This window comes from Mesorhizobium sp. NZP2077 (assembly GCF_013170805.1).
Lineage (GTDB): Bacteria > Pseudomonadota > Alphaproteobacteria > Rhizobiales > Rhizobiaceae > Mesorhizobium.
The window spans coordinates 4,996,289-5,444,250 of record NZ_CP051293.1 but is presented as its reverse complement, the minus strand read 5'-3'; the positions used below and the strand labels follow the sequence as shown (position 1 = coordinate 5,444,250).

Genomic DNA, 447,962 nt, shown 5'->3' with positions numbered 1-447,962 from the left:
GGATGTTCCGCCCTCAATCAAGGTTCGGTCATTCCAATGGCGCACCTTGGACGCGACGGAAGCCTTACGCGCTATGCGCTATGCAGGGCATTCTGAATGGAAACCCAAGTTCAACAATTATCTCGTTATTGAAGATGGTATCAAGCAATTTTGCGACTGCGACCTGTGGGTCGTCATCTCTGATCGGCTTGTCTCTCCGTTACTCCCTCTGCGGCCCAGTGTGGTGATGGTGTTCGACTATTTGCAGCGCCACTACGACGTCACCACAATCGGAGAAATGACACTGCTTGCCAACAGAAACGCCGAGCATGTGCTGGTAACGACCGAATTTAGCCGTCAGGACGCATTGCAATATGCCGGAATACGGGCCGACAAAGTCACGAAGGTTCCGATGCTCGCGCCGGAGAAAGGAGATGCGGAGCGCCGGCCGCCAGGTGCCGAAAGTCATTACTTCTTGTGGACGACGAATTTGGGACCACACAAGAACCAACGCCGCGCGCTAGCAGCCCTGCAACTTTACTACGAAGTGTACAATGGTCGGCTTGACTGCCATGTCACGGGTGTAGGCAGTGACAATTTGACCAAGAGCGAACTGCCCAACCTGAGAGGTTTAGACCAAATAGTTGGCAGGAGCCCGATGCTCAGACGGAAAGTCAAATTTCTCGGCGAACTTTCGGAAGCTCTATATCGAAGGCAACTCTCAGCGGCAGCCTTCCTGTGGCATCCTGCCGAACTCGATAATGGCACTTTCAGCGTCATCGAGGCCGCGCATTTCGGAGTTCCGTCCCTGTCTAGCGACTATCCTGCGATGCGCGAGATTGACCACCAGTTCCAGTTGGGCCTGAGTTTCATGGATCAGGAAGATCCCGAAGATATGGCCAGGCGAATACATGAGATGGAGGTCTGCTTGGTTGAGCGGGAGCGTGCCGTGGCAAACGCCGAACAACTTAGTAGCCAGAGCGTCTCGCACTTGGCCCCCGCATACTGGAACGTGGTTCGCGAACTGCTATGAAAAAGTACGGAATTTTCATCGCCTATTCGCCAAACACCAGCCTTCTAAATGAAGGCCTTGGCCGCTATCTCACTGCGTTCCTCAAAGCTGCGACTGCAAGAGGCGATACCCATTTCTCCGTCTTGTGTCCGAGTTGGTCGCGGGACAGTCTCGCTCGGCTTTGCGCGGAGGGCGGCATTTCGCCCCAGTCTTTTACTTTATTAAGTCCCCATCGCCCGCCGCTACTGTACAGGCTTTATCAGTTTATGGAGCGATCAAAGCGCCCCAGGCAAGCGCGGCAACCGTTTCAGAAGTTGCACAATCGTGTCCGCCGTATAGCAGCCGATCATGCCAACTGGCTGAAAGATCATATTGCAAGCGCCCGAAGCGTGACCGGGTTGATTGCGCTGCTGGCATATGGATTTTTTCTAACCATCCCAATTGCAGTGGCAGTTCTTATATTCCGTTTTGTGCGGCTCTCCCGCAATGCAGCCTATCGTCAAGCCAGGTTGGCGCGGAGACGGTTAGCGCAGCTGGTGCGGCTCCCGGCTGCCATTTCCAGGTCAAGCATTGTCGCCCAACTGCATCAGAGCATGTTGGATAGAGAGGCAGCCGCGATGATCAAAATTGGAAACGCCGACAACAGTGTCGGCGCGTGGTACACACCCGCTGCGTTTTGGTCGATTGTAAACGAACTGGACGCCCCAGCTCTCGTATGTGTGCCTGATGTTGTTCTTACCGAATTCCCGATAGGATTTGCCTTGGTTGGGGGAGCGCCCGCGTTGCGCACTTATGAGTCGGTGGAGAAGACGATTTATTCGAGCAGGAATTTCGTGACTTACAGCGAGCATGTCAAACGTCAGACTCTGGTTCATAGGTTCGGTATCGATCCCAGCATAATCCATACGATCCGCCATGCGCCAAACGATCTCAGTAGCCGGATGACGGTGACCGGATTCCCGGACAACGACGCCACCAGTCGTGCCTATGCGGAAGGAGTCTTTCTAGGGGCAGTTCGAAAGTCTAATTACGGCAGTTATGCCGGCGCCTTCAATAACTCAAAAGTGAAATTTCTAGTGTATCCAAGCCAATTTCGGCCTTCCAAGAACTTAATGACTTTCTTGCGTGCTTATGAATGGCTTCTGCGGAAACGGCACATTGGCCACAAGCTGATCCTCACCGGCGAAGCTGAATACCCGGATGTCAAAGTTTTTCTCGAAGAGCGAAATATGCGCGAAGACGTTTTGTGCCTTCACGGTCTCAGTGAAACCGAACTTGCTGCCTGCTACAAACTCGCCGACCTCGCTGTAAACCCAAGCCTTTTCGAGGGCGGAATGCCATTCACGTTCACTGAGGCACTATCCGTAGGGACGCCGGTAGTGATGGGCGATATCGATGTGACGCGCGAGATCATTACCGATCCCGCGCTGCGTGCGGCGTCGCTGTTCGACCCTTATGACTGGCGTGCCATGGCCGCCAAGATTGAGTGGGCACTCGACAATCGAGAGGGCCTTTACGCTCAGCAGCGAAAATTCTATGACGATGTGCTGGCCAAACGGACATGGGACGATGTCGTCGCCGAACACGTCGCTATCCTCGATGAGATATCGGCGCAGCCAAGCCGACCGGCAGCGGTATGATTTCGATGGCCTATAGCGGCCTTTACGTGCTGGGGTTTGGCGGGCATGCGCGAAGCGTTGCCGACGTGGCGCTGGCCGCGGGGGTCAAGTGTCTTCTGTTTGTGGACGCCAATGCCATGCCGGATGAGGAGTTTGCAGGATTTAGTGTGGTCAGCTCGATGCCGCACCCTGCAAGTGCCGGCTGGGCGGTGTTTCCCGCCCTGGGCGACAATCTGCGTCGTAGGCAGGCATTGGAGAGCGCCGTCCTGCACTCTGTGGTTCTTGTGTCTCCGACTTCAACAATCGGTAGGCTGGCTGAGATAGGCGAGGGGACTTTTGTTGGGCACCACGCTCATGTAGGGCCGTCAGCGCGTGTAGGGCGCGGTGTTATAATCAATACCGGGGCGATCGTTGAACACGAATGTGAAGTGGGGGCTTTCTCTCACATCTCGGTGAACGCCATAGTCGCTGGGCGCAGCCGGATCGGTTCGAACGTGTTGGTTGGCGCAGGCGCGACCGTGATCGATGGAATACGGGTCTGTAATGACGTGGTAATTGGCGCAGGCGCAACCGTGGTCGACCATATAGTGGCAACTGGCACATATATAGGCACGCCTGCTCGCTTGATGCGATCGTGAGTCCTGCGGTTACGCAAATCGGTAAGTGAGCTCACCTGTGACGGGCCCTGAAAAGATTGTCGTGGTTCATGATTATTTTGGCATCAGGGGGGGTGGCGAACGTGTCGCGCTAAGTCTCGCGCACAATTTCGGGGCCACGCTGATGTTTGGCTACAGAACCAGCGAGACCTTCGAGGACGATATGTTTTCGGCGGACATTCGCGATCTCGGGCTGCCATCGATCTTCCAGAAACCCGGTCTTCGTGCAGCCGCCCTGGCCTTGCGGTTCCAGGCAAGCCGGCACACGGTGCAAAAATACCGCACCCGTATCTTCAGCGGCGTCTCGGCTCCCTTTGCGGCGCCTGAACCCGGCAGTGGGCGAAACATCTACTATTGTCATACGCCGCCGCGCTTTCTCTACGATCAGAAGGACCATTTCGCCAGACATGTTCGCGGCAGCCCGATGAGAACACGCGCGCTGGAATGGTTCCGCACGGCCTATGAGGCGGCATTCGGCCGTATGGACGTGGTTGTAGCCAATTCGCAAACCGTGCGCGAGCGGATCCGGACTTTTCTCGGCCGCGACGCTGCCGTGGTTTACCCGCCATGCGATATCGATGCCTATAAATGGATAGGCCAGGATCCGTTCTATCTGTCGACCGCGCGCCTTTCGCCATTGAAGCGTGTTGATCGCATCGTCGATGCCTTCATCAGGATGCCGGACAAACGCCTCGTGGTCGCGTCGCAGGGCGATGATTTCGAAATGTTGAAGCGCCGCGCCGCCGATTCGCCGAACATCACTTTTCTAGGCTGGGTCGGGGAGGAAAGGCTGCGAACGCTTATGGGGCAGGCAATCGCGACTCTTTATGTGCCAATTGACGAGGATTTCGGAATTTCACCGGTCGAATCCATGGCTGCCGGCAAGCCGGTAATCGGAGTTGCCGAAGGTGGCCTGCGCGAGACCATTCTTCCTGGCGAGACGGGATTGCTCCTTGATCCTGCCTTCGGTGTGGATCAGCTGGTGGAAGCCGTCCAGGCGATGACCCCCGGGCGGGCGCTCGCCATGCGATCAGCTTGTGAGGTGCGGTCGGTCTTGTTTTCGGAAGCTCGATTTATTGCTGGGATGCATGCAGTTGTTGGTAAGTGACAATGCGGATTTTTGAACAGGTCATCGATCAAAGACGGAAAAGCAACGCTTGAAAGTCCTGCACTTCTTCAAGACCTATTGGCCCGATACCTTTGGCGGGGTGGAACGGACGATCCATGCCATCGCCCAAAGCACGGCTGCTTACGGCGTGGAAACCGAGGTGCTGTCGCTGAGCCGTACTCCGAATGAAAACACAAGGCGCTTGGACGGCCACATGGCCCGCAAAGCCAGGCTGGATTTCGAGCTGGCGTCGACGGGATTCTCGCTCCAGGTTTTTCGGAAGTTCGGCGAGCTCGCAGGGAAAGCCGACCTGATACACTACCATTTTCCATGGCCGTTCATGGATTTGGTGCATTTTCAGTCTCGCCACGGCAAACCGAGTATCGTCACCTATCATTCCGACATCGTCAAACAGAGACTGATACTGCCGTTTTATCAGCCGTTGATGCAGCATTTCCTGAAGGACGTGGATGCAATCGTTGCGACATCGCCGAACTATCTGAAATCAAGTCCTGTTCTCAAAGCTTTCGAGGCGAAATCGACCGTCATTCCGATTGGCATCGACGAGAATGCCTACCCGGCACCAACCGAAGCTGACAATGACTGGTGCCGATCGGCGGTGACGGGACCCTTCGTGCTGTTTGTTGGCGTCTTGCGCTACTACAAGGGGCTGGACGTGCTGATCCAGGCAGCCAATCAGCTGCGGTGCAAGATCGTCATTGCCGGCTCCGGCCCCATCGAGCAGCAACTCAAGCTTCAGGTCGCAAAATTACGTCTCGACAACGTAATCTTCCTTGGGGAGATCACGGAACAGAGGAAGATGGCGCTGCTTTATGCCTGCCGAGGATTTGTCTTCCCGTCCAACCAGAGGTCGGAAGCCTATGGGCTGTCGCTGGTAGAGGCTGCGATGTGCGGCAGAGCGATGATTTCGTGCGAAATCGGCACGGGAACGACGTATGTCAACGAGGCAGGGCTAACCGGGCTGGTGGTTCCGCCATCGGATCCGGCGCGTCTGGCTGAAGCCATCAACCGCTTGGTCGATTCGTCCGAAGAAGCAGAGAGATGGGGCCGGGCGGCACGGGATCGGTATGCCAGTCTTTTTACCGCTGACAGGATGGGGAAGGCTTACGCTGCCCTCTATTCCAGGTTGGTGACGGCCGCGCAGGCGGAGTAGGCCCGCTGGAACCGGCAACTAGCCGCAAAAAAACTCTGGCGATGATCTCAAGTCCACGATATGCGATACAAGCGGCGGGGGCCGAGGATTGGCGCAAAGAACATGTGGCCGGTGACGAATGGTATTCGATCTGGCGCTACTTTAGTGTCAAAATCTTGGTGCCTGGAGTTCAGTACTGGCCAATGACTTCCTTTGTAAAAGCCGTATCCGGAAGTCGGCCGAAGATGCGGCGCGTCATCATCATGGTCCAGGATATGGCCATGGTCCTGATCGCGGTGGCGCTTAGTCTCGTCCTCTCCAGGTCAGACCTTTCGTTCGATGCATTCTCCGACGAAGGCTTTGCCACATGGGCCGGGGTCGTTCTCATCAGCCACCTGCTGTTCAGATATTGTGGCCTCTACACCACGATCTGGCGCTTTGCCTCGACCCCGGACTTTTTCAACATCCTGAAGAGCTGCGCGATTCTGACGGTCGTGCTTTACACCGTTTCGCTGATGTCTCGTTTCGTTCGGCCCGTGGCTGGCCTCAACGAGCGCCAATTCATCGTCTTCTTCCTCGTTTCCTTCACCATCATATCGGCGCCTCGGCTGTTCTATCGATTCCTCCGCGACGGCGCGAGCTGGGGCATCCTCACAGACAAGACCAACAAGGCGCAGGCCAAGCGGGCGCTGTTCGTCGGTCGGCTTGGCGAGGCCGATCTGATCATTCGCTTCACACGCACGGCAGAGCCGGCCGACTATTCCATCGCCGGCATCATGGCGACCGAGCGCGGTGCACCGTTGGGTACACGGATTCAAGGTGTTCCCGTGGTGGCGTCCCGGCCGCGGCTGATCGATGTCCTGGAGGATTACGCCGCCGGCACCAAGAGCATCGACCTGCTTATTTTCGGCAGCGGCGTCGAGCATGAGATCGAGGAGTATTCCGAGCTTGTGCGTGTCGCCCGCCATGGCGGCATAACCGTCGTCCAGTTCTCGCGGCTCTCGCAACTGGGGCAGGAGGGAAAGATCGTTCTCGACGAAGTCGAGATGGAAACGATCCTGCGCCGCCCGACGGTGCCGTCCGATATCGAACGCATTGGTGCCTTTGTCGGCGGCAGGCGCGTCCTGGTGACGGGAGGCGCCGGGTCCATCGGCCGCACGCTGGTCAAGCGGTCGCTGGAGCTCGGGGCAGGGGCGGTGCTGGTCGCCGACAATTCCGAGTTTGGCATCTTCCAGTTGAGCCAGTATGTCGACGAGAAGGACCACGATCGCCTCAAGGTCCGCATTGTCGATGTCGCGGACCGGCGTCAGATGACGCGTGCCGTCACGGAATTCAAACCGGATATCATCTTTCATGCCGCGGCGCTCAAGCACGTTCCGCTGCTCGAGGAGAACTGGGAATCGGCCATTCAGACCAATGTTTTCGGCACGCTTGTCTGCGCTGAGGTTGCCGCCAAATGTGGCGTTCCGCAGTTCCTGCTCATCTCGAGCGACAAGGCCGTGGATCCGACGTCGGTGCTTGGCATCACAAAGCGAGCGGCCGAGCAACTCGTCAGTTCCCTGCACGAAAGCCACGCAATCGCGCCGGATGGGCGCCGTTCCGGCACCAAGTTCATAGCCGTGCGGTTCGGCAACGTTTTTGGCTCAAACGGGTCGGTGGCGACCATCTTCCAGGCTCAGATCGAAGCCGGCGGCCCGGTCACGATCACCGATCGGCGCATGACCCGGTATTTCATGACGGTGGCGGAAGCTGTCGACCTGGTCATCATGGCCGCCGCCGACGCGCAGTCGCGTGACGGCAAGGACGACTATGCCACCTACATGCTGGACATGGGCAAACCCGTGCCGATTCTCGAAGTCGCGGAAACCATGATCCGCATGGCCGGCAAGACGCCCTATGCGGATATTCCGATCCGCTTCACCGGCATCAGGCCCGGTGAGAAGCTGCATGAGACGCTCCAGGGCGCCAACGAAGAGATCGTTACGCTCGACATCGCCAAGATCTTCGGCCTCAGGACCGATGTCGTGGCGTGGCCGACGGTTCAGGCCGCGCTGGCCGCGCTGCAGGCGGCAATGAAGAACCAGGACAAGGCTTCCGCCCTTGCGGTGCTGGCGGAACTCCATCGGCCGGAGACGCCAGCGCCCGACACGCGGCAGGAAACGGGCTCGAGAACAGTCGGGCAGGCAGGTTAGATACGTTGCAGCTGACGGTTGAATGACGAGACCTTGCCTGGATATCGGTCCTGCGGCGTTGTTGTCAGAGCAATTCCCAAGGCAAAGCGCTGCGCGCTTTTCTAGGGAAAACCGTTTCACACTTTTCCTGGAATTGCTCTCGTGATCGGGGGATGGCCGTGAAAGGATTGAAGCGAGCCTTTGATCTCGTCGCGACAGCCCTGCTGTTGCTGGTGACGTCGCCTGTTCTATTGCTCTGCGCGCTTGCGGTGCGGGCATCGTCGCCCGGTCCGGTGATTTTTTCGCAAACGCGGGTCGGTCGCGATGGTGTGTTGTTTCGCTGCCACAAGTTGCGGACGATGGTCCAGGGAACGCCGTCCTTGCCCTCGCACGAGGCGCCAGCGAATGCCGTGACCGCGGTCGGAAGGATCTTGCGGAAGTTCAAGCTCGATGAGCTGCCACAATTCTGGAACGTGCTGCGGGGCGAGATGAGCCTGGTCGGGCCGCGCCCTTGCCTGCCGACACAGACGGAACTGATCGAGCGTCGCAGGCGGCTGGGCGTCCTGGCGGCACTTCCCGGCATTACCGGCATGGCCCAGATCAGGGGCATCGACATGTCGAACCCGCAGCTTCTGGCCGAAACGGATGCCGCCTATCTCAGGACCGCGTCATTCTGGCTCGACCTTCGCATCCTGTTTGCAACGCTCTATCGCAAAGCAGGCGATTGAGCGTTTCCGAGCCGCGCTATCTCGGCCAGCCACTCCAGCGTGGCGGTTTCCGGCTGCCAGCCTTCGGATACGAGCAGGGAAGGGTCGCATATCTGTGTTGCCGTCATGCTGTCCCAGGACGTCCGCTTGCCCAGCAGGACCGATGCTGTCCGCAACAGCCCGGCCGGCACGGCCATCAGGCGCTTCGGCCGTGCAAAACCGTTGCGAAAGGCGCCGACGATGGCCGCGACCGAAACCGGCGGCACATCGCTGGCAACATAGATCGGGCGCAGTGGCCCCGAACGGTTCAGTAGATGCCACACCGCGCCGGCCGCCGATCGCGATGACAGCACCGAGCGGGTTCCTGTTAACGGACCTGCCGGCAGCGGCAGGCCCGTATCGGCCAGGCGCATCAACGTCGCCAGGTTTCCCTTCATGCCGGTTCCGTAGACCGGGGGTAGCCGCAATACGGTGGCATGGAAACGGTCATGCGACGCATAGGCGTCCAGCACCCTGATCTCCGCTTCGCGCTTCGAGCGCCCATAGGCGCATTGCGGATCGGCTATCGTGTCCGCGTCGATCGTTGCACTGACGCGCGCACCGATCACGGCCCGAATCGAGGAGAGATGGATGAAGCGTCCGCTTGCCTGTTCGGCGGCTGCTTGCGCCAGCCGTGCACTCAATTCCGTATTGACCGCCCGAAAATCGGCTTCGATGGCATTGCCTGCGTCATTGTTCAGGCCCGCACAATGCACGACATCCGTAACATCCCTGGTAAGCGCCAGGAAGGCAGCCGCCGGCGCGTCGAAACCGGGCATCCGCATGGCATCATGTCCCGGACCAATCCTCTCAGGATAGCGGGACGCGAGACGAAGCTCCGCTCCCGCCTGACGAAGCTGATGCACCACCTGACGGCCGATGAAGCCTGTCGCGCCTGTAACCAGGACTTTCATGGCCTTTGCCCTGAACGGCTATTGGGTGGATGGATGCGCCAGGTCTTTCATTGCTGGCGGAAGCGCCTGGTCGTCCGCCCCAAGCGGAAGTGTCTGGTCTTGCGGCAACGGAGCCTGACGTCCGCAGGCGAGATAGGTTCCCGAGACCAGGAAGACCATCAGCACCGAATCCAGAATGTCGTGACCAACCAGGATGCCTGTCATCCCTGACGTGAGATAGGTGATCACCACGATGACAATCATCGTGGCGCCAAAACGCTCGATCGGATCGGTGCTGTTTCGCAGGACCAGGGCGGCATTCGTGGCGGCAACGACAAAGATCGCCGCCAGCGTTACCGCGCCCAGGAGCCCTGCCTGCACCAGGGCTGTCAGGAAGCCGTTGTGAAAGTGATTGAAGCCGGCATCCATCTCGAACTGATCGCGGAAGCCTTGTCTGATCAAGAACTGGGTGGCGCCCACGCCATGTCCGAACAATGGGGCCTCACGGAACGCCTTGAGGCCTATCTCCCAAAGGGCAACACGGAATCCCAACGAGGTGTCGTAGTGGCCCTGTGCCCTAAGCGCATTCCAGTCGGCGCGCAGAAAGTCGATGCGCCCGGATATCGTCTGGAAGCCGACAGCAGCGACCACGACTCCGACCGCGACCAGCAGCAAGAGCAGCCGAACGGCATTCCTGCCTCTCAGCATGCGCTGGTTGATCAACAGAACGGCGATGCCGGCAATCGGCAGGGCTAGCCAGACGATGCGCGTCTCGGAGTAGATGATGGCGATCGTTCCGCCAAGCGCTGCGCAAAGGAGGGCAATCCTGTGTCTCTCGATGCCCGACAAGGCGCCGGCCACGCAGACCATCACGGCAAGGCACAGGACCTCCGCGAAAACGATCGCATTGCCCGCCCCGCCCTTGGCCCTCATCCCGACCCAATATTGCTGGGCAACGGCCAGCAGCAGTGCGACGAAACAGGCGGCCAAGCTGCTGAGCACGATGATGCGAACGAGCGTGGTCTTCTGCGAGATGCTCCAGGTCGAATAGGAGACGGGAAAAAACAGGAAGGTTACGAGCGGAATAAGGCGTGGCGCATCCTGGACGAGCGTGTTGTTGACAATGGATGCCACTAGATTGGCCGCGCAGTAGGCATAGATCGCGATCGTCAGCGCCATCATCGCCCGGTCGATGTTGAAGCGCCTCTTCTTGAAGGCGATCAGCAGGACGGACCACAGACCGCCGCCATTGAACACGAAGCTGACCACCGATCCCAGAACCGGTGGAAAAAAGAAGCAAAGCGTGGAGAAGTAGATATTGATCCGCGAAGGCGTGAGTTGCGGTCTTGCAGACGAAAGCCGGTTCAAGTTTCGGGCTCGCTATTCTCGAGTGGCTTTGTGCGGCACATCCTGTTCAGCCGAACCGAATGTGCTCGCCTCGAAATTGCCCATGCCTGGTAACGCATCTTGCCCGCTTCCGGGGCTTGTATAGCGGCTGGGCTGCCTTTTCGATAGTGCGTCGGGGCTTGTTGTCACCGAAAATCGGCGACCGACGCCCGTCGATTGGGAAAGGGCTCCAGAAGCATTTGCCGCCATGGTCTTCCGAGCAATATTTTTCCTGCCTTTTCCCGGTTGGAGCTCCTGCGAACAGAAATTTCCGGGATCTGGCGAAAGCATGGAAAATTCATTCCCGAACTGACCGCTACCGCGCTCGTCTTGCATTGTTCTGCCGTGCGCCGATCTGCTAGAACGCCCGCACGAAACACTTTGTCCAGAAGCGAAGCTTGAACCGGGCGCAAAAAGCGCGATGATTTGACGCAAGGTCTTCTGGCGCAAGGCACGAGAGAACGCTCACAGTCTATGACCATAGCGCTTACGCATCTGCAGCGGCTTGAAGCCGAATCCATCCACATATTCCGCGAGGTTGCGGCCGCCTTCTCCAAGCCGGTGATGCTCTATTCGGTCGGCAAGGATTCATCCGTGCTGATGCATCTGGCAATGAAGGCGTTCTACCCCGCCAAGCCGCCATTCCCGTTCCTTCACGTCGACACCACTTGGAAATTCCGCGAAATGATCGCTTTTCGCGATCAGATGGCGCAAAAGCTTGGGTTCGACCTTCTGGTTCATGTCAACGAAGACGGCGTGCGCGACAACATCAATCCGTTCGACCATGGCTCGAACACCCACACCCATGTGATGAAGACCGTGGCGCTGCGTCAGGCGCTCGACAAATACGGTTTCGATGCCGCCTTTGGCGGCGCCCGTCGCGACGAGGAGAAGTCGCGCGCCAAGGAGCGCATATTCTCGTTCCGCAACGCTCAGCATGTCTGGGATCCGAAGAACCAGCGGCCCGAAATGTGGAAGATATTCAACACGCGCATCGCAGCGGGTGAATCGATCCGCGTCTTCCCGCTGTCGAACTGGACCGAGCTCGATATCTGGCAGTACATCCTGCAGGAGAACATCCCGATAGTGCCGCTCTATTTCGCCAAGGAGCGGCCGGTGGTGGAACGTGACGGGATGCTGATCCTCAAGGACGACGATCGCATGAAACTGCGCCCGGGCGAGACAGTCGAGAACCGGCTGGTCCGGTTCCGCACTTTGGGCTGTTATCCGCTCACCGGCGCCATTGAATCCGATGCCGACACGCTCGAAGCCATCGTTGGCGAGATGCTAACGGCGCGCACGTCCGAGCGGCAGGGTCGCTTGATCGACCGTGATGAAGCAGGCTCCATGGAAAAGAAGAAGCGCGAGGGGTATTTCTGACCGTGCGTCACATCATGGCAAAAAGCCTCGCCCCCACTGACAGCGTCCGCGACTATCTGGCCGCGCAGGAGAAGAAGTCGCTGCTGCGCTTCCTGACCTGCGGTTCCGTCGATGACGGCAAGTCGACGCTGATCGGGCGCCTTTTGTCCGACACCAAACAGATCTTCGAGGATCAGCTTGCCGCGCTCGAACGCGATTCGCGCAAGCACGGCACCACCGGCGACGACATCGATTTCGCGCTGCTGGTCGACGGTCTTGAGGCCGAGCGCGAGCAGGGCATCACCATCGACGTCGCCTATCGTTTCTTCGCCACGCCGAAGCGGAAGTTCATCGTCGCCGACACGCCCGGCCACGAGCAGTACACGCGCAACATGGCAACCGGCGCCTCGACCGCCGACCTGGCGATCGTGCTGATCGATGCAAGGCAAGGGGTGCTGCGCCAGACTAGGCGCCATTCGATCATCGCCTCGTTGCTCGGCATCCGCCACATCGTGCTGGCCGTCAACAAGATCGATCTCGTCGATTTCGATCAGGCGGTTTTCGATCGGATCGTCGAAGACTACCGGCAATTCTCGAGCGATCTCGGCTTCCAGAGCATCGTGCCGATCCCGATGTCGGCTCGCTACGGTGACAATGTCAGCAGCCGCTCCGACAAGATGCAATGGTATTCCGGCCCGACGCTGATCGAGCACCTCGAGACCGTTTCGGTCGAAGAGGCCGCCGTCGAGCAGCCGTTCCGTTTTCCGGTGCAATACGTCAACCGTCCCAATCTCGATTTCCGCGGTTTTGCCGGCACGATCGCGTCCGGCGCCATCGCGCAAGGCGACGAAGTCGTCGTCGCCAAATCCGGCAAGTCCTCCCATGTCAAACGCATTGTCGCTTATGGCGGCGATCTCAAACAGGCGGTGGCCGGCCAGGCCATTACGCTCGTTCTCGACGACGAGGTCGAGGTTTCCAGAGGCAATATGCTGGTTTCACCGGCTGCCAGGCCACAGGTCGCCGACCAGTTCGCCGCTAACATCGTCTGGTTCGACGAGCATGCGCTGCTGCCGGGCCGTTCCTACATCCTGCGCACCGAAACCGACCAGACGAGCGCCACCGTCACCGACCTGAAATACCGCATCAACGTCAACGACTTTGCCCATGAGGCGGCCAAGTCGCTTGAAATGAACGAGGTTGGCATCTGCAACATCTCGACGCGGGCGCCGATCGCCTTCGATCCCTTCGCCGAAAACCGCACGACAGGCGCCTTCATCCTGATCGATCGCATCAGCAACGCCACCGTCGGCGCAGGGATGATCGTGCACTCGCTGCGTCGTGCCGAAAACATCCACTGGCAATCGCTCGATGTCGGCAAGCGCGTACGCGCCGACATGAAGAACCAGCGGCCCGCCGTGTTCTGGTTCACCGGGCTTTCGGGCTCCGGCAAGTCGACCATCGCCAACTTGTTCGAGAAGAAGCTGTACGCCACCGGCCGGCACACCTACATCCTGGACGGCGACAATGTCCGTCACGGTCTCAACCGCGATCTCGGCTTCACCGATGCCGACCGCGTCGAGAACATCCGCCGGGTGGCCGAAGTGGCCAAGCTGATGGCCGATGCCGGTTTGATCGTCATTGTCTCCTTCATTTCGCCGTTCAGCGCCGAACGGCGCATGGCGCGCGAGTTGATGGCCGATGGTGAGTTCGTCGAGGTATTTGTCGACACGCCTTTCGAGGAGTGCGCCAGGCGGGATCCAAAAGGCCTCTATGCCCGCGCGCTGAATGGCGAGATCAAGAACTTCACCGGTGTCGATTCCCCTTACGAAGCGCCGGAAAAACCGGAAATCCATCTGAAGACGCTCGGCAAATCGGCGGAAGAGATGGTAGATGCCCTGGAACACTGGCTGAACGAGCGTGACATTGCCGAAGACCAATACGACAATGGCGGCGGCATCTGACGACAGGACGATGCTCGACGTCTTCGAGCGTCTCGCTCTGGCGGCTGGACGCGAGGTTATGCGCGTGTTCCACGCCGGCTGCGCGGTCGACCACAAATCGGACTCCTCGCCGGTGACCGAAGCGGACCGCGAAAGCGAGAAGATCATCCTTGCCGGGCTGCGCGCCGCATTTCCCGACATTCCCTGCGTGGCCGAAGAGGAAGCCTCGGCCGGCATCGTGCCACCTGACCTGGACGGGGCGTTTTTCCTTATCGATCCGCTCGACGGCACCAAGGAATTCGTCAACCGCCGCACCGACTTCACCGTCAACATCGCGCTTGTCCGCCATGGCGTGCCGGAAGTCGGTGTCGTTTTCGCACCTTGCACCGGCCGCTTCTTTTCCGGCCTGCCGGGCAGGGCGGAGAGCCTCGAAATCGATGGTGACTACCAGATCGTCGCGCGCCGGCCGATTTCAGTGAGAACGGCAGCAGTGCCGCTGGCCGTCGTCGCCAGCCGCTCCCACAACACGCCGGAAACCGAAGCCTATATTCGTGACCTCGGCGCCGCCGAGATCGTCTCGGTCGGATCGTCGTTGAAATTCTGTCTTCTTGCCAGCGCCGAGGCGGATGTCTATCCGCGCTTCGGCCGCACCATGGAATGGGACACGGCAGCGGGCGACGCGGTGCTGCGCGCGGCGGGCGGCACGACACGCACGCTGGACGGCAAGCCCTTGGCCTACGGCAAACGCGACCAGGCCGATGACGAGGATTTCGCCAATCCGCATTTCATCGCCAGCGGCAGGGCAGGGGGCAGCCCCGCCTGAGACCGGCTACCGATTATTACTCGGCCGCGGCCTGCGCTGAGTTCGAGCCGATATAGTTGCGGATCGTCTCGATGATCCGGTCCTGGTCGGCTTCGCTGAGATAGGGGTGCATCGGCAGGCACAGGATGCGCTTAGGCAGCTCCTCCGAGACGGCAAGACCGGTCGGCGTGCGCGGGTAGTCGCGATAGGCGACTTGGGCATGCAGCGGCCTGACGTAATAGATGACGGACGGAATGCCCTTTTCGCCCAGATGCGCCTTCAGGCCGTCGCGCTTGGGCGTCTCGATGGCGTACTGCGCCCAGGCCGAACGGCTGCCGTCGAGGTTGCGGGCCGCCGTGACGATATCGCCAAGCCCCTCCGCATAGCGGTTTGCCACCACCTGGCGTGCAACCATCTCGTCTTCGAGAATGGCGAGCTTTTCGATCAGGATCGCCGCCTGGATCGTGTCGAGCCGTGAATTGATGCCGACGCGGACATTGTCATATTGCGTCTCGCCCTTGCCGTGGAAGGCGAAGGAACGCAGCTTGTCGGCCAGCGCGTCATCATTGGTGAACATCGCGCCACCATCGCCGTAGCAGCCGAGCGGCTTGGCCGGATAGAAGCTGGTCGAGCCGACATGGCCGAAGGCACCGCACATCTTGCCGTCAAGCGACCCGCCCATCGACTGGGCGGCGTCCTCGATCACCAGCAGCCCTTCGCGATTGGCGATCGCCATGATGGCATCATAGTCGGCGGCAAGGCCGAACAGGTCGACCGGGATGATCGCCTTCGGCTTCAGCCGGCCTTCCTTCTTGATCATGGCGATGGCCGCTTCGAGGCTGGCGATGTCAATGTTGTAGGTCTCCGGATCGACATCGACGAAGACAGGTTCCGCCTTGGCCAGCGCCACCACTTCGGCGGTGGCGGCGAAAGTGAAGCTGGGCACGAACACCGCGTCGCCCTGGCCGATGCCGGCGGCAAACAGCGGCAGCAGCAGCGCATCGGTGCCGTTGGCGCAGGCCACGACATGCTTGGTGCCGATATAGGTGGCGAGCTTGTTCTCGAATTCGGTGACCTGCGGGCCGAGGATATAACGCCCTTCTTCGACGACACGGTCGATCGCGGCCTTCAGCCGGTCGCGGATGCGTTCGCGCTGCGCGCCAAGATCAATGAACTGCATGTCGGCCTCAAAACGGTTCTAACCAGGCGGTTTAGCCAAATAACGGCCCGCTGGTATCAGAGTTGCGCCTGCCGAGAAAGCCGGGCAGCCAGAGCCGCCAATTGCCGAGATATCGCAGTCTGTTACCTCTGATTTCCGGCGTATCTTCGCAAGATGCCGGAAATCCGGGATTCGTCGGGCTCAATCGCGCCTATATAACGCCTGGGATCAGCCCTGCGAAACATAAAGTGATCGGCTGGGTCAACGTAAGTTGAGAGCTATTCAGGCGATTTCATGCCGCCACGGCGGATTGGCGCCCGCGCGTGACACGGTCACCGCCGCCGCCTTTGCACCGAGCGCCAGCGCCTTGTGGATGGCCTCTTTCGATAGGCCGGCGATTGCCGCCTTGGTCAGCAGGCCCTGTTCATGCAGGGAGGCAAGGATGCCGGCATTGAAGGTGTCGCCGGCGCCGACCGTGTCGACCACCTCGACTTTTTCCGGCATCACGGTGACGGCATGGTCTTTGGTGTAACCGACAGCGCCTTCGCTGCCATGGGTCACGACGATCAGCTTGGGGCCACGGTCGAGCCAGTTGCGGATGACATCTTCATGCGAGCCGGCTTCGCCGAACCAATGGAGGTCTTCGTCCGAGAGCTTCACGATGTCGGCCATCGCCATCATCTCGCGGATGCGTCTGAGGTGCTTTGCCTTGTCGGGGATGAAGTTCGGCCGGATATTGGGATCGAGCATCATGACGCGGCTTGCGTGCTCGCGCCGCATGAACTCTTCATAAGCACTGCCGGCAGGGTCCGAGATCAGGCTGATGGCGCCGAACAGCATGGCCTCGATCTCGTTACCCAGCGCCGGCAGGTCATCGATGGCCAGCAGGCGTCCGGCGGTATTCTCGTCGTAGAATGTGTAGGTCGCCTGGCCGTTGGTCAGCTTCACAAAGGCCAGTGTCGTAGGTCGCGAGGAAGTGTGGGCGTAGGTGGAACTCACCTTGCTCGCGCCCAGCGCATCCCTGAACTGGCCGCCGAAAAGATCCGACGACAGGCCGGAAAAGAAACCAGCCGGCGCGCCCAGCCGGCCAAGCGCGATGGCCGTGTTGAATACCGCGCCGCCCACATAGGGGGCAAAGGCCGGCTCACCCAGCGTCGTGGTGCGCGGCAGCATGTCGATCAGGGCTTCGCCGCAGCAAAGGATCATGGCTTCCTGGCCTCCGGCGGATAGATCACGCCCTTGCGGATGATGATGTTGGCGTAAAGCCGCGGCTCGCTTGTCGCGACGATGGCATGCGCCGATTTGACCCGTGCATAGAAGTCGGCGCCGGCCAGTGCAACCACCTTGCGGCCCGGCGCGCGTTTGGCGCAGATCGCCTCGATCTCATGGTGGACTGGATCGGCGAGCGACGGATCGCCTTTCACCGATGCGCGAAACAGCGCTTCCGGCACCGCGTCGTCGACCGGCAGGATGCTCAGGATCGCGTCGAGCACCGGAATGAGCGGATGACCGTCGGCGCGGATCAGGCGCCTTGCCTGCTCCTCGGCCGGGTAGTTTCCGTCGACAAGGGCGATCTCGTCGCCATGGCCCATGGCGCGCAGCGTTGCCAGAAGCTCCGGCCCGAGCAAAGCGGGGATTCCGATCAGCATTCAGGCGCTCCTGGAAATCGTCGTCGAACCAATGAGGAAGCGTTCGGAAAGCGGCAGGCTGGCGCCCCCGAGCGCCCGGGCATGGATGCCGACAGTTCCCTCGCGAACGGCGGGAAGTTTCAGGCCTTCGCCGTCGATTGTCGCGATGGCGGCGATAATGGCATCGACCAGCCGGCGGCGCACCGCCTTCGGCATCCAGCCGTCGATCACCGCCGCCTCGAAATCGATGACCGCGGACGCCGCGACGATGGCATAGGCAAGCGCCCGCGAGGCGCTGGCGATCCAGTCGTCGAGTTCGGAACCGATCTCGCCCCAGTCCTCGGGCGAGGTCCACAGATGCGAGGCCTCGACGCCGCGGGCATTGAGCGCCTTTTCCAGCATGGCGATCGATGCCACGTCGATCAACTGGGTTGGCTTGCCATCCGGTCCGGGCACTGGCATCGAGCCGAGCGCGCCGGCATTGCCGGTTGGGCCGCCGAACAGCCGGCCGTTGAGCACGATGCCGCCGCCGGCGAAGGCGCCGATATAGAAATAGACGAAGTCGCGCGCGCCGCCGGCCTGGCCGAAGACGAGTTCGGCGCCGCAGGCCGAGGTGGCGTCATTTTGCAGATAGACCGGAAACTCACATTGCGCCTGGATATCGGCCCTGATGTCACGGTGGCGCCATTCGTCCATGACGTCGCGCGGCGCGCCGGCGGTGTCGGCCCAGTTCCACAGTTCGAACGGCATGGCGATGCCGAGCCCGGCAATGCGCTTGTCCTGCGCCGGTGTCAGTTCGCCGCGCATCTTCTTCATGCCTGATGTGACGAATTCCACCGTCTCGCGCGGCGCCGGATAGCGATAGGAGTGCTGCAGCATCGCGCGCACATGCCCAAGAAAATCGATCAACACCAGTTCGGCGCTGCGGCGGCCGATCTTGAGGCCGATGAAGAAGGCGCCCTCGGGGTTGAGCGCCATCGGGATGGAGGGCTGGCCGATCTTGCCGCGCAGCGGCGCCTGGCGCACGAGCAGCGCTTCTTCCTCCAGTTCGCGCATGATGACCGAAACCGTCTGCGCCGAAAGTCCGGTCATGCGGGCGATATCGGATTTCGCCAGGCTGCCATGCTGGCGCACCAGCGAGAGCACCAACCGCTCGTTGTGGTCGCGCATGCCGCTCTGGTTGGTGCCGCGGTGAATCAGGCTGTCATTCGCTTCGGGCGAACCGTGCCTCGCAATGGCGGTCTCCACCCTGTTCCTCCCGTCGTTCTTCTCGATGCTTTTGGGCCAGAATGAGTGAACGAAGCAAGGCTGCCAATAATAAATAAGAGTGATTTAATTATTGACAGAGGCCTCGGTCTGGTGTCTGTTGGAGCCGCGTCCACGCTGGGAGAAATTCGTTGGATGCGCTGTGGATGTCGGTTGGCCGGCATCCGGAATTGGTTCCACTGGGAGGAAAAATCGTGACCAATACAAAACTGTTGAAGTCCACCGTGTTTGCGGCGGCGGCCCTGGGCCTGATGGCGTTTGCGTCGTCCGCATCCGCGGCTGGTGTCGGCGCTTGCCTGATCACCAAGACCGACACCAACCCCTTCTTCGTCAAGATGAAGGAAGGCGCGACCGCAAAGGCCAAGGAACTCGGCGTCGACCTCAAGACCTACGCCGGCAAAATCGACGGCGACAGCGAGAGCCAGGTCGCGGCGATCGAAAGCTGCATTGCCGACGGCGCCAAGGGCATCCTGATCACCGCATCCGACACCAAGGGCATCGTGCCGACCGTGAAGAAGGCGCGTGACGCCGGCCTGCTGGTGATCGCGCTCGACACGCCGCTCGACCCGATCGACGCGGCCGATGCGACCTTCGCTACCGACAATCTCGAGGCCGGCAAGCTGATCGGCGCCTGGGCCGCGGCGACGCTCGGCGACAAGGCCAAGGACGCCAAGATCGGCTTCCTCGACCTGACGCCTTCGCAGCCGACCGTGGACGTGCTGCGCGACCAGGGCTTCATGATGGGCTACGGCATCGACGTGAAGGACCCCAACAAGATCGGCGACGAAACCGATCCGCGCATCGTCGGCCACGACGTCACCAACGGCAATGAGGAAGGCGGCCGCAAGGCGATGGAGAACCTGCTTCAGAAAGACTCCGGCATCACCGTCATCCACACCATCAACGAGCCGGCCGCTGTCGGTGCTTACCAGGCGCTCAAGGCCGTCGGCCTTGAAAAGCAGGTGCTGATCGTCTCGGTCGACGGTGGCTGCCCCGGCGTGAAGTCGGTTACAGAAGGCGTCATCGGCGCGACATCGCAGCAGTATCCGCTGCAGATGGCTGCGCTCGGCATCGAGGCGATCGCCGCCTTCGCCAAGGACGGAACCAAGCCGAAGCCGACCGAAGGCAAGAACTTCTTCGACACCGGCGTCAACCTGGTGACGGACAAGCCGGCCACTGGCGTGAAGTCCATCGACACCAAGGAAGGCCTCGCCAAGTGCTGGGGCTGATGCCGGTCTGACTGGCAACAAAACAACCGAAGCGGCCGGGGGGACTTGATCCCCGGCCGCTTCGGGTGGACGATGGATCGCGTGACCGCGAACAATCCCGGCGATAGACCGGAAAAGCGTGGACGGGCGTCAGCGTTTGGCTGACCCCTCACGGGGAGGAAACATGGCTCAAGCTCAGGAATTCGAGAAGGTTCTCTCGGGCAGCGACACCAGCGTCGCCGCCTTTGACGAGCACAAATCGGCCGTCAAGCGCATCCAGCATTTCCTGCATTCGACACCGGCCGCTGTGCCGCTGATCGTGTTGGTCCTGTCGATCATCATCTTCGGTATCGCCATCGGCGGACGTTTCTTTTCGTCCTATACGCTGACGCTGATCCTGCAGCAGATCGCCATCGTCGGCATTCTGGGTGCCGCGCAGACGCTGGTCATCCTGACCGCCGGTATCGACCTGTCGATTGGCGTCATCATGGTGATTTCCGCCGTGATCATGGGCAATTGCGCGGTCAGCTACGGCATGCCGGCCATTCTCGCCGTGACGATCGGGCTCGCCGCCGGCGCGGCCTGCGGGCTGCTCAACGGGCTGCTAGTCGCCTACATGAAGCTGCCGCCCTTCATCGTGACGCTTGGCACCTGGAACATCGTCATGGCCACGAATTTCATCTATTCGGCCAATGAGACGATCCGCGACACCGATGTCGACAATCAGGCGCCGCTGCTGCATCTGTTTGCGCTGAGCTTCAAGCTGGGTACGGCGGTGCTGACGCTCGGCGTCATTGCCACGGTCGTGCTCGTGATGATCCTCTGGTACGTGCTCAATCACACAGCATGGGGCCGCCATGTCTACGCTGTTGGCGATGATCAGGAAGCGGCGAAGCTGTCGGGCATCCAGACCAAGAAGGTGCTGATGACGGTCTACACTCTTGCCGGGTTGATCGCCGCTTTCGCTGCCTGGGTCTCTATCGGCCGCAACGGCTCGATCTCGCCTTCGGCCGCCGTCACGGACTACAATCTGCAGGCCATCACCGCGACGGTGATCGGTGGTATATCCCTCTTCGGCGGGCGCGGCTCGATCCTGGGCACGCTGTTTGGCGCGATGATCGTCGGCGTCGTCTCCATGGGTCTCAACATGCTGGGCGCCGATCCGCAGTGGAAAGTGCTGCTCACCGGTGTGCTGATCATCGGCGCCGTGGCGATCGACCAATGGATCAGAAAGGTTTCGGCATAATCATGACCCAGGAACCCATCCTTACCGCGCGCGGGCTGGTCAAGCGCTATGGCCGCGTCACCGCCCTGGACAATGCCGACTTCGACCTTTATCCCGGCGAAATCCTCGCCGTCATCGGCGACAACGGCGCCGGCAAGTCATCGCTTATCAAGGCGATTTCCGGCGCGGCCGCACCGGACGAAGGCGAAATCCGGCTCGAAGGCAAACCCGTCGCCTTCAAGTCGCCGATGGAAGCCCGCGAAGCCGGCATCGAGACGGTCTACCAGAATCTGGCGCTCTCGCCGGCCCTGTCGATCGCCGACAACATGTTCCTCGGCCGTGAAATCCGCAAACCCGGCTTCCTCGGCCAGTGGCTGCGCATGCTCGACCGCCCGGCGATGGAAAAGCGTGCCCGCGACAAGCTCACCGAACTCGGCCTGATGACCATCCAGAACATCAGCCAGGCGGTGGAAACGCTTTCCGGCGGCCAGCGCCAGGGCGTGGCGGTGGCGCGCGCCGCTGCCTTTGGCAGCCGCGTGGTGATCATGGACGAACCGACGGCCGCGCTTGGCGTCAAGGAAAGCCGCCGTGTGCTCGAACTGATCCTCGACGTCAAGAAGCGCGGCCTGCCGATCGTGCTGATCTCGCACAACATGCCGCATGTCTTCGAAGTGGCCGACCGTATCCACATCCACCGCCTAGGCCGTCGTCTCTGCGTCATCGATCCCAAGCAATATACGATGTCCGACGCCGTCGCCTTCATGACCGGAGCAAAGACGCCACCGGAGGCAGCGCTGGCAGCCTGACTGCCAAGTTGCCGCAGGCGCTCTTGGTTGCGCAATCGGCTAAATCGATTGAACATCTTGAAAGATGCGCTAGCATGGACTGGGAGGATTGGCGAAAGCCGGTATGATCGGGGCAACCGCACGAGAGGCAGCATGACGCGCGCGATGACATCCGAAACCCTTCCACCACTGCTCGAAAACCCCGATCCGAAGACGCTCGCAAGAGAAGTTCTGATGGCCCTCAAATACAGGGTCGGCAAGGACACCACCGTCGCAACCCAGTACGATTGGCTGACCGCCTCGATCAAGGTCGTGCGCGACCGCATCGTCGATCGCTGGATGCAGGCGACGAAAGAGGCCTACGACCAGCAGGAAAAGCGCGTCTACTATCTGTCGCTGGAGTTCCTCATCGGCCGCCTGATGCGCGACGCCTTTTCCAATCTCGGCCTGATGGACAATATGCGCGAGGCGCTGTCTTCGCTCGGCGTCGACCTCGATCTCATCGCGGCGCTCGAACCCGATGCCGCGCTCGGCAATGGCGGTCTTGGCCGGCTCGCCGCCTGCTTCATGGAAAGCATGGCGACCGTCGACATTCCTGCGCACGGCTACGGCATCCGCTACGCCAACGGCATGTTCCGCCAGGAGATTCAAGGAGGCTGGCAGGTCGAACTGCCCGAGACCTGGCTCGATCACGGCAACCCCTGGGAATTCGAACGGCGCGAACGCTCCTTCGAAGTCGGCTTTGGCGGTTCGGTGGAGTCCATCACCTCGAAGGATGGCCGGCTCGAGCGCCATGTCTGGAAGCCGATCGAGCATGTCCTGGCTGTCGCTTACGACACGCCGGTCGTCGGCTGGCGGGCAAACCGCGTCAACACGCTGCGGCTGTGGTCGGGTATGCCGGTCGATCCGATCCTGCTCGACAAGTTCAACGCCGGCGACCACATCGGCGCGCTGGCCGAAAGCAACAAGGCCGACGCACTGTCGCGTGTACTCTATCCCGCCGATTCCCACGTGGCGGGGCAGGAGCTCAGGCTGCGGCAGGAATATTTCTTCTCCACCGCCTCGCTGCAGGACATCCTGCAGCGGCATCTCAGCCAATATGGTGACCTGAAGTCGCTGCCTGACAAGGCGGCGATCCATTTGAACGACACCCATCCGGCGATCGCGGTGCCGGAGCTGATGCGGCTCTTGATGGATGTCCACGGCATGGACTTCGACCTTGCCTGGGATGTCACCAAACGCACCTTCGGCTACACCAACCACACGCTTCTTCCCGAGGCGCTGGAAAGCTGGCCGGTGCCGCTGTTCGAGCGGCTTCTGCCGCGCCATATGCAGATCGTCTACGCCATCAACGCGCAGGTGCTCTTGGAGGCGCGCGCCACCAACCTGTTCTCGGATGAGCAGATCAGCCGCATCTCGCTGATCCAGGAGAATGGCGACCGCCGCGTGCGCATGGGTAACCTGGCCTTTGTCGGCTCGCATTCGATCAACGGCGTCTCGGCGCTGCATACCGAGCTGATGAAGGAGACGGTGTTCGCCGACCTGCACAAGCTCTATCCCGATCGCATCAACAACAAGACCAACGGCATCACGCCGCGGCGCTGGCTGATCCAGTGCAATCCCGGGCTGACCTCGCTTGCCCGCGAGGCGATCGGCGACCGTTTTCTGGACGACATCGACGCCATCAAAGGGCTCGACGGCTTTGCCGATGATAGCGCGTTCCGGGAGAAGTTCGCGGGCGTCAAGCGGCAGAACAAGGCGCGGCTGGCCAATCTCGTCGCCGACCGGCTCGGCATCAAGGTCGATCCGTCGGCGCTGTTCGACATCCAGGTCAAGCGCATCCACGAATACAAGCGCCAGCTTCTCAACATCCTCGAAGCGATCGCCCTTTACGACCAGATCCGCTCGCATCCCGAGCGCGACTGGATGCCTCGCGTGAAATTCTTCGGCGGCAAGGCGGCGCCCAGCTACCACAACGCCAAGCTGATCATCAAACTTGCCAACGACGTCGCCAGGGTCATCAACCGCGATCCGGCCGTTCGCGGTTTGCTGAAGGTGGTGTTCGTGCCGAACTACAATGTCAGCCTGGCCGAAATCATGATGCCGGCCGCCGACCTGTCCGAGCAGATTTCCACAGCGGGCATGGAAGCGTCGGGCACCGGCAACATGAAGTTCGCGCTCAACGGCGCGCTGACCATCGGCACGCTCGACGGCGCCAATGTCGAGATCAAGGAGTGCGTCGGCGACGACAACATCTTCATCTTCGGCCTGACCACGGCCGAGGTCGCCGAGCGGCGCAACAATGGCTGCAACCCGCGCGCCGTGATCGAGGGCTCCCCCGAACTGGCGCAGGCGGTCGCGGCCGTTTCATCGGGTGTCTTCTCGCCCGACGATCCTGATCGCTACCGCGACCTCATCAACGGCCTCTACAACACCGACTGGTTCATGGTCGCCGCCGATTTCGACGCCTACGCCGCCGCCCAGCGTGATGTCGACGCCGTCTGGCGCAACAGCCCGGACTGGTATGCCAGGGCAATCCGCAATGTCGCGCGTGTCGGCTGGTTCTCGTCCGATCGCACGATCCGCCAATACGCGAAAGAAATCTGGAACGTGCCAGCCTGATGTGATTGCATGAGGCCACGAACAATGTGGTCCCGGTGATGCGGGTTGACTTGCCAACCGCATCGCCAGAAACAAGCACCTGGTGCCCTGGGAGGGACACTGCCTGATGAGGAAACCGCGCGCGACCGCTGCGACAAGCGGGCCGGACGGACTGGCGCCAGCCAGCGATGTTGCGGCGATTGTCGCCGGCACGCATGGAGATCCCTTCGCGGTCCTTGGCGTCCATGAGGTCGGTAAAGGCCTGTTTGCTCGTTGCTTCGTTCCGCATGCCGAGACCGTCACCGCCTATACGCTGACCGGCATCGAGGCTGGTCAATTGTCCCGGCGGGACGATGCCGGCTTCTTCGAAGGCAAATTGTCGATCAAGAAGCGGCAGCCGCTGCGCTATCACGCGCGCAATGCCGGCGGCGACTGGTGGCTGACCGATCCCTATTCGTTCGGCCCGGTGCTCGGGCCCCTGGATGACTACTATATCGCCGAGGGCTCGCACCTCAGGCTGTTCGACAAGCTTGGCGCGCATGTCATCGAGCACGAAGGCGCCACCGGCGTGCATTTTGCCGTCTGGGCTCCCAATGCAAAGCGCGTCTCTGTGGTCGGCGATTTCAACGACTGGGACGGCCGCCGCCACACGATGCGCGATCGCCGCGACACCGGCATCTGGGAACTGTTCGTGCCCGACATCGGCGCCGGGCGACCCTACAAATACGAGATCATCGGACCCGACGGCGTCAGGCTGCCGCTGAAGGCGGACCCGTTTGCGTTCAAATCCGAACTGCGTCCGGCCACGGCCTCTGTTGTCGCTGTGCCGCCGGCGCATCAGTGGGGCGATGAGGCGCACCGCAATTTCTGGCGCAATGCCGATCACCGCCGCGAAGCCATCTCGATCTACGAAGTCCATGCCGGTTCCTGGCAGCTTCGCGACGACGGCACGTTCCTGTCATGGGACGAACTGGCCGACCGGCTGATCCCCTATACGGTCGAGACCGGCTTTACCCACATCGAGTTCATGCCGATCTCCGAACATCCCTATGACCCGTCCTGGGGTTATCAGACAACCGGGCTTTACGCGCCGTCGGCCCGCTTCGGCGATCCGGACGGCTTTGCCCGTTTCGTCGATGGCGCGCACCGCGCCGGCGTCGGCGTCATCCTCGACTGGGTGCCGGCGCATTTCCCGGTCGACGCGCATGGCCTGGCCCATTTCGACGGCACCGCGCTCTACGAGCATGCCGATCCGCGCAAGGGTTTTCATCCCGACTGGAACACCGCGATCTACAATTTCGGCCGTCGCGAGGTGATATCGTTCCTGGTCAACAACGCATTGTTCTGGGCCGAGAAATATCATGTCGACGGTTTGCGCGTCGATGCGGTCGCTTCGATGCTCTACCTCGATTATTCGCGCAAGGCCGGCGAATGGATCCCCAACGAGAAGGGCGGCCGCGAAAACCTCGAAGCGGTCTCTTTCCTGCAGAAGATGAACAAGGAGGTCTACGGCCACCATCCGGGCGTCATGACCATTGCCGAGGAATCGACCTCATGGCCGAAGGTCTCGGCGCCGGTGCATGAAGGTGGGCTGGGCTTCGGCTTCAAGTGGAACATGGGCTTCATGCACGACACGCTGGAGTATTTCGCCAAGGAGCCGATTTTCCGCAAGCACCACCACAACGACCTGACCTTCGGCCTGACCTACGCGTTCTCGGAGAATTTCGTGCTGCCGCTCTCGCATGACGAGGTCGTGCACGGCAAAGGCACGCTGCTGGGCAAGATGGCCGGCGACGACTGGCAGAAATTCGCGACCTTGCGGGCCTATTACGGCTTCATGTGGGGCTATCCCGGCAAGAAGCTGCTGTTCATGGGGCAGGAGTTCGCGCAGCGCCGCGAATGGAGCGAGGCGCGTGCGCTTGACTGGAACCTGCTCGATTTCCGCCCGCATCGCGGCGTCTGGCAGACAGTGCGCGATCTCAACTATCTCTACCGGTCGCGCCCGGCACTGCACGGCCGCGATTGCGAGCCGGAAGGCTTTTCCTGGCTGATCGTCGACGATAGCCAGAATTCGGTTTTTGCCTGGGTGCGCAACGCGCCGGGCGGCAGCCCGGTGGCCGTCATCTCCAATTTCACGCCGGTGCCGCGCGACAATTACCGCGTGCCGCTGCCGAAGGCCGGCAAGTGGCGCGAGATCATCAACACCGACGCATCCGAATATGGCGGCTCCGGCATGGGCAATGGCGGCATTGTCGAGGCAAGGGCGGAGGGCAAGAGCATCTCGGCAACGATGCTTTTGCCGCCGCTGTCGACGATCATGCTCGAACTCATTGCCGACTGAGGCCGGCAAGGCCGAGCACCATGGCGAGACTTGAGTAACTTGGGAGGGTAGAAATGGCAGACTTGAAACGGACCCAGCCGCTGGCACGAGATGCCATGGCCTATGTACTGGCCGGCGGCCGTGGCAGCCGCCTCAAGGAATTGACGGACCGTCGCGCCAAGCCGGCGGTCTATTTCGGCGGCAAGACGCGCATCATCGATTTCGCACTCTCCAACGCGCTGAACTCGGGTATCCGCCGCCTCGGTGTCGCCACCCAGTACAAGGCGCACTCGCTGATCCGCCATTTGCAGCGCGGCTGGAACTTCCTGCGGCCCGAACGAAACGAAAGCTTCGACATCCTGCCGGCCAGCCAGCGCGTCTCGGAAACGCAGTGGTATGAAGGCACGGCCGACGCCGTCTATCAGAACATCGACATCATCGAGGCCTACGGACCGGAATACATGGTCATCCTGGCCGGCGACCACATCTACAAGATGGATTACGAGCTGATGCTTCGCCAGCACGTCGACGCCAATGCCGACGTCACAGTCGGCTGCCTCGAAGTGCCGCGCATGGAAGCGACCGGCTTCGGCGTCATGCATGTCGATGCCAAGGACAATATCATCGCCTTCGTCGAAAAGCCCGCTGATCCCCCCGGTATTCCAGACAGGCCTGAGTTTGCCCTGGCCTCGATGGGCATCTACGTCTTCAAAACCAAGTTCCTGATGGAGCAATTGCGCCGCGATGCCGCCGAGCCCGGTTCGAGCCGTGACTTCGGCAAGGACATCATCCCCCATATTGTCCAGCACGGTAAGGCGATCGCCCACCGCTTCGCCAAATCCTGTGTCCGCTCGACGATGGAAAACGAGGCCTACTGGCGCGATGTTGGCACGGTCGACGCCTATTGGGAAGCCAATATCGACCTGACCGATATCACCCCGGAACTGGATCTCTACGATCGCGACTGGCCGATCTGGACCTATGCCGAGTTGAAGCCGCCGGCGAAGTTCGTGCATGACGAGGATGGTCGCCGCGGTTCGGCCGTTTCCTCACTGGTGTCGGGCGATTGCATCGTCTCTGGCGCTTCGCTGAAACGCAGCCTGATCTTCACCGGCGCGCGCATCAATTCCTATTCGACGCTGGAAGAAGTCGTCATGCTGCCCGACGTTCATGTCGGGCGGAACGCAAAGTTGAAGCGCGTCGTCATCGACCATGGTGTTAGGATACCGGAAGGCCTGGTCGTTGGCGAAGATCCGGCTCTCGACGCCAAGCGTTTTCGTGTTTCCGAAAAGGGCATCTGCCTGGTCACGCAGGACATGATCGACAAGCTGAAGCTCTAGGGGCTATTCCAGGAAAAGTGTGAGACGGTTTTCCCACGGGAATTGCCTGGAAACAAAGAATTGGACAGGATCGGACCATAAACGCATGCAGGTTCTGTCGGTCACGCCCGAGATCTTCCCGCTGATCAAGACCGGCGGCCTTGCCGACGTGACGGGCGCTTTGCCCATCGCGCTCGCCGCCAAGGGCGTGACGATGCGTACGCTCATTCCGGGCTTTCCCGTAGTGATGGATGCCTTCAAGAAAAAGAAGGCCGTCTACCAATACCCGCTCCTGCAGGGCGGCAAGGCTTCGGTCTACGCCGTCCAGATTGCCGGGCTCGACCTGTTCGTGCTCGACGCGCCGCATCTGTTCGACCGCCCCGGCGGCCCCTACGGCAATGCTTCGGGCGCTGATTGGCCGGACAATTGGCGGCGCTTCGCGGCACTCAGCCAGGTCGGCGGTGACATCGCCGGCGGCGCCATCTCCGGCTACCAGCCTGATATCGTCCACGCCCATGACTGGCAGTCGGCGATGACGCTGGCCTATATGCGCTACGGCAAGGCGGTCGGCGTCCCGTCGATGATGACGGTCCACAATCTCGCCTTCCAGGGTCAGTTCGGCGCCGGTATCTTCGGCGAACTCGGTCTGCCGGCGGTCGCGATGGCGCTCGACGGCGTTGAATATTATGGCGGTGTCGGCTTCCTCAAGGCCGGCCTGCAGGCGGCATGGGCGATCACCACGGTGAGCCCGACCTATGCGCAGGAAATCTGCTCGCCGGAATTCGGCATGGGTCTCGACGGCCTCATCAACATGCGCTCCAGTGACCTCTATGGCATCGTCAACGGCATCGACACAGCCATCTGGGATCCGGAGACCGACAAGCATCTGGTATCGACTTATACAGCCGCGACGCTCAAGGCACGGGCGCCCAACAGGGCAGCGGTGGAGGAACGCTTCGGCCTCGACCGCGACGACAGCCCGATCGTCTGCGTCATCAGCCGGCTGACCTGGCAGAAGGGCATGGACATATTGGCCACCGTGGTTGACGGCATCGTGGCGACCGGTGCGCGCCTGGCCATACTGGGCTCAGGCGATGCCGGCCTCGAAGGCGCGCTGCTTGCCGCTGCTGCACGCCACCGCGGCCGCATCGGTGTGGTCGTTGGCTATGATGAGGGGCTGTCGCACACCATGCAGGGCGGCTGCGACGCCATCATCATCCCGTCGCGCTTCGAACCCTGTGGGCTGACGCAGCTTTACGGTCTGCGCTATGGCTGCGTGCCGATCGTTGCCCGCACCGGCGGCCTGGCGGACACGGTCATCGATGCCAATGAGGCCGCCGTTTCGGCCGGCGTCGCCACAGGTTTTCAGTTCGCGCCCAACAATGGCGTTGCCATGCTGCACGCCATCCGCCGCCTCGTCGACGCACATGCCAATCCGGTGATCTGGGGATCGCTGCAGCGCCAGGGAATGAAGGCCGATGTGTCGTGGGACAAGAGCGCGGAAAAATATGTCGAACTCTATCGCCTGCTGCTTTCGAAAAGGGTTGCCTGAAGCATGATACGGACCGTTCCCACCAAACCCTATTTAGATCAGAAGCCCGGCACGTCTGGGCTGCGCAAGAAGGTGCCTGTGTTCCAGCAGGAGCACTATGCCGAGAACTTCATCCAGTCGATCTTCGATGCGCTCGACGGCTTCAAGGGCAAGACGCTGGTGATCGGCGGCGACGGCCGCTTCTACAACCGCGAGGTCATCCAGAAGGCGATCGCCATGGCCGCCGCCAACGGCTTCGGCAAGGTCCTGGTCGGGCAGGGCGGAATATTGTCGACGCCGGCCGCCTCGCATGTCATCCGCAAATACAAGACCTTCGGCGGCATCATCCTGTCGGCCAGCCACAATCCCGGCGGCCCGCATGAGGACTTCGGCATCAAGTACAATGCCGGCAATGGCGGCCCGGCGCCGGAAAAGCTGACCGACGCGATCTTCGAAAAAACCAAGGCGATTTCGAGCTTCAAGACCGCAGACATCGATCCGATCGACATCGACACGATTGGCACCGTCAAAGCCGCCGGCATGACGGTCGAGATCATCGATCCGGTCGCCGACTATGCCGAACTGATGGAAAGCCTGTTCGACTTCGACGCGCTGCGCGAACTGTTCAAGTCGGGCTTCCGCATGCGCTTCGATGCCATGCACGCGGTGACCGGTCCCTACGCCAAGGAGATCCTCGAAAACCGGCTCGGCGCGCCGAACGGCACCTGCCGCAACTTCAAGCCGCTGCCGGACTTTGGCGGCCATCATCCGGATCCGAACCTGGTGCATGCCAAGCATCTCTATGACGAGATGATGAGACCGGATGCGCCGGATTTTGGTGCGGCTTCCGACGGCGACGGCGACCGCAATTTGATCATCGGCAAGGGCATTTTCGTCACCCCGTCGGATTCGGTGGCGATGCTTGCCGCCAATGCCCGCCTGGCGCCCGGCTACAAGGACGGGCTGAAGGGCATCGCCCGCTCGATGCCGACCAGTGGCGCGGCCGACCGCGTCGCCGAAAAACTCGGCATCGGGATCTATGAGACGCCGACCGGCTGGAAGTTCTTCGGCAATCTGCTCGATGCCGGCATGGCGACGATCTGCGGCGAGGAGAGTGCCGGCACCGGCTCCAACCATGTGCGCGAAAAGGACGGCCTTTGGGCGGTGCTGTTGTGGCTCAACATCCTTGCCGCGCGCGGCGAAAGCTGCAAGCAGGTCGTCACCGAGCACTGGGCCGCCTATGGGCGCAACTACTATTCGCGCCACGACTATGAGGAGGTCGAGAGCGACCGCGCCAACGCGCTGGTCGACGAACTCAGGGCCAAGCTCGCTTCGCTGCCCGGCACCAGCGTGCGCGGGTTGAAGATCGCCAAGGCCGACGACTTCGCCTATCACGACCCGGTCGACGGCTCGACCAGCGAGCACCAGGGCATCAGGGTGCTGTTCGAAGGCGGCTCGCGCGTCGTCTTCCGGCTCTCCGGCACCGGCACCTCGGGTGCTACCTTGCGCGTCTATATCGAGCGCTACGAGCCCGACAAGGCGAAGCACGATATCGACACCCAGGTCGCACTCGCCGACCTCATCGCCGCCGCCGACGACATTGCCGGGATCAAGAGCCACACCGGCCGCGACAAGCCGAGCGTGATTACTTGAGGGTGGTGGTGACGGCTTTTCCTTCTCCCCTTGTGGGAGAAGGTGGCCTCGCGAAGCGAGGTCGGATGAGGGGTGCTCCAGCTTGGCGCGCCCTTCGATCCAGATTGCCAACGCCTCGTTCCGTCACGCACCCCTCATCCGTCTCGGCGCTGCGCGCCGATCCACCTTCTCCCACAAGGGGAGAAGGGAAGGCGCACCCGTGACCCAACTCGGCGCGATCATCACCCCCGACGGCATCCGCTTCGCCGCATGGTCCTCGTCGGCCCGTCGCCTCTGGGTCTCGATCTTCGACGGGCAGGGCAACCGCGAAATCGACCGCCAAGAGCTGAAGCCGGAAGGCAACGGCGTCCATACGCTCTTCGTGCCCGGTCTTGCCGCCGACACGCGCTATGGCTTCCGCGCCGATGGCGACTATGCACCCGAGCGCGGGTTGTGGTTCGATCCCGAGAAGCTGCTGAGCGATCCCTACGCCATCGAAATCGACCGGCCTTATGCCTATCACTGGCGGCTTGCCGCGCGGCGCAACGAGGGCGCCGACACCGCGCCGCTGATGCCCAAGACCGTGGCGAAGGCCTTGCCCATTGCGGCGCCTGTGCTACCGCCGCTCTTCCGCCCGGGCGGTCTGATCTACGAGCTGAACATCCGCGCCTTCACCAAGCTGCATCCGGACATTCCAGAAGCGCAGCGCGGTACGATCGCGGCACTTGCTCACCCTGTCATCATCGAGCATCTCAAAAAGCTCGGCGTGTCGGCCGTCGAACTGATGCCGGTGACGGCATCGATCGACGAGCGGCATCTGCCGCCGCTGGGCCTGAGCAATGCCTGGGGCTACAATCCCGTGACCTTCATGGCGCTCGACCCCCGGCTTGCACCGGGCGGGCTGGCGGAGTTGCGCGACACCGTCACTGCACTGCGCAAGGCCGGCATCGGCACCATCCTCGACCTCGTCTTCAACCACACCGGCGAGAGCGACAGGCTTGGCCCGACGCTGTCGCTGCGCGGCCTCGACAATCAGGCCTACTACCGACATCTGCCGGATGGCAGGCTGGTCAATGACACCGGTACCGGCAACACCGTCGCCTGCGATCACCCGGTGGTGCGGGACATGGTGCTCGACACGCTTCGCCACTTTGTCCGCCATGCCGGCGTCGACGGTTTTCGCTTCGATCTGGCGCCGGTGCTGGGCCGCGTCGACGGAACATTCGATGCCCAGGCGCCGTTGTTTAAGGCGATGCACGAGGACACGCTGCTGGCCGATCGCGTCTTGATCGCCGAGCCCTGGGACATCGGGCCGGATGGCTACCAGCTTGGCAATTTTCAGCCGCCCTTTCTCGAGTGGAACGACAGGTACCGCGACGATGCCAGGCGCTTCTGGCGCGGCGATGCCGGCGCGGTTGGGGCGCTGGCGACGCGGCTTGCCGGCTCGTCGGATGTCTTCAGTAGGGCTGGCCAGCCGGCCAGCCGCACGGTCAATTTCATCGCTGCCCATGACGGCATGACGCTGGCCGACATCGTCCGCTATGAGCGCAAGCATAACGAAGCCAATGGCGAGCAGAACCGCGACGGCCACAATGAGAACCTGTCGTGGAACGACGGCGTCGAGGGCGAGACGGACGATGCGGCGATCATCCGCGCCCGCTTCGACGATCAGTGCGCGCTGCTTGCCACGCTGTTTGCCTCACGCGGCACAATCATGCTGACCGCAGGCGACGAGTTCGGCCGCAGCCAGAACGGCAACAACAACGCCTACGCGCAAGACAACGCCATCACCTGGCTCGATTGGGCAGGTCGTGACCAGGCGTTGGAGCGCTACACAGCGGCGCTCGGCATGCTTCGCCGCGCCGTCCCCGTGCTGTCGGACACGCAGTTGCTGACAGGAGAGCCGGCCGATGCTTCCGGCATCCCAGACGTCACCTGGTTGACCGAGACCGGCATGCCACTCGCCGACACGGATTGGAACGATCCCGCTCGACACCGCCTCGTCATGCTGCTCGGCGATGCAGGCGGCGGCCGCCTTGCCGTCATCGTCAATGGCGACCGTCGCCAATGCGTGTTCACCTTGCCCGCACGGGATGGGTTCCAATGGCAGCCCGCGATCGAAACGCAGCCGATCTACCTTGCGCGGCCCCTGCCGGGCCGCAGTGTCAATTTCATGACAGAGCATCGGATCGAAAAGTGGCCCCCGGTTTTCGATGAATCCGATGTGAAAGAAAATAGTTCGCGTCGGGCCGCAAAGGGCCGCGCCGGGAAGGGTTCGTAATGGCCGATAACAATGCCAGCCCTTGGGCCGATCCGGGGGCCGGGCAGGGGACCGAATGGTGGCGTGGCTGCGTCATCTATCAGGTCTATCCGCGCTCCTTGCAGGACACGACCGGCAATGGCAGCGGCGATCTCAGGGGCGTCACGGCAAGGCTTGCCCACATCGCCTCGCTCGGCGTCGATGCCGTCTGGCTGTCGCCCTTCTTCAAGTCGCCGATGGCCGACATGGGCTACGACGTGTCGGACTATCGCGACGTCGATCCGATGTTCGGTTCGCTTGAGGATTTCGACGCTCTCGTCGCCGAGGCGCACGGGCTCGGTCTGAAAATCGTCATCGACCAGGTGCTGTCGCACTCATCCGACAAGCACGAGTGGTTCATCGAAAGCCGCGCCAGTCGCGACAATCCCAAGGCGGACTGGTACGTCTGGGCCGATACGAAGCCCGATGGCAACGCACCCAACAACTGGCTGTCCGTCTTCGGTGGCCCGTCCTGGGAGTGGGATTCGACCCGCCGGCAATATTACATGCACAATTTCCTCGCCTCGCAGCCAGATCTGAATTTCCACAATCCGGAGGTCCAGGATGCGCTGCTGGACACTGTGCGCTTCTGGCTGGAGCGTGGCGTCGACGGTTTCCGGCTCGATACGGTCAACTATTATGTCCACGACCGCTGGCTGCGCAGCAACCCGCCTTTGGCGTCGAGCGTCGCCGGCACCAACTGCGAGACCAACACCTACCTCTACCAGGAGCATCTGTTCGACAAGACGCAGCCGGAGAACCTGGCTTTCCTCAGGCGCTTCCGCGCATTGCTCGACGAGTATGAGGACCGCGCCGCGGTCGGCGAAATCGGCGATGAGGGCCGCTCGCTGCAGACCCTGGCCGCCTACACCTCCGGCGGCGACAAGCTGCATATGTGCTACACCTTCGACCTGCTCGGTCCACAATTTTCGGCGGCGCATGTGCGCGGCTGTGTCGAGGCCTTCGAACATGCGGTCGCCGACGGCTGGGTCTGCTGGGCATTCTCCAATCACGACGTGGTGCGCCATGTCAGCCGCTGGACAGGGCCGGACGGCGATGCCGACGCGGTGGCAAAATTCTCGATCATGCTGCTAGCCTGCCTGCGTGGCTCGATCTGCCTCTACCAGGGCGAGGAACTCGGCCTGGAGGAGGCGGAGCTTGCCTATGAGGATCTGCGCGATCCGGTCGGCATCCGCTTCTGGCCGGGCGTGAAGGGGAGGGATGGTTGCCGCACGCCGATGGTCTGGGAAGCCGGCGCCGACAATGCGGGTTTCTCGACTGGCAAGCCCTGGCTGCCGGTCCCCGACAGCCATCGCTCCCGCGCCGCCGATATGCAGAACGGCGACGAGCAATCGGTGCTGTCCGCCTACCGCTCAACGCTCGCCTTGCGCCGGCGGCATCCAGCGTTGGTCAGCGGTTCGATCCGCTTTCTCGATGCCGAAGGCGATGTACTGGCCTTCATCCGCGAAGGCGGCGGCGAGAGGCTGCTCTGTGTCTTCAATTTCGCGAGCGAGCCGGCGAATTGGCCGTTGCCCGGGGATACCGGAGCAATTGCGGCTGTCTCGGGTGGCTCCGCTGCCGTGGAGGAAGAGACGCTCGCGCTGCCGGCACTCGGTTGCTTCCTTGGCCGGCTCGACTGACGGCTCGATGGTCTGTCGGCCAAGCGATCCGCCTGGTCGCAAGATGCCCTACTGAACCAGCACCGCGCGTCCGCAGGTCGCCCCGGTGACGCGCACATCGGCCTGGCCGACACCGACACCCAGGGCGGACAGCACATTGTAGAGCAGGTCGTCGACAGGCGCCGTTACGGTGTTGAGCACCGCCACCACCGCGGGTTTGACCGTTCCGAGCAGGGCGGTGAGGTCGATGCCGAGACCAAGCACACCGACCGAAAGCGACAAGTTGTTGACCAGTGACGTGGTGAGCGACTGCGAGATGTTGCGCGTCGAAACGGTCTTGATCGTCTTGTTGGCGATGTCGGTCGCGTTGAAGGTCAGGGTCTGCGGGCTGTTGTTGGTGATCGCGACCGCGGCCGAACCCATTACCTGGATCAGCGGGATGTTGATCAACAGCAGATGGAGGCTGACATCGGCGATCTCGGCGTCGGTGAAGGTCTGCGGTTGGCTGAAATCGGCGAAGCCGGAAGGATTGTTGCTGTTGGCCAGGTTCAGCTGGGCAATGCCGGGGTGTGCGGCAATGGAAACACTGATGCTGGAAGGCCCTGTTGGACAGGTGATGTCGGTCAGCTTCGCTTCGGCATAGGCAACTTCCACATTGAGCGGCAGATTGACGGCCAAGAGGCTGATGCCGCCGCCAAGGCCCGACGTGCCGACGCCTACGGAGGCCGTCAGTTTGATGCGCGTCTGGGCCGTCCGCACGGTGGTGCCGATGCCGTCGATCGCCAGCCAGGGCGAGGATTGCGCCGGCTCGCCAATGGCAATGGCGAGCTGGGTGGAGAGCAGCCCCGGGATGGTGGCGCCGAGATTGATCGCGGCCTGGTTGGCGCCGTTCGCGAGCACTGCGGCGGCGGTCAGCATCCCCATGGCGCTGGCGTCGACGCCGAGGCCGGTCGGCTGTTGACCGAGGCCCAGGCTGCCGACCGAACCGAGGTCGATGAGACTGCTGAGCGGAATCTTGACCGTGCTGGTCGACTTGGAAGCGATGGTCTGCAGGGCGACCTTGGCCGTATTGCCGAGGCCGGGAACATTGGCCATGGCGGTGGCGATCTGGCCGACGGTTGCCTTCGAGGCCAGCACGTCCGAATAGGTGCCGGCCGTGATGTTCAGCTGTGTGGCCAGCGCACTGATGAAGGAAAGCACGCTGACATCGGCCGAGATCAGCCCGTTATAGTCCATGACGCTGAGCGAGATGTTGCCGCCGAGGAGCCCGCTCAGAAGAGCGTTGAGGATGCCGCCATTGACGCTGAGCAGTCTCGATCCGACCGAGAATGTCGCCTGCGGCGTCATGCTGGCCGTGGCTTGGGTACCGATGACCGGACTGGGGATGAGCGAGCTGGCGAAATAGCGGGCGGGGATCTTCGTCAGCGTGACACGCACCGCATTATAGGGTGTCACGCCTGCCTGGAAGCGCTGGGTGACATTGGTGGTCGTTGAGGCATACCGGCCTTGCGTGACCGTCACCACCGTCTTTCCGACAGCTGGGGCAATGGTCTGGCCCGAGGCTTGAACGACGACACCCGGCATGCCGTTGTCGGTGAGCGTGGTGACGACCGCCGTGTTGACATTGTTGATGTTCGAGGCCGCGGTGATCGCTGCCAGGTCGACCATCGCCTGGGCTTGCCGGCGCTCGGTGTAGATCGAGGCCTCGTCGATGGCCACCGCGGCCAGCGCCAGCGCGACCGGCGCGATCAGTGCGGTCATGACGGCGAAGTTCGCTTTCCTGTCGCCCACCATCGACCGTGCAAGCCGGCCGATGCCCTTGCCCGCACGCTGCAGCATTTAGATTCCTCCGACCCTGATCGTTGACTGGCGCGTGATCGTGGTCCCCGGCATCGCTATGCCCGGGAAAAGATTCCAGATCGGCAGGTTGCGGGCATCGTACGAGATGGACACCACGAACTGACTTCCATCGGCCACGCTGTCATTGGCCTGGTAGGTCAGTTTGCTGGCGTCCACGAAGGGGTATCCGCCGGCATTGTTGGTGAGGTAGCTGGCCACCAGCGTCTGCCGCTCGGTCTGGTTCAGCCCGGCTATGGCTGTCCGGGCGGCATCGGCCGCGATCTGCTGAATTGAGTTGGCAGCACCAAAATAGATGCCGTATGCAACCATTCCGAGAATAAGAAGGATAAAGAGCGGCGACAGCAGAGCGAACTCGACCGCCGAGGTTCCCGAATTGTCCGTTCGGTATGCGCGCTTTCGGACCCGGGAAATGAGGTTCTGAACCATGCTAACAGCATGCCAAAGGTCGCATGCAGAAAGCGAAAACTCCGGGTGCAACCTGAGGGTGCACGCAATTGAAAATGCCGCTCTAATTTAGCCGTTGCTTCTTCGATTATAAGGATTGACTTAGGGTCAATCAGTACTCGGTTGAAAAGAGCTTACCTCCTGTCTAGTCTCCTGCCACCAGCTGCCGGAGGGAACCGGCGGCGCGCTCAAAAGGGGCCAGACATCGGTTCCGGGGCGTCAACACGAAAAGGCGCGCCGACGGCCGCGCCGACAGGGAGAACTTCATGCTGAAAAACATGCTGAAGGCGACGGTATTCGCCACCACCATGGCGGTAGCCGCCGGCGCATTCTACACGCCGGCCTTCGCCGAGAGCGTCTATAACAGAGGCACCGCCGCTGAATCGGAATCGGTCGACCCGCACAAGACCTCGACGGTCTATGAAGCGAATGTCTTGCGTGACCTGTTCCAGGGCCTTGTCATGCAGGACGAGAAGGCTAACCTCATCCCGGGCGCCGCCGAAAGCTGGACGGTATCGGACGACGGCACCGTCTACACCTTCAAGCTGCGCAAGGACGGCCAGTGGTCGGACGGCAGCCCGGTGACGGCTGACGACTTCGTCTACGCCTTCCACCGGCTGGAAGACCCGGCGACCGGCGCCGAATACGCCTCGATGCTGTATCCGGTGAAGGGTGCGGAGGACGTCAACACCAAGAAGGGCAAGCCCGAGGACATGGGTGTCAAGGCGATCGACGCCAACACCCTGGAAGTGACGCTGAAGGCGCCGACCCCTTACTTCCTGGAGATGCTGACCCATCAGGCGACCTATCCGGTCAGCAAGGCTTCGATTGAAAAGCTCGGCGCCGACTGGATCAAGCCCGGCAATCTTGTTTCGAACGGCGCCTATACGCTGGCCGAATGGGTTCCCAACGACCATATGAAACTGGTCAAGAATCCGAAATTCTGGGATGCCGCGACCGTCAAGTTCGACGTCGTCAACTACATCCCGACCGAAGATCGTTCATCGGCGATGAAGCGCTTCGAGGCGGGTGAACTCGACAGCTATGACGATCTGCCGACCGAACAGCTCGCCGATCTCAAGACCAAGTTCGGCGGCCAGATCCATGTCGGCCCATATCTCGGCACCTACTACTACGCGATCAAGACCGACAAGGCGCCGTGGAACAATCCTGAATTGCGCAACGCCATCTCGATGGCGATCGACCGCGACTTCATCGCTGAAAAGGTCTGGCAGAACTCGATGCTGCCCGGCTATTCCATGGTGCCTCCCGGCATCGAGGGCTACACGCCGGCTATGGCCAAATACGCCGACATGCCGCAGATCGACCGCGAGGACGCGGCCAAGAAAATCCTCGAGAAGCTCGGCTACACGCCCGAACATCCGCTGAAGATGGAAATCCGCTACAACACCTCGGAGAACCACAAGAATACCGCGGTCGCCATTCAGGAGCAGCTGAAGCCACTCGGCGTCGATGTCACGCTGCTCAACACCGACACCAAGACCCACTATTCCTTCCTCGAGCAGAAGGGCGACTACGACGTGGCGCGTGCCGCCTGGGTCGCCGACTACAAGGATCCGGAAACCTTCCTCGGCATCTCGCGCAAGGCGAGCGGCAACAACTACTCGAACTACAACAGCGCGCCATACGAAGCGGCCATGGACAAGGCGGCCGCCGCCGGCGGCAAGCCCGAGGAGCGCATGAAGGACCTCTCCGAGGCCGAACGCATTCTCGTCGACGATGTCGGCCAGATTCCGCTTCTCTACTACAGCTACCACGACATCGTTTCTTCGAAGCTGCATGGCTTCGTCGACAATGTGATGGACGTCCATCCGTCGCGCTTCGTCAGCAAGGACTGATCCCTGGCCAAGCCGCCGCGCACTCGGTGCGCGGCGGCGCTGGTTTGCCATCGCATCGGCCGGGAAGCGCAATCGATTTTCGGAAAATCCGGTGCGAAGATTTGAAGGCTGGAGCACAATCATCCGACTGGATGGGCGTGTTCCGGATCAAGTGGGGCACCTATGCTGCGATACGTATTCCGGCGGCTTTTGACCGCCATCCCGACGCTGTTCGTCATCGTGACGATGGCGTTCTTCCTGATGCGCGTCGCGCCAGGCGGGCCATTCAACCAGGAGCGGGGGCTGAGCCCCGAGATCAAGGCCAATCTTGAAGCCCAGTTCGGCCTCAACGATCCGCTCTGGCTGCAATATGTCCACTATCTCGGCAATCTCCTGCGCGGCAATTTCGGCCCGAGCTACAACATGCCGGATTTCACCGTCACCGAACTGTTCGCCAAGGGCCTGCCCATTTCGGTCCAACTCGGTGCCTCGGCGCTGATCCTGGCGCTGCTGCTCGGCTCCGTGCTCGGCACCGTTGCCGCGCTCAACCAGAACAAGCTTGGCGACTATACGGTGATTGCGCTGGCAACGGCCGGCAGCACCATCCCCACCTTCGTGATCGCGCCGCTGATCCAGCTCCTCTTCGGGTTGACCTGGAAGCTGCTGCCGATCGGTGGTTGGGGCGATGGCGCCTTCATCAACAAGGTCGGCCCGGTGCTCACCCTTGCCTTGCCGCAGATCGCCATCGTTGCCCGCCTCATGCGCGGCTCGATGATCGAATCGCTGCGCTCCCATCATATCCGCACGGCCCGCGCGCTCGGCCTTTCTGACTGGTCGGTGGTGGTCAAGCACGCCCTGCGCGGCGCCATCCTGCCGATCGTCTCATTCACCGGTCCCGCCGCGGCGGCCTTGCTGACCGGCTCAGTCATCGTCGAGACGATCTTCTCCATTCCAGGCGTCGGCCGCTATTTCGTCGATGCCGCGCTCAACCGCGACTACACGCTGGTGATGGGGACAGTGGTGGTGATCGCCATCTTCACTATCGTCTTCAACCTGATCGTCGACGTCATGTACGCGGTCGTCGACCCGAGGGTGCGCTATGACTGATATCGCAGCCGCGGCAGCTCCCGCCATCGTTGGCCGTTCGCTCTGGGGCGATGCCTGGGCGCGCCTCAAGGCCAACCGCGCCGCCATGTTCAGCCTCTACTATCTCGCTTTGATCGGGCTCGTCAGTGTGTTCGGCCCCTGGTTCGTGCCGCACCAGTACACGACCATCTATGCCGACTATGTCCGCATGCCGCCAAGCCTGTCGGCCTACCCGAAGCCGGAGATGATTCAAGGGGCACTCACGGACGCCATCAAGCGTATGCGGGTCGACCTCAAGGAGTGGCATCAGGAAGGCAGCCGAGTCACGGTCACGGTCACCTCGACCAAGCCGGTCGATGATCGCAACATCCGCTACCTCGACCGTTCCGATGCCTTCGACGACACCAAGATCGAGAGCAAGTCACCAGACGGGCTCGAGGTGACGATGAGCACGTCGGTCAAGCAGCAATACTTCCTGTTTGGCACCGACAACACCGGCCGCGATCTTCTCTCGCGCACGCTGATGGGCGGGCGCATCTCGCTCGCCATCGGCCTGCTCGCCGGCGTCGTGGCGGTGGTGATCGGGGTGATCTATGGCGCCGCCGCCGGCTTTTCCGGCGGCAAGATCGACGAGGTGATGATGCGCATCGTCGATGTGCTCTACTCCTTGCCGTTCATCTTCTTCGTCATCATGCTGGTGGTGTTCTTCGGCCGCAACTTCGTGCTGATGTTCCTGGCCGTGGGGGCGGTGCTGTGGCTCGATATGGCGCGCATCGTGCGTGGCCAGGCGCTGTCGATCCGCCGCCAGGAATATGTCCAAGCAGCGGAAGCCATGGGCGTCGGCCAGCGCGGCATCCTGCTGCGCCATGTCATCCCCAATCTGCTCGGCCCGGTGGTCATCTACATGACGCTGCTGGTGCCGCAGGTCATCATCCTGGAAAGCTTTCTGTCGTTCCTCGGCCTCGGCGTGCAGGAGCCGATGACCAGCTGGGGCGTGCTGATCTCGGTCGGCGCCAAGAACATCGGCACCGCCAACTGGCTGCTGCTGTTTCCTGCCTTCTTCCTCGTCTCGACGCTGTTTGCGCTGAATTTCGTCGGCGACGGCCTGCGCGATGCGCTCGACCCAAGGGACCGCTGAGATGGAAACTCCCGAAACGATCCTCAGCGTCAAGGATCTGCGTGTCCGCTTCCGCACGCTCGACGGCGCGGTCGAGGCGGTGAAGGGCATCAACATCCACGTCAACGCGGGCGAGACCGTTGCCGTGGTCGGCGAGTCCGGCTCCGGCAAGAGCCAGACCATGATGGCGGCGATGAGCCTGCTGGCTTCGAATGGCGAAGCCACCGGCAGCGTCGACTATCGCGGCCGCAACCTGCTGACGCTGAGCAAATCCGACCTGAACAAGGTCCGCGGCGCCAAGATCAGCATGATCTTCCAGGAGCCGATGACCTCGCTCGATCCGCTCTATTCGATGGGCAACCAGCTGATCGAACCGATCCGCCGGCATCGCGGCCTGAATGCCGCCGAGGCACGCGAGGAGGCGCTCAAGCTTTTACGCCTCGTGCATATTCCCGATCCCGAGCGGCGGATGAAATCCTATCCGCACGAAATGTCCGGCGGCCAGCGCCAGCGCGTGATGATCGCGATGGCGCTCGCCAACGATCCCGACATATTGATCGCCGACGAGCCGACGACGGCGCTCGATGTCACCATCCAGGCGCAGATCCTGATGCTGCTCGCCGAACTGCAGCGCAAGCTTGGCATGGCGATCGTCTTCATCACCCACGATCTCGGCATCGTCCGGCGCTTCGCCGATCGGGTCTATGTCATGCGCCAGGGCGAGGTCGTCGAGGAAGGCGGGGCGGAAGCGATCTTCGCCAACCCGCAGCACGCCTACACCAAGATGCTGCTCGCGGCCGAGCCGACCGGAACCAAGGCGCCGCCGCCCGCCAATGCGCCTGTGGTGCTGGAAGGCCGGAATGTCGAAGTCACGTTCAAGATTGGCGGCGGGTTCCTTGCCGGTGAGGCGCTGATGCTGCGTGCGGTCGACGACATTTCGATCCGGCTGCAGCGCAACCAGACCATCGGCATTGTCGGCGAATCCGGATCGGGTAAATCGACGCTCGGCCGGGCTCTGCTGCGGCTGCTGCCGAGCGATGGGCTCATTCGTTTCGGCGATCGCGACATCTCCCAGGCCGACCGGCAGCAGATGCGGCCGCTGCGGCGCCAGATGCAACTCGTCTTCCAGGATCCGTTCGGGTCGCTGTCGCCACGCATGACCGTCGGTCAGGTCATCACCGAGGGGCTCTTGGTGCATGAGCCAAACCTCTCGGGCAAGCAACGCGACCAGCGCGCGGTCGAGGCCTTGCTTGAGGTCGGCCTCGATCCCAACGCCCGCAACCGCTACCCGCACGAATTCTCCGGCGGGCAACGGCAGCGCATCGCCATTGCCCGCGCCATGATCCTAAAGCCAAAGATGGTGGTGCTGGACGAGCCGACCTCGGCGCTCGACCGCTCGGTTCAGAAACAGATCGTCGAACTGCTGCGCAAGCTGCAGGCCGACCATGAACTATCCTACCTGTTCATCAGCCACGATCTCTCGGTCGTGCGCGCCATGGCCGACTACATCATCGTCATGAAGCAGGGCAAGATCGTCGAGCAGGGGCCGACAGAGGCGATCTTCAGCAATCCTCAGCACGTCTACACCCAGACGCTGATGGCCGCGGCGATCGATGTCACGCGCTTCCGGCTGAGCGCGTGAGACGGCGCTTCAGGTAAATAAATCATCGTGGCGGCGTGCGTTTGCTCAACCCGCCGACCTCTGGCACTTGCGTACGCGCGCGGCCGCAATGGCATCCTGCTGATGCTTCAGCCGGTCGATCCTGGCGGTCTCACGGTTGGCGACAGCGGTCTTCACCCGCGAGCCGCCAAGCAGCCAGCGCGGAACGCTGGTGTTGGCGACCTTGCCGCGGGTGATCGCGGTTTGTGAGATCTCGCCGGCGTTGGTCCCGAGCGCGCTGTTAAGCTCGGTGCAGCTCAACGTGTCGTACTTCGACGGATCGACGGTTTTGCCGATCGACGAGCAGCCGGCAACGAGAAGTACCGCAATCAGCAGAACCGGTGCCGAGGTCGTCGTCGAGATCAAATTCATGTCCTCACCAAGCTCGCCGTTTCACTGGCTCCACCATAGCCATCGAATAATCTGGAGCCGACGGTTATTTCGTAAAAGTTTCGCTTGCAACGAAACGCTACGGGCGCTTGACCACACAGGGGTACAGCCGATGTGGGAACGTTCTCGGTCGCTCGAAGTTGGTATCCGTCGAGTGTCTCAATCCAATCGCTGGAAACGGAGAGAGCCCGTCCCGGTTGACACCGGGGCGGGCTTTTCGCCGGCCCCTGGCCAATGGTCACGCTGCTTCGGCGATAAGTGCGGTGGGAGCGCAACCGACGAGGACTGCTCGGGCGATGTCGGTCTCATTTTCATCGACATGCGCCGTGACCAAAACGATCGCCTCGCCAACGATCCAGTCTTGCGGCTTTTTGACAGTCTTGATGAATGCGCCGAGCAATCCACCGGCAGCACCGCCACAGACCGCGCAAATCAGCGTTGTTGCCGGCAGTCCGACCGGAAGAGAATTGACGCCGTAAACGATCATGGCGCTGAGGCAGGCGAATGCCGCACCGACGGCACCAAGGGTGACACCAGGAGATCTTAGAACTCCGATCTCGTCCTGGTAGGGGCCGATAACCGCAATCTGCACGCGAGGAACACCGACGGCCACCAGCTCTGCAGCAATCCGCGCGGCTTCGGCATGGGAATCAAAAAGCTTGCTGATTGTTGGCATGGTCATTCAGGGTTGCTCATGTCCGACAACGTGTCGGCAACGAACGACGCGGCGATCAGATCGTCGCCGTCAATGCCGCCCTGAACGTCCACCATTATGGCCGCGACCTTCATTTCGCTCTCGCTGATACGAGCCTTCTGCATTTTGGTCCTGAGGTCGGTTACGCGCGTCCCCAGGGCGTGGGATCTTGCGGTCTCACGGTTCGACATAATGATGCTTATCCATTTCCATGTTATTTGACTGTCCGCGCGCCCAGCCAATCGAACAGGGCCGAAGCGCAAACGTTCCCTGGCTGGGCTTCGGTCCGGTATGGCCCAGGACTTAGGTCTGGCCGTAAGATGCAATGGTCTTACCTCTCGTGCTGCTCGGAACAGCCACTGTTCGCAGCCGTTGTCCGCTGCACGTTCAGGAGGAAGCTGATGGACAAGAGTGTTGACCAAGCGCGCTGGTTGCTCGCGCTGATCTTCGCGGTGGCCGTCACGTTCATGGCGATTGGACTAGCCCTTGGCTGACCCTCCGAAAGATCGAGCACAAATGTTTTGCAGATTGGCGTAGCTACGTCCCTTCCTGCGCTGATAGGGTTCGCTCGCCGCGCCCGTGTGGCGAGCGAACCCTCAAGTTTCGGCAGCCCAGCAGCCTGTATTCAAGCCAGTGAGGCGAAATTCCGCGAGCTTTTGGGAGAGGGGGAACGGAATGGTGTCGTAATCAAGACGATGGTTGGTTGATGATGCCTTTGTATGGCACACCGGACCACCAGCCACATTTGAGATTTTTGCCGGCAGGCCCGGCTGCAAGGAGCCGGGCCTCGGCGTTGATCAGTAATTGTTGTTTTCGATCACCACGGGGCGGCGGTGGTGGTGCTTGGAAACGGAGCCAGTCACGATGATCGCATCCGGACGATGGTGCCGGCGGCCATGATCGTAGAACGCAACGGTGCCGTGGTGGCGGTGATGCAGGCGTTGGCCGTCCTCGTTGATGATCTTGACGTTGCTGTGGTGACGATGGTGGGTTTTGATGACGATATCGGCTTCGGCCGCCGAAGCGACAGCCGGCAATCCGACGGAAAGCGCCAAAGCGCACATGATCATTGTTTTCATTGTAGTTTCTCCATTGCCTTGATTAGCCCTTCGTTTGGATAACTGCCGCAGGTCGCTTTGGTTCCGGGGTTCCCAACGCGGCAGGAAAGGCAATGGCTATTCGCAGGACGAGCGATCGCGTGTCTGCTGAAGATCAGCCGGCAAAGGCTCGTCGGCCCGCGTTCTCTGCCTGAGGTGCGGGCAAATCGTCACGCAACAGGTTCCTGATCTCGGGATCAGGGTTGTGAGTGTCGTCGACCTTATGACTCTGCAACCCAAAGAATCTCGCCCGCACGGTCTCTCGGATCGAGCTTTCCGTGCGCTGTTCACCACAGACTAGCCGGTCATCTTCGGGTATCACAACGACCCCGGAAGGACCGCGACCTCTAACTCTTTGTTTCAACGCAATTCCCTAGGCGCTATGCGCTTTTCCTGGGAAACCGTTTCACCCTTTTCCTGGAATTGCACTAAGCGGCTGATCGCGCCCCCAGCTCCCGCCGAACCAGCACCAGCGTCGCATCGTCGGGATCGGTCGTGACGGTGAAACCCATGTCGCGCTCGACCTCGATCGCGGCACGGTTCTCACGGCTCTCGATCGACTCGATGGCTTCCAGGCCGAGGTCTTCGGCATATTTCGCGATATAGGCGAGCAACTCCCAGCCAACGCCCAGATGCTTGCGATCCGCGCGAATGCAGATCGCGACCTCACCGGTTCGGTCGGCTCGATCGCTTGCCAGCGTCGCAACGGCGATCAGCATCCCGTCGGTCGAGAAGGCCAGAAAATTATGGATATGCGCGTCGTCTGAACGCGTCATCGCCACCAGCCGTTCATGCGAAACTTCCTTCACAGCGCCGAGGAAGCGGAAGCGCAGGTCTTCCGGAGTCACATGGGTGAAGAACTCCGCCAGGGTTGGCTCGTCCTCGGGCCGAGCAAGGCGTACTTCGAAACGAAATCCAGTACGTGTGGTAATTGCGCTGTTCGTGGACATGGGTGGAACTCTAATCCTGGGTTGTTCTGAATGGCCGGATGCAGCGGAACCAAGTGGATATGGCTTCCTTTGGATATCTCCGTGCCACCGTTCGACGATGTCTGGTCATTCGCTCATGCAGTGGAGCGCGTCGTGCTTGACGATTTCGATGCTGCGCAGGTTGAGGAGGCGGATGACGCCCTTGTCCTTCAGCCGGGTGAAGACCCGCGACACGGTCTCGATGGTGAGGCCGAGATAGTCGCCGATATCCATGCGCGACATTGGCAGCTCGACCTGCCGCAATCCACCTTGCCGCTCCGCCATGTCGACCAGGAAGGCGGCGACACGTTCGATGGCGTTCTGGCGACCGAGGACCAGGAGGTGTTCCTGCGCGCGTGTCAGGCCCTTGAGCGCCAACGGCAGCAACTGACGGGACATGTCCGCGGCAGCCAGGCGAAAGACGCGGACGCCGGTGGCACTGATCGCTTCGGCGAAGAAATGATGCGTCGTGTCGGCTTCGAAGCCGAAGGTCTCACCGGCGAGGTGGAAGGCGCTTATCTGCCGGCGACCGTCGGCGAGCAGCCGGTAGATGCGCACGGCACCGAACTCGACCTGGTAGAAGGCCCCGGCCTTCTCGCCCTGGGCATAAATTTCCGAGCCGGCCGAAAAAAAGCTGATCGGCTGCAGCGGCGCCGGGTCGAATGCGTCCGGCACGCTTGGTTGCACAGAATGCGACGGCAATGAAATCCTGGAGGCGGTGTAGGCGTGCATGGCTGTTTTCCCGGTTGTTCCGTGACACAGCAATCGCGCGAATCCGCGGGTCGCGAAATTCGGTTATATCCCTACGGGAAACTACCTAGTTGAATACGGAACGGATTTGCAGTGGCAAATGCGGCTAGGGCCCTCAACAAACGATTGCGCTAGCCTTGGACCGAATAGACGCCTACCGTCTCTATTACGTCTCCCTGAAGGAGGGATACGGTCATGCAGGATCCCTATCGCGAATATATACACCACGAAAACGTCAAGCATTTCAGGCGCAAGCTCATATCCGAAACAGACCCGGACCGCCGCGCCACGCTCAAAAATCTTTTGGCCGAAGAATTGGCCAGATTTGCAACAATCAAAAAGAAACCCGTCGACTGACGCCCGCCCTGTTGATCCACGTCAAGCCACAGGCCAATCCGGATGCCTATGATCTCCTAGCTTTGGATAGCAAAGGGGAACCGTTCCGAACTCATCTCAGGTTCTGGGGCGGTTGATGAGCGTCGATGTATCTTCCGCGGTTTCTGGTGGGAATGTTTGTCACCTCGACCATCGTCGCGGCGTGGACCTACGTGGTAACGGGCTCGGTCTGGACAGCACTGGGCTGGGCGATTATCGACTTGGTCGTTCTGCAGGTCGGATACTTCGTCTTTGTCATGCGCCTGGTTTCCAAAGGCGCGACGGCAGCCGCTGAAGCAGAGTCGGCGTCACTCAGCCATGTTGCGCCACCCCAAAGAGACGGCAGGTTGCTTTAACCGTCCCCTATGATCGCGACGCAGCCGAACCAAATCAATTGCGGCACGCGCCTTGCCATGTTTTGCCAATCTCTGGGACAAAGGTTGAATGCGCATCGCGATCCTTTCTGACATTCATGCCAATCGCGAGGCGTTCGACGCGGTCCTGGAAGCTGTTCACCGACGCGGTAGTCCAGACGAGTTGGTATTGCTCGGTGATCTGGTCGGCTACGGTCCTGATCCCATCTATGTGATCGAGAAGGCTGCCCATCTGATGGCTGACGGCGCGCTTTGCATCACGGGCAACCACGACGAAGCAGTGGCGCTGAACCTAAGCAACATGACTGAGAATGCGCGGTTCGCCGTGCAGTGGACTCGCAAACACATCACTTCGGCGCATCTCGATTTCCTCGCGCGATTGCCGCTCTCGCTGCAATCCGAAGACCGCCTGTATGTGCACGCAAGTGCGGAGCGACCGGGAAAGTGGCCCTATATACGCGACGTGGATGCAGCGGAACGCTGCCTCTCGGCAAGCGACGCCCGCTTCGTTTTCTGCGGTCACACCCACATTCCCGCCATCTACTACGCTCTGCCCGGTCGTCGGCCGATCCATTTTCAGCCGCACGACAATGTGGCTGCACCCCTGTCGGAGATGAGGCGGCACGTGGTGATCGCCGGTGCTGTTGGTCAACCACGCGACGGCAACCCGGCAGCGTGCTTTGTTCTTGTCGACACGCAGCGGCAAGAGGTCACGATGGTTCGTGTTCCCTATGATCACGAAGAAACGGCCCGCAAGATCCGGGCCGCCGGTCTGCCCGGGTGGCTGGGCATGCGTTTGAAGATCGGCCGCTGAGAAGAGGTATTCTATGCAACGGTTTGAGGCAGGGACAGTCATCGATGGTTTCGAGCTGGTCGAAAAGCTGCCCGCCGGCGGCATGGCCTCGCTCTGGCGGGCGACCAACCCGCTGCATGATTTCCCGCTTGTGCTGAAGATACCGTTTCTCGACCCGGGCGGGGATGTTTCCGTCATTCTCGGTTTTGAGGCGGAGGAACTGATCCTGAAACGCCTGACGGGCCCGCATGTGCCGCGTTTTGCGGGAGCCGGCAGCTTGTCGCAGATTCCCTTTATCGCCATGGAGTTCGTGGCTGGCACCGGTCTGGCGGATATCGTCAGCAACGCGCCACTGCCCGTGGACGAGGTGGCAAGGATCGGCGCCGAGATCGCGACGGCACTTGCTGCCCTGCACCGGCAGAAGGTCGTCCATCTCGATCTCAAACCCGAGAATGTCATTCTCGCCGAGAACGGGGCCGTTCTTCTCGATTTCGGGCTCGCCCGGCATGCAGAGCTTCCCGATCTTCTCGGCGCGGAAAGCTCGGTGCCGATGGGCACGGCCGCCTATATCTCCCCGGAACAGGTGCTCGGAGAGCGGTCCGATCCTGCCAGTGACTTGTTCGCACTGGGTTGCATCCTCTACCAGCTGGCTACGGGCGAGGAGCCGTTCGGGCGGCCGGCGACCTTCGCGGGGATGAAGCGGCGGCTCTATCACGCGCCAAGGCCGCCGAGAGATATCAACGATGCCATTCCTCGATGGCTCGAAGCCATAATCCTGAGATGCATGGAAGTGGACAGGTCTCGACGATATGCCGAGGCGGCACACGTTCTCTCAGACCTGAGGAACCCCGACCAGGTGGTGGTTGCCAGGCGCAAGCCCCCGACCGAGGGGGCATGGGCCGCGATCATGGAGCTGTTTCGCAAGACGGATGACAGATCGCTTGTCGGCAAGCCGACCTTGTCGAGGACGCAGGCTGGACCGTCAATTGTTCTCGCCGCAGTCGATCTGGCCAATGGCAGCGATGCGCTGGCAGGCGAGGTTCTCAACGAAACCGCCCGCGTGCTTGCCTCGCGCGAGGACTCCTGGCTGGCCTGCGTGACGGTCCTGAGGACCGAGATCATAGGCGAGACGCCCGCGGCCGACGAAACGGGTCGCTCGGAGTATCTGAGGCGGCTCGTCGCACTGAAGGACTGGGCCCGTCCGCTGCACCTGCCGGAAGACCGCATCAGCTACCATGTCCTCGAAGCGGTCAGCCCTGCCGATGCGATCCTCAACTATGCCGAGCACAATGACGTCGGCCACATCATCGTTGGAGCAAGGGCGTCCTCGGCAATTCGCCGTCACCTCGGCAGCGTCTCGACCAAAGTGGTCGCACAAGCTCTTTGCTCGGTTTCAGTGGTCCGACTGAAGGTCGTCGAGGAACAAGCGCGGCCGCTTTGATGCGTTTCGATCAGGAATCAGGGGGCGTTTGACTGATCGGCGCATCGGGCCTCAGGAGCGCCCGCGTCGACCCAGGTACCGCGTTCCCCCCTGACAATTTCGACGGCGTCATCGAGCTTGCCGATTGCGGTAGGTTTACCCGTTGCTTCAGCGAACTCGATTGCAGCACTGACCTTCGGCCCCATGGAGCCGGCTGGAAAATTCTGGCCCGATAGCTCCTTGGGGGTCACGCGCCGAAGCGCCCGAGCAGCTGCTGTTCCATAGTCGACATAGACGGCGTCGACATCGGTGAGCATCAGCAGCATGTCGGCTTTCAACTGCCGGGCAAGAAGCGAGCTTGCCAGATCCTTGTCGATGACGGCCTCCACGCCGCAAAGACTACCGTCGTCACGGGCAATTACCGGAACGCCGCCGCCGCCGGTGCAGATGACAATCACGCCGCGCTCGACCAGAAAGGAGATCACCGAAGCTTCCAGGATCACGAGCGGCTTGGGCGAGGGCACGACGCGGCGCCATTTGTCACCGTCAGGCGCGATCTGCCAGCCGCGCTCGCTGGCAAGCGTGCGTGCCGTTGCCTCATCGTAGACGGGGCCGATAGGCTTTGTCGGGTGAGCGAAAGCCGGATCTTGTGGATCCACCTTCACCTGTGTCAGCAGGGTCGCGAAAAGCCTCTCCTTGAGGAGGTTGCCGAGTTCCTGCTCGATCACATAGCCGATCATGCCGGCGCTCTCGGCGCCAAGCACGTCCAGCGGAAATGTGCCGCCGTCCGAAGTGGCCGCTGCCTGCAGGGCTAGAAGCCCCACCTGCGGACCGTTGCCGTGAGTGACTACAATCGAGTGCCCTGCGTCGACCAGATTCGCCAATACAGCCGCGGCACGCACGATGTTGGCGCGCTGGTTCCCGGCCGTCATCGGTTCTCCACGGCGCAGCAGTGCGTTTCCGCCCAACGCAACGACGATGAGCATCTCAGTTGCCGATCGTGGCGACGAGAAGGGCTTTGATCGTGTGCATCCGGTTTTCGGCCTGGTCGAAGACGATGGACGCAGCCGACTCGAACACCTCGTCGGTGACCTCCATGCAGTCGATGCCGTATTCCTTCGCAACGAAGGCGCCGATCTCTGTGTCGGTGTCGTGGAATGCCGGCAGGCAATGCATGAATTTGACGTGGGGGTTGCCGGCGGCAGCCATCACTTCGGTCGTGACCCGGTAGGGCGTCAAAAGGCGGATACGTTCGGTCCAGCCGGATTTGTCCTCGCCCATCGACATCCAGACATCGGTGTAGATGAAATCAGCATCCTGGACGCAGCCCGTCACATCCTCGTCGAGTCGGAAGCGGCCGCCGCTACGCTGCGCTAGGTCGCGAACATGGGCGCAGAATTCCTCGTCCGGCCAGAGCTCTTTCGGTGAAGCGATGCGCATGTCTATGCCGACCTTGGCAGCTCCAAGTGCCAGCGACAGCGCGACATTGTCCCGACCCTCACCGACGAAGGTGACGGTCATATCCGATAGATGCTTGTGGGTGAATTCACGCATGGTCATCAGGTCGGCGAGGATCTGCGTAGGATGCGCCTCGTCGGTAAGACCGTTGTAGACAGGCACGCCAGCATGCGCGGCCAGCAGTTCGGCCTGGTGCTGGCCAAAACCGCGATATTCGATCGCATCATACATGCGGCCAAGGACGCGGGCGGTGTCCTTCATGGATTCCTTGTGGCCGATATGACTGCCAGTGGGGCCGAAATAGGTGACGTGAGCGCCCTGGTCATAGGCAGCTACCTCGAACCCTGTGCGTGTGCGCGTCGAATCCTTCTCGAAGATCAGCGCAATGTTTTTTCTGACAAGACGCGGAATCTCGTGCCCGGCGAGCTTGGCGGCCTTCAGATCGGCCGCCAGCTTCAAAAGAAAGCGGATCTCGTCGGCCGTGAGATCGTCCAGGGTCAGGACGGAGCGGCCGTGAAGATTGATCGACATGGAAATTCCTTTCGGGTCAGATCGGGTCGCGGACAATCGGACAGGTCATGCAGTGCCCGCCGCCGCGGCCGCGGCTGAGTTCGGCGCCTTCGACCGTGATCACTTCAATTCCGGCGCGGCGCAGCAGCGTGTTGGTGTAGACGTTGCGATCGTAGCCGATGACCACGCCGGGCTCGACCGCAACAACGTTGTTGCCGTCATCCCATTGTTCGCGCTCGGCCTCGTATCGGTCGCCGCCGGTGGTGATGATGCGCAGCGACTTCAGTCCAAGGGCTTCAGCAACCACAGCCGTGAACGGTTTTGCCTCATCGGTGACCTCGACCGACACCTCTCCGTCGCCCGGCCGCAGCGAGAAGCTGCGTAACCGGTCGACCACCGGCGGATACAAGGTGACGAGATCGCGATCGCAGAAGGTGAAGACGGTGTCGAGATGCATGAAACTGCGGTCGCGCGGCATCAAGGCGGCAATCACGCGCGTGGCCTCACCGGCCGCAAACAGGTTGCGCGCGAGATCTCCCACCGCTTGCGGCGTGGTGCGTTCGCCCATGCCGACGAGAACCGTTCCACCCCCGATCGGCATGACATCGCCGCCTTCCAGGCTGGTGCCTGTGCCCAGGTCCGGCGACACGAAAGGTATGCCGCTGTCGCGAAAACGGGGATGGAAGCGATAGACGGCTTCGACATTGGCCGCTTCCGGGCGCCGCGCGGGCCAGTACATGGGATTGACCGAGACCGAGCCGTAGATCCAGCAGGAGCTGTCGCGGGTGAAAAGCTGGTTCGGCAAAGGCGGCAGCACGAAATCCTGGGGCGCGAGCGTCCTTCCGGTCAGCCCCTTGGGTTCGAAAGGAAGCTCCGCCCGGGCAATGCCGCCTACAAGGTAAGACGACAATTGCTCCGGCGGCATCTCGTTGAGCCATCCGCGCATTTCGTCGACCATGTCGAGCCCGACGACGCCGGGATGGACTCGGCGGTCGAGAAGCCAGTCGCGGGCCTTGGACAGGCTCATTGTCTCAGCCAGGAGTTCACCGAAGCAATGCACCAGTACGCCGCGTTCGCGTAACGCATCGACAAAGACATCGTGTTCCTGGCGAGCCCGCTTGACCCACAGCACGTCGTCGAAGAGCAGCGCCTTGCAGTTTTCCGGTGTCAGCCTGCGCAGGCTAAGGTCAGGACGATGGACCATCACCTCGCGCAGACGGCCGACTTCAGAATGGACACCCAGCTTCGTCATCGAACCAATCCTCTCACAGCGCGCTGACGGCGCCGGTCCACATCTCGTAAACGGCGAGGATGGCGACGGCGACGAGGGCTGCGGCGAGGGCTGCTTCGACAGGATGGAACACGCGCTGGTTGGTTTCGCGGCGCGCCCAGACGTAGAAGATGATGCCGGGCGCATAGAGGATCGCGCACATGAACAGGTAGGCAGGTCCGGCCGCGTAGACGAGCCACAGCCCGTAGACCGTTGCCAGCAATCCGGCAAAAAGCGGCCCGACGCGCTGCTCGCCACCCTCGTAGCTCTCTCCGGTCAACGCGAGCTTGGCCGCATAGGCTCCGGAAAAGATGTAAGGAACCAGGATTGCGGCCGACGCGATGTAGAACAGCGCCTGGTAGGTGCTTTGTGCGAAGAGCGTGATCACCAGGAAGGCCTGCACCAGCAGATTGGTGATCAGAAGCGAGATCGACGGCACGCCGCGCTCGCTTTCATGGCCGAAGAATTTGGGCATCGTGCCGTCCTTTGCGGCGGCATGCGGAATTTCGGCCGCCAGCAGCGTCCAGCTCAGGAAGGCGCCGACCACCGACACCACAAGCGCGATGTTGATGAGGATGGCGCCCCAGGGGCCGACAACCGCCTCGAGCACACCGGCCATGGAGGGGTTCTTCAGGGCGGCGAGTTCAGGCTGGTTCAGGATGCCGAGCGACAGCAGCGACACCAGGGCGTAGAGCGCGAGGCAGGTGAAGAAGCCGAGAACCGTCGCCGTGGCGATGTCCTTGCGGCGCTCCGCACGGCCGGAAAAGACGCTGGCGCCCTCGATGCCGATGAACACCCAGAGCGTCACCAGCATGGTGCTTTTCACCTGCGCGGTGATCGAGCCGAGACTGGCGTTGCCGAGACCCGTGAAGTCGAGAGACCAGACCTGCAGTTTGAAGGCGACGGCAACAACCCCGACGAAAAGGACGATCGGAGCGATCTTCGCCACCGTGACGATGAGGTTGACGACGGCGGCCTGCCGGATGCCGGCCAGAACAAGGACATGGATCAGCCACAGCAGGACCGATGCGCCGAGCACCGCCTGCCAGGTGTTTCCGTCGCCGAAGGCCGGAAAGAAATAGGATAGGGCGCTGAACACGATCACCGCGTAGGAAACGTTGCCGACCCAGGCGCTGATCCAGTAACCCCAGGCGCTGTTGAAGCCGATGAAGGGGCCGAAGCCGGCCTTGGCGTAGGCATAGGGCCCGGCATCGAGCTCGGGCTTGCGGGTCGCAAGCGATTGATAGACGAACACCAGTGCCAGCATGCCGACGGCGGTGATGGCCCAGCCGATTAGGATGGCGAGGGGACCAGCACCAGCCGCCATGTTCTGCGGCAGGCTGAACACGCCGGAGCCGACCATCGAGCCGATCACCAATGCGGTAAGGGACCCCAATCGAAGTTTCGTTGGCGCTGCCGTCGTGACTTTCGGAACCGGGATGTTGAAATCAGCCGTAGTCATGATGCTCTCCCCAATTTGAAGGCTCTGATGGGAGGCAATAGATAGGAAGACAGGACTCACAGCTTTGATGCGGGTCAATAAACGGTTGCTGAACAAAAAGAGTGGCGTTGGTGTTCCGGTTTCTGGGTCGCCGCACCAATGCCTGTTCTTATCTTGTCCGCTCCGCCCATGTCGCATCGCGCTTCCAGGGCCATGTTGAACAAGGCGCGACCGGCTTGCACCCCCGAAATCGGCCAAGGCGCAAATCGGATTTGATTTATTGGTCGGTCGTCAGGCGATGTCCGCCGGCTCGGCTTTGCGTTTTCGCCCCGTGATCATGGCCCGCACCAGGTTTTCGCGATGGCGAAAGCTTGCCAGCGCGACGCCGCCTATATGGAAAAGGACCAGCACAAGTAAGCCGTGCGCGCTCAGGCTGTGCGCCGTTTCGACCCACGAGAGGCCGAAATAAGCGTCCGTCGTCATCAGCCAACCGGTCAGTGCGGTTGACCCCATCGCCGCGATCAGCACGACCACCATTGCGCCACCGGCCGGGTTGTGGCCGATGTAGCGGGCTTCGCGACCGCTCAGCATTGCAGAGAGATAGCGCAGCACCGTCGCCGGGTCGCGCACGAATTGAGAGAACCGCGCATACGGCGTGCCCAGAACGCCCCATAAAGCCGCATTGCGACTAGCGCGGCAGCGGTGTAGCCGGCCCAATGGTGAATGTCCTCGGAGGAATGGGAGGTGAGCCAGGCCGTGACGAAGCTGAGCACAAGCGCCCAGTGGAAACTCCTCACGACCCGGTCCCAGACGCGCACCATCTCTTGAGATGGCTGCGCGTCCGTGGCTATCGAAACGTTCGGATCAATTTTCGCCGGCTTCGGCATTGTCGAGCTTTTCAAGGGTCTCGGCATTGTAGGCCAGGTTCACCTTCTTGCCGGCCTTGTCGACCGCATAGACTTCGTAGCAGCCCTTCTCGACCTTGATCTGGCGGACGGTGAGGCCTTCGCCGGTCAATTGCGCCTCGAGCGTTGCCTTGGGCTTTAACTGCGATTTCGGGGCGGTGCTGCAGCTGCCGCCGGCGGCGAGCGCCGGCCCTGCAATCATGCCAGCGAGAGCGGCGAGGACGAGTGTTCGATACATGATGGCTCCATTCGGGAGTTGGGCGCCGATGTTGCGCCTGCGGGTGGGATTTCGATCGGTCCTGTCAGACGGCGATTTCACCGTCATTGGTCGAAATAACCCGTTCAACCTGACAACTGGCTGACAGTTGGGCCGGGGCAGCAGATTGGGCTCGCGCCGGTCGGTTTGATCTGGCGCAAGGACGGCGGCTGACGCCGCAAGCAGGATGACGGCCAGGATGTAGAGCGCTTCGCTGCCATCCTGAAGGAGAACCACGATGAAAACCATGTCGAGGATAGCAGCGCTCGGGCTCGCGGCGGCGATGCTCATGGGCAGCAGTGCCGGTGTCGTCCAGGCCGCTTCACTTGTTCAGGTCACGCTGTGGGACAAGGGTGCGAGTACGGAGATGCCGATGGGTCTTGCTTATGCAACGCCAGGACTCGATCTCTCGAAGGCCACCATGGGCATCAAGGCTGTCCCCGGAGCGGTGAAGGCCGGCGAGGTCACATTCAATGTGAAGAATGACTCCAAGGACACCGTTCACGAAATGATCGTGATGTACCTTGCCGATCCCGGCAAGCCACTTCCTTACGTTGAGGCCGAGAACCGGGTCGACGAAGACAAAGCCGGCGACAAGGGCGAAGTTTCGGAGCTTGATCCCGGTAAATCGGGCACGTTGACTGTCGAACTGAAGGCTGGAAAATATCTGCTTATCTGTAACGTGCCAGGTCACTTTGGAGCCGGAATGTGGGCCGAGCTCACCGTCGATCCATAAACCCCAGAACAAGGCAGCGCCAAGAGCCTGTGACGGTCGCGGTTTTCGAAAGCTTGCCGGGATCGCATCGCCTGATGTCGGTCTAGCGGAGGAGTGGATCGTAATCGGCTTGGTTTGTTTCCGGGGCGATATGGAGCGCGTCATGAGAGCAATGGTGCTCGAAAGCATCGGCACTCCCTTGAAACTGGTCGACAGATCCGACCCCATACCGGGGGTGGGCGAGATCAGGTTGAAGGTCGAGGCATGCGCTGTCTGTCGCACCGATCTGCATGTCATTGATGGCGATCTGCGTCATCCAAAATTGCCGCTGATTCCCGGTCACGAAATCGTCGGCATCGTCGATTCCGTGGGCAAGGGCGTGGCGCGTTCCAGGATCGGGCGGAGAGTCGGTGTGCCATGGCTTGGGCACACTTGCGGGCATTGTCCCTACTGCGCCACAGCACATGAAAATCTTTGCGATCAGCCAGATTTCACGGGCTACACACGCGATGGCGGCTTTGCCAGCCATGTCATTGCCGACGCGCAATTCGCCTTCGATCTGGACCAGGATGCTGATCCCGTATCGCTGGCGCCGTTGCTTTGCGCCGGCCTGATCGGCTGGCGATGCCTGAAGAAGGCCGGTGACGGCAAGCGGCTCGGGATTTACGGCTTCGGCGCCGCCGCGCATATCGTCGCTCAGATCGCGATCTGGCAAGGCCGTGAGATTTTCGCCGTCACCCGGCCCGGTGACGAGCAAGCACAGGATTTCGCTCGCTCGCTCGGAGCAACCTGGGCGGGCGGTTCGGATCAACTTCCGCCCAGGCAGCTCGATGCCGCGATCATCTTCGCTCCTGTGGGCGACCTGGTGCCGATCGCGCTTGGTGCCGTCCGCAAGGGTGGCCGGGTGGTTTGCGGCGGCATTCACATGAGTGACATTCCGGCGATGGCCTACGAATTGCTCTGGGAAGAGCGCGAACTGGTGTCGGTCGCAAACCTGACGCGCCGCGACGCGGAAGAGTTCTTCCCCATTGCCAAGCGCGCGCAGGTACGCACCCACACCAAGGTCTACCGGCTGGAACAGGCCAATCAGGCACTGGACGATCTGAGGCAAGGCAGATTGAGCGGCGCCGCCGTCCTGGTGCCGTGATTGACAGTTGAAGATTATCTGGCTCGCTCGCCAAGCTTGTGCATCTGGCTGATCCACTTCGCGCGGGTCGCATCGCTGGCCCCAGCGACCATGCCGAACAAGGTCTCGCGCACCGGACTGATGCCGACAAAATGCAGGATGCTTCGCTTCATGCCGGCGATGCCGTGTCCGAGGAACCACAGCCGGTAGACAACGGAAGGCATGCCCATCGTCACCACGACGCGCGCAGAGCGGCCGCGAAGCAGTGTCTTTGTGAAGCCGCCGCCCTTGTCCGGATAGGCAAAGGCCGTTCCCGGCCGCATGACCTGTTCCAGGAATGACTTGAGCCTGGCCGGCATGGTCCCAAGCCACAGCGGAAAGACAAAGACAATGTGCTCCGCCCAGACGATCGCTTCGGCTGCTCCCTTCAGCTCATCGGGAATCGAACCGTGCTCGAACTCCTGCATTGTCCGCAGCATCGGAAAGTCGATCGCCGCCAGATCGACCCGGCGGACGACGTGCCCCGCCTTCTCCGCGCCCTCGCCATAGGCCCTGGCGAGACCGCGGCAGAGCCGATCCGGGGACGGGTCGGGATGACCGACCACAATCAAGATGCGTCGCGACATGGTCTACTCCCAGTGAGCCTGACGGTTTCTCGTCAGGGCCGCTCGACCCTCGCCACCTGATAGGTGTGCATAGCGCCGTTGCGCTCGATCGACACGTATTCGCCGGTCACGAACCGTTCGTCGCCGAGATGAAAGCCGATCTCGTCGTCGCGATCGCCGTCGGCGTAGTCGAAGAACCACTGTCCGCCGGGCTTGCGCCTCAGCCGGCCGATCAAATCCTCCTCGCCGGTACGAAAGCGGCGAACACGGCAGGATGCCCTGTGCGACTTCCACTCTTCGGCATCGATCCGGCCTTCACCAGTCAACGGAGCCAGCACGTCGTAGCCCTCTTCGCGATCCCCTTCCGGGTGACCCTTTTCACGGGCTAGCAGCAGCCGGACATGGCGGAATTTCGGGGTGAGGTCCTTCAAACTGGTCATGGCGAACTCCTTTCACGGAGTTTCATAGAGCGGTGGCTGGGCATAGCCCTTGATCCGCATCAAAGAAGGCGCGATCGCCGCGCTTCTACCCGAGACCAAGCAACAACGTGGCGCCGTAGCCGGCGGCCGCAGCGGCGAAGGTTGTGCCGGCCAGCGGCAACCAGAACCCGATCGGCCCGGCAAATACCGCCAATGACAGGCGACCGATCGCATTTGCCGCCAGTCCCGCCAGCACCGCCTGGCCGACGGTCTCGACAGGGACCGAATGCTTGACCAGCCGCAAGGCACTGAGCACCGAGACATCGACATCGAACGTGCCTGCCAGCGCCGAAGTAACCAGCAAGCCGCGGCCGCCGAATTGGGCTGCCAATGCAGCGCCTGCGGTGGCGACAACCGCGAAGAGCAGTGCGAAAAGCAGCAGGGGACCCAACTCGAAAGGATTGCGCGCAATAGCGCTGCCTTCTCCATTCCCGCTGTCGCGCGCCATCAGCAATGCGCCGCAGACAGCGAATGCGAGCGCGGCTGCCATCGCCGCGACAGCGACCGAAGCAAACACGCCTGGCTCTATGATCAGAACCACGGCACAGACGCGGAGCACCGAAACCATTGCAGCCAGGGATGCCGCCCCGGCGAGCGGCAGCCGATTGGTTGCATTTGTGGCGTTGCGGGCAAGCGCCAAGGTCACCGCTGTGGATGAGACGATCGCACCGGCGAGCGAACTGACCAGCAGCCCACGCGTATTTCCCAGAACGCGAACAGCCACATAGCCGGCGAACGATATCGAGGCCATCAGCACTGTCAGGAACCAGACTTCCCAAGGATTGAAACCGCCCCACGGGTCCATCGTCCGGTTTGGCAGCAGGGGCAAGACGATCGCCGTCATCACCGCAAGGATCAGCGCCGAACGGAGTTCCACCCAGGTCAGTCGCTTCAGAAGGCCGTGCAGGACCTCGCGGCTGGCCAGGATTGCCGCCAGTGCTGCGCCACCGGCGGCTGCAGCCCGATAATCGCCCGCGACGGAAAGCGACCCAAGGGCGAAAACGCCCAGGCCCGCGATCACGCTCGTGACGCTGAAATCCTCGTCATGGACAGCCTCGCGCGCCTTGTACCAGGCAAAGATTGCCGCAAAGGCGATGAAGCCGCCGACCAGCACGGATACCGCGCCGAGTGCGTTGGCGAGTGCGGCGAGCACGCCGCCGAGCAAGCCGGATATACCGAATGTCCGGATGCCGGCCGTGCGACTGCGAGCGGGCGCATCCCGCTCCTGCCAGCCGCGCTCCAGGCCGACTAGAAGACCTATTGCAAGGGCCAGTCCAAGCCGGGCGATGAGCGGATCCATTGGAGCCGCGACTTCAGGCCGCGACCGTCGGCAGGCGGTCGCGAACCCACCTGACAATCTGGCCTGCCGTCATTGCGCCGGATGTGCGCGCGACTTCGCGCCCGCCATGGAACAGGATCATGGTCGGGATGCCACGGATGCCGAGCCTGGCCGCGACAGCCTGCTCATTGTCGGAATTGAGTTTGATCAGGCGAACATGCGGCTCCAGTTCACCTGCCGCCGCTTCATAGGCCGGTGCCATCATCTTGCAGGGGCCGCACCAAGGTGCCCAGATGTCGACAACAACCGGCAGGCTGCTGCGCGCGATCTGATGATCGAAACCAGCGGCGTCGACATCTTCGGGATGCCCCGAAAACAGCCTGATCCCGCACTTTCCGCATTTTGCCTCACTGGCATTGCGGGCGGGTGGCAGGCGGTTGACCCCACCGCATTTGCTGCAAACCACCAGATTTTGCTGTGCCATGGCCATTCACCGATTTTGTTCTCGACCACTATGCGCGCCACGGACGCCCATCGCCAAGGGTGCGCAACGCGTTGAGGATAACGGCGACGTCGATCCCTTCCTGAAGCAGCGCTCCGGCAACCGGCGTGATCTGCCCCATGGCCGCCGCGATCATTGCCAGCCCGGACAGCGCCAGCCCGACGATGATGCTCTGCAAGGCGATCGATCGCGTTCGCCGTGCAATCCGGACCGCATCGGCAACCGGCTGCAGCCTGTCGGTCAGCACAATGACGTCGGCCGCCTCGGAGGATGCGGTCGCACCTTGTGCGCCCATGGCGACACCGACCGTTGCAGCCGCAAGCGCTGGGGCATCGTTGATGCCGTCGCCGACCATCATCGTTGGTGCCAAGGCTTTCTCGGCTGTGACCGTCGCGACTTTATCCGCTGGAATGGCATCGGCGACGATGACATCCAGATCCAGCATGGAAGAAATACGCTTTGCGGCGGCGCCGTCATCACCTGTCAGCATGACCATGCGCGTGATGCCAGCCGAGCGCAGACTGGCGAGCGTGTCATGTGCATCAGTGCGCATCGCATCGCCGAAAGTAAACACGCCGGCAAGTCGTTCACCGAGTGCGACAAAGACCCTAAGCACTGGCTCTTCCTGGTATTTTTCTTCACCCCCTCTCGCCCACTTGGGCAGGGGCCGGTCGGCGAGCACGAGAGCCCGCGATCCCGCCGCGATCGAGATGTTCTCGACCCGGCCTTTCAAGCCCGCGCCGCGATGCTCGCGGACGTCACGCGGATGCGAAAGCACCAGCTGCCTGCCGCGCGCCGCGCGGATGATCGAGTCGGCGAGCACATGGTGCGAGGCCTGTTCCAGGGATGCCAAAAGCTGCAGCAGATGGTTCGCGTCACGGCCGGGTGCGGCTTCGATTTCGATGAGCTCGGCACCGCCGATGGTCAAGGTCCCCGTCTTGTCGAAGATGGCGGTTCGGACTTGCGCAAGCGCCTCCAGCGCCGTGCTGCCTTTCATCAAGATGCCGGAACGCGCGGCGCGCGAGACGCCACCGATGAAGGCAACGGGCGCGGCGAGGATGAGCGGGCACGGCGTTGCGACGACCAACACCGCAAGCGCTCTGATTGGGTCGCCGGAAACATACCAGGCGGCACCGGAAACCAGCAATGTGACCGGCAGAAGGAACAGGGCAAAGCGGTCGGCCATGCGAATGAACGGGGATTTGGCGGTCTGCGCTGCAGCGACCATGCGCACGATCGCGGCATAAGTGCTTTGTTCCGCGAGGGCAGAAGCCCGCATGCTGAAGGTCTCGCCGGCGTTGACGGTGCCGCTGCGCAGCACATCGCCTGCGCTGCGCCGTTCCGGCAGGGGTTCTCCGCTCACCGCCGACTCGTCGAGAGAGGCCGAAGCATCGAGCAGGATGCCATCGACGGGGAGCAGTTCGCCGGCCCGGACCAGAAGCTCGTCGCCGACAGCTACGTCTTCGACAGAGATGGTCTCTGTCCCCAGTGTCGATGTTCGGTGGGCGACACGCGGCGATCGGTCGGTCAATGCCTTGAGGCTCCGTTCCGCGCGGCCGCGAGCGAAATCCTCAAGCACCGTGCCGCCTGCATACATGATCGCGACCACCACTGCCGCCAGGGGCTGGCCGAGCAACAGCGCAGCCGACATCGACACCAGCGCAATCGCATCGACACCGAAGCGGCCGATCCAGAAATCGCGCAGGATGGAAATGGCGAGAGCCGCCACCACGGGCAAGGTCGCCACCGTCCATATCGTGTTGGCTTCAAGCGGGCCGAGGCCGGTTCGCCACGCTCCGATCCCAACGGCGAGACCCAGTATAGCAATGACCAGCAATGCGCGTCGCAGGGTGGACTCGTTCATGCGATGCCTTTCGATTTGATAGATGCTCGCCAATTATCGCCAGTGCTGACGGAGCGCGTCGAACTCGGGCAACAGCTAATCGCGAGAGCCGGAGAACGCTTTGATCCAACGCAACGAACGGGCAAGATCGACGGGCGATCATCGCTACGAACAGGAGGCATGAGGGGTGACGATCCGAAATCTCGAACATGCGTTCGCCCCGAAGTCCGTTGCTGTCTTCGGTGCGTCGGTGCGCGAAGGCTCCGTCGGCCGTGTCGTTTTCGACAACATCGTCAGCGGTGGCTTCGAGGGCGACATTTGGCCGGTCAACCCGAAATACTCCGAGGTCGCCGATCGGCAATGCTATGCCAAAGCGGCCGATCTGCCTGACGTCCCAGACCTTGGCGTCATCGTCACGCCGCCTGAGACAGTTCCCGGCATCGTGCGCGACCTTGCTGAAAAGGGCACGCGGGCGGCGGTTGTGATCACTGCCGGGCTGACGCGCGAGAACGGCCTGCGCCAGGCGATGCTCGATGCGGCCAAGCCCGCTCTCTTCCGCATCATCGGGCCGAACACGGTCGGACTGATGATCCCGCCGATGAAGCTCAATGCCGGATTTGCGCATATGGCCGCCAAGCCCGGCAACATCGCGTTGCTGTCCCAATCCGGCGCCATCGCCACATCGTTGATCGATTGGGCGGCCGACAACAATGTCGGCTTCTCGCAGATCGTCTCCCTTGGCGACATGGCGGATGTCGACGTCGGAGATTGTCTCGACATGCTGGCGGGCGATGCGCACACACGCGCCATCGTCATGTATCTCGAAACCATTCCCAATCCGCGCAAGTTCATCTCGGCCGCGCGTGCGGCGGCGAGGATCAAGCCAGTGATCGCGATAAAATCGGGTCGGCACGAGCAATCGGCCAAAGCGGCCGCGACCCATACCGGCGCGCTATCGGGGGCCGACCGTGTCGTCGATGCGGCATTGCTGCGGGCAGGCATACTGCGCGTCAAAGGTCTCACTGAGTTGTTCGATGCGGTTGAAACGACCGCTCGGTTCGTTCCGCTAGAACGAGCCCGCGTCGGCATCGTCACCAATGGCGGCGGCGCCGGCGTGCTTGCCGTCGATCAACTCGTCGAAGGTAACGGGGAACTGGCGGAATTGTCGCCGGAAACGATCGCCCGCCTGGATGCCGTCCTGCCGAGCACATGGTCCCGCGCCAATCCGGTCGACATTATCGGCGACGCCCCGCCAGAGCGCTATCAGGCGGCGATTGAGGCGGTCGCGGCCGATGCCGGGACCGACGTTGTCCTGGTCATGAACTGCCCGACTGGGCTCGGCTCGCCGCTTGCCGCGGCAAGCGCGGCGGCGGCGCTCGCGCAGGACGGCAAGATTCGCGGCAAACCTGTCCTGACCTGCTGGCTTGGCGAACACACGGCGCGCGAAGGGCGACGTGTTCTTCAGGATGCCGGCATTGCCAGCTTCGAGACGCCAGCGGATGCCGCAACGGCCGTCTCCTACCTCAGCGAATGGTCGCGTGCCCAGCGGGCATTGATGCGCACCCCGTCGAGCCTGGGCGAAGACATCACGAGTCACCGGGAAGCCGTGCTCGCCATATTCAGGCAGGTCGCGGGGGAAGGGCGGCGAATGCTGACCGAGCCCGAAGCCAAGGCAGTAATTTCCGCTTACGGCATCCCGGTGCCCGAGACGATCGTCGCCAGATCTCCTGTCGAAGCGGAGGCGGCCGCCAGCCGCCTCCTCAAGACGTCCGAGCAGGTCGCCGTCAAACTGTTGTCCAAGGCGATCTCGCACAAGTCGGACATTGGCGGTGTAGTGCTCAACATTGCCGATGCAGCTGCCGCAGGAGAGGCCGCACGCACAATCGAGGCGCGCGTGCGCAAGCACGCACCGCAATCGGACATTGAAGGCTATGCCATTCAGCCGATGGTGGTGCGGAAACAGGCGCAGGAACTCATCCTCGGCATGAACCGGGATCCGATCTTCGGGCCGGCCATCCTGTTTGGAGCCGGCGGCGTCTCCGTCGAGGTGATGGACGACACAGCGATTGCATTGCCGCCGCTCGACGACGTTCTTGCCGGTGATTTGATCGACCAAACGCGGATCGGCCGCCTGCTGGCCGGATTCCGCGATCGCAAGCCGGCCGATCGGCAGGCGATCATCACGGCGCTAAACGGCCTGTCGCAGATGATCGTCGATTTTCCGTGCCTTGTTTCAATGGACATCAATCCGTTGCTCGCCGATTCCGCCGGCGTGATTGCGCTCGATGCCCGTATCGAGATCGAGCCGGAACGCGTGGAGGAGCCGGGTCCGAATCGGGCGCTTACCATCAGGCCGTATCCGTCGGGTTGGGAAAAAGAGTTTTCGGCCGACGGCGTGCGTTACCATATCCGGCCGATCAAGCCGGCCGACATCGCGCTCTATCCGGATTTCCTCACCAGGATTTCGCCCGATGATCTGCGCCTGCGTTTCCTGTCGCCGCGCAAAAGCTTCACCGACCAGATGTTGAAGCGGCTTACCCAGCTCGACTACGACCGCAACATGGCTTTCGTCGCATTGGACACGAGCACCGGCGCGCTTGCGGGCATCAGCCGGCTATCCTGCGACCCCGACCACGTCGGTGCCGAATACGCTTTGCTGGTGCGGACGGACTTGCAGGGGCATGGCCTGGGTTGGGAATTGCTCAGCCAGATCGTCGACTATGCAAGAGCGGATGGGATCCGCCGCATCGAAGGCATCGTGCTGAGCGAAAACAGCAAGATGTTGGCCATGTGCCGCGAGTTTGGCTTCTCGATCACGCATCTTCCGAACGAGCCCGGCCTTGTCGAGGCCAAGTTCGAACTCAGTTGATATCGATCGTACGCACCCAGTCAGGACGCTGTGCGCAGGATCTCGGAAGCATCGTGCGCGCAACATCTCCTCAATTCGGCGACGATGTCGACGAGCTGTCGATCGGAGTCGGTCCTGCGCCAGCTGGCCTGGCTGGCATTGCGCTGCAATTGACGCGACAGGATATCGACCGTGGCGTCCGAGGGGCCGCCCTTGCGTTCATTGACCCGCTGCCAAAGGACGAGTGGATCCGCCTCCAGCCAGAAGCCGGAGAATGCGATACCTCGGTCGCGCGCTGCCTTTTCAATCCGCTCACGATCGGCCGGTCTGTCGAAAACCGCATCAGCGACAACCGAACCCCCCTCGGAGAGGATCAGGGCGGCGCGCCATGCCATTTCGTTGTAGACCCGTTCGGACACCTCAGGTCGATAGGCCTTGTCCGGCAGCCTGGTCTCGGCAGCCACGCCGTGCATCGCCTTGCGGATGCGGTCGCTTTCGACAATGCGTGCGCCGGGCGGCGCTCCAACATAGGCAGCGAGCGCCTCGGCAATGGTCGTCTTGCCGGAACCACTGAGGCCGCCGATGGCAACGAGCCGCGGTTCTGTCTCCTGGAGAAATGTCAGGGCCAGTTCGAAATAGGATCTCGCCTCGGCAATCAGCTTGTCGCCGTCGGCGCTGCCTTCCTCGACCTGCGTTGCGGTTACATGGGCGCGAACGGCAGCACGCACGGCCATGAAAAAGGGCAGTAGGATGAAACCGTCTTCATCGTCGGCCTCGTCGAGATAGCGGTTCATCACGAGATTGGCGACCTGGGGGAAGCCGCGATGCCAGAGGTCCATCAACAAGAAGGCAAGGTCGTACAGAACATCGATGCTGGCGATCTGGTCATTGAATTCGATGCAATCGAAGAGGCGAGGCTCGCCATCGAAAAGGCAGATGTTGCGCAGGTGCAGATCGCCATGGCACCGGCGGATCTTGCCCGCGGCCTCCCGGCGGTCCAGCAATCCGGCATGCCGGGCAAGCGCGGTGCGGAAGGCCCCGGCAAAGGTCTCGATCTCCCGTTTCGTAAAAACATGGCTGGTGCCAAAGCCGGCCTCGTTGATGTCGAGCACGCCCATCAAATTGAACGAGCCAGTGCCATTGTGGACCTCCGGCGCGGCGCGATGATATCCTACGATCATCCGTGCTACGGCGGTCATCAGCACCGGCGTCAATTCTCCCGCGGTTGCCATTCGATCGAGAAGCTTCGACTGGTCGAAGCGGATCATCTCGATCGCCGCGTCGAGCATTTGGCCGGTGCCGTCAAGAGCCAATTTGTCGTCGGCTTCCCGCGTGATGCGACGTACCCTCAGATAGAGGCCGGGAGCGGTTTTCGAGTTGAGTTCTACCTCTTTCTCGCAAGCGGCCAGCCTCAGTGCCGGCGTCGAGAAATCGACATAAGGCAGCTTGACCGCCCGCTTCATCTTGTAGGCGCGTTGGCCGACAAGGAAAATACGCGAAATGTGAGTCTCGATCGCCTCGACGGGCCCAATCGCGCCATGGGTGGCAGGATCAAGCAGAAACGCGGCGGCGGCTTGCTGGTCGTCGACGATCATGGCCGGCCTTCCCAGTGTGTCTCGGGAAATTCGTTTCCGCGATCTGCGCTCATTGCTGCAATGTCTGGACATAACCTGCCAACTCATGGATGCGTTCCCTGGTGACGATTTCGCCTGCGTTCGGGCCATATTTCTTCACGTCGGCAGGCAGGAATTGGCTGCCCCACACTGGCATGTCGCGCTCGCCATGCGTCGGCACCATGGCGCGACCGTCGATCACGGCATAAACGCGCCAGTAAGGGAATTCGCCGCCATTGCGCCTGGAGAGGCGTGTCAGGTCGCTCGGCCGCTTCAACAGCTCGTCGCCCAACGGGCCATCGCCCTTGCCTTCGGGACCATGGCAGACGGCGCATGAGTTCATGTATTCGGCCTTGCCGTCGCCGAGTTCCTGGGCGCCGGCCGCGTTGAAGGCCAATCCTGCCAGAGCCACTGTGATCAGGAATCTCATGTGTGTTTCCCCGATTGTTCGGCTGAAATCTAAAGCCTTGCTTTGGCAGTGCGTTGATGCGGATCAAATGCTGCCGCGGTCACGGTGTTTGATTCAACGCAATGAACGCATCGGGCGCCCTCGCTAATGACTGAAACCATGACTGATCCTTCAATCGAAATCAGGAGTTGCCGCCGTGACTTTCAGGACACTGCTTACGGTTACCGGGCCGAACCAGGGTGAAGGCGATCTAAAGCTAGCCGCCTCGCTGTGCGAACAGGTCGGCGCCCATCTCTCCGTGCTCGTCCTCGAGCTGGCCGCACCGCCCTCTGGCGGCGAGTATGCCGCTGTCGTCTCACCGGCCTGGCTGGAGGAACGCCAGGCCGAACTGAAAAGGCTGGAGAAGAGAATTTCTGACGTCGCTGGCTTTCTCTCTCAGACCGCCGTATCGGCCGATCTGAGCGACGACTATCCCGACATGGGATGGGCAGACGACGTCATCGGACGGCGTGCCCGCTACGCCGATCTGACCATTCTCGGACCGGACCTGCTGGCAAGCCATACGCTCAAGGACAAAGTCATCGAGGGCACGCTGTTCTCATCGGGGAAGCCCATTCTGCTCGTTCCCGAGGGCTCGCGGCCGACGCTGAAGCCGAAACGCATCCTCGTTGCATGGGACGCCCGTCTTGAGTCATCGCGCGCCGTCCGCGAGTCGCTCGATATGCTGAAAGGCGCCGAAGATGTGCGCCTTGTCATCGTCGATCCAATTGAAAACGAATTCCATCATGGCGAGGAGCCGGGTGCGGATGCCGCGGCCTATCTTGCCCGGCATGGCGTGAAGGTTACGGTCGACCGGCTGCCGAGCGCCAATCATTCGATCGCCGACGTGCTTCGCCAGCATGCCGGCGACGTTGCGGCCGAGCTGATAGTCATGGGCGCCTATGGTCATTCCAGGTTGCGCGAGCGGATTTTCGGCGGGGTCACCAAGTCGATGCTTGAGGGTCAATCGCTGCCGGTCTTGATGGCGCGATAGGAATTCAACGGTTGGAAAAAAGGGCCGGTGCAGATTGCGCCGGCCCTTTTCATTTCTCGTGAGACTTGATGGGGCGACTACTCGCTTGCTTCTCGTCCGGACACCTGCTCGATCAGGATCCGAAAGAAAACGTGCGGCGCACTGTCGGCTGTGGGAGGAACGATGGGCTTGAGTGCACCGGGTTCCCACCAGTCGGAGTGCTTGCTCAAGACCGACCAGGCATGATCTCGCTCAAGCTTGTGGCCGATCCGGTCAGGCAGTTCTTCGTATCGGCCGTCGGCAACGACGCTTTTCCATCCTCGCCCCTGGCCATGTTCATCGACCTGGACGGACACCAGCGGATTGGCCCGCATCCATTCGATCTTTTTCCCCGGCATTGAAAACGCGTAAAGATGAGCGTCCGAATGGGCGTAGTGGAAGGGCACGATATAGGGTTGCCCATCCTTCGAGCAGGCCAGGTGGCCAACACGATTGGCCGTCAGCAATTTGGTACATTCCAAAGCAGAAAGCGTGCGGATCTGCATCAGTGCGATCTCCTTGTTCTTCACGGCTTTTGAACTAGGCCGGAAACGTGCCGCTGGCCAGTTTTGTACAGTTGGGCAGCCTCGTCCATAGCGGAGACAACGTCGTTGTCAGAGAGCTGCGGGAATCGCAGATAGTGGTGGCCCAAGGCCCGGAACTGCCCTGGCTGACTAAGGCAGACCACACGGTCCGCTTCCTGCTCCAGCGCGGCGACCGTCTCTTGCGGTGAAACGGGGATTGCCACGACGATTTCCCTCGGTGACCGGCGCTTTAGGGCGCGGATCGCGATTTTCATTGTCGTACCGGTCGCGGCCCCATCATCGACGATGATCGCGATCCTTCCCGCGATCGACACCGGTTTATTCTTACCTCGATAGGCAACGCGCCGGCGTTCGAGTTCAGGACGCTCATTTGCAATCAAGACACGTAACGCGTCGTCGTTGAGGCCATAGGTCTCGACAATTTCACGGTTCAGCACGACCTCCCCAGGGTCGCCATCGACGATTGCGGCAACAGCCAACTCGGGATTGCCCGGGGCGCCGACCTTGCGGACGATAAGCAGGTCAAGAGGAGCGTTGAGGGCTTTGGCCACTTCCACTGCGACCGGCACGCCGCCACGCGGCAATGCCAGTACGATGGGCCGATGCAGTTGAAGCCTGCTCAGTTCCAGGCCAAGCTTCGCTCCAGCGTCTTCCCGGTCGCGGAACATCGGTCAATCCACCGGCCACAGTTTTCGCAGCGACTTCTTCATCGAGTTTCTGACCTGCACGATCTCGCCATGCGAAATATGACGGTCGAGAAGCTTGAAAACGGCACTGATCGCGACATCGAAATCGATCTCCTCATCGTAGCCGAAACTGTTTCTGACGCTGATAATGAAGTCGCGCTTCGTGCGCTCATGCGCAGGCGCCGATGGATTCCAGCCTTCGAAATAGATGCCGCGGACCAAAACAGGCAGTTGCGCCGAGAGGTCGGCCATTTCCGCTGGCGACAGCCAATCCCGCACCGTGTGTAGAACGGATCTCAGGAGACGGCACGCGCTCGGCTCGCTCCAGCAGAGGTCCTTGGCGAGCTCCTTGACCCACTGTTGCGCCTGCTGGCCAGCGTGCGTGAAGTCAGCGAAGGACGTGTGAGAAACTTGACCCATGGCGATGCTCCTCGAAGATTTGAACTTCATTCTCGGGCATCGAAGGGCTTTGAGCATTGAGCAGGATCAAATTGCCCATAGGCAAAGGAGATGGAGGCCGTTTGGGCAGGCGGCGGCTCTCAGCCGGCGGATTTCTGCACCAGCAGCGGAACAATCCGATCGCTCTTCGCGACAGCGGGCCGGCCAGCGGAACCGTAGGGAATACCGAGGGCATCCCAGGTCTCGACCAGCGCCTCCTGCAGTCCCGCGATCAGCGTGTCGGAATGAAACGGCGTCGGCGTGATGCGCAGCCGCTCCGTGCCGCGTGGCACGGTCGGGTAATTGATCGGCTGGATGTAGATGCCGTGAACGCCAAGCAGGCGATCGCTGGCCATCTTGCAAAGCTCGGGGTCTCCGACCAGCAGCGGCACGATATGGGTTGGCGACTCCATCACCGGCAAGCCGGCCGCCTACAGGATCTGCTTGGTTCGGCTCGCCTGCTGCTGCGGGAACGGACGACCTTGATTCATGTCAAAATCACGACTCCGAGGCTCCGCCGTCCTCAGTTCGATATGAACCGATGCAATGATCCGCTGCGCAGCACAGAACGCGTCACGCCGCCAAAGGTCCTCTCCAGTACCCGGCTATGACCGTAGCCACCGAGAACGATGAGATCGGCCGTAATATCCTGTCCGATCTGGAGGAGGATTTCCGCCGGTTCGGAGCGGCACGCATCCAAGATTTCGGATCGCGCCTTCACACCGTGGCGCGTCAGAAAGAGTTCGACATCCGCTGCATTTTCCCTGGGTCCAGTATTCCCATTGTCCACGGTGGCGATCACGACATCCTTGGCGGTGATCAGGAAAGGCATAGCGTCGACGACGGCACGTCGCGCTTCCCGCGTATCATTCCACGCAATCAAGATGCTTTCGGCCTTGATCGGCGCCAATGGGTCCGATGCCACGAGTATCGGACGGCCAGCCGCAAGGATGAGACTTGCCCGATCAAGCATACGATGACGGTCGACCACCAGATCGGCCGTCGGCGAGCCAGTGAGGATCAAGTCGGCGATACGCGCATTGAGTGCAAGTTGGCGCGTGGGATTGCCTATCTCTCCGCGCCACGAGGCACGATTGCTGCCTTTGACGATGCTCAGGAAGTCCTCTCTCAGGCAGTCGAGGCGACCTTCTATCTCCTCCACCTGACACCACAACGCCTTGGTCGCGGCCTGGTCATCAGTGCCGGTTGGCGGGACAAAATGCGGCTCGGCGGCGCAGAAGCCAATCAGGTCGGTCTCGAGCCGTTGAGCAAGATCCCATGCTATCGCGATGCGTGGCGCGGCGATCGCGTCCACGTCCAGCTGAACCATGATCGTCTTGAAAGCCATCGCGTCATTCCATCTGCGGTTGACTCGACTTGGCCATCAAATAGAGGGAGGCACCTTGATGCGGGTCAAACGCGCAACGAAACCAGTTGGTGCCGGCACGCTCGCACAGTCCGCAAGGCCATAGGTTGATCCTGATCAAGGACGTGACGACGAATGGCGTCAACGTTGCGATGTGGAGATTCAGAACGGAGTAGTCGATAATGCACACTCAGCCCGAGCCATCCTCATTCGGCACACATTTGTTGCCGGTGGCGGAGAATGGCCAGAAGTTCTTCCTTGCTGCCGCGTTTCTTCAAGTGCACGCCTTCAAGGCGATGATGCGCTATAACGTCGAAACGCTGGCGTTTCTGAAACATCGTTGCGAACAGGACGTGAAGCTGGCCGATGATTTGATCAGCGGTCCGCAGTTCAATGACGCTTTCGACATCTTTGCCGCTTTCCTGCAGAATGCGACATCGCAATACGTCAGCGAAGCCGGTAAGGTCGCCACGCTGACCTCCAGGCTCGCCTCGGAAACGGCCAAGCGGGTCCGCGAGGAAGCCAGAACCGCGATCGAGGACGCAGCGGCAAAGACAGTCGCGTAGATCGGGCAATGCGGAGGTCGTCAAACATGAACAGCCTTTACAGGCGTCGTTGTCTGTCGGCTTCCGCCCTTGCAATGATGCTGCTCGGACATGTGCATCCAGCCCTGGCCGATAGCCTAACGGATCATGGAAAGGCGTTGGTGGAAGTCAATTGCGCCCGCTGCCACGCCACTGGAAAAACCGACAAGAGCAGTCATCCTGACGCCCCGGCGTTTCGCACCTTGTCAAAGCGCTATCCGATCACCGATCTCGAGGAGGCCCTCGCTGAGGGGATTTCGACTGGCCACCCGGACATGCCCGAGTGGATCGCCAGCCCCGATCAGATCGACGCAATTATCGCTTACATCAGCACCTTGCAGCAACCGTGATCGGGGCCTCGGACGCAGCAGTCGGCCGAGCCTGACGCCACCAGACCAAGCTAGGGTAACATCCGGTCAGCGGCACGGAAGAACGAGCGAGCATGCGCCACGATCTGGGCCTCCGTAGGATGATCGGCAGGTTCGACGCCGACGATGCGATCCTTCAAGTGGGGATGGTGGTCGCGTATATGCTTTGCCAGCTCATCTCTTGCCGATCCTGGCCCCACGATCAGCCATTCCTTCGCCGGCTGCAGGGCGACGACGATGTCGCGGTAGAAGGACTGGTTTTCCGGCGTACGCTTGCCGTCGACGGTGCCTGCCTTGTTGTGGGTCTGATGATGCGCAAGCGTGGTGGCAAGCCTCAGGCTCTCGGCCGACTCACGATTGAAGAAAAACACCTTGGCTTCGCGATGGTCCAGCCAGGCAACGGCATGTTGGGTCTGCATATTGATACATCCTTGAGGCTATGGTTGAGGAATGAGCGCAATCCACATGTGAGGCATCCTCACGCGGACTGGGACTCCAGCGTTGCCAGGATCGAGCCGGGCTCGATGACGGCGTTCGCAGCGGCCACAATCGTCGCGCGACCACCTGCCGGCGCGACAATCTCGTGCAGCGCGTCTTCAACGCGAACTTCAGCTATTCGTTCTCCGGCCTTGATTGTGTCGCCGCTCGTAATGAACCAGCGCTCCAGTATGCCCTCCGGCAACATGCTGGATGCCCAGAGGGCTTCATCGGCCTTGATATAGTGCATCGCAATTCTCCCTGTGCCGCCGAATGATATGCGCTCGCGCAGCATGGTCCTTGATCCCGATCAATCGGCGTACGACGCAGACTGCTGCAATCGCGCGGCGTTTGACGGCGATCAAATTCTGATACGGCATCCGGCCTTACGATGGCCGACCGTTGGCGGAGTGAGGTCATGGAGAATTTCAGGGAAAGGCAGCCGTCGCGATGAGCGCCGGGGCAGGTATCAGCGCTGCGTTCGCAATCAATCGGGATGCCCGCGCCGTGCATGCGGTCGGCACCGATGACGATATGGCGTCTGCCATAGGGGCAATATTAGCCGGATCAGGTCGACGTACGTGCCTGTTCGGCGATTCCAGAAAATGATGCAGATCAATGCGTAACGCACCGTTTGCGAAGATTTTGATGTGATGTGGAACCCTATCCTAAGCGCACCGTATGGTCGCGGGCTCGAACTCGCCGTCTTCGACGAGGAGGGTGCGCATGCGCTGGTATTTCCCTGCATAAAGAGCCGCGAAGGTTGGAAAAATGCCACCACCGGCGCCCGTGTCGACATCCGTCCCACCCACTGGCGCGAGTGGGAAGAGGAGAAGGTTCAGGCCAGAACTGGCAACCCTCTCGAAGGTTCTCCCTAAGGTCTGGACTCCACGATCAATGCCATGCGCACCAGATGGGACAGGCTGCTCGCGCCCATTTTGCTCATGACATTGGCCCGGTGGATTTCGACGGTGCGCGGGCTGATCCCCAGATCGTAGGCAATCGTCTTGTTCGGCAGACCCGAGACAAGTCCGTCCAGTACCTGCCGCTCTCGGTCCGACAAGGTCGACAGACGCGCGCGGATATCCGCAGACTGCGGATGCGCCGCGTTTGCCTGGTTCCGGTTTGCAAGCGCGGAGCGGATCGCTTCGATCAGCATTTCGTCGTCGAATGGCTTTTCGATGAAATCGGCAGCGCCTTCCTTCATCGCCTGAACGGCGAGCGCCACATCGGCATGACCCGTCATGACGATAACCGGAATTGTATGGCCGCTGGCTCTGAGCTGGCGCAGGAACTCGATGCCGTCTATGCCCGGCATGCGCACGTCGGTGACAATGCAGCCGTCAAGGTCGCCCTTTGCCGTCGAGAGAAAGGCCGTGGCCGATTCGTGCAGGCGTACTGCAAAATCTGCGGTCGCCAGAAGAAAACCGAGCGACTTGCGCACATGCATGTCGTCGTCAACCACGTGCACCAGATCACTGCCGGCCATTTGTGACCTCGTCCTTCTCCACAATGCGCAATGTGAAGCGGAACGCGGTTCCGCCGGTAGGCATTGCCTCGGCCCATATGTGACCGCCATGCGATTCAACGATGGTGCGGCAAATGGAGAGGCCGACACCCATGCCTTGCTTCTTGGTGGTTACAAACGGTTGGAAAAGTTGTGCCGAGACCTCTGGCGCGAGGCCTGGGCCGGTATCGATCACGCTCACCTCGGCCATCCCATCATCCCGTGCAATAGTCATGACATTCAATTCGCGGCGCGGTGCATCCTGCATGGCCTCCACCGCGTTGCGCATCAAGTTGAGCAGAACCTGCTGAATCTGGATGCGGTCGGTCAAGACCAGTTCGGCGGCAGGGTCGAGCTTGTAGCTGACGAGGACATTTATCTCCCTCGCTCCCACCAGGGCTAAGGATGACGCTTCCTCGATCAGCCCCGGCAGTCGTTCGACCTGGCGCTCGCTTTCGCCCCTTGCAACAAAATCCCTGAGATGACGGATGACGTCTCCTGCCCGCAGGGCCTGCTCAGCTGCCTTTTCCACGGCATCACGCAGCAGAGGCGCGTTCTCTTCCTGGCTCTTTTCGAGAAGCCGACGACTTCCTTTCAGATAATTTGTAATGGCGGTGAGCGGCTGGTTGATCTCATGTGCCAATGTAGATGCCATTTCGCCAAGCGCGGTGAACCGCGCCATGTGCAGCAGCTCCTGCTGCTGCTCTTGGATTCTTGCTTCCGCACGGTGGCGTTCGGTGAGGTCGCGGCAGAAACCGGTAAAGAAGCGTCCGGTACCCGGATGCATCTCACCGACGGACAGCTCCATCGGAAAAGTCGATCCATCCTTGCGCGCGCCGGTAACGGTGCGGCCGAGCCCGATGATCCGGCGCTCTCCCGTCGTCAGGTAGCGAAGCAGATAGGCATCATGCTCGTCGCGGTAGGGCGAGGGCATCAGCATTTTCACGTTCTGACCAATGACTTCGCCTGACTGGTAGCCGAACAGCGTTTCGGCAGCGGTGCTGAAGGATTGAATCCCACCCTGTTCGTCGATGACGACCATAGCGTCCGGCACTGTCGCCAGGATCGACCGCAAATGGTCCTCACGCAGCCGAAGTGCTGCGTTTGCAAAGGACAGGTCGCTGACATCCGTGCCTTCAATGAAGATCGCGGTGATACGGCCATCGTCGGCCTTGACCGGCTGATAGACGAAATCAAGGATGCGCTCCTCGACCGGCCCGTCGGTTGTGTTGCGAAGGCCAACCTTCACCCCGTGGCCGATGTAAGGCTCGCCAGTCGTGTACACGTGGTCCAGATGTTCGAAAAACTCATTCCCTTCGAGCTCGGGAAAGGCGTCCCGTACTGACTTTCCAATCACTTGCCTGTGGCCGATCAATCGCCGGTAGGCGGCATTGGTCAGTTCGAAAACGTGACCTGGCTCGCGCAGGAGCGCTATAAAGCCCGGAGCCTGATCGAACATTTGCGACAACAGTGATTTCAGTGTCGTCCCGCCGGGCGACAAACTGAGCGCTTCGTCTTTGATCACCTGAAGTTCCTGGGTTCGAGACGGTGCCACCGGGGTAACTATCACTTCTCGCCGCACACGCAAAACGGATCGAGCGACGATTTCGTGTGCAGATGCGGTTGGCGGTCTTTGACGCGCATCAAGGCATTGGACGCGGGCGAATGCAATTCATCACGCATTCCATCGTTCAGCGAAAGGCGTCCGCAATGTCTTACAAGTCAATCATCGTCAACCTCGCCATTGATGCGCCTCCTGCACCCATTGTAAAGGCGGGGGTCGAGCTCGCGGAGCGGTTCGGAGCCCGTCTTATCGGCTTGGCGGCTGCGGATGTTCCCCCCTTGGTCGCGACCGGCGAAGGCATGGTCTACGAAGGCGAGATCATGCAGATCCAGCGGACTGAAATCGAAAAGCGGCTTGCCGAACTGCGTGCCGAGTTCGAGAGGCTGGTTCCTGCGTCGATCTTTAGCGAATGGGGCCAAGCTGTTTGCAGCCCGACCCGGTTCCTCAGCGTTTCGGCCAGAGCGGCAGATCTTATCATTACCGGCCAGGCAGGAGACAATGTGTTTCGCGCTGTGGATGTCGGCAGTCTGACACTGGGTGCCGGGCGTCCGGTTCTGGTCGCCGCAACCAACGTCGAGCACGTCCTTGCAAAAACCGTTCTCGTGGCGTGGAAGGACAGCAGGGAGGCACGGCGTGCGATTGCTGATGCATTGCCTTTCCTGGCCAAAGCCAGCGAAGTCGTGATCGTCACGATTGACACCGACCGCGACGAAAGCATTCGTGACAGCCTCGCCGATGTCGCGGTTTTTCTCGAACACCATGGCATCAAGGCGCAAACCGAGCTGATCGCCGGCGAGGCTGATGGCGACCGGTTGCTGACATTCGCACGCTCGATCCATGCCGACCTCATCGTCTCGGGCGCTTATGGCCATAGCCGCTTGCGGGAATGGGCGTTCGGCGGCGTTACCCGCACGCTGATCGAAGAGAGTGGCATCAACCGCTTCATGTCGTACTGATGATAGGCGAAGCCGGCCAGCAATCCGTCTCGCCAGAAGATGGTGCCTATTGGTCGATCGAGACCAATGACCTCATGCTGCGTCTTGAGACCTCGGTCTCGGGGCTGGCTTCGTCCGAAGCGGCATCGAGGCTCGCAAAATTCGGCCGAAACACACTCGCGTCGACGTCAAGCGCGTCGGCCTTGGCGGTGTTTGCCCGCCAGTTCCGCAGCCCGCTGGTCCTGATCCTCATTTTCGCGGCCAGCGTGTCGGCCTTCGTCGGGGAGGGCCAGGAGGCTGCGATCATCGGCGCGATCGTGCTGGCGAGCTGTGTCCTGAGCTTCACCCAGGAGTACGGTGCGTCGCGGGCGACCGAAGCACTGAAACAGCGTATTTCGCGCAAGGCTATTGTGTTGCGCGACGGCGCTGAGTGCTCGGTCGCCGCCGAAGAGATCGTGCCGGGCGACGTGATCCGGCTTTCGGCCGGAAACCTCATCCCTGCCGACGGTATCATTCTGGATGCGCGCGATTTCAATGTCAGCGAGGCCGTGCTGACCGGCGAAACCTTTCCCGCCGTGAAGACACCGGGACGATCGGCGCCGGATGCCGCGCTCACACTGCGCACCAACGCGGTCTTTACGGGAACATCCGTCCGTAGCGGCACCGCAACCGTGCTTGCGGCGGCAACCGGCACTCGCACGGAATTCGCGTCGATCGCTGCGGCCCTGGAGCGACAAATCCCCGAAACAGGGTTTGCCCGGGGCATCAGGCTGTTCGGCTATCTGATGACCGAGATCATGCTGGCGATCGTCATCCTGGTGTTCTTCGCCAATCTGATGCTGCATCGGCCGCTGATTGAATCGCTGCTGTTTTCGCTGGCATTGGCGGTTGGCTTAACGCCGGAACTCCTTCCGGCCATCATCAGTGTGACGCTGGCTCGAGGGGCTCGCGCCATGGCGGCCAATGGCGTCATCGTGCGCCGTCTCGATGCCATCGAGAATCTCGGCAGCATGGATTTGCTGTGCACCGACAAGACAGGCACGCTGACGGAGGGTGTGATCCACCTCGACGGATGGGTCGACGTCGATGGCAATCCGTCAACCGACATTCTGCTCTGGGCACGTCTCAACGCAACCATGCAGACCGGACTGAAGAACCCGCTGGACGAAGCAATCGCCGGCGCGCCGGGCGAGGGCGCATCATTGGCGGGCTTCACGAAGGTCGACGAAATCCCCTATGATTTCATTCGCAAGCGGCTTTCCGTTGTGGTGCGGACCAAGGACGCCCAGGACCTTCTGATTACCAAAGGTGCCGTACAAAATGTCCTCGAAACCTGCAGCCTCGTCCGAACGGCCAAGGGGCTGGAACCTCTCAATGAAATGCATCGTGCGGCAATCGATGAAAAATTCCGACGCTGGAGCGCGGACGGCTACCGTGTTCTGGGCCTGGCAATCCGCCGGTTTGAGAGCGCGAAAACGTTCAGCAGGAAAGACGAGATCGATCTCGCCTTCGCGGGCTTCCTGCTTTTCCTCGACCCGCCAAAGAAAGGCGTCAAGGAGACGCTTGCCGAGCTCGCCCAGCGCGGCATCGCGGTAAAGGTCATTTCTGGCGACAACCGTTACGTTGCCGCGCATCTCGCCCAGGCGATCGGCTTGCGCGCCGACAGGATCATGACCGGCGAGGATCTGTCGAAGTTGACCAAGAGCGCGCTCTTCGCAGGCGTGCAGCACACCGACCTCTTCGTCGAGATCGACCCCAACCAGAAGGAGCGCATCGTTCAGGCCTTGCGGAGCAGGGGCCATGTCGTTGGTTACCTTGGCGACGGCATCAATGATGCGCCCGCGCTCCATGAGGCCGACATAGGCATCTCTGTCGACAGCGCTGTCGATGTCGCGCGCGAAGCGGCCGATATCATCCTACTCAAGCAGGATCTCGGCGTGCTGGTGCGCGGCGTCGACGATGGCCGCAAGACCTTCGCGAACACGATGAAGTACATTTCCATCACCACCAGCGCCAATTTCGGCAACATGATCAGCATGGCTGTTGCCTCGCTGTTCCTGCCTTTCCTGCCGCTTCTGGCCAAGCAGATCCTGCTCAACAATTTCCTTTCCGACGTTCCTTCACTCGCCATTGCAAGCGACAACGTCGATCCCGACCAACTGCGCCGGCCTCGCCACTGGGATATCCGTTTTGTGCGGCGGTTCATGATCAGCTTTGGCTTGGTCAGTTCGCTGTTCGACGTCGCGACCTTCGCATTCCTTCTGTTCTTCGCGCACGCCACGGAGGCTGCATTCCAGACCGCGTGGTTCGTCGAGTCATTGCTGACGGAGCTTGCCATCGTGCTCATTGTGCGCACGCACAGGGCTTTCTGGGCGAGCCGTCCAAGCCCGTTGCTCGCCTGGCTTACATTGGCTGTCGGGGTTGTCGCGATCATGATCCCCTATCTGCCGTTTGCAGCCTGGTTCGGCTTCGTGCCCTTGCCTCTGCCCGTGCTTGCCGGGCTAGTCGCAATTACCGCGCTCTATCTACTCGCCTCAGAGGCGACCAAGCGCTGGTTTTTCGGACAAGAGAAGCGTCAGTCGCTCCGGAAGAAGGCGGGGCAGTTGGTCCAGAGCGGGTCCAAGCCTCATGAAGCCTAACCGAGATCACAGGGCCGTGGGGGCTTGAAGCGATGGTGAAAAGAAGCGCAGGCATTCTGCCCTATCGATGATCGAACAAGGGGCTGCAGGTGCTGCTTGTCCATCCTGGCGGCCCGTTCTGGCAAAGACGCGATCTTGGTGCCTGGTCGATTGCCAAAGGCGAGTATGACGAAAGCGAGCTGCCCGAAGCAGCGGCACGGCGCGAATTCAGGGAAGAGACAGGCTGGGAGCCCAAGGGGGCCCTGCTCACTTTGGGTCAATTGCGCCAGCGAGGAGGCAAACTCATCACGGCATTCGCGTTCGAAGGCGACTTCGATACCGCGACGTTGCGCAGCAACCTGTTTGAGATGGAATGGCCGCCACGCAGCGGCCGGGTACAATCGTTTGCCGAGGTCGATCGTGGTGAATGGCTGGATTTAGCACTGGCCAGAGACAAGCTGGTTGTCGGCCAACGGCCTTTTCTCGACCGCCTCGTCGCTTCGGTTTAGCGCTCAAGAGGTTGTCAGCTGATCGCCTGTTGATCGAGATCAACGCCGCCCGCCGCCAACATGCCAATGATGGCCAGTAGGCAGGAGTGATCCCCATGACCTTTTTCGATTACCTGATTTCAGTTGATGCCAGAACCGCCTTGATGGACCGCATGATGCGGAAGCTGGGCGTCGACAGACAATTGAAAGTCGTAGCCGACCATGCCGCCGTCACCAGCCGGGCGGTGGACCGCTGCCGTTCCTGCGGGCATCAGGATGAATGCTCGGTCTGGCTCGACGAACACCAGCAAGCCGATAACCCGCCAGAATATTGCCGCAACAGCGACCTGATCGCTCGACTGCAGCAGGCGGCCGGCCAACGCTAGTCATTCGAGTACTCAGCCTGGACGATATCGTGCTGTCCGTGTTTTGATGAGAGTCAACGCAATCCGCTTTTGCAGTTGATAGGTTTGCATTCCACGGGACCAGGCAGTTGGACACCCTATTTTTTCTGGAAGCATTCCTGCTGTTTGTCGCACCAGGGCCAACCAACGCCCTTTTGCTGGCGGGGTCGGTCAAGCGAGAGAAAGCGGTCAAGCTCTTGGCCGCTCAGGCATGCGGATATGGGATTGCATCCGCGTGCTGGTTTTCACTGCGTCCTTTCGTGTCGCCTGATGCCATTCATATTCTCAGGCTGGTAGCAGCCGGATGGCTCGTCGTTCTTGGCCTGCGTCTGACGGTAAGCGCCCGGATCAACGCTTCCAAAAGCGGCGACGCCATTTCTGTTGCGGTGACCAGTGCTCTCAATCCAAAGGCCTTCATCTATTGCCTGGCTATCGTGCCGATGAACATCGAGCCGCGCGCTCTGGGGATCTTCTGGGTTGCGCTACTGGTGATGACAGCTGCCACTGGATCGGTGTGGCTTTTGCTGGGTCGACGCTTTAGCGGTGGCAAAACACTGGTAGAAAAAGTTGCGGGCGCGGCGCTTGTTGCCTTTGCCCTGTTGCTCATTCGACCATTGATACCACTGGTCGCGCCCTAAGCGCGGCGAAACCTTGGGCGAGGACTAGCAACGCAGAGAGGCAATGGTGCCTTGCTGCGGATCAATGGTCTACTCCGCTACGAAACAAGGACGACTGACACGGGATCGGCGCAGAAGAGATTATCCTTGACGGCATTGACGCCGGAGACGTTTTCGGCGGCGACTATCGCGGCCTGGCGCTCGCGTTCGTCGAATATGGCGCCGCTCAGTGTTACCACGCCCTTGTCCACAGTTACGTTGATCAAATCGTTGGCGGCCCACTTCTGCGTCGCAAGCTTGGCAATGATGTTCTGCCGAACCTGTTCGTCATCGATGACCGTAGCGGCTCCATCCGGAAGGACGCCGAGCAATGCCCGTAGAAGATCAGAGCGGGTGATGATGCCGACGACTTTCCCAGCTTCGACGACCGGAATGCGTTTGACATGGTGACGCGTCATGAGCTCGACGACTTTCGCCAGCGATGCTGCAGGGGATGCCGTCACGACATCTTGCGACATCACCTCCTCAACCCGTCGGCCATTGGCGCGGACATATTCGTCGGCGGCCTTTCCCGGGCTGACGAGAAATTCCAGCCAGCGCGAGCGCTTGCGCTCCGTGCCCAGTTCCCCGCGTCGCAGGAAATCGCCCTCGCTGACGATCCCCACCAGCCTGCCGTCGTTGCGAATGACGGGGAGGCCGCTGACCTTTTTGGAAAGCATCAACCCGGCAGCCTCGGCGATCGATGCTGACGGGTCTATGCCGACGACTGGCTTGCTCATGATGGCTTCGGCTTGCATGTTCGCTCTCCGGAGTTTTCCAACGTCCGGCTTCTTTAGATTTCACATGCACGAAGCGCCTTGATCTGAATCATTTATCGGTGGAGGCAAATGGTCCAAAGCTGGGCCGTGAATGACGGGCGCGAACCGGTCAACCGGCGATCGCGGTCCTGGCGACGTTCACGCCAAGTTCGTAGACAAGCAGTCCACCATAGTAGGCCGTCGCAGTGACCAGAAATGCACCGCAAATCTCGATCAGAGGAATGGCGATCGTTACACCCCGCGTGTGCCGGTTCCGCGTCCAAAGCGCAAGCCGCACGATTCCCCAGATCAGAAAAGCAAAGGCAGTGATACCTCCCAGGCTTTCATGGATTTCCGCGACGTCGCTGCTGAATCCGGTCGCTTCGGCATGATCCAGTGCAAGACCTCCGAAGAACCAAGTCCCCATAGCCAACATTCCGGCAGCCAGGGCCACAAAAGTAGAGATCGTACCGGCTCCCGATCTACTCGTGACGGCGCTGCCGCCAACGAGCGCTACAAGGTCGATAGCTACAAGCAGGTAGACCAGAACAATAGGAAAATGAACAAGCATGGGGTGGATATGTTGAATGGGGATCACGAAACTCTCCAGAAATTGGCAAGGGACTTTGGATAATTGCAGTGCGCCTTGGTTCACGACATTAGCGAGCGCTATGTGCTGTAGCGGGCCACGCACCGCGAACGAGCGACCTAGTCGTTTTCGTCGGCCTCATCGCCTTGCTGGTCGTCACACCCATCTTCGCCGCCCTTGATGGCTTTCCGGGTGGAGGCGTCCTGCATGGGGATGGCCTGCAGATCGATCGGACCGGATGGGACAACCGACGATGACGCCCCACATGATCCTTCGTCCGATTCAGCGGCCGCCGGCAGGGCAAAGATCGTAAGGCTTGCAAGTGCTGCAAGGACAAGCATGGAATTGCGCATGGTCTCGTATCCTTCTCAGCGCGGCCATGATTGGACGCGATGATGCCTTGATATGTACCCTTCGCTTGCTGCGGGCTGAGGATGGATGACAGCGGATTGACAGCTTCAACGTGCGACATGACTTGCCTATGAAAAGCCAATGGAAGCGTATGGCGGTGCTGGGTGTCGCGGGACTTGTCCTGGCCATGCCCCTCTCTGCTCGTGCCGACGAGGACGATGACGGCGACCATGACCGGGCGCGGGATCTCTACGAGCACGGCGAAATCAAAGGCCTTGCCAACATATTGGACATTGTCCGCGCCAAGGCACCCGGCGATGTTGTTGCGGTCGATCTCATCCGCCAGGCCAACAGATGGGTCTATCGGTTCCAGGTCGTCGGTGCCGATGGCCGGCGTACGACTGTCGACGTCGACGCCGGCGCCGGTGTCATCATGCGCGACGGAGGGGGCGACTGATGAAGATCCTCCTGGCCGAGGACGAGCCCCGTATCGCCGCCGATATCGCGACCGCCCTCAAGGCATCCGGAATGGCAGTCGATATCGTGAAGGATGGTGAAGCTGCCTGGTTCGCTGGCGATGTCGAGAATTATGACGCCGCGATTCTGGATCTCGGATTGCCCAAGCTCGATGGTCTTACGGTCTTGAAGCGTTGGCGGGCCAATGAGCGCCGGTTTCCGGTTCTCATCCTGACCGCAAGAGGCATGTGGACCGAGCGCGTGGACGGCATCAATTCCGGTGCTGACGACTATCTTCCCAAGCCTTTTGAAATGGAAGAACTGCTCGCCCGGCTGCGGGCAATCCTGCGTCGCTCGGCCGGGCAGGCGGCACCCGTATTGAGGTCCGGGCCATTGGTCTTGGACACGCGCCAGATGCGCATTTCGCTGCGCGGCATTCCCATTGCGCTTTCGCCGCTGGAATACCGGTTACTGGCGTTTCTGATGCACCACGCCGGCCGGGTGGTGGCGCCGACCGAACTTGCCGAGCACTTGTACGATTCAGGCAACGACCGCGATCCGAACACGATCGAGGTGATCGTTGCGCGCCTGCGTCGCAAGCTCGGGAGCGACGTCATCGAAACGAGGCGGGGATTCGGGTATTTGATGCCCGACGATTCCCGCTGATGGGCAACTCGATCCGCTTCAGGCTCTGGTTGGCGGCAACGATCTCGATCCTGGTCGCTCTCGCCATTGCCGGTGTCGGACTGCGCTATCTGTTTGAGTTGAACGTCGAGCGGCGCGTTGTCAGTGAGTTGACCGTCGATCTGAACGACCTTATCGGCGCGACCAGTTTCTCCGTCGATGGCCGTCTTTCGGTCCAGGCGGGCTTGGCTGACCCGCGTTTCGCCATCCCCTTTTCCGGTCACTACTGGCAGGTTCTGGATACCGGCTCGGGCAGCCTAGTCCGGTCGCGTTCATTGTGGGATGCGACGCTTGTCCTGCCTGAGCGCGCAACTGCTGGCGTGCTCAGGGAGATCAAGGAATTCAAGGGGCCGCAAGGGGAACTCACCATCGCTGTCGAACGCACCATCATCGACGCCAGTGGCCGATCGTTTCGCGCGGTCGTGGCGGAAGACCATCAAACGGTGAAGGAATCTGTCGATGGGTATGTTCGCGACCTGGCGCCAGCCCTTATTTTGCTCGCCATTGCCCTGATGGCGGCCTTCTTCATCCAGATCACCGTCGGCCTTGCGCCGCTGGAGACCTTGCGGGTTTCGGTCAGAAACGTGATTGCGCAACGAACAGCGCGGCTCGACGTTACGGCACCCAGTGAGGTGCAGCCACTTGCGGACGAAATCAATCGCCTTCTCGAAGCCCAGGAGAAGGCACTTGGGCGAGCCCGATCCCGCGCCACCGATCTGGCGCATGGTCTGAAGACACCGCTGCAGGTGCTGTCGGCCGACATCCGTGCCTTGCGCAAGAAAGGCGAGACGGATCTGGCCGACGAGATCGAGAAGAGCGCCGGAGCGATCCGGCGCCATGTCGAGCGAGAACTCGCGCGCGCCCGCCTAGCGCCGGGCGTCTCCGGCAAGGCGTCCTGCCGGGTCTCGGACGTTGCCGCAGGTATCATTGCCGTCGTCAAACGGACGCCAAGTGGCAAGCAGCTTTCGTTCAAGATGGACGTCGCGGCAGAACTGGCGGCGCCAATTGACGAAGGTGACTTGTCAGAAATCCTCGGCAATCTCATCGAAAACGCTGCGCGCTACGCAAAGTCGTCAGTCCGTGTCGACGCATCCGCCACGACTGCCGAGGTGATCGTTACCGTCGCCGACGATGGCCCAGGTATACCAGATGCCGATCGCGAATCCGCCTTGTCGCGCGGCGTCCAACTCGACAGCAAGGGCGGCAGCAGCGGCCTTGGATTGGCCATCGTTTCCGACATCGTCGAAGCTTACGGCGGACGCCTTGCCATGGCCAACGCCGATCCGGGCCTGGTCGTGACCATTTCCTTGCCGCGACACGGTTGAGCCTGCTTCAGGCAAAACCCGGGAAATAGTCGACCTTTATCTTCGAGCGGCGAACGCCCATGGCCAGCAGCTTCTGGCGCAGCGCCTTGACCATCGCCTGCGGGCCGGAAATGTAGAAGGTGCGCTCGAGGTAGTCGGGTATCGCCAGACGTATCAGGCGCTCGTCTATGTATCCGGGATATTGCCCGCGCTCGCTACCGCGCGCCACAGCGTGGATCGTCTTGATGCCAAGTTCCTGCCTGGCCGCGCCAAGCACCTCGCGATAAGCGATGTCCTGCTGGCCTTCGGTTCCGTAGAGGATGACGATCGGTCGCCGCTCCTTGCGGTCGAGGAGATATTGCAGCATCGAGCGGAACGGCGTGATGCCGATGCCGCCGGCGAGGAACGCGATCTTGGTTTCACGCCGGGCGGGCAGCGTGAAGTTGCCGGCCAGTTGCGCGGCATGGATCGTGCTACCCGGCTTCATGGTCATCAACTCGCGCTTGAAGGCACTTGATTGCGGATAGAACTTGACGCCGAGGCGGACTGTTTCCTCGGTCGGCGCCGATGCAACCGTGAAATAGCGGCGGTTGCCGCGGTTGTCGGCACGATCGAGGCCAAGCGTCCATTCGAGATACTGGCCGGCCTCAAAGGCGAGCTTGCGCGGCGACCGGAAGACGAAGTCAAAGCTGTCAACAGCCGATCGCTCAATGCGTTCAAGAGTCAGCACGAAGCGTCCCTTGGGGCCTGCCGCATAGGCAAACAGGTTGCCGGCAAGCAGCGCCAGTTCCGGCGTGAAATAGAACGAGCCGATATGGATGTTGGGAGCAAACAGAAAGCCGACAATGGCGGCAAAGGCGATACGCGGCCAACGCATCGTCGGAGCGGTCAGCGGCTCGGTCAGCATCACGAAGGCAAAGAACAGCAGCGGCGATGAACTCAGCGTCTCTGCGAGCGCGGTCCAGTATTGCAATGGGTCCGTGGTTGCCAGAATGGTCGCCAGCGCCACGACAGCGAAGGTCGAGACAAGGTCAAGCCGGCGCAGTTTCCGGACGATAAGCATACCGCCGACGAGCACGAGCGGAAGCAACGGCAGATTGCCACCAACCCACCAGGTGGCTGGTTGGTCGAGCAGCAGCGCGGATAGCGCCACGCCCAGCGCAGCCGGATTGAAAAGGTGCTTCCGGCCGATGGCGAGAATGAATTTGGATGAAATCGCCCAGACAGACGCGAATGCCACCGCCGCGATCCCCTTGATGTCCGTGACCGCAACCGGATCGAGGATAAGCGCCAGGATGAGTGCGGTGATGTAGACGGACTCGTTGTTGGCCGGGACTGCGAAGACATGCGCAAAGACCTTGTTGGTGATCCAGCAGGCGGCCAGCGCAAGCGCCGTTGTGAAGGCAAGCGCAATCGGATCATGTGGCACCAGCTTGACGAAGCCGAGCACGAACGCCGCGCCGACCAGCGCCATCAGATAGTAGAGGACCAGCCTGTACATGGTCAGGTGATCGAGAAATCGGTCGATTGTCTTGATCATGGCAGGCAAAGGGCTCCGAACCCGGTTGTCGGCGTGGCGCGGCCATTGGCGTCGACGAGATACCCCTCCAGGCCAGGCGTCTGCTCGATGAAGAGAATGCCGCCGCGCCAAGAATGCTTCGGGTCCCCGCCCGCCTCGATGAAGAAATCGCTGATGCCGGCCCGTTGCACGATCCCGGCCGCATTGCGAATGGCCCAGCCCTTGACGATGCCGGAAGGATCTAGCGACCCGTCGGGCTTGCGAATGTCGAAGTATCCATCCGTCTCGTCTTTCGTCTGTCTGGCGAGAGCTTGCACTTCCATCATCTCACCACTCCAGTCGGCGACCGGTACGTCGCCGCGGTTGACGGCTGCGATCTCACTGTCGGCCCGGTATGTGCTGAAGCGCCGGTCGATATGATCGAAATAGCCGAAGACCGTGTCGATAACCCACCGGCCGACGCGCCGCCGATGTCGACCGTCATGGGCATGCCCATCAAAATTCGGGTGTCGCGCATGGACCTACGACGATGCCTTCTTCAGCGCGCCGCGCAGCGACTGGATGAAAGCCCTGCTGGTCAGCGTCGCGCCCGAAATAATGTCGACATTGGCGCTTTGGGCGCTGATCGCTTCGTCACGCAGCATGGGCAGCGCCTGCCTGTTGATGTTGACGGAGGTGCGGCGGTCGGATGGGTATTTGAGCACCTTCAGCGCCGTCAGCTGCCCGCCCTGTACGAGGGCCTGAATCTGGATGATGCCGTAGTAGGCATCGGCCGTGGGGCCGGTGTAGACACCATCGGCATAGCCATGTGCCGCGAGCTTCATGCCCACCTGGAAGACACGCGCTGGCGTCTCTGGGTATGCCGGCCTCGGCTGGGGGACTGGTATGTAGGCGGCGGGAGTTATGGCGAAGGAAGGTGCTGTTGGCGTAGGATCGGCGGCAGCCGAAGCCACTGGCTGAGCCGACGGCGTTGGCGACGGTTGTGGTGCCACCGGAACCACTGTCTGCTTGACTGGATCCTTTGGCCGTTCGGCGGGCACTGCTATGCCAGCCGTCGTTTCCCGGTCAATCTGGAACCTTGTTCTCAACCGAGGATAGAGGAGCGCCGGGGAGGTGCGAAGCACCGGCGAACTCGGAGCGGCTGCGGGCTCTTTTGGCTGCACGGAAGGCGCATCCGCTGTGTCGGCCGGCAGCGCTTCGCCGAGCATATCGTTTGCCGGATCCTTGCCGGCCTGATCCCAGACATAGGCGCCGGAGGCGGCGATCACGAAAAGCGACAGTGCAATCTGTTTCATCGGAATTGCATTCCAGGTTGGTTCCTGCGGCGAATCCGGTTGGCCCGCCTCAAACGCAATATCTCACGCACGACCTGACAATTGGCTGTCAGCCCGAATCGAACCAGTTTCGCATCGATTGCTCATTCCAAGTCTGCGCCAGCGCAAATCGTTTCCGGTCACATCAGGCTAAACAGCGTTGGAACGGCCAATGCCGCGAAGACGAAACAAAGGACAAATCGATGAAACGCTCCATCCTCGCTGCCACAATTTACCTCTTCGCTCTCGCCGGCGGCGCAAGCGCGGAAGAACACGTGGTGCAAATGCTCAACAAGGGCGAAAAGGGCTCCATGGTCTTCCAGCCGGCCTTCATCAAGGCTGCACCCGGCGACACCGTAAAGTTCGTACCGACCGACAAGTCCCACGATGCCGAGTCGATCAAAGGCATGATTCCGGACGGTGCGGAGCCCTTCAAGGGAAAGCCTAGCGAGGAGATCACCATTACCCTGACCAAGGAAGGCGTCTATGGCGTCAAATGCGCGCCCCACTACGGCATGGGCATGGTAGCTCTGATCGTTGTCGGCAAGCCCGTCAATCTCGATACTGCGAAGGAGGTCAAGCATTCTGGCAAGGCAAAAACGGTGTTCGCGGATCTGTTCACCCAAGTTCCCGCCAACTGACGTTCACAACAAAGCCCGCCAGCCAAATCGGGTAGGTACGAGTCGGATGAACCGAGCACAGCGGTTCATCCGGCCCGTTTCAATTGGGCGCATTCTGCCTGGACGGCGCGCCAGGCGCTATATGCCGAGGAAGTCGCCGACGGTCTCAAAGGCCAAGGGATCTAGGGAGGAGAGCAAACCCAGTAGGCCCGGCTTTGGCAGCTACGAAACCTTCATCACCGAGAACGGATCTATGCGGAAGAAGAGGCCGTCCTTGACTTGTCCGAAGCCGGCAATGTTCTCCGCCGCAACGATCGCAGCTTTCCGTTGACGCTCGTCGACAATCTCCCCCGTCAGTTCGACGACGCCGTCGCTGACCCTCACATCAATCACGTCACCTCCGCTCCACGATTGCCCCTGCAGTTCGGCAAGTATGGCCCTGCGGATCAGGTCGTCATCGGGCGGCGTTGTGCCCGCTTTCGGCATTGCGCGGATCAGGACAGGCAGCAAATCAGTTCGCGTGATGATGCCGACGACCCTCTCCCGATCGACAATAGGCACATTGTTGATGCGGTGTTGCATCATCAAGTTGACAATGTGTGCAACAGAGGCGCCTGGGGGCGCCGAAATGACGTGTGCGGTCATCACCTCATGGATGATCCGTCCGTTTGAACGCACATAGTCGTTGGCGGTTGTGCCCGGGCCAAGATCGAACTCCAGCCAGCGCGGACGCACACGCCGAGTCCCAAGTTCCTCCCGGCGCAAGAAGTCGCTTTTGCTTACAATGCCAACCAGGGCACCGTCGCTGTCCGTTACCGGAAGGCAGCTGACTTTGTTTGAAAGCATGAGTTCGACCGCTTCGGCGATCGTCGCGTTCGCATGCGTCGTGATGACGGGCTTCGTCATGATGGCTTCAGCTTGCATCCTCACCCTCCTGATTTTTCATTGGACGACGATGGGACATCCCTGCCCGCGGCGCTTTGATCTGAGTCACTTGGAACGAGTGGCATTCTCCGCGCCGTCGTCGCGGTCGATGAGAATGCGCTCCGCCGCGCCATCGAGATCCTCGTACTGGCCGCTTCTCAAAGCCCATAGGAACCCGCCCAGGCCTAGGGCGCCAAGGAAGAGGGCGACAGGGATAAGGTAGATGAGGGTCGTCATCAGGATCGCGCCAATTCGTTGGTGTCGGATCGTCTGGAGGGCCGAACCTCTTTCACCTGCGAACCCGGCACGGAACTCCGCAAACGCATTGCATTGCCGATGACAAGCAGCGATGACGCCGACATGGCAATTGCCGCGATCAATGGCGTGACGTGCCCGAGAATGGCGATCGGCACGGCGACAGCATTGTAGACGATTGCGATCGCGATGTTCTGCCGGATCAGGCTCCCGGCCTTGCGCGAGACGTCCAGTGCGAGAGGCACGGCCAGAAGGCTTTCGCGCAGGAAGACGAAGTCCGCCGCGTTGCGGCCAATGTCGGCGGCCGTGGCCGGTGCGATCGAGACATGCGCTGCGCGCAGCGCCGGCGTGTCGTTGAGCCCGTCGCCCACCATCAGGACCTTGTGTCCGTTTTTCGCCAGGGTCTCGATGCGTTCGACCTTGCCGGATGGCAGCAGGCAAGGAACGAAGTCATCAACACCCAGCCCTTGCGCAACCTCGGCGCAGGCTGCCGCCGTATCGCCCGACAGCATTTCCACCGACATCCCTGCATGCTTCAATCGGTCGATGGTCGCGCAGGCGTCGGCACGCAATGCATCCTGGAAAACGAAGGACGCGACAATCATCCCATTTTTCGTCAGGACCGTTCCGCCGTAGCCATGTTTGCCTTCACCACCGGTTCGAGCCTTCCACCCAGCCCATCCACGTCGACCCAGCCGCCATGTGCTTCCGGCGTCGGTGGCTTCGATACCAAATCCCGGGTGCTCGGTGACGGCATCGAATTTGTGTTGCCAACCAGGAATGGCGAAGCCGGCTATGGCCTTTGAAAATGGATGACGCGAATGCGCGGCCAGGTCTGCGGCGATTGCCAGCATGACGGGATCGATTGAGCCCGAATTGACCAGCCGGGGCTGGCCGAGCGTGAGCGTTCCGGTCTTGTCGAACACAGCTGTATCGATCGTCGCCAGGCGCTCCATTGCCGAACCATCCTTGACCATGATGCCGCTCTCGAACAGGCGCCGCGCGGCGACCACCTGGACGATCGGCACGGCGAGACCGAGCGCGCACGGGCACGTGATGATGAGAACGGCGATGGCGATCGTCATCGCCCGGTGCCAGTCGCCGGTCGCCGCCATCCAGCCGAGGAACGTCACGAAGGCGGTGAGATGAACCACGGGCGCGTAGAGTGTCGAAACGCGGTCGGCTACGCGGCGATAATGCGCACGACCGCCTTCGGCGGCTTCCATCAGCCGAACCATTTCCGCCAGGAACGAATCCTTTGCGGCGGCTGTCGCCTCGATTGTCAGCGGGCCGGTAAGGTTGAGCACGCCAGCCTGCACGGCTTCGCCTGACGCCACGTTTTTCGGCGTGCTCTCGCCAGAGACCAGCGAACAGTCGAGGTCCGACGCTCCCTGAATGATCTTGCCGTCAACCGGGATTCTTTCACCGGCTGCTATCAGCAACTGCATCCCTGGCTCGATCTCGCCAACCGGCAAATAGTCCCGTGCGCCGTCTGCGCGCAGCACCATGGCGCCACGCGCGGCCAGCTGCGACAGGCCTTTCACGGCGGTGCGGGCACGTTCGCGCATCACGTGGTCCAGCGTGCGGCCGATCAGCAGGAAAAACAGCAGCGACACCGACGCGTCGAAATAGGCGTGTTCGCCATGATTGATCGTTTCATAGAGGCTCATGGCGTAGGCCAGCGACACCCCGACCGCGATCGGCACGTCCATGTTCATGCGACCGTGGCGCAATGCATTCCAGGCCGAGCGGAAGAAGATGCCGCCGGCGAAGGCCAGCGCTGGGATGGCGATCAGCGCCGAGACCCAGTGGAACAGGTCGCGGGTCGCACCTTCGGCTCCGGACCAGACCGAGACCGACAGCAACATGATGTTGGCGGCCGCGAAGCCGGCAACAGCGACGGCGCGGATCAGTTCCGCAAGTGTCTTGTCCTTCTCATCGACCTCAGGGGCGAACAAATGCGCCTCGTAGCCCAGCCTGCCAAGCGCGGCGACGAAGGGTGGCACCTGAGCCCCACGCCACCGGATCGCGACCCGCTTCGTCGACAGGTTGACACGCGCGCCTTCGACATTGTCGAGTTTTCCCATCGCCGTCTCGATCGTCTGGATGCAGGCGGCGCAGTGAACCGTAGGCACCGAGAGATCGGTTTGGCGCAGATCAGCTCCAAGCGAGCGGCTCGCCAATCTGATCTCCTGGCTTGATGGCAGGATCAACATGCTGCTTTCCAGATCCAGCGCCATTTCGGCGCCCGGTGCACAACAGCTCATTTCAGCGCTCCGTGGGAAATCATGATCCTGCGGACCTCGCGATAAGGCTTCGCGAGGCCGGCATCGGCGTCCACCTCGACGATCCAGACGCCGTCCTTCGGCATGTGCTGGGCGGCGAATTCCTGGCCTGTAGCGAGGGCGAGCGTGACGGCCTTGTCCTCTTTATCGTAGGCCGGATGACGAAACAGCACCTTGACGCCATGCAGGGGAACCGGCTTGCCTGCGGCATCGGTGAGGCTATAGCGAACCTCACCCCATGCGATGGTCAGTTTCCCGGTCCAGCCAAGGGCAGCCTGCGCGCGCCCTTCCTCGGCCTTTTTGTTGAATTGCTGGCTCGCGACGTAGGTGTTCTCGACGACAAGGCCGGTCCAGCTTGTGTTGGCGAGTGTCGCCATGGTCAGATTGACCGCGATGACCACACCGAAAAAGGCAAGGATGACCGCCAGCATGTGCTTGCCGGTAAACTCGCGGGGCTTTTGTGCCTTGGCGGTCATCTGGTAGTCTCCGGTGCGTTGAAGGTGGCGGTGTATTCGTCCGACTCGAAGCTCGCCCTGTCCTCGACCCGGAACTTGAATGTCCGCGCCGCGCCCTGGATCTGATCCGCCGGCTGCCGTACGAAGACCTTGAGCATTTTCAGGCGATCGGGCTCGACCGGGATGGCGAAGGAGCGGCCTGCCTTTATGTCTTCGCCGACCACGCTCATTTCGCCCCCTTGCAAGCCTTGCATGGTGACAACAATGGTCCGCGGCTCGGGGATCATGTTGAGCAGCTTGACGGTGTAGCCATTGCGGATCGAACCGTCGGACAATTTGACGAACTGGGGATTGCGGTCATGCAGAACGTTGACCTCGAGCCGGTCGCGCGTCAGCAGCGAAAAGAGCAAGCCCAGCCCGATCAGCGACCACATTGCCATGTAGAGGTAGGTGCGGGGCCGAAAGATCTTGCGGATATGGAAATGGGCCACCTTGTCGGAGAAAGGGCCATCAGCCGTCCTGACCAGCGACGGATTGACCGAACTGGCGCCACCCGCGGTCGCCAGCATCATGTTGGCGTTGTAGTCGGAGAGCGTCGCGTAGGAGATCAGCCCGTGCTCCCGGCCGAGTTTGTTCATGACGCCGTCGCAGGCGTCGATGCAAAGCGCGCAGGTGATGCATTCGAGCTGTTGGCCGTCGCGAATGTCGATCCCCATCGGACAGACAGCGACGCAGGCATTGCAGTCGACGCAGTCGCCGACGGACTGACCTGCTGCCACGACCTTCTTGGCGTGACGCGAACGTGGTTCGCCGCGCCAGTCGTTGTAGGTGACGGTGAGCGAGTTCTCGTCGAGCATGGCTGCCTGAATACGCGGCCATGGGCACATGTAGGTGCAGACTTGCTCGCGCATCAGCCCGCCGAACGTATAGGTCGTCGCCGTCAACACGGCGACGGTGATGTAGGCGACGGGCGCGGCGGTGCCAGTGAACAGTTCGCCGGCGAGCGTCGGCGCATCGGCGAAATAGAAGATCCAGGCGCCACCGGTCGCCGCGCCTATGACAAGCCAGATCGTGTGCTTTGATACACGCAGCACGAGCTTGCGGGCGGTCCAGGGACCCGCATCGAGCTTCATACGGGCGTTGCGGTCGCCCTCGATCGCGCGCTCGACGACCAGGAACAGATCGACCCATACGGTCTGCGGGCAGGTATACCCGCACCAGGCGCGGCCGACGGTCGACGTAATCAGAAAGAGTCCAACGCCGGCCATGACCAGAAGACCAGCCACATAGTAGAATTCCTGCGGCCAGATCTCGATGAAGAAGAAATAGAAGCGTCGGTTGGCGAGATCGAGAAGTACCGCCTGATCGGGGGCAAATGGGCCTCGATCCCACCTCAACCATGGCGTCAGATAGTAAATGCCGAGCGTGATCGCCATCACGATCCATTTGAACTGGCGAAAATTGCCCGAGGCGCGCTTTGGAAAGATCTTCTTGCGCGCGGCATACATTGGCTGGCGCACTCTGGCGGAGTTGACGGCCTCGGCTTCAAGCCGCTCTACTTGTGTATGGTCCAGCACCAGTGTCTCCCGTCGCACAGCTTGTGATTTCGCCGGGCAACCGCCTTGATTGATCGCAGGCGAGTGCGCGAAACGCAGCGTCATCCCGACTTTGCCGCCGACAGGGCTGCGCCGCGTTGATGCAGGTCAATCTCCGCATGCCGCAAAAAGATCGAGGCCCGGCATGCCGGGCCTCGTCGCTTGCACGGTGAGGGCCAGAGAATAGACCCCCGTTGCTATTCTCCACCGCCAAGCGAATGCACGTAAACCGCAAGTTCCTTGACCTTGGTCTCGCCGAGACGGCCGCCCCAAGCCGGCATCACGCCGTGTTTCGGTGCGCGGACCTGGGTGGCGATTGCCGTCTCGCCGGACCCGTAGAGCCAGATCGCATCGGTCAGATCGGGGGCGCCGAACTCCCTGTTGCCCTTTGCCTTGTCGCCGTGACAGGCCACGCAATTCTCAGCAAAGACCTTGGCGCCGGGTTCGATCAGGCTTGTATCCTGGACCTTGCCGGACAGGCTCGCCACATAGGCGCTGACCTGGCGTATCTGATCGGCGGTAATGATGTCGCCAAAGGCCGGCATTTCCGAGGTGCGCGTCTCCGGGTCCGACACGAAGCGGATGCCATGCGTGATGGTCTGCTGGATCTGCTCGGCCTTGCCGCCCCACAACCAGTCATCGTCGTTCAGGTTGGGAAAGCCTTTGGAACCTTGGGCGCCGGAGCCGTGGCATTGCACGCAATTGACCTTGAACGCGGCGCCGCCGGCGGCGAGGGCGAATTCGCGCAATGCGTCATCGGCGGTGATCTCGGAAACGGTTTTCGCTTGAATTGCCGAGACATACTTGCCTTTGGCGACCTCGGCCGCGGCCAGCTCGTTCCCCACGTCGTTACGGCTGGAGTAGCCGAGTACACCCTTCGTCGCCGAGTGCAGCAGCGGCCATGCCGGATAGGCGATGGTGTAGCCGATCGCCCAGACAATGGTGATGTAGAACGTCCACACCCACCAGCGCGGCAGAGGGTTGTTTAGTTCCCTGATGCCATCCCATTCGTGACCGGTCGTCGAGATGCCGGAGACCTCGTCGATATGCTCGTTGCTCATGATCAGTCATCCTCAAGGGGGATCCGGGCTGCCTCGTCGGCCAGCTTGCGGCTGCCGGGACGAAGGGCGAAGACAATTGCCCCGACAAAGAAAAGCGCCATGCCTACCAGACCCCAGCTGTCGGCAAATTCCCGCATCAAATTGTATTCCATGGATAGAACTCCTCAGCGGTAGCCCGCGGCATCGTCGTAGTTCTTGAAGTCAACCAGCGTGCCGAGCATCTGGAGATAGGCGACGAGGGCATCCATTTCGGTGACCTTTTGCGGGTTGCCGTCGAAGTCGCCGACCTTCGCCTTCGGATAGCGTGCTTCGAGGCCGGATGTGTCTGCGTTGGGATCGGCCTGCGCCATGAGGTCGGCATTGGCGTGCGCGATCATGTCATCGTTGTAGGGGACGCCGACCCGCCTGTTGGCGACTAGATGGGTCGAGAAATCCTTCACCTCGATCGGTGCGTCCTTCAGGAACGCGTAGCTCGGCATGATCGATTCCGGCACCACCGAACGCGGATCCGTAAGGTGCTGAACATGCCATATATTCGAGTAGCGGTCGCCGACCCGGGCTAGGTCCGGCCCGGTTCGCTTCGATCCCCACTGGAAAGGGTGGTCGTACATCGACTCGGCCGCCAGGCTGTAGTGACCGTAGCGCTCGACCTCGTCGCGGAACGGCCTGATCATCTGGCTGTGGCAGAGGTAGCAGCCCTCGCGCACATAGATGTTGCGGCCGGCGAGTTCGAGCGGCGAGTAGGGCCGCATGCCCTCGACCTTCTCGATCGTGTTGTCGAGATAGAAGAGTGGTGCGATCTCGACGATGCCGCCGACCGTCACTACCAGAAGGGAGCCAACGAGAAGAAGCGTGGCGTTCTTCTCGATGATCGCGTGTCTTTCCATCAAGCCCATTGTTGGCTCCTTACTGTGCAGGCTGGAGGGCGGGAACAGAGCCCGGCATCGGCTCCTCCTCGCGCTGGTGGCCGAGGATCGTCATGGCGATGTTCCAGGCCATGATCAGGGTGCCGGAGAGGTACATCGCTCCGCCGATGGCGCGCATGACGTAGTAGGGATGCATGGCGGCGACGGTCTCAGCGAAGGAATAAACCAGGAAGCCCTGCTCGTCGTATTCGCGCCACATCAGGCCCTGCATGATGCCGGACACCCACATCACGGCGGCGTAGACGACGATGCCGAGCGTAGCCAGCCAGAAGTGCCAGGTGACAAGCCGCAGCGAATAAAGCCGTTCGCGGTTCCACAGCTTCGGCGCCATATAGTAGATCGCGCCAAACGAGATCATGCCAACCCAGCCGAGCGCGCCGGAGTGCACGTGTCCGATCGTCCAGTCGGTGTAATGCGACAGCGAATTGACCGTTTTGATCGACATCATCGGACCTTCGAAGGTCGACATGCCGTAGAAGGCGATGGCCATCACCATCATGCGGATGATCGGATCGGTGCGCAGCTTGTCCCAAGCACCGGACAGTGTCATCAGCCCGTTGATCATGCCGCCCCATGACGGCATCCACAGCATGATCGAGAACACCATGCCGAGCGTCTGCGCCCAGTCGGGCAGGGCGGTGTAGTGGAGATGGTGTGGGCCTGCCCAGATATAGAGGAAGATCAGCGCCCAGAAGTGAATGATGGAGAGGCGGTAGGAGTAGACCGGCCGGTTCGCCTGCTTAGGCACGAAGTAATACATCATGCCGAGGAAGCCGGCGGTGAGGAAGAAGCCGACCGCGTTGTGGCCGTACCACCACTGTATCAGCGCGTCCTGGACGCCGGAGAAGGCGGAGTAGCTCTTCGAGCCGAGAAGTGAAACCGGCATCGACAGGTTGTTGACCACATGCAGCATCGCCACGGTGATGATGAAGGACAGGTAGAACCAGTTGGCGACGTAGATATGCGGCTCCTTGCGCTTCAGGATCGTGCCAAGGAACAGGATGAGATAGGCGACCCAGACGATGGTCAGCCAGATGTCGACATACCATTCAGGTTCGGCGTATTCGCGGCTCTCGGTGATGCCGAGCAGATAGCCGGTCGCCGCCATGACGATAAAGAGCTGGTAGCCCCAGAAGACGAACCAGGCGAGATCACCACCGAACAGGCGAGCGCGGCAGGTGCGCTGCACGACATACATTGATGTGCAGAGAAGGGCATTCCCGCCGAATGCGAAGACGACGCCTGACGTGTGCAGGGGCCGCAAGCGGCCGAAATTGAACCAGGGCTGGATGTTGAGATCGGGATAGGCAAGCTGTAGGGCGATGACCACGCCGACCAGCATGCCGACGACACCCCAGAACATCGTGGCGATGGCCCCGTAGCGGATGGGACCATCCATATAGGCTGACGGATCGACCGCGACTGCCGGCGCGAAACTCGTGTTGCGTAGGAGAACAGCTGTGAAACCCAGCAGCACGATGAACAGCACCCACATGTGCTGGCGAAAGGGCTCGTCCACGCCGAAGCCGGCAGCTACAAAAGCCGCAAAGGCGAACAGGCTCAAAGCGAAGATGTGCGTGCCGAACTTCATGACTTGTCCCCGACGTCGACTCCGATGTGCGGACGTCAATCCGCGGGGACAGCAATTCAGCAGTCACGTTGTCGCCGCCTTGATCCATGTCAAAGCCATTTGATTTTGAATTGGGCAGCCTTGGTTCTGCAAACGACCAGGAGGTTGCCTTTGAACTCGGAGCAGGGACGAGGGTCGTTGCCGTTTCAGACGGCCAGCAACAGCACAATGAGGGCAGGTCGACCCGGCATGCAGGTGGCGTCATCCGCGGTGATGAGACGTGCGCATATGGAAAAGCTGCAGCTCTGCGACGCCCTAGAAAGCATCGCGGATACCCTGCCCAAGGTCGATGCTTTGGCATGCCTGACTGCGGCAAACGCAATCGTTCCGCTATTGCGCGACAGTCATCGATATGAAGAGACAGTCATCTTTCCGGCCTACGAGACCGCGTTGGCCAGCAGCGAAGCCAACCTTGATTCAGCCCGGCGGTTGCGCGCCGAGCATGTCGAGGACGAATGCTTTGCCGGTGAGGTAACCGAGATTTTGCTGGCGATCGGCCACGGCAAGACGATCGATAATGCCGAGGCCGTCGGGTTCATGCTGCGCGGCTTCTTCGAAAGCTTGCGCCGGCATATCGCCTTCGAGCGCGAGCATGTCCTGCCGATGATCGGGATCGTCGATTGAATCTAGGCGCCGGAGCGGCGCTGCAGCCGGTTCAGGCTGCCGACTGTGACATGCCGATTGTTCTCGATCCGGATCACGCCATCTGATCGCAGCCTGGTTAACTGGCGGCTGATTGTCTCGATCGTCAGACCGAGAAAATCGGCGATGTCGGCGCGGGTCAATGGCAGGTCGAAACTTGTCGACTGGGCGGCCGGGTCAAGCGCGGGGTCGATGTTCCTGGCGATCATCAGAAGAAAGCTCGCCACCTTTTCCGAAGCATTCTTGCGGCCCAGCGTCACCATCCAGTCGCGAGCGTCGTCGAGTTCTTTCAGCGTCTGCTTGAAAAGGCGGTGCTCGAGGCCCGGCGATTCCTTCATCATCCGTTCGATGGCGGCCTTTGGAAACGAGCACAGGGAGACTGCAGTGGCGGCTTCTGCGTTGATCGCGCTTTCCACCTTGAAGGGCCGGCCCAGAAAATCGGGAGCAAATTGAAGCCCGACAATCTGCTGGCGTCCGTCCGAGAGGCTTTTTGTGAGCTTGACCACGCCGGAAAGCACATTCGAATAGCTGTCGACGGTCTCGGCGTCGCCAATCAATTCCACGCCCGGTTCAACCGTATGCTTTGACGAGGTCTTGGCGAGGCCCACCAGTTGGTCCGGATCGAGTGCGCCGCAAACGCCATGGTGCCGCGCTTCGCATGACTGGCAAAGCACGGGAATGCCGGCGCTGTGTACATCCTGACGCACTGTCATCGTAGTCGTCCAAGGAACCAAAGGTGCCGGCAGGATACAGCATCGGTCCAAGAAAACCCTTGCGGCAGTTTGTCCGCAGCCGATGAGCATTGACCGAAATCAAGGCGGCTATTGCCCCTTGTGAGCAATGTCGCGCGACACAGCCCGGAGTTGATTGCGAGATGCGGCCAGATTTAGTTGCCAGACTTGGTGAGAACGTGCCGCGTTATACCAGCTACCCAACGGCGCCGCATTTTCATGCCGGTGTCGACGGTGCAGTTTGCCGCGACTGGCTGCAGGCGCTCGGCGAGGATGACGAGATCTCGCTCTATCTGCATATCCCCTACTGCGACAGGCTCTGCTGGTTCTGTGCCTGCCATACCAAGCAGACACGCCACTACGAGCCGGTGACCAAATATCTGCGGTCACTGCATGCCGAGATCGCAACCGTCGCCGGTCTCGTCCGAGATAAGGCCAAGGTGCGTGCCATGCATTTCGGCGGTGGTTCACCGACGATGCTCAAACCGGAGGATTTGGTGGCGCTGGGAACTATTCTGCGCAACAGCTTTGCCTTCCTTCCCGACGCCAAGATCAGCGTCGAAATCGATCCCAACGATATGGATGACGCCCGCCTCGACGCTCTTGCCGAGATCGGCATGACCCGGGCGAGCCTAGGCGTCCAGGATTTTGACCCGAAGGTACAGAAGGCGATCAACCGCGAGCAGAGCTTTCTGCAAACCAAGGCGGTCGTGGACGGGGTTCGCGCGCGCGGCGTCGCATCGGTCAATCTGGACCTGCTCTATGGCTTGCCACATCAGACCAGTGAGAGCGTCTCCTCTACGGTCGCGCAGGCGTTGACCCTGGAACCGGATCGGGTGGCATTGTTTGGCTACGCGCATGTGCCGTGGTTCAAGAAACATCAGACGATGATCGACGAGGCATGGTTGCCGGGTCCGGCAGAGCGGTTTGCTCAATCGCAACTGGCCGCTTGTCTTATGCTGAACGCGGGATATGAAGCTGTCGGCTTCGACCATTTCGCCAAGCCCAACGATGCGTTGGCCGTCGCGGCCCGAACCGGCTGCTTGCGCCGCAATTTCCAAGGCTATACCGAGGATCGCTGCGAAACACTGATCGGCCTCGGCCCCTCATCAATCAGTCAATTTCGCCAAGGCTACGCGCAGAACATGCCGTCGACTGCGGAATACGGACGCATGGTCTCGGACGGTGGGCTGGCGGCTGTCCGCGGTATCGCGCTTTCCCAAGACGACCGCGTTCGCGGCTGGATCATCGAGAGGCTGATGTGCGACTTCGCCTTCTCGGCGATCGAGTTGGTGGAGCGCTTTGGCGAGGCCGGCCAAAGACTTCTGCTCAAGGCAAGCTCCACCGCGCTTCGTGACCCCGAGGGGTTGCTTGAACTTGATGGTGACCGCTTCGTCGTGCCGGCGGAAAACCGCCCCTTTGTCAGAAGCGTCGCGGCGAAGTTCGACAAATATCTCGAAGTCGGCAAAGCCAGGCATTCAGCGGCGGTTTGAGCGTCGGCCCGGTCAGAAGTGTTCGCCAGCCTTGAATGGGCCGATGCGGGTGCCGGCCGCGATCAAATAGGCGGTCGACCAGCCGATGAGCAGGAACCCGTTCACGCCCTCGAGCGCCGCCAGGATACGCCACGCATGGGCCGGCACGATGTCGCCGTAGCCGACTGTCGAAAACGTAATGGTCGAGAAGTAGAGCGCGGTTTCGAAGTCGTCGAAAATCTCCAGCAACCTGTATAGGCCTGCCCAGAGCCAGACCTCGGCGGTCATGACGGCGAAGAGCCCCATTACCACGCTGATCATTGCGACAATGCGGCTACGGCGGCCATGCATCCGGAAATGCGCAACCATATGGGTCATCGCATGGGTGACTGCGATGAGGCCAAAGGTGTGAACAAGGACCGTCAGACTAATGGCGATTGTGCCGACAAGCAGGTTCACGAGCATGCCCGAAGCTTAGCGTCGCAACCGCAACTCACCTTGCGCGAAATCAATCCAGACAGGTCTGCGCGGCTGCCAGCCACAATTTGACGATATGCACAATCCCTCAAATAGCTTTTACCGAATCGAAATCTGTCACCAGTAAGACCAAGTTATTACCTCGGACGATCGCCACAAGGCGAAGGCATGATGCCGCCCGTCCGTGCCGGTTTGAGGCCGGCGGTTGCAATTTCATTGCACCATAGCGACGCCACCGTCGCATCTCGTGCCTGCTGCCGCGACCAGCGCCGGCAACCGAAAGACAATTCGATGAAATTCCTGATTGCGGCTGCGTTGCTTGGCGCACTGCCGGTGTCCAGTGCGATGTGTGCATCCCTGGAGGCGCCGAAGGGCGCGGTCATTCTTACGATTACCGGCGATATACAAAACACCAACACTGCAAATGCAGCGACCTTCGACCTGGCGATGCTACAGGCGCTCGCCGGTCGGCAGGCGATCATGGACACGCCATGGACGGACGGCGCCACGGAGTTCGACGGTCCCTACCTGCAAGCAGTTCTCGAGGCAGCAGGCGCTCACGGCAAAACACTGAGGATCAAAGCCCTCAACGACTATTCTGCCGACGTTCCGATGACGGACGCCACCGACTACGAGACCATCCTCGCCCTCAAGATGAATGGAAAGCCAATGTCGGTTCGCGACAAGGGTCCGCTGTTCATGATCTACCCTTTCGACAGGAACCACGAACTCTACAATGAGAAATACTTCTCGCGCTCGGTTTGGCAGATCAAGGAAATCGAGGTCGTCGATTGAAACCCGAACTGATCGAAAGTCGCGAGGCGGTTCGCACGGCGGGTAAGGCGACCCGCTATCTGATCGTGGTGTCAGTCGGGCTCATGGTTGCATTGGGGGGTGCCTTCGCTCACCTGGCAGCCCGGCAAAACACGCTGCAGGATGGCATTCGCGAGGACGCCTTGTGGGCTGTCTATCAGCTCGACCGTGAAAGCCGAACACTCGCGCAGGCGACGGAGAAGCTGGCTGGCAAGAGCAGCGTCGGCGCAGATGAGGTCCGGGCGCTCAACCTGCGCTATGATATCCTCTATTCGCGGCTCTCGATCCTCGACAACGCCAAATATGCTTCGTTCTTTGAAGCCAGTGAGACCTTTCGCGGCGTGCGCAGCCAAGTGCGCGACATCGTCGTTGGCCTTGAGCCGGTCTTCGACCGCATCGCCGCTGACGAAATGGTTGATCCTACCACTCTGGTCAACGCCTCGGAAACGCTTGGCGGCCTGCTGAAAATCACCGAGTCGCTGCTCAGCTACACCAATGCCTCGGTTTCGGCCGCGCGCGCCGACGCACGCGACGAGGTCATGCGGCTGCAGCAGCTTTCCGCAACCGTCGTCATGGCGCTTGGCTGCTCGATTGCGCTCCTGATCCTCAACCTCATGCGGCAACTGCGTATCGTCCAGTTGACGAGCCGACAACTCGAGACAACGGCCGACGAACTGTCGACTGCCTATCGAGCGGCAGAGATCGGCAACCGCGCCAAATCAGAATTCATGGCCACCATCGGGCATGAAATTCGAACACCGCTGAACGCCATCCTTGGCATGTCTGAACTGCTTTCCCGTTCTCAACTTGCCGCTCGAGACCGTGAGAGCGTCCGCGTCATCAACACTTCGGGCGAGGCGTTGCTGGAAGTCATCAACGAGATACTCGACTTCGCCAAGATCGAGCACGGCGACCTCGCTGCCGAGACGGTTCCCTTCGATGCGCCCGCAATGCTGCGGGACGTAGCCAACGTCATGGAGGGCAGGGCGGGAGAGCAGCGCGACCGTATCGAGATATCGAACGGTTGCGTGGCCCAGTCAGGATGGTATGTCGGCGACCCGACGCGCCTGCGGCGCGTGCTGCTCAACCTGTTGAGCAACGCCGTCAAATTCACCGAGAATGGGCTGATACGGCTCAGCATGGCCGAGAGTCGAGACGGGACATGGTTGCGCTTCCAGGTGTCGGATACGGGCATTGGCATTCCGCTAGAATCACGCCATCGCCTGTTCATGCCTTTCAGCCAGGTCGATGGCACGATCAGCCGGCGCTTCGGGGGCACCGGCCTCGGCCTCGCCATCTGCAAGAAAGTGGTCGAGGGGCTCGGCGGCACGATCGGTGTCGACAGCGCCCCAGGAGTCGGGAGCTGCTTCTGGTTCGAGGTGCCGGCTCAGCGCAGCGATGCACCGGATGTCCCGAAAACACAGGCTGTTGTGCTGCCATCGTTCGACATCCTGGTGGTTGAGGACAATCCGATAAACCGCGAGGTGGCACAGCAATTCCTCGAACTGTTGGGGCAACATGTCACCTTCGCTGCGGATGGCCGTGAAGGGGTGCGGCTTGCATCCGAAGGCATGTTCAGCCTGATCCTGATGGACATGCAGATGCCCATCATGGATGGCATCGAAGCCACCCGGGCCATCAGGGCGGCGGGCGACGGCGTGCCTATCATTGCCATGACCGCGAATGCGTCCGATGAAGATCGTAGGCGCTGCATCGCGGCCGGCATGAACGGGTTTGAGGCCAAGCCGATTACCGTGGCGAGGCTCGAGGATCTGTTGGCCGGCCTTGCAGGAGACGCCGTCAGGACGGCAACCCATCCTGCGCGCCTGCGCGATGACGAATCCCACCAGGGCGACGCTTGCGAACAGCTACGCACCCAGGAATTGATCGAGATTCTTGGAAAGGACGCCTTCCATCGTCTGATGGATTCGTTCCTGGAAGACTCCGCGGCGCTGCTGTGCGACTTGCATCGCGCAATGTCGACCAGCGATCGGACGCTCGCGGACAGGACCCTGCATTCGCTCAAGGGCGCCGCGGCGAACATCGGGCTGGCGTCGCTCGCAGCGATGGTGGAGGAGGGACGCGCGCATCCCCTCGACGTCGAACTGACGAGGAATATCGAGCGCGAAATGGCTCGTATCGACCGCAGCGAGAAGAGGGCCGCCTAGGTAATGGACGGAGCCATCAGAATATTGATCGTGGAAGACAACCGGACCAGCCGGATGCTGATGGAAATGCTGGTCGGCCAAATCCCGAATTGTGTGGCTATCAGCTATTCGGCGCCGGTTGACGTGCTGCGCGACTTACCCACGATAGCGTTCGATCTCGGCATCGTCGACTATCAGATGCCGGGCATCGACGGTATCGAACTCATCGAGCGCATCCGCTCCGAGCGCCGCTTTGCCGATACGCCGTTCGTGATGGTGACGGCCGATGGCGACGCCGGCACGCGCATCGATGCGATTCATGCCGGCGCTACCGAGTTTCTGCACAAACCCGTCGAGCCAGTGGAGTTCAAGGCTCGTATGAGGAACCTGGTCCGGTTGTGTGAAGCGCAAAGAGACCTCGTTCATCGGGCGGAGTGGCTGAAGGTTGAAGTGGACAAGGCCACGCAGGAGTTGCGCGAGCGCGAGGAAGAAATCATCCGGCGCCTGACGCTCGCCGCCGGTTACAAAGACCGGGAAACCGCAATGCACACGATCAGGATGGCGCACTACAGTTCGGTCCTGGCCAGGCATCTCGGCTTCTCCGCCGACCAATGCCGCGACATCCTGCTTGCGGCGCCGATGCACGACATCGGCAAGGTCGGTATTTCCGATTCCATCCTGCTCAAGCAGGAACAACTCAGTGCCGCTGAAAAACTGCGAATGAACGAGCACACGCGGATCGGTGGCGCTATCCTTGCAGGATCGACATGCGCACTGCTTCAACTCGCCGCGAAGATTGCTGAAACCCATCACGAGCGCTGGGACGGGACGGGATATCCAAACGGATTGAGGGGCGAGTCCATTCCGCTGGTCGGACGCATTGCCGCCGTCGCCGATGTTTTCGATGCCCTTACCTCTGACCGGACCTACAAGGATGCTTGGCCTGTCGATCGGGCGTTTGCCTATATCAGGGAGCAATCTGGAGCGCAGTTCGATCCGGAATGCGTCCGGGCGCTGCAGGCCGCATCCGAGGAGTTCCTGGACGTGAAGGCGGCATATCCTGACGACCCGGCCGAGAGGCGTTACGTGGCTTGAGCCCAAGGCTTATGCGCTCGGGCGCTTGTCAACGCTTAGTCTCCTTGCGTCTTACTTCAGCAGGACACGATTGCGCCAGATCAATGCTGAACCAGTCGCTTGCGTGCGAAATCGGCCAAATTGGCACGGGAGCGCACCAACTTATGTCCAATGGTATCAGCAAGATGCTACGCATGTCGCTTGCCAAAGCCGTCCCTTATGTCAGCGAGAAATTGGCCAATCACGGTTTCAAAGTGGTTCAGTCCGTTGGAATGAGAAGTCAGAAACGTGCCCAGGACGGCTCCAGAACGGGCGGCTTTCGGGTGCTGGGCGTATCCAATCCCGATGTTATGTTTGAAGGAAGAAACGGAGTGGCTACATCTGTCTGGTGTAACGTGCTGCTGTCGGAAAATGGTGACAACGCGGTCAAGGTCCTCGCGGTAGATCCGTTGCCCTCAGTCGCCGCTTCGGACCCCTCCGTGATGGATGTTCGTGTGGCGCTATCCAAGGCGATTCAGAGTCTGTGATGAAGGCCGGCCATGGCGCCGACCGGAACGTTGATAGAACTCACCTCGGCTCTTGCGACCCGAGCCCCATCCTTCACGCTATCGCAACCGCACGCGGTTTGTGGTGGTTCTTTCATTCGGGAATGCCTACCGTTCTTGCGGAGCCTGTTTGTCGGCCAGAAGATGGACCCGAAAATGAAACAGGGCGGACCTCTCCCTTGGTCTGTCTGGCCTTCCCTCCGGACATCGCCGAAACGGAGGGGTGTCCGTGAAAAGAGAACTCTAGTTGGCGGGACCCTTGCTGGCTTCTGCGAACAGCTCGGAGAAAGCCGCCTTGGCCTTCCCGACCTGCTTGACGGCCTGCGCCGCCTCCAGGTTGACGGGCTTGCGCTGGCGAAGCCGGATCCGACGCGCCACCCTTTGGCGCGAAGGGCACTATCCGCCTGATGAATCGCGCGACAACGAACTCTAGCAGATGACGCTCGATCCGGCTCGCGCCGACTGACCTCCGGCATCGTAGGGAGTGTGCTAGGCGGGCATTTCGAGTCGGCCTTATCTCATTTTGCCGGCAAGGCGATCGGCACCGCCGCGCCGCGCGGCACGACCAGCACGCCGAGAGGGCGCGCGCGGCCGCGGATGTCGATCTCGCGCGCCTCCGCGCCGGGTAGGTCCATGCCCGAAAGCCGCACCGCCGCTTCGGAGACAACGATCTCCGCCTCGAATTCCTTCGCTGCGGCCTCCAGCCGGCTGCCGACGTTGATAGTGTCGCCGATCGCGGTCACGTTCATGACCGCGCCGTAGCCCATCGAGCCGACGATCGCCTGGCCGACATGGATGCCGATCGCGACCTTGATGGTGGCGCGCAGTTCCTCGGCAAGGTCGTCGCTGAGGGCGCGAACCCCTTCGACGATGGCGCTGGCGGCAGAAAGTGCGTTGCGGCATGCCTCGCCGGGCGTCGTCTCCAGCCCGAACAGCGCCATGGCGCCATCGCCGACGAACTTGTCGACGCGGCCGCCTGAGCTTTCGACGGCTCGGCCGATCACGCCGAAATAGCGGTTGAGTAGGAAGACTACGTCGAACGGCAGGCGCTGGTCGGCCATCGCCGTGAAGCCGCGCATGTCGCAGAACATCACGGCCACGACCTTCTCGTGGCCTGGATCGCCGGCGGTTGCGGCGAATGGGCTCTCCGCCGTGACCGGTGGCGACAGCAGCGGCGCGACGCGAAGATCGCGGCGCGGCCTGAGTTGGCAGGCGAGCCGCACATCGCCGTCCGCCGCGATGCGGCGCAGGGTCGCCGCTTCGATCGGACCGGGCTCCGGTTGCTCGGCCAGGCCGTCGAGCACCCGGATGCGGCAGGTCGAGCAGCGTCCGCGCCCGCCGCACACGGCATAATGCGCGATGCCGCCCAGCCGGCTGGCATCGAGCACGCTGTAGCCGCGGGGAATGCGCACCTTGCGCCCGCCGGCATAGCGCACCTCGATCAGGTTGCGTCGCTCGATGCGGTCGCGAACGATGCGCGCCGCCAGCACCAGGACGATCAGTCCCGCAAAGCCGGCATAGATGCTGCTGTCCATGCGCTCCTTGGTCGCCAACGCCCGGTCGAAAAGGGCTGGCTCGATGGGCTGCGACTGAGGCGGTCCCATCGCCGAGACCTCCTTTCCGGCGCTAGCGAAACCGAGCAGCGCCAGCACCGGAACCAGCACCGCCAGGACCAGCAGGGCCGAGGCGGTGCGCGCATACCACCGACGATATCGCAGCCAGAAGTAGAGGCCGAGGCAGCCATGTGCCCAGATGACGACCACCGCGATCGCCTGCCGCACCCCGACCTGCGGTGTCAGGATCCATAGCGAGCGCACCACAAACTCGTAAGTGTCGTTGGCCTCATAGAGGGCGTGCATGGCACGCGTGCCGACCACGTGCTCGGCAATCAGAAGCGGGATGGCGAGGCCGAGCAGTATCTGTGCCCACTCTCGCATCGGCATAACCAGCGTGCGGCGTTGGTAGAGCGCCAGCAGCGACAGAACGAGATGCGTGGCGACCGCGCCGTAGAGGAGCAGCGTCCCGGCCGGGTTGCGCCAGATCAGCAGGAACACCGCGCGCCCCTTATCCGCTGCTTCAAGCGAGATCAGGAGCAACGCATGGTTCAGGAAATGCAGCGTCACGAACGCCATCAGCACAAGGCCGGACACCAGCCGTGCGTTGCGGAGCCACGCGTCCGGCAGCCATCCGGGCCGTGCTGCTGGGATCTGTGATTGGCTCATTTCCAGTGCCTTGAACGATTCGCGGACCAAAACACGCCGGCAATAGCGCCTTCTGGTCAAGATTTGCCGGCGGCGACAATCAGTCAACCAAGCCTTGCCGCCTGCCATTCCACGACGTGGTGGCAGTTCGATACGGCCAAATCGCCTGGGGTTCCTGGAAGCTTTTCGAACTTTCTCCGTCGCGTGTCAGCCCAAATTGCGGTTGCCTATGGACAAAGTGGGACACTAGATTCGGTTTTTGGATAGCTTTGAAGGCAGCGACTTCTGGCACATGCGCCAGATAGCGCGTCGGCACGAACTTCCAAGCGTGCTACCTTTTGAACGGCAGCTTGCTTCCAATTTCGGCCCTTCCAGATGGCGATGCGTTCTCCGAAAGCGGTCGTTCGGCTTCCGTCTGTTCGTCTGCATCAGCGGCCTAGATGCCTTTGCAGTTTTTCTGTGGGGTAGGCAATCTTCGGGATGCCTAAGTCATTGTTATTTCTGGTCGGAGTGGCAGGATTTGAACCTGCGACCCCCTCGTCCCGAACGAGGTGCGCTACCAGGCTGCGCTACACTCCGTGACCAGACCGCGGGCTTATAGCCGCCACACTTCGTTCGTGCAAGCGGCAATGGCATCCCTTCTGTCGCATTTCATCAGCTTTCGCCACGAGCATGGCTGGCATCCACCGCGTTCCCAATCGGACTAACACCGCTTAAAGCTTGTGTGCTAGCAACCGGGCCATCAACTGGCTTCTGAGCGAGACCCCCAATGACCGAACGGATCGTCAGTTTTGTCATGAGCGGCGGCGTTGGTTCGCGGCTCTGGCCGCTGTCGCGCGAGGACAATCCCAAGCAGTTTCACGATTTTTCCGGCGATGGCTCCATGCTGGCCAAGACCTTGCGCCGGCTGACGGCAAGGTCGGCCGGTGAAACGCCGATCTTCCTGATCGCCTCCGAGCGCCATGCCGATCGTGTCCATGCCGACCTGGCCGGCCTCGATCTCGCCGGCGGTGGTCCATTGTTCGAGCCCACGGGGCGCAACACCGCGGCCGCGATTGCACTGGCAACGCTGCGCACCCTGTCCGAATTCGGCGACAGCCTGGTCCTGGTCGTGCCGTCGGACCACGAAATATCGACCCCAGGGCAATTCTGGCAGGGCGTCGAGGCAGGCGCCGAGGCGGCAAGTGCCGGCCGGCTCGTGGTGTTCGGCATCAAACCGACACAGCCCGAAACCGGCTATGGCTATATAGAGGTGGCGGGCGCGCAGGGTGGCATCTTCGATGTCACGCGTTTCGTCGAGAAGCCGGACCTGGCGACGGCGCAGGCCTATCTCAAGGCGGAAAGCTTTTACTGGAACACCGGCATCTTCCTGTTTCGCGCCGTTGCCATGCGCGACGCCTTCGCCGCCTTCGAGCCCGACATCTGGCAGGCCACCGAAGCCGCCTACAAGGCGGCGACATCGGACCTGTCCGGCCTCTATATGCCGCTGGAACTCTATGAGACCATCCCCTCGATCTCGATCGACTATGCCATCATGGAGCGAGCGCAAGGCATTGCCATGGTGCCGGCCGACTTCCGCTGGAACGATCTCGGCTCCTGGCAATCGCTGCTCGACGTCGGCCCGGCCGACGACCACGGCAATGTCGTCATCGGCGATGTCGTCGCCATCGATTGCGAGAATTCCTACATCCGCAGTGATGGCCGCCTGCTGTCGGCGATCGGCATGAAGGATGTCGCCATCGTTTCGACCGCGGATGCCACTTTCGTCGCGCCGGTCAGCCACAGCCAGCACGTCAAGAAGATCGTCGAGCAGCTCGAAAAATCGGGCCGGCTGGAAACCAGGTTCACGCCGGCACATGACCGCGTCATCGAAAGCGGCGCCTGGCGGCGGCGTGTGCACCACTGGCTGTTTCAGGAGACCTTGCCGCTGTGGTCGACATCGGGTGTCGACGAACGCCATGGCGGTTTCCATGAAGCGCTCGGTTTTGATCGCGCGCCGCTGATGAAACCCAAGCGCATGCGCACGATGGCCAGGCAGGTCTATGCCTTCGCGGTCGCCAGCGCGCGCGGCTGGGACGGTCCGGCCGACCGGCTGATCAGCCACGGTATCGAGTTCATGATCAGAAATGGCCGCACCGACAAAGGCGGCTGGGTGCGCACCCTGCATGTCGATGGCTCGGTGGCCGACGCCACCGAGGATGCCTACGATCATTCCTGCGTGCTCCTGGCGCTAGCGCATGCGCATATGTCTGGCAATCCAGATGCCTTGCGGCTCGGCGAAGAAACCTTCGCCTTCCTCGATGCCCATCTCGAGGATCGTCGCATGACCGGTTTCCTCGAAACGTCGGACGGCGAGGGCGAGCGCCGCTCCAACCCGCATATGCATCTGCTCGAAGCGTTCCTGGCCTGGCATCAGGCAACCGGCGAGCGCGCCCATCTGCGCCGCGCGGCACGCATCATCGATCTCTTCCGCAGCCATTTCTTCGACCGGGAAAGCTGGACGCTGGGGGAATATTTTGATGACGAGTGGAAGCCGTCGGCCGGTGAGAAGGGCGCCTTGACCGAGCCCGGCCATCACTTCGAATGGGCTTCGCTGCTGGTCGATTTCGCCGGACGCAGCGGCCAGGCCGAGCTGAGCGGCTTCGCCCGAAAACTCTATGCCTCGGCTATCGCCAATGGCCTCAACCGCGCCACCGGCCTGGCCTATGGCGCCGTCTCCCGGCAAGGCCTGCCGCTGGACCTGATCTCGCGCAGCTGGCCACAGGCCGAAGCGGTCAAGGCGGCGATTGCGCTGGACGCTTCGGGCGGACCCGATCTGAAGCCGGAGATCGAGGAACGCGTCGGCCGGCTGTTCCGATGGCACATCGACCCGGCCCCGCTCGGCCTGTGGATCGACCGCATCGACGAACGCGGCCGCTCGCTGGCATCCGACGTGCCGGCCAGTATCTTCTATCATCTGGTCTGTGCGCTGACGCAGTATCTGGATGGGACGGCGGGGGAGGGGTGAGCCGGTGTCGGAGGCTGAGGGCGAAAGATTGCGAAGTGTTCAGATTCCGGGGGATACGACTCTCTGGAAAACACAAGGAATTCCGCCTGTAGAAGTAGAGCTTCCACTTGAAGCGCGAGGGAAGTTTACATTCTCAATTTTGTTGTATTCTATATTTAGTATTTTATTTTTTGGCTCGACAGTAAGGTACTTGATCCTATCGATAGGTAGTATGAAGCTTTGGGAGATTTTGAGCGGCGTCGGATATTGTTTTGCGTTCTTGTTCAGCGCGGTGTTGAGTGTTTTCGGAACGGGGCTTCTTGCAGCCATGATCCGCGATGCAAGTTCAAGTCAACCTCTGCTCGTCCTCAGCAGGGAAGGCTTGCAGGACCGTCGCCAATTGCCATCGATAGTACCGTGGAACAACGTCGAATCGATCAGGGTTTCATCCGACAGCAATGCCACATTAGCGTATTTGACGTTCAGGCAGCCGGTTTATGTCAGCAGGAATCGTTTCCGTTTTGGTGGTTCATTCAAAGAAGGCTTCAAGTCCAACATCAGAGTGTTGTTATCGACCCTGGATCAGGATGAGCTGAAAATCGGCAAGGTGATGGTTGCGCTTGTAACGGAAAATGGCGGCAAACTTCGCGGATCAGCTTTACCCTATAGCCCCTGAATTAGGCATCTTGATCAATACGGGCTCGCCACGTCCCCGGTCTCGACATAGATCGACTTCAGCTGCGAATAGAGCGCCAGTGCCGCCAGCGAGTTTTCGCGGCCGATGCCTGACTGCTTGAAGCCGCCGAAGGGGATTTCCACCGGTGTCAGATTGTAGGCATTGATCCAGCAGGTGCCGGCCTGCAGCTCGGCGATGACGCGGTGGGCGCGCGGCAGGTCGCGGGTGAAGACGCCGGCGGCAAGGCCGAATTCGGTGTCGTTGGCGCGGTCGATCACCTCGTCCTCGCCATCGAATTTCAGCACGCTCATGACCGGCCCGAAAATCTCCTCGCGCGCGATCCGCATGCTGTCGGTAACACCGGTGAAGACCGTGGGCTCGACGAAGAAGCCGCCGTCAAAACCTTGCAGCGAGGGAACATTGCCGCCGCAGGCCAGAACAGCCCCATCCTCTTTGCCGATCTTGATATAGCCGACAACCTTGTCGTGCTGTGTTTTCGACACCAGCGGACCCATCTGGGTCTCGGGGTCGAGCGGATCGCCGATGCGGATCTTTTTCGTCCGCTCCACCAATCGCTCGACAAAGCGGTCGTGGATGCCGCTCTGCACGAAGACGCGCGTGCCGTTGGAGCAGATCTGGCCGGTCGAATAGAAATTGCCGAGCATGGCGCCGCCGATGGCGTTTTCGATGTCGGCATCGTCGAAGACGATCAGCGGCGACTTGCCGCCGAGCTCCATTGTCGCGTGCTTCATCTTCGAACCAGCAAGCGACAGCACCTTGCGCCCGGTCGGCACCGAGCCGGTGACCGAAACCTTGGCGACGACATCATGGCCGACGAGGCCCGCACCGACATCACCATAGCCCTGCACGACGTTGAACAGCCCGTCGGGCAGGCCGGCCTCGCTGTAGATCTCGGCCAGCGCCAGTGCCGACAGCGGCGTGTTTTCCGACGGCTTGAACACCATGGCGTTGCCCATGGCGAGCGCCGGCGCCGATTTCCAGCCGGCGATCTGGATCGGGTAGTTCCAGGCGCCGATGCCGACGCAGACGCCGAGCGCCTCGCGCCGCGTGTAGGCGAAGGGTCCGCCGAGGTCGACCGACTCGCCATTGTAGGCGGCGACCGCACCGCCGAAATATTCAAGGCAGTCCGCGGCCGAAGGCGCGTCGGCCACCAGCGTTTCCTGGATCGCCTTGCCGGTGTCGAGCGTCTCGATGCGGGCGAGATCGGCGTTGCGGGCGCGCAGAATGTCGGCGGCGCGGCGCAGGATCCGACCGCGCTCGACCGGCTTCAGCCGCGCCCAGGCCGGCTGCGCGGCCCGCGCGGCCTCGATGGCGAGTTCCAGCACATTCGGCGTCGCCGAGCGAAGCATGGCGATGACCTCGCCGGTTGCCGGATAGATCACCGGCAGCGGCGCGCCTTGCTCGTCGTCGATATAGCGTCCGTTGACATAGTGCGATGCCGTGGGCTGGGCGCGCATGGGAGTTTCTCCAAGTGGTCCGGCGCCCAATGGGCGGCTCAATCTATCGGGCAGCTCGATTTGTCGTGTGGATCATGCGCTATCTGTCCGAGGTCTGCCAGCGCGGATTGATCCACGGTTCCTGGTTGGACGGCGCCAGCGGCGTGCGGCCAAGAATGTGGTCGGACGCCTTCTCGCCGGTCATGATCGACGGTGCGTTGAGATTGCCGTTGGTGACACGCGGGAAGATCGAAGAGTCCGCGACCCGCAAGCCGTCGACGCCGATGACCCGGCATTCTGGATCGACGACGCTCATCAGATCGTCGGCGCGGCCCATCTTGCAGGTGCCGCAGGGATGGTAGGCGCTCTCGGCATGGTCGCGAATGAAGACATCGAGATCGTCATCCGACTGCACATCGCTGCCCGGCGAGATTTCCTTGCCGCGATAGGCGTCGAAGGCCGACTGCCCAAAGATCTCTCGGGTCAGCCGGATGCAGTGACGGAACTCGGTCCAGTCGTCCGGATGCGACATGTAGTTGAAGCGGATCACCGGTTTCGATCTCGGATCCGGCGAGCGCAGCGTCACCGAGCCGCGCGACTTCGAGCGCATCGGCCCGACATGCGCCTGGAAGCCATGCGACTTCGCCGCCGCCTTGCCGTCATAGCGGACCGCGGCCGGAATGAAATGGTACTGGATATCAGGGTAGTCGACGCCGGCGCGCGAGCGCACGAAGGCAGCGGCCTCGAAATGGTTGGTGGCGCCAAGGCCGGACTTGAAGAACAGCCACTGCGCGCCGATCAATGCTTTCGAGAATGGATTGAGCACCGAATTCAGCGTGATCGGCTTGGTCGATTCCTGCTGGATGTAGAGTTCCATATGGTCCTGCAGGTTGCGGCCGACGCCGGCCCTGTCGGCTACGACGGCAATACCGTTTTCGCGCAAATGCTCGGCCGGTCCGATGCCGGACAGCAGCAGGATTTTTGGCGAATTGATCGACGACGCGGCGATGATCACCTCACGTCGCGCCTTAACGACCTGAATCTGTTTGTGAGCCTCGATCTCGACGCCGACGGCGCGTTGATTCTCGATAATCACCCGGCGGGCGAAACCCTTGAGCAGGCTAACATTCTTGCGTTTCAACGCCGGCTTCAGATAGGCCGATGCCGCCGACCAGCGGCGGCCGCCACGGATGGTCTGCTCCATCGGCCCAAAGCCCTCCTGCTTGGCGCCGTTGTAGTCGTCGGTCAGTTCGAATCCGGCCTGGCGGCCGGCTTCGACGAACGCGCCATAGAGCGGATTCTTGCGCGAGCCACGCTGCACGTGCAGCGGCCCGCCGTGTCCGCGCCAGCCATCCTCGCCGCCGTCATTGTCTTCCATGCGCTTGAAATAGGGGAGCACGTCGGCAAAGCCCCAGCCCGCCGCGCCTTCTTCGGCCCAATGGTCGAAATCACGGGCGTGGCCGCGCACATACACCATGCCGTTGATCGAGGATGAACCGCCAATCACCTTGCCGCGCGGCGTTGCCAGCACACGGCCGCCGAGATGCGGCTCCGGTTCGCTGGCAAAACCCCAGTCGTAGAGGCTCATATTGAGCGGGATCGACAGCGCCGAAGGCATCTGGATCAATGGCCCGACATCAGTGCCGCCGAACTCGATGACGATCACCGAATGCTTGCGGTCCTCCGACAGGCGATAGGCCATGGCCGAGCCGGCCGAGCCGGAGCCGATGATGACGAAATCCGCTTCAAGCATGGTTCATATGCGCCATAAAATCGGCGAGCGAGACATTGCCGCCGGTTGCCACCACAAGGACGGTCTTGTCCTTCACATCCACCTTGCCGCCGAGCAGCGCCGCCAGCGACGCCGCACCTGACGGCTCCAGCACCAGCTTCATCCGCTCGAAGGCGATCCGCATGGCGCTGCGCACCGACTGGTCGTCGACGGTGATGCCGCGAACGCCAGCGGTCTTGACGGCCGCGAACGGCGCATCACCCGGCCGTCGCGACATCAGCCCGTCGCAGATCGACTTCGGGCCGATCGGCATCGTCTCGATGCTGCCATGCGCCAGTGATGAGCCCATGCCGTTGAAACCTTCCGGCTCGACGCCGACGATCTCGGTCGCCGGCGACAGATAGTGGAAGGCGAGCGAAACGCCGCCGATCAACCCGCCACCGCCGACCGAGCAGAACAACAGGTCGGCGCTGGCATCCTTGGCGGCTAGCTGGTCGAGCGCTTCGAGCCCGGCACCCGCCTGGCCGGCGACGATCTCCGGATCGTCGAAGGGGTGCAGCAGGGCCAGTCCCTCGGTCTCGGCAATCTCGCGCGCCTTGGCGGCGGCGACCTCTTCTCGCGCGCGATCGCCGTGATCGGTCAGCATGACGCGCGCGCCATAGCCCGCCGTCGCGTCACGCTTGGCGGCCGGCGCGTCGATCGGCATGACGATGGTGACCGGAATGCCGAGCGCCTGGCCGGCGGCGGCCAGCCCTTGCGCGAAATTGCCGGAGGAATAGGCGACGACACCCTTCTTGGCTTCGTCAACCGACAGCTGCTTCAGCCGCCAGTAGGCACCGCGCACCTTGAAGGATCCCGCCCATTGCAGCGATTCCGGCTTGATGAAGACGCGGGCAGCACCGGTCTCACGGGCAAGCGCCGCCGATTCCAGCAGCGGCGTGATCTGCGTCGCCTTGGATGTGACGGCGTAGGCCTGCTTGAGGTGATCGAGGGAGGGAACGAGAAGGTTTGTCATCATTCGCCTCGCGGAAACCGTTTCTGCTCTTCGAGCACGTTGAGATCCATGTGGTTGCGCATGTAGCGTTCCGAGGCCTTCTGCAGCGGCTGGAACTCCCAGGGGTAGTGCTTGCCGTTGCGCAGCGCGGGATAGACCACCCAGCGCCGCGCCTGACTGGCACGCACGGCGGCGTCGAAGGCCGCCATGTCCCAGCGCGCCCGGACCTTTTCCAGGAAAGCCGACACCACACCGGCATGCGCCGGGTCGGCGGCGAGATTGCGCAATTCATGCGGGTCGGCTTCGACATCGTAGAGTTGCGGCGGATCGATCTCGCAATGGACGAATTTGTAGCGGCCATCGCGGATCGCCACCAAAGGCGCGTTGGAGCCTTCGGCTGCATATTCCATCAGCACCGGTGCCGTGCGCCCTTTGCCTTTGAGCAGCGGCAGCAGCGACTGGCCATCGGTCCATGGCGCGATCGCGCTCATGTCGATGCCGGCGAGATCACACAGCGTCGGCGTCACGTCGAGATTGGAAACCGGTGACTCGATCAGGCCGGCCAGTACGCCCTTGCCGGCGATCATCAGCGGCACCCGCGCCGAGCCCTCGAAGAAGCACATCTTGAACCACAGACCGCGTTCGCCGAGCATGTCGCCATGATCCGAGCAGAACAGGATGATCGTGTCGTCGAGCATCCGCGTGCGTTCCAGCACCGACAGCAATTCGCCGACCTTGTCGTCGAGATAAGAGATGTTGGCGAAATAGCCGCGCCGCGAGCGGCGGACCTGCTCGGCCGTGATGTCGAAACTGTCGTAATCGGAAGCCTTGTAGAGCCGCTGTGAATGCGGGTCCTGCTTGTCGTAGGGAATGAAGCCAATCTCCGGCTCGAGCGCCGGGCAATCCTCATAAAGATCCCAATATTGCCGCCGCGCCACATAAGGGTCGTGCGGATGGGTGAAGGAAACGGTCAGGCACCAGGGCCGATGCGCGGCATCGTCGGAGACGCGGGCGAAGTCGTAGAGTTTCTGCACCGCGTGGAAGGCGACCTCGTCGTCATACTCCATCTGGTTGCTGATTTCGGCGACGCCGGCGCCGGTCACCGAACCCAGATTGTGGTACCACCAGTCGATGCGCTCGCCGGGCTTGCGATAGTCCGGCGTCCAGCCGAAATCAGCCGGGTAGATGTCGGTGGTCAGCCGCTCCTCGAAGCCGTGCAACTGGTCCGGGCCGACGAAATGCATCTTGCCTGACAGCACCGTGTGATAGCCATCGGCGCGCAGGTGATGCGCAAAGGTCGGGATCGACGAGGCGAATTCGGCGGCGTTGTCGTAGACCTCGGTGCGCGACGGCAACTGGCCGCTCATGAACGAGGCGCGGCCCGGCGCGCAGAGCGGTGACGCCGTGTAGTTATTCTTGAAACGAGCCGAACGTGCAGCCAGCGCTTTCAGATGCGGCGCGTGCAGAAACGCTGCCGGCCCATCGGGAAAGAAAGTCCCGTTGAGCTGATCGACCATGACGATTAGGAAATTGGGTCGCTTCGCTGTCACTGTTTATGCCGCTCGCCGAGTTTGGTTTCGAGATAGTCCTCGACCAGCGCGATCGCGGTCGCGGCGTCGGGCACGCCGTCCTTCAGTGCCCGCCTGATGTAGAGCCCGTCGATCATCGCTGCTGTCGCTTCGGCGGCACGGTCGGCCTCTGCCCTCGGCAGGATGCCGGTCAGCCCGCTCATCAGGTTCGAGTGCAGCCGCCGTGCATAGACCCTGAGCAACCGGCGCAGCGCGGACGATTTCTGCGCCTCGACATAGAAGGCGAGCCAGGCGGCGATGGTTTGCGGCTGGAACTGGATGTCGGAGAAGTTGACGGCCACCACCGCCGAGACGCGTTCGCGCGGGGACGCGGCGGATTGCAGGGCGCGGCGCATGTCGATGGTCAGTTCGGCCAGGATGTGCCGCATCGTTGCCAGCAGCAGCTCGTCCTTGGCACCGAAATAGTGATGGGCAAGTGCAGATGACACGCCGGCGCGACCGGCGATCTCGGACATGGTCACGTCCAGCGAGCCGCGCTCGCCGATCGCCGAGATCGTCGCGTCGATGAGCGCCTTGCGGCGCAGTGGCTCCATTCCGACTTTTGGCATGTCGTTCCCAATTTTTGCGCGGAGATTATTTTTTATTGACGGGTCAATCAATAAAAAATCGACGCCGCTGCGACCTGTACCAAGCGATTGTCTTGTTCCGGCCCTTCACGGCTCGGGCAAGAATGTTTATACTTGAACAATAACGGCGAATTGCGTCATGAGCCCATAGGCTAGGCTGGCGCCAAGGATGGAGACCGCCATGACCGCATGCATCGTTGGCTGGGCGCATTCGCGCTTCGGCAAGCTCGAAGGCGAGACGCTCGAAAGCCTCATCGTCAAGGTGGCGACGGATGCGCTCGACCATGCCGGCATTGGCCCGGACGAGGTCGACGAGATCGTGCTCGGTCATTTCAACGCTGGCTTTTCGGCGCAGGATTTCACCGCCAGCCTGGTGCTTCAGGCCGACGACCGGCTGCGCTTCAAGCCAGCGACACGCGTCGAGAACGCCTGCGCCACGGGATCGGCGGCGGTCCGGCAAGGCATCCGCGCCATCGATGCAAACGCCGCCCGCGTCGTGCTGGTGGTCGGCGCCGAGCAGATGACGACGACGCCCGGGCCAGAGATCGGCAAGAACCTGCTGAAAGCGTCCTATCTGCCGGAGGATGGCGAGACGCCCGCAGGCTTCGCCGGCGTCTTCGGCAAGATCGCGCAGGCCTATTTTCAGCGCTATGGCGACCAGTCGGATGCGCTCGCCATGATCGCCGCCAAGAACCATAAGAACGGCGTCGATAATCCCTATGCGCAGATGCGCAAGGATTTCGGCTACGAATTCTGCCGCCAGGAGAGCGAGAAGAACCCCTTCGTCGCTGGCCCGCTGAAGCGCACCGATTGTTCGCTGGTCTCCGACGGCGCCGCCGCCCTTATCCTTGCCGACACCGGGACGGCGCTAAAGATGCGCCGCGCCGTCGCCTTCCGCGCCAACGAGCATGTGCAGGATTTCCTGCCGATGTCGAAGCGCGACATCCTGTCCTTCGAAGGTTGCGAGCAGGCTTGGGGCAAGGCGCTGAAGAACGCCGGCGTGACGCTCGACGATCTGTCCTTCGTCGAGACGCATGACTGCTTCACCATCGCCGAACTGATCGAGTACGAGGCGATGGGGCTGGCGAAGCCCGGCGAGGGCGCCAGACTGGCGCTGGACGGCACGACGGCCAAGGACGGCCGCCTGCCGGTCAATCCCTCCGGCGGGCTGAAGGCCAAGGGCCATCCGATCGGCGCCACCGGTGTCTCCATGCATGTCTTGACCGCCATGCAGCTTGTCGGCGAGGCCGGCGGCATCCAGGTGCCGGCCGCAAAGCTCGGCGGCATCTTCAACATGGGTGGTGCGGCCGTCGCCAACTACGTTTCCATTCTCGACCGGATCAGGTAAACCGCCCGCATATACGGGAGGTGATATGTCAAATCCGGTTCTGATCGAGGTTCTGCGCGGCGCGATCGTCGAGAGCGTGCATCGCGGTGCCGTCGCGGTCTTCGATGCCGACGGCAAGCCGGTCCTGGAGATCGGCGATACCGCGAAGCCGGTGTTTCCGCGCTCCGCGGTCAAGGCGATCCAGGCTCTGCCGCTGGTCGAAACCGGTGCTGCCGATGCCTATGGCTTCGGCAACCGCGAACTGGCGTTGGCCTGCGCCTCACATTCGGGCGAGCCGGCGCATGTCGAACTGGCGCGATCCATGCTGGCCAGGGCCGGGTTGGACGGCTCGGCGCTCGAATGCGGCGCGCATTGGCCCTCAAACCATGACGCGGAGATCGCGCTTGCTCGTACCGGCGGTTCGCCGAACGCGTTGCACAACAATTGCTCCGGCAAGCACTCCGGCTTCCTCTGCACCTGCGTCCACTCGGGCATTGAGCACCGCGGCTACGTCAAGGCGGGGCACGCCTTGCAGGAAATGGTGCGTGACGCCATGCAGGCGGTCACCGGCGCTGTCCATGGCCCGGATGAGCGGGCGACCGATGGCTGCTCGATCCCGACCTATGCAGTGCCGCTGAGGAGTTTCGCGCTCGGCTTTGCCCGTATGGCGACGACATCAGGTTTTGGTCCAGAGCGGGCCAAGGCGGCGAAGCGTCTGTTTGCGGCCTGCATGGCAGAGCCCTTTTTCGTCGCTGGCACCGGCCGCGCCGATGTCGCTTTGATGGAAGCAGCGCCTGGCCGGATCTTTGCAAAAGGCGGCGCCGAAGGTGTCCACTGCAGCGCTATACCGGAACTTGGCCTCGGCATAGCGATCAAATGCGATGATGGTGCCGGCCGCGCCGGCGAGGCCATGGCTGCCGCCGTCCTTGCCAGGCTGCTGCGTGCCGACGAGGCCGTGGCGGCGAAGCTGCTCGAACTGGCGAACGCCCCGATCGAAAGCCGGATCGGCGCCAAGGTCGGGGCGCTGAGGCCGACGCCAGCCTTGAATTGAAAATTGCTCTCAGCTGACGCGGTTGCGCTCAACCGTCAGATGCGAAAAGCCGCTATTGCTTGACTGGGTGAGGTCTGCTGTCACCGGCTCGGCCCAGCGCTGGCCGATGACGGCGCCGTTCAGCGCGCCGTCGATGACGTTGTCGGAGATGACGGCGGTGCCGGCACCCTCGACCACGCTGACGACAATGCCAGTGCCTGCCTTGCGGATGATGTTGCCCGTGGCCACCACATTGCGCAGATACGGCCCCCAGCCGATCGACATGCCGTAGAGCGGCGCGTTCTCGATGACGTTGTTGGAAGCGATGGTGTCGGCTTCGACGGCAATGCCGACGCCGAAGCCGGGCGGATCGGCAGTGTAGGGGCCGCTGGTCGACAGATTGCGCACGATGTTGCCTGAGCAGACACCCATGCGGCCGCCTTCGTTGAAGTTGACGATCGAGATGCCGTTGGCCGCGCCGTCAACGATGTTGTTGCTGATGACGGCACCCTCGAAGGAGAATTCGGAATAGACCGCGGTCTCGCCCGAGCGCGAGCAGGTGTTGCCTGAAATTTGCAAATTGCTCGAGCTGTTGGCGCGGATCGCCGAAAAAGCGCAGTCCGAAACGACATTGCCCGAGATAACAACGTTGCCGGCGCGGAAGGCGTTGATGCCATTGCCGTTCTGGCCGGTTCCGCCGCTGCGCGCGCCGATGCGTTCGACGCGGTTGCCCGTGACCATGGTGCCGTCCTCCGCCGCTTGCCAGCGATGCACGAGGATGCCGCCATTGGCGCAGTCGGAGACGGTGTTGCCTGTGATCGCCAATCCAGCTGCCTCGACCGAATAGATGCCGGCGTCCGCCGCGCCCGATATGTCGGAGCGTTCGATGCGGCCTGCCGCGTGTTCCAAGGCAAGTCCATTCTTGCCGCTACCGGTTATCTGGCAATTGTCGACCACGAGATGCGCGACCCGGCGCAGATCGAGCAGCCCTTGCGCATAGTCGCCCATCGAGCGGTTCGAGCCGTCGAAGACCAGCCCGCTCAGTTCGATATGGTCGGCCTGTTCGGTCATGAAGAGGTGGCCATCGCCGCCATAGACGATCCGCGTTGCACCCGGCACGCCGGAAAGACGCACGCGGCTGGGTAGCGAGAGGTTGGAGACCACATAGGTGCCCGCCGGCAGGAACACCGGTATGTCGCGATCGTTCGTCTCACGCAGCAGCTTGGCGAAGGCCTTGCTCTGGTCGTCGAAGGTGCCGGGTTGCACGCCAAGTTCAGTGGCGTTGATCGAGCCGCGCATCGAGGCTTTCTCGATACCAGCCAGGCTGGCGGCCGCCGCCTTGCCGAGCGCAAGACCCATGACGGCAAAGCCGGCGGTTCCGGTCAGCAGTGTTCGCCTGTTCAACATCGGCACAGAATCCCAGTGTTCAACCGTAACACCGCAGGAATCGTGCCAGACGCTCTGTTCCGCTTCACGACGTATCGACAATGACTTGTCGAGCACCCACTCGAGGCCTAGGTTCAGGGGATGAGCAGAGCTTTCACCCGCGAAGAAGACAGCGAAAATGCCATCGCCGGCGTCGGCGAGCGGCCGATCAGCACGCACCGTAACCTGGTGACCGAGCGCGGCCTGGCGCAGATCGAGGACAATCTGGCCGATCTGCGCGACATTCTGGCGAAAGCCGAACGGAAAGCCGACCGCGAGCGCATTGCGGTCGTGTCGCGCGACCTGCGCTACTGGACGGCCCGGCGCGAAAACGCCGAGCTTTCGGTGCCGGAGCCCGACAGCGATGTCGTCCGCTTCGGCATGGGTGTCACGCTGCAAGGCGATGACGGCAAGAAGGTGCACTGGAAGATCGTCGGCGAGGACGAGGCTGACCCGTCGAAGGGCAGTATTTCGCATGTCTCGCCGATGGCCGTGGCTCTGTTCGGCAAGAAGGTCGGCGACGTCGTCACGGTCAACGGCAAGGAATGGGAAATCGTCAAGCTGTCGGACAATTAGTCTTCAAGCTTGACGACATGATCGCGGAAAAAAGCTGCGGCACCCGCTTCATCAATTTCCCCTGATGCGACGGCCACAACGAATTCGTAAAGCGTGCCGTTGTCGGCTACTAAGGCATGGCCGTTCACGATCAAAAATGCGCCGGCGGCAACGATGGCAGTCCGTTTGTTCCCGTCGACAAAGGCATGATTCCTGGCAATGCCAAAGACATAGGCGGCTGCAAGATCCTCAACCGAAGGGTCTTCATAGTTAGCCTTGTTCTCCGCACGGGCGAGCGCCGATTCAAGAGCGTTCTCATCTCTCAAGCCCTGTGCTCCGCCATGCCTGCGCAGTTGCTCGGCATGCATCGCTTCGACTGCGCGACGCGACAGAAACTCCCAGCTCATTCTGCGAGCTTCTGAAGCGCGACCTTGTACTTGTCCATGACCTTGCGGGCCGCTTCCATCTGCCGCTCGAAACTGTCGTCCACCGGCTCAAGGGCAATGCCCTTGTCCGTTTCGACGATCTGAAGCTGATCACCCGTCTTCATATTCAGACGTTCAAGCAGTTCCTTCGGCAGGATCACACCTTCGGAATTGCCGATCTTGCGAATGGTCGTGTTCATGACGGATTTATCCTGTTGCAACGCCAATTATAACTCGATCGACGGCATGTTGCAACAAGGATTATAACAGGTCTATTAGGTCGACAGCAGCCGTTCCATCAACCGGTCCGCCGCTTCCGGAATAACCGTCCCCGGCGGGAAGATTTCCGCTGCGCCGGCTTGCAGCACCGCCTCATAGTCCTGGGGCGGGATGACGCCGCCGGCAACGATCAGCATGTCGCCTCGGCCGAGCTTTTTCAGCGCATCGCGCAATTCGGGGATCAGCGTCAGGTGCCCTGCCGCCAGCGATGAGGCGCCGATGATATGGACGTCATGCTGGACCGCCAGTTTCGCGATTTCTTCCGGCGTCTGGAACATCGCGCCGACGGTGACGTCGAAGCCGAGATCGGCGAAGGCGGTGGCGATCACCTTCTGCCCACGGTCGTGGCCGTCCTGTCCCATCTTGGCAACGAGGATGCGCGGCTTGCCGCCGTTTTTCTTCTCGAATGCAGCGAGCTTATCCTGCAGCCCGTCGACCACCGGATTGTCGCCAAGCGCCTTGCGGTAGACGCCGGAAATGGTCTGGACCGTAGCCACGTGGCGGCCAAAGGCTTTTTCGAGCGCAAACGAGATCTCGCCGACTGTCGCATTGGCGCGCGCGGCGCGGATGGCGAATTCCAGCAGGTTCTCATTGCCTTGCGCGGCACGGGTCAGCGCATCGAGCGCGCTTTCCACGGCGGCGACCTCGCGCGTGCCCTTCAGCCGCTGCAGCTTCGACAATTGCCGGGCCCTGACCTCGGCATTGTCGATCTTCAGCACGTCGACTTCGATGTCGTTCTCGGGGCGATGCGCGTTGACGCCGACCAGCATCTGCTCGCCGGAATCGATGCGTGCCTGCGTGCGCGCCGCGGCTTCCTCGATGCGCAGCTTCGGAATGCCTTGTTCAGTGGCCGCCGCCATGCCGCCGAGCGCCTCGACTTCCTCGATGTGGGCAACCGCGCGCGCTGCCAGATCATGAGTGAGCCGTTCGAGATAGGCAGAGCCGCCCCACGGATCGATGATGCGCGTGGTGCCGGATTCCTTCTGCAGGATGAGCTGCGTGTTGCGGGCAATGCGCGCCGAATGGTCGGTCGGCAGCGCCATCGCCTCGTCGAAGGAGTTGGTGTGCAGCGACTGGGTATGCCCTTGAGTGGCCGCCATCGCCTCGATCATGGTCCGGATGATGTTGTTGTAGGGATCCTGCGCCGTCAGCGACCAGCCGGACGTCTGGCAATGGGTGCGCAGCGACAGCGAACGCTCGTCCTTCGGCGCAAAATTCTTCTTCATCAGGGTCGCCCACAGCAGGCGCGCGGCCCTGAGCTTGGCAACTTCCATGAAGAAGTTCATGCCGATCGCCCAGAAGAACGACAGGCGCGGCGCGAAACGGTCGATATCGAGCCCCGCCGCGACACCGGCGCGGGCATATTCGATGCCGTCGGCGATCGTATAAGCGAGTTCCAGATCGGCCGTCGCACCGGCCTCTTGCATATGGTAGCCGGAGATCGATATGGAATTGAATTTCGGCATGTTCTTCGACGTGTAGGAGAAGATGTCCGAAACGATCCGCATCGAGGGCTTTGGCGGATAGATGTAGGTGTTGCGGACCATGAACTCCTTCAGAATGTCGTTCTGAATGGTCCCGGCCAGATCCTTTTGCGCAACGCCCTGTTCTTCCGCCGCGACGATGTAGAGCGCCATGATCGGCAGCACCGCGCCGTTCATCGTCATCGACACCGTCATGTCGCCGAGCGGAATGCCGTCGAACAATTGCCGCATGTCGAGGATGGAATCGATGGCGACGCCGGCCATGCCGACATCGCCGGCGACGCGTGGATGGTCGCTGTCATAGCCGCGATGCGTGGCGAGATCGAAGGCGACGGACAGGCCTTTCTGGCCGGCTGCAAGATTGCGCCGGTAAAAGGCATTGGACTCCTCGGCCGTGGAGAAACCGGCATATTGCCGGATCGTCCAGGGCTGCTGGACATACATGGTCGGGTAGGGGCCGCGCACGAAGGGCGGCAGGCCTGGATAGGTGTCGAGATGGGGCAGGCCCTTGAGGTCGCCCTGATTGTAGAGATGTTTGACGACAAGCCCCTCCGGCGTCGCCCGCTGGCCCTTGACCTCGACCGGCGCGCGGCGTGGCGGCACCCAGCCGATCTGACTGAAATCCGGGATCAAGAGGCGGCCCCGATGGATTGGTCGATGCGGGCCGGAAACAACGGTTCGCACAGGACGACGCCTTCGGTGAAGGCGGGCCGCTGCTCCGCATCCAGTGTCTCGACCGGACGCTCGCTCTTCTGCGGATAGAGCGTGGTGCCGATGATGGCTCGCTCACCGGCCTTGAAGGCGGCGTTGCGACGAGCGGCGGCAGCGCGAACGCGTTTCTGGATGTGTCCGTCCCGAAGGCTGGATAATACGCCCCCTTCGGCTTCGATCGTTTGCAACTCCGCCCAGGCGGCTTCGCAAAGGTCTGACGTCAGCGTTTCGACCGCGCCGGACCCATAGGCGGGATCGGCGACGTGATCGACATGGCTTTCATTGGCCATGATCAGCTGCGAATTGCGCGCGACGCGGCGGCCAAAAGCCGCCGGCAGGCCGTGCGCGATCGTATGCGGCAGGATGGAGATCGAATCGGCTCCCCCCGCGGCCGCAGCGAAGCAGCCGATCGTCGTGCGCAGTATGTTGGTTTCCGGGTCCAGTGCCGTCATCATCCGGAATGATGTCTCGGCATGGATGTTGGCCGTCGAGTTGGGGATCGAGCAGGCTTCTTGCACCCGTGCCCACAACCTGCGCAGCGCCCGCACCTTGGCCATCGACAGGAACTGGTCCTGGTCGACGCTGAGCGCGAAGCCGATGTGAGGTGCTGCATAGACGAGCGGCTGCCGCGCCTTCTCGAACATTCTGAGATACGAGACCGCCGAAGCCAGCATGATGCCGAGCTCTTGCGCCTCCGTGGCGCCGGCATTGTGGAAGACGCGACCGTCCGCCTCCAACAGCACGCCCGGAACACCCATCGAGAAGAAATGCGCCAAGGATTGCGGCATCGATTCCTGCAGCGCCTCGATCGACATGCGCAGCCGGCCGGTGCCGGCAAGGATCGCCGCCGGGTCGATGCCGAAGGAGAGGTTGAGCTTCGCCGGATCGGAGCGGCGCTTGCTCAGGAACGCCACCAGCCAATCGGCCATGGGGCGGCTCCAGGGATGGGTATCGATGCGGATCTGGACCCGGTTGAGGGGCACGCCCTCCAGCACCGTCTCCAGCGCCTGTGCCGTCCTCGGCAGGCCATAGCCGAATGCGTTCGGGGCGCCTTCGAAGACGAGCGACAATCCCGTCGCGCCCTGCGCGATATCCTCAAGCACCTGGGCCTTGGCGCGATCGATATCAGGGTCGTCGACGCGCTGGCTGACGATCCAGGGCGATCGGGGATTCGCGCGCACGATCGGCTCAGTCCCGGTTGCGCGGTCGTAGAGGGGCTCGATGCGGATGTTGTCGTCGGTATGCGAGACCAGCTTTTCCTCGAAGGATGCACCCGCCAGCGCCTTTTCCGCCAAGGCCAGCCAACGCTGGCGCTCCGCGTTCACAGGTTCAGCATCATCCTTGGTCAAGGCTCCGGCGCCCATCCATCTTCCTCGTTTATGTGGCCGCATCAGCCGGGCGGTTTAGTCTACGGTCCCCGACCGGTTATCGCAATGCACGTCCAGGGTCCGAATGCGATCCGCCAGATATAGGGCGGCTTGCATGGACGAACCATGGACGATTGCCAAACACCAGCAAAATCCGCAAGTTCGAAAAATCCGATTTCGGCGATTGGCCCGATTTGGATGATCGGCCCGATTTGGATGATCGGCTTGTGGCTGTGCAACGGCCTAACTATACCTTCGGGCAAAGGCTGGCTTTTTGACACATTAGTTTGCGGAGACCCGACATATGGCTGACGACACCAGTATTTTCATCGGCGCCAGCCGCAAGCCCGACGACAGCTATCAGCGTGCCGAGCAGCTGTTGCTGCAATATGGGAATCGCCATGGCCTGGTGACCGGTGCCACCGGCACCGGCAAGACCGTCACCTTGCAGGTCTTGGCCGAAGGGTTTTCAAATGCCGGCGTGCCGGTGTTCTGCGCCGACATCAAGGGCGACCTGTCCGGCATTTCCATGATGGGCACGGCGCAGGATTTCCTGGTCAAACGGGCCGCGCAGGTCAAGCTCGATCCCTACGACTTTCAGGAATTCCCGGTCATCTTCTGGGATCTGTTCGGCGAGCAGGGTCATCCGATCCGCGCCACCGTCTCTGAGATGGGGCCGCTGCTGTTGTCGCGTCTGATGAACCTCACCGAGGCGCAGGAAGGCATCGTGAACATCGCCTTCCGCCTGGCCGACGAGGAAGGCCTGCTGCTGCTCGACATGAAGGATCTTCAGGCGCTGCTCGCCAACATCGCCGAGCGTGCTGACGAGCTCGGCTCGCGCTACGGCAATGTGACCAAACCTTCCGTGGGAGCTATCCAGCGCACGCTGCTGGTGCTGGAGCAGCAAGGTGCGGTGCATTTCTTCGGCGAGCCGGCACTGCGGATCTCCGACATCATGCGCACCACCCGGGACGGGCGCGGCGCCATCAGCGTGCTCGCCGCCGACAAGCTGATGATGAACCCGCGGCTCTACGCGACCTTCCTGCTCTGGCTGATGTCGGAACTCTTCGAGGTGTTGCCGGAAGTCGGCGACCCCAACAAGCCGAAGCTGGTGTTCTTCTTCGACGAGGCGCATCTTCTGTTCGACGAAGCGCCGAAGGTGTTGATCGATCGGGTCGAACAAGTCGTCCGCCTGATCCGCTCGAAAGGCGTTGGCGTCTATTTCGTCACGCAGAACCCCCTGGATATTCCTGAAAAGGTGTTGGCCCAGCTCGGCAATCGCGTTCAGCACGCGTTGCGCGCCTATACGCCGCGTGAGCAGCAGGCGGTGAGGACGGCGGCGGAAACGTTCCGTCCCAATCCCGATTTCGACTGCGCTGTCGCCATCACCCAGCTCGCCACCGGCGAAGCGCTGGTCTCGGCGCTGGAGGACAAAGGCATTCCGTCCATGGTTCAACGCACCTTGATCCGTCCGCCGTCGTCGCGGCTTGGACCCATAACCCCCGCCGAGCGGCAAAAGCTGATCGCGGAAAGCCCCGTCACCGGCCAGTACGACGAGGTCATCGACCGCGAATCGGCCTTCGAGATGCTGCAGAAGAAAGCCAAGGAGGCGCAGGACGCCGAAGCGCAGGCGCAGCAGGCGGGCACCGGCGGCTCGCGCTGGACCATTCCGGGTTTTGGCAATGACGATCCGCCGCCGCAGTCGGGTGGCCGCCGCGCCCCGGCGCCGCGCCCCTCCAATCGCCAGACGGTGGCGGAGGCCGCGATCAAGTCGGTGGTGCGTTCGGTCGGCTCATCGGTCGGACGCGCGATCGTGCGCGGGATTTTGGGCAGCCTGGCGCGAGGCCGCTGAGATTTATGCCAAGGCAGCAAAGCCTGTACTGCCTTACAGCGCCGCGCGATCCCTTGAACGCGTGGCGCTAAGCATTTCCGTAGGCGGCCAACTCAGAAGATCGCGTCCGTTACTGCCTTGACAGGTCCGAGCAGGACCGATCCGTCCGGCACGCCGGAATCGATCGGGATAGCCTTGCGATTGGCCGTCGCCGCCATTGCCTGACCGATGTCAGCGGTCACGATGACCGGCGTCTTCTGGGGCACGCGATCATAGAGATCGATGATGTCCTGGTTCATGAAACGAACGCAGCCTGATGAAACCGACTTGCCGATCGATTTCCATTCCGGCGAACCGTGCAGGCGGTAGAGCGTGTCGACGTTGCCCTGGAAAAGATAGAGTGCGCGCGCACCGAGCGGGTTCTTCAGCCCGCCGGGCATGCCGCCATTGTCGGCGCTGTATGGCTTCAATTCCGGCTGCCGGGCGATCATTTCATCCGGCGGCGTCCATTTCGGCCACTTCTGCTTCCACTGGACGACGGCATCGCCAGACCATTCGAAGCCGGCGCGCCCGAGGCCGACACCATAGCGGATCGCCTGGCCGCCCGGTCGCACCAGATAGAGATGATGTCCGGTCGTATCGACGACGATGGTGCCAGGCTTCTGCCCCGTCGGATCGGGTACGATCTGGCGCAGGTACTGCGGATCAATTCTTTCGAACGGTATGGCGGGAAGGTCGAAACCGCCGTCGCTGACGGCCGCATACATCGTCGCGTAGTCAGGCAGAGGCGGTTCAACATAAGTCGGCGGTGGCGGCTGGATCGGTCCAGGCCCGGTGGTGGCGCATGCGGAAACCGCAATCGAGGCGGCGCCCAGTGCAGCGGCATTGAGGAAGCCGCGACGGCTCAGGCGAAAGGATTCGATTTCGGTATTGGACATGATTGCCTTCTTTAGGTCGGAAATCGCAACAAAGCGTGAATTCGCCGACCGTTGTTACGAGGTGCCTGACAACACCTGAGACGATAGGCGGTTCCGATTCTGGCCCGAACGTGGACAAACAAAGGCGAAGCTGTGACTGCATCGCCACTGTGGCGCCAGGGCCACAGCCCTAGCTGGCTGACACCAAAGCTTCGAGGGTCGGCAGGATCAGGGCCGGCGGGAAGTCCCGGTATTCCTCGGGCTGGTTGGAGCGGTTGATCCACACCGTGCGGAAGCCGAATTTGGTGGCGCCTGCGATGTCCCAGCGGTTGGAGGACTGGAAGGACACCGCGCCGGGATAGAGGCGCCAGCCGGTGGCGACCATATCGTAGACCGCCGGATCGGTCTTGAAACGCCGCACCGCATCGACCGAATAGATGTCGTCCAGGACCTGGTCGAGCGCGGCGGATTTGACCGCCGCTTCCAGCATTTCGGGCGAACCGTTGGAGAGGATCGCCAGCCTGGCTCCCGAGGCCTTCAGCGCCTTCAGCACGGCCGGCACTTCCGGGTAGCAATCCAGCCGCCAATAGGCTTCCAGCAGCTTGGCCTTGAGGTTTGGATCGGCGGACGGGACCTTGCGCAGGGCGAAGTCGAGCGCCTGTTCGGTTAGTTGCCAGAAGTCGGCATAGGCGCCCATCAGCGTGCGCACCCAGGAATATTCGAGCTGCTTGGCGCGCCAGATTTCGGACAGCAACTGGCCATCCGGTCCGATCTGATCGGCATGGCGGCGCACGGCGGCATGCACGTCGAACAGCGTGCCGTAGGCGTCGAAAACATAGGCGGCGTATTGCATGTCGACAGTTTTGAGGCGAGGCGGGGCAAGGTGCAAGCCTTGATTGCATCGCGCCAGTCGCTGGCCTCAACAAAACTCCCCGATGCCCGTTGACGGCAGCGGCCAAAGCATCATCCAATGTTGTCACACAAGATTGATCGGAACGGGACAACGCGATGACACTGGCGGCAGCGGCGCAATCCGCGACATGGACTTTCGTCGACGGCGACTGGTACGAGGGCAACGTCGCCATTCTGGGGCCACGCAGCCACGCCATGTGGCTCGGCACCAGCGTGTTCGACGGCGCGCGCTGGTTCGAGGGCGTGGCGCCCGACCTCGACCTCCATGCCAGGCGGGTGAACGCCTCGGCGATCGCTCTCGGCCTCAAGCCGAACATGTCGCCCGAACAGATCGTCGGGCTGACCTGGGATGGATTGAAGAAGTTCGACGGCAAGACGGCGGTCTATATCAGGCCGATGTACTGGGCCGAGCATGGCGGCTATATGGGCGTGCCGGCCGATCCGGCTTCGACCCGTTTCTGCCTCTGCCTCTACGAATCGCCGATGATCTCGCCAACCGGGTTTTCAGTGACCGTGTCGCCGTTCCGACGTCCGACGATCGAAACCATGCCGACCAATGCCAAGGCAGGTTGCCTCTATCCCAACAATGGCCGCGCCATCCTCGAAGCCAAGATGCGCGGCTTCGACAATGCGCTGGTGCTGGATATGCTGGGCAATGTCGCCGAGACTGGAAGCTCCAACATCTTCCTGGTCAAGGATAGCCACGTGCTGACGCCGGCGCCGAACGGCACCTTCCTGTCCGGCATCACCCGCTCGCGCACAATGACGCTGCTCGGCGAGTACGGTTTCAAGACGACGGAAAAGACGCTGTCGGTGCGCGATTTCCTCGAAGCGGACGAGATCTTTTCAACCGGCAACCATTCCAAGGTGGTGCCGATTACGCGCATAGAGGATCGCAATCTGCAACCCGGGCCGGTGGCAAAGAAGGCGCGCGAGCTCTATTGGGACTGGGCGCATTCGACGTCGGCTGGCTGACGCGCCGGCCCGGCCTTTTTGTCGCTGCGCGGTTCGTCACGGGAAAACCGTGTGACAGTTTTCCAGAACCCGCTTAGAAAGGGAACCGGCGCTTCACTTCCGGAGTTGTCCCAGCTCAATCCAGTCCTATCTTAATCCGGTATCCACACCGGATTTTTCCACGAGGGAGTACTACCCATGGCTTTCGAATTGCCCGCTCTGCCCTACGACTATGAGGCCTTGCAGCCCTACATGTCGAAAGAGACGCTGGAGTATCACCACGACAAGCACCATAAGGCCTATGTCGACAACGGCAACAAGCTGGCCGCGGAAGCCGGCATGGGCGACCTGTCGGTCGAAGAGGTGGTCAAACAGTCGTTCGGCAAGAATGCCGGCCTCTTCAACAATGCAGCCCAGCACTACAACCACATCCATTTCTGGAAGTGGATGAAGAAGGGCGGCGGCGGCAACAAGCTGCCTGGCGCGCTGCAGAAGGCGGTCGACAGCGATCTCGGCGGCTACGACAAGTTCAAGGCCGATTTCATCGCCGCCGGCACGACGCAGTTCGGTTCGGGCTGGGCCTGGGTTTCGGTCAAGGACGGCAAGCTGGCGATCTCAAAGACCCCAAACGGCGAGAACCCGCTTGTCCATGGCGCCTCGCCGATCCTCGGCGTCGACGTCTGGGAGCACTCCTATTACATCGACTACCGCAACGCCCGCCCGAAATATCTCGAGGCGTTCGTCGACAGCCTGATCAACTGGGATCATGTGCTGGAACTCTACGAAAAGGCGAAGTGATCGATCGTCAGAAAGGCCCCGGCAATCCCGGGGCTTTTCTTTTTCTGGATTAATGTCGGTGGCTGCGAAGGCTCGGCGAAAATCGTCCGGGCAAAGGGAATAATCCGCTCGCCGCTTCCGTTAACGTCCCGTCCTGAAATGCCTTCATCATGGAGCCAAATGAATGAGAAAGCTTGTCATCGCCATCTCAATGCTTGCCGTCGCCGGCTCGGCCGCCTTTGCCGATCCGATCCTCGACCGGCAGGCTCTGATGAAGGAGCGCGGAAAGATCGTCGGCGGCTTGGCGAAAGTGGCCAAGGGCGATGATCCCTTTGATGCCGCCGCCGTGCTGACACAACTCCAGGCGTTGCAGGCAAATGCCGAGAAGCTCGATGTCGACGCGTTGTTCCCGAAAGGCAGCGATGCCGGCGATACCACGGCGGGTCCGAAGATCTGGGAAGACATGGCTGGCTTCAAGGCTACCGAGGACAAATATCTCGCCGACGTCAAGGCCGCGACCGCTGCTGCTCCCGCCGACGTTGATGCGCTGAAGGCGCAGATCAACACCCTTGGTGGCGATTGCGGCACCTGCCACCAGACCTACCGGGTGAAAAAAGGCTGATAGCCGGTGATGCCCTGGCAAAAAAAACTCGTCGGGGCCGTCGTCATCTTGGGCGGCGTCGGCGCGGTCGCCGGGTGGGTCCTGTCGGCGCCGGCCAGGCTCGACAATGCGACCCTGGCCAAGCTAGGGCCAGGTGATGCGGCCAAGGGCAAGCGGATCTTCTATGCCGGCGGCTGTGCGTCCTGCCATGCAAAGCCGGGATCGCAGGGTGATGCGCGGCTTCAGCTGGTCGGCGGCCTCGAACTCAAGACGCCGTTCGGTACCTTTGTCCCGCCCAACATTTCGCAAGATCCCAAGGACGGCATCGGCTCGTGGTCGGTCGAGGATCTCGCCAACGCCATGCTGAAGGGCGTGTCGCCCTCGGGCGAGCACTTCTACCCGGCGTTTCCCTATGCCTCCTACGCACGCATGAACCCAACCGATATCGCTGATCTCTATGCCTTCCTCAAGACGCTGCCGGCGGTCACCGGCAAGGCGCCGGGCAATTCGCTGGCCTTCCCGTTCAACATCCGTCGCGGCATCGGCCTATGGAAGCTCCTCTATCTCAGCGATCAGCCGGTTGTTTCGTTCCCGCAAGGTTCGCCTGATCCAGTGATGGCCGGTCGTTATCTGGTCGAAGGGCCAGGCCACTGCGGCGAATGCCACACGCCGCGTGACTTTGCGGGCGGCATCAAAAAAAGCGAGTGGTTGGCGGGCGCAACCGCCGCCGAAGGCAGCGGCATCGTGCCGAACATCACATCGGGCGAGCGAGGGATCGGCGGTTGGTCGGCGGACGATATCGCCAACTATCTCGAAAGCGGCTTCACGCCGAATTTCGATTCCGTCGGTGGCGCGATGGTCGACGTGCAGCGGAACATGGCCGAGCTGACTTCAGGGGACCGGGCGGCCATCGCCGCCTATCTCAAGGCAGTACCGCCGCACCCGAACGGTTATCCCGCACGCAAGCCGGCGAGCTAATTATCGATCACAGGTGTCGGTCGCCGAGGAAATCGAAGCCCGTCTCGAAGAAAAGATTGTAGTTGCAGGTCATCTCCTCGCCCGGACCGATGTCGCGCAAGGCGTAGGTTTCCTCGGGCGACGAGACATCGCAATTCGGCTCGTCCTCATGGTTCATGTAGCGGGCGTCGTCTGCTTCGAAGACGATATAGGCCGGGTCGCGCCGGTCGGGATAGGAATAACGGTCGAGATAGTTCTTCACCGGCCCTGTCTCGCTCTCATAGGTCTCGACATCGATGATCCGGTCGAACCGGGGGTCGAGCTTCCAGACCAGCGTGCCCTTGGCAATGTGGTTCTTGGCAAAGACACCGATGCCCTGGATGGGCGATTTGTCGAGATAGACGTCGACCAGCAGCATAATGGACCCTTGTGCGAGCGTGGGCTTTGTTGCCCCAAGAAAATCGTGCTTTGGGTAGCGCGCGGGCGTCGCAATTGCGAGCGGAATGAGCGATGCGGAATTCAAAAAGTCATGATCATCATGCCTGCCGGATAATGCGCGCCGGCCGCTGTCAGCGTTGCTGCAGGGCCAGGCGGACGCCCAGGGCGCAGTAAATGCCGCCGACCACCTTACCCTGCCATTTCAGCACTGTCGGGTTTCGGCGCAGGAAACTGCCGAGCCGGCCGGCGCTCACTGCAAAGATGATCGTGCTGAAAAGGCCCAGCGCGACGAAAACAATTCCCAATGCGGCCAATTGAAGTATCACCGATCCGTTTTCGGGCCGCACGAACTGAGGCAGGAATGCGAGGAAGAACAGCGCGGTCTTGGGGTTGAGTACCTCGGTCAGGACAGCCAGCCGAAACGCCTTGCCGGCAGGGATCGCGAGCGCGCCGGCTGTGGGATCGGCCGGCGTGTTCTCGATGATCGCGCGAATGCCGAGGTAAACGAGGTAGGCCGCGCCGATGTACTTTACGATACTGAACAGCGTCGCCGACGTGGCGATGATCGCCGAGATGCCGACCATCGCCATGACAGTGTGAAACATGTCGCCGGCCGCGATCCCGGCACCGGTTGCGATCCCGACCTTCGTTCCCGAACTCGTTGCTCGGGCGATTGTCAGCAGCGTGGCCGGACCCGGAATAAAGACGAAGCCGAGCACGAACGCGAGGTAGGCTATCAATGTCGACAGATCGATCATCGGAGGGGTTCCTCGGCACGCTGCGCCTTTCCCGTCACCTTCAGCGCGAAGGAGTAGGTATAGGCGATCTCCTCAAGTCTTGAGAACCGGCCCGACGCACCGGCGTGACCCGAGTCCATGTTGATTTTGAACAGCACCGGATTGTCGCCGCTCTTGCGGTCGCGCAGCCGCGCCACCCATTTGGCCGGTTCCCAATAGGTGACGCGCGGATCGGTGAGGCCGGCAAGCGCCAGGATCGGCGGATAGTCGAGCGCGGCGACATTGTCGTAAGGCGAGTAGGCGGCGATCGTCCGGTAGTCGTCGGCGGACGCGATCGGATTGCCCCATTCCGGCCATTCCGGCGGCGTCAGAGGTAGGGTCGCGTCGAGCATCGTGGTTAGAACGTCGACGAACGGAACCTCGGCGACGATGCCGCCAAAACACTGCGGCGCCATGTTGGCGATGGCGCCCATCAGCATGCCACCGGCCGAGCCGCCTTGCGCGACCATGCGGTCATGCGCGGTATAGCGCTCCGCCGCAAGGTGGCGCGCACAGGCGATGAAATCCGTGAAGGTGTTCATCTTGTGCTCCCGCTTGCCGTCATCGTACCAGCCGTAGCCCTTGTCCTTGCCGCCACGGACGTGAGCGATGGCGTAGACGAAGCCGCGGTCGACCAGTGACAGGCAGTTGGTGTTGAAGGCTGCCGGCACGGTGATGCCGTAGGAGCCGTAACCATAGAGCAGGCACGGTGCTGATCCATCGAGCGGTGTGTCGCGATGGTGCAGCAGCGAGATCGGCACCAGTTCACCATCGGCAGCGGGCGCCATCAGCCGCCTGGTGACATAATGCTCCGCATCATGGCCGGATGGCACTTCCTGGGTCTTCAGCAATACACGCTCGCGGGTGCGCATATTGTAGTCGAACACCTGCGCCGGCGTCGTCATCGACGAATAGGAAAAGCGCATGATCTCGGTGTCGTATTCATAGGAACCCGACAGCCCGAGCGAGAAAGCCTCCTCATCGAGAGATAGAAGATGCTCTTCACCGCTGGTGCGGTCGCGCACGACGATGCGCGGCAGGCCCTCCTTGCGTTCGAGCCGCACCATATGGTCCTTGAAGCCGATCACCGACAGGATCAGCCGGCCCGGTTCATGCGCCACCAGTTCCTGCCAGTTGGCGCGGACCGGATCGTATGCCGGCGCCGTCATGATCTTGAAGTCCTTGGCGCCGTCGGCATTGGTCAGGATGAAGAATATGTCGCCGCCTTCCTCCAACTCATATTGCAGGCCGATCTCGCGCGCGCAAACCAATCTGGGTTCGGCAAACGGGTCGCTGGCGCTCAACAGGCGGTATTCCGAGGTCTCGTGATCGTTGATGCCGATCATGATCCATTGGTTGTTGCGGGTACCGTCGACATTCATGAAGAACCCGGGATCGCTTTCCTCATAAATCAGGCGGTCGTTTTCAGGGTCTTGTCCCAATGCGTGGAACAGCACCTTCGACGGCCGGTGGTTGGGGTCGAGACGCGTGTAGAAGAACCCGTCATTGCCCGCGTCCCACACGCCCGAACCGCCGGTGGCGGGAATCTGGTCCGCGAGTTCCTTGCCGTCGGCAAGGTCGCGCACGCGCAGCGTGTAGAACTCGGAGCCCTTGTCGTCGAAGGCCCACAGCAACTTGCGATGGTCGGCCGAATGATCGACGCCGCCAAGCCGGAAATAGGCCTTGCCCTCCGCCTCGAGGTCACCGTCGAGCAGGATCTGCTCGGCTCCGCCGTCGCGCGGCATGCGGAAATAGCGCGGCTGCTCGCCGCCGAGCTTGAAGGAAGAACCATAAGCATAGGGTCCGTCTTTCATCGGAACGGAAGAATCGTCTTCCTTGATGCGGGCCTTCATCTCCTTGAAAAGCTGTGTCCGCAGATCTGAAGTGTCGGCCATCAGCTTCGACTGGTAGGCATTCTCGGCTTCGAGTTCGGCACGGATGCCCGCATCGAGCAGGGAAGGGTCCCTGAACATCTCCTGCCAGTTGTCGGCCCGCAGCCAGGCATATTCATCGGTTCGCGTGATGCCGTGATGCGTGTCGAAAACCGGCCGCTTCTCGGGTGTCGGCGGGCTGACGATCGGAAATCGGGGAGTCTTGGTCATTGCGTCTCGCTTGGGAAATATCTTGAATGGCGAATGAATACGCTAATCAGGGAGGGTTCAAGGGCCGCAGCCTAGAGCTGGTGCCGGCTCCATGAGATGAGTTTGGAGGAAAGATGACGACTGTTCGATCTCGGATTGCTGCGACTTTCGCCGCTGCTTCGCTAACTCTGGTCTTTGCCGGCCAGTCTCATGCGACCGTATTCGCGGCTTGGCAAGTGGCCAATGTGCCGTTCGGCGACACGCTCAACGTGCGTAAGTATCCCTCCGGCACATCGCAGAAGCAGGCCGCGCACCCGAACGGGACCGTCCTGCAGATCACCGGACGCTGCACCGGCGGCATAAACGTGCTCGAGATAGCCAATCAACCGGCATGGAAGCAGCGGCAGACGGTTCGCTATCGCTGGTGCGAGGTCTGGCATGACCCGGCCAAGAACGGCGCCTTCGTCACCGGCTAGGCCTATAGCAAGTACATCACCCGGTATTGATCCAACACGAGCGGTTTGTCCTGAGACGGCATGTCGCCTGGTTGCCTGCGAAAAAGATGAGCGGCAACCTGTGGTTTTGTGGACAGATGTGAACAACCAAGATTGTCGACTTGATGGCAAAGCAAACCAGAGCATTGAAATCTCCTTTGTGAGTTATCGCGAATGTAACGATCAGCTGACGTCACGTCAGGCGTCCCCGGTTTCGCGGGCGAAATATCGAAAAATTACATGATGCACGAAAGTTTGAAGCTGATTGCCGAATAGTTGATCAACGTTTCCAAATATAATGCAAAGAGCGAATTGACTTACTTGCTCTATGGTCGCATTGATGTGCCAGAGACACGAATCGCAGAAACTCTACCTGCTCAAATTTCGTGCAATGCCCTGCCTGTAAAAAAGGGCGCAGACCACGTAACTCTTGTTGGGGCCTGAAGACCATGGATATTGTCGAAACACCTTCCAGAAACGCTGACGCGCTGATCGAGCTGACTGCCGATGTGGTGGCCGCTTATGTCAGCAACAATCCCGTGCCGGTCGGCGAACTGCCGAACCTCATATCAGATGTCCATGCCGCTCTCGGGCGTGTGGGCGGAACCGCCGAACAGCCCCCTGCCGAAAAGCAGAAGCCGGCTGTCAACCCGAAGCGCTCGGTTCATGACGACTACATTGTCTGTCTTGAAGACGGCAAGAAGTTCAAGTCGCTCAAGCGTCATCTGATGACCCACTATGATCTGACGCCGGACCAGTATCGCGAAAAGTGGAATCTCGACCCGAGCTATCCGATGGTTGCCCCGAACTATGCGGCAGCGCGCTCGCAGCTCGCCAAGAAGATGGGCCTCGGCCGCAAGCGCAAGGCGCGGTAGTCGCCTGCTCCGTCAAGTCGAACCGACATCAACGGCGCCTTCGGGCGCCGTTTGATTTTGGGGACGTGACAGGACTGTGCCGGCCGAAGTTAGGCGGTCTGCGCGAGCGCCATCTCGGCATCGCGCTTGATGCGCTTGACCATCGAGCGAAGACCGTTGGCGCGTTGGGGCGACAGGTGCTCGTCCAGGCCGAGTTCCTTCAGCGTCGCTTCCGCATCGGTTTTCTGGATCTCGCTGGCGGTCCTTCCGGAAAACAGCGCCAGCATGATCGCCACCAGGCCGCGCACGATATGGGCGTCCGAATCGCCCGTGAAGCTAATGACCGGATCGCTGCCTGGTCCCCGTTCGGTGGTCAGCCAGACCTGGCTGACGCAGCCCGGCACCTTGTTGGCTGCATTGCGGTCCTCATCGGGAAAAGGCGGCAGCGCCTCGCCCAGTTCGATCACATAGCGGTAGCGGTCTTCCCATTCGTCGAGGAACGAAAAATCGTCGCGGATCGTCCGGATCGTGGTCGTCATGACCCGGATATAGTCATGCAGCGGTGCCACGTCACGGAAAAAACAAGGACACCGCGGGCGTCGAGAGGGCAACGGCCCGCGGTGCGCCGTCGAGACGGCTTAATTCTTCATCGGCAGGTTGACGGTCTCGGGCAGGACAATCTCTTGCGGCACGCTGCCCGTCATTGTCGAGGTGTCGGGGCCGGCGGACTTGTCGTCCAGCATGGCGGCTGCGATCTTGGCGGTCTCCTTGGCGCGTGCGGTGATGGTGTGCATCGCCGACTTGCCGGTTTCGCAGACATCGGGCTTGCGTTCGCAGATGCCGGCAATGTCGCCCACCGCGTCACGGGCAGCGAACAGGGCCTGGATCGGCCCAACGCTGTCCTGCCCCGGCTCGTCGGAACCGACGCTCAGCGGCAGCGCCAGCAGCACCAGTGAAAACCAGAAAGCCATTCTTATCAGGAAGAACATGCCTTGCCTCTCGTCGTGACCGGATCATGCATCATACAGCATGACCTCTTTTATGGGCAGGATGTTGGCACACAGGCACGAAGGACGGCTTGCAGCTTCGCCGAGAATTTTCCTCAAATTTTAGGCAAATTCGAAACGAAGCGTTTTGCCATGGATTTGTTTCATATCGGGATGATTTTGGTTACGCTCTGATAACCATTTATCTGGTTGTTTCCATTGTATTTTCTCTAGATTAAGCCGCTTCTCGCCGCGCCCATGGTCCGCTGACGGCAGGCGTTCTCGGATAACCCTCCATTTACTATGGCGGCATTTGCACGGGTTTTCGGCAGCAAGCATCCCGATATTTGCCACAGGCCGGGCTTTGGTCGGCCCTGCCTTATCCATTCCTTAAACGCTGGATGAGAGTTTCAGAGCCAATCAAAACAATCTGCAAAAGCAGAGCTGTTCACGATGAGTGCGAGTGCGTTGAGTTGATGCCGATCAAGGCCAGATACGCTGAATTGCCTGGCGCGATTGCCGCCGGTTGCGAACGTATGGTCCATCCCTCGATTCTCGGGCAGAGCGGCCGCGAGCGCCAGCGCCGCTTCATCGGCGTCATGCTGGCTGCGCCGTTCTTTGCCGCCGGTGCCGCGGTCACGCTGGTTACGTCAGGCATGGGTGTTGCGGTGACCATGGCCGCCATCTTCGCGGCCTTCGGCCTGTGCTGGTTTATCGCCCTGCTGGTGGCGGCGACCGGCAGGATGGCCACGGCGGCACCGATCGCCCTGGCGATGGCGGCTGTTGCCCTTGGCGCTCTGATCGTCGCCGCCGGCGGGTTGAGTTCTCCTGTCGCCATGCTTGCCGTGGCGCTGCCGTTCGAAGCCTGGTGGATCGGCGCCTCGCGGCGCGCAGCCCTTTGGGGAGCGATCTCGGCCATTGTTGCCATTGCCCTTCAGCCTCTGGCTGCGGCTTTCTTGCCTTTCGCGGGCGCGCAGATAGCCGCCTGGCATTGGCTGGTGCCGCTGGCCTGGGCGCTGACACTGATGCCGCGCCTATCGGCGTTTCGCGATGGTGCCGGTGTGGCTGATACGCTGGATAGCGGTGACCGGCTGGAGGACCTCATCGACGCGGTGATCTTGCGGGTCGCCCGCCACGGTGAGGTGCTCGATGCCTCGGCCAAGGCGCGCACACTTTTGAAATTGCCGCCGGAACTGCTTTCCGGAACCGGCCTCTTCGACCGCGTCCACCTGTCGGACCGTGTCTCCTATCTCAGCGCCCTGGCTGACATGCGTGATGGTGCTGCCTCGCGCCGCCTCGAATTGCGCATCAGGCTGCCCCAGAACGGCAATGGCCAGAGTGACAAAAATGACAGTCGCCACAATGACAGTCGATTGATGGCGGACAATTATCGGCCGTTCCTGCTCGAACTGCTGCGCGCCGAAGAACAGGGCGACGTCTTCACGCTCATCCTGCGCGAGAATGACGAGATGGCTGGGCTGCGTGAGGAACTCGCGCAGGCCAATGAAGCGGCAGCCGCCGCGGAAGTGGCCAAGGGCCGGTTCCTGGCGGCGGTGAGCCATGAACTGCGCACGCCGTTGAATGCCATCATCGGCTTCTCGGACATGCTGCTGCATGAGATGTTCGGCGCCTTCAAGGATCCGCGCCAGAAGGAATATGTCGGCGTGGTGCGGGATTCGGGCCAGCATCTTTTGGCCGTCGTGACATCCATACTCGATGTGTCGCGGATCGAATCCGGCGCCTACACGGCGGAACCGGAGCCGTTCCGGTTCATGGAAGCGGTCGAAATGTGCCAGTCGATGATGAGCCTGCAGGCGCAGGAAAAGAACATCGATTTGCAAACGCAGATCGCTCCCGACGCCGGCGACATCAATGCCGATCGCCGCGCCGTGCAGCAGATCCTGATCAACCTCGTCTCCAATGCGATCAAGTTCACGCCCGACGGCGGCGATGTCGTCGTCGGCGCCAAGCGGATCGGCTCGCGCCTGCATTTCTGGGTCAGGGACACCGGCATCGGCATTGCCGAGGAGGATTTCGCCAATCTCGGCAAGCCCTTCATGCAGATCCAGAACGACTATACGCGCCGTTTCGAGGGGACCGGCCTTGGCCTGTCACTGGTGAAGGGGCTGGTGGCGCTGCACGAAGGCACCATGTCGATCGAAAGTATGCCGGGCGAGGGCACCACGGTGACCATCAGCCTGCCGGTCAACGGGCCGAAGGTGCGCCCGGCCAACCAGACAGGGGTGCTGACGATGCCGGTGATGAGGGCGAAAGGGGACAGAAATGGCTCGCTCCGCAAAACAGCCTAAGGCGGTCAAACGCCGCAGCAATGCCTTCCAGGACGGCGCCATCGCCGTCGGCGGGATGATTTCGCGCAATCCCGTTCTGGTGGGCGGATCGACGGCATTCCTGGTGACGCTGTTCTATGTCTCGGCGAATGCGCTGTGGTATCAGCCTTTCCCGCATGCCGGCGCGTTCTTCGCCACACGCAATTTCCAGGGTTTGGCGCACTCTGCCGCCGACGAGCCGGAGACGACGATCAACATCGTGCGGCCCAATGCGGCGCCCGCCCCGATGAAGGGTGATCCGGTGGTCGAGCAGGTGCAAGGCATCTTGAAGGACCTCGACTTCTATCCCGGCACGGTCGACGGCATTTCCGGCCCCAACACGCGCAAGGCCATACAGGCCTATCAGCAGAAGGTCGGGCTCAACGCCTCCGGCGAGATCGACGCACTGCTGCTGGATCAGCTTGGCGCAACGCCGAAGACCGCTGCCGTGCCCAGACCACAGCCTCGTCCCGACGTGCCGCCGGCCGCCGTTCCGGTGTCGTTGCAGACAAATTCCGGGCAGATGAATTCAGGGCAGGCGGATGCGGCCCCGACTCAGGGACCCGATCCGCGCATCGTCAAGATCCAGGCCGGGCTCAAGGCGTTCGGCAATGACGATATGCAGCTGGACGGTGTCGTCGGTGCGCGCACCAAGGCGGCGATCAAGGAATTCCAGTCGCTGTTCGGGCTGCCGCAGACCGGCGAGCCCGACGAGATCGTCTACGTAAAGATGCGTGAGATCGGCCTGACCAACTAAGGCCTCAAACGACGGCTCGCCGAGCGGCGGAAACAGCGATACATAGCCCGCACGTTTCCGGAGTTCTCTCATGCGCGTCACATCGGATTTCTGGGTCTCGGCCCTGTTGCGCCGGGTTTTCGGCGCCGGTGGTTTCGCCGCCGTGGTCAATCGCGGCGCGACCGAGGCCGGTGCTGTTTTCGTGCTGGCGCGGAGCAGGATGGGCGAAATCGCCCTCTACGGGCCGGCGCCGCAGACAAGCTACGATTCGGCCAAGCCCGACGACCGCTTCTTCAGCCTTCTCGCCGCCGGCGATGACCAGGCCGTGCTCGATGCCCGTCTCGAGAGGGAAAAGAAATTCGATCCCGACATCTGGGTGGTCGAGATCGAGGCGGGCACTGTTCCCGTCGAGGAGCTTATTTCCGTGAAGACGCCCTGAGGCTGGGGGCGGCATCGTCGCTGTTCGACGCCATGCGGCTGTCGCTGTTTGCGGGCGAAGCGTCACTGACCATCCTGGACAGCGTCTCGGCTTTCCATCCCCGCACCCTGTCCAGCGCGACATCGCGATGCAGCAAACGATAGCGGTCGAGATAGGTGCGGATGGCCTGCGGATGCGGGAACAGGCTGGGATAGATGGCGACCGTGATCAGGAAGGCCCTGTCTTCGCTGAAGTCGAGCGAGCGCAGCGCCGCCAACAATGAGGCGTAGTTCTGGTTGGCGGTCAGCGATCGCGCGGTCGAGAAATCAATGTCGAGCGCATCCGCCAGCGCGGTCTGGAAGAAGGCGGCGTTTCCCGTCAGCGCCGTCTCGCGCAGTTTGACATAGGTATCCGAGCCGGGGAACGCATCGACCTTCGCCGCCAGTGCTTCATCACCGGTGTGCATCATGGAGCGCAGCCTGCGCCGCGCATTCTCGGCGGCCGTGCCGGGGGACTGTTGACCGGTCGCGCTGTCTTCGGCCGCTTCCGCATTTGCGGCTGTGACGGTTGGAGCCGCGGGGGCCTGCGCCTCCGGTTCCCGCACCCGCACCAGCGTCGGTCTTTCGAGCGCCCTGATCAGGTCGGCAATGGTCGGGTTCAGGTCCTTGCGTCGGGCTATGGCGCGCGCATGCGGCAGGCCGTGCCTGCCGATCAGCGCGATCAGGTCGATATCGCTGACTGCACGCGAGCGGATCAACAGCGGCGCGGCAATGTCGACCGGTTCCTCGCAGAGGCGACGCACGAGTGCTGCGGGGGCATATTCGCATTCGGAAAGGGCGGCTGCCACGTAGCGTCGCGATTCGACGGACACATCGTCGAACAGCGGCAGCGTCAGGTCTTCGAGCTGGCCGATCTCACGGCGGGACGGCCGGGTCAGCGAGCAGAACGCCGACACCGCGGCGCGGAACAGCCTTTCGGCCTTGCCCGATTCCGTCCGTATCGCGATTTGCCTGAAGTCCGAAGATGACACGAAGGATACCCGATACTCGACACACAGCCTCGATCACGCTCAACCGGGACTGTGTCGGTTTCGCGATTGCCTCGGTCAGAACCTCCCGACCGCTAGACAAAGATCAAGTTAGCGGTGATCCGTTAGCGCTCCGTTAACCCTCTGCCGGCCTTAATGATATTTGGAGGCGTTGCGTTGTGCTCCGGGGAAACCGAGAGGAATGCGCGAATCATGGGCATGGTACTGTCTTTCGTGCCGCGTGCGGCACCGACCAATCGAGCCAAGCAAACCACCGAAATACCGGCGGCGGTGATCATCTTTCCCGGCATCCGCTATGAGCGGTCCAGCGCCGGCGAAGCGCGGCCTGCCGGGCCCGACAAGCCGGGATCGCCGCGGACGCCGATGCCGCACCACTGAGTCTTCCCCAGGCGGCGACTGGCTCATCAGGCAGCATCCGCTGCCGGCTGTCCTGGTACGGATATCAGGCCTTGATTAGGGCTAGAAATCCTGCAGCTCGCAGGAACTCTGATCGAGAAAGCGCGACACGATCGGCTTCCAGCTGTCGTCCGGGACGAAGCTGCGGATGACGAAGATGCCCTCGTCGATCGGCGCTTCGACGAAGATCGCCCCCTGCAGATCCTCGGGCAGGTCCTTGCGCACGTCGATCATCTGTGCCGGCGTCAGCACCACGGCGTCCAGCTTGCCACCGGTCGCCGTATGGTCGTTGAAGGAATAGATGTTGTGGCCGTTGTGGTCATAGACCGATACCGACCAGAAGGGGACATTCCCCGGCGCCTTGATGCGGACCATGCCTTCCTCGAGGTCGAACCGGCAGGCCGTGGCATAAAACAGCGGGTCGACCGATTTCACCACCGGGGCGCCGCCTGCCTCGGCATCGAGCCGGTTCATCCTGTAGAGATCCGACGCCATCGACAGTCGCGACCAGGCGTCGCGCTCCGAAAACTCCGGCACCAGGAGCAGCACCACGATGTGCACGATGCCGGCGCCGACGAGGCCGAGCAGGACGGCATGGAAAAGACGGCGCAGCGCGGCCAGGAGATTACGCATCGCAGCCGGCCTTCACGATCCTGGGCAGCGAAACGTCCGACAGGCCAGTGCTGCTGGCGATCGGCGTGTCGTAGAAGGTCAGGACGAAATACATCCGTCCGGAACCGTCGGTCAGAAGCCAGTTGCCTGGCATCGGGTGATGGCCGACCGAAATGATCACCGAATTGTCGGCCTGGCGCAGCACCTCGTAGGACTGAAGTGCTGCAAGTCGCGGCTTGCTGGTCTCGACGACGCCGAGCGATTGATCGGCGGCATAGAGCGTCCAGAAGCGGGCGGTCGGAAATCCGCCCTCGATTCTATAGGTGCATTCCCGCTTGAGCTGGTCGCCGGCAGCGTCATTTTCCGCCACGAAGGACAGGCCTTCGGCGCGGCCGAGCGCAAGCACGCCCTCGCGCGCCACGCGCGCCTTGGAATAGGGGTCCGCGGCCGGCGTGCCGATGTCGGGGAAGGCGGTCCATTGGCCGATCCGGATCGCGCCGACGCCGTCCTGGATCTTCAGCGCATACCAGACGCTGGCGCCGCCGCCGCCAATGGCTATGGCAAGCGAAAGCAGCGTCAGGAAGGCATTCTTGAGCATAAAGGGCCGGTTGAATGAAGGAGTGCGGTTCGGGGATATCGCGGCGCAGGCCCCTGTGGCAAGCGGGCGGGATGGATTTGCCTGTCGGCCTCGCCCGCGCCGGGGGCTAAAGTCACAGCGCCGAAAGCGTTTCGGGCGGCGTCGAGGCGTCGAGTTTGGGGGCGGACTGGAACAGCTGCGTCATGTCCCTTAGCGTCTGCGTGGTCCGGCTGGACAGCACCGCCGGGCGTTCGGCAGCCGCGTCGGCCGCAGCCTGATCCTCGCTCTTCTTCTGCGCTTCCGCGGCCTTGGCCGCGATCTCCTCGTCGACGAAAGGCTTGTCGATGCCGGGGATCGGCTTCAGGTCGATGTTCTGGTGCGCGTAGACCATCAGGCGCTGCCACACCATCGCCGGCAGCGAGCCGCCGGTCATGTTCTTGGTCGGGGTGAAATCATCGTTGCCCAGCCATACGGCCGCCGTGTAGTTGCCGGTGAAGCCGACGAACCAGGCGTCGCGATAGGATTGCGTCGTGCCAGTCTTGCCGGCGACGACGATGTTGGGAATAAGCGCCCGCCGCGCCGTGCCTATCACCGGTACGGCCGCAAGCATGGTGTTCATCGATTTCAGCGCCTGCTCGGAGAGCACCCGGTGCGGCGGCGGCGCGTCCTTGGTCCAGTCATACACCACGTCGCCGGTGCGGGTGACGAGTTGGGTGATGCCGTGCCGGGAACCGACGAAGCCATTCTGGGCGAACACGCTGTAGCCCGTCGCCTGGTCCATCACGGTCATGCCCGAAGTGCCGAGCACCATGGTCTTGTGTCCCTCGAGCGGCGATTCCACCCCGAAGGATTCCGCCATCGCCTTGATCGGACCGATGCCGAGATGGTCCTTGGCCAGCCGTACCGGCACGGTGTTGATCGACTTGGCCATCGCCATCAACAGCGTGACGTTGCCCGCCGACTCACCGCTGTAATTGTGCGGCGACCAGTTGCCCCAACTGATCGGGCCGCCTGATATGATCGAGTTGGGCGTAAAGCCGTGTTCCATCGCCGTGGCGTAGACATAGGGTTTGAACGACGAGCCGGTCTGGCGCAGCGCCTTGGTGGCGCGGTTGAACTGGCTGGCGCCGTAATCGCGGCCGCCGACGATCGCCCGCACAGCGCCATTGGTCTCGATGACCACAACGGCGCCTTCGGTGACGTTGTACTCCTTGCCGAACTGGCGCAGGTGGAACTCGACGGACTCTTCCGCCGCCTTCTGGATATTGGCGTCGAAGGTGGTGTGGGCAACCAGAGAATGCTGGCCCGGCTTGGCGATCTTCTTGACCTCGTCGAACGCCCAGTCGAGGTAATAATCCGGGCTTTTCTGTTCGCCACGATCGACGACATCGGCCGGATGCAGCCTTGCCTGCAGCACCTGGCCTTCGGTCATGAACCCGGAATCGACCAGGTTGGACAGCACCACATTGGCGCGCGCACGCGCCGCCGGGAGGTTGATGTGGGGTGCGTATTTGGTCGGCGCCTTGAACAGGCCGGCCAGCATCGCGGCCTCGGCGAGGTTCAGGTCCTTGACGCTCTTGCCGAAATAGAAGTCCGCCGCCGCCTCGATGCCGAACGTGCCGCCGCCCATATAGGCGCGGTCGAGATAGAGCTGCAGGATCTCCTTCTTCGACAGATTGGCTTCGAGCCACAGCGACAGGAAGGCTTCCTTGATCTTGCGCTCGAAGGTGCGCTCATTGGTCAGGAACAGGTTCTTGGCCAACTGCTGGGTGATGCTCGAGCCGCCCTGGACGACGGAATTCGCCCGCACATTCTCGAAGATCGCGCGCGACAGGCCCAGAACGTCGATGCCGTAGTGATCGAAAAAGCGCCGATCCTCGGTGGCCAGCACCGCCTTGATGACGTGATCGGGCATCTCGTCGACCGGCACGGAATCGCGCTGGATGATGCCGCGCTGGCCGATCTCGTTGCCGTAACGGTCAAGGAAGGTGACCGCGAAGTCGCCTTGGGCACGCCAGTCACCGGTAGTATCCTGGAACGCCGGAATGGCCAGCGCAAGCATCACCACGATGCCGCCCGCGCCGAGTGTGAAACCTTCGCTCAAAAGTTCGATGATGACGCGGCGCCAGCCTTTCAGGCGGAAGCGCCGCGAGAAGATCGTCGCCCCTTCCCAGAATTGGCGAGCCTTGAAACCGATCTCGTAGAGCGAGGAATCAACCCAGGCGTCCACCGCCAGAAGGCGGGAGGCTATCGCACCTCTTCTCTTGCGCGGTTCAGGGCTGACCATTCAAAAACCCGGCTCGGCTGTGGCGTGACCTGAAAACCGCAAGCCGGCAATTTCAGGGCAACGCCCTGTTCCGACTATTCATCCATTTTGTGGACGCTCACAAGGGCGGCGAGGACACAGCCGCAAGGTTTCTTAAGGGAAGGGCAGGGGCAGGCATGAATGGCGACCGCCGCCACCTCAAATGATCATCGCGGCGAGGCTGCCGCGATGGCCGCCTGCAGCAGAACCCGCGCGCCGGCGACTGCGTCGGCAGGCTCCACATATTCTGCTTCGTTGTGGCTAAGCCCGTCACGGCACGGCACGAATATCATCGCGGCGGGCGCCACCCGGGCGAGGAACAGCGCGTCATGGAATGCACCCGATATCATCTGCTTGTGCGGCAGCCGGAGCGAACTGGCAGCCTCCTCGACGATTTTGACCATATCGGCAGAAAATGCCGCCCCCGGCATGTCGAACGACCGTCTTATCGTTGCCGTGCAATGCTGGGCCTCTGCCGCAGCCGCACAGGCCTGGCGCAGCTCGGCCTCGATGGCATCGAGCCGCTCTACCTGCGGATGCCTGATGTCAACGGTGAAGGCCACGGATTGCGGTATGGCGTTGATCGATCCTGGCTGCGCGGCGATCCGGCCCACCGTCAGCCGCGCGCTGCTGTCTTGCGGCATGATCGTCGTCTGGAGCCTGTGCATTGCGGCAACCGCGGCGACCATCGGATCCCTGCGGTAGGCAAGGCCGGTCGTGCCGGCGTGGCCCGCGGCGCCCGCAATGGAAACTTCCAGCCAGCGCGTGCCTTGAACGTCGGTCACGACACCGATAGGCAACCGCTCTTTTTCCAGGGACGGTCCCTGTTCGATGTGCAGCTCGATATAGCCTGATATCGTCATGCCGATCGGACGGTGGACCGCCTCCGGCAAGGCGGCGATCGTGGCCTCCAGTTCCGTTGCGAGGAACGCACCGTCGGCGCCGACGATGGATTTCCAAGCGGCGGTATCGGCGCCGGTAAAGGCCATGGAGCCCATCACGCCAGGCGTGAAGCGGCTGCCTTCTTCATTGGCCCAGGCGACGACCTCGATCGGCTTCCGGGTTTCAGCCTTTGCGTCCTCCAGCGCTTCGAGGGCCTCGAAGGCGGAAAGCGTGCCGAGCGCGCCGTCGAAGCGCCCGCCCGTCGGCTGGCTGTCGAGGTGGCTGCCGATCAAGAGCGGCGGCAGCGTGGCGTCCGATCCTTCGCGGCGGATGAAGAGGTTCGCCATGCCGTCTTGAAAGACCACGAAGCCGCGCTCCAGCGCCAGCTCCGTCAGCAAGCGCCGGGCGCCGCGATCCTCGACGCTGAAAGCCTGCCGGTTGACACCGCCGGCCGGTGTCGCGCCGATCCTGGCGAAAGCATCGAGCCGTCCGAGCAGTCGCTCGCCGTCGATCTCCGGCACCAAAGTCACCGATTGAGGCCACGGATGAAGGACTTCACCCGTTGTGGATCGACCTGGTTCCACCAGACGCCGTCATGTTTCAGCGAACTGGCCACAATGACGCCGTCGACGATGTCGAGGATGTCGTTGGCGTTGTCGGGCGTCACCCCGCTGCCGACAAGCGTCGGCAGTCCGGCGGCGTCCTTGATCATCCTGATGTAACCGAGGTCGGCGGCGTGGCCGGTGCGCTGGCCGGTGGCGATCACCGCATCGGCGTCGAAAAACACCAGGTCCTTGACCTGCTCCTCGATCGGTCGGTCGCCGACGATCGCGTGGGCGCCGTGTTTGACGTGGGCATCGGCGAAGATGCGGATGCTGTTGGCCCGAAGTTTTGCGCGAAAGCGCATAGCGCGTGCTGCCTCTCCCTCGATAAAGCCCTCATTGGCGACATAGGCGTTGGCCCATTGGTTGACGCGCACAAAGGCTGCGCCGGAGGCACTGGCGATCGACAGCGCGGGAATGGAGGCGTTGGCAAGCACGTTGATGCCGATCGGCCGACCGAGCTCGCGGCGGATGCGGTCGGAGACGACGGACATGTAGGCGGAGGTTTCCGGCCCGATATCGTCCGGCTTGGCGAACGGTACGTCACCATGGTTCTCGACGATCACGCCGTCGCAACCGCCGTCGAGATAGGCTTTGGCGTCGTCGAGGCCGCGCTGATAGATGGCCTCAACCGCGTTGCCATTGTAGCGCGGCGCGCCCGGCAGGGGCGCCAGATGAACGACGCCGATCACCACCTTGCTTCTGCCGAAGATCGATGTCAGCGCATCATTAGCGACCTGACCGACTGGTTTTTGTGTCATGCGGTTTCCGCTTCCGTCGTTTTCATGAGCGCTTTCATCTCCTGCCCGTCGGGGCAGGAGCCGAGCGTGCCGGCGCGTCCGACCGAAATGGCCGCGGCGTGCACCGCGATCCGCGCTGCCCTAGCGAGGTCGATGCCGGCCGCGAGGCAGCCGGCGAGGCAGCCGCAAAAGACATCGCCCGCGCCGCTTGTGTCTAGCACGGTCACCTTGGGCGCCGCGATCCGGTTGATCCATCCTTGGCCATCGGCGACAAGGCAGCCAAGCGCGCCGAGCGTCACGATCGCCGTGTCTGCGCCTTGACGGATCAGTTCGCGGGCTGCCGTGGCAGGGTCACTGGCTCCTGTCAGTTGCTCCGCTTCACCCGCATTGACGATGGCGACGCTGACGTCACTCAAAATCGGTACGTAGCCAGCGGTGAGCGGGCTCGGATTGAAGATCGTAATAGCGTCCGCGCCGCGCGCCACTTGCAGGCAGGCGGTCGTTACATCCCCGGGAAGATTACCCTGCATCACCACGATGTCTCCGCGCTCGATCGAGGGCGCGAAACCGCTGCCGGCCAGCGGATCGAAGGCTGCGGCGCAACCGGCACCGGTGACGATGAGGTTCTCGCCCCGAGCATCGACCATGATCGTCGACCTGTCGCTGGGCAGCGGCAGCATCGTCAGATGGCTGGCATCGAGATCGCGGCCCAACTGCTCCCTTATCCAGGTTCCGGCGGCATCGCTGCCGATCGCTGTGTGGATGCGGACATCGGCTCCGGTTCGCGCGGCGGCGACCGCCTGGTTCGCACCCTTGCCGCCAAGTCCGTCGGCGTGTTCCGATGCGTTCAGCGTCTCGCCTGGCCGCGGAAACCGCTCCAGCCGAAACGTCGTATCGACGCAGACATTGCCGACGACATGCACGCGCATGGCTAATCCCTGGCCGTTGCCCAGCCCAGCATCTGTTCGAACAGCGTCTTGTAGCCGTTCCAGGCGATGAAGCCCGGCGGCAGCCAGTGCGGGCCGACATCCGAGGTCCAGGCGACTGTGCGGCCCTGGCCATATCTGCCGGTCACCAGCAACGGCAGCGACTGGTAGTCGGAAGATACGGTGGCGAGAACGTCCGCACCGTCCTTGACCACGACTTCGTTGAAGCCGAGCAGGATCGGCCAGTCCGTGCCGAGGCCCTTGAGGATCGGATGGCTTTGTGGGCCGACAACCACCGGCGCATAGCCTTCGGGGACTTCGACGCGGTCGTCGACCGGCAGGCAAGAGACGGGCAGAACGTCCTCGACCGGCGTCTTGTGATAGCGCGCTCCACCATTGATGCCCTGGAAGCTGTAGTAGCCGCCGAACATCAACAGGCCGCCGCCATTGCCGACGTAGTCGCGCAGCAGGCGCAGCCGGTTGGGCGTCGGCTTGGAATGGATCCAGGTGTCGGGGTGAAGCAGCAGCGTGTTGGCGCCAAGATCGGAAAGCACGACCGCGTCATAGGCCGAAAGCGCCTCCATGGTCTGCGGGAAATCCCGCTGCGCCTCATGCGCCGGCATGAAGGTGACGTCGAACGGGCTGTCCTTCAGCGCGGCCAGCAGTTCATCGGCACCGGTGTGATAGGTCACGGTCGGAAACTGGTCGAAGCCCTTGATATGGGTCGCGGTCGAGACCCAGGACTCGCCTGCGAGAAGAACCTTCTTCCTGGACATGTATACTCCCTTATTGCTTGGGTCCGCGGCTCAGAAGCCTTCGGCGAACACGGTCTTTGGATTGTCGATGAGCATTTTGTCGATGGCCGACTGCTCGACACCACGGCGTTTCAGCCGCGGCACGAAATGCTTGAGGATGAAGCCGTAGCCGAAGCCACCAAAGCGCGTCAGCATGATCTTCAGAAAGACGTCCTGCGACAGCAGGATCCGGTCGACAAGCCCCATCTCGATCAGCGAGCGGATCGCCTGCGCGTTCTGCTCGTCGGACGGTGATTGCGCGTCCTGGTCGGCGTAATAGAAATCCATGCCGATCATGTCGTATTCCAGGAAGGCGCCGCGCGCGGCGAGGCTTTTCTGGTAGGCAAGATCGTTGTGGCTCGGGTTCATATGGCACAGCACCGTATGCCTGAGATCGACACCTTCCGCCTCGACGACGTCGAGCACCTCATGCGCTAGCCGTTCCCAACCGGGCAGGTGGATGGTCAGCGGCACGCCCGTGATCTTGGCGGCGCGGGCCGAAGCCCGCAGCGACTTGCGCTCCTCATCGGTGAAATCCTTGCTGACGCCGACCTCGCCGATGATACCGGCCATGACTTCGGGCTGCGTCGACCCGCCGCCGACATCGTTGACGAGGAATTCGGTGACGTCATCGACATCCATCGCCTTCAGCCAGTCGGGGTGGGTATGTTGCAGGTAGAAGCCTGTGCCCATGACGATCCGCAATCCGGAGGCGCGGGCGATGCGCGCCAGCTTCACCGGATCGCGGCCAATGCCGATATTGGTCGCATCGACCACCGTATGGCCGCCGAGCGCCCGGTATTTCGCCAGTTCCGAAAGCGCCAGGTCGCTGTCGTCGAGCGAGACGTTGTCGCGGTTCATGTAGGGGTTCATCCGCAACTCGCCGATGATCTCCATGCTGACCGGCTGCTCCGCGATCTTCTTCTCGTCGGGATGGCAGGGGCATTTCCACGATGTCGCGCCATCGAGCAGGATATGCTCGTGCATCAGCGTTACGCCCATGGCGGCGATCGCAACCGGGCCGGTAACGGTCATCACGGTGCCGGAGCGAACACCGATCGGCGCCCGTTGCCTCGGGGTGTTGTCGAACAGATGATCCATGTCAGCGGCTCCGCGTTGCGCCCTTGAACAGGCGGAAATTCAGCCAGATGGCGACGAGGATGATTGTGCCGGTGACGATCGGCGTCAGGAAGGGCGACATGTGCGCCAGGATCAGGCCGTTGCCGATGACCGCGACGGTCAATGCGCCGAGCACGGTGCCGATGATCGTGCCGCGCCCGCCGAACAGGCTGGTACCGCCAAGCACCACCGCGGCGATGACGTCGAGCTCGAAACCCTGGCCGGAATTCGACGAGCCGGACCCCAGTCTGGCCGCGAGAATGATGCCGGCCGACGCTGCCGCAATGCCTGACAGGACATAGACGAAGAGCGTCATGAAGCGCGTATCGACACCGGCGCGGCGCACGGCCTCGGTGTTGGCCCCGATGCCGGTCACATAGCGGCCGAACGGTGTCTGGTTGAAGGCGAGGTAGGCGACGATCAGGACAGCAAGGGCGAGCAGTGCCGGTACCGGCACACCGAGAAACCACGCCCTGCCGATGTTGACGAAGAAGCTGGTCGGCTCGACCGGGATCGAATAGCCACCGGTGATCAGCAGCGCCACGCCGCGAATGACCGAGAGACCGGCAAGCGTGACGATGAAGGCCGGTATGCGCTCATAGGCGATGAAGAAACCCTGCAAGGCGCCTATCGCCGCTCCCAGCGCCAGCATGGCGACGACGACCAGTGGCCAAGGCAGGCCAGCTTGCAGCAGGACGGCTGACAGCGTCGCCGTCAACGCCAGCACGGACCCGACCGAGAGATCGATGCCACCGGTGGTGATGACAAAGGTCATGGCGGCCGCGACGATCAGTAGCGGCGCCGACTGGCGCACGATGTTGAGCAGATTGGGCGTCGTCAGGAAGGAACCGGTGATTAGCGAGAAGACCACACAGACAACGATGAAGAACAGCGCGATGGAGACGACGCTGCCATTGGCTACCGCTACATCCTTCCAGGTGCTGTTGTGGGCGCGCTTGAGCGGCGAGGCGCCAATATCTGCAGATGGAGAGGTGACGTTCATAGCTGCACTCCCTCATCGCGGCTGGCGCGAGCCGAACGTGCCGTGAATTTCCGGCCAACGATCAGGTTGACGACCTCCTCGATGCTGGTGTCGCCGATCTTGCGTTCGGCGACATTGCGGCCTTCATACATGACCTGGATGCGGTCGCAGACAAGGAACAGATCCTGCAGCCGATGGGTGATGAGGATGACGCTGACGCCACGGGCGCTGACGGCACGGATGAGGTCCAGAACCGCCTCGACTTCCGCCACAGCAAGGGCGGCGGTCGGTTCGTCCATGATCAGCACCGACGGATCGAAGGAGGCGGCGCGGCCGATGGCGATCGACTGGCGCTGTCCGCCGGAGAGGTTTTCGACCTTGAGTCTGGTGTCGGCGATGACGATACCGAGCCGGTCGAGCATCTCGCGCGTCTGGTCGTGCATGCGTCTGTTGTCGAGAAAGGGCACGCCGAGCACATGGCGGCGCGGCTCGCGGCCGAGGAAGAGATTGCCCGCCACATCCACCGTGTCGCAGAGCGAAAGGTCCTGGTAGACCATTTCCACGCGCGCGCCGCGGGCATCGGCTGGTGACGAAAACGAAACAGCTTTGCCGTCGATCTCAATGGTTCCTGAGTCCGGAATGACCGCGCCGGACAGAACCTTGCTCAGGGTGGATTTGCCGGCGCCATTGTCACCGACCAAGCCGAGCACCTCGCCGGGCTTCAGGTTCAGCGCAACATCGTCCAATGTCTGGATAGGGCCGTACCGTTTGGAAATACCGGTCATCCTGACGCGGTAGGTCTCGCCATCGCTCATCATGGTTCCAATTCTCTAGGCGACAAGTTCAACCGATCGCCGGGCCGCGCGGGCAACCCATGAGGTCGATGCGCGGCCCGGGCGTCCTTGGGAGGATATTACTTGAACATGTCCTTGAACTGGCCGACATTTTCCTTGGTCACGATGGTGATCGGAACATTGATGATCGGATCGATCTTCTCGCCCTTCTTCAGCCTGCCGAAGGCTTCGATGGCGGCCTTGCCTTCACCAGCCGGATCCTGCTGGACGACGGCGATCACCCAGCCTTCTTCGAGACCTTGCACCGCTGACTTGGTCAGGTCCCAGCCGAACACCTTAACGTCGCCCGTGCGGGCCTGGCTGGTGACGGCGGAAACCGCGCCGAGCAGAGCCGGCTCGCCGGTGGCATAAAGCGTCGTCATGTCGGCATTGGCTGTCATCAGGTTCTCGGAGGCGGACAAGGCGACGTCCTGCACGTTCTGGCCATCGACGGTGTCGAGGAAGGTGACCTTCTGGCCGCTGTCGGTGACGGCCTTCTTGAAGCCATCAAGGCGCTGGTTCTGGATGAACGAATTGAGCGCGCCGACGACGCCGATCTTGGCGGTGCCGTTCAGCTTGGTCTTGACGTAGTCTGCGTAGAATTTGCCGATATCCTCGCCGGCCTTGGTGTTGTCGACGCCAACAAAAGCGACGTTGTCGCCATTCGGGATCTGCGCGTCTATGGCAATGACCGGAATGCCGGCGGCCTTGGCCGCGGTGATCGCCGGCTTCACACCGTTGACATCGATAGCGACGAGAATGATGCCGTCGACCTTCTGGGTGATGTAGTTCTCGATCGCGTCGTTCTGTGCGCTCGGCACATTGTTGGCGTTGAAGATGACGAGGTCGACGCCGGCGGCCTTTGCAGCAGCCGTCGCCCCGTCATTGATCTGGTTGAAGAACAAAGCCTGCTGGTTGATGGTGACGAGCGCGTAGGTCTCGGCCATGGCGGAGGCAGAGCCGAGCGCGAGGGTCATGGCGATGGCTGCGGCGCAGCCTGAAAGGATCTTGGTAAGACGCATTCCGGTTCCCCTTGGTTTTTCGGAAAAGGCCCTTGATCGGGCTCACCTGGCGCCTGGGCGCAAGGGCATAATTCAAGATACTTGATTTCTTGTCAAGTGACTTGAATTAGCTTCAACGAAGGGAAACGAGGGGCTCGCCAGATCAGAATGTAGCCGGCGTGTTCACCCAGAAAATGCTGGCGCGTTCATCGCCGATATTGCGGTACCAGTGCGGCAGTTCGGAGTTGAAAACGAAGGAATCGCCTGCAGACAGGCGAAACGTCCTTTCACCGACCATCAGTTCGATGGCTCCTTCCAGGAGATAGCCGACTTCCTCGCCGGCATGCTGGATCGGGCCAGCACTTTCACCGCCCGCCTCGATATGATGGATGTTGCACTGCAAGAGATGGCCGGGCGAATAGGGAATGACGCGCTCGAGCGAAATGCCTTCGCCGCGTCGCAGCGGATCGAGCGCGATCAGCGGCCGCGCTCCGGCCCGAAAGACGATGCCTTCCTCGCCATCGGACTCCTCGAACATCCAGCCGATATTGGTGCCGAGCACCTCCACAAGCCGGTGAAGCATGGGCAGCGAGGGCGACACCTTGCCGTTCTCGACCTTGGAAAGCAGGCTTTCAGAGCAGTTGGCTGCGGCAGCGAGCGCCTTCAGGGTCAGGCCACGCGTCTGCCGGGAGAGCTTCAGCCTTGTACCAAGCCGCAAGAGGCTGGTGGCGGTCGAGCGCTCGTCGCCGCCCCTGTTGTTGTGGGTATCGATCTTGTTCATTGGGGGACGCGAACATCTCCGCTGGTTGGGCTGACTCGTAAAACCGATCCCGAGCGTTGTCCATCCTCATGAAAATTGGACAACCCGTTGGATCGCAATGACGGACCCGTCCAGGGCAGGCGGCGCACCTGCCTTTCAATGCCGGCGACGGTGCCTCTTACGCCGCCTCGCGCTTCAGCGCCTGCGCCATGCAATGGATACCGCCGCCGGTCTTGGAGATCTCGCTCATGTCGATCGCCGCGACCTCGAAGCCGCGCGCCTTGAGCTGGCCGATCAGGGTCTTGCTGGAGGTCGGCGCGATGACCCGGTCCTTGCCCAGCGACATGAAGTTGCAGCCGAGCGCCATCGTGTCCTGGAACGGCACGTCGATGATCTCGTGGCCCTTGCCCTTCAGCCAGTCGACGATGCCGGGCTCGGTGCAGGCGAGGCAGACGGCGGTCAGCTTTTCGGCGATCGGCACCACCATCAGGTCGATATGGACGTAATATTCGTCGATGAAGGCGATGCGCGTCTCCCAGCCCTCCTTGTCGAACCAGGACTGGACCTGGCGAGCGCCTTCCTCCTGCGTGCGAGCGCCGCCGCAGCCGATCAGCACCACGCCCTCCTCGATAACGTTGAAGTCACCCCCCTCGAACGTGCCGGCAGTGACCATGTCGTAGATCGGGATGCCGAGTTTCTCATAGGTGCGGATGGCGGCATAGTTCTCGCCGCGCCGCCACCAGTTGGCCATGGCGGTGATGAAGGCGCCGTAGGGCGTCATGACGCTGGAATCGCGGGAATAGACCTGCATCGGCAGCTCCGGCGTCGGCTCGTGCCAGTGGATGTTGACGCCGAAATGCTCATAGGCGGCGACCAGATCCTTGTGCTGTGCCTGGGCGATCTGGACATTGCAGGGCGCCTCGCGCAGGTGTTTTCTCGACAGCGAGCTGGTCGAGAGATGGCGCAGGAAATTCGGTGATCCTAGCAGCACGTCGGTCAAAACATCGGTTTCGTTGGCGAAGCCCCAGGCTGTCAGCGGCTTGGTGCCGCCGGCCGGATTGCGGCGCTGCAGCGAAAATGGCTCGGCGACGATGCGATCATGGACGGTCATGCGGTTCTCCTCGTGGGCTCGTTTTTCAAGAGTTGGTCGGTCATGCATTGCTTGGAATCCACCAGTCGCGGCCGCGCGCCGTGGTGACATATTCCGGCCAGCGGAAATTGATCGGCGGATCGTAGTCGCAGAGCGGGGCGATCCAGTTTGAACCGCCAACACCGCCGCCGGTGCGGGCAGTGAACTCGTCCATCGCCGCATCACGGGCGGTTTTATCCTCGAGCAGGCGCAATGCCGCAAGCGCGACCGTCTTGGCAGCACAAATGACCATCGGATCGATGGTGGCGGAAATGCCACCCAGCGCATTCATCACCCAGGAGGGATAGGCGTGGCCATTCGCCGAACGCAACGCCGGACGCGCGACATAGAAGCGTGCGATCGGCGCATGCCAGCTCATGTCGGTATAGTCGTCGGAGGTTGAATTCACCTGCGAAGGCGGCAGGTCGCGGCGCAGGATGGCCTCGGCCTCCTGTGGCGAAATCAGCCGCTCCAGCTCATCTATGAACGGGTTTTCGGTCGCGGCAGCCCCGGCATTGACCTGGATTTCACGCCCGATCGCTTTGGCGGCCTCGTCCCAGCGCGGCGGCCCTACCGTCGACAGCGCCTCATAGGTAATCCCGGCCATGGCGTGGTTGGCCAGCCCTGGCCGCGACTTGGACACCCAATGCCGCTCATAGCGGCAGCCGCTGATCGCGGCCGCGACCCCCGCATTGCGGTCGAGGACGGCGGTGACCTGCTCTGCCATGCCGATGGTCGGCACCCGGATCATGTACTGGATTTCGGCCAGCCCCGCCGGCAGATTGTCGGCAGTCGCCTGGCCCGCAGTCAGGATCGCCTCGCTGATCGACCAGCCGCCCTGATGCGGCAGCATGGAGTCGCGCAGCGCCTTGGAAGCCATGTACATCATCATCAGCGCGTCGTTGGCGCCCGGTGCCCGCACCGCTGAATGTGCCTGCGGAATCGGCGCGCCATCGCTTGCGCGAACCCAGTTTTCGGGTTCGTCGCAGATGAAGCGGTAGATCATCGCGAAGGCAGCGCCACAATGCGTGTCCCAGCGCGCCGTATTGCAGAGCGGCAGCATGTAGAAGGGATGGAAGGAGATCATGCCGGCAAGGCCGTCATAATAGCCCTTGGCGGCATGGATCGGCTTGGACCCGCGCACCTTCTCCGCCGGCTCGCCGGTGAAGCGCAGCGTGCCTGGAATGCCATGGCGCTGCATCGCCGCCTTGGTGGCGAGCAGGCCGCCAAGGCTCGCCATGCCGAGCCCCGAATGCGGGTCGGTGTGGCCGCCGGCCTCGATGCCAAGGCCGGGCCGTGGCTGCTTCACCGTCACCGCATCCTGGCAATTGCCGGGCACCGCGTCATATTCGGCATACAGGCCGATCGTCGGCCCGGCGCCATTCGTCCAGTGGGCGCAAAATGCGGTCGGCATGCCGCCGGAACCTTCCTCGACAGAAAAGCCCTCATGCTTCAGCCGCGCCACATACCAGGCGGCTGACTGGTATTCGCGCCAGGCGGTCTCGCCGAAGTCGAAGATGGTGCGTGTCCACGCCGACAGCAGCGGCTGGATGCCGTCGAGGCAGGCAAGGGCGGTCTCTTGCGCTGATGTCGCCACCGGTTTGTCCATGCCGCAAAGAAAGCAGTGAAGCGGTTCGCCAAAAAGTGATATGTTTTCCCGGTTCGTGCAAATTCGGTTCACCTCTTGAGAATTCCATCCACACAGGCGCTGCGCGCGCTCGACAGTTTCGCCAGGCATGGCAGCGTCTGGCGTGCCGCCGACGAACTGCACCTGACCCGCAGCGCGGTGAGCCATCAATTGCGGCTGCTTGAACGCGATCTCGGCTTCGATCTGCTGGAACGCATCGGGAAGGGCGTGGCGCTCACACCGCGCGGCCAGCGCTACGCCAGTGATGTGCGCAAGGCGCTCACCGTTCTCGGCGACGCGGTGACGCGCGATGCCGGCACCGGTGTCGGCGGCTCGTTCGCCGTCTCTTGTACGCCAGGCTTCGCCTCGCTGTTCCTTTGCACCCATATCGGCGAGTTCCGGCAGATGTATCCTGACGTGGCGCTGCGCATCCTGACGCCCAGGCGGCTCGACGATGTCAGCAATGCGGAGGCGGACGCCTTCATTGCCTTCGGTGTCGGCAATTGGCCGAACCGCATGGCCGAATTGTTGTGCGAAATCTCCTTCACGCCGCTTTGCAGTCCTACGCTGCTGAACAAGGTCGGCGGTTTTTCGAAGCCGGCGGACGTGCTGCGTGCCAATCTGCTGCATCTCGACGACACCGAGGATTGGGCGCGCTGGCTGGCGCTGTCCAAGGTGGAAAATCCGGACACCGAGGGCGGCATCTTCTTTTCCGATATGAACCTCGTCTTCTCGGCGGCGATTGCCGGCCAGGGCATTGCCATGGGCGACGAACTGACCAGCCGCAGGGCACTCAGCGAAGGCCGGCTGGTCAGGCCGTTCGACATCGCGATCAAGTCGCCGCGCTCGTATTTCCTGGTCTCCGAACACGCCAAGGCTTCGCATCCGGTGCTGGACGCCTTCGCCGGGTGGCTGAGGTCGAAGCTCTCGGAGAACCGCATTCAGCCCTATTGAATGCAGGTTGGTGCCAGCTCGCCATAGATGAATGAAATTTGCCGATCAGGCGAAAACTATTCGGTTGCGGTGAGCCGTGACCCTGCCTACGATTTTACCACAGACTGAGGAAGAGGCAGGATGCAGCAACCCGGCCGGGCCGCAGAGATCAAGGCAATCGGGATCGGCAAGAGCTTCGGCTCGTTCCGTGCGCTGGACAATCTGTCGCTTAACATCGGCCGCGGCGAGTTCCTGACGCTGCTCGGGCCGTCCGGTTCGGGCAAGACCACCTTCCTGATGATCTTGGCCGGCTTCGTGCAGCCGACCGAAGGCAAGCTTTTCAGCGACGGCACCGACATCACCAACCGCCCGGCCGAGCAGCGCGCCGCCGGCATGGTGTTCCAGGGCTATGCATTGTTCCCGCATATGAGTGTCGAGGCCAACATCGCTTTCCCGCTCAAGGTGCGCAAGAAATCGGCCGCCGACATCAAGAAGCGCATCGGCGAGATGATCGAGCGTGTCGGTCTGATCGGCCACGAGAAGAAACTGCCCTCGCAGCTCTCCGGCGGCCAGCAGCAGCGCGTGGCGCTTGCCCGCGCGCTGGTGTTCGAGCCGGGCGTGCTTCTGCTCGACGAGCCGTTCTCGGCGCTGGACAAGAGCCTGCGCGGCCAGATGCAGGCCGAGATGAAGCGCCTGCACCAGGAAACCGGCACCACCTTCGTCTTCGTCACCCACGACCAGAGCGAGGCGCTGGCGCTGTCGTCTCGCGTCGCCATCTTCAACCATGGCAAACTGCTGCAGGTCGGCGCGCCGGATGAAGTCTATGACCGGCCGGACAACCGCTTCGTCGCCGAGTTCCTCGGCGAGATCAACATGCTGCCGTTGAAGGGCGTGCAACCGGCCGGCAATGGCTCGACCGGCCTTTGCGAGGACCGCGCGGTCAACATGCACTGCAAGGCCGAGAAGGTTCGGGGCGACGCCATCCTGGCGATCCGGCCCGAACATATGTCGATAGCGCGTGAAGCGACCGTCGGCGAGAACGGCATCGGCGCGACCGCCATTGCCTCGACCTATATGGGGGCCGCGACCAAGCTCGACCTGACCACACGCCAAGGCGCCAAGGTGACCGTCTCAGTGCCGAACGAAGTCGCCGCCGCCGCACTCAGCAAAGGCAATTCCGTCTGGCTGACCTGGCCGGCGGAAAAGGGTTTCCTCCTTCCGGACGGAGGACAATGAGCGCCGGCGCGGCCTGACCTGCCGCACCGGCTTTCCGGATTGAAATCAACTAAAACAAAGGGGAACTGACATGAACGATACCAAGAAACAGGCCATCGAAACGCTGTCCGAAAGGACGAGGCGCGGCGAGATTTCGCGCCGCCAGTTCACGCAACTCGCGGCCTTCGTGCTTGCCGGCACGCCGATGCTGCTGCGCTCGACCGGTGCCTTTGCGCAGGCCAAGGAACTGGTGCTGGTCAATTGGGGCGGCGACGCCATCACTGCCTATGATGCGGCCTATGGCCAGGCCTTCACCAAGGACACCGGCATCACTGTCAAGATGGACGGCTCCGGCCCGACCGAAGGCGCTATCTCGGCGCAGTTCAAGAGCGGCGCGCCGACCTGGGATCTGGTCGACGTCGATCCGTTCTCGGCGATCACCCTCGGCGCCCAGGGTGCTCTGGAGCCGATTGACTACAAGATCGTCGACAAGACGAAGATGCGCCCCGGCTTCGGCTGGGAGTATGCCGCTTCGACTTATTTCTTCTCCTATGTCATCGCCTATGATTCCGAGAAATACGGCAAGGACGCACCGACCGGCATGGCCGACTTCTTCGATGTGAAGAAGTTCCCCGGCAAGCGCTCGCTCTACAAATGGGGCGTGTCGAGCTGGGAAGCCGCTCTTTTGGCCGACGGCATCGCGCCGGCTTCGCTCTATCCGCTCGACCTCAAGCGGGCGCATGACAAGATCGCCGCCTTCAAGGAAAACGTCGTCGCCTATTGGGGCGGTGGCGCCGAGAGCCAGAGCGTGCTGCTCAACGGCGAAGCCTCGATGGCCATCGTCTGGTCGACCCGCGCTTCGCTGATCGAGCAGGATTCCGGCGGCAAGATCAAGTTCATCTGGGACCAGGGCCTGATCTCGCCCGGCGCGCTGGCCGTGCTCAAGGGCAACCCGGGCGGCAAGGACGCGGCGATGAAGTTCATCGCCAGCGCACAGGATCCGCAAAAGCAGCTCGTCATGTTCGACAAGCTGGGCCAGGGGCCGGCCAATCCGGCCGCCGACGCGCTGATCCCCGCCGACAAGAAGCGCATCAACCCCGTCGACCCGGAGAACATGAAGAAGCAGATCGCGCTCGACATGGATTGGTACGCCAAGAACTACGGCGCGGCGCTCGACGAATACACCAAGATCATCTCCGCCTGAGAGCAGGATGCTGATCTGATATGAGAGGCGTTCTCTCCGACAGGATGGGCGCGGCGCTGTTGATGGCGCCGCTGCTCCTGTTTCTCGTCCTGGCCTATGCCTGGCCGTTTCTCGGCGTGGTCAAATGGAGTTTTACTCTTCCGACGCCTGGGCTTGGCCAATACGAGGCGTTGCTCACTGACGATCTGGTGCAGTCGGTGTTCATCCGCACGCTGCGCATCGCGGCAATCGTCACTGTGGTGTCCGTCGCCGCCGCCTATGCCATCACGGTTGTCTGGGTGCGCGGCAGCCCGGCGCAACGCCTCATCGCCGAATTCTGTATCCTGGTGCCGTTCTGGATCTCGGTCTTGACGCGCGCCTTCGGCTGGGTGGCGCTGCTATCCAATCGTGGCTTGATCAACACTTGGCTGCAATCGATCGGCTTCATCTCCGAACCGCTGGCGCTTGTGCGCAACGAATTTGGCGTCATCGTCGGCATGACGCATTTCCTCATTCCGTTTGCCGTCTTCCCGCTGGCCTCCGCCATGCGCAGCCTCGACGACCGCGTGCTGCTGGCAGCGCGTGGCCTTGGCTCCAGCCGCATGCGCACTTTCTGGACCGTGTTCGTGCCGATGACCCGCTCCGGCATCATCGGTTCGGCGCTGATCGTCTTCGTCTTCTCGCTCGGCTTCTTCGTCACGCCGGCGATCCTTGGCGGCGGCCGCAGCGTGATGATCGCCGAGCTGATCTATCTCAGGATATTTCAGAGCCCGGACTGGGGGCTGGGGGCTGCGATCAGCGTCGTTTTGGTGCTGTTCGTCGGTGCGCTGATGGCGCTCTTGTTCCGTTATGTCAGACCCAGGCAGTTGATCTGATGCCGACCTATCGCCCCGGTCCCGTCTCGCTGGTCATCGCCGCCTTGGTGGCGCTGTTCCTGCTGATGCCGCTGCTTGCCGTCATCCCGGTGTCGCTGACGCCGAGCCGCATGCTGGCGATGCCATCGGGCGAATTGTCGCTGCGCCACTACAGGGCATTGATCGAGGATCCGCGCTGGATCGACTCTATCCTGCTCTCGATCCGCATCGGCGTCGTCAGCAGCGCTTTTTCCTCCGTGCTCGCGCTGTGCTTCAGCCTTGGTGTGTGGATGTTTCAGCCGCGCTTCACGGCGGCCTTGGTCGGCTTCGTGTTGCTGCCGATGGTGGTGCCGCCCGTGGTCTCGGCAATCACGCTTTACTTCCTGCTCACCTCGATGTCAGGCTTCAGCTCGTTCTTCGGCTACGACACCTGGCTTGGCGTCGCCATGGCGCATTCGGTGATGACCGTGCCTTTCGCGACAGTGCTGATCTTGGTCTCGCTCAGCCAGCTCGACCGGCGCATCGACCTTGCCGCGAGGGGCCTCGGCGCCAGTGTGTGGGAGCGCGCCACCCGCATCATCATTCCCAACATCAAGTTCGGCATCGTGACCGCGGCCTTGCTGTCCTTCGTGCTGTCCTGGGAAGAGATCGGTGTCACCCTGTTTATCACCTCGGTCAACGCCATCACGCTGCCGCGTCTGATGTGGATGGGCCTGCGCGACAACATCGACCCGGCGATCGCGGCGCTGTCGGTGATCCTGATCATCATCACGGTGCTGGTGCTTGCGGTGCGCAGTGTGATGGCCAAGCCGCGCGGCGGGCGCTGATTTGCCCGACGCACAACCTCGCTTTAAGCCCGACGCCTACGGCTCGACAGTGAATTCGGCCCACATGCCGGCCGCATAGTGCCCTGGCACGTTGCAGATAAGCAGGTATTTTCCAGCGATCAGATCGACGGTCAATGTGCCTGATTTGCCGGGGTCAAGTTCCGAAACTTCGCCCTTGTCACCAGCCTTGTCTTCATCCACCCGATTCTCGGAATCAACGTAAGGAAGCGGCTTGCTGGGATCGGCAAGGTGCATAACGATCATTTCGTGAATGGTGTCCTTGGAATCATTCTTCACATTGAATGTGACTTCACCGGCCTTCACTACCCCTGGCAAAGCCTTGATGCCCATGGTCGCCTTGGCAAGATCAATTCCGGGCGTCGCATAGGCGAGCCCCATCGGCATCTCCGTACTCGCGCCCTTGTCCCAGAGCGAAATCTGGACAAGCGAAGCAGCCTGCACGACGCTGGCACCGCCGGCCATGAGCATTGCGGCTGCAAGCCCGAGCGCTGCTTTCCTGTAGATGGTTTTCATGGCGATCTCCTTCGGGACAGCAGCAGGAGTGCTCTACATCCCGACGCCCATTCCGTCATGAACGTCGCCCGCCGTCCTTGCGCCAGATCAAACAGGCGGGCGGGGCGACAGTTCGCTCCCGGTCGGACGGTTCATCACCAGCAGCGAGACACCCTACACAAACCGCACTGAGACACGGCCGAACCTGCCCAGATCGCCAATGACTTCGTCACCGGCCTGGACGCTTATCGGTGTCACGCAGGTGCCTGTAATTACCACCTGTCCCGGCTCGAGTGCGATGCCGAGGCTCGACAGTTCATTGACGATCCATGTGAGCGCGATACGGGGGTCGCCCAGCACAGCCGCGCCCGATCCATTGTGCTGCGACTTGCCGGAAACGAAACCGACCACCGGATGCTCCGCGAGGTTAACGTCGCGCCAATGGTCTTTTGTCGCCTGGCCGATGACAAACAGATTGGCACAGGCATTGTCGGCAATGAGCTGTGGCGCCCCGACAGCGCAGAAATCATTGTAGCGTGAGTCCGGAATTTCGATCGCCGGGTGCAAGCTCGCCACCGCATCCATCACCTCAGCGAGTTCATAGGGCGCCTGACATGGCGGCAACTGGCAGCCGAAACGGAAGGCGAATTCGATCTCGGCCACGCGCATCTTGCTCGTCGCCAGCGAAACAGTCCCGCCAACCGCGACCGATTTCTCGGCCAGCAGTCGCCCGGCCATCGGGCCGTCGACGTTGATATGCCTTTGTCCGGCCAGGCTGGTTGCGGCAATCTTCCAGCCGAAAAGCGGAGCCACCGAGCGATCCATCACATGCGACTGGATGGCGTAGCCGTCGATCCGCGTTAGCGGCCGCAACTCAAGGGGTATGGCATCGAGACGGGTGCCGTCGTCCCAATGGCCTACCAGCAACCGAGACGCGGCCCTGGCCTTTTCTGCATCGAGCATCGTCAGCTCCGGAAATCAAAGGAAACGTTCGCAGCCCATGTAGCCCCGCCTATAGGGGCAAGGCTAGTGACCGGGAATCGAGTGTCCACACCATGCTCCGCTTGCCAGGCGTCATAGCCAGCGCAAGGCGGATAGGTGAGATACGGACGTTCGAAGGCAGGTCAAGCCGCAACGTAGGCGGTCTTCTTGCGCAGATAGGCATCGAAACCGTATTTGCCGTCCTCGCCGCCGAGCCCGGAGTTTTTCCAGCCGGAATGAAAACCCTGGACCATCTCGCCGCAAGTGCGGTTGATGTAGAGTTCACCGAAGGCGCTTTCACTGTTGAAGCGCATGACACGGCTGAGGCTGCCGGTGAACAGATAGGCGGAGAGGCCGAATTCGGACTCGTTGGCCAGCCGCAGCGCTTCATCGAAACCGGCGACGCGCATCACCGGAACGACCGGCCCAAAGATCTCCTGCTGCATGATTGGCGCCGTGTTCGAAGGGGCCATCATGACGGTTGGCTCGAACCAATGCCCCTTGGCGAAGGCATCCCCCTCCAGTCGATGGCCGCCGGTCAGCAGCTCCGCGCCGCCCCGCACGGCCTCGGCCGCCATGGCTTCGATCTTTTCGAGTTCGGGCCGGCTGATCTTGGGGCCAAGATCGACCGCGTCGAGAGGGTTGCCGATCCGCAGCGCTACTCCGATATGGCTTTGCTGTCCCTTTGCCGCAAGGCGCTCGCGCAATCTGCCGGCTGAGCAGATTGGTTCTCTAGGGTTGCCCGGCATGGCAATCTGTTCATAACAGAGTCGTATTTTCGAGATCATCGGCGTTCATGATCGCGACGAGACGAATCGTGCGGTATGGCGCAGGCTTGGTGAGCCGGGTACGCTGCGCGCAAACTTGCCGGTATGGCGAACGGCTTGCACAAGGCGTGACAGGCGAGGGGGACGACAAATGACCGCGCCCGGCGATTTGCTGCAGGCACTTTTTCTGAGGCTGAAAAGCGATAAGTCGCTGTCGGCGTTGCTAAGCGGCGCTGGCCTGCTCGAACAGGCAACCGACAATGCCGCCTTTCCCTATGTGACCTGCGGCCAGACCAGCGCCTTTGATTGGAACACCGGCGCCGACAACAACGATGATCAGCTGATCACGCTGCATGTCTGGTCGAAAGCCCACGGCGACGACGAAACGCTTGCCATCATGGATGCCATCAAGGCTCGTCTCGCCGACGCCGCACTGGTGATCGGCCCGCGCGGCCAGACGCGGCTGTCGCTTGAGTTCACCGAGGCCCGTTATGACGAGGAACTTCTCGTGCACCACGGACTGCTGCGGTTTCGCGCGCTGACGCGGGAAAATGCCTGACACGCTTTCAATCTGACCGTAACGGAGTCTAGATTGGCGTCTGCGGGATTTCGTCGGATTGGGGCGTCGAAATCACCATCGGTCGTCTCGTGTTCAGGGGTGCAGCGAACATGTTTTTCGCATCGATCACTGTTCATTTCACGTTCAGCACCGATGCGTTACAACGCCGATCATGAAAACGCTTCGCTCCCACTTTCGAACCGCGACCCTGGCGCTCTGTGCTGCCGGGCTGTTCGCGTCTCAGGCGACAGCGATGCCGATGGTCGCGCCTGACCAGGCCAGCCCGATCGTCCTGGCCGCATCCGACTGCTACGCGATCGGCCAGCAGGTGGCCGAGCAGAATGGCGGGACGCTGGCCAAGGCCTCGCAGTCGACACGCGGTGGCCAGCCGGTCTGCGTCATCGTCGTGCTCGTGCCCGGCAAGGACGGGCAGCGTCCGCGACGCTCCGAGATCGTCGTTCCGCAGAACTGACCCAATCTTCCCTCCTAGAGGCACGTTTCCCAGGCCGCCGGAATCGGCCTATATCTGAGCAAGTCCTTCAACAGGTATCGATCACCGCATGCGTGTACTCGTCGTCGAGGATGACAAGGATCTCAACCGGCAGATAGCGGACGCGCTGGTCGACGCCGGCTATGTCGTCGACCGTGCCTTTGACGGCGAGGAAGGTCATTTCCTCGGCGACACCGAACCCTACGACGCCGTCGTGCTCGATATCGGCCTGCCGCAGATGGACGGCATCAGCGTGGTCGAGCGCTGGCGCCGCGCCGGCCGCAAGATGCCGGTGCTGATCCTGACCGCACGCGACCGCTGGAGCGACAAGGTCTCCGGCATCGATGCCGGCGCGGACGACTATGTCACCAAGCCGTTCCACATCGAGGAGGTGCTAGCGAGGCTCAGGGCCCTGATCCGTCGCGCCGCCGGCCATGCTTCGTCCGAACTCACCTGCGGGCCGCTGCGCCTCGACACCAAGGCCTCAAAGGCCGACGTCGACGGCGTGCCGCTTAAGCTAACCTCGCACGAATTCCGCCTGCTTGCGTATCTGATGCACCATATGGGCGAGGTGGTCTCGCGGACCGAATTGGTCGAGCATCTCTACGATCAGGATTTCGACCGCGATTCCAACACCATCGAGGTCTTTGTCGGGCGGCTGCGCAAGAAGATGGGCATCGACATGATCGAAACCGTGCGTGGCATGGGCTACCGCATGCGCGAGCCGGAGGCGTAACTCGGAACCGCTCAAACCAACCGCAAGGGCGCCGTTTTCGCTGCGTTTGTGGCCGCGTTCGCTGACGTTCCGAGTCATCGCCTTTTCCACGGTGTGGGCGATCCTGACCCTTGTCGTCATCTTCACTTTGATCACCACGCTTTATCGCCAGGCCAGCGAGCGCGGCTTCGACAGCCTGTTGTCGGCGCATCTGTTCAACCTGATCGGGTCCATCGGCATTTCCGACACGGGAGCGCTGACCGGCGCTCCCGACCTCGGCGACCTCCGCTTCTCGGAACCGAATTCAGGCTGGTACTGGTCGGTCGAGCCAGCCTCGGAAGGCGTGCATGGCGATCTTCATTCGTCCTCGATGACCACGACGATCCCATCGCCCGGCGTTGCCGAAGTGCCGTTCAATGCGAGCTTCCAGCGCAGCTATGCGACCGAAGGCATCGACGGCGAGCGGCTGGAAGTGTTCGAGAGCGAATTCGTGCTCGACGCCAAGAACCGCGCCGCGCGTTTCCGCGTCATGGGCAACCAGAGCGAACTCGAACAGGAAATCTCCACCTTCCAGCGCCGCTTGCTGACCTATCTCGGCCTTTTCGGCATTGGCATGATCGCCATCAACGCCATCGCCATCCTGCTCGGCCTGCAGCCGCTGCGCCGGGTCCGCAACGCACTTGCCATGGTGCGCGAAGGCACGGCGCAGCGGCTCGACGGTCGCTTCCCGGCCGAGATCGAACCATTGGCCAACGAAACCAACGCCTTGATCGAGAACAACAAACGCATCGTCGAGCGCTCGCGAACCCAGGTCGGCAACCTCGCCCATTCGCTGAAGACACCGCTCGCGGTGCTGCTCAACGAAGGCCGGGCGCTTGGCGGCGCCAAGGGACAATTGATCGCCGAACAGGCCGCCTCGATGCAGAAGCAGGTCGACCACTATCTGCAACGCGCCCGCGTCGCGGCGCAACGCGACAGCGTCGTCTACCGCACACCGGTGGCGCCGCTGGTGCAGCGCATGGTGCGGGTCTTGCAGAAGCTCAACCCGCAGACCAGCCTGTCGCTGACGCTTCCGGTCACCGAGATCGTCTTTGCCGGCGAACGCGAAGACCTCGAGGAACTGCTCGGCAATCTTCTCGAAAATGCGATGAAATGGGCAAAAAGCGCGGTGTCGGTCACGGTGGCCCCCTTGGCCGGCAAGGATGACAATCTGTTCGAGATCAGCATCGACGACGACGGCCCGGGCATTCCCGAGGACCAGGCGCGCGACGCGCTGAAGCGTGGAAGGCGCCTCGACGAGACAAAGCCGGGAACAGGTCTGGGGCTGGCCATTGTCGCCGATCTCGTCAACGAGTATGGAGGCGTTCTCGCGCTCGAACGATCCCGCCTGGGTGGATTGAAGGCGGTAGTACGATTGCGGAGCCTACAGTGACGCTTTGTCGGGGCCAATCGACGCGGTGGACGGCATATGTTATGGCGGCATATCGATTAATCCCGGAGCAATATCAATTGCTCCTGATGCGGTCGGCAGCGGCCAAATTTCCGACAAATATCAATACTATGGCCACACCTACTTCTCCGATGACGCGGCCCCCGGCGCATCCATGGCAGGCTCCAACTCAAGAAAACCGGTTGTTGGCATGAAGATTCGCGTCGCGCTTGTTTCCGCCTTGCTGGCCGTGTCCGGCTGCTCCACCTTGAGCGGCAAGGGCCCAACGCTCGCGCCGACACCGGCCTCGACGCCTCCGTCAAGCGGCAAGGTCACCACCTCAATCATATCAGCGATGGGCGGTGGCCTGATTGGCGGCTCGATCGGCAGCAGCCTCAGCGCAACGGAAAAGCGCAGCGCTCTCGAGGCGGAATACAAGGCGCTCGAATATACGACGAGCGGCCAAAAGGTGACATGGAAGGGCGATCAGCCTTCACGCTATGGCGAGGTGGTTCCGGCCCAACCCTATCGCGTCGGTTCGCAGGATTGCCGCCAGTACACGCAGACGGTCTTCACCGGCGGAGCGGGCGTCACGGCGCGCGGAACCGCTTGCCGCAACGCCGATGGCAGCTGGACGCCGCTGACCTGATATCCAGACCGGCTCCGTCCGGTTGATGTCGATCAAGGACGTCAGGCGCTGCGACCGTCAAAGCGTCGCAGGATGCTTGTGTTGGCAGGGCAAGGCTCTGTCGTTATTGGAAGAACCATGCTGTTCTGGGTCATAGCCGCGATACTGACGCTGGGTGCGAGCCTGGCGGTGCTGCTGCCGCTGGCCGCAGGAGCCAAGGGCGCGTCGTCGAGCGGCGATCACGACCTGGAAGTCTATCGCGATCAATTATCCGAGCTTGACCGCGACGCCGCGCGCGGCCTGATCCAGCCGGCGGAAGCGGCCGAGGCGCGCGCCGAAATCGCGCGCCGCATCCTTCGCCTCGACACTGCGGATACGGCCGGCAAGGCATCGGCCGGGCAGGTCTCGGTCACCGCTCGGCTTGTCGCGACAGTGGCCGTGCTGGCGGTGCCGCTGGTCAGCTGGGGCCTTTACAGCCAGATCGGCTCGCCTGACCTGCCGTCGCAGCCGCTCAGCCAACGTCTGGCCAAGAACCCGGCCGACAGTTCGGTCGACGAATTGGTGGCGCGGGCCGAGGCCCATCTTGCCGCCAACCCTTCCGACGGCCGGGGCTGGGACGTGCTGGCCCCGGTCCATCTGCGCATGCAGCGCTTTTCCGACGCGGTGGCGGCGTATCGCAACGCCATCCGCTTCGATGGCGACAGCGCCGTTCGCCAGGCTGGCCTCGGCGAGGCAATCGCCGGCGCGGCGGGCGGCATTGTTTCCGCCGATGCCCAGGATGCCTTCGAGGCGGCGCTGAAGCTCGATCCGGCCAATGCGAAAGCCAGCTTCTATCTGGCCGTTGCCTTGGCGCAGGAGGGCCGGGCCAAGGACGCAGCCGCGGCCTGGCAGGCGATGCTGGGCACCTTGCCGCCAGGTTCGCCATGGCGCAGTGCGGTCGAGCAGGCGTTGGCCAAATCCGGCGAAGTTGCTTCCGGTGCGCCTGGAAAAGGCCCCGATGCTGCGGACGTCGACGCCGCTTCCTCCATGTCGTCGCAGGATCGCGAAGCCATGATCAGCACCATGGTCGCCGGCCTCGACGAGAAATTGCGGCAAAATCCGCGTGACCCGGAAGGATGGATGCGGCTCGTTCGTTCCTATGTGGTGCTGGGCAAGGCGGATCAGGCTCGCGAGGCGCTGGGTCGCGCCATCGCCGTCTTTGGCGCCGGCAGTGACGAAGCCAAGAAATTCACCGCCTTTGCCGCCTCGCTCGGCCTGACGGTGACGGAGTAGACATGACGCGCAAGCAGAAACGATTGTCGGTGATTTTGGGTGGGTTGGCTTTCCTGGGCGCCGCCACCGGGCTGACTTTCTACGCGCTTGGCCAGAAGGCATCCTATTTCTACATGCCGGCTGACATCACCACGGCAAGCGTCCAGCCAGGCCAGCGTATCAGGCTCGGCGGTCTGGTTGAAAAAGGCACCATCCAGCGCGGGCAGGGGGCGACGGTCGCCTTTTCGGTTACCGACACGCATAAATCGATCAAGGTCACCTATACCGGCATCCTACCCGACCTTTTCCGCGAGGAGCAGGGTGTCATCACCGAGGGCACCTTCGGCCCCGACGGTGTCTTTGTTGCCGACAGCGTGCTGGCCAAGCATGACGAGCGCTACATGCCCAAGGAAGTGGCCGAGGGCCTGAAGGCCAAGGGCGTCTGGCAGGAGAGCAAGAGTGAGTAGCGGGAGAGCAAACGTGGATTTCGGAAACAACCATGGTTGAAACCGGACACTTCGCGCTGGTCCTGGCGTTCGCGCTTTCGCTGGTGCAGACGATCGTGCCGCTGTTTGGCGCGCGCCTCAACAACCAGCGCCTGATGGCTGTCGGCGGTCCCGTCGCGGTGACCGGCTTTGCGCTGACGGCGTTGTCCTTCGCGGCACTGGCGGGTGCCTACGCGAACTCCGATTTCTCCGTGGCGAGCGTCTGGGAAAACTCGCATTCGCTGCAGCCGATGATCTACAAGATCACCGGAACCTGGGGCAATCACGAAGGCTCGATGCTGCTCTGGGTGCTGATCCTGACCTTCTTCGGCGCGCTGGTCGCAGCTTTCGGCTCCAACCTGCCGGCGACGCTGCGTGCCAATGTGCTGGCGGTGCAGGGCTCCATTGGCGCTGCCTTCTTCCTGTTCATCCTGGCGACGTCCAACCCCTTCATCCGGCTCAATCCGGCACCGATTGAAGGTCGTGACCTCAACCCGGTCCTGCAGGATCTCGGCCTAGCCATCCATCCGCCGCTGCTCTATCTCGGCTATGTCGGCTTCTCGATCTGCTTCTCCTTCTCGGTCGCCGCCCTCATCGAGGGCCGCATCGACGCCTCCTGGGCGCGCTGGGTGCGGCCATGGACATTGGTCGCCTGGATGTTCCTGACCGGCGGCATCGCCATGGGATCGTACTGGGCCTACTACGAGCTCGGCTGGGGTGGCTTCTGGTTCTGGGATCCGGTCGAGAACGCTTCCTTCATGCCGTGGCTGGCGGGCACCGCGCTGCTGCATTCGGCCATCGTCATGGAAAAGCGCTCGGCGCTGAAGATCTGGACGCTGCTGCTCGCCATCCTCACCTTCTCACTGTCGCTGCTCGGCACCTTCCTGGTGCGCTCGGGCGTGCTCACTTCGGTGCACGCCTTCGCCACCGATCCGACGCGTGGTGTCTTCATCCTGTGCATCCTGACACTGTTCATCGGCGGCTCGCTGGCGCTGTTTGCGCTGCGCGCCTCGAGGCTGACGGCCGGCGGCCTGTTTCACCCGATTTCGCGCGAAGGCGCGCTCGTCCTCAACAATCTGTTTCTGACCACGGCGACCGCCACGGTGTTCGTCGGCACGCTTTACCCGCTGGCGTTGGAGGCACTCACCGGCGACAAGATCTCGGTCGGGGCGCCGTTCTTCGACCTCACCTTCGGCCCCTTGATGCTGCCGCTTCTGGCCATCGTGCCGTTCGGGCCGCTGCTGGCATGGAAGCGCGGCGATATCTTCGCCGCATCGCAACGCCTGATGGCGGCCTTCGCCGTAGCCCTGGCGGCGATGCTGGTCACCGGCCTGTTTATCGACGGTGCGTCGGTGTTTGCTGCCCTCGGCATCGGCCTTGCCGTCTGGCTGGTCGCCGGCGCGCTCACCGACCTTGCCGTCAAGTCCGGCGTCGGATCGGTCGCACCGGCCGTCATGTTCAGGCGCTTCGCCGGCCTGCCGCGCTCGGTCTTCGGCACGGCATTGGCCCATCTCGGCCTCGGCCTGACATTGCTCGGCATCGTCGCCACGCTCTCCTTCGGCACCGAGAAGATACTCAGCATGCGTGCCGGTGAGACAGTCGAATTGTCAGGCCATACGCTGCGTTTCGTCGGGCTCTATCCGGCGCAAGGGCCAAACTACAGCGAGGACCGCGGCCGCTTCGAACTGATCGGCGTGAGCGGCAGTCCTGTCGGCGAAATCAGTTCCGCCAAGCGTTTCTTTCCGGTGCGGCAGACGACGACGACGGAGTCCGGCATCAAGACCCTTGGCTTTTCGCAGCTCTACATTTCGCTCGGTGATGAGAACAAGGACGGCTCCGTCGTGGTGCGCCTGTGGTGGAAACCGCTGGTGACGCTGATCTGGGGCGGCGGCCTGGTGATGATGGCGGGTGCTGCCATGTCGCTGATGGACAGGCGTCTGCGTGTCGGCGCGCCCTCGCGCCGGCGCAAGCAGGCCAGCGCCGTGGCGCCCGCGGCCCTGCCATGAGCGCACGCCTTTCATTGACCTCGATTTTCCTTTTGCTGGCGCTGTTGTTTGCCGGTACGGCAATGGCGGTGAAGCCTGACGAGATGCTGGCCGATCCGGCGCTCGAGGCGCGGGCGCGGGCGCTGTCGGAAGGCTTGCGCTGCATGGTCTGCCAGAACCAGTCGATCGACGAATCCGATGCCGATCTTGCCCGCGATCTTCGCATCCTGGTGCGCCAGCGCCTGGTCGCCGGCGATACCGACAAGCAGGTCATGGACTATGTCGTTTCGCGCTACGGCGAATTCGTGCTGCTGAAGCCGCGTTTCGACCTGCGCAACGCACTGCTTTGGGGCACGCCCGTACTGTTGCTGCTGGTCGGAGGCGTATTCATTGTGTTGACTGCGCGGTCGCGCCGGACACTGGCGACAAAGTCCCTGTCTTCAGAGGAACAGGCGGCATTGGACGCCATCCTTCACCGCGACTGACGGCGGCGACCGCCCCGCCAACATTACCAAAGTTTCATGTGTCGGAAATGGCGCCGTAATGTGCGCCTCTCTAAGTCTCTCTCCCCGAGGATGCCAATCAAGCAGCGTCCGTTTGAAAGAGGATACGAGACCCCATGAATATTGCCCCCATTTCATATTCCCGCACCCGTAAGCGTCTCCTGGCTGCCGCCGCTTCCGTCGCCGTTGCCGGCGTGATCGGCGTTGGCGCGCTGACCGGCGGAACCAGTCCCGTTCTGGCCGATGCCGTACGCGTCGAGGCGCCGCAGGTGCAAGGCTTCGCCGATGTCGTCGAGCGCGTTTCGCCGGCCGTCGTCAGCGTCAAGGTGAAGGCCAAGATCCAGCCGACCGCCGATGATGGCTCCGATGATCAGGACGGTCTCGACAATCTTCCCAACAATCCGCAGCTGCGCCGCTTCTTCAAGGAATTCCGGGGCTTTGGCGATCAGAACGGCCAGAACGATGACGGCCATCGCCGCTTCGGTCATCGCGACCGTAACAACGACCAGCCGCGCCCGGTGGCGCAGGGCTCCGGCTTCTTCATTTCCGATGACGGCTATCTCGTCACCAACAACCACGTCGTCGAAGAGGGCACCGCCTTCACCGTGGTGACCAATGACGGCAAGGAATTTGATGCCAAGCTGGTCGGTACCGACCCGCGCACCGATCTCGCCGTGCTCAAGGTCGAAGGCAGCGGCAAGTTCACCTATGTCGACTTCGCCGACGATTCCAAGGTTCGTGTCGGCGACTGGGTTGTGGCGGTCGGCAATCCGTTCGGCCTCGGTGGCACTGTCACCGCCGGCATCGTGTCGGCACGCGGCCGTGACATCGGCGCCGGCCCCTATGACGATTTCCTCCAGATCGACGCCTCGGTCAACCGCGGCAATTCGGGTGGCCCGACCTTCAATCTCAACGGCCAGGTGGTCGGCATCAACACCGCGATCTTCTCGCCTTCCGGCGGCAGCGTCGGTATCGCCTTCGACATTCCTGCCTCGACCGCCAAGCAGGTTGTCGAAGACCTGATGAAGAACGGTGCGGTGCAGCGCGGCTGGCTCGGCGTCGAAATCCAGCCGGTTACCTCTGACATCGCCGAATCGCTCGGTCTGAAGTCCAACAATGGCGCGTTGGTGTCGAGCGCCCAGGACGATGGCCCCGGCAAGAAGGCCGGCATCGCGGCTGGTGACGTCATCACCCAGGTCGAGGGCAAGGACGTCGCTTCGCCGAAGGAACTCGCCCGCCTGATCGGCGCCTATTCGCCGGGCAAGTCGGTTGACGTCACCGTCTGGCGCGACGGCAAGAGCCAGACGATCAAAGTCGATCTCGGCAAGCTGCCGGTGAGTGACAAGCAGGCCTCGAACGACCAGCAGCCGCAGCCCGCCGCTCCGGCCAAGCCCGACACGCTGGCCGATCTCGGCCTCAAGGTCACCAAGTCCGAAAACGGCAAGGGTCTCGTGGTGACCGATGTCGATCCCGACAGCGATGCCGCCGACCGCGGCATCCAGCCGGGCGACATCATCACCGCAGTCAATTCGGTCGAAGTGAATGGCACCGACGACGTCACCAAGGCGATGACCGACGCGGTGAAGGCTGGACGGAAGGCCGTGCTGATGCAGATCACCCGCGACGACAACAACCGCTTCGTCGCGCTGCCCGTCGCCAAGGGCTGACAACGACTTTTCCGGTGCGGCGGTTTCAAACACCCCCGAGCCACCGCATGGGAAAGCATGGAGCCGGGTGCGTTAGTCAGTCATCGTGCTCTCCTCCAGCGGCAGCGGGCCTCCCATCGCCCGCTGCCGCACATTTTGGAAGTCGCCTAAAAGCGCTCCCTCGGGCCTGGGCCGAGAGAACGTCATGATTGCAGGATCATGCCCCGAAACAGGCCCGAAACAGGCTTGTCCGGGATGAAGACAACCAGAGAACAAGATTTCATCGCGCGCGGTCCCGATCATCTTGATCGCGACGCGCTTTGGCAAAGGCTAAAATGCAGATGCCGGCTACTCAACCTTCCAGCGAAATCGCGTATAACGGCCCCATGAAGATTCTCGTCATAGAAGACGATCGCGAGGCTGCGGATTATCTGCAGAAAGCCTTCACCGAGGCGGGTCATACCGCGCATGTCGCCGGTGATGGCGAAACCGGCTTCGCGCTTGCCGACGCCGGCGACTATGATGTCATGGTCATCGACCGGATGATGCCGCGCCGCGACGGGTTGTCGGTCATTGCCGGCCTTCGCTCCCGGGGCAACACCACGCCGGTGCTGATCCTCTCGGCGCTGGGTGAGGTCGATGACCGGGTCACCGGCCTGCGCGCCGGCGGGGATGATTATCTGACCAAGCCCTATGCGTTTTCCGAGCTTCTGGCCCGCGTCGAGGTGTTGAACCGTCGCGCCAGCGCCAAGGAGGCCGAGACCGTCTACCGGGTTGGCGACCTTGAACTCGACAGACTGTCGCATTCGGTTCGCCGGGCGGCGCGCGAGATCACGCTGCAGCCGCGCGAATTCCGCTTGCTCGAATATCTGATGCGCCATGCCGGCCAGGTGGTGACGCGCACCATGCTGCTCGAAAATGTCTGGGATTATCATTTCGATCCGCAGACCAATGTCATCGACGTCCATGTCTCGCGGTTGCGGGGCAAAATCGAAAAGGGCTTCGACAAGCCGATCCTGCACACGGTTCGCGGCTCCGGCTACATGCTGAAGGGCGGCTAGAGCATGACCCCGAAAAGTGGGAACCGGTTTTCTCAGACAAACGGTTTCGTTTGTCCAGAGGTCATGCTCCAACAACAAAGAGCTAGATTAGCATGACGATTCGACCAATCGTCATGCTGATCTAGGCGACAGCATGGCTCTTTCCGTGCCGGCCATCATGAAGACGACGGCAGCGCGGCTTTCGGCGCTCTATTTCCTGCTTTTCGCGCTGTGCGCCGTGCTGCTGGTCTTCTACATGACGTCGCTGTCAGCGAGCATGCTGACCGGGCAGACGCAGGACACAATAAATGATGAGATAATAGGCTTGGCCAGCGCCTACAAGAAAGGCGGCCTGCCGTTGCTGGTGCGCGTGGTCGAAAACCGCTCCCGTCAGCCTGGCGCTAACCTCTATCTGATCGCCGACACCAATGGCCAGATACTGACCGGCAATGTGCAGGCCTTGGAACCTGGTGTGATCGATACCGAGGGCTGGACGACCGAGCCGTTCTCCTACAAGCGCTTCGGCGAAGGCGAGCTTGATCGTTTGCGCAGTGGGGCGTCCGACCCGACGCCATCCCCTTCAAACGATGCGGCGCAAACAGAGGGCGAGAAAGGTCACAACGCCATTGCGCTGGTGCTGCGGCTGCCCAATCAGATGATCCTGCTGGTCGGGCGCGATCTTGGCGAACCGGAGCGCTTTCGCGCCGTTATCCGCCGCGCCCTCATGCTGGCGCTTGGCATGATGGGGCTCGGCGGACTGCTCATCTGGTTCTTTGTCGGCCGTGCCGCGCTGAAGCGCATCGACAGCGTGTCGGAGGCCAGCCGCCGCATCATGGGCGGTGATCTCTCGGGCCGGCTGCCGGTGACCGGCGCCGGTGACGAGTTCGACCGGCTTTCGGAAAACCTGAATTCCATGCTGGCCAGGATCGCTACGCTCAACGAAGGCTTGAAGCAGGTTTCCGACAACATCGCGCATGACCTGAAAACGCCGCTGACCCGGCTGCGCAACCGCGCTGAGGCGACACTTTCCGGCAAACACAAGCCCGCCGATTACCGCCAGGCGCTGGAAGGCACCATTGCCGAGTCCGACCAGCTGATAAAGACCTTCAACGCCATCCTGATGATCTCGCGGCTGGAGGCCGGATATTCGTCGGAGCACACCAATCGCGTCGATCTGGCCGCGGCCGTGCGTGATGTCGTCGAGCTCTACGAGCCGGTGGCGGAAGAGGCCGGTGTTTCGCTCGAAGCCGAGGTGAGCGGCGCTTTTATCGTCGACGGCAACCGCGAGCTGATCGGCCAGGCGCTGTCCAACATCGTCGACAATGCGATCAAATATTCGACGGATTCCACGTCCAAGCCGGCGGTTCGTGTGACGCTTGAGCGGACACATGGCGAGATCAGGCTTTGTGTCGCCGACAACGGCCAGGGCATTCCGGACGATGCCGATCGAGCCCGGGCGACCGAACGTTTCGTTCGATTGGAAAAGAGCCGTTCTCAGCCGGGCTCCGGCCTTGGCCTCAGCCTCGCCAAGGCGGTCATGACCTTCCACTATGGACGGCTTGATCTGTTGCCTGGCAATCCGGGGCTATCCGTGGTCATGACTTTCCCCGCGCGGGAGGATCACTGATGGCTGCGGTTGCGAAAAGGACGCTCACGGACTGGCTGCTGAAGCCGGCGGTTGGGCTTACCCCTCTCGACGAAGGCCGGGCGCGGCACGAACTGGCCGAAATCACTGCTGTGGCACGTGAAGAAGGGTTGGCGCGGCTGGTCAAGTTCCTGGCCGGCAAGGGGGAGGGCCAGGATTTCCTAGCCGCTGTCTTCGACCTCTCGCCATTCCTGCGTGACACGGCGCGTCGCCGGCCGCAGATCCTGGACGGCCTGTTCGACCAACCGGTCGCGGCGCGGCTGAAAGCGATCGCCGCCGCGATCGAACAGGCACCGCTGGCCGAAGCGGTCTCCGAATCCGGGCTGATGATGGAGCTGCGCCACTGCAAGGCCGAGGCGCATTTCCTGATCGCGCTCGCCGATCTCGCCGGTGAAGCGGAAACGTCGCTGACGGTGCGGCGGCTGAGCGATCTTGCCGATGCCTGCACCCGCGCGGCCGTCGACTTCCTGCTGCGCGACGCGCACGGCCAGGGCAAGCTCAAGCTGCCCGATCTCGACAAGCCGTCGCGGCAGTCGGGCTGGATACTGCTCGGCATGGGCAAGCTCGGCGCGCACGAGCTGAATTTCTCTTCCGACATCGACCTTGTCGTCTTCTTCGATCCGGAAGCACCCGCAATTGTCGATCCTCTCGATGCTACCGAACTGTTTTCGCGGCTGACGCGACGGCTGGTGCGCATCCTGCAGGACCGTACAGAGCACGGCTATGTCTTCCGCACAGATCTGCGGCTGCGCCCGGATCCCGGTTCGACCCCGCTGGCGATCCCCGTTGAAGCCGCGCTGCGCTACTACGAAGCGCGGGGCCAAAATTGGGAACGTGCGGCGATGATCAAGGCGCGTCCGGTGGCCGGCGACATGGACGCGGGTGCTGCCTTCCTCAAGGAGTTGCAGCCCTACATCTGGCGCAAATACATGGACTACGCGGCGATTGCCGACGTCCATTCGATCAAGCGCCAGATCCACGCCCACAAAGGCCATGGCGAGATCGCCGTGAAAGGCCACAACGTCAAGCTCGGCCGTGGCGGCATCCGCGAGATCGAGTTCTTCGTCCAGACCCAGCAGCTCATCGCCGGCGGTCGCTTTCCGGAACTGCGCGGCCGCGAGACCGTGCCGATGCTCGGCCAGCTCGCGGCCCGCGGATGGATCACCTCCGAGGCGCGTGACGCACTCGCCCGCCAGTACTGGTTCCTGCGCCGTGTCGAACACGCCATCCAGATGGTGGCCGACGAGCAGACCCACACGCTGCCGGAAGACGATGAGGGGCTGGAGCGCATCGCCCGCATGCTGGGCTTTGCCGATGCAGCGGCCTTTTCCCAGGCATTCCGCGCCTCGTTGCAACAGGTCGAGCGCCACTATGCGGCGCTGTTTGAAACAGCACCGGAGCTTTCGGCGGGTATCGGCAATCTGGTCTTCACTGGGGACGTCGATGACCCCGATACGCTGCAGACCTTGCACGGTCTCGGCTTTCAGCGGCCGAGCGACATCTGCCGTGTCATTCGCGGTTGGCATTTCGGCCGCTATCGCGTCACCCAGTCGGCGGAGGCGCGCGAGCGGCTGACGGAATTGACGCCGGCGCTGCTTAAGGCATTCGGCCAGACGCGCCGGGCGGACGAGGCCTTGATCCGCTTCGACGAGTTTCTAGCCGGCCTGCCGGCCGGCATCCAGCTGTTTTCACTGCTGCAGTCAAACCCGGCGCTGCTCAAGCTGATGGCGACGATCATGGGCGCAGCACCTCGGCTGGCGGCGATCATCACACGCCGGCCGCATGTGTTCGACGGCCTGCTCGATCCGGCCTTGCTGAGTGAACTGCCGGACCGCGCGTATCTGTCGGCACGGCTTTCCGCCTTTGTCGAAGGCGACAGACTTTACGAGGATGTGCTCGACCGGCTGCGCATCTTTGCCTCGGAGCAGAAATTCCTCATCGGTGTGCGGCTGCTTGCTGGCTCGATCGATCCGGCCCGGGCCGGCCGCGCCTTTTCCGATCTGGCCGATCTCACCATCGAGGCAGCTCTGCAGGCAGTGACCGCCGAGTTCGCGGCGCGCCACGGTACGATCGCCGGCGGTGTGGTTTCGCTGCTCGGCATGGGCAAGCTTGGCAGCCGCGAGTTGACCGCGGGATCGGATGTCGACCTCATCCTGCTCTACGACCACGACGCGGATGCCGAAGACTCCGACGGCGACAAGCCGCTGGCGCCTTCGCATTACTACACTCGCATGACGCAGCGGCTGATCGCGGCGGTGTCAGCACCGACGGCCGAGGGGGTGCTCTACGAACTCGACCTGCGACTGCGGCCGTCCGGCAACAAGGGTCCGGTGGCCACCCATATCGATGCCTTCAAGAAATACCAGCGCCAAGAGGCCTGGACCTGGGAACACATGGCGCTGTCGCGGGCACGCGCCATTGCCGGCGATGGCGCCCTGTGCGCTGAGGTCGAAGCGGAAGTTGCTGTGGTGCTTGGCCAGCCGCGCGACGCGGCAAAGGTGAGCACGGAAGCCGTGGACATGCGCGCCATGATCGATAAGGAAAAGCCGCCGCGTGACCTCTGGGACATCAAGCTGATCCCCGGCGGTCTGATCGATCTCGAATTCATCGCCCAGGTGGCTGTCATCACCGGACAGGTCGAGGCTGGGCCGCGTGTCACCGGCACGGCCGAGATACTGTCCCGCCTCGCGCCTGTCTTCGCCGATGCCGGCATCCGGCAGGAACTTGGCGCCGCCTTCGCGCTCTATCTGGCGCTGACCCAGGTGACCCGGCTGTGCCTCACGGGAGCCTTCGAGCGCGACGACGTTCCACCGGGGCTTTCAGATCTGCTTCTGGCGGTGACCGACCTGCCGGATTTCGGTGTGCTGGAAGCACATCTCAAGGAGACGTCGCAAAAGGTCAGGAATGACTTCGACCTTTTGCTTCGTGCCGGACGACCGTGAAATAGTTGGTCCGCTAGAGCATCGGACCCCAAAGTGGAAACCGGTTTTGGGAAAGTCCGGTGCTCAAACAAAGAGATAGAGCGGCAACAGGATCGAAGATCCGCCGCTCTGGCATCGGGGGTGACGATGCTACAGGAGAAGACCCATGAGAAAGTCAACCAAGCTTGCCCTTGCCTTCGCAGCACTTGCCGGCGCCGTCGGCACCACGGCCTATGCCGAAAACAATGCCAGCGCGAAAATGCGCGAGGACACGATGATGCGCCTCAACAAGGCGATCAGCGATTCGGACGGCGCCATCACCTTCGACCAGTTCTCCGACGCCATGAACGCGCGGCTGAAGAAGCTCGTTGCCGCCAATGGCGGCAAGTTGACCGTCGCCCAGCTCGCCGACGCGCTGGAGAAGGCGCGCTTCGAGCGGATGGCCAAGCGCATCATCGCCCGCTACGACTCCAAGGGCGACGGCACGCTGACGTCAGATGACATCACCGGTCGCGAGAACAAGGTCTTCGCTATGCTCGACAGGAACAATGACGGCAAGATCGAGAAGAGCGAGCTATTGGATGACGAAGGCAACGACGGCAGCGTGCAGTGAGGTTGTTCGAGGAAGGCTCCGGCGACGCCGGCCGGAGCCTGCTGCTTAAGCCGCGACCTTGACGGCCGCCGGCGCCTTTTTCACCGGTATTCGCACCGACACGATCGTGCCGACGCCTTCGGTCGAACGGATCTTCAGCGCGCCGCCCTGAAGTTCGGCAAGCGAGCGCGAGATGGCAAGGCCAAGACCGGATCCGGCATGGTTCTTGGAGAACTGGTTCTGCACCTGTTCGAAGGGTCGCCCGAGTTTGCCGAGCGCCGCCTTCGGGATGCCGCAGCCATTGTCTTCGATCGTCAGCACCAACGCGCCGGACGTGTTGCGGGCCCTGACCGAAATATGGCCACCCTGGCCGGTGAACTTCACCGCGTTGGACAGGAGGTTGATGACGATCTGCTTGATCGCCCGGCGATCGGCGAACAACGTCAGTGCGTCGGCGATACGCGTTTCCACGGTGATCGCCTTTTGCGCGGCCTGCAGCGAGACGACGCGCACCGTCTCGCTGATCAGCGGCCCGAGGTCGATCTGCTCCTGGTCCAGCGAGAACTGGCCGGCCTCGATCTTGGACATGTCGAGTATGTCGTTGATGACGCCCAGCAGATACTTGCCGCTGCTGTTGATATCGGTGGCGTACTCCTCGTAGCGCTCCGAACCCAGCGGGCCGAACAGCCCCTGTTCCATCAGTTCGGAAAAGCCGATGATGGCGTTCAGCGGCGTGCGCAATTCATGCGACATGTTGGCCAGGAATTCGGATTTGGCCTGGTTCGCCGCTTCGGCCCGTTCGGTTTCCTTCATGTACTTACGGTTGAGGTCGACCAGCTCGCTGGAGCGCTCCTCTTCGGAGCGCCTGGCGAGGCTGAGATCATGGATCGTTGCCATCAGCCGGCGTTCGCTGTCGACCAGCTTTTCCTGATGCAGCTTGATCTGCGTGATGTCGGAGCCGACCGAGACAATGCCGCCGTCCCTGGTCCTGAGTTCGTTGACCTGCAGCCAGCGGCCGTCGGACAGCTGACGTTCGAAAGTGGCGCCGCCTTGCGGACCATTGGTGTTGGCAAGCCGGCGCTCGGAAGCAAAGGCCAGCATCCGCTCGTCCAGGGAAGCGCGCGTCACGCCCGGCATCACGTCGCGATCCGAGAGCCCGTTGTCCTGCTGATATTTGGAATTGCACATGATCAGCCGCTGGGCCGAATCCCAAAGCACGAAAGATTCGTTGATGTTCTCGATCGCGGTTCTGAGGCGAAGATCGGCCGCCTCGGAACGCAGCGCCAGATGGCGCTGCTCGGTGACGTCGACAGCGATCCCGATCAGCTGGATTTCCGGTGCTTCCGGATCCATGACCTGGGCACGAGCGCGCATCCACACCCATTGGCCGTCGGCATGCCGCATCCGGAACACCTGGTCGATGTGGTCGATCTCGCGGGCGACAATTCTGTTGGCGAGCTCGAACAGGTCGCCGTCCTCGGGATGGATGATCTCGTCGACCTCGCCGAAGGACAGCATCGTGTCGCAGGGCTCGTAGCCCAGCATGTCGTACATCGAGCGCGACCAGTACATCTTGCCGCGCACCATGTCCCAGTCCCACAGGCCGCAGCGGCCGCGAACCAGCGCCATGTCGATACGCTGATGCGCTTCGAGATAGATGCGGTCGGCGGCCTGCGCGCGCGCCGCCTGTCCAAAATAGGCGTAGAGGATGATGATCAGCACGCCGGCCGTCAGCACGAACAGGGTGACGTTGAGCGAGACGGTCTTGCGCCACGTGTCGAAGACGGCGTCCTGCGGCACCAAGGCCGCCGCCGCTCCCTTCCGCTCCTTGGCCACGCTGACCGCGGCGTACCAGTCCTGGCCGCCGATATTGACCTCCATGACGCCGGCGCGGTCGCCAAACATGAACAGCGGCTGGCCACCCTCGACGAGGCCGTCGAGCGCATGGCCTTGCCAAGGCATCGAGCGTGGCGTGACCGCGGCGATCTTGAAGGCGCTGTCGGTGATGACGAGCACATGGCTGCGGCTCATCGAGCCCTGACGGCTGGTGGTTTCCAGCAGATCCTGAATGGCGCCGGGCACGGTATCCGAGGTGGTGGCGAGCGAACTGGCCAGTTGCCCCGCCGCCAGTGTCAGGATCGCCTTGGCATCACGCTCGACATCGTCGCGTTCGTTCATCAGCGACAGCACGCGCAGCGCCGCGATGACGAGAAGGAAGATGATGATAAGGGCCGGTATCGACCGGCGCAGCAGCGGCTCGGCGGCCAGAAGCCGCTTGTAGGCCGGTTCGGCAATGAGCCGCGTATTCCCGGCAAGGCCATCGCTGCGCGTCTTGCGACGCGCAAAAGCCATCCCACCGGGCGCGCCCCACGCGTCCGCCTTCGCCATAAATGGCACTCCCCGAATTTGCCTATGCTGCTTGGTGATCCGGCAAACGCCGCACATCCGAATCGTCAGTAAAGAATCAAAGGTGATTCGCCTTGTCTAGTGGTCCGGCGAAAAAAGATTAAAAATCGACTAAAATAATCGGTTTTGGAGGTGCGGCGGCTCGGGCCTCCTCCCGCAAGGGAGAAGGCAAGGGGTGCCTAGGCCAGCGTGCGCTCGACGATATCGCGCAGATCCGCCGACAGGCTTTCGGCATTGGCGATCGAAAGCAGCGCTTCCCGGGCCTTGGCTTGCCGGCCCGGCTCAAGCGAACGCCATGATCGCAGTGCCGTCGCCAGTCTTGCCGCCACTTGCGGATTGCGTTTTTCGACCTCGAGCACCGTCTGCGCGAAGAATCGGTAGCCTTCGCCGTCGGCGCGATGGAAGCCGGTCTGGTTGGCGCTGGAGAAGGTGCCGACCAGCGAACGCACCCGGTTTGGATTGGCCATCGAGAAGGCCGGATGAGCTGACAGTGCCCGAACGGTGTCCACGGCCTGCGGCCCCGGCACGCTGGCCTGGATCTGGAACCATTTGTCCATGACCAGCGGGTCGGACCCATAAGTCTTCTCGAAAGCCGCCAGCGCCTTGATGGCCTCGGGCGAACCATGGTGGCGATGAGCGAGCGCGCCAAGTGCGGCCGCGCGGTCGGTCATGTTGGTCGCGGACTGGAAATGCCCGGCCGCCAATGCCGCTCCGCCCGGCAGCAGCGAGAGATAATCCAGCAAAGTGTTGCGCAAGGCGCGCCGTCCTGCGCTCGCCGCGTCAGGGCTGAAGGCGGTCTTGTCGGCAAGGCTGTGGTAGAGGCTGGAAAATGCCTCGCCATTGGCCGTGGCGATCGCGAGCGCAAGGGCCTGCCGGGCCGTATGGATAGCGTCGGGATCGATGTTCTTGCCGATGTCGCGGGCGATGTCGGCATCGCCGGGCAGCGCCAGTGCCAGAGCCCGGTAGGCAGGTTCCAGCGTCTCATCGGCGGCAATGCCGCCGGCAAGCTCGGTCAGCCGCGTCGCGAAGACCGGCTGCTTGCCGCCAAGGATTTCGCGGAAGGCAGCGATCAGCGCATCGGTAAGCAGCGTGTTGAAGGCTTGCCAGCGCGAGAAGGCGTCGCTGTCATGGCGGGCGAGGAAGAACTGGTCATCGGCCTTCTGCTCGACCGACAGCGTCACCGGTGCCGAAAAGCCGCGATTGAGCGACACCGCCGGGCGTTCGGCAACGCCTGAGAAACGCACCATATGGCGGCGCTTGCGAAGATGGATGACACCACCCTCGACGCTGGCGCCCTCGACGCCGCTATATTCGACAGGCTTGCCGCCGGCGCCGATCAGCCCGAAGGCAAGCGGAATATGCATCAGCCGCTTGCGGCTTTCGGAGGGTGTCGGCGGCACCGACTGCTCGATCTCGAGCGTGAATTCCTGCGCGGCCGCATTGTGCGTCGAACTGACCGTCAGGTTGGGCGTGCCCGCCTGATGATACCAGAGCGCGAACTGCGACAGGTCGCGGCCCGAAGCATCCTCGAACACCTTGATGAAATCCTCGATCGTCGCCGCGTCGCCGTCATGGCGCTCGAAATAGAGGTCCATGCCGGCGCGAAAGGTCTCGGCCCCAAGGATGGTGCGGATCATGCGCACCACTTCGGAGCCCTTTTCGTAGACCGTTGCCGTGTAGAAATTGTTGATCTCGCGGTAGCGGCGCGGCCGCACCGGATGCGCCAGCGGGCCCTGATCCTCGGGAAACTGATGCGCGCGCAGCAGGCGTACCTCGGCGATGCGCTTGACCGGCCGCGAGCGCTGGTCGGCGGAGAATTCGTGGTCGCGGAAGACCGTCAGCCCTTCCTTCAGGCAAAGCTGGAACCAGTCGCGGCAAGTGATTCTGTTGCCTGTCCAATTGTGGAAATACTCATGTGCGATGATCGCCTCGATATTGGCGAAATCGGCGTCCGTCGCGGTCTCCTGGTCGGCCAGCACATATTTGTCGTTGAAGATGTTGAGCCCCTTGTTCTCCATCGCGCCCATGTTGAAGTCGGACACGGCGACGATGTTGAAGACGTCGAGGTCGTACTCCCGGCCAAACGCCTCTTCGTCCCATCTCATCGACCGCTTCAGCGCGTCCATGGCGTAAGCGGCAAGCTTATCCTTGCCAGGCTCGACATAGATACCGAGCTCGACCTCGCGGCCGGATAGGGTGACGAAACTGTCGGCAACCCGGCCGAGATTGCCGGCCACCAGCGCGAACAGATAGGACGGCTTGGGGAAGGGGTCGTGCCACACGGCATAGTGCCGGCCGTCACCGAGATCGCCCTTGTCGACGGGATTGCCGTTAGACAGGAGCAGCGGCGCCTCGTCGCGCAGTGCCTCGATGCGCACGGTGTAGACGGACAGGATATCGGGGCGATCGAGGAAATAGGTGATGCGGCGGAAGCCCTCGGCCTCGCATTGCGTGCAATAGACATTGTTCGAGCGGTAGAGCCCCATCAGGGCTTCGTTGCCGACCGGTGCCAGTTCGGTTTCGATCAGCAACTGGAAGCGGCGTGCGGCCGGTGGCTTGAGAATGGTGAGCTGGTCAGGTGTCACCAGCAGATCCGCCGGCTTTGCTTTCTTGCCGTCGATAGCGATGCGCCTGAGCGTCAACCCGTCGCCGTCGAGCACCAACGGCGCCGACGCGGACACGCCGTCGCGGCGTTCGACCGTCAGGATTGCGGTGACGATTGTGGCCTCGGGCGAAAGGCGGAAGGTGAGGTTGGTCTGCGGAATGAGATAGTCGTTGGGGCGATAGTCTTCGAGTTTGAAGACCTGGCCGGTGTCCGTGCGCATTCCGTTGTTTTTCCTGTCGATTGCCTCGGGAGCGGACAGTTCCGCTGGTCCAAGAAATTTGAAGTCAGCGCTCTTTACACGAAACGGTCCCTCGACAAAACTGCGAGAGGGTCTATCGAGGCCTTCTTTGCGGCATCGCGGCCAAAGCATGTTGAATGCCAGCGTTGCCGGGCATACAGGCAACGATCAGGGACGCATCACCAGCGTGACATCAGGAGCCGGGGCTCAACCAGAAACGAGCGGCCACGGTGCGCTAAGGGGCATCGCCCTGAAGATCGTCTCCGTCGCGGTTTTTGTCGGCATGCAAACCTGCATCAAGGCGGCCGGCGACGTGCCGGCCGGGCAGATCGTCTTCTTCCGCTCCTTCTTCGCCATATTCCCGATCATTGCCTTCCTGGCATTGAAGGGACGGCTTTCGACGGCATTCGTCACCAAACGTCCCTTCAACCATGTCGCACGCGGTATTGTCGGCGTTGGCGCCATGGGGCTTGGCTTCTTCGCGCTGACCAGGCTGCCGCTGCCGGAAGCGATCACCCTGAACTATGCGCAGCCGCTGCTGGTCGTGGTGTTTTCCTCGGTCTTCCTTGGCGAGACGATCCGGGTCTATCGCTGGAGCGCGGTGGCGGTTGGTCTGATCGGAGTGCTGATCATTTCCTGGCCGGAGTTGACCCTGCTCAACTCCGACGAAGGGCTGGACGACCAGGAGGTCCTGGGCGTCATGGCCGCGCTGGTGGCCGCGGCGATCTCGGCTGTCGCCATGCTGCTTGTGCGCAATCTCGTGCAAACGGAGAAGACGGCGACCATCGTCTTGTGGTTCTCGTCGACCGCGAGCGTGCTCTCGCTGCTGACGCTGCCTTTTGGCTGGCAAGCACTGACGCCGGCGCAAGCCGCACTGCTTATCATGGCCGGCTTCTGCGGCGGCCTCGGCCAGATCCTGATGACCTCGGCCTATCGTCATGCCGAGGCGTCGGTGGTGGCGCCGTTCGAATACACCTCGATGATCCTCGGCGTTGTCGTCGGCTATTTCGTTTTCGGCGACGTGACCTCGCTCAGCACGCTGATCGGCGGCGTGATCGTGGTGGCCGCCGGCATCTTCATCATCTGGCGCGAGCGGCAACTCGGGCTGGAGCGACAGCGAGCGCGCAAGGTGACGCTGCCGCAAGGCTGAGAATGCCCTCGATTGCTTTCGTCAGCCGGGAAAATCGGACTGCGCCTCGGACCGTGACAGGCGGAAGGCATCCAGTTGGTTGCAAAGACGATCCACGGAAATCAGCAAAGGGTAGGGCGAGAGATCGACGCCGAAACGACGGGCATTGTTCATTTGAGGCACAAGGTGCAGGTCCGCCCATCCCGGTGTGTCTCCGAAGCAGAATGGCCATTGGGTCGCGCGTCCAGTCAGCGTTTCCTCCAAGGCGGTGAAGCCCAGGCTCAGCCAGTTCTGCACCCAGCGGTCGACACCGGCTTCGTCGATTGACAACTCGGATTGCAGGAATCGACGAACCCTCTGCACCGTGATCGCGTGCATTTCCGATGCAATGTGCGCTCCGAAAGCCCGGGCCTGAGCGCGCGTTAGTGGGTCTACGGGCAACAGGCTTGGCGTCGGGTACATCTCCTCAAGATATTCGAGAATGGCGGGCGATTGGGCGATAATTCGGCCTTCGATGTCGAGGGCCGGCAGCAGGCTTTGCGGATTGAGGGTTTTGTATTCCCCCGGCGCCAGGGATCTCACCGGCACATAGGTGAACTGCAATCCCTTCAGTCGAAGCGCGATTCGAACACGTTCGCCGGCCGAATTCTGCCAGCGGGACAGTAGACGCATGTGGTTTCTCCTACTCCGCGAACGGTAACAGGGTGCGCGGCCAGCCCGTCAAGGGTCAGCCAGCCCGCTCTTTCGCCAGCCGCACCAGTACAGCCCTCGTCTGCTCATCCGCTGGAAAGAAGGATTCGATCGCCAGTTCGGACAGCGTCACGTCGAGCGGTGTGCCGAACACGGTGATGGTAGTGATGAACGACAGTACCTGATCACCATGGGCGAGGCGCAGTGGATGCACGATCGCATTCGGCTCGACAGGCATAGGCCTGCTGCCCTTCAGCCCGGACGGATAGCTGCGCAATTCCCGCTCCAATTCGACCAGCACCCGATCGCCGCTGGCGTCGTTCTGTTGTTTCAGCCGTTCCAGCAGGTGCGTGCGCCATTCCTGCAGGTTGACGATGCGCGGTGCAATGCCGCCTGGGTGCAGGCTGAGGCGAAGCACGTTGACCGGCGGCGCCAGCAGGGAAGCCTCGCCGACATCGGCAAGGAAGGGAGCAATCGCGGCATTCGCCGAAACCAGGTTCCAGTGCCGGTCCACCGCCAGCGCCGGGAACGGCTCGTGGCCCTTGAGCACGATCTCGACCGCTGCCATCGCCGGTGCCAGCGTCGTGTCGGTAAGTGGCCGTTCGCCGAAGCTCGGCGCAAAGCCCGCGGCCAGCAGCAACTGGTTGCGCTGCCTCAGCGGGATCGAAAGCTGCTCAGCCAGATGCAAGACCATATCGCGCGAGGGCGCGGCCCGCCCGCTTTCGACGAAGGACAGATGGCGCTGCGAAATCTCGGCTTCCATGGCAAGGTCGAGCTGGCTCATGCGGCGGCGCGTGCGCCATTCGCGAATGAGGCTGCCGGCGGAGGTTTGGGCTGTTGTCATAGCGCCCATGACTAGGGCGATGGCAGAGGGATTTCAATTACCTGCGAGGTTATCGCTAGGAGAGCGCCCGCAGTTTCGCCTTCACCTCGAGAAAATCCCGCCATGCCAGCTTCTTGTGCGCAGGCGTGCGCAACAGATAGGCCGGATGCAGCGTCGGCATCGCCGGAATGGCGGTGCCCGAGGCGGTGGTGTGGACACGCCAGTTGCCGCGCAGCCGCAAAATACCCTCGCTGGTCTTGAGCAAGGTTTTGGCCGAAGGTCCGCCGAGATTGACCAGCACTTTGGGATTCACCAGCTCGATCTGCCGCTCAATGAACGGCCGGCAGATTTCCGTCTCGTGCGGCGTCGGCGTGCGGTTGCCCGGCGGCCGCCACGGAATGACGTTGGCGATGTAGACCGAAGTGCGGTCAAGCCCGATCGCGGCCAGCATACGGTCGAGCAGCCGGCCCGAGCGGCCGACGAAGGGCAGGCCCTCGATGTCCTCGTCCCGTCCCGGCGCTTCGCCCACCAGCATCACCGCGGCCTCCGGGTTGCCGTCGGCGAACACCAGGTTCTTGGCGGTGGCCTTGAGATTGCAGCCGTCGAAGGCAGCCATACGCTGGCGCAGCTCTTCGAGTGTAGAGGCGCTTGTCGCCATTTGCCGGGCAAGGGCGGCCTGCGCCTCGTCGGGTATGGCGGCAGTGGCGGATATGGTGCGCGTCGGTGCATCCGGCACGTTGCTCGCATCCAGGCCAGGCGATGCCGCTTGCCGCTCGGGCGCCTTCTCTTCACGAGGCGGCCCAGCAGGCGCCGGTGCGCGTTCGACGGCCTTCAGCGCCGCTTCGGCGAAGCGGTTCACCGGGGCGTCTTCCAGCGCCTTATCGACGCCGGCGCTGGCATAGAAGGCCAGGATGTCGGCAATATCGGTTGGGCTGTTGGGGGAGGCGGCAGTCATGGTGCGCACATTCGTCCGCATGACCGCAATTTGCAAGCTGGCGGCTTGCCCTATCCGGTCGGTATGCGCGGATCCTGCACCAGATAGAAGGTCCAGCGCGGCGTGTAGTCGGTCACCAGGAATTCGAAGCTGGCGGTCTTCAGCGGGTCGACCTTACCGTCCTTGAACAGCAGGCGGGTAATACGGTGACAGTGCACTTTTATCCCACGCGTCCATGCATCGAGAGTGGAACCCGGAATGCTCATCTTCACCGAATGCATGCGTTCCAAACGTGAGGCGAACAACGGAATTGCTGGACAGCGGCCAAAAGAAATAGTGCACTGTCAGCGCATACTTGGGCGGCGCGCTGGGGGCAGGCTGAGATTCGGAGTAAAAGACAGGTGTGCGGGTGTCTGCATTTATAGGGATCGGATATTGTAATGGCGACGGAGAAAATTGACAAACCAGAGGATTTCATAAATTCTTTTTCATTCCACGATGTTAGTTTAGACCGAATAAATATCGATTTCGATAGTCAGACTGCGAAGCTGGTTACACCAGATATGAATTGGAATTACGAAGGAAGTTTTGGATATGTTAAGAGGCCGTGCAGCTTAATATTTGGCTGGACGACCGCGTATTTTATAGATGTTACTGATTTGGAAGGAGTAAGAATAGGAGACATAAGAGCAAATATCATAGGCGACTCGATTTTGGCAAATATTAATCTTAATCTTGGAGATGGTAGCTCTAGTTGGGGACGAGATCATGGCAGTATTAGTTTTATGTTCAAAACTATTGAAATAGACGACATGTAGTTACCCACCCTGCCGCCACGGGGGTCTAGCTGGCGATCGCGGTCGAATATTCGCGCAGTGGCGCCAGCATCTTTGCCGCAGCCGGGAGCGCAGGGAGCCACCGTTGAGCTACCGTTCGCGTGCCGGCATTGCTCAAATACCGGCATATTTCACCCCGTCGGAATGCGCGGATCCTGCACCAGATAAAAAGTCCATCGCGGCGTGTAATCGGTCATCAGGAACTCGAAGCTGGCCGTCTTCAGCGGGTCGACCTTACCGTTCTTGAACAGCAGCCGATCATAAGGCTCGAACTCCCGGTCGAAATCGGCAAAGTTGCTCGACCAGATGTTGTCCGGCGTCTTGTTGCGCTGGTCGAACGAAAGTCCGTCGCCGAACACGCTTGGCTGATCCAGGATTTCCTGAAGCTCGAACTGGAATTCGATCCATGCCTGGCCGCTGTTGTTGAGCACGTCGATGCGCATGTACATGATGCCGTTGGCGAACTCGCCCGCCTTGCCGAATGTCTGGATCGGCTTGGTGGTGCGGATGGTCAGCGTCACCGGTGTCGCCGAATTCAGCTCTTCGGTGATGACCAGCGGATCATCCTTGGTTCCGATGCCGGAGGCTCCGGTGATGCGAAAGCCGCCAAGCTCGTCGGAGAAGGAGTAGGCGCCCGTTGCCCAGACCTTCACCTCGTCCGCGGTGGCGTGCCCTGGTAGCGCCATCAGAAGGGCCAGAAGAATCGCCCGGCAGGCCCGGCCGGGCGGGAAAAGAAAGCGCGTCGAAGGAAAGCCGGCAGGCCCGGGAATGCGCATGGCGGGAAGTATGGCCGATAAGCAAGCCGCCGAACAATTAAAAAACGCAAGCACTGTGGGTCTTGTCGGGCACAAACGGCTGCCCTGGCGCAAGATGCGCGACTTTTTGGCCAAATCCGCATTGTCACGTCTGCGCCGGTTTCCTGTCGCCAATTGATGCGCTATGCAGCGCAGGAGCCAGCAAGATACGCAACAGCGGCAAGCCAGTGCGGAGGGGTCGATGAGCGATATTGAACGCGAAAGCATGGAATTCGACGTGGTCATCGTCGGTGCCGGCCCGGCTGGCCTTGCCGCCGCCATCCGCCTCAAGCAGGTCAATCCCGAGCTTTCCGTCGTCGTGCTGGAAAAGGGCGGCGAGGTTGGCGCCCATATCCTGTCCGGCGCCGTCGTCGATCCAATCGGCATCGACCGGCTGCTGCCCGGCTGGCGCGAAGAGGAAGGCCATCCTTTCAAGACGCCGGTCACGGCGGACCATTTCCTGGTGCTCGGCCCTGCCGGCTCGTTCCGTCTGCCCAACATTTTCATGCCGCCGCTGATGAACAATCATGGCAATTACATCGTCTCGCTCGGCAATGTCTGCCGCTGGCTGGCAACCAAGGCCGAGGCGCTCGGCGTCGAGATCTATCCGGGCTTTGCCGCCGCAGGCCTGCTCTACAATGAAAAAGGTGCTGTCACCGGCGTCGTCACCGGCGACATGGGCGTCGAGAAGGACGGCACGCATGGACCGGGCTTCGCGCCGGGCATGGCGTTGATGGGCAAATATGTGCTGATCGGCGAAGGTGCGCGCGGCTCGCTCGCCAAGCAGCTGATCGCCAGACACAAGCTTTCCGATGGCCGCGAGCCCGGCAAATATGGCATCGGTCTCAAGGAACTCTGGCAGGTCAAGCCGGAAAACCATCGGCCGGGCCTGGTGCAGCACTCCTTCGGCTGGCCGCTCGACATGAAGACCGGTGGCGGCTCCTTCCTCTATCACCTTGAGGACAATCAGGTGGCCGTCGGCTTCGTCCTCCACCTCAATTACAAGAACCCTTATCTGTCGCCATTCGAGGAATTCCAGCGCTTCAAGACCCATCCAGCAATCGCCGGCACCTTCGAGGGCGCCAAGCGGCTGGGCTATGGCGCGCGCGCCATCACCGAGGGCGGCTGGCAGTCGGTGCCGAAACTGTCCTTCCCAGGCGGTGCGCTGATGGGCTGTGCCGCGGGCTTCGTCAACGTGCCGCGCATCAAGGGCTCCCACAATGCGGTGCTGTCGGGCATGCTGGCCGCCGAGCATGTCAGTGAAGCAATTGCCGCAGGTCGCGCCAATGACGAGCTCACCTCCTACGAGGACGCCTGGCGCGCGACCGATATCGGCAAGGATTTGAAGAAGGTGCGCAACGTCAAGCCGCTATGGTCGCGCTTCGGCACCATCGTCGGCATCGGCCTCGGTGGCCTCGACATGTGGCTGAACACGCTGTTCGGCGTCTCGCCCTTCGGCACGCTGAAGCACGGTAAGGCCGACTATGCCACGCTCGAGCCCGCTGCCCAGCACAAGAAGATCGCCTATCCAAAGCCGGACGGCGTGCTCACCTTCGATCGCCTGTCCTCGGTGTTCCTGTCCAACACCAATCACGAAGAAAACGAGCCGGTCCATCTGCTGGTCGGCGATATGGATTTGCAGAAGCGGTCCGAGCACGATGTCTTTGCCGGGCCCTCGACACGCTATTGCCCGGCAGGCGTCTATGAATGGGTCGACAAAGACGGCAACGCGGCCGCCGACCCGGCGGCGAAAGACGTGCGCTTCGTCATCAACGCGCAGAACTGCGTCCACTGCAAGACCTGCGATATCAAGGACCCGAACCAGAACATCAACTGGGTGCCGCCGCAGGGCGGCGAAGGCCCGGTCTACCTGGGTATGTGACCTCGCGCGGCCGGGCGGCGGCAGCAAAACCGTTGAAACGGCCACCGGTCTATGGTTCCTTCTCCGGGATAGGGGAGAAGGCCCATGCGCCGGATGGTAATGACATGCCTCGTCGCTATCGGAGCGCTGTGTGCGCCAGAAGCCTTGGCCGGCACCAGGGCGGTGGTCCAGACGCGGACCTACGACGTTACGGGAAGCTCGGGCGCCGCCCTCGTCGAGACGATGGACAGCAAAGGCCCCAGGCACGGCTTCATGACGCATGCCATCGCCACAACCGCCTATACCGTCGACTGGAACCTCAATGCCGGTGAGGACAACGGCTTTTGTCGGATGCGGAGTGTCAATGGCACGCTCAATCTTTTCTACACCTTCCCTCGCTTTGCCTCGCCCGCGACGCCGGCGCTGAAGAGGCGCTGGGTCAGGTTTTTCGCCGGTGTTCGCGCCCATGAGGAAACACATGGACGCATCGCCAGGGAGATGATGCGCGCTACGGAAAGGTTGATAACCGGCCTGCGGATGGCCAACGACCCGTCCTGCTACAAGACGCGCCGCGAAGCGCAGCGTCGCATCAAGGCTGTCTATGCCGAATATGAGGCCAAACAGATTGCCTTCGATCGGCGCGAGCACAGCAATGGCGGCCATGTCGAGCATCTGATCGCTGCCTTGGTCGGAAAACCATGAACGAGCAATCCCTCGCCATAGCAACGCTTCGCGACGTCGCGGCTGCTCCGTTCGATGGACGGTCAGCCGTGCGGCTTGGCTGGCAAATCGCTCGCCGCGAGCGCTGTGGCGTGCCCATTCTCAGGCTGCTTGTCGTCAGGCCTTAGCGTGAATTCGACCAGCACCGGCAGATGGTCGGAGCCGGTATCCTCCAGCCGGGTGGAAGACAGAATGGTCAACCCGCCCTTGCTGAAGACCTGGTCGATCGGCAGGCCTGCATAGCGGCGCAGGACGTCAGGCAGTGTCCGGTGGATCCAGGTCGAACCAGCCGAAGGCATGAGTGTCAGGCCGCCGAGAGCAGCGACCCGCCGCACCGCCGCACTCCACGGCACGGCGTTGCAATCGCCGGCCATGATCGCGGTCTGGCCAAGCCCGGCCAACGTTTTCGCCAGTTCGCCGATCTGCCAGTATTGCTCCTTCGGCCACGGCCAGCTCAAATGGATCGCGGCGACATCGACGCTGATGCCGCCGAAATCGACGGTGGCGGTCGCCATCGCGCCGCGCGGCTCGCAGCGTGGTGCGGTGTCGGCGGCGAACGGCCGCCGCGACAGCAGCGCCACCCCGAACATGCCGTTCGGGTATGGGCACAGGATGCGGTAGGGGTAGGCGCTGGCGATGGTGCCAAGCTCGGTCGTCCACATCTCCGACACCTCATCGAGGGTGATCACATCCGGATTGGTGCGGCCGATCAGAGAGAGCACTTTCTTCGGTGTCGGGTTGTTGAAGCGCAGGTTCATCTGCAGCAGGCTGTAGACCGCCTGATCAGAGGGCTTGGCAATCGCCGGCTGCGGCCAAAGCCTCGGCAGGGCGCTTGCCGTCGTGCCCAGGCAGGCGATGGCAAAGACCAGCCCCGCTGCCGCTTGCAGTCGAAACGAACTGGCTAGCAGCGGCAGCGCCAGAAGCGCCATAAGCACACTGAAGTGAATGCGGAAATGCGAGAAGGAATCGAACGCCGGATGCAGCGTGCCGAAAAACCCGGCCAACAGCGCCGCCGACAGTGCCGTCATCGCCAGGAATGCCAACCCAGCCGTCATTTTCAAGCGCGCGCCTGTTGTCATTGAGGTCGTGTCTGCTGAGTGCCGCCCTGCGTTCGATCTGCTTACCGGTCAAATTGCGGCCTGAGCAAGACGACGAATTGCCTCGCCGCGGCCTCGCGGCCGCCTATTGGAACGCCGTCTCCGAAAAACTCCGGAGCTTGCGCGAATGCAGCCGCTCCATGGGCATCTCGGCCAGCTTCTCCATCGCCTTGATGCCGATGGTCAGGTGCTGCGCCACCTGCCGCTTGTAGAACTCGGTCGCCATGCCAGGCAGTTTCAGCTCGCCATGCAGCGGCTTGTCGGAAACGCACAGCAGCGTGCCGTAGGGCACGCGGAAGCGGAAGCCATTGGCGGCGATCGTCGCCGACTCCATGTCGAGCGCGATGGCGCGCGACTGCGACAGGCGCTGGACCGGTCCGCGCTGGTCGCGCAGTTCCCAGTTGCGGTTGTCGATGGTGGCGACCGTGCCTGTGCGCATGATGCGCTTCAGGTCATAGCCCGACAGGCCGGTGACTTCGGCAACTGCCTCCTGCAGCGCGACCTGGATCTCGGCCAGTGGCGGGATCGGCACCCAGACGGGAAGGTCGTCATCCAGTACGTGATCCTCGCGCACATAGGCATGCGCCAGCACATAGTCGCCGAGCGCCTGGGTGTTGCGCAGCCCGGCGCAATGGCCAAGCATCACCCAAGCATGCGGCCTGAGCACGGCGATGTGGTCGGTGATCGTCTTGGCGTTCGAAGGGCCGACGCCGATGTTGACCATTGTGATGCCGCCATGGCCGGGCTTCTTCAGATGATAGGCCGGCATCTGCGGCAGGCGCGGCGGTGCCACACCTGAACTGGGTGCGCTTTCTCCGGCCTTGGTGATCACATTGCCCGGTTCTACGAACTCGGAGTATCCGCCGCCGCCTTCCGCCATCTGCACGCGAGCGCGGGCGACGAATTCGTCGATGTAGAACTGGTAATTGGTGAACAGCACGAAGTTCTGGAAGTGCTGTGGCGTCGTCGCCGTGTAATGCGACAGGCGATGCAGCGAATAGTCGATGCGCTGGGCGGTGAACGGCGCCAGTGGCCTCGGTTCGCCTAAGACCACTTCAAAAGTGCCATTGGCGATCTGGTCGTCGGTGCCGTCGAGGTCGGGCACATCGAACAGGTCGCGGATCGGCCGCTTGATGCGCTCGGCCGCCGCGCCGTCGACGTGGGTGCCTTCGAGGAAGGCGAAATGCAGCGGGATGGGCGTTGTCGATTCGGACACCGTGACCGCGACACCGTGATTTCGCATGATGAGGCGCAACTGCTCGACCAGATAGCTTTCGAACAGAGCTGGCTGGGTGATCGTGGTTGAAAAATGCCCCGGCGTCGGCATGTGGCCGTAGGCCTGCCGCGAGTCGATCTGGGTGAACGAATTGGTGGTGACGCCGATCTCGGGATAGAAGGCGCGGTAGCGCTTGCCATTGTCGCCGCCCGCCGCGGCAAGCGCCGCAAAGGAGTCGCGCAGGAACTTGGTGTTGCGGTCGTAGAGGACCTGCAGTGCGGCAACGGCTTTTTCGGCGTTGTCAAAGCTTTGCCTGCCAAAAGGCTCGGGCATGACGACAGATTCAATGGCTTGGGGGTAGATTCGCTTTTCCATGGCTCAATATAGAGACTTGGACGGGCGGTTGGGAGGGGTGTCGCTGTCTAAGGTGCCCTAAGCGCCAATTTTCTTTATCCCCGCTGCAGGCTGACCAGCAGGACGAAACCCACGCCGGACTGTCTCAGGGCCGGCGCCTCGATCGTCGAGCCGGCATCGGCGCGCATCATCGGCACCGCCAGAACCGGCGCTGAAAGAGCCATCAGGACAAGCGCCGCCCGCGGCAGGAGCCGGAGGGTCTGTAGGGTATTGGCGGCGATGCGGTTCATGGCTTTTGCTCTTCTCTTTGGATCTGTATCTTTGTCGCTTCAGTGGCGAAAATGGTTCACGCAATCGAATTGGCAGGAACTGGCTTTGTCCCAGGCGCGGGCAGGACGGCCCGCTTCGGCGACGAGGATGGCGAAGAACATTCCAAACAGGCTCATCAGCAGGCAGACGATGGTGAAGCGGCGAGCAAGCATTGGTCGTGTCTCCTTCAACACGGGAGAGAATGCCCCAACGCCTCTGAACCGGCTCTGATGCCGGCGTTCATCTGCGGTTCAAATTGATTGACGGGATCTGACCATGCGGGCGCCGGCTGCGCGGCGACCAAGGCAATGGCACCGTTCTCGGGGTGCAGATGAAACGAAAACGGGGCCCGCCAGGCCCCGTCATCATGTCAGAAGGATGAGGTAGGGTCGATCAGAGCTTGTGCCAGATTTAGCTTTTATTTTACGGAATGTGTTGGACGCATAGCTCGAACATGGGATTTCTGAGGCACCGGAGGGGGTCTTGCAGCCATCCCTTACAGGGACAAATGCCCTACGTAGGCCGCGAGGTGTGCATCCTGTTGATTTCCACTGAGAAGTGACCCGGCATTGGAGGATATTTCCATCGAGAATTGACCCATGTTTGAACCACCCCTTGCTGTCTCAGCGGGGGTTATGGAGTGATCGACATGGCGTTATTGAGCGTGATCCGACGCTGGCATTTTCGAGAGCAATTATCGATCCGTGAGATCAGCCGCAGGACCGGCCTGTCGCGGAATACCATTCGCAGATATCTGCGTTCTGATGGCGTCGAGCCGAAGTTCAAGGTGCCGGTCCGGCCGAGCAAGCTCGATGCCTTTGCCGACCGATTGTCTGCCTGGCTGAAGACAGAAGCCAACAGGTCTCGCAAGCAGAAGCGAACCGTCAAGCAGCTGCACGCTGATCTGATCAGCCTTGGCTATGAGGGCTCATACAATCGGGTGGCGGCCTTTGCCCGGGATTGGAGAGCTGATCGGCAAAGGGAGTTGCAGACATCCGGCCGTGGGACCTTCATTCCCTTGGTGTTTGAGCCCGGCGAAGCGTTCCAGTTCGATTGGTCCGAAGACTGGGCAATCATCGGCAATGAGCGCACCAAGCTGCAGGTGGCCCATACGAAGCTGAGCTACAGCCGTGCCTTCATTGTTCGGGCTTACCTGCTGCAGACGCACGAGATGCTGTTTGACGCGCACAATCACGCTTTCCGTGTGTTTGGCGGCATTCCCCGGCGCGGCATCTACGACAACATGAAGACGGCGGTCGACAGGGTCGGACGAGGCAAGGAGCGCGACGTCAATGTCCGCTTCATGGCAATGGCCAGCCACTATCTGTTCGAACCCGAGTTCTGCAATCCCGCATCGGGTTGGGAGAAAGGACAAGTCGAGAAGAATGTTCAGGACGCACGTCACCGGCTTTGGCAGCCCATTCCACGCTTTCCCTCGCTGGATGCCCTGAACGACTGGCTTGAGCAGCGTTGCAGGGTGTTGTGGCAGCAGACGCCACATGGGCGAATGAGGGGGACCATCAATGACGTCTGGACCGAAGAAGTCCAGTCTCTGATGCCGACATCACGGTCCTTCGATGGGTTTGTCGAATACACCAAGCGGGTGTCTCCGACCTGCCTTATACATCTGGAGCGCAACCGCTACAGCGTGCCGGCGTCCTTTGCCAACCGGCCCGTGAGCCTGCGGGTCTATCCAGATCGTGTCGTGGTTGCCGCGGAAGGTTTGATCATCTGTGAGCATCGCCGCATCATCGATCGCTCACATGATCGGCCAGGACAGACGGTCTATGACTGGCGGCACTATCTGGCTGTTGTTCAGCGCAAACCAGGCGCCCTTCGCAACGGAGCACCTTTTGCCGAACTTCCCGATGCATTCAGATCTTTGCAGCAGCATTTGCTCAAGAAGCCCGGCGGCGATCGCGAGATGGTCGACATCCTGGCACTTGTCCTTCAGCACGACGAGCAGGCGGTGCTCTCCGCCGTGGAGATGGCATTGCAGGGCGGTGTTCCCACCAAGACCCATGTGCTGAATCTGCTTCATCGCCTGGTCGATGGCAAATCCCTCACACCCCCCACCATCGACGCTCCTCAGGCTTTGACGCTTACCAACGAGCCGAAGGCCAATGTCGAACGCTACGATGCTTTGAGAAAGGCCTTGGAGGTGCGCCATGCGTCATAATCCTGCCAGTGGCGCAATCGTCATCATGCTCAGGAGCCTGAAGATGCACGGTATGGCGCAAGCTGTAGGCGAACTCACCGAACAGGGAGCGCCGGCGTTTGAAGCCGCCATTCCCATCCTGTCGCAACTGCTGAAGGCCGAGACGGCAGAACGCGAGGTCAGGTCGACAGCCTATCAGCTCAAGATAGCTCGCTTTCCAGCCTATCGTGATCTCAACGGCTTTGACTTCGCCAGCAGCGAGGTAAACGAGGCACTGGTGCGGCAACTTCATCGTTGCGAGTTCGTCGACGAAGCCAACAACATCGTGCTCGTCGGCGGCCCTGGAACAGGCAAAACCCATATTGCGACCGCTCTCGGCGTGCAGGCCATCGAGCATCATCACAAACGGGTTCGCTTCTTCTCGACTGTCGAGTTGGTCAATGCGCTGGAACAGGAGAAGGCACAGGGAAGGTCCGGCCAGATCGCCAATCGCCTCGTCCATTCTGATCTCGTCGTCCTGGACGAACTTGGCTATCTGCCGTTCAGTGCATCAGGTGGAGCATTGCTCTTCCATCTGCTGAGCAAGCTATACGAACGCACAAGCGTCATTATCACCACCAACCTCAGCTTCAGCGAATGGGCCAGCGTCTTCGGCGATGCCAAGATGACAACCGCGCTACTCGACCGGCTGACCCATCATTGCCACATCCTGGAAACCGGAAACGATAGCTTCCGATTCAAAAACAGCTCCGCACACGAGCCCAAAAAAGCGAAGGAGAAAGCCAGAACCTTGACCGTAAACCCCGAACCGAAACATACATGACAGGCGGGTCACTTCTCGGTGGAAATGCCGGGTCACTTCTCAGTGGAAATCAACAGATCCATGCACCCTCGGCATGAGGCATAACCTCGCGCCGGAAATAGAGCTCGACATCCTCACCCAGAGGCACGTTCTCGGTGTCCCTGAGGGCGCTGTCCGCCTGAGGCTTGCCCTTGGCCTTGCCGCGCTCGCCAAGCACGATCTGCCCCCTAATGTCACGTAACGGGCGCTCGATCGTTATAGTGCGATAGCCGAATTCCTCGTTTGAGAAGATCAGTGAAAGAGGCGCGAGCCTGACCTTGCCACCCTGTGGAGTCGCCGGGGGCTGTTCGCCCTCCAGAAGCACCTGCCGCGCTATCTCCTTGCCATTGGCGTCCAGCACGCTTGCGAGTCTGGCCTCGTGGAAGCCGCCGAACAGTCTGGTGACGGTGGCGATGTCGTCATCGCCCATTTCCTTGCGCTTGGAGCCGAGGGTCTTGCGCATCTTGCGCCAGAAACTCGATGCGTCGATGAGCTGTAACTTGCCCTTACGGTGCATTGGCTTGCGGTTCGACAGCACCCAGACATAAGTTGAAATGCCGGTGTTGTAAAACATGTCGGTGGGCAGGGCGACGATGGCCTCGACCAGATCGTTCTCCAGCACGTAGCGCCGGATCTCGCTCTCGCCGCTGCCAGCCGCGCCGGTGAACAGGGGCGAGCCGTTCAGCACGATGCCGAAGCGGCTGCCGCCATCGACCGCCGGTCGCATCTTTGACAGAAGGTGCATGAGGAACAAAAGCGATCCATCGGAAACCCGGGGCAACCCGGGGCCGAACCTGCCGTTGAACCCCTGGCTCTCATGTTCGGTGCGAACGGCCTTCTCTACTTTCTTCCACTCGACGCCAAAAGGCGGATTGGACAGCATGTAGTCGAATTTTTCATGCGGCTGGCCATCGTCGGCGAGGGTGTTGCCGAAGACGATGTTTGCGACATCCTGCCCTTTGATGAGCATGTCCGCTTTGCAGATGGCATAGGACTCCGGGTTCAACTCCTGCCCGTACATGACCAGCGAGGCCTTATCGTTGTGCTCGACCAGATGCTCACCGGCAACTGACAGCATCCCGCCCGTGCCAGCGGTCGGATCGTAGATCGTGCGCACCACGCCGGGTTTCGACAAGATGGCGTCGTCCTCTACGAACAAAAGGTTGACCATCAGCCGGATGACTTCTCGCGGCGTGAAATGTTCACCGGCGGTTTCGTTGGATAGTTCGGCGAACTTGCGGATGAGTTCCTCGAAGATGAGGCCCATCTGGTGATTGTCGACCTTGCTCGGGTGTAGGTCGATGTGGGCGAATTTCTCGGTGACCTGATAGAGCAGCCCGGTCTTGGCGAGACGGTCCACCTGTACCGCGAACTCAAACCGCTCGAAGACGTCGCGCACATCCGGCGAGAAGGCCTGGATGTAGGCGAAAAGGTTCTGGGCAATGTTGTCCTGATCGCCCATCAGCTTGCGCATGTCGAGCTTTGACGTGTTGTAGAAAGTCTGCCTGGCCTTGCGCAGGAGGAATGGCTCCGGGTTCATCCCCTGCGCGGTCTTGGCCGCATGTTCGGCGAGCACAGCGTCCTTGGTCGGCTCCAGCACACAGTCGAGACGCCGCAGCACGGTGAAGGGAAGGATGACCTTGCCGTAGTCGGCCTGTTTGTAGTCGCCCCTGAGGAGATCAGCCACGGACCAGATGAATGCCGACAATGCCTGCTGGTTCAACTGTGGTACCCCCCAAATCCATTTCGCGCAGACTAAAGCGGACAGACTGGGCAATGGCAACGGAAATGCACCGACTTTCAAGCAAGGCGGTTGTTTTCTGCGTTATCGGCGAGGCTATGGTAGTCGCTCTTTTTTCCTGTTCAAATGTGTGAAACATCGGCTGTCGGCAATAATGCCAATGATGGGAGCCGACAGGATGACACACTTCAAGATCGTGTTTTTTGATAGCAGAGGCCGGGTTGTTGCGGAGCGCACCATCCCCTGCGAGAGCTACTGGGATGCATGTCAATGGGGGTGGAAAAATATGCCCTCAAGGGCGGAAGATTTTCACGCCGAGGAAGCTTCGTACGAAGAGCGGGTGGAGGAGTCCGAGCGGGAGAATGACCTGATAATTCTGAGAGCTTTTCACATTCTCAGGAAGCGGGCTGGGCTGACCAAAGGTCTGGCGTGAGTGCGTCCGGCGTCGCCGTCGTGGTGCTGCCCAGCCAGGGATAAAAAAGGTGGGGGAAAGGACGCGGGACGTAAAGCGAGCCCGTGAGCCAACTTCAGGTTATCGTCAGGTAGGCTATCGCAGAGACGGGCTTCGCCCGTACCGATAGAGGGTCCTGACGGTCCTGAAGCTGTGGCTGAGGTGAGACAAGAGAAATGATCATCAATAATGACCATCAATCTGGTCTCTCGCCAAGCGAAGCTGGCAGCGCCGTCGGTTGTCCCATGAACGGCGAAGCCGTCTCAGCTATGGGCTTGCCGACATATGCCGCCAGTAGGACAGCTTGAGTTTCCCTAAGGGAGCTGCGTTAACGAGGGATGCCTATTAATGTCAATAGGTTAGGTGATTTTCATTGAATTTTTCGGCTTGGGATTTGGCCAGCCTTCTCCGGGCGATTTCCTTAACGTGCCGTGAGACGGCGGGCAGTGATATTCCCAGCAGTCTGGCAATGTCGGCTTGCGATAGACCCTCTTTCAGCGCGTCGAAGACGGAGGCCCGCGTGTCCCCACGGGCACCGAGCATCATATCTTCCCATTCAACATCATCGTCTGACTGGAAGCGAACCGTGCCCAGGGTGGCTGCAATGGAAATTCGCCGCAACTCCACGGCCCGCTCTGCGTCCCAAGCGAGACACTGGGTCGATTGATAGCGCCTGACGCTCCTCTCGGATAACTCTAAGGTCGCCGCGATGGTAGAGCGTCTGAAGCCCTTGGCGGTCAGGACTTTGACAGCCTTGTGGTTGAAGTCGGACTGGTCGCGCTTGGCGGTGGTGGCAAGTGCGGCATTGTCGGCGTTGGCTCTCTGACGCCTCGTCGTAACAGTGGCTGCGGTGATGGTGGTCTGGTGCAAACTCATGGCGATGGAATGCCTTTCTTCGGGCCTTAGGGGCATGTTGGGAGTCGATTGGCTGAGGTTGGCAGTATAGGGAGTGGCCAGGGCTTGACGCGTCTCAGGCCACGCTCTGGGGTCGGGCGGCGTTGCCGTCCCGAAGGGCCTCAGTTTCATCGACCGAATAGCGGCGGGTGAACCAGTCAGGCATCAGGTCTTGGTTGTGGGGGCGTGGTGCCCTTGGCGACGAGCGGGGAACAAAATGGGGGCGAAGTGGCGAGGAACTTCGTCCGTCTATCATTATGGGTGGGTAATCGTCATAGAGGGCGTTCTATCCCTCAATATGAGTACCTATTCAGCAGCCGCTAATTCTCGTGGTCTATCACTCAATATGAGCGGGCAATATCAGCATGTTGCGGATATGCGTTGCCACGAGGCAGCAAGCGCGTCGCTCCTCTGTATGGGTACCTAATCAGCCCGGCTCGCCGGTGCTGTCGAAGACAAGCGCGTGGCTGTAGCCGCTTCGCATGGTGACAACCGCCCGCCTGAGAGTCTTGCTGTCGCTCTCAAGATCGATGCGCTTCACGAGGTTGGAGATCAGCCCTTGAGCTCCCTTCCGGTCCTCCTTGGCCAGCCGCCTGATCTCTTCCTGATCCATCTCGAAGTCGTCGACAGCCGCCGCGCTCTCACGGAACCTCGCGTCATTCTCGCGGATAGCCCTGATCTCCCGCCGCTTCGCCTCGATCTGGCGGGCTAGTTCATCGGCCTTGCCCAAGAGGACCTTGCGGACATCGGCGGTTTCTGCCTCGGCGATACCGGCAAGGACGTTGGATTGCTTGGCCTCAAGGGCACCTATGGTTTCCTCAAGTTGCCTTGTGAGATCGGGGGCCGTCTGGTCCTGCGGTACAGGAACGGCCAGGAACCCAATACGGTCAATCAACTCCCGCTCGAATTGGTCATAGCGCCAGTTGGGCGCGGTGCATTCCGTACGCTTGAACGTCTTCCCCGTGCATGTGAAATAGCCCCATGACATGCCGCCCTTCTTGGAAGACGTGAGGACCATCGGAGAGCCGCAGTGGCTACAGTGGACCATGCGGGAGAACAGGTTTGATGTGCGGCCTACCTGTCTGCTGTGCTGCCGGGCCTTGGTGCGCTGTCGGGTGGCGAGCCATTCGGTCTCGCTAAGCAGCGCCGGGAAATAGCCGGGGACTTCCTCGCCCTTGAGCACAAGGCACCCATAGGCGGCTGGGGAGCGGAGGACTTCACCAACAACGGCTTGAGCCCATGTGTTCCCTGAGGGAGAAGGGATGCCGCGCGTGTTTAGTATCTGTGTGATGGTCTGCTGGCCGTGTCCTTCCTTAGCGAGTTCAAAGAGAAGCCGCGCATCGGTGGCGCGTACATTCAATTCGTTGGTCTCGCGGTCAATCCAAAAGGGGACCTTCGCAACCTTGATCTTTGCCCCGCTACCGCTTGCGACAGCCGCCCGCGCCTTGTCCGCTTTACGTCCCCAGGCCTCGCTCACCCGATAGGACAGTTTTGCGCTGTACTCGTGAGCCGCTTGCATGGCCATGAGGGACATCATCAGGTTAGAGAAGTTGTCGTCATAGCCCTCGCTCGTGTGGACCCGCTGGTCCGTCAGGGTCACCAGAGTTAGCCCAGTGTCCAAGAGGTCGAGGAAATAGCGGATAGCCCGCGTTGGCTTCACGCGAGTGATACGGTCAATGTTCTCAACGATCAGGACTACGTCGCGTGGTATCTTGCCAGAACGAACGTCCGCGACGAACTGGCCCAGTTCGGCTTCAAGGTTCGCGCCTTTGAATGCGCTCACACCATCGTCTACCAATTCACTGTCGAGGGTCAGACCAAAAGACGCACAGAAAGCCTTGGCATTCTTTGTCTGCCTCGCCGAGCTATCGCCCTGCGCCTGCTTGCCAGAACTCCAGCGAGCATAGGAAATCGCGCGGCGTCCCTTGAGGTCGCGAGGCTGTAGCATGACTGGACGGTCTCCGTTGGTGTCTTGGAGACCGTCCGATATCAGTCTGCAGAACTAAAGTCTATGCCAGGTCTGGCTCTTGCAGATCAGTCCGCCGAGCACGCATCCGCTCATCTTGAGCGAGGTGCCCGACAATGTCGCCTTGCCCGAATAGGTCTTGTCGTTCGCCGGATCGGTGATGCTGCCGGCATATTTGCTGTCGCCGGCCGCTTTCAGCGAGCCGATGGTCTTGCCGGCATATTTTCCTGATTTGAGCGTGATGGAAAACGAGCCGCTGCCTGAGATGGCGGCGGTGTCGCCGGCTTGCGTCTTCCAGTTGCCCTCGATCGGATCGGCCCACGCCGCGCCCGCCATGATCAATGTGGCTGCAAGAGCCAGGCTCACTTTTCGAAACATGTCTTGCTCCCTTTGGATAGCCGGCCGAATTCTCCGCCTCGCCGGTCTGCCGCTTACGCAAACGTAAGCTAATCCAGCTCCCCGCAAAACAAAAGCGGTGCCGCAAGGGAAGAGTTTGGGATTTTGAAAGCGCCTGAATCCGGCCTATCGCAGAGGAAATGAAAACGACCGGCGCATCGTGTTTGTTTCCCGTGGTTAGCGGAGTGTTGATTCCGCCCGCGAAAATTTTCGTCAAATTTAGCGCAAATGGGCTGAATTGCTGGCTTCGTATCCTTAACGAATTTGCGCGTTTACCTCTTGTTTTAGCTTTGTTTTCTTCAAATTAAGCACGCCATTTAACGACGGATTCAAGCCTGATAGGCATTCTCGAAAGCATCGAAAGAGCGGCCCGGACAAGACAAACGGAGGCAGCTCTCGGGAGCCAGACAGGGGACTAAAATGGCACGTTTTGAAATGCTTGAAGCAGGTTTCGGCGCCATGGGGGCAACTGCCCAGGCCGACATTCTTTTCGAACTGGGCATGATGTATGCGACCGGCCGCGACTGCGAGACCGACGTCGTTGCCGCCCATAAATGGTTCAACATCGCCGCCATCAAGGGCTCGGCCCGCGCTGCGGAACTACGCTCTGAACTGTCGGCCGCCATGTCGAAGGTCGAGATCGCCAAGGCGCTGCGCGAAGCCCGCGAATGGATGACCATGCACTGAGTTCAGTCAGACGGGGACGCTCCGGCCAAGACCGCTCGAAGACGGTCGGGCCAAAACAGGGATAAGGCTGCGCAGACAGCCAGGCCACGGGCCATCAACAACAAGAATGCGGCAGGCCGACAGGTCCAGGCCGTGCGACGAACCATGATCCCGAAAATCGGGTAAGATCATGGTCAGCAGGAAGACAGGGAAGGCGACGTTGGGGTTCGCGGCGCGGGGGCGCTGGGGAAATGGCCCGACAGGCAAAAAAGCCACGACCAGCCGGAACAAGGCTGGCGTGGCTTTTTTGCGTGTGGATGTCGCCTCGCAGGCCCAATCGAGCGGTGCCGATGCGCCTAGACAGGCCCAATGAAGGATGAAATTGTCCCGCCTCTCTGAGAAGAAGCGCGGCCGGGGCGGCCGCGCGTGAGTGGAGGAGTTCTATTGTCATGAAAAAAATGAGTATTTTGAGCGCGGCCATTTTCGGCCTGATGATGAGTGCGCCGGTCGCATTCGCCGATGATATCACCGTTTCGGTGGTCGGCCCAATGACCGGACAGCTCGCCACCATCGGCGATCAGTTCAAGCAGGGCGCACAGGCCGCCGCCGACGCCATCAACGCCGCGGGCGGCGTCAACGGCTCGATGATCAAGCTCGACATCGAGGACGACCAGTGCGATCCGAAGCAGGCCGTGTCGGTCGCCAACCGCATCGTCGCCAATGGCGTCAAGTTCATCGACGGTCACGCCTGCTCGGGCTCGAGCATTCCGGCCTCGGCCGTCTATGCCGAATCCGCCGCGCTGATGATGAGCCCGGCTTCCTCGAACCCGGTTCTGACCGACGCGGCCGCCAAGGCCGGCTGGCCGACAATCATGCGTCTCTATACGCGTGATGACGCCCAGGGCGCCTTCATCGGCCCGTGGATCGCCAAGAAATATGCCGGCAAGAACGTCGTCGTCCTGCACGACAAGAGCGCCTACGGTCAGGGCGTGGCTGACGCCGTCAGGGCGACCATGAACGCCGGCGGCCTCAAGGAAGTCTACTATGACGCCATCAACCCCGGCGAGAAGGACTATTCGGCGCTCGTCACCAAGCTGAAGGATCTCAAGGCCGACGTCGTCTATTTCGGCGGCTACCATCCTGAAGCCGGCCTGATCCTGCGTCAGTCGGCCGAACAGAACCTCAAGTTCCAGCTGATCATGCCGGATTCGATCGCCTCGCCGGAATTCTGGCAGGTTGCCGGCCCGGCCGGTGAAGGCACCATGTTCGTCTTCCCGTCGGATCCGCAGGCGAAGCCGGAAGCAAAGGCAGCCGTCGAGAAGATCAAGGCCGGCGGCTTCGTGCCGGAAGGCTTCACGCTGTTCTCCTACGCCGTGGTCCAGGCTTTCGCCGAAGGCATCAAGCGTGCCGGCAGCGACGATCCGGCCAAGGTTGCCGAAGCGTTGAAGAACGGCACGCCGATCAGCACCGTAGTCGGCGATGTCACCTTCGACGAAAAGGGTGACCTCAAGAACGCCAGCTACGACATCAACCAGTGGCATGACGGCAAATACGCGCCGATCGCGCAGTAGTCACTCTGGCGATCAGATATCTAAAGAAATGGCCGGGTTCGTCCCGGCCATTTTTCTTTGTGATCCAGGATGCAGTTCCGGCTGTCAGCCAGTTGCGGCAGTCGAAGCTTGTTCCTCGACGAACCGCACCAGCACGGTCCCGTCGCTGACTTGCGCGCCTTCCATGGCGATCTCGGCAATCACCCCGTCATGTGGGGCGGCGATGGTGTGCTCCATCTTCATCGCTTCGAGGATCAGCAGCGGTTGTCCCTTGATCACCGCATCGCCCTTTGCCACGCGCACCAGCTTGACCAGGCCGGGCATCGGCGCGCGCAGGCTGCCGGAAGCGGCAGCCGCCTCATCGCTCCTGGCCAAGGGATCCGGCACCGCGAATGTATAGCCGACGGCGCCTTCGAACACCGTGATGTGGCCTGGCCAGCGGGCGAGGCGAGGAACGGCGCGAAGGTCATGTGCATTGGCGCTGTCGTAGGGCGCATCGAGCGTCACCTGGAAGCGCCCGTCCGGCCGCACCGAAACCTTTGCCGAGATATCGGCCTCGCCGAACTTCAGCCGCGTGCGCCGCACGACGCCGTGGAAATGCGCGTAGCCGGAAAGCGAAGACCATGGATCATTCGATGATGACAAGGTTCCGGCACCGGAGGCGGCAAGGGCGGCTGCCGAGATGATTTCGCCGGTCGGCGGCGCGACCGCGGTCAGCGCCTCCTGATGCCTGCTGATCAAACCGGTGTCGACGTCACCAGCACAGAAGTCCGGATCGGCGGCAAGCGCGGCAAGAAAGGCGGAGTTGACAGTGGAACCGGCAATTTCGGTCTGCGAGAGTGCTGCGCCGAGAGCTTCCAGCGCCGCTTGCCTGTCCTTTGCATGGACGACCAGCTTGGCGATCATCGGGTCGTAAAAGGGCGAGATGGCATCGCCGGCCCGCACGCCGGTCTCGATGCGCAGCACCGCCGCGTCGGGCTCGGGGAACTTCAGATGATGCAGCGTGCCTGTTGCAGGCAGGAACCCTTTTGCCGCGTCCTCCGCATAGATGCGCGCCTCGAAGGCATGGCCGGCAAGCGCGATCTCGCTTTGCGTCTTCGGCAGCTTTTCGCCAGACGCAACCCGCAACTGCCACTCGACCAGATCGGTGCCGGTGACCATTTCCGTGATCGGATGCTCGACCTGCAGGCGGGTGTTCATTTCCATGAACCAGAAGCGGTCGACTTTCAGGCCTTGCGAGGCATCGACGATGAACTCGATGGTGCCGGCGCCGGAATAATTGATCGCCTTGGCGGCCTTCACGGCGGCTTCCGTCATCGCCTTGCGCAAAGCGGGCGTCATGCCGGGGGCGGGCGCTTCCTCGATCACCTTCTGGTGGCGGCGCTGCGCCGAGCAGTCGCGTTCGTAGAGATGCACCGCATTGCCGAAATTGTCGCCGAACACCTGCACTTCGATGTGCCGGGGCTTGTCGACATATTTTTCGACCAGAACGCGGTCGTCGCCGAAAGCAGCCTTTGCCTCGCGCCGGGCGCTGGACAGCGCCTCGGAGAAATCATCAGGATGCTCGACGCGTCGCATGCCCTTGCCGCCGCCGCCGGCGCGCGCCTTGATCAGTACGGGGTAACCGATCTCACGTGCCTTGGACGCAAGCAGGACGATCTCCTGTGCCTCACCATGATAGCCCGGCACCACCGGCACGCCGGCCTTCTCCATCAGCCGCTTGGCGGCGTCCTTCAGTCCCATGGCACGGATCGAGGCCGCTGACGGGCCGATGAAGGTGAGCCCCGCCGCCGCCACCTGGTCGACGAAATCGGGATTTTCCGACAGAAAACCGTAACCGGGATGGATGGCTTGCGCCCCTGTCGCCAGGGCCGCCGCAACGATCTTGTCGCCGCGCAGATAACTTTCGCCGACAGGCGAGGGGCCGATACGAACAGCCTCGTCGGCCATCTCGACATGCAGGGATTTCGCGTCGGCATCCGAATAGACAGCGACGGTGTGCACGCCGAGCTTGCGGGCCGTGCGGAGGACACGGCAAGCGATCTCGCCCCGATTGGCGATCAGGATCTTGCTAAACATGGAGCCTCCCGGGTCTGTCTCGGGCGGCGCCATTGGGCAGGCGCCAACCTACGTCGAAGCGGCGATCTCGCAGGCGCCGCCGTTCGTCACCTTGTCGTGCGCGCGTGTGGCCAGGCAGGATTTCATCGCCAACTCCTCCGGCACCTTTTGCGATGGCGCATTCAGCCGCGCGCCGCACACGATGTAGAGCGAAACCACCCTGGAATACGATGTGGTGGCGTAGGCCGAATGGCCGCCGGCCGCCACATAGGCCTTGTAGGCCTTGGTGCATGGCGACTTCGGATCGCCCGACAAAGTCGGTGGAAAACGCTTGTCCCCCTCGCTTCCCGCCAGCGATCCGGCCAGGCTCGCGCCAGATGCTGAGAATACAAGAAATGCTGAAAGTATTGACGCGAATGCCTTCGGAAAATATTTCAGCTTCATTTCTACATGATCCCCATTGCGCGATGTGGCTAAAGCATAAGCAGTAGCGAATATCCTCCACTGCGAAGGCGGCTCGCAATTTTGTGAGCGGGTGCATGATCTCACCCATGGCGGTCATCATCACATCCTGAACACGCCGAAGCGTGTCTCCTCGATCTCGGCATTGAGCGCGGCGGACAGGCTCAGCGCCAGCACCTCGCGCGTCTTCGCCGGATCGATGATGCCGTCATCCCAGAGGCGGGCGGACGAATAGAGCGGATGGCCCTCATGCTCGTATTTCATCAGGATAGGCTTCTTGAATTTCGCTTCCTCCTCGGTGCTCCATTCCCCTCCTTTACGTTCGATGCCTTCGCGCTTGACCATGGCAAGCACGGTTGCCGCCTGCTCACCGCCCATCACCGAGATGCGCGCGTTCGGCCACATCCACAGGAAGCGTGGGGAATAAGCGCGGCCGCACATGCCGTAATTGCCGGCGCCGAACGAGCCGCCAATGATGATTGTCACCTTCGGCACCCTGGCGGTGGCAACCGCCATCACCAGCTTGGCGCCGTCCTTGGCGATGCCGCCTGCCTCGTATTTCCGGCCGACCATGAAGCCGGTGATGTTCTGCAGGAAGACAAGCGGGATCCTGCGCTGACAGCACAGCTCGATGAAGTGCGCGCCCTTCAGCGCGCTTTCGGAAAACAGCACGCCATTGTTGGCGATGATGCCGACCGGCATGCCATGGAGATGGGCAAAGCCGGTGATCAGCGTGGTGCCATAGTTCTGCTTGAACTCGTCGAACTCGGAACCGTCGACAAGGCGCGCGATCACCTCACGCGCATCGTAGGGCTGACGCAGATCCGTCGGCACGATGCCGTAGAGTTCGTCCGCCGGATGAAGTGGCGGAATCGCTTTCCTAGAGTTCAGGCTTACGGTCTTGTTCCGATTCAGGTTCTTGACGATGCGACGGCAAATTGCGAGCGCATGGTCGTCGTCCATCGCATAGTGGTCGGCGACGCCGGAAAGCCGCGTATGCACGTCCGCGCCGCCCAGATCCTCGGCGCTGACGTCTTCGCCGGTGGCCGCCTTCACCAGCGGCGGGCCGCCGAGGAAAATGGTCGCCTGGTTGCGCACCATGATCGTCTCGTCCGACATCGCCGGCACATAGGCCCCACCCGCGGTGCAGGAGCCCATGACGCAGGCGATCTGCGGGATGCCCGCGGCCGACATGTTGGCCTGGTTGTAGAAGATGCGGCCGAAATGCTCGCGGTCGGGAAACACCTCGTCCTGGTTGGGCAGATTGGCGCCGCCGCTGTCGACCAGATAGATGCAAGGCAGATTGTTCTGCAGCGCGATCTCCTGTGCGCGCAGGTGCTTTTTCACCGTCAGCGGGTAGTAGGTGCCGCCTTTCACCGTCGCATCGTTGACGACGACCATCACCTCGGTGCCTTCGACACGGCCGATGCCGGCGATCATGCCGGCCGACGAAATCTCCTCGCCATACATGGACCACGCCGCAAACTGGCCGATCTCGAGGAAAGGCGAGCCGGTGTCGAGCAACTGGGCGAGGCGTTCGCGCGGCAACAGCTTGCCGCGCGAGACGTGGCGCTCGCGCGCCTCGTCCGATCCGCCGCGCTCGACGGCCGCGGCTTTTTCGGCGATGTCGGCGACCAGTGCGCGCATGCGTTCGGCGTTGGCGCGAAACGTGTCGGAGGAAGGGGAGATCTGGGTTTGGAGCGTGGCCATCTTGTCGTCGCTTCCTCAAATCTCTTGATGCCGCATCGGAACCCATGTATCAGCCCACGCCCGAACGCTGCGGGCTTCGTTCAATACGCGGCGTTCTTTTGTAACTGACACTCCTCGGAGGCAACGATGAAAAGCATGGATATGCATTTCACAAGATGTCTCCCTCCGGCCATGGGCTAACGCCGCCGGAGGGCGGCTTTCCATATTCCGAATTTGAGCGAGAGGAACGCGGTGCAAGCAAGCACTGCGGGTGTTATTATGTATGTGCGGTTTGTAACGCCCCTGATCCATCCCGACAGCCGGGTGGAAACGGGCTTCTTTCATGCGTCCTGGTATCTGCATCATACCGGCTGCCCGGACTGGATCCATGGCGAACTGCAGGGGCAGTTCGACGGTTCAACCGGCATTTGCCGCTTCCTGGCCGGGTTAGCCGGCACTTCAGGCGGCGCAACCCGATCTGGGGCATCTGTTGGTTTCATCCAGACGCCAGGGAAGCGATCAGCCGGGCGCGCTATTGCGCCTGGTTGATCGAGGAGGGCGGTTTGCCGGTGCGCTCGATCACCTCGACGCGCCAGTGCGAGGTTCTGTGGCGCGACGCGCACCAGATCGTTGCCAAGCCTACCGATGACCTGCCCAAGGCGTTCGGCTGAAATGGCGGAGGAGGACATCACACCCCTTCCGCCATGATCTCGCGGCCGATCAGCCAGCGGCGGATTTCGCTGGTGCCGGCGCCGATCTCATAGAGCTTGGCGTCGCGCAAAAGCCGGCCGGTCGGGTAGTCGTTGATATAGCCATTGCCGCCAAGCAGTTGGAGGGCGTCGAGCGCCATCTGCGTCGCCTTTTCGGCGGCAAACAAGACGCAGCCGGCGGCGTCCTTGCGGGTGGTCTGGCCGCGATCGCAAGCGGCGGCGACGGCATAGACATAGGCGCGAGCCGCGTTCATCACCGTATACATGTCGGCCAGCTTGCCTTGCACCAACTGGAATTCGCCGATCGGCTGGCCGAACTGCTTGCGCTCGTGCACATAGGGGATCGCCACGTCGAGGCACGCCGCCATCAGGCCGATCGGACCGCCGGCGAGCACAGTGCGTTCATAGTCGAGGCCCGACATCAGCACTTCGACGCCGCGTCCTTCCTCGTGCAGCACATTGTCGAACGGCACCTCGACATCCGAAAAAACCAACTCCCCGGTGTTGGAACCGCGCATGCCGAGCTTGTCGAGTTTTTGCGCCACGGAAAAACCTGCCATCGTCTTCTCGACGATAAAGGCGGTGATGCCGCGCGATTTCCGCTCCGGATCGGTCTTGGCATAGACGACCAGCGTATCGGCGTCCGGCCCGTTGGTGATCCACATCTTGGTGCCGTTGAGCACATAGCGGCCATTGCGCTTGTCGGCGCGCAGTTTGAGCGAGACAACGTCGGAGCCGGCGCCGGATTCCGACATCGCCAGCGCACCGACACGCTCGCCCGAGCACAGCGGCGGCAGGAATCTTTCCTTCTGCGCTGGCGTTGCCCAGCGGTTGATCTGATTGACGCAGAGGTTGGAGTGGGCGCCGTAGGAGAGGCCGACCGAAGCCGAGGCGCGGGAAATTTCTTCCACCGCAATCACGTGGGCGAGATAGCCCATGCCGCTGCCGCCGAAATCGGGATCGGCGGTGATGCCGAGCAGGCCGAGCGCGCCGAGCTCGCGCCACAGATGCGCCGGAAATTCGTTGTCGCGATCGATGTCGCCGGCAATCGGCGCGATCCTGTGCTGGGCGAAGCGGCGCACCAGGTCGCGCAGCGCCTCGATGTCCTCGTCATGCCCGAAGCTGAGCGTGTTCGTGTACATCTCGTTCCTCCCCCGAGTATGACCCCGAAGATCGCTCTCGATCTTCGGGGTCATACTCAAATCAAAGTGTTACAGCGTCCTTTGCGCGCCCGAAGGGACGCTCGGCGCCGTAGGTATCCATCCTCGCGCCAACCAGGCGCATTGTCATTGAAAGATATGTCGTCGTCACTTCAGGGACCGACAGCCGCTCGCCCGGGCGAAACCAGACAATGACGCCGGTCATCATCTGGATCAGCGCCATGGCCGTCAGGCCGGTGTCCTCGATCTTGAAGGCGCCAGCCTCGGCGCCATCGCGCAGGATGGTGCGCAGTTCCTTTTCGTAGGCTGTGCGCATGCGCAGGATCTGTGTCAGCCTGTCAGGCGACAGGCTGCGCAATTCCATGTTCGACACATGCGTGGCGTGCCGGCGTTCGATGTGGAAAGCGATATGATTGCGCACATAGGCGGCGAGCTGGCCCGTCGGATCGGCGCCGGCTGGCCGGGCATGTTCCCAAGCCCCGCGAAGCCCCTCCATGTGTTCGCGCATGAGCGTGAACAGCAGGTCTTCCTTGGTCGGGAAATAGCGGTAGAGCGCGGCCGCCTGGACGCCGACCTCGGCCGCTAGCTGGCGCATCGACATTGCCTCGTAGCCGTAGCGCGCGATCAGGTTCACGGCCGCTTCGCGGACCGCCGCTTCAGTTCGCTCGCCTTCGGATCCCGTGGTGCGCGCCATGATCACCTCATTAAGGCGACAGTAATAAAACGAACGTTCAATTAATTCAAGAGTTGCCAATGAATTCAAATGACGCGCATGCGCCTATGCGACGATCCTGAAGTCTCCAGGCGTGGTCCAGGTCTCGATCACCTCCACCTCGATCCGTGAGACTGAAGCGCCCGCCGGGCCTCGCCAGAGCCGTTCGATCATGGCTGAAACCGCCGCGTCGGCACCGGCAAGCCATGCCGTTACCGAACCGTCTCTTTCGTTGCGCACCCAGCCCACCAATCCAAGCCCGGTCGCTTCGCCTCTCACCCAGATCCTGTAGCCGACGCCTTGCACCTTGCCGTGTACGCTGGCCTGCACTGCCCTTTTCCGATCGTTCATCTCGCGCTCCCTCGCATAGAGTCTGGCGCAGGATCGAGCGAAGGCAACCGGCTTGAATGGAGGATGCAATCAAATTGATGAACCGGTGTCGTCCGAAGATATAGATGACCTGCACCAATAGATAGTTGACTCGGTCAACTTTTTCGCGATGATCCGGCAGCATGGAAATCTTCAGGGGCACTTGCCATGTCAACCGATCGGAATGCCTTGGTCAGCGACCTCAGGTGCTTCAACCGGTTCTATACCTGTCTGATCGGGCTGCTCGACGAAACCTTGACGCACAGCGCCTATACGCTGACCGAGGCGAGGGTGCTGTTCGAACTGGGCCGTCGATCCGGCCATATTGCCGCCACCCCTGAGGGCAAGGCAGGCTTTCTGGCACGAGCGTTTCGAATCGATTTCGGACCAGCAGCGTCCGACATCGGCCAGGAACTCCAGTTGGAGCCGACCTACGTCACCAGAATCCTTCGAAAACTCGCTGCCGCCGGCCTGACGGAAACGCGTGCCGGCCCCGATGCCCCGCGCGGTCGCGTCCCCTCGCTCACCGGCCGCGGCCAAGCCGCGCTTGCCGGGCTCCAGGCGGCAGCGGATCGCGATCTCGCGCGCCTGACCGCGGATCTGGACGACGAGGAAGCCGCCGAGTTGTCGGATATTTTGACACGTGCCCGGTATCTGCTCGGCGGCGCGCCGGAATCCGAGCGCGGTGAACCTCTCTAGTTCCCTCGTGCGGCCGCCAGTGCGCCAGGCAACTCCTCGGCGAAAATATCGAGTTCATGATCAAGACCGACGCTGACGCGGATGCAGCGGTCGAGCCCCGGCGCCATTGGCTTGCGGATGAACACGTCGCGCGACAACAGCCCCTGCAACACTTTCAGCGCGAAGGCGCTGTCATGGCCGCAATCGATGGTGACGAAATTGGTCGCCGAGGCCAGCGGCTTCAACCCGTTCTGCTCGGCGATATCAGCGAGGCGCTGCCGCCCGGCGGCCACCCGCGTCACCACCGTCTCGAGATAGGCCTGGTCGGCAAGCGCCTCGACGCCGGCGATCTGCGCCATGCGGCTGACGCCGTAATGATTGCGGATCTTCTCGAAGTCGCGGATCACCTCTGCCTCCGCCACCGCATAGCCGCAGCGTATCCCGGCAAGCCCGTAAGCCTTTGAAAAGGTTCGCATACGGATGACATTCGGGCGCGAGATATCGATCGGCGGCAAAGCCGAGGCCGGCCCCAATTCGCCATAGGCCTCGTCGAGCACCAGCATGGTGGTCTGCGGCAACGCTTCGATGAAGCGGATCACCTCGTCCGCTTCCCACCAGCTGCCCATCGGATTGTCCGGGTTGGACAGATAGACCAGCGGTGCCTTCTCCTTGACCACCGCCGCGAGCAAACCATCCAGGCTTTCGTGGTCGTTCACGTAAGGGACGGTCACCAGCCGCCCGCCGACGCCGGCGACATGGAAATTGAAGGTCGGATAGGCGCCGAGCGAGGTCACCACGGCATCGCCAGGCGCCACATACATGCGCGCCACCAGGCTGAGCAGCCCGTCTATGCCTTCACCGACAACGACATTCTCGACCGCCACGTCGTGATGCGCGGCAGCCGCGACCTTCAGATCGAAATTGTCGGGATCGCAATACATCCACATGTCGGGGGCGATCCCGGCCATGCGGGCGATGACGCGCGGCGAAGGACCAAAACTGCTCTCATTGGCACCGATGCGGGCACGAAAAGGGCGCCCGCGCTCACGCTCCTGCGCTTCGGGGCCGACAAACGGCACCGTTGAGGGAAGCGCGGCGATGAGCGACGTGAGGGGAGGGCGCTGGTGCATGGCAGAGGCTCGCTTGGAAGACGGACTTCTTGCTAGCGTGACCAGACTGGCCATGCAAGCACCCAGCGGTCCGCAGCCGCAAGGCCGGATTCAGTCGCCTCTTTTGCTGGCGATGCACCATGAACAGTCGACTGCCGCCTGCCTGGTCCAAACACATCAAGCCTGGCCCCGCGCCGAAGCCGAATCTGCCGACGGTTAATTCGCTTTCACGTGCGCAGGCCGATGAAGCGCTGCTGAAACAGGCCTACGCTCTCCAGCAGGCGAAGCGCCTCAAAGAAGCACAGGACCTGTGCCTTCGAGTTCTGTCGCGCACGCCAAATCACCCCGTCGCTCTAACAAACGATCGTACCGGCGACAGGGCTGTTCGGCAGCTATCACCCAGCGTTGTTGCGCAAATGACACGATTTGGCCTCACTCAGAAAGCTCTTGTTGACCATCAGCCCCGCCGCAACCGTTTATTTCCAGCCGAATCCGGCGATCGACGGACGGAATCCAGGGAGGGCCTCGAGTCGATGGAATTGCCCAGAACCGCCGCACCTGGGAAGGCGGCAGCTCTGTACGCTCTTATTTTTCCATATAATGACGCGGGCTTGTTGATTGTGCCGGCGCTTTTCTTTATCCAGCGGCGCAACGGAGAGGTGGCCGAGTGGTCGAAGGCGCTCCCCTGCTAAGGGAGTAGAGGTCAAAAGCTTCTCGTGGGTTCGAATCCCATCCTCTCCGCCATCCTGCTTCGCTCTCCGAGCTTCGCAGGACAAGCTCAACCCTCCATATGAAGCCGGATGCCCTCCGAAACCTCGGCGAAGGAGGGCCGCAAGCCCCTCAGTCGTTACGACATGGGCGTGGGCGATGCCGGCGTGATCACCGGGTCGAACAACGCTCCGGACCACATGGACGGCGATCCCCAGGACACGTATTGGCAGCGCGCTCCTTCGCACTGAAGACCTGGACCGGTCAGGAAACTGAATTCGGTACCTTGAAGACCTACACCGAAAGCCACTTCAACTTCGGCAACTCCGCCATCATGCCGCGATCGCCGGAGAGTTCGCCTCTCGCCTCTCCCCTGACCACGGCGTCGCCTGCCGCCCTGTGGGCAAGGTGCGAAAACACTCAGCGGCGAAGGAGCCAGAGAAATACTCTAGCAGTAAATAGAGCGGGTGGCTTGCGGTATAAAGTTGTAACCTATAATCTTGTCAAAGTTCTGTGATAGTGTTGTCTGGGTAATTTGACCTTGAGGGGGGGCAGGTCCGTGAAGGTATTGGTTTCTGCGGTTCTGCTATGCTGTTCTGTTGCGGCGGCCCAGGCTGGAATGTCAGTTTCAGTGGACTGGGGACCAACCAAAAAGTGCTTCGATAGTAAGTCACCACCTATGAAATTGAGTGGTGTCCCGGCCGGGACGGCCAAGCTTGACATTCGCATGTCTGATTTGGACGCGCCGGATTTCACTCACGGCGGCGGCAGAGTCACATTTTCAGGAAATTCCCTGCCTTACGGTGCATTTTCGTACAGAGGGCCATGTCCTCCATCGCCGCACACCTACCAGTTCACCGTCAAGGCGCTCGATGCCAGCGGCAAAACGGTGGGGACAGCGAAGGCAAGGAAACGCTTCCCGTAAGGGCTCGTATCGGGTGACGCGCCGGTCGAACCCAACTCGCGTCTTGCGCAGCCAATTCGATCAGTGACGAGCGTTTGCCTTGTCGATGAATTCAGCAATTCTCTGGGGCAGGTCGCCGGTCTCCAGGAACGGCGCGTGGCCCTGGCCACTAACGGTGATCGTGTCCATGCCGGGATGGCGCTTTTGCATATCCTCGAGCGTTGCGGCGGAGAGCAGTTTCGACTTGCCACCACGTATGGCAAGCAGCGGGGTGGCCGCCAGCGCATCGAATTGCGGCCATAGATCCGGCAGCGGCTTGCTGAAGTCGACGCCGGCCAAGGTGTCGACCAAGGCCGGATCGAAATCCGGTATCAGCCCGGCGTCCGTTTTGCGATGGATGGCCCCCACCATCCGCGCCCAGTCCGCATGGCTTAGTGCCGGAAAGTCGTCGCCATGGGTGCGCCGTTGCGCATCCAATGCTTCATGGAATGTCTTCGGCTTCAGCGAGCGCTCAAGATAGGAGCGGATGTTGGCAAGGCCTTCGGCTTCGATTGCTGGCCCGATGTCATTGAGCACAATGGCTTTCAGCGCGGCCGGCTTCAATGCCCCGAGCACATGGATGATCAGGCCGCCGCGCGAAGTGCCGATGAAAGCGGCGTGGTCAATGCCAAGTGCTGCGAGCCCGGCAAGGACATCGCCGGCTTCGACACCGACATTATAGTGAGCGATCTCGGGATCGTAGGCCGACATCGCTCGCCCACGATAATCGAAAGCCACGACCTGGCGCGCAGTGTCGGCGCGCTGCGACAGATAGAGCGCAAGATCATGAAAGTCTCGAGCGTTGCGGGTAAGGCCGGGCAGGCAGACCACCGGCCAGTGTCCGGAATTTGCTTCACCGTAGATGCGGGCGTGAAGTCTCAGCCCATCTGGCGCGGCGTAAAAGAAGTCGGAAAAGCCTTCAGCGCTCGACATCTGGACACGCTACCTTCTCGCCGCCGAATCCTCTCTGACTGCTACAGCCGAGGGCGGGGAGCGTCAAATCGGGGCTAGGGTAGCAATCTCCCCCTTGGGGGTCCTTTGGGGGATCGGCAGTTTCGGCTGAGTCGCCTCTCGAGCCGTCGGCTTCCTCAGCTGCGTCCGTTCACCAGATCTCCTACGATGTCGTATTTGCCGGAAATACGCATCTTGTAGACCTCGTAATTCTCCATCACGCGCTGCACGTAACTTCTTGTTTCCGTGTAGGGAATCCGCTCTATCCAGTCCACAACCGCATCGATGTCCTTGCCGCGCGGGTCGCCGTATTTCGCCACCCACTGGCTGGCCCGGTTGGGGCCGGCATTGTAGCCGGCGAAGGTCAGCACATAGGAGCCGTTGAAGCGGTCGAGCTGCTCGCCAAGGAAGGCTGAACCGAGCGTGGCATTGTAGCCGGCATCAGTGGTCAGCCGTGCCTGCGAAAACTGCAATCCGGCCTTCTTCGCCAGTTGCTTGGCGGTTCCCGGCATCAGCTGCAGCAGACCGCGCGCGCCGGCACTTGATACGGCGCCGACGTTGAATTCGCTCTCCTGTCGGGCAATCGCATAGGCCAGCGCCTTGCCCGAGCCGGAAATATTGGCCGAATCAGGGATGACGCCGAGCGGGTGCGACAGCGCACCGACATCAATGCCGCGTGCCCCGGCGATCTTGCCAACCTTCAGCGCCATAAAGTGGTTGTCCTGCTTTTCGGCAAGGAAAGCGAGCAGCGCCAGTTCGCCTGGGCTCGTCAACTGACCGGCAAGGTCGCGATAGAGCGTCTCGGCATAGCGGTCATAGCCCGCCTCCTGCAGCCGCTTGATGGCGCTGACAGCCTCGCGGCCGGCAAAATTCTGCCGGTCGGCGGCACTTGGCGTAGGATAGACGATGTTGAGCGCCTGCCGGCCGACACGCTCAGCGGCAAGTTGGCCGTAAAAGGTCGTGCCGAAAGCGGCGGCGCGCCCAAAATAGTCCTTGGCATTGCCCGGGCCGCCGACTTCCGCCGCGCGGCCGAGCCAGTAATAGGCACGCGACAGCGTCATCGGCCCCTGGGCAAGGTCGACGATGCGCGAAAAATGCGTCGCCGCAAGCTTGGGGTCGTTCAGGCCGCGCAGCGCGTACCAGCCGGCGTGGAACTCGGCCTCGGCCGCATTGGCAGCGCTTTCGGCGGCATGCGTGGCGACAATCTTGTACGCCGTCTTCATGTCGCCCTGGTCGACCAGTTCGCGCGACAGCACCCGGCGCTCGACCCACCAGCCATCCGGATCGACCAGAGCCTCGCGATCCGTCGGCGCCTTCATCACGACGGCAGCGGCGCCGGCAAAATCGTCCTGCTTGCGCAAATATTCCGCTTGCGCGAAGAAATAACCCGCCGAACGCTGGGGTGCCGGCACCGCCTTCAGCAGTTTCAACGCATTCTTGTCGCCTCTGTCGGCTGCTGCCCAGGCCTCGGCAAACTGCTGGGCGCCGGCAAGGCCGGCAATGCGCAGCGCGGAATTCACCCGGTCGGCATAGAACATGCGGTCCATGCGAAAACGGTGGTCGGCGGCGGGGATCAGGCTGCCGAATTCCTTGATCAGCGCCGTCTCGTCCTTGGCTTCCAGGATCGTGGTGCGCCAGAACGGCGACAGCACCGAGCGCGCCGCCTTGGCGTTGCCCGCCGCCACGTAGGCGCGGGCGAGAACCATGACGCCTTCGAATGTCTGCGGTTGGCTGCCATCGAACGCCGCAATGACGATGTCGGCGGCGGGGTTCTCGCGGTAGAGCGCGCGCTCGCTGTTCTTGCGCAGGGCAACCGTGCCCGGCCAGTTGGGCAGCATCTTCGCGGCGGCGGCGATGTCGCCGCTCGGCACCTTGTCGCCGCCATAAAGCGCGATCGCCCAGGCCAGTATGTGCTGGTCGAGCGATTGAGCGGGAAGCGCATCGCGCACGCCGCGAGCGGTGGGAATATCGCCGGCCGCCAGAGCGTCCAGCCCGCTCTTCAACTGCGCGACGCTGGGCGAGGGGACCTGCTGTGCGCTGTCCTGCGGGCTCGGCATCGGAATCGCCGAGGTGACCCGCACATCGACGCTGCCGCTGATCGCCACGCCGGGCATCAGCCCGGCAATGGCGCCAAGCAGTGCGAAGAGGTGAGGCCGACTGGTCGGCATATCTCGTGTCTTTCCCTAATCCAGCATTTTATCAGCAGGCGAAGAAGCCTCGAAGCCTAAACTTAGGTCGTGAAGGGCTCGTAAACAAAAGGTTATCGAGGTCGTTCGAATTGCGCTTGCTGGCACCATGGCAATGCTTGCCGCGCAACCATGTCGAGACTATGGTGCGCCGCTTCGCTTTCGGTTAGAAGGCGCGCACGACAAAAAACACCGATGCATGTCGCCCAAAAGTGGATACCGGTTTTGGGAACAACGACATGCATAACAGAGAAGTCCCAAGGAGTTGGACGACATGCTGAGAGGCTCGCTTACTGCGCTCGTGACACCGTTCGAAAAGAGCGGGCGTTTCGACGAGAAAGCCTTTCGCGCATTTGTCGAATGGCAGCTAGGGGAAGGCACGACTGGTCTGGTCCCGGTGGGCACGACCGGCGAGTCGCCGACGCTGTCGCACGATGAGCACCGCCATGTCATCAAGGTCTGCATCGAGGTGGCCAAGGGTCGCGTCCCGGTCGTCGCCGGCGCCGGTTCCAACAACACCGAAGAAGCGGTCGGGCTTGTACAATATGCCGAGAAGGCCGGCGCGGATGCCGCCCTGGTCGTCACACCCTATTACAACAAGCCGACGCAGCGCGGCCTTTACGAGCACTTCGCCGCTGTCGCCAGGGCGACCAAGCTGCCGATCGTCATCTACAATATTCCACCGCGCTCGGTCATCGACATGAGCCCGGAAACGATGGGCCGGCTGGCGCACGACTTCAAGAACATCGTCGGCGTCAAGGATGCCACCGGCAAGGTCGAGCGTGTCTCCGAGCAGCGCATGACCTGCGGCAAGGATTTCATCCAGCTTTCCGGCGAGGATGCCTCGGCACTCGGCTTCAACGCGCATGGCGGTGTCGGCTGCATTTCGGTGACTTCGAACGTCGCGCCGCGGCTCTGCGCGGAGTTTCAGGAGGCGACCCTGTCCGGTGACAGCGCCAAGGCGCTGGAATTGCAGGACCGCCTGCTGCCATTGCACAAGGCGATCTTTCTCGAACCCGGCGTTTCCGGCGCAAAGTATGCGCTTTGGAAGCTCGGCAAGGTCGAGAACGTGCTTCGGTCGCCGCTTGTCACGGTCGAGGAGTCGACTGCGTTAAAGCTTGACGCGGCATTGAAGCACGCCGGTTTGATTAATTAACGAGCCCGTTTGGAAACTCTACTCCTGCGGCCATCTGAAGGCGCTACCTGCGCTTCCGGTGCTCACGTACTATATGTACGCTCCGCGCCGGTTCTCGGTAGCACCATCATCTGACTCGCAGGAGCGAGTCTCGAAACGGACTCTAGGCGTATGAATCAAGTCAGAAAAGCCGATCCCAACAACAAGACTGTTTCGGAAAATCGCAAGGCGCGGTTTTCCTATGAGGTGCTCGACACGGTCGAGGCCGGCCTTGTGCTGACCGGCACCGAGGTCAAGTCGCTGCGTCAGGGTCAGGCCAACATCCAGGACAGCTACGCCTCGGTCGAGGGCGGCGAGATCTGGCTGATCAATTCCTATCTGCCGGAATATCTGCAGGCCAACCGCTTCAACCATGAGCCGCGCCGGCGCCGCAAACTCCTGCTCAACAAGCGCGAGATGGCCAAGCTGTCGCAAAGCGTCGATCGTGAAGGCATGACGCTGGTACCGCTAAAGATCTATTTCAACGATCAGGGCCGCGCCAAATTGCTGCTCGCTGTCGGCCGTGGCAAGAAATTGCACGACAAGCGCGAGACCGAAAAGCAGCGCGACTGGTCGCGCGAGAAGGGCCGGCTCTTAAAGGAGCGTGGGTGAGAAACATCAGGCGGTAGCCCTGGAAAAGCCAAGTGTTGGCTTTCAAGTTTCGGGTAAGCGAATCCGGCAGATACAGAGGGGATAGCTTTGAAAAACCGGATCATCCTCTGGGGATCGGTCAGTCTGGTTTTTGCAGCGATGGCGGTGGCCGGCGGCTTCTTCTATTTTCACACTTATTCTCCCGACCGTGGCAGATATCCGCTCAGAGGCATCGACGTTTCCCATCATCAGGGCCAGATCGACTGGCAGCGTGTTGCCGCCGACGATGTCGCCTTCACCATCATCAAGGCAACCGAGGGCGGCGATCATGTCGATCGCGCCTTTGCTAAGAATCTGCGTGAGGCTCGCGCGGCCGGCCTCGCTGTCGGCGCCTATCACTTCTTTACTTTCTGCCGGCCCGGTGCCGATCAGGCGAAGAATTTCATCTCGGTCGTGCCGCACGATCAGCCCTTGCTGCCGCCGGTCGTCGACATCGAGTTCGGCGGCAATTGTCCGCAGCGTCCGGCGCCCGAACAGTTGAATGTCGAACTCCAGTCTTTCCTCGGACCCGTCGAGGCGGCGTTCGGCAAGACGGCAATCGTCTATCTGACCGATGAGGCCGAGGCCGCCTATGCCGAGCAGATCGCCGCTCGCCCGCTCTGGCTTCGCTCACTGCTGGTGGAACCGGACCGCCATGACTGGATCTATTGGCAGTACCACAACAGGGGGCACGTCGACGGCATCGTGGGCGATGTGGACCTGAACGTTCTTCAGGGCGGGCAGGAGAAATTGGCGGCGCTGCTAGCATCAGCACATTGAGGCCTGCCGGCCGATGCGCTCGGGGCCGCACGCCCGAACCTGTTTCTTCGCTGGTCGGGCTATGCCGTTGCAAATATTGACGATCCGGCTGCTGCCGGCGAAACCTTTGTCCCATCAATGCCGCCAATCTGAAGCGCGTCCATGCGCTAATCGAGACCGGCAAGGCCAAGGGCAAGATCGTGCTGGAGGGGTTCTGGAGCAATCTAGGGAAAAGTGTGAAGCGGTTTTCCCGGGAAAAGCGCGTAGCGCTTTGCCTTGGGAATTGCGTGATAACAACGACGGCGCGGCGCTATGTCCGCAGAAACGCTGCGATCTCGCTGAACACGTTGACGAACATGGCTTCCGTCAAGACGCCGGTGTTGGTGTTGTAGCGCGAGCAGTGGTAGCTCGAAAACAGCGTGATGCCGCCGGCCGGCAATTGCCCGCCATGCTTGAACGGGTAGGCGGCGACACGCCCGCCCAGCGCGCGCACGGTCGACTGGTGCGCGATCGACCCCAGTGCCAGCACGGCGCGCAGGTTTGGGAACCGGGCAATCGTCGGCACCAGGAATGTCCGGCAGGTGGAGATTTCGGCGCCGACCGGCTTGTTCTCCGGCGGCACGCAGCGCACCGCATTGGTGATCGCGGTACCGACAAGCTCCAGCCCGTCATCGGGCCGCGCCTTGAACTCACCGCGCGCAAAGCCGTGCGCGATCAGCGTCGAGTAGAGCAGGTCGCCGGCATAGTCACCGGTGAAGGGGCGCCCGGTGCGATTGGCGCCGCGCAGGCCGGGCGCCAATCCGACGATCAAAAGCTGAACGGCTTCATCGCCCTCGAGCGGCAAAAAAGTCGGCACCGGCGCGTTGAACCACGATGGCTCGCGCTGTCGCCATTCAGCAATGAAATCATGAAGCCGCGGGCAGAGCGGGCAGTCGCGGTTCGGCTCGGAAACGGAAAGAGCGGTCAACGCGACCGACCTCAGTAGTCGTCCTCGTCGACTTCGGCCGGTTCGGGCCGCCGAACGGGCCGTTCGGAGGGATCGCGGCCGACTTCGCTCTTCAGCGTCGTCAGGTCGATAAAATGGTCGGCTTGGCGGCGCAGGTCGTCGGAAATCATCGGCGGCTGCGAGGCCATGGTCGAGACGATCGACACTTTGCGGCCACGCCGTTGCAGCGCCTCGACCAGAGTGCGGAAGTCGCCGTCGCCGGAGAAGATGACATAGTGGTCGACGACATCGGCGAGTTCCAGCGCATCGACGGTGAGTTCGATGTCCATATTGCCCTTAATCTTGCGGCGGCCGGTCGAGTCGGTGAATTCCTTGGCCGGCTTGGTCACCACCTTGAAGCCGTTATAGTCGAGCCAGTCGATCAGCGGGCGGATCGAGGAGTATTCCTGATCCTCCACCAGCGCCGTGTAATAATAGGCGCGCAGGAGATAGCCGCGCTTCTGGAAGCTCGACAGCAGCTTGCGATAGTCGATGTCGAAGCCGAGCGCCCGCGACGTGGCGTAGAGGTTGGCGCCGTCGATGAACAGCGCGATTTTTTCACGAGGGTCGAACATGGAAAATATTCCTTTTCGAAAAATACGGCCGTCTAAACGAAATGCGGTAGCGACTATCGGTCAGGCTCATAATAAACCGGCTGACCTTCGCCATTCGAGATAACGCCAGTTTGGCGGCAATCCAAGGCGAGATGAGGCAACGCAAGCAATTGTGATCGAGGCATCCGATGCCATGGACGCAACGGCGTTGTGCCTCAATCGGATGTTTGGCCGCAGCATTACGTGCCCAGCAGCGCCGACTTTGGCATGATGCTTGTATTTTGGCGGCGTTCGGGTTATGGACCGCGCCTGTTTTCCATCAAATCCAGGCATGAAAGGGGCAGTCCATGGCCCGCGTAACCGTTGAAGATTGCATCGACAAGGTCGACAACCGCTTCGAGCTGGTGCTTTTGGCCGGCCACCGTGCTCGCCAGATCAGCCAGGGCGCGCAGATCACCGTTCCTCGCGACAACGACAAGAACCCGGTCGTCGCCTTGCGCGAGATCGCTGACGAGACCTTGTCGCCCGACGATCTCAAGGAAGATCTGATCCATTCGCTGCAGAAGCATGTCGAGGTCGACGAGCCCGAAGCCGATGGCGAGGTGATCGCCGACCAGACCGGCGCCGCCGTTGCGGCCGCCGACGCTGATGACGCCGAGGAAAATGTCACGTTCGATCGGATGACCGAGGAGGACCTGCTGGCCGGCATCGAGGGTCTGGTGCCGCCGGAAAAGAGCGACGACTACTAAGCGAGGGCTCTGGACTGCCTGGAATACGTTTCCGGCACTTCCGTATCAGCAGTTTCGTGGCTATCTATGACATGCGCCGTACAGCAGTGCGGCGCATGTTTCATTTCATCGCCGAGAGATTCCGCCCATGATGCGTCAGTATGAGCTTGTCGAGCGCGTCCAGCGCTACAAGCCTGACGTCAACGAGGCGTTGCTCAACAAGGCCTATGTCTATGCCATGCAGAAACATGGTCACCAGAAGCGCGCTTCGGGCGACCCGTATTTCTCGCATCCGCTCGAAGTCGCGGCCATCCTCACCGAAATGCACATGGACGAGGCGACGATCGCAGTCGCCCTGCTACACGACACCATCGAGGACACCACGGCGACGCGGGCCGAGATCGACGATCTGTTTGGCCCCGAAATGGGCAAGCTGGTCGAGGGCCTGACCAAGCTGAAGAAGCTCGATCTCGTCTCGAAGAAGGCCGAGCAGGCGGAAAACCTGCGCAAGCTGCTGCTGGCGATCTCGGAAGATGTCCGCGTGCTGCTGGTCAAGCTCGCCGACCGTCTGCACAACATGCGAACCCTCGACCATATGCCCGAGGCCAAACGCCTGCGCATTGCCGAGGAGACGATGGACATCTACGCGCCGCTGGCCGGGCGCATGGGCATGCAAGGCATGCGCGAGGAACTCGAAGAGATCGCCTTTCGCTTCATCAATCCGGAGGCCTATCGAGCCGTCACTGCCCGGCTCGCCGAGATATTCGAACGCAACAAGGGCGTCCTGACCGACATTGAAAAGGCGCTGTCGGCGCTGTTTGAAAAGCATGCCATCAACGCCGGCGTGAAGAGCCGGCAGAAGAAGCCCTGGTCGGTGTTTCGCAAGATGGAGGCCAAGGCGCTGTCCTTCGAGCAGTTGTCCGACATTTTCGGCTTCCGTGTCGTCGTCGACAGCGTCGAGGACTGCTATCGCGCGCTCGGCGCCATCCACACCACGTGGTCGATGGTACCCGGCCGCTTCAAGGACTACATCTCGACGCCGAAGCAGAACGACTACCGCTCGATCCACACCACCATCGTTGGTCCCTCGCGCCAGCGCGTCGAGTTGCAGATCCGCACCCGCGAGATGAACAAGATCGCCGAATACGGCGTCGCGGCGCACTCGATCTACAAGGACACTGGCGGAAAGACGAATGGCGCCGGCCATGCGATCTCGAAGGAGACCAATGCCTATGCCTGGCTGCGGCGCACCATCGAGCAGCTCGCCGAAGGCGACAATCCCGAGGATTTCCTCGAAAACACCAAGCTGGAACTGTTCCAGGACCAGGTGTTCTGCTTCACGCCGAAAGGCATGCTGATTGCCTTGCCGCGTGGCGCCACGCCGATCGACTTCGCCTATGCGGTGCATACCGATGTCGGCGACACCTGCGTCGGCGCCAAGGTCAATGGCCGCATCATGCCGCTGATGACGGAACTGAAAAATGGCGACGAGGTCGAGATCATCCGCTCCAAGGCCCAGGTGCCGCCGGCGGCTTGGGAATCGGTCGTCGTCACCGGCAAGGCACGCGCCGCCATCCGCCGCGCCACCAAGAACGCCATCCGCAAGCAGTATTCGGGTCTCGGCGCGCGCATTCTGGAACGTGCCTTCGAACGGGCCGGCAAGACTTTTACCAAGGAAAGCCTAAAGCCGGTGCTGCACCGGCTGGCGCGCAAGGACATCGAGGACGTGCTGGCATCCGTCGGCCGTGGCGAACTTGCTTCGACCGACGTCATGAAGGCGGTTTTCCCCGACTACAAGGACGAACGTGTCACGTCGGCAGCGCCCAAGCCGCGCGAGGAGGGCTGGTCGAAGATCCGCAATGCCGCAGGCATGCTGTTCCAGATTCCAGGTCGCGCCGCCCGCAAGGACAAGGACCAGCCGCGCGACGGTGCCGTGCCGATCCGTGGCGTGCGCGGCGACCTGCCGGTGCGCTTCGCGCCGGAAGGCGCAGTGCCGGGCGACCGCATCGTCGGCATCGTCCAGCCGGGCACCGGCATCACCATCTATCCGATCCAGTCGCCGGCGCTGCAGGCCTTCGACGACCAGCCCGAGCGCTGGATCGACGTGCGCTGGGATATTGACGAACGCACCAAGGAACGCTTTCCCGCGCGTGTCTCGGTCACCGCCATCAATGCGCCGGGATCGCTTGCCGATATCGCCCAGGTCGTTGCATCCAACGACGCCAACATCCATACGCTGTCGATGGTGCGCACCGCGCCCGACTTCACCGAAATGCTGATCGATCTCGAAGTCTGGGATCTGAAGCACCTCAACCGGCTGCTGTCGCAGCTCAAGGACAATTCGAGCGTCAGCGACGCGCGGCGTGTGAATGGCTGACATGGCCGATCTGTGAGGGGATAGACGCAGATGAATACCGATGAAGTGCTGGGCATTTTCCGCGAGGCCGGTGCTGTTCTGGAGGGGCATTTCATCCTGACGTCGGGCCTGCGCAGCCCGGTCTTCTTGCAGAAGGCACGGGTGTTCATGCACGCCGACAAGACCGAGCGTCTGTGCAAAGCGCTGGCGACAAAGATCCGCGCCGCGGTGCCAGGCAAGATCGACTATGTCGTCGGCCCGGCGATCGGCGGCCTGATCCCGGCCTACGAAACCTCGCGCCATCTCGGCGTGCCGGCGATCTGGGTGGAGCGGGAAGGGGGCGAGTTCCGCCTGCGCCGTTTCGAGATCGCCAGGGGCGCGCGTGTCGTCATCGTCGAGGATATCGTCACTACCGGCCTGTCGATCCGCGAAACCATTGAATGCCTGCGCGAGCTTGGTGCCGAGGTGGTGGCCGCCGCCTGCATCATCGACCGTTCGGCCGGCAAGACTCATGTCGGGGTGCCGCTGATCGCACTCGCCGAATATGAGGTTCCAGCCTATCCACCGGACCGGCTGCCGCCGGAGCTTGCCGCGATACCGGCGATCAAGCCCGGCAGCCGCAACATCTGACCATGCATGTCGCCCAAAAGTGTGCAGCGGTTTTGGGAGTGACGACATGCATGAAAGCAAATTGCAAATGATCGCCGGTATCGATCATTTCGTGTTGACGGTGGCGTCGCTCGAAGCGACCTGCGCCCTTTACCAGAGCGTGCCGGGCCTTGAGCGCGTCGATACGCCGGGCCGGCCGACAGCGCTGGCTTTTGGCAGCCAGAAGATCAATGTCCACGAAGTCCGCCGCACTTTCGAGCCGAAGGCGAAAGTGCCGAGGGCAGGGTCAGCCGATTTCTGCCTGATCACTGAACGGCCGCTCAACGAAATCCGAACCCGTCTTGAGGCCAGTGGCGTTGCGCTCGTACCGGACCGGTCGAACGCATCGGGGCGCGGGGGCCGATGATGTCTGTCTATTTCCGCGACCCGGACGGCAATTTGGTCGAGGTCAGTCAGTACCTATGGTGATGTCTGAAGCATCCGGCTGCGACAAAAGGCCGACGCCATTCTCAAATTCGCCGCGATTGTCCGGTGTTGGAGACGTGAACCTTACCAAAGATTATGCTGGCGCGGCCGCTGTACAGGTAGCCTTCGGTTGTTGTCGAGGTTGCGGATCGCTATATCAGGGTGGCGATTGCCTTTAGGTAACCGTAAAGCGCAAGATGTGGCGATCGGAGCACGGCTGGAAACGGTCGGCTTGGAAGTTGTAAACCGTAGATTGTCGGGAATAGGAAGAGAGTGCTTTTTCGTCGTCGCAAGCCTGATGGCCTTTTCGAGCGGGTGCGCACCTACCTGTGGCCGCGCCGTTCGTTTTCGCGCTCGCTTCAGTATTTCTCCAAGCGCATCCTGCGGCTGAAGGCCACCCCGCATGCGGTGGCCGCCGGTGTCGCGGCCGGTGTCTTCGCTTCGTTCTTTCCCGTTGGCTTCCATTTCATCATTGCCGCCGTTCTATGCTGGGTGATCGCCGGCAATCTGGTGGCGGCGGCACTCGGGGCTGTTTTCTTCGGCAATCCGCTGACTTTTCCGATTCTGTGGGGCGCATCCTGGGAAACCGGCAAGCTCATCCTGCACGATCGCCTGCCTGCACATGGTCCGCCCGCGCATCTGGGCGAGATGATGCACACGCTTTCTTTCGCGAAACTGTGGCATCCCGTGCTGGAGCCCATGCTGATCGGCGCGGTGCCGCTCGGGCTGGTGTTCGGCCTCCTGTTCTACGGCATCACGCGCTGGGGCATGACTGTCTTTCGCGAGCAAAGGCGCAAGCGGCTGGCAGAGCGCGCGCATCGCCATGCGCAATCGTCCCATCCTGGCGGAAGCGTCGGTTCCGCCGCACAATGATCATCGGCATCGGCAGCGACCTGATCGATATCAGGCGCATAGAGAAATCGCTGGAGCGTCACGGCCAGCGTTTCGTGCAGAGGATTTACACCGAGGTCGAACAGGCGCGTTCTGAGAACCGACGCGCCCGCGCGGCCTCTTATGCCAAGCGCTTCGCCGCCAAGGAGGCCTGCGCCAAGGCGCTGGGCACCGGTTTGGCGCAAGGCGTATTCTGGCGCGACATGGGTGTCGTCAACCTGCCCAGCGGCGCACCGACCATGGCATTGACCGGCGGCGCGTTGGCGCGGCTGCAAAAGATCCTGCCGAAAGGCCATCGGGCGGCGATCCACCTCACCATCACGGATGATTTCCCCCTCGCTCAAGCCTTTGTGATCATCGAGGCGTTGCCCGTCGAAGAAGCGCCACATTGATTGCATCTGACGACCGGCATTGACGTTGCCCAGCGCGCGCCGAGACTCTATACCATCCAACGCACAATCGAGGACGACATGAGCGTGGCTGAAAAATCCCAGAAGAAATCCGGCGGGCTTGGCGAAACCGTCAGCGTCATCGTCCAGGCGCTTTTGCTCGCCCTGGTTATCCGCACTCTGTTGTTCCAACCCTTTTCGATCCCGTCGGGATCGATGCGGCCGACGCTTCTGGAAGGCGACTACCTGTTCGTCACCAAATGGTCCTACGGCTACTCCCGCTATTCACTGCCTTTCGGCCCTGACATTTTCTCGGGTCGCATCTGGGGCTCCGAGCCAAAGCGCGGCGACGTGGTGGTGTTCAAGTTCCCACCGGATCCGTCCGTCGACTACATCAAGCGCGTGGTCGGCCTGCCTGGCGACAAGATCCAGATGAAGAATGGCCAGCTGTTCATCAACGGCGTCGGTGTGCCGCGCGTCAAGACCGGGCAGATCGACAATCCCGACATCACCGAAATGCCTCAGCCGATCGATGTCTATCGGGAAACGCTGCCCAACGGCGTCAGCTACGACACGCTTGACCTCAATCCGAATTCGATCGGCGACAACACGCGTGAATTCGACGTGCCGCCCGGCCACTATTTCATGATGGGCGACAACCGGGACAATTCCGCCGACAGCCGGTTCACCGTCGGCTACGTTCCCGCGGAAAACCTGGTTGGCCGCGCCAACCTTGTCTTCTTCTCTATCGCCGGCAAGGCAAGCCCGCTCGAAATCTGGAAATGGCCGTCGCTGATGCGTGCCTCGCGCCTGTTCCACTTCGTCAATTAAGGATGGCAGCGGCGAAACGCCTGACCGCCGATGCGCTCGCCGAAGCGCTTGTGGAACGCACGGGCCATGCCTTTGCCGACCGCCAGCGTCTGCAGCGTGCGCTGACCCATGCCAGTGCCCGTGGCGCCAATGCCGGCACCGATTATGAGCGTTTCGAGTTTCTCGGCGACCGGGTTCTCGGCCTGGTCGTTGCCGACATGCTGCTGGCCGCGTTTCCCGACGCTGCGGAAGGCGAGTTGTCGCTGCGGCTCAATGCACTGGTCAATGCCGAGGCGCTTTCGGACATTGCCGAGGATATCGGGCTGCCGGAGCTGATCCGCGCCGGATCGGATGTGCGCGGGCTCGAGGGGCGCAAGCGCGTCAATCTGCGTGCAGACGCATTGGAATCGCTGATCGCCGTGCTCTATCTCGACGGTGGGCTGGAGGCGGCGCGCGCCTTTATCCACAGATACTGGCAGCCACGTTCGCAGGCTTCAGGTGCGGCGCGCCGTGACGCCAAGACCGAATTGCAGGAATGGGCGCATCAGGCCGCAAGTGCCGTGCCTGCCTACCAGATCGACAGCCGCGAGGGGCCGGACCACGATCCGCTGTTCACCGTCAGTGTCAAGGTTGGGGCATTTCAGCCGGCGACCGGCAGCGGCCGTTCCAAGCGCGAGGCCGAGCAGGCGGCTGCGGCTGCCCTTCTGTTGCGCGAAGGTGTATGGAACGTGGCATGACGGATATTGAAACTGCTGAAGCCCCTGCCACACATTCCGGCTTCGTCGCGCTGATCGGCGCGCCCAATGCCGGCAAGTCGACGCTGGTCAACCAATTGGTCGGCGCCAAGGTATCGATCGTCACCCATAAGGTTCAGACGACCCGCGCCATCGTGCGCGGCATCGCCACGCATGACAATGCGCAGATCGTCTTTGTCGACACGCCGGGCATCTTCAAGCCCAAGCGGCGCCTCGACACGGCGATGGTCACCACCGCCTGGGGCGGCGCCAAGGATGCCGATATCGTGCTGCTGCTCATCGATGCCGAGCGTGGCATCCGTGGCGACGCCGACGCCATCCTCGAACGGCTGAAGGATGTGCGCCAGCCGATGGCGCTGATCCTCAACAAGGTCGACCGAGTCAAGCACGAGACGCTTCTGGCCCTGTCCGCGGCAGCGAACGAGAAAGTGCCGTTCAAGCGCACCTTCATGGTCTCCGCGCTGACCGGCTCCGGCTGCAAGGACCTGCTCGACTATCTGGCGCAGGCGCTGCCGGCCGGCCCCTGGTATTATCCGGAAGACCAGATCTCGGACTTGCCGATGCGCCAGCTGGCGGCCGAGATCACCCGCGAAAAACTGTATCTGCGGCTGCATCAGGAATTGCCCTATTCCTCGCATATCGAGACCGAGAAATGGGAAGAGAAGCCGGACGGCTCGGTGCGCATCGACCAGACCATCTATGTCGAGCGCGACAGCCAGAAGAAGATCGTGCTCGGCCACAAGGGCGAAACCATCCGCGCCATCGGCCAGGCAGCCCGCATGGAAATAGCAGGCATCCTCGAACAGAAGGTGCACCTCTTCCTGTTCGTCAAGGTACGCGAGAACTGGGGCGACGACCCCGAGCGCTACCGCGAAATGGGCCTCGAATTCCCGCATTAAATGGACGGCAAGCTCACCATCGATACGGCTTTGGTCAGCCGGTTGGTCGCCGCGCAATTCCCCCAGTGGAGGGATCTTGCCGTCAGGCCGGTTGCATCAGGCGGATGGGACAACAGGACCTTTCATCTCGGCGACGAGATGACCGTGCGGCTGCCAAGCGCTGCCGCCTATTCCCTGCAAGTGGAGAAGGAGCATCGCTGGCTGCCGCAGTTGGCGCCGCTTCTGCCCCTGCCCATTCCCGTACCGCTGGCGATGGGCGTTCCTGCGGAGGGCTATCCCTGGCATTGGTCCGTCTATGGCTGGATCGAAGGCGAGACCGCGAGGCGAGAGAACATCGCCGACCTGTCGCAATTCGCGGCTGACCTGGCCGGGTTCCTGATTGCATTGAAACGCATCGAACCGACCGGTGGCCCGGCGCCCGGCCAGCACAACTTCTTCCGAGGCGGACCGCTGAACGTCTATGACGGCGAGACAAGGCAAGCAATCACCACACTCGGCAGCCGTATCGATGGCACTTCGGCGAGTGCCGTGTGGGAAGCAGCCCTTGCCGCGACCTGGCAGGGACCGCCTGTCTGGTTCCATGGTGACGTTGCCTCGGGAAATCTGCTCGTCGAGGACGGCCGCTTGAGCGCCGTGATCGACTTCGGCACCTCCGGTGTCGGCGATCCCTCATGCGACCTCGTGATCGCCTGGACCTTTTTCGAGGGCGAGAGCTGGGAGGTTTTCCGCGCCGACATTGGCGTTGATGATGCGACCTGGGCACGTGGCCGTGGCTGGGCGCTGTGGAAGGCGCTGATCACCGCCGCCGGTCATATAGACAACCCGGTTGAAGTCGAGAAATCCTGGCGCGTCATCGATGCGGTGCTGGCCGATCACAGGCGCAGGACGTGATGTGATTCCTTGATCGTCCTTGTTTCCTGCTCGCCTACGTTTATCGCGTTTGGTTTGAGAAAGCGGTCCCGCACCGGCTCACGGTGAGCAGGCTGCTGTTATAATCGAGAGTGAAACGGCGCTGCCGGCGTGTCTTCGACCACCTTGGCGAGGTTTGGCCGGCCCGGCGGGCGGCATTGCAATTTCCTCGCAATATCGCAGAGCGGAGGATATCGCCTCAGATCTGCTGCACGCAAAATTGCGGTTACTGGGGTGGTGGCACCTACAAGTCCAACGCCAAGACCTCGTTCAACGTCCAGGCTTCGGCTGACGACGACAAGAACATCGCTCTTGCGGCGAACGTCGCCTACACTATCGTCCCCGGCTTCACGATGACGACCGAAGTCGACCGGGATCACTACGGCAACTTCGGCAATCCCTCCATCTATGGCAACTGGTCCAAGGCCGACAAGAAGGACGGCATCGGCGGCATCGTCCGCTTCCAGCGCAACGTCTAATCGATCGACTGACCTTACCAGGCCGCCCGCAGCGTATCGCTGCGGGCGGCTTCTTTATGCGTTGTTGCGGGGAGCCGGCCCAGGCCCATACCTTGATTTCGCCACCCGATCGGTGAAAAGCTCTGGGCATGGAATGGCGCGACGAGGGAATCATTCTCGGCACCCGCAAGCATGGCGAAACCGGCGCCATCCTCGAGGTGATGACGCGCGCGCATGGCCGCCATCTAGGCCTCGTCCGTGGCGGCCGCTCGCGCAAGCAGCAACCCGTTCTCCAGCCCGGCAACCGCGTCGATCTTCTCTGGCGGGCGCGCCTCGACGAGCATCTTGGCACCTTCCAGGCCGAGGCGATCGAGATGAACGCTGCCCGATTGATGGACAGCGCCGTCGCCGTCTACGGGCTGCAGACCATGGCCGCGCATCTGCGCCTGTTGCCCGAGCGCGACGCTCATGAAGCTCTCTACGAGACACTTGCAGTGATGATCGTCCATCTCGACGATGCCGATGCCGCCGGCGAACTGGTGGCGCGCTTCGAACTGCTTGTGCTCGACGAACTCGGTTTTGGCCTCGATCTTAGCCAATGCGCTGCCACTGGCTCGCGGCAGGACCTTGCCTATGTCTCGCCGAAGTCTGGGCGCGCTGTGTCGCGCGAAGCAGGCTTGCCATGGCACGACAAGATGCTGGCGCTGCCGGCCTTTTTGCAGCGCGGCTCCGGCCTGCGCGCCGATCCAGCGGCGGTCGAGGACGCCTTCCGGCTCACCGGCTTCTTCTTTACCCGCCACGTCTATGAGCCGCGTGCCATCGAACAGCCCGATTCCCGCGCCGGCTTCCTTGCCGCGCTGCGCAAGCACTATGCGCGCGGCAAGACTATAGCCGGAGAGAACGCAGCATGAGCGCAAGTCTAGCTCTGTACGGGCCGGATCTCGCAAGCTCTTGGCTTTCGGCACCGAGACATGTTCGATATTTCCAGCCGCCAATCTGGCGGCACGTTGAGTTTTTGAGCCGTTTAGCCGCCGCATTTGAATGTCAGTGAGATGAAATGTCAGTGAAAACTGGCCTGGTTTGGGGGAACCGCCATGTTTGAAAGCCTGATCGGCCTCGTCGCCATCATTGCCTTGTTCGTCATCATTTCGCGTCAGCAAAGCCGCATCGGCCTTGTCGAACGCGAGCTTGGCGCGCTGCGCAGTCTCGTCCTTTCGGGCGCCGTGCCGCCGGTGGTCAAGCTGGCAGAACAGATAGCGGCCGATGGCAAGGCTGACGCGGCGCCTGTGGCTGCGGTAGCGGCCGATGTTGCCACAGCGGTGGTGAGCGAGCCCGTCGTCGCGCAGGCGCAGGCCCCGGTTACGGAAGCGGAAGCTCCGGTTGCCGGCGCCGTATCCGGCCCCTGGTCCGCCGGCGAGGCGCCGAAGGCGGCAGAACCTGTCGAGCCGGTTGCGGCCCCCAAGGCCCCCGGCAAGCCGGACATCGAAACGGCGCTCGGCACGCGCTGGGCGGTCTGGGTCGGCGGCATTGCGTTGGCGCTGGGTGGTCTGTTCCTGATCCGCTACACCATCGAGGCCGGTATTTTCGGCCCCGGCGTTCGGCTCACCATGGCAGCGGTGCTCGGGCTGGTGCTGGTCGCCGGCGGCGAGTTCATTCGCCGCACCGGCTTCAAGGTGCCGGTGCAAGGCGTTGCCGGCGCCTATATTCCGGCGATCCTGACGGCGGCCGGTGCCTTCATCCTGTTCGGCACCGTCTATGCCGCCCATGGCATTTACGGCTTCATCGGCCCGGCTCTTGCCTTCACGCTGCTTGGCGCCATCGGCGTGGCGACGATCGCCGCCGCTCTCGTACACGGCCTGGCCCTCGCCGGTATCGGTCTCGTCGGTGCCATGGCGACGCCGGCGCTTGTGTCCGCGCAGGCGCCAAATCCATGGGCGCTGTTCGTCTATCTTGCCATCGTCCTTGCCGCCTCTGCGATGATCGCCCGCATGCGCGACTGGAACTTCCTGATGGCGGCCGCCTTCTTCGGCACCGGCGCCTGGACCATCGCCTACATGACGAACGCGCCCGGCGCCGACCTTGCCGTCATCCTGTTCGTCGACGCGGTGACGCTGACCGTGCTTGCTCTTGCCTGGCTGCGCAGTCGTGGCGGCGAAGAGGGAACTGCAAATCAGGGTTTCGACTGGCCATCGATCGTGCCGGGTTTTTTTGTTGCGTTTTCCGCGCTTGGCCTGTCCGTCGACTCCACGCTTGTCGCGGCCGGCGATGCCTTGCCGGGCGCTCTGGTCATCGTCGCCCTTGTCGCCACCGCCCTCTATCGGCCGCGCGCCCTGCCGCTGCTGCATGCCGCCGGGGTGGTGAGCGTGATGATCTATCTCGGCATCATTCCGCCAGCCACCATCGGCTCCGATTTGTCCCAAGGCAACATTGGCTTTGACGGCCTGCAGGTGGCGGCTGGAAATCCCTTGACGCTGCGCATCGGCCTCGGCCTCGGCCTGGTCTTCATCGGCGCGGGTTTCTGGGCCGCCCGCCGTTTTGCCGCCGTCGCGCAGATTCGCGCGGCATGCTGGGCGGCCTGGGGCATCGCAGCGCCACTGGTCATTATGCTGGCGCTATGGCTGACCTACGGCAATCTCGATCGCGATCTTGCCGATGCCGCGGTCGCGGCCCTTCTGGTCGTGGTTTTCGCCGCCGGCGGTGAGTGGATCGCCCGCGCCGAAGAACCGCCGCTCAAGGGCGGCATGGCGGTGTCGTTTGCCCTTTGCGGCGCGGCGATCGCCGGCCTCTTGATGCTGCATATGGCCTTCGATTCCGGCTGGACCACCATTCTGCTCGGTGCCGCGGCCATCGTGCCGGCGCTGGCGACGCGCTGGCGCTCTTATCCAGTGCTTGGCTGGATTGCTGTTGGCGCGGTGATCGCCGTGCTTGGCCGCGTCGCCTTCGATCCGACCATAGTCGGCGCTGAATTCCTCTCCAGGACGCCGGTTTTCAACTGGCTGCTGCCGGGATACGGCGTGCCGGCGCTCGCCTTCGGCTTCGCCGCCTGGCAGCTCGCACGCACCACCAATGGCCGGCCGCGCCTCGCCATGCAAGCGGCGGCGGCTCTGTTTGCGTTGCTTGCCGTTGCCATGCTGGTGCGTCACGCCATGCATGGTGGCGTCATCGACACGGGTGCGATGACGCTCGCCGAGCAGTCAATCTACACGCTGATTGCCATCGGCGCCGGTGCCATCCTAGTCGCCATCGACATGCGCTCGCCAAGCTCGGTGCTGCGCTATGGCTCGATGGCCGCCGGCGTGGTTTCGGTCGCGTTCATCGTCATCCGGCATTTCGCGGTGCTGAACCCGCTGTTCACGGACGAATCGACCGGCCAGATCCCGGTGTTCAACCTGTTGTTCCTCGCCTATCTCCTGCCGGCGGTCGCCGCCGGCGGCTTGGCGCTGTATGCCCGCGACAAGCGGCCGAAATGGTATGCGCAGATGTTGGCGGTGGTGGCGGCCGTGCTTGCCCTGGCCTATGCCACGCTGTCGGTCAGGCGCCTGTTCAAGGGCGAGTTCATCGGCCTGTGGAGCGGGCTTGGCCAGCTGGAGACCTACACTTATTCGGCGCTCTGGCTGGTCATCGGCGTGGCGCTGCTCACCGCCGGCGTTTGGCTGAAGTCACAGGTGCTGCGCATTGCGTCTGCCGCACTGATCGCGATCGCCGTGCTGAAAGTCTTCCTCTTCGACATGTCGGAGCTGGAAGGTGTGCTCAGGGCGCTGTCCTTCATCGGCTTGGGCGCGGTTTTGATCGGCATCGGGTTGTTTTATCAGCGGCTGCTGACGCGGGCGGCGAGGGAAAATGAAGGCAAGCAAGAACAATAATATTTCAGTCCGGCCGGGAATAAATCGGCCAATGGGCTCGTTATCTCATTGCTTGGGTGACCGGGGCGGCGGACCGCTTCGCGCTGGCCGCTTGCGTCGCGCCGGGAAGGCGCGTTCAATCGGGATCAACAGGGGCGACCTCAGAACCAGCGGTCATGGACGAAAAGAAGGCAGCAATCCTTGGCGAAATACCGCGCCTGCGCCGTTACGCACGCTCGCTTGTGCGCGATCGCGATTCTGCCGACGACCTCGTCCAGGACTGCCTCGAGCGCGCACTCACGCGGCTCGACAACTGGCAGACAGGAGAAAGCCCCAGGAGGTGGCTGTTTACGATCATGCATCATTTGTTCATCGACCAGATGCGCAAGGTGAACCGCCGCGGCGAAACGGCAATGCTGCCGCTGGAGGCGGGCGAGGGGGTGGCTCAGCCGGCCGAGCAGCTGGAGAGCATCGCCTCGCGCGAGATCATGGATGCGTTGCAAGCGATCAGCCCCGATAGGCGCGCGGCCCTGGTCATGGTTGCCATCGAAGGCTTTTCCTATGCCGAGGCCGCTAACATTCTGGGTGTTCCCGCCGGCACGCTGATGTCGCGCATTGCGCGCGGGCGTGAGGAATTGCGCGGGTTGCTGGATGACACGGCGCGTCGCCGCACGATAAGGATCGTCGAGAAATGATCCGCCGCGATTTTTCCGAACGTGACATCCACATGGCGCTCGACGGCGAACTGCCGGCCGACGAGCGTGCCGCCTATGATGCTTGGCTCGATGCCAATCCGGAGATGAAGGCGAGAAACGCCCGCTTCGCAGCCGACCGGGAGGCGTTGCGCTCAGCCTTTGCCGGCGTGCTGGATGAGCCTGTTCCCGCGCGCTTGCGCAAGGTGGTGCTCGGCGAAGCGCCTGTTAGGGCTGTGCTGCCGCGCTCGCGCTGGTGGCTTGCCGCGGCCGCTGCCGTGCTTTTGGCCACGGGCGGATTTGGCGGCTACTTTGCCGGCATCGACGGCATCGGCCAGGAGGATCCGGCGCAAGATCAGCTGGCTGAACAGGCGATCGCCGCCCATGTCATCTACGCCGCCGAGAAGCGGCATGCGGTGGAAGTGCCGGCCAGCGACAAGGATCATTTGCAGACCTGGCTGTCCAACCGGGTCGGGCTGAAGCTGGTGGCGCCGGATTTGACCGCGAACGGTTTTCAACTGGTCGGCGGACGGTTGCTGCCGGCCGGCGACAGCAAGGCCGCCATGCTGCTCTACGAAGACGACAAGGGCGAGCGCATATCGCTCTTCGTGACCGCGGAATCGACGGAGAACGCCAAGGGCACCTATGCGTCGGCGCAGGACGGCCCGCAGGCCGTCTACTGGCTGGACAAGGGCTATGGCTGCGCCGTTGTCGGCTCGCTGCCGCGCGAGCAATTGGCGGTCGTGGCCAAGAGTGCCTATGGCCAGCTTCTGGCTGGCCTCGCAAGCTGAGTTGGTCGCAATTGTTCGCAGCCGGCAGCCCATCAAAACAGCGATCCTGTTCAAAGCCCGCGCACTTCCTTGCCGCCGCGGAAACTGTCACAATTCGGCCCTAATCAAGGAGCGATAGCGCTTGATGAATACCGGCGCTTCGGCCGGTGTTTGCGACGCTTTTGACCGGGGCCGTTTCCGCAACGCAATCGAGGTTTTCTCAAGTCGCATGCCTGCCGAGATCCGCACGGCCCGCGCGTCTGACGTCGATGATCTCGCCGCCATCGAGAAAGCCGTTTTTTCAAGCGATCGTATCTCCCGTCGCTCCTTTCGCCTGTTCATCGAACGCGAGACGGCCGAGACGTTGGTCGCCGAAGTCGATGGCCGCGTCGCCGGCTATGCGATCGTGCTGTTTCGCAAGGGCAGCGGTGTGGCACGGCTCTACTCCATAGCCACGGGTCCGTTTTTTGGCGGTCTGGGCGTCGGCCGCTTGCTGCTAGCGTCGGCGGAGGAGGCGGCGTTCGAACACGACCGCATGATGCTGCGTCTCGAAGTGCGTGAGGACAACAGTCGAGCTATCCGCATCTACGAGCAGGCCGGCTACCGCAAGATCGGCCGTGAGCCGGCCTACTATGAGGACGGTGCAACCGCGCTTCGCTATGAGAAAACCTTGCGCGGCGACATTCCGATCGCCACTAGGGTGCCGTTCTATCAGCAGACCTGTGAGTTCACCTGCGGTCCATGCTGTCTGATGATGGCCATGGCCAATTTCGACCGGGGCTTCGTGCCCGATCCGGTGATGGAAATCCGCCTCTGGCGCGAGGCGACGACCGTCTTCATGATGTCGGGACCGGGCGGCTGCGAGCCATTCGGCCTGGCTGTCTCTGGACACGAAAGCGGGCTCGCGGCAGAGATCTTTGTTTCCTTCTACGGCGCATTGTTCCTGCAGTCGGTGCGTAGCGAGGACAAGCGCCGGGTGATGGAATTGGCCCAGGTCGACTTTCGCCGCCGGGCGGAACTTTACGGCATCCCGGTGAATTACCGCTCATTCAGCATCGATGACATCAGAGCCGCGATCGCCGAGGGAAAACTGGTACTGGTGCTGATCAGCGGCTTCCTGATGTTCGGCAAGAAGGTGCCGCACTGGGTGCTGGCCATCGGCGATGATGGCGACCATATTCTGATCCACGATCCCTGGGTCGAGGACGAGAGGCAGGAAACCATCCTTGATGCCGCCAACATTCCCGTGCCCTACGGCATCTTCATGAACATGGCGCAGTTCGGCCGCGACGGACTGCGTGCCGCCATCACTCTGGGGAAGCGCGACACACAATGACCTGGGTCATCCTTACCGGCCGGCAGAGCGATCTCGACCAGGTGGCGACACCGCACAAGATCATCACCAATCGCGACTATCTCGCGCATCCGTCGCTATTTCGCGGCCAGCGGCCGAAGGTCATCAACCTATCGAACAATTACGGCTACCAGAGCCGCGGCTACTATGCCTCGCTGCTGGCGAGCTCGCGCGGCCACAAGGTCATTCCGACCGTGGAGACGATGATCGACCTGTCGGAGCGCAAGCTCTATGAGCATGCGCTGCCGGAACTGGAACTGGCGCTCAACAAATGCCGCAAGGACCTCGGCGGCGACTTTCCGGCCAAGGTCTGCATCTTTTTCGGCATCGGCCCCTCCAAGGTGTGGGACCGTTTCGCCAAGCTGTTGTTCGACTGGTTCCGCGCGCCGGCACTCGAGGTCCACATCAAGGACAGCGCCGAATGGGCCTCGATCCGCAAGATCGGCTTCCATCCGCTGGCGCGCATGACCGAGGACGAAGAAAAAAGCTTCATCCAGTGCCTGGAGACCTACACCAACCGCGAGTGGCGCGACACCAAGGGGCGCACGCCGGCGCGCTACACCTTCGCCACGCTGGTCGATCCGCATGAGGAACTGCCGCCGTCGGAAATCTCGTCGCTGCGCTACTGGGCCAAGATCGCCGAAAAGATGGGGGTCGAAATCGAGCCCATCACCAGGAAGGACCTTGCCAAGCTCGCGAACTACGATGCGCTGTTCATCCGCGAGACCACCTCGATCTCCAACCACACCTATCGTTTCGCCCGCCGCGCTCAACAGGAAGGCATGCCTGTCATCGACGATCCGCTGTCGATGATCCGTTGCACCAACAAGGTCTATCTCAACGAGCTGATGGCCTACAACAAGGTGCCGGTGCCACCGACAGTGATGATCGCCGGCACGTCGGATCTGGAGCTTGCGGCGCAGACGCTGGGCTTTCCGCTGGTGCTGAAGATTCCGGATTCGTCCTTCTCGCGCGGCGTCAAGAAATGCGAGAATTTGGAGGAGCTGACGCGGCTTGCGACCGAGTGGCTGGAGGATTCCGACCTTCTCATCGCGCAGAAATTCATTCCCACCGAATATGACTGGCGCGTTGGCGTGCTCGGTGGTCAGCCGCTTTTTGCCGTGCATTATCTGATGGCCAAGAAGCACTGGCAGATCGTCAACCACAAGGCCAATGGCAAGCCCGACCAGGGCGGCATCAAGACCTTCACGCTGAAGGAAACGCCGGCCCATGTTGTCGAGACCGCGGTCAAGGCGGCGCGCTGCATCGGCGATGGCCTCTATGGTGTCGACCTCAAGGAGACCAAGGACGGCGTCTTCGTCATCGAGGTCAACGATAACCCCAACCTCGACCATGGCTGGGAGGATTCCGGCGAGAAGGACGAGGTCTGGGTGCGGCTGACGCAGTGGTTCCTGGAGCGGCTCGACCGGCCAGGGCGACAATAGTCCAACCAGAGTGGTTCACCGTTTCACGGAAACGGGGAACCACTCCAACTTTTTGTTCTGATGCAATTCCGGACGGAAAACCGCTCACACTTTTCCTGGAATTGCGCTAGGTGGAAAACATGCAGTTCATCGTGATCGAGGACTTCACCGGCTGCGACCGCAAGGAGATCTACCGCCGCTTTCGCGATCGGGGCCGCCTGAAGCCGGATGAGCTTGTCGTGCACCACAGCTGGATCGCGGCGGATATGAGCCGCTGCTTCCTGCTGGTGGAAACCGACGACGTTACGCTGCTGCAGCGCTGGGCTATCGAATGGAACGATCTGGTCGAGTTCGAGATCATTCCCGTGGCGACAAGCAAGGACATGACAGCGGCATTGGCCAGCTATCTCTGACCGGCGCCTGCCGGTCAGAGGCTGTTGTGGGAACGCAGCGCCGGCGACCCCACCGCACGCTGGCATTCGTTGATCAGCCAATCGCGGAACGCCGCCACGACATCGCGCCTGCCGCTGCGCTCCGGGATCGTCAGGCAATAGGGCTGGCGCAGCGCAATCGCCCTGGCGGCGGGCCGGACCAGCCTGCCGTCTTCCACCGCCTCGGCACAATAGACCCCTTGCGCCAGCGCTACGCCTAGGCCCGAAATGGAGAGGTCGAGGGCCGCGCGCGACGAGTTGGCCGACAGACCCCGCTGCGCCGAGCGGCCGGGCTGTACCCCAGCAGCCTCGAACCAGTTGCGCCAGGACGGAAACGAGGCGCCGGTTGGTCCCCAGTCGGTGTGGATCAGCGGCAGCCCGGCGAGCGGATCGCCGTCCGCCTTGATCCCGCGGGCAAGCCTTGGCGCGCAGACGGGATAGACGGCGTCCCGGACGATGTCCTCAGTCGGGTGCTCGCGGTAATGCGGACCGTAGGAGAGCCTGATGTCGATCAGTTCGCGGTCGAACGGCACCGGGTCGTCATCACCGCGCAGCGATATGTCGGCGGCGCCGTGGCTGGCGACAAAGCCGGCGAGACGCTGCGAAAGCCAACCCATGGCCATTGATGGCGGCACTGACACCACCAGGCGCGGGCGGAAGGCATCGCCGCCCAATTCGCGCGAGACACTGCCGATTTCCTGGAAGGCCATGGTCAGTCGTGGCAGCATTTCCACGCCGGCCTCGGTGAGGAGGACGCGGCGGTTGACCCGATGAAACAGCTTGCGGCCCATCTGTTCCTCGACGGTGCGAATGAGCTGGCTGATGGCGGCCGCCGAAACCGAAAGCTCCTCCGCCGCCGCGGCAAAGCTGCCCGTGCGCGCCGCGGCCTCGAAAGCCTGAAGTCCTTTCAGCGATAGAGATGTGACCATGATTGCCGGATAGATAAGGTTGACTTATCCAAATCGCAGGAATCGTCGTTTTTGGAAAGCTTTTTCACCGGCTAGAGTGGGCCTCGTCAAATCGCCAGCCTGGATAGAAGCCGATGGATCATCGCGACATAATCGCCTCATTGGCCCCCGAAGAGCGTAATCGCCTGACCGCCAAGTCCGATGCCGCGGGTCTCGTTCAGCTCAGCGCCCACTGGGGTGCGATTGTGATCCTTGGAGCGCTGATTGCGGCAAAGGTGCCATTCTGGCCGCTGCTGATGCTGCCGCAAGGCATCCTGATGGTCTTCCTGTTCACGCTGCTGCACGAGACGGTTCATCGCACGGCCTTTGAGACGCAGTGGCTGAACGACGCCGTGGCGCGGGTGTGCAGCCTGGCCTTGGCGCTGGCGGCCGACTGGTTCCGCTACTTTCATTTCGCCCACCATCGCTTCACTCAGGATCCCGAGAACGATCCAGAGCTGGCCTTTCCCAAACCGGAAACGCTGCGGCAGTACCTCGCGCATGTTTCCGGCATCCCGCTTTGGTGGGGCCATCTCAAGACGCTTTACGCCAATGCTTTTGGCGACAGCCAGGAAAGCTATGTGCCGCCGAAAGGTCGGCCCAAGGTGCGGGTCGAGGCGCGCGCCATGATTGCGTTCTACGCCGTCGTCATTCTGCTCGCCGCCTATTTCCGGCTCACTGTGCTTCTCTATGTCTGGATCATTCCCGCGCTACTTGGTCAGCCCTTTCTGCGCCTCTATCTCCTGGCCGAGCACGGCCGCTGTCCATTCGTAGCCAACATGCTGGAGAACACGAGAACCACGCTGACCAATTGGGTCGTGCGCAAGCTGGCATGGAACATGCCGTTCCATGCCGAGCATCATGCCTATCCCGGTGTGCCGTTTCATCAACTGCCGCAGTTTCACACGCTGATCGAGCGGCATCTGAAAGTGGTCGAGCCCGGCTATGTCAGCTTCCATGAGAAATACCTTGAGACGCTGCGCTGACCTTGCGTCGATCTGATCAGCCGGCGTGGCTGTGTAGCGCACGCGACTTCAACAGACGCTGGATGTCCGCCGCCTTTGACGGCAAGCCGATCAGATAACCCTGTGCCTCGACACAGCCATTGTCGCGCAGCATGTCGAGTTGCACCTCGGTCTCGACGCCCTCGGCGGTGACGACAATGCCAAGCTCAGTGCCGAGCCCGATGATGGTGCGGACGATCGCCGCCGTGTCGCGATTGCCCATGTCGCGAATGAAGGAGCGATCGATCTTGATCTTATCGACCGGGAAACGCCTGAGGTAACCGAGCGAGGAATAGCCAGTGCCGAAATCATCCAGCGCGATGCGGATGCCGAGATCGCGTAGCTGTCGCAGCGTCTTCAGCACGGCTTTGCTCTCGTCCATCAGCACGGTTTCGGTGATTTCCAGCTCCAGCTGTCGGGCCGGCACGCCGGAAAAGGCTAGAGCCGAGATGACGTCACGGGCAAACCCGCCGCTTTTGAGCTGGACGGCCGAGACATTGACCGCGATGCGCAAGCCGGGGGGCCAGCTTGCCGCTGCCGTGCAGGCCGTCCTCAGCGCCCATTCGCCAAACGGCACGATCAGTCCGGTTTCTTCGGCGACCGGAATGAATGCGTCCGGCGCGACAGTGCCCCGTGCTGGCGAATGCCAGCGCATCAAGGCCTCCGCGCCGATGATCTCACCGGAGGCGATGTGCATGATGGGCTGGTAATCGAGGTCCAATTCCTGCCGCGACAGCGCGGCCCCGAGGTCGACCTCGAGCGCCCGGCGGGCCTGCACGATCGCGTCCATTGCGGGCTCGAAGAAGCGATAGAGGTTTCGCCCTTCGCTCTTCGCCCGATAGAGCGCCGTATCGGCATTTTTCAGCAGCGTATCGGCGTCCCTGCCATCGCTAGGGAAGACAGCGATGCCCATGCTGATGCCGACATGCATGTCCCGGCTCTTGTCGCGAAACGGTTTTGCGATTGCCTCGACGATGCGCTTGGCCAGTTTTTCAGCATCGGCGACGCCCCTGGAATTGAACTGCATGATAACAAACTCGTCGCCGCCGAAGCGGGCGACGAGGTCTGTTTCATCGTGTAGGCAACGCTGCAGCCTCTCGGCCACGCTTTTCAACAGCCAGTCGCCGGCAGGATGTCCCCAGGTGTCGTTGATCGCCTTGAAGCGATCGAGATCGAGCGAGAAGATCGCCAGTGGCGGTGCAGCCGCATCCTCCAGGGCTAGGTCGAGCCGTTCGCGAAACATCGAACGGTTGGCCAGGCCGGTCAGCGTGTCGTGATGCGCAAGATGGGTCATGCGCTCTTCGGTGCGGCGACGTTCGGTGACGTCGTCGAAGGTCACTACCCAGCCACCGCCGCTCATTGGCCGGCGTGTGACCAGAACCGTCCTGCCGTCGGTAAGATAGCGATAGGCCGAATGCGGTTTTGCCGCCACCAGGCAGGCTTCGGTCTTGGCGACTTCGCTGTTGACGTCGATCTTCGTATAGATGCCCAGTTCCAGCAATCGTTCGAGCGCGTCGCGGTGCGTCGTTCCGAGCGGAAAGTCGGTCGCGGTGACGTCGTAGAGTTCAAGAAAACGCCGGTTACGCACGATCATCTTGCCGTCGGCGTCGTACATCAGCAAGCCTTGCGACATGTTGGCGAGTGCGGCGTCGAAACGGCGATGCTGCTCCTTGAGATCCTGCTCGGCGCGCCTTTGTTCGGTAATGTCCTCATAGATCGAGACCCAGCCGCCCAGAGCCAGCGGGCGGTGCGAGATATTGATGATGCGACCATCCGACAGCGTCTCTTCGTAGGTCGAGGGTTTCGCCTGGTCGATATAGGGTTTGCGGATGGCATAGAGTTCGTCGGCGCTTTGTGAGGCGATGCCGATGTCGACGCTGTGCCGCAGGATGTCGATGAAATGGATGCCCGGTCGTATCAGCTTGGCGTCGAGGCAGAAGATGTTGAGGTAGTTGCCGTTGCAGATGATCATGCGCTCGTCGGCATCGAACATGCACAGGCCATGCGACATGTTCTCGACGGCGGCTGAAAAGCGCTCATTCTGTTCGCGCAGCTCGTCTTCCATGTGGCGAGAGCGCTCCACGCCTTCGGCCACCCGCTCCGGGATGACCGAACCAACCTTGACATCCACGACGGGCATGAGGCGCGCCTGCGGTGTTTGATCCAACACCGCACTGTTGACGTTTCCGGTTAATTTAGCGTTTTCTACCCTATCGCCGACGTCGGAACTGGGTTTCGCGACGTCTCGATCGCCGAAAACCGCTTCAGGAACGCATTCTGCGCCCAGGTCACCGAGCGCGGTGTGAAGTCGAAGCGCTCGGCGGAAAAACCGCGCGGGCGGCCGAAGAATTCGGTCGCCTCGGCGGTTGAAAAGCCGGCAAGCAGCGTTGCCTCGAAATAGGCGGCGATCTGGTCGGCGCGCTTGATGTCCCTGCGCAGCGCCGCAGCCGGTTCGGGGGGCAGCGAGAAGCGCAGATGGATGGCGCGCTGCAGGCGCAATTCACAATCCTTGTAACTGCCGCCCATCACCGACTTGAACGGCGAGATCATGTCGCCGATGACATATTCAGGCGCATCGTGCAGCAGTGCCACGAGCCGGTCGGTGGCCGAAGCCTGCGGCACCAGATCGTTGAACAGGGCCTCGACCAGCAGCGAATGCTGGGCGACCGAAAATGCATGCTCGCCGCGGGTCTGGCCGTTCCAGCGGGCGACGCGGGCGAGCCCATGCGCAATGTCCGAAATCTCGATGTCGAGCGGCGAGGGGTCGAGCAAGTCGAGCCGGCGGCCGGACAGCATGCGCTGCCAGGCGCGTGGCGGCGCGCCGGTGCGGTCCGCCGCCATCAGGCTTCCTCCGCGCTGACGGCTTCCTGAGGAAAACTGAATTTGGCCCAGGCGGGAATGGCCACCGTCACTGGCACATCGTCCGCCAGGATCGGCTGGCCGGCGTCCAGCGCCGCCTTGACCCTGTCGATGCGGGCAATGGCAAGCCCTGATGTGCCGGCGTTCGAGCCGAGCGTGCCGACCGGCCGTCCATCGACGGTGAGTTCGGTACCCGCGGCGGGCAGGGGAAGCCCGGCCAGGACAATCAGCACGCGCCGCCTGGCCGTGCCGCGATGCTGCATGCGCGACACGACTTCCTGGCCGACATAGCAGCCCTTCCTGAAGCCTACGCCACCCGTCTCGTCGAGCAGCACGTCATGCGGGAAGGCGTCGCCCAGCGCGTAATCGGCACCGCTTTCGGCAATGCCGTGGGCAATGCGGAAGGCCTGCCATGCGGCGATGTCGCCGGCATCTGCAGTGCCGGCATAGGAGCGCGTGACGTTTTCATCGCGAAAGCGCCTGTCGGCAACCACGGTTGAATCATTTTCTGAGGCGATTGACTCCGTTCCCCACGCAACAGTGACAAGCGCTTGTTCCGACTTGGCAATCTCGACCTTGGCGCGAAGCTTGTAGAGCATCAGCCGGCGAACGAAATCGTCTGAAATGTCGGCACGGCATTCGAGCCGGAAGGCGTTTTCTCCGGCACGCCAGATCAGGAAGTCGAACAGGATCTTGCCTTGCGGCGTCAACAGTGCGCCGGGCTTTGCTTCGCCGGCACCAAGCGTGTCGAGATCGGTGGTCAGGATGTTTTGCAGAAAGTGCTCGGCATCCGGGCCGGAGACGGAGATGAGCGCGCGGTCTTTCAGCAGGGCAAAGGGCATGGGGCGGATAAAAGCCTGATCTTGCAAAACGGTTGGCCATTACGTAAGCCGCTGACACTCCCCCCGCAAGAGAGCATGGCCATGACCTACGACCTCATCCTGACAGGCGGCACAGTGGTCAACCATGACGGCGAGGGGGCGCGTGACATCGGCGTGAAGAATGGGCGCATCGCGGCAATCGGCGATCTGCGCCAGGCCTCGGCCGGCGAGACGATCGACTGCCGCAGCCTGCATATCCTGCCTGGTGTTGTCGACAGCCAGGTGCATTTTCGCGAGCCGGGGCTGGAGCACAAGGAAGATCTCGAAACGGGCTCGCGGGCTGCGGTGCTTGGCGGTGTCACCGCGGTGTTCGAGATGCCCAACACCAACCCGTTGACCACCAGCGAGGCAACGCTCGCCGACAAGGTCCGGCGCGGCAGCGGCCGCATGCATTGCGATTTCGCGTTCTGGGTCGGCGGCACTCGTGACAACGCGAAAGATGTCGGCGAGCTTGAGCGTTTGCCGGGTGCGGCGGGAATAAAGGTCTTCATGGGATCTTCCACCGGCGACCTGCTGGTCGAGGACGATGAAGGAGTCGCCTCGATCCTGCGAAATACCCGCCGCCGTGCCGCGTTCCATTCGGAGGACGAGTTCCGGTTGCGCGAACGCCTCGGCGAGCGCATAGAGGGCGACCCGTCATCGCATCCGGTCTGGCGCGACGAGATCGCCGCCTTGCGCTGCACCGAGCGGCTTGTGCGCATCGCTAGGCAGACCCGCGCCCGCATCCACGTCCTGCACATTTCTACCGCCGAGGAAATCCTCTTCCTCGAACAGCACAAGGACGTCGCGACCTGCGAGGCGACGCCGCACCATCTGACGCTGAGTGCCGAAGACTATCTCAGGCTCGGCACGCTGATCCAGATGAACCCGCCGGTGCGGGACAAGCGTCATCGCGACGGCGTCTGGCATGGCATTGCACAAGGCATTGTCGACGTGCTCGGTTCCGATCACGCGCCGCATACGCTGGCCGAAAAGGCAAAACCCTACCCGGCTTCGCCCTCGGGAATGACCGGCGTGCAGACGCTGGTGCCGATCATGCTCGACCACGTCAACGCTGGCCGGCTGACCCTGCCGCGCTTCGTCGACCTCTCCAGCCACGGCCCACAACGCATCTTCGGCATGGCCAGAAAAGGCCGCATCGCCGTCGGCTACGATGCCGACTTCACCATCGTCGACATGAAACGGCGCGAGACCATCACCAATGCGCAGGCCGGCTCGAAGGCAGGCTGGACGCCTTACGATGGCAAGGAAGTGACCGGCTGGCCGATCGGCACCGTCATTCGCGGCCGCCGAATCATGTGGGAAGGCGAAATCGTCATGCCAGGCCAGGGCAGGGCGGTGGAGTTTTCCGAGGCGCTTGTCGTCTAGGCCCCTGCAGGGAGAAGGCCGAAGGCTTAATCCCCCGCCACGAAAAACGTCCACTGCCCGGCGGGCGTGATGCCGACGCGGTAGAAGATGTAGGCGCCGAACTGCTTCATGTCGTCGAAATCGCCGGCGGTAACGATCTTGAACAGCTCGACCCGCTGCTTGGCGTCGAGCTTGTCCAGCGGCAGGGCGAAGAAATACGGCCAGACATAGAGTTCTTGCGGCGTTCCGACGTCGACATGCACATAGCCGGCGCTGAGCACCTCTTCCAGTATGGCCAGAATCTCCTGGCCGTCTGGGTCGCCGGATAGGCCCTTGAGGAAGGCGATGGCATCGCCATCGATATCGGCCAGCGACAGCTGGGTCATGCTGTCGCCCTTGCCGATCAAGGGTCGGAGCTTTTCGATATCGCCGCTCTTGCAGGCTTCGATGATCAGGTCATGCATGCGCCGCACGGGCTCAGGCAGCTTGCCGAGATCGTAGACGACCTCGGGCAATGGCGCCTCGGGATCGACATGCGGCCTGTTGCTGCCGCCATCGGATGGACTGTCGGGCTCCGCCGCGTCCGGAGCGACCGGCTGGCTGGTCGAAGGCGGCGTTCCCACCGGGTCAGGCATGGGAATCGAGGTTCCGGGCGATTCCTCGTCCGTGGATGGTGTGACTGGGGCGGGAAGCTCTTCGCGCTTGATCTCACTCAGCGCATAGGCCGGGCTGCTGGCGATGCACGCCAGCAGGGCAATCGCGGCACAGCAAGCAGCGAGGCGGATGTGGAGGACCAGGCCCTTCGGCCCGCCTGACATCGGAAAATTCACTGCCCGTATCTCCTTGGCCCCCGGGCAATCGATCGTCAAGGAACCGGATGTCGGTTCAGTGGCGCAGCCGCTCGGGTTCGAAGGCGCCAGCAATCACCTTCTCGCGCATGCGGTCGAGCAGGGCAAGGGCCGAGGTCTCGCCGTTGGCGCGCAGCATCTCACCAAATGCGGTTTCAAGCGCTGCTTCGGCGATGATTTCGGGCTCGATGCCGGCCGACAGACCCTCCGCCCAGGCCTCGCTGTGGCTCTCAACCGCGGTCAGGCGCTTTTCTTCCCTGACCAGGGCGTCGATGTCGTTGGCAGCATGTTCCATAAGCGATGTCCACCCTTTCAAGCGGCGATCCGCCAGTGCGGATCAGGCTTGATCTGTTCCGTTTGCGCGCGGCCTCGAAGTAAGTATCTGTAAATACGACATTTTTTTGATCGTCTTTTACAGCATGCGGCTGTGTTTGGTGAAGCTGCGTTTCAACCCGGATCAAACTTAGCCGATTAGGCCGGCCTGCGGGGCGAAAACCTTCAGTTTGAGTTAATTCCGCATTCGTGCGCTAACGTTTCATTAACGCTGTTGCAGAAGTGCAACATCAGGATTGCACCAAGACATCGACTGGTACAAGCTCGATATGCCCGTTCTCGCCGGCGCCAGCTCGAATATCTGTTGACGGAGATTAGTTGCCGTAGCGCGAGGCAATATCACGCGACAGCGTTTCGCCTTCCTTCATGTAACGGCTGATGGCTTCGGTGGCCGAAGCGGTGCACTGGGTGTAGGTGCCGCCGAAGGAGCGATAGCCGCGGTTGAAGCTGGCGATGAAGCGGGCGCGGCGCTCCGGGTCCGGATTTTCAGAATCGAGCAGTTTTTCCATCTCGCCACGCCACTGGTCGCCCTTCTCGCCGCACAGATTGCGCAGGAAATGCAGCGATCCCAGAACCTCCGCCAGCCGCATCAGCCCCGGCTCGAATGGCGACTCGGCACTGAACGCCGGCTGAACCGAGATAGCCGTGCTAACGGCAAGGCAAATAGTGAGGAGTATTGACGGACGGTTCATAAGGCTTCTCTGCCTAACGGGGTAAGCCGTTATGGTCTGCCTAACGCTAGGCCGTTATGGCTGGCCAGACAATGTAAGCCTTTGTGGCGAAACAATTTGTCGCCTGCAAGGCGATTTTCAAGGCTTCGTCGGGATGTTTGGATACGGAACGAGAAGCCCCTCGGCTACCGCGAATACCGAACCGGCAAGCGGCAGCGCCGCCATCTCGTCGAGCGTGTAGAAGGCCGCTGTCTCGGCATCGTCGCTGGCCACGGCCTCGCCGCCGGCATAGACGGCGCCGAAGACCGTCAGGCGGTAATCGACCGGATGGGAGTCGTCCCTGCCATCGATATGGATCTCCCGAAGCGGGCGGAAACCTGTGGCATGCAAGCCGGTCTCTTCCAGCAACTCGCGCCGCACCGCATCCTCCAGCGTCTCGCCGGCTTCGACCTTGCCGCCTGGGAAGGCATACAGCCCCTGTGATGGCTGCCGCGCTCGCTTGACCAGCAACACGGTGTCACCACGCACGACGGCCACCGAGACGGCCGGAAGTGTCTTGCGCTGTTCGTTCATGGTTTCCGATCGGGCCCGATGGCGGGTCTGTTGTGGACCGCCCAGCATGAGGAAGCTTAAGCTGTTGCGCAACGCCGCTTCCATCGCCACCTTCAACCCGAACCATTCGAAGGGCACCAATCGACCATGTGCGGACGTTTCGCCTTGACCGCGACGCCGGATGAGACCGCTGCCTTTCTGGGGTTGGCGGGACTTGGGGGGTTCCCGCCTCGCTACAACATCGCGCCGACGCAGCCGATCCTTGTGGCGACCGCCGGCGCGCCGCGCGCACCGGGCTCCAACTTGCCCGACCGGCAGCCGATGCTGGTGCGCTGGGGGCTCATTCCTACCTGGGTCAAGGACACCAGGGAATTTCCACTGCTGTTCAATGCGCGCTCGGAAGGCGCAATCGAAAAGGCTTCGTTCAAGGTCGCCATGCGCCATCGCCGCGCGCTGGTGCCGGCGTCGGGCTTCTATGAATGGCGGCAGACCGGGGGCAAGAAGGGGCAACCCTATTGGATCCGCCCTAGGCACGGCGGGCTGGTCGCCTTTGCCGGCCTGATCGAGACCTATGCGGAACCGGGCGGCTCGGAAATGGACACCGGCGCCATCCTGACGGTCAACGCCAATGCCGACATCGCCCATATCCACGACCGTATGCCGGTGGTGATCGATCCCAGGGATTTCGCGCGCTGGCTGGATTGCCGCATGCTCGAGCCACGCGATGTCGCCGACCTGTTGCGGCCGGCGCAACGCGATTTCTTCGAGGCTATCCCCGTCTCCGACCTCGTCAACAAGGTCGCCAACACCGGTCCGGAGATTCAGGCGAGGGGCGAGATCGGGCCGGAGCCGGAGAAGGCAAAGCGCCAGAAGCTTGGCGCGGACGACAGTCAGATGACGCTGTTTTAGAGCATGATCCTGAAAAGTGGCCCCGGTTTTCGGGAAAGATCATGCTCAGACAAAAGGATTAAGCTGTTATCTGGAGGCGTAGATCAGCGCCTCATGCCCGGCGCCTTTGGCGCCGGCCGCACGCTGCCTCAGGCAGCGCGGGGCGATACGATCTTCGGTGCCGGCTTCTTCTTCTTCGCGGTGTGAAGAAGGGCGGCGACGATCGCGGCCGGGCCGATCGCGCGATAGTGGCTGGCCAGCGCCGGTTGCTTGGCGCGGGTGGCGTCTTGCTTGCTTCGAGACATATTTCTCTTCCCAGGTAACGTTTTCGTGTTCGCGTTTGACCGTTGATTCCGACCAAATCGTGACGCTTGGTGATCTAGCCGGCGAATGTTTCATGACTGTGCCGACATGTTTAATAAAATGTTTCACTGGCTGATTCCGCGTGATCGGGCGACGGGTTTGCCAGTCTTGGCGACGTTTTTCCTGGGATCAGCGGCTTGACGGCAACACTGGCCAAGGCGATAAAGCCGCCCATGAAAACGTCTTTCGCCATTTGTGGCATTTGCATTATTGGCTAGCCTCGCGCTGGTCCGGACGTTTTCGCCTCATCTTTCCCCAGATTGGACAAACGCCCCGGCCAGCAGGCTGGAGTCTGATTTGCGCCTCGGCGCGCGGCTGGCTCCATCCAGATAAGAAGTTCTGAACCGGGAAGGCATGGAATGTCAGACGCATCGCAGGGCCTGCGCCTCTACAACACACTGACGCGCACGAAGCAGGATTTCGTTCCGATCGATGCGCTGAACGTGCGCATGTATGTCTGCGGCCCGACCGTCTATGACTTCGCCCATATCGGCAATGCCAGGCCGGTCATCGTCTTTGACGTGCTGTTCCGCCTGCTGCGTCATCTCTACGGCGAGACGCATGTCACCTATGTGCGCAACATCACCGACGTCGACGACAAGATCAACGCGCGTGCGCTGCGCGATTTCGGTGGCGAGATCTCAGCCGGAAAACTGTCGCTCAATGAAGCGATCCGGCGGGTGACCGAAAAGACCGCCGACCAGTTTCATAGGGATGTGGCTACGCTCGGCAGCCTGGAGCCGACGGTCGAACCGCGCGCCACCGAATTCGTCGAGCCTCGCGCCGACGGTAAGGCCGACATGATCACCTTGATTCAAAGCCTGATCCAACGCGGCCATGCCTATGTCGCGGCAGGTGAAGTGCTGTTCGACACCGCGTCGATGCCGGACTACGGGCAATTGTCGAAGCGCAATCTCGACGAGCAGCAGGCCGGTGCCCGCATCGCCGTTGACGCTCACAAGAAGAACCCCGGCGATTTCGTGCTGTGGAAGCTGTCGTCACCGGAAGAGCCGGGCTGGCAGAGCCCATGGGGCAGGGGCCGGCCGGGCTGGCACATCGAATGCTCGGCGATGTCGGCGGCCTATCTCGGCGAAGTGTTCGACATCCATGGCGGCGGCCTCGACCTGATCTTCCCGCACCACGAGAACGAGATTGCCCAGTCGCGTTGCGCCCACGGCACTGATGTCATGGCCAATGTCTGGATGCACAACGGCTTCCTGCAGGTCGAAGGCCAGAAGATGTCGAAGAGCCTCGGCAATTTCTACTCGATCCACGAATTGCTGGAGACCGAGACCTTCGGCGGTCGCAACTGGCCGGGCGAGGTTCTGCGGCTGGCGATGCTGATGACGCACTACCGCGAGCCGATTGACTTTTCCGTGCGCAAGCTGGAGGAGGCGGAGAACACACTGCGCAAATGGAAACGCGCGGCGGACTTGGCGCCGGCGGCAGGGCGACTGCCGGTGGAGGTCATCGATGCCTTGTCGGACGATCTCGCCACCTATTCCGCCTTCCAGGTGCTGACGCAGTTGGCCAGCGAGGCCGCGGACCGCAACGAGGCCGCAGCTTCGTTGAAAGCGTCGCTGCTGTTCCTTGGTTTCGATGTCGCCTCGGCAGAGGTGGATGAGGACAAGGTCGCCAAGGCCATCGCCGAGCGCCTCGCTCTCATCGCCTCCAAGAACTGGGCCGAAGCCGACCGCATCCGCGACGACCTTTTGGCGCAAGGTGTACAATTGAAGGACGGCAAGGATCCGGCCACCGGCGAACGCATCACCACCTGGGAGGTAAAAAGATGATCGACCATCTCGGCATCGACGTTGCCGATTTCGACGCTTCGAAGGCTTTCTACGACAAGGCGATGGCGCCGCTTGGTGCCTCGCTGCTGTATATGGTGCCGCTGGAATACACAGGCGGCGAAAAAGTAGGTGGCTACGGCCGCGATCGGCCGGTGTTCTGGCTGCAGGAAGGCAAGGATGGTCAGAAGGCTCATCAGCACGTCGCCTTCACCGCGCGCAGCCGCGCCGAGGTCGAGGCCTTCCATGCCGCGGCGCTTGCCGCCGGCGGCAAGGACAATGGCGCGCCGGGCCTGCGCCCGCACTATCACCCGAACTACTACGGCGCCTTCGTCTTTGATCCCGACGGCAACAATGTCGAGGCTGTCTGCCATGATCCGGAGTGAGACGCGATGAGCCTCGACAACCGGCCGGTCTACTCAGGCGGCTGCCAATGCGGCGCGGTGCGCTTCCGCGTCGAGGGCACGCTTGGCGACGCGTCGGTCTGCCATTGCCGCATGTGCCAGAAGGCGAGCGGCAATTTCTACCTGCCACTAGTCTCGGTGCGCGGCGCCAAGGTCGACTGGACACGCGGCGAACCGAAGCGTTTCCGTTCCTCCAATGCCGCCTGGCGCAGCTTCTGCGCCGAATGCGGCACGCCGTTGACCTTCGAGGCACCCGACGGCATGGCGCTGGCGATAGGCGCCTTCGACGATCCGGCCGATATCGCACCGACCATCCAATGGGGCACCGAAGCAAAACTGCCTTACGTCGACACCATTCCGCATTTGCCGGGCGAGGATACGATGGCGGATATGGGGTCGGCTCCCTATCTCGCCGAGCTTGTCTCCTACCAGCACCCCGACCACGACACCGACCAATGGCCGCCGGAGGAAAGACCATGACCGAAACTGTCCGAACCGGCGGCTGCCAGTGCGGCGCGGTGCGCTTCCGCATCAAGGGGGCGCTCGGGCGCCCGTCCATCTGCCATTGCCGCATGTGCCAGAAGCAGTTCGGCTCGTTCTTCGGCGCGCTGGTGACCGTGCCCGAGGATGGTGTCGAATGGACCCATGAGGAACCGAGCTATTTCCAGTCGTCGGTCAACATCGATCGCGGCTTTTGCGCCCGTTGCGGTACGCCGCTGACCTACCGCCAGCCTGGCGGGCTCGAGATCGCCATCGGTGCCTTTGACGACCGCTCCGATCTGGCGCCGCAGATCCAGGTCAACTACGCGTCCCGGCTACCCTGGGTGGAGACGATCTTCGACCAGCCCGTCCATCAGGATCCGGACTTCTACACAAGGCAGGAGCAGGTCGTCTCCTTCCAGCATCCCGACCACGAAACGGCGGACTGGCCGACCAAAGGTTTGCAGCTATGAGCAATCAATTGCGTGCCCTCTATCCCGAGCTCGAGCCGTTCGACAGCGGCATGCTCGATGTCGGCGATGGCCACATGGTCTATTGGGAGCGTTCCGGCACCAAGGGAGCCAAGCCGGCCGTGTTCCTGCATGGCGGGCCGGGTGGCGGCTTTTCGCCAAAACACCGGCGGCTGTTCGATCCAAAGCATTATGACGTCATCCTGTTCGACCAGCGCGGCTGCGGAAAATCGACGCCGAACGCCTCGCTCGATGCCAACACCACCTGGCATCTCGTCGCCGACATCGAGCGCCTGCGCGAAATGGCCGGCTTCGACACATGGCTGGTGTTCGGCGGCTCCTGGGGCTCGACGCTGGCACTCGCCTATGCCGAGACGCATCCCGATCGCGTCAGCGAGCTGGTGGTGCGCGGCATCTACACGCTGACCAGGGCCGAACTCGAATGGTACTATCAGTTCGGCGTCTCCGAAATGTTTCCCGACAAGTGGGAGCGTTTCGTGGCGCCGATCCCGCAGGCCGAGCGCGGCGATATGATGGCGGCCTACCGCAAGCCGCTGGTCGGCTCAGACCGCAAGGCGCAGCTGGAAGCGGCGCGCGCCTGGAGCCTGTGGGAAGGCGAGACGATCACGCTGCTGCCGGAGCCGGAAACCAGCGGCAAGTTTGGCGAGGACGACTATGCCATCGCCTTTGCCCGTATCGAGAACCACTATTTCGTCCACGCCGGCTGGCTGGAGGAGGGGCAGCTTCTGCGCGACGCGCACAAGCTCGGCGATATCCCCGGCACCATCGTCCATGGCCGCTACGACATGCCGTGTCCGGCGCGCTACGCCTGGGCGCTGCACAAGGCCTGGCCGAAGGCGGACTTCCACCTGATCGAAGGCGCCGGCCACGCCTATTCGGAGCCCGGCATCCTCGACCGGTTGATCCGTGCGACGGACAAATTTGCAGGCAAATGATCATGACCCGCGAGCGCCTCTATCTCTTCGACACCACATTGCGCGATGGCCAGCAGACGCCGGGCATCGACTTTTCCGTCGAGGACAAGATCGCGATTGCAAAACTGCTCGACGAATTCGGCATGGATTATGTCGAGGGCGGCTATCCCGGCGCCAATCCGACCGACACCGCCTTCTTTCAGAAGAAGCGCACGGCACGTGCCAAATTCGTCGCCTTCGGCATGACCAAACGGGCCGGGGTGTCGGCGTCCAACGATCCTGGCCTTGCAGCACTTGTGCAGTCGAAGTCGGACGCCATCTGCTTCGTCGCCAAGAGCTGGGACTACCACGTTCGCGTCGCGCTCGGCTGCACCAACGAGGAGAACCTCGACGCCATCAAGTCCTCGGTCGAGGCATCAATCGCATCGGACAAGGCAGCGATGGTCGACTGCGAGCATTTCTTCGACGGCTTCAAAGCCAATCCCGACTATGCGTTGGCCTGCGCCAGGACCGCCTATGACGCCGGCGCGCGCTGGGTGGTGTTGTGCGACACCAATGGCGGCACGCAGCCGTCGGAAGTGCGCGCCATCATCGACAAGGTCATCGCCTCAGGCATTCCCGGCGATCATCTCGGCATCCACGCCCATGACGACACCGGCCAGGCGGTTGCCAATTCGCTGGCCGCTGTCGAGGCCGGGGTGCGCCAGATCCAGGGCACGCTGAACGGCATCGGCGAGCGCTGCGGCAACGCCAATCTGATCTCGATCGTGCCGACGCTGGCGCTAAAGCCGGCATTCGCCGATCGCTTCGAGACCGGCATTTCGGCCGAGGCGCTGACCGGCATTTCACGTTTGTCGCGTGCTTTCGACGAACTCTTGAACCGTGCCCCGGAATCGCAGGCGCCCTATGTCGGCGCCTCGGCTTTCGCCACCAAGGCCGGCATCCATGCCTCCGCGCTGGCCAAGGAGCCGGCGACCTATGAGCACGTACCGCCGGAAACGGTCGGCAACCGCCGCCGCGTCATGGTCTCCGACCAGGGCGGCAAGGCCAATTTCCTCGCCGAGCTGAAGCGGCGCGGTATCGAGGTGCCCAGGGACGATCACCGGCTGGACGCGCTGATCGCCGTCGTCAAGGAGCGCGAGGCCGAGGGTTATGCCTATGAGGGCGCCGACGCCTCCTTCGAGCTCTTGGCGCGCAAGATGCTGCACGGCCTGCCGGAGTTTTTCCACGTCACCTCGTTTCGCTGCATGATCGAACGCCGCTTCGATGCCAATGGCCAGCTGAAGACGGTGTCGGAAGCGGTGGTCAAAGTGCTGGTCGAGGGCGAGGAGAAGATGTCGGTGGCGGAAGGGCATGGCCCGGTCAACGCGCTCGACATCGCGTTGCGCAAGGATCTCGGCAAGTACCAGAGCGAGATCGCCGATCTCGAACTCGCCGACTTCAAAGTGCGTATCCTCAATGGCGGCACCGAGGCCATCACCCGCGTGCTGATCGAATCGCATGACGGCACCGGCGCGCGCTGGTGGACTGTCGGCGTTTCCGAAAACATCATCGACGCTTCGTTCCAGGCGCTGATGGATTCGATCATCTACAAGCTGATGAAGAACCGCGAGATGGCGGGGCTGGTTGCCGCCGAATAAGGTTGACCCATCAGCGAAAGTCCATTGAGCCATCACAACTTTGCGATGGTCTTGCCAAGATTACTGGGCCATAGCGTTGGCCCATGGTCGCTGAAGCAACTGCCCTGGATGCAGATTCAAAAGCCCGTCGCGGCTTCCTGCTGGCGCTGGGTGCCTATCTCTTGTGGGGATTGCTGCCTTTCTACATGAAGGCGGTGGCGCATCTGCCGCTTGCCGAGGTGATCGCCCACCGCATCGTCTGGTCGGTGCCGATCGCCGCCGCGGTTCTGGTCTGGGCCGGCCGCACGGCGGATTTCAAGGCGGCGATTCGCTCACCCCGCACCATTGCCATGGCGGCGCTGACGGCAGCGCTGATCTCGGTCAACTGGGGCATTTATGTCTGGGCGATCGCCGTCGACCGCACCGTCGAGACCGCGCTCGGCTACTATATCAACCCGCTGGTCAGCGTTGTGGTCGGCGCGCTGCTGCTTGGCGAGCGGCTCGACCGTTTGCAGATCGCGGCGGTGGTGCTGGCAACGGTTGCCGTCACGGTGCTGACAATCGAGGGCGGCAAGCTGCCCTGGGTGTCGCTGGCCCTGGCGTTTTCCTTCGCCGCCTACGGCTTTTTCCGCAAGACGCTGCCGATCGGGCCAAGCCAGGGCTTTCTGCTCGAAGTGCTTTTGCTGTCGATGCCGGCGCTCGGCTATATCGTCTACCTGATCGCGACCGGACAGGATCACATCATCTCCAGCAACAGCACCGACACGGCGTTGCTGATCGGCTGCGGTCCGGTCACATCGATACCATTGCTGCTGTTCGCTTTCGGCGCCAAGCTTTTGCGCCTCTCCACCATCGGCATCATGCAATATATCGCACCGACCATGGTGTTCCTGATCGCGGTTCTGATCTTCGACGAGCCGTTCGGCACGGCACAGGCCATCGCCTTTGCCCTGATCTGGGCGGCGTTGGCGATGTATTCGTGGTCGATGCTGGTCACGGCCCGCCGGGCCGCCGCTACAACCCGCGGCCGAGCCGCCTGACGAACAGGTAGGTGGCCAAAGCGATAACCACCGACACAGCCGTCACCACCCAGAAGCCCGCTGGCGTATCGACCAGCGGCAGCCCGCCGACATTCATGCCGAACAGGCCCGAGATGATGGTCATCGGCAGCAGCACTGCCGTCATGACGGAGAGAACATAGAGGAGCTGGTTCGACTGCATGGTCAGCTTGGCCATCAATTCGTCCTGCAACAACCTCGTGCGCGCCTGCAACTGCTCGCCGTCATTGTAGAGGGTGAGCGCCCGATGCGAGAGCCTGGCCGCCATGTCGTTGATCAGATCAGGCAGCTCGTCGCGATGCGAATGGTCGAGATGGCGAAACAGGTTGGTGAGCGTCGCCATCTGCCGATGGATCACCACCAGTTGTCGGCGCGCCTCGACCAGCGACTGGCGTTCATTGTGCCATGCATCGCGCACGACGCGGTCCTCGATGCCGTCGAGCGTGTCGCCGAGTTTGCCGAGCTCGCCCGACATGCCGTCGAGCGACTGACCCATGACCGCCTCGATCAGTTCCGCTGGCGAGCGAAATTTCCGAGATCCGTTTTCCACCGCCTTGCGGACCGCGTCGACCGACTCCAGAGGTTGCTTGCGGGCGCCGATCAGCATCGTGTCGTTGAAGGCGAAGCGGAAATGGACGAGCCCGCGCGCCTCTGAAAAATCGTGCCTTAGGTCCGGCAGGTCGCCAAACAGCCACTCGTCCTCGTAGTCGATGTGGCAGCCATGGCTGGGCGCGAGGAAAGCATCGCGCGCAGGGGCCGGCAGAGCCTTCTCGGCGGCGATTTCCTGGCGGGCGTGCAGATCGGTGATCTGGTAGCTGCGCCATGTCCAATGCGCGGCGCTGGCGTCCTTGGTCCGCACGCCCTGAGCGGTGAAATGATAGATGAAGAACAGCCCGTGCTCATCGGGCAGGTAAGGCGAGAGGTCGGTGCCTTCCGGGGCGAGGGCTGTATCCATGGGTGCCAGATGCAGGTTTCAAACGCGGCGCCCGCATTAACGACCGCCTGACCGCAATTTCTAGCACGCGCGAACCCGATTTCGTGTGACGGTTTCTTGACAGCCGATCACAGTGTGTCGAGCAGGGAAAGGCCTCGACCCGCCAATAGCCGTCATTTTCGACGCTTGGATGAACTTCGCATCCAGCGGGCCAGTACAGATAGTAGACGCACAGCATCTCGGTGAGACCCGGTGGCGGGCCGGCGAGGATACGCGCGACGATACTATTCTGTTGACCGCGGCATCGAGAAGGCGCTGGTCCGTATAGACGGTCATGGCGACGGAGGCGCGTGGAACGCGATCCGCATCGCCGTCTGTCCTGTCCACCACCATTCAATCCTCCCTTGACCATCTCCCCCGATAGCCAACCAGGAGATTCGCAGCAAATGGAAAGCGCCGGAGCATTCGTGGCTTCTGCCTTGCCGCTCGACCAGCGGCCAGCGGTGAGCGCCGCCGACCGCGCCGTCTGATGCGGTTCAGCGCTTCGGCCCAAACCCAGGATAAGGGTTGAGCGGCACGATCGCGGCGATGTCCATCATGCCGGCCTTGATCAGTGGCAGAGTGGCGAGATGGCCGCGCACTTCGGCGTCGTCTGACGCCTCGAACATCATGCCGCTGCCGGGAATGTCGCCACGGTTCCACACCTGGCGCACCGCGCCCTCGGCGTAGAGCGTGCGCCGCCGCTCGGCCTCGCCGGGCAGAAGCGGTGCAAAGTCGGCGTCGCCGAACTTTGCGGTGTTGCGGGTTAGAAGGGCAAAGAACTGCATGTCGGTCTCCTCTGGGTTGGGATGGCCGATTATTGCTTCTGACTGGTCAGACTGTCCAAGACTGATTAGGCTAAAGTTGAGACCTATCAGGACTTAGACCTTCAGCTAAAAATGTTCGACTTGCGCCAGATCAGATATTTCGTCACCGTTGCCGAAGCCGGCAATGTCGGCCGTGCCGCCGAGATCCTAAATATCTCGCAATCGCCGCTCAGCCGGCAGATCATGCAGCTCGAGCAGCAACTGGGCGTCGCTCTGTTCGAACGGGCAAAGCAGCGGGTTCATCTCAATGCCGAGGGCCGAACCTTCCTCGCCGAAGCCCGCGCGTTGCTTGCCAATGCACGACGCGTTGAGGAGTTCGGCCGCAATCTCGCCAGCGGCGCCGTCGGCCATCTCGCCATCGGCTATGTCGAGGGCGCTGTTCATGCCGGGCTGGTCGCCGATATGCTCAGGCAATTCCGCCGCGAGCGGCCCGATTTCCATCTCCAACTCAGGAGCCTGCGCACGGCGGCGCAGTTCGACGATTTGCGACAGCGCGTGCTCGACCTCGGCTTCGTCTACGCTGCGGTTCCGACCGCCGATCCGGACATCGACAGCATGCTGGTGCGGCGCGAGCCGCTGGTGCTGGCGATCCCCGAGGATGATCCGCTTGTCCAGTTGTCGGACATCAGGCCGCACCATCTCGATGGCCGCACCTGGATCACCGTCGTGCGCCAGCCTGACGACACCAATCGCGGCCAATTCCTCGCCGCTTGCGCCAAGGCCGGTTTTCTGCCCGACATCGCCTATGAAACAGCCGATCCGCTGACCTCGCTCGGCCTGGTCAGCGCCGGCCTGGGCCTGGCGACGGTGCAATCCAGCCTGCGTGCCGCCGCACCGCCACGGATTGTGTTTCGCGACCTGCCCTGGTTCGAACGCACGGTTTCGATTCACCTGGCCTGGCGGCGGCAGGATCGGCGGGCGGTGATTGGGGATTTGCGGAGGGCAGTAGGCAGTAGGCAGTAGGCAGGAGGCAGGAGGCAGGAGGCAGGCCCTATTCCCTACTGCCTATTCCCTACATTTTGTCTATCACCGACTGCATGCCCTCGGTTGGCGCGTCGACGGAGGAGCCTGCAACCATGATGGCGGCGACGATGGCCTCGGGATCATTGACGATCAGCGGCTTGACCCGTTGCGCGGTGTGGATAAAGCCCTCGGCCGCCATGTGATCTAGCAACGACAGCATAGGGTCCCAGAATCCGTTGACATTGCCGAAGACGATCGGCTTGCGGTGATGACCGAGTTGCGCCCAGGTCATGACCTCGACGATCTCTTCGACAGTACCGATGCCGCCCGGCAGCGCCACAAAGGCGTCGGATTTCTCGAACATCTTGTGTTTGCGCTCGTGCATATTGTCGGTGATCAGCAACTCGTCGAGCCGGTCGAGCGCGGTTTCGGTTGCTTCCTTGTTGATCAGGAAGCGGGGAATGATGCCCGTGACCTTGCCGCCGGCCTTGAGCGCGCCTTCGGCGACGGCGCCCATGATGCCTCTGGTGCCGCCGCCATAGACCAGCCGCAGACCCGCTTTGGCAATTGAACGGCCAAGCAGGTGTCCGGCCTTGGCATAGATTTCAACGCGGCCCGGGGACGAACCGCAATAGACGCAGACGGATCGAATCGTATTCATACGGATGATTGGTGATTGGGTCTGAAAGCGTGGTCAAGCCCCAAGGCTTGACAAGTTCGGGCTTTTTCTTGTCGACCCGTTTTTCTTGTCGGCATTGGGAAAACACGCTAGACCGGCATTAGGTGGCTAAGGGGTAGGGAAATATGGCAATTAATCCATTGAAGGCGTTCCTGTTCGCGGCGGGTGGGACCGTCGCGGCCGCGGGAACCGCCTATGTATCGGGCGCACTCGACCCGTATCTTCATCCAACGCCGCCGGCGCAGGTCGCGGCCTTGACGCCGCCCGAGGCGCCGAAACCGGCTGATCCCGGCACGGAAGGGCGACTGCCAGCGCCTGCGGTGCCGGCAGCTCCCGCCGCAGCGCCGCAGGCGACCGCTCCGGCCGCGCCAGCGACGGAAGCCACGCCCCCGGCAGCACCCGCAACCGATGCCGCGGCTCCGGCTGCACCAGCAGCGGCCGGCCCGATCGCGCCGACTTTCGATGTCGTGCGCGTCGAGAGCAACGGTTCGATCGTCATTGCCGGCAACGCAGCGCCCAATTCAAAGGTCGAGATCCTCAACGGCACCACCGTGCTTGGTTCGACCATGGCCGGTCCCGATGGTGCCTTCGTCATCGTGCTCGACGATCCGCTGAAACCTGGCGACTACACAATTGCCCTGCGTTCGACGGTCGGCACGGTCGTGACGGCCTCGGTCCAGACCGCTGTCGTTTCGGTTCCCAAGGATGCCGCAGGCCAGGTGCTGGCAATGGTCGAGGAGCCGGGCAAGCCGGCCGAACTGTTGACGGTTCCGGCGCCTGAGCCCAAACCGGCGGCACCTGCTACCGGTGATCAGGCTGCCGCTCCGGCTGCCCCAGCGCCGGCTCCGGCCGCCGAAGCACCCGCAACCGCTGCTCCGGCGCCAGCCGCACCGGCAGCGGCACCAGCCGTGGTCGAGGCTGCACCGGCTCCCGCCGCGCCGGCAACACCGCCCGCCGCAGCCGTGACTGAGCCCAAGATCGTCGTCGAGGCGGTCGAGATCGATGGCAACAAGATCTTTGTCGCCGGCCTTGCCGATCCTGGCCGCAAGGTGCGCGCCTATGCCAATGACATCCTGCTCGGAGATGCGCAGACGTCGCCGGACGGTCATTTCCTCGTCGAGGCGACGCGCGACATTCCAGTCGGCAGCTACACCATCCATGTCGACGGCCTCGATGCCGACGGCGTGAAGGTGGTGGCCCGTGCCGCCGTGCCGTTCGAGCGCGAGCCGGGCGAAGCGGTGGCCGCCGTGGCGCCCGCCGAGGTCAAGCCGGCAGAGGTCAAGCCTGCCGAGACCAAGCCGGCCGCACCTGCCGCCGCCGAAGCCCCCGCCGCTCCGGCTCCCGCGGCACCCGCCGTCGTCGCGGCTGCTCCGGCCGAGCCAGCGCCGGCTCCTGCCGTGCCGGCCGCTGCGGCACCGGCTGTTGCCGCCGCACCCGCGGAGCCCGCTCCGGCACCCGCCGCCGAGGCACCGGCCGTTGTCGCTGCGGCCACGCCGCCAAGCGACGTGCCGGAGGTCGTATCGCCCAAGCTCGAACATGCCGACGGCGCTGTCATCATCCGCCGCAACGACACGCTGTGGCGGATTTCGCGGCGCGTCTATGGCCATGGCGTGCGCTATTCCACCATCTACCTGGCAAACCAGGACCAGATCAGGGATCCCAATCGCATCTGGCCAGGACAGGTGTTCAAGGTCCCGGAAAAGTCCAAGGAAGGCGAAGCCGCCGACCTCAAGGCGATGGGCGAGCAGGCGACAACGGCGCCGACCAACACGGAGTAGAAGCCTACCTCGATCAGCTGGCATCGCCTGCTTGGTTGAAGTGAAGCGTGAAACCGGTTGCACCGGGATCACCCAGCTCAGCGCGGAGATTCATGCTCGGGATGAGATAATCTCCGCCATTTTGCCGACGGTATGGGATGGGCGGCGTCGTCGCCAGTGTCCGCATCCTGTCACGCAGGCTTTCGGCCACGGGTTCGAAGCCGGCGTCTTCAAGACGATCGACCTTGTAGACCACGAACGGCGGAAGCACGTCGTATCCAGGGTAATAGAGGATCCCGTGGTTGATCGGGAACAGCAGGTCGTCGATAGGTCCGTTGATGCCGCGCGGCGTGTAGTGCTCCTCCCAGCCTCCAGCGGTCACGATCAACATCGCGCGTTTTCCGACAAGGGTTCCCTCACCATAGCGATCGCCCCAGCGCCGATCGCTATGCTCACCGACGCCATAGGCGAATCCATAGGCGAACACACGGTCGACCCAGCCCTTGAGGATTGCCGGCATGGCGAACCACCAGAGCGGGAACTGCAGGATCAAGGTATCGGCCCACAGGAGCTTTTCGATCTCGGCCTTTACATCCCCGGTTAGCGTGTTGGCCTCGAAACCTTTCTTGGAAGCTGCGACCGGGATGAAGCGCGCATCAGGGTCCAGCGATGGGAAGTCGGCGCGATCGACTTCGGATTTCCAGCCATCGGCGTATAGGTCCGATACGCGCACCTCGTGCCCTTGAGCCTCGAGTTCCTTGACGCCGACGTCACGAAGGGCGCCGCTCAGCGAGCGTGATTCAGGGTGAGCGAAGACGAGCAGAACTTTCATGGGTCAGATCCAATGTTGAGGAAACTGACGGGAAGGTAGCCAGTGGCAGAGTGATCCGCTATATGCAGGTAATGCATAATATTGTGCCGAAAAATGGATAAGTCAGACATTACATTCGAGCGGATGCGCACCTTCATTCGCGTGGCCGAGCGTGGCAGCCTGTCGGCCGTCGCGCGGGAATTTGGGGTAGGGCAGTCTACGATCACGCGGCACCTGCGGGAGCTCGAAGACGCGGTCGGCGTGCCTTTGCTCAGCAGAACGACCAGGCGTGTGACGATGACCGCCGAAGGCAGCCGCTATTATGCCAATTGCGTTCAGATCCTGCGCCTTGTCGAACAGGCCAGCGATGAGGCCCGAGGCACGCGTGGCGCGCCTGCCGGCACGATCCGGATAAGCTGTACGGCGGCCTTCGGTGTCTTGCATGTCAGCCGGCTGATCTTCGATTTTCAGGACCGTCATCCAGACATCGGGGTTGATCTCAGCCTCACGGATGAGCGGGTGGATCTCGTCCGCGAGGGCGTCGATATCTCGCTTCGCCTGGGGCCGCTCACGGACAGCTCGTTGAAGCTGCGGGCTCTCGGCCAGTCGCGGCGTCTGCTTGTGGCGTCTCCGGATTATCTGGCGGCGCGGGGAAGACCGGCTGCTCCCTCGGATCTGCCCCGGCATGAGGGCATCCGGATGTCGAACGTGGCGGGCAGCGAAACGCTTGTTTTGCAGGGCGCCGGTGGCGAACGCCATATGGTGCCTTTCACGGGGCGACTGCGTATCGATCACGGGCTTGCCGCACGGCAGGCCATGGTCGCCGCTCGAGGGATCGCGCCGGCGCATCGATGGCTTGTGGACGATCTTCTGGCGTCAGGCTCGCTCGAGACGATCCTGGCGGATTACTCGCTGCCGTCCGTCCCGCTGAACATGTTGATTGTCCCGGAGCGCGCGGGCGTCGCAAGGGTCCGCTTGCTGGTCGAGTTTCTGGCCGAACAGATTGCCGCCATTCCAGGGATCGAGAAATCTCTCCCGGAGCACTAGCCGCCGTCCGATCTGCCCGGAAGAGTAGCTTGCGGCGGTGCCGTCCATCGTCTATCGCCGATGAACGATGACACAATCCGCCCTTGACCCAGACCGCGCCACCAGTGCTCTGCCCAACTGCATCTCCGACAGCCGCGCTGTCGCGGCGCGATTCGCGGCGTTGTCGCATCCGGCACGGATTGAGATTCTGAAGCACCTCTCGGCCAGCAATTCGTGCTGCTGCCGCGAGGTCGTCGACCGTTTCGATCTTGCGCAGTCAACGGTTTCCCAGCATCTGAAGATACTGGTCGAAGCCGGCCTGGTCCGCTTCGAGCCCGACCGCCAGCGTTCTCGCTATGCGGTCGATCATGCCGCGCTCGCCAACCTGTCGGCATCGCTGAGCGCGCTCGTCAATTCCTGCTGCTCCGGCCGCTGACCCTCTCACCCGAAAGGCAAGAAAAGTGGCCGAAAAAACCGTCTCCGCTGACACCTCAACCCTGACGACATTGCGTAACCTCTGGCCCTATATGTGGCCGGCCGACCGTGCCGACCTCAGGGCGCGCGTCACCTGGGCGACATTGCTGCTGGTCGTCGCCAAGCTGACGCTGGTCGCCGGCCCTTATTTCTTCAAATGGGCAACCGATGCGCTGGCGGGCGGCTCCAAGGTACCACCGCAGCTGCCTTCTTTCATGCTCGCCCCTGTCATGCTGGTTATCGCCTACAATGTGCTGAGGCTCGTCCAGCTCGGCTTCAACCAGTTGCGCGATGCCCTGTTTGCCCGCGTTGGCCAGCATGCTGTGCGCCAGCTCGCCTTCCGCACCTTCGTCCACATGCATCAGCTGTCGCTGCGCTTCCACCTGGAGCGCCGCACCGGCGGCCTGTCGCGCATCATTGAGCGCGGCACCAAGGGCATCGAGACGATCGTGCGCTTCATCATGCTGAACACGGCGCCGACCATTCTCGAATTCGCGCTGACCGCCGGCATATTCGGTTTCACCTATGGCTGGAAATATGTGGCCGTGGTGGCGGCCACCGTCTGCCTCTATGTCTGGTTCACCGTCAAGGCCAGCGACTGGCGCATCTCGATCCGCCGCGACATGAACGACAGCGACACCGACGCCAACACCAAGGCGATAGACTCGCTGCTCAATTTCGAGACGGTCAAGTATTTCACCAACGAAGCCATGGAAGCCGAGCGCTTCGACCGTTCGATGGCGCGCTACGAGATCGCCGCCACCAAGACCTGGACCTCGCTCGGCTGGCTGAACTTTGGCCAGGGCATCATCTTCGGCCTCGGCACCGTCGTCGTCATGTGCATGTCGGCGCTGGAAGTGCAGGCGCACACACAGACGGTCGGCGACTTCGTCTTCATCAACGCCATGCTGATTCAGTTGTCCGTGCCGCTCAACTTCATCGGCTTCATCTACCGCGAAATCCGCCAGGGCCTGACCGACATCGAGCACATGTTCGACCTGCTCGACGTGCCGCAGGAGATCGTCGACAAGCCTGACGCGAAATCCCTGGTGGTCGGCGCCGGCAAGGTAGAGTTCCGAGACGTGCATTTTTCCTACGACCCGATCCGCAAGATCCTGAAAGGCGTCTCCTTCGAGGTGCCGGCCGGCAAGACGGTCGCCATTGTCGGGCCGTCGGGCGCCGGCAAGTCGACCATCTCGCGGCTTTTGTTCCGCTTCTATGACGTGCAGGCCGGCCAGGTGCTGATTGACGGCCAGGATGTCAGGGATGTCACCCAGGACAGCCTGCGCGCGGTGCTCGGCATGGTGCCGCAGGACACCGTGCTGTTCAACGACACCATCGCCTACAACATCCGCTATGGCCGCGTCGGCGCCAGCGAAGAGGAGGTGCGCAAGGCCGCCGAACTCGCGCAGATCGGGCCGTTCATCGACAAGCTGCCCGACGGCTACAAGTCGATGGTCGGCGAGCGAGGCCTAAAACTTTCGGGTGGCGAGAAGCAGCGCGTGGCGATTGCCCGCACCATCCTGAAAGCGCCGCCGATCCTGATGCTCGACGAAGCCACCTCGGCGCTGGACAGCCATACCGAGCAGGAAATCCAGGCCGCGCTCGATTTGGTCAGCAAGGGCCGCACCACCATTGTCATTGCCCACCGCCTGTCGACGGTGATTTCCGCCGACGAGATCATCGTGCTCAAGGACGGCCAGATCGCCGAACGCGGCACCCATGTCGAGCTGATGCGGAAGCACGGCCTCTATGCCTCGATGTGGGACCGCCAGCGCGAGGCGACCGAGGCCGAAGAGCGCTTGCGTCTCGCCCGCGAAGGCGACGAACTCGGCGTCATCGTTCGCCGCCGCACGTCCGAGGTAAATTGATTTTTGCGCTTGACCTCAACTTAGGTTGAGACTGTACGCCCGCTCCTGGAGCCCGAAAACACCATCATCCAGGAACGGAACAATTGAAATGAACGACATAAATCAGAATGTTAACGGCGGCAGCGTGTTCAGGGTGGACAAGTTCGTCGTCCCGGCGGCGGCCCGCGACGAGATCCTCGTCAAGGTCAGGACCACGCATGAATTGCTGCGCCAGCAGCAGGGCTTCGTGCAGGATTTCCTGCTCGAGCAATTTTCGGGACCGGGCGAATTCAACCTGGTGACGATCGTCGAATGGGAAAGCCAGGCCGCCGTCGACAAGGTCGTGCCGATCGTCAAGGCGGCGCATGAACGCGTTGCCTTCAATCCGCAGGAGACGATCGCCCGGCTTGGGGTGCGGGCCGACATCGCCAACTATCAGCGGATTCCCGGGGTGTAGTTTACGGCCAGCCGACGCCAGGTGCCGGCGCTTCCACGCTGAGCACCTTGCCGGTGCGGGCGTCGCTGACCATGTGTTCGAAGCCGCGCCATTCGGCAGCGGTGATGAACAGGGTTTGCCTGTCCGCACCGCCCAGCATGCAGGCAAAACAGCCGCGATCGGCGGTGACGGTCTGCAACACCTCACCGCCCCCGCGCACCCGCACGCAATGCTTGTTGGGGACATCCGCGTACCAGACCGCCCCTTCGGCATCGAGGCAGATGCCGTCGGGGTAGCCATCGAGATCGGCCCAGATGCGTCGGTTGGACAGGGTGCCGTCGGCGGCGATGTCGAAGGCGGTCAACCGGTTGGCATGGGATTCGGCAATGATCAGCGTCTTGTTGTCCGGGGTCACCGCCATGCCGTTGGCAAACGCGATATCCTCGGCCACCTGTCGGACCGCGCCATCCGCCGTGACCAGCACGATGGTACCCGGGCCGAAATGCTGGCCGGCAGCCGGCGCCGGCCCGCCGCCATTGACGTAGATATTGCCGCGCCCATCGACGACGATCTCGTTCCACGGGCTTTTCGATAGGCCGCGCAGATCGGCATGGGTGACGAGCCTGCCATCAGCCTCTTGCCGCAGCAGCAAGCCTTCCCGGCCTGAAACAACGAGCAGACGGCCATCCGGCAGCCAGTCGATGGAGTAGGGCAGGGCTGCCAGCGCGGTGAGCATGATTTCGCGGTCGCCATGCGCATCGACCGTGACGATCTCACCGGTGCCCCAGTTGCAGACCCACAGGCGTCCGTCATGCCAGCGCGGCGATTCACCGAAGGCGAGGCCGTCCGTGACGAAACGAGCTTTTGTACCGGATGATGTCTGCTTGATCGGGAGCCTCCATTGCGTGCGTCATCGGCCCTTGCGGGCGCGATGAGGCGCTTTCTCACCAAGGACGGGCGAGGCGGCAGTCTCCCGACACTAGTCTTTCTGCTTTTCACTCAGGAAGAAGGCTCCATCGACATGACCGTGCCGTCGATGTCGCACTCGCCGCCGCCGGTGGCGGGGTTGGCGACGTCTTCCGACACTTCGAGCTTGCCCGCGCCTGCGGTCTTGATCTCGACCGTGCCGCCAACGCTGCTCCATGTTCCTGCAAAACCGGCGTCAGTCGGCTTGCGGATGCCGGTGAGGAAGGTCGCGCGGTCGCGCAGGAATTCGCCGAGATCGAAAGTCTGCTGATCCTTGGGCGTGTTCTCGTTGAAGCCGGCGATCTGATCGCGATATGCGATGAAATCGCCCTGGTCGTCACGCAAGGCCTTGCCGGCTCGGGGGTCGAGTGTCTTCAGCAATGCCGCGTAGTTCTTCGCCACGTCGGCGTCGGCCTGCGCCAAAGCAGGGTCGGCGCAGATGGCCTTTTCCGCCACGCTGGCCGCCTTGGCGCAGTCGAAGGATGGCTTGGTCTGCGCCAGCGCGTGGCCGAACATTGCAGGCACAATGGCCAACATCAGCGCCGGATAGAGAACGCGAACCTGTCCGTTATACCAAGAGTCATGGGGTTTGACCGACATGGGCCCATTGGCGCATCCCGATTGATGTGATGGTCTCGGAATCTGCGAGGAGTTTCTGCCAGGCGTCGCAGGCCGCATCGATGATATCGTCATAGCTGTCGAAGACACGGTTGGAGAGCCAGTTCTGGCGCATATACTGCCAGACGTTCTCGACCGGGTTCAGCTCCGGCGCGCGCGACGGCAGGAAGATCGGGGTGATGTTGTCCGGTATGCTGAGGTTTGCGGTGGTGTGCCATCCGGCGCGATCCATGACGAGTACGGCATGGGCGCCCTTTTCGACATGGCGGCTGATCTCGTTGATATGGAGTTGCATGGCCTCGGTATCGGCAAACGGCAGTGCGAGAGCCGCCCCGGTACCACGTGCTGGGCAGATGGCGCCGAACAGGTAGGCGCTCTTGTAGCGCTGGTCGGCCGGCTGTCGCGGCCGCGTGCCGCGTCTGGCCCACTGCCGTACAATCCCGTTCTTCTGGCCGATCCTTGCTTCGTCCTGGAACCAGATCTCCACCTTCGTGCGCGGCGGCAAGTCGCAAAGATGCGCCTTCAGCGTGCGAGGCCAGTTTTTTTGAATTCCTCGATGATATGGGCATCCTGCGCCGGATGACGCGGTCGCACACTCATGTGGGAGAAGCCGAGCTTGTGCAGCAGCTTCCCGACATAGCGCGCGTCATAATCAATGCCGAAGCGGTCCTTGATGGCTTTCTTCAGGTCGATCCGCCGCCAGCGAACGACGCCATCGACGGCACGATCCGGGCCCTTCTCCACAAGCGCGGCCAGTTCGGCCTGCTGCTCATGCGACAGCCGGGACGCTGGTCCCGGCGCCCATTGGTCCACAAGACCATCGGGGCCGGCCGTGTTGAACCGATGCACCCAGTCGCGTAGCGTCTGGCGATCCATCCCGCCGATCCGGGCCGCATCGGCCCGGCTCATGCCGTCCAGAACCGCTGCGATCGACAACAGCCGGCTGCTCTGGCGCACATCCTTTGAGTTCCGGGCAAGACGGCGAAGCTCCCCCGCCGAAAAGTTCGTCCGCAACTTCACCGCTGATCCCATCGCCGAATCTCCTTCGGCAATAGGGAATCACGGCGCGCAAATCGGCCAAAATCACAAAAGAGTCAGCAGCCAAGACCGTTGGTATTAGGCCGCGCGGCCGATTGTTGCGTTGCGGCGAAGGGGGCTTTCGGCTATTGAGGCCCCACCTGAAACGGAGCCTGCCCCAGCCCGATGAGCCTTGTCGATACGGTCAAGAACGCATTCGTACCGATCCATCGCGAAGGCTACCCCTTCATTGCGGCCTTTGGCGCGGCAACGCTTTTCCTCGGCTATTTCTCCTCGATCCTGTTCTGGTTCGGCCTGATCTTGACCGCCTGGTGCGTCTATTTCTTCCGCGATCCCGAGCGCGTCACGCCGGTCGACGACCGCCTGGTGGTGAGCCCCGCCGATGGCATCATCTCGGCGGTCGGTCCGGCCCTGCCGCCGCGCGAGCTTGGCCTCGGCAATGTAGAAATGACTCGCATCTCCGTGTTCATGAATGTCTTTTCCTGCCATGTGAACCGCGCCCCGGTGCGCGGCCGTATCGCCAAGATCGAACATAGGCCGGGAAAATTCCTCAATGCCGAACTCGACAAGGCCAGCACCGAAAACGAGCGCAACGGCCTGGTCATCGAGAGCCCCAACGGCACGGTCGCCGCCGTCCAGATCGCCGGCCTGGTGGCCCGCCGCATCGTCTGCTGGGCCGAGGCCGGCGCTTCGATCGGCACCGGCGAGCGCTTCGGTCTGATCCGTTTTGGCTCGCGCGTCGATGTCTTCCTGCCCTTGACCGCCACGCCGCGTGTCGCCGTTGGCCAGACGGCGGTCGGCGGTGAAACGGTGTTGGCTGAATTCGGCGGGGTCGCCGGCACGCCCCTCGTACGGATATCCTGAGCGGTGGGCACGCAATACAAAAAATTCGAGGCCCATGCCAGCGGCGGTCCGCGCATCCGCGAGATCCCGATGCGCATGGTGCTGCCCAATCTGGTCACCGTGCTTGCCATCTGCGCCGGCCTGTCCGGCATCCGCTTCGGCTTCGAAGGCCGCTTTGAGCCGGCGGTGGTGATGGTGCTGCTAGCGGCCTTCCTCGACGGCATCGACGGCCGCCTGGCGCGGATGCTGAAGGCGACGTCAAAATTCGGCGCGCAGATGGATTCGCTGGCCGACATCGTCAATTTCGGTGTGGCACCTGCTCTGGTGCTCTATGCCTTTCTCCTCGACCGTGCCGGCTCGCCCGGCTGGATCGCGGCGCTCCTGTTCGCCATCGCCTGTGGGCTAAGGCTTGCCCGCTTCAACGTGCTCGACGACGAGAAGGCCGAACGCCCCCTGTGGCAGTCCGAATATTTCGTCGGCGTGCCGGCGCCGGCCGGCGCGGTGCTGGTGATGCTCCCGCTCTATCTCTATTTCCTGCGGCTCGGAGTGGAGCCCAGCCGCCCGGCCGCCTTCGTCGCTACCGGCTTCACGATCCTGGTCGCCTTCCTTTTGGTCAGCCGGCTGCCGGTCTATTCCGGCAAGAGCATCAAGATTCCTGGCGACAGGGTGCTGCCGGTCATTCTGGCCGTCGTGCTCTACGTCCTCTTGCTGATGACCTATCCCTGGTACACGCTGACGGCCTCGGTCGCAGGCTATCTGATCTTCCTGCCATTCAGCGTGCGCGCCTATTCGAAGCGCGCCAAGCTGGAGGGCGAGAAGGTGCCGCCTTCGGACATAGGTTAGAACGTCCGCCGAAGTCCTTGATCCGACTCAGGCCGCGACACCCAGCCCTAGCCTGTCGATCGCCAGCTTCCTGGTCGAGACATAGTCGGTCTTGCCGGAACCAAGCACCGGGATTTCCTCCACCTTGACGATGTCGTTGGGCACCATCAGTTCAGCCGCACCTGCCTGTTTGCCGAACTTGCGCAATTCGTCGGGGTTGGCATCGTCGGCGGTGGTGACCAGCACGATGCGCTCGCCGCGCCGCTTGTCCGGCACCGCCACCGCGGCATGGCGCTCTTCTGGCCATAGCGATTGCACCAGCATCTCGACAGCACCCAGCGACACCATCTCGCCGGCAATCTTGGCGAAGCGCTTGGCGCGGCCGCGAATGGCGATGAAGCCTTCGCGGTCGACGGCGACGATGTCGCCGGTGTCGTGCCAGCCGGTCAGCGGCTGCAACTCACCGGGACGGTCAGCGGTCATGTAACCCATCATCAGATTGGGTCCGTCGAGCCACAGCCGGCCGGCGTCCGAGATGCCTTCGACCGGTTCCAGCTTCATGCGCATCGCCGGCAATAGCCTTCCCACCGTGCCGTCGCGGCCGTGGATGGCGGTGTTGACGGCAACCACGGGTGCAGCCTCGGTCAGCCCAAAGCCTTCGATGATCTCGGCCTGGAAGCGCTCGCGATAGGTGCGGCGGGTTTCAGGCTTCACCGCCTCGGCGCCGGCGACGACGAAGCGCAGGCTGGAGAAATCGCCGTCCTTGGCGGTGCGCGCATAGTTGGCGAGGAACGTGTCGGTGCCGAACATGATAGTCGGCTTCACCTTGCGCGCGATCTCGGGGATGATCTTGTAGTGCAGCGGCGAGGGATAGAGGAAAAGCTTTACCCCGGTGACCAGCGGAAGGATGGTGCCGCCCGTCAGGCCGAAGGAATGGAACACCGGCAGCACATTGAGCAGGATATCGGCCGGCGAGATGGTGATGCGCGCTTCGGCCTGCATGGCGTTGGTGAGCAGGTTCCTTTGCGACAGAACCACCGCTTTCGGCGTGCCTTCAGAACCCGAGGTGAACAGGATCACGCCCGGCTTGGCCGCATCCTGCCGCTGCAGCGGCGAGCGCCACAGCAAGGCGGCGGCAAGCTTGTCCAGCGTGGTGACGCTGGTGCGAATATCTTCCAGCCACAGCAGCCTGGCGCCACCCTTTTCGACCGCCGCGACGATATCGGCGAGATCGGCCTTCTCGACAAAAGCGCGGGAGGAGATGACCGTGCGGATGACGGCCGTCCGCACGGCGGCCGTAACGCTCGCCGGCCCGGCCGTATAGTTGATCATCGCCGCCACCCGGCCCGCCGATAGAAGGCCGACGAGCGACAGCACGACACCATTGGCGTTGGGCAGCATTATCCCCACCGCTTCGCCCGGCGCCGTCACCGCTTCGAAGCGCCTGCCCAGCACACGAGCACCGATGAACATCTTGCGGTAGCTTAGCGCACCCGAGATGACGTCCTCGATGATCGGATGCGAGGCGCCGACTCTGGCTGCCGCATCGCGCATGGCCAGGAACAGGCCGCGATCGAGGTTGGTGCCGAAAAGCCGCGCTTCGGCGACGCGGTCGAACAGCGCATTGGTGTTCGACGCCTGGTCCGGATTGCGCGCCACCAGGTCGGCGATGGTCATCGGCTCCAGCACACTGATCGACAGCTGCGGAAGCCAGTGCCGTGGCGCCTTATCCGCCGGCGTCAGCGACACAGGCAGGCTGCGCGCGCCGGCGACGAAGATCGGCACGATGCGGGCGTCGGCCTGAATGGCGATGCGGGTGACGGCGCGAAACAGCCGGAACGTCTTGATGTCGGGCTCGACCGAATCCGGCAGGTAGACGGCGAGCCGGCCCTTGCCCTTCAGCACGCGCACCAGCCGGCGGCTGACGAAGAGATGTTCGGCATTGAAGGCGATGCTGCGGCCAAGCTCACGCCATGGTTCGAGCCAGGGCGAGCGCGCCGAGACCTCGTCGAGGATGTGTAGCGTGTCATCCGGCAGCAGCGACAGCATCAGCCCCGGTTCGAAGCGCGACTGGTGCGCGATGACGTAGATGACGGGAGCCTGTGCCTTGCGGGCGATGCTGATGCGGTTGTCGCTGATCCGGTAGGCGAGCTTGAACGGCACATAGAGCAGCGCCTGCGCGAAACGCAGGCCGAGGCGGAATGTTTCCACCACGCCGATCAGCAGCCAGGCCACAACAAGACCCGCAAGCAGCGCCAGTGTCAGGATCATGCCGCGTCTCTCCCAACGTTTTTGTCATCACGGCTCTGCGGCCGCTTCGGAGGCAGAGGGTAGCGGAAGTGGGCCGGAGGTCAATGTGGGAAGAGGCGGTGTTCCTTCTCCCGCCGCAGGGAGAGGGAACGAGGTCCTCATGCTGCCTTCAGCCGTCCGCTGATGAAACGGAACTCCTGCGTCTTGCCGCCATAGCCATAGGCGGCCGCCGGCACCTCATGCACGAAGGCATAGCTTTCCTCGTGCACACCGCCCAGCAGGCGGCCGAAGGCATCGAAGAGAGCCTTGAGATAGGCTTCCAGCTCGAGCTTTGTGTTGGTGCCATCGACCACCTTGATATCAAGCCAGAACGTGTTGGTGCCATGCTCGGCCAGCGACTTGCCGCCGGCGAACCAGTGCTGCGGATCCACATAGGACACGGCAACGGCGGTGATCGTCGGATCCTTGCGCAACTGCGTGGCGGTGATCTCGGTGATTTCCTTGGCAACCCTGGCGGACAAAGCGGCGTCTGGCTTGCCGGTGACGCTGATGTTAATGATGGGCATTTTCTTCTCCTGGGTTCTAGCGGCGTCCGATCGCCGTTGGAGAGACAATGTCATCGTCCGAGAGTCAAAAAAATCGAATTGTTTTCAATCAAAGATTCGATATTGTCGAATTATGGAAGCCCTCGATCCGGATCTGCTCAAAACCTTCCTCGCTTTCGTCGACAGCGGCTCGCTGGCGCAGGCAGCCTCGAGTGTCGGCCGTTCGCCTTCGGCGGTGACTGCCCAGATGCAGCGGCTGGAGGAGATCCTCGGCGAGCCGCTGCTGGCGCCGCAGGGCCGGGGTCGTGGCCTGACTCCGGCCGGCGAGGACCTTGTCGGCCATGCCAGGCGCATTCTCGCCGTGCACCGCGAGGCATGGCTGGCGATGAAGGGGGCACGGGCCGCCGGGCGTGTCGCCATCGGCACGACGCAGGATTTCGCCGACAGCGGCCTGCCTGACCTGCTGCGTGCCTTCGCCACCAGCCATCCGCGCGTCAGGATCGAATTGCGGGTTGGTCGCTCGGCCGAACTGGCGCAGGCGCTGCAGGCCGGCAGCCTCGACCTGGCGATCGTCATGCGCCAGACCGCAGCGCCGGACGAAGTCGGTGTCCTGCGCGAGCCGATGATATGGCTGTGTTCACAGAAGGGACTGGCCTCGCGTCAGGAAGAATTGCCGATGGCGCTGCTCGATCCCTATTGCGGGTTTCGTGAGGCCGCGCTCGCAGCGCTCGATGCCGCCGGCCGCCGCTATCGCATCGCCGCCGGCAGTGCCAGCCTGGCCGGCCTGCGCACGGCGGTGAACGCCGGCGTTGCGCTGACCTTGCGAACCCTGCGCTTTGCCCATTCCGGTATTGTCGAGGCGCCACGCGAGCTTGGCCTGCCACCGGTTCCGGTGGCTGAGTTCGCCATCCGGCTGCGCCCCGGCGCCGACGGTCCTGCGGGCGATCTGGCGGCGCTGCTCAGCGGCAACCTCGCCCTGTCCGGGCCGCCTGGCTGATTTGGCAAGGCGCGAAGCCCCGTCGCCAGCGTATTTGCAAAGGAACAGCCGACCTTGCAGTCGGGCCTATTGCCAAAGAAAAAGCCGACCTTGCGGTCGGCTTGGGAGTAGGACGGGCCGAGGGGTTTGGGGGGGGGGACTTGGGGGTGGCCCGTCGCACGAATAATGCCTGACCCTGATGATGGTTCCGTGACTGTGTCACTTTTCTAAGAAATATTTGACGCTGCCTGTTGCGAGCGGGCCGCCAGCCAGTCGCGGCCGGCATGGGCGAACACCGCGCACAGCACGATGGCGCCGCCGCCGACGCTTGCTTCTGGCGCAATCTCGCCCAGGAACAGGAAGGCAAACAAGATTGCGAACGGCACTTCGGCCGAGCCGAGTAGCCCGGATTCGGCGGCCGGGATGAGCCGTGCGCCTTCCGTCCACAGGATCGACGACAGCGCGAAGGACGCGCCAAAGGTGACGAGCAGAGCGGCATCCCTTGGCGAAACCGCCAGCGGATCGGTAACGAACCAGCCGAGCACGAACAACAGGAAGGCCGATACCGCGCCAGCCCAGACAACGGGTGTGTCGCGGAAGGCCCGCACCATGATCATGTAGAGAGCGCTGCCGACGGTCATCAGCAGCGCCAGTCCGTCGCCGAACAGATTGCCGGTGCCGAAGCTGGACCAGACCATGATCGCCACGCCGCAGAGCGAGACGGCTGCGGCGATCATTGTCTGCATGCGGAAGGGTTCACGCGTCAGAACCCAGGCCAGCAGCGCGGTGAGGAATGGTGCGGTTGCATAGATAACGGTGACGTTGGCAACGAAAGTGAATTTGAACGCCGAGATGAAGGCGATGCTGGCCAGCGCCCCCTCAACCGCCAGCAGCCAGCCGCGCCAGCCAAGCCGCAGCGTGTCGCGGTTGCCCGAGCGGTGGCGGCGCCACAGCACATAGAGGCTGATCAGGATCGAGCCGACAAAGCCGCGCCAACAGGTGATCGTCAGCGGATCGGCATGGATCGACTTGGTCAGCACACCGGTCAGGCCGAATACCGCCGCCGATGACGACACAAGGATGATGCCAAGCGTGCGTTCGGTGGTATCGGCTGTGGTGGTTGCAACGTCAGTCATACCGGAACCCTACGCTGTCCGGTCCTGACATCGTAGTGTCAGCAGTGAGCGCCATCCACATCACAGCCGCTTGCGAAAATGTTCGCCGCCAACGATCAGCAGTCCGGCGGCGACGATAAGGGCGGCACCAAGGAAGACCTCGCGGCGCGGCACGTCGCCCCAGATCGCAAAACCGAGCGCGAACGCCCATAACAACGAGCTGTATTCGAGCGGCGCCAGGATAGATGCCGGCGTGCGCTTCATGCCTTCGAAGAGAAGATATTGCGCCAGGCCGCCGAGCGCGCCAACGCTGGCAAGAAGCAGCAATTGTGTCAGGTCAGGCGTATGCCACCACAACAATGCCGGCACCGCCGAAAACACCAGGAAATAGAAATTGTTGAGGAGCAGCTGGATCATCGAGCGTTCGGCAAGTGCGGTCTTGCGCAGGAGCACGATGGCGATGGCCCACAAAAGAGCGGCCGCCAGCACCAGCAGCACCGGTACGGACAGGCCAAGATGGGTGGGGTCGCAAGCGACGAAGACGCCGGCAAAGCCGATCAGAACCGCCAGCCAGCGCAGCATCGGCACCTTTTCGCCGAGCAGGAATACCGAAAGCACGGTGACGATGATCGGGGCCGCGTAATAGACAGTGGTCAGTTCGGCAAGCTGCAGGCTGCGCGCGGCATTGTAGTAGCAAAGCCAAGCAGCCAGCGTGAAAGCGCTGCGCACCAGCATGGGCCGCACGATCGGCGAGCGCACCGTGTCGGCAAACAGCTGTCGCCCGCCGATCGCCGCGCAGGCGCTTAGAATGGTGACGCTGCGGAAGAACATGATCTGCCAGACCGTCATGCCGGTGACCAGCAGTTTGATCGAAGCGTCCTGCGTCGAAAACAAGAGATAGGCAGCACCGGTCAGCAGGATGCCGGCGAGAACCCTTTCGCGTGTTTCGAGAATGGCGACATCGGCCATAGGCGGGGACCAAAGTTACAGAAAGCGGCAGAGATGCTGCGAGGCGACGCAAGGGGCTTGGAAGGTCAGGCGCTCACTAAAGCTATACGGTCGAAAGTTGGTACAGCGCTACGCCAGCCCTGGGCTTGCGTTGGGGCAGGAGATGGCGGTCTTGCTTCCAGGACATGATCGGCACTTATATCGGACAAAGCCACGCTGCGCGCTGGCCGCCAAAAACGAAGAGGCAACGGACATGGACGCCACGGAACTGAAGGCCATGCAGGCGCCGCTGAAACAGGCCTATCGCGACGATGCTTCGCAGGCGCTGATCACGCTGAAGGCGCGGGGCTCGATCGACGACCAGTCGGTGGCCTGCAAGGTGGAGACGGGCAGGGCGATCGCCATCGCCGGCCTGCATCCGGCAACCGGCGGCTCGGGGCTCGAGCTCTGCTCCGGCGACATGCTGCTGGAAGCACTGGTGGCGTGCGCCGGGGTGACGCTGAAGGCAGTGGCGACTGCGCTCGAATTCAAACTTGGCGCCGCCACGGTGGAAGCCGAAGGCGATCTCGATTTTCGTGGCACGCTCGGTGTCGCCAAGGATGCGCCGGTCGGTTTTCGCGCCATCCGGCTCAATTTCGCTCTCGACACGGATGAACCGCAGGAGCGCATCGATTCGCTGCTGAAGCTGACCGAGCGCTATTGCGTGGTGTTCCAGACCATCAACCAGAAGCCGGAGTTGACGGTGAGCGCCGGGCGCTGAAAATCACAAGGCCCGCAGCGGCTGCGGGCCTTGTTGTATCCGATGTTTACTGCGCCGCCGGCTCTTCGGCATCACCCTCGTCGGTGAAGGGCGAGGCGCTCGGCACGCACTGCACCGACCAGCCCGCGGGTGTCGGCTGCTTCTGATATTCGGTGATGGCGGCGGTGCACTGTTCGCGCTTGTCGAAGGTGCTGGGCAGCACCACCATGCCGCCCTGCGGGCCGGCGATTACCAGATACCAGACCAACGCTGCAGTCGTAGCCATGGGGATGTCCTTGTTCTGCCCAGCTCGGGCTCGTTGTTGTGGGAGTCTATACGATCCTACCAACTCTATGGAAATGACGAAAGCATGACCGCGACGCGACCTTTCCCCCTCAGATCACAGCCGCGTGACGATACGGCCGAGTCGCATCGAGATTTTGAGGCTCAATCGGCTCAGTCTCTCGCAAAACATTCGAAGAACGTCGGGAGTGCCCGAATTCTTCCGCCAAAAAAGGACGCAGTTATTCCGGCTGCCTGTAAGCGACGAAGCGATTGTGCTTGGCCTGGAAGATCAGCCCGGTCTCTTTCAGCTCGGGGCTGGCCAGCGGCACGATGCGCTTGGCGATCCCCGAGGGGTGCGGCAGCGTCTCCGGATCCTCGCCGGGCACGGCCTGGGCCCGCATGGCTGTGCGGGTGGCGCCGGGGTCGGCGGCATTGACCCGCAGCGGCAGGCTTTGCGTCTCATGCGCCCAGGAGCGCATCATCGTCTCGACGGCAGCCTTCGATGCCGCGTAAGGCGCCCAGAACGCGCGTGCCGAGTGCGCTGCGTTGGAGGAGAGCAAAATGGCCCGGCCGGCATCCGAAAGCCGCAGCAGCGGGTCGACCGAGCGGATCAGCCGCCAGGTCGAAGTGACATTGATCGTCATCACCTTCTCGAAGGTCTTTGCCTCGACATGGCCGATCGGCGAGATGACGCCGAGCACGCCGGCATTGGCGACGAGAATGTCGAGCTTGCCCCAGCGCTCGTGGATGGCGCCGCCCAGCCGGTCGATACCGGCCATGTCGGCGAGATCGAGCGGCACCAGCGTCGCCTGGCCGCCGGCCGCCTTGATCTGGTCGTCGAGTTCTTCCAATCCACCGACGGTGCGCGCAACCGCGATGACATGCGCACCGGCGGCGGCCAATTCCCTGGCGATGAAATAGCCGATACCGCGCGAGGCGCCGGTGACGACCGCGACGCGGCCGGTAAGGTCGAGGGTCATGCGAGAAGTTCCGTGAGGTGGTCTAGCTTACGCCCCGTTATTCGCCAGCAGCGACAGGGTGCGCACATTGTCGTGGCCTTCGAAGTCGAGCAGGCGCGTCGGATACTGGCCGGTGAAGCAGGCGTCGCAGAATTGCGGCTGGTCGTTGTCGCGGCCGGCCTCGCCGACGGCGCGGTAAAGCCCGTCGATCGAGAGGAAGCCGAGCGAATCGACACGGATGAACTCGGCCATCTCTTCCACCGACATGCGCGAAGCCAGCAGCTTCGACTTCTCCGGCGTGTCGACGCCATAGAAGCACGACGCACTGGTTGGCGGCGAGGCGATCCGCATGTGCACTTCCTTGGCGCCGGCATCGCGCACCATCTGCACGATCTTCTGGCTGGTGGTGCCGCGCACGATCGAATCATCGACCAGCACCACGCGCTTGCCTTCGATCATGCGGCGGTTGGCGTTGTGCTTCAGCTTGACGCCCATATGGCGGATCGAATCGCCGGGCTGGATGAAGGTACGGCCGACATAATGGTTGCGGATGATGCCGAGCTCGAAGGGAATGCCTGCGGCTTGCGAAAAACCGATCGCCGCCGGCGTGCCGGAATCCGGCACCGGAACGACGATGTCGGCCTCGACCGGGTTTTCCTGCGCCAGCTCGGCGCCGATGCGCTTGCGCACCTCGTAGACGTTGCGGCCTTCGACCGACGAATCCGGCCGGGCAAAATAGACATATTCGAAGATGCAGAAGCGGGTCTTCTGCGGCTCGAACGGGAACAGGCTTTCAATACCCTTGGAGGTGACGACGACCATCTCGCCGGGTTTCAGGTCGCGCACGAAACGCGCGCCGATAATGTCGAGCGCGCAGGTTTCCGAAGCGAGGATCCAGGCACCGTCGAGGTCGCCCAGCACCAGCGGGCGGATGCCGAGCGGATCGCGGCAGCCGATCATCTTCTTGGCCGTCATCGCCACCAGCGAGAAGGCGCCCTCGACCTGCCGCACCGCGTCGATGAAGCGCGAGTTGAGGTCGCGTTCCTTGCTGGTCGCAACCAGGTGCAGGAGCGTCTCGGTGTCGGAGGTGGAGGAGAAGATCGCGCCCTGTTTCTGTAGCGCGCGCTGCACCGTCATGGCGTTGGTCAGATTGCCGTTGTGGGCGACGGCAAAGCCGCCATCGGCCAGTTCGGCGAAGAAAGGCTGGATGTTGCGCATGCCGGCGCCGCCGGTCGTGGCGTAGCGCGTATGGCCGATGGCGCGGTTGCCTTGCAGGCTGTCGATAACACGCTGCTTGGTGAAGGTGTCGCCGATCAGGCCGACATGACGTTCGACATGGAACTGGGTGCCGTCGTAGGAAACGATGCCGGCCGCTTCCTGGCCGCGATGCTGCAGCGCATGCAGGCCGAGTGTGACGATGGCCGCTGCGTCCTGCCGGCCAAAAATGCCGAACACGCCGCATTCGTCATGGAAATGGTCGTCGGCCTCGGCGGAAAGCACGTCGTCTGCGTCTGCCATCTTAAGCTCCGCTAAAATCGCCATATAGTGCGGGTCGGCGTCGAAAGCAACGCGCGTCGTACAGCCATTCACACTATCGTCAGTCAGGCCCGTCAGTTCGCCGGTGCGGGTGCGGCGGGAGCAGCCGGAGCGGGCTTGGCCGTATTGTCCGCGGGCGCGGCGTCATTGTCGTCCGGCGCCGGTGCGTTGGCATCGTCGCCTGTGGCCGGCACGTCCGTCGCCGGCGCATCCGGGGCAGCCGGTGTCTCGGCGCCGGTTTTCGGGCTGAATTTCTTGAGTATTGCGTTTTCGGTGTCGGCGGGCAGCAGGTTCTCGATCTTGGCGCCTATCGATTCCAGCAAGGGCCGCGACTTGGCATCCGTCACCCAGGTGGGGGCCTTGGCGCCAGCGAGCCAGTTGAAGAACAGCAGGGCGACGGCGACAACCAGGATGCCACGCGCGGCGCCGTAGAGGAAACCGAGCGTGCGGTCGAGCGCGCCGATCCGCGAATCGATGATCCAGTCGGCGAGCTTCATGGTGATGACCGAAACGACGATCAGCGCGATGACGAAGACGACGCCGGCGGAGGCCGCCATGGCGATCTTCTCATTGTCGATATAGGGCTTCAGGTAGGGCAGGACCGGCTTGTAGAAGAAGAACGCCGCCGCCGCCGCCGCCGCCCAGGAGACGACCGACAGGACCTCGCGCGAAAAGCCGCGAACCATGGCGAGCATCGCCGAGACCAGGGTGAAGCCGACCAGGATTCCGTCAAGCAGCGTAATCGGCATGTTTTTCGCCCCACTCCGATCTGTTTTTCACGGCTCGACGAGCCGCGTCACTCTTCATCGTCGGCGCGGCTGCGCCGTGAGCCGGCTATGCGCGCCACGAGCTCGGCAAGCTCGGTGGGCTGGAAAGCGCCGGCCCCGATCCCTCCGGCAAGTTCCTCGCTGCCCAAGGGCAGAACCGCGCTACCAAAACCCAGCTTTTCGGCTTCCTTGAGGCGCTGCTGCGCATGCGCAACCGGCCTCACCGCGCCCGAAAGGCTGATTTCGCCGAAATAGACGCAATCGGCGGGAAGGGCAAGACCGGTCAGCGAGGAAACCAACGCGGCCGCTACCGCCAGATCGGCGGCGGGTTCCGAGATTCGATAGCCGCCGGCGACGTTGAGATAGACGTCATGGCTGCCGAAGCGCACGCCGCAATGCGCTTCCAGCACCGCCAGGATCATCGACAGGCGGGCACCGTCCCAGCCGACCACCGCCCGGCGCGGCGTGCCGAGCGAGGATGGCGCGACCAGCGCCTGGATCTCGACCAGAACCGGCCTCGTGCCCTCCATGCCGGCGAAAACGGCCGCACCTGGCGATTTCGCATGCCGCTCGCCGAGGAAAAGTTCTGATGGATTGGCGACCTCGCGCAAACCCTTGTCCGACATTTCGAAGACGCCGATCTCGTCGGTCGGCCCAAAGCGGTTCTTCACCGTGCGCAGGATGCGGTAGTGATGGCCGCCTTCGCCCTCGAAGTAGAGCACGGCATCGACCATGTGCTCGACGACGCGAGGACCGGCGATCTGGCCCTCCTTGGTGACATGGCCGACCAGGACGATCGCCGCACCCGTGGATTTGGCATAGCGGATCATCGCCTGGGCGGCGGCGCGCACCTGGGTAACGGTGCCCGGCGCCGAATCGGCAAGGTCGGTCCACAGCGTCTGGATCGAATCGAGAATGACCAGATCCGGCCGCTTGCCGTCGGCGATCGTGGCAAGAATGTCCTCGACATTGGTCTCGGCCGCCAGCTCCACCGGCGTGTCGGCGACGCCGAGCCGCTGAGCCCTCAGCCTGATCTGCGCGACGGCTTCTTCGCCCGAGACATAGACGATACGGTGGCCTCGCGAAGCGAGAGCCGCTGCGGCCTGCGTGAGCAGCGTCGACTTGCCGATGCCGGGATCGCCGCCAACCAGCAGCGCCGAGCCGCGCACGAAGCCGCCCCCGGTGGCGCGGTCGAGTTCGCCGATTCCGGAGATGATGCGCGGCGCGTCCTCGATATCACCGGAAAGCGTGGTCAGCACCACCGCGCGGCCCTTGCGGGCGTTGCGCGTGTTGGCCGGCCCCGAGCCGATGCCGCCGGACGTGCCTTCCTCGACCAGCGTATTCCACTCGCCGCAGGCATCGCATTTGCCGGCCCAGCGCTGATGCACCGATCCGCAGTTCTGGCAGATGAACTGGACGCGCGATTTTGCCATCAGGCTGCTGCGGATTGGAACGGAGCGGGACGGTAAGTCAAAAAGCTACTCAAACCTCTCCGCAATATGATGCTCTTCCGCCAGATCGGAGAAGCGGGTGAATTCGCCGTGGAAGGCCAGCGTCACCGAGCCCGTCGGGCCGTGGCGCTGCTTGGCGACGATGACCTCGGCTTTGCCGCGCATCTCGTTCATCTCGTTTTCCCACTTGACGTATTCTTCGGTGCCAAGCTTCGGCTCGCGGTTCTTGAGATAATACTCCTCACGATAGACGAACATGACGACGTCGGCGTCCTGCTCGATCGAACCGGATTCACGCAAGTCGGAGAGCTGCGGGCGTTTGTCCTCGCGGCTTTCGACCTGACGCGACAGCTGCGACAGCGCGATGATCGGCACGGCCAGTTCCTTGGCCAGCGCCTTCAGGCCTGTGGTGATCTCGGTGATCTCCTGCACGCGGTTCTGCGAGGACTTGGCGCTAGAACCCTGCATCAGCTGGATATAGTCGATGACGATCAGGTCGAGGCCGCGCTGGCGCTTCAGGCGGCGCGCGCGGGCAGACAGCTGGGCAATGGAAATACCGCCGGTCTGGTCGATGAACAGCGGAATCTTCTGCATGGTCTGCGAACAGGCGACCAGCTTTTCGAAGTCCATTTCGGTGATTTCGCCGCGACGAATCTTGGACGACGAAATTTCCGTCTGTTCGGAAATGATGCGGGTGGCGAGCTGTTCCGAAGACATTTCGAGCGAGAAGAAACCGACGACACCACCATTGGCTGCTTTGAACGAGCCATCGGCCTGCTGCGCCGGCTCATACATCTCGGCAATGTTGAAGGCGATGTTGGTGGCGAGCGATGTCTTGCCCATGCCTGGACGGCCGGCGATGATGATCAGATCGGATGACTGCAGGCCGCCCATGCGGCGGTCGAGATCGCGCATGCCGGTGGCGAGGCCTGACAGATGGCCGTCGCGCATATAGGCGGCGTTGGCCATGTCGACCGCGGTCTTGACCGCATCGGTGAAGCTCTCGAAGCCGCCATCGTAGCGGCCGGTTTCGGCGAGTTCGAACAGGCGCCGCTCGGCGTCTTCGATCTGCTCGGAAGGCGACATGTCGACCGGCGCGTCATAGGCGATGTTGACCATGTCCTCGCCGACGGTGATCAGCGCGCGGCGCGTCGCCAGGTCGTAGATGGCGCGGCCATAATCGGTGGCGTTGACGACGGTGACGGCTTCGACCGCCAGCCGCACGATATATTGCGCCACGGTCATGTCGCCGACCTTTTCGTCGGCCGGCAGGAAGGTCTTAAGTGTGATCGGCGTCGCCACCTTGCCCATGCGGATGAGCTCGGCCGCGATTTCGAAGATTTTGCGATGCAGGGGTTCGTAGAAATGGCCAGGCTTGAGGAAGTCGGAGACACGATAGAAGGCATCGTTGTTGACGAGGATGGCGCCGAGCAGTGCCTGCTCGGCCTCGATGTTGTTCGGCGCCTCGCGATAGAGCGGTTGCTCCGCCACGCCGAATTTCCGCGCTGCCTCTGCCATGATATCCCCGATTTCGATCCCGGCCTTTCGATATCAGAACCAGACGAAAGCGTGCTGACCTTTCTGCATCACCGCACGACCAAACAGCCTTGATGCCCGTTGTTCACAGGAACGGCGAACCGTCCACAGGACAGTGTTCCTGTGTCCCGATTCCGGTTGACTCGGAGAAGTGCAAATCGCTATCCGAGTCGCTGGAACAGAGCAAGAACAATTTTGACTGTTACGTGCTTTTCCCGTCCAGCGTATCGCCCCAGTTCAGGCGCCGCGCCGCCTTGAACAGATCGCCGTCGCGTTTGGTGAACAGTTGTTCGCCGGCGCCGCCATCCGGTTCGCAAAGCTTGAGCAGAACCTTCCCAGAGCCGGATTTCGGTGGCGCGATGATCCGCGCGGCATGGGAAGCAGCCGGCTGGCGCGAAGCGGCGACATAGATGAACTTCTCGTCTTCCCAAGGCACCTCCGCGTCCTTTGCCAGCCGGTGCAGGCGCGAGCGGGCAACGCGGCGGGAAAAGTGGCACCAGTCGGGCGGATTGATCGGGCAGGGCGTCTCGTGCGGACAAGGCGCCAGCAGATGCGCACCGGCCGCGACCAACTGCGCGCGCACCGCCAGGATCCGCTGCCAGCCCGCCGGCGTGCCCGGCTCGATGATCAGCAATGTGTCTGTCGTCAGTTGCCATAGCCGGTCGACCATCTTGGGCAGGGATGCCGGCACGATCTCGTCCAGCACATAGGCGCAGGTGACGAGGTCTGCCGGCTGAAGGTCGGCAAGGTCCGTTGTGACGTCGCCGGCCTGCCAGACGGTTCGGGCTGTGATGGCATTGGCGGCAAGCATCTCGCCGACCTTGCGCACCGCCGCACTCGCTTCCAGCAAAACGGCCTGTTCGAGATCAGGCCAGAGTTCACTGGTGGCCCAAAGCACCGTACCAGGACCGGCGCCAACATCGAGCAGGGTTTTCGGCATGAAATCCGGCCGGGCCGCGTTCAGCGTGTCGAGGCTGGCGCGGACCGCGGCATAGGTCGCCGGCAGCCGCGTCGCCAGATAGGCCTTGACCGCCATGTCCTGTGCCATGTGCAGACGGCCGTCGCGCAGTTCGGCGCGGTAGCGGTCGGAGAGTGTCTTTGCCGCCTGCTTCAGTACCGGCAGCGGTACCTTTTCCAGGATACGATCGACAGCTTGTCGAAGAGAGGCCGGCAGTTCCACGCTAGGCTCCTCGCGGTGCGAGCAGGATGATCGAGGCGCCGGCTATGCAGAGCGCCGCGCCACCAAGGTCCCAGCGGTCGGGCCGGACGCCCTCCGCCAGCCACAGCCAGGCTAGCGAGGCGACGATGTAGATGCCGCCATAGGCGGCATAGGCTCGGCCCGCGGCGTTGGTGTCGACCAGCGCCAGAAGCCAGGCGAATGCAAGCAGCGAGGCAAAGCCCGGGGCCAGCCATAGCGGCGATCTTTCCAGCCGCCACCAGGCCCATACCGAAAAACAGCCGGCGATCTCGGCCAGGGCCGCGGCGGCATAGAGGAGATAGGTCATGAAAAAGGCCTCGCGACGATCACGAGGCCTTTTTCGGGGCAGGGGCCGGGAATGGCAAGCGCCAATGGCGAACGGCGTTTCTAATCCGCCACCTTGCGGCGCCGGGCGGGCTTGGCGGGCTTCTGGACGGGAGCCGCTTCGCGGCGGCCCATGTCGCGCAATTCCAGCGCCTTTTCGCATTTGGCCATATAGTCGCGGGTCATCGGCAGCGTGTCGTTCTTCTTGGCGATCTGGAACTGGAAGATGACCAGATCCTGCCAGCGGAAGGCGGCTTCTGAAGCGGCCAGATAGAATTCCCACATGCGGCAGAAGCGTTCGTCGTAAATCGCCTTGGCCTTGTCGCGGTTGGCGGCGAAGCGCTGGCTCCAGTGCTTTAGCGTGTCGGCATAGTGGAGCCGCAGGATCTCGACGTCCGTGACCACGAGGCCCGACTTCTCGATCGCCGGCAGCACCTCCGACATGGCCGGTATGTAGCCGCCCGGGAAAATATATTTGCGGATGAAGGCGCTGGTCGCCCACGGCACGCCCGAGCGGCCGATCGTATGCAGGAGCATGACGCCATCTGGCTTCAGCAATGTTGCCGCCTTGTCGAAGAAGGTCCTGAAGTGGTTCACACCGACATGTTCGAACATGCCGACCGAAACGATACGGTCGAAGCGTTCGTTGAGTTCGCGATAGTCTTTCAGCTCGAAATGGACGTGGTTTTCCAGGCCCTGCGCATGCGCCCGGTCGGTGGCGACGCCATGCTGTTCGGTCGACAGCGTCACGCCTTGCACGTCGACGTCGAACGCCTTGGCAAGATAGAGACCAAGCCCGCCCCAGCCGGAGCCGATGTCGAGCACGGTCTGGCCGGGCTTCAGCCTGAGCTTGGCGGCTATATGGCGTTTCTTGGCAGCCTGCGCCTCGTCGAGCGTCATGTCGGGCTGTTCGAAATAGGCGCAGGAATACTGCATGTCCTCGTCGAGGAAGAGCCGATAGAGGTTGCCCGACAGATCGTAGTGGCGCTGCACGTTGCGGCGCGAGCGTGAGGTGGTGTTGATCTGCTGCAGGCGGCGAAAGGCGTGGCGCAGGCCCTCGATGGCTTTCGACCAGGTTGCGTCGATGCCGCCGCTGCCCATGTTCTGGAAGGCAATACGCATCAGTCCGAGCACGCCGCCTTCGAGAATGTCGAGTTCGCCGTCCATGTAGGATTCAGGCACCGCCAGCATCGGATCGAAGGTGATGGCGCGTTCGGCATGTCGGGTCTTGATGTGCATGTGCACCGGCTCGCCGCTGCCGTCGCCGAACATGAATGTCGAGCCTTTGGGCCCGGTGACCTTGAGATTGCCCGTGCGCACAAGGCGATCGAGAACGCGCTTCAGCAGAATATTCATAACCAAATGTCCCCTCACGGTCAGACTGGCTGCCTTAATTCTGCAACAATATATGGGGGTTCGAAAAGTTCCTTTTTGGTACAAAAATGCCCGGGCGAGAGGCCCGGGCATTGGTCCAGAAAGGCTGGATGACGACAAAGTGATCGGAGCGCCGCTCCTCGCTTGTCGTACGCGATCAGGCGTTGTCTTCGCCGCCCTCGAACTCGGCGTTAGGATCGAAGAAGTTCTCCGGCCGCGCATTGTCGTTGATGTCGTCGCCATAGATGGCTTCGGCGGTGGTCAGCGTCTCGCCCTTGGCCTGACGCTCGGCTTCGTCGGCCGTGCGGGCGATGTTGAGCGTGATGGTGACTTCGACTTCCGGGTGCAGCGCGATCGCCACATTGGTGAGACCGATGGTCTTGATCGGCTGGTTGAGCAGGATCTGGTTGCGGTTGACCGAGAAGCCTTCCGCCGTGACCAGATCGGCGATGTCGCGTGTCGACACCGAGCCGTAGAGCTGGCCGGTTTCACCGGCGGAGCGAACGGCGATGAAGCTCTTGCCGTCGAGCTTTTCGGCAATCTGGCTGGCTTCCGACTTGCGCTCGAGATTGCGCGCCTCGAGCTGGGCGCGCTGGCCTTCGAACTTCTTCTTGTTGGCTTCGTTGGCGCGCAGCGCCTTGCCCTGCGGCAGCAGGAAATTACGGGCAAAGCCGTCCTTGACCTTGACGGTATCGCCCATCTGGCCGAGGCGGGAAACGCGTTCGAGAAGAATGACTTCCATGGTTTTGTTCCTTTTGGTTGGGCGTCCGTCTACAAGGCCGGCGCCGAATTCTCTGGAACAGGTCAGGAAGCAAAAGGGGCGTTGCCGCCGGTGTCGCTGTCCTGCCTGTCGCGGCAGTTAGAGGCTTTGACCTCAACTCGGGATTTGATGGCTGAAACCGGTCATGCCCGTCATGGCCGGCGAAAGGAACGGGCGGCGAACCGCCCGTTCGAGAGGATTAGCGAACCACGTAGGGCAGCAGGCCGAGGAAGCGGGCGCGCTTGATTGCCTTGGCGAGTTCACGCTGCTTCTTCTGGCTGACGGCGGTGATGCGCGACGGCACGATCTTGCCGCGCTCGGAAATGTAGCGCTGCAGCAGACGCACGTCCTTGTAGTCGATCTTGGGCGCGTTGGCGCCGGAGAACGGGCAGGTCTTGCGGCGACGATGGAACGGGCGCCGGGTCGGGATCTGGTTGATGTCGACCATTATTCTGCACCCCCTTCAAAGCCTTCGCGCGGACGGCGCGGACCACGATCAGCACCGGCGTCGCCGCCGAAGCTGCGCGGCGGACGATCGCCACGGTCGCCGCGGTCACGGTCGCCGAACGAACGCGGGCCACGGTCGCCACGGTCGCGGTCGCCGAAGCTGCCGCGCTCGGAGCGCTCTTCGCGCTTCTGCATCATGGCCGAAGGACCTTCCTCATGCGCCTCGACCTTGATGGTCAGGAAACGCAGGACGTCCTCGGACAGACCCATCTGGCGCTCCATTTCGTTGAGCGCTGCCGGCGGGCAGTTGAGGTCCATGAGCGTGTAGTATGCCTTCCGGTTCTTGTTGACCCGGTAGGTGAGGGACTTCAGCCCCCAGTTCTCGACCCGGCCGACGGACCCGCCATTCGCGGAGATGACGCCCTTGTACTGTTCGACAAGCGCATCGACCTGCTGCTGCGAGAGGTCCTGCCGGGCAAGAAACACATGTTCGTAAAGAGCCATTATGTCTTCGTGCCTTTCTTCGTTTCTCTCCCGGTTCCCGGCGGCAAAAGCCTCTGCAACTTCTCTGACCCGCTGGTCCCGGTTAAAGGGGCGGGGAAGAAAGGAGCATGACGAGACGGTCGAGAGCGGAGACACGGGAGGCGGAAGCACTTCTGGCTTCACACGAAGGCTTTTGATAAAACCTCCGGCCCTCCGTTCAGCCCCCAGCTGGGACCGGCAGATTGGCGGCGTCTATACAGCAATCCATTGATAAGGCAAGGGCAAGCGGCGTTATCGATGTCGCAGGCCGCCGGAAAATCAAGCGGCGACGCCACAAGGCTGTGATTTCCCGGCAACCGGCCCTTAACCACAATTTCAGGTTGTGCCGGGTTGCGCTCCCGCCGTCAACGGTCGGTTCATCATGGATGGCGCAAAAGCCCGGGCAACCCGCGCAGATCAAGCGGTGAGCATTTCCGGGGGTAAGGATGATTCTCAACAGATTCTGGCGCTCCAAGAGCGGCAATTTCGCGCTTCTGATGGGGCTCGGACTGCCGGCCATCCTGTCGGCCGTGGCCTTCGCGGTCGACGTATCCACCATCATGCGAGCCAAGAGCAACCTGCAGAATGCGCTCGACTCCGCAAATCTTGCCTCCTCGCATCTTGGCGATCTCGACATCACCCGCACCGACGCATTCAACCGCTATTTTCAGGCCAACATTGCCGGGCATGGCGAACTCGGCAATGCGCAGGCGACGCTGACCGTCGACAAAGGCGTCAACTACATCAAGACGAAAGCTGTCGCCTCGGCGGACGTCAATTTGAACTTCGCCTTCCTGTTTGGCCAGAACAAGCACATTGTCGTCGATGCCTCGGCTGTCGAATCGAACAATCAGCTCGAAGTCGTGCTGGTGCTGGACAATACCGGCTCGATGGCCGGCGCCCGCATGACGGCGTTGAGAACAGCGACGAAGTCACTGCTGGACACGCTCGAGGCGACAAAATCGCCGACGCGCCAAGTGCGTGCCTCGCTGGTTCCCTTCGTCACGGCGGTCAATGTCAATGGCGACGGGTTCGACCCGTCCTGGATCGACATGGACGGCAAGTCCTCGACCAATGGCATCAATTTCCCCGTCATTGACGGCAAGCGGCTGAACCATATGGCGCTGTTCAACCAGTTGGGGCTGAAGGGCGGGTGGAAAGATACCGGATGGAAAGGCTGCGTCGAGGCTCGCCCCGGCACCTACAACATCTCTGATACGCCTCCGGATCCGAACAAACCCGACACGCTGTTCGTGCCTTACTTCGCTCCCGACGATCCAGAGCCTGCCACCAAACCGTCAGGCTCCTACGGCAACTCGGCCACCGGCTACAACAATTCATACCTCGACGACACCATCGACAAGGTCAAACTCGCCGAGCCGGGCGTCAACATACTGGGCATCGACCTCAGCGGCCTGCTTGGCAGCGTGGTCAACGCACTGTTGGGCGCTGACCTGGAAAAGGTCGCCAAATATGTCGCGTCGACGAACAAGATCGTCACCGAGACCGGCAGCGCGATCACCGTTGGCGCCAACCGTTCCTGCCCGACGCCCGTCGTTCCCTTGACCGACGATTTCGACAAATTGCGCAAGGCGGCGAGCCAGATGACGGAATGGAACGGTTCCGGCACCAACGTCTCTGAGGGTCTGTCGTGGGGCATGCGGGTGCTGTCACCCGGCGCACCCTATACCGACGGGGCGCCATTCAAGACGCCAGGCGTCAGCAAGATCGTCATGCTGCTTACCGATGGCGAGAATGTCGTCTATGGCGCCAGCAATCAGCCGACCAAGTCCGACTACACATCCTATGGCTACCTGGCTGGTGGCCGTTTCGGCTCGGACAACCAGACGACGGCGGCGCGCAATGTCGACGGCTGGACCAAGAGCGTGTGCACGCAGTTGAAGAACGAGGGCGTGCAGATCTACACAATGGTGCTGCAGTCCGACACCGCCGCCAACCGCACGCTTTACAGCGCCTGCGCTTCCGACCCGAGCGGCTATTATGCCGTCAACGATCCGGCAAAACTGCCGAACGTTTTTCAGCAGATCGCCAACAAATTCTCGAAGCTGCAATTGACGAATTGAACCCGTCAGCTCGTATGGGCGACAACCTTGTCGACCGTTTCGGGGAAGAAGTCGGGCGCCGCACCGCGCTTGCCGAACATCATGTCGTACTGGATCAGCCGGAAATCGTTGATCGTCGGGTCGATCTCCTTTTGCCGCGACCAATCGGGTGTCGCCTCGCCAGCCGGGGTCAGCAGCAGGTTGCGGTCGACAACGCGGTAGTGCTCCCGCACCTCGCCTAGGAAGCCTGTGTAGTAGGGGTGGGTGATGCCCGCGGCGGTGAGGATATGATAGGGCAGGAATGCCGGGCTCACCGCGCCCAGATTCTCGACCGGACCGGAGCGGTTCGACCAGATGATCAGCGGCGTCTGGTGATGTTCAAGCGCGGCTTCCGGCGTCGGCTCCTTGCGAGGCGCAACATTGTCCTTCAGGAAACCGGTTTCGACATAGACCGGCCCCAGCGGTGGCAGATGGTCGCCGAAGAAGGCGACAATCGTCGGCCGCTCGCGCTTCTTGGCCCACTCGATCAGCCGTTCAAGGCCGTGGTCGGCGTCGGCTGACCCCTCAGCGTAGCTCAGCAGCGAGGCGCGCGCCCATTGGCTGATGGGCGCCTGCACCGTGTGGGTCGGGTTGTCATAGCGGTTCGGTTCATAGGGGCCATGGTTCTGCAGGCTGACCGCGAAGAAGAAGACCGGCTCGTCGCTGGCGTCGGCTTCGCGGATGATCTCGTCCGTCATTGCCGCATCCGATGCCAGCGGTCCGCGCTTTTCCATGGGCGGCAGCGTCTCTTCCGACTTGAAATCATTGAAACCGAAATCGGCATAGACCGCGCCACGGTTCCAGAACCAGTTGGTGCCGGGATGGATGGCACGCGCCCTATAGCCCTCGCTCTTGAGGAAGGTCGCAATCGAAGGTGTCGGCGTGCGCACATATTGCTGGTAGGGGATGCTGCCGGCCGGCAGGAAAGCGTTGGAAAAGCCGGTCAGCGCCTCGAATTCAATATTGGCGGTCATGCCGCCGAATTCAGGCGAGAACATCGAACCGGAACGCAATGCCCGCACGGTGGGAATAGGATCCGGCGTAATGGTGACACCGGGCAGCTTGGTCGGATCCCAGAAGGATTCGCTCATGACGACAATGATGTCGGGTTTTTCATCGGGTACCGAGGCGGTCATCTGCGGCCGGTCGATCGCCGCGATTGCCTTGTCCGAGTAGCCGGGCGGTGCCGAGACATGGGCCATCGGCACGTTGAGCGCGAAGGCGAGCGCAAAGCCGTTGGAGGCATAGTTTTCCTTCTGGTCCCACATGATCGGGATGATCTGCAGCCGGTCCCTGGTCCAGGAGAAGGTGGCGTAGTCCATGATCGAGACGAAGAAGGCGAGCAGCGGCACCGCCAGCGTCAGCCGGGCAAGGCGGCCCTTGCGGCTGAGTGCTGGAACCTTGCGGTGCCACAGCCGCCAGCCATAGACGAGCAGCGACAGGCCGGCGACGATGCCGACGACCATGGCGAGCGCGGTCATCGGCCGGTCGCGCACCAGGAGCGGCAGCAGCGCGAAGATCTGGCGGGAGTAGAGGAAATCCGTGGGGTAGAGTGGATCGCCGAGATAATGCGATTTCTGGTGGCCGACAAAGGCCAGCGACAGAGTCAATGGAGCGACGATCATCAGGCTCTGATGGCTGCGGCCAAGCACGGCGTCGAGGCCGATCAGCATCAGCGCGAACACGACGATGGTCGTCCAGCCCGGCTTGAGCGGCTGCAGGAAGAAGGAGACCGTGCCGGCGAGGTCGCCGCGCACGATCAATTCGATGGCAAACACCAGGATGGCCGAGATCGCCAGGCTGACCAATCCGTAACGGACGACCGGCCATCTCCGGCCCGGCAGATAGCCGGTGGACGGATCGTCTTCCAGGAACTGAGGCGCGGCTTTAGCGGCGCGTTTCGAACTCTTTGCCACTTTGACTTCCCACCCAGCGACAACCCAAGTCACTCGATTGTCATATAATTGTCACGCAAAGCTAGCGCCTGTGGCGGAAATAAGAAGAGCCAGCGAACGATTCGTGAGCGGTTTTCATCAGGTGTGATCGCCAAAAAAGCCCTTTCGGAACAGGCACTCGGCACACGGTGCAGTCCTGGGACCGCATTGAACCGGGCTTGACTTGGCAGCCTGCCTTGCGCCACAGGCAAGAAAAACGCGTGTTATAGGCAAGCAAACCAGTCTTGGAGCCCTCGCATGGCCATTGCATTCACCTTTCCGGGACAAGGCAGCCAGGCTGTCGGCATGGGCAAGGATCTCGCCGATGCCTTTCCCGAGGCACGCAGGGTCTTTCAGGAAGTCGACGACGCGCTCGGCGAAAACCTGTCGAAGCTGATCTGGGAAGGTCCTGAAGAGACCTTGACGCTGACGGCCAACGCGCAGCCGGCGCTGATGGCGGTGTCACTGGCGGCGATCAGGGCGCTGGAAGCGGGCGGCTTCTCGCTGAAGGACAAGGTCGCCTATGTCGCTGGCCATTCGCTGGGCGAATATTCGGCCCTTGCCGCCGCGGGTTTTGTTTCCGTTGCCGATGCCGCACGGCTGCTGCGCATTCGCGGCAACGCCATGCAGGCGGCGGTGCCGGCGGGCGAGGGCGCGATGGCGGCCATCATCGGGCTGGAGCAGGCGGACGTCGAAGCCGCTTGCACCGAGGCCGCGCAAGGGGCCGGCAAGGTCTGCCAGATCGCCAACGACAATGGTGGCGGCCAGCTGGTGATTTCCGGCGCCAAGGCCGCGGTCGAGTTGGCGGCGAAACTGTGCACCGAAAAGGGCGCCAAGCGGGCGCTGATGCTGCAGGTCTCGGCGCCCTTCCATTCGGCGCTGATGGCGCCGGCGGCCAATGTCATGCGCGACGCGCTCGCCGGGATAACCAAGCATGCGCCGGCGGTGCCCGTGCTGTCCAACATCACCGTGACTCCGACCGGTGATCCCGACGAGATCGCGCGGCGCCTGGTCGAGCAGATAACCGGCCGCGTGCGCTGGCGCGAAACGGTGGAATGGTTCGGCGCCAACGGCGTTGTAACGCTTTACGAGGTCGGCGCCGGCAAGGTGCTGTCGGGCCTGGCGCGGCGCATCAACCGCGACATCGCTACCGCGTCGGTCGGCACATCGACCGATGTCGAGACAGCGCTGGCCGCGCTTGCATAATCTACTGGCGATTTGACCCCTTCCGTGTGAAGGCTGTTCTCTCAGATCAGGAGACAAAACATGTTCGAACTGACCGGCCGCAAGGCGCTCGTCACCGGCGCATCGGGAGGCATCGGCGAGGCGATTGCCCGCGTGCTGCATGCGCAAGGCGCCATTGTCGGCCTGCACGGCACCCGCATCGAGAAACTGGAGACCTTGGCAGGCGAACTCGGCGACCGGGTCAAACTGTTCCCGGCCAATCTGTCGAACCGCGACGAGGTCAAGGCGCTTGGCCAGAAGGCGGAGGCCGAGCTCGAAGGCGTCGATATCCTGGTCAACAATGCCGGCATCACCAAGGACGGCCTGTTCGTGCGCATGTCGGACGCAGACTGGGACACGGTGATGGAGGTCAACCTGACCGCCGTTTTCCGGCTGACCCGCGAACTCACCCATCCGATGATGCGCCGCCGCCATGGCCGTATCATCAACATCACCTCGGTGGTCGGCGTGACCGGCAATCCCGGCCAGACCAATTACTGCGCCTCCAAGGCCGGCATGATCGGGTTCTCCAAATCGCTGGCGCAGGAGATCGCCACCCGCAACATCACCGTCAACTGCGTTGCCCCGGGCTTCATCGAATCGGCGATGACCGACAAGCTTAACGACAAGCAGAAAGAGGCGATCATGGCGGCGATTCCGACGCGCCGCATGGGCACGAGTGTTGAAGTGGCGTCCGCTGTCGCCTACCTCGCCTCCAACGAAGCCGCCTACGTCACCGGCCAGACCATCCATGTCAACGGCGGCATGGCGATGATTTGACGGATACAGCAGGGCTGTGAAAAGAGACCATTTCGCCTTGGACCTCAGCCATTTTTCGTGTAATGCGGCCCGCAACCCGGCGGTTCGGGCAAAAACCGGTCCGTGGCCGTGGCGTTTCCGGCAGGACCATCTTTCAGCTTGATTAGCGGCATTCTGCCCGCTAACGAAGACAGACAAACAAAAGACGAGGATGCCCCAAATGAGTGACACCGCAGAGCGCGTCAAGAAGATCGTCATCGAGCACCTTGGCGTCGATGCCGACAAAGTGACGGAGCAGGCGAGCTTCATCGATGATCTGGGCGCTGACAGCCTCGACACGGTCGAACTCGTCATGGCGTTCGAAGAAGAATTCGGCGTCGAAATTCCCGACGACGCAGCCGAGACCATCCTGACGGTCGGCGATGCGGTGAAGTACATCGACAAGGCTTCGGCCTGACGCTTTCCGCAGTCATCACCGGGGAGGACCTGCGATGAGGCGTGTCGTCGTCACGGGCCTAGGGTTGTTGTCGCCGTTCGGCATGGGCTTCGAGCACAGCTGGAAGGAACTTCTGACCGGCCGCAGCGCCGCCAAACGCATCACCGAGTTCGAGGTGGAGGATCTTGCTTGCAAGATCGCCCACGTCGTTCCGCGTGGTGACGGCAGCAATGCCACCTTCAATCCCGAGGCCGTTCTAGAGCCGAAGGAATTGCGCAAGATCGGCGATTTCATCCTTTACGGGATTGCAGCCGCCGATGAGGCGCTGAAGGATTCCGGCTGGGAACCCAAGACCCACGAAGAGCAATGCGCCACCGGCGTGCTCATCGGTTCGGGCATTGGCGGCATCGAGGGCATCGCCGAGAACGCGATGATCCTCAAGGAACGCGGCCCGCGCCGCATAAGCCCCTTCTTCATCCCGGGCCAGATCATCAATCTCGTCTCCGGCCAGGTTTCGATCCGGCACGGGCTGAAAGGCCCGAACCATGCCGTCGTCACGGCCTGTTCGACCGGCGCGCACGCCATTGGCGATGCGGCCCGGCTGATCATGTGGGGCGATGCCGACGTCATGGTCGCCGGTGGCGCCGAGGCGCCGGTGACGCGGCTGTCTATCGCCGGCTTCGCCGCTTGTCGGGCGCTGTCGACCGATCGCAATGACACGCCGCAGACGGCGTCGCGGCCCTATGACCGTGACCGCGACGGCTTCGTCATGGGCGAGGGCGCCGGTGTCGTGGTGCTTGAGGAACTGGAGCACGCCAAGGCGCGCGGTGCGAAGATTTATGCCGAGGTGACCGGCTACGGTCTCACCGGCGATGCCTACCATATCACGGCTCCGGCTGAAGACGGTGACGGGGCTTTCCGCTGCATGACGGCTGCGTTGAACCGGGCCAAGCTTACGCCCGCCGATGTCGACTACATCAATGCGCACGGCACCTCGACCATGGCCGACACGATCGAACTCGGCGCCGTCGAGCGGCTGGTCGGCAATGCGGCGTCGAAGATTTCGATGTCGTCGACCAAGTCGTCGATCGGCCATCTCTTGGGCGCGGCGGGTGCCGCCGAAGCCATCTTTTCGATCCTCGCCATCCGGGACAATGTCGCGCCGGCGACCATCAACCTCGACAACCCGGAGCGCGAAACCGCGATCGACCTGGTGCCGAACAAGCCGCGGGCTCGCCAGATTGACGTGGCGCTGTCCAACTCCTTCGGTTTCGGCGGCACCAACGCTTCGCTTGTGTTCCAGCGCTATAATGGCTGATCGTCCGGCTGCCGGGCGATGCTTCGGTCTGCCGTCAATTTTGCCATATTCGCCCCTACTCTGCCGCAGGGGATTCGTTGGGCGATCAAACGGTAGGGCAAAATGAACACAAATCCGTCGGGCAACGGAGAATTCGGGCAGCGGCCGGCGAACACCGGGCCGATCGTGCCGAAGACAGCCAGCGAGGCCTTGCGGCCGGAAGCCGGAACGCCGCCGCCGAAGCGCTCGCGCGCTTCGCGCAGCCAGGTCGTCGTGTTCATGAACTTCGTCATTTCCTTGGTGATGCTGATGGTTCTGGCAGCGGGCGCGGCGCTTTACTTCGGCAAGCAGGAATTCACCGAAGCCGGTCCCTCGGCCAATGGCGACACCTTCCTGGTCAAGCCGAACACTGGTGTCGCGGACATCGCCGACCAGCTTGAGCGCCGCGGCTTGATCAGCGACGCCCGCGTCTTCCGCCTTGGCGTGCGTGCCTTCGGCAATGATTCCGCGCTCAAGGCCGGCGAATACGAGATCAAGCCCCGGGCATCCATGCGCGACATCATGGAGCTTCTTAAGAGCGGCAAGTCGGTGATGTACTCGCTGACCATTCCGGAAGGGCTGACGGTTGAGCAGGCGCTGCAGCGTATCGCCGGCGAGCCCGCCTTGAGCGGCGACATGCCGCCGACAACGCCCCCCGAGGGCAGCCTTGCCACCGACACGCTGCGCTTCACGCGCGGTGCGACGCGCCAGCAGATGATCGACAAGCTGGTGGCCGATCAGAAGAAGCTGGTCGACGAGGTCTGGCAGCGTCGCGCGCCGGACCTGCCGCTCGCCAATGTCGAGGACTTCGTCACCCTGGCCTCGATCGTCGAGAAGGAAACCGGCAGGGGTGACGAGCGTTCGCGCGTTGCCGCCGTCTTCCTCAACCGGTTGGCCAAGGGCATGCGCCTGCAATCCGATCCGACCATCATCTATGGTCTGTTCGGTGGCAAGGGGAAGCCAGCGGACCGCCCGATCTACCAGTCGGACATTCAGAAGCAGACGCCCTACAACACCTATGTGATCAGCGGCCTGCCGCCGACGCCCATCGCCAATCCGGGCCGCGCAGCGCTTGAGGCCGTGGCCAATCCATCGAAGACCGACGATCTCTATTTCGTTGCCGACGGCACGGGCGGTCACGTCTTTGCCGCGACGCTGGACGAGCACAATGAGAACGTCGCCCGTTATCGTGCATTGCAGAAGAAGCAGGCCGATGACGCGGCCAAGGCTGCCGCTGCCTCTGATACCAACGGCAATGCCGACAAGCCTGCTGACGACAAGCCCGCTACAGACAAGCCTGCCGATGGCAGCGACGGCACCGGTGGCGACAATGGCGATGCCGGCGGCGATGCGGGTGACGCCCAGTAAGACGAAGAAAGGCGTTGCCCGGAAGGCGACAGCCTGACATTTGAAAGAACGCCAGGCGTCCGATTGCGACGCACCCGCGGCGTGGTTGTTTTCAAGCAGCACTTGCCCCGTCCGGAAAACTGGCTTTGGGGTGATGCGCCAGGGGGGTGCAGGCGACATGAATTTGCAGAGCATGACCGGATTTGCGCGTGCCGTCGCCGAGCGTGACGGCACCTCGATCGCCTGGGAGGTCAAGTCCGTCAACGGCAAGAGCGTCGAGGTGCGGCTGCGGCTGCCGCAGGGTTTCGAGCGGCTGGAGCCGACGGTCAGGCAAACGCTGCAGAAGCGTTTCGCCCGCGGCAATTTCCAGGCGACGCTGACCATCGGCCGCGCCGCCGGCGCGCAGGCGCAACCCGTCGTCAACGACGTCTTTCTAAAGGACCTTGCCGGGCTGGCGAAGCGGCTGCAGGAACAATTCGGCGTTGCCCCCGCGACGGCTGACGGGTTGCTGTCGCTGCGTGGCGTGCTCGACATTCCCGAGACCGTGGAAACCGAAGAGGCGCGCACCGCGCTCGACATCGCCATCATGGCTGCGCTCGACGTGGCACTGAAAGGGCTGGAACAGGCACGGCAGGGCGAGGGTGCGGCACTCGCTTTGCTGCTATCCGGCCACATCGACGCCATCGAGGCGCTGACTTTGCGCGCCGAGGCGGATCCGTCTCGCGAGACCACGGCGATCCGTGAACGCATCGCCGAGCAGGTCAAGCTGCTGATGGATGCGTCCGCCAATCTGGATGCGAGCCGGCTGCACATGGAGGCGGCGTTCCTCGCCACCAAGGCTGATATCCGCGAAGAGATCGACCGGCTGAAAACGCATGTCGCATCCGGCCGGACCCTGCTCGAGAGCGGCGGCGCCGTCGGCCGCAAGCTTGATTTTCTGGCACAGGAATTTAACCGCGAATCGAATACGCTGTGCTCAAAGTCGAACGCCGCAGCAGTCACCGCGATCGGGCTGGAGCTGAAGGCCGTGGTCGACCAGTTTCGTGAACAGGTCCAGAATCTGGAGTAGCCGATGGCCGCCAAGGAACCGATGGTTCCCAGGGATTTGGGATCCCGCATCCGCCGCCGGGGGCTGATGCTCGTGCTGTCGTCGCCATCCGGCGCCGGCAAGTCGACGATCGCGCGCAACCTCCTGGAAAGCGATTCCAGCCTCGAACTGTCGGTCTCGGTCACCACCAGGCCGCGCCGTGGCTCGGAGATCGAAGGTGTTCACTACCATTTCCGCACCATGCGCGACTTCGAACGGCTGCGCGATTCCGACGCGCTGCTCGAGTGGGCCGAAGTGCACGGCAATTGCTATGCGACACCGCGCGAACCCGCCGAACTGGCGCTGGCGCAAGGCCGCGACATGCTGTTCGACATCGATTGGCAAGGTGCGCAGCAACTGAAGGAGAAGATGCGCGCCGACATCGTCTCGATCTTCATCCTGCCGCCGTCGATGAAGGAATTGAAGGCACGGCTGAAGCGCCGGGCCGAGGACCAGGAAGCGGTGATCGAGACACGGCTGAAGAACGCTCGCAACGAGATCGAGCACTGGAAGGAATATGATTTCGTCATCGTCAATGACGATCTCGACCGTGCCTTCGCCGAGGTGCGCGGCATCGTCGTAGCCGAACGATTGCGGCGGGACCGCCGGCCCGGGCTTTTTGATTTCGTCTCGGGATTGCTGGACGAGAAGACGGTGTGAGGTCTTTTTTGCTTCTTCCCGAGAACGGGGAGAAGCGAGCTACACCGCATTGGTCAGTCGCACGAATTCCTCGACGCTGAGCGTTTCGGCGCGGCGGGTCGGATCGATGCCCGCGCGCTCGAGCAAGGCTTCGCCGCCGAGGCTTTTCACACTCTGTCGCAGCATCTTTCGGCGTTGGCCGAAGGCGGCTTCGGTGACGCGGCCGAGTTTCTTCACGTCAGTGGCCAGGGGTGTCGTGCGCGGCTCCAGATGCACCACCGAAGAGGTGACCTTGGGCGGTGGTGTGAAGGCCTGGGGTGGCACGTCGAAGGCGATCCTGGCCCGCGTGCGCCAGCCGGCCAGCACGCCAAGCCTGCCATAGGCATCGCTGCCGGGCGCAGCGACGATGCGCTGGGCCACCTCACGCTGGAACATCAGCGTCATCGACAGGTAGAAGGGCGGCCAGTCCACGACCGTCAGCCACCGGACGAGCAGTTCCGTGCCGATGTTGTACGGCAGGTTGGCCACGATCCGCACCGGATCACTGTCTCCGGCAGCCGCGGAGGCGAGGGCGGCGAAGTCGGCCTTCAGCGCGTCGCCGGAAATCACCTCCAGCCGGCCGGGATAGTGAGCGGAGACTTCGGCAAGGGCAGCCAGGCAGCGTTCATCGCGCTCGATGGCGACGACCCGGCGGGCGCCGTTGGAAAGCAGCGCCCTTGTCAGCCCTCCGGGTCCCGGGCCGACCTCGATCACTGCGGTGTTTGTGAGGTCGCCAGCAGCGCGTGCGATCTTGCCGGTCAAATTGAGGTCGAGCAGGAAATTCTGGCCAAGCGCCTTTTTTGCCTGAAGCCCATGGCGCTCGATGACGTCGCGCAGCGGCGGCAGACCGTCGATGCTCATGTGTTCGGACCCAAAACGATAGCGCTCATGCGGCCACCGCCTTTGCGTCGGTGTCGGCGAGCTTTCTGGCGAGCTTCAGCGCCGCGATCAGGCTGTCGGGCCGCGCAATGCCCTTGCCGGCGATGTCGAAGGCAGTGCCGTGGTCTGGCGAGGTGCGGATGAAGGGCAGGCCGAGCGTGACATTGACCGCCTCGTCGAAGGCCAGCGTCTTGGCCGGGATCAATGCCTGGTCGTGATACATGCACAGTACCACGTCGTAGCCTGCCCGCGCCCGGGCGTGGAACAGCGTATCGGCCGGCAGCGGGCCGAAAGCATCGATACCTTCGGCGCGCAGGATGTCGACTGCCGGGCGCACGATGCGCTCGTCCTCCAGGCCCATGGAACCGCCTTCGCCGGCATGTGGATTGAGGCCGGCAATGGCAAGCCTCGGCCTGGCAATGCCGAAGCGGCTGGCGAGGTCGGCCGCGGTGATGCGCGCGGTCGCGATGATCAGTTCGCTGGTCAAGGTCTTCGGCACCTCGGCCAAAGCGATGTGGATGGTGACGGGAACCGTGCGCAGGTCAGGCCCTGCGAGCATCATCACCGGCATTGCGTCGACACCGGTGTGCCGGGCCGCCAGGTGTGCCAGATATTCGGTGTGACCGGGAAAGCGGAACCCGGCGTCGTAGAGCGGCTTCTTGGCGATCGGGCAGGTGACGACGGCGGCGGCGTCGCCGGCAAGGCAGGCGGCTACAGCGCGGTCGATGGCCTCGACGGTGCCGGCCGCATTGGTCGGATCCGGCCGGCCAGGACTGTCGACGAATTGGGCAGCCAGCGGGACGATCGGCAGGCTATGGGCGAAAACCTGCACCGCTTGCGCCGGCGTTGTCTCGACGCTCGGAACCGATACACCCAGCCGGCTTGCCCGCGAGGCGATCAGCGTCGGATCTGCCAAAAGATAGAAGGCGGGTAGACCCACTGCCTCGCGGGCCAAGAAGGCGGCGATGGCGATTTCGGGGCCGATGCCGGATGGATCGCCGATGCTGAGCGCCAGCGCGGTCATCGCGCTCTTCACGTCAGCGCTTGACGATGCGGGCTTTCGCCTTCAGCTCGTCGACATATTTCTTGCTGAGATCCTCGGCGGCCTTGTCGCTGGAGCCTTCGCTCTGAAACACCATCTGGGCTGTTTTGTCGTCGGACACTTCGCGCGATGAGCAGATGCCGATGAATTCGACGCCGCGCTCGGTCTCGCGCGTGGTCGTGGCGGCGCCGACCTTGGTCGCCTTGATCTGCTCGGCCCAGTCCGGCGGCAATTGCGGCGCCAGCACCCGGCCCAGATCGCGAACGGTGACGTCGAGGAGGCCCTTGGCGAATTCGCGCGTCGTGTTGCAGCCATTGAAGCGGGCGCGCATGGCGTCGGCCTCGCGCTTGCGCTTGGCCAGCGTCGCACTGCGTTCGGCGGCGGGCACGACGAAGATGACCTGCTGCAGCATGTACTCGGTGGCGCTCGGTTTGGCCCCGCCTTTGTCGAGCATGCGCCTGACCGCATCCTGTTCGGTCACGCTGCCGCCTTCGCCGGAATGGTAACGCGCGCTCAAGGCCTGGTTCCAAGCCATCTGGGCGCGAATGAATTCCTTGAAATGGTCCTTGCTGACGCCGGATTTTTCCATGACGCCGTCAAGCTGGCTAAGCTGCATCTTGTTGCCGGAAGCAAAGCGCTGATAGGCAGCCTCGACCTGGGCGTCGCTGATGCGGATGCCAAGTCGCTTGGCCTCCGCCATGCGCAATGTCTGGTCGATCATTTCCTGGGCGGCGTCGCCCTTCTTGCGCTGCAATTTCAGGAAAGCGGCACGATGCGCGATATCGCCTGACGTGATTGGTATGTCGTTGACGACGTATTTGATCTCGCTGGCGAAAGCCGGTGGCGTCAAGACGGTCATCGACACGGATGTCGCCGCCACAAGCAGCGCAAACCCTGCTGAAAAGAGGTATTTCCTCATCATTAGCATCCCAATTCTATCCCGGCTCCGCCCAATTTCGTCCTCTTCCGGGTGCGCGAATCCGTGCCAGCCCTATGCGGCGAAACGATGTCTCGCCGGCTATTGGATGGTGTCGACTGCGCTGGTCGACGAGCCGAAGTCGCCAAGGGTGCGGAACGACAGGTTGAAGCCGATGCTCTGTGTCACTTCCCTGGTGTTCAGGTCACGCGACTGCGAGTACGTCATCAGATAGGTGAAGCAGGAATCGTTGTAGGCGAAGCCGACTCCATCCTTGACCAGCAGGCTTTCCTGCAGATCATACGTTCCTGTCCCGAACACGCGCCAGTTCTGGGCCAGATGCGTGGAGGCACCCAGCGTGACCTCATGACGATCGGTGGTGAATCCGTAGAGCGGCTGAGCCTGGATGAAGGCGTATTTGGCGCTCAACGACACCGGAAGGCCCGAATAGGCGGCCCTCAACTCGGCGCGGCGCATCTCGAAGGTCTGTTCGTCGAAGCGGCCACTGACCGAGGCCGCGAATCCATTCGGGCTGTTAATGCCGAACAGACCGACATAGTCGGACTTGGTGGTCTGAAGGCCCGAATAGGCGCCGACATTGACCAGATCCGGCGCGGCGAAGGAGTTCTCGCCGCCAATCTGATAGGACTGGCCGAAAATCGCATTGGTGCCCCAGCCATTGATGTAGGAGCCGGAATAGCGGAAGCCGACATTGGCACGCGAGCCGCCCTCGATGCGGTCATAACCGGAGAACTTGTCGCGTTCGAACAGGGTGGTCGCATCGAAGACCATGCTCTGGGCGTCTTCGTTCGGAATGGAGAGGCCGCCGACATATTGTTCGTTCGGACGCATAAAGACCTGCGCCATAGGCTCGATGACATGGCTGGATCCGCTGGCCATGGAAAACAGCAGCGGCCAGCGCATTTCGAGGCCGGCGGTTGCCATGTAACGGGCAAACGACGAACGCATATCGTCCTGCTCGCCCAAATTTGTCGCCATCTGGTTGACGGCGGCGAGCGAGGCCGATGATGCATTGAGGTAGTCGACGTCGCCCTGCAGGGCCAGCAACGGAGTCAGCACCAGTCCGTTGTCGGTGACGAATGACCGCTTCCACTCGGCCTCGGCGGTCAGACGGTCGGATTCGCCTTCGATGCCGCGCACACGCTGGGTACCCGAACCGGGCACGTAAGGGGTAAAGTAGGTCTCATCCAGTTCATCGCGATGGAGCACTCGCGCGTTGACATTGAGCGACAGCTGGCCGCCGGCGACCGCTACATCGGGGATGTATGCGTAGTCGAGCGATGGCAGCACCCAAGGCTGCTGGTTGCTGCGCGCGGAGATATTGCTGTTGAGCGTATCTTCCTGCACGTCGAAGTGCATGGCTCGCACATCGAAGTAGTTGCGGCCGTTGAGTCCCGTCAAGTAGACCGCCGACTGATGTACGCCGGCATTATACTTGTCGATATTGTAGGTGCTCGAAAAGTCCTTGTCGGTCTGCAGCAGCACGTCCCAGCCGAAATTCCAGCGCTCGTTGATGGCGAACTGCCCTTGCGTGCCCATCATGCCGCGGAACTTGTTGGGATCGCCCATCGTGCCCGAATCGATGTTGCGCCCGGCGCTGTCGATGAAGGCGTCGGGATTCTGCTGCTGGATCCCCGCGACCTTGAAACTGTACTCGCCATTGTTGAAACGCTGGCGCCACTCGGCCTCTCCGAGGAAACCCTGCTTGGTATAGCCGCTTCCTGTCACCGTCAGATCATAAGTCGGCGAAAGTGCGAAATAATAGGGAATCTTGACGCTGTAGCCCAGGTGGCTGTTGTAGTTGATGCTGGGGATCAGGAAGCCGCTCTTGCGCTTCACCGTCGGGTCGGCGATCTCGAACGCGGGCAGGTAGGCGAGCGGAAAACCGAAGAATTCGAAATTCGCATTCTCGAAGCGAACCGTCTTCTTCTCGCCGTTCCAGATGATCTTCCTAGCCTTCACGCGCCAGGTCGGTGCCTTGTCGGGCTTGTCCTCGCACGGCTCGCAGGCGGTGTAGACGCCATTGTGGAAGGTCGTCAGCACGCCGCCCATGCGCTCGGCGCTTTCGGCGGCGAAATAGGCCTTGTCGATGGTTTCAACGCGCAGCGCGTTGACGAAACCGTCGGCGAAATCGTCGGTGATATCGATATGCTGCGAATTGATCTTGGTGCCGTCGCTGTTGACGATCTCAACATTGCCGGTGGCAACCATCCGCTTGGTGTTGCGGTCGTATATGACCTTCTGGGCGACGAGGCGGTTGCCGCCATAGTCGATCTGCACGCCACCGACAGCGGTCACCGTCTGGTTGTCGTTGTTGTACTCCAGCGTGTCGGCCGCCAGCAGCATCTGCGAGCCGGGAGGCACGTTGGTCGCCATCTTGCCGACTTCCTGCGCGAAGGCAGGCAAAGGCACGGCGCAGGCAAGCAGGCACGCCAAGGCGCTCGCCGCATAAAGGCGCACCAAATTGGCCTGCCTGTCGCTGGGCAAAAACGCCTCCCTCACTAGCCGTCTTCCTTGTATAGCAGGAAAGTCACCCCGAAGAACATAGCTACCACGACCGGCACCCAGGCGGCTATGGCTGTCGGTACGAATCCCGCCACGCCGAATGCCTTCACCAGCACCGAAACGACATAAAGCAGAAACCCGGCAACGACGCCACCCAGAATCATCGTCGCCGATTGCCCCATTCTCGCAAATCGCATTGAAACTGTTGCCGCAATCAGCGTCATGGCGACGAGAAGGAACGGCAACGCCACCAGCGAATCAAACTGCATGGCAAAGGCATTTGCCTTGAGGCCGAAGGAACGGGCAACCTCGATTTTTCCAGGCAGGTCGTAGAACGGAATGGTCTCCGGGCGCGCCAGCCGCTCCTGCACGAATTCGGGCTTCAGATTGGTTGGCACACGATCGCTGGCCGCGGGCTGGATGGTGCCGTTCCTGAAGGTCTTCACATCCTGCAATTCCCAGTAGCCGTCCCGCAGATAGGCGCGGGCGGCGTCCGTGCGCTCGACGATATTGCCTTTCGGATCGAGGATGAAGAAGACGACATCGGCCATCTCGAGGCCCTGGTTGAGGATGGCCCGCGCACCGATGATGGTGTCACCGGTGGCGGTTTTCTGGCGAATCCAGGGTGCGGCATCGGCCGAAACCGTATTTGATTTGCCGGAGCGCAACTGGGTCTCGATCTGCTCGGACAAGGAGAAGGCATGCGCGGCGAGCGGGTTGATGAGCCCGACCGAGACAAAGCCGAACAGCAACGCTCCGATGCAGCATGGCAAAAGGAATTGCCAGGCGGAAACGCCGGCGGACCGCGCGATGACCAGCTCGTAACGGCGGTTGAGCGAAACCAGTGTCGCCATTGCCGAGAACAGGCCGACAAACGGCACCGTCTGCAGCATGATCATCGGCATACGAAGGCCCGAAATGGCCACCGCCGTCCCATAGGTGAAACCGGGCAGGCCGGTGGTGCGGCCGGACAGCTCGGTGAAATCGATCAGGAACACTAGCGCCAGCAGGCCCAGGAAGAACCAGATCGTGATCGTCACATAGCGGAAGAAGAAATAACGGCCCAGTGTCCAGCCCATCAGCCGATCCCCTGACCTGAAGTGCCACGCCTCGACCAACGCAGTTTGAGGGCATTCCAGCCGTCAGTGAAGCGGCTGGCCAGGTTCGTCATCCTGTCCGCCCAGGCCACCGGCAGTTCCATGGTCCGGTTCGACACGATGAACCAGATGGCCACGGCGGAAGCCACAATCGGCACGCCATAGACCATATAGGCGTATTGCGGCACTTCATCGGCCTTGCTGGCGGCAAAGAAACCCAGCCAGCGCACGAACAGGGATATGGTGATCGCCGTGATCAAAGGATTGACGCGCGCCTCGCGATGCGAGCGCGCATCGCCGGCGACCGCGAGCGCGATCAGCGCGAAAACCATGGAATAGGTCCATTCGGAAAACCGCTGGTCGATCTCGGCCCGGTATTCCTGCGGATTTTGCTGAAAACTCTTGTCGTTGGGGCTTGGATTGAGCAGGTACTGGGTGGTCTGGTCCTTCGGCAACAGCGTCACTGAGGAGGCCGCCGCCATGAAGGCCGACATGTCGAAGGCATAGGAAGTGAACCGGATGACGCTAAGGTCGCCGGTGAGCGTTTTGCGGTGGATGACGCCGTCGTTCATCATCAGCACCTTTTCGCCGCCGCGTTCGACGACGCTGCCGGTCTTGGCGTAGTAGACGAGATTGACGCCTTCCTCGCGCGAATCGGCGACGAAGATGCCGCCCAGCTTGTTGTCGGGAAGCCGCTCGCCAATCTGCAGGAACAGCCCGTCCTCGATCTTTCGGAAAGTGCCTTCCTGGATGATCAGCGACAACAGGTCGGCGCGCGACTCCGCCACCAAAGCCCGGTTCTTCTGGCGTGCATAGGGATCGATGCCATTGTCGACGGCAAAGGAAAAAACACTGGCGGCGAGGGCCAGAAGCATGATTGGCCGCGCGATCGTCCAGCGCGAGGCGCCGGCGGCGTTGACGACGGCGAGTTCGGAATCCGAATTCATGACACTGAGTGTCTGGGCGACCGCCACCACCAGCGCGAAAGGCACGACGATCGGAATGATCGACGGAAGAATGAGGGCGGCGACCTCGAAGAAGGTCAGCGACGACTGGCCGCTGTCGGTGACCAGATCGATCTTGGCCAGCACCTGCGTGGTCCACACGATGGCCAGCGTCCAGACCAGCGCTGCCAGGAAGACCACGAAAGCGCGGCGCATGATGTAGCGTTCAACGACCTTCATGAAGGCTTTACTCGATTTTCTCGAACGGCATCATGCCACCGCGCTAAGGGTAGCTGTCCGGCGACGCCCGCACAACTGGCTCCGATGGGCTCGATCAGGCAGGCGAACCGGTTCCCGTCCGACGTCGCGTGCCGCAATGGACCGGAGTGTCGGAGGGAATGGATAAGAAAGGGAAAACATCGATGGTTAATAACATGTTGCGGCGTAAAGCGGGGCCGTGCCGCGACGAATCGCCATCGATTCCAAGTGTCATATGGGTGGTCATTTTGGCAAAGTCTTGCCAAATGCCGGAAAACGACCAAATGTCGCGGATCACTTAAAACCGCTTCGCGCACAATCGCGCAATCCCCGAAAGCAGGACATGATGAACCCGAGACCGTTGATCGCCTTTGCAAAATTCGCCGCGCCTCAGACAGCGGCGAACAGGAAGGGCACCGTCTTCGTGCTGTCGGCGGATGACGGTGGCCTGAGCGATGCGGCCACGGCCTACGATCCCGGCAAGACGCTGGATCGGGCCTTTCCGGTGGCCGAGTTCAGCGGCAAGTTCGCCGGCGTCGTCGAGATTCTGGCACCGGAAGGAACGTCGCTCGACCGGCTGGTCGCGGTCGGCGCCGGCAAGGCGGCGGGGCTCGATGAATATGCCTGGCTGAAACTCGGTGGCACCATTGCGGCGTCGCTGCGCAAGGCAACCGACGTCGCCGTGGTGCTCGACCTGGTCGGCGCCTCGGCTGATGGCATGGACGCCGCCAACCTTGCTGCGGGCATTCTCCTGCGCAGCTACTCCTTCGACAAGTACAAGACCAGGAAGGACAAGGATGACGCAAAGGCCGATCCGAAAAAGCCGGTCAAGGTCACCATCCACACCGCCGACCCCGCGGGCGCCAAGAAGGCTTTCGCCGAGACCAAGGCGGTGGTCGACGGCGTGCTTCTGGCGCGCGACCTGGTCAACGAACCGGCAAACGTGCTGGGACCGGTCGAGTTCGCCGCCCAGGCCAAGGAACTCGAGGCGCTCGGCGTCAAGGTCGAGATCCTGGCCGAGAAGGAGATGAAGAAGCTCGGCATGGGCTCGCTGCTCGGCGTAGCCCAAGGCTCGCCTCGCGGAGCCCGCATGGCGATCATGCAGTGGAACGGCGGCAAGCCCAAGGACAGCCCGATTGCCTTCGTCGGCAAGGGCGTCACCTTCGACACCGGCGGCAATTCGATAAAGCCGGCTTCGGGCATGGAGGACATGAAGGGTGACATGGGCGGCGCCGCCGCCGTCACCGGGTTGATGCATGCCCTGGCCGCGCGCAAGGCAAAGGCCAATGTCGTCGGCATCATCGGCCTCGTCGAGAACGCCGTCGACGGCCATGCCCAGCGTCCCGGCGACATCGTCACCTCGATGTCGGGCCAGACCATCGAAGTGCTGAACACCGACGCCGAAGGGCGCCTCGTGCTCGCCGACGCGCTGTGGTACTGCAACGACCGCTTCCAGCCGAAATTCATGGTCAATCTGGCGACGCTGACCGGCGCCATCATGGTTGCGCTCGGCCTGCACTATGCCGGCCTGTTCTCCAACAATGACGAACTGGCGGAGAGGCTGGCGGCGGCGGGGCAGGCGACGCAGGAACGGTTGTGGCGCATGCCGCTCGGCGCCGAATACGACAAGCTGATCGATTCCAAGAACGCCGACATGAAGAACATCGGCGGCCGCTATGGCGGCGCCATCATCGCCGCGCAATTCCTGCAGCGCTTCGTAAAGGATACGCCCTGGGCGCATCTCGACATTGCCGGCACGGCGATGGGCTCGCCGTCGAGCGAGATCAACCAGTCCTGGGGTTCAGGCTTCGGCGTGCGCCTGCTCGACCGGCTGGTGCGCGATCACTACGAAAGCTGACCTTGATCCATGGCCGACGTGCTGTTCTACCACCTGACCGAATCGACGCTGGAGGAGGCGCTGCCCGGCCTGCTCGAGCGCAGCGTTGATCGTGGCTGGCGCGCGGTGGTGCAGACCGGCACCGAGGAACGGCGTGACGCGCTCGACCAGCATCTGTGGACCTTCCGCGACGATTCGTTCCTGGCGCATGCGACCGACCGCGAGGCCTATCCCGGTGAACAGCCTATCCTGTTGACCACCGGCGACGGCAATCCCAACGAGGCCAGGATAAGGTTCCTGGTCGACGGCGCGATGCCGCCCGAACTCAGCGGCTACGAGCGTGCCGTATTCCTGTTCGACGGCCATGACGCCGCCCAGGTCGAGGCGGCCCGGGTGCATTGGAAGACGATGAAGGATGCCGGCCATGCCGTGACCTACTGGCAGCAGTCATCAGACCGCCGCTGGGAGCGCAAGGCTTAGCCCAGCGGCTTCTGGCAAATGGCGATGCCTATTCCATTGCCTTGATTCGGTTTTCTTTCTTGGTGACGTAGTCGCCGTATTTCAATTTCATGAACTCGTCCGCCAGGTTGCGATGCGAGCTCCTGAAGATGTACCAGTCGCCATCCGGTAACTTGCGCTGGTAGAGCACCCGGCCGGTCTGGCGATGTTCGAAGCAGGTGAGGGCATTGGAGTCGCCCCCCGCGCCATGCCATTTCGCCCGGAAGCAGAGCTTGCCTCCTCCGGGAATGAACCAGATCCCGTCACCGTAACCCAGCTTGCCCTTGTCTGAAGTCCAGGCGCTGAATTGACGATGCTGCACGGCAAAATAACCCGCACCGTTTCGGCCCCAGAGCCACGAGCGGTTCTGATACATCTGGTAGATGCCTTCGTCGGGCACCGCTTCGGCCTGCCTGGCCAGTTCTGCGACTTGCGCCGCTGTCTTGGCTCCCGCCGGAAGCTGGAAAGCCAGGACTGCTATGGAACAGGCAAATGCTGTTCCAATGGAATTCCCCAGTACTCGTTTCACGACCCCACCCCAACAATTTTACGCTAGGCTCAGTTCATACGCTTGCACTTAGACAGTACGCTTAGGGCAGGACATGCTGGGTAACCCTCCAGTCGGGCAGCCCATAGCCGCCCAGCCATGGCCACACTTCCTTCTGGTTGAAGTAGACGACCGACGTCAGAGCCGGAAATTCCGAATAGGACTTGCGGGAATCGGCCGCCCATTGCGAAACATATTCCTGCTTCCCGACATAGCCGAGTTCCGCCACTTCGATCGGCTTGTTGAAACCCGCGACGCGGTCATAGCCTGGCTTCAGCGTCTCGGCGAACGTACGGTCACGACCGGCCTCGTTATTGTCCTTTGTCTGCAGACCGAACACCGACAGGCCGATGACGTCGACGTAGTCGTCGCCAGGGTAGTATTTCTCCAGACCCTCTTCGCCTTTGGGCGACCACATGTATTTGGCGGCCGGAGCGGCCTTGCGGCAAAGATCGACCTCGCGCTTGTAGGCGGCGATCCAATCCTTGGGGGCCCAGTTGGCCCATGTGAAGCGGCCGTTCTTGTCTTCCATTTCCTGCGCCCAGCGAATGGTGACGGGGCTCTTCATGGCCCCCACCAGGTTGCAGATTGCCTGCATGTTGGCGTCATATTTGCCGCTCAATATGCCATCGCGCAGTTCGTTAGGCGTGATGCGCCAGTCCTTCGACCAGGTCCAAGGCTCGATCGTGATCAAGAGCGACCGGTTTCGCTGAAGGGCATAGGCATCGGCCAAGGGCAGGGTCGCCAGATCGACGTCTTCCCAAGGCAGGAACAACTCCTCGATGCTGGCGGTCTTGTCGGCGCTGAAGTCGCCGTAGGGATCATAGGATCCGAACGCCGACGCGGCGCTGCTCGTCTGAACGGGATCCGTAGCGGCTGCCGAGCCGGCGCCTGCCGGAATCGAGAACGCTGCGCTTCCGCCCAAAGCGAACGCGATTGCAAGTGCACTTGCCGCATAGTTTTTCATGTTTGTTCTCCCATCGCCTGAACTTCCCGCGGAAGTCAAAGCGTCGCCACTGCGCATCGAACTCGATGCGACTGCCCAAGACCGATCGCTCTATTGGCGGAATTTGTGGGATACGTAGCGACCATTGGGGCGTGCGAATCTTCGCACAGGAACTACCCAACAATTATCTCTCAAAGCACCGACATCGAGGAGCTACAGAGAGAGATTTCGCCGCGATACTCACAAATTCGCGTCAATATCCCGATATATCATCCCTGACTAATTTAAGAGCCGGTCGGGACCAAGAGTCAAGTGCAATTAAGGGTTGCTTAACCATGCCCTTCGCAACATGGTTAACGCTGCTTTCGGGCCAGAGCGCACCAGGCCTTCGCGGCCCCATCGACGAATTCTCCAACGCAAAAAGATCGCCGGCTCGCCGTTTCAGGGGAGGTCGGTGGCGAGCGCCTCACGGAATTCCCGCTTCGATTCAAGGCGTTAGGTTAACCAGTTCTCAAGAAGGTTGGTTAAGGAACACTTAATTTAGTTGACTCTAAGGGAACGCAGGCGGATTCTGTGGCGGGGTTTGAAGCTTGTCGGCTGTCGTTCGGCTGACGTTCAGAGTGCGGCGGTACGTGTATGAGTGTTTCCGCGGACGTAGGAACCATCAGTGGTAAGACCAGGCCGACACGACGGCGTGGGGCGGCTCTGACCAACGCGTCGGAGAAAGCTCCTTTCCTCGTACCTGTTCTGTCGGCCAACCAGCGGCGGGTGTGGGCGTTGGGACTTGCTTGCTGGTCAGTCACGTTCGGGGTTTTCTGGGTCTGGTGGCTGCGGCCGGAGCACGTTGAGCACGTCGTTCCATACCTGTTGGCGACGCTCACCCTTGTTTGGCTCACGTTCATGCCGATGTACTTTCTCTTGAACGTGCATGCGATGAAAAAGCCGTCCGGACTTCACACCATCTCGGGACATTCGCGTGTCGCGATGGTGGTGACTAAAGCTCCGTCCGAACCGTTGTCCGTGGTTGCTAGAACCCTCGAGGCGATGCTGGCGCAGGACTATCCGCATGACACCTGGCTGGCCGACGAGGACCCCTCCGAGGAAACGGTCGCCTGGTGCGGTGCCCATAACGTCATGATTTCGACGCGGCGCGGACGGCAAGACTATCACCGCAAGGTGTGGCCGCGCCGCACTCGCTGCAAGGAAGGCAACCTGGCGTTTTTCTACGACCACTACGGCTATGAGCGGTATGATTTCGTCGCCCAGATGGATGCCGACCACGTACCGACCCCAACCTATCTCCGGGAAATTCTGGTCGCTTTTGCCGACCCAGCGGTCGGGTATGTCTCCGCGCCGAGCATTTGCGACAACAATGCCGCAGAGAGCTGGTCAGCGCGCGGCCGGCTGTTTCCGGAAGGGATGTTCCATGGCCCCTTGCAGTCGGGTCACACGCGCGACGGAACGCCGCTTTGCATCGGTTCGCATTATGCCGTTCGAACCGCCGCGCTCAAGCAAATCGGCGGCCTTGGTCCGGAACTGGCCGAAGATCACTCGACGTCCATGCTGTTCATTGCAGCCGGATGGCGCGGCGTGCATGCGACAGACGCTATCGCTCATGGCGACGGCCCGCAAACCTTCGCCGATCTTGTCACGCAAGAATTCCAGTGGTCGCGGAGCTTGATGACGATCATGCTCGAATACTCGCCCATCTATCTTTCGAAGCTGACGCCGCGGCTGAAGTTTCAATTCCTGTTTCGTCAGCTCTGGTATCCGCTGTTCGCCATATTCTCGCTTTTCATGTATGTCATGCCGATCTATGCACTTCTGTCGGGGCAGAATTTCGCTAATGTGACTTATACCGAGTTCCTGTGTTATTACGCGCCAAATTCGACAGTCTTGGTTCTTCTCGTGATGATCCTGAAGGCCTTCGGTCTGTCGCGTCCGCTCACCGCGAAGACAATCAGTTGGGAAGGAACGCTGTTCTCATTCTTTGCACGTTGGCCGTGGGTGTTGGCGGGCACGCTGTCGTCCATTCGTGATTATCTGACCAAGTCGTTCGTCGACTTTCGCGTTACCCCCAAAGGCAGTGGTCCGAAAAACCTCCTGCCTGCCCGCGTCATCGTTCCCTACGTGGTGCTTGCGATCGGCGCTTCTTTGCCAGTTCTTCTTGCCGACCACGCTTCGAGCGCTACGGGGTTCTACTGGTTTGCTGCCTTCAATGCGTCTATCTATGGTTTGCTTGTGGTTGTGATCATCGTCCGGCATCTCGTAGAAAACAGAATTTCGTTGCGTCGCAATGTAGCGAAGTTCGCCTTGCAGGCTTCGCTCGCCGGCGTTGCGGTCTCGGTGCCAGGCGCTGCACTTTATGATCGCGGCCTCGAAGGCATATATGGGCTGCAGCAGGGGGCGGGCAGTCTGCGCATCGTCAGCGTCGCCTATCCCGTCTCTGGCGCCGGCCGTGGTGGGGTCGGAACCCGGACATTCCACTTTAACCCCGGCTGGGATGAAGCACCCGTCAAATAAGTCGAATGGAAATGCCCCGAGACAGCTGTCGTTCAAGCAAGTAACTTTATGATTGAAATTCTATCGATCGACTGCCGCCGTTTTTGGGTGAGGATCGTTGCGGCCAACAGTCACAGTCCTCAACGGCGACTAGGCTGAGCCGGTCGGAATGAAATCCTTTTTGATGGCACGCCGCGCAACCTCGAGCGAGAACCTGTTTTGCGGCTCGAGAGGCCACTAGATACAACCAAACAATGTTTGCATTTTAATCATATCCGATGGAAGCGCGAAATACTGTGCTGACCATGCCGTTTGCGCGAATGTTAATAAGTATCCCCTAATATTAAGCCATGATGTGAATAGCGGTTGGCCGTTCACACGGCGCGGAAGACACCAAAGAAAAATATGTCCGCGTCCAATCGACTTGCATTTATCGGCAGGGGATAGGTGATGAACAAAGTCATGAGGGGTCTGGTTGCTAAGGGCAGAAAAAATGCCTGGTCTATAGCTGCCGTTGCATTGATCTCGATGGTTTCCGGTTGCCAGAGCATGGACGCGACCACGACCGGCTCACTCGCCGGCAAGCCTGCGGTGCATGCGCCGGTCAAGAAGATCCATTACGTCGTCAAGAAGCGGTCCCATGTGTTCAGCCGCAAGCGCCTCATGCAGACGACCAGCGTGACGCGCACGACCGAAACGGCCTATGCCGCTTTCGTACGGCCACAGCGGGCCGGGATCATCAAGCCTGCTCCGGTGAGGGTTTCTTACAAGCTGGGCGGCGATGGCGGCCCATTCCTCGGCCATTCGCCCTGGATCTGCGGTCCGAGCGGATTTGGCCAGCGCGCGGCTTGCCGCGCACGCTAGCAGGAGTTCGGCGGGGGACTGGAATCCGAGCGCGAGAGGGGGAGGCGGTGCGGGCCGCGCATCCACCCATCGCGCCCGGATTTCCATTCGTGCCGATACCAATCGACGAACGCCTTCGATCCTCTTCGATCGGCTCTCGTGGATTGATGTCGAAGTCTCACATCGGCCCGCGTTTGCGGGGTCTTGTCGCCCCCTTGGCCTGAAGCACTTCGTTACGGCGCAAAAGGTTGACATCGGTCTTTGCCCGGCTGTTAATGCTCGTAAGCCAGTTGCTGACTGCGCGGCTTGGGAACCTGAGCTGCGTCGATGGGGAGAACGCTCCGTGGTGGCGCGTCCTGGGTCATGATTGTGTCGGCGCTACGCTGGATCGAGATGCGAAAACCGACATGCGACCGCTGATTGCGCCGACAGTTTCGACCGGGTTGCCCTGGCCTCGCGCAGGTAAAGAACGCGGCCAGTCTGCCAGGCGCATATGGCTTGTGCCTCTGCTAGTCGTTTGTGGCCAGCTGGCGCTTGTCGGAGTGGCTCACGCGACCGACGAAAAGAAGCCGGAGCCTGTGGAAGCAGCCGCCACCGTGCCGACGGCTTTTGAGCTGCAGCTTCTCTACACCGACCGCACATGGCTATGGAAAGACGGAGCGGCCTATTTCGGAAAGGCCGGCCGACCCCTCAGGGCGTGGACGTCGGGGCAGGGTTCAGCCTCCGTCGCCGAGGGCAGGTGGCTGGTGACCAAAGACGGCCAGATGTGCATGGAAGTCGCCTGGCGGTCCAAGAGCTATAAGGGCAAGCTGCAGCGCACCTGCTACAGCCACCGCATCAAGGGCGAGACCATTGAGCAGCGCAAGGACCCGGATGGGGAATGGTACAGTTTTAAGCGAACTCCCGAGGATCCTTCCGACGAATACCGGAAATTCGTAGCCGGCGACACCAAGAGCGCGCAGTTCGAAGAGACCCGCAAGCTGATCGATTCCAAGAATTAGGTCTCGGCCGCTAAGCCGACAGTAGCATGCGGCGCATGAGCGTTGACACAGTCCGCATTGCGCGATCCGCTCCAGACCCATCGCGGCGGCAGAGCAGACCCCAAATCCGTCCCTGCTTTGACAGTAGGTTGCCTTTGCCGGCGCCTGTCAAGGCACCTGCGAATCGCTTATGGTGAAGCATCAAGCGGTTCGGTGGAGCAGCCGGCGCGCCGAACGCTGATTGATCGCATTCAATTGTATCTGACGGACGACGAGGCGGTGGGCTTACCATAGGGTTTTGATTAAATTTAATAATTAGTGATGTCTAATGTTCGTGCGCGATGTGCGAGTGGTTGCCACGCGGCGTGGAAGCGACGGAGGCATGTGTGTCGCAATACGCCCTTGGCTTATACTTGATAACGAGGGACATATGATGAACAAATCCGCAATGGGCGCATTTCGCCCAAGCAAAAATATAGTATCTGTTGTTGCGATTGTGGCGATGATCTCAGCGATTGCAGGCTGCCAGGGTATGGATGCGACCGAGACCAATTCGGTCTCCATCAAGCCTGTGGTCCACCCGATCCGCAGCAAACCCGCGGCCCTGCCGGTCTACGCCATGTCCACGGTTCATTCGCTCAGAATCGAGCCTCGGATTCTGATGACGAGCGCGGCACAGACGACCGAAAGTGATTATGCTTTTGCGTCACCACAGCCGGCCAAGGTTCGCACGCCGGGGCCTGTGAAGGTCGCCTTTAATCCTGGCGAAGATGGTCCGTTGCTGGGCGGTTCGCCTTATATCTGCAGTCCCAGCGGATTTGGCCAACGCGCAAGCTGCCACCCGCGCTATCTCTGATCTAGCGAGCAGCGACGGACGCTGCCGCCTCGCTGGGCGGCAGTTGCACTGATTGTGTCTGCAACCCGAAGAATGGCGCCGCCGTCCTGACGATCGTGTCGATGTCGGAAAGCTCAGGCACAAAGCCAAGCTGCGCACGCGCCTTGCCCGGATCGGCATAGAGCTCGGCCGGGTCTCCCAGGCGCCGGGCTCTGAAGACGGTCGGAACCGGTCTTGAGGTTATCCGGCTTACCGCCTGTACGATCTCCTTGATGGATACGCCTCGCCCGGTACCAAGGTTGACTGCCAGGCTTTGTCCGCCGCCCTCGAGGTGTTGGAGCGCTTTCAGGTGGGCGCGGGCAAGATCGCTGACATGGATATAGTCGCGCACGCAGGTCCCGTCCGGAGTATCGTAGTCCGTGCCGAAGACCTCGATTTCGTCGATGATGCCTGACGCCGCCATCAGCACCCTGGGAACCAGATGCGTTTCGGGCGAATGCCACTCGCCGATTTCGCCGTCGGGATCGGCGCCGCAGGCATTGAAATACCGCAGGATTGCGAATTTCATCCCGTAGGCCGACGCATAGTCGCCAATGATCTGTTCGCCCATCAGCTTGGTGCGCCCGTAAGGGCTGATCGGATTTTGCGAGGAGGTTTCGCGAACGGGCAATGCTTCCGGCACGCCGTAGGTTGCGCAACTGCTGGAGAAGATGATGTTTTCAATGGCGTGCGCACGTGCCGCGTCGAGCACGGCGACGGTGCCGGCCACATTGGTCGAATAATAGTCGGCAGGCTCGTGAACGGATTCCCCGACATAGGCCAGCGCCGCGAAGTGGATGACCGACGTCGGCCTGTATGTCCCGATCGCCGCCCGCAGCGCATCCCGGTCGCGGATATCGCCGACGACCAGCGGACCCCAGGTGACGGATTTCTGGTTGCCTCGGCACAGATTGTCGAAGGCCACGGGCAGATAGCCGGCGGCGGCGAGCAGCTTGCAGGTGTGACTGCCGATGAAGCCCGCTCCGCCTGTTACCAGGATCGCCGGTCGGCTCATGAAGCCGCTGCCCCCGTGATCATCCGGCTGCCGTAGAGCAAGGTATCGAAATAATCGACGGTGTGCGCGAGCCCCTGGGCCAGGTTGATCTTCGGCTCCCAGCCGAGATTGTCCCTGGCGAAGGAAATATCCGGTTTGCGCTGCCTGGGATCGTCGACCGGCAGCGGCCGATGCACGATCTTCGATCGGGATCTGGTGTAGCCGACGACCAGCGTCGCGAGCTCCATGATGGTGAATTCGCCGGGATTGCCGAGATTGACCGGATGGGCAGGCGCACGCGGCGTATTCATCAGCCGCATGAAGCCCTCGATCAGGTCGTCGGCATAACAGAAGGAGCGGGTCTGCAGGCCGCTGCCATAGACGGTCAGGTCTTCGCCGCGCAGGGCCTGGACGATGAAGTTCGAGACCACGCGCCCGTCATCGGGCTGCATGCGGCGACCGTAGGTGTTGAAGATACGGGCAACGCGGATGTCGAGCCCATATGTCCGCGAATAGTCGAAGAACAGGGTTTCGGCCGAACGCTTGCCTTCATCATAGCAGGACCGCGGTCCATGCGTGTTGACATTGCCGAAATAGCTCTCGGGCTGCGGGTGCACGAACGGGTCGCCATAGACCTCCGAAGTCGAGGCCTGGAATATCTTGGCATTGTTCCGGCGCGCGAGCTCCAGAAGGTTTAGCGAACCGAGCACGCTGGTCTTGAATGTATGGATCGGGTCCGCCTGATAGTGCGGCGGAGAGGCAGGGCAGGCGAGATTGTAGATCTCGTCGCACTCGAGGCCCACAGGCAGCGGATCTACGATGTCGTGCTCGATGCAGCTGAACCTGGGATTGCGCAGAAGGGCATTGAGATTGTATTCTTTTCCGGTGTGGAAATTGTCCAGCGCGACGACGTCATACCCATCCCGCAACAGTCGTTCGCACAGATGCGACCCCAGGAAGCCTGCGCCTCCGGCAACCAGGGCGCGACGTCGTTTTTGGTTGGGCTCCCTTTGACCGCTTCCGGAGCCCAGTTTCAGAACCTTGATGACCTTGCTCATGCTTTCCCCTTACGCAACGCGCACGCTACCGCCGAGCCGGGACAAACAGTCCGGCCGCGCCTTCAGACCGTGACAAACCCTCCGCATCGGCGGATTCGCCAACATGATGTGCGTTAATTGTTCTCTGGGTTCGCCGGGCTGGTGCTACACGGCTTTCACGTGCCGCTGCCCACACCCGTATCCACACCCGAAATCGCGATCACCCGCCCGGTGCCATCATCGTCGATTGCTCGCCCAAATTGCACATCCCAACAGCTTGAAAATATACCTGTGGAAATCCCAGTCAACTAAATTAGTAGTTGATTAACTACAACATTTTGCGAATGGTTAACCCTCGGGTGGGTTTGGGCCCGCAACGCCGGACTGTGAGGCTTGAAGAGGATACTCTTTTCAAATCAACAGTTTGGATCGGCCATTTGACGAAGTGTCGGGGGCTTGGCGCTTGAAGATGTGGAGGTCGCCACTCCATTGCGCATCTCGGCATGTATCCCAGGAAATATGCTTAAATGAAAAGCCGCCCTGGATGACCCCTGGCGGATGTCAAATTTTTAGAGTGCAACTAGATTGTTGGCCAAAGCCGCTCGGGCTGCAAATGTAAACGTCTGGATGCAGATATTTGGCCAATATTTCTTTATGAAAAGAGGACGAATCGCATCCGGCAATGGTGGAAAAGAAGCCAATAGCCAAAAGCTGAACGGAAAACCGCGTCGTAGAGGCGGGCTTCGATTGCGACTTTATTCCATCCCACTGTTCGAAGGCTCTGCGCATAAAGGCCTCTCATTCGCAGGGCGCGGATCACCGGTTTTGCCGGAAAACGCCGACATGTCCATTTTGTGCCGCAATATCGGTCATTTCTGCAATCGCATTGAGCGCATAGGTAGAGAGCACCGTCCATTGCGCGATCGCGTATGTGCGGAAGGGCACCTCGACGCGACGGGTTGCAAAAAATGCCTGAATCAGGGGACGGCCCATAATCCGCGGGCCGTCCCCTGGCGAGGGCCGACAATACGGCATCACTATCCTGTCATCGATTGGGCACGGATCTACCCGGATGCGGTCGCCCGCTTCGGGCCCGAACACCCTACTGCCCGCCCATCTCCTTCTTGAATGTGTCGAAATCGACCTGCATGCCATTGAAGATGGTGCTCCAGTGGCGGGTCAGCGCGGCCATCGCCACGGCCTCCTGGATTTCCTCGTCGGTGGCGCCGGCACGCTTGGCGTCCTGCGTGTCCGACCAGATGCAATAGTTGCACGGAATCTGCGCCGCCACCGCCAGCGAGATCAGCGACTTGACCTTTGGCGGCAGCGCCGTCTTGTCGCTGAGTTCGATGGCCTTGACCTCGGCCCAGGCACCGGGCAGACCGGCTTTGGGAAACTGTTTCAGAAAGCTGGGCACCCCGCCCATGGTCGACTGGTTGTCCTTGAGGGTTGCATCATAGTCGTCGGCCTGGACAGGTGCCGTGGCCAGAGCCAGCGCGCAGCCGGCAGCAGCAAGCAGGCAGGTGTTGCGTATGGAAGAAGGCACGGATGAAAGAATGCGACTGGCAGACATGACATTCTCCTCTGGTCTTTGTTAGCCTTACGAAGTAAGGTGATGCGGAAAATGAACCTTACAGTGTAAGTTGTCAAGCGACGCCATGGATTCATCGATCAAAGAAAAGCGAGTGCGTGGACGCCTGTCGCGCGAAATGATTGAGGATGCCGCCTTCGAGGTGATCGAGCGCGAGGGGCTTGCCGGCTTTTCGATGCGCAAGCTGGCCGCGGCGCTCGGCTGCGAGGCGATGAGCATCTACCATCACTTTCCTTCGGTGGCGCATTTGCATGAAGCGCTGGTCGACCGGCTGGTCGGTGCGCTTGCAATGCCCGCCGCCAGCCTGCCGTGGCGGCAAAGGATGCGCATCGCCATCGAGGATTTTCGCCGCATCGGCCGAGACCATCCGGCCTATGCCACTTTCTTCGTCACTTACCGCATGAACTCGCCGACCTGCCTTGCCTGGTTGAACGGCGTTATCGGCCTGTTCAGGGATGGCGGCTTCGATACTGAACTCAGCGCCAGACTGTTCCGTGCCGTCGGCTATTATCTGATGGGCGCGGTGCTGGACGAGCACGCAGGCTATGCCAAGGGGCCGTCGGCGGTGAACACGGTCAGCGACGAGCAACTCGCCCGGGATTTTCCCAACGTCATGGCCGCCGGCTCTTTTTTTGGCACGGCCGAATTCGACAAGACATTCGAGCTCGGCCTCGACATGCTGCTGGACGAGATGGAACGCCTGCGCGACGGCGCCAACGCAAGCTAGTTGTCCAGCAAGGTGCGATTACAAGGTGACTGTCTGAATGCGCTTTCTGTTTGTCCTGATCCTGCTGGCCGGCACCGGCATCAGCCTCATCTATCCCTGGGCGATGACCAATTTTTCCGGCCGCGAGATCGGCACATGGCGCGTCTATGAGCAAGGCCGCTTCAAGCCGTTGACCGTGTCGCTCGTAGGCCGCGACGCGCCGGTGCGGATATTGGTCGATCTCACCGCGCGGGCCGAACGCATCGTGTCGCAGCAGCGCACGGTGTTGACGCTGACCGCCGCCAGCAATGGCCGCACGGTGCTTGCCTCGACGTTGCAGTTCAACCATGTCGACAATCCGCGCCAGGTCAGCCCGCAGTTGCCGGACAAGATCTTTCGCGATGAGGGCGGCGTGATCGCGACCGTCAGTCCCGGCCCCTATGTTTTCACCGTTGGCCCGGGTGATGCCGAAGACATTCCGATGCGCGCGGTCGATCTCATCCTGCGCTCCGGTGTCGGCGAAACCGACCGGCGTGCGCGGCCGGTCGGCTTCTCCCTGATGGCGATCGGTTTGATCGGCTTCCTGCTCTCATTGCGTTCCGGTGGCAGCCGGCCGGGCAACCCGAACTCGCAACCGCCGCCGCCGCGCTGGGGCAGGGGGGCCAAGTGAACTACCGTCACGCCTACCACGCCGGAAATTTCGCCGACGTCGTCAAGCATGTCTTGCTGACACGCCTGCTCGAGTATCTGAAGCAGAAGGACAAGTCGTTTCGCGTCGTCGACACCCATGCCGGCATTGGCCGCTACGATCTGTCGTCACTCGAGGCGCAGAAGACCGGCGAGTGGCAAGGCGGGATCGGCAGGTTGATCGACGCCTCGTTCGCCGCGCCTGTGGCGGCACTGCTGGCGCCCTATCTGGAGGCGGTTCGGTCGCTCAATCCCGAGGGCGGCATCCAGAAATATCCGGGCTCGCCACTGATCGCGCGGCATCTGATGCGCAAGCAGGATCGGCTGTCGGCGATCGAACTGCATCCCAAGGATGCCGCGAAGCTGAGGACACTCTTTGCCGGTGATTTTCAGGCCCGTATCATCGAGCTCGATGGCTGGCTGGCGCTCGGCGCCCATCTGCCGCCGAAGGAAAAGCGCGGCCTGGTGCTGATCGATCCGCCCTTCGAGGAGGCGGGCGAGTTCGACCGCCTCGTCGACGGGCTCATAACCGCGCACAAGCGCTGGCCGGGCGGCATCTATGCGCTGTGGTATCCAATCAAGGACCGCCGGGCGATCATCGCCTTCAGGAAAGCGCTGAAGCAATCCGGCATCCCGAAGATACTCGACATAGAATTCGAGATCAGGCCGGCCTCTTCTGAGCCCAGCCTCGACGGCAGCGGCATGGTTGTGGTCAACCCGCCCTTCACGCTGGAAGGCGAATTGCGAACCGTGTTGCCCGCACTGCACAGATTGCTCGCCGTGGAAAAGCCGGCGCACTGGTCGCTGGAATGGCTGGCCGGAGAGTAGGCGGGCATGGCTTCGGCTGCGTCAGCCGAGGCTATATTCCGGTGGCAGCCAGCGCGGCCGGCGTGATGCAGGTCAGCCGCCTGCTTTCTCGTATCAGATGGGCCTGGTCCGCATAGCCGGCCTCGATCGCCAACATCGCGGTCGAGGTATCGCTCGACGCCTGCCGCAGGCGCCTGAAGCGGTGGAAGCGCAGGATCCGGTCAAGCGTCTTCGGGCCGTAGCCGAAACTTTCGTCGAAACGCCGCCGCAGCGTTCGTTCGCTCATATGCAGGGAGCGCAAGAGGAAAGGCACCAGCCGTTTGTCGGATGGCAAACCTCGGTCGACAACGTCAAAGGCAAAGCCCATGACCGCATCGGGCGCACGGTGGTCTTGCGTGTGTGCGCCGATTGCCTCCTCTAATTGTCTCACCAGCTTGGCGGGGTCGGGCGTGGCCTTGATGCGGCCTGCCAGATGCCGCGCCTCCGCGCCCCAGAAGTCACTGAGGTCAAGGCGTTCTCCGACGATCCGGTTGGCCGGCACGCCCAGCCAACCGGCGGCCGCCCCTGGCCGGAATCTGAACCCGACGATCGTCGCTCCGGACGGCAGTATCTCGATCTGCGGCTCCCGGTCCGGTCCCGCAACCCGGAAGCGGCCGTCGATCCACTGCAGGTCGATCGTCGCATCTGGTGTTATCACGACGGGTGGAGCGTCCTTGTCCCGCATGCGGTGCACCCAGATGGACGCGAAAGCGGCACTCAGCCGCTTCTCTGCAGGCCGTTCCTGGAAAAAGCCGGTAGTCTGCGCCAGTACCGCTTCCATCCCTTCAGCCTTTGTCAGTCCGCTCGGCCCACGGTCTTCGAGGGCATTTGGCCGAAATCTTCAAGGCGTGCCGCTCCCGCCATGGCAAACCGAAAGAAGCCTTTCGGTGCCTTTCGATGCCACCGACATCGCGCCGTCGTGAATATAGAAAGGAGAAACCAGAATGAAAGCTCGCATCAGTGTCATCACGCTTGGTGTCGACAGTCTGGACGCGTCGCTCGACTTCTACCGAAATGGGCTCGGGCTTCCGACCGAAGGCATCATCGGCAAGGAGTTCGAGCACGGCGCCGTCGCCTTCTTCGATCTGCAGGGTGGCTTGAAGTTCGCGATCTTCGAACGCTCCAACATCGCTGTTGACGCCGGCATCGCCCAAACCGGCCGCAGCCCGACCGAGTTCACCATCGGCCACAATGTCACGAGCGAGGCCGAGGTCGATGCCGTGATGGCGCTGGCCATCAGCGCTGGCGCGCGCCTCGTCAAGCCGGCGCAAGATACGTTCTGGGGTGGCTACGCCGGCTATTTCCAGGATCCGGATGACCATCTCTGGGAAGTTGTCTTCAACCCCGCCTTTCTTCCCGAGGACTGATGCTTGAGAGGAACCCGTAGCCGGTAAAGGACGTTGGTGGATGCTCCAGCTCGCTTCTGGAAACCATTGTTTCGGCAACCGCTTGACCGCTGCCAAGCGAATCCGCACAGTGCGTGCAATCGACCTTGAGAGGCTGCCATGACTCGCTTCGCCAAATCCGCACTTGCCGCCCTGATTGCGCTTTGCACCCCGCTTGTCGCGCCTCTCGGCGTCACCCAGGCATTGCAGGCGGCCGACCTTGGCGTCTATTCCGACGACGATGGCGGTGTCTGCGGCCAGCCCTGGGTGCTGAGCAAGATTTCCAGCCGCTTCTCCTACCAGGTGCATCATGTGCCGCATCTGCCGGATGTGCAGATCACTGATTTTCGGCGCATCCACCAGCACCGCTACCTGCCGGCCAACGACACCTGGCCAATCGGCCGCCGCTATTGCGGCGCCACCGTCAGTCTCTCCGATGGGCGCGACCGGACCATCTGGTATTTGATCGAGGAAGGCCAGGGCTTTGCCTCGATCGGCGACAATGTCGAGTTCTGCGTCTCGGGCTTCGACCGTTGGATGGTCTACAACGGCCGCTGCCGCGTCCTGCGCTAGGGAATGTCGATATTCAGGTGAGGACGGCCTGCAAACTGCGGCTTCTGCTGCTCGCTTGCTTTAAGTAGGCTCCGCTCGTCGCAAGGACGATCCCGGAAGCTACCTTTTTCGACTTGGCCTAATCTGTATATTAACACAGCCAGGCGCGCACTCATGCTCTCGATCCGACCGCCCGCAGCCGCCTGAACACCATCTTGATGGCGACGATGATTCTCGGCGGCGCCTGCGACTCGGGTCTCACAGGACTTGCCTATTCGGCGTGGGGCTGGAGGGCACCTGCCTGTTCAGCGCGGCATCCGCCGCGACCGCGCTGCTGGTGTCACGAAAGCCGTGAATTTTTCAGGCTATCGCCGGCAGGCAAATCGGCTAACCCTCTCACCCGAGAGCAACGCATCACTTTCGGGAGCCTTCATGGATCTTGCCACCATCCTCGCCTTCGCGGCCACCTTCTTCGTGTTCGCCGCCAGCCCTGGCCCCGACAACATGACGATCGTCGCCCGCACGATCTCCAGCGGCGCGGCATCGGGCATCGCCTACGGTGCCGGCACGGTGGTCGGCATCCTCATTTTCCTGATGCTCGCTGCCTTCGGCCTGTCGATCATCGCCGCCAAAATGGCGATCATCATGACGGTGCTTCGCTATGGCGGAGCCGCCTATCTGATCTGGATGGGCATCAGGCTGTGGACGGCCGTGCCCGTCGTGCCGGAGCTGCAGCCGGTCTCCGGGCGGCGCGGGCTGCTGACGATCTTTGCCACCGGCGTCGCGCTCAATCTCGGCAATCCGAAAATGCCGCTGTTCTATGTGGCGCTGTTGCCCAACGTCGTCGGCGCCTCGCTCACATCGACGCATCTCGGTATCCTCATCGCGGTGATCCTGGCTGTCGAAACTGTGGTGATCGGCGGGCATGTGATTCTCGCCGGTCGCGCCCGCAATCTGTTGCGCACGTCCAGGATCGTGCGCCGGGTCAACCGCGCGGCGGGCGGCGTGATGATCGGCGCCGGCGTCGCCGTGGTTGCCACGCGTTGAGGACGGATCGCGGCGCTATTTCCTGCGTTGCGTCGGCTCGGCCTGATCGATGATCTTGCGAAGAAAGGCAATGTGGCCGCGAAAGGCTCGCCGCCCAATCGTCGTTGCATTGACCCGGGTCTGTGGCCGTCGCCCGACGAAGAGCTTTTCAACATCGACATAGCCCGCTCTGGCCAGCGTATCGATGTGCGCTCCGAGATTTCCGTCAGTGGTTTCGATCATGGCCTTCAACTGGCTGAACTCAAGTGCCTCGCGCCTTTCCAGCGTGTTCAGGATGGCCATGATCCTGAGCCGTGTAATCTGGTGGATGATGTCGTCGGCGCTCATCAGTGCTCTCCATGCGGCAAGCCTTGGGCCGTCGCCACATAACCCGGCAATCTCGGACAGCGGCAGTCCCAATGCAGAATACTCTGCAATGCAGAGTATTCTGTCAATCGGTCAGCAGTCAGTGGAGGTATGCTTGACATGGTGATCTTCAGTTCGGTTGTCGCGTCGCGCTCGTGATCCGCATGGGTCGATCGCTTACAGAAGATGATCGCCTCGAGGAGGTGGCAGGCTATGATATTCAGGGCCGACGATCATGCGTAAAGCTGCTCGCTAATCTTCGGAGTTCCATCGTGGGCTGGCATCGAGAATGCCGGTGTCAAATTGCTGGCGATACCGGAAGATCAGAGACGGATTTTTGCGATGATGAGTGTGATCGCGTCTCGATCTCAACCAAAATTTAAGCTGAGAAAATCATACCATTGCTTCGCTGGCTAGCGAGCCGCGAGTCAGATATGCATTGCGCGCCGGGGTCATTCACGGCCATCGGCATAACGTGAAGGGGCATGACATGGCTAAGCAGTCATCTAAAGCGCCGGCATCCAAGGCACCGGCAAAGAAAGCACCCGCAAAAGCAGTCGCGGCGAAGGCCGCAACAGCAGTGAAGAAAGCAGCGCCGGCGAAGGCGGCGGCAAAGCCCGCAGCGAAAGCAGCGCCGGCCAAGAAGCCGGCAGCGGCCAAGGCTGTGGCGAAGCCCGCCGTGAAGAAGGCAGCGCCCGCCAAGGCCGCGGCAAAGCCCGCCGCTAAGGCAGCGGCAAAGCCAGCCGCGAAAGCAGCACCGGCCAAGAAGCCTGCGGTCAAGGCAGCGGCAAAACCCGCGGCCAAGAAGGCAGCGCCCGCCAAGGCTGCGGCGAAGCCCGCCGCGAAGGCTGCGGCAAAGCCGGCTGTGAAAGCAGCAGCGGCCGCGACAAAGCCTGCGGTGAAGAAAGCCGCCGCGCCGAAGGCCAAGGCGAAGGCTCCGGCCAAGAAGTAGACCGGTCGTTGGGGCGTTGCGTGTCCTTCGGGGCTCGGCAGGGACGCTCTGACGCACTGGATCGAAGCAAGTCCGGCGGCGGGTTCAGCCCTGGGGGCTGAACATCGGGATGGGACAGAGGGGCAAGCAAAGCGAGGCGCCGGTTGGCTGCCTCGCTCGCTCTTTGGATTGTCTCCCTGCTGTGGTCGGCGAAGGCCCCCGGTGCAATTCCTGGGGTTGGTGAGATGCGAATGCAGGTCAGCCTGCCGTTCGTCGCTCGCTTGTGTTTTTCAGCGTGTCAGTCTGTAGGCTTGTCGCGATGTCTGGGGCGGAAACCGCAACCGGTTTCTGGCAGCTGTTTTTTGCGCTCTGGCGGTTGATCGCAAACGCCTCTCCAGTCAACACTGGACGCCTGCAAACAGGGAACCGATCATGCCGAAGCTGCTCTATGCATCTACCTCTCCGTACAGCTCCAAGGTAAGGATGGCCGCGGCCTATGCCGGGATCGTGATCGATCTGGTGCCGGTCAAGACCGAGGACAAGCCGGCCGAACTGATCGGTGCCAATCCGCTAGGCAAGATCCCGGTGCTGGTCCTCGACGATGGACGATCGGTTCATGACAGCCGCGCCATCACCCAGCATCTCAACCGGATTTCGAAGAACGCGTTGTTCCCACGCAATTCCGACAAGCGGTTGGAAGCGGAAGTGCTGGAGGCGCTGGCCGACGGTATCTGCGATTGCGCACTGTCGATGGTTTATGAGCGCCGAGCCCGGCCTGAGGAGATGATCTATCAACCCTGGCTCGACCGCCAGTGGACGAAGATCACCGCCGCGCTCGATCTGCTCAATGCCAATCCGCCGAAACTGCCGAAGAAGATCACGGTGGGTCAGATGGCGTTGCGTGCCTGCCTCGGCTATCTCGCGCTGCGCTTCGCCGGCAAATGGGAAAAGGGCCGTGGCCGGCTGACCCGCTGGGCGGCGCGTTTCGACGAGAAGTTTCCAGAGCTGAAGTCGGCGGTTCCGGGCTGAGTCACCGGGCACAAAAAAAGCCGGGCGCGAGGCCCGGCTTTTTCGTGTCGTGGCTTGAACGACTTAGAACTTCATACCGACGCCGAAGGTGACGCGGTTGTCGGTGGCCTTGACCTTGCCGATACCGTCGAAGCTCTTCGAGCCGAAGTCGGTGTAGCGGTACTCGACACGACCGAAGATATTGTCGGTCAGCTTGATGTCGGTGCCGAGACCAGCAGTCCAGCCGATCATGGTAGCGCGGTCCGAGCCGAAGGTGCTGTCTTCAACCTTGAGGCTGCGGCCGGCGAGACCGCCAGTGCCATAGAGCAGGATTTCCGGGGTCACCGCGTAGCCGAGACGGGCACGCAGCGAACCTTCGAAGCCGGCCTTGGAATTGACGCCGGAATCATCGCCCTTGACGCCGTTGTAGCCGAGTTCGGCTTCACCGCCGTACACGAAGTTCTCCTGCTGCCACTGATAGCCGCCGAAGACGCTGCCGACGAAGCCCTTGGTGCCAACGTCAACGTTGGCAACTCCGAGATCCTTCTCCTTGGTGTGGCCGCTGAAGCCATAACCAACATTGATACCGGCATACGGGCCGGCCCAGGATGCGACGGGCAGTTCGGCAACCGGAGCGGGTGCCGGCGGCTCTTCCTGGACGACGTCTGCGGCATAGGCAGTACCACCGAGGGCGAAGAGCCCGAGCGCGACGACCAGCGGCCGTGCGAATTTAAGATTGGCTTGCATTGTTCTTTACTCCTTAAGCCACAGGACACAGGCTTGTTTCTCACGATCGCCATCAACCCGTCCGGGGGGTGAAACGGATCTGGCGTTCGCCGGTTCCAAATGTCGTGTCAAAATGCGGCTGAAGCGAACCTGAACTTGGGTCATTCCCCGGCGCGAATGAGGCGGAACCTTGACGTTGCATCTTCGCAACAGCGAAATGTCAGCAGCCATTTCATGCTGCGCTGCACACCGCTTGGTGCAAGGACTCCAGCGTCCTATATTGCGCTCCAGCGCTTCCGACTCCAAGACGAGTCGGGATGCCGAACCGGGCACTTCGCCACAATGCTGCCCCAGGTGCGAACGCCATTTAACGCATGCCGGGCCATATTTCGTCGGCGTCGTGTTTTCGTGCCGAAATTGAGGATTGACAACAGATGAGCAAAGCCACTGCCGCGGCGCTGGTGACGGGCGGGGCGAAACGGATCGGCAGCGCAATTGTCGAAGACCTCGCCAGCCATGGGTTTGCCGTGGCCATCCACGCCAATCGCTCGCGTGATCAGGCGGATGTCTTGGCCGCGGGGATCAACGAGTCTGGCGGCCGCGCGGCGGTGGTAAGCGCTGATCTGACCGACATGGATGCTGTCAGCGACCTCGTCGGCCAGGCGGAAGCCGCGCTGGGCCCCATCTCGCTGCTGGTCAACAACGCCTCGCTCTTCGTCGATGATTCTATTGAGGATTTCGACTGGCAGGCCTGGGACCGCCACTTTGCCATTCACGTCAAAACGCCGGCGCTGCTGGCGCAGAATTTCGCCAGCGCCTTGCCGGAAGGGGGCGACGGGCTGATCGTCAACATCATTGACCAGCGCGTCTGGCGGCCGACGCCGCGCTACTTTTCCTATGCACTGTCGAAGTCCGCTTTGTGGACCCAAACGCAGATGCTGGCGCAGGCGCTCGGACCCCGCATCCGCGTCAACGCAATCGGTCCGGGCCCGACGCTGAAGAATGCGCGCCAGGACGATTCCGATTTTGATGCGCAGATCGCTGGCCTGATTCTGAAGCGTGGCCCGGAATTGTCGGAATTCGGCGCCACCATCCGCTATCTCTGGGAGGCGCGCTCGATCACCGGCCAGATGATCGCGCTCGATGGCGGCCAGCATCTTGCATGGCAGACGCCCGATGTGACAGGCATGACGGAATGAGTCCTTTGGATCACAAGAACAAGGCGCGCGGCGGCGCCGACGATCTGCCTCCCGAAATCGACCTCGAGGACGAGGCGCTGGCGGAGATCGTCGAGCCGGCCGGCCCGGATGTCGCCTTCACGGCCATCGACTGGACGCCGCATGCCGGCGACGCCGAAGGCATGGTCGGCGCCGAGGTGATCCAGACGCTGGTCAAGCGTCTGCCCAACGCGCCCGGCGTCTACCGCATGATGAACGCCGCCGGCGACGTGCTCTATGTCGGCAAGGCGCGCAGCCTGAAGAAGCGCGTCACCAACTACGCGCAAGGCCGGTTCCACACCAATCGCATCGGCCGCATGGTGCGCGAGACGTCGACGATGGAGTTCGTCGTCACCCGCACCGAGATCGAAGCGCTGCTGCTCGAAGCCAATCTTATCAAGCGCTTGCGGCCGCGATTCAATGTGCTGATGCGGGATGACAAGTCGTTTCCGTACATCCTTCTGACCGGTGACCATGTCTCGCCCGGCATCTACAAGCATCGCGGCGCGCGGTCGCGCAAGGGCGACTATTTCGGCCCCTTTGCCTCCGCCGGCGCCGTTGGCCGCACCATCAATTCGCTGCAGCGCGCTTTCCTGCTGCGCAGCTGCACCAACTCGTTCTACGAGAACCGCACGCGGCCCTGCCTGCTCTACCAGATCAAGCGCTGCGCCGGCCCTTGCACTGGCGAAATCTCGCATGAGGGCTATGCCGAACTGGTCGCCGAGGCGAAGGATTTTTTGTCCGGCCGCAGCCAGAAGGTGAAGACCGAGATTTCGGCGGCCATGCAGCAGGCCTCGCAAGACCTCGACTTCGAACGCGCCGCCATCTATCGCGACCGACTGGCGGCTCTGTCGCATGTGCAGAGCCATCAGGGCATCAACCCGGCGACCGTCGACGAGGCCGATGTCTTCGCCATCCATCAGGAGGGCGGCCAGGTCTGCATCCAGGTGTTTTTCTTTCGCACCGGCCAGAACTGGGGCAACCGCGCATATTTCCCCAAGGCCGATCCGGCGCTGGAAGCCGCCGAAGTGCTGGGCTCGTTCCTGGCGCAGTTCTACGACGACAAGCCGACGTCGCGGAACATCCTTCTGTCGCACACCGTCGAGGACCAGGAACTGCTGGCCGAGGCACTTTCGACCCGCGCCGGCCGCAAGGTGGCGATCTCGGTGCCGCAGCGTGGCGAGAAGAAGGACCTGACCGACAACGCCCTGCAGAACGCCCGTGAGGCACTGGGTCGCAGGCTTGCCGAAACCTCGACGCAAGGCCGGTTGCTTGCCGGTTTCGCCGAGACCTTCGGTCTGGCCAAGCCGCCGGTGCGCGTCGAGGTTTACGACAACTCGCACATCATGGGCACCAATGCCGTCGGCGCCATGGTGGTCGCTGGACCGGAAGGGTTCGTGAAAAACCAGTACCGGAAATTCAACATCCGCTCGACCGAGATCACGCCGGGCGACGATTTCGGCATGATGCGCGAGGTGATGGAGCGGCGCTTTTCGCGGCTGCTCAAGGAACATGGCGACGTCGCGCCCGACGATGTGGCCTCGGCGGAAGCAGGTGATGATATCGAAGACGATATCTCCGGCAACTTCCCGGCTTGGCCCGACGTCATCCTGATCGATGGCGGCCAGGGCCAGATGACGGCGGTGCGCAAGATTCTCGCCGATCTCGGCATCGAGGATCGCGTCGTGGCGATCGGCATCGCCAAGGGCCAGGACCGCGATGCCGGCCGCGAACGTTTTTTCGTCAGGGGCAGGGACTCGTTTTCGCTGCCGGTGCGCGACCCCGTGCTCTATTTCGTCCAGCGCCTGCGCGACGAGGTCCACCGCTTCGCCATCGGCTCGCACCGGGCGCGGCGCAAGAAGGAACTGGTCAAGAGCCCGCTCGACGAGATCGCCGGCATTGGTCCCGGCCGCAAGCGAGCGCTGTTGCTGGCATTCGGCACCGCCAAGGCGGTCAGCCGTGCGGCAATCGAGGATCTGAGGAAAGTCGAGGGCATTTCCGAACAGGTCGCCAAACTGGTCTACAATCATTTCCACGAAAGCTGAAAAATTCGGCGCTTTCATCTGGCCAATCGAATCTGGCCTGTTGACCCCCTACAACAGCTTCTGATTTGAGTACGCAGGCAGAAAGAGTCTTCCAGATATGGCCAAGCGCGCGTTCAACCTGCCCAACATGCTGACCTACGCCCGCATCGTCGCGGTGCCGTTGGTTGTGCTGTGTTTTTTTCTCGAAGGCCATCTGAAATCGAGCGACTTCGCCCGCTGGTCGGCGCTGATTATCTTCCTGCTCGCCTCGATCACCGACTACCTGGACGGCTATCTGGCGCGTGCCTGGCAGCAGACCTCCAACATCGGCAAGATGCTCGACCCGATTGCCGACAAGCTGTTGGTCGCCACCTGTCTGCTGCTGTTGGCCGCCGACACCGACCGCCATGCCGGCATCGCCGGCTGGTCGCTGTGGGCGGCGATCATCATCCTGTGCCGCGAAATCCTGGTCTCTGGCCTGCGTGAATATCTGGCCGCTCTCAAGGTCTCGGTGCCGGTGACGCAGTTGGCCAAATGGAAGACCGCTATCCAGATGGTGGCCATCGCCTTCCTGCTGGCGGGGCCGGCCGGCGACAAGATCTTCCCGCTGACCACACAGACCGGCCTGGTGCTGCTGTGGATCGCGGCACTCGTTACGCTCTACACCGGCTATGACTATTTCCGCGCCGGCCTCAAGCACATCATGGACGAGTGAGATGACGACCCGCCTTATCTACTTTGCCTGGGTGCGTGAACGGATCGGCATGCCTGAAGAGGACGTCGAATTGCCTGCCGGCATCGAGACGGTCGCCGACCTCTTGCGCTGGCTGCAATCGCGCGGCGAGGGCTACGAGCATGCGCTGCAATATCCCGACGTGATCCGTGTTGCCATCAACCAGGAACATGTCGATCACCGCGAAAAGATATCTGGCGCACGCGAGATCGCGCTTTTCCCGCCAATGACCGGGGGCTGACACTCATGTCGGCCATCCCTGTGCCGACCGTGCGCATCCAGCGCCAGGACTTCGACGTCGCCGCCGAGATTACCAGGCTGACGCAAGGCCGCGCCGACATTGGCGCGGTGGTCACTTTCTCGGGCCTCTGCCGCGACGAGCAGGGTTCACTCTCGGCACTCGAACTCGAACACTATCCCGGCATGGCGGAGGCCGAGATTGGCCGCATCGCGGCAGAAGCGGTTCAGCGCTGGCCGTTGCAAGGCCTCACCGTCATCCACCGCCATGGCAAGATCGCGCCGGGCGAGAACATCGTGCTGGTGGTGGCCGCCTCGGCGCATCGCCAGGCCGCGTTCGAAGCGGCTGATTTCCTCATGGATTATCTCAAATCGCGCGCGCCCTTCTGGAAGAAGGAGCATCGCGTCGATGGTTCCGAAGGCGGCTGGGTCGAGGCCAAGGAAGCCGACATCAGGGCGGCCGGACGCTGGAAGTCGCCGTCCGAATAAATCCCTGTCGCAGCCATGCATTGACCGCAATCGTTTGGCCAATTGCGTGAGGTTGATCAGCCCAGGCGCTGGCAGCCCGGGGCAAGGGAAGTGGTCATGCTGGACAGGCTTGCGGAGTTCTTCGTCTTCGGTTTCGTGCCTCTGGTCGTCGGCATCCTGGCGGTTCCGGAACTCTCCGTGGCCGCCGAAAAGGCGGTGAGCGGCGAGGTCATCTATCGCGAGCGCATCGCCCTGCCGCCCAGCGCGGTGCTTTCCGTCCAGCTTGCCGATGTTTCGCTGGCCGACGCGCCGGCCAAGATCATTGGCGCGCAGACTGTCAAGCCGGCCGGCCAGGTGCCGATCAGCTTCGAGATCAAATTCGATCCGTCTGTGATCAAGCCGCAGATGACCTATGCGTTGCAGGCGCGCATCATCGTCGACGGCAAGTTGATGTTCATTTCCGATGTGCGTCATCAGGTCGATCCGCTGACCGACGCGCCGCAGACCATAATGCTGAAGATGGTCACGCCAGGCACCGGGCCGACGGCTTCCGTCTTTGGCCAGCTCTGGGTGGTAGACTATGTCGACGGCATCGGCGCCATCACCGCGCCGCAGGCGACGTTCCGGGTCAGCGAGGCCGGCAAGGCCGGCGGCAGTGGCCCCTGCAACACCTATTTCGCCACCGCGAAGGTGGATGGCCAGGCGATCGCGATCAGCGAGATTGGCTCGACCTACAAGGCCTGCGCACCCGAGGTGATGGCCGAGGAAAAGGCCTTGTTCGATGCGTTGGCCAAGGCGGCATCCTACAAGGTCGATGCCGGCAAGCTCGCAATATCAGACAAAGATGGCCGCGAGATCCTGCGTTTCGGTGCCGCGAGCTGATTGAAATGAAAAAGGCCGGCGAAACGCCGGCCTTTTCCAAATCAGGTATGATGATATCGGCTCAGCCGACGATCTCGGTGTCCGAGAACCAGTACTTGATCTCTTGCGCAGCAGTTTCCGGCGCGTCGGAGCCGTGCACCGAATTCTCGCCGATCGACAGTGCATGCACCTTGCGGATGGTGCCTTCGGCGGCGTTGGCCGGGTTGGTGGCGCCCATCACTTCGCGGTTCCTGGCAATGGCATTCTCGCCTTCCAGCACCTGGACGATCGTCGGCGCCGACGACATGAATTCGACCAGCTCGCCGAAGAACGGACGATCCTTGTGGACGGCATAGAAGCCTTCCGCCTCACGACGGCTCATCCACACGCGGCGCGAAGCGATGACGCGCAGGCCGGCGTCTTCGAGCATCTTGGTGATGGCGCCGGTGAGGTTACGCCGGGTTGCGTCCGGCTTGATCATGGAAAAGGTGCGTTCGAGCGCCATGGGTCGTCCTTGTCTGAGAATGGAATTGAGAGTGGCGGGCTCTATACAAGTCGCCCGGAGCCAGAGCAAGGGGTCGGAACGCTGCGCGCTTCTATGTCAGGCCGCAAGCCAGGAGGCACGATCAGATGGCTGCACAGCAACGCTTTGCTTGCTATAGTCGCGTGTCGGCGCCGCGCTGAAGTCGGCCCGAATGGAGACAACATGACCATGGCAGACGATCGTCAGGAGCGCATTCGCAACCGCGCACATCAGATCTGGCAGGCAGAAGGGCAACCGGCCGGCCACCACGAACGCCATTGGCACCAGGCGGCAGCCGACATCGATCGGGACGATGCGACTGGCAAGTCAGCCAAGAAGCCATCCAAGAAGGCAGCCGGCGCCGACAAGGCAAAGGCCGAGCCCAAGGAGGCGAAGGCTGCCAAAAAGCCCAGCAAGCCGAAGAAGGCAGCAGCCAAGTAGCCCTACGGCGTCAGACTGCTGCGGCAACCTTTCGTCCCAGCCCGCCATGCAGGTCGAGGCAGCGGGCGAACCATTGCGCCACGACGTCGCTGTCTTCGAGCAGCTGATAGGGCGTGGTGATGCGCGCCCATTGCAGCGCGCCGAAGACGATATAGTCCGCAAACAGCGGCGAGGTGCCGCCGATGAAGGGCTGGTAGCCCAGCATCGACCGCAGCGGCTCCAGCGAAGCCCGAAACGCCGCCAACCCGGCGTCGCGGGCCGCGACGACGTCTTCCAGACGCTTGCCCAAGCGTTGCTCACGGCTCTGGCGGAAATAGGTAGCGTTCTCCTCGTCCTGCATGGTGTGGAGATCCACGATCGCAGCGATGGTGATGTAGGGGTGGATGGTCAATTGCGACCAGCGCTCGATGAAACGCGCCATCGCCTTGCCGCCTTCGCCGCCAAAGAGCGTCGGCCGATCCGGATAGGCTTCGTCGAGATAGAGCGCGATGGCGAAGGAATCGATGACGACCTTGTCGCCGTCGCGGATCACCGGAACGGTTTTCGAAGCGCCGCCTTCGATGGTGGGGACCTCGAGAAAACGCGTCGGCGCGGTTGAACTATCGAGCCCCTTATGGGCCAGCGCCATCGTTGCCTTCCAGCAATGCGGACTGAACGGACGGCTCTCGTCACGCCCGACAAGATCATAAAGCAGAATGGTCATTGGCGCGGGTCCCTTTGCGGTCTAGGTATCGCCCCGACACCCCGAAACAGGCGCGGCGGGAGAAAAGATGAAACAGCACTTCATGATGTTTGCGGCTTACAATCAATGGGCCAATGGCCGCATCTATGATGCCGCTGCCGATCTCGATGATGAGGAATTCAACCGTGATGTCGGCGCCTTCTTCCGCTCGCTGATGGGCACGCTCAACCATCTGCTCGCCGCCGATCGCATCTGGATGAAGCGCTTCACCGGCGAAGGCGACGCCCCAACGGCGCTGGATGTCATCCTGCATCGGGCCTTGCCCAATTTGAGGACGGCGCGCGAGGCGGAAGACCGGCGGATCATCGACTGGCTCGCCGGCGTGAACGACAAGGCGCTCTCCGGCCGCTTCACCTATATGACAGTATCGGACATGCGCACCGTTTCGCAGCGCCTGGCGCCGGCCCTGGCTCATGTCTTCAACCACCAGACCCATCATCGTGGCCAGGCGCATATGATCCTGACGGTTCTCGGCCGCCCCTCCGTGCCGCTCGATCTGGCGCATTTCCAGCGCACTGAAGAGGGCAGGGCCTTCGCCTGATTGAGATTGTTTCGTTCTAGATCCGGGGGCGAGCAGCCCACGCCGGCTATCGCCGCATCTTTTGCTGCAGCATCGCTTTTACGTCAGGCCACTCGGAAATTTCAGACAGCCTCGGAAACCAGGTAGCTGATTTCGCTATCCAATTGGCGTTGCGTCAGAGCCGCTTCCGCCATCACCCATTGTTTGAACATCTGCACCTTGCGTGCGGCAAGGCTCTTATGGGGGGAGACGAAATACCAACCGGCCGTGTTTGGGTGGTGGACGGCAAAGGGAGCGACTAGCCTTTCGGCGCGGATATCGCTGGCCATATAGGCACGGTTGGCCACGGCAAAGCCCATTCCCGCATTGGCCGCCTCGTAGGACATCATGCACGAATCGAAATAGATGCTTTTGGTCTCTGTGAGGACGAAGCTGGCGCCGGCGAAACCAAGCCAGGATTGCCAGTTCTGGGTGCAGGTGTCGGAGTGCAGCAGGGTAAAATGCTGGAGATCGTCCGGTGTCACCTTTGACAGCGGCCTGTCGCCGAGAACCTCGTGGAACAATTTGCGGCTGCACACCGGCGTCAGGTCTTCCCGAAACAGCAGATCGGATAGCAGCCCGTTAAAGTGGCCGTCGCCATAGCGGATTTCGAGATCGAAATCGGAGGTCGTGAACTCATGTGTCGCGTAGGACGTTGAAACCCGCATCACGATATCGGGATGTTGCCGCTGAAACAGCGGTAAGCGCGGAAACAGCCAGCGCGCCGCAAAGGTCGGCAGCACGGATATCTTCAGCACATGCTCCTGCGATTGCCCGGTCGCTTCCATGCTGGCGGCGACGATCCGCTCCAGAGCCTCGCGAACACGCGAGACATAGGTCTCGCCCTCCGGCGTCAGCGATACAGCGTTGCCGCCGCGCTGGAAAATCTTGAAGCGCAGCTGGTCCTCTAGGCTTTTGACGCGCTGGCTGACCGCTGAGGCGGTGATGAACTGCTCTTCGCCGGCACGCGTGAAATTGCCGTGCCTCGCAGCACTCTCCACGATTTTCAACGAATTGAGGTTGACCTGACTGAGCAGACGCACTGGGTTCGACCTTAAGCTGGGCTTAGGGTAGCACTAGCATTCCTAATTTTACAGGGGGGGCCAATTTAATTGACTGTTAACCAAGTGTTTGCCCCCCACTTGGAGAAGTACAATGAACGCACATACCATACCCGAACTGCGCTATGCGATGAGCCGCGAGGCCATTATCGGACACGAAACCGCCTGGAAAGTGTCGAGTTTCGGCGTTGCGCAGTATCTGCATGGCTATGACCCGGCACTGCTTGCTGCAATCGAGGAAGCCGCCCTGAAGCTCAAGGCAAGCCATGCCGTGCACAAGCACCTTGACCTGACCTTCATCACCGGCGCTGACCGTTTCATCCCTGAAATCAAGGAGTTGCTGCACGACAAGCTGCGCCTGGAGCGGCTGTCCGACATGATGGGCACGAAGCTGGAGCCCTATCCGCTGTCGATTGTCGGCTCGACCGTCACCTTCATGAATCCCAGGGACGGCGCAGTCGAATGGCATTGCGACGGCGTTCCGGTCACCGAGCTCATTCCGCTGTCGATCAGCGATCCGCTGGTCGGCGGCCATCTCGAAATTTATTGCGACGATTCCGAGACAGGCCGTGCCATTCTCGAATCCGGACGCGAAATCCCGCGCAACCGCATCATGCGCATCGATCACAAGATGAAATACGCGACGCTCGGGCAGTTCCTTGGCGTCCTGCATCGCACTGCGCCGATCCACTATGGCGAGCGCGTCACCCTGGTGCTCAACCAGCGCTCGTTGGCCAAGCCCTATGTCGACGATAACAGAATGTTCTACCTCGCCGCCGACAATGATCACGACCGTGAGTGGGTCAACGAGCTGGCCGAAGACGTTTGGACCAACCAGTTGCCGGCCTATCGCCGGTTCGAGGCGGAGCATCCCACGCCCGCCCCAGCCGCCGAAGCACAGGTTCCGGGCGGAGCCAGGGAATCATGGTAGCCAAATCCGCGCTGGTCTTTGCCACCGGCGCGGTGGCTTTGTGGTCGACCAATGCATTGGTCGGCAAATCCCTCCTGGCGAACCACCCGGTGTCGCAGGTGCAGTTCCTGCAATTTGCAGGTGCTGCACTGGTCTTCGCCGCCATTCGGCCGATGAGCCGGGAAAAGGCCGCGCCGGTTATGGCCGGGGCGGCGGCGATATCTCTCGCGGTCGGCTTCATCGGTCTGGTTGGCACCATGGTGCTGCAATACATTGCCTTCGCCTCGATGCCGGTGATCGAAGCCAATCTCGTGGCCTACACTTGGCCCTTGATGGTTGCCGCGGCGGTGATCGCCTTCGAAAATCCGCGGCGTCCGGCACTGCTCGGCCTTGCCGCGGCCCTTGGCTTCGTCGGCGTCGCGCTGGTGATTTCGGGGGGGCGTGAGAGCAACTGGTTCCAGGGCGATCTTGTCGGCTATTTCGCCGCATTCGGGTCTGCGCTGTGCATGGCTTTCTATTCGGTGATGGTGGGGCGGGTCGCCACTTCGCCGGAGCGCCTGTTGCTGCCGTCGTCGCTGGTCGGCGTCGCCTTGACGCTATTATGGTCCGCTCGCGAAGGCGTCACATGGCCGGCCGGGGCGGATCTGGCGCTGGGGCTCTATCTCGGCGCCGGCCCGATGGGGCTGGGTTATTACTTCTGGTCGCGCGCGCTGACGCTGGAAGGCAGCGGCAAGGTCGCAGTCGTCGCCTATCTCACGCCGATTGCTTCGACGTTGTTGCTGACCTTGTCCGGCGAACGACTGACGGCCACCGCCATCGCCGGCGCTGTCCTCGTCATCGGCAGTTGTATCGCGGTCGGCCTGGAACGTTCGGAGGCGCAAGACTATGTTTGACGACAATGAACATCTCGCCAGGCAGGAAGCAGATTGGCTCATCAAGGAATTCGGCGCCGAGGCACTGCTCTACGCGGCGATGAAGGCCGAGAAGGCGATTGAACAGAAGGACTTCGGGCGATGTGCCCGCTGGCGGCGTATTCTTGAGATATTGGCCGACGCACGGACAACCAAGTCTGCTGTGTCCAAGTATTAGATTTTCTAATTTGCACGTCGTCCCTTTCCAATAAAAATAGTTGACGCCAAGTCTTGATTCGTTTTGGCACTTGGCGGCCCGTTGGGGGACGCGGTTAAAGAGATACATCGACAAAAGTCTTCGCTGGGGTGGACGACTTTGTCGCAAATAGGGTGAAAGAATTGTCAAATATCGAGGATAAGACCATTATCGAGCTAACAGCCGATATTGTCTCGGCCTATGTAGGCAACAATCCGCTTCCGGCTTCCGGCCTGCCTGACCTGATCGCCAGCGTCAGCGCATCGGTTCGAAAGCTGGCTGGTGCGGCTGTTGTGGAAAGTCCGAGCCTTGTTCCGGCCGTAAACCCGAAAAAGTCGGTGTTCCCCGACTACATCGTCTGCCTGGAGGACGGAAAGAAGTTCAAGTCGCTCAAGCGACACCTCAGGACAGACTATGGTTTGAGCCCGGACGACTATCGGGCCAAATGGGGTTTGCCGCCGGACTATCCGATGGTTGCTCCGAATTACTCGGCGACCCGGTCGGCGCTGGCAAAGTCGACAGGGCTCGGCCGCAAGCCGGCAGCAGTGCCGGCCGCCGTGGCCAAGCCAAAGCGCAAGGCGACTGCCTGAGCGCGGCTTGACGGGTATGGCAAGCCACTGATCGGCTGCCCTGACGGCGCGGTTGCGCGCGCCGTTTTCAGGCCTTGTGCGGCCAACTGGCCCGCAAGGTCTTGCGAAGCGTTGATGTCCAGTGCAAAAGCGCCACCATGCTGATCATCAACGACCTTTCGCTCCGCATGGCCGGGCGCCTGCTTCTCGACCACGCCTCGCTGACCTTGCCGGCCGGCACCAAGGCCGGCCTTGTCGGCCGCAACGGTACCGGCAAGACGACGCTGTTCAAAGCCATCACCGGAGATTTTCCCTCCGAGACCGGCTCGATCAGCCTGCCGAAGAACACGCGCATCGGCCAGGTGGCGCAGGAAGCGCCAGGAACCGAGGAGCCACTGATCGAGATCGTGCTCAAGGCCGACCTCGAACGCACGGCGCTGCTCGAAGAGGAAAAGACGGCCACCGATCCGCACCGCATCGCCGACATCCACATGCGGCTGGCCGACATCGACGCACATTCGGCCGAGTCCCGCGCGGCCACAATCCTCGCCGGCCTCGGCTTCGACGATGCCGCGCAACGCCGTCCCGCCTCGTCCTTCTCCGGCGGCTGGCGCATGCGCGTGGCGCTCGCCGCAGTGCTGTTTTCAGAGCCTGACCTGCTGCTGCTTGACGAGCCGACCAACTATCTCGATCTCGAAGGCACGTTGTGGCTGGAAAACTATGTGTCGAAGTATCCGCACACCGTGTTATTGATCTCGCACGATCGCGATCTGCTCAACCGTGCCGTCAACTCGATCGTTCATCTCGACCAGAAGAAGCTGACCCTCTGGCGTGGCGGCTACGATCAGTTCGAGCGCCAGTATACCGAGCAGAAGGAATTGCAGGAGAAGGGCCGCGTCAAGCAGGAAGCCGCCCGCAAGCATATGGAGTCCTTCGTCGAGCGTTTTCGCGCCAAGGCGTCGAAGGCCAGACAGGCCCAGTCGCGCATCAAGGCGCTGGAGAAGATGAAGCCGATCGCGGCCATCGTGAACGATTCGGTGCGACCGTTCTCTTTCCCGGAACCGGTGAAGACGGTGGCGTCGCCGATCGTTGCGTTGAACAACGTCAATGTCGGCTACACCGAGGGCCAGCCGATCCTCAAGAAGATGACGCTGCGCATCGATGCCGACGACCGCATCGCGCTGCTCGGCGCCAACGGCAACGGCAAGTCAACCTTCGCCAAATTGCTGTCCGGCCGGCTGAAGCAGGAGAGCGGCACGATGACGGTGGCGCCCGGGTTGAAGGTCGCGATCTTCGCCCAGCACCAGCTCGATGACCTGCGGCCCGAGGAAAACGCCTATGAGCATGTGCGCCGGCTGATGCCGGAGGCGCCGGAATCCAAGGTGCGCGGCCGCGTCGCCCAGTTCGGTCTCACCACCGAGAAGATGAATACGCCGGCCAAGGATCTGTCCGGCGGCGAGAAGGCGCGCCTTCTGATGGGCCTCTCGGCTTTCGAGGGGCCGAACCTGTTCATCCTCGACGAGCCGACCAACCATCTCGATATCGACAGCCGCGAATCGCTGATCCATGCGCTGAACGAATTTCCCGGCGCCGTGATCCTGATCTCGCACGACCGCCATCTCCTGGAGGCTACGGCCGACCGGCTGTGGCTGGTCAAGGATGGTGCGGTCAATCCGTATGATGGCGACCTTGAGGACTACAAGACGCTGGTCACCGGCGTGTCCGGCGACCGCCGCGGCAAGCGCGAGGCGGACAAGGCCTCAAAAGCCGACCGCCGCCGCGATGCGGCAGCGCGCCGCGCCGCCTTCGAGCCGCTGGCCAAGGAAATCCGCGCCACCGAGGCGCTGATGGACCGCATCCGCAAACGCATCGACGGCATCGAGGATGAACTGGCCAACCCGGCGATCTACGAAAAGGATCCGTCGACAGCGACACGCCTGGCCAAGGAACGCTCGCAACTCGCCCAGACGCTGGCCGGCCACGAGGAAAAATGGCTGACCATGTCGGCTGAGTATGAGGAAGGCACGGCGGAGTAGAGCCAATCTCCCCCCTCGAGGGGGGAGATTCCCGGCAGGGCAGAGGGGCGCGCTGTCCCGCCAACCTGGCAGCCTTTTGCAATCACCTACTGCCGGCTTCGGGGACGAATAGATAGGTCGCGATCCCTCGCGCCCCCCTATGTCCTGCCGGACATCTCCCCCACAAGTGGGGAGATTGGCTAATCATCTGGCCCTACACGCCACTCCTGAAACCGGCTAAACGTCACCCCATGAACCAGCACGCCAAACTCCGCATCGGCCATTCGGCCTGTCCGCATGATTGCCCGTCGACCTGTGCGCTCGAGGTCGAACTGCTCGACGGCAACCGCATCGGCCGCGTCCATGGCGCCAAGTCCAACAGCTATACGGCCGGTGTCGTCTGCGCCAAGGTTGCGCGCTATGCCGACCGCGTCCACCATCCCGACCGGCTGCTGAAGCCGCTGATCCGCGCCGGCGCCAAGGGCGATGGCGCCTGGAAGGAAGCGAGCTGGGAGGCCGCACTCGACCTCGTCGCCGAAAAATTCATCGCCGCCGAAGAGAAATACGGCTCGGAGACGGTCTGGCCCTATTTCTATGCCGGCACGATGGGGCTGGTGCAGCGCGACGGCATCGACCGGCTGCGCCATGCGAAAAAGTACTCAGGCTTCTTCGGCTCGATCTGCACCAATCTTGCCTGGACCGGCTGGATGATGGGGGCGGGCGCCTTGCGCGGGCCCGACCCGCGCGAGATGGCGAAGTCCGACTGCGTGGTGATCTGGGGCACCAACGCCGTGGTCACCCAGGTCAATGTGATGACCCATGCCATCAAGGCGCGCAAGGAGCGTGGGGCGAAGATCGTCGTCATCGACGTCTATGAAAACGCGACCATGAAGCAGGCCGACATGGGTCTGGTGCTAAAGCCCGGCACCGATGGCGCTCTGGCTTGCGCGGTCATGCATGTGCTGTTCAGGGAAGACCTGGCCGACCGCGTCTATCTCTCGAAATACACCGACGATCCCGCCGGGCTGGAAGCGCATCTGAAGACGCGCACGCCGGAATGGGCCTCCGCGATCACCGGCCTTGGCGTCGCTGAGATCGAAGCCTTCGCCCGGTTGGTCGGGACGACCAAGAAAACGTATTTCCGCCTCGGCTATGGCTTTGCCCGCCAGCGCAACGGTGCCGTCAACATGCATGCCGCGTCCTGCATCGCCGCGGTCACCGGCAGCTGGCAGTATGAAGGCGGCGGCGCCTTCCATTCGAATTCCGGCATCTTCAAGCTCAACCAAGATGTGCTTGAAGGCTCAAGGATGCGCGATACCTCGATCCGCTATCTCGACCATTCGCGCATCGGTCCGGTGCTGACCGGCGCCAGCGACGCGCTCTATGGCGGACCGCCGGTGACGGCGATGCTGATCCAGAACACCAACCCGGTGAATGTCGCGCCCGAGCAGCGGCTGGTGAAGCAGGGCTTTCTGCGCGACGACCTGTTCACGTGCGTGCACGAGCAGTTCATGACCGACACCGCCAAGCTGGCCGATGTCGTGCTGCCGGCAACGATGTTCCTCGAGCACGACGACGTCTACAAGGGCGGCGGCAACCAGCATATCACGCTTGGCCCCAAGCTGATCGAGCCGCCAGAGGGGCCGCGCACCAACCATTTCGTCATCGAGGAATTGGCGCAACGCCTCGGCGTCGCCGACCGCCCGGGCTTTGGCCTCACCGAGCAGCAGCATATCGACATCATTCTCGGCAAGCGCGGGCTGGGCAGCTTCGACAGCTTGAAAGAGCAAAAATGGCTCGATCTGCAGCCGGATTTCGAGACCGCGCATTTCATCAAGGGATTCGGCCATGCGGATGGAAAATTCCGCTTCCGCGCCGACTGGACCGGCCAGGCGGCGCCCAACCGGCCTCCGAAGAGCATGGGGCTGTTCGGACCGGTGGAACGCCTGCCGGAGTTTCCCGATCATGTCGACCTGATCGAGGTGGCCGACGAGGCGCATCCGTTCCGGCTGACGACCTCGCCGGCGCGCAATTTCCTCAACTCGACCTTTGCCGAGACGCCGGTGTCGAAGGAAAAGGAAGGCAGGCCGGTGCTGCTCCTGCATCCCGACGATGCGGCGGACCTTGGGCTTGCCGATGGCGATCGTGTCGAGGTCGGCAACCGGCGCGGCGACCTGGTGCTGCACGCGAAATTCTTTGGCGGCGTCAAGCGCGGCGTGGTGATTGCCGAAGGCATCTGGCCAAACAGCGCGCATGAGCGCGGCGAAGGCATCAACGTGCTGACCGGCGCCGACGCACCCGCGCCCTATGGCGGCGCCGCCTTCCACGACAACAAGGTCTGGCTGCGCAAGGCGGACGAGCTGGCGGCCTAGCCGGTCGGCGATCTCACCTGGCGCTGGACCTGGCCCAAGCAGCTGTCGTCGCAACGGCCAACTCGCGCGGCTATAGAGGGCGTTCTCAGCATCGGTGAGGATGTCGATGGCAGGCGCGATTTCGCTTCTGGGAATACCGCATGACGAGAACTCGTCCTATCTGCGCGGCGCCGCCGAGGCGCCGGCTCTGATCCGGCGGGAGCTGCACTCCGATGCCTACAGTTCGTGGAGTGAAACCGGCTTCGATCTGACCGGCCGTTTCGTCGATCATGGCGACATCGACTTCGCAGGCGCCGGCGACCCCTGGCAACGGATCGAAAGCGAGGTTGGCCGCGCGATGGATGCCGGCCATCCGCTGATCAGCCTGGGTGGCGACCATGCAATCTCCTGGCCGGTGCTGCGCGCGGCGCACCGGCGCCACCCCGACCTGACGATCGTCCATATCGATGCGCACCCCGATATCTACCACTCCTATGATAGCAACCCGCGTTCGCACACATCGCCCTTCGCGCGCATCATGGAGGAGCGGCTCGCCGCCCGGCTGATCCAGATTGGGCTACGCACCGTCAACGACCACCACCGCGAGCAGTTCGAGCGTTTCGGCGTCGAGGTGGTGGAGGCGGCGCGCTTCAGCGAAGGCCTGCGGCTCGACCTCAAAACACCAGTCTATATCTCGATGGATCTCGACGGCCTCGATCCTGCCTTCGCACCCGGCGTCTCGCACCGCGAGCCGGGCGGGCTGTCGACCCGCCAGGTCATCAATCTCATTCAAGGCATCGACCAGCCGATCGTGGCCGCCGATATCGTCGAATACAATCCGCGCCAGGATCTCTCCAACATGACGGCGCTTGTTGCCGCCAAGCTGACCAAGGAGATCGCCGGCATGATGCTGAAGACTGCATTGGGATAAGGCAGACCGCGGATCACACCGGCAGGATTTCAGCCGCCTTTTTCCTGTTCAGCCGGTGCCGGATATCGTCGGCGATCGCCTGGGCCTCGATCCCGATTTCGCGCAGCAATCCGGTGACGGCATTGTGGAAACCAATGAGGTAGAGGCCGAGATCCGAAGCTTTGGGGGTAACACCACTGCGGTCCGGCTGGATGCCGGGCTCGAGGAATTTGGCATAGCCCGGCCGGTAACCGGTGGCGAAGATGATCGCGTCGAACTCGCCGTGTTTGCCGTCGGTAAAACGGACGCCGCGTTCCGAAATCTCGGCGATGTCGGGCGCGACCTTGATGGCGCCTTCGCGGATCTTGCCGATGGTGCCCACGTCGATCACCGGGATGCGCGATGCAATCGCAATCTGTTCCAGCAGGCCCTGTCCCGGCCGTCTGAGTCCATATTTTTCAAGCCTGCCCAGCACCAGGTCGAGGATGATGGGGAACAGAGCATCGTTGAGGCGTTGCGGCCCCAGGCGCGTTGCCATGCCAACCATCTGGATGGGCACGCCGAACAGTTCGCGCGGCACGATATGAACGCCACCGCGCACGGAAATCGTCGGTTGTGCGCCATTCTCAACCAGATCGAGCGCAATCTCCGCGCCGGTATTGCCCATGCCGACGACCAGCACGGACTGACCGGCGAAAGGCCTGGCATTGCGATAGTCGGCGCTGTGCAGTGTCTTGCCCGTGAAGGTGTCGATGCCGGCAAATCCCGGCCGCAGGGGTTCGGCATTGTAGCCTGAAGCGATCACCACATGTTTGGCGCGCAACGGGCCGGATGTCGCATCCACACGCCAGCCACGACCCTCCCGGGTGATCGCTTTTACCGTGTCCCCAAAGCGGGGCTTGGGGTCGAAGCGCTGCGCATAGGCATCGAGATATTCGACGAAGAGGTCGCGCGGCACATAACGCGGAAAGTGCTTGGGAAAGGGCACGAAGGGCAGCGACGAATAGCGCTTGGTCGTGTGCAGATGGACGCGCTCGTAGTGGCGCCGCCAGGCGGGCGCGGCCTGCTGCTCTTTTTCGATGATGATGAAGTCGATGCCGGCCTGTCGTAGACATGCGGCAACAGCCAGGCCCGCCGGCCCGGCACCGATGATCGCTACTGTCGTGGTGTCGTCCAAGCGTGCCTCCCATCCCAATTCGCGTCCTGAGAATGTCAGAAGCATGGCGGGACGGACTGGGGCCTGCCTGCCCGCAAGGCTCAATCCGGCAACGGCACCGTCAATCCGACCTTGACGCGATCCATGGCGACGAAGGTGCAGAATTTCCGGACATTGTTGCTGCCGAAGAACAGTTTTCGCGTCAGCGCCTCATAGGCGCCCATATCGGCCACGGTGAGGACGAGGATGAAGTCGGCTTCGCCGGTGACGTAATAGCATTGCTGCACTTCAGGCGTTTCCGAGAATTGCCGCTTGGCTGCGTCGATCAGTTCGGTGCGCTCGCTCTCCAGTTCCACTTCGACGAAGATGGTGATCGGCTGGCCGACTGCCGCCGGCTCGATGATGGCGACATTGCTTGCGATGACGCCGGCCTGCTCCATGCGCTTGATGCGGCGCTGCACCGCCGGCGCCGACAGGTTCACCGCTTCGCCGATCAGCCGCTGCGGCGTCGTGTTGTCCCGCTGCAGGATGGCAAGGATGGCGAGATCGAAACTGTCGAGAGAAGGCGGCGGTTGAGGCAATGGAGATATCCCGGCGAAACAAACTTGCATTTTTAAGGCCCAATTACAGCGCTCTTTGCGCCTGTCCTGCAATATGGTCTCGCTGACTGCCAAGGAGGCGCCAGTGTTCCTGCCCAATCGCAATGCTCTGCACGGTAAGCCGCTTGATGCGGCCGACGCCGAAACCCTTGGGATTGCCGGCGCGGACACGGTCGAACGCTTCCTCGCCCATCGTGACAATCATCGTGAGACGCCGCTGCACGCGCTGCCGGCGCTGGCAGGCGAACTCGGCCTCGGTGCGCTGCATGTCAAGGATGAGGGCTTTCGTCTCGGCCTTGGCAGCTTCAAGGCGCTGGGCGGCGCCTATGCCGTCTTTCGCCTGGTGCTGGAGGAGGCAGGCAAGCGCCTTGGCCGCCCCTTGGATGTCGAGGATCTCGATCGGCCCGATGTTCGCGCGGTCGCGGCAAAGATGACTTTTGCCTGCGCCACCGACGGCAATCACGGCCGCTCCGTCGCGCAAGGCGCCGACCTTGCCGGCGCCAGGGCCGTGATCTTCGTCCATGCCGGCGTCAGCGACGAGCGCATCGCCGCAATCGCCCGCTACGGCGCCGAGATGGTCCGTGTCGATGGCAATTATGACGACTCGGTCAGGCAAGCCGCCAAGGTCGCGGCCGAGAAGGGCTGGACCGTGGTGTCGGATACGTCGTGGACAGGCTATGAACGCATCCCCGGCCTGGTTATGCAGGGCTATACGGCGATCGTGCGCGAAGCGCTGCGCCAACTCCGCGAGCCGCCGACCCACGTCTTCGTCCAGGCGGGCGTCGGTGGCATTGCTGCCGCGTTGGCCGGCCATCTCGCCATCGTGCTCGGCGACGCCAGGCCAACCTTCACTGTCGTCGAACCGGCCCGCGCGGCCTGCATTGTCGCGGCTGCCCGGGCGGGGCATGTGGTCAAGGTCGCGCACGACGAGCCGACGGTGATGGCCATGCTCGAATGCTACGAAGCTTCACCGGTCGCCTGGCGGGTGCTGGCGCGCGTCGCCGATGCCTTCATGACCGTGGAGGAGGACGATGCCATCGCGGTGATGCGCCGGCTGGCCCGGCCGGCCGGCAGCGATCCGGTGATCGTCGCTGGCGAGAGCGGCGGCGTCGGCCTTGCCGGACTGATCCGGGCGATGGGCGAGAACAAGGCGGGTCTTGGCCTCGGCGGCAAATCCCGCGTGCTGGTGATCAACACCGAAGGTGCCACCGACCCGCATCGCTATGCCGAACTGGTCGGCATGAGCCCGGCCGATGTGCTGGCCGGCAAGGTGGCGGTTGGCGCTATGTCATGAGTTCGGTCGATCCGCGTTGGTTGCGACCGCGCGCCCTTTCGAAGACAGTTCACCGAGGAGGGACGGACGATGGCTGATTTCAATGCCGGTGATCTGAAGCGCGAGATGACCAATTGGCGGCGCGACTTGCACGCGCACCCCGAATTCGGCTTCGAGGAGAAGCGCACTGCTGCCTTTGTCGCGGCCAAGCTGCGCGAATTCGGTCTCGACGATGTTGCTGAGGGTGTCGGCGGCACCGGTGTCGTCGGTACGCTGAAGCGCGGTAGCGGCAACCGCGCCGTTGCGCTCCGAGCCGATATGGATGCGTTGCGCATAGCAGAGCAATCGACCGCGTCCTATCGCTCCGGCAATCCCGGCATCATGCATGCCTGCGGCCATGACGGCCACACAACCATGCTGCTCGGCGCGGCAAAGCTGCTGGCCGGCGAGGGCGGTTTCGACGGCACCGTGCGCTTCATCTTCCAGCCGGCCGAGGAGTGGGGCAGAGGCGCTCTGGCCATGCTCGACGATGGCCTGATGCAGCGCTTCCCCTTCGACGAGATTTTTGGCCTGCATAACATGCCCGGCCTGCCCGTCGGGTATTTCGAAACCCGCGCCGGCCCCATAATGTCGGCCGAGGATAATTTCGAGATCGTGCTCAGGGGGCTCGGCGGCCATGCGGCGCGGCCGCATTCGGGCAACGAAACGCTGGTCGCCGCCTGCGCGCTCGTCACCAATCTGCAGACCATTGTCTCGCGCCGCCTGAGTCCCGCCGACATAGCGGTGGTTTCGGTGACCGAATTGATCACCGACGGCACCCGCAACACGCTGCCCGGTCTTGCCCGCATCCTCGGCGATGCGCGTAGTTTCCGTCCCGAGGTGAGCGCCGAGATCGAACGCCAGATGCGCGTCATCACCGAGGGTACAGCTGCCGCCTACAACGTTGCCGCCGAGGTCAACTACACCAGAGAATTCGTGCCGCTGCGCAATGATGCCGAACTGGTAGACGCGACCTTCGCCGCTGCAGGAAACGTCTTCGAGCCCGGCAATATCGCAGTCGCCCGCGAGCCGATGACAGCATCAGAGGATTTTGCCCGCTTCCTCGACCACGTGCCGGGCTGCTTCGTCTTCCTTGGCAATGGCGAGGCCTCGGCGCCGCTGCACAATTCCAGTTACGACTTCAACGATGACGGGTTGTTGTTCGGCACGAACTTCCATGTCGCCATCGTCAGGCAACGGCTCGGAATTTGACAGGCCACGGGTCCTTGTTGGCGCGATTTGCATGGAAAACGCGCGGAAAAGGCCGAAAACCGCGATCCCGCATGACGCGGCGGCAAGACTCAGCTAACCTCCGTTACGCGGCGGACCTCTTATCCGCTTGGCCGGCGCCTTCTCCTCCCAAGCGGCGCCGGCCTTCTTCTGTGCAGCGCCAGGCTGCTAAATTAGTTCTCATTAAATTTAGAATATTCGCACTTGCCGGAAGTTAAAATCTTTCTGGTATGGAAGCCGCAGGTCTTTGGGGTATTTGCGGGAAGACACATGCGCGGGCGGGGCTGGATAAAGGCGTTGCGTCAGGACGAGGCGCGTCAGGTGCGTGCGCGCATCGCTGAACTTGAAAGAAATCTCACGGCGGCATCACCGTCCCGGGGCCGGCAGCAACGACCGGAAGCTGGGCACGAACTGCGCAACGCCAAGTTCCGCCTCGAGCGCCTTGAGGAGTGCATCGCGGCAATGCCTGACATCCCAACTGTCACCTGACTGCACCGCACTCACGGCAGGATTGCTGGCGTGAAAACTTTGTTCGGCAGCAGGAGCCTTCGTCGGTGGCAGTTTGTTGTCGCAAGCCGAAACAGCCAAAGCCACCAGGGCGAGGCTAAATCCTAGCTTTTTCATCGCTACGGCCTCCAATCTCACACAAGCCTCAATCTCAAAACGAGGCGATGTTGGTTTGGTTGCGAACCAGCGTTGCGGGAACAAAACGCCACGCCTGCGGTTGATCTCTATTAGAGGAGACCGCAGCATGATCCGTTTGCTTCTGGCTGGCACCTTTGCCTTTCTCACCTACCGCCTCGCGCGCAGGATGATCGATGACGTGCCCGGCGACATCGATCCCCTTCTGTTGCCCGCATCGAGAAGCGACCGCGACGCTCTGCGCCGACAATCGGCGGCCATGGGTGTCGATCCCAGGCGCTAATTCGTCGTGCCGCTTCCTTGTTGCGAACAAAGCGGAAACGATGCTTGATGGGCGATGAACCTTGCCGCCCATGATTCGACGTTTTTGGAAACGCCCGTCGCGCCCGCCTATCTCGCTCGCTTGAACGATGCCCAGCGCCAGGCCGTCGAGCATGGTGACGGCAAGATAGCCGGTCCTTTGCTGGTCATTGCCGGCGCCGGCTCGGGCAAGACCAACACGCTGGCGCATCGCGTCGCCCACCTCATCGTCAAGGGCGCCGACCCGCGTCGCATCCTGCTAATGACCTTCTCGCGGCGCGCCGCATCCGAAATGGCAAGACGCGTCGAGCGTATTGCCGGCGAAGTGCTCGGCCGCGACGCCGCGGTCATCACCGATGCGCTGACCTGGGCCGGCACCTTTCACGGCATCGGTGCGCGGCTGCTGCGCGACTATGCGTTGGAGATCGGCCTCGATCCGGCCTTCACCATCCATGACCGCGAGGATTCCGCCGATCTGATGAATCTCGTGCGCCACGAACTCGGTTTCTCCAAGACGGAAGCGCGCTTCCCCACCAAGGGCACCTGCCTTGCCATCTATTCGCGCGCCGTCAACGCGCAGGCTCCGCTTGGCGAAGTGCTCGGCTCTGCCTTTCCCTGGTGCGCCGGCTGGGCCGAGCAGCTGAAGCTGCTCTTCGCCGGCTATGTCGAGACCAAGCAGGCGCAGAACGTGCTCGATTACGACGATCTGCTGCTCTATTGGGCGCAGATGGCGGCTGAGCCGGAAATAGCGGCGCATCTGGGGGGGCGTTTCGACCATGTTCTGGTCGACGAGTACCAGGACACCAACCGGCTGCAGGCGTCGATCCTCATGGCGCTGAAACCCGACGGCGCCGGGCTGACCGTGGTCGGCGACGACGCGCAATCGATCTATTCGTTCCGCGCCGCCGAGGTGCGCAACATCCTCGACTTCCCCAACCAGTTCGCGCAGGCCGCCGATGTTGTGATGCTGGAGCGCAATTATCGCTCGACGGAAACCATTCTGGCCGCCGCCAATGCGGTCATCGGCGAGGCCTCGGAGCGTTTTACGAAGAACCTTTGGTCGGAGCGCAAATCAACCGACAAGCCAAGGCTGGTCAGCGTGCGCGACGAGGTCGAGCAGGCGAACTTCGTCTGCGATACAATCCTTGCCGAGCGCGAGGCCGGCACGGCGCTGAAATCGCAGGCGGTGCTGTTTCGCGCCTCGCACCACAGCGGGCCGCTCGAGATCGAGCTGACGCGGCGCAACATTCCCTTCGTCAAGTTCGGCGGGCTGAAATTCCTCGATGCCGCCCACGTCAAGGATGTGCTGGCGGTGCTGCGTTTTGCCGAAAACCCGCGCGACCGCGTCGCCGGTTTTCGCGTCCTGCAGCTGATGCCGGGCATTGGCCCGTCGGCCGCCGGACAGATTGTCGAGACGATGACCACGGCCCTGGATGAGGCTATGGGCTTGGCCGGCTGGCGCCCGCCGCAACGCGCCGCGGATGACTGGCCGGGTTTCGTCTCGCTCTATTCCGGCCTGCGGGCCGGCGCCAAATGGCCGGCCGACCTCGAACAGGTCAGGCTGTGGTACGAGCCGCATCTGGAGCGCATTCACGAGGACGCGATCACGCGCCGCGCCGACCTGTTGCAGCTCGAGCAGATCGGATCGGGGTATGCGTCGCGCGAACGGTTCCTGACCGAACTGACGCTCGATCCGCCGGACGCGACCAGCGACCAGGCCGGACCGCCGCATCGCGACGAGGATTGTTTGATCCTGTCGACCATCCACTCGGCCAAGGGCCAGGAGTGGAAGAATGTCTTCGTGCTCAACACGGTCGATGGCTGCATTCCGGCCGATCTCGGCGTTGGCACCAAGGAGGATATCGAGGAGGAACGCCGGTTGCTCTACGTCGCGATGACGCGGGCCAAGGACAATCTGCACCTGGTCATGCCACAGCGCTTCTTTCCGCACGGTCAGGCGGCACGCGGCGACCGCCATCTCTATGCCTCGCGCACCCGCTTCATCCCGGCCTCGATCCTCGCCGCATTCCAGCAGGTGTCGTGGCCCAGCGCGCAAGCGGCACAGGGCAGGGCACCCCGCCCGGAGGTGCGCGTCGACATCGGCGCGCGCATGCGCGGCATGTGGAAATAGTCGAAGGGCCATGGCGCAACCGCCGATCAGGATCGCCATCGCCGGCGCGCTCGGCCGGATGGGCCGCCAGATGGCCGAGGCTGTGCAGGCCGATACGCGGCTGGCGCTTGCCGCACGCTTCCATAGGCCAGACAATGTGAGCGATGGGCTGGTGAGCCGCCACGAAGCGCTTGCCATGGCCGATGTGGTGATCGATTTCACCACGCCGGCCGCTTCGGCCGATCTGGCAAGGTTTTGCGCAAACCGGAGCGGTCCCGCTTTGGTGATCGGCTCGACCGGTTTCGATGCCGCCGAACTGGCCACTATCGCCGACGCCGCGAAAGCCATCGCTATTGTTCGCTCTGGCAGTTTTTCGCTCGGGCTTAACATGCTGGTCGGGCTGGTCGAGCAGGCGGCGAGGGCGCTCGACGCCGAGGACTGGGATGCCGAGGTTTTCGAGGCGCATCACCGCCACAAGATCGATGCGCCATCCGGCACCGCATTGATGCTGGGCCAGGCCGTTGCCGGCGGACGCGGCATCGCACTGGATACGGTCGCAAGACGCGTTCACGACGGCGTCACCGGTGCACGTCCGGCCGGCGAGATCGGCTTTGCGGTGGTTCGCGGCGGCAGCATTGTCGGTGAACACAGCGTCAGCTTCTGTGCCGAGGGCGAGCTTGTGACCTTGTCGCATGCCGCCGGCGACCGAACGATGTTCGCCCGTGGCGCCATTGCGGCGGCACTCTGGGTGTCGGGACGCTCGCCCGGCGAATATGATATGCGCGACGTGCTTGCGCTGAACGATTGAGCATGCGTGCGTTGTCGTGGCATATCCGCCCTTTGGTGGCGGGCAGCCGCAGCTTGCCATCTGTAAGCTTTGATTTTCGGAGTTACCCTGAAAGCTGGATGAAAGGTTGGTGCCATAACTGTTGACTGGCGCCCCCATATTGTCGTGCAAAAGCGATGGGAGAGAGAGGGGCGCGGGAAACAAACAAAGGGAAGAGGCCATGTCGCTCGCGCGAATTCTGCTTGATTCAGCCGCCACAACCGCACTCATCGCCACTATGGCCTTGTCAGCGCCGTCCGCACGCGCCGACGAAAAAATCTCCATCATGGTCGGCGGCTACGAAAAACAAATCTATCTGCCCGCCAAGCTGACCGAGGCGCTCGGCTACTTCAAGGACGAGGGCCTCAACGTCGAATTGCTGAATGAACCGGCCGGCGTCGACGCCGAAAACGAGATGCTCGCCGGTGCCGTGCAGGGCGTCGTCGGCTTCTATGATCACTGCATCGATCTGCAGGCAAAAGGCAAATTCGTCGAATCCGTCGTCCAGTTCAGCCAGGCGCCGGGCGAGGTCGAGCTGGTTTCGACGAAACATCCGGAGATCAAATCACCCGCCGACTTCAAGGGAAAGAGCCTGGGCGTGACCGGTCTGGGCTCATCGACGAATTTTCTTACGGAATATCTCGCCGTCAAGAACGGCTTGAAGCTCGGTGACTTCACCTCGGTTCCGGTCGGTGCCGGCACCACCTTCATCGCCGCCATGCAGCAGGACAAGATCCAGGCAGGCATGACGACCGAGCCGACGATCACGCGGCTGCTGAAGACCGGCGAAGCGTCCGTTCTTGTCGACATGCGTACGATGGAAGGCACCAAGGCTGCCCTCGGCGGCACCTACCCGGCCGCCTCGCTCTATATGCAGACCGACTGGGTCGAGGCGCATAAGGACGTCGTGCAGAAGCTGGCCAATGCCTTCGTCAAGACGCAGAAATTCATCAACACGCATAGCGGCGCCGAGATCGCCGAAAAAATGCCGAAGGACTACTATGTCGGCGACAAGGAGGGCTATGTGAAGGCCCTCGATGCCGGCAAGGCGATGTTCACCCCCGACGGGATCATGCCTGCAGGTGGGCCGGAGACGGTGCTGACGGTTCTTTCAGCCTTCAAGAAGGAACTGCAGGGCAAGCAGATCGACCTCTCCAAGACCTACACTTCCGAATTCGTCAAGAACGCCAAGTAGCAGACCGAGCCGGCGCGATGCGCGACATCGCGCCGGCAGTCGTCAGTTCTTAACGTCCGGCGGCCCTTGCCGACGGCGGGCGTTCGCTCGAACCCGGAGTTTCATCATGGCCCCTGAAAAGACCACACCAGCGATCGAACTGATCAATGTCAGCCGTCGCTTCCTATCGCCTACCGGCAAATCGCTGACGGCACTGCGTGATTTCACCATGACCGTCGAGCGCGGCGAATTCGTCGCCGTCGTCGGCCCGACCGGTTGCGGAAAGTCCACGACCCTTAACCTCGTCACGGGGCTGGCAAGCCCAAGTGCCGGCGAGGTCCGTGTCATGGGCGCGCCGGTCAAGGGGATAGACCCGCGCATCGGCTTTGTCTTCCAAAGCGATGCTTTGTTTCCCTGGCGGACCGTGATCGAGAATGTGATGGCCGGCCCGCTGTTTCGCGGCCGAGCCAAGGCCGATGCCACGACCGCGGCACGCGACTGGCTTGCGCGCGTCGGCCTGTCGCGTTTTGAGCAGCACTATCCACACCAGCTTTCCGGCGGCATGCGCAAGCGCGTGGCGCTTGCCCAGACATTTATAAACGGGCCGGAAATCCTTCTCATGGACGAGCCTTTTTCGGCGCTTGACGTGCAGACACGGGTGCTGATGCACGAGGAACTGCTGCGCCTGTGGTCGCAGGCGAAGGCTTCCGTGGTCTTCGTCACGCATGATCTTGAGGAGGCGATAGCACTCGCGGACAAGGTCTATGTCTTGACCGCCGGGCCGGCCACGGTGAAATCAGTCTACACGATCGATCTGCCGCGCCCGCGCATCGTCGCCGATATCCGCTACGAGCAGAGCTTCATCGATTACTCGCGCACCATCTGGGCCGATCTCAAGGAAGAGGTCGAGACCAGCTATGCGCGCGCCGCGGCCTGAGGAGGAACGCCATGACAGATGCTGCCATCGACATCAGAGCAGGGGCCTTCAAGCCTGGTACATCAGACGCGGAAATCGAAGCGGCCGCGGCCAAGGCATCGCAGCACCGTCGCCGCACCGTAATCTTCTGGCGCGTCGCCATCCTCATTGCCTTTCTCGGCCTTTGGGAAGTCGCCGCGCGCCTCGCCTGGATCGATCCGTTCTTCTATGCAATGCCGAGCGCGATCGCGCAGCGGCTCTATGAATGGACGACGGAAGGAACGTCCGAGGGGCCGCTCTGGTACCATCTGTATGTCACCATGGAGGAGTCGGTCATTGGCTTCGTGACCGGCTCGGTCGCCGGCATCATCGTCGGCGTCGCGCTCGGTCGCAACCGCATGGCTGCCGATATTTTCTCCATCTACATCAAGGTGATCAATTCCATCCCACGTGTGGTTCTGGCACCGATCTTCATCATGATCCTCGGCCTTGGCCTCGCGTCGAAAGTGGCGCTTGCCTTCGTGATGGTTTTCTTTGTCGTCTTCCACAATGCCTTTCAGGGCGTGCGGGAAGCCGACAGGGCTATGATCGCCAATGCGCGTATCCTCGGCGCGTCCGACTGGCAACTGACCCGCTCGGTCATTGTGCCTTCGGCGATGAGCTGGATCTTCGCCAGCCTGCATGTCAGCTTCGGCTTTGCCATCATAGGCGCGATCGTTGGCGAGTTCGTCGGCGCGCGCTTCGGCATCGGCTTGCTGATCAACATCGCCAAGGGATCCTTCGACGCCGCCGGCATGTACGCCGCGATCGTCATCGTCATGGTGGTGGCGCTCTGTGCCGAGTACCTGATGACGATGGTCGAGAACCGCCTGGCAAAATGGCGCCCCCAGCCGTTGCACGAGACGCAGTGAGCGGCGACGGATCTAGTAACCGCCCGCCAGCGGCAGCCGCACTTCAATCACCAGACCGCCGGTCGCGCTATCCCCGAGGGTAACGCGACCGCGGGCATTTTCGACGACTTCACGCACGATGGCGAGTCCCAGACCGCTGCCTTCCTCGGTTGAGCCGGCGATGCGGTAGAAGCGCTCGAACACATGCTCCCGCTCGTCCACCGGAATGCCGGGTCCGTCGTCGGCGACCGTCAGCACGGCTTCGCCATCGACGGCCGCAAGTCTCACCGTGACGCTGCCGGCCGATGTCGAGTAGCGCAGGGCGTTGTCGACGAGATTGACGATCATCTCGCGCAGCATGGTGCCGTCGCCGATCACCGACACAGGGCCGGTCTCCTCGAGGCCGAGATCAATGTTGCGGGCAACCGCTGTCGGCGCCTGCGTTTCCAGCACGTGGCGGGCGGCCTCGGTCAGGTCGATGCGGTCGGCCCGTGGTCGCCGGCTGCCCGGCTCCGCCCGGGACAGAGTGAGCAACTGTTCGGCCAGCCTCGCCAGTTTGCCGGAGCTTGCCTGCAGCGCCACCAGCGCTTCATGGCGCGCGTCGGGGACAGTTTCGCGCAGCGCATAGCTCGCCTGCGTCGACAGCAGCGCCAGTGGGGTGCGCAATTGGTGCGCCGCGTTGGCTATGAAGCGGCGCTGCGCCCCCATCTGCGCCCGCACCCGTTCCATATAGGCGTTCAGCGCGTCGATCAGCGGGCGGATCTCGTTTTGTGCCCCCGGCACTTCGACGGGATCAAGGTCGCTTCGGCGCGGCGAGCGCACCGCGTCGCGCAAGCGGATCAAGGGTGCAAGGCCACGATGCAGACCCAGCAGAACGAACAGGCCCGCAATGGCCACCAGCGCCAGTTGCTGGGCAAAGGCGCCGAACCAAAGACGCCGCACCATGGCGTCGTGTCCGGCAAGCGAGACGCCAACGGTAACGGTGATCGGCGAATCGTTGCCGGCACCGACCACGGTGTGGTTGAAGGTAAGCAGCCTAAGCCGATGGTCGCGATAGCTTGCCTCCGTGTTGGAAGACTTCGGTGCCTCAGGCAAGTCGGGGTAGCCGGTCAGCAGCCGCCCTCCGGCCGTCTTGACATGGTAGTAGACGCTGTCGTGGTCGCCGGTATCGAACATTTCGATCGCCGCCGGCGGTATCGTGGCGTCGAGCACGCCATCGGTCATGGCGACACGTTCGGCAATAGCCCGCGCCGAACCCATCAGCATGCGATCGGTGACGAGATCGGCTGTCGCCAGCGCATTGCGGTGACTGGTCCACAAATTGATGGTCGCAAGCCCGGCGAGCGGCAGCACCACCCAGGCCAGAAGCTGCAAGCGGAGACTGCTAATCCTCATGGCGCCGGATCGTCATGGCGCCAAATCTTCATGACGCAACAGATAGCCGAGGCCGCGCAGCGTGACGATGCAGACCCGCGACCCTTCGAGCTTCTTGCGCACACGGTGCACATAGATCTCGATGGCGCTGGGGTCGGCATCGGTCTCGAAATCGTAGATCGCCGCCGACAATGCAGCCTTGCTCACCGTGCGCCCGGCCTTGACCATCAATTGCTCCAGCACCGCATGTTCGCGCGGCGTCAGCGCCAGTGTTTCGCCAGCCAGCGAAAACAGCCTCGTGTTGGTGTCAAAGACGAGATCGCCGCAGGCAACGAGCGGCGCTGTGCGGTCATTGGCACGGCGCAATTGCGCGCGGATTCGCGCTTCGAGCTCTTCGATCTGGAAGGGTTTCGCCAGATAATCGTCGGCGCCTTCGTTGAGACCTTTGACCCGGCCGTCGAGACTGGCATTGGCGGTCAGCACGATCACCGGCACCCGGTTGCCGCGCGCCCGCAGCGTGCGCAGAACCTCCATCCCGCTCATGCGCGGCAGTGCGAGATCGAGGATGACAAGCGCATGATCGCCCGCGGCCAGCGCGTGCTCGACATCCTCGCCGTCATGGACGATGTCGACCACGTAGTTCGCCTGGCGCAGGGTCTTGCCCAGCCAGTCGGCCAGTTCGCGATTGTCCTCAACCAGCAGCAGTCGCATAGCTATGATACAGTCCGGATCCCGTCTTCCAGCGGATCGCCTTGGGCTTGATCAGCCGAGGCACCCCCTGATCTCTCCTGAATGAGCGACAGTATCGATCGCAACGCAAGACAAATGCGGTCTTGACCACAGCTAGCAACAGATCCTTGCAGGTTCAGATCAGCCTGTTTTCACCCACAAATCGAACCGACAGGTTCGGTTCTGTTTGATCGCCAAGTCCGGAAGGGCACAGGGCGACGCCAGTGCCAACGTGCCGGCTCAGTCGGGCCAGGGCATCTGGGCCGTTAATTCCTCCAATCCCCGGAAGACGACAAAGAGCGGTGGGCTTCCTCCAGGAATAAAAACCTGACGGTCTCGAGTCGTGTCCTTAGCGAAACCGTCCTCCCAAGACGCGGCCCAACGGATGAAACAGGACAAGATCGCTCTCGCTGCCGCCGCTACCCTCGTCGTTGCGTCCGGCGACGCATTTGCCGGCAGTGACCATTATGGCTCCGACAAGCCAACCAGCCGGTTGCTTCGTTTGCCGGCGTGGATCATGCCGTCACCGGCGCGGTCAAGAACACGGATATGGCCGGGCACAAGGCAGCCGACACCAAGATGAAGACCACCACCGAGTGGCCGGAACCCGGTCGGGGCATCTGGGGGAACCGAGATCTCGGCCGCGGGCTTGCCTGCTGCACCTGTCCGGCACCGGATTTCTAACTCAGATACTTCGGACGCAGGCAATGCGTCAGCCGCGCGGAGGACAGGCCAGACCAATCGCCCTCGAAGACAAAGCGCGCAAGGGTGGCGGTCGGGAATTTCTCCTCGAGCCTCTTGCGCGCCTTGGCCTCTGATGTCGGAGCGGCAAGCTGTTTTGCCAGATCCTCCAGTCCAGGATTGTGACCGACCATCAGCAGGCAATTGCTCGATGGATCGGCCTTGCGAATCTGGCGCAGAATATCCACGGCCGAAGCATCGTAGAGCGCCTGGGCAGACGCGACCCGTGGTTGCACCGGCAGTTCCGCGGCCACCAGCCGCCAGGTGTCGCTGGTGCGCAGCGCCGGAGATACCAACGCCAGTTCCGGCAGCCAGTCGCGCGCCGCAAGCTCGCGCCCGATCACTCGGGCCGCCTTCAACCCGCGTTCGGCGAGCGGCCTGTCGAAATCATCGAGATCGGCGTCGTCCCAGCTCGACTTGGCGTGGCGCAGAAGAAGCAGTTGTTTCATCGCCGCACTCTCAGTTCAGGGCGTAATCCGCGCCAGATGCTCGAGATCGGCTTCCTCGCGCAGCGGATCGGGCGCCATCACCACCGAGGTGCCGTTGTCGGCATCGTCTGCAAAGTGGGCAAGCACCGTGCGCCCGGCCTCCATGCGTGCCTTGCCTTCTGCGACCAGCCCGAGCGCCAGGGCATAGAGCCTGTGCTCGGCTTTCAGGACGCGGGCAGCCAACGTATCGGCATTGTCGCCGACCATCACCGGCACGGCCGCCTGGGCGATAATCGGGCCGTCATCCATCTCCGATGTGACGAAATGCACGGTGCAGCCATGGATGCGCATGCCGGCGGCCAGCGCCCGCGCATGGGTGTCGAGGCCCTTGAATGCCGGCAGCAGGGCAGGGTGGATGTTGATCATCCGGCCCTGCCATTTCTGCACGAAGCCGCCGGAGAGGATGCGCATGTAGCCGGCCAGCGCCACGATCTCGGCATTGAAGGCCGTGAGTGCTGCGTCGATCGCCGCGTCATGCGCCTGCTTGCTGCCATGGTCGGCGCGGGCAATGACCTGCGTGGCGATGCCGCGCGCCCCGGCGATGCCGAGGCCGGCGGCGTCCGCCCTGTCGGAAATCACGCCGACGATCTCGGCCGGGAAGGCCGGGTCGCTGGCCGCGGCGATCAGCGCCGTCATGTTGGAGCCGCGCCCCGATATCAGGACGACTGTGCGCTTTCTCTGCGTGCTCATAGGCCGATCGAGCCCCGATAGATGACACCGGCGTCGCGGCGCGGCACGATGCGGCCGATCGGCATTACCGTCTCGCCGGCTTCCTGCAGCACGGCGGCGACTTGCGCCGCCTGGCCGGAGGCGACCGCCAGGATCATGCCGATGCCGCAATTGAAGGTGCGCATCATCTCTTCCGGCGCCACGCCGCCGGTCTTGGCCAGCCACGAGAACACCGCCGGCACGTCGATGGCTTCGAGATCGAGTTCTGCCGAAAAATCCTTGGGCAGCACGCGCGGAATGTTTTCAGGGAAGCCGCCACCGGTGATGTGCGCCAGCGCCTTGATGCCATGCGTGTTGCGAATGGCCTTGAGGATCGACTTGACATAGATGCGGGTCGGTTCGAGCAGCGCCTCGGCCAGCGTCGCCTCGTCGTTGAACGGTGCCGGGTCGCTCCATGCCAGGCCGCTTGTGGCAACGATGCGGCGCACCAGCGAAAAACCGTTCGAATGCAGGCCCGAGGAAGCGAGACCCAAGAGCACATCGCCCTCGACGATGTCGTCGGTGGGCAAAAGCTGGCCGCGTTCAGCCGCGCCCACGGCAAAGCCGGCGAGGTCATAGTCGTTGCCATGATACATGCCGGGCATTTCCGCCGTCTCGCCGCCGATCAGCGCGCAGCCGGCCTGTCGGCAGCCCTCGGCAATGCCGCCGACGATCGCCGCACCCTGGTCGGGATCGAGCCTGCCGGTGGCGAAATAATCGAGGAAGAACAGCGGTTCGGCGCCCTGCACGACGATGTCGTTGACGCACATGGCGACGAGGTCGATGCCGATCGTGTCGTGTTTGCCGGCATCGATGGCGATCTTGAGCTTGGTGCCGACGCCGTCATTGGCGGCGACCAGCACCGGATCGGTGAAGCCGGCAGCCTTGAGGTCGAACAGGCCGCCGAATCCGCCGATCTCGCCATCGGCACCCGGCCGGCGCGTGGCCCGCACCAGCGGCTTGATCTTCTCGACCATGAGATTGCCGGCATCGATATCGACGCCGGCCTCGGCGTAGGTGAGCCCGTTCCTGCGCTCGCTCGTTTTGGGCTGGCCCGCTTTGGGCTGGCTTGTGTCGCGCTTGCTCATCGCAATTTTCCTGCCTCGTTTGCGGGCTCTTCGCATGAATGGTTTCGGGGGGCAAGGATAACGGCGGAACCAAGCGCCATTTGGCCTGACAAAAGCGTGGACAGAACTTCCGGCATTCGCGGCGAACACAATGGCGGCCAAATTGCTCGGCGCGGAGCTTGCGGCGCCTCTCCATCTCCATCATCTATCTCCGACCGGAGAGGACGGGACATCGCCATGACCATCCCCAACCTGATCACCATCCTGCGTCTACTTCTTGTGCCTGCCGTGGTGCTGGCCATGCTTCAGGCGCGCTGGGACTGGGCTTTCGCCGGCTTCGTCATTGCCGGCGTCTCGGATGGCGTCGATGGCTTCATTGCCCGCCGTTTCAACCAACAGTCCAGGCTCGGCGCCTATCTCGATCCGATGGCCGACAAGCTGCTTTTGGTGTCGGTTTTCATCGTCTTGGGCTTCATCGGGCAATTGCCGCTGTGGCTGGTCGTCGCCATGGTGTCGCGCGACGCATTGATCGTCTGCGCGGTGCTGCTGTCCACGGTGATGGCCCATCCGGTCGAGATAAAACCGTTTCTGGTGTCGAAGGCCAATACCGCCGTCCAGATCGTGCTGGCGGCTGTCGTGCTGGGCGAACTTGCCTTTGCCGTGCACCTCGACCCGCTGCGGCCGGCCCTCATATTGCTGTCCGGGGTCTTGACCGTGGCTTCGGCCGCGGCCTATCTCGTGGCTTGGCTGAGGCATATGAGCGGCTATGGCGAAGGCTCCAATCCGGACATCTGAGAAAGAAGCGGCGGTGATCGAGGCCGCGGCCGCCGATCTTGCCGCGGCCTCCGCGTTCCGCCGGCAGATCTTCTTCTGGCTGGCCGGTGTCGCCGGGCTCGCGCTGTTCCTCTATGTCTTCAGTGCCATCCTGCTGCCCTTCGTCGCTGGCATGGTGCTTGCCTATTTCCTCGATCCGGTCGCCGACCGGCTGCAGCGCCTTGGCCTGTCCCGCTTCATGGCGACGGTGGTCATCCTCATCACCTTCCTCATCGTGCTGGTACTGGCCTTTGTCATCCTCATTCCGGTGCTGGCCACGCAGATGGCCGATTTCGCCGGCAAATTGCCGGAGTACCTGACCCGGCTGCAGAGCCTGATCACGTCGTTCGATCCGAAATGGCTGGAACAGAAATTCGGCGTCAATGCCAATGGCTTGCGCGACGGACTGAATTCACTGCTGACTTCCGGCTTTGGCCTGATCACCACCGTGTTCACCTCGCTGTGGAGTTCCGGCATGGCGCTGGTCTCGGTGGTCAGCCTGTTCGTAGTAACGCCTGTCGTCGCTTTCTACATGCTGCTCGACTGGGATCGCATGGTGGCGGTCATCGACAACTGGGTGCCGCGCGACAATGTCGCGACGGTGCGCGCCATCGCCAAGGACATCAACACCGCAACGGCCGGCTTTGTGCGTGGCCAGGGCACGCTGTGCCTGGTGCTCGGCGCCATCTATGCCACCGGCCTGACGCTGACCGGCCTGAATTTCGGCATCCTCATCGGCCTGTTCGCCGGGCTGATCTCCTTCATTCCCTATGTCGGCTCGCTGACCGGGCTGGTGCTGGCCGTTGGCGTTGCCTTCGTCCAGTTCTGGCCGGACTGGACCATGATCGTCGCCGTCGCGGTGGTCTTCTTCATCGGACAGTTCATGGAAGGCAACATCCTGCAGCCGCGGTTGGTCGGCAAAAGCGTCGGCCTGCATCCGGTATGGCTGATGTTCGCGCTGTTTGCCTTCGGCGCGCTGTTCGGTTTCGTCGGCCTGCTGATTGCCGTGCCGGCTTCCGCCGCTGTCGCGGTTCTGGTGCGCTTTGCCATCGCCCGCTATCTCGAATCGCCGCTCTACAAGGGCCACGCGACAGAGCCAGCGCCGCCGCTGCCGGCCGATCGCGTCGGCGGCCACCGCACGCAACCGCGTCGCTGACGTGACTGCCCAAAAAACCGATCCGCCGCGCCAACTGCCGCTCGATCTCGGCCACGGCACCGGCTATTCGCGCGACGAACTCGTTGTCTCCGGCACCAACAACCAGGCGGCGGCACTGGTCGACCGCTGGCCGGACTGGCCCTCACCGGTGGTGGTGCTCGCAGGTCCCGCCGGCTCCGGCAAGACGCATCTGGCCGCCATCTGGCGTGCACGCGCCAACGCGATGGCTGTCGACGCCGGGCGTATTGGCGACAGCATCGCCATTCTCGGCGCCCGGCCGGCATTGATCGACGATGTCGATGCGCGCGCGATCGACGAACAAGGCCTGTTCCATCTGATCAACGCGGTGCGCGGTGCCGGCTCGACGCTGCTGTTGACCGCGCGGCGTTTTCCCTCGGCCTGGGGCGTCTCGCTGCCCGATCTGGCCTCGCGGCTGAAGGCGGCGGCGACGGTCGAGATCCACGAGCCCGATGACCTGCTGCTGGCCGGTGTCATCACCAAACTGTTCGCCGACCGCCAAGTCGAGGTCGAACCGCATGTCGTGCAGTATCTGGTGCGGCGCATCGAACGCTCGCTGGCGACTGCCATGCGCGTGGTCGAGCGGCTGGATCGCACCGCGCTCGAGCGCAAGACACCGATCACGCGGGCGCTCGCCGCCGAAACGGTCAACGCCATGGATGAGGGGCAGCGCGAGTTCGAAATTTAGAGAAACTCGACGTACAGACGACTGGCAAACGGACTGCCCTGTGCCATTTCGGGAAGCAACAACTGGCATCCGCCTTGCTACACCAGCTTGCCGGCTGACCCCGGTCCTGATTGCGTTCCAAATCAGGTTGTAGGCTCGCCGGGAATGAGGTTTGGGGTTCTCGCCCGGCGAGCTTGCCTTTCATGTGCCTTGAGCAGTCAGGCGCGGCGGTAGCCGGCGAGTTGGGTGTCGTCGACATCGGGCAGATTGATCGTCGCGGCAAGGCCTGCGACCCGAGCGGCGCAAGGTGGTCACGCCACTACCGATGCAGCATTTTCGAGGGGATGGTCGGAGTGGAGAGATTCGAACTCCCGACCCTCTGGTCCCAAACCAGATGCGCTACCAGCCTGCGCTACACTCCGAACGGTCTGTTGCCTATTCATTTCGGTGCTACATGGCAAGTGCAAAAACCTTGCCGCCATGCGCATTGCGCAGTAATGACGGGCGACGGGTGGCGATGCTGCCTTGCACAACAACGAGGTGGCCATGTCCGCGCGCATTTTCAGCCCAGCCAAAACCGCCATGCAGTCCGGTAAGGCCAAGACCGGCCACTGGGTGCTGGAATTCGACCCCGAGATGCGCAAGAAGATCGATCCCTTGATGGGCTACACCACGTCCGGAGATATGAGAAGCCAGATCAGGCTCACCTTCGACACGCGGGAAGAGGCCGTGGCTTACGCCGAAAAGGAAGGGCTTGCCTTCCGCGTCGAGGAGCCAAAAGAGACCAAGCGCCGCCAGATTTCCTATGCGGAGAATTTCCGCTATGACCGCAGGACGCCCTGGACGCATTGAACGGCGGCCAGCGCCAGATATCCAGCCGGCCCCTTGGGCCGGCCAGCGGTCCCGTAGCTCAGCTGGATAGAGCACCGGCCTTCTAAGCCGATGGTCACAGGTTCGAATCCTGTCGGGATCGCCAATAAACTTCTGTTTTTACTGAGCTATTTCTTTCATATTTTGGGAGCGCAGGGCGTCTGTCGTCGTGCCGGCACAGTGTCGGTCTGCGCCGCGAGAAATGACCAACGGGAACCTGATGCCTGCCGGCGCGTTGCCTCGCATGCTCAAGAAGATCGCCTTCGCCGCCGTGCTGTTCCAGGTTGCCGTTTTCTCGGCGCTGATAACGCAGACCGTTCTTTTCGCATCCACGGCTACTCAAGCCGCCGACGTCCAGCCCAGTGAATCCGTTGCGGTCAGTGACAAGGAATGCCCCACCGCGACCTGGCCGAACATTCCGGGTCGGTGCCTGGAGCGGGTTGAGGCGCGGAACTCTGTTTCGACGCTAGTGCTGATGGCCGGGCAATAAGACAAAGCCCGCGGGGCGGCCCGTAATTATTTCGTGATCTGTCGGGATTGGAACCTTAGCCCATGTGAGGCGTTCGGGGCCTTGTATTCGCGGTGCCTCATAAAAGGGCAACGTGGGCCGGCGAATGGGTGGGACAAAACAAAAGCGGGTTGGGGGAGGAGAAAACCAGGCCATGTCGAAACGTGAAATTGGAACGTCCCCTGCCTTGGGGCGGCGTATCGCTGAACTCAAGGCCAGGATACGGGATGCCGAAATATCCGATCATGAGATGAAGACCTTCCACAAGGTCGCCGCCATCATTGGGGGAGGCGACGGTTCGCTACGACTGGATGCAGACGACCTGATCGCGGCATCCTTCGTCGTCGAGGCGAGTGGACCGACGTCCAGCCGTTGATGTCAGGGATTCCCTGCGCCCTGCAATTCAGTGAACGAGCTGCCTTCATAGCCGGAGCACGGCCGCCTGTTCGGCGAGCATGCTCCGGCTTCCGCTCATCTGATCTCGAATTGAAAGGAAAGTCTTATCATTTTGTTTGCGTTGGTACGCCATAGTAGCGGCGGCTAACGGAGTGGAACGCAATGAAGCTCGATCTGTCGCCGACGAGCTGGCGCAGGGTGATCGCGGTCACCGCTGCCGGTACGGCATTCTTCATTGCCGTGGCGTTTTTCGTCGATTCGTTCAACTTCCCCTATCTCTCGCCCGAGGCCGTCTGGCGCGCGCAAATGACGGATCTGATGCTGCCGCTGGTGCTCGGCGGGTCGTTTCTGTTCTTCCTCATGTGGAAGATACGCCAGCTGGCCATAGCCCAGCGTGATCTCAGCATCGTTGCCGCGACGGACAGTCTGACCGCAGTGTTGAACCGCGGCGCCTTCTCGATGCTGGTCGAGGCCTATCTCGAGCAGACCCGCAAACAAGAGCAGACCCATTCCGGCGCGCTGCTGATCATCGACGCCGACCATTTCAAGCTGATCAACGACCGCCTCGGCCACGACTGCGGCGACCAGGCGCTCAAGCTGATCGCACAGGCGATCAAGGGACAGCTGCGCGGCAGCGATATCGTCGGCCGCATCGGCGGCGAGGAGTTTGGCGTGTTCCTTCCCGGTGTCGACCCCTCGCAATCCTGGCTGGTTGCCGAAAGTATCCGCCGCCGCATTCGCGAAATGGACTTTTCACCCGGCGGCCGCGCCTGTCCGCTTTCCGTCTCGATCGGCGGCACCAGCTTCAGCGGGCCGACGACTTACGAGGCGATCTTCTCCGCCGCCGACAGACGGCTCTACGCTGCCAAGTCGAATGGACGCGATCAGGTCAGCTTCGACCCGACGGAAGCCTCGCAGGTGCCTCAGCCCAGCGTCGCCACGGTGCATTGACCGCGGCCTTGCTGCGCATGAAGGCTGCTTTCCTTGACGCTTTCTTGTTGGTGTGCTTCCTCCGGCGTCCAGCCCGCCCAGGTAGCACAACGCATGATCCATTTGTTCAACGGCTTTCAGAACCCGTTTGGCGGCAGTGAACGCGAAACCCTGGAGCTGTATCGGCTGTTGAAAGCCGACTCGCCGGTGCGTCTGTGGGCAACCTCATCGCGCGTGTCCGACGACCTGATGCGGCAATTTCCGCTTCACCGCGTCTCGCCGGCTACGCGCGACGTGCCGGACGGCGGCACCTATGTCTTCCTCGGCGCGCATTGGCGCAACAAAATCTGGCCTTACCTGATCCGACGGCCACGCCGGCTGATCTATGTCTTCAACACCTTTCACCCGAAGATCGTCGCGCTGACGACGCGCATGCCGCGCCTGCTGGGCTGGCCCGACGCCGAACTGGTACTGATCTCCGACTTCCAGAAACGCATGCTGCAGGTCAAAGGTGTCGTGCATCCGTCGCCGATCGATATCGATCGCTTCGTCCCGCGGCTGGCAAGGCCTGATGGTCCGTTCACAGTGGGGCGACTGAGCCGCGACACGGCGGACAAGCATCATGCCGACGACGTTGTGCTCTACGAGGCCTTGCTGGCCGACGGCGTTGCGGTGCGGATCCAGGGCGGCATGCCGCTCAAGGACAGGCTCGCGCCGCATCCGCAACTCGAACTCCTGCCGCAGGGCCAATTTGCCGCCGAACAGTTCCTGACGACGCTCGACGCGTTCTACTATCGCACCGGCTCGCATGTGGAGACGTTCGGCCGGGTGGTGTTCGAGGCGATGGCTTGCGGTCTGCCCGTGGTTTGCCATTCGCATGGCGGCTACGCCGACCATATCAGCCATGGCGAAAACGGCTTTCTGTTCGAGACGACGCAACAGGCGGCGCTAATCCTGGCCGAACTCAAAGCCGATCCGGCGCTGCGGGAGAGGGTGGGCCACAAGGCGCGGCAGACCGTCGAGCAACTGTTTTCGCCACAGGCATTGCGGCAGCGGCTGGATTTCTATCGACGTTAGCGATACCGACCCGGAACGACAACTTGTCCAATCCGTTTGTCAACAATCTCGACATCGCCAAAGCTGACATGCAAATGAACCATCGGGCGGACCGCATCGGCGCCACCAGATCGAGCGGGGCTCCTTATCGATGACATTGATGGGCGCGGCGGCACTGCTGATCCTGGTCCTGACCTATGCCGGCGTCGCCATTGGCCGTATACCTGGCCTGCGTCTCGACCGGGCGGGGATTGCGCTGCTTGGCGGCGCGGCGATGATCGCCATTGGCGCGATCAGCATGGAGGATGCATACCGCGCGATCAATTTCGACACCATCACGCTTCTGCTAGGCATGATGATCGTGGTGGCGCATCTGAAGGTGTCGGGCGCCTTTCGTGGCCTTGGCGCCATCGCCATCGAACATGCGCACGCGCCGTTCATGCTGCTGGTGATGGTGACGCTGCTCACCGGCGTGCTGTCGGCCTTCCTCGTCAACGATGCCATCTGCCTGGTCATGGCGCCGATCGTCGTCCACGTCACTCGCGTCATCAACCGCAACCCGATCCCCTATCTGATCGCCACCGCCACCGCGTCGAACTGCGGCAGCGTCGCCACCATCACCGGCAATCCGCAGAACATGGTCATCGGCGCGCTGTCGGGCATTTCCTATCCGGCCTTTTCGGCGGCGCTGGCGCCGGTCGCCCTGTTTGGCCTCGTCGCGGTCATCGTCATAGTGCGCATCATCTATCGGGCCGAATTCACCCGCACCGCCGCATTGACGCCGCATGTCGCGCGCGGCCGCATGCATCGCGGGCAGGTGCTCAAGGCCGTGATTGTCTGCATCGGCTTGGCCATTGCCTTCTTCGCCGGCGTTCCCGTTGCCAAGGCGGCATTGATCGGCGGCGCCATTCTCCTGCTCACCCGCGCCATCAAGCCGGAACGCATCTACCGTGAGATCGACGGCCCGCTGCTGTTCATGTTCGCCGGTCTGTTCGTCGTGGTTGCCGGCGCCGAAAGGACGCTGCTGACGCCTGATCTCATCGCCTCGGCCAAGAATCTCGGCCTCGACGACGTCTGGCGCTTGTCCGGGTTTACCGCGGTGCTCTCCAACATCATGAGCAATGTGCCGGCGGTGCTGGCGTTGCGGCCGTTCATACCCGGGCTGGAAAACCCCGAACGCGCCTGGCTGGTGGTGGCGATGAGCTCGACGTTGGCCGGCAATTTCACGCTGCTCGGCTCGGTCGCCAATCTGATCGTCGCCGAGCAGTCCAAGGCCGCCGGGACGCCATTGTCTTTCGGTGCCTTCTTCAAGGTCGGCTTGCCGCTGACGCTGATCACGCTCGTGGTCGGGACGGCATGGCTGGCGTTTGGGTTCTAGAGGGAGCGGCAAGGCAATGGTGAGCGCCAATCAAGGTGAAAGCGGAGATCTGATCCGCCGCGCCGTGGCGGCTTTCAATTCCGGCAATCACGGTCAGGCGGTGGATCTGTGTGAGCTGGGCTTGAAGCAGCATCCGGGCGATCCGGCGCTTTGCCATCTGATGGCCGCGGTCCTCTTCGCGAGGGCCAACTTGCCGGAGGCTCGTACGCGCATCGAAGCGAGCCTTGCCGCTCGTCCGAACAATGTGCCAGCCTTGATTCTCGCATGCCGGATTGCCCGGGCCGAGGGCCGGTTCGAAGCGGCGTTGCAGCTTCTGGACCGCGCGGCAGGGCGATCGTCGCAGGCGGAGGTCCTGATCGAGCGGGCACGCACCCTCGATCAGGCCGGCGATGCCTCGGCTGCGCGCGAATGTTGGACACTTGTTTTGCGGCAGGATCCGGAATCCGCGGAGGCTGCAGCGCGCCTCGGGCGCCTTGCCTGGCAGAGCGGTGCGTCTGTTGAGGCAGAGGGCTTCCTCGAACGCGCCGTCGCCGGCGGTGGACACCCGGCTGCCTGGTTTGACCTCGGGCTGGTGCGCCAGGACATTCGCAAGTTCGGCGGTGCTGCCCAGGCCTATCGACGGGTGCTGGAGATGAGCCCAGACGCGCCGGAGGCTGCCGTCAATCTGGGCGTCGTCTTGCAGGAAGCCGGTGACCTCGACGGGGCCATGGCGGCGTATTCGATGGCCTATCGTCTGAGCCCATCCACCTTCGGCGTCATCGCCATGGCGCTTACATCGGCGCCGAACGGCCGTCTATGGCTTGATGAGGAGGCGTTGCGTCGCTCACTCGGCGGTGGCGCGCCCCCGCCTAGCGCGAAACCGCTTGCGATAGACGCCGGGCGTTGACAGGACATCCGCGACCGTCTGCGCATAGGATGCCCGCCGTTTCTCGTCAAACACCTCGTATTCGAGCTGAGGCGCAGCTCGCGGAACTGCAAAGCATTGCGCGACCGGAGTTCCTTTCCGGAGCACGCCGGAGAATTCGGGCTCCTTCCAGACCGCTGGGAAATTGATGCCGCCATCGCTGAACCGGTCGGAATCCACCAGGCCCGTCACCAGCCTGAAGGGAAGATCCTCGCGATTGACCGGATGGGTCGCGAACAGCGACCAGCCATCCTCGACCTCGATGGTCCAGAAGCTGTTGAATTTAAGGGCTGCCTGGCTTGGGTTGGCAAACGGGCTGCCGGCGAGCTGGCCCGGCGTATGGAAGCTCAGCGGCGCCCTGGGGTGGTTTTTAGTGACCGGATCTGGGATCGTCCAGTCCCAGGAAAAAGTGCCCTTGTCGACGACGACGTCGCACGGCAGCAGGATCATGAAGCCATATGTCATCGCGTCAACCACCGGGGGGCACTGCTTGAGCGTGCGAATGTCGCGGCCATGGATCGCCGAGTAGGCGGTGGCGGGCATTGCGCGCAGCCAATCCGGCAGGGCGCCGCGCGCCAGGATCGGGCGCGGCAAATGCTCGACCAGCATTGGATCGCATCGGAAAATCACACGCATCGCCGCCTCCTGGCCTTGCGATACCATGCTTGCCGGCCCCGCTCCAAGGGGCGGCCAGTCAGTCGTTGTTCCGGGATCTCGCGCGAACGAGCGTGGCCGCAGCTCGTCCTGCTGCCTCGATGTAGTCAGGATTGCGGTGGATCAGCATGATCGAAAAGCAGCCATCTATCAGCAGCACGATCTCGCGGGCCAAGGCTTGCGGCTCCTCAATGTCGTGCCCGGACAATTCGCCAGCCAACCATGTTTCAAAATTTGACTTGTGTCGCGACCCGACCTTGACCGCCGGGTGGCCGGGCATCGAGGCAAGTTCCGCGGCCGTGCGCAGAAAGCCGCATCCCTTCCATTTCGGATGGCGTGCAACCCGCCCCAGATTGCTGAAGATCGCCTCGACCCTACGGTCCGCTCCACCTTCCGCCGCGTCGAACCAGCCGGCCATCTGCTGCAGGTTGGGCTGATCGCGACCATCGAGATAGGCGGCGATCAGGTCGTCCTTGCTCTTGAAATGGTAGTACAGCGTGCGCTTGGTCAGGCCAGCCTTTTCGGCAATGGCATCGACACTGACGCGACCGATTCCCTCGGCATAGAACAGCTTCGTCGCGGCATCGACGATGCGTTTACGGGTCGGGCTGGCAGGGTCAGACATCAAGCGTGTATACCGACTAGTGAATATACACGCAACCCGAAGCATGATCCCCTTTCCGTCGTATCTGGAAAGGAAGAAACAATGGCCGATCTTGTCCTGAGCGAGACCCGCGACCGGGTCACCGTCCTCACACTCAACCGCCCGGAAAAACTCAACGCGATGAACTATGCCCTGATCGATCGCCTGCTCGCGATCCTCGACACGATAGAGACCGACGATGCGGTGCGCGCCGTCATCCTGACCGGGGCCGGGGAACGCGCCTTTTCCGCCGGTGGTGATATCAACGAATTCTCATCGAGTGTCGCCGCAGGCACGGATGTGGCGCTGCGCGACTTCGTCATGCGCGGCCAGCGGCTGACGGCGCGGCTGGAGGCCTTCCGTAAGCCGATCATCGCCGCCGTCAACGGGATTGCCTTCGGTGGCGGCTGCGAGATCACGGAAGCCGTGCCGCTGGCCATCGCCAGCGACCGCGCGCTGTTCGCCAAGCCGGAGATCAACCTTGCAATGCCGCCGACCTTTGGTGGCACGCAACGGCTGCCGCGGCTTGCCGGACGCAAGCGGGCGCTCGAACTGCTGTTGACGGGCGACTGGTTTCCGCCGCCGCGGGCGCTCGAACTTGGTCTCGTCAATCAGGTCGTGCCGCATGCCGAGCTGATGCGGGCGGCGCACGACCTTGCCCGCCGCATCATCACCCATTCGCCGGCAGCGCTCGCCAGCATCCTCACTGCGGTGGCGCGCGGGATCAACCTCAGCATCGCCGAAGGGTTGCTGGTCGAAGCCGAGCAGTTCGCCCGCATGGCCCCGACCGTCGATCTCAGGGAAGGGCTTGGCGCCTGGATAGAGCGGCGCAAGCCTGGCTATGACGGCTACTGGACGCACATCGCAAGGCCGGACGAGGCAAGGCGCGCCTCGCTGCGGCTCGACCATGCGGCGGGTCAGGGCTAAACGTCGAGATGGCCTTGTTGGGATTGAAGCGGCAGAAATAGTCGATCGCTCCGGCCCTGCCCGGCTTTCCTGTGTTAAGCCGCCGCCAGTCCCTTGTCTGTCGTTTGCACGCGTGCAGCCGCTGCCAGAAGGTCGGTCTGGGTGATCAGGCCGAGAATGCGCCGTTCTCCGTCGACGATGACCACGGCATGGCTGCGGCCGTCGGTCAAAACCGGAAGCAGGCTCATCGCCGGCGTCTCGGGCGAGGCGGTGCCGGCCGGCGACATCACGCCCTTCACCGTGTCGATGGCTTTCGTCAGCTCACGCAGGCCGACCGCGCCGACCAGCCTTGCATCCGCGTCGACCACCGGCAAGGTGCGGATGTTGTGATCGAGCAACTGCCGGCGCGCCTCGTCGGCGGTGGCTTGCTCGGGCACTGAAATCACGTCGCGGGACATGATGTCCTCGCACAGCAGCGTCCGGTGCGAGCGCACCATGGCCTGCAGCTCGACTTGCCTCAACAGCCGTTCGAGGTCGTTGCGGTCGATGTCGAAGGTCTCGTCGAGCGTGGTCAGCGCTGCATCGATATCCTCGGGCCGGAAGCCGACGCGCTGCTGCGCCGGCGGATCGGCGGTGCCGTGGCTGTTGGCGGCGGGTGCTGCGACATGCGGGTAGTTGCGCCGCGCCAGCCTGTGGAAGAGCAAGCCGAGTGTGACCAGGATGATCGAATTCAGGGCCACTGGCACGAACGGAAACAGGAAGCCCGCGTTGAGAACGGCCGGCCCACCGAGCACCGCCGTCAGTGCTGCCGCTCCGCCCGGCGGATGCAGGCAACGCGTGAACGACATCGCCGCGATGGCTAGCGCCACCGCAAGGCCCGAGGCAAAGACCGGATCATGGACGAAATGCGCTACGGTCACGCCCACCAGCGCCGATATGGAATTGCCGCCGATGGTCGACCAGGGTTGCGCCAACGGGCTCGCGGGCACGGCGAACAGAAGCACGGCCGAAGCGCCCATCGGGGCCACCAGCAGCGCCACATGCGGGCCGCCGCCCATCGCCAGCCCGCTGATCACGCCGGTCAGCGCGATGCCGATCGTGGCTCCGATGCAGGCAAGCAGCCGCTCACGCAGCGTCGCGCCGGCAAGGATGGGGACAAAAAGACGAAAGGCCATGGCAAGCTTTGTGACAAATGGATTTCTGACTATGCCGTCCAACACGCAATGCGGCCGAACCCACAGATTTGAAAGTCAAACAAATCCGCAAAGTCACGGCCTGGCAGAATAATATTCCGCGACAGCCCTTGCTGGGATGCCGCGAACGGCTCGCACTTTGTCATCAGCGTCAGAGCCATGCGGCCGTTTGCTGATTCCCTCCGGCAGTTAGCCCGTATGCGCCGCCGTCAGGCGGCGGCAGCGGCCAGACCACGCAAAATATCGGCTTTCAGGTCGTCGACATCCTCGAGGCCGATCTGCAGGCGGATCAACGGACCCTCGTAAGGGGCTTTGGCGACGACGCGGTCGCCGAGCCAGACCGGCACCGCGAGGCTCTCATAGCCGCCCCAGGAATAGCCGAGCCCGAATATCTTGAGGGCGTCGAGGAAGGCGTGCTGCTCCTTCTGGCCGCCGCCGGCAAGCACGATGGAAAAGATGCCGCTCGAACCGCAAAAGTCGCGCTTCCACAAATCGTGGTCCGGGTGGCTGGGAAGGGCAGGGTGGAGCACGCGCGCCACACCCTTCTGGCCTTCGAGCCACGACGCGATGGCGAGTGCGCTGCGCTGATGATGCTCCAGGCGCACGCCCATCGTGCGCAGGCCGCGCAGCACCTGGTAGACATCATCGGGTCCCGCACAGCAGCCGAGCGTGCAAAAACTCTCGTAGAGCTGCTTCCAGTGGCTCTCATTGGCCGAGACGGTGCCAAGCAGCACGTCGGAATGGCCGGCCGGATACTTGGTCGCCGCGTGGATGGAGATATCGACGCCGTGGTCGAGCGGCCGGAAATAGAGCGGCGTCGCCCAGGTGTTGTCCACCATGACGATGGCGCCGGCCGCATGCGCCGCCTTGGCGATCGCCGGGATGTCCTGCAGCTCGAACGTGTTGGAGGCTGGCGATTCCGTGAACACCACTTTGGTGTTGGGCCTGATCAGCGCTGCGATGCCGGCGCCGACGTCGGGAGCGTAGTACTCGACCTCGACACCCAGCCGCTTCAGCATCGTGTCGGCAAAGTTTCGCGTCGGGTGATAGACGGTATCGACGATCAGCAGATGATCGCCCGCCGATACGAAGGCGAGCAGCGGAATGGTCACCGCCGCAAGGCCCGACGGCACCACGATCGTGCCGGCGGATCCCTCGAGCGCGTCAATGGCGTGGGCAAGGGCGTCCGTCGTCGGCGTGCCGCGCGTGCCGTAGGTGTATTTCTGGTTGCGGTCCGCCATTGTGGCGGCATTGCGAAAGAGCACGGTCGAGGCGTGCACGACAGGCGGATTGACGAAGCCGAAATAGTCGTGCGGATTGTTGCCCGAATGGGCAAGCCGCGTGTTGATGCCCATCTTGCCGCTAAGCTGGTCGTTGCCGTCTTTCGCCATTCTTCGTCGCCTTGTTTGACAAGGCGCTAGCCATAGTGCGGCGTCATGGACCGTGCAACAGCACACCGTCCGCCAGGGCGCGGACTTCGGATATGCCAATTCTGCGTGAGGAGGACACCGAGCCGAGGTCGCGTCCTGAATGAAGCGCACCGATCGGCCTATTGTGGGCGGTCCTGGATGGTATATAATCAACCTATAATATTAATCGCCGGATTGCCTCGATCAGATGCTGCCGGATGGTTTTTGCGGGCTGGCCTGTTGGTCCCTTCGATCCGGGCATCGTGCTTGCAGAGGATGAGCGCGGCAAGGGGAGGAATGCCATGCCCGACGTCAAATGGACAATCAAGGCGCGCGAATTCATCAACTGCAATTGCGCCTATGGCTGCCCATGCCAGTTCAACGCCTTGCCGACATACGGCTTCTGTCAGGCGGTTGCCGGCATGGAGATCGAGAGCGGCCACCATGGCAGCACCAAGCTCGATGGATTGCGGTTCGTCGGGATTTTCAGCTGGCCCGGCGCGATACACCAGGGCAAGGGCGAAGCCGCGGTGGTCATCGACGAGCGGGCGAGCGAGGCCCAGCGTGAGGCGCTGCTGCGCATACTGGGCGGTCAGGACACTGAACCAGGCGCGACAATATTCCAGGTGTTCTCGACCACGCTGGAGAAATTCCATGACCCCATCTTTGCCCCGATCGAGTTCGAGGTCGATGTTGACGCGCGAACCGGACGGCTGCACGTCAAGGGCGTAACCGACGGTCATGGCGAACCGATCAAGAATCCGGTCACCGGGGCCGAGCATCGGGCACGCATCGACCTGCCGCGCGGCTTCGAATACGCGATTGCCGAAATCGGCCGTGGCTGGACCAAGACGACGGGCCCGATCAAGTTCGAGGTGGCCGATACGCACAGCCATTTCGCCAATCTGCACCTCACGCAGAGCGGCGTCGTCCATTGACCTGAGCCAATGAGTGACACAGCCCTAGAGGCGGTGCTGCGGCGCGACCGCGGGGTCGTGATGACCGCGCTCGTCGTGATCGCCGTGCTCGCCTGGGCCTATGTGCTGTGGCTCGCCACCGACATGGCCATGCCTGCTTCCCCCATGCCGGCCGGAGCGAGCGGCGGCATGGCCGGAATGGACATGTCGAAGACGGATATGGGCGGCATGGATATGGGTACCGCCGTGGCGCCCGGGTTCCGAGCCTGGGCACCGGCCGATTTCGCTTTCATTTTCACGATGTGGGCGGTGATGATGGTCGGCATGATGACGCCTTCGGTTGCGCCGATGCTGCTGCTCTATGCCGGCGTTGGCCGCAAGGCGCAGGCGGATGGCCGGCCTTTCGCTTCGACCGGATGGTTCTTTACCGGCTATCTCGCCGTCTGGATCGTCTTCAGCATCGTGGCAACCGTTGCGCAATGGCTGCTCGCGCGCCTCGCTTTGCTCGATCCCTCAATGGCGACCGGCAGCACGATCCTCGGCGGCCTCGTCCTGATCGCCACCGGCCTCTATCAATGGACGCCGATCAAAGGAGCCTGCTTGCGCCAATGTCAGGGGCCAATCGCGTTCCTGGCCAGTCACGGCGGGTTTCGCTCGGCGCCACTCGGCGCGCTTCGGCTGGGCATTGATCATGGCCTCTATTGTCTGGGCTGCTGCTGGGCGCTGATGGCCCTGCTGTTCGTCGGCGGCGTCATGAACATCCTGTGGATCGCCGGCATCGCCATCCTCGTTCTCCTGGAAAAGACAGTCACGGTCGGGCAGTGGATCCCGCGCATTTCTGGCATGTTGATGGTGGCCGCGGGCGCGTGGCTCATCTCGCGCGCGCTTTGACGGCGCACGTTTGATGCAGTCTTCGGACGTGCCAATCCATCCCGCATCCAGATCAGTCACGCCAGGCTGGTGCCAGGGATGGATTTCGCCGCTGGCCCGCATTTTGCGTTGAATGCGCTTTGCCGACTTTATTTGCGCCGTGACTAAATCGCGGGCGCGTTTGTCTGCAATTCGGGCATTTCCGGCAATCGATTTTCAAACACGTTCGGATTCGGTCATTTCCCTTGACCTCACGAGAATTATCGCCTTCGATGCTGTTCGTGAATGGGAGGCGGCGCGTCGGTTACGATGCGGGATTCCGGGAATGGGCTGGAATGGGAGCTGCGTTCACACGGGAAAAAAGATCAGGGTTTGCCTGAAAAACAGAGAAAAGGGTCTGTGGGTCATGAAACATTTTGCTATCGGCATTCTTGGCGCCGCTACGCTCGGATTGATGGCGTCGGCCGCCTCGGCTACGACGCTCGATACCGTCAAGGCGAAGGGCTTCATCCAATGCGGCGTCTCGACCGGTCTGGCCGGCTTCTCGGCGCCGGACGACAAGGGTGAGTGGCAAGGCATCGATGCGGATTTCTGTCGCGCCGTGGCCGCCGCCGTCTTCGGTGACGGCACCAAGGTCAAGTTCACGCCGCTCAGCGCCAAGGAACGCTTCACCGCGCTGCAGTCCGGCGAGGTCGACATCCTGTCGCGCAACACCACCTGGACCATCAACCGCGACACCGCACTTGGCCTGAACTTTGTCGGCGTCACCTACTATGACGGTCAGGGCTTCATGATCAACGCCAAGAAGCTGCCGGGCGTCAATTCCGCGTTGCAGCTTTCCGGCGCCGCGGTCTGCGTGCAGAGCGGCACCACCACCGAGCTCAATCTCGCCGACTACTTCAAGGCGAACAAGATGGAGTACAATCCGGTCGTCTTCGAAAAGCTCGAAGAGGTCAACGCTGCTTATGATGCCGGCCGCTGCGACGTCTACACCACCGACCAGTCGGGCCTGTACGGCATCCGCCTGACGCTGGCGTCACCGGCCGATCACGTCGTGCTGCCCGAGATCATCTCCAAGGAGCCGCTCGGCCCGGCCGTGCGTCAGGGCGACGACCAGTGGTATCACATCGTCAAGTGGACCTATTTCGCGCTGTTGCAGGCTGAAGAGCTCGGCATCACCAAGGCCAACGTCGATGAAATGAAGAACTCGCCCAGCCCGGAGATCAAGCGTGTGCTCGGCCAGGAAGCCGACACCAAGATCGGTACCGATCTCGGTGTCTCCAACGACTGGGTCGTCAACATCGTCAAGGCTGTCGGCAATTACGGAGAACTGTTCGACCGCAATGTCGGCTCCGGTAGCCCGCTGAAGATCGCCCGCGGCATCAACGCGCTGTGGACCAAGGGCGGCCTGCAATACGCTCCACCTATCCGCTGACCGAAATGTGATCCGGGAGGCAGATTCTCTGCCTCCCGGTTTCTCTTTCCAGGGGACGGTCGAATGGCATCGCAGGAAGTTCTTCGCGAGGCGCCAAGTCGCGCTTCTCTTATAAACGATCCCAAAGTCCGCAGCATTTTCTATCAATGCCTGGTCGTTGCTTTGCTGGTGTCGGGTGTCTGGTGGATTGTCCACAATACCATTGTGAACCTCACGAACCTCCATATTGCCTCCGGCTTTGCTTTTTTGAAGGGGCGCGCAGGCTTCGACATTTCCGACTCGGCGATCGCCTATACGTCGGACTCCACTTATGGCCAGGCCATCATCGTCGGCTTGATCAACACGTTGATTGTCGCCTTTGTCGGCATCATCACCGCCACCATCATCGGCTTTATCGTCGGCATCGGCCGGCTGTCGAAGAACTGGCTGATCCAGAAGATCTGCACCGTCTATGTCGAGGTGTTCCGCAACATCCCGCCGCTGCTGGTCATCTTCTTCTGGTATTCCGGCGTGCTGGCCGTGCTGCCGGCGCCGCGCGACAGCTATCATCTGCCCTTCGGCTCGTTCCTCAACCAGCGGGGCATCTATTTTCCGCGCGCTATCTGGGGCGAGGGCTCCTGGCTGATCCTGGTGGGTCTGCTTGTCGGCATCGCCATGTCGTGGTTCGTCGCCCGCAAGGCCAAGCAGCGACAGATGGCGACCGGCCAGCAATTCCCGGTGTTCTGGACATCGCTGGCGCTGATTGTCGGGCTGCCGGTGCTCGCCTATGTGCTGAGCGGCTTTCCGGTAACCTTCGATTTTCCCAAACAGTCGACCTTCAACCTGAGCGGCGGTTTCGTGGTGAAGCCGGAATTTCTGTCGCTCTATCTGGCCCTGTCCTGCTACACGGCCTCCTTTATCGCCGAGATCGTGCGCGCCGGCATCCGCGGCGTCGCCAAGGGCCAAAGCGAGGCCTCGGCGGCCCTTGGCCTACGTGCCGGCCAGGCGCTGCGGCTGGTGGTCGTGCCGCAGGCCATGCGCATCGTCATTCCGCCGCTGGCCAGCCAGTATCTCAACCTTACCAAGAATTCATCGCTCGCCATCGCCATCGGCTATCCCGACCTGACGGCGACGACCGGAACGGTGCTCAACCAGACCGGCCAGGCGGTGGAATGCGTGGTCATCATGATGGTGATCTATCTGGCCATCAGCCTCCTGACCTCGCTGCTGATGAACTGGTTCAACGCCAAAATGGCGCTGGTGGAGAGGTAAGGACATGCAAGAACATGATATGTCCTGGGTGCGCACTGAAATGGCGCTGGCACAACCGGCGCCAGCTGGCGTCGTGGGCTTCGGTGCCTGGGTGCGCAAGAACCTGATCGCCTCGACAGGCGATGCCATTATGACCATAATCGGTATCGCGCTGGTGGTAATGATCCTCCCGCAGATCATCAACTGGGCCTTCATCAACGCTGTGTGGAGCGGACCGGATCGGACCGTGTGCGCCACGGTGGCGCAAGGTGGCATTCAGCCCGACGGCTGGCATGGCGCCTGCTGGGCTTTCATCAATGCCAAGTTCGGCCAGATAATGTTCGGCACCTATCCAATCGAGGAGCGCTGGCGGCCGATCCTGACCGGCATATTGTTCGTAGCGCTTCTGGTGCCGATGCTGATGCCGCGTGTGCCGCGCAAGGGCCTCAACGCGTTGCTGCTGTTCGTCGGTTTGCCTGTTGTGGCGTTCTTCCTGTTGGTCGGCGGTTCGTTTGGTCTGGAACATGTCGAAACCGCGCGCTGGGGTGGCCTGCTGGTGACGCTGTCGCTGTCTTTTGTGGCCATCGTCGTGTCGTTGCCGCTTGGCATCGTGCTGGCGCTTGGCCGGCGCTCCAAAATGCCTGTTGTCAAGATGCTGTGCGTCATCTTCATCGAAGCCGTGCGCGGCATTCCGCTGATCACCGTTCTGTTCATGGCCAGCGTCATGCTGCCCCTGTTCCTGCCGCCGGGCGTCACTTTCGACAAGTATCTGCGCGCGCTGATCGGCGTGTCGCTGTTTGCCGCCGCCTATATGGCCGAGGTCGTACGCGGCGGCCTGCAGGCGATCCCCAAGGGCCAGTATGAAGGCGCCGATTCGCTCGGTCTTGGCTATTGGCAGAAGATGTATTTCATCGTCATGCCGCAGGCGCTGAAGCTCGTCATCCCGGGCATCGTCAACACCTTCATCGGCATGTTCAAGGACACCACCCTGGTCCTCATCATCTCGATGTTCGACCTGCTCGGCATCATCAAGCAGAACTTCGCCGACCCTAACTGGGCGACGGCGCAGACGGCCAAGTCGGGTCTGCTCTTTGCCGCCTTCGTGTTCTGGCTGTTCTGCTTCGGCATGTCGCGCTATTCAATGTACACCGAACGCCGGCTCGACACCGGCCACAAACGCTGATGCACGTCGCCCAAAAGCGTGTTGCGGTTTTGGGGTAACGACATGCATCATAACCAAAGATAAGAAAACAAGGGGACCCCTGTCATGGCCACCGAAAACGCCGTCAGCGCGGAAGAGATCAAGGTCAACGCCGCCAAGATGCACATCTCGACCACCGATGTCGCCATCGACATCATCGCCATGCACAAATGGTATGGCGAGTTCCATGTGCTGAAGGACATCAACCTCAAGGTGATGCGCGGCGAGCGCATCGTCATCTGCGGTCCGTCAGGCTCCGGCAAGTCGACCATGATCCGCTGCATCAACCGGCTGGAAGAACACCAGAAGGGCAAGATCATCGTCGACGGCAAGGAATTGACCAACGATCTGAAGAAGATCGACGAGGTGCGCCGCGAGGTCGGCATGGTGTTCCAGCACTTCAACCTGTTCCCGCATCTGACTATCCTGGAGAACTGCACGCTGGCGCCGATCTGGGTGCGCAAGACGCCGAAGAAGCAGGCCGAGGAAATCGCCATGCATTTCCTCAAGCGCGTGAAAATCCCCGAGCAGGCCAACAAATATCCGGGCCAGTTGTCCGGCGGCCAGCAGCAGCGCGTGGCGATCGCGCGCTCGCTGTGCATGAACCCGCGCATCATGCTGTTCGACGAGCCGACCTCGGCGCTCGACCCGGAGATGATCAAGGAAGTGCTGGAGACCATGGTCGGCCTGGCCGAAGAAGGCATGACCATGCTGTGCGTCACGCACGAAATGGGCTTCGCCCGCAAGGTCGCCAACCGGGTGATCTTCATGGACCAAGGCCAGATCGTCGAGCAGAACACGCCGGCCGAATTCTTCGACCACCCGCGCCACGAGCGCACGAAACTGTTCCTCAGCCAGATCCTGCACTAGCCTTTTCAGTGAACTGAGGAGAGCCCGGCTGAAACAGTGCCGGGCTCTTTTGCGTATGGATGACGAGAGCAATTCCAGGAAAAGTGTGAAGCGGTTTTCCGTCCGGAATTGCGTCAGAGCAAAGAGATAGGCGTGCGGTTCGTGCCGCGCCGGGATGTGTTTGCGGGGCCGCCATTCATGAAAAAGCTCGGCCGTTTTCTTGGTTTGCTGTTGATCGCGGTCGTGCTCGCCGTGACGCTCGGCACCTTGGTGCCGCGCCCGCTCTGGCAAACTGCCGTCGGCAAATCAGCGACGCGTCATATCCTGGTGCTGAGGAACCCGATCCATACCGACATCGCCATTCCGGTCGACGATGCGGTGCGCCAGCGCTTTCATTTCCTGGTCGCAGCCGGCATTCCGGCCGACATCCCCGAGGTGCGCTACATCGTCTTCGGTTGGGGCGGCCGCGCCTTCTATCTGGAAACACCGACCTGGTCGCAGCTGAAGGCCGTGCCGGTGATGAAGGCACTGACCCTCGACACGTCGGTCATGCATGTCGATGTCGCCGGCGATATCGACCAATCACATCCGGATGTCGCTGGCTTCGATATTGGAGACGACCAGTTCGCGGCATTGCTCGATTTCATCCAGGCCAGTTTTCAGCAGGGGCCGAGTGGTCCGATCCATATCCCGAATGCCGGTTATTCCAAATTCGATGGCTTTTTCGAAGCCAACGGCCATTTCAACGCACTGGTCGGCTGCAACACCTGGACCGCCGCCGCACTGCGCACCGCTGGGCTGCGAACTGGTTGGTGGAACCCGCTGCCGGTGTCGCTGGGGTGGTCGCTGAAGCTGTACAGTAGGTGATCCGCATAACGCGCTATTAGTTTTTATATGTAGAAATACATATTGGCGATGGCGCGGAGAGTGTTGTGTCTTTTTTTGATGCGCTTATAAAATATTTTGTTGGCGGATTCACTTTCTATATAAAACCGGGCGCCGTCATTCGTAAAATATCGGAGCGAGACGATACCTGGTACGCGATCGCAGCCATCGCTGCTGTATTCGCACTTGCCCAACAGTGCGTAGGATATCTGGATCTCCTAGGTCACTGGGGCAATTCAATCCCGCATTTCCCGATTATCTATAAGTTCATTTCAAGCTTGGCGATAGCCGTTGTTGCTTCCGTAGTCATTTTTCTATTCTCCCGTGTGACAGGGGCAGGTGCCGACTTCGAGGCCATCTATCGCGGCGTGATTTTAAAGTTTCCCATAGCGGTGGCATTTTCGCTGTCGATACTGGGCATAAAATACGCTGCATTCGGCTTTTTGAGCCTGCTGCCAAAAGAAACCGGAATGACGATTGGCTGGTATCTGTTTGCAGCCGTTGCGGTGGTACTTGGGCCGGTTATCAAAGGATTGCAGGTGCTGAGTGCATACGGTGTCTCAAGCTTCTCGTCGATCGCAATCGCGGTCCAACTCGTCCTGGTATCGAAGTATGCATTGAGAGCGAATGTTTTCGTGGCTGTGGCGGTAACTTTGGCTGCCGCGATGGCGTGCTCCGTTGCTGCTGCACTGCTTTTCTTCGCCCGCTATCACCACATCTATTGGAATATGACGCCGGGTGCTTTGTTCTCGTGACGCATCTTCGAGAGCTTTGCAGCAGGAGAGAAGGGACCGGCTGCCCGCAGCTCCAGGACGATCAGCGCCTCACAACCTCCCGTTCCTCCCAGCCATAAAGCCAGTCGAGATCGGCCGCGAGCCTTTCTCCAGGCCGTGTCGCCAGGATAAGATTGCGGGCCATAGCGATGGGGCCGGCAGCATGCCAGGCAAGGCGGTTGATGGCACCGCGGCGAGCCACTCTCGCCACACGCGGCCGTCGCAGGTTCTCCCACATCCGAAGACTTTCCACTGGACAGCCAGGGAAGTCGGCTATGACATTGGCAAGCGTCGCTGCATCCTCGATCGCCATCGCTGCCCCCTGCGCCGCGAACGGCGTCATCGCATGCGCGGCATCGCCGATCAGTGCGATGCCGGCTGGCGTTGTCCAGGGCTGCTTCTGCTCAACGGTATGGAGTGGCCACGTCAGCCATGGACCGGCCCGTTCCACCAGCTTTGCAAGGCTTGACGCGGTGCCGCGCATGGCGGCGGCGAGGATGCTTGGATCGGCACGGCCGGACCAGCCCTCGGCGACGCGCTCACCTTTTGTGAAGGCGACGACGTTGAAGGCGTCGCCCTTGCTGACGGGATAGGCGACCATGTGGAAACCCGGATGGAGAAAAGTCGTGACGCAATCGACCGCACCGATCGCGGCAAAGGCTTGCCCAGCGCCGCTATCGGCTGCGACGGTGGCGCGCCAGGCCAACTCTCCCGAAAAGCGGCTTCTTGGCGATGCCATCCTGTTTGAATCGACAAGCGCGCGCACCAACGACCAGACGCCATCGGCACCGACCAGCAACGAGCCTTGTTCCTCTGCCGTCTTGCCGCCGATCTCGACAGTCGCCGTGACACCATGGCTGCCAGTAGCAATTTTCTCGACGCGCCCTCCGAGAGTGAGACGAATATCAGGCATCTCGGCAACACGCGCCATCAGCGCGCTCTGCAGGTCCGCCCGGTGCGCGACGAGATAGGGAGCGCCCCAGCGCGTTTCGCCAGCTTGCCCCAGCGGCACCCGCGCCAATTCGCGCAACGTCCTTGCGTCCTTCAGCACCACGGCCTCCGGCTGAACCGCCGCCGGCAACAGCCGGTCGAGCACGCCGAGTTGGCGCAGGATGCGTGTTGCGTTGGGGGAGAGCTGGAGGCCGGCACCCACGGCTTCGAGGCGCTGTGCTTGTTCGAAAACCTGCACGCAATAGCCGCGTTCGGCAAAGGCGATGGCCGCCGTCAGCCCGGCGACGCCCGCTCCGGCGATGACGACTTGCCGGGAGCGCGTGTCGTCCATCAGCTCTGTCGCGAAAGAATCAGGCGGCCTGGTCGACGTAGAGGCAGCCGACCGGCAGCGTTTCCGACGCCTTCAGCTTCGGCGAATAGCGATAGAGCGTCGAGCAATAGGGGCAGACTTTCTCATTGTCGTCGCCCATGTCGAGAAACACATGCGGGTGGTCGAAAGGCGGGTTGGCGCCCGTGCACATGAATTCCCTGACACCGATGTCGATCGCCGGATGGCCCGCATCGTTCTGGAAATGGGGAATGGAACCGCCTGCCATCGTCGTCTCCTTAACGCAGTCTCGCATGCATCTGGATCATAACAGGTCTCTTTGCAAGATCGATGAAATGAAACTGTCGCAAAAGCCTGTCAGAGGATAAGTTGAGCCGGTTAAGCGTGTGACTGCGGACGCCAAGCGATTCCGCGACCGATCACGCGTCACAAAAACATGTTAGAGCGTCCATCGCCATCTGGCGACGCTCCAAAAGGAACGGTTGCGGGCAGGAACCATGAACGAACTGAAGCCGGTGCAGAGCGAATTCGTCAATGTCGAGGTGGCCAGTTCGGAGGGCGGCAACCCCGATCGCTTCGTCAACCGCGAGTTTTCCTGGCTGCAATTCAATCGCCGCGTGCTCGAGGAATCGCTGAACACCCATCATCCGCTGCTGGAACGTGTCCGCTTCCTGTCGATCTCGGCAGCCAATCTCGACGAGTTCTTCATGGTGCGTGTCGCCGGCCTCGCTGGCCAGGTGCGCGAAGGAATCACGCTGAAAAGCCCCGATGGCCGCACGCCCGAGCAGCAGCTCGAACAATTGCTGCGCGAGGTTGAACGGCTGCAGGAAGACCAGCAGAAGAGCCTTTCGGCGCTCGTCGTGCTGCTCAACAAGGAAGGCATCGAAACCATCACCCGCGATGCCCTGACCAAGGACGAGAAGGTCTGGCTGGAAGATCATTTCCAGGAACAGGTGTTTCCGGTGCTCACCCCGCTGTCGATCGACCCGGCGCATCCGTTCCCGTTCATACCCAATCTCGGCTTCTCGATGGCGCTGCAGCTTCGCCATCGAAAGAATGGCGAGGAGATGAGCGCGCTCTTGCGCCTGCCGGTGGCGCTGAAGCGCTTCATCCGTTTGCCTGATCGCAAGCACCATGTCCGCTTCATTCCTCTGGAAGAGGCGGTCGGTCTCTATATCGGCAAGCTGTTTCCGGGCTATGAGGTCAAGGGTTCCGGCACGTTCCGCATCATTCGAGACAGCGATATCGAGGTCGAGGAGGAGTCGGAAGATCTCGTGCGCCTGTTCGAGACGGCGCTGAAGCGCCGCCGCCGCGGCTCAGTGATCCGCATCGAATTCGACAAGCTGATGCCAGGCGAATTGCGCGACTTCGTGGCTGGCGAGCTTGGCGTGTCGTCGAGCCGAATCAGCGTGCTCACCGGTCCGCTGGCGCTCAGCCAGATCTCCGAAATCGTCTCCATCCCTCGCGATGATTTGAAGTTCACGCCCTACAATCCGCGCTTTCCCGAGCGCATCCGCGAGCATGGCGGCGACTGTTTCGCCGCCATTCGCGAGAAGGACATCGTCGTCCACCACCCCTATGAATCCTTCGATGTCGTGGTGCAGTTCCTGCGGCAGGCGATGGCCGACCCCGAAGTGGTGGCGATCAAGCAGACGCTTTACCGCACCTCCAACGACAGCCCGATCGTGCGCGCGTTGGTCGACGCGGCCGAGGCCGGCAAGTCGGTCACCGCGCTTGTCGAGCTCAAGGCCCGCTTCGACGAGGAAGCCAACATCCGCTGGGCGCGCGATCTCGAGCGCGCCGGCGTGCAGGTCGTGTTCGGCTTCCTCGAACTCAAGACCCACGCGAAAATGTCGCTTGTGGTGCGGCGTGAAGACGGCAAGCTGCGCAACTACGTGCATCTCGGCACCGGCAACTACCACCCGGTCACCGCGCGCATCTATACCGACCTGTCCTTTTTCACCACCGATCCGACGATCGCCCGCGACGTCGCCCAGCTGTTCAACTTCATCACCGGCTATGCCGAGCCGACCGATGAAATGCGGATCGCGATCTCGCCATTCACGCTGAGAAGCCGCATCCTCAAGCACATTTCCGACGAAGTCGCCCATGCACTGGAAGGAAGGCCGGCCCGTATCTGGATGAAGATGAACGCGCTTGTCGACCCGATCATCATCGACGCGCTTTACGATGCCAGCCGCGTCGGGGTGGAAATCGACCTCGTGGTGCGCGGTATCTGCTGCCTGCGGCCGCAGGTGCCGGGCCTGTCGGAAAACATCCGGGTCAAGTCGATCGTCGGCCGCTTCCTCGAACACAGCCGCATCTATTGTTTCGGCAACGGCCACGGCCTGCCCTCGGATGAAGCGATCGTCTACATCTCCTCAGCCGACTTGATGCCGCGCAATCTCGACCGGCGCGTCGAGACCATGGTGCCGATCACCAATCCAACTGTGCATGAACAGATCCTGGGCCAGATCATGCTGGGCAACATCATGGACAATCAGCAAAGTTTCGACGTATTGGCAGATGGAACCTCCCGGCGCGTGGTGCTGGAGGAGGGCGAGGAACCGTTCAACGCGCAGGAATATTTCATGACCAATCCGAGCCTGTCGGGACGGGGTGACGCGCTGAAGTCGCATGCGCCCAAGCGCATTGCGCAGTTCAAGCGCCGCAAGAAGAACACTGCAGCGACCACCTGATGCTGTCTGATTCCCAGGGCCGGCTGCAGGACCGCCGACCGCTGTCCATCATCGACATCGGGTCGAATTCGATCCGCCTCGTTGTCTATGAAGGGCTGGCGCGCTCGCCGACCATGCTGTTCAACGAAAAGATGCTCGCTGGTCTTGGCCGCGGCATCGTTTCGACCGGCAAACTCGACCCCGAGGCGGTGACGCGCTCGATGGAAGAGTTCGGTCGCTTTCGTGCGCTGTCCGACCAGGCGGGCTCCGAGCATATGTATGTTCTGGCCACCGCCGCGGCGCGTGAGGCGATCAACGGTCCCGATTTCATCCACCGCGCCGAAGAGGTGCTGAAAACCGAAATCCGGGTGATCAGCGGGCGTCAGGAGGCTTATTATTCGGCCCTTGGTGTCATTTCCGGCTTCCATCCGGCCAATGGCATTGCCGGCGATCTGGGTGGCGGCAGCCTCGAACTGGTCGACGTCAATGGCGAGGCGATCGGCGACGGCATAACGCTGCCGCTCGGTGGCCTGCGCCTGCAGGATATGGCGAAGAATTCGCTCACCCAGGCGCAGAAGATCGCGCGTGACGAGCTGGCGCGTGCCAAGCTTTTGAAAGGCGGGCAGGGCCGGCCCTTCTATGCCATCGGCGGTACCTGGCGAAACCTCGCCCGTCTGCATATGGAGATGAACAACTACCCGCTCGGCGTCATGCACCATTACGAGATGTCGGTCGACAGTGCGGCGAATTTTCTCAAGCAGGTGGCCAGAGCCGAGATAGAGAAGGTCAAGGGTATCGAGGGCGTTTCGAAGAATCGTCGCTCGCTGCTGCCCTATGGCGCCATCGTGTTGCAGGAGATCATGGCGGCGATGCAGCCGTCGAAGATCATCGTCTCGGCGCTCGGTGTGCGAGAAGGGTTTCTCTATTCGCTGCTCGACGAGGCCGAGCAGAAGGCCGATCCGTTGATCTCGGCGTCCGAGGAACTCGCTAGGTTGCGCTCGCGCTCCGTCACCCATGCGCATGAGCTGGTGGACTGGACGGCCAAGTCCTTCGCCGCCTTCGGCATCGACGAGACCGAGGACGAGGCGCGCTACCGCCACGCCGCCGCATTGCTGGCCGATATCGGCTGGCGCGCGCATCCCGAATACCGCGGCAGGCAGTCGCTCAACATCATTGCCCATGCCTCTTTCTACGGCGTCGACCATCCCGGCCGTGCTTTCCTGGCATTGGCCAGCGCCTATCGTCACGACGGCATCTTCAACGAATCCATCGCACCCGAAATCAAAGCGCTGGCGACCCCGCGCTACCTTGAGCGGGCCCGCGTTCTGGCGGCGATGATGCGTGTGGTCTATCTGCTGACGGCCTCGATGCCGGGCATCATGCCGAGGCTGAAATGGGAACAGCGCGCCAATGGCGTGCTGGCACTGGTACTGCCGGCGTCGCTCTCCGACCTCTACGGCGAGCGGCCGGCCGGCCGCCTGGCGCAGCTGGCGCGGATCACCAACCGCCGGCTGGTTCTGGCGGTCGAGGGAGGCCCGAGCGTTTCGGTGAAATAGCGTATTCTGGTAGGCGGGGGCTCAGGTCGCGTCCGCACCGATGCCGAAACCGCGTCCGTCGGCCGACCAGGCTCCGGCACCAGCCATCGCCAGCGCCAGGAAACCGCCTGATATCGCAATGTCCTTCATCAGCATCTGCTGGTGCAGGAAGGCAAGCATCGCATCGCCGGCGCCCTGGCCGTAATGGCCGATGAAGCCGGCAACGACGCAGAAGGCCGCCAAGAGCAGCGCGACGATCCGGGTCTGGAAGCCGATGAGGATCAGCAACCCGGCGATCAGTTCGAACAGGCCCGTGCCCCAGGCGGCGAGCGTTGGCAGCGGCAGACCGAGGCCGGCGAAATAACCTGATGTACCGGCGATGTTGGCGAGCGCCTGGAAGCCGGATGGTACGAACAACACGGCAAACAGCAGCCGCGAAACCAGAAGCAATGCGTTGCGGGTCATGGCCACCTCCCTTGCCTGCGCCAGATTGGCTCGCGCCGGCAGCCGCGCAGTCTATACCTGTGAGGCCGCGGCCGAAACCGAACCGGCTATTTCAGACAACGAAAAAGCAGCACGGAAAATTCCGCGCCGCTTCTGTCAAGGCCCGGGAGGGGCTTAGGAGTAAGGTTCAGCCGCGCTTGGCGTCGATCGAGTAGGCGCCGGCGCCCGACGAAGCCAGCAGCAGGAAGCCGCCGGTGATAGCGACGTTCTTGAGAAACTGGATCATCTGCATCTGGTCGGCCCAGCCGGTGTGGGCGACAAGCCCGGTGGCGATCGTGAAGACCGCGAGCACCCAGGCGGCGATCCGGGTCTGGAAACCGACGAGGATGGCGAGGCCGCCGAGCAGTTCGATCAGGCCGACTACAACTGCGGTTACGGTCGGAAGGGGCAGGCCGAGACCGCCGAAATAGGCAGCGGTACCGGAAATCGCGCTGAGCTTGCCGAAACCGGAAAGCAGGAAAATGACCGCGAGCAGGATGCGGCCGAGCAGGATGGTGACAGAACTGTTGGACGCGGTGCCGGCGCCGGCGGTGGAAGCGTTGATGGACATGGTGACTCTCCGAATGGGTTGAATGCCCATGAGATAGACGATGCCGACTGTTCACCAAAGCCGCCTATCCGGCGACACATCGTTCACAGGCTGTACATTTCCGTGATCGGCCAAGTAGCGCGAAATTCGTGTCGGGTAGCGCGGTGACGGGAGTAAATTCTCCCGCCGCAAAACACCTTACCCCGGATGCGTCATGTCCTCCGGCCGCACCAGTCGGTCATAGTCGGCTTCGCTGACCAGTCCGGTGGCCAGCGCCTCCTCGCGCAGCGTCGTGCCGTTCTTGTGCGCCGTCTTGGCGATCTTGGCGGCGCTGTCGTAGCCGATGGTGGGCGCAAGCGCCGTCACCAGCATCAGCGAGCGGTCGAGGGCCGCCTTGATGTTGTCTTCCCGCGCCTCGATGCCAACGACGCAATTGTCGGTGAAGGAGACCGATGCGTCGGCGAGCAGCTGCACCGACTGCAGGAAATTGTAGGCCATCAGCGGGTTGTAGACATTGAGTTCGAAATGACCCTGGCTGCCGGCGAAGGTGACTGCTGCGTTGTTGCCGAACACTTGCACGCAGACCTGTGTCATCGCTTCACACTGCGTCGGGTTGACCTTGCCCGGCATGATCGACGAGCCGGGTTCGTTTTCCGGCAGCGACAACTCGCCAAGGCCCGACCGCGGGCCGGAGCCGAGGAAGCGGATGTCGTTGGCGACCTTGAACAGTGCGGCGGCCGCCGCGTTGATGGCGCCGTGCGAAAAGACCATGGAATCGTGTGCCGCGAGTGCCTCGAACTTGTTCGGCGCGGTGACGAAGGCGATGCCGGTGATGGCGGCAATGCGATCAGCCACTCTTTCGGCGAAGCCGACCGGCGCGTTGAGGCCGGTGCCGACAGCGGTGCCGCCTTGCGCCAGCTCCTGCAGGCCGGGCAGCGTCAGTTGGATGCGCTTGATTGACGAGGCGACCTGCGCCGCATAGCCCGAGAATTCCTGGCCCAGCGTAAGCGGGGTGGCATCTTGCGTGTGTGTGCGGCCGATCTTGATGATGTGGTTGAACTCCCGGCTCTTGGCGGCGAGCGCCTTGTGCAGGTGCTTCAGCGCCGGGAGAAGGTCGTGCACGATGCGCTCGGCGCAGGCGATATGCATGGCCGTTGGATAGGTGTCGTTCGACGACTGGCTCATATTGACGTGGTCGTTGGGATGCACCGGTTTCTTCGAGCCCATGACGCCGCCCAGCATCTCGATCGCCCGGTTGGAAATCACCTCATTGGCGTTCATGTTGGACTGCGTGCCCGAGCCGGTCTGCCAAACCACAAGCGGGAAATGGTCGTTGAGCTTGCCGTCGATGACCTCTTGCGCGGCCGCGATGATCGCCTTGCCGATTGCCGGATCGAGCCGCTTCAACTCCATATTGGCTTCCGCTGCTGCCCGCTTGACGATGCCCAGCGCGCGCACGACCGAAACCGGCTGCTTTTCCCAGCCGATCTTGAAATTGCCGAGCGAGCGCTGCGCCTGCGCGCCCCAATAGCGGTCGGCGGCAACCTCGATGGGGCCGAACGTATCGGTTTCGGTTCTGGTCTTTGGCGTGCTCACGGCAAGTCTCCAGTCTGTCGATTTGGGCAACGGCGTATCGCGTTGCACAAATGGCTTCAAGCGGAGATTGCGGGCGGTGAGGATGCAAATCGGTTGAAGATGGGCGCTTCCTTCTTCTCCCGCGACAGAAGAAGGGCAGGGCGCATCTCACCCTGCCGTATAGCCGCCGTCGATGGCAAAGATACCGCCGCTGGTCCATGCCGCCTCGGCGCTGGCCAGATAAACCGCCATCCCGGCGAGGTCGTCGGGGCGGCCGATGCGCCCCAGCGGGTAGCTGCGTTCGACATAGGCCTTCAGCTCCGCCTGCGCCTCGGCCGGCAGATTGTCGACGGTCTTGCGCCGCATCGCCGTATCCACCGTGCCGGGCGCAATGGCGTTGACGCGGATGCCGCGCGGCCCAAGCTCGAAGGCCAGCGATCTGGTCAGCGGTTCAATGCGCCTTTGGACAGGGAGTAGAGGCTGGAGGGCCGCTTCGGGATCATCTTGCTGGCGAAATAGGAGGAGATGTTGATGACGGATGCGCCGGCGCCGAAATGCTGCAGCAGCCCCTGGGTGAGGAAGAACGCCGCCGTCACATTGAGCGCGAAGGAGTGCTGGAACTGCGCCGCGCTGACGGTCTCGAACGGCACGAGGTAGGCAACACCGGCATTGTTGACGAGAACGTCTAGCGGCCGGCCGGTCTCTTCCACATGCTCTATAACAGCCGCGATATAACAGCCGCGATGCCGGGGCTGGTGGCAAGGTCGCCGGACACCGTCTCCACCTGGCCGATCAGGCCGGGAGCCGTCAGCTTCTGGCGCGCGGCTTCGAGCTTGCCGGCGTCGCGGCCGACGATCAGGACATCGGCGCTGTCACGCAGGAACGCTTCCGCGATTGCCAGGCCGATGCCGTCCGAGCCGCCTGTGACCAGGGTGCGTTTGTCTTGCAGTCTCATCGGGCACTCCGAACTCGCCTTGGCCAAGGCCAGAGCACCGCACAGTCGCGGCTCGGGTCAAGCCGCTGGCCTATCCCACGGTATGAACTTCGCCAGTTGCCGACGTTCGGATCGTCTGCCCTTGCATCCGCCGCGCCAACGGGATAGCCGCGTTGATCGAAAACGGGTCGCGGCGAAAGCGTCTTTAAAAATGGGATCACTCAAGACCGGACCAAAGGCGCTTCCGATGGCTGTCGACGTCGTCGAGGTCGGCAGGCGCTTGCTGCCCGGCCTCAATCGCGGCGAGATCCACTGCCGTTTCGAAGGCGGCAAGCTCAAGGTGCGCTCCCGCGCCGCCTGGCTTGAAAGGCATGTGCAGGTCCTGACTTTGATAGCCGAGGCGTTGGCATCCCTGGGCGTCCGTAGCCTGCCGCCGTTCTATATGCTGCTTGGCGACACGCCGTCGCGCCGAAGGCATCGCCATTTCCGCACGCGTTTCGCCTTCTCCCAAGCCGACGGCTATGGCGAAGTGGCCGCGCCCGATTTCGTCTTCGATGGTTGGCCGGACGCGAAGTTCGACGACTATGACCAGAAAACGCAAGCGATGGCGGCTGCGTCGGAACAGCCGCCGCGCGATAACAGGTTGTTCTGGGCGGGGCGCTGCATGAACGCTGCCCGCAAAAGAATCGTCGAGATCGCGTCGGCCCGTCCGGACCTCGTCGAGGCGTACGACACCGAGGCGAATTACGATGTCGCCACTAACAGGTATTCCACCAAATTCATGACGATGGAAGACCAGGTTGCCACCTACAGATACATGATCGATGTCGAAGGGGCGGGTTACAGCGGCCGTTTCAAGATGCTGCTTCACACCAAGCGCGTCGTGCTGCTGCAGGATCGGCCGTGGCGCGAGTGGTTCTTTGACGATATCGAACCGTTCCGCCACTATGTCCCTGTGGCGCGCGACATGTCGGATCTGGCCGAACGCATCGAGTGGCTGCGCGCCAATCCGAAGCTGGAAGCCGAAATAGCCGCCGAGGCGCGGCATTTCGCGCAAGTTCGCCTGACGCGCGCGGCGGCCGTGGCTGCATGGGCGAAGCTCCTACGGGATCACATCGCCGCCGGTGGCAATCTCAAATCCGGTCTGCAGGGGCGCAAGCGTGCCACCGGCTGGCCGCCCTGATAGACCGCGCCTGTCACATCGTATGAAACCCTGCTGCCCGGCCCAGGGCGGTCTTATGCGCCGACGGTCGCAGGCTGGTGCATCGCCAGTCGGGCGGCGACAAAATCCTTGACCTGGCGGATCGCCTGTTCGCGCGACACGCTGCCCGGCTCCAGGCCAAGACGTAGCCAAAGCCCGTCGATCAGCGCGGTGACGCCAAGCGCGATGTCGTCGGCCTCGCTGGGCGGGGCAAGGCCGTGCAGGCCGGACAACAGGTTCGAGCGCATGCGTGCGTGCAGCACCTTCTGGATGCGCGCCAGCTTTTCGTCGCGCGGCACCTCGGCGCAGAGCGAAAGCCAGGCATGGCATAGAGGCGGCAGGAACAGATGCTCCTCGAAATTGCCGTCGATCACCGCATCGAGCCGCTCCATCGGCGTGCGCGCCTGGCGAAGCCGGGCGACCACCGCGTCGCGCAGCACGGCGTTGGCCTCGCGCATCGCATGCTCGAACAATTCCTGCTTGTTGCGGAAATAGTGCAGCACGATGCCCTTGGAGGCGCCCGCATGGGCGGCAACCTTTTCCAGCGTCGCACCGGCAATGCCCTCGCGCTCAAGCACCGCGAAGGCGGCCTGCCGCAACTCCTTGCGGCGTATGTCACTGAGACGCTTGAGTTTCACGGCTTCGATCCAGGCATTACGAATCCACGTTGACATTTTCGTCCGCCGAGATCAACAATTGACCAATGGGACAATAAGAAAACCAACTGGTCAATCTAGCGATAGAGGAGAATCGAAATGGTCCGCATGCTTGCAAATGGCGTCTGTCTTGCAGCCCTGATGCTGAGCGCTCAGGCGACTCAAGCGGCCGAGGCCGAGCAGTGCAGGGCGGTCCGCATGGCCGAACCGGGCTGGAACGATCTTGCCTTCACCACCGGCGTCGCCAATGTCTTGCTCGGCGCGCTCGGCTACCAGCCGCAAAGCTCGGTGCTGGGCATCAACGTCATCTACGAAGGCATGAAGAACAACGATCTGGACCTGTTCCTCGGCTATTGGGACCCGGCCATGGTCACCTATTACGAACCTTACAAGAAGGACGGCTCGGCCGAGAATGTGCGCGTCAATCTCGAAGGCGCCAAATACACCTTCGCCGTTCCGACCTATGTCTGGGATGCCGGCGTCAAGGATTTTGCCGATCTGCACAAGTTTGCCGACAAGTTCGGCAAGAAGATGTACGGCATCGAGCCCGGTTCGAACCAGCTGATGATGGACGCCATCGCCGACCCGTCGCTCGGTCTCGGCGGCTGGCAAGTGGTCGAGTCGAGTGAAGCCGGCATGCTTTCCGAGGTCGGCTATGAGATCAAGGAGAAGCAGTTCATCGTCTTCCAAGGTTGGGCGCCGCACCCGATGAACACCATGTACGACTTCAAGTACCTGACCGGAGGCGACAAGTTTTTCGGCCCGAATTTCGGCGCCGCGACGGTGACGACGCAGGTGCGCAAGGGTTATCTGCAGCAATGCCCGAACGTCGCGCAATTCCTCAAAAACCTCACCTTCGACATCGATTTCGAAAATGTCGGCATGGGTTATCTGATCAATGACGGCCTGAAGCCGGAGGACGGGGCGCTGAAGGCGATCACGGCGAACAAGACCCGCCTCGATGCCTGGCTCGCCGGCGTCACCACTTTCGACGGCAAGCCCGGCCTTGCCGCGGTCAAGGAGAAGCTCGGCCTGTGACATCGGTCGTGCTGGAAGCGGCTCCGGATTCCTGGGCGGAGCAGGACGCCTGGGCCGGCCGCAAGCAATTCGTCGATCTCGCTGGCCTCGAGACCGCCTATGTCGAGATCGCAGGCGCCGAACCGGCGCTGGTTTTGGTGCATGGCTTCACCGATACCAGCCGCAGCTTTTCGCTGCTGGCGCCGCATCTGGCCGGCCGCCGGCTGATCATGCCCGACCTGCGCGGTCACGGTGCATCGCCAGCGGGCAAAGGCTTCGGCATTGACGACTTCGCCGACGACATTGCCGGACTGATCCGGCATTTGCAGCTCGATAAACCTGTTGTCGTTGGCCATTCGCTGGGCGCCATGGTGGCCATCGCTCTGGCAGCGCGGCACAACGACCGTATCGGCGGGCTGGTGGTCATGGCCGGCACATTGAAGCCCCGTTTCGCGCGCGATCATCCGCTCGTTGCGGGTGTGCAGGCCTTGCGCGACCCGATATCACCGGCCGACCCGTTCTATGACTGGTGGCATGCGTGCCGGCCCGGGGTACCCCAACCGTTTCTCGGCGGCCTGGCGAAAGACGCCTCGGCAATGCCCGCGGCGCGTTGGCGCACCATCCTGGAGGAGATTTGCCGTGCTGACCTGACCGATGCGGCACAAAAGGTTGCCGTCAAAACGTTGATCATCGCCGGCGTCCTCGACCCGTTGTTCAGCGACGCGCACCAAGAGACGCTGTCGCGTTCTCTATCTGGGGCAAGCATGGTGCGCGCCGAGAAGTGTGGCCACAATCCGCATTGGGAGGATCCGGCCTTTGTCGCTGAGGTGATCGACAGGACGTTCACGAGCGCCTAGACCCGGCGATACCGTGCCGGACCTCATTCCGATGGCTCAGCCAGCCGTGATGTTGCTGAACTGGACGGACAGACGCCGCTTGTGCTGAAACTCCATCGACGATGAATCACCGGTGGCCAAAATTGCTTTCACGACGCAGCTTTCTCATTCAAGCAACTGGTCTTGCCGCGGCTGGCGCGCTTTCGCGCCCGGCGTTCAGCCAGACCGGACAGCGCGTCCAGCCCATCGACGCCACCTTCCTGTTCATTGCCGATGTCCATGCCTGCCGCATGGCGAGTGGCCTGAGCCCCAACTGCCAGTTGGAAGGCAAGACCGACGCGGCACTGCTGCGCAACGTGGCGGCGCTGAACGCCATCGTTGACAAGGACTGGCCGGCCGAGATCAACGGCGTTGCCACCGGCCTGCGTTCGGCCGGCAACAGGATCGGCATGCCGCTCGGCCTTGTCGTTGGCGGCGACATCACCGACGATGGTGGCGGCCAGATCACCCAGCCGAGCGAGGGCACGCAATTGCTGCAATTCAGCCAGCGCTACAGCCAGGGCGTCGGCCCGGATCGCGTGCATATGCCGGTCTATGTCGGGCTCGGCAACCATGATCTCGACCAGAACGGTCCGTCGCACCATGTCGACTGGTATCGGCGCGAACTGCGCGACTATGTTGAGGTCAACCACCGCGCCGGCGTCTTCTTCAAGCCACCCGTGCCGGCCACTGACTATGATGTCGACACCGACTGCTATTCATGGGACTGGGGCGGCCTGCATCTCGTCCAGACGCACCGCTTTGCCGGCGACACCGGCCATGGCGCCGACAGCAGCCTGCCATGGCTGAAGCAGGATCTTGCGACCTATGCGGCGGATGGCCGCCCGGTCATCCTGTTCCAGCACTATGGCTGGGACACGTTTTCGACGGAGCGGTGGGATCCTGCCAGGCGCACCTACGACGATGACGGCGCCGGCCCGCCGCACTGGTGGGGCGAGGCCGACAGGCAGGCGCTTCTGGCGGCGCTGAAGGGCTACAATGTCGTCGGCATTTTCCACGGCCATCAGCATGACGCTTCGCTGATCTATCGTCGTAACGGGCTCGACCTGTTCAAGCCGAAGGCCGCCTATATGGGAGGTTTCGCCGTGGCCAGGGTGACCAGCGATGGCATGGACGTCGTGTTGGGCGAGGCAACCGATGACCGTGGCGGGGTCACCTTCACCAACGCCTTCAGCAAGGGCTGGAGCACATGAAAAAGGCGGCCTTGGCGGCCGCCTTTTTCATGGGAGCATTTCTCGATGCGATATCAGAACGCCTTCTTGACCTTGGCCTTCACGTCGCCATAGGCCTTCTGCACTTTGCCGGCGATCTTGTCGGCCATGCCTTCAACCTGGGTCCTCCTGTTGCCGGTCGCCTTGCCGGCGGCCTGTTTGACAGATCCTTTGATCTGCTTGGCCACACCGGCAACCTGATCCCTGTTCACCACTTTCGCATCTCCTGGGAGTCCTTGAATTCCGGGGAATTCATCCGCGCGGATAAAACGGACTGGCATCGTTTAGGTTCCGGCAACCCGGAAGCAGACCAAACGCGCACAATTGCTTCCGCCGGCAAGGCTGGCAGGCTAGGCTGTGGACATGCGCCGACCGATCGTGCGCAAGGGGAGAAAAATGGCGGAATTCAAGCTCTACATCGGCAACAAATGCTTCTCCTCATGGTCGCTAAGGCCATGGGTGGCGATGAGGCATCTGGAAATCCCGTTCGAGGAAGGCTTTGTGCGGCTGCGCACGCCCGAAACCTTTGCCAACCTGGCAAAAGTGTCGCCGACCGGTCAGGTGCCGGTCTTGAATCACAATGGCAGGATCATCTGGGAAACCCTTGCCATCCTTGAGTATCTTGCCGACCTGTTTCCGGACAAGAAACTCTGGCCGGCCGATATCGACGCCCGCGCGCTGGCTCGCGCGGCGGCGACCGAGATGCATTCCGGTTTTCGCGACGTCCGCTATGGCTGGCCGATGAATTTGCGCCGGCCGAAGGGGCACAAGCCGCTCGACGCCGAAGGGGAAGTGCAGCGGGCTCGCATCGAGGCGCTTTGGCGTGAGTGCCGCGAACAATACGGTAAGGGCGGCCCCTTCCTGTTTGGCCATTTCACCGCGGCCGATGCCATGTACGCGCCGGTCGTCACCCGCTTCGACACCTATGGCGGCGAACTGGCCCCGGATACACGCGCCTATGTCGATGCCGTGCTGGCAACGCCAGCGATGCGGCAATGGTACGCGGAAGCGGCGAAAGAGCCGTGGCCGGAACCGGGTCCGGACGAATAGGATGCAGACGTCGACTGACGGCACTCTGAAGGAGGGCCCATGGCCAACAATGATGGACCGCACGAAACTACTGCGCCATTGATATTCCATTGCCGGCTGATTCCGCCGCGGCCGGACTTCGCTTTCACCATGACGGAGGAGGAGAGGGAACTGATGGGGCGGCATGCCGACTATCTGCGCGGCAAGCTGCGCGAGGGGACCATGATCTTGGCTGGCCCGGTCGCCGACCCGGCCGGCCCTTGGGGGCTGCTGATCCTGCGTGTCGGGAGCGAGGCCGAGGCAAGGGCCGTGACCGAAGGCGATCCGTTGTCGCGTTCGGGCCGCGGCTTCCATTACGAAATCCTGCCGCTGATCAGCGCGATCCTGTAACGAGGCCGGCATGGGCAGCCTAGCCCATGGGTAATAGCAGACTGCTGGAAAAGGCATGAGGTTGGCGCCAAGACATTCGCCGCCCGGCATTATGGCTGCACCGGGCGGCGGCTTGAGCACATGGTTTCAAGCTCAAACGCGTAGAATTTGACATCGTCGCGAAATGCCTCTACAAGAACTTCGTCGATATTTGTTTGACTGACTTTTGTTATCCGCGCTTTCGAGCGCGTCTTTGACGAACTTCCCACATCAAAAATCGAGACAAAAATCGTTGTGCATTCGCACCGCGGTTAACGAATATTTGCCATGGAAAGGGTTCGTCATGAGCACCGGCACAGTTAAATGGTTCAACGCCACCAAAGGTTTTGGTTTTATTCAGCCTGACGACGGCTCGGCCGACGTTTTCGTCCACATCTCGGCCGTAGAGCGCGCCGGCATGCGCGACATCGTCGAGGGCCAGAAGCTCGGCTACGAGATGGTCCGCGACAACAAGTCGGGCAAGATGTCCGCCGACCAGTTGAAGGCGGCCTGAAGAAAGAATTCAGCTGTCCCGGTGACCACGGATGTACTGGCACCGGTGATTGGCGAATTCTCGCGCGTGGCCACGGAAACCTGAGTTTCCAAGGCACATCATGCGCCATAAGAGGAGTGTCTCCTGTGCATCCATCTGGATGCGCGGTGCTCCCATGGAAGGTCAGGCGGTGCCTGGCCTTTTTCATTTTACGCTTGCTGCCGCCGAAAATGCGCTGCGCATCGGGCTGAACGTGCTAAGGGACGCTCCAGCAATTAGAATCCGCTGCCGTATTGCCCCGATGCCGTTTGCTTAGTGCGTGGTCCTGACCGAAGACCCGGTCTGGCCCTGACGGCACCAGGCTCCTGACAGGAGAAAGATTTTGACCGCCCATTCGAAGACAGCCGCCGATCCGGCGGTGTCGCTGTTCAGCAAGACGCAAACCCAGTCGATGTCGCTCGGCCGCATCATGTCCGAGCGCGATGCCGTCAGCGAAGCGCGGGAAGCCAAGACCGCACGCTTGCGCGAACTGCGCCTGGAAAAGGAAGCTGACGAGATGGCCGCGGCCGCAGCACTCGCGGCGCTGCCGAAACGAGCCGGAAAACGCTGATGGCCACCAAGCGCGTACCGCCAACGCCGATCGCCGCCGATGCGACCATCGCCGACATGGTCGAAGGTCTCGACAAGCCGGTCGAGTACGTCCGGCGCGTGCTGGAAAAACTCGAACGCTGCAAGCGCGCCCATGGCGATGCCCAGGTGCGCGTCGGTGTGCGCGGCCGTGCCGAGTGCCCGAACTATCTGATCGAATATGTCCGCGAGGACGCCAAGACCCATGAGCGGGTGACCTACCAGGATGCCGCCTATAGCGGCAGCACGCATCGTGAATTGGCGCCGCATCACATCGAGGCGGTAAAGAACTGGTCGCCCGAGGAAATGAACATCACGGCGGTTTCGGCGCTGATCGGCCGCTTGCGCAATCCGCGCGCACCATCATCGCGTTTCGTCGACGAGGACTGACATGGCCATAAAATTCTCCACCAAGGATCAGCCGGCAGCGCCGGTCCCCGCTGCAAAGCCGGCCAAGCCGGTTGCCGCGAAGGCCGGTGAACTCGCCGACGCCGCGACCGACCTGTTCAAGTCGCCGGCGGACGCACCGAAGGGCAAGACGGCCAAGAAGAAATAGCGCCTTGCCGCAGGACGCCGAACGCAATCCGGCCATGCCGGGCCTGCTCGCCCTGGTCGCCGCCGCAAACCTTGTGTCGTCGCAACGCGAGACTGCTCCGCTTTTTGACTGCCAGAGCTGCGGCGCCTGCTGTTCCTATTCGGCCGAATGGCCTCGCTTCTCCACCGAGGATGAAGCGCAATTGGAGCGGATCCCGGAAAAATATGTGGCGGCCGACCTGTCGGGCATGCGCTGTGACGGCGCGCGCTGCTCGGCCCTGTCGGGCGAAGTCGGCAAATCGACCGCTTGCGGCATCTACGAACTGCGCCCCGACGTCTGCCGCGCCTGCATGCCTGGCGACGAGGAGTGCCTGATGGCGCGCCGGGCGCACGGATTTCCGACCTCTTAGCAACGATTGCCGGTGGCTTGTGCGCACCCTCCTTGCTGACTACGCTGCAACAGGGCAGGGCGTCGGAGGAAATCCATCGTGAGCATCGAATTTCTGTTGACGTCGCTGATCGTCGTGGCTTCGCCCGGCACCGGCGTTCTCTACACGCTGAGCGCCGGCCTTTCGCGCGGTGCGCGGGCCTCGATCATTGCCGCTTTCGGCTGCACGCTCGGCATCATCCCGCACATGGCTGCCGCCATCACTGGCCTTGCGGCACTGCTGCACACCAGTGCGGTCGCCTTCGAGACGCTGAAATATCTCGGAGTCGCCTATCTGCTCTACATGGCCTGGAACACGCTGAAGGAGAAGGGCGGCCTCAGCGTCGAGGACGATGTCGCGCCGCGCTCGGCCGGCAAGGTCATCGCCACCGGCATCCTCGTTAATGTACTCAATCCGAAACTGTCGATCTTCTTTTTCGCCTTCCTGCCGCAATTCGTCAGCACCACCGAGCCCAATGCGCTGTCGAAGATGCTGGAACTCAGCAGCGTCTTCATGCTTTTGACCTTCGTGGTTTTCGTCGGCTACGGCATCTTCGCCGCTTCAATCCGCAGCCACGTCGCCTCGCGGCCAATGGTGCTGACCTGGATGCGCAGGACATTTGCCGGCGCCTTCGTCATGCTCGGCGCCAAGCTCGCGCTGGCGGACCGCTAGGCACCTTGGTTCGGGAAGCACGCCTGGGCGCTGAGGTTCGGGCCATTCGCCAGCGACGTGAGGAAGGCCGGCAGCACGGTCTGGAATGTGTAGGAGACCTGAACGCTCGAAAAACCGGACAGGCCCGAGCAGGTGGTGTTGTTGCTGATGGTGATGTTGGCGTTGCTGAGCACGATGCCGTCGGTTGCCGCCCTGGTGCTGATATAGCTGATCGCGCTGGTGGCGTCGTAGACGCCGTTCTGGGTGCATCCGCTCTGCAGCACGCCGACGCAACGCGCGCCGGCCGCGGCGATTTCATTCAGCACATGCTGGGCCCAGTACATGCGGCCGAACTCGAACGTGCCCATCAGCACCATCAGCAGCGGCACCGACAGCAGCGCGAACTCGACGGCTTGCGCACCGGATCTGTCGCGCAGGAAGGATCGGCGAGGGCTCATTGCGGTTTCACCACTGCCTGGATGGTGATGTTGCCGTTGCTGACGATGCCGAAACCGCCGAAAAGCGGCGTATAGGGCTTGCTGGCCGTGATCGTCACGAATTTTCCGGCGATGCCGCCGGCACTGCAGATGCTGCCGCATGCCACCGGGGTGCTCCAGGCCACGGCCCCGGAACTGCCTGGGCAGTAGCAGAGGTCGGCATTGGCGGCCGTGCCGCTTTGGGTCGCCGTGGATGTGGTAGCGTTATAGGCAAGCGTCGCACCATTGTTGATGACGACCTGAATGCCGCCGCCATTGCCGCTCAGGCCGCTCGTCACCACTGTTGCAATGTTGCCGGCCAGCGCGCTGCCGCCGGAGGAATTGACCTTGTCGCCATTGAGCAGCGCGTAGTTCGAACCGGCCGAGACCGCCGAGCTCAATTCGAATTTCGCCTTCAGCGAACCGCCTATGTCGACGGTTCCCGCCAGGATAATCAGCAGTACAGGGCTGACCAAAGCGAACTCGACCGCCGACACGCCTGCTTTCTGGCGCCGCAGAAAGTCCGTGAACGAGGAACGTCCGTTGGCAAGCTGGCTGCTGTCGGCGCGTGGCAGCTTTCTCATTGCACGAGACTCACCTTGCTGCTGGCACTGGTGCTCGAGGCGGCGATGCATTCCGACGCGGCCGCGGTGCCGCCCGATAGCGTGATGCGTGAGCCGATCATCTGCAAGCACTTGGTCGTGTCGGTCTTCGATCCCAGCACGCTCGAGCCGCCATTCATGACGATCGGGCCGTAGGGAAAGTAGAATGCGCCTGATATCTGCGCGTTGGAGCCGCCCTCGGCGAAGGTCGCGCCGCCAGTGTTTGTGGTTGCTGTCGGACCGATCACTGCAAGCTTCGCCGTCGCTCCCGATTGAGGTGCGGTGAGCACGATGTTGCTGTAGCCGGCGGCGACGCAGAAGACATAGCCGTTGCAACTGCCCGAACTGGATTTGGTCTTGCCTGACAGGACAAGCGTTACATTGGCGCCGCTGACGCTGATCGTGCTGCCGTTGCAGTTAGCGCTGCCGCCGCCATTGCCGCCTAGCGCGAAATAGCCATCCACGGTGTAGACGCCGGCGCCGAGCAGGATGGCGCCCGAGCCGGCGAAGTTGCCGGAGATGTCGTGCTGGGCCGCGGCCGGCACCACAAAGCAACTCCCGCCGCCGCCGCCATTCACATTGCCGACGACTTGGAAAACGCTGTTGGCGCCGGTCGCGTCGGCCATGATCGTCGTCGAACCCCCGCCCAGCGTGATGGCATCGCCATTGCTGCCCGGGCCGATCTTGTAGGAATTGGTCGTGCCCGAGCCAAAGGTGAGCGTCGAACCGCCGGTGTTGGTATAGCCGCCGGGGAGCTCGAAAATGCTCGGTCCGCCGAAGATCAAGGTAGACGCGTTGCAGATGCTGACCTGCCCCCCGCCGTTGCAGGCGTTATCGCTGCGGCCGATCTTGAAGGTGCCGGCGCCGAAGGTCGTGGTGCCGTAACCCGTGGTCAGCCCCTTGGCGAAGTTGAACGTGCCGGCGCCAAAGCTTGTTGTTCCGGCGGTGGTGACCTGCTTGCCGAAATTGTAGGTGCCGGCCCCGAACGTGGTGGTTCCCGCCGTGGTGAGGGTCTTGGCGAAGTTGTAGGTGCCTGGCCCGAAATTGGTGGTGGCACTGGTCGTGAGATCGCCGGCGATATTGTAGACGGTCGTTGCCGCGCCGCTTGTGGCGAAGTTGAGGTTGATGCCGCCGCCGATGGTGACGATGCCCAGGTTGACCGTGGTTTTGCCGCCGCAGTCCAGCGTCCAGGTCGATGACGACGATGCCCAACTGGCGGTGCAGCCGACTGCGTTCGCCTGGCCCTGAGTGGGGCCTTGGTTCCAGCCGAAGTCGATGTCTTTGCCGTTGGGAGTGGTCGGCGCTGTTGGCGCGGCCGTTGTCGAAAGCGCGGCAACCGTTGCAATGCGGGCCACCGCGGCCGTGACCGCGGCATTGCTGGCCAGCGGGTCGGGGGTTGATTTCTTGGTGATCACCGCGGTCGCCCCACCTGGGCCGGTGATGCCGTTGCAAGGCTGGCTCGGGGCGGCGGCGGAATTGTAGTTGACGCCGAGCGCCGAAATGCTGGTGCCGCACGGGACGGTCACCGTGTTGTTGGAAGAGACGGTGCATTTCGGTGCCGAGATCGAGGTGCCGCCGCTCAGCGTCAGGCCGGTCTGTATGCCGTCGAGCGCAAGCATGCATCCGGGCGTCTGCGGCTGTGCGCCAACCTCTGCCACGGAATTTGCGTAGATCTGCAGTTGCTGGCGATCATTGAGGACGCGTGCCAGGAACAGGGTCCTGTAGGTGTTGATCGACACCGAGACGGCGTTGACGCTGGTCGTTTTCGGGGAAGCAACCAGGCTGACCTGTACATTGGCGGCGGTGACGCCGTTGAGCACCGCGACGCTGACGGCGGTCGCAGTCATCTGGTCGGTGGACTTGTTCACATTGTAGGCAAGCGCCCCTGCATAGGCCGACAGGTCGGCCACGCGCTGATTGTCGGCCCGCTCGACCAGAGCGGCGCCATATTCGGTCACCAGGGCGGCCATGCCGATCAGCACCGGCATCACCAGTGCCGAGATGATCAGCACGTTGCCGTCGCGGTTCCGCAAAAATCGCCGGAAAAACTGCATCGATGGTTACCCGACACGCTACACGCTGGAGCAACCTCTCCGTGCTCTCGCCCTTTAGTAATCGCAAATATGTTAAAAAATATTGTCCGACAAATTTGCGCGGCGCCGCCAAGGCGTAGTCGGAGTCGCTGATTTTGCTTAGAAAACTGCACAAGAAGGAGGCAGTTCCAAAAAGGTGAGATCACTCCGCGCTCGTGAGATATCAGCAAAGGCACAACAAAAAAGGGCGCCTTTCGGCGCCCTTTCCGTATCTGAAGGCTGATAGGGCTGGATTAGAAATCCATACCACCCATGCCGCCCATGCCGCCGCCGCCCATGCCGCCAGGCATGCCGCCGCCAGCCGACTCCTTCTTCGGAGCCTCCGCGATCATGGCTTCGGTGGTGACGAGCAGGCCGGCAACCGAGGCCGCGTCCTGGAGGGCCGTACGGACAACCTTGACCGGATCGACGATACCCATGGCGATCATGTCGCCATATTCGCCGGTCTGGGCGTTGTAGCCGAAGGTCGCTCCCTTGTTCTCAAGGATCTTGCCTGCAACGATCGAAGCTTCCGCACCGGCGTTCGAGGCGATCTGACGGGCCGGAGCCTGCAGTGCGCGACGCACGATGTTGATGCCAGCTGCCTGGTCGGCATTGGCGCCGGTGGCCTTGATGTTGGCCGAAGCGCGCAGGAGAGCGACGCCACCGCCTGCAACGATGCCTTCTTCGACGGCCGCGCGGGTCGCGTTGAGGGCGTCATCGACGCGGTCCTTCTTTTCCTTGACTTCGACTTCCGTCGCACCGCCGACGCGGATCACCGCAACGCCGCCCGCGAGCTTCGCGAGACGTTCCTGCAGCTTCTCCTTGTCGTAGTCCGAAGTGGTCTCTTCGATCTGCTGCTTGATCTGGGCAACGCGGCCCTGGATCTCGGCCTTCTTGCCGGCGCCGTCGACGATGGTGGTGTTCTCCTTGGAGATCGACACCTTCTTGGCGCGGCCGAGCATGTTGAGGCCGACGTTCTCGAGCTTGATGCCGAGGTCTTCCGAGATGACCTGGCCACCGGTCAGGATGGCGATGTCTTCCAGCATGGCCTTGCGGCGATCGCCGAAGCCCGGAGCCTTGACGGCGGCGATCTTCAGGCCGCCACGCAGCTTGTTGACGACCAGCGTGGCCAGAGCCTCGCCTTCGACGTCTTCCGAGATGATGAGCAGCGGCTTGGAGGTCTGCACGACGGCTTCGAGAACCGGCAGCATGGCCTGGAGGTTGGAGAGCTTCTTCTCGTGCAGCAGGATGTAGACGTCCTCGAGCTCGGCAACCATCTTGTCGGCGTTGGTGACGAAGTAGGGCGAGAGGTAGCCGCGGTCGAACTGCATGCCTTCGACGACTTCGAGTTCGGTCTCGGCGGTCTTGGCTTCCTCAACGGTGATGACGCCTTCGTTGCCGACCTTCTGCATCGCTTCCGCGATCATCTTGCCGACCGACTCGTCGCCATTGGCCGAGATGGTGCCGACCTGGGCAACTTCCTCGGAGGTCTTGATCTTCTTGGCAGCCTTGCCGAGAGCCGCGACGACTTCGGTGACGGCCAGATCGATACCGCGCTTCAGGTCCATCGGGTTCATGCCGGCGGCAACGGCCTTGTGGCCTTCCTGGACGATCGACTGCGCCAGAACGGTCGCGGTCGTGGTGCCGTCGCCGGCGATGTCGTTGGTCTTCGAAGCAACTTCGCGGACCATCTGCGCGCCCATGTTCTCGAACTTGTCTTCAAGCTCGATTTCCTTGGCGACGGTGACGCCGTCCTTGGTGATGCGCGGGGCGCCGAACGACTTGTCGATGACGACGTTGCGGCCCTTGGGGCCGAGGGTCACCTTCACCGCGTCGGCGAGGATGTTGACGCCGCGCAGCATGCGCTCGCGGGCATCACGGGAGAATTTTACGTCTTTAGCAGCCATTTTTTAGCTCCTGGCAGGGGCTTGGGGTAAGCCCGAATTCAGTTGACGGTGAGGCCGATAATCAGCCGATGATGCCCATGATGTCGGATTCCTTCATGATCAGAAGGTCTTCGCCATTGAGCTTGACTTCGGTGCCCGACCACTTGCCGAACAGGATGCGGTCGCCAGCCTTGACGTCCAGCGGGACCAGCTTGCCAGCTTCGTCGCGAGCGCCGGAGCCGACGGCGATGATTTCGCCTTCCTGCGGCTTTTCCTTTGCCGTATCCGGGATGATGATCCCGCCGGCGGTCTTGGATTCGGATTCGACCCGGCGAACGACCACGCGGTCATGAAGCGGGCGGAACTTCGACTTTGCCATTTTTTCTTCCTCGATGAGAACGGTGAGAAACAGTTCCTCCGTCCGGCGAAGCCGGACATGTGGTTAGCACTCACCAAGGGCGAGTGCTAACGTAGCGCTGAAATAGGCTGCCGACCTCAGAGAGTCAAGGCGCGCGGGAAGGGGCAATCGCAGGAAATTTTTCTCGTGCTGCCGGGCGATTGCGCAAAATAAGGGCTGCCGCCCGAACTCTGCCCGAATGCCGTCCTGCCGATCGGCAATCAGTGTCCGAGACTTAAGCCGATTTCCCGGGTTTCAAAATCAAGCAGCAGGCTGTTCTTCTCGAAATACCGGATGCCGACGATGTTGTGTTCAAGCCCGGGAATGACCTCCACTTCGGGATTGTAGGTTGTCTTGAAATTCCAATCCTCCTGGCCGTCTGCTTTTACCAGGACCTTTGTGCCGGGGTTCAGCGATGAGTACGGCGCCGAGGCGTCGGCAGGGACCATAATTGTTGAGTTGCCCGTATCGTAAAGCGTCGGCCGACATGTCGGTTCAAATCCCCATGAGATACAGGCGTCGATAGTGGGAAAATTGTATCGCCGGCTGGCCTCTTTCCATCTTTGCACCCTGAAGTCCTTTTTTACGTCCTGCGGCACGCCGATGTGGAGCGCCTCCACTTGCGGACAATTGCCGGCCTCATTCGTGCAGATTTTCCACTTTGCTCCTATCGGCGAGAGGTAATAGCCCCTGTCCAGGCCCGGGCCGACGCTTACAAGCGCGAGCGGCGATTTGATCATCCGATCTGGCCCGCCTCCGCCAACTGGCGAGATGCCGAAAATGCCCTTGGGCCAGAGCGGGCCACCAACGATTTCTCCGGTGCTGCGCCTGACTTGCTTGTAGCGGATGAGGAATGGGATCGTGGTGTCGGTGGAGACTGGGGATTTCGGCGAACCGAAAGTCACGCGAGCGTAGGCGATGTTGCCATACTCATCGTAGGTTGCGTAGTTCATAACAGCCTGTTGGGTGCTGACCCTTATCCCGTCTATCTCCAGATCGTGCGTGATCTTGATTCCCGTGTCCGAGCAGATCTCTGCTGGGAGCACCGATTGGCATTCGATCGTCATTCCGCTCGATCCGGCATCAAACAGGATCGGCTGGTTTACCGTGTGATTGCCGAGCGAAAGGACCTTCACGTAAAGCATGCGAACATTCCTTGGCCTTCCCGGGTACTCCAATTTGATCAGGGGTACGGTCGATGCGCGTTCGTCTCCGGATTGGGCTGGTGACAATGTGGCCCCAAGCGCCAAGGCGATTGCCATCAGACGTGCAAAGCATCGAAAGCGAATCTCCAAAATATCCCCCCGCAGGACTGAACTGCCGGAGAAAGTCTAGTTTGCGGCTGGCCGATGTAAAGTTTGTTGAGCGTGGCGGACCGGGTCCGTTGCGGCGAAACAGGCCGGATATTCATGTCGGCCGAGACTTCGATGTGCCGGCGTTACCCACCGATTATCATTCGACAACAGCCGTCCCAAAAAGCTTACCGGTGCCTCGGCGACCCAAGCACCAACAGCGGGCACCGCTCGGCGAGCCCATAGCTACCGGTCAAAGCGATGCGGACATCACCAAAGAAGGCTTGCGCCTCGCTCACCAGTGCAGTCGCCGGCGCGAAGCTGTAGATGGCCGGCGAGTTCCGATAGACATCGATGGTGCCAATGGTGAGCAGGTCCCAGCCCGTGCGAGCCGAAAGCACTTCGCGGTCGGGAAACAGTGTATCGAATCTTTCCGCGATCGTCCTGACCGGAATGGCATGGTCGGGCTCATCGCCCGTCGCGGTCATGGCGACGCGCCATTTGAGTTCGTGGAAGGTCGAGACACTGCCCGACAGTGCAAGCGCTCGCACCGCCGCCGGATCGTCCGGTGTTTCGGGACCGGCAAAGAGACGCAGTCCAGCTCGGCCGTCGGTGCGCAGTACGCCGGCGATTGACGCAAACAGCGCCCGGCGCGCGGTTGAAAGGCCGAGCGCCGACAGGCAGCCGTCGCCGATCACCGCGTCGACGCTTGCGTCCGACATCGGCAAGTCGAGCCAGTCGCCGTTGATTGCCTTTCGCAACGCGGTGTCGCCTGGCCAGATACCGGCGATCATGTCGGCGGATTCGTCGACGGCCGTCATCGTCGTCCCGAGCCCGGCGAGTTCCGGCGTCACGCCGAGCAGAATGACGTGCGCCTTCGAAAGGTCGAGCTCACGCTCATAGGCTTCAACCGCTTCCGCCGGCGGCCGCAACGGTGGCCCGAGCAATTGCCAGTGCTCTCGAATGGCATTCCAATGGTCGGTCATCCACACCCCCAAGCCGGCATTGTATTTGCAGGCATAATCGAGGACGCTAATGAAACCAAGCTCGGGGGGCGCATGACACGCATCGCGGTTATTACGCATGAGTTCGACAGGTTCGAACGCCGGCGCGGCCCGCTGTTTCGCCGCGACAGTCCCTACATGCTTTTCGATCTGCTGGAGGAACTGAAGCGACGCGGCCATTCCGTCCGCATAATCCCCGGAACGTCGGCAAAGCCGGAGGCCGACATCGCTGTGCTGCACGTCGATGCGACCGTGACGCCCCCCGAATATGTCGAATACGCACGCGCTTTTCCCTTCTGCCTGAATATCGGGGCTGCAGACATCTCCAAGCGACGCGTCAGTGGCGCCGTGATCGGCAAGGATGACGGCTGGCTAGGGTCGGTCATCGTCAAGAGCAATCTCAACAATCTCGGGATGCGGGAGCAGGCGCTCAACCGGCGATCGCTGCGTGCCGGAAAGCCGAAGCCGTTTCCCGGTGTCGAGCCTATCGAGGGCTATCGCGTCTATGCATCCCTTTCGGATGTTGCGCCGGCGGTCTTCGCCCGCGGCGATCTCGTCGTCGAAAAATTCATTCCGGAGCCGGAGTCGGACGGCTTTGGCGCCCGCTTCTGGATATTCTGTGGCGAGCGCGAGCGCTGCACTCGCCATGTCTCGCCGCAGAGCCTCGTCAAGGGCGACGACACGATCCGCCGTGAGCCGGTACCGGTTCCCGAGGAGCTTCGCGCGCTGAGGCGCCAGCTTGGCTTCGACTACGGAAAGTTCGATTTCGTCATGCATGAGGGCAGGGCGGTGCTGCTGGATGCCAACAAAACGCCCGGCGGCGCCCGTAACCTTTCTGCGTTTGTGGCTGCCGGCAATGCCAACCTTGCCGACGGCTTCGAAGGCCTTATCCGCCAGGTCGCATAGCGGGCGCTCTGATGCTCACGCCGCCCGACACCTCTCATTCGGCGCAGCTCCCGACGATCGCCAGCGCTACAAAAACAGCCGCAACTGGGTGTGGATGATCGACCGGTAATCCTCGATGGTCCGACGGCTTTCCGCTTCGCCTTCCGCAAGCGCCAGACGCACCACGCCACCGGCGAGCTGGAAGATCAAAAGAACCATGCGTTCGAACTGCTCGTGCTTGCCCGGCTCGAGCAAGGCGATGACATGGTCGCAGAACATCTTGGCCTGATATCGGGTTTCGGCGATGTCGAGATTCTTCAGCGCCTTGTCGGCCTGGATGGCGTTCTGCAGATCCTGGATGGCCGGATCGCCGGCGACGCGGCTGAGGTAGTCGTCAAGCAACCGGTCGGCGGCGGCGATGACGTCCTTGGCTTCGCGGACATCGGCGATGATATCAGTCAATCGCGCGCGGCTGACCTCTGAAAACCGCTCATAGAGCATCGCCAGGATCGCCGACTTGTTGGGGAAGTAGTGATAGACGGTGGCGATCGGCCCGCCCGCCAGCATGCCGACCTCCTTCATGGTGACAGCATCGATGCCCTTCTCGCCGATCAGCCGCATGGTCGTCGACAGGATGGCGTCGATGCGCTCGCGGCTGCGCTCCTGCTTGGGTTTGCGCCTCGGTTCGGTCCCTGTTCGCCTTGCTTCCGTCATGCACCGGTCTTTCGCACGCATTGGCAAATTCTGGTTGACAAGAAATGTGATCAAGTATCAGTTTCTGAAATACTGACAGGTTGTCAGCTTTTTTGTGATCCGGCAAGAGACGTTGGGAGGCGGCTTTGGCATCTGGTGACGCATATACCGGAAGCGGCGATTGGCTGGTCGGCAATCCGACCGGCGGGCAGCTTGCCTCGGCCTTGTGGATCGGCTCGGTCGGTCTGCTCATTCTCGGTCTGCAACCCGTCCTGCTCGGCGCCCTCTACACCGAGGGCCATGTCAGCGGCGATGGACTGGCACTGGTCGCCACCGCCGAGATGATCGCCATTGCGATCGGCTCGGCGATCGTTGCGATGCTGCTGTCGGCCCACAACATGCGCTGGAAAAGTGCGATCCTCCTGCTCCTGCTGGCGCTGGCGAATGTCTGGACGGCCTATGCCGCCGGCGCCAGTGCGTTGATAGCGGCACGCGCCCTGGCCGGCCTTGCCGAAGGCGGCCTGGTCGCGGTCGCCACCGAATTGATTGCCCGTTCGCGGCGGGCCGAACGCATCGGCGGCTTTTTCGTCACCATGCAGACGCTGGCGCAATGCGCGCTGGCGCTGCTGCTGGCGCTCTATGTCATCCCGGACGCCGGTTCGGCGGGTGGCTTCCTTATTCTCGCGGTCGTCTGCGTCCTGTCGCTCTTCGTCGCCTTCGTTGTCCCTGCTGATTACGCCGACCTGCCCAAGGACGAGAACCTCGCCAATGTGCTGACGGTTCCTTCGATCACCGCACTGTTGTGCGTCTTCTGCTACTTCATGTTCTTCGGCTCGGTCTGGGCGTTCCTGGAGCCGCTTGGCGCCCAATTCGGCATCGATGGCCGCACCGTCGGCCTGATCGTCTCGGCCAGCCTCGCGGTGCAGGTCCTGGGCGCGATGACGGCGACCGTGTTCGAGGCGCGTATCGATTATCGCCTTGCCATTGTGGTGATCGGTGTGGTGGCGCTTTTGTGTTCGCTGGCTCTCGCTAGCGGACCTGGCCTCACCACATTCTGGGTCGCAGCCCTGATCATGGGTTTTATCCTCCTGTTCATCGTGCCCTACCAGATCCGGCTGGCGATCACGGCGGATGAGACACGTACGGCCGTGCTGTTGGTGCCGGCCGCGCAGCTCCTCGGCCTGGCGATCGGACCGGTTGCGGCCTCGCTGCTCATCGACGGCAAGGATTTTCGCCCGGTTCCGGAATTCGCCGCAGCCAGCGCCTTGGCCAGCGTGACGCTCCTCGGCTTGTTTGTCTTCGTGGCGCGGCGGCGCCGGGTTGTTGCGTGAGCGCCGTGTCGAACATCTGGAGCAACTGGTCGGGCTTTGTTACCGCCAAACCTCGCCTGATCGCGAGTCCCGCCGATGCCGGCGAACTCGGCGATCTCATTCGCACCGCACCCGGCCCGGTACGCGTCGTCGGCGCCGGTCATTCCTTCACGCCGCTGGTGAAATCCGAGGGCACGATCCTGTCTCTGGAGAGACTGGAAGGGCTGGTCTCGCATGACGTTGAAAAGCATCGGGCGCGCGTGCGGGCCGGGACGCGGCTCGGTTCGCTGATGCATATCCTGCAAGGTATCGGCCAGGGCCTGCCCAACATGGGCGATATCGACCGCCAGGCGATTGGCGGTGCTCTGGGAACCGCCACCCATGGCTCGGGACCGACACTCGGCGCCTATCACACGCAATTGGAGACGGTGCAAATCGTCGATGGGCTCGGCAAGGTCCGTGACTTCACCAGGGCAGGGGATCAGGACACGATCCACGCCATCGGTGTCGCGCTCGGTGCCTTCGGCATCTTCAGCGAAGTGACCCTGAACAACATCGCGACCTACCGGTTGCGGCGCCGCAAATGGGTGCTGCCGATCGCCGACATGCTGCGCGACTTCGAAAAGATGATGACCGCGCACCGCTCGGCCGAGTTCTACTACATTCCGTTCTCCGGCTACGCGCAGTTCATCGCCAGTGACTTCAGTGATGCGGCGACCACCACGCGCCCGACCGAAGATGATGAGGGCTCTTTGCGCACACTGCGCCGGCTGCGAACCGGGCTTGCCTGGCTGCCGTCGCTGCGTCGGCGGCTGATCCTCGGCGCGGTCGCCAAAGTGCCGTCCGAGGATTATGTGCAGGACTGGCTCAACGTCTATGCCAGCGACCGGCAGACCAAATTCAACGAGATGGAATATCACCTGCCGTTCGAGGAGGGGCCGAAGGCGCTGGCCGAAATCATCGAGCTGACCGAAAAGCGCTTTCCTGAAGTCTATTTCCCGATGGAGGTGCGCAGCGTCGCGCCCGATCAGTTCTGGCTCTCGCCCTTCTACAACAGGCCGACCTGCTCGATCGCCATCCACCATGATGCGGTGAGCGATCCGCTTCCGTTCATGCAGGCGGCCGAGCCGATTTTCCGCAGATATGGCGGCAGGCCGCATTGGGGCAAGATGCACAGCCTGAAAGCGGCGGACTTCAAGAAGCTATACCCGCGCTGGGACGATGCCATGGCGGTGCGCCGCGACATCGATCCGCAAAATCGCTTCGTATCGCCCTATATGGCTGGGCTGTTCGGCATCGAGCCCAGTCCTTTTGGCATCGAACGATGAGCGCGTATTTCGCCACGCTCTCGGAGGCACTGGAGCAAGCCGGCATCTTCCAGCCCTGCCTGCTGCTCGACCTCGACCGGCTGGATAGCAACATTGCCCTGGTGAAGGAGAGGCTCGACCCCAGTCTTGCCGTGCGGCTGGTCGACAAGTCGCTCGCTTGCCTGCCGCTGCTTTCGCATATCGGCAAGACGCTCGGGACCGATCGCTTCATGACTTTCCATCCACCGATCAGCGCGGCGGTGCTGAAGGCGTTTCCGGATGCGGATCTGCTGTACGGCAAGCCGATGCCGGTCGAGGCGGCAAGAGCGGCGCTGGTGAAGGGTGACGCTGACTGGTCGCGTGTCTGCTGGCTGATCGATACGCTGCAGAGGTTGGCGGAATATGGCGCTCTCGCAGCCGAACTCGGCATCGAACTGCGCATCGCCTTCGAGATCGATGTCGGGCTGCATCGCGGCGGCTTCGCCGAGCCGGAGGCCTTGTCGCAGGCGTTGAAGGTGCTGTCGGCCTATAAGAGGCTACGCTGCGAAGGCGTCATGGCCTATGAAGCGCACGCACCGCACATTCCCGGCCTGTTCGGCGGCCCGGCCAAGGCGTTGGCACAGGCGTCGGAACGGGCCGCCGCTTTCGTCGCGTGTCTGAGTGCGGACCAGCGAGGCATTCTCAACATTGGCGGCAGCAAGACCGCTCTGCTCCATCACGGCGGCGCTGCCAATGAAGTGTCGATGGGGTCAGCCTTCGTGCTGCCCAGCGATTTCGACACCTCTGGCCTCGAAGGTTTCCAGCCGGCGGCCTTCATCGCGACGCCGATCCTGAAAGTGGTCGAACAGATTCTGCCGGGTCCGCCGGTCGTTTCCCGTCTGCTGCAGGCGCTCGGCCGGTTTCCGCGCAAGGGCTGCTATCTCTATGGCGGCAAATGGATGGCCGAGCCGGTCTTTCCCGAAGGCATGAAGACGAACGGCCTGCTCGGCCTGTCTTCCAACCAGCAATTCATGGGCCTGCCCGCCGATGCCGTCGCCAGGCCCGGCGACTACGCGTTCCTGCGACCGACGCAGAGCGAGGCCGTGCTGCAGCAATTCGGGCCGATCGCGGTGTTTTCCGGTGGCAGGATCGTCGATCGCTGGCCGGTGTTGCCGATGATGTGATCGAGTCGGACAAATCCATATAGTTGACTGCGTCAAGTAAATGGATGATCCTGTAAAGACAGGAGATGCCCATTACGATCCACCATCAGCCCAGCAACGATGCGCCCAACAAACAGCTGATCGATGCGGTCAGGGCGTTCAACCGCTTCTACACCCGCCAGATCGGGCTGCTTGACGAAGGGCTGCTGAAAAGCGCCTTCTCGCTGACCGAGGCGCGCGTGCTCTACGAACTGGCGCATCGCGACGGGCTGACCGCGACCGACCTTGGACGCGATCTCGGTCTCGATGCCGGTTATGTCAGCCGTTTGCTGAAAAAGTTCGAACGCCTTCACCTGATCTCCAGATCGACGCTGGTTTCGGACGCCAGGCAATCGTCGATTGCGCTGACCAAGGCGGGCAGGAATGCCTTCGCGCCGCTGAACAAGGATTCGCACGACCAGGTCGCGGCGCTACTCGACCGGCTGCCCGCGTCGGAGCAGGACCGGTTGGTGAAATCCATGCGCACGGTCCAGGCTCTATTGGACGAAACCGCCGAGCCCAAAATCCCCTATCTGTTGCGGCCGCTGCAGATAGGTGACATCGGCTGGATCACGCGCCGGCAAGGGCTGCTCTATGCGCAGGACTATGGCTGGGACGAAACCTATGAGGCGCTGGTCGCCGAAATCCTGGCGGCCTTCGTCAAATCCTTCGATCCGAAATGGGAGCGCAGCTGGATCGCCGAGCGCGATGGCGAGGTCGTCGGCTCCGTCTTCGTCGTGCGCAAATCGCCCAAGGTGGCCAAGCTGCGCCTGCTTTATGTTGAACCGTCGGCGCGCGGTCTCGGCATCGGCAAGCGGCTGGTCGAGGAATGCATCGGCTTTGCCCGCGCCAAAGGCTACAAGACGCTGACCCTGTGGACCAACGACATCCTGACCGCCGCCCGGCAGATCTACCAGGCCGCCGGCTTCAAACTGATCGAGGAAGAGGCGCACCATTCCTTCGGCAAGGATCTGGTTGGCCAGAACTGGGATCTCGATTTGTGATCTTCCGCTAGGCTTTTACCGGTATCCATATCTCCAGCCCGCCATTGCCGCTGCGCGGATCGAACTCCGGGCCATAGCGTTCGAATTCCGGCGCGTCCGATATTTCGTGCCCGGAGGCCGGCAGCCATTTGTTCCAGATCGTGTTGACGGTGCGGCGGATGGTCGAGATGTGCTCGCGATGCGAAAACACCGCATATTTCTGAGGCGGTATGCGCACGCGGCTGAATTCTCGGGGAAGGTCGGAAAAGTCCGAGACCTCGACGCCGGCGATGTAATCGAAATTGCCGGCATCGTCGCCGTTGACGCAGACGCCATAGGCGACGTCGCCGGTCTCGCCCGGAATGTTGCCGATATAGGGGCCGAAGCGTTGCCACTGCATTGGAATGGCGGCGCTGGTTTCGCAGCTGTAGCGCTCGCCGAGCCCGGCGATCAGGAACGGCCGGCTGGTCTCAAAGCGTGGCGGTTCGAGGTTGGCGAGAAGGGATTGGTCCATCAGGATCGGCTCCACGAGGTCGAGGGTCTTGGTTGAGCCTTGCGCGCGCACCAGCTCCGGCGCGGTGCCGAACTGGTCGCGGAAGGCCCGGGTGAAAGCCTCATGCGAGTTGTAGCCGGCGTCGAGCGCCACCGAGAGGATGTCGGGCGCCCCGCCGGCCAGCTTGCGTGCGGCCTCGGTCAGCCGACGTGCGCGCATATAACCCATGACTGAGCGGCCGGTGGCGGCGCCGAAGGCGCGCGTCACATGAAAGCGCGACACGCCGCTGCTTTGCGCGACGTCTTCGAGTGTAACAGCCTCCGGTAGATGGCTCTCGACAAACCACAGCGCTTTCTCGGTCGGGTTCATGGCGCTCCTTCTCGCATCGGCCGGATCATACTGCCGCCTTTCCAGGCGGCCAGTTTGATCGAAATTGCGCAGCACGCAAATTTGGTCGGGAAAGTCATCGAAGCGATTGCGCAAACGTTTCGATGACATTATGGTCTCCCAAATCCGCCGAAGATCAACGAGAGCGGACTGGGAAACGCATCATCAGGGAGGAGCGCTTGCCAGCACTCCGTTTGGGTTACCATGCCGACAATGGCTGAGGTCGCGCGCCGCGCCGGCGTGTCGGTTTCGACCGTCTCGCATGTCATCAACCGCACCCGCTTCGTTTCGCCAGAGAAGGCGCGGCTTATCAACGATACGATTGCCGCAATGGGCTATCAGCCCAATGAACTGGCGCGGTCGCTGAAAGTCGCTTCGACCAACAGCGTCGGCCTGGCGATATCGGCGATTTCCAATCCTTATTTTACCGACATCATCTGCGCGGTGGAGGCCGAATGCGCCCGCCTCGGCCTCATGGTGTTCCTGTCCGACACGCAAGAGGATCCCGACCGCGAGCTTTCGGTGGTCCGCGCCTTCCACCAGCGCCGGGTCGACGGCGTCATCCTGGCGCCGTCGGGTGCGCCGCAGCGTGCCATCGACTACCTCGCCGAGAAGAAGCTGCCTTGCGTGCTCATTGACCGCTTCGCCGACGAGCGCTTCGACCAGATCGGCGTCGAGAACCAGTCGTCGATGAGGGCGCTGATCGATCATGTCGCCTCCTTCGGCCACAAGCGCATCGGCTACATCGCTGGCCAGCCGGGGCTGGCGACAACCCGCGAACGCATCGAGGCCTTTCGCGTCTCGCTCGCCGCCAATGGACTTGAGTGCCTGCCGCACTATGTCTCGCCGGATAATGTCGACACGGCGAGTGCGACGGCATCGACCCATGCGATCCTGTCCCTGCCGTCGCCGCCCACCGCATTGGTCACGGGCAACAACATGACGACGATCGGGGCAGTCCGCGCCATTCGCGAGAGAGGTCTCTCCATCCCCGGTGACCTCTCGCTTGCCGGCTTCGACGACTTCGAATGGGCCGATTGCTTCGAGCCGCGGCTGACGCTGGTCGCGCAGCCCTGCACCGAGATCGGACGGCAGGCGGCAGCCTTGCTGTGCGCACGCATTGCATCTACCGGCCTGGAGCCACAGTCGGTGCGGCTACAGGCGGCGCTGCAGGTCCGAGAGTCCTGCGCGAGGCCGGACCCCATGAGGTCAGCCCCCATGGGGTCAGCATGAGCGCGCCGCTGCTTTCCGTTACCGGTGCTGTCAAACGCTTCGGCGGCGTCCAGGCGCTGCGCGGCGTCGACTTCGACTTGAAGGCCGGCGAGATCCACGCGCTGCTCGGCGAGAACGGGGCCGGCAAATCGACGCTGATGAACCTGTTGTCGGGCGTCTACACGCCCGATGAAGGCACCATCCACATCGACGGCAAGCCGGTCACCTTCAACAACCCGCGCGAGGCGCAAGCGGCCGGCATCGCCACCATCTTCCAGGAGCTCGACCTGGTGCCGACGCTCGACGTCGCCGCCAACCTGTTCCTCGGCCGCGAACTGATGCGGCCGGGCGGCTTCCTCGACGTGCCGGCGATGCGCAGCGAGGCCCGCAAACGGCTCGAAGCCATCGAGCTTGCCATCGATCCGGCCAGCATGGTGGCGAACCTGTCGATCGGCCAGCGCCAGGTCGTGGCGATCGTCAAGGCGCTGTCCTACGCGTCGCGTGTGCTGATCATGGACGAGCCAACGGCGGCACTCACCGTGGGTGAGGTCGACAGGCTGTTCGACATCATGCGCAAGCTCGCCGCCAGCGGCGTCGGCATCGTCTACATTTCGCATCGCCTCGAAGAAGTGCCGCAGATCGCCGACCGAGTGACGGTTATGCGTGACGGGCGTGTCGCCGGCGTCACCGAGCCGCACGCGCCGCAGGCCGAGCTGGTCCGGCTTCTGGTCGGTCGGCCGCTGGACGAGCTTTATCCCGAACGGTCAAGGGCGTCCGGCAAGACGCTGCTCAGCCTGCGCGATGCGCGCTTCAGGCTCGCCCATGAAAGCGCCGGATGGCAGCCGCCGGCCGGCATCTCGCTCGACGTCAAGGCCGGCGAGATCGTCGGACTGGCCGGCATCATGGGGGCAGGGCGTACCGAGCTGCTGAGTGCGCTCTATGGCACCGGTCTGTCTGGCCGTTGGGAAGGCGAGGTGGCCATCGACGGCCGGCCTGTAAGGCTGGATTCGATCGCGGCGGCCCGCGCGGCCGGCATTGCCTTCGTCACCGACGACCGACGTGGCAGCGGCCTGATGCTCAGAATGGCTGTGGGCCTCAACCTGGTCATGTCGGTGATCCGCCGCATCTCGCCGTTCGGCCTGATGTCTCAGCGCCGCCAGGCGGATGCGGTGAAGCAGTCCTTCGGCCAGTTCGACATCAGGCCGAAGAATTCAGACATCGCTGTCGGCGCGCTGTCCGGCGGCAACCAGCAGAAGGTGGTGCTGGCCAAGGAGATCCTCGGCAATCCCCGGCTGCTGCTGCTCGACGAGCCGACGCGCGGTGTCGATGTCGGTGCCAAGGGCGAGATCTACGCGCGGCTCAGGCAGTTGGCGGCGCAAGGGCTCGGCATCCTGGTCGCGTCCAGCGAGATGCCGGAGCTGATCGGTCTCTGTGACCGGATCGTGGTGCTGCGACAGGGGCGAAATGTGGCGGAATTCATCGGCGGCGTCGACGAGCACACGGTGCTTGCCGCTGCAAATGGCAGGGAGGCCTGATGTCTGAACAGAAGATCTCGGAGGCAAGCGGTCCGGTGGCCGCGGCACCGGCGCATCGAGATCCGCTCGCTTTGGTGGTGCGCTTCCAGAGCCTGATCGGCCTGGTCGTGGTGGCGATCGGCGGCATCATCTTCTCGCCGCGCCGGCATGGCCATATCCTGTTCCTCGACCCCGACAACATCGCCAACATCGTGCGCGCCGTGTCGGAGACCGGCATCATCGCCATCGGAATGACCTTCGTCATCATTACCGCCGGCATCGACCTGTCGGTGGGCGCGGTGCTTGGCCTGTCCAGCGTTGTCACCGCATCGATGATGATCTCGGGCGGTTTCGGGCTCATTCCCACCATCCTCGCCGTGCTCGTCATGGGCATCGTCTTCGGCGCGATCCAGGGCACCATCTCCACCCGGTTCCGGCTGGAGCCGTTCATCGTCACGCTCGCCGGCTTGCAGGCGGCGCGCGGCCTGGCGCTGGTCGTCTCGGGCAACCAGTACATCAACATTTCCTATGGCGACGGGCCAGGCCTGGCGCCGCCGGTTTTCGCGATCCTCGGCGAGCGGCTGTTCAACAACACCGTACCGGTCGCCACCATCGTCTTCATCGTCTTTGCCGCGATCGCAACCATCGTGCTCAACACCACGCGCTTCGGCCGCTATGTCTTTGCCGTCGGCGGCAATGAGCGAGCAGCGCGCATTTCCGGCGTGCCCGTCTCCATGGTGAAGATCTCGGTCTATGCCATCACCGGCTTTGCCGCCGCTCTTGCCGGCATCGTGCATGCCGGCCAGTTCAATTTCGGCAGCGCCAATGACGGCATGGGCTACGAACTCACCGCGATCGCCGCCGTGGTCATTGGCGGCACCAGCCTCTTCGGCGGCGCCGGCTCGATGGTCGGCACGGTGGCCGGCACTATCATGCTGGGCGCACTCGCCAACATCCTGCAGCTCAACAACATCACGCCCGCCATGCAGTTGCTCGCGACCGCCGCGATCATCGTGCTGGCGGCAGTGCTTCAATCCCTCGTTCGCCGCCGCGAGGGTTTGGGTCGTTAGGAGGAGGCGGCAGAAACTGCAAAACCAATGTCTGGCCCCGGCCCGACGAGGAGGAGAATGAGTATGAAAACCACAAGACAAGGATCACGGCGCGCGCTTCACGTCGCGTTGTTGGCAGGCTCATGCCTGTGCATGGCGGGAGCGGCACAAGCCGCCGAGCCGCTGGTCAAGGCCTGCGCCAAGGACGGCCAGTTCATCATCGGCTTTTCACAGGCGAACAATGCCGAGCCCTACCGCCAACATGTCAATGACGAGCTGACGGCGGCCGCCAAGGAAGTGCCGGGCTTCACGTTGCAGATCGCCGACGGCGCCGGCAACGTCAACACGCAGACCTCGCAGGTGGACAACTTCATCACCCAGAAAGTCGATCTGCTGCTGATCTCGCCCTTCGAGGCGGCACCGCTGACACCGGCGGTCAAGCGCGCCATGGATGCCGGCATCCCGGTCATCGAGCTCGACCGCAAGACGGTCGGCGATCCCGGCAAGGACTACACCGCCTTCATCGGCGGCGACAATTACAAGATCGCGCTCGAAGCGGGCAAGTACACCGCCAAGACCTTGCTGCCGGAAGGTGGTGAAGCGGCGGTGCTGGAAGGTCTCCCGAGCTCGACGCCGGCTGTCGAACGGTTGAACGGCTTCAAGGACGGCGTCAAGGAGAATGCCAAGATCCAGGTCGTCGCCGAGCAGGCGGCGGACTGGGTGCCGGATAAAGCCCAGACCGCCTTCTCGGCCATGTTGCAGGCGCATCCCGACATCAAGGTGCTCTACGCCTCGAACGACATGATGGCGGCTGGCGCGCTGCTTGCCGCCAAGGGCGCTGGCAAGCAGGTCAAGATCATCGGCACCGACGGCCTGCCAGGCCCTGCCGGCGGGATCGAGGCCGTGGCCAAGGGCGACTGGGCGGCGACCTTCACCTATCCGACGGGTGCGAAGGAAGCGATCGAGATGTCGAAGAAGATCCTGCTCGATTGCGCGACTTCGGTGGATACGACGGTCACCGTCGACACGACAGCGATCACGCCCGAGAACGCCAAGCAACTGGCGGGAAAGTAAGGTCTGTCTGTAGACTATTCGATCCGGGGCGGGGTTCACGCGAACCTCGCCCCGTCTGCGTTTGCAAACGTCACCGGCAGCTCGCGGTGGCAAGGGATTGACAGCGGCAGAGGATATCTCTTTAACAGTTTTGTTATTACATTACAGACGGAGATATCGCACGCCCCTATCTGATGAGGTTGCAGTCTGTTGGTGCCGCGATGGTGACAGGACCAGTCGAAAAGAATTGTTGCGATGCGCCAGGGGCAAATCTACGATGCTCCGGTGATGGTCCCCGCGCCGAAAGGCAAGGGGTGAAAAGGGAACACGGTGAGACCCTCCGAGGTCGAGGCCGTGGCTGCCCCCGCAACTGTAAGCGGTGAGCAAGATCCGACATGCCACTGGCCGGCAAGGCTGGGAAGGCAGGATTGCGCCGAGACCCGCGAGCCAGGAGACCTGCCATCACTGAGTTGACCGGACGGGGTGTGCCGGGAGGAAACGTGGACGTCGGTCTTGTCGGCCGGCTCGCCAACATCCTTCCGTCGCCAGTTTTGGAAAGTGACGGAAAGTTGGACGGCTCCATCGATCATCGCATCATCGTGTGCACTCTCTGCCGTGACGTCCCGACCGGGGTCAGGTCGGGCCAAAGCCTCTGCGCCGACTTACGCTCCCGGCTCTCAGCCCACCATGAGCCCGCGGTGGCAAATGGTTTCACGGTCGAAGGCGTCGAATGCATGGCGGGCTGCGCGCGGCCGCTGACGGTGGCTTTCCAGGCGCCAGGCAAGGCAGCCTACCTCTTCGGCTCCATAGACGCCGAGGCCGATGCCGGCGATCTCGTGCGATTTGCCAGGCTTTACGCCTCGCTCGCCGACGGCTGGTGCAATTCCGGACAACGTCCGCCGCGACTGGCTGGCAAGACGCTGGCCCGCATTCCGGTACCAGGCAAGCCTGCGGGAGACAGCCGATGACAACGCCACTTCTGGACGCCCGCAATTTGAGCGCGACGGCAAATGGGCGGAATCTGGTCCATGCGGTCAGCCTGTCGGTTGCCGCTGGTGATCGCCTCGCCATCATTGGCCCCAACGGCGCCGGCAAGACGACGCTGCTGCGCATGCTGTCGGGCATGCTGAGGCCAAGTTCGGGCGAGGTGAAGCTTGGCGGGCGCCGCCTGGACAGGATCTCGACCGCCGAACGGGCATTGCACATCGCCGTCGTCGGCCAGACCGACCAGCCGGATCCGCGGCTGGCGGTGATCGACTATGTCGAGCTTGGCCGCGTCCCGCATGCCGGCCTGAGGCGCAGGAGCGAGGAACACGACATTGTCGTGAACGCGCTGCGTCGGACCAGCTTGTTGCCGCTGCTTGGCCGCAGCATCGGCTCGCTGTCGGGCGGGGAACGCCAACGCGCCCAGCTGGCGCGCGCCATCGCACAGCAACCGAAAGTGCTGTTCCTCGACGAGCCGACCAACCATCTCGATCCGCGCGCCCGCGCAGAACTTCTCGAACTCGTGGCCGGCTTCGGCATGACGGTGATCGCCGTGCTGCACGATCTGGCGTTGGTGGCGCCCTTCGCCACCAGAGTCGCGGTAATGAATGAAGCGCGGCTGCATGCGCTGGCTGCACCGCGCGAAGCGCTGACGCAACAGCTGATCCGCGAGATTTTCGGTGTCGACGTGTTTCGCCTGCGCCACCCCACCGAGGACCGCGAACTGACGGTGTTCGATGTTCCGAACCGCGCCGCGCCGCCGTCCTGATCAAACCCTTCATCCGACACTGTTCAACCAAGGAGCAAAATCCGTGAAACGTCTCGCACTGTCGCTCGTCTTCTCGCTGCTGGCGTCGACAGCCTTCGCCTTCCCCGTCACCGTCGACAGCTGCGGCAAGCCGCTGACCTTCGACGCGCCACCCAACCGCGCCGTCATCCACGATCTCAACATGGCCGAGATGGCCTTCGCGCTGAAGCTGCAGCCGTCGATCGTCGGCCTTACCGGCATCACCGGATGGTACAAGGTCGGTCCCGAATTCAAGGCCGAGCAGGGTTCCATCCCGGAACTGGCGCCAAAATACCCGACGCTCGAAAACCTCGTCGCGGTCGAGCCCGATTTCTTCTTCGCCGGCTGGTACTATGGCATGAAGCCGGGCGGCGACGTGACGCCCGACACGCTCGCTCCGCACGGGATCAAGACGCTGGTGCTGACCGAAAGCTGCGTCCATCTCGACAAGACCAGGCCGGCCGCCTCGATGGACCTTCTGTATGGCGACGTCGAAAAGCTGGGCAAGATTTTTGGCAAGGAGGCCGAAGCCGAGAAGCTTGTTGCCGGCTGGAAGGCGCAACTGGCTGACATCACCGCCAAGGTTGGCAGCGCCAAGGGAACGCGGGTGTTCCTCTACGATTCCGGCGAGGACAAGCCGTTCACCGCTGGAAAATTCGCTATTCCCAGCGCCATGATCACCGCCGCTGGCGGCGACAACATCATGGCCGACATGGACACCAGCTGGGGCAACACGGACTGGGAAACGGTGGCGTCGCGCAATCCGCAATTCCTCATCCTGCTCGATTACCAGGACGGCGGCGGCTACAAGAAATTGCTCGATTTTTTGAAAGCGCATCCGGCAATGAAGGAAACGGACGCGGTCAAGAACGAACGCTTCGTTGCCCTGCGCTATGCCGAACTGACACCTGGGCCGGCGAACATCGAGGCGATCGCCAAGATCGCCAAAGCGATGCATCCGGAAGCGTTCTGATGCTTCTTGCCCCTGGGCATAAGTCCGGTGCGCTCTCGGGGCACAAGGCATTCGCGCTGGCGATGGCGGCGGGCACGGTGGCGGTCGTCGCCCTCGTGCTGCTGTCGATCGCCTATGGTTCGACGCTGATACCTCTGACGGACGTCATCGCCTCGCTTGGCCATGCTGTCGGGTTGAACGGGCACCAGGTGTCGGGCCCGGTCGGCAAGATCGTCGTTGACCTGCGGCTGCCGCGCACGATCCTGGCGGTCTGTGTCGGCGGCGGCCTCGGCATAACAGGCGCCTTGCTGCAGACGGTGACCCGCAACGATCTTGCCGATCCCTTCCTGTTCGGCCTGTCGTCAGGGGCTGCCGCAGGTGCGGTTTCCGTCATCACCGTCTTTGGTGACAGCTTTGGCATCTGGACCTTGCCAGTCGCCGCCTTCACCGGCGGCATACTGGCCGCCTGCATTGTCCTGCTGCTGGTCGCGCGGGTGAGGGGGCAAGGCCCGGAGCGGCTGATCCTCGCCGGGCTTGCCGTTTCCTTCCTGTTCACGGCCTTGACCAATTATCTGGTCTTCGCCGGAGACCAGCGCGCCGCCCACTCCGTGCTGTTCTGGACGATGGGCGGGCTCGGGCTGGCGCGCTGGGACAATGTCTGGTTGGGCGCACTGGGCGCCGGCACGATTGCGGCCTATGGGTTGTGGAACCATCGCAGGCTGGACGCTTTCCTGGCCGGTGAAAGTGCCGCCGAAAGCCTCGGTGTGCCGGTGGCGCGGATGCGCAGGACGACGTTTCTCGTCGCCGCCTTCTCGACGGCGATTCTCGTCTCGGTCGCCGGCGTCATCGGCTTTGTCGGATTGATGATCCCGCATCTGTCGCGGCCGCTGGCCGGTCCCTTGCATCTGCGCCTGATCGCAAGCTGTGCGTTGTTCGGAGCAGTGCTCTTGCTGGCAAGCGATCTCTTGGCGCGGACCTTGCTGCCGCCGCAGGAACTGCCGATCGGAATCATTACCAGCTCACTCGGCGCCTTCTTCGTCGTGACGCTGGTCGTGCGAAACCGGCTCTGAGCGAGCTGGGCCAGAACGCGCCGGTTCAGACCGTCCAGAAATAGCGCACGATGTGAAAGAAGATCGGAGCCGCGAAGACCAGGCTGTCGGTGCGGTCCATCATGCCGCCATGGCCTTCGATGAGATGGCCCCAGTCCTTGACGCCCTGGTCGCGCTTGATGGCCGAGGCGACCAGCCCGCCCAGAAAGCCCATCGAACAGGCGACGAAGGCCACGCAAGCCGCCTGCAGCGGCGAAAACGGCGTCACGAAGGACAACAGCGCGCCGAGTAGGCTCGCCGACACCACCCCGCCGATCAGGCCTTCCCAGGTTTTCGACGGCGAGACCGTCGGCGAGAAACGGTGTTTTCCAAACAGCTTGCCGAAGATGTACTGCAGCACGTCGCTGCCTTGCACGACGATGATCAGGAAGGCGATCAGCAACAAATTGCGGCCCTCGAAGCCCGGCACGTCGAGCGTCAGCAGTGCTGGCACATGGCTGACGCAATAGACCGAGATCATCACTGCCCATTGCTGCGCGGCGATCCGCTCGAGAAAGCGTTCGGTGTCGCCATGCAGCGCGGTGATGGCCGGCATCAGCAGGAAGCAGTAGACCGGAATGAAGATGACGAAGAGCCCATACCAGGCGGTCCACACCAGCCAGTATTGAAACGGGATGATGATGCCGAACATGCCAAGCAGCACCCAATGATCGCTGCGGCTTGTGTGCGTCAGCGTCACAAATTCGCGCAGCGACGCGAACGAAATCAGCGCGAACAGGATGGTCATGCCGTAGCGGCCGAAGAAGAAGGCGACCGTCATCAGCGCCACCATCACCCACCAGGCGTTGATGCGTTGGGTGAGATTGACCAGCGTCGAACTGAGTGGCTTTGGCGCCCGCGCCGAAAGTATGGCGGCGACGATGCTGGCGGTCGTCAGCACCACAAGCAGGCCGATGATCAAAATTGAGATGTCGTGGCGCATCAATCGTCTCGTTCAGGGCGCGGGTTGAGCGCCAGGAGCGTGGCGTGGGCTCGGTCGAGGAAGGCGCGGCGCTCTTCGCCCGGGGCCACCGTCACCGGCGCGCCGAAGACGACGCGACACAAAAGCGGAACCGGCAGGAACTGACCCTTGGGCAGCACACGCGACATGTTCTCGATCCAGCACGGGATCAGCTCGACCTCCGGCCGCGCCATCGTCAAATTGTAGAGCCCGGAACGGAAGGGCAGCAGGGGCTCCTCGGTCATGTTGCGGGTGCCTTCGGGAAACAGGATCAGCGAGTGGCCCTGGTCGAGGACCGACAGCATGATCTCGACCGGGTTTTCCTCAGGCTTCGTCCATTGGCGGTTGATGAGCACGGACGACAGCATGTCCTGCGCGATGAAGCGGCGCAGCCGCGATCTTCCCCAATACTCGCCGGCCGCCACGGCATGGGTGATCGCGCGCTCCTTTTCACTCAGGCACGCCGACAAGAGGATGAAGTCGCCATGGCTTGTGTGGTTGGCGAAATAGATGCGCTGCCGGTCCGACGGCAGGCTGCCATTCCAGATCGGACGCACCCCGGTCACCACCCATGCCAGCGCCGAGAGGCCAACGGAGGTTACCGTCTGCAGCAGGGTAAAGGTCTTCAGCGCAAGCTTGCTCATCGCGGCGCCCAAAATCCGGCCGCCAAAAGCATCGCCACGAACAGTCCAAGGGCTGCGCGTTGCCTGATGAGCAACCGGCGCGTACCGGCCATGCGGTCGTTGAGCGAACGTGTGGAGGGCGGCTGCGGCTTCAGGCGCATGCGCGCCAGCATATCGTCCACCGCGGCCCCACCGGAAGTCTCGTCGTCGTGGCTGGCCATCAGCCGGAACAGCAGTGCGTCGAATGCCAGCAGCGCCGACAGCGCCAGCACGGCAACAGCGCTCGCGGCGGCGAGCGACAGGGAGAGGGTCGCATGCCGGGTCTCGAAGGCGCCGCGCGCCGAAGCGGCCAGCGGCGCGAGGATGTTCGCGGCCACCACGATTGCGGCCGGCCAAGCGGCCTGCCGCATCAGCATACGGGCGAAGCGATCGGTGCTTTCCTGATAGGCATTGCCGGTCATGACGTCGCCCGTTCCACGGCCTCGGCAAGATGGACCGGCCGGCCGGCGGTCGTCAGCATCTCGCGCGCCAGGCCCGGTGTCTTGGCCCTGCCGGTCGCCACCAGCCATTCGGCGACAACGCCGGCGCTGCGCTGGAAGCCGAGCGCGCAGCAGACAAGCACCGTGCCGTCGCTGCGCGCTGTCTCCAGCGCGCCGGCGGCCTGTTGCTGTATCATCAAAGGCGGCGGCAACAGGTCGACCATCGGCAAGCTGATCCAGCGGCACATCGCTCCCGCCGGCCTTTCGAGTTCGGCGGCGAGGTCGACGACCGTGCCGAAGCTGTTGGCCTCGCTTGCCGTGGGAAAGCGCCCGAGAAAGACGCCATCCGCCACCGCCGCCTGCGGAGCAAGATCACGTGTCCAGGCCCATATGTTTGTCCTGGCGCCGAGACGGTAGGGCAAGAGCAGGACGCGGCTGGCGAGCGTGATGCTGCCATCCGCGGATTTCTGGAACACCTTGGCGCCGGCCCCGGCATAGGCGAAGGCGACGATAGCCAGCGCCAAAGCCGGCCAAAGCAGGATGAGCGCGACAGCGGAGAAGAACGCGCCGAGCGCGGCACCGGCAAGCGCAAGGACGCTACCCAGCGCATAGAACAGCGCCAGCCGACGGGCTTTCGCATCGCTGGGCAGTCGGGCCCCTGAAACCGGCAACTCGCCGCTGCGCGGAAACAGCCACAGCGCGAAAAAACCGAGCAGTGCGCCGGTCGGGATGTCGATGAAATGATGTTGCCAGGTCGTCAGCACCGACGCGCCGATCAGGAAGCACCAGCCATGCCAGAGCGGCAGGAGAAGGCCGCCGAGCCGATGGCGCCAATGATCCCAGATGATCACGAGCAGGGCGATGTGCAGCGAGGGCGCCTGGTTGAACGGCTTGTCGAAACCGCCAAGCACGGCAAACATGAAGCCCGGCAGGCCGGTCGTTTGCGGCCGCACGAACGTCGCCGTCAGCGGGAACAGGATGAAGCAGGTGACGGCGACGAGTTGCGCTGTGAGAAAGCGTCCGGCCAGGCGGTCGACCCCTTGCCGGTTGCCGTTGAGCAGCAGCGACAGGCCGTAGAACAGGTTGATCGACCAGTAGGGCACGATGGTCCAGGGGACGAAGGGGATGCTGCGTTCCCAGGAGAACACGATGCTGCCGACATCGTCGCGCCGTGACGCCAGCCAATTGGCGAAGCCATAGGTCAGGTAGAAGAACGGCGCCAGGAACGCCAGCCACAACGCTGCCCTGACGACCACCCGGCCATAGGGGTCGGCGGCTGCTGTGGCTGCGGATTGAAAAGCTTCAGGGTCAGTCAGCATGCCTCGGCTGGTCCTACAGGCGCCGCGCGACCGAGACGGTGAAGATGCCCCATTGATCGATGCGCTGGTCGAGTTTCTCGAAACCGGCGGCTTCGACAAGCTGGTCCATTTCGCCTTGCGTGCGCCGGCGCATGACCCAGGCCTGGCCGCCGCGATGCGAGGTCAGGCTGCGCGCGATCATCTCGAGCTGCGGATGCCAGGGCTGGTTGGTGTAAAGCAGCAGGCTGCCCGGCTGCATGGCGCTGGCCAGTCCGCCGAGCGAGCGCGCGATCATCGCATTGTCGGAGAACAGTTCGTAGAGGCCGGAAACGATGGCGAGGTCCGGCGCCGGATCGATCGCGGCGAGCCTCTCGGCATCGAAAGCGTCGGCGCGCCGGAACGAGACGCTGGCCGGTAATTGCCGCTCGGCGATCAGCTTGCGGCCAAGCTCGACATTGAGGTCGGAATAATCCTGCAGGCGCACGCTTGCAGGTTGGTCGGGGCTCTTCACGATGGCATCGAGAACATAGCGGCCGTGGCCGGCGGCAATGTCGAGAATGTGCGCCGGCCGGCCGGCGGCCTTGAGCGTCGCCAGGCAAGAGCCGATCAGTTCTTCGAGATGCAGCTTGCGCTGGCGGATGCCGCGCCAGCCGATGGCCTCCAGGAAGATGCGGTCGACGAAACGGCCAACAGGTGTGAGACCCCGCGCGTCGTTCTCGTAGACATAGTCCAGCGTCGAGCCGGAATCGAAGCCGGTGGTGACGCCGGCCTTCATGCCCGACGAGACCCATGCGCCCATGCGGATGGAGGCGCGGCTGAATGCCCAATAGAGACCCTTGGGCGACAACAGATCGAGCGGCGAGGCAAGCCTGTCGGCCTCGTCGCGCGTGTAGCCGGCGATATCCGCCTGCTTCAGGTCGACCGGCGCATCCGGTGCGGCAAACTGCCTGGCCAGGAACGGCCGAATCAGGTGGAGGGCCTGCGCCCGGTCGCGCTCGCCCAGCGTGTCGTGGAAGAAGCCCGGCAAGACATGGCGTTCCTTGGTCCGGCTGCCGAGATTGACGAAGAATTCGTGCTGCGGGCCGTGGCGCACCACCCAGTCGCTTCCCGAAAGCAGAAGCTGGGTCGGCACGGTAATGGCGCGGGCGTCGGCGACGATACGGGCGGCGTGCTGGTAGAGCTCGACCAGGATGTTGGAGGCGATCGGCCGCGTGATCAGCGGATCGCTCTCGAAAGAGGCGATGCGCACGGGATCATGGGTCAGGAATTTCGCCTTGACGTAGGAGTTGACGAAGAAGCGGCCCTTGAGCTTTTGCCAGAGCGAGATGCCTTCCTTGGCGAAGGGGACGTAGAGCTTGACCGAAAAGGCCGGCGAGGCCAGCACCATGGCACGCAGTTTCGGCGCGCAGTCGTGCACCCAGGCGGCGGCAAGCACGGCGCCGAAGGACTGCGCGATCAGCGCGATATCCTGTGTGGCGAAGCCATCCCTGGCGGCGATCTCGCGCATGAGGCAGTCGATGTCGCGCACCAGCGCCGAGAAGGACGGAGCGTAGCCGCGTTCGCCGGACGAACGGCCGTTGCCACGGGCATCCCAGGCGTAGAAGGCGTGGTCCGGCATCTGCAATTCATCGACGAGATGAGCCATGCGGCCACCATGTTCATGGCCACGGTGAAAGAGCACCACCGCGCCCTTGGCATTTGCGGAAGCCGCCGGCCAGAACCGGTAGAAGATCTCGGTCCCGTCATGGCTGTGGAAGACACGCTCTTGCGCTTGCCGCCCAAGGCTTTCCGCGGCCGCTGTAATCGGTCCGTGCATCATGGTCTTCCTCTCTGGCGGCATGGCGAGCCTCGGTGCTCAGCTGGCGCTGCCAATAAGGCCGGCGCGTATCCGGTTTATGGCGGTCAGCAGCGAAAGAGTTGCCATGGCCGGAAACACAAACGGTGCGATGGATGGCGGCCACAGCCCGGCGGCGCACAGGACAGCCACCGCGCCCAACGCCAGCGCCCTGTCGCTCTTGCCGAACGGCCCGGCGTAATTGCGTCCGATCTTGGCGGCTATGCCGAGCACGCCGGCGAACTCGGTCAGCACCGAAGCGATGGCGAAGGCGATGACACCCCATGCGCCGAACAGCGGAAACGCTGCGAAAGGCAGGATCAGTGCCAGGTCCGAAACGACGTCGCAAATCTCGTTCAGATACATGCCGAGCGTCGAAGCTTGGCCGTGTTCGCGCGCCAGCATGCCATCCATGGCGTTGAGCGCCATACGCACGAACAACACCACGGGAATGAGCAGCAGCGGCCAGCGCCATTCATGCAGGATCGCGATGGCCGCTCCGGCCGTGATCGACATCAGGGCCGCCAGGATGGTGATGCTGTTGGCGGTGACGCCGATTGCCGCCAGCCGGTTGACCAGCGGCCGCAGTCTTCCCTGGAAGGCCGGCTTGAGAGCGTAAAGCGTCGGCATAGCGTAGATCCCCCGATCCTGACCAACGGCTGTACATGAATATGTCACAAGCGACCAGCTGCCGCAGGGTCCAAACGGGCACTCGCATCTTGATCTGGCGGGTGTTGGAACGCGGCCTGGCAATGCGCAGTCGCTGCGTACCCCGTCTCGGGCAGCGGCCCTCACCAGTTGCTAACCATGATCATGTTGCGCCACGGCCGTGGGCATTTGCCGGCGTCCGTGGCAACATGACGGCTTGAATAGTAAGCACGCTTATTATATATACCGCTTATGGTTTCAGATGGCATCGATAGACTGGGATTTTTGATCCACGACGTGCAGCGCCTGATGCGCAAGCGCTTCGAGACGCGCGCCAGTGGGCTTGGCCTCTCGTCGGCGCAGTGGCGCCTCATGGTGCGTGTCGCCAAGGAGGAGGGCGTCACCCAGGCGCGGCTTGCCGAACTGCTCGAAATCGAGCCGATCAGCGTTTCGCGCCTTGTCGACCGGATGGAGGAGGGCGGCTGGATTGAGCGCCGCGCCGACGCCGCCGACCGCCGCGTGCGCATGATTTTCCCGACCGCCAAGGCAAGCGCTGCCTATGCCGAGGTCAAGAGCCTCGCCGGTGAAGTCTATGAGGACTCGCTTGTCGGCGTTTCGCCGGAGGATCGCCGCGTCCTGATCAGGGCGCTCGATGCGATGGCACAGAATCTCGCGGACGGCGATGGCTCGTCCTCGGAAAAGGTCGAGCCTACGAAAGGCGCAGCAGCATGAACGCGGTAGCCAAAGTCGACGAAAACGCGGCCAAGGTGGAGATGGAAGCGCCGGCCCAGCCGGTTGCCGCTGCTGTCGCGGTCGCTCCTCCCGTACAGCCGGTCCCGGAGCCGAAGAAAAAGCGCCGCATAGGCCGCTTCTTCTTGATGTTTGCCTTGCCGGCGGTGCTGATCGTCGGTGGCGGCTATGTCTGGGTGACCGGCGGGCGCTATCAGGGGACGGAGAACGCCAATCTGCAGCAGGCCAAGGTGTCGATCGCCTCGGATACTGCGGGCCGCATCGTCCAGGTTGCCATATCGGACCATCAGATGGTCAAGCAGGGCGACCTTCTGTTCGCCATCGACCCCGAGCCTTACCGGATCGCGCTTGCCCAAGCCGACGCCGCGGTCGCCGGCGCGCGCCTCAATGTCGAGCAGCTGCGCGCTGCCTACAGCCAGTCGACGGCGCAGGAAAAGTCCGCCAGCAGCGAGGTCGACTACGCCCAGTCACAATACGATCGCGCCGCCGACCTCGCCCAGAAAGGCATCAACGCCAAATCGTCGCTGGATGAGGCCCGCAACGACCTCGACAAGGCAAAGCAGCAGGTCACAGTGGCCCAGCAAGGCATCATCAGCGCCAAGGCCGCGCTCGGCGGCAACCCCGACATCGAAACCGACAAGCATCCGACCGTGATGGCCGCACTCGCCGCGCGCGACAAGGCCGCCTACGACCTGGCGCAGACCACGGTGAAGGCACCCGCTGACGGCGTCATCTCCCAGGCCTCGTCCTTCAAGGTCGGCCAGTTCGTCGGCTCCGGCACGCCGCTGTTTTCGCTGGTCGAGACCGACGACACCTGGATCGATGCCAATTTCAAGGAAACCCAGCTCACCAACATGAAGCCGGGCCAGAAAGCGGAGATCGTCGTCGATACCTATCCGGGCAAGACTTTCGAGGCGACGGTCAAGGCGATCGGTGCGGGAACGGGAGCGGAATTTTCGCTGCTGCCCGCCCAGAACGCCACCGGCAACTGGGTCAAGGTCACGCAGCGCATCCCGGTGCGCCTAGAACTGACCGATCCCGACGCCAAAATGGCGCTGCGGACCGGCATGAGTGCCTCTGTCACCGTCGATACCGGCATAGCCCGTGGTTTTCCCGCCATATTCGGTCACGCCACGGCTGGGGAGGCCGCGCAGTAAAGTCGGCGGAAGCCCGCGCAGGCCAGCGGGTGGAACCGGATGGCAGGATTGGTCTGATGGGAGGGTGGAAAGGATCAGTGCGTGGTTCGAGCCGCGTCGCGGCCTGGCCGAAAGCTGAAATCTTCGACACGGACCTCTCGGTCCTCACGTTTCCGGGCGGCAGGCATCCGCTCATCAGAGACTTTCAGTCGATGTAACCCCCACATCGATACTCGCGTCCCACCGCGATGAAGGTCTCTCAACGGAGGCTTTGCCGCCCGGAAACCTTGTGTACACGTTTTTGTTACCTGCTGGAAGTTCCACGTCATGAGCACGCCCGAACCTTTCAAGGAAGTGCCGCATCGCGGCCTGATCACGGTTGCGCTCATGCTGGCGACCGTCATGCAGGCGCTCGACACCACCATCGCCAACGTCGCGCTGCCGACCATGACAGGCGATCTCGGCGCCTCTCCCGACAACATCAACTGGGTGCTGACCTCCTACATCGTCGCCGCCGCCATCATGACGCCGGTAACCGGCTGGCTCGCCGATCGCTTCGGTCGCAAGGAATTGTTCCTGACGACCGTGGTCGGCTTCACCGTCTTCTCCATGCTGTGCGGCCTGGCATGGAGCCTTGAAACCATTGTGCTATTCCGGCTGATGCAAGGCGTGTTCGGCGCCGCCATCGTGCCGCTGTCGCAGACCTTCCTGCTCGACATCAACCCCAAGGAGCGTCACGGCCAAGCCATGGCCATCTGGGGCGCCGGCATCATGCTGGGACCGATCCTGGGCCCGACGCTGGGCGGGTGGCTGACCGACAATTTCAACTGGCGCTGGGTGTTTTTCATCAACCTGCCGGTCGGCATCGTCGCCTTCCTTGGCATGGCCGCCTATCTGCCGGCCGTTGCCCGGCGCGTGCGCAGCTTCGATTTCTTCGGCTTTGCCATGATATCGCTCGGCGTCGGCGCGCTGCAGCTGATGCTGGATCGCGGCGGCGAGGTCGACTGGTTTTCCTCGGTCGAGATATGGATCGAACTCGGCCTGGCCATCACCGGTTTCTGGGTGTTCATCATTCACACAGTGACGGCGGAACATCCCTTTATCGACCCCAAGATATTCCTCGACCGCAACTTCGTGACCGGCCTGGCGTTCATCTTCGTCATGGGTGTGCTCATCCTGGCCTCGATGTCGCTGCTGCCGCCAATGCTGTCGACCATTTTCGGCTATCCGACTGTCACCATCGGTATCGTCATAGGTCCACGCGGTCTCGGCACGATGATTTCGATGCTCGTCGTCGGGCGGCTCATGAAAAAGATCGACGCCAGAATTCTCGTCGTCATCGGCTTTGTGCTGACCGCGCAGTCGCTCTACACCATGGCCAGCTTCACGCCGCAGATGGATAACTGGCTGATCCTCAGCTCCGGCGTGATCCAGGGCCTGGGCATGGGAATGGTGTTCGTGCCGCTGTCGACGGTTGCCTTCGCCACGCTCGACGCGCGCTTCCGCACCGACGCAACCTCGTTGTTCAGCCTGGTGCGCAATCTTGGCTCATCGATCGGCGTCTCGGTCGTGACGGTGCTTTTGGTGCGCAACACCCAGATCAACCATGCCGAGCTTTCGGCCTTCATCAACCCGTTCAATCCCAACCTCTGGGCGGTTTCGCCGGCGGCCGCGGGCGGCGATCCGATGGCGCTGTCGGAGGTCGATCGCATGGTCAATCTCCAGGCGATGATGATCTCCTACGTCAACGACTTCAAAATCCTGATGGTGATGACGCTGGTTGCCATCCCGTTCGTCTTCCTGCTGCGCAAGCCGGCGCGGGCGCCAGCCGGTGGCGCACCAGCCGCGCATATGGACTAGCAGGCACCGTCGCAAGACGGGAGAGAATCAGGCGACAGCTCTATTTGCCGAGAACCAGCGACCAATAGCGCAGGTTGGGGTCCCGTCCGTCGCGGACATAGGCGAGCCCGAAGCGGCTGAAATCCGGATCGAGTATGTTGCGCCGGTGGCCGGTCGAATGCATCCAGATGTCGAACAGTTTTTGCTGGTCGAAGCGGCCTTCGGCGATGTTCTCGGCAGCGGCTCCCCGCACGCCATTGTCCTTCATGCGCGAGGCGAAATCCTTGCCCCAGCCCGTAGTGTGGCTCATGCGCTCCCGCGAGGCCATGTAGCCGGCCTGCTGCAGCGCCGCCTGCTCGAGCTGTGCGTCCGGCGTCAGCGGGCCGAGCCCGGCCGTCGCGCGCAAGCCCGCCAGAGTGGCGGTGGCGGAGGACGAGACGCCCGCGCCTTCGCCCGTTGGTACAGAAACGGTGCTGCAGGCTGAAAGCATGGCAATGGCTGCGAAGCCGATCAGCAAGGCGCGCCTGGTCTGGCGTGGTTCGGCAGGGGAGTGGGTGATACTGGTCATTCCTGCCTGAATAGTCGAGATCATGGCTTTTGACGGGCAGGACCGACAAATCATTGATGACGAGCGCAAGGCCATCGATGCTGCACGCCTCCAAACCGGGGGGCCGTGATACGTGAGCGGGGAGACTTGAACACTTTGGGTCACACAAATCCATTTGGTATCAGTTCAAAGGGCAGATCGGCTACCTGCGCATGCGCGAGGAGAGCCAGTCTGCATGTCGTTCCAAATACTTGGCCGCTGTGAAAAACAACGCAGATTGCCGTGCGCTGATCAATTTCCAGCGGTTGAGCAGTTGCATCAAGCGAAGCGCCACGACGGCCAAATGCAGAAGAAGCCAGACCGCGTCGTAGGTCAGCCATGATCTGAATTTGGCTCGGGCCGGACTGTCAGTCACAGTACGAAAAAGCCAATCGAAGCCAGAGCCATCACTGTCGTTGCAAGCACTCCGCCGAAAATCATCCAGCGCGGCAGCGTAAGCCGGCCCATGATCCTTGGGTTCATGGCGATCATCATCATGATTGCCATCAGCGGGGCTGCCAGTATTCCATTGACGACAGCGCTCCAATAGAGCGCCCTGATGGGGTCCAGTCCGACGAAAGTCAGGGTCACCCCACCCAGCGTCGCCATGGCGATCGTGCCGTAGAAGGCCTTGGCGTCCTGCGGGCGCTGGTCCAGTCCCTCCGGCCACCGAAACGTCTCCGCGACGGCATAGGCTGCGGAGCCGGCCAGGACGGGCACGGCAAGCAAGCCTGTGCCGATGATGCCGGCCGCAAAGACCGCGAATGCAAAGTCGCCGGCAACAGGTCGGAGCGCCTCTGCCGCCTGGGACGAGGTCTGAATCTGCGTGATGCCGTTGGCATGCAGCGTCGCCGCCGTCGCTATAATAATGACGATGGCGATGAGGTTGGAAAACCCCATTCCGAACAAGGTGTCGCTCTTGATCCGTGCAAGCTGGTGCGCGGAGCTGCGGGAGTGAGCGCCGAGACGTAGCCAATGCTGTCGATGCTGCTCCTCAACTTCCTCGCCGGCCTGCCAGAAAAACAGATAGGGGCTGATCGTCGTGCCGAGAACCGCTACCAGCGCCATGGCATGATCGCCGTCGAAGACGATTTGCGGCACGAGCGCACCATAGAGCGCGGCTCCCCAGGGCACATGCACCGACAGAACAACCGCCACATAGGCAAGCAGGGACAGTGTCAGCCATTTGAGCACCGTGACATAGCGACGGTAGCTGACGAAGACTTCAAGCAAGATGCAGATAAGCGCGAAGATGATCGCGTAGAGGTGATGCGGTCCGCCGATCAGCAATTCAAGCGCGGCGCCCATGGCACCAAGGTCGGCACCGATGTTGATGACATTGGCGACGAGGAGCAGCAGCACCGCAAAACGCAGCAGCCAAGGCGAATAATGCCGGCGCAAATTGCGTGCGATGCCTTGGCCTGTCACTGCGCCGATCCCGGCACTGATCCCTTGGGTTACTGCCATCAGCGGATAGCTGAACACCATGGTCCAGGCGAGCGAGTAGCCGAATTGGGCACCCACCTGACTATAGGTGGCGATACCGCTTGGATCGTCGTCGGCCGCGCCGGTGATCAAGCCTGGGCCCAACGTTCCCAGAAAGTTGAGACGTTTGCCATGCGTCGGCGTGCCCGGCGTTGCCTCCGGCGGTTCCATCGAATGATCCCCTCCCGCGAAGATGGCTTCATGGCTAGGCAGGTCTTTAACACGTTCCCGAAGGGTTAAAGCAGACGGCAGTCATGCGCTCCGCTATATTTGATCACCACCTCTCTCTTTTTTATGCGTCGACGCATTGACCCGCAGGGTCAAAACGCTCATCGAGTTGCTGCTATCCATGCTGCGAACGCCGGGGAATCCAATCGGCACCGAGCGACATTCTCTGTCGTTTGGCGATGCCATAGCGGTCGGTCGCAACAGAATGGCTTTCGGGTTCTTCATAACGTTATGCCGGCGATGGCTGATTTTCGGGTGACTCATGGATACGAATCTCCAGTTGACCGAGCCCTTTGACGCCGCGGCTCTTGCCGCGCGTCTTCCCAACGAGCACGTCGCCGACAGCGTTGAAATCCTCAATCAACTTTCGCCCGAGGAAGCGGTCGAGGTGCTGGCCTTGCTGCCGCTTGATCGCGCCACCGATGTTTTCGATCAGCCAGGTCTCGATGAGCCCGCCGACTTGATCCATATGATGCCGAGGCCGCTGGCGACGGCGATCCTCGAAAACATGTCGGCCGATCAAAGGGCCGACATCTTCCGGCGTCTCGACTCTTCCGAATGTGACGACCTCCTATCGGCGCTGAAGGCCGACACACGCGCCTCAATCACGCAGCTTCTCGCCTATCCCAAGCATTCGGCCGGTAGCCTCATGACGACTGAGTTTGTCAGTGTGCCGGCGACCTGGACGATAGCCCAGACATTGCAGCATATCCGCCTCGTGGAGCGTACCCGCGAGACGGTTTATTCCATCTATGTCCTCGATCCCAAATCCAAGACGCTGCTCAAGGCGGTCACCTTGCGGCAGTTGATAACCGGCGAGCCCACTGCTTCCATTACGTCGGTTGCTCCCCCGCGCAAGCCGCTCTACGTCACGCCGCTGATGGATCGCGAGGAAGTGGCGCGCCTGATCTCCAAATACGACTTGCTGGCGCTTCCGGTCGTCGACGCCAAACACCATGTTCTCGGCATCGTCACCGTCGACGACATCATCGACGCGATCGTTCAGGAAGGAACCGAGGACGCCCAGAAATTCGGCGGCATGGAAGCGCTCGATCAGCCATACATGGAGATCGGCATCTTCGAGATGCTGAGGAAACGCGGCGGCTGGCTGGCCGTGCTGTTTCTTGGCGAAATGCTGACCGCCAATGCCATGCAATATTTCGAAGGGGAACTGGAGAAGGCGATCGTGCTGACGCTTTTCATTCCCCGGATCATGAGTTCGGGCGGCAATTCCGGATCTCAGGCAACATCGCTCATCATCCGAGCGCTCGCGCTTGGCGAAATACGCTTGCGGGACTGGTGGCGAATTGCCTTGCGCGAACTGCCGACGGGCATCGCGCTGGGCGCCATTCTGGGCGTTATCGCCATCATCCGCATCACAGTATGGCAGAAGTTCGGATTCTACGACTATGGCGAGCACTGGCCGCTGCTGGCGGTGACCATCGGCGCTGCCCTGGTCGGCATCGTGACCTTTGGCTCCCTGTCGGGATCGATGCTGCCCTTTGTCCTCAAGCGGCTCGGATTCGATCCGGCCAGTGCCTCGGCGCCATTCGTCGCCACACTCGTCGACGTAACCGGCTTGGTGATCTATTTCACCGTAGCGCTGATCTTCCTCCGGGGAACGCTGCTCTAGCCTTGAAACCAGACTGCCATGATTGGGTTTGTCCAGGGATGAATACCGCGCTGTACGAGCGGCTTTGCCTGGTGGTTTCCAGCGTACTTCTGTTGGTTAGCCATGGTCTCCTGCGTTCTGCGGCGAGGAGCTATTGGCACGGCATACTCGGCCGCCGGGGTCTGTGGCGCGCCTTATGGTTATCGTCACACCTTGATCGCGCCGGCATCAAACTGATGCGCCGTCGTTGCCAATCAGCGTGCTGATAAGGGCCGATGACGGTGACGGTGGAGCACGAGGCATCTCTTGTACTCATCTCTTGCATAGGGTAGGGGGCTATGGCATAAGGCTGCATGACCCACACCATTCGTGAAAAGCAAAAGCTCTTGGCCCGTGTGCGCCGCATCCGAGGCCAGGTTGAAGCTATCGAGCGCGCGCTCGACGTCGAGTCGGGCTGCGAGCAGGTCATGCACCTCATCGCCGGGGTTCGCGGGGCCTTGGCCGGTCTGATGGCGGAGGTGGTTGAGGATCATGTCCGCGAGCATCTCGTCGACGCCGAGAAACATCCAGGCGCCCTGAACAGCGAAGCAGCGGAACAACTCCTTGAGGTTGTCCGCACCTACCTGAAATGAAAACCGTCATGGTGGAAAACGATAGCGCCGATCCGTCGGCTTTCCATAGCCACGTGTTCCTAGGCGAGGGACACGAGAAAAGCGAGAGCAAGACCTGGGCGGTCATCTGGCTCTGCGGTGCCATGATGATCGCTGAAATCGTCGGTGGCTTGCTCTTCGGTTCGATCGCGCTCGTCGCCGATGGCCTGCATATGAGCACGCATGCCGGCGCGCTCCTGCTGGCGGCGCTCGCCTATACTTACGCCCGCAAGCACGCCGATGACACGCGCTTTACCTTCGGCACCGGCAAGCTAGGCGATCTCGCGGGGTTCACCAGCGCCATCATTCTGGCGATGATAGCATTGTTGATCGGTTATGAATCCGTCAGCCGCATATTCGCGCCGGTCCCGATCCACTTTGTCCAGGCAGTTCCGATTGCCTGTCTCGGCCTGGTGGTGAACATTGCCAGTGCGTGGCTCCTGAGCACCGGCGGTCATCACCACGGTCACGGTCATGGGCACGAAGATCACGACGAATCCCATCGCATCGAGACCGACGCCGGAACTGTGGTGCTTGACGTGTTCGAGGATGGTGTGCCGCCTCGCTTCCGGCTCCATGCCGAAACTGGCCCTGAACTGACCGCCGAAGCAGCGTGGGTTGAAACCATACGCCCCGACGGCGCGCGGCAGCTTTTCGTCATGAAGGACCAAGGGGGTTATCTGGAATCGGTCGACGAGATTCCAGAGCCGCATGCCTTTGCCGCTCATGTCTGGCTTGGAGAGCAAGACTATCCGGCTGTCTTTGAAGAGCACGAACATGCACACGGTTCGGCGCATCGCGACAACAACATGCGGGCCGCCGTGGTTCACGTCATTGCCGACGCCGCCGTGTCCGTGCTGGTAATCGTGGGCCTGCTGCTCGCCCGTGCCTTTGGCTGGCTCTGGATGGACCCGCTTGCTGGTATCGTCGGTTCCCTGGTCATCGCCAGCTGGTCCTATGGCTTGATCCGGGACACGGGTGCGATCCTGCTCGACATGAACCCTGATCGTCAGATGGCGAACAATCTGCGTCAAGCCGTTGAGAGCGAGGGCGACCAACTGGCCGACCTTCATTTGTGGCGCTTGGGTCCGGGGCACCTGGGAGCGATTCTTTCGGTAATGACGACAAAAGCACGAGAATCTGACTATTACCGCACCCGACTCGCCCGCTTCCGGTCGCTGTCGCATCTTACCGTCGAGGTTTTGCATCAGCCTTGAGTTTTGCCCTGCCGCCAGGAATCAGAGCGGCGCTGATCTATCGCCATGTGTTGCGTTTCGCATGTAGGCATTTCTCATTGCACAAGCTTGATGAGGCGGCTGGCATACATCTCGCGATTTCCAAACACGGCCGAGCAGTCGGTTTTGATGGATGAGTTTCCTGTCATTTGCACGGTCAGACCGACAAGCCTCAGACAGTCGCCCTGACCGCTCATATCCGAGTTGCCGGCAAAGGAAATGGCGGCGTCAGGCGCATAGACGAACCCGCTGATCACGGAATTTGCGCCGCCATTCAGCGTCAAGGCCGATGTGTTGCCGCGATTCTCGAAAATGGTGATGCCGGCGTAGGGACCGCTGGTGGGCGGGGAAAGGTTCGCCTGTTCATTGGCATTTATGTAGATCTGCGCGCCCTCCATCAGGAAAATGGTCACGCCCTGGCCAGTCAGGCTGCCGTTGCCGCCCGGTTTAAGCGTGACGCCGCGCAAGATGTAGACGCCCGGATTGAGCGTGATGTTTCCCGACAACGTCTTGTCGCAATAGGTTCCGGGCGACAGCGTATAGGTTTTGCCGTTCGGGACCTGCTGGCACAACGTGTAGGGGGGAGGGACGACGTCCGCCAGAGGATCGAAAGACGCATATTGATGTTCAAGCGGGGCTCCGCAGGTGAGATTGGCGCTGGGCGGCGAAAGCCCGGAAGTGCTGCCGACGGTCGAGACGCAGCCCGCTGAGACCTGCGCGGAACCGCCTCTGCTGACAGCATCGGACGCATCAGAGTTTGCCGCGATCACGCAGTTGCTCATAGAGACATCGGTCGAGCCCTGTAGGCTTACGGCGGCCGACGCATGTGGATCGAGCGCCAGCACGCAGGCCTGCGCACCAGGGTTCATCTTGACCGTGGCCGAGCGATGAGCTGGCCAGGCCGCCGCGCCATTGATGAAGCTCGGATGGTTGATGCTGGACGAAAGCGAGATGTAATACGCGCTGGGGTCGCCGCTGGCGGTGGCCGAAAAGGCGGAGACGCTGCCTGCATATTCCTGCTGGTCGGCGACGCTCATATTGGCCGCAAAGAATGTCAGCCCAAGCCCCTGGACATCACTCGCAGTCATGCTGGGTAGGTACTTTGTGCCGACGGCAAGCCCGGCCGCGTCCAGCGAGTTCTGCAATTGCGCGGCGTCGTCGCTCGTGCCCGTCAGATCGATCGTGCCGGCCACGACAACCATTATCGGCAGCATTGCTATGGCAGTCGCCATGGCAAAGTTGCCGCGCTCCGAAGGCCAGAAGCCCTTCAATCTGAACATCGCCCATCGCCCAAACTTGTAAAGCTCAGGTGATACGCCAGGGGTCTCAACGATGAATTTAAGCAATTACTAAAATACGTAAATGCTAAAATACGGCGCAATGGTTGACCAAACCGAATGTCTGCGAGAGCGGGTCAAATTAGTGGCGAAACTTGGATGAGCGCAACGAGGAACGGATAAATGTCATCGATTTGGCGACAGCCCCTGGCAAATCGGCTATGGTGCCACATCTACTAGTGGCAGCTGCGGGCGGCCATCTCGGCGGTGACCGCCCCGACACACGGGAGGATGGTTATGGCCGGCTTTCATGTCATGGCGAATGCGTATGGGATGCATGTGCAGCCCACGGTGCGCCGCATCACCACCACGGATCTCTGGGGCGCGCTCGAGCTCGGCGCCGAGGATTTCTGGGCAAGACCGTCCCACTACGTGTTCCTGGGCCTGATCTACCCGGTTGTCGGCCTGATCCTGACGCAGTGGACCTCGGGCTCCAATGCCATCCAGCTTGTCTACCCCTTGATGTCGGGCTTTGCTTTGGTCGGGCCTTTTGCGGCGATCGGTCTCTACGAGATCAGCCGCCGGCGCGAGCTCGGCATGAACACGGACTGGCGCCATGCACTGGATGTGCGCCGTTCCCCGGCGCTGCCGTCGATCGCCGTCATCGGCATCATGCTGTTTGCCCTCTTTCTGCTGTGGCTGTTCACCGCGCAATCGATCTACACCAGCCTGTTCGGCGACCAGCCGCCGGCCTCGATCGGCGCCTTTGTCCGCGAAGTGCTGACGACCGGCAAGGGCTGGACCTTGATTGTGCTTGGCAATGCGGCGGGTTTCGTCTTTGCCGTGGTCGTGCTGGCGACAACGGTGATCGCCTTTCCGCTGATGCTCGACCGTGATGTCGGCGCCGTCTCGGCAATCGAAACCTCGGCCCGCGCGGTGATGGCAAACCCGCTGCAGATGGCGCTGTGGGGGCTGCTGGTTGCCGTGCTGCTGGTGATTGGCTCCATCCCGCTGTTTGCCGGGCTGGCCGTGGTCATGCCGATCCTGGGTCACGCCACCTGGCACCTCTACCGCAAGGTGATCGAGCCGGCGCAGATCCGGCCGATCCGCCGGCCGATGTAGGCTAAAGCATGATCCCCAAAAGTGGGAACCGGTTTTGGGAAAAGATCATGCTCAGCGAGAGGTCCTCAGCGCTGTGCGTCGGTCGCCATTTTCAGCGCCAGCGCCGTCAGCACGCCTCCCATCATCCAGCGCTGGATAACCAGCCACAATGGGCGTCCGGCGAGAAACGTGGCGATAGAGCCGGCCGTCACCGCGATGATGGCATTGACGGTCAGGCTGATCGTGATCTGCGTCGCGCCCAGAACCAGCAGCTGCGACAGGACATGGCCTTTGCCGATGCTGATGAATTGCGGCAGCAGCGACAGATAGAGCACCGCCACCTTGGGATTGAGCAGATTGGTCATCAGCCCCATGGCGAACAGCTTGCGCGGCCGGTCTTTCGGCAGGTCGCGCACCTGGAACGGCGAACGTCCGCCTGGCTTCACCGCTTGCCAGGCAAGCCACAAGAGATAGAGCACGCCGGCAAAGCGCAGCGCGTCATAGGCGTAGGGCACGGCGAGCAGCAGCGCGGTGATGCCGAACGCCGCCGAAACCAC

441 protein-coding genes, 4 tRNA genes, 7 pseudogenes and 1 riboswitch (2 of these 453 running past the window's edge) are annotated in these 447,962 nt (G+C 62.2%); of the genes and pseudogenes, 242 read left to right on the top strand and 210 right to left on the bottom strand.

What is annotated here, in order from left to right; genetic code table 11:
* From HGP13_RS27290 to HGP13_RS27260, 7 genes are all read left to right on the top strand, one after another.
* Nucleotides 1-1,012, top strand: the final stretch of a protein-coding gene (locus HGP13_RS27290; protein ID WP_246707138.1) for a glycosyltransferase. Its footprint begins 1,244 nt before the window's first position; the window shows 1,012 of its 2,256 coding nt (coding positions 1,245-2,256); its start codon lies off the left edge, out of view; its stop codon occupies nucleotides 1,010-1,012.
* On the top strand, nucleotides 1,009-2,631 hold the full coding sequence (locus HGP13_RS27285) for a glycosyltransferase (RefSeq protein ID WP_172231232.1): 1,623 nt from the start codon (nucleotides 1,009-1,011) through the stop codon (nucleotides 2,629-2,631). Before HGP13_RS27290 ends, HGP13_RS27285 begins: the two co-directional genes overlap by 4 nt.
* Nucleotides 2,632-2,636: 5 nt before the next feature.
* Nucleotides 2,637-3,248: a NeuD/PglB/VioB family sugar acetyltransferase gene (locus HGP13_RS27280; protein ID WP_172231229.1), complete on the top strand. Its 612-nt coding sequence runs from the start codon at nucleotides 2,637-2,639 to the stop codon at nucleotides 3,246-3,248.
* A 37-nt stretch (nucleotides 3,249-3,285) separates the two neighbouring features.
* Complete coding sequence (locus HGP13_RS27275; RefSeq protein WP_210266323.1) at nucleotides 3,286-4,374, top strand: glycosyltransferase; 1,089 nt, start codon at nucleotides 3,286-3,288, stop codon at nucleotides 4,372-4,374.
* A gap of 49 nt (nucleotides 4,375-4,423) precedes the next feature.
* Nucleotides 4,424-5,548 carry a glycosyltransferase family 4 protein gene (locus HGP13_RS27270; protein ID WP_172231226.1) on the top strand — a complete coding sequence of 375 codons (1,125 nt, stop codon included), beginning with the start codon at nucleotides 4,424-4,426 and terminating at the stop codon, nucleotides 5,546-5,548.
* Nucleotides 5,549-5,730: 182 nt separating this feature from the next.
* Nucleotides 5,731-7,719: a nucleoside-diphosphate sugar epimerase/dehydratase gene (locus HGP13_RS27265; protein WP_172231224.1), complete on the top strand. Its 1,989-nt coding sequence runs from the start codon at nucleotides 5,731-5,733 to the stop codon at nucleotides 7,717-7,719.
* Nucleotides 7,720-7,871: 152 nt separating this feature from the next.
* Nucleotides 7,872-8,426: a sugar transferase gene (locus HGP13_RS27260; protein ID WP_172231221.1), complete on the top strand. Its 555-nt coding sequence runs from the start codon at nucleotides 7,872-7,874 to the stop codon at nucleotides 8,424-8,426.
* On the opposite strand, the gene HGP13_RS27255 is transcribed toward HGP13_RS27260, so the two are convergent.
* Both HGP13_RS27255 and HGP13_RS27250 read right to left on the bottom strand, forming a co-directional pair.
* Complete coding sequence (locus HGP13_RS27255) at nucleotides 8,405-9,358, bottom strand: NAD-dependent epimerase/dehydratase family protein (protein ID WP_172231218.1); 954 nt, start codon at nucleotides 9,356-9,358, stop codon at nucleotides 8,405-8,407. The two genes, HGP13_RS27260 and HGP13_RS27255, sit on opposite strands and share 22 nt — an antisense overlap.
* An 18-nt stretch (nucleotides 9,359-9,376) precedes the next feature.
* Nucleotides 9,377-10,606: an O-antigen ligase gene (locus tag HGP13_RS27250; protein ID WP_246707137.1), complete on the bottom strand. Its 1,230-nt coding sequence runs from the start codon at nucleotides 10,604-10,606 to the stop codon at nucleotides 9,377-9,379.
* A 591-nt stretch (nucleotides 10,607-11,197) separates the two neighbouring features.
* Here HGP13_RS27250 and cysD point away from each other — a divergent pair.
* Genes cysD through cysQ form a run of 3 tightly spaced genes read left to right on the top strand, consistent with a single transcriptional unit; the run spans nucleotide 11,198 to nucleotide 14,845 of the window.
* On the top strand, nucleotides 11,198-12,103 hold the full coding sequence (cysD, locus tag HGP13_RS27245; protein WP_172231212.1) for a sulfate adenylyltransferase subunit CysD: 906 nt from the start codon (nucleotides 11,198-11,200) through the stop codon (nucleotides 12,101-12,103).
* Nucleotides 12,104-12,105: 2 nt separating this feature from the next.
* The gene (gene cysN / locus HGP13_RS27240) at nucleotides 12,106-14,043 is read left to right on the top strand and encodes a sulfate adenylyltransferase subunit CysN (protein ID WP_281410976.1); all 1,938 of its coding nucleotides are present in this window, start codon (nucleotides 12,106-12,108) and stop codon (nucleotides 14,041-14,043) included.
* A gap of 10 nt (nucleotides 14,044-14,053) precedes the next feature.
* Entirely contained in the window at nucleotides 14,054-14,845 is a 792-nt protein-coding gene (cysQ, locus tag HGP13_RS27235) for a 3'(2'),5'-bisphosphate nucleotidase CysQ (RefSeq protein ID WP_172234863.1), read from the top strand.
* 16 nt (nucleotides 14,846-14,861) lie between these two features.
* Here the strand turns inward: cysQ and HGP13_RS27230 are convergent, their stop codons facing one another.
* From HGP13_RS27230 to HGP13_RS27215, 4 genes are all read right to left on the bottom strand, one after another.
* Nucleotides 14,862-16,004, bottom strand: coding sequence for a DegT/DnrJ/EryC1/StrS aminotransferase family protein (locus tag HGP13_RS27230; RefSeq protein ID WP_172231206.1), 1,143 nt, complete (start codon nucleotides 16,002-16,004; stop codon nucleotides 14,862-14,864).
* Between the two features lie 261 nt (nucleotides 16,005-16,265).
* Nucleotides 16,266-17,189 carry a carbohydrate kinase gene (locus HGP13_RS27225; protein ID WP_172231203.1) on the bottom strand — a complete coding sequence of 308 codons (924 nt, stop codon included), beginning with the start codon at nucleotides 17,187-17,189 and terminating at the stop codon, nucleotides 16,266-16,268.
* Nucleotides 17,186-17,632, bottom strand: coding sequence for an RbsD/FucU domain-containing protein (locus tag HGP13_RS27220; protein ID WP_172231200.1), 447 nt, complete (start codon nucleotides 17,630-17,632; stop codon nucleotides 17,186-17,188). The genes HGP13_RS27225 and HGP13_RS27220 overlap by 4 nt, the downstream gene beginning before the upstream one ends.
* Nucleotides 17,633-18,859, bottom strand: a complete 1,227-nt coding sequence (locus HGP13_RS27215) for an ROK family transcriptional regulator (protein ID WP_172231197.1) — start codon at nucleotides 18,857-18,859, stop codon at nucleotides 17,633-17,635.
* A gap of 230 nt (nucleotides 18,860-19,089) precedes the next feature.
* On the opposite strand from HGP13_RS27215, the gene HGP13_RS27210 reads away from it, so the two are divergent.
* The 10 genes from HGP13_RS27210 (at nucleotide 19,090) to HGP13_RS27165 (ending at nucleotide 35,437) form a co-directional block, all read left to right on the top strand.
* Nucleotides 19,090-20,106, top strand: a complete 1,017-nt coding sequence (locus HGP13_RS27210; protein ID WP_027034293.1) for a sugar ABC transporter substrate-binding protein — start codon at nucleotides 19,090-19,092, stop codon at nucleotides 20,104-20,106.
* A 163-nt stretch (nucleotides 20,107-20,269) separates the two neighbouring features.
* A complete protein-coding gene (locus HGP13_RS27205) occupies nucleotides 20,270-21,331 on the top strand; it encodes an ABC transporter permease (RefSeq protein ID WP_172231194.1) in 1,062 nt (353 codons plus the stop codon).
* Nucleotides 21,332-21,333: 2 nt separating this feature from the next.
* Nucleotides 21,334-22,116 (top strand): ATP-binding cassette domain-containing protein, encoded by a 783-nt coding sequence (locus HGP13_RS27200; RefSeq protein WP_172231191.1) that lies wholly within the window; start codon nucleotides 21,334-21,336, stop codon nucleotides 22,114-22,116.
* Nucleotides 22,117-22,248: 132 nt separating this feature from the next.
* Entirely contained in the window at nucleotides 22,249-24,717 is a 2,469-nt protein-coding gene (locus HGP13_RS27195) for a glycogen/starch/alpha-glucan phosphorylase (RefSeq protein ID WP_172231188.1), read from the top strand.
* A gap of 106 nt (nucleotides 24,718-24,823) precedes the next feature.
* Entirely contained in the window at nucleotides 24,824-27,037 is a 2,214-nt protein-coding gene (gene glgB / locus HGP13_RS27190; RefSeq protein WP_172231185.1) for a 1,4-alpha-glucan branching protein GlgB, read from the top strand.
* Between the two features lie 53 nt (nucleotides 27,038-27,090).
* The gene (gene glgC / locus HGP13_RS27185) at nucleotides 27,091-28,356 is read left to right on the top strand and encodes a glucose-1-phosphate adenylyltransferase (protein ID WP_172231182.1); all 1,266 of its coding nucleotides are present in this window, start codon (nucleotides 27,091-27,093) and stop codon (nucleotides 28,354-28,356) included.
* Between the two features lie 85 nt (nucleotides 28,357-28,441).
* Complete coding sequence (gene glgA / locus HGP13_RS27180) at nucleotides 28,442-29,887, top strand: glycogen synthase GlgA (protein ID WP_172231179.1); 1,446 nt, start codon at nucleotides 28,442-28,444, stop codon at nucleotides 29,885-29,887.
* Between the two features lie 3 nt (nucleotides 29,888-29,890).
* Nucleotides 29,891-31,519 (top strand): alpha-D-glucose phosphate-specific phosphoglucomutase, encoded by a 1,629-nt coding sequence (locus HGP13_RS27175; protein ID WP_172231176.1) that lies wholly within the window; start codon nucleotides 29,891-29,893, stop codon nucleotides 31,517-31,519.
* A 199-nt stretch (nucleotides 31,520-31,718) separates the two neighbouring features.
* Nucleotides 31,719-33,779: a glycogen debranching protein GlgX gene (gene glgX / locus HGP13_RS27170; RefSeq protein WP_172231173.1), complete on the top strand. Its 2,061-nt coding sequence runs from the start codon at nucleotides 31,719-31,721 to the stop codon at nucleotides 33,777-33,779.
* Nucleotides 33,779-35,437, top strand: a complete 1,659-nt coding sequence (locus HGP13_RS27165; RefSeq protein ID WP_172231170.1) for an alpha-glucosidase family protein — start codon at nucleotides 33,779-33,781, stop codon at nucleotides 35,435-35,437. The genes glgX and HGP13_RS27165 overlap by 1 nt, the downstream gene beginning before the upstream one ends.
* 48 nt (nucleotides 35,438-35,485) lie before the next feature.
* Here HGP13_RS27165 and HGP13_RS27160 read toward each other — a convergent pair whose 3' ends face one another.
* Nucleotides 35,486-37,255, bottom strand: coding sequence for a TadG family pilus assembly protein (locus HGP13_RS27160; protein WP_172231167.1), 1,770 nt, complete (start codon nucleotides 37,253-37,255; stop codon nucleotides 35,486-35,488).
* Nucleotides 37,256-37,702, bottom strand: coding sequence for a TadE/TadG family type IV pilus assembly protein (locus HGP13_RS27155; protein WP_172231164.1), 447 nt, complete (start codon nucleotides 37,700-37,702; stop codon nucleotides 37,256-37,258).
* A 284-nt stretch (nucleotides 37,703-37,986) separates the two neighbouring features.
* Here HGP13_RS27155 and HGP13_RS27150 point away from each other — a divergent pair, with 284 nt between their 5' ends.
* The 4 genes from HGP13_RS27150 to HGP13_RS27135 all read left to right on the top strand — a co-directional run bounded on the left by HGP13_RS27150 (nucleotide 37,987) and on the right by HGP13_RS27135 (nucleotide 43,403).
* Nucleotides 37,987-39,579, top strand: coding sequence for a peptide ABC transporter substrate-binding protein (locus tag HGP13_RS27150; protein WP_172231161.1), 1,593 nt, complete (start codon nucleotides 37,987-37,989; stop codon nucleotides 39,577-39,579).
* 162 nt (nucleotides 39,580-39,741) lie between these two features.
* Nucleotides 39,742-40,665: an ABC transporter permease subunit gene (locus tag HGP13_RS27145; RefSeq protein ID WP_172231158.1), complete on the top strand. Its 924-nt coding sequence runs from the start codon at nucleotides 39,742-39,744 to the stop codon at nucleotides 40,663-40,665.
* Nucleotides 40,658-41,782: an ABC transporter permease subunit gene (locus HGP13_RS27140; protein ID WP_172231155.1), complete on the top strand. Its 1,125-nt coding sequence runs from the start codon at nucleotides 40,658-40,660 to the stop codon at nucleotides 41,780-41,782. Before HGP13_RS27145 ends, HGP13_RS27140 begins: the two co-directional genes overlap by 8 nt.
* A gap of 1 nt (nucleotide 41,783) precedes the next feature.
* Nucleotides 41,784-43,403: an ABC transporter ATP-binding protein gene (locus tag HGP13_RS27135; protein ID WP_172231151.1), complete on the top strand. Its 1,620-nt coding sequence runs from the start codon at nucleotides 41,784-41,786 to the stop codon at nucleotides 43,401-43,403.
* Between the two features lie 45 nt (nucleotides 43,404-43,448).
* On the opposite strand, the gene HGP13_RS27130 is transcribed toward HGP13_RS27135, so the two are convergent.
* The 4 genes from HGP13_RS27130 to HGP13_RS27115 all read right to left on the bottom strand — a co-directional run bounded on the left by HGP13_RS27130 (nucleotide 43,449) and on the right by HGP13_RS27115 (nucleotide 45,584).
* Nucleotides 43,449-43,793: a hypothetical protein gene (locus HGP13_RS27130; RefSeq protein ID WP_172231148.1), complete on the bottom strand. Its 345-nt coding sequence runs from the start codon at nucleotides 43,791-43,793 to the stop codon at nucleotides 43,449-43,451.
* A 256-nt stretch (nucleotides 43,794-44,049) separates the two neighbouring features.
* Nucleotides 44,050-44,493 carry a hypothetical protein gene (locus tag HGP13_RS27125; RefSeq protein ID WP_246707136.1) on the bottom strand — a complete coding sequence of 148 codons (444 nt, stop codon included), beginning with the start codon at nucleotides 44,491-44,493 and terminating at the stop codon, nucleotides 44,050-44,052.
* Nucleotides 44,490-44,630 carry a hypothetical protein gene (locus tag HGP13_RS27120; RefSeq protein ID WP_348647093.1) on the bottom strand — a complete coding sequence of 47 codons (141 nt, stop codon included), beginning with the start codon at nucleotides 44,628-44,630 and terminating at the stop codon, nucleotides 44,490-44,492. The genes HGP13_RS27125 and HGP13_RS27120 overlap by 4 nt, the downstream gene beginning before the upstream one ends.
* Before the next feature lie 672 nt (nucleotides 44,631-45,302).
* Nucleotides 45,303-45,584: a hypothetical protein gene (locus tag HGP13_RS27115; RefSeq protein ID WP_172231142.1), complete on the bottom strand. Its 282-nt coding sequence runs from the start codon at nucleotides 45,582-45,584 to the stop codon at nucleotides 45,303-45,305.
* A gap of 151 nt (nucleotides 45,585-45,735) precedes the next feature.
* Here HGP13_RS27115 and HGP13_RS27110 point away from each other — a divergent pair.
* A pseudogene (locus tag HGP13_RS27110) lies at nucleotides 45,736-45,903 on the top strand (hypothetical protein); the annotation flags it as partial.
* 127 nt (nucleotides 45,904-46,030) lie between these two features.
* Here the strand turns inward: HGP13_RS27110 and HGP13_RS27105 are convergent.
* Together HGP13_RS27105 and HGP13_RS27100 are read right to left on the bottom strand one after the other, a co-directional pair.
* Entirely contained in the window at nucleotides 46,031-46,552 is a 522-nt protein-coding gene (locus HGP13_RS27105; protein ID WP_172231139.1) for a GNAT family N-acetyltransferase, read from the bottom strand.
* A gap of 105 nt (nucleotides 46,553-46,657) precedes the next feature.
* Nucleotides 46,658-47,302 carry a helix-turn-helix domain-containing protein gene (locus HGP13_RS27100; RefSeq protein WP_172231136.1) on the bottom strand — a complete coding sequence of 215 codons (645 nt, stop codon included), beginning with the start codon at nucleotides 47,300-47,302 and terminating at the stop codon, nucleotides 46,658-46,660.
* A gap of 213 nt (nucleotides 47,303-47,515) precedes the next feature.
* On the opposite strand from HGP13_RS27100, the gene HGP13_RS27095 reads away from it, so the two are divergent.
* From HGP13_RS27095 to HGP13_RS27080, 4 genes are all read left to right on the top strand, one after another.
* A complete protein-coding gene (locus HGP13_RS27095; RefSeq protein ID WP_172231133.1) occupies nucleotides 47,516-47,677 on the top strand; it encodes a hypothetical protein in 162 nt (53 codons plus the stop codon).
* Between the two features lie 125 nt (nucleotides 47,678-47,802).
* A complete protein-coding gene (locus HGP13_RS27090; RefSeq protein ID WP_172231130.1) occupies nucleotides 47,803-48,051 on the top strand; it encodes a hypothetical protein in 249 nt (82 codons plus the stop codon).
* An 88-nt stretch (nucleotides 48,052-48,139) separates the two neighbouring features.
* Nucleotides 48,140-48,883, top strand: coding sequence for a metallophosphoesterase family protein (locus tag HGP13_RS27085; protein ID WP_172231127.1), 744 nt, complete (start codon nucleotides 48,140-48,142; stop codon nucleotides 48,881-48,883).
* Between the two features lie 13 nt (nucleotides 48,884-48,896).
* Nucleotides 48,897-50,303 (top strand): bifunctional serine/threonine-protein kinase/universal stress protein, encoded by a 1,407-nt coding sequence (locus HGP13_RS27080; protein WP_172231124.1) that lies wholly within the window; start codon nucleotides 48,897-48,899, stop codon nucleotides 50,301-50,303.
* Between the two features lie 17 nt (nucleotides 50,304-50,320).
* On the opposite strand, the gene arcC is transcribed toward HGP13_RS27080, so the two are convergent.
* From arcC to HGP13_RS27050, 6 genes are all read right to left on the bottom strand, one after another.
* Nucleotides 50,321-51,268, bottom strand: coding sequence for a carbamate kinase (gene arcC, locus HGP13_RS27075; protein ID WP_172231122.1), 948 nt, complete (start codon nucleotides 51,266-51,268; stop codon nucleotides 50,321-50,323).
* A 1-nt stretch (nucleotide 51,269) separates the two neighbouring features.
* On the bottom strand, nucleotides 51,270-52,271 hold the full coding sequence (gene argF, locus HGP13_RS27070) for an ornithine carbamoyltransferase (RefSeq protein WP_172231120.1): 1,002 nt from the start codon (nucleotides 52,269-52,271) through the stop codon (nucleotides 51,270-51,272).
* Nucleotides 52,272-52,287: 16 nt separating this feature from the next.
* Nucleotides 52,288-53,502, bottom strand: a complete 1,215-nt coding sequence (locus HGP13_RS27065; RefSeq protein WP_172231118.1) for an arginine deiminase — start codon at nucleotides 53,500-53,502, stop codon at nucleotides 52,288-52,290.
* Nucleotides 53,503-53,515: 13 nt separating this feature from the next.
* The gene (gene arcD, locus HGP13_RS27060; protein ID WP_172231116.1) at nucleotides 53,516-54,982 is read right to left on the bottom strand and encodes an arginine-ornithine antiporter; all 1,467 of its coding nucleotides are present in this window, start codon (nucleotides 54,980-54,982) and stop codon (nucleotides 53,516-53,518) included.
* Nucleotides 54,983-55,252: 270 nt separating this feature from the next.
* On the bottom strand, nucleotides 55,253-55,678 hold the full coding sequence (locus HGP13_RS27055; protein ID WP_348647092.1) for a cytochrome b/b6 domain-containing protein: 426 nt from the start codon (nucleotides 55,676-55,678) through the stop codon (nucleotides 55,253-55,255).
* 147 nt (nucleotides 55,679-55,825) lie between these two features.
* On the bottom strand, nucleotides 55,826-56,104 hold the full coding sequence (locus HGP13_RS27050) for a PepSY domain-containing protein (RefSeq protein ID WP_172231114.1): 279 nt from the start codon (nucleotides 56,102-56,104) through the stop codon (nucleotides 55,826-55,828).
* 256 nt (nucleotides 56,105-56,360) lie between these two features.
* Here HGP13_RS27050 and HGP13_RS27045 point away from each other — a divergent pair, with 256 nt between their 5' ends.
* A complete protein-coding gene (locus tag HGP13_RS27045) occupies nucleotides 56,361-56,858 on the top strand; it encodes a sulfocyanin-like copper-binding protein (protein WP_172231112.1) in 498 nt (165 codons plus the stop codon).
* Nucleotides 56,859-57,000: 142 nt separating this feature from the next.
* Complete coding sequence (locus HGP13_RS27040; RefSeq protein WP_172231110.1) at nucleotides 57,001-57,984, top strand: zinc-dependent alcohol dehydrogenase family protein; 984 nt, start codon at nucleotides 57,001-57,003, stop codon at nucleotides 57,982-57,984.
* Between the two features lie 14 nt (nucleotides 57,985-57,998).
* Here HGP13_RS27040 and HGP13_RS27035 read toward each other — a convergent pair whose 3' ends face one another.
* The 5 genes from HGP13_RS27035 to HGP13_RS27015 form a co-directional block, all read right to left on the bottom strand.
* Nucleotides 57,999-58,589, bottom strand: coding sequence for an NAD(P)H-dependent oxidoreductase (locus HGP13_RS27035; RefSeq protein ID WP_172231108.1), 591 nt, complete (start codon nucleotides 58,587-58,589; stop codon nucleotides 57,999-58,001).
* 32 nt (nucleotides 58,590-58,621) lie between these two features.
* Nucleotides 58,622-59,008: a hypothetical protein gene (locus HGP13_RS27030; protein WP_172231105.1), complete on the bottom strand. Its 387-nt coding sequence runs from the start codon at nucleotides 59,006-59,008 to the stop codon at nucleotides 58,622-58,624.
* Nucleotides 59,009-59,093: 85 nt separating this feature from the next.
* Nucleotides 59,094-60,347 carry an MgtC/SapB family protein gene (locus HGP13_RS27025; protein ID WP_172231099.1) on the bottom strand — a complete coding sequence of 418 codons (1,254 nt, stop codon included), beginning with the start codon at nucleotides 60,345-60,347 and terminating at the stop codon, nucleotides 59,094-59,096.
* A gap of 13 nt (nucleotides 60,348-60,360) precedes the next feature.
* Nucleotides 60,361-60,810 (bottom strand): thioredoxin TrxC, encoded by a 450-nt coding sequence (gene trxC, locus HGP13_RS27020; RefSeq protein WP_172231096.1) that lies wholly within the window; start codon nucleotides 60,808-60,810, stop codon nucleotides 60,361-60,363.
* A 28-nt stretch (nucleotides 60,811-60,838) separates the two neighbouring features.
* Nucleotides 60,839-62,692: a heavy metal translocating P-type ATPase gene (locus HGP13_RS27015; RefSeq protein WP_172231093.1), complete on the bottom strand. Its 1,854-nt coding sequence runs from the start codon at nucleotides 62,690-62,692 to the stop codon at nucleotides 60,839-60,841.
* A gap of 166 nt (nucleotides 62,693-62,858) precedes the next feature.
* Here HGP13_RS27015 and HGP13_RS27010 point away from each other — a divergent pair, with 166 nt between their 5' ends.
* Nucleotides 62,859-65,540, top strand: coding sequence for a bifunctional acetate--CoA ligase family protein/GNAT family N-acetyltransferase (locus HGP13_RS27010; protein WP_172231090.1), 2,682 nt, complete (start codon nucleotides 62,859-62,861; stop codon nucleotides 65,538-65,540).
* Between the two features lie 20 nt (nucleotides 65,541-65,560).
* Here HGP13_RS27010 and HGP13_RS27005 read toward each other — a convergent pair whose 3' ends face one another.
* Both HGP13_RS27005 and HGP13_RS27000 read right to left on the bottom strand, forming a co-directional pair.
* Entirely contained in the window at nucleotides 65,561-67,114 is a 1,554-nt protein-coding gene (locus tag HGP13_RS27005; RefSeq protein WP_172231087.1) for a bifunctional aminoglycoside phosphotransferase/ATP-binding protein, read from the bottom strand.
* 49 nt (nucleotides 67,115-67,163) lie between these two features.
* Complete coding sequence (locus HGP13_RS27000) at nucleotides 67,164-67,562, bottom strand: c-type cytochrome (protein WP_172231084.1); 399 nt, start codon at nucleotides 67,560-67,562, stop codon at nucleotides 67,164-67,166.
* 175 nt (nucleotides 67,563-67,737) lie between these two features.
* Between HGP13_RS27000 and HGP13_RS26995 the strand changes: the two genes are divergently transcribed.
* Complete coding sequence (locus tag HGP13_RS26995) at nucleotides 67,738-68,574, top strand: universal stress protein (RefSeq protein ID WP_172231081.1); 837 nt, start codon at nucleotides 67,738-67,740, stop codon at nucleotides 68,572-68,574.
* Between the two features lie 77 nt (nucleotides 68,575-68,651).
* Here the strand turns inward: HGP13_RS26995 and HGP13_RS26990 are convergent, their stop codons facing one another.
* The 5 genes and pseudogenes from HGP13_RS26990 to HGP13_RS26970 all read right to left on the bottom strand — a co-directional run bounded on the left by HGP13_RS26990 (nucleotide 68,652) and on the right by HGP13_RS26970 (nucleotide 71,609).
* Entirely contained in the window at nucleotides 68,652-69,098 is a 447-nt protein-coding gene (locus HGP13_RS26990) for a pyridoxamine 5'-phosphate oxidase family protein (protein WP_172231078.1), read from the bottom strand.
* A 20-nt stretch (nucleotides 69,099-69,118) separates the two neighbouring features.
* Nucleotides 69,119-69,805 (bottom strand): phosphoribosyltransferase, encoded by a 687-nt coding sequence (locus tag HGP13_RS26985; RefSeq protein ID WP_172231075.1) that lies wholly within the window; start codon nucleotides 69,803-69,805, stop codon nucleotides 69,119-69,121.
* Between the two features lie 3 nt (nucleotides 69,806-69,808).
* The gene (locus HGP13_RS26980) at nucleotides 69,809-70,243 is read right to left on the bottom strand and encodes a DUF2267 domain-containing protein (protein ID WP_172231072.1); all 435 of its coding nucleotides are present in this window, start codon (nucleotides 70,241-70,243) and stop codon (nucleotides 69,809-69,811) included.
* Between the two features lie 119 nt (nucleotides 70,244-70,362).
* Nucleotides 70,363-70,728: pseudogene (locus HGP13_RS26975) on the bottom strand (aminotransferase class I/II-fold pyridoxal phosphate-dependent enzyme); the annotation flags it as partial.
* Between the two features lie 56 nt (nucleotides 70,729-70,784).
* Entirely contained in the window at nucleotides 70,785-71,609 is an 825-nt protein-coding gene (locus HGP13_RS26970) for a universal stress protein (protein WP_172231069.1), read from the bottom strand.
* 200 nt (nucleotides 71,610-71,809) lie between these two features.
* Here HGP13_RS26970 and HGP13_RS26965 point away from each other — a divergent pair, with 200 nt between their 5' ends.
* Nucleotides 71,810-72,193, top strand: a complete 384-nt coding sequence (locus tag HGP13_RS26965) for a phasin family protein (RefSeq protein WP_172231066.1) — start codon at nucleotides 71,810-71,812, stop codon at nucleotides 72,191-72,193.
* 74 nt (nucleotides 72,194-72,267) lie between these two features.
* Nucleotides 72,268-72,561, top strand: coding sequence for a cytochrome c (locus tag HGP13_RS26960; RefSeq protein WP_172234861.1), 294 nt, complete (start codon nucleotides 72,268-72,270; stop codon nucleotides 72,559-72,561).
* A 50-nt stretch (nucleotides 72,562-72,611) separates the two neighbouring features.
* Here the strand turns inward: HGP13_RS26960 and HGP13_RS26955 are convergent, their stop codons facing one another.
* The 4 genes from HGP13_RS26955 to HGP13_RS26940 all read right to left on the bottom strand — a co-directional run bounded on the left by HGP13_RS26955 (nucleotide 72,612) and on the right by HGP13_RS26940 (nucleotide 76,088).
* Nucleotides 72,612-72,998, bottom strand: a complete 387-nt coding sequence (locus tag HGP13_RS26955; RefSeq protein WP_172231063.1) for a translational machinery protein — start codon at nucleotides 72,996-72,998, stop codon at nucleotides 72,612-72,614.
* 59 nt (nucleotides 72,999-73,057) lie between these two features.
* Nucleotides 73,058-73,306, bottom strand: a complete 249-nt coding sequence (locus HGP13_RS26950; RefSeq protein WP_172231060.1) for a lipoyl domain-containing protein — start codon at nucleotides 73,304-73,306, stop codon at nucleotides 73,058-73,060.
* Between the two features lie 624 nt (nucleotides 73,307-73,930).
* The gene (gene fixJ, locus HGP13_RS26945) at nucleotides 73,931-74,545 is read right to left on the bottom strand and encodes a response regulator FixJ (RefSeq protein WP_172231057.1); all 615 of its coding nucleotides are present in this window, start codon (nucleotides 74,543-74,545) and stop codon (nucleotides 73,931-73,933) included.
* Nucleotides 74,532-76,088, bottom strand: a complete 1,557-nt coding sequence (locus tag HGP13_RS26940; RefSeq protein WP_172231054.1) for a PAS domain S-box protein — start codon at nucleotides 76,086-76,088, stop codon at nucleotides 74,532-74,534. Before HGP13_RS26940 ends, fixJ begins: the two co-directional genes overlap by 14 nt.
* Nucleotides 76,089-76,273: 185 nt before the next feature.
* On the opposite strand from HGP13_RS26940, the gene HGP13_RS26935 reads away from it, so the two are divergent.
* From HGP13_RS26935 to HGP13_RS26915, 5 genes are all read left to right on the top strand, one after another.
* On the top strand, nucleotides 76,274-77,083 hold the full coding sequence (locus HGP13_RS26935) for a universal stress protein (protein ID WP_172234860.1): 810 nt from the start codon (nucleotides 76,274-76,276) through the stop codon (nucleotides 77,081-77,083).
* Complete coding sequence (gene mgtA / locus HGP13_RS26930) at nucleotides 77,083-79,701, top strand: magnesium-translocating P-type ATPase (RefSeq protein WP_246707134.1); 2,619 nt, start codon at nucleotides 77,083-77,085, stop codon at nucleotides 79,699-79,701. Before HGP13_RS26935 ends, mgtA begins: the two co-directional genes overlap by 1 nt.
* Before the next feature lie 83 nt (nucleotides 79,702-79,784).
* Entirely contained in the window at nucleotides 79,785-80,189 is a 405-nt protein-coding gene (locus tag HGP13_RS26925) for an NUDIX domain-containing protein (RefSeq protein WP_246707470.1), read from the top strand.
* A gap of 95 nt (nucleotides 80,190-80,284) precedes the next feature.
* The gene (locus HGP13_RS26920; protein WP_172231048.1) at nucleotides 80,285-80,554 is read left to right on the top strand and encodes a DUF6455 family protein; all 270 of its coding nucleotides are present in this window, start codon (nucleotides 80,285-80,287) and stop codon (nucleotides 80,552-80,554) included.
* A 107-nt stretch (nucleotides 80,555-80,661) separates the two neighbouring features.
* Nucleotides 80,662-81,210, top strand: a complete 549-nt coding sequence (locus HGP13_RS26915) for a hypothetical protein (RefSeq protein ID WP_172231045.1) — start codon at nucleotides 80,662-80,664, stop codon at nucleotides 81,208-81,210.
* A gap of 77 nt (nucleotides 81,211-81,287) precedes the next feature.
* Here the strand turns inward: HGP13_RS26915 and HGP13_RS26910 are convergent, their stop codons facing one another.
* The 3 genes from HGP13_RS26910 to HGP13_RS26900 all read right to left on the bottom strand — a co-directional run bounded on the left by HGP13_RS26910 (nucleotide 81,288) and on the right by HGP13_RS26900 (nucleotide 82,928).
* Nucleotides 81,288-81,986, bottom strand: coding sequence for a CBS domain-containing protein (locus tag HGP13_RS26910; protein ID WP_172231042.1), 699 nt, complete (start codon nucleotides 81,984-81,986; stop codon nucleotides 81,288-81,290).
* A gap of 130 nt (nucleotides 81,987-82,116) precedes the next feature.
* On the bottom strand, nucleotides 82,117-82,584 hold the full coding sequence (locus HGP13_RS26905) for a DUF2231 domain-containing protein (protein ID WP_172231039.1): 468 nt from the start codon (nucleotides 82,582-82,584) through the stop codon (nucleotides 82,117-82,119).
* A 110-nt stretch (nucleotides 82,585-82,694) separates the two neighbouring features.
* Nucleotides 82,695-82,928: a hypothetical protein gene (locus HGP13_RS26900; RefSeq protein ID WP_172231036.1), complete on the bottom strand. Its 234-nt coding sequence runs from the start codon at nucleotides 82,926-82,928 to the stop codon at nucleotides 82,695-82,697.
* Nucleotides 82,929-83,056: 128 nt separating this feature from the next.
* Between HGP13_RS26900 and HGP13_RS26895 the strand changes: the two genes are divergently transcribed.
* Genes HGP13_RS26895 through HGP13_RS26885 form a run of 3 tightly spaced genes read left to right on the top strand, consistent with a single transcriptional unit; the run spans nucleotide 83,057 to nucleotide 85,391 of the window.
* Entirely contained in the window at nucleotides 83,057-83,383 is a 327-nt protein-coding gene (locus tag HGP13_RS26895; RefSeq protein WP_172231033.1) for a PepSY domain-containing protein, read from the top strand.
* The gene (locus HGP13_RS26890) at nucleotides 83,383-84,048 is read left to right on the top strand and encodes a response regulator transcription factor (protein ID WP_172231030.1); all 666 of its coding nucleotides are present in this window, start codon (nucleotides 83,383-83,385) and stop codon (nucleotides 84,046-84,048) included. The genes HGP13_RS26895 and HGP13_RS26890 overlap by 1 nt, the downstream gene beginning before the upstream one ends.
* On the top strand, nucleotides 84,048-85,391 hold the full coding sequence (locus HGP13_RS26885; protein WP_172231027.1) for a HAMP domain-containing sensor histidine kinase: 1,344 nt from the start codon (nucleotides 84,048-84,050) through the stop codon (nucleotides 85,389-85,391). Before HGP13_RS26890 ends, HGP13_RS26885 begins: the two co-directional genes overlap by 1 nt.
* A 7-nt stretch (nucleotides 85,392-85,398) precedes the next feature.
* Here the strand turns inward: HGP13_RS26885 and HGP13_RS26880 are convergent, their stop codons facing one another.
* The 3 genes from HGP13_RS26880 to HGP13_RS26870 form a co-directional block, all read right to left on the bottom strand.
* Nucleotides 85,399-86,910: an RnfABCDGE type electron transport complex subunit D gene (locus HGP13_RS26880; protein WP_172231024.1), complete on the bottom strand. Its 1,512-nt coding sequence runs from the start codon at nucleotides 86,908-86,910 to the stop codon at nucleotides 85,399-85,401.
* Nucleotides 86,907-87,266, bottom strand: a complete 360-nt coding sequence (locus tag HGP13_RS26875) for an FAD:protein FMN transferase (protein ID WP_348647152.1) — start codon at nucleotides 87,264-87,266, stop codon at nucleotides 86,907-86,909. Before HGP13_RS26875 ends, HGP13_RS26880 begins: the two co-directional genes overlap by 4 nt.
* Nucleotides 87,267-87,410: 144 nt before the next feature.
* Complete coding sequence (locus HGP13_RS26870; protein ID WP_172231021.1) at nucleotides 87,411-88,184, bottom strand: FMN-binding protein; 774 nt, start codon at nucleotides 88,182-88,184, stop codon at nucleotides 87,411-87,413.
* 221 nt (nucleotides 88,185-88,405) lie between these two features.
* On the opposite strand from HGP13_RS26870, the gene HGP13_RS26865 reads away from it, so the two are divergent.
* Nucleotides 88,406-88,843: a pseudoazurin gene (locus tag HGP13_RS26865; protein WP_172231018.1), complete on the top strand. Its 438-nt coding sequence runs from the start codon at nucleotides 88,406-88,408 to the stop codon at nucleotides 88,841-88,843.
* Between the two features lie 201 nt (nucleotides 88,844-89,044).
* Here HGP13_RS26865 and HGP13_RS26860 read toward each other — a convergent pair whose 3' ends face one another.
* The 9 genes from HGP13_RS26860 to ccoN form a co-directional block, all read right to left on the bottom strand.
* Nucleotides 89,045-89,746, bottom strand: coding sequence for a CBS domain-containing protein (locus HGP13_RS26860; RefSeq protein WP_172231015.1), 702 nt, complete (start codon nucleotides 89,744-89,746; stop codon nucleotides 89,045-89,047).
* A 66-nt stretch (nucleotides 89,747-89,812) separates the two neighbouring features.
* Nucleotides 89,813-89,983, bottom strand: coding sequence for a cbb3-type cytochrome oxidase assembly protein CcoS (gene ccoS, locus HGP13_RS26855; RefSeq protein WP_172231012.1), 171 nt, complete (start codon nucleotides 89,981-89,983; stop codon nucleotides 89,813-89,815).
* A complete protein-coding gene (locus HGP13_RS26850; protein WP_172231009.1) occupies nucleotides 89,983-92,268 on the bottom strand; it encodes a cation-translocating P-type ATPase in 2,286 nt (761 codons plus the stop codon). Before HGP13_RS26850 ends, ccoS begins: the two co-directional genes overlap by 1 nt.
* Nucleotides 92,265-92,762, bottom strand: a complete 498-nt coding sequence (locus HGP13_RS26845) for a FixH family protein (RefSeq protein ID WP_172231006.1) — start codon at nucleotides 92,760-92,762, stop codon at nucleotides 92,265-92,267. The genes HGP13_RS26850 and HGP13_RS26845 overlap by 4 nt, the downstream gene beginning before the upstream one ends.
* Entirely contained in the window at nucleotides 92,759-94,318 is a 1,560-nt protein-coding gene (gene ccoG / locus HGP13_RS26840) for a cytochrome c oxidase accessory protein CcoG (RefSeq protein WP_172231003.1), read from the bottom strand. Before ccoG ends, HGP13_RS26845 begins: the two co-directional genes overlap by 4 nt.
* A 215-nt stretch (nucleotides 94,319-94,533) precedes the next feature.
* Nucleotides 94,534-95,397: a cytochrome-c oxidase, cbb3-type subunit III gene (ccoP, locus tag HGP13_RS26835; RefSeq protein WP_172231000.1), complete on the bottom strand. Its 864-nt coding sequence runs from the start codon at nucleotides 95,395-95,397 to the stop codon at nucleotides 94,534-94,536.
* A gap of 2 nt (nucleotides 95,398-95,399) precedes the next feature.
* Nucleotides 95,400-95,549 carry a cbb3-type cytochrome c oxidase subunit 3 gene (locus HGP13_RS26830; protein WP_172230997.1) on the bottom strand — a complete coding sequence of 50 codons (150 nt, stop codon included), beginning with the start codon at nucleotides 95,547-95,549 and terminating at the stop codon, nucleotides 95,400-95,402.
* Between the two features lie 12 nt (nucleotides 95,550-95,561).
* Nucleotides 95,562-96,293, bottom strand: a complete 732-nt coding sequence (ccoO, locus tag HGP13_RS26825; RefSeq protein WP_172230994.1) for a cytochrome-c oxidase, cbb3-type subunit II — start codon at nucleotides 96,291-96,293, stop codon at nucleotides 95,562-95,564.
* Nucleotides 96,294-96,303: 10 nt separating this feature from the next.
* Nucleotides 96,304-97,914 (bottom strand): cytochrome-c oxidase, cbb3-type subunit I, encoded by a 1,611-nt coding sequence (ccoN, locus tag HGP13_RS26820; protein ID WP_172230991.1) that lies wholly within the window; start codon nucleotides 97,912-97,914, stop codon nucleotides 96,304-96,306.
* 207 nt (nucleotides 97,915-98,121) lie between these two features.
* Here ccoN and HGP13_RS26815 point away from each other — a divergent pair, with 207 nt between their 5' ends.
* Nucleotides 98,122-98,577 carry a hemerythrin domain-containing protein gene (locus HGP13_RS26815; RefSeq protein ID WP_348647151.1) on the top strand — a complete coding sequence of 152 codons (456 nt, stop codon included), beginning with the start codon at nucleotides 98,122-98,124 and terminating at the stop codon, nucleotides 98,575-98,577.
* 2 nt (nucleotides 98,578-98,579) lie between these two features.
* On the opposite strand, the gene HGP13_RS26810 is transcribed toward HGP13_RS26815, so the two are convergent.
* On the bottom strand, nucleotides 98,580-99,308 hold the full coding sequence (locus tag HGP13_RS26810) for a Crp/Fnr family transcriptional regulator (protein WP_172234858.1): 729 nt from the start codon (nucleotides 99,306-99,308) through the stop codon (nucleotides 98,580-98,582).
* A 161-nt stretch (nucleotides 99,309-99,469) separates the two neighbouring features.
* Here HGP13_RS26810 and hemN point away from each other — a divergent pair, with 161 nt between their 5' ends.
* The gene (gene hemN / locus HGP13_RS26805) at nucleotides 99,470-100,819 is read left to right on the top strand and encodes an oxygen-independent coproporphyrinogen III oxidase (protein ID WP_172230988.1); all 1,350 of its coding nucleotides are present in this window, start codon (nucleotides 99,470-99,472) and stop codon (nucleotides 100,817-100,819) included.
* 12 nt (nucleotides 100,820-100,831) lie between these two features.
* Here hemN and HGP13_RS26800 read toward each other — a convergent pair whose 3' ends face one another.
* A complete protein-coding gene (locus HGP13_RS26800) occupies nucleotides 100,832-101,263 on the bottom strand; it encodes a potassium channel family protein (protein ID WP_172230985.1) in 432 nt (143 codons plus the stop codon).
* 303 nt (nucleotides 101,264-101,566) lie between these two features.
* Here HGP13_RS26800 and HGP13_RS26795 point away from each other — a divergent pair, with 303 nt between their 5' ends.
* The 4 genes from HGP13_RS26795 to HGP13_RS26780 all read left to right on the top strand — a co-directional run bounded on the left by HGP13_RS26795 (nucleotide 101,567) and on the right by HGP13_RS26780 (nucleotide 105,836).
* Entirely contained in the window at nucleotides 101,567-102,070 is a 504-nt protein-coding gene (locus tag HGP13_RS26795; RefSeq protein WP_172230982.1) for a molybdopterin-dependent oxidoreductase, read from the top strand.
* Nucleotides 102,067-104,256, top strand: a complete 2,190-nt coding sequence (locus tag HGP13_RS26790; RefSeq protein WP_172230979.1) for an ATP-binding protein — start codon at nucleotides 102,067-102,069, stop codon at nucleotides 104,254-104,256. The genes HGP13_RS26795 and HGP13_RS26790 overlap by 4 nt, the downstream gene beginning before the upstream one ends.
* A 3-nt stretch (nucleotides 104,257-104,259) precedes the next feature.
* Nucleotides 104,260-105,330, top strand: a complete 1,071-nt coding sequence (locus HGP13_RS26785; protein WP_172230976.1) for an HD domain-containing phosphohydrolase — start codon at nucleotides 104,260-104,262, stop codon at nucleotides 105,328-105,330.
* Nucleotides 105,331-105,473: 143 nt separating this feature from the next.
* Complete coding sequence (locus HGP13_RS26780) at nucleotides 105,474-105,836, top strand: hypothetical protein (RefSeq protein ID WP_172230973.1); 363 nt, start codon at nucleotides 105,474-105,476, stop codon at nucleotides 105,834-105,836.
* 536 nt (nucleotides 105,837-106,372) lie between these two features.
* On the opposite strand, the gene HGP13_RS26775 is transcribed toward HGP13_RS26780, so the two are convergent.
* Entirely contained in the window at nucleotides 106,373-108,076 is a 1,704-nt protein-coding gene (locus HGP13_RS26775) for an adenylate/guanylate cyclase domain-containing protein (RefSeq protein WP_172230970.1), read from the bottom strand.
* Nucleotides 108,077-108,557: 481 nt separating this feature from the next.
* A tRNA-Pro gene (locus tag HGP13_RS26770) sits at nucleotides 108,558-108,634 on the bottom strand.
* A 190-nt stretch (nucleotides 108,635-108,824) separates the two neighbouring features.
* Here HGP13_RS26770 and HGP13_RS26765 point away from each other — a divergent pair.
* Together HGP13_RS26765 and HGP13_RS26760 are read left to right on the top strand one after the other, a co-directional pair.
* The gene (locus tag HGP13_RS26765; protein WP_172230967.1) at nucleotides 108,825-111,062 is read left to right on the top strand and encodes an AGE family epimerase/isomerase; all 2,238 of its coding nucleotides are present in this window, start codon (nucleotides 108,825-108,827) and stop codon (nucleotides 111,060-111,062) included.
* 211 nt (nucleotides 111,063-111,273) lie between these two features.
* Nucleotides 111,274-111,717, top strand: a complete 444-nt coding sequence (locus HGP13_RS26760; RefSeq protein ID WP_172230964.1) for a hypothetical protein — start codon at nucleotides 111,274-111,276, stop codon at nucleotides 111,715-111,717.
* Between the two features lie 14 nt (nucleotides 111,718-111,731).
* Here the strand turns inward: HGP13_RS26760 and betB are convergent, their stop codons facing one another.
* From betB to betI (HGP13_RS26735), 5 genes are all read right to left on the bottom strand, one after another.
* Entirely contained in the window at nucleotides 111,732-113,195 is a 1,464-nt protein-coding gene (gene betB, locus HGP13_RS26755) for a betaine-aldehyde dehydrogenase (RefSeq protein ID WP_172230961.1), read from the bottom strand.
* A gap of 79 nt (nucleotides 113,196-113,274) precedes the next feature.
* Nucleotides 113,275-114,927 (bottom strand): choline dehydrogenase, encoded by a 1,653-nt coding sequence (gene betA, locus HGP13_RS26750; RefSeq protein WP_172230958.1) that lies wholly within the window; start codon nucleotides 114,925-114,927, stop codon nucleotides 113,275-113,277.
* Nucleotides 114,920-115,924 (bottom strand): threonine/serine dehydratase, encoded by a 1,005-nt coding sequence (locus HGP13_RS26745; protein ID WP_172230955.1) that lies wholly within the window; start codon nucleotides 115,922-115,924, stop codon nucleotides 114,920-114,922. Before HGP13_RS26745 ends, betA begins: the two co-directional genes overlap by 8 nt.
* Entirely contained in the window at nucleotides 115,921-117,450 is a 1,530-nt protein-coding gene (gene betC / locus HGP13_RS26740) for a choline-sulfatase (RefSeq protein ID WP_172230952.1), read from the bottom strand. The genes HGP13_RS26745 and betC overlap by 4 nt, the downstream gene beginning before the upstream one ends.
* A complete protein-coding gene (gene betI, locus HGP13_RS26735; protein ID WP_172230949.1) occupies nucleotides 117,447-118,037 on the bottom strand; it encodes a transcriptional regulator BetI in 591 nt (196 codons plus the stop codon). The genes betC and betI (HGP13_RS26735) overlap by 4 nt, the downstream gene beginning before the upstream one ends.
* 199 nt (nucleotides 118,038-118,236) lie before the next feature.
* Between betI (HGP13_RS26735) and HGP13_RS26730 the strand changes: the two genes are divergently transcribed.
* Both HGP13_RS26730 and HGP13_RS26725 read left to right on the top strand, forming a co-directional pair.
* Nucleotides 118,237-119,403 carry an acetyl-CoA acetyltransferase gene (locus HGP13_RS26730; RefSeq protein WP_172230946.1) on the top strand — a complete coding sequence of 389 codons (1,167 nt, stop codon included), beginning with the start codon at nucleotides 118,237-118,239 and terminating at the stop codon, nucleotides 119,401-119,403.
* 25 nt (nucleotides 119,404-119,428) lie between these two features.
* Nucleotides 119,429-120,433, top strand: a complete 1,005-nt coding sequence (locus HGP13_RS26725) for an asparaginase (RefSeq protein WP_172230943.1) — start codon at nucleotides 119,429-119,431, stop codon at nucleotides 120,431-120,433.
* Nucleotides 120,434-120,442: 9 nt separating this feature from the next.
* On the opposite strand, the gene HGP13_RS26720 is transcribed toward HGP13_RS26725, so the two are convergent.
* Nucleotides 120,443-121,819, bottom strand: coding sequence for a TIGR03808 family TAT-translocated repetitive protein (locus HGP13_RS26720; protein ID WP_172230940.1), 1,377 nt, complete (start codon nucleotides 121,817-121,819; stop codon nucleotides 120,443-120,445).
* Nucleotides 121,820-121,939: 120 nt separating this feature from the next.
* Here HGP13_RS26720 and greA point away from each other — a divergent pair, with 120 nt between their 5' ends.
* Nucleotides 121,940-122,413: a transcription elongation factor GreA gene (gene greA / locus HGP13_RS26715; RefSeq protein WP_172230938.1), complete on the top strand. Its 474-nt coding sequence runs from the start codon at nucleotides 121,940-121,942 to the stop codon at nucleotides 122,411-122,413.
* On the opposite strand, the gene HGP13_RS26710 is transcribed toward greA, so the two are convergent.
* From HGP13_RS26710 to HGP13_RS26695, 4 genes are all read right to left on the bottom strand, one after another.
* Nucleotides 122,410-122,799, bottom strand: a complete 390-nt coding sequence (locus HGP13_RS26710) for a type II toxin-antitoxin system death-on-curing family toxin (RefSeq protein ID WP_172230935.1) — start codon at nucleotides 122,797-122,799, stop codon at nucleotides 122,410-122,412. The genes greA and HGP13_RS26710 overlap by 4 nt on opposite strands.
* Nucleotides 122,796-123,017 carry an AbrB/MazE/SpoVT family DNA-binding domain-containing protein gene (locus tag HGP13_RS26705; protein WP_140742344.1) on the bottom strand — a complete coding sequence of 74 codons (222 nt, stop codon included), beginning with the start codon at nucleotides 123,015-123,017 and terminating at the stop codon, nucleotides 122,796-122,798. Before HGP13_RS26705 ends, HGP13_RS26710 begins: the two co-directional genes overlap by 4 nt.
* A gap of 75 nt (nucleotides 123,018-123,092) precedes the next feature.
* On the bottom strand, nucleotides 123,093-125,213 hold the full coding sequence (scpA, locus tag HGP13_RS26700) for a methylmalonyl-CoA mutase (protein WP_172230932.1): 2,121 nt from the start codon (nucleotides 125,211-125,213) through the stop codon (nucleotides 123,093-123,095).
* Entirely contained in the window at nucleotides 125,210-126,655 is a 1,446-nt protein-coding gene (locus tag HGP13_RS26695; RefSeq protein WP_172230929.1) for a methylmalonyl-CoA mutase subunit beta, read from the bottom strand. The genes scpA and HGP13_RS26695 overlap by 4 nt, the downstream gene beginning before the upstream one ends.
* 307 nt (nucleotides 126,656-126,962) lie before the next feature.
* On the opposite strand from HGP13_RS26695, the gene HGP13_RS26690 reads away from it, so the two are divergent.
* Nucleotides 126,963-128,510, top strand: coding sequence for a helicase HerA-like C-terminal domain-containing protein (locus HGP13_RS26690; protein WP_172230926.1), 1,548 nt, complete (start codon nucleotides 126,963-126,965; stop codon nucleotides 128,508-128,510).
* A 92-nt stretch (nucleotides 128,511-128,602) separates the two neighbouring features.
* Here the strand turns inward: HGP13_RS26690 and HGP13_RS26685 are convergent, their stop codons facing one another.
* Nucleotides 128,603-129,427, bottom strand: coding sequence for a L,D-transpeptidase (locus HGP13_RS26685; RefSeq protein ID WP_172230924.1), 825 nt, complete (start codon nucleotides 129,425-129,427; stop codon nucleotides 128,603-128,605).
* A gap of 169 nt (nucleotides 129,428-129,596) precedes the next feature.
* Entirely contained in the window at nucleotides 129,597-130,259 is a 663-nt protein-coding gene (locus HGP13_RS26680; protein ID WP_172230921.1) for a haloacid dehalogenase type II, read from the bottom strand.
* 155 nt (nucleotides 130,260-130,414) lie between these two features.
* Here HGP13_RS26680 and HGP13_RS26675 point away from each other — a divergent pair, with 155 nt between their 5' ends.
* From HGP13_RS26675 to HGP13_RS26660, 4 genes are all read left to right on the top strand, one after another.
* Entirely contained in the window at nucleotides 130,415-131,293 is an 879-nt protein-coding gene (locus HGP13_RS26675; protein ID WP_172230918.1) for a branched-chain amino acid aminotransferase, read from the top strand.
* Between the two features lie 177 nt (nucleotides 131,294-131,470).
* Nucleotides 131,471-132,070 (top strand): superoxide dismutase, encoded by a 600-nt coding sequence (locus HGP13_RS26670; RefSeq protein WP_027053553.1) that lies wholly within the window; start codon nucleotides 131,471-131,473, stop codon nucleotides 132,068-132,070.
* Nucleotides 132,071-132,233: 163 nt separating this feature from the next.
* Nucleotides 132,234-132,671 carry a cytochrome c gene (locus tag HGP13_RS26665; RefSeq protein WP_172230915.1) on the top strand — a complete coding sequence of 146 codons (438 nt, stop codon included), beginning with the start codon at nucleotides 132,234-132,236 and terminating at the stop codon, nucleotides 132,669-132,671.
* 9 nt (nucleotides 132,672-132,680) lie between these two features.
* On the top strand, nucleotides 132,681-133,628 hold the full coding sequence (locus HGP13_RS26660; RefSeq protein ID WP_172230912.1) for a cytochrome c: 948 nt from the start codon (nucleotides 132,681-132,683) through the stop codon (nucleotides 133,626-133,628).
* A 7-nt stretch (nucleotides 133,629-133,635) separates the two neighbouring features.
* On the opposite strand, the gene HGP13_RS26655 is transcribed toward HGP13_RS26660, so the two are convergent.
* The 3 genes from HGP13_RS26655 to HGP13_RS26645 form a co-directional block, all read right to left on the bottom strand.
* A complete protein-coding gene (locus tag HGP13_RS26655; RefSeq protein ID WP_172230909.1) occupies nucleotides 133,636-134,025 on the bottom strand; it encodes an SET domain-containing protein-lysine N-methyltransferase in 390 nt (129 codons plus the stop codon).
* Nucleotides 134,026-134,176: 151 nt separating this feature from the next.
* Nucleotides 134,177-134,803: a LysE family translocator gene (locus HGP13_RS26650; protein ID WP_172230906.1), complete on the bottom strand. Its 627-nt coding sequence runs from the start codon at nucleotides 134,801-134,803 to the stop codon at nucleotides 134,177-134,179.
* The gene (locus tag HGP13_RS26645; RefSeq protein ID WP_172230903.1) at nucleotides 134,800-136,923 is read right to left on the bottom strand and encodes a S9 family peptidase; all 2,124 of its coding nucleotides are present in this window, start codon (nucleotides 136,921-136,923) and stop codon (nucleotides 134,800-134,802) included. The genes HGP13_RS26650 and HGP13_RS26645 overlap by 4 nt, the downstream gene beginning before the upstream one ends.
* Before the next feature lie 113 nt (nucleotides 136,924-137,036).
* On the opposite strand from HGP13_RS26645, the gene HGP13_RS26640 reads away from it, so the two are divergent.
* Complete coding sequence (locus tag HGP13_RS26640) at nucleotides 137,037-137,378, top strand: SH3 domain-containing protein (RefSeq protein WP_172230900.1); 342 nt, start codon at nucleotides 137,037-137,039, stop codon at nucleotides 137,376-137,378.
* Nucleotides 137,379-137,845: 467 nt separating this feature from the next.
* Complete coding sequence (locus HGP13_RS26635; RefSeq protein WP_172230897.1) at nucleotides 137,846-138,271, top strand: MucR family transcriptional regulator; 426 nt, start codon at nucleotides 137,846-137,848, stop codon at nucleotides 138,269-138,271.
* Nucleotides 138,272-138,360: 89 nt separating this feature from the next.
* On the opposite strand, the gene HGP13_RS26630 is transcribed toward HGP13_RS26635, so the two are convergent.
* Entirely contained in the window at nucleotides 138,361-138,789 is a 429-nt protein-coding gene (locus HGP13_RS26630; protein ID WP_172230894.1) for a SufE family protein, read from the bottom strand.
* Nucleotides 138,790-138,888: 99 nt separating this feature from the next.
* A complete protein-coding gene (locus tag HGP13_RS26625; RefSeq protein WP_172230891.1) occupies nucleotides 138,889-139,239 on the bottom strand; it encodes a DUF5330 domain-containing protein in 351 nt (116 codons plus the stop codon).
* Between the two features lie 533 nt (nucleotides 139,240-139,772).
* Between HGP13_RS26625 and HGP13_RS26620 the strand changes: the two genes are divergently transcribed.
* From HGP13_RS26620 to HGP13_RS26610, 3 genes are all read left to right on the top strand, one after another.
* Nucleotides 139,773-141,545, top strand: a complete 1,773-nt coding sequence (locus HGP13_RS26620) for an ATP-binding protein (RefSeq protein ID WP_172230889.1) — start codon at nucleotides 139,773-139,775, stop codon at nucleotides 141,543-141,545.
* Nucleotides 141,520-142,320, top strand: a complete 801-nt coding sequence (locus tag HGP13_RS26615; protein WP_172230887.1) for a peptidoglycan-binding protein — start codon at nucleotides 141,520-141,522, stop codon at nucleotides 142,318-142,320. Before HGP13_RS26620 ends, HGP13_RS26615 begins: the two co-directional genes overlap by 26 nt.
* Nucleotides 142,321-142,390: 70 nt before the next feature.
* Entirely contained in the window at nucleotides 142,391-142,738 is a 348-nt protein-coding gene (locus tag HGP13_RS26610; RefSeq protein WP_172230885.1) for a DUF1491 family protein, read from the top strand.
* On the opposite strand, the gene HGP13_RS26605 is transcribed toward HGP13_RS26610, so the two are convergent.
* Complete coding sequence (locus HGP13_RS26605; protein ID WP_172230883.1) at nucleotides 142,716-143,747, bottom strand: hypothetical protein; 1,032 nt, start codon at nucleotides 143,745-143,747, stop codon at nucleotides 142,716-142,718. The genes HGP13_RS26610 and HGP13_RS26605 overlap by 23 nt on opposite strands.
* Nucleotides 143,748-143,957: 210 nt before the next feature.
* Here HGP13_RS26605 and HGP13_RS26600 point away from each other — a divergent pair, with 210 nt between their 5' ends.
* Nucleotides 143,958-144,143, top strand: coding sequence for a hypothetical protein (locus HGP13_RS26600; RefSeq protein WP_081850319.1), 186 nt, complete (start codon nucleotides 143,958-143,960; stop codon nucleotides 144,141-144,143).
* A gap of 81 nt (nucleotides 144,144-144,224) precedes the next feature.
* Here the strand turns inward: HGP13_RS26600 and HGP13_RS26595 are convergent, their stop codons facing one another.
* From HGP13_RS26595 to HGP13_RS26530, 14 genes are all read right to left on the bottom strand, one after another.
* Complete coding sequence (locus HGP13_RS26595; RefSeq protein WP_172230881.1) at nucleotides 144,225-144,794, bottom strand: DUF1254 domain-containing protein; 570 nt, start codon at nucleotides 144,792-144,794, stop codon at nucleotides 144,225-144,227.
* Nucleotides 144,787-145,371 (bottom strand): DUF1214 domain-containing protein, encoded by a 585-nt coding sequence (locus HGP13_RS26590; protein WP_172230879.1) that lies wholly within the window; start codon nucleotides 145,369-145,371, stop codon nucleotides 144,787-144,789. The genes HGP13_RS26595 and HGP13_RS26590 overlap by 8 nt, the downstream gene beginning before the upstream one ends.
* A 112-nt stretch (nucleotides 145,372-145,483) precedes the next feature.
* The gene (locus HGP13_RS26585) at nucleotides 145,484-147,637 is read right to left on the bottom strand and encodes a penicillin-binding protein 1A (protein ID WP_172230877.1); all 2,154 of its coding nucleotides are present in this window, start codon (nucleotides 147,635-147,637) and stop codon (nucleotides 145,484-145,486) included.
* 185 nt (nucleotides 147,638-147,822) lie between these two features.
* The gene (locus HGP13_RS26580) at nucleotides 147,823-149,067 is read right to left on the bottom strand and encodes a Zn-dependent hydrolase (protein ID WP_172230875.1); all 1,245 of its coding nucleotides are present in this window, start codon (nucleotides 149,065-149,067) and stop codon (nucleotides 147,823-147,825) included.
* The gene (locus tag HGP13_RS26575; RefSeq protein ID WP_172230872.1) at nucleotides 149,064-149,900 is read right to left on the bottom strand and encodes a BtpA/SgcQ family protein; all 837 of its coding nucleotides are present in this window, start codon (nucleotides 149,898-149,900) and stop codon (nucleotides 149,064-149,066) included. Before HGP13_RS26575 ends, HGP13_RS26580 begins: the two co-directional genes overlap by 4 nt.
* Entirely contained in the window at nucleotides 149,897-150,808 is a 912-nt protein-coding gene (locus tag HGP13_RS26570) for a ribokinase (RefSeq protein WP_172230869.1), read from the bottom strand. The genes HGP13_RS26575 and HGP13_RS26570 overlap by 4 nt, the downstream gene beginning before the upstream one ends.
* A 2-nt stretch (nucleotides 150,809-150,810) precedes the next feature.
* On the bottom strand, nucleotides 150,811-151,581 hold the full coding sequence (locus tag HGP13_RS26565) for a glutamine amidotransferase (RefSeq protein WP_172230866.1): 771 nt from the start codon (nucleotides 151,579-151,581) through the stop codon (nucleotides 150,811-150,813).
* A 30-nt stretch (nucleotides 151,582-151,611) separates the two neighbouring features.
* Nucleotides 151,612-152,700, bottom strand: coding sequence for a phosphotriesterase (locus tag HGP13_RS26560; protein WP_172230863.1), 1,089 nt, complete (start codon nucleotides 152,698-152,700; stop codon nucleotides 151,612-151,614).
* A 1-nt stretch (nucleotide 152,701) separates the two neighbouring features.
* Nucleotides 152,702-153,721, bottom strand: coding sequence for an ABC transporter permease (locus tag HGP13_RS26555; protein WP_172230860.1), 1,020 nt, complete (start codon nucleotides 153,719-153,721; stop codon nucleotides 152,702-152,704).
* The gene (locus tag HGP13_RS26550) at nucleotides 153,718-154,515 is read right to left on the bottom strand and encodes an ATP-binding cassette domain-containing protein (protein WP_172234857.1); all 798 of its coding nucleotides are present in this window, start codon (nucleotides 154,513-154,515) and stop codon (nucleotides 153,718-153,720) included. Before HGP13_RS26550 ends, HGP13_RS26555 begins: the two co-directional genes overlap by 4 nt.
* A 98-nt stretch (nucleotides 154,516-154,613) precedes the next feature.
* Nucleotides 154,614-155,555 (bottom strand): substrate-binding domain-containing protein, encoded by a 942-nt coding sequence (locus HGP13_RS26545; RefSeq protein ID WP_172230857.1) that lies wholly within the window; start codon nucleotides 155,553-155,555, stop codon nucleotides 154,614-154,616.
* Nucleotides 155,556-155,697: 142 nt separating this feature from the next.
* Entirely contained in the window at nucleotides 155,698-156,315 is a 618-nt protein-coding gene (locus HGP13_RS26540) for a cupin domain-containing protein (RefSeq protein ID WP_172230854.1), read from the bottom strand.
* Nucleotides 156,316-156,472: 157 nt separating this feature from the next.
* Complete coding sequence (locus HGP13_RS26535) at nucleotides 156,473-157,405, bottom strand: dimethylarginine dimethylaminohydrolase family protein (protein WP_172230851.1); 933 nt, start codon at nucleotides 157,403-157,405, stop codon at nucleotides 156,473-156,475.
* A gap of 40 nt (nucleotides 157,406-157,445) precedes the next feature.
* Entirely contained in the window at nucleotides 157,446-159,032 is a 1,587-nt protein-coding gene (locus tag HGP13_RS26530) for an amidohydrolase (RefSeq protein WP_172230848.1), read from the bottom strand.
* Nucleotides 159,033-159,107: 75 nt separating this feature from the next.
* On the opposite strand from HGP13_RS26530, the gene HGP13_RS26525 reads away from it, so the two are divergent.
* From HGP13_RS26525 to HGP13_RS26505, 5 genes are all read left to right on the top strand, one after another.
* A complete protein-coding gene (locus tag HGP13_RS26525; protein WP_056563585.1) occupies nucleotides 159,108-160,004 on the top strand; it encodes a LysR substrate-binding domain-containing protein in 897 nt (298 codons plus the stop codon).
* Nucleotides 160,005-160,124: 120 nt separating this feature from the next.
* Nucleotides 160,125-161,219: an ABC transporter ATP-binding protein gene (locus HGP13_RS26520; protein WP_172230845.1), complete on the top strand. Its 1,095-nt coding sequence runs from the start codon at nucleotides 160,125-160,127 to the stop codon at nucleotides 161,217-161,219.
* A gap of 70 nt (nucleotides 161,220-161,289) precedes the next feature.
* Nucleotides 161,290-162,402 carry an ABC transporter substrate-binding protein gene (locus tag HGP13_RS26515; RefSeq protein WP_172230842.1) on the top strand — a complete coding sequence of 371 codons (1,113 nt, stop codon included), beginning with the start codon at nucleotides 161,290-161,292 and terminating at the stop codon, nucleotides 162,400-162,402.
* Nucleotides 162,403-162,422: 20 nt separating this feature from the next.
* Entirely contained in the window at nucleotides 162,423-163,256 is an 834-nt protein-coding gene (locus HGP13_RS26510) for an ABC transporter permease (protein WP_172230839.1), read from the top strand.
* Entirely contained in the window at nucleotides 163,256-164,062 is an 807-nt protein-coding gene (locus HGP13_RS26505; RefSeq protein WP_172230836.1) for an ABC transporter permease, read from the top strand. Before HGP13_RS26510 ends, HGP13_RS26505 begins: the two co-directional genes overlap by 1 nt.
* 36 nt (nucleotides 164,063-164,098) lie before the next feature.
* Here HGP13_RS26505 and HGP13_RS26500 read toward each other — a convergent pair whose 3' ends face one another.
* From HGP13_RS26500 to HGP13_RS26490, 3 genes are all read right to left on the bottom strand, one after another.
* Nucleotides 164,099-164,596, bottom strand: coding sequence for a sulfocyanin-like copper-binding protein (locus HGP13_RS26500; protein ID WP_172230833.1), 498 nt, complete (start codon nucleotides 164,594-164,596; stop codon nucleotides 164,099-164,101).
* Between the two features lie 153 nt (nucleotides 164,597-164,749).
* Nucleotides 164,750-165,538 carry a fumarylacetoacetate hydrolase family protein gene (locus HGP13_RS26495; protein ID WP_172230830.1) on the bottom strand — a complete coding sequence of 263 codons (789 nt, stop codon included), beginning with the start codon at nucleotides 165,536-165,538 and terminating at the stop codon, nucleotides 164,750-164,752.
* 161 nt (nucleotides 165,539-165,699) lie between these two features.
* Nucleotides 165,700-166,263 carry an aldehyde dehydrogenase family protein gene (locus tag HGP13_RS26490; RefSeq protein ID WP_246707133.1) on the bottom strand — a complete coding sequence of 188 codons (564 nt, stop codon included), beginning with the start codon at nucleotides 166,261-166,263 and terminating at the stop codon, nucleotides 165,700-165,702.
* A gap of 211 nt (nucleotides 166,264-166,474) precedes the next feature.
* On the opposite strand from HGP13_RS26490, the gene HGP13_RS26485 reads away from it, so the two are divergent.
* From HGP13_RS26485 to HGP13_RS26420, 14 genes are all read left to right on the top strand, one after another.
* A complete protein-coding gene (locus tag HGP13_RS26485; RefSeq protein WP_172230824.1) occupies nucleotides 166,475-166,882 on the top strand; it encodes a DUF3168 domain-containing protein in 408 nt (135 codons plus the stop codon).
* Between the two features lie 172 nt (nucleotides 166,883-167,054).
* Entirely contained in the window at nucleotides 167,055-167,354 is a 300-nt protein-coding gene (locus HGP13_RS26480; RefSeq protein ID WP_172230821.1) for a hypothetical protein, read from the top strand.
* Nucleotides 167,355-167,442: 88 nt separating this feature from the next.
* Nucleotides 167,443-168,108, top strand: a complete 666-nt coding sequence (locus tag HGP13_RS26475; RefSeq protein WP_172230818.1) for a response regulator transcription factor — start codon at nucleotides 167,443-167,445, stop codon at nucleotides 168,106-168,108.
* A gap of 40 nt (nucleotides 168,109-168,148) precedes the next feature.
* Nucleotides 168,149-169,519 (top strand): ATP-binding protein, encoded by a 1,371-nt coding sequence (locus HGP13_RS26470; protein ID WP_172234856.1) that lies wholly within the window; start codon nucleotides 168,149-168,151, stop codon nucleotides 169,517-169,519.
* A gap of 208 nt (nucleotides 169,520-169,727) precedes the next feature.
* Complete coding sequence (locus tag HGP13_RS26465) at nucleotides 169,728-170,165, top strand: hypothetical protein (RefSeq protein WP_172230815.1); 438 nt, start codon at nucleotides 169,728-169,730, stop codon at nucleotides 170,163-170,165.
* A gap of 117 nt (nucleotides 170,166-170,282) precedes the next feature.
* Nucleotides 170,283-171,416: a c-type cytochrome biogenesis protein CcmI gene (gene ccmI / locus HGP13_RS26460; RefSeq protein WP_172230812.1), complete on the top strand. Its 1,134-nt coding sequence runs from the start codon at nucleotides 170,283-170,285 to the stop codon at nucleotides 171,414-171,416.
* Between the two features lie 2 nt (nucleotides 171,417-171,418).
* Nucleotides 171,419-171,862, top strand: coding sequence for a cytochrome c maturation protein CcmE (ccmE, locus tag HGP13_RS26455; RefSeq protein WP_172230809.1), 444 nt, complete (start codon nucleotides 171,419-171,421; stop codon nucleotides 171,860-171,862).
* Between the two features lie 32 nt (nucleotides 171,863-171,894).
* A complete protein-coding gene (locus HGP13_RS26450) occupies nucleotides 171,895-173,886 on the top strand; it encodes a heme lyase CcmF/NrfE family subunit (RefSeq protein ID WP_172230806.1) in 1,992 nt (663 codons plus the stop codon).
* A complete protein-coding gene (locus HGP13_RS26445) occupies nucleotides 173,883-174,350 on the top strand; it encodes a cytochrome c-type biogenesis protein (protein ID WP_172230803.1) in 468 nt (155 codons plus the stop codon). Before HGP13_RS26450 ends, HGP13_RS26445 begins: the two co-directional genes overlap by 4 nt.
* A 134-nt stretch (nucleotides 174,351-174,484) precedes the next feature.
* On the top strand, nucleotides 174,485-176,035 hold the full coding sequence (locus tag HGP13_RS26440; RefSeq protein WP_172230800.1) for a Do family serine endopeptidase: 1,551 nt from the start codon (nucleotides 174,485-174,487) through the stop codon (nucleotides 176,033-176,035).
* A 365-nt stretch (nucleotides 176,036-176,400) separates the two neighbouring features.
* Entirely contained in the window at nucleotides 176,401-177,075 is a 675-nt protein-coding gene (locus HGP13_RS26435) for a response regulator transcription factor (protein WP_172230797.1), read from the top strand.
* Nucleotides 177,076-177,208: 133 nt separating this feature from the next.
* Entirely contained in the window at nucleotides 177,209-178,681 is a 1,473-nt protein-coding gene (locus HGP13_RS26430) for a HAMP domain-containing sensor histidine kinase (protein ID WP_172230794.1), read from the top strand.
* Nucleotides 178,681-181,641 carry a bifunctional [glutamine synthetase] adenylyltransferase/[glutamine synthetase]-adenylyl-L-tyrosine phosphorylase gene (locus HGP13_RS26425; protein WP_172230791.1) on the top strand — a complete coding sequence of 987 codons (2,961 nt, stop codon included), beginning with the start codon at nucleotides 178,681-178,683 and terminating at the stop codon, nucleotides 181,639-181,641. Before HGP13_RS26430 ends, HGP13_RS26425 begins: the two co-directional genes overlap by 1 nt.
* A gap of 145 nt (nucleotides 181,642-181,786) precedes the next feature.
* Nucleotides 181,787-182,233, top strand: coding sequence for a hypothetical protein (locus tag HGP13_RS26420; RefSeq protein WP_172230788.1), 447 nt, complete (start codon nucleotides 181,787-181,789; stop codon nucleotides 182,231-182,233).
* A 45-nt stretch (nucleotides 182,234-182,278) separates the two neighbouring features.
* Here the strand turns inward: HGP13_RS26420 and HGP13_RS26415 are convergent, their stop codons facing one another.
* On the bottom strand, nucleotides 182,279-184,600 hold the full coding sequence (locus HGP13_RS26415; RefSeq protein ID WP_172230785.1) for a PAS domain-containing sensor histidine kinase: 2,322 nt from the start codon (nucleotides 184,598-184,600) through the stop codon (nucleotides 182,279-182,281).
* 197 nt (nucleotides 184,601-184,797) lie between these two features.
* Nucleotides 184,798-187,443 carry an aminopeptidase N gene (gene pepN / locus HGP13_RS26410; RefSeq protein WP_172230782.1) on the bottom strand — a complete coding sequence of 882 codons (2,646 nt, stop codon included), beginning with the start codon at nucleotides 187,441-187,443 and terminating at the stop codon, nucleotides 184,798-184,800.
* 148 nt (nucleotides 187,444-187,591) lie between these two features.
* Here pepN and HGP13_RS26405 point away from each other — a divergent pair, with 148 nt between their 5' ends.
* Nucleotides 187,592-188,611: a DMT family transporter gene (locus HGP13_RS26405; RefSeq protein WP_246707131.1), complete on the top strand. Its 1,020-nt coding sequence runs from the start codon at nucleotides 187,592-187,594 to the stop codon at nucleotides 188,609-188,611.
* A 21-nt stretch (nucleotides 188,612-188,632) separates the two neighbouring features.
* Here the strand turns inward: HGP13_RS26405 and maiA are convergent, their stop codons facing one another.
* Genes maiA through HGP13_RS26385 form a run of 4 tightly spaced genes read right to left on the bottom strand, consistent with a single transcriptional unit; the run spans nucleotide 188,633 to nucleotide 191,318 of the window.
* Nucleotides 188,633-189,262 carry a maleylacetoacetate isomerase gene (gene maiA, locus HGP13_RS26400; protein WP_172230779.1) on the bottom strand — a complete coding sequence of 210 codons (630 nt, stop codon included), beginning with the start codon at nucleotides 189,260-189,262 and terminating at the stop codon, nucleotides 188,633-188,635.
* Nucleotides 189,263-189,317: 55 nt separating this feature from the next.
* Nucleotides 189,318-190,124: a helix-turn-helix transcriptional regulator gene (locus HGP13_RS26395; protein WP_172230776.1), complete on the bottom strand. Its 807-nt coding sequence runs from the start codon at nucleotides 190,122-190,124 to the stop codon at nucleotides 189,318-189,320.
* Between the two features lie 55 nt (nucleotides 190,125-190,179).
* Nucleotides 190,180-191,058, bottom strand: coding sequence for a uracil-DNA glycosylase (locus HGP13_RS26390; RefSeq protein WP_172230773.1), 879 nt, complete (start codon nucleotides 191,056-191,058; stop codon nucleotides 190,180-190,182).
* Nucleotides 191,059-191,108: 50 nt separating this feature from the next.
* Nucleotides 191,109-191,318: a hypothetical protein gene (locus tag HGP13_RS26385; protein WP_172219749.1), complete on the bottom strand. Its 210-nt coding sequence runs from the start codon at nucleotides 191,316-191,318 to the stop codon at nucleotides 191,109-191,111.
* Nucleotides 191,319-191,477: 159 nt separating this feature from the next.
* On the opposite strand from HGP13_RS26385, the gene HGP13_RS26380 reads away from it, so the two are divergent.
* On the top strand, nucleotides 191,478-191,855 hold the full coding sequence (locus tag HGP13_RS26380; protein WP_172230770.1) for a hypothetical protein: 378 nt from the start codon (nucleotides 191,478-191,480) through the stop codon (nucleotides 191,853-191,855).
* A 149-nt stretch (nucleotides 191,856-192,004) separates the two neighbouring features.
* On the opposite strand, the gene HGP13_RS26375 is transcribed toward HGP13_RS26380, so the two are convergent.
* Nucleotides 192,005-192,649, bottom strand: a complete 645-nt coding sequence (locus HGP13_RS26375) for a hypothetical protein (RefSeq protein ID WP_172230767.1) — start codon at nucleotides 192,647-192,649, stop codon at nucleotides 192,005-192,007.
* Nucleotides 192,650-192,659: 10 nt separating this feature from the next.
* Here HGP13_RS26375 and HGP13_RS26370 point away from each other — a divergent pair, with 10 nt between their 5' ends.
* From HGP13_RS26370 to HGP13_RS26360, 3 genes are all read left to right on the top strand, one after another.
* Nucleotides 192,660-192,806, top strand: a complete 147-nt coding sequence (locus tag HGP13_RS26370; RefSeq protein WP_172230764.1) for a hypothetical protein — start codon at nucleotides 192,660-192,662, stop codon at nucleotides 192,804-192,806.
* A gap of 63 nt (nucleotides 192,807-192,869) precedes the next feature.
* Nucleotides 192,870-194,549: an electron transfer flavoprotein-ubiquinone oxidoreductase gene (locus HGP13_RS26365; protein WP_172230761.1), complete on the top strand. Its 1,680-nt coding sequence runs from the start codon at nucleotides 192,870-192,872 to the stop codon at nucleotides 194,547-194,549.
* Between the two features lie 84 nt (nucleotides 194,550-194,633).
* The gene (locus HGP13_RS26360; protein WP_172230758.1) at nucleotides 194,634-195,230 is read left to right on the top strand and encodes a DUF922 domain-containing protein; all 597 of its coding nucleotides are present in this window, start codon (nucleotides 194,634-194,636) and stop codon (nucleotides 195,228-195,230) included.
* A 62-nt stretch (nucleotides 195,231-195,292) separates the two neighbouring features.
* On the opposite strand, the gene HGP13_RS26355 is transcribed toward HGP13_RS26360, so the two are convergent.
* The 4 genes from HGP13_RS26355 to HGP13_RS26340 all read right to left on the bottom strand — a co-directional run bounded on the left by HGP13_RS26355 (nucleotide 195,293) and on the right by HGP13_RS26340 (nucleotide 198,397).
* Complete coding sequence (locus HGP13_RS26355; protein ID WP_246707130.1) at nucleotides 195,293-196,303, bottom strand: endonuclease/exonuclease/phosphatase family protein; 1,011 nt, start codon at nucleotides 196,301-196,303, stop codon at nucleotides 195,293-195,295.
* A gap of 127 nt (nucleotides 196,304-196,430) precedes the next feature.
* The gene (locus HGP13_RS26350) at nucleotides 196,431-197,894 is read right to left on the bottom strand and encodes an AMP nucleosidase (protein WP_246707129.1); all 1,464 of its coding nucleotides are present in this window, start codon (nucleotides 197,892-197,894) and stop codon (nucleotides 196,431-196,433) included.
* A gap of 116 nt (nucleotides 197,895-198,010) precedes the next feature.
* Entirely contained in the window at nucleotides 198,011-198,205 is a 195-nt protein-coding gene (locus HGP13_RS26345) for a hypothetical protein (RefSeq protein WP_172230749.1), read from the bottom strand.
* Nucleotides 198,206-198,244: 39 nt separating this feature from the next.
* Nucleotides 198,245-198,397 (bottom strand): hypothetical protein, encoded by a 153-nt coding sequence (locus tag HGP13_RS26340; protein ID WP_172230746.1) that lies wholly within the window; start codon nucleotides 198,395-198,397, stop codon nucleotides 198,245-198,247.
* Nucleotides 198,398-198,873: 476 nt separating this feature from the next.
* Between HGP13_RS26340 and istA the strand changes: the two genes are divergently transcribed.
* Both istA and istB read left to right on the top strand, forming a co-directional pair.
* Entirely contained in the window at nucleotides 198,874-200,403 is a 1,530-nt protein-coding gene (gene istA / locus HGP13_RS26335; RefSeq protein WP_172221959.1) for an IS21 family transposase, read from the top strand.
* Nucleotides 200,393-201,205, top strand: coding sequence for an IS21-like element helper ATPase IstB (gene istB / locus HGP13_RS26330; RefSeq protein WP_172221962.1), 813 nt, complete (start codon nucleotides 200,393-200,395; stop codon nucleotides 201,203-201,205). Before istA ends, istB begins: the two co-directional genes overlap by 11 nt.
* Before the next feature lie 49 nt (nucleotides 201,206-201,254).
* On the opposite strand, the gene HGP13_RS26325 is transcribed toward istB, so the two are convergent.
* Nucleotides 201,255-202,910, bottom strand: a complete 1,656-nt coding sequence (locus HGP13_RS26325; RefSeq protein ID WP_246707128.1) for a class I SAM-dependent DNA methyltransferase — start codon at nucleotides 202,908-202,910, stop codon at nucleotides 201,255-201,257.
* Nucleotides 202,911-202,917: 7 nt separating this feature from the next.
* Between HGP13_RS26325 and HGP13_RS26320 the strand changes: the two genes are divergently transcribed.
* Entirely contained in the window at nucleotides 202,918-203,397 is a 480-nt protein-coding gene (locus HGP13_RS26320) for a hypothetical protein (protein WP_172230740.1), read from the top strand.
* 369 nt (nucleotides 203,398-203,766) lie between these two features.
* Here the strand turns inward: HGP13_RS26320 and HGP13_RS26315 are convergent, their stop codons facing one another.
* The 3 genes from HGP13_RS26315 to HGP13_RS26305 all read right to left on the bottom strand — a co-directional run bounded on the left by HGP13_RS26315 (nucleotide 203,767) and on the right by HGP13_RS26305 (nucleotide 206,653).
* Nucleotides 203,767-204,291: a helix-turn-helix domain-containing protein gene (locus tag HGP13_RS26315; protein ID WP_172230737.1), complete on the bottom strand. Its 525-nt coding sequence runs from the start codon at nucleotides 204,289-204,291 to the stop codon at nucleotides 203,767-203,769.
* A gap of 445 nt (nucleotides 204,292-204,736) precedes the next feature.
* The gene (locus HGP13_RS26310; RefSeq protein WP_172230734.1) at nucleotides 204,737-206,257 is read right to left on the bottom strand and encodes a recombinase family protein; all 1,521 of its coding nucleotides are present in this window, start codon (nucleotides 206,255-206,257) and stop codon (nucleotides 204,737-204,739) included.
* A 54-nt stretch (nucleotides 206,258-206,311) separates the two neighbouring features.
* Nucleotides 206,312-206,653 carry a DUF2147 domain-containing protein gene (locus HGP13_RS26305; RefSeq protein ID WP_172230731.1) on the bottom strand — a complete coding sequence of 114 codons (342 nt, stop codon included), beginning with the start codon at nucleotides 206,651-206,653 and terminating at the stop codon, nucleotides 206,312-206,314.
* A gap of 438 nt (nucleotides 206,654-207,091) precedes the next feature.
* Between HGP13_RS26305 and HGP13_RS26300 the strand changes: the two genes are divergently transcribed.
* Nucleotides 207,092-207,358, top strand: coding sequence for a sel1 repeat family protein (locus HGP13_RS26300; RefSeq protein WP_010915070.1), 267 nt, complete (start codon nucleotides 207,092-207,094; stop codon nucleotides 207,356-207,358).
* Nucleotides 207,359-207,786: 428 nt separating this feature from the next.
* Nucleotides 207,787-208,908, top strand: coding sequence for an ABC transporter substrate-binding protein (locus HGP13_RS26295; RefSeq protein ID WP_172230728.1), 1,122 nt, complete (start codon nucleotides 207,787-207,789; stop codon nucleotides 208,906-208,908).
* 84 nt (nucleotides 208,909-208,992) lie between these two features.
* On the opposite strand, the gene HGP13_RS26290 is transcribed toward HGP13_RS26295, so the two are convergent.
* The 3 genes from HGP13_RS26290 to HGP13_RS26280 form a co-directional block, all read right to left on the bottom strand.
* A complete protein-coding gene (locus HGP13_RS26290) occupies nucleotides 208,993-210,966 on the bottom strand; it encodes an acetyl/propionyl/methylcrotonyl-CoA carboxylase subunit alpha (RefSeq protein WP_172230725.1) in 1,974 nt (657 codons plus the stop codon).
* A gap of 48 nt (nucleotides 210,967-211,014) precedes the next feature.
* Nucleotides 211,015-211,389 (bottom strand): hypothetical protein, encoded by a 375-nt coding sequence (locus HGP13_RS26285; protein ID WP_172230722.1) that lies wholly within the window; start codon nucleotides 211,387-211,389, stop codon nucleotides 211,015-211,017.
* Between the two features lie 120 nt (nucleotides 211,390-211,509).
* Complete coding sequence (locus tag HGP13_RS26280) at nucleotides 211,510-213,117, bottom strand: carboxyl transferase domain-containing protein (RefSeq protein WP_172230719.1); 1,608 nt, start codon at nucleotides 213,115-213,117, stop codon at nucleotides 211,510-211,512.
* A gap of 407 nt (nucleotides 213,118-213,524) precedes the next feature.
* Between HGP13_RS26280 and HGP13_RS37615 the strand changes: the two genes are divergently transcribed.
* Entirely contained in the window at nucleotides 213,525-213,767 is a 243-nt protein-coding gene (locus HGP13_RS37615; RefSeq protein WP_210266322.1) for a hypothetical protein, read from the top strand.
* A 17-nt stretch (nucleotides 213,768-213,784) separates the two neighbouring features.
* Here the strand turns inward: HGP13_RS37615 and HGP13_RS26270 are convergent, their stop codons facing one another.
* From HGP13_RS26270 to HGP13_RS26260, 3 genes are all read right to left on the bottom strand, one after another.
* Complete coding sequence (locus HGP13_RS26270) at nucleotides 213,785-214,948, bottom strand: isovaleryl-CoA dehydrogenase (RefSeq protein WP_172230716.1); 1,164 nt, start codon at nucleotides 214,946-214,948, stop codon at nucleotides 213,785-213,787.
* A 61-nt stretch (nucleotides 214,949-215,009) separates the two neighbouring features.
* Nucleotides 215,010-215,660 carry a TetR/AcrR family transcriptional regulator gene (locus HGP13_RS26265; protein ID WP_172230713.1) on the bottom strand — a complete coding sequence of 217 codons (651 nt, stop codon included), beginning with the start codon at nucleotides 215,658-215,660 and terminating at the stop codon, nucleotides 215,010-215,012.
* An 84-nt stretch (nucleotides 215,661-215,744) separates the two neighbouring features.
* Nucleotides 215,745-216,029: an acylphosphatase gene (locus HGP13_RS26260; protein ID WP_172230710.1), complete on the bottom strand. Its 285-nt coding sequence runs from the start codon at nucleotides 216,027-216,029 to the stop codon at nucleotides 215,745-215,747.
* A gap of 207 nt (nucleotides 216,030-216,236) precedes the next feature.
* Between HGP13_RS26260 and HGP13_RS26255 the strand changes: the two genes are divergently transcribed.
* Nucleotides 216,237-216,746, top strand: coding sequence for a MarR family winged helix-turn-helix transcriptional regulator (locus HGP13_RS26255; RefSeq protein ID WP_246707127.1), 510 nt, complete (start codon nucleotides 216,237-216,239; stop codon nucleotides 216,744-216,746).
* Here HGP13_RS26255 and HGP13_RS26250 read toward each other — a convergent pair.
* A complete protein-coding gene (locus tag HGP13_RS26250; RefSeq protein ID WP_172230704.1) occupies nucleotides 216,743-217,855 on the bottom strand; it encodes a pyridoxal phosphate-dependent aminotransferase in 1,113 nt (370 codons plus the stop codon). The genes HGP13_RS26255 and HGP13_RS26250 overlap by 4 nt on opposite strands.
* Nucleotides 217,856-217,974: 119 nt before the next feature.
* Here HGP13_RS26250 and HGP13_RS38795 point away from each other — a divergent pair, with 119 nt between their 5' ends.
* From HGP13_RS38795 to HGP13_RS26230, 4 genes and pseudogenes are all read left to right on the top strand, one after another.
* Complete coding sequence (locus HGP13_RS38795; protein WP_348647089.1) at nucleotides 217,975-218,526, top strand: hypothetical protein; 552 nt, start codon at nucleotides 217,975-217,977, stop codon at nucleotides 218,524-218,526.
* Nucleotides 218,488-218,578: transfer RNA gene (locus HGP13_RS26240), tRNA-Ser, on the top strand. The genes HGP13_RS38795 and HGP13_RS26240 overlap by 39 nt, the downstream gene beginning before the upstream one ends.
* A gap of 56 nt (nucleotides 218,579-218,634) precedes the next feature.
* Nucleotides 218,635-218,870, top strand: a pseudogene (locus tag HGP13_RS38060) (porin); the annotation flags it as partial.
* Between the two features lie 291 nt (nucleotides 218,871-219,161).
* On the top strand, nucleotides 219,162-219,467 hold the full coding sequence (locus HGP13_RS26230) for a phospholipid-binding protein (protein ID WP_281411004.1): 306 nt from the start codon (nucleotides 219,162-219,164) through the stop codon (nucleotides 219,465-219,467).
* Nucleotides 219,468-219,527: 60 nt separating this feature from the next.
* Here HGP13_RS26230 and HGP13_RS26225 read toward each other — a convergent pair whose 3' ends face one another.
* Both HGP13_RS26225 and HGP13_RS26220 read right to left on the bottom strand, forming a co-directional pair.
* Nucleotides 219,528-220,418 carry an alpha/beta hydrolase gene (locus HGP13_RS26225; protein WP_172230701.1) on the bottom strand — a complete coding sequence of 297 codons (891 nt, stop codon included), beginning with the start codon at nucleotides 220,416-220,418 and terminating at the stop codon, nucleotides 219,528-219,530.
* A 155-nt stretch (nucleotides 220,419-220,573) separates the two neighbouring features.
* Complete coding sequence (locus tag HGP13_RS26220) at nucleotides 220,574-222,604, bottom strand: lytic transglycosylase domain-containing protein (protein ID WP_172230698.1); 2,031 nt, start codon at nucleotides 222,602-222,604, stop codon at nucleotides 220,574-220,576.
* 292 nt (nucleotides 222,605-222,896) lie between these two features.
* Here HGP13_RS26220 and dapA point away from each other — a divergent pair, with 292 nt between their 5' ends.
* From dapA to HGP13_RS26205, 3 genes are all read left to right on the top strand, one after another.
* Complete coding sequence (gene dapA / locus HGP13_RS26215) at nucleotides 222,897-223,778, top strand: 4-hydroxy-tetrahydrodipicolinate synthase (RefSeq protein ID WP_172230695.1); 882 nt, start codon at nucleotides 222,897-222,899, stop codon at nucleotides 223,776-223,778.
* 150 nt (nucleotides 223,779-223,928) lie between these two features.
* A complete protein-coding gene (gene smpB, locus HGP13_RS26210; protein WP_172230692.1) occupies nucleotides 223,929-224,408 on the top strand; it encodes an SsrA-binding protein SmpB in 480 nt (159 codons plus the stop codon).
* Between the two features lie 87 nt (nucleotides 224,409-224,495).
* Complete coding sequence (locus HGP13_RS26205) at nucleotides 224,496-225,206, top strand: GH25 family lysozyme (RefSeq protein ID WP_172230689.1); 711 nt, start codon at nucleotides 224,496-224,498, stop codon at nucleotides 225,204-225,206.
* Nucleotides 225,207-225,495: 289 nt separating this feature from the next.
* Here HGP13_RS26205 and HGP13_RS26200 read toward each other — a convergent pair whose 3' ends face one another.
* On the bottom strand, nucleotides 225,496-226,152 hold the full coding sequence (locus HGP13_RS26200; protein ID WP_172230686.1) for a uracil-DNA glycosylase: 657 nt from the start codon (nucleotides 226,150-226,152) through the stop codon (nucleotides 225,496-225,498).
* Nucleotides 226,153-226,163: 11 nt separating this feature from the next.
* A complete protein-coding gene (locus tag HGP13_RS26195; protein WP_172230683.1) occupies nucleotides 226,164-226,745 on the bottom strand; it encodes an NYN domain-containing protein in 582 nt (193 codons plus the stop codon).
* A gap of 326 nt (nucleotides 226,746-227,071) precedes the next feature.
* On the opposite strand from HGP13_RS26195, the gene rpoZ reads away from it, so the two are divergent.
* The 18 genes and pseudogenes from rpoZ to HGP13_RS26105 all read left to right on the top strand — a co-directional run bounded on the left by rpoZ (nucleotide 227,072) and on the right by HGP13_RS26105 (nucleotide 244,488).
* Nucleotides 227,072-227,473, top strand: a complete 402-nt coding sequence (gene rpoZ, locus HGP13_RS26190; RefSeq protein ID WP_172230680.1) for a DNA-directed RNA polymerase subunit omega — start codon at nucleotides 227,072-227,074, stop codon at nucleotides 227,471-227,473.
* Nucleotides 227,474-227,600: 127 nt separating this feature from the next.
* Nucleotides 227,601-229,829: a bifunctional (p)ppGpp synthetase/guanosine-3',5'-bis(diphosphate) 3'-pyrophosphohydrolase gene (locus HGP13_RS26185; protein ID WP_172230677.1), complete on the top strand. Its 2,229-nt coding sequence runs from the start codon at nucleotides 227,601-227,603 to the stop codon at nucleotides 229,827-229,829.
* Nucleotides 229,830-229,859: 30 nt separating this feature from the next.
* Nucleotides 229,860-230,438 carry an orotate phosphoribosyltransferase gene (pyrE, locus tag HGP13_RS26180; RefSeq protein ID WP_172230674.1) on the top strand — a complete coding sequence of 193 codons (579 nt, stop codon included), beginning with the start codon at nucleotides 229,860-229,862 and terminating at the stop codon, nucleotides 230,436-230,438.
* A gap of 67 nt (nucleotides 230,439-230,505) precedes the next feature.
* Nucleotides 230,506-230,885, top strand: a pseudogene (locus HGP13_RS26175) (VOC family protein).
* A 270-nt stretch (nucleotides 230,886-231,155) separates the two neighbouring features.
* Nucleotides 231,156-231,755 (top strand): DUF2062 domain-containing protein, encoded by a 600-nt coding sequence (locus tag HGP13_RS26170; protein WP_172230671.1) that lies wholly within the window; start codon nucleotides 231,156-231,158, stop codon nucleotides 231,753-231,755.
* The gene (gene acpS / locus HGP13_RS26165; protein ID WP_172230668.1) at nucleotides 231,752-232,165 is read left to right on the top strand and encodes a holo-ACP synthase; all 414 of its coding nucleotides are present in this window, start codon (nucleotides 231,752-231,754) and stop codon (nucleotides 232,163-232,165) included. Before HGP13_RS26170 ends, acpS begins: the two co-directional genes overlap by 4 nt.
* A gap of 78 nt (nucleotides 232,166-232,243) precedes the next feature.
* Nucleotides 232,244-232,993, top strand: a complete 750-nt coding sequence (gene lepB, locus HGP13_RS26160; protein WP_027045285.1) for a signal peptidase I — start codon at nucleotides 232,244-232,246, stop codon at nucleotides 232,991-232,993.
* 2 nt (nucleotides 232,994-232,995) lie between these two features.
* A complete protein-coding gene (rnc, locus tag HGP13_RS26155) occupies nucleotides 232,996-233,709 on the top strand; it encodes a ribonuclease III (RefSeq protein ID WP_172230664.1) in 714 nt (237 codons plus the stop codon).
* Entirely contained in the window at nucleotides 233,694-234,626 is a 933-nt protein-coding gene (gene era / locus HGP13_RS26150; protein WP_096456325.1) for a GTPase Era, read from the top strand. Before rnc ends, era begins: the two co-directional genes overlap by 16 nt.
* Nucleotides 234,627-235,517: an aminoglycoside phosphotransferase family protein gene (locus HGP13_RS26145; protein WP_172230661.1), complete on the top strand. Its 891-nt coding sequence runs from the start codon at nucleotides 234,627-234,629 to the stop codon at nucleotides 235,515-235,517.
* A gap of 248 nt (nucleotides 235,518-235,765) precedes the next feature.
* Nucleotides 235,766-236,014, top strand: a pseudogene (locus tag HGP13_RS26140) (porin); the annotation flags it as partial.
* A gap of 128 nt (nucleotides 236,015-236,142) precedes the next feature.
* A complete protein-coding gene (gene recO / locus HGP13_RS26135; protein ID WP_172230658.1) occupies nucleotides 236,143-236,904 on the top strand; it encodes a DNA repair protein RecO in 762 nt (253 codons plus the stop codon).
* A 183-nt stretch (nucleotides 236,905-237,087) separates the two neighbouring features.
* Nucleotides 237,088-239,856, top strand: coding sequence for a DUF2339 domain-containing protein (locus tag HGP13_RS26130; RefSeq protein ID WP_172230655.1), 2,769 nt, complete (start codon nucleotides 237,088-237,090; stop codon nucleotides 239,854-239,856).
* Nucleotides 239,857-240,011: 155 nt separating this feature from the next.
* The gene (locus tag HGP13_RS26125) at nucleotides 240,012-240,530 is read left to right on the top strand and encodes a sigma-70 family RNA polymerase sigma factor (RefSeq protein ID WP_172230652.1); all 519 of its coding nucleotides are present in this window, start codon (nucleotides 240,012-240,014) and stop codon (nucleotides 240,528-240,530) included.
* Nucleotides 240,527-241,318, top strand: a complete 792-nt coding sequence (locus tag HGP13_RS26120) for an anti-sigma factor (protein ID WP_172230649.1) — start codon at nucleotides 240,527-240,529, stop codon at nucleotides 241,316-241,318. Before HGP13_RS26125 ends, HGP13_RS26120 begins: the two co-directional genes overlap by 4 nt.
* A 208-nt stretch (nucleotides 241,319-241,526) precedes the next feature.
* A complete protein-coding gene (locus HGP13_RS26115; protein ID WP_172234853.1) occupies nucleotides 241,527-242,633 on the top strand; it encodes a peptidase C39 family protein in 1,107 nt (368 codons plus the stop codon).
* Nucleotides 242,630-244,096, top strand: a complete 1,467-nt coding sequence (locus tag HGP13_RS26110) for a RimK family protein (RefSeq protein ID WP_172230646.1) — start codon at nucleotides 242,630-242,632, stop codon at nucleotides 244,094-244,096. The genes HGP13_RS26115 and HGP13_RS26110 overlap by 4 nt, the downstream gene beginning before the upstream one ends.
* Nucleotides 244,097-244,215: 119 nt before the next feature.
* The gene (locus tag HGP13_RS26105; RefSeq protein WP_172230643.1) at nucleotides 244,216-244,488 is read left to right on the top strand and encodes a DUF3303 family protein; all 273 of its coding nucleotides are present in this window, start codon (nucleotides 244,216-244,218) and stop codon (nucleotides 244,486-244,488) included.
* Nucleotides 244,489-244,502: 14 nt separating this feature from the next.
* On the opposite strand, the gene HGP13_RS26100 is transcribed toward HGP13_RS26105, so the two are convergent.
* On the bottom strand, nucleotides 244,503-245,435 hold the full coding sequence (locus tag HGP13_RS26100) for a LysR substrate-binding domain-containing protein (RefSeq protein ID WP_172230640.1): 933 nt from the start codon (nucleotides 245,433-245,435) through the stop codon (nucleotides 244,503-244,505).
* 113 nt (nucleotides 245,436-245,548) lie between these two features.
* Between HGP13_RS26100 and HGP13_RS26095 the strand changes: the two genes are divergently transcribed.
* Nucleotides 245,549-246,439, top strand: coding sequence for a fatty acid desaturase family protein (locus HGP13_RS26095; protein ID WP_172230637.1), 891 nt, complete (start codon nucleotides 245,549-245,551; stop codon nucleotides 246,437-246,439).
* Nucleotides 246,440-246,455: 16 nt separating this feature from the next.
* On the opposite strand, the gene HGP13_RS26090 is transcribed toward HGP13_RS26095, so the two are convergent.
* From HGP13_RS26090 to HGP13_RS26080, 3 genes are all read right to left on the bottom strand, one after another.
* Nucleotides 246,456-248,597: an EAL domain-containing protein gene (locus HGP13_RS26090; RefSeq protein ID WP_172230634.1), complete on the bottom strand. Its 2,142-nt coding sequence runs from the start codon at nucleotides 248,595-248,597 to the stop codon at nucleotides 246,456-246,458.
* A 65-nt stretch (nucleotides 248,598-248,662) separates the two neighbouring features.
* On the bottom strand, nucleotides 248,663-249,298 hold the full coding sequence (locus HGP13_RS26085) for an HD family hydrolase (protein ID WP_172230631.1): 636 nt from the start codon (nucleotides 249,296-249,298) through the stop codon (nucleotides 248,663-248,665).
* Entirely contained in the window at nucleotides 249,298-250,158 is an 861-nt protein-coding gene (locus tag HGP13_RS26080) for a folate-binding protein YgfZ (RefSeq protein WP_172230628.1), read from the bottom strand. Before HGP13_RS26080 ends, HGP13_RS26085 begins: the two co-directional genes overlap by 1 nt.
* A 75-nt stretch (nucleotides 250,159-250,233) precedes the next feature.
* Here HGP13_RS26080 and HGP13_RS26075 point away from each other — a divergent pair, with 75 nt between their 5' ends.
* A complete protein-coding gene (locus HGP13_RS26075; RefSeq protein ID WP_172230625.1) occupies nucleotides 250,234-251,565 on the top strand; it encodes a dihydroorotase in 1,332 nt (443 codons plus the stop codon).
* A 26-nt stretch (nucleotides 251,566-251,591) separates the two neighbouring features.
* Here the strand turns inward: HGP13_RS26075 and HGP13_RS26070 are convergent, their stop codons facing one another.
* The 4 genes from HGP13_RS26070 to HGP13_RS26055 form a co-directional block, all read right to left on the bottom strand.
* A complete protein-coding gene (locus HGP13_RS26070; RefSeq protein ID WP_172230622.1) occupies nucleotides 251,592-252,374 on the bottom strand; it encodes a hypothetical protein in 783 nt (260 codons plus the stop codon).
* Nucleotides 252,375-252,429: 55 nt separating this feature from the next.
* Nucleotides 252,430-252,687: a hypothetical protein gene (locus HGP13_RS26065; protein WP_015318556.1), complete on the bottom strand. Its 258-nt coding sequence runs from the start codon at nucleotides 252,685-252,687 to the stop codon at nucleotides 252,430-252,432.
* Nucleotides 252,688-253,039: 352 nt separating this feature from the next.
* Nucleotides 253,040-253,417: a TIGR02301 family protein gene (locus tag HGP13_RS26060; RefSeq protein WP_172230620.1), complete on the bottom strand. Its 378-nt coding sequence runs from the start codon at nucleotides 253,415-253,417 to the stop codon at nucleotides 253,040-253,042.
* Nucleotides 253,418-253,534: 117 nt separating this feature from the next.
* Nucleotides 253,535-253,969: an NUDIX hydrolase gene (locus tag HGP13_RS26055; RefSeq protein ID WP_172234852.1), complete on the bottom strand. Its 435-nt coding sequence runs from the start codon at nucleotides 253,967-253,969 to the stop codon at nucleotides 253,535-253,537.
* 126 nt (nucleotides 253,970-254,095) lie between these two features.
* Here HGP13_RS26055 and HGP13_RS26050 point away from each other — a divergent pair, with 126 nt between their 5' ends.
* The gene (locus tag HGP13_RS26050) at nucleotides 254,096-254,857 is read left to right on the top strand and encodes an SOS response-associated peptidase (RefSeq protein WP_172230617.1); all 762 of its coding nucleotides are present in this window, start codon (nucleotides 254,096-254,098) and stop codon (nucleotides 254,855-254,857) included.
* A 128-nt stretch (nucleotides 254,858-254,985) separates the two neighbouring features.
* On the opposite strand, the gene HGP13_RS26045 is transcribed toward HGP13_RS26050, so the two are convergent.
* Together HGP13_RS26045 and HGP13_RS26040 are read right to left on the bottom strand one after the other, a co-directional pair.
* The gene (locus HGP13_RS26045; protein WP_081294303.1) at nucleotides 254,986-255,141 is read right to left on the bottom strand and encodes a hypothetical protein; all 156 of its coding nucleotides are present in this window, start codon (nucleotides 255,139-255,141) and stop codon (nucleotides 254,986-254,988) included.
* A 110-nt stretch (nucleotides 255,142-255,251) separates the two neighbouring features.
* A complete protein-coding gene (locus HGP13_RS26040) occupies nucleotides 255,252-255,392 on the bottom strand; it encodes a hypothetical protein (protein WP_172219746.1) in 141 nt (46 codons plus the stop codon).
* A 166-nt stretch (nucleotides 255,393-255,558) separates the two neighbouring features.
* Between HGP13_RS26040 and cysS the strand changes: the two genes are divergently transcribed.
* From cysS to rarD, 7 genes are all read left to right on the top strand, one after another.
* Nucleotides 255,559-256,992 carry a cysteine--tRNA ligase gene (gene cysS, locus HGP13_RS26035; RefSeq protein ID WP_172230614.1) on the top strand — a complete coding sequence of 478 codons (1,434 nt, stop codon included), beginning with the start codon at nucleotides 255,559-255,561 and terminating at the stop codon, nucleotides 256,990-256,992.
* On the top strand, nucleotides 256,989-257,375 hold the full coding sequence (locus tag HGP13_RS26030) for a VOC family protein (protein ID WP_172230611.1): 387 nt from the start codon (nucleotides 256,989-256,991) through the stop codon (nucleotides 257,373-257,375). The genes cysS and HGP13_RS26030 overlap by 4 nt, the downstream gene beginning before the upstream one ends.
* A gap of 6 nt (nucleotides 257,376-257,381) precedes the next feature.
* Entirely contained in the window at nucleotides 257,382-257,873 is a 492-nt protein-coding gene (locus HGP13_RS26025; protein WP_172230608.1) for a GFA family protein, read from the top strand.
* Complete coding sequence (locus HGP13_RS26020) at nucleotides 257,870-258,346, top strand: GFA family protein (protein ID WP_172230605.1); 477 nt, start codon at nucleotides 257,870-257,872, stop codon at nucleotides 258,344-258,346. The genes HGP13_RS26025 and HGP13_RS26020 overlap by 4 nt, the downstream gene beginning before the upstream one ends.
* Nucleotides 258,343-259,299 (top strand): prolyl aminopeptidase, encoded by a 957-nt coding sequence (pip, locus tag HGP13_RS26015; protein ID WP_172230602.1) that lies wholly within the window; start codon nucleotides 258,343-258,345, stop codon nucleotides 259,297-259,299. Before HGP13_RS26020 ends, pip begins: the two co-directional genes overlap by 4 nt.
* A 2-nt stretch (nucleotides 259,300-259,301) precedes the next feature.
* Nucleotides 259,302-260,918 carry a citramalate synthase gene (gene cimA / locus HGP13_RS26010; protein ID WP_246707126.1) on the top strand — a complete coding sequence of 539 codons (1,617 nt, stop codon included), beginning with the start codon at nucleotides 259,302-259,304 and terminating at the stop codon, nucleotides 260,916-260,918.
* Nucleotides 260,919-261,001: 83 nt separating this feature from the next.
* Nucleotides 261,002-261,937, top strand: a complete 936-nt coding sequence (rarD, locus tag HGP13_RS26005) for an EamA family transporter RarD (protein ID WP_172230596.1) — start codon at nucleotides 261,002-261,004, stop codon at nucleotides 261,935-261,937.
* On the opposite strand, the gene HGP13_RS26000 is transcribed toward rarD, so the two are convergent.
* Both HGP13_RS26000 and HGP13_RS25995 read right to left on the bottom strand, forming a co-directional pair.
* A complete protein-coding gene (locus HGP13_RS26000; RefSeq protein WP_172230593.1) occupies nucleotides 261,912-262,910 on the bottom strand; it encodes a transporter in 999 nt (332 codons plus the stop codon). The two genes, rarD and HGP13_RS26000, sit on opposite strands and share 26 nt — an antisense overlap.
* Before the next feature lie 515 nt (nucleotides 262,911-263,425).
* Nucleotides 263,426-263,716 (bottom strand): muconolactone Delta-isomerase family protein, encoded by a 291-nt coding sequence (locus HGP13_RS25995; RefSeq protein ID WP_172230590.1) that lies wholly within the window; start codon nucleotides 263,714-263,716, stop codon nucleotides 263,426-263,428.
* 111 nt (nucleotides 263,717-263,827) lie between these two features.
* Between HGP13_RS25995 and HGP13_RS25990 the strand changes: the two genes are divergently transcribed.
* Nucleotides 263,828-264,718 (top strand): LysR substrate-binding domain-containing protein, encoded by an 891-nt coding sequence (locus tag HGP13_RS25990; protein ID WP_172230587.1) that lies wholly within the window; start codon nucleotides 263,828-263,830, stop codon nucleotides 264,716-264,718.
* 49 nt (nucleotides 264,719-264,767) lie between these two features.
* Here the strand turns inward: HGP13_RS25990 and HGP13_RS25985 are convergent, their stop codons facing one another.
* Nucleotides 264,768-265,379 carry a TIGR00730 family Rossman fold protein gene (locus HGP13_RS25985; RefSeq protein WP_172230584.1) on the bottom strand — a complete coding sequence of 204 codons (612 nt, stop codon included), beginning with the start codon at nucleotides 265,377-265,379 and terminating at the stop codon, nucleotides 264,768-264,770.
* A gap of 143 nt (nucleotides 265,380-265,522) precedes the next feature.
* On the opposite strand from HGP13_RS25985, the gene HGP13_RS25980 reads away from it, so the two are divergent.
* Nucleotides 265,523-267,175: a LysM peptidoglycan-binding domain-containing protein gene (locus tag HGP13_RS25980; protein WP_172230581.1), complete on the top strand. Its 1,653-nt coding sequence runs from the start codon at nucleotides 265,523-265,525 to the stop codon at nucleotides 267,173-267,175.
* A 13-nt stretch (nucleotides 267,176-267,188) separates the two neighbouring features.
* Here HGP13_RS25980 and HGP13_RS25975 read toward each other — a convergent pair whose 3' ends face one another.
* A complete protein-coding gene (locus tag HGP13_RS25975; protein WP_172230578.1) occupies nucleotides 267,189-267,986 on the bottom strand; it encodes an NAD(P)H-dependent oxidoreductase in 798 nt (265 codons plus the stop codon).
* Nucleotides 267,987-268,079: 93 nt separating this feature from the next.
* Here HGP13_RS25975 and HGP13_RS25970 point away from each other — a divergent pair, with 93 nt between their 5' ends.
* The 4 genes from HGP13_RS25970 to HGP13_RS25955 all read left to right on the top strand — a co-directional run bounded on the left by HGP13_RS25970 (nucleotide 268,080) and on the right by HGP13_RS25955 (nucleotide 271,772).
* Nucleotides 268,080-269,012 carry a LysR family transcriptional regulator gene (locus tag HGP13_RS25970; RefSeq protein ID WP_172230575.1) on the top strand — a complete coding sequence of 311 codons (933 nt, stop codon included), beginning with the start codon at nucleotides 268,080-268,082 and terminating at the stop codon, nucleotides 269,010-269,012.
* A 67-nt stretch (nucleotides 269,013-269,079) separates the two neighbouring features.
* Complete coding sequence (locus HGP13_RS25965; protein ID WP_172230572.1) at nucleotides 269,080-269,427, top strand: metalloregulator ArsR/SmtB family transcription factor; 348 nt, start codon at nucleotides 269,080-269,082, stop codon at nucleotides 269,425-269,427.
* 25 nt (nucleotides 269,428-269,452) lie between these two features.
* Nucleotides 269,453-271,336 carry an ABC transporter ATP-binding protein/permease gene (locus tag HGP13_RS25960; protein ID WP_172230569.1) on the top strand — a complete coding sequence of 628 codons (1,884 nt, stop codon included), beginning with the start codon at nucleotides 269,453-269,455 and terminating at the stop codon, nucleotides 271,334-271,336.
* 88 nt (nucleotides 271,337-271,424) lie between these two features.
* A complete protein-coding gene (locus HGP13_RS25955) occupies nucleotides 271,425-271,772 on the top strand; it encodes an antibiotic biosynthesis monooxygenase (RefSeq protein ID WP_172230566.1) in 348 nt (115 codons plus the stop codon).
* Nucleotide 271,773: 1 nt separating this feature from the next.
* On the opposite strand, the gene HGP13_RS25950 is transcribed toward HGP13_RS25955, so the two are convergent.
* The 3 genes from HGP13_RS25950 to HGP13_RS25940 form a co-directional block, all read right to left on the bottom strand.
* On the bottom strand, nucleotides 271,774-272,640 hold the full coding sequence (locus HGP13_RS25950) for an SMP-30/gluconolactonase/LRE family protein (RefSeq protein ID WP_172234851.1): 867 nt from the start codon (nucleotides 272,638-272,640) through the stop codon (nucleotides 271,774-271,776).
* A gap of 110 nt (nucleotides 272,641-272,750) precedes the next feature.
* The gene (locus HGP13_RS25945) at nucleotides 272,751-273,317 is read right to left on the bottom strand and encodes a lysozyme inhibitor LprI family protein (protein WP_172230563.1); all 567 of its coding nucleotides are present in this window, start codon (nucleotides 273,315-273,317) and stop codon (nucleotides 272,751-272,753) included.
* A protein-coding gene (locus tag HGP13_RS25940; RefSeq protein WP_172224417.1) for an IS630 family transposase occupies nucleotides 273,298-274,367 on the bottom strand; the annotation gives its coding sequence in 2 pieces (ribosomal slippage) (nucleotides 273,298-273,881 and nucleotides 273,881-274,367; 1,071 coding nt in all). The genes HGP13_RS25945 and HGP13_RS25940 overlap by 20 nt, the downstream gene beginning before the upstream one ends.
* Before the next feature lie 171 nt (nucleotides 274,368-274,538).
* On the opposite strand from HGP13_RS25940, the gene HGP13_RS25935 reads away from it, so the two are divergent.
* Nucleotides 274,539-275,237: a phosphatidylserine decarboxylase gene (locus HGP13_RS25935; protein WP_172230560.1), complete on the top strand. Its 699-nt coding sequence runs from the start codon at nucleotides 274,539-274,541 to the stop codon at nucleotides 275,235-275,237.
* A 75-nt stretch (nucleotides 275,238-275,312) separates the two neighbouring features.
* Nucleotides 275,313-276,059, top strand: a complete 747-nt coding sequence (locus HGP13_RS25930) for a phosphatidylcholine/phosphatidylserine synthase (RefSeq protein WP_246707468.1) — start codon at nucleotides 275,313-275,315, stop codon at nucleotides 276,057-276,059.
* A gap of 27 nt (nucleotides 276,060-276,086) precedes the next feature.
* On the opposite strand, the gene HGP13_RS25925 is transcribed toward HGP13_RS25930, so the two are convergent.
* Both HGP13_RS25925 and HGP13_RS25920 read right to left on the bottom strand, forming a co-directional pair.
* Nucleotides 276,087-278,309, bottom strand: a complete 2,223-nt coding sequence (locus HGP13_RS25925) for an AMP-binding protein (protein ID WP_172230554.1) — start codon at nucleotides 278,307-278,309, stop codon at nucleotides 276,087-276,089.
* 137 nt (nucleotides 278,310-278,446) lie between these two features.
* Nucleotides 278,447-278,854 (bottom strand): 4-oxalocrotonate tautomerase family protein, encoded by a 408-nt coding sequence (locus tag HGP13_RS25920; protein ID WP_172230551.1) that lies wholly within the window; start codon nucleotides 278,852-278,854, stop codon nucleotides 278,447-278,449.
* A gap of 112 nt (nucleotides 278,855-278,966) precedes the next feature.
* Here HGP13_RS25920 and HGP13_RS25915 point away from each other — a divergent pair, with 112 nt between their 5' ends.
* A complete protein-coding gene (locus HGP13_RS25915) occupies nucleotides 278,967-279,830 on the top strand; it encodes a LysR substrate-binding domain-containing protein (protein ID WP_172230548.1) in 864 nt (287 codons plus the stop codon).
* 206 nt (nucleotides 279,831-280,036) lie between these two features.
* Here the strand turns inward: HGP13_RS25915 and HGP13_RS25910 are convergent, their stop codons facing one another.
* Both HGP13_RS25910 and HGP13_RS25905 read right to left on the bottom strand, forming a co-directional pair.
* Nucleotides 280,037-280,945 (bottom strand): DMT family transporter, encoded by a 909-nt coding sequence (locus tag HGP13_RS25910; protein ID WP_172230545.1) that lies wholly within the window; start codon nucleotides 280,943-280,945, stop codon nucleotides 280,037-280,039.
* Between the two features lie 60 nt (nucleotides 280,946-281,005).
* The gene (locus HGP13_RS25905) at nucleotides 281,006-281,893 is read right to left on the bottom strand and encodes a DMT family transporter (protein ID WP_172230542.1); all 888 of its coding nucleotides are present in this window, start codon (nucleotides 281,891-281,893) and stop codon (nucleotides 281,006-281,008) included.
* 232 nt (nucleotides 281,894-282,125) lie between these two features.
* On the opposite strand from HGP13_RS25905, the gene HGP13_RS25900 reads away from it, so the two are divergent.
* On the top strand, nucleotides 282,126-282,632 hold the full coding sequence (locus HGP13_RS25900; RefSeq protein WP_172230539.1) for an OsmC family protein: 507 nt from the start codon (nucleotides 282,126-282,128) through the stop codon (nucleotides 282,630-282,632).
* Between the two features lie 46 nt (nucleotides 282,633-282,678).
* Here HGP13_RS25900 and HGP13_RS25895 read toward each other — a convergent pair whose 3' ends face one another.
* From HGP13_RS25895 to rpsF, 12 genes are all read right to left on the bottom strand, one after another.
* A complete protein-coding gene (locus tag HGP13_RS25895) occupies nucleotides 282,679-282,897 on the bottom strand; it encodes a hypothetical protein (protein ID WP_015318519.1) in 219 nt (72 codons plus the stop codon).
* A 238-nt stretch (nucleotides 282,898-283,135) separates the two neighbouring features.
* Nucleotides 283,136-283,876, bottom strand: coding sequence for an SDR family NAD(P)-dependent oxidoreductase (locus HGP13_RS25890; protein ID WP_172230536.1), 741 nt, complete (start codon nucleotides 283,874-283,876; stop codon nucleotides 283,136-283,138).
* 27 nt (nucleotides 283,877-283,903) lie between these two features.
* Entirely contained in the window at nucleotides 283,904-285,373 is a 1,470-nt protein-coding gene (gene purF, locus HGP13_RS25885) for an amidophosphoribosyltransferase (protein WP_027034473.1), read from the bottom strand.
* 92 nt (nucleotides 285,374-285,465) lie between these two features.
* Complete coding sequence (locus tag HGP13_RS25880) at nucleotides 285,466-286,140, bottom strand: CvpA family protein (protein WP_172230533.1); 675 nt, start codon at nucleotides 286,138-286,140, stop codon at nucleotides 285,466-285,468.
* A gap of 47 nt (nucleotides 286,141-286,187) precedes the next feature.
* Nucleotides 286,188-287,591: a DNA repair protein RadA gene (gene radA / locus HGP13_RS25875; RefSeq protein ID WP_172230530.1), complete on the bottom strand. Its 1,404-nt coding sequence runs from the start codon at nucleotides 287,589-287,591 to the stop codon at nucleotides 286,188-286,190.
* Between the two features lie 45 nt (nucleotides 287,592-287,636).
* Nucleotides 287,637-289,127: a replicative DNA helicase gene (locus HGP13_RS25870; protein ID WP_172230527.1), complete on the bottom strand. Its 1,491-nt coding sequence runs from the start codon at nucleotides 289,125-289,127 to the stop codon at nucleotides 287,637-287,639.
* 220 nt (nucleotides 289,128-289,347) lie between these two features.
* Nucleotides 289,348-290,325, bottom strand: a complete 978-nt coding sequence (locus HGP13_RS25865; protein WP_172230524.1) for a small ribosomal subunit Rsm22 family protein — start codon at nucleotides 290,323-290,325, stop codon at nucleotides 289,348-289,350.
* A 1-nt stretch (nucleotide 290,326) separates the two neighbouring features.
* Nucleotides 290,327-290,650: a YnfA family protein gene (locus HGP13_RS25860; RefSeq protein ID WP_172230521.1), complete on the bottom strand. Its 324-nt coding sequence runs from the start codon at nucleotides 290,648-290,650 to the stop codon at nucleotides 290,327-290,329.
* Nucleotides 290,651-290,730: 80 nt separating this feature from the next.
* Nucleotides 290,731-292,023, bottom strand: coding sequence for a cyclopropane-fatty-acyl-phospholipid synthase family protein (locus HGP13_RS25855; RefSeq protein WP_172230518.1), 1,293 nt, complete (start codon nucleotides 292,021-292,023; stop codon nucleotides 290,731-290,733).
* Nucleotides 292,024-292,198: 175 nt separating this feature from the next.
* On the bottom strand, nucleotides 292,199-292,783 hold the full coding sequence (gene rplI, locus HGP13_RS25850) for a 50S ribosomal protein L9 (RefSeq protein ID WP_095202533.1): 585 nt from the start codon (nucleotides 292,781-292,783) through the stop codon (nucleotides 292,199-292,201).
* Nucleotides 292,784-293,000: 217 nt separating this feature from the next.
* Nucleotides 293,001-293,249 carry a 30S ribosomal protein S18 gene (rpsR, locus tag HGP13_RS25845; protein WP_006203718.1) on the bottom strand — a complete coding sequence of 83 codons (249 nt, stop codon included), beginning with the start codon at nucleotides 293,247-293,249 and terminating at the stop codon, nucleotides 293,001-293,003.
* Entirely contained in the window at nucleotides 293,249-293,752 is a 504-nt protein-coding gene (gene rpsF, locus HGP13_RS25840; protein ID WP_027045356.1) for a 30S ribosomal protein S6, read from the bottom strand. Before rpsF ends, rpsR begins: the two co-directional genes overlap by 1 nt.
* 464 nt (nucleotides 293,753-294,216) lie before the next feature.
* Between rpsF and HGP13_RS25835 the strand changes: the two genes are divergently transcribed.
* Nucleotides 294,217-295,854 carry a pilus assembly protein gene (locus HGP13_RS25835; RefSeq protein WP_172230515.1) on the top strand — a complete coding sequence of 546 codons (1,638 nt, stop codon included), beginning with the start codon at nucleotides 294,217-294,219 and terminating at the stop codon, nucleotides 295,852-295,854.
* A 5-nt stretch (nucleotides 295,855-295,859) separates the two neighbouring features.
* Here HGP13_RS25835 and HGP13_RS25830 read toward each other — a convergent pair whose 3' ends face one another.
* Nucleotides 295,860-297,788, bottom strand: coding sequence for an LTA synthase family protein (locus HGP13_RS25830; RefSeq protein ID WP_246707125.1), 1,929 nt, complete (start codon nucleotides 297,786-297,788; stop codon nucleotides 295,860-295,862).
* 276 nt (nucleotides 297,789-298,064) lie between these two features.
* Here HGP13_RS25830 and fabD point away from each other — a divergent pair, with 276 nt between their 5' ends.
* From fabD to fabF, 4 genes are all read left to right on the top strand, one after another.
* Entirely contained in the window at nucleotides 298,065-299,012 is a 948-nt protein-coding gene (gene fabD, locus HGP13_RS25825) for an ACP S-malonyltransferase (protein ID WP_172230509.1), read from the top strand.
* 60 nt (nucleotides 299,013-299,072) lie between these two features.
* Nucleotides 299,073-299,810 (top strand): 3-oxoacyl-[acyl-carrier-protein] reductase, encoded by a 738-nt coding sequence (gene fabG / locus HGP13_RS25820; RefSeq protein ID WP_096456439.1) that lies wholly within the window; start codon nucleotides 299,073-299,075, stop codon nucleotides 299,808-299,810.
* Nucleotides 299,811-300,009: 199 nt separating this feature from the next.
* Nucleotides 300,010-300,246, top strand: a complete 237-nt coding sequence (locus HGP13_RS25815) for an acyl carrier protein (protein WP_006203723.1) — start codon at nucleotides 300,010-300,012, stop codon at nucleotides 300,244-300,246.
* A gap of 34 nt (nucleotides 300,247-300,280) precedes the next feature.
* A complete protein-coding gene (gene fabF / locus HGP13_RS25810; protein WP_172230506.1) occupies nucleotides 300,281-301,543 on the top strand; it encodes a beta-ketoacyl-ACP synthase II in 1,263 nt (420 codons plus the stop codon).
* Here the strand turns inward: fabF and HGP13_RS38055 are convergent.
* On the bottom strand, nucleotides 301,531-301,803 hold the full coding sequence (locus HGP13_RS38055; protein ID WP_246707124.1) for a hypothetical protein: 273 nt from the start codon (nucleotides 301,801-301,803) through the stop codon (nucleotides 301,531-301,533). The two genes, fabF and HGP13_RS38055, sit on opposite strands and share 13 nt — an antisense overlap.
* Between HGP13_RS38055 and mltG the strand changes: the two genes are divergently transcribed.
* From mltG to gmk, 3 genes are all read left to right on the top strand, one after another.
* Nucleotides 301,802-302,929, top strand: a complete 1,128-nt coding sequence (gene mltG, locus HGP13_RS25805; protein ID WP_246707123.1) for an endolytic transglycosylase MltG — start codon at nucleotides 301,802-301,804, stop codon at nucleotides 302,927-302,929. The two genes, HGP13_RS38055 and mltG, sit on opposite strands and share 2 nt — an antisense overlap.
* Before the next feature lie 157 nt (nucleotides 302,930-303,086).
* Nucleotides 303,087-303,977, top strand: coding sequence for a YicC/YloC family endoribonuclease (locus HGP13_RS25800; RefSeq protein WP_172230500.1), 891 nt, complete (start codon nucleotides 303,087-303,089; stop codon nucleotides 303,975-303,977).
* A 21-nt stretch (nucleotides 303,978-303,998) separates the two neighbouring features.
* A complete protein-coding gene (gmk, locus tag HGP13_RS25795) occupies nucleotides 303,999-304,655 on the top strand; it encodes a guanylate kinase (RefSeq protein ID WP_172234850.1) in 657 nt (218 codons plus the stop codon).
* Nucleotides 304,656-304,694: 39 nt separating this feature from the next.
* Here gmk and rsmA read toward each other — a convergent pair whose 3' ends face one another.
* From rsmA to lptF, 6 genes are all read right to left on the bottom strand, one after another.
* Nucleotides 304,695-305,534, bottom strand: coding sequence for a 16S rRNA (adenine(1518)-N(6)/adenine(1519)-N(6))-dimethyltransferase RsmA (gene rsmA, locus HGP13_RS25790; protein ID WP_172230497.1), 840 nt, complete (start codon nucleotides 305,532-305,534; stop codon nucleotides 304,695-304,697).
* 25 nt (nucleotides 305,535-305,559) lie between these two features.
* A complete protein-coding gene (gene pdxA, locus HGP13_RS25785) occupies nucleotides 305,560-306,576 on the bottom strand; it encodes a 4-hydroxythreonine-4-phosphate dehydrogenase PdxA (protein ID WP_172230494.1) in 1,017 nt (338 codons plus the stop codon).
* A 13-nt stretch (nucleotides 306,577-306,589) separates the two neighbouring features.
* Complete coding sequence (locus HGP13_RS25780; protein WP_172230491.1) at nucleotides 306,590-307,522, bottom strand: peptidylprolyl isomerase; 933 nt, start codon at nucleotides 307,520-307,522, stop codon at nucleotides 306,590-306,592.
* 90 nt (nucleotides 307,523-307,612) lie between these two features.
* Complete coding sequence (locus HGP13_RS25775) at nucleotides 307,613-310,033, bottom strand: LPS-assembly protein LptD (protein ID WP_172230488.1); 2,421 nt, start codon at nucleotides 310,031-310,033, stop codon at nucleotides 307,613-307,615.
* On the bottom strand, nucleotides 310,033-311,118 hold the full coding sequence (lptG, locus tag HGP13_RS25770) for an LPS export ABC transporter permease LptG (protein ID WP_172234849.1): 1,086 nt from the start codon (nucleotides 311,116-311,118) through the stop codon (nucleotides 310,033-310,035). Before lptG ends, HGP13_RS25775 begins: the two co-directional genes overlap by 1 nt.
* Nucleotides 311,115-312,317, bottom strand: a complete 1,203-nt coding sequence (gene lptF, locus HGP13_RS25765; RefSeq protein ID WP_172230485.1) for an LPS export ABC transporter permease LptF — start codon at nucleotides 312,315-312,317, stop codon at nucleotides 311,115-311,117. Before lptF ends, lptG begins: the two co-directional genes overlap by 4 nt.
* A 364-nt stretch (nucleotides 312,318-312,681) precedes the next feature.
* On the opposite strand from lptF, the gene HGP13_RS25760 reads away from it, so the two are divergent.
* Nucleotides 312,682-314,193, top strand: a complete 1,512-nt coding sequence (locus HGP13_RS25760) for a leucyl aminopeptidase (RefSeq protein WP_172234848.1) — start codon at nucleotides 312,682-312,684, stop codon at nucleotides 314,191-314,193.
* A gap of 9 nt (nucleotides 314,194-314,202) precedes the next feature.
* Entirely contained in the window at nucleotides 314,203-314,652 is a 450-nt protein-coding gene (locus HGP13_RS25755; RefSeq protein WP_172230482.1) for a DNA polymerase III subunit chi, read from the top strand.
* 28 nt (nucleotides 314,653-314,680) lie between these two features.
* Here the strand turns inward: HGP13_RS25755 and HGP13_RS25750 are convergent, their stop codons facing one another.
* Together HGP13_RS25750 and HGP13_RS25745 are read right to left on the bottom strand one after the other, a co-directional pair.
* A complete protein-coding gene (locus tag HGP13_RS25750; RefSeq protein ID WP_172230479.1) occupies nucleotides 314,681-315,199 on the bottom strand; it encodes a DUF995 domain-containing protein in 519 nt (172 codons plus the stop codon).
* Between the two features lie 61 nt (nucleotides 315,200-315,260).
* Nucleotides 315,261-316,184, bottom strand: coding sequence for a glycoside hydrolase family 26 protein (locus HGP13_RS25745; protein WP_172230476.1), 924 nt, complete (start codon nucleotides 316,182-316,184; stop codon nucleotides 315,261-315,263).
* A gap of 615 nt (nucleotides 316,185-316,799) precedes the next feature.
* Here HGP13_RS25745 and HGP13_RS25740 point away from each other — a divergent pair.
* The 4 genes from HGP13_RS25740 (at nucleotide 316,800) to HGP13_RS25725 (ending at nucleotide 321,344) form a co-directional block, all read left to right on the top strand.
* Nucleotides 316,800-318,686 carry a cellulose synthase catalytic subunit gene (locus HGP13_RS25740; protein ID WP_172230473.1) on the top strand — a complete coding sequence of 629 codons (1,887 nt, stop codon included), beginning with the start codon at nucleotides 316,800-316,802 and terminating at the stop codon, nucleotides 318,684-318,686.
* Between the two features lie 429 nt (nucleotides 318,687-319,115).
* On the top strand, nucleotides 319,116-319,529 hold the full coding sequence (locus HGP13_RS25735; protein ID WP_172230470.1) for a hypothetical protein: 414 nt from the start codon (nucleotides 319,116-319,118) through the stop codon (nucleotides 319,527-319,529).
* Nucleotides 319,530-320,050: 521 nt separating this feature from the next.
* The gene (locus HGP13_RS25730; RefSeq protein WP_246707122.1) at nucleotides 320,051-320,509 is read left to right on the top strand and encodes a DUF995 domain-containing protein; all 459 of its coding nucleotides are present in this window, start codon (nucleotides 320,051-320,053) and stop codon (nucleotides 320,507-320,509) included.
* Between the two features lie 409 nt (nucleotides 320,510-320,918).
* Nucleotides 320,919-321,344, top strand: coding sequence for a hypothetical protein (locus tag HGP13_RS25725; RefSeq protein WP_172230467.1), 426 nt, complete (start codon nucleotides 320,919-320,921; stop codon nucleotides 321,342-321,344).
* A 1-nt stretch (nucleotide 321,345) separates the two neighbouring features.
* Here HGP13_RS25725 and galE read toward each other — a convergent pair whose 3' ends face one another.
* The 4 genes from galE to HGP13_RS25705 all read right to left on the bottom strand — a co-directional run bounded on the left by galE (nucleotide 321,346) and on the right by HGP13_RS25705 (nucleotide 324,966).
* Nucleotides 321,346-322,377, bottom strand: a complete 1,032-nt coding sequence (gene galE, locus HGP13_RS25720) for a UDP-glucose 4-epimerase GalE (protein ID WP_172230464.1) — start codon at nucleotides 322,375-322,377, stop codon at nucleotides 321,346-321,348.
* Entirely contained in the window at nucleotides 322,374-323,414 is a 1,041-nt protein-coding gene (locus tag HGP13_RS25715; RefSeq protein WP_172230461.1) for a UDP-glucuronic acid decarboxylase family protein, read from the bottom strand. The genes galE and HGP13_RS25715 overlap by 4 nt, the downstream gene beginning before the upstream one ends.
* Before the next feature lie 795 nt (nucleotides 323,415-324,209).
* Nucleotides 324,210-324,386, bottom strand: coding sequence for a hypothetical protein (locus HGP13_RS25710; RefSeq protein ID WP_172230458.1), 177 nt, complete (start codon nucleotides 324,384-324,386; stop codon nucleotides 324,210-324,212).
* Between the two features lie 109 nt (nucleotides 324,387-324,495).
* Nucleotides 324,496-324,966, bottom strand: coding sequence for a carboxymuconolactone decarboxylase family protein (locus HGP13_RS25705; protein ID WP_172230455.1), 471 nt, complete (start codon nucleotides 324,964-324,966; stop codon nucleotides 324,496-324,498).
* Nucleotides 324,967-325,078: 112 nt separating this feature from the next.
* On the opposite strand from HGP13_RS25705, the gene HGP13_RS25700 reads away from it, so the two are divergent.
* The 3 genes from HGP13_RS25700 to HGP13_RS25690 are packed head-to-tail and all read left to right on the top strand — an operon-like array spanning nucleotide 325,079 to nucleotide 327,205.
* The gene (locus HGP13_RS25700) at nucleotides 325,079-325,711 is read left to right on the top strand and encodes a TetR/AcrR family transcriptional regulator (protein WP_246707121.1); all 633 of its coding nucleotides are present in this window, start codon (nucleotides 325,079-325,081) and stop codon (nucleotides 325,709-325,711) included.
* 37 nt (nucleotides 325,712-325,748) lie between these two features.
* Nucleotides 325,749-326,360: a hypothetical protein gene (locus HGP13_RS25695; RefSeq protein WP_172230449.1), complete on the top strand. Its 612-nt coding sequence runs from the start codon at nucleotides 325,749-325,751 to the stop codon at nucleotides 326,358-326,360.
* Entirely contained in the window at nucleotides 326,357-327,205 is an 849-nt protein-coding gene (locus tag HGP13_RS25690; protein ID WP_172230446.1) for a 23S rRNA (adenine(2030)-N(6))-methyltransferase RlmJ, read from the top strand. The genes HGP13_RS25695 and HGP13_RS25690 overlap by 4 nt, the downstream gene beginning before the upstream one ends.
* A gap of 31 nt (nucleotides 327,206-327,236) precedes the next feature.
* Here HGP13_RS25690 and HGP13_RS25685 read toward each other — a convergent pair whose 3' ends face one another.
* Nucleotides 327,237-328,004: a helix-turn-helix domain-containing protein gene (locus HGP13_RS25685; protein ID WP_172230443.1), complete on the bottom strand. Its 768-nt coding sequence runs from the start codon at nucleotides 328,002-328,004 to the stop codon at nucleotides 327,237-327,239.
* 163 nt (nucleotides 328,005-328,167) lie between these two features.
* On the opposite strand from HGP13_RS25685, the gene HGP13_RS25680 reads away from it, so the two are divergent.
* The 3 genes from HGP13_RS25680 (at nucleotide 328,168) to HGP13_RS25670 (ending at nucleotide 330,207) form a co-directional block, all read left to right on the top strand.
* Nucleotides 328,168-328,590, top strand: a complete 423-nt coding sequence (locus HGP13_RS25680; RefSeq protein ID WP_172230440.1) for a VOC family protein — start codon at nucleotides 328,168-328,170, stop codon at nucleotides 328,588-328,590.
* A 138-nt stretch (nucleotides 328,591-328,728) separates the two neighbouring features.
* Nucleotides 328,729-329,181 (top strand): hypothetical protein, encoded by a 453-nt coding sequence (locus HGP13_RS25675; RefSeq protein WP_172230437.1) that lies wholly within the window; start codon nucleotides 328,729-328,731, stop codon nucleotides 329,179-329,181.
* Nucleotides 329,182-329,592: 411 nt separating this feature from the next.
* Complete coding sequence (locus HGP13_RS25670; RefSeq protein ID WP_172230434.1) at nucleotides 329,593-330,207, top strand: LysE family translocator; 615 nt, start codon at nucleotides 329,593-329,595, stop codon at nucleotides 330,205-330,207.
* A 15-nt stretch (nucleotides 330,208-330,222) separates the two neighbouring features.
* Here HGP13_RS25670 and HGP13_RS25665 read toward each other — a convergent pair whose 3' ends face one another.
* Complete coding sequence (locus tag HGP13_RS25665; RefSeq protein ID WP_172230431.1) at nucleotides 330,223-330,534, bottom strand: transcriptional regulator; 312 nt, start codon at nucleotides 330,532-330,534, stop codon at nucleotides 330,223-330,225.
* 598 nt (nucleotides 330,535-331,132) lie between these two features.
* Between HGP13_RS25665 and HGP13_RS25660 the strand changes: the two genes are divergently transcribed.
* Together HGP13_RS25660 and HGP13_RS25655 are read left to right on the top strand one after the other, a co-directional pair.
* The gene (locus HGP13_RS25660) at nucleotides 331,133-331,504 is read left to right on the top strand and encodes a hypothetical protein (RefSeq protein WP_210266321.1); all 372 of its coding nucleotides are present in this window, start codon (nucleotides 331,133-331,135) and stop codon (nucleotides 331,502-331,504) included.
* Between the two features lie 411 nt (nucleotides 331,505-331,915).
* On the top strand, nucleotides 331,916-332,512 hold the full coding sequence (locus HGP13_RS25655; protein ID WP_172230425.1) for a glutathione S-transferase family protein: 597 nt from the start codon (nucleotides 331,916-331,918) through the stop codon (nucleotides 332,510-332,512).
* A gap of 63 nt (nucleotides 332,513-332,575) precedes the next feature.
* On the opposite strand, the gene HGP13_RS25650 is transcribed toward HGP13_RS25655, so the two are convergent.
* Nucleotides 332,576-333,238 (bottom strand): outer membrane protein, encoded by a 663-nt coding sequence (locus HGP13_RS25650; RefSeq protein ID WP_172230422.1) that lies wholly within the window; start codon nucleotides 333,236-333,238, stop codon nucleotides 332,576-332,578.
* Nucleotides 333,239-333,651: 413 nt separating this feature from the next.
* Between HGP13_RS25650 and HGP13_RS25645 the strand changes: the two genes are divergently transcribed.
* From HGP13_RS25645 to HGP13_RS25620, 6 genes are all read left to right on the top strand, one after another.
* Nucleotides 333,652-334,416, top strand: coding sequence for an SDR family oxidoreductase (locus tag HGP13_RS25645; protein WP_172230419.1), 765 nt, complete (start codon nucleotides 333,652-333,654; stop codon nucleotides 334,414-334,416).
* A complete protein-coding gene (uvrC, locus tag HGP13_RS25640) occupies nucleotides 334,413-336,479 on the top strand; it encodes an excinuclease ABC subunit UvrC (protein WP_172230416.1) in 2,067 nt (688 codons plus the stop codon). The genes HGP13_RS25645 and uvrC overlap by 4 nt, the downstream gene beginning before the upstream one ends.
* A gap of 97 nt (nucleotides 336,480-336,576) precedes the next feature.
* Complete coding sequence (pgsA, locus tag HGP13_RS25635; protein ID WP_023673449.1) at nucleotides 336,577-337,173, top strand: CDP-diacylglycerol--glycerol-3-phosphate 3-phosphatidyltransferase; 597 nt, start codon at nucleotides 336,577-336,579, stop codon at nucleotides 337,171-337,173.
* Nucleotide 337,174: 1 nt separating this feature from the next.
* Entirely contained in the window at nucleotides 337,175-337,432 is a 258-nt protein-coding gene (gene moaD, locus HGP13_RS25630; RefSeq protein ID WP_143976459.1) for a molybdopterin converting factor subunit 1, read from the top strand.
* A gap of 5 nt (nucleotides 337,433-337,437) precedes the next feature.
* A complete protein-coding gene (locus HGP13_RS25625) occupies nucleotides 337,438-337,917 on the top strand; it encodes a molybdenum cofactor biosynthesis protein MoaE (protein ID WP_172230413.1) in 480 nt (159 codons plus the stop codon).
* 96 nt (nucleotides 337,918-338,013) lie between these two features.
* Nucleotides 338,014-338,778: a YbaY family lipoprotein gene (locus HGP13_RS25620; protein WP_172230410.1), complete on the top strand. Its 765-nt coding sequence runs from the start codon at nucleotides 338,014-338,016 to the stop codon at nucleotides 338,776-338,778.
* Nucleotides 338,779-338,839: 61 nt separating this feature from the next.
* Here HGP13_RS25620 and ndk read toward each other — a convergent pair whose 3' ends face one another.
* Entirely contained in the window at nucleotides 338,840-339,262 is a 423-nt protein-coding gene (gene ndk / locus HGP13_RS25615; RefSeq protein ID WP_010915217.1) for a nucleoside-diphosphate kinase, read from the bottom strand.
* Between the two features lie 201 nt (nucleotides 339,263-339,463).
* Between ndk and HGP13_RS25610 the strand changes: the two genes are divergently transcribed.
* Nucleotides 339,464-339,721, top strand: a complete 258-nt coding sequence (locus HGP13_RS25610; RefSeq protein ID WP_172230407.1) for a DUF2934 domain-containing protein — start codon at nucleotides 339,464-339,466, stop codon at nucleotides 339,719-339,721.
* Nucleotides 339,722-339,731: 10 nt separating this feature from the next.
* Here the strand turns inward: HGP13_RS25610 and HGP13_RS25605 are convergent, their stop codons facing one another.
* Nucleotides 339,732-340,424, bottom strand: a complete 693-nt coding sequence (locus HGP13_RS25605) for a glutathione S-transferase family protein (protein WP_172230405.1) — start codon at nucleotides 340,422-340,424, stop codon at nucleotides 339,732-339,734.
* A gap of 67 nt (nucleotides 340,425-340,491) precedes the next feature.
* Between HGP13_RS25605 and HGP13_RS25600 the strand changes: the two genes are divergently transcribed.
* Nucleotides 340,492-341,004, top strand: a complete 513-nt coding sequence (locus HGP13_RS25600; protein ID WP_172230402.1) for a DinB family protein — start codon at nucleotides 340,492-340,494, stop codon at nucleotides 341,002-341,004.
* Between the two features lie 101 nt (nucleotides 341,005-341,105).
* Here the strand turns inward: HGP13_RS25600 and HGP13_RS25595 are convergent, their stop codons facing one another.
* On the bottom strand, nucleotides 341,106-342,065 hold the full coding sequence (locus HGP13_RS25595; protein ID WP_172230399.1) for a LysR substrate-binding domain-containing protein: 960 nt from the start codon (nucleotides 342,063-342,065) through the stop codon (nucleotides 341,106-341,108).
* Between the two features lie 112 nt (nucleotides 342,066-342,177).
* Here HGP13_RS25595 and HGP13_RS25590 point away from each other — a divergent pair, with 112 nt between their 5' ends.
* The 7 genes from HGP13_RS25590 to speB all read left to right on the top strand — a co-directional run bounded on the left by HGP13_RS25590 (nucleotide 342,178) and on the right by speB (nucleotide 349,966).
* Entirely contained in the window at nucleotides 342,178-343,014 is an 837-nt protein-coding gene (locus HGP13_RS25590; RefSeq protein WP_172230396.1) for a hypothetical protein, read from the top strand.
* Complete coding sequence (locus tag HGP13_RS25585; RefSeq protein WP_172230394.1) at nucleotides 343,008-343,886, top strand: DMT family transporter; 879 nt, start codon at nucleotides 343,008-343,010, stop codon at nucleotides 343,884-343,886. Before HGP13_RS25590 ends, HGP13_RS25585 begins: the two co-directional genes overlap by 7 nt.
* Entirely contained in the window at nucleotides 343,879-344,082 is a 204-nt protein-coding gene (locus HGP13_RS25580) for a hypothetical protein (RefSeq protein ID WP_172230392.1), read from the top strand. Before HGP13_RS25585 ends, HGP13_RS25580 begins: the two co-directional genes overlap by 8 nt.
* Nucleotides 344,083-344,243: 161 nt before the next feature.
* Nucleotides 344,244-344,690 (top strand): MucR family transcriptional regulator, encoded by a 447-nt coding sequence (locus HGP13_RS25575; RefSeq protein ID WP_172230390.1) that lies wholly within the window; start codon nucleotides 344,244-344,246, stop codon nucleotides 344,688-344,690.
* 137 nt (nucleotides 344,691-344,827) lie between these two features.
* Entirely contained in the window at nucleotides 344,828-346,705 is a 1,878-nt protein-coding gene (locus HGP13_RS25570) for an ABC-F family ATP-binding cassette domain-containing protein (protein WP_172230388.1), read from the top strand.
* 230 nt (nucleotides 346,706-346,935) lie between these two features.
* Complete coding sequence (locus tag HGP13_RS25565) at nucleotides 346,936-349,056, top strand: molybdopterin oxidoreductase family protein (protein ID WP_172230386.1); 2,121 nt, start codon at nucleotides 346,936-346,938, stop codon at nucleotides 349,054-349,056.
* A 106-nt stretch (nucleotides 349,057-349,162) separates the two neighbouring features.
* Complete coding sequence (gene speB / locus HGP13_RS25560) at nucleotides 349,163-349,966, top strand: agmatinase (RefSeq protein WP_172230384.1); 804 nt, start codon at nucleotides 349,163-349,165, stop codon at nucleotides 349,964-349,966.
* Between the two features lie 13 nt (nucleotides 349,967-349,979).
* On the opposite strand, the gene HGP13_RS25555 is transcribed toward speB, so the two are convergent.
* On the bottom strand, nucleotides 349,980-351,167 hold the full coding sequence (locus HGP13_RS25555; RefSeq protein ID WP_172230382.1) for an NAD(P)/FAD-dependent oxidoreductase: 1,188 nt from the start codon (nucleotides 351,165-351,167) through the stop codon (nucleotides 349,980-349,982).
* A gap of 35 nt (nucleotides 351,168-351,202) precedes the next feature.
* On the bottom strand, nucleotides 351,203-351,712 hold the full coding sequence (locus HGP13_RS25550; RefSeq protein WP_172230380.1) for an Lrp/AsnC family transcriptional regulator: 510 nt from the start codon (nucleotides 351,710-351,712) through the stop codon (nucleotides 351,203-351,205).
* A gap of 73 nt (nucleotides 351,713-351,785) precedes the next feature.
* On the opposite strand from HGP13_RS25550, the gene HGP13_RS25545 reads away from it, so the two are divergent.
* The gene (locus tag HGP13_RS25545) at nucleotides 351,786-352,994 is read left to right on the top strand and encodes a diaminopropionate ammonia-lyase (RefSeq protein WP_172230342.1); all 1,209 of its coding nucleotides are present in this window, start codon (nucleotides 351,786-351,788) and stop codon (nucleotides 352,992-352,994) included.
* Between the two features lie 69 nt (nucleotides 352,995-353,063).
* Nucleotides 353,064-354,224, top strand: coding sequence for a M20 aminoacylase family protein (locus HGP13_RS25540; protein ID WP_172230339.1), 1,161 nt, complete (start codon nucleotides 353,064-353,066; stop codon nucleotides 354,222-354,224).
* A gap of 384 nt (nucleotides 354,225-354,608) precedes the next feature.
* Here HGP13_RS25540 and HGP13_RS25535 read toward each other — a convergent pair whose 3' ends face one another.
* The gene (locus HGP13_RS25535; RefSeq protein WP_172219744.1) at nucleotides 354,609-354,866 is read right to left on the bottom strand and encodes a hypothetical protein; all 258 of its coding nucleotides are present in this window, start codon (nucleotides 354,864-354,866) and stop codon (nucleotides 354,609-354,611) included.
* Between the two features lie 127 nt (nucleotides 354,867-354,993).
* On the opposite strand from HGP13_RS25535, the gene HGP13_RS25530 reads away from it, so the two are divergent.
* The 6 genes from HGP13_RS25530 (at nucleotide 354,994) to HGP13_RS25505 (ending at nucleotide 361,121) form a co-directional block, all read left to right on the top strand.
* Nucleotides 354,994-355,167 (top strand): hypothetical protein, encoded by a 174-nt coding sequence (locus HGP13_RS25530; protein ID WP_172230336.1) that lies wholly within the window; start codon nucleotides 354,994-354,996, stop codon nucleotides 355,165-355,167.
* A gap of 54 nt (nucleotides 355,168-355,221) precedes the next feature.
* Entirely contained in the window at nucleotides 355,222-357,315 is a 2,094-nt protein-coding gene (locus HGP13_RS25525; RefSeq protein ID WP_172230333.1) for an ATP-dependent helicase, read from the top strand.
* A gap of 10 nt (nucleotides 357,316-357,325) precedes the next feature.
* The gene (dapB, locus tag HGP13_RS25520) at nucleotides 357,326-358,102 is read left to right on the top strand and encodes a 4-hydroxy-tetrahydrodipicolinate reductase (RefSeq protein WP_172230330.1); all 777 of its coding nucleotides are present in this window, start codon (nucleotides 357,326-357,328) and stop codon (nucleotides 358,100-358,102) included.
* A 199-nt stretch (nucleotides 358,103-358,301) separates the two neighbouring features.
* A complete protein-coding gene (locus HGP13_RS25515; RefSeq protein ID WP_172230327.1) occupies nucleotides 358,302-359,315 on the top strand; it encodes an ABC transporter substrate-binding protein in 1,014 nt (337 codons plus the stop codon).
* Between the two features lie 106 nt (nucleotides 359,316-359,421).
* Nucleotides 359,422-360,231, top strand: a complete 810-nt coding sequence (locus tag HGP13_RS25510; protein WP_172230324.1) for an ABC transporter ATP-binding protein — start codon at nucleotides 359,422-359,424, stop codon at nucleotides 360,229-360,231.
* 11 nt (nucleotides 360,232-360,242) lie between these two features.
* Nucleotides 360,243-361,121, top strand: coding sequence for an ABC transporter permease (locus tag HGP13_RS25505; RefSeq protein ID WP_172230321.1), 879 nt, complete (start codon nucleotides 360,243-360,245; stop codon nucleotides 361,119-361,121).
* Between the two features lie 12 nt (nucleotides 361,122-361,133).
* Here HGP13_RS25505 and HGP13_RS25500 read toward each other — a convergent pair whose 3' ends face one another.
* Nucleotides 361,134-362,495 carry a sensor histidine kinase gene (locus tag HGP13_RS25500; protein WP_172230318.1) on the bottom strand — a complete coding sequence of 454 codons (1,362 nt, stop codon included), beginning with the start codon at nucleotides 362,493-362,495 and terminating at the stop codon, nucleotides 361,134-361,136.
* Nucleotides 362,496-362,507: 12 nt separating this feature from the next.
* Nucleotides 362,508-363,185: a response regulator gene (locus HGP13_RS25495; protein ID WP_172230315.1), complete on the bottom strand. Its 678-nt coding sequence runs from the start codon at nucleotides 363,183-363,185 to the stop codon at nucleotides 362,508-362,510.
* Nucleotides 363,186-363,588: 403 nt separating this feature from the next.
* Here HGP13_RS25495 and HGP13_RS25490 point away from each other — a divergent pair.
* Nucleotides 363,589-363,887 (top strand): annotated as a pseudogene (locus HGP13_RS25490) (DUF680 domain-containing protein).
* Here HGP13_RS25490 and HGP13_RS25485 read toward each other — a convergent pair.
* From HGP13_RS25485 to purM, 3 genes are read right to left on the bottom strand one after another with little or no spacing between them, the layout of a single operon-like run.
* Nucleotides 363,884-364,393, bottom strand: coding sequence for a histidine phosphatase family protein (locus HGP13_RS25485; protein ID WP_172230312.1), 510 nt, complete (start codon nucleotides 364,391-364,393; stop codon nucleotides 363,884-363,886). The pseudogene HGP13_RS25490 and the gene HGP13_RS25485 sit on opposite strands and share 4 nt — an antisense overlap.
* Nucleotides 364,394-364,408: 15 nt before the next feature.
* Nucleotides 364,409-365,122, bottom strand: coding sequence for a phosphoribosylglycinamide formyltransferase (gene purN / locus HGP13_RS25480; RefSeq protein ID WP_172230309.1), 714 nt, complete (start codon nucleotides 365,120-365,122; stop codon nucleotides 364,409-364,411).
* The gene (gene purM / locus HGP13_RS25475; protein WP_172230306.1) at nucleotides 365,119-366,228 is read right to left on the bottom strand and encodes a phosphoribosylformylglycinamidine cyclo-ligase; all 1,110 of its coding nucleotides are present in this window, start codon (nucleotides 366,226-366,228) and stop codon (nucleotides 365,119-365,121) included. Before purM ends, purN begins: the two co-directional genes overlap by 4 nt.
* A 216-nt stretch (nucleotides 366,229-366,444) precedes the next feature.
* Here purM and HGP13_RS25470 point away from each other — a divergent pair, with 216 nt between their 5' ends.
* Genes HGP13_RS25470 through hdaA form a run of 3 tightly spaced genes read left to right on the top strand, consistent with a single transcriptional unit; the run spans nucleotide 366,445 to nucleotide 368,882 of the window.
* Nucleotides 366,445-367,002, top strand: coding sequence for a CDP-alcohol phosphatidyltransferase family protein (locus HGP13_RS25470; protein WP_172230303.1), 558 nt, complete (start codon nucleotides 366,445-366,447; stop codon nucleotides 367,000-367,002).
* On the top strand, nucleotides 366,974-368,176 hold the full coding sequence (locus HGP13_RS25465; RefSeq protein WP_172230300.1) for an AI-2E family transporter: 1,203 nt from the start codon (nucleotides 366,974-366,976) through the stop codon (nucleotides 368,174-368,176). The genes HGP13_RS25470 and HGP13_RS25465 overlap by 29 nt, the downstream gene beginning before the upstream one ends.
* A 1-nt stretch (nucleotide 368,177) precedes the next feature.
* On the top strand, nucleotides 368,178-368,882 hold the full coding sequence (hdaA, locus tag HGP13_RS25460) for a DnaA regulatory inactivator HdaA (protein ID WP_172230297.1): 705 nt from the start codon (nucleotides 368,178-368,180) through the stop codon (nucleotides 368,880-368,882).
* Nucleotides 368,883-369,206: 324 nt separating this feature from the next.
* Here the strand turns inward: hdaA and HGP13_RS25455 are convergent.
* Nucleotides 369,207-369,283, bottom strand: a tRNA-Pro gene (locus HGP13_RS25455).
* Nucleotides 369,284-369,407: 124 nt separating this feature from the next.
* Here HGP13_RS25455 and HGP13_RS25450 point away from each other — a divergent pair.
* The 8 genes from HGP13_RS25450 (at nucleotide 369,408) to HGP13_RS25415 (ending at nucleotide 374,885) form a co-directional block, all read left to right on the top strand.
* Entirely contained in the window at nucleotides 369,408-369,713 is a 306-nt protein-coding gene (locus HGP13_RS25450; RefSeq protein ID WP_015318428.1) for an ETC complex I subunit, read from the top strand.
* Between the two features lie 47 nt (nucleotides 369,714-369,760).
* Nucleotides 369,761-369,837 (top strand) — tRNA-Arg (locus HGP13_RS25445).
* A gap of 138 nt (nucleotides 369,838-369,975) precedes the next feature.
* Nucleotides 369,976-370,221, top strand: coding sequence for a hypothetical protein (locus HGP13_RS25440; protein WP_246707119.1), 246 nt, complete (start codon nucleotides 369,976-369,978; stop codon nucleotides 370,219-370,221).
* Between the two features lie 172 nt (nucleotides 370,222-370,393).
* Nucleotides 370,394-370,615: a hypothetical protein gene (locus tag HGP13_RS25435; RefSeq protein ID WP_172230291.1), complete on the top strand. Its 222-nt coding sequence runs from the start codon at nucleotides 370,394-370,396 to the stop codon at nucleotides 370,613-370,615.
* A gap of 182 nt (nucleotides 370,616-370,797) precedes the next feature.
* Nucleotides 370,798-371,586, top strand: coding sequence for a GGDEF domain-containing protein (locus HGP13_RS25430; RefSeq protein WP_172230288.1), 789 nt, complete (start codon nucleotides 370,798-370,800; stop codon nucleotides 371,584-371,586).
* Nucleotides 371,587-371,679: 93 nt separating this feature from the next.
* Entirely contained in the window at nucleotides 371,680-372,642 is a 963-nt protein-coding gene (locus HGP13_RS25425; protein WP_172230285.1) for a glycosyltransferase family 4 protein, read from the top strand.
* Nucleotides 372,643-372,772: 130 nt separating this feature from the next.
* A complete protein-coding gene (locus HGP13_RS25420) occupies nucleotides 372,773-373,999 on the top strand; it encodes an anion transporter (protein WP_172230282.1) in 1,227 nt (408 codons plus the stop codon).
* A 16-nt stretch (nucleotides 374,000-374,015) separates the two neighbouring features.
* A complete protein-coding gene (locus tag HGP13_RS25415; RefSeq protein ID WP_172230280.1) occupies nucleotides 374,016-374,885 on the top strand; it encodes a tetratricopeptide repeat protein in 870 nt (289 codons plus the stop codon).
* On the opposite strand, the gene HGP13_RS25410 is transcribed toward HGP13_RS25415, so the two are convergent.
* Nucleotides 374,823-375,539: a hypothetical protein gene (locus HGP13_RS25410; RefSeq protein WP_172230278.1), complete on the bottom strand. Its 717-nt coding sequence runs from the start codon at nucleotides 375,537-375,539 to the stop codon at nucleotides 374,823-374,825. The two genes, HGP13_RS25415 and HGP13_RS25410, sit on opposite strands and share 63 nt — an antisense overlap.
* A 58-nt stretch (nucleotides 375,540-375,597) precedes the next feature.
* Nucleotides 375,598-376,182, bottom strand: coding sequence for a TetR/AcrR family transcriptional regulator (locus tag HGP13_RS25405; RefSeq protein ID WP_172234846.1), 585 nt, complete (start codon nucleotides 376,180-376,182; stop codon nucleotides 375,598-375,600).
* A gap of 81 nt (nucleotides 376,183-376,263) precedes the next feature.
* On the opposite strand from HGP13_RS25405, the gene HGP13_RS25400 reads away from it, so the two are divergent.
* Nucleotides 376,264-377,127: a crotonase/enoyl-CoA hydratase family protein gene (locus HGP13_RS25400; RefSeq protein WP_172230276.1), complete on the top strand. Its 864-nt coding sequence runs from the start codon at nucleotides 376,264-376,266 to the stop codon at nucleotides 377,125-377,127.
* Nucleotides 377,128-377,201: 74 nt separating this feature from the next.
* Here HGP13_RS25400 and HGP13_RS25395 read toward each other — a convergent pair whose 3' ends face one another.
* Nucleotides 377,202-378,281, bottom strand: coding sequence for an HPP family protein (locus HGP13_RS25395; RefSeq protein WP_172230274.1), 1,080 nt, complete (start codon nucleotides 378,279-378,281; stop codon nucleotides 377,202-377,204).
* A gap of 227 nt (nucleotides 378,282-378,508) precedes the next feature.
* Complete coding sequence (locus HGP13_RS25390) at nucleotides 378,509-379,690, bottom strand: cystathionine beta-lyase (protein WP_172230272.1); 1,182 nt, start codon at nucleotides 379,688-379,690, stop codon at nucleotides 378,509-378,511.
* A gap of 320 nt (nucleotides 379,691-380,010) precedes the next feature.
* On the opposite strand from HGP13_RS25390, the gene HGP13_RS25385 reads away from it, so the two are divergent.
* From HGP13_RS25385 to HGP13_RS25350, 8 genes are all read left to right on the top strand, one after another.
* Nucleotides 380,011-380,646 (top strand): DUF1326 domain-containing protein, encoded by a 636-nt coding sequence (locus HGP13_RS25385; protein ID WP_172230270.1) that lies wholly within the window; start codon nucleotides 380,011-380,013, stop codon nucleotides 380,644-380,646.
* A gap of 9 nt (nucleotides 380,647-380,655) precedes the next feature.
* Entirely contained in the window at nucleotides 380,656-381,516 is an 861-nt protein-coding gene (locus HGP13_RS25380) for a DUF2182 domain-containing protein (RefSeq protein WP_172230267.1), read from the top strand.
* A gap of 385 nt (nucleotides 381,517-381,901) precedes the next feature.
* Nucleotides 381,902-382,930, top strand: coding sequence for an amino acid ABC transporter substrate-binding protein (locus HGP13_RS25375; RefSeq protein WP_172230264.1), 1,029 nt, complete (start codon nucleotides 381,902-381,904; stop codon nucleotides 382,928-382,930).
* A gap of 63 nt (nucleotides 382,931-382,993) precedes the next feature.
* On the top strand, nucleotides 382,994-384,181 hold the full coding sequence (locus HGP13_RS25370) for an amino acid ABC transporter permease (RefSeq protein ID WP_172230261.1): 1,188 nt from the start codon (nucleotides 382,994-382,996) through the stop codon (nucleotides 384,179-384,181).
* Between the two features lie 4 nt (nucleotides 384,182-384,185).
* On the top strand, nucleotides 384,186-385,343 hold the full coding sequence (locus HGP13_RS25365) for an amino acid ABC transporter permease (protein ID WP_172230258.1): 1,158 nt from the start codon (nucleotides 384,186-384,188) through the stop codon (nucleotides 385,341-385,343).
* Between the two features lie 84 nt (nucleotides 385,344-385,427).
* Nucleotides 385,428-386,231, top strand: coding sequence for an amino acid ABC transporter ATP-binding protein (locus HGP13_RS25360; protein WP_010915400.1), 804 nt, complete (start codon nucleotides 385,428-385,430; stop codon nucleotides 386,229-386,231).
* Nucleotides 386,232-386,408: 177 nt separating this feature from the next.
* On the top strand, nucleotides 386,409-387,077 hold the full coding sequence (locus HGP13_RS25355; RefSeq protein ID WP_172230255.1) for a TIGR02117 family protein: 669 nt from the start codon (nucleotides 386,409-386,411) through the stop codon (nucleotides 387,075-387,077).
* Nucleotides 387,078-387,142: 65 nt separating this feature from the next.
* Complete coding sequence (locus HGP13_RS25350; protein WP_172230252.1) at nucleotides 387,143-387,850, top strand: hypothetical protein; 708 nt, start codon at nucleotides 387,143-387,145, stop codon at nucleotides 387,848-387,850.
* A 61-nt stretch (nucleotides 387,851-387,911) separates the two neighbouring features.
* On the opposite strand, the gene HGP13_RS25345 is transcribed toward HGP13_RS25350, so the two are convergent.
* Nucleotides 387,912-389,150, bottom strand: coding sequence for an FAD-dependent monooxygenase (locus HGP13_RS25345; protein WP_172230249.1), 1,239 nt, complete (start codon nucleotides 389,148-389,150; stop codon nucleotides 387,912-387,914).
* A gap of 19 nt (nucleotides 389,151-389,169) precedes the next feature.
* On the bottom strand, nucleotides 389,170-389,415 hold the full coding sequence (locus HGP13_RS25340) for a zinc-finger domain-containing protein (protein WP_172230246.1): 246 nt from the start codon (nucleotides 389,413-389,415) through the stop codon (nucleotides 389,170-389,172).
* A 229-nt stretch (nucleotides 389,416-389,644) separates the two neighbouring features.
* Here HGP13_RS25340 and HGP13_RS25335 point away from each other — a divergent pair, with 229 nt between their 5' ends.
* Both HGP13_RS25335 and ppx read left to right on the top strand, forming a co-directional pair.
* Nucleotides 389,645-391,846 carry an RNA degradosome polyphosphate kinase gene (locus HGP13_RS25335; RefSeq protein WP_172230243.1) on the top strand — a complete coding sequence of 734 codons (2,202 nt, stop codon included), beginning with the start codon at nucleotides 389,645-389,647 and terminating at the stop codon, nucleotides 391,844-391,846.
* Nucleotides 391,846-393,381 carry an exopolyphosphatase gene (gene ppx / locus HGP13_RS25330; RefSeq protein WP_172230240.1) on the top strand — a complete coding sequence of 512 codons (1,536 nt, stop codon included), beginning with the start codon at nucleotides 391,846-391,848 and terminating at the stop codon, nucleotides 393,379-393,381. Before HGP13_RS25335 ends, ppx begins: the two co-directional genes overlap by 1 nt.
* 21 nt (nucleotides 393,382-393,402) lie before the next feature.
* On the opposite strand, the gene HGP13_RS25325 is transcribed toward ppx, so the two are convergent.
* From HGP13_RS25325 to HGP13_RS38615, 5 genes and pseudogenes are all read right to left on the bottom strand, one after another.
* Nucleotides 393,403-393,825: a DoxX family protein gene (locus HGP13_RS25325; protein ID WP_172230237.1), complete on the bottom strand. Its 423-nt coding sequence runs from the start codon at nucleotides 393,823-393,825 to the stop codon at nucleotides 393,403-393,405.
* A gap of 166 nt (nucleotides 393,826-393,991) precedes the next feature.
* Nucleotides 393,992-394,414: a DoxX family protein gene (locus HGP13_RS25320; protein WP_172230234.1), complete on the bottom strand. Its 423-nt coding sequence runs from the start codon at nucleotides 394,412-394,414 to the stop codon at nucleotides 393,992-393,994.
* A 177-nt stretch (nucleotides 394,415-394,591) separates the two neighbouring features.
* Nucleotides 394,592-395,989, bottom strand: coding sequence for a class II fumarate hydratase (gene fumC, locus HGP13_RS25315; RefSeq protein ID WP_172230231.1), 1,398 nt, complete (start codon nucleotides 395,987-395,989; stop codon nucleotides 394,592-394,594).
* Nucleotides 395,990-396,136: 147 nt separating this feature from the next.
* Nucleotides 396,137-396,678, bottom strand: a pseudogene (locus HGP13_RS25310) (SDR family oxidoreductase).
* A 5-nt stretch (nucleotides 396,679-396,683) separates the two neighbouring features.
* Complete coding sequence (locus HGP13_RS38615; protein WP_281410975.1) at nucleotides 396,684-396,923, bottom strand: SDR family NAD(P)-dependent oxidoreductase; 240 nt, start codon at nucleotides 396,921-396,923, stop codon at nucleotides 396,684-396,686.
* 226 nt (nucleotides 396,924-397,149) lie between these two features.
* Here HGP13_RS38615 and HGP13_RS25305 point away from each other — a divergent pair, with 226 nt between their 5' ends.
* Nucleotides 397,150-398,085, top strand: a complete 936-nt coding sequence (locus tag HGP13_RS25305) for a glycosyl transferase family 90 (protein WP_210267806.1) — start codon at nucleotides 397,150-397,152, stop codon at nucleotides 398,083-398,085.
* A gap of 53 nt (nucleotides 398,086-398,138) precedes the next feature.
* On the opposite strand, the gene betI (HGP13_RS25300) is transcribed toward HGP13_RS25305, so the two are convergent.
* Complete coding sequence (gene betI, locus HGP13_RS25300) at nucleotides 398,139-398,777, bottom strand: transcriptional regulator BetI (protein WP_172230224.1); 639 nt, start codon at nucleotides 398,775-398,777, stop codon at nucleotides 398,139-398,141.
* Nucleotides 398,778-398,858: 81 nt separating this feature from the next.
* Here betI (HGP13_RS25300) and choX point away from each other — a divergent pair, with 81 nt between their 5' ends.
* From choX to HGP13_RS25285, 3 genes are all read left to right on the top strand, one after another.
* Nucleotides 398,859-399,797 (top strand): choline ABC transporter substrate-binding protein, encoded by a 939-nt coding sequence (choX, locus tag HGP13_RS25295; RefSeq protein WP_172230221.1) that lies wholly within the window; start codon nucleotides 398,859-398,861, stop codon nucleotides 399,795-399,797.
* Entirely contained in the window at nucleotides 399,794-400,633 is an 840-nt protein-coding gene (locus tag HGP13_RS25290; protein WP_172230218.1) for an alpha/beta hydrolase, read from the top strand. The genes choX and HGP13_RS25290 overlap by 4 nt, the downstream gene beginning before the upstream one ends.
* Nucleotides 400,634-400,734: 101 nt before the next feature.
* Entirely contained in the window at nucleotides 400,735-401,865 is a 1,131-nt protein-coding gene (locus HGP13_RS25285; protein ID WP_172230215.1) for a metallophosphoesterase, read from the top strand.
* Between the two features lie 53 nt (nucleotides 401,866-401,918).
* On the opposite strand, the gene HGP13_RS25280 is transcribed toward HGP13_RS25285, so the two are convergent.
* Complete coding sequence (locus HGP13_RS25280) at nucleotides 401,919-402,098, bottom strand: CsbD family protein (protein WP_246707118.1); 180 nt, start codon at nucleotides 402,096-402,098, stop codon at nucleotides 401,919-401,921.
* 181 nt (nucleotides 402,099-402,279) lie between these two features.
* Here HGP13_RS25280 and HGP13_RS25275 point away from each other — a divergent pair, with 181 nt between their 5' ends.
* The 8 genes from HGP13_RS25275 to HGP13_RS25240 all read left to right on the top strand — a co-directional run bounded on the left by HGP13_RS25275 (nucleotide 402,280) and on the right by HGP13_RS25240 (nucleotide 406,074).
* The gene (locus tag HGP13_RS25275) at nucleotides 402,280-402,933 is read left to right on the top strand and encodes a glutathione S-transferase family protein (protein ID WP_172230160.1); all 654 of its coding nucleotides are present in this window, start codon (nucleotides 402,280-402,282) and stop codon (nucleotides 402,931-402,933) included.
* Nucleotides 402,934-402,972: 39 nt separating this feature from the next.
* Entirely contained in the window at nucleotides 402,973-403,302 is a 330-nt protein-coding gene (locus tag HGP13_RS25270; protein WP_172230157.1) for a YciI family protein, read from the top strand.
* A 322-nt stretch (nucleotides 403,303-403,624) separates the two neighbouring features.
* Complete coding sequence (locus tag HGP13_RS25265; protein WP_010915421.1) at nucleotides 403,625-403,834, top strand: cold-shock protein; 210 nt, start codon at nucleotides 403,625-403,627, stop codon at nucleotides 403,832-403,834.
* A gap of 361 nt (nucleotides 403,835-404,195) precedes the next feature.
* Entirely contained in the window at nucleotides 404,196-404,423 is a 228-nt protein-coding gene (locus tag HGP13_RS25260; protein ID WP_172230154.1) for a hypothetical protein, read from the top strand.
* Nucleotides 404,423-404,830 carry a hypothetical protein gene (locus tag HGP13_RS25255; RefSeq protein ID WP_172230151.1) on the top strand — a complete coding sequence of 136 codons (408 nt, stop codon included), beginning with the start codon at nucleotides 404,423-404,425 and terminating at the stop codon, nucleotides 404,828-404,830. Before HGP13_RS25260 ends, HGP13_RS25255 begins: the two co-directional genes overlap by 1 nt.
* 1 nt (nucleotide 404,831) lies before the next feature.
* Nucleotides 404,832-404,996 (top strand): hypothetical protein, encoded by a 165-nt coding sequence (locus HGP13_RS25250; RefSeq protein ID WP_172230148.1) that lies wholly within the window; start codon nucleotides 404,832-404,834, stop codon nucleotides 404,994-404,996.
* Nucleotides 404,997-405,000: 4 nt separating this feature from the next.
* Entirely contained in the window at nucleotides 405,001-405,384 is a 384-nt protein-coding gene (locus HGP13_RS25245) for a YkgJ family cysteine cluster protein (RefSeq protein ID WP_172230145.1), read from the top strand.
* 78 nt (nucleotides 405,385-405,462) lie between these two features.
* Nucleotides 405,463-406,074, top strand: coding sequence for a LysE family translocator (locus tag HGP13_RS25240; RefSeq protein ID WP_096456686.1), 612 nt, complete (start codon nucleotides 405,463-405,465; stop codon nucleotides 406,072-406,074).
* On the opposite strand, the gene HGP13_RS25235 is transcribed toward HGP13_RS25240, so the two are convergent.
* From HGP13_RS25235 to HGP13_RS25205, 7 genes are all read right to left on the bottom strand, one after another.
* Nucleotides 406,071-406,511: a TadE/TadG family type IV pilus assembly protein gene (locus HGP13_RS25235; RefSeq protein WP_172230142.1), complete on the bottom strand. Its 441-nt coding sequence runs from the start codon at nucleotides 406,509-406,511 to the stop codon at nucleotides 406,071-406,073. The two genes, HGP13_RS25240 and HGP13_RS25235, sit on opposite strands and share 4 nt — an antisense overlap.
* Nucleotides 406,508-407,113 carry a TadE/TadG family type IV pilus assembly protein gene (locus HGP13_RS25230; RefSeq protein ID WP_172230139.1) on the bottom strand — a complete coding sequence of 202 codons (606 nt, stop codon included), beginning with the start codon at nucleotides 407,111-407,113 and terminating at the stop codon, nucleotides 406,508-406,510. Before HGP13_RS25230 ends, HGP13_RS25235 begins: the two co-directional genes overlap by 4 nt.
* The gene (locus tag HGP13_RS25225) at nucleotides 407,110-409,185 is read right to left on the bottom strand and encodes a TadE/TadG family type IV pilus assembly protein (protein ID WP_246707117.1); all 2,076 of its coding nucleotides are present in this window, start codon (nucleotides 409,183-409,185) and stop codon (nucleotides 407,110-407,112) included. The genes HGP13_RS25230 and HGP13_RS25225 overlap by 4 nt, the downstream gene beginning before the upstream one ends.
* A gap of 272 nt (nucleotides 409,186-409,457) precedes the next feature.
* Nucleotides 409,458-411,113: a chaperonin GroEL gene (groL, locus tag HGP13_RS25220; protein WP_091577362.1), complete on the bottom strand. Its 1,656-nt coding sequence runs from the start codon at nucleotides 411,111-411,113 to the stop codon at nucleotides 409,458-409,460.
* Between the two features lie 61 nt (nucleotides 411,114-411,174).
* Nucleotides 411,175-411,471, bottom strand: a complete 297-nt coding sequence (gene groES / locus HGP13_RS25215; protein ID WP_006203049.1) for a co-chaperone GroES — start codon at nucleotides 411,469-411,471, stop codon at nucleotides 411,175-411,177.
* 239 nt (nucleotides 411,472-411,710) lie between these two features.
* Nucleotides 411,711-412,634 carry a hypothetical protein gene (locus HGP13_RS25210; protein ID WP_172230136.1) on the bottom strand — a complete coding sequence of 308 codons (924 nt, stop codon included), beginning with the start codon at nucleotides 412,632-412,634 and terminating at the stop codon, nucleotides 411,711-411,713.
* Between the two features lie 335 nt (nucleotides 412,635-412,969).
* Complete coding sequence (locus tag HGP13_RS25205; protein WP_172230133.1) at nucleotides 412,970-413,767, bottom strand: class I SAM-dependent methyltransferase; 798 nt, start codon at nucleotides 413,765-413,767, stop codon at nucleotides 412,970-412,972.
* A gap of 72 nt (nucleotides 413,768-413,839) precedes the next feature.
* On the opposite strand from HGP13_RS25205, the gene HGP13_RS25200 reads away from it, so the two are divergent.
* Nucleotides 413,840-414,691, top strand: coding sequence for a hypothetical protein (locus HGP13_RS25200; protein ID WP_172230128.1), 852 nt, complete (start codon nucleotides 413,840-413,842; stop codon nucleotides 414,689-414,691).
* A 66-nt stretch (nucleotides 414,692-414,757) separates the two neighbouring features.
* Here the strand turns inward: HGP13_RS25200 and HGP13_RS25195 are convergent, their stop codons facing one another.
* Nucleotides 414,758-415,384, bottom strand: a complete 627-nt coding sequence (locus tag HGP13_RS25195; RefSeq protein ID WP_172230125.1) for a TetR/AcrR family transcriptional regulator — start codon at nucleotides 415,382-415,384, stop codon at nucleotides 414,758-414,760.
* Nucleotides 415,385-415,509: 125 nt separating this feature from the next.
* On the opposite strand from HGP13_RS25195, the gene HGP13_RS25190 reads away from it, so the two are divergent.
* The 4 genes from HGP13_RS25190 (at nucleotide 415,510) to HGP13_RS25175 (ending at nucleotide 420,165) form a co-directional block, all read left to right on the top strand.
* A complete protein-coding gene (locus tag HGP13_RS25190) occupies nucleotides 415,510-416,694 on the top strand; it encodes an MFS transporter (protein ID WP_172230122.1) in 1,185 nt (394 codons plus the stop codon).
* Nucleotides 416,695-416,699: 5 nt separating this feature from the next.
* Nucleotides 416,700-418,001: a D-arabinono-1,4-lactone oxidase gene (locus tag HGP13_RS25185; protein WP_172234844.1), complete on the top strand. Its 1,302-nt coding sequence runs from the start codon at nucleotides 416,700-416,702 to the stop codon at nucleotides 417,999-418,001.
* Nucleotides 417,998-419,143 (top strand): DSD1 family PLP-dependent enzyme, encoded by a 1,146-nt coding sequence (locus HGP13_RS25180; RefSeq protein ID WP_172230119.1) that lies wholly within the window; start codon nucleotides 417,998-418,000, stop codon nucleotides 419,141-419,143. The genes HGP13_RS25185 and HGP13_RS25180 overlap by 4 nt, the downstream gene beginning before the upstream one ends.
* A 65-nt stretch (nucleotides 419,144-419,208) precedes the next feature.
* The gene (locus HGP13_RS25175) at nucleotides 419,209-420,165 is read left to right on the top strand and encodes a helix-turn-helix domain-containing GNAT family N-acetyltransferase (RefSeq protein ID WP_172230116.1); all 957 of its coding nucleotides are present in this window, start codon (nucleotides 419,209-419,211) and stop codon (nucleotides 420,163-420,165) included.
* Nucleotides 420,166-420,172: 7 nt separating this feature from the next.
* On the opposite strand, the gene HGP13_RS25170 is transcribed toward HGP13_RS25175, so the two are convergent.
* Nucleotides 420,173-421,006 carry an AraC family transcriptional regulator gene (locus tag HGP13_RS25170; RefSeq protein ID WP_172234843.1) on the bottom strand — a complete coding sequence of 278 codons (834 nt, stop codon included), beginning with the start codon at nucleotides 421,004-421,006 and terminating at the stop codon, nucleotides 420,173-420,175.
* A gap of 222 nt (nucleotides 421,007-421,228) precedes the next feature.
* Here HGP13_RS25170 and HGP13_RS25165 point away from each other — a divergent pair, with 222 nt between their 5' ends.
* From HGP13_RS25165 to HGP13_RS25130, 8 genes are all read left to right on the top strand, one after another.
* Nucleotides 421,229-422,257, top strand: a complete 1,029-nt coding sequence (locus HGP13_RS25165) for a LacI family DNA-binding transcriptional regulator (RefSeq protein WP_172230113.1) — start codon at nucleotides 421,229-421,231, stop codon at nucleotides 422,255-422,257.
* Nucleotides 422,254-423,771, top strand: coding sequence for a sugar ABC transporter ATP-binding protein (locus tag HGP13_RS25160; protein WP_172230110.1), 1,518 nt, complete (start codon nucleotides 422,254-422,256; stop codon nucleotides 423,769-423,771). Before HGP13_RS25165 ends, HGP13_RS25160 begins: the two co-directional genes overlap by 4 nt.
* Nucleotides 423,771-424,820 (top strand): ABC transporter permease, encoded by a 1,050-nt coding sequence (locus HGP13_RS25155; protein ID WP_172230107.1) that lies wholly within the window; start codon nucleotides 423,771-423,773, stop codon nucleotides 424,818-424,820. Before HGP13_RS25160 ends, HGP13_RS25155 begins: the two co-directional genes overlap by 1 nt.
* Nucleotides 424,821-424,883: 63 nt before the next feature.
* Nucleotides 424,884-425,873: a substrate-binding domain-containing protein gene (locus HGP13_RS25150; RefSeq protein WP_172230104.1), complete on the top strand. Its 990-nt coding sequence runs from the start codon at nucleotides 424,884-424,886 to the stop codon at nucleotides 425,871-425,873.
* A 251-nt stretch (nucleotides 425,874-426,124) separates the two neighbouring features.
* Nucleotides 426,125-426,331, top strand: a riboswitch (cobalamin riboswitch).
* Between the two features lie 6 nt (nucleotides 426,332-426,337).
* Complete coding sequence (locus tag HGP13_RS25145; protein WP_348647150.1) at nucleotides 426,338-426,820, top strand: DUF1636 family protein; 483 nt, start codon at nucleotides 426,338-426,340, stop codon at nucleotides 426,818-426,820.
* On the top strand, nucleotides 426,817-427,605 hold the full coding sequence (locus HGP13_RS25140; RefSeq protein WP_172230101.1) for an ABC transporter ATP-binding protein: 789 nt from the start codon (nucleotides 426,817-426,819) through the stop codon (nucleotides 427,603-427,605). The genes HGP13_RS25145 and HGP13_RS25140 overlap by 4 nt, the downstream gene beginning before the upstream one ends.
* A 43-nt stretch (nucleotides 427,606-427,648) precedes the next feature.
* Nucleotides 427,649-428,596, top strand: a complete 948-nt coding sequence (locus HGP13_RS25135; RefSeq protein ID WP_172230098.1) for an ABC transporter substrate-binding protein — start codon at nucleotides 427,649-427,651, stop codon at nucleotides 428,594-428,596.
* Nucleotides 428,596-429,645 (top strand): iron ABC transporter permease, encoded by a 1,050-nt coding sequence (locus HGP13_RS25130; RefSeq protein WP_172230095.1) that lies wholly within the window; start codon nucleotides 428,596-428,598, stop codon nucleotides 429,643-429,645. The genes HGP13_RS25135 and HGP13_RS25130 overlap by 1 nt, the downstream gene beginning before the upstream one ends.
* Before the next feature lie 25 nt (nucleotides 429,646-429,670).
* Here HGP13_RS25130 and HGP13_RS25125 read toward each other — a convergent pair whose 3' ends face one another.
* Genes HGP13_RS25125 through HGP13_RS25100 form a run of 6 tightly spaced genes read right to left on the bottom strand, consistent with a single transcriptional unit; the run spans nucleotide 429,671 to nucleotide 435,488 of the window.
* Nucleotides 429,671-430,606, bottom strand: coding sequence for a phosphatidate cytidylyltransferase (locus HGP13_RS25125; protein ID WP_172230092.1), 936 nt, complete (start codon nucleotides 430,604-430,606; stop codon nucleotides 429,671-429,673).
* The gene (locus HGP13_RS25120) at nucleotides 430,606-431,268 is read right to left on the bottom strand and encodes a lysophospholipid acyltransferase family protein (RefSeq protein WP_172230089.1); all 663 of its coding nucleotides are present in this window, start codon (nucleotides 431,266-431,268) and stop codon (nucleotides 430,606-430,608) included. Before HGP13_RS25120 ends, HGP13_RS25125 begins: the two co-directional genes overlap by 1 nt.
* Nucleotides 431,265-431,708, bottom strand: coding sequence for a hypothetical protein (locus HGP13_RS25115; RefSeq protein WP_172230087.1), 444 nt, complete (start codon nucleotides 431,706-431,708; stop codon nucleotides 431,265-431,267). Before HGP13_RS25115 ends, HGP13_RS25120 begins: the two co-directional genes overlap by 4 nt.
* Complete coding sequence (locus tag HGP13_RS25110) at nucleotides 431,705-433,045, bottom strand: phosphatase PAP2/dual specificity phosphatase family protein (protein ID WP_172230085.1); 1,341 nt, start codon at nucleotides 433,043-433,045, stop codon at nucleotides 431,705-431,707. Before HGP13_RS25110 ends, HGP13_RS25115 begins: the two co-directional genes overlap by 4 nt.
* A gap of 13 nt (nucleotides 433,046-433,058) precedes the next feature.
* Entirely contained in the window at nucleotides 433,059-434,840 is a 1,782-nt protein-coding gene (locus HGP13_RS25105; protein WP_172234841.1) for a bifunctional alpha/beta hydrolase/class I SAM-dependent methyltransferase, read from the bottom strand.
* A 39-nt stretch (nucleotides 434,841-434,879) separates the two neighbouring features.
* On the bottom strand, nucleotides 434,880-435,488 hold the full coding sequence (locus tag HGP13_RS25100; RefSeq protein WP_172230083.1) for a CDP-alcohol phosphatidyltransferase family protein: 609 nt from the start codon (nucleotides 435,486-435,488) through the stop codon (nucleotides 434,880-434,882).
* Between the two features lie 270 nt (nucleotides 435,489-435,758).
* Between HGP13_RS25100 and HGP13_RS25095 the strand changes: the two genes are divergently transcribed.
* The 3 genes from HGP13_RS25095 to HGP13_RS25085 all read left to right on the top strand — a co-directional run bounded on the left by HGP13_RS25095 (nucleotide 435,759) and on the right by HGP13_RS25085 (nucleotide 439,252).
* Nucleotides 435,759-436,238, top strand: coding sequence for a MarR family winged helix-turn-helix transcriptional regulator (locus HGP13_RS25095; protein WP_172230081.1), 480 nt, complete (start codon nucleotides 435,759-435,761; stop codon nucleotides 436,236-436,238).
* Nucleotides 436,235-437,413, top strand: a complete 1,179-nt coding sequence (locus tag HGP13_RS25090; protein WP_172230079.1) for an HlyD family secretion protein — start codon at nucleotides 436,235-436,237, stop codon at nucleotides 437,411-437,413. The genes HGP13_RS25095 and HGP13_RS25090 overlap by 4 nt, the downstream gene beginning before the upstream one ends.
* A gap of 306 nt (nucleotides 437,414-437,719) precedes the next feature.
* Nucleotides 437,720-439,252 carry a DHA2 family efflux MFS transporter permease subunit gene (locus HGP13_RS25085; protein ID WP_172230077.1) on the top strand — a complete coding sequence of 511 codons (1,533 nt, stop codon included), beginning with the start codon at nucleotides 437,720-437,722 and terminating at the stop codon, nucleotides 439,250-439,252.
* 40 nt (nucleotides 439,253-439,292) lie between these two features.
* On the opposite strand, the gene HGP13_RS25080 is transcribed toward HGP13_RS25085, so the two are convergent.
* Complete coding sequence (locus HGP13_RS25080) at nucleotides 439,293-439,799, bottom strand: CAP domain-containing protein (protein ID WP_172230075.1); 507 nt, start codon at nucleotides 439,797-439,799, stop codon at nucleotides 439,293-439,295.
* A 390-nt stretch (nucleotides 439,800-440,189) separates the two neighbouring features.
* Nucleotides 440,190-441,473 carry a divalent metal cation transporter gene (locus HGP13_RS25075; RefSeq protein WP_172230072.1) on the bottom strand — a complete coding sequence of 428 codons (1,284 nt, stop codon included), beginning with the start codon at nucleotides 441,471-441,473 and terminating at the stop codon, nucleotides 440,190-440,192.
* 319 nt (nucleotides 441,474-441,792) lie between these two features.
* Between HGP13_RS25075 and mgtE the strand changes: the two genes are divergently transcribed.
* The 3 genes from mgtE to dmeF all read left to right on the top strand — a co-directional run bounded on the left by mgtE (nucleotide 441,793) and on the right by dmeF (nucleotide 445,009).
* Nucleotides 441,793-443,163 (top strand): magnesium transporter, encoded by a 1,371-nt coding sequence (mgtE, locus tag HGP13_RS25070; protein ID WP_172230069.1) that lies wholly within the window; start codon nucleotides 441,793-441,795, stop codon nucleotides 443,161-443,163.
* 332 nt (nucleotides 443,164-443,495) lie between these two features.
* Entirely contained in the window at nucleotides 443,496-443,774 is a 279-nt protein-coding gene (locus HGP13_RS25065) for a metal/formaldehyde-sensitive transcriptional repressor (protein ID WP_172230066.1), read from the top strand.
* Between the two features lie 8 nt (nucleotides 443,775-443,782).
* Nucleotides 443,783-445,009 (top strand): CDF family Co(II)/Ni(II) efflux transporter DmeF, encoded by a 1,227-nt coding sequence (gene dmeF / locus HGP13_RS25060; RefSeq protein ID WP_172230063.1) that lies wholly within the window; start codon nucleotides 443,783-443,785, stop codon nucleotides 445,007-445,009.
* 74 nt (nucleotides 445,010-445,083) lie between these two features.
* On the opposite strand, the gene HGP13_RS25055 is transcribed toward dmeF, so the two are convergent.
* Complete coding sequence (locus tag HGP13_RS25055; protein WP_172230060.1) at nucleotides 445,084-446,307, bottom strand: TadE/TadG family type IV pilus assembly protein; 1,224 nt, start codon at nucleotides 446,305-446,307, stop codon at nucleotides 445,084-445,086.
* A gap of 294 nt (nucleotides 446,308-446,601) precedes the next feature.
* On the opposite strand from HGP13_RS25055, the gene HGP13_RS25050 reads away from it, so the two are divergent.
* Nucleotides 446,602-447,426, top strand: coding sequence for a DUF2189 domain-containing protein (locus HGP13_RS25050; protein WP_172230057.1), 825 nt, complete (start codon nucleotides 446,602-446,604; stop codon nucleotides 447,424-447,426).
* A 65-nt stretch (nucleotides 447,427-447,491) separates the two neighbouring features.
* Here the strand turns inward: HGP13_RS25050 and HGP13_RS25045 are convergent, their stop codons facing one another.
* Nucleotides 447,492-447,962 carry the 3' portion of a LysE family translocator gene (locus HGP13_RS25045; protein WP_172230054.1) on the bottom strand. The gene runs 162 nt beyond the window's last position, so the window shows 471 of its 633 coding nt (coding positions 163-633); its start codon lies off the right edge, out of view; its stop codon occupies nucleotides 447,492-447,494.

Excerpts from the sequence above, each read along its gene's own strand:
- HGP13_RS27105 (WP_172231139.1), bottom strand. The coding sequence starts at position 46,552 with ATGTCCACGAACAGCGCAATTACCACACGTACTGGATTTCGTTTCGAA.
- pip (WP_172230602.1), top strand. The coding sequence starts at position 258,343 with ATGAGCAATCAATTGCGTGCCCTCTATCCCGAGCTCGAGCCGTTCGAC.
- HGP13_RS25160 (WP_172230110.1), top strand. The coding sequence starts at position 422,254 with ATGAGCGCGCCGCTGCTTTCCGTTACCGGTGCTGTCAAACGCTTCGGC.
- HGP13_RS25425 (WP_172230285.1), top strand. The coding sequence starts at position 371,680 with ATGATCCATTTGTTCAACGGCTTTCAGAACCCGTTTGGCGGCAGTGAA.
- HGP13_RS26645 (WP_172230903.1), bottom strand. The coding sequence starts at position 136,923 with ATGACCAAGACTCCCCGATTTCCGATCGTCAGCCCGCCGACACCCGAG.
- HGP13_RS25305 (WP_210267806.1), top strand. The coding sequence starts at position 397,150 with ATGGCTGTCGACGTCGTCGAGGTCGGCAGGCGCTTGCTGCCCGGCCTC.
- HGP13_RS27015 (WP_172231093.1), bottom strand. The coding sequence starts at position 62,692 with ATGAACGAGTCCACCCTGCGACGCGCATTGCTGGTCATTGCTATACTG.
- HGP13_RS25140 (WP_172230101.1), top strand. The coding sequence starts at position 426,817 with ATGACAACGCCACTTCTGGACGCCCGCAATTTGAGCGCGACGGCAAAT.
- HGP13_RS25600 (WP_172230402.1), top strand. The coding sequence starts at position 340,492 with ATGAAACAGCACTTCATGATGTTTGCGGCTTACAATCAATGGGCCAAT.
- HGP13_RS26660 (WP_172230912.1), top strand. The coding sequence starts at position 132,681 with ATGCCCTGGCAAAAAAAACTCGTCGGGGCCGTCGTCATCTTGGGCGGC.
- maiA (WP_172230779.1), bottom strand. The coding sequence starts at position 189,262 with ATGCGTCTACTGTCCCGCTGGCAGAATTCGGCCGGCGAACGTGTTCGA.
- HGP13_RS26065 (WP_015318556.1), bottom strand. The coding sequence starts at position 252,687 with ATGGAACATGCTGCCAACGACATCGACGCCCTGGTCAGGGAAGAAAAG.
- HGP13_RS25085 (WP_172230077.1), top strand. The coding sequence starts at position 437,720 with ATGAGCACGCCCGAACCTTTCAAGGAAGTGCCGCATCGCGGCCTGATC.
- HGP13_RS26100 (WP_172230640.1), bottom strand. The coding sequence starts at position 245,435 with ATGGTCACATCTCTATCGCTGAAAGGACTTCAGGCTTTCGAGGCCGCG.
- HGP13_RS26050 (WP_172230617.1), top strand. The coding sequence starts at position 254,096 with ATGTGCGGACGTTTCGCCTTGACCGCGACGCCGGATGAGACCGCTGCC.
- HGP13_RS25120 (WP_172230089.1), bottom strand. The coding sequence starts at position 431,268 with ATGAGCAAGCTTGCGCTGAAGACCTTTACCCTGCTGCAGACGGTAACC.
- HGP13_RS26115 (WP_172234853.1), top strand. The coding sequence starts at position 241,527 with ATGCCTGCCGAGATCCGCACGGCCCGCGCGTCTGACGTCGATGATCTC.
- HGP13_RS25870 (WP_172230527.1), bottom strand. The coding sequence starts at position 289,127 with ATGGCAGAGGCAGCGCGGAAATTCGGCGTGGCGGAGCAACCGCTCTAT.
- HGP13_RS25115 (WP_172230087.1), bottom strand. The coding sequence starts at position 431,708 with ATGACCGGCAATGCCTATCAGGAAAGCACCGATCGCTTCGCCCGTATG.
- pyrE (WP_172230674.1), top strand. The coding sequence starts at position 229,860 with ATGAATACCGATGAAGTGCTGGGCATTTTCCGCGAGGCCGGTGCTGTT.
- HGP13_RS25695 (WP_172230449.1), top strand. The coding sequence starts at position 325,749 with ATGCGCTTTCTGTTTGTCCTGATCCTGCTGGCCGGCACCGGCATCAGC.
- HGP13_RS25095 (WP_172230081.1), top strand. The coding sequence starts at position 435,759 with ATGGTTTCAGATGGCATCGATAGACTGGGATTTTTGATCCACGACGTG.
- HGP13_RS27080 (WP_172231124.1), top strand. The coding sequence starts at position 48,897 with ATGCAACGGTTTGAGGCAGGGACAGTCATCGATGGTTTCGAGCTGGTC.
- mltG (WP_246707123.1), top strand. The coding sequence starts at position 301,802 with ATGAACTTCGTCATTTCCTTGGTGATGCTGATGGTTCTGGCAGCGGGC.
- glgC (WP_172231182.1), top strand. The coding sequence starts at position 27,091 with ATGGCAGACTTGAAACGGACCCAGCCGCTGGCACGAGATGCCATGGCC.
- HGP13_RS27035 (WP_172231108.1), bottom strand. The coding sequence starts at position 58,589 with ATGTCGCGACGCATCTTGATTGTGGTCGGTCATCCCGACCCGTCCCCG.
- HGP13_RS26720 (WP_172230940.1), bottom strand. The coding sequence starts at position 121,819 with ATGTTGAACAGGCGAACACTGCTGACCGGAACCGCCGGCTTTGCCGTC.
- HGP13_RS26675 (WP_172230918.1), top strand. The coding sequence starts at position 130,415 with ATGACACTGGCGGCAGCGGCGCAATCCGCGACATGGACTTTCGTCGAC.
- HGP13_RS26665 (WP_172230915.1), top strand. The coding sequence starts at position 132,234 with ATGAGAAAGCTTGTCATCGCCATCTCAATGCTTGCCGTCGCCGGCTCG.
- HGP13_RS26300 (WP_010915070.1), top strand. The coding sequence starts at position 207,092 with ATGGCACGTTTTGAAATGCTTGAAGCAGGTTTCGGCGCCATGGGGGCA.
- HGP13_RS27260 (WP_172231221.1), top strand. The coding sequence starts at position 7,872 with ATGGCCGTGAAAGGATTGAAGCGAGCCTTTGATCTCGTCGCGACAGCC.
- HGP13_RS27285 (WP_172231232.1), top strand. The coding sequence starts at position 1,009 with ATGAAAAAGTACGGAATTTTCATCGCCTATTCGCCAAACACCAGCCTT.
- HGP13_RS26125 (WP_172230652.1), top strand. The coding sequence starts at position 240,012 with ATGGACGAAAAGAAGGCAGCAATCCTTGGCGAAATACCGCGCCTGCGC.
- HGP13_RS26730 (WP_172230946.1), top strand. The coding sequence starts at position 118,237 with ATGACCGCATGCATCGTTGGCTGGGCGCATTCGCGCTTCGGCAAGCTC.
- HGP13_RS25405 (WP_172234846.1), bottom strand. The coding sequence starts at position 376,182 with ATGTCTGACCCTGCCAGCCCGACCCGTAAACGCATCGTCGATGCCGCG.
- rpoZ (WP_172230680.1), top strand. The coding sequence starts at position 227,072 with ATGGCCCGCGTAACCGTTGAAGATTGCATCGACAAGGTCGACAACCGC.
- HGP13_RS26500 (WP_172230833.1), bottom strand. The coding sequence starts at position 164,596 with ATGAAAACCATCTACAGGAAAGCAGCGCTCGGGCTTGCAGCCGCAATG.
- HGP13_RS26955 (WP_172231063.1), bottom strand. The coding sequence starts at position 72,998 with ATGCAGACCCAACATGCCGTTGCCTGGCTGGACCATCGCGAAGCCAAG.
- HGP13_RS26985 (WP_172231075.1), bottom strand. The coding sequence starts at position 69,805 with ATGTTCCGCGACCGGGAAGACGCTGGAGCGAAGCTTGGCCTGGAACTG.
- purM (WP_172230306.1), bottom strand. The coding sequence starts at position 366,228 with ATGAGCAAGCGCGACACAAGCCAGCCCAAAGCGGGCCAGCCCAAAACG.
- HGP13_RS25605 (WP_172230405.1), bottom strand. The coding sequence starts at position 340,424 with ATGACCATTCTGCTTTATGATCTTGTCGGGCGTGACGAGAGCCGTCCG.
- HGP13_RS26265 (WP_172230713.1), bottom strand. The coding sequence starts at position 215,660 with ATGGCGCGCACCACGGGATCCGAAGGCGAGCGAACTGAAGCGGCGGTC.
- HGP13_RS26085 (WP_172230631.1), bottom strand. The coding sequence starts at position 249,298 with ATGGCGGCGGACCGCACCGGCGCGCCGCCACGCGCCTGGCAGCGCATG.
- HGP13_RS25395 (WP_172230274.1), bottom strand. The coding sequence starts at position 378,281 with ATGGCCTTTCGTCTTTTTGTCCCCATCCTTGCCGGCGCGACGCTGCGT.
- HGP13_RS25725 (WP_172230467.1), top strand. The coding sequence starts at position 320,919 with ATGATGAACAAATCCGCAATGGGCGCATTTCGCCCAAGCAAAAATATA.
- HGP13_RS27225 (WP_172231203.1), bottom strand. The coding sequence starts at position 17,189 with ATGATCCTTTGCTGCGGCGAAGCCCTGATCGACATGCTGCCGCGCACC.
- HGP13_RS26630 (WP_172230894.1), bottom strand. The coding sequence starts at position 138,789 with ATGACGACCACGATCCGGACGATCCGCGACGATTTTTCGTTCCTCGAC.
- HGP13_RS26640 (WP_172230900.1), top strand. The coding sequence starts at position 137,037 with ATGACGACTGTTCGATCTCGGATTGCTGCGACTTTCGCCGCTGCTTCG.
- HGP13_RS26575 (WP_172230872.1), bottom strand. The coding sequence starts at position 149,900 with ATGACACAAAAACCAGTCGGTCAGGTCGCTAATGATGCGCTGACATCG.
- HGP13_RS25450 (WP_015318428.1), top strand. The coding sequence starts at position 369,408 with ATGTCCGCGCGCATTTTCAGCCCAGCCAAAACCGCCATGCAGTCCGGT.
- HGP13_RS26110 (WP_172230646.1), top strand. The coding sequence starts at position 242,630 with ATGACCTGGGTCATCCTTACCGGCCGGCAGAGCGATCTCGACCAGGTG.
- HGP13_RS26040 (WP_172219746.1), bottom strand. The coding sequence starts at position 255,392 with ATGGCGAAAGACGTTTTCATGGGCGGCTTTATCGCCTTGGCCAGTGTT.
- HGP13_RS26305 (WP_172230731.1), bottom strand. The coding sequence starts at position 206,653 with ATGTTTCGAAAAGTGAGCCTGGCTCTTGCAGCCACATTGATCATGGCG.
- HGP13_RS26570 (WP_172230869.1), bottom strand. The coding sequence starts at position 150,808 with ATGCGCGTGCATGTCGTCGGCAATGTCTGCGTCGATACGACGTTTCGG.
- HGP13_RS25250 (WP_172230148.1), top strand. The coding sequence starts at position 404,832 with ATGGCCATAAAATTCTCCACCAAGGATCAGCCGGCAGCGCCGGTCCCC.
- HGP13_RS25420 (WP_172230282.1), top strand. The coding sequence starts at position 372,773 with ATGACATTGATGGGCGCGGCGGCACTGCTGATCCTGGTCCTGACCTAT.
- HGP13_RS25265 (WP_010915421.1), top strand. The coding sequence starts at position 403,625 with ATGAGCACCGGCACAGTTAAATGGTTCAACGCCACCAAAGGTTTTGGT.
- HGP13_RS25415 (WP_172230280.1), top strand. The coding sequence starts at position 374,016 with ATGGTGAGCGCCAATCAAGGTGAAAGCGGAGATCTGATCCGCCGCGCC.
- glgB (WP_172231185.1), top strand. The coding sequence starts at position 24,824 with ATGAGGAAACCGCGCGCGACCGCTGCGACAAGCGGGCCGGACGGACTG.
- ccoO (WP_172230994.1), bottom strand. The coding sequence starts at position 96,293 with ATGGGCTTGATGGAAAGACACGCGATCATCGAGAAGAACGCCACGCTT.
- HGP13_RS25275 (WP_172230160.1), top strand. The coding sequence starts at position 402,280 with ATGGCGGAATTCAAGCTCTACATCGGCAACAAATGCTTCTCCTCATGG.
- recO (WP_172230658.1), top strand. The coding sequence starts at position 236,143 with ATGGAATGGCGCGACGAGGGAATCATTCTCGGCACCCGCAAGCATGGC.
- HGP13_RS26845 (WP_172231006.1), bottom strand. The coding sequence starts at position 92,762 with ATGACCGCCAAGGCACAAAAGCCCCGCGAGTTTACCGGCAAGCACATG.
- cimA (WP_246707126.1), top strand. The coding sequence starts at position 259,302 with ATGACCCGCGAGCGCCTCTATCTCTTCGACACCACATTGCGCGATGGC.
- HGP13_RS25780 (WP_172230491.1), bottom strand. The coding sequence starts at position 307,522 with ATGCTAATGATGAGGAAATACCTCTTTTCAGCAGGGTTTGCGCTGCTT.
- HGP13_RS26020 (WP_172230605.1), top strand. The coding sequence starts at position 257,870 with ATGACCGAAACTGTCCGAACCGGCGGCTGCCAGTGCGGCGCGGTGCGC.
- lepB (WP_027045285.1), top strand. The coding sequence starts at position 232,244 with ATGAGCGTGGCTGAAAAATCCCAGAAGAAATCCGGCGGGCTTGGCGAA.
- betI (WP_172230224.1), bottom strand. The coding sequence starts at position 398,777 with ATGTCAACGTGGATTCGTAATGCCTGGATCGAAGCCGTGAAACTCAAG.
- HGP13_RS25525 (WP_172230333.1), top strand. The coding sequence starts at position 355,222 with ATGAACCTTGCCGCCCATGATTCGACGTTTTTGGAAACGCCCGTCGCG.
- HGP13_RS27140 (WP_172231155.1), top strand. The coding sequence starts at position 40,658 with ATGACTGATATCGCAGCCGCGGCAGCTCCCGCCATCGTTGGCCGTTCG.
- HGP13_RS26120 (WP_172230649.1), top strand. The coding sequence starts at position 240,527 with ATGATCCGCCGCGATTTTTCCGAACGTGACATCCACATGGCGCTCGAC.
- HGP13_RS26385 (WP_172219749.1), bottom strand. The coding sequence starts at position 191,318 with ATGCATTCGGTGAAGATGAGCATTCCGGGTTCCACTCTCGATGCATGG.
- HGP13_RS26810 (WP_172234858.1), bottom strand. The coding sequence starts at position 99,308 with ATGACAGTGCGTCAGGATGTACACAGCGCCGGCATTCCCGTGCTTTGC.
- HGP13_RS27175 (WP_172231176.1), top strand. The coding sequence starts at position 29,891 with ATGATACGGACCGTTCCCACCAAACCCTATTTAGATCAGAAGCCCGGC.
- HGP13_RS25225 (WP_246707117.1), bottom strand. The coding sequence starts at position 409,185 with ATGCAGTTTTTCCGGCGATTTTTGCGGAACCGCGACGGCAACGTGCTG.
- HGP13_RS25495 (WP_172230315.1), bottom strand. The coding sequence starts at position 363,185 with ATGCGACTGCTGCTGGTTGAGGACAATCGCGAACTGGCCGACTGGCTG.
- HGP13_RS27120 (WP_348647093.1), bottom strand. The coding sequence starts at position 44,630 with ATGCAGAAGGCTCGTATCAGCGAGAGCGAAATGAAGGTCGCGGCCATA.
- HGP13_RS25340 (WP_172230246.1), bottom strand. The coding sequence starts at position 389,415 with ATGGCAGGCGGTTCCATTCCCCATTTCCAGAACGATGCGGGCCATCCG.
- HGP13_RS27265 (WP_172231224.1), top strand. The coding sequence starts at position 5,731 with ATGACTTCCTTTGTAAAAGCCGTATCCGGAAGTCGGCCGAAGATGCGG.
- HGP13_RS26505 (WP_172230836.1), top strand. The coding sequence starts at position 163,256 with ATGCCGACCTATCGCCCCGGTCCCGTCTCGCTGGTCATCGCCGCCTTG.
- HGP13_RS26420 (WP_172230788.1), top strand. The coding sequence starts at position 181,787 with ATGAGAAAGTCAACCAAGCTTGCCCTTGCCTTCGCAGCACTTGCCGGC.
- HGP13_RS25110 (WP_172230085.1), bottom strand. The coding sequence starts at position 433,045 with ATGCTGACTGACCCTGAAGCTTTTCAATCCGCAGCCACAGCAGCCGCC.
- fabF (WP_172230506.1), top strand. The coding sequence starts at position 300,281 with ATGAGGCGTGTCGTCGTCACGGGCCTAGGGTTGTTGTCGCCGTTCGGC.
- HGP13_RS26485 (WP_172230824.1), top strand. The coding sequence starts at position 166,475 with ATGACCGCGCCCGGCGATTTGCTGCAGGCACTTTTTCTGAGGCTGAAA.
- HGP13_RS26920 (WP_172231048.1), top strand. The coding sequence starts at position 80,285 with ATGACCTTTTTCGATTACCTGATTTCAGTTGATGCCAGAACCGCCTTG.
- HGP13_RS25855 (WP_172230518.1), bottom strand. The coding sequence starts at position 292,023 with ATGAATATTCTGCTGAAGCGCGTTCTCGATCGCCTTGTGCGCACGGGC.
- HGP13_RS26145 (WP_172230661.1), top strand. The coding sequence starts at position 234,627 with ATGGACGGCAAGCTCACCATCGATACGGCTTTGGTCAGCCGGTTGGTC.
- HGP13_RS27160 (WP_172231167.1), bottom strand. The coding sequence starts at position 37,255 with ATGCTGCAGCGTGCGGGCAAGGGCATCGGCCGGCTTGCACGGTCGATG.
- HGP13_RS25270 (WP_172230157.1), top strand. The coding sequence starts at position 402,973 with ATGGCCAACAATGATGGACCGCACGAAACTACTGCGCCATTGATATTC.
- HGP13_RS26545 (WP_172230857.1), bottom strand. The coding sequence starts at position 155,555 with ATGCGTCTTACCAAGATCCTTTCAGGCTGCGCCGCAGCCATCGCCATG.
- HGP13_RS27050 (WP_172231114.1), bottom strand. The coding sequence starts at position 56,104 with ATGTATCGAACACTCGTCCTCGCCGCTCTCGCTGGCATGATTGCAGGG.
- HGP13_RS25985 (WP_172230584.1), bottom strand. The coding sequence starts at position 265,379 with ATGAATACGATTCGATCCGTCTGCGTCTATTGCGGTTCGTCCCCGGGC.
- HGP13_RS27220 (WP_172231200.1), bottom strand. The coding sequence starts at position 17,632 with ATGCTGATCGGAATCCCCGCTTTGCTCGGGCCGGAGCTTCTGGCAACG.
- ndk (WP_010915217.1), bottom strand. The coding sequence starts at position 339,262 with ATGGCGCTCGAACGCACCTTTTCCATGATCAAGCCGGACGCAACCCGG.
- HGP13_RS25930 (WP_246707468.1), top strand. The coding sequence starts at position 275,313 with ATGGTGCTGCCCAATCTGGTCACCGTGCTTGCCATCTGCGCCGGCCTG.
- HGP13_RS26025 (WP_172230608.1), top strand. The coding sequence starts at position 257,382 with ATGAGCCTCGACAACCGGCCGGTCTACTCAGGCGGCTGCCAATGCGGC.
- fixJ (WP_172231057.1), bottom strand. The coding sequence starts at position 74,545 with ATGGCCGGCAGTGATCTGGTGCACGTGGTTGACGACGACATGCATGTG.
- HGP13_RS26390 (WP_172230773.1), bottom strand. The coding sequence starts at position 191,058 with ATGACTGCCGCCTCCCCCAACAGCCCAACCGATATTGCCGACATCCTG.
- era (WP_096456325.1), top strand. The coding sequence starts at position 233,694 with ATGGAACGTGGCATGACGGATATTGAAACTGCTGAAGCCCCTGCCACA.
- HGP13_RS26965 (WP_172231066.1), top strand. The coding sequence starts at position 71,810 with ATGCACACTCAGCCCGAGCCATCCTCATTCGGCACACATTTGTTGCCG.
- HGP13_RS26380 (WP_172230770.1), top strand. The coding sequence starts at position 191,478 with ATGGCGACGGAGAAAATTGACAAACCAGAGGATTTCATAAATTCTTTT.
- HGP13_RS26230 (WP_281411004.1), top strand. The coding sequence starts at position 219,162 with ATGTCAGTTTCAGTGGACTGGGGACCAACCAAAAAGTGCTTCGATAGT.
- HGP13_RS25370 (WP_172230261.1), top strand. The coding sequence starts at position 382,994 with ATGGCATCGCAGGAAGTTCTTCGCGAGGCGCCAAGTCGCGCTTCTCTT.
- HGP13_RS26795 (WP_172230982.1), top strand. The coding sequence starts at position 101,567 with ATGAAATTCCTGATTGCGGCTGCGTTGCTTGGCGCACTGCCGGTGTCC.
- HGP13_RS25625 (WP_172230413.1), top strand. The coding sequence starts at position 337,438 with ATGTCGGCCATCCCTGTGCCGACCGTGCGCATCCAGCGCCAGGACTTC.
- pdxA (WP_172230494.1), bottom strand. The coding sequence starts at position 306,576 with ATGACCGCGCTGGCGCTCAGCATCGGCGATCCATCCGGCATCGGCCCC.
- HGP13_RS25655 (WP_172230425.1), top strand. The coding sequence starts at position 331,916 with ATGCCGAAGCTGCTCTATGCATCTACCTCTCCGTACAGCTCCAAGGTA.
- HGP13_RS25485 (WP_172230312.1), bottom strand. The coding sequence starts at position 364,393 with ATGAAACAACTGCTTCTTCTGCGCCACGCCAAGTCGAGCTGGGACGAC.
- HGP13_RS38795 (WP_348647089.1), top strand. The coding sequence starts at position 217,975 with ATGAACAGTCGACTGCCGCCTGCCTGGTCCAAACACATCAAGCCTGGC.
- HGP13_RS27230 (WP_172231206.1), bottom strand. The coding sequence starts at position 16,004 with ATGCAGTTCATTGATCTTGGCGCGCAGCGCGAACGCATCCGCGACCGG.
- HGP13_RS26745 (WP_172230955.1), bottom strand. The coding sequence starts at position 115,924 with ATGATGACAAACCTTCTCGTTCCCTCCCTCGATCACCTCAAGCAGGCC.
- HGP13_RS25075 (WP_172230072.1), bottom strand. The coding sequence starts at position 441,473 with ATGGAACCGCCGGAGGCAACGCCGGGCACGCCGACGCATGGCAAACGT.
- HGP13_RS25990 (WP_172230587.1), top strand. The coding sequence starts at position 263,828 with ATGTTCGACTTGCGCCAGATCAGATATTTCGTCACCGTTGCCGAAGCC.
- HGP13_RS25980 (WP_172230581.1), top strand. The coding sequence starts at position 265,523 with ATGGCAATTAATCCATTGAAGGCGTTCCTGTTCGCGGCGGGTGGGACC.
- ppx (WP_172230240.1), top strand. The coding sequence starts at position 391,846 with ATGCTGTCTGATTCCCAGGGCCGGCTGCAGGACCGCCGACCGCTGTCC.
- HGP13_RS27115 (WP_172231142.1), bottom strand. The coding sequence starts at position 45,584 with ATGAAAACAATGATCATGTGCGCTTTGGCGCTTTCCGTCGGATTGCCG.
- moaD (WP_143976459.1), top strand. The coding sequence starts at position 337,175 with ATGACGACCCGCCTTATCTACTTTGCCTGGGTGCGTGAACGGATCGGC.
- HGP13_RS26515 (WP_172230842.1), top strand. The coding sequence starts at position 161,290 with ATGAACGATACCAAGAAACAGGCCATCGAAACGCTGTCCGAAAGGACG.
- HGP13_RS25900 (WP_172230539.1), top strand. The coding sequence starts at position 282,126 with ATGGACGCCACGGAACTGAAGGCCATGCAGGCGCCGCTGAAACAGGCC.
- HGP13_RS25100 (WP_172230083.1), bottom strand. The coding sequence starts at position 435,488 with ATGCCGACGCTTTACGCTCTCAAGCCGGCCTTCCAGGGAAGACTGCGG.
- groL (WP_091577362.1), bottom strand. The coding sequence starts at position 411,113 with ATGGCTGCTAAAGACGTAAAATTCTCCCGTGATGCCCGCGAGCGCATG.
- arcC (WP_172231122.1), bottom strand. The coding sequence starts at position 51,268 with ATGCTCATCGTCGTTGCGTTGGGCGGAAACGCACTGCTGCGCCGTGGA.
- trxC (WP_172231096.1), bottom strand. The coding sequence starts at position 60,810 with ATGGCACAGCAAAATCTGGTGGTTTGCAGCAAATGCGGTGGGGTCAAC.
- rnc (WP_172230664.1), top strand. The coding sequence starts at position 232,996 with ATGGCAGCGGCGAAACGCCTGACCGCCGATGCGCTCGCCGAAGCGCTT.
- HGP13_RS26540 (WP_172230854.1), bottom strand. The coding sequence starts at position 156,315 with ATGAACAAGATCGATACCCACAACAACAGGGGCGGCGACGAGCGCTCG.
- HGP13_RS27005 (WP_172231087.1), bottom strand. The coding sequence starts at position 67,114 with ATGATCGTCGACGACCAGCAAGCCGCCGCCGCGTTTCTGCTTGATCCT.
- HGP13_RS26895 (WP_172231033.1), top strand. The coding sequence starts at position 83,057 with ATGAAAAGCCAATGGAAGCGTATGGCGGTGCTGGGTGTCGCGGGACTT.
- HGP13_RS25675 (WP_172230437.1), top strand. The coding sequence starts at position 328,729 with ATGACTCGCTTCGCCAAATCCGCACTTGCCGCCCTGATTGCGCTTTGC.
- gmk (WP_172234850.1), top strand. The coding sequence starts at position 303,999 with ATGGTTCCCAGGGATTTGGGATCCCGCATCCGCCGCCGGGGGCTGATG.
- HGP13_RS26680 (WP_172230921.1), bottom strand. The coding sequence starts at position 130,259 with ATGCAATACGCCGCCTATGTTTTCGACGCCTACGGCACGCTGTTCGAC.
- HGP13_RS26320 (WP_172230740.1), top strand. The coding sequence starts at position 202,918 with ATGAATGCCGACAATGCCTGCTGGTTCAACTGTGGTACCCCCCAAATC.
- ccmE (WP_172230809.1), top strand. The coding sequence starts at position 171,419 with ATGACGCGCAAGCAGAAACGATTGTCGGTGATTTTGGGTGGGTTGGCT.
- HGP13_RS25540 (WP_172230339.1), top strand. The coding sequence starts at position 353,064 with ATGGCTGATTTCAATGCCGGTGATCTGAAGCGCGAGATGACCAATTGG.
- HGP13_RS25740 (WP_172230473.1), top strand. The coding sequence starts at position 316,800 with ATGAGTGTTTCCGCGGACGTAGGAACCATCAGTGGTAAGACCAGGCCG.
- HGP13_RS27095 (WP_172231133.1), top strand. The coding sequence starts at position 47,516 with ATGCAGGATCCCTATCGCGAATATATACACCACGAAAACGTCAAGCAT.
- HGP13_RS25760 (WP_172234848.1), top strand. The coding sequence starts at position 312,682 with ATGAACCCGAGACCGTTGATCGCCTTTGCAAAATTCGCCGCGCCTCAG.
- cysD (WP_172231212.1), top strand. The coding sequence starts at position 11,198 with ATGACCATAGCGCTTACGCATCTGCAGCGGCTTGAAGCCGAATCCATC.
- HGP13_RS25205 (WP_172230133.1), bottom strand. The coding sequence starts at position 413,767 with ATGACCGACCATTGGAATGCCATTCGAGAGCACTGGCAATTGCTCGGG.
- HGP13_RS25090 (WP_172230079.1), top strand. The coding sequence starts at position 436,235 with ATGAACGCGGTAGCCAAAGTCGACGAAAACGCGGCCAAGGTGGAGATG.
- ccoN (WP_172230991.1), bottom strand. The coding sequence starts at position 97,914 with ATGAAGTTCGGCACGCACATCTTCGCTTTGAGCCTGTTCGCCTTTGCG.
- HGP13_RS26870 (WP_172231021.1), bottom strand. The coding sequence starts at position 88,184 with ATGAAACAGATTGCACTGTCGCTTTTCGTGATCGCCGCCTCCGGCGCC.
- HGP13_RS25430 (WP_172230288.1), top strand. The coding sequence starts at position 370,798 with ATGAAGCTCGATCTGTCGCCGACGAGCTGGCGCAGGGTGATCGCGGTC.
- HGP13_RS25105 (WP_172234841.1), bottom strand. The coding sequence starts at position 434,840 with ATGCACGGACCGATTACAGCGGCCGCGGAAAGCCTTGGGCGGCAAGCG.
- HGP13_RS26340 (WP_172230746.1), bottom strand. The coding sequence starts at position 198,397 with ATGCTTGCTCGCCGCTTCACCATCGTCTGCCTGCTGATGAGCCTGTTT.
- uvrC (WP_172230416.1), top strand. The coding sequence starts at position 334,413 with ATGAGTCCTTTGGATCACAAGAACAAGGCGCGCGGCGGCGCCGACGAT.
- glgA (WP_172231179.1), top strand. The coding sequence starts at position 28,442 with ATGCAGGTTCTGTCGGTCACGCCCGAGATCTTCCCGCTGATCAAGACC.
- HGP13_RS25650 (WP_172230422.1), bottom strand. The coding sequence starts at position 333,238 with ATGCAAGCCAATCTTAAATTCGCACGGCCGCTGGTCGTCGCGCTCGGG.
- HGP13_RS27280 (WP_172231229.1), top strand. The coding sequence starts at position 2,637 with ATGGCCTATAGCGGCCTTTACGTGCTGGGGTTTGGCGGGCATGCGCGA.
- HGP13_RS26990 (WP_172231078.1), bottom strand. The coding sequence starts at position 69,098 with ATGCAGATCCGCACGCTTTCTGCTTTGGAATGTACCAAATTGCTGACG.
- HGP13_RS25440 (WP_246707119.1), top strand. The coding sequence starts at position 369,976 with ATGCTCAAGAAGATCGCCTTCGCCGCCGTGCTGTTCCAGGTTGCCGTT.
- betA (WP_172230958.1), bottom strand. The coding sequence starts at position 114,927 with ATGCTTGAAGCGGATTTCGTCATCATCGGCTCCGGCTCGGCCGGCTCG.
- HGP13_RS25955 (WP_172230566.1), top strand. The coding sequence starts at position 271,425 with ATGAACGACATAAATCAGAATGTTAACGGCGGCAGCGTGTTCAGGGTG.
- HGP13_RS25345 (WP_172230249.1), bottom strand. The coding sequence starts at position 389,150 with ATGGACGACACGCGCTCCCGGCAAGTCGTCATCGCCGGAGCGGGCGTC.
- pgsA (WP_023673449.1), top strand. The coding sequence starts at position 336,577 with ATGGCCAAGCGCGCGTTCAACCTGCCCAACATGCTGACCTACGCCCGC.
- HGP13_RS26440 (WP_172230800.1), top strand. The coding sequence starts at position 174,485 with ATGAATATTGCCCCCATTTCATATTCCCGCACCCGTAAGCGTCTCCTG.
- HGP13_RS26520 (WP_172230845.1), top strand. The coding sequence starts at position 160,125 with ATGCAGCAACCCGGCCGGGCCGCAGAGATCAAGGCAATCGGGATCGGC.
- HGP13_RS25390 (WP_172230272.1), bottom strand. The coding sequence starts at position 379,690 with ATGGCGAAAGACGGCAACGACCAGCTTAGCGGCAAGATGGGCATCAAC.
- rplI (WP_095202533.1), bottom strand. The coding sequence starts at position 292,783 with ATGGAAGTCATTCTTCTCGAACGCGTTTCCCGCCTCGGCCAGATGGGC.
- HGP13_RS26000 (WP_172230593.1), bottom strand. The coding sequence starts at position 262,910 with ATGGATACAGCCCTCGCCCCGGAAGGCACCGACCTCTCGCCTTACCTG.
- HGP13_RS25890 (WP_172230536.1), bottom strand. The coding sequence starts at position 283,876 with ATGACCCTCGACCTTACCGGCCGCGTCGCGGTCGTCACCGGCGCCTCG.
- purF (WP_027034473.1), bottom strand. The coding sequence starts at position 285,373 with ATGGCAGACGCAGACGACGTGCTTTCCGCCGAGGCCGACGACCATTTC.
- groES (WP_006203049.1), bottom strand. The coding sequence starts at position 411,471 with ATGGCAAAGTCGAAGTTCCGCCCGCTTCATGACCGCGTGGTCGTTCGC.
- HGP13_RS27200 (WP_172231191.1), top strand. The coding sequence starts at position 21,334 with ATGACCCAGGAACCCATCCTTACCGCGCGCGGGCTGGTCAAGCGCTAT.
- HGP13_RS25320 (WP_172230234.1), bottom strand. The coding sequence starts at position 394,414 with ATGTCCATCAACGCTTCCACCGCCGGCGCCGGCACCGCGTCCAACAGT.
- HGP13_RS25375 (WP_172230264.1), top strand. The coding sequence starts at position 381,902 with ATGAAACATTTTGCTATCGGCATTCTTGGCGCCGCTACGCTCGGATTG.
- dapA (WP_172230695.1), top strand. The coding sequence starts at position 222,897 with ATGCTGAGAGGCTCGCTTACTGCGCTCGTGACACCGTTCGAAAAGAGC.
- HGP13_RS27150 (WP_172231161.1), top strand. The coding sequence starts at position 37,987 with ATGCTGAAAAACATGCTGAAGGCGACGGTATTCGCCACCACCATGGCG.
- HGP13_RS27100 (WP_172231136.1), bottom strand. The coding sequence starts at position 47,302 with ATGCACGCCTACACCGCCTCCAGGATTTCATTGCCGTCGCATTCTGTG.
- HGP13_RS26550 (WP_172234857.1), bottom strand. The coding sequence starts at position 154,515 with ATGAGCGATGGCGAGACCTACCGCGTCAGGATGACCGGTATTTCCAAA.
- HGP13_RS25645 (WP_172230419.1), top strand. The coding sequence starts at position 333,652 with ATGAGCAAAGCCACTGCCGCGGCGCTGGTGACGGGCGGGGCGAAACGG.
- HGP13_RS25800 (WP_172230500.1), top strand. The coding sequence starts at position 303,087 with ATGAATTTGCAGAGCATGACCGGATTTGCGCGTGCCGTCGCCGAGCGT.
- HGP13_RS26495 (WP_172230830.1), bottom strand. The coding sequence starts at position 165,538 with ATGCTCGATGCAGAAAAGGCCAGGGCCGCGTCTCGGTTGCTGGTAGGC.
- mgtE (WP_172230069.1), top strand. The coding sequence starts at position 441,793 with ATGGATACGAATCTCCAGTTGACCGAGCCCTTTGACGCCGCGGCTCTT.
- HGP13_RS27135 (WP_172231151.1), top strand. The coding sequence starts at position 41,784 with ATGGAAACTCCCGAAACGATCCTCAGCGTCAAGGATCTGCGTGTCCGC.
- betI (WP_172230949.1), bottom strand. The coding sequence starts at position 118,037 with ATGCCAAAAGTCGGAATGGAGCCACTGCGCCGCAAGGCGCTCATCGAC.
- HGP13_RS25155 (WP_172230107.1), top strand. The coding sequence starts at position 423,771 with ATGTCTGAACAGAAGATCTCGGAGGCAAGCGGTCCGGTGGCCGCGGCA.
- HGP13_RS27040 (WP_172231110.1), top strand. The coding sequence starts at position 57,001 with ATGAGAGCAATGGTGCTCGAAAGCATCGGCACTCCCTTGAAACTGGTC.
- HGP13_RS26430 (WP_172230794.1), top strand. The coding sequence starts at position 177,209 with ATGGCTCTTTCCGTGCCGGCCATCATGAAGACGACGGCAGCGCGGCTT.
- HGP13_RS26690 (WP_172230926.1), top strand. The coding sequence starts at position 126,963 with ATGGCTGACGACACCAGTATTTTCATCGGCGCCAGCCGCAAGCCCGAC.
- istA (WP_172221959.1), top strand. The coding sequence starts at position 198,874 with ATGGCGTTATTGAGCGTGATCCGACGCTGGCATTTTCGAGAGCAATTA.
- HGP13_RS26530 (WP_172230848.1), bottom strand. The coding sequence starts at position 159,032 with ATGGACAAACCGGTGGCGACATCAGCGCAAGAGACCGCCCTTGCCTGC.
- ccoP (WP_172231000.1), bottom strand. The coding sequence starts at position 95,397 with ATGAGCAACGAGCATATCGACGAGGTCTCCGGCATCTCGACGACCGGT.
- HGP13_RS26780 (WP_172230973.1), top strand. The coding sequence starts at position 105,474 with ATGTCCAATGGTATCAGCAAGATGCTACGCATGTCGCTTGCCAAAGCC.
- HGP13_RS25180 (WP_172230119.1), top strand. The coding sequence starts at position 417,998 with ATGAGCGCGTATTTCGCCACGCTCTCGGAGGCACTGGAGCAAGCCGGC.
- HGP13_RS26620 (WP_172230889.1), top strand. The coding sequence starts at position 139,773 with ATGGTCCATCCCTCGATTCTCGGGCAGAGCGGCCGCGAGCGCCAGCGC.
- HGP13_RS25465 (WP_172230300.1), top strand. The coding sequence starts at position 366,974 with ATGGCGAAGGCTCCAATCCGGACATCTGAGAAAGAAGCGGCGGTGATC.
- HGP13_RS38055 (WP_246707124.1), bottom strand. The coding sequence starts at position 301,803 with ATGAACACGACGACCTGGCTGCGCGAAGCGCGCGAGCGCTTCGGCGGC.
- mgtA (WP_246707134.1), top strand. The coding sequence starts at position 77,083 with ATGATAGGCGAAGCCGGCCAGCAATCCGTCTCGCCAGAAGATGGTGCC.
- HGP13_RS25755 (WP_172230482.1), top strand. The coding sequence starts at position 314,203 with ATGGCCGACGTGCTGTTCTACCACCTGACCGAATCGACGCTGGAGGAG.
- HGP13_RS25325 (WP_172230237.1), bottom strand. The coding sequence starts at position 393,825 with ATGACCCGCAACGCATTGCTTCTGGTTTCGCGGCTGCTGTTTGCCGTG.
- HGP13_RS26370 (WP_172230764.1), top strand. The coding sequence starts at position 192,660 with ATGGCCGATAAGCAAGCCGCCGAACAATTAAAAAACGCAAGCACTGTG.
- HGP13_RS25165 (WP_172230113.1), top strand. The coding sequence starts at position 421,229 with ATGCCGACAATGGCTGAGGTCGCGCGCCGCGCCGGCGTGTCGGTTTCG.
- speB (WP_172230384.1), top strand. The coding sequence starts at position 349,163 with ATGGCAGGCGCGATTTCGCTTCTGGGAATACCGCATGACGAGAACTCG.
- HGP13_RS26315 (WP_172230737.1), bottom strand. The coding sequence starts at position 204,291 with ATGAGTTTGCACCAGACCACCATCACCGCAGCCACTGTTACGACGAGG.
- HGP13_RS26260 (WP_172230710.1), bottom strand. The coding sequence starts at position 216,029 with ATGAACGATCGGAAAAGGGCAGTGCAGGCCAGCGTACACGGCAAGGTG.
- HGP13_RS25530 (WP_172230336.1), top strand. The coding sequence starts at position 354,994 with ATGATCCGTTTGCTTCTGGCTGGCACCTTTGCCTTTCTCACCTACCGC.
- acpS (WP_172230668.1), top strand. The coding sequence starts at position 231,752 with ATGATCATCGGCATCGGCAGCGACCTGATCGATATCAGGCGCATAGAG.
- HGP13_RS25665 (WP_172230431.1), bottom strand. The coding sequence starts at position 330,534 with ATGAGCGCCGACGACATCATCCACCAGATTACACGGCTCAGGATCATG.
- choX (WP_172230221.1), top strand. The coding sequence starts at position 398,859 with ATGGTCCGCATGCTTGCAAATGGCGTCTGTCTTGCAGCCCTGATGCTG.
- purN (WP_172230309.1), bottom strand. The coding sequence starts at position 365,122 with ATGAGCACGCAGAGAAAGCGCACAGTCGTCCTGATATCGGGGCGCGGC.
- HGP13_RS25255 (WP_172230151.1), top strand. The coding sequence starts at position 404,423 with ATGGCCACCAAGCGCGTACCGCCAACGCCGATCGCCGCCGATGCGACC.
- HGP13_RS26360 (WP_172230758.1), top strand. The coding sequence starts at position 194,634 with ATGCGCCGGATGGTAATGACATGCCTCGTCGCTATCGGAGCGCTGTGT.
- HGP13_RS26900 (WP_172231036.1), bottom strand. The coding sequence starts at position 82,928 with ATGCGCAATTCCATGCTTGTCCTTGCAGCACTTGCAAGCCTTACGATC.
- fabG (WP_096456439.1), top strand. The coding sequence starts at position 299,073 with ATGTTCGAACTGACCGGCCGCAAGGCGCTCGTCACCGGCGCATCGGGA.
- dmeF (WP_172230063.1), top strand. The coding sequence starts at position 443,783 with ATGGTGGAAAACGATAGCGCCGATCCGTCGGCTTTCCATAGCCACGTG.
- HGP13_RS25235 (WP_172230142.1), bottom strand. The coding sequence starts at position 406,511 with ATGAGCCCTCGCCGATCCTTCCTGCGCGACAGATCCGGTGCGCAAGCC.
- HGP13_RS27065 (WP_172231118.1), bottom strand. The coding sequence starts at position 53,502 with ATGACGAAGCTGGGTGTCCATTCTGAAGTCGGCCGTCTGCGCGAGGTG.
- HGP13_RS26705 (WP_140742344.1), bottom strand. The coding sequence starts at position 123,017 with ATGAACACGACCATTCGCAAGATCGGCAATTCCGAAGGTGTGATCCTG.
- HGP13_RS25965 (WP_172230572.1), top strand. The coding sequence starts at position 269,080 with ATGACACAATCCGCCCTTGACCCAGACCGCGCCACCAGTGCTCTGCCC.
- HGP13_RS25535 (WP_172219744.1), bottom strand. The coding sequence starts at position 354,866 with ATGAAAAAGCTAGGATTTAGCCTCGCCCTGGTGGCTTTGGCTGTTTCG.
- HGP13_RS25125 (WP_172230092.1), bottom strand. The coding sequence starts at position 430,606 with ATGCGCCACGACATCTCAATTTTGATCATCGGCCTGCTTGTGGTGCTG.
- HGP13_RS25745 (WP_172230476.1), bottom strand. The coding sequence starts at position 316,184 with ATGAAAAACTATGCGGCAAGTGCACTTGCAATCGCGTTCGCTTTGGGC.
- HGP13_RS25610 (WP_172230407.1), top strand. The coding sequence starts at position 339,464 with ATGACCATGGCAGACGATCGTCAGGAGCGCATTCGCAACCGCGCACAT.
- HGP13_RS25470 (WP_172230303.1), top strand. The coding sequence starts at position 366,445 with ATGACCATCCCCAACCTGATCACCATCCTGCGTCTACTTCTTGTGCCT.
- argF (WP_172231120.1), bottom strand. The coding sequence starts at position 52,271 with ATGTCGATCAATCTTCACGGCCGCTCCGTCCTGACCCTGGACGATCTC.
- HGP13_RS26980 (WP_172231072.1), bottom strand. The coding sequence starts at position 70,243 with ATGGGTCAAGTTTCTCACACGTCCTTCGCTGACTTCACGCACGCTGGC.
- HGP13_RS26220 (WP_172230698.1), bottom strand. The coding sequence starts at position 222,604 with ATGCCGACCAGTCGGCCTCACCTCTTCGCACTGCTTGGCGCCATTGCC.
- HGP13_RS25505 (WP_172230321.1), top strand. The coding sequence starts at position 360,243 with ATGACAGATGCTGCCATCGACATCAGAGCAGGGGCCTTCAAGCCTGGT.
- radA (WP_172230530.1), bottom strand. The coding sequence starts at position 287,591 with ATGGCAAAATCGCGCGTCCAGTTCATCTGCCAGAACTGCGGATCGGTG.
- HGP13_RS25500 (WP_172230318.1), bottom strand. The coding sequence starts at position 362,495 with ATGAGGATTAGCAGTCTCCGCTTGCAGCTTCTGGCCTGGGTGGTGCTG.
- HGP13_RS38615 (WP_281410975.1), bottom strand. The coding sequence starts at position 396,923 with ATGAGACTGCAAGACAAACGCACCCTGGTCACAGGCGGCTCGGACGGC.
- HGP13_RS26105 (WP_172230643.1), top strand. The coding sequence starts at position 244,216 with ATGCAGTTCATCGTGATCGAGGACTTCACCGGCTGCGACCGCAAGGAG.
- HGP13_RS25735 (WP_172230470.1), top strand. The coding sequence starts at position 319,116 with ATGAACAAAGTCATGAGGGGTCTGGTTGCTAAGGGCAGAAAAAATGCC.
- HGP13_RS26270 (WP_172230716.1), bottom strand. The coding sequence starts at position 214,948 with ATGTACACGAACACGCTCAGCTTCGGGCATGACGAGGACATCGAGGCG.
- HGP13_RS26625 (WP_172230891.1), bottom strand. The coding sequence starts at position 139,239 with ATGTTCTTCCTGATAAGAATGGCTTTCTGGTTTTCACTGGTGCTGCTG.
- HGP13_RS26280 (WP_172230719.1), bottom strand. The coding sequence starts at position 213,117 with ATGGCCACGCTCCAAACCCAGATCTCCCCTTCCTCCGACACGTTTCGC.
- HGP13_RS26885 (WP_172231027.1), top strand. The coding sequence starts at position 84,048 with ATGGGCAACTCGATCCGCTTCAGGCTCTGGTTGGCGGCAACGATCTCG.
- HGP13_RS26045 (WP_081294303.1), bottom strand. The coding sequence starts at position 255,141 with ATGTCTCGAAGCAAGCAAGACGCCACCCGCGCCAAGCAACCGGCGCTG.
- HGP13_RS26285 (WP_172230722.1), bottom strand. The coding sequence starts at position 211,389 with ATGAAGCTGAAATATTTTCCGAAGGCATTCGCGTCAATACTTTCAGCA.
- ccmI (WP_172230812.1), top strand. The coding sequence starts at position 170,283 with ATGCTGTTCTGGGTCATAGCCGCGATACTGACGCTGGGTGCGAGCCTG.
- HGP13_RS25285 (WP_172230215.1), top strand. The coding sequence starts at position 400,735 with ATGAATCACCGGTGGCCAAAATTGCTTTCACGACGCAGCTTTCTCATT.
- HGP13_RS26395 (WP_172230776.1), bottom strand. The coding sequence starts at position 190,124 with ATGACAACAGCCCAAACCTCCGCCGGCAGCCTCATTCGCGAATGGCGC.
- HGP13_RS27205 (WP_172231194.1), top strand. The coding sequence starts at position 20,270 with ATGGCTCAAGCTCAGGAATTCGAGAAGGTTCTCTCGGGCAGCGACACC.
- HGP13_RS26405 (WP_246707131.1), top strand. The coding sequence starts at position 187,592 with ATGTTGAATGCCAGCGTTGCCGGGCATACAGGCAACGATCAGGGACGC.
- HGP13_RS26425 (WP_172230791.1), top strand. The coding sequence starts at position 178,681 with ATGGCTGCGGTTGCGAAAAGGACGCTCACGGACTGGCTGCTGAAGCCG.
- galE (WP_172230464.1), bottom strand. The coding sequence starts at position 322,377 with ATGAGCCGACCGGCGATCCTGGTAACAGGCGGAGCGGGCTTCATCGGC.
- HGP13_RS27085 (WP_172231127.1), top strand. The coding sequence starts at position 48,140 with ATGCGCATCGCGATCCTTTCTGACATTCATGCCAATCGCGAGGCGTTC.
- HGP13_RS26890 (WP_172231030.1), top strand. The coding sequence starts at position 83,383 with ATGAAGATCCTCCTGGCCGAGGACGAGCCCCGTATCGCCGCCGATATC.
- HGP13_RS25565 (WP_172230386.1), top strand. The coding sequence starts at position 346,936 with ATGAACCAGCACGCCAAACTCCGCATCGGCCATTCGGCCTGTCCGCAT.
- HGP13_RS26615 (WP_172230887.1), top strand. The coding sequence starts at position 141,520 with ATGGCTCGCTCCGCAAAACAGCCTAAGGCGGTCAAACGCCGCAGCAAT.
- HGP13_RS25380 (WP_172230267.1), top strand. The coding sequence starts at position 380,656 with ATGAGTGACACAGCCCTAGAGGCGGTGCTGCGGCGCGACCGCGGGGTC.
- HGP13_RS26800 (WP_172230985.1), bottom strand. The coding sequence starts at position 101,263 with ATGCTCGTGAACCTGCTTGTCGGCACAATCGCCATTAGTCTGACGGTC.
- HGP13_RS26310 (WP_172230734.1), bottom strand. The coding sequence starts at position 206,257 with ATGCTACAGCCTCGCGACCTCAAGGGACGCCGCGCGATTTCCTATGCT.
- HGP13_RS25710 (WP_172230458.1), bottom strand. The coding sequence starts at position 324,386 with ATGGGCCGTCCCCTGATTCAGGCATTTTTTGCAACCCGTCGCGTCGAG.
- HGP13_RS26565 (WP_172230866.1), bottom strand. The coding sequence starts at position 151,581 with ATGTCCAGGAAGAAGGTTCTTCTCGCAGGCGAGTCCTGGGTCTCGACC.
- HGP13_RS25365 (WP_172230258.1), top strand. The coding sequence starts at position 384,186 with ATGCAAGAACATGATATGTCCTGGGTGCGCACTGAAATGGCGCTGGCA.
- HGP13_RS26830 (WP_172230997.1), bottom strand. The coding sequence starts at position 95,549 with ATGGAATACAATTTGATGCGGGAATTTGCCGACAGCTGGGGTCTGGTA.
- HGP13_RS25510 (WP_172230324.1), top strand. The coding sequence starts at position 359,422 with ATGGCCCCTGAAAAGACCACACCAGCGATCGAACTGATCAATGTCAGC.
- smpB (WP_172230692.1), top strand. The coding sequence starts at position 223,929 with ATGAATCAAGTCAGAAAAGCCGATCCCAACAACAAGACTGTTTCGGAA.
- HGP13_RS26465 (WP_172230815.1), top strand. The coding sequence starts at position 169,728 with ATGAAGATTCGCGTCGCGCTTGTTTCCGCCTTGCTGGCCGTGTCCGGC.
- HGP13_RS25995 (WP_172230590.1), bottom strand. The coding sequence starts at position 263,716 with ATGCAGTTCTTTGCCCTTCTAACCCGCAACACCGCAAAGTTCGGCGAC.
- HGP13_RS27125 (WP_246707136.1), bottom strand. The coding sequence starts at position 44,493 with ATGACCATGCCAACAATCAGCAAGCTTTTTGATTCCCATGCCGAAGCC.
- HGP13_RS26185 (WP_172230677.1), top strand. The coding sequence starts at position 227,601 with ATGATGCGTCAGTATGAGCTTGTCGAGCGCGTCCAGCGCTACAAGCCT.
- HGP13_RS27000 (WP_172231084.1), bottom strand. The coding sequence starts at position 67,562 with ATGAGATTCCTGATCACAGTGGCTCTGGCAGGATTGGCCTTCAACGCG.
- HGP13_RS25905 (WP_172230542.1), bottom strand. The coding sequence starts at position 281,893 with ATGGCCGATGTCGCCATTCTCGAAACACGCGAAAGGGTTCTCGCCGGC.
- HGP13_RS25065 (WP_172230066.1), top strand. The coding sequence starts at position 443,496 with ATGACCCACACCATTCGTGAAAAGCAAAAGCTCTTGGCCCGTGTGCGC.
- HGP13_RS26290 (WP_172230725.1), bottom strand. The coding sequence starts at position 210,966 with ATGTTTAGCAAGATCCTGATCGCCAATCGGGGCGAGATCGCTTGCCGT.
- HGP13_RS25705 (WP_172230455.1), bottom strand. The coding sequence starts at position 324,966 with ATGTCTGCCAGTCGCATTCTTTCATCCGTGCCTTCTTCCATACGCAAC.
- HGP13_RS26250 (WP_172230704.1), bottom strand. The coding sequence starts at position 217,855 with ATGCACCAGCGCCCTCCCCTCACGTCGCTCATCGCCGCGCTTCCCTCA.
- HGP13_RS26590 (WP_172230879.1), bottom strand. The coding sequence starts at position 145,371 with ATGCTCAAGAATGCCTTCCTGACGCTGCTTTCGCTTGCCATAGCCATT.
- HGP13_RS26090 (WP_172230634.1), bottom strand. The coding sequence starts at position 248,597 with ATGCCCGTCGTGGATGTCAAGGTTGGTTCGGTCATCCCGGAGCGGGTG.
- HGP13_RS26685 (WP_172230924.1), bottom strand. The coding sequence starts at position 129,427 with ATGTCCAATACCGAAATCGAATCCTTTCGCCTGAGCCGTCGCGGCTTC.
- rarD (WP_172230596.1), top strand. The coding sequence starts at position 261,002 with ATGGTCGCTGAAGCAACTGCCCTGGATGCAGATTCAAAAGCCCGTCGC.
- HGP13_RS26695 (WP_172230929.1), bottom strand. The coding sequence starts at position 126,655 with ATGGGCGCCGGAGCCTTGACCAAGGATGATGCTGAACCTGTGAACGCG.
- HGP13_RS25210 (WP_172230136.1), bottom strand. The coding sequence starts at position 412,634 with ATGCTTTACGTGAAGGTCCTTTCGCTCGGCAATCACACGGTAAACCAG.
- HGP13_RS25590 (WP_172230396.1), top strand. The coding sequence starts at position 342,178 with ATGAACGCACATACCATACCCGAACTGCGCTATGCGATGAGCCGCGAG.
- HGP13_RS27130 (WP_172231148.1), bottom strand. The coding sequence starts at position 43,793 with ATGAATTTGATCTCGACGACGACCTCGGCACCGGTTCTGCTGATTGCG.
- HGP13_RS25200 (WP_172230128.1), top strand. The coding sequence starts at position 413,840 with ATGACACGCATCGCGGTTATTACGCATGAGTTCGACAGGTTCGAACGC.
- HGP13_RS26950 (WP_172231060.1), bottom strand. The coding sequence starts at position 73,306 with ATGCACTATATCAAGGCCGATGAAGCCCTCTGGGCATCCAGCATGTTG.
- HGP13_RS25555 (WP_172230382.1), bottom strand. The coding sequence starts at position 351,167 with ATGCTTCTGACATTCTCAGGACGCGAATTGGGATGGGAGGCACGCTTG.
- HGP13_RS26860 (WP_172231015.1), bottom strand. The coding sequence starts at position 89,746 with ATGCAAGCTGAAGCCATCATGACGAAGCCCGTCATCACGACGCATGCG.
- HGP13_RS25580 (WP_172230392.1), top strand. The coding sequence starts at position 343,879 with ATGTTTGACGACAATGAACATCTCGCCAGGCAGGAAGCAGATTGGCTC.
- HGP13_RS25880 (WP_172230533.1), bottom strand. The coding sequence starts at position 286,140 with ATGCCGATTACGCTGCTTGACGGAATCCTGGTCGGCTTCACCCTGGTC.
- HGP13_RS25230 (WP_172230139.1), bottom strand. The coding sequence starts at position 407,113 with ATGAGAAAGCTGCCACGCGCCGACAGCAGCCAGCTTGCCAACGGACGT.
- HGP13_RS25935 (WP_172230560.1), top strand. The coding sequence starts at position 274,539 with ATGAGCCTTGTCGATACGGTCAAGAACGCATTCGTACCGATCCATCGC.
- HGP13_RS27025 (WP_172231099.1), bottom strand. The coding sequence starts at position 60,347 with ATGGATCCGCTCATCGCCCGGCTTGGACTGGCCCTTGCAATAGGTCTT.
- HGP13_RS25895 (WP_015318519.1), bottom strand. The coding sequence starts at position 282,897 with ATGGCTACGACTGCAGCGTTGGTCTGGTATCTGGTAATCGCCGGCCCG.
- HGP13_RS27155 (WP_172231164.1), bottom strand. The coding sequence starts at position 37,702 with ATGGTTCAGAACCTCATTTCCCGGGTCCGAAAGCGCGCATACCGAACG.
- HGP13_RS27145 (WP_172231158.1), top strand. The coding sequence starts at position 39,742 with ATGCTGCGATACGTATTCCGGCGGCTTTTGACCGCCATCCCGACGCTG.
- HGP13_RS25815 (WP_006203723.1), top strand. The coding sequence starts at position 300,010 with ATGAGTGACACCGCAGAGCGCGTCAAGAAGATCGTCATCGAGCACCTT.
- HGP13_RS27255 (WP_172231218.1), bottom strand. The coding sequence starts at position 9,358 with ATGAAAGTCCTGGTTACAGGCGCGACAGGCTTCATCGGCCGTCAGGTG.
- HGP13_RS25360 (WP_010915400.1), top strand. The coding sequence starts at position 385,428 with ATGGCCACCGAAAACGCCGTCAGCGCGGAAGAGATCAAGGTCAACGCC.
- HGP13_RS26815 (WP_348647151.1), top strand. The coding sequence starts at position 98,122 with ATGAGGGCAGGTCGACCCGGCATGCAGGTGGCGTCATCCGCGGTGATG.
- HGP13_RS26365 (WP_172230761.1), top strand. The coding sequence starts at position 192,870 with ATGAGCGATATTGAACGCGAAAGCATGGAATTCGACGTGGTCATCGTC.
- HGP13_RS26850 (WP_172231009.1), bottom strand. The coding sequence starts at position 92,268 with ATGAGCTGTTGTGCACCGGGCGCCGAAATGGCGCTGGATCTGGAAAGC.
- HGP13_RS26350 (WP_246707129.1), bottom strand. The coding sequence starts at position 197,894 with ATGCCCGAGCCTTTTGGCAGGCAAAGCTTTGACAACGCCGAAAAAGCC.
- HGP13_RS26760 (WP_172230964.1), top strand. The coding sequence starts at position 111,274 with ATGAAGCTTTGGGAGATTTTGAGCGGCGTCGGATATTGTTTTGCGTTC.
- HGP13_RS26060 (WP_172230620.1), bottom strand. The coding sequence starts at position 253,417 with ATGAACCGTCCGTCAATACTCCTCACTATTTGCCTTGCCGTTAGCACG.
- HGP13_RS26355 (WP_246707130.1), bottom strand. The coding sequence starts at position 196,303 with ATGACGGCTGGGTTGGCATTCCTGGCGATGACGGCACTGTCGGCGGCG.
- HGP13_RS26880 (WP_172231024.1), bottom strand. The coding sequence starts at position 86,910 with ATGATCAAGACAATCGACCGATTTCTCGATCACCTGACCATGTACAGG.
- HGP13_RS26650 (WP_172230906.1), bottom strand. The coding sequence starts at position 134,803 with ATGATCGATCTGTCGACATTGATAGCCTACCTCGCGTTCGTGCTCGGC.
- HGP13_RS26375 (WP_172230767.1), bottom strand. The coding sequence starts at position 192,649 with ATGCGCATTCCCGGGCCTGCCGGCTTTCCTTCGACGCGCTTTCTTTTC.
- ccoS (WP_172231012.1), bottom strand. The coding sequence starts at position 89,983 with ATGACGACCCTCATCTACCTTATCCCTGTCGCCCTCTTCCTTGGCGCC.
- HGP13_RS26445 (WP_172230803.1), top strand. The coding sequence starts at position 173,883 with ATGAGCGCACGCCTTTCATTGACCTCGATTTTCCTTTTGCTGGCGCTG.
- HGP13_RS25335 (WP_172230243.1), top strand. The coding sequence starts at position 389,645 with ATGAACGAACTGAAGCCGGTGCAGAGCGAATTCGTCAATGTCGAGGTG.
- HGP13_RS26710 (WP_172230935.1), bottom strand. The coding sequence starts at position 122,799 with ATGAGCTGGGAGTTTCTGTCGCGTCGCGCAGTCGAAGCGATGCATGCC.
- HGP13_RS26095 (WP_172230637.1), top strand. The coding sequence starts at position 245,549 with ATGGATCATCGCGACATAATCGCCTCATTGGCCCCCGAAGAGCGTAAT.
- HGP13_RS25975 (WP_172230578.1), bottom strand. The coding sequence starts at position 267,986 with ATGAAAGTTCTGCTCGTCTTCGCTCACCCTGAATCACGCTCGCTGAGC.
- HGP13_RS25050 (WP_172230057.1), top strand. The coding sequence starts at position 446,602 with ATGGCCGGCTTTCATGTCATGGCGAATGCGTATGGGATGCATGTGCAG.
- HGP13_RS26970 (WP_172231069.1), bottom strand. The coding sequence starts at position 71,609 with ATGGCTTTCAAGACGATCATGGTTCAGCTGGACGTGGACGCGATCGCC.
- HGP13_RS25080 (WP_172230075.1), bottom strand. The coding sequence starts at position 439,799 with ATGACCAGTATCACCCACTCCCCTGCCGAACCACGCCAGACCAGGCGC.
- HGP13_RS26670 (WP_027053553.1), top strand. The coding sequence starts at position 131,471 with ATGGCTTTCGAATTGCCCGCTCTGCCCTACGACTATGAGGCCTTGCAG.
- HGP13_RS26865 (WP_172231018.1), top strand. The coding sequence starts at position 88,406 with ATGAAACGCTCCATCCTCGCTGCCACAATTTACCTCTTCGCTCTCGCC.
- cysS (WP_172230614.1), top strand. The coding sequence starts at position 255,559 with ATGTCAGACGCATCGCAGGGCCTGCGCCTCTACAACACACTGACGCGC.
- HGP13_RS25835 (WP_172230515.1), top strand. The coding sequence starts at position 294,217 with ATGATTCTCAACAGATTCTGGCGCTCCAAGAGCGGCAATTTCGCGCTT.
- HGP13_RS25680 (WP_172230440.1), top strand. The coding sequence starts at position 328,168 with ATGAAAGCTCGCATCAGTGTCATCACGCTTGGTGTCGACAGTCTGGAC.
- HGP13_RS26475 (WP_172230818.1), top strand. The coding sequence starts at position 167,443 with ATGCGTGTACTCGTCGTCGAGGATGACAAGGATCTCAACCGGCAGATA.
- HGP13_RS26345 (WP_172230749.1), bottom strand. The coding sequence starts at position 198,205 with ATGAACCGCATCGCCGCCAATACCCTACAGACCCTCCGGCTCCTGCCG.
- HGP13_RS25195 (WP_172230125.1), bottom strand. The coding sequence starts at position 415,384 with ATGACGGAAGCAAGGCGAACAGGGACCGAACCGAGGCGCAAACCCAAG.
- HGP13_RS25970 (WP_172230575.1), top strand. The coding sequence starts at position 268,080 with ATGGATAAGTCAGACATTACATTCGAGCGGATGCGCACCTTCATTCGC.
- HGP13_RS26725 (WP_172230943.1), top strand. The coding sequence starts at position 119,429 with ATGTCAAATCCGGTTCTGATCGAGGTTCTGCGCGGCGCGATCGTCGAG.
- HGP13_RS25715 (WP_172230461.1), bottom strand. The coding sequence starts at position 323,414 with ATGAGCAAGGTCATCAAGGTTCTGAAACTGGGCTCCGGAAGCGGTCAA.
- HGP13_RS27045 (WP_172231112.1), top strand. The coding sequence starts at position 56,361 with ATGAAAACCATGTCGAGGATAGCAGCGCTCGGGCTCGCGGCGGCGATG.
- HGP13_RS25385 (WP_172230270.1), top strand. The coding sequence starts at position 380,011 with ATGCCCGACGTCAAATGGACAATCAAGGCGCGCGAATTCATCAACTGC.
- HGP13_RS26195 (WP_172230683.1), bottom strand. The coding sequence starts at position 226,745 with ATGTTCGACCCTCGTGAAAAAATCGCGCTGTTCATCGACGGCGCCAAC.
- HGP13_RS25435 (WP_172230291.1), top strand. The coding sequence starts at position 370,394 with ATGTCGAAACGTGAAATTGGAACGTCCCCTGCCTTGGGGCGGCGTATC.
- pepN (WP_172230782.1), bottom strand. The coding sequence starts at position 187,443 with ATGCGCACGGACACCGGCCAGGTCTTCAAACTCGAAGACTATCGCCCC.
- dapB (WP_172230330.1), top strand. The coding sequence starts at position 357,326 with ATGGCGCAACCGCCGATCAGGATCGCCATCGCCGGCGCGCTCGGCCGG.
- HGP13_RS26555 (WP_172230860.1), bottom strand. The coding sequence starts at position 153,721 with ATGAACGTCACCTCTCCATCTGCAGATATTGGCGCCTCGCCGCTCAAG.
- rpsR (WP_006203718.1), bottom strand. The coding sequence starts at position 293,249 with ATGGTCGACATCAACCAGATCCCGACCCGGCGCCCGTTCCATCGTCGC.
- HGP13_RS25550 (WP_172230380.1), bottom strand. The coding sequence starts at position 351,712 with ATGCAAGTTTGTTTCGCCGGGATATCTCCATTGCCTCAACCGCCGCCT.
- HGP13_RS25150 (WP_172230104.1), top strand. The coding sequence starts at position 424,884 with ATGAAAACCACAAGACAAGGATCACGGCGCGCGCTTCACGTCGCGTTG.
- HGP13_RS26480 (WP_172230821.1), top strand. The coding sequence starts at position 167,055 with ATGAAAACGCTTCGCTCCCACTTTCGAACCGCGACCCTGGCGCTCTGT.
- HGP13_RS26225 (WP_172230701.1), bottom strand. The coding sequence starts at position 220,418 with ATGTCGAGCGCTGAAGGCTTTTCCGACTTCTTTTACGCCGCGCCAGAT.
- arcD (WP_172231116.1), bottom strand. The coding sequence starts at position 54,982 with ATGACTACGGCTGATTTCAACATCCCGGTTCCGAAAGTCACGACGGCA.
- HGP13_RS25915 (WP_172230548.1), top strand. The coding sequence starts at position 278,967 with ATGGAAGCCCTCGATCCGGATCTGCTCAAAACCTTCCTCGCTTTCGTC.
- HGP13_RS25175 (WP_172230116.1), top strand. The coding sequence starts at position 419,209 with ATGCCCATTACGATCCACCATCAGCCCAGCAACGATGCGCCCAACAAA.
- HGP13_RS25355 (WP_172230255.1), top strand. The coding sequence starts at position 386,409 with ATGAAAAAGCTCGGCCGTTTTCTTGGTTTGCTGTTGATCGCGGTCGTG.
- HGP13_RS26560 (WP_172230863.1), bottom strand. The coding sequence starts at position 152,700 with ATGGATCATCTGTTCGACAACACCCCGAGGCAACGGGCGCCGATCGGT.
- HGP13_RS26450 (WP_172230806.1), top strand. The coding sequence starts at position 171,895 with ATGGTTGAAACCGGACACTTCGCGCTGGTCCTGGCGTTCGCGCTTTCG.
- HGP13_RS25130 (WP_172230095.1), top strand. The coding sequence starts at position 428,596 with ATGCTTCTTGCCCCTGGGCATAAGTCCGGTGCGCTCTCGGGGCACAAG.
- HGP13_RS26510 (WP_172230839.1), top strand. The coding sequence starts at position 162,423 with ATGAGAGGCGTTCTCTCCGACAGGATGGGCGCGGCGCTGTTGATGGCG.
- HGP13_RS26585 (WP_172230877.1), bottom strand. The coding sequence starts at position 147,637 with ATGGTCAGCCCTGAACCGCGCAAGAGAAGAGGTGCGATAGCCTCCCGC.
- HGP13_RS26030 (WP_172230611.1), top strand. The coding sequence starts at position 256,989 with ATGATCGACCATCTCGGCATCGACGTTGCCGATTTCGACGCTTCGAAG.
- HGP13_RS25055 (WP_172230060.1), bottom strand. The coding sequence starts at position 446,307 with ATGTTCAGATTGAAGGGCTTCTGGCCTTCGGAGCGCGGCAACTTTGCC.
- HGP13_RS26960 (WP_172234861.1), top strand. The coding sequence starts at position 72,268 with ATGATGCTGCTCGGACATGTGCATCCAGCCCTGGCCGATAGCCTAACG.
- greA (WP_172230938.1), top strand. The coding sequence starts at position 121,940 with ATGAGCAGAGCTTTCACCCGCGAAGAAGACAGCGAAAATGCCATCGCC.
- HGP13_RS27030 (WP_172231105.1), bottom strand. The coding sequence starts at position 59,008 with ATGACCAGTTTGAAGGACCTCACCCCGAAATTCCGCCATGTCCGGCTG.
- HGP13_RS25170 (WP_172234843.1), bottom strand. The coding sequence starts at position 421,006 with ATGAACCCGACCGAGAAAGCGCTGTGGTTTGTCGAGAGCCATCTACCG.
- HGP13_RS25570 (WP_172230388.1), top strand. The coding sequence starts at position 344,828 with ATGCTGATCATCAACGACCTTTCGCTCCGCATGGCCGGGCGCCTGCTT.
- HGP13_RS26765 (WP_172230967.1), top strand. The coding sequence starts at position 108,825 with ATGACCGAACGGATCGTCAGTTTTGTCATGAGCGGCGGCGTTGGTTCG.
- rpsF (WP_027045356.1), bottom strand. The coding sequence starts at position 293,752 with ATGGCTCTTTACGAACATGTGTTTCTTGCCCGGCAGGACCTCTCGCAG.
- HGP13_RS26655 (WP_172230909.1), bottom strand. The coding sequence starts at position 134,025 with ATGCTGCTGGTCGACGTCTATCTCGACAAATCGCCCATCCAGGGCATC.
- HGP13_RS26775 (WP_172230970.1), bottom strand. The coding sequence starts at position 108,076 with ATGAGCCAATCACAGATCCCAGCAGCACGGCCCGGATGGCTGCCGGAC.
- HGP13_RS25515 (WP_172230327.1), top strand. The coding sequence starts at position 358,302 with ATGTCGCTCGCGCGAATTCTGCTTGATTCAGCCGCCACAACCGCACTC.
- HGP13_RS26535 (WP_172230851.1), bottom strand. The coding sequence starts at position 157,405 with ATGACCGTCCATGATCGCATCGTCGCCGAGCCATTTTCGCTGCAGCGC.
- HGP13_RS26435 (WP_172230797.1), top strand. The coding sequence starts at position 176,401 with ATGAAGATTCTCGTCATAGAAGACGATCGCGAGGCTGCGGATTATCTG.
- lptF (WP_172230485.1), bottom strand. The coding sequence starts at position 312,317 with ATGAAGGTCGTTGAACGCTACATCATGCGCCGCGCTTTCGTGGTCTTC.
- HGP13_RS26130 (WP_172230655.1), top strand. The coding sequence starts at position 237,088 with ATGTTTGAAAGCCTGATCGGCCTCGTCGCCATCATTGCCTTGTTCGTC.
- hemN (WP_172230988.1), top strand. The coding sequence starts at position 99,470 with ATGCGGCCAGATTTAGTTGCCAGACTTGGTGAGAACGTGCCGCGTTAT.
- HGP13_RS26910 (WP_172231042.1), bottom strand. The coding sequence starts at position 81,986 with ATGCAAGCCGAAGCCATCATGAGCAAGCCAGTCGTCGGCATAGACCCG.
- cysQ (WP_172234863.1), top strand. The coding sequence starts at position 14,054 with ATGCTCGACGTCTTCGAGCGTCTCGCTCTGGCGGCTGGACGCGAGGTT.
- HGP13_RS25620 (WP_172230410.1), top strand. The coding sequence starts at position 338,014 with ATGCTGGACAGGCTTGCGGAGTTCTTCGTCTTCGGTTTCGTGCCTCTG.
- HGP13_RS25910 (WP_172230545.1), bottom strand. The coding sequence starts at position 280,945 with ATGACTGACGTTGCAACCACCACAGCCGATACCACCGAACGCACGCTT.
- HGP13_RS27165 (WP_172231170.1), top strand. The coding sequence starts at position 33,779 with ATGGCCGATAACAATGCCAGCCCTTGGGCCGATCCGGGGGCCGGGCAG.
- HGP13_RS25925 (WP_172230554.1), bottom strand. The coding sequence starts at position 278,309 with ATGATCCTGACACTGGCGCTGCTTGCGGGTCTTGTTGTGGCCTGGCTG.
- fabD (WP_172230509.1), top strand. The coding sequence starts at position 298,065 with ATGGCCATTGCATTCACCTTTCCGGGACAAGGCAGCCAGGCTGTCGGC.
- HGP13_RS26075 (WP_172230625.1), top strand. The coding sequence starts at position 250,234 with ATGGCCATGACCTACGACCTCATCCTGACAGGCGGCACAGTGGTCAAC.
- HGP13_RS26295 (WP_172230728.1), top strand. The coding sequence starts at position 207,787 with ATGAAAAAAATGAGTATTTTGAGCGCGGCCATTTTCGGCCTGATGATG.
- HGP13_RS26080 (WP_172230628.1), bottom strand. The coding sequence starts at position 250,158 with ATGCCCTTTGCCCTGCTGAAAGACCGCGCGCTCATCTCCGTCTCCGGC.
- HGP13_RS26635 (WP_172230897.1), top strand. The coding sequence starts at position 137,846 with ATGGATATTGTCGAAACACCTTCCAGAAACGCTGACGCGCTGATCGAG.
- HGP13_RS26415 (WP_172230785.1), bottom strand. The coding sequence starts at position 184,600 with ATGGCGAAGGCGGACGCGTGGGGCGCGCCCGGTGGGATGGCTTTTGCG.
- HGP13_RS27195 (WP_172231188.1), top strand. The coding sequence starts at position 22,249 with ATGACGCGCGCGATGACATCCGAAACCCTTCCACCACTGCTCGAAAAC.
- HGP13_RS26595 (WP_172230881.1), bottom strand. The coding sequence starts at position 144,794 with ATGCGTAATCTCCTGGCCGCGCTGCGCCGTCTTTTCCATGCCGTCCTG.
- HGP13_RS25410 (WP_172230278.1), bottom strand. The coding sequence starts at position 375,539 with ATGCGTGTGATTTTCCGATGCGATCCAATGCTGGTCGAGCATTTGCCG.
- istB (WP_172221962.1), top strand. The coding sequence starts at position 200,393 with ATGCGTCATAATCCTGCCAGTGGCGCAATCGTCATCATGCTCAGGAGC.
- HGP13_RS26600 (WP_081850319.1), top strand. The coding sequence starts at position 143,958 with ATGGGCATGGTACTGTCTTTCGTGCCGCGTGCGGCACCGACCAATCGA.
- HGP13_RS25670 (WP_172230434.1), top strand. The coding sequence starts at position 329,593 with ATGGATCTTGCCACCATCCTCGCCTTCGCGGCCACCTTCTTCGTGTTC.
- HGP13_RS27090 (WP_172231130.1), top strand. The coding sequence starts at position 47,803 with ATGTATCTTCCGCGGTTTCTGGTGGGAATGTTTGTCACCTCGACCATC.
- HGP13_RS26935 (WP_172234860.1), top strand. The coding sequence starts at position 76,274 with ATGTCTTACAAGTCAATCATCGTCAACCTCGCCATTGATGCGCCTCCT.
- HGP13_RS25400 (WP_172230276.1), top strand. The coding sequence starts at position 376,264 with ATGGCCGATCTTGTCCTGAGCGAGACCCGCGACCGGGTCACCGTCCTC.
- HGP13_RS26785 (WP_172230976.1), top strand. The coding sequence starts at position 104,260 with ATGGACGGAGCCATCAGAATATTGATCGTGGAAGACAACCGGACCAGC.
- betB (WP_172230961.1), bottom strand. The coding sequence starts at position 113,195 with ATGCGCGCCCAGCCCACGGCATCGCACTATGTCAACGGACGCTATATC.
- HGP13_RS26610 (WP_172230885.1), top strand. The coding sequence starts at position 142,391 with ATGCGCGTCACATCGGATTTCTGGGTCTCGGCCCTGTTGCGCCGGGTT.
- HGP13_RS25920 (WP_172230551.1), bottom strand. The coding sequence starts at position 278,854 with ATGCCCATCATTAACATCAGCGTCACCGGCAAGCCAGACGCCGCTTTG.
- HGP13_RS26055 (WP_172234852.1), bottom strand. The coding sequence starts at position 253,969 with ATGAACGAACAGCGCAAGACACTTCCGGCCGTCTCGGTGGCCGTCGTG.
- rsmA (WP_172230497.1), bottom strand. The coding sequence starts at position 305,534 with ATGAGCATCGACGGTCTGCCGCCGCTGCGCGACGTCATCGAGCGCCAT.
- HGP13_RS25585 (WP_172230394.1), top strand. The coding sequence starts at position 343,008 with ATGGTAGCCAAATCCGCGCTGGTCTTTGCCACCGGCGCGGTGGCTTTG.
- HGP13_RS25685 (WP_172230443.1), bottom strand. The coding sequence starts at position 328,004 with ATGGAAGCGGTACTGGCGCAGACTACCGGCTTTTTCCAGGAACGGCCT.
- HGP13_RS25945 (WP_172230563.1), bottom strand. The coding sequence starts at position 273,317 with ATGTCGGTCAAACCCCATGACTCTTGGTATAACGGACAGGTTCGCGTT.
- HGP13_RS25860 (WP_172230521.1), bottom strand. The coding sequence starts at position 290,650 with ATGACCTATCTCCTCTATGCCGCCGCGGCCCTGGCCGAGATCGCCGGC.